Raw genomic sequence first — 459038 nt, 5'->3', positions numbered from 1 at the left:
TTCAGCACGTTCAGCACCTCACTGAACACCACCGGCAGCTGGCGGATGACTATCGTCGCCCCGCCAATCTGTTTGCCTTCCAGCGCGCGTACCGCTTCCCAGGAGGGATTAATCGTTTCACCGCCAAAAGGTTCAAAAGCGGTCATCAGGACAGTTTTCATGCAGCCTCACAGGAACATCAGGAAATAGAGCAGGAAAATGTTAACGATTAACAGTAGCACACCAGTCGGAATCTGAGCTTTGATGACAGCGTTACGATCGGGCAGCTCCAGCAGCGCCGCCGGAACAATATTGAAGTTGGCCGCCATCGGCGTCATCAGCGTGCCGCAGTAGCCGGAGAACATACCAATCGCCGCCATTACTGCCGGATTTCCGCCGTGCTGCAACACCAGAATCGGAATGCCGACGCCTGCAGTGATAATCGGAAATGCCGCAAAGGCGTTACCCATGATCATGGTTAACAGCGCCATCCCGACGGCATAGACCGTTACCGCAATAAACCGGTTATCCACCGCCAGCCAGGTTTCGGTCAGATGCGAAATGGCACTGCCCACGCCCGCGCTGGTAAACAGCAGTCCGAGAGTGGCGAGGATTTGTGGCAGGATAAAGGCCCAGCCAATCGAATCCAGCAGGCGACGGGTCTCCTGCATCGACTGCACCGGTTTTTCATGGGTCAGCTTCAACGCCACCAGCCAGCCAATGACACAGCCGACCATCATTGAAAAAAGTGTCACCAGCGTGGCGTGATTGCCGGGACCGAACACCGCTTCCTGCAGACCGGGAATATGGTTAAACGCCAGCACACCGACCACGGTCACGACCGGAATCGCCAGCGCAGGCAGAAACAGTTTGTTGCGCAGACGCAGCGCACTGGCCTGCTTCTCTTCATCACTGCGCTGATGATAACGACCCAGCCGGACACCACCCAGACCGGCAATCAGCGCCATTACCACCACAATGACACCGATGGTGATGTGCAGCATTCGGGTGCCCATCGCGTCCGAGCCCATCAGACTGCTCATCATCTGCGTCGTCCAGTCACCCACCAGAAACACCAGGCCATACAAGGCCCAGAACAGTCCGGTAGTAAAGCGGCGTGGGTTCGCACTGTCACGCCACGAGAGGATAGCCACCACCAGCAGGATAATGCCCGCCAGCCACATCAGATATTGTTGCTGGAACATTACTGACCTCCTTTGGCTTTCAGCGCCTGGTTGTTCAGCAGCTGCAGCTCACGCGCCAGCTGACGATCGAGTCGCACCAGACGTGCCGAGTGGATCAGGAAGGCGGCTATAGCAGTCGGAATGCCCCATAACGCAATGTGCAGCGGTTCGGTCTGAATCCCGGCCGACTCCTGCATGAAGTTGTGCATAAAGATAATCGCGCCAAATGCCACGAAGATATCTTCACCAAAGAAGAGGCCGACGTTGTCGGTGGCTGCTGACATGGCACGCAGCTTATGACGCAGTTCAGGTGTGATTTCGCCGTAGCGGTTTTCCGTTGCGCCCTCTGCCATCGGGGCCAGCAACGGACGCACCATCTGTGGATGCCCGCCTAGACTGGTTAACCCTAGCGCCGCAGTGATTTCACGTACAAACAGGTAGACGATCAGCAGACGTCCGGCGGTGGCGGTTTTGATCTGAGCAATCCACGCCTGCGCCCGCTCCTTCAGCCCGTGACGCTCCAGCAGCCCAATGACCGCCAGCGGCAGCAGCAGAATCAGTGGCAGGTTACGGGTATTCAGAAAACCCGCGCCGAGCTTTTCCAGAATGTCCGCCAGCGGCATCATCGCCGCCAGACCGGTCACAAAGCCGGCGACAATCACCACCAGCACCGGATTAAAACGTAATACGAAGCCGACGACGATCGCGGCAATGCCCAGTAAAGGCCAGAGATTCACTGCACTTTCCATGGATTTCCCCCAGAGTTAAAAAACCCGACATAAGCCGGGCTAAGTAGTGTTTTCAGATGCTGGTGACGCGGATCTGCTGTCCGGCAAACGCATCACACAACCGCTGTGCAAACTGCAGGGCGTGCGCGCCGTCGCCATGTAAGCAGACGGTCTGCGCATTCACTGCCACCCATTCTCCCGTGATACTTTTTACCTTGCCCTGCTGCACCATCGTCAGCGTCTGATCGATAGCCTGCTGCTCATCGTCAATCAGCGCGCCCGGCTCGCTGCGCGGCACCAGCGCACCGCTGCTGAGATAGCCACGATCGGCAAAGACCTCTTCCCGCGTGCGTAAACCGTAGTGCGATGCGGCACGTATCGATTCGCTGTTCGCCAGTCCCACCACAATCAGCTGGCTGTCGACGGCACGGATGGCGCGGGCAATGGCGTCTGCCAGCACCGGATTAGCCGCGGCCTGGTTATAGAGCATGCCGTGCGGCTTAACGTGAACCAGCCGCGCACCTTCGCTTTCCGCCAGGCTTTTCAGCGCGCCAATCTGGTAGATCATCTGGGCATAGACCGTTTCCGGTGGCAGCTGCATGGCACTGCGGCCAAAGTTCTCCCGATCGGGGAAAGCAGGATGCGCGCCGATGGCGACGCCGGATGCCTGCGCCCAGCGCACCGACTGCAGCATGGTCTGCGCATCCCCTGCATGAAAGCCACAGGCGATATTGGCGGAACTCACCAGTTTAAGCAGCGCCTGATCGCTGGCACAGCCTTCGCCCAGGTCGGCGTTTAAATCAATTTTCATGAAGTCCCCATTTCATCTGGTCCAGCGCGCGTTGCTGATGCTGACGTGCCAGCATCGCTTCCGGCAGCGTGCAATGAATAAAGTGAATCGGCTCACCGAGGCGGATTTGCGCCAGATGGTAGAGATCGGCTTCGATGACGGAGGCGATCCGCGGATAGCCGCCGGTGGTCTGGGCATCCGCCATCAGCACGATAGGCTGTCCGTTCGGCGGTACCTGAATCACACCCGGCATCACGCCGTGTGACAGCAGCTCACGCGGACTTTCACGTTTAAGCTCACGTCCCTCAAGCCGGTATCCCATCCGGTTGCTTTGCGGGCTGAGTTTCCATGCGGTACGCCAGAACGCCTGCTGCGCGTCGGGGCTGAACTCGTGATATTCCGGACCAGGCAGTGCGCGGATGCGATTGCCCCATAGCAGCTGCCGTACCCCGACTTTGCGGTCGAACTGACGCGTCGGTTTGCCCAGCGGGATCTGATCGCCATCCCGTAAGGCGCGACCGTGAAATCCGCCAAATTTTGCTTTCAGATCGGTGCTGGCTGAGCCGAGCACCGCAGGGATGTCAAAACCACCCTGCACTGCCAGATAGCTGCGCATGCCGCGCTGCGGCATCGCCAGCGACAGGACCTGGCCGCGTTTCACCGGCGTGCGCCAGCCCGTCCAGACCGGCTGACCGTCCAGCTCCGCATGGCAGCCTGCGCCAGTCAGTGCGAACCAGCCGTCGCGGGTAAACTCCGCTTTGAACTGGCCGAGCACCAGCTCCAGCACCGCGCTGTCAGGCGCATTGCCCACCAGCACATTGGCGGTGAACATCGCGGGATGATCCAGCACGCCGCCGGGGCTGAGGCCATACTGACGCCAGCCGTAGCGGCCCGCATCCTGAAGGGTGGCGGCCAGCCCGGCGCGAAGAATATTTAACATACGCCCTCCTGTTGCGGCACAAAGCGAACCCTGTCACCGGGACGGAGCAGTGTGGGCGGTTGTTGCAGGGGATCAAACAGCGCGGTGCGGGTCTGGCCGATTAACTGCCAGCCGCCGGGCGAAGCCAGCGGATAGACGCCCGTCTGGCTGCCACCGATGCCAACCGATCCGGCCGGTACCGCAACTCTCGGCTCCGCACGGCGTGGTATGTGCAGGCGCGGATCCAGTCCGCCCAGATAGGGAAAGCCCGGCTGAAAGCCGACAAAAAACACCACATAGTCGCTGCTGCTGTGCAGCTCAACCACCTGACCGGCCGTCAGCGCGGCATGTTCCGCCACCACCACCAGATCGGGGCCATGTTCGCCGCCATAGATCACCGGGATCTCCACCAGACGCGATTCTGGCAACTGCGCTTCACTCTCTTCCCACCAGCGCTGAAGCCGCTCTATCGCATCCAGCGCACTCTGCTGGGGATCGCGCAGAATCAGGGTGATATTGTTCATGCCCGGAATGACCTCCAGCACGCCCGCATCCGACTGCAGTCGCTGGTTCAGTCCCCAGATACGCTGCTGACTCTCCAGTGAGACCGGCGGCTCCAGCTCCAGCACGACAGCGCGTTCACCCAATAAATAACACCGTGCTCGTTGCAACAGCTACCTCCCGCCTGATTGAGATCGTGCCTGGCCGACCTGACCGGATGCCCGGATCAGCCGATGGCTTATCTACTTAAAGCAAATAGTTATGCGAAAGTGGCAGGGATGTGTCAACAGATTTAGGTCCTGCGCAGGCACGCAGGACAAGGGAGAGATCAGGCAGGATTAGGAATATCGATGAAGGTCACATCAAGATTGTGGTGTTGTGCCAGCCACTCGCCCAGCGCTTTTACGCCGCCACGCTCGGTGGCGTGATGACCTGCGGCAAAGAAATGCAGCCCCTGCTCGCGTGCGCTGTGAATGGTCTGTTCAGAGACTTCACCGGTAATGTAGGCATCAACGCCCGCAGCGGCGGCCTGGTCGATAAAGCCCTGTCCGCCACCGCTGCACCAGGCGATGCGACGGATCAGTGCTGGCGCGTTATCACCGCAATGCAGCGGTTCGCGTCCCAGCTTATCGCCAATTCGGCGGGCCAGCTGTTCACCGGAGATCGGCTCAGCCAGCTCACCCCAGAACACCAGCGGCATGACTTCGCCACGTACGTCGATATCCAGCAGTTTCGCCAGCTGGGCGTTGTTGCCCAGTTCTGAATGCGCATCAAGCGGCAGGTGCCAGCCATAGAGATTAATATCGTTAGCCAGCAACGTCCGCAGACGGCGGCGCTTCATGCCTTTAATCGCGGCCGGTTCACTTTTCCAGAAGTAGCCATGATGGACGATTATTGCATCGGCCTGACGTGCGACCGCCTCATCCAGCAGGGCCTGACAGGCCGTCACGCCGGTGATAATCGTTTTAACTTCGCTGCGTCCCTCAACCTGCAACCCGTTGGGGGCATAGTCGCTGAAGCTGTGGCTGTCGAGTTGCTGATTGATCAGCGTCTCTAATTCATAATGGTTCATTCAGGCTCCTTCGAGGCCTCAGGCGGCGCTTTTGGCGCGCTCAAAGGCGTCTAATGTCTTTTTACGGGCTGCCTTATGATCCACGATTGGTGCCGGATAATCGAGTTTCCTGTTGTTCTTTTCCGCCCAGACGTGGGGCTGGTGAATATGGCTGTCAGGGACGTCCGCCAGCTCCGGCAGATAGCGACGGATAAACTCGCCCTGCTCATCGAAGCGCTCGCCCTGTGTGGTCGGGTTAAAAATGCGGAAATAGGGTGCTGAATCTGTACCGGTGGAAGCCGCCCACTGCCAGCCACCATTGTTTGCGGCCAGGTCGCCATCAATCAGCTGCTGCATGAAATAGCGTTCGCCTTCGCGCCAGTCGATCAGCAGATCTTTAACCAGGAAACTGGCGGTGATCATCCGTAAACGGTTGTGCATCCAGCCCAGCGCCTTCATCTGACGCATTGCAGCATCGACGATCGGATAGCCTGTTTTTCCCGCTTTCCAGGCATCGAAATGCGCGTCTTCACGCTGCCATTCCACGTTACGCGTCCAGTCAATAAATGGCTTGTGCCGGCACAGTGCCGGATAGGCCACCAGCAGATGACGATAGAACTCACGCCAGATCAGCTCGTTCAGCCAGGTAAATGCGCGACTGTTATCCAGCGCATCGGGATGTTCATGCAGCACGCGATGCAGGCACTGACGAGGCGACAGCACGCCGGTCGACAGATAGACCGACAGGCGACTGGTAGCGTCCAGCGCAGGAAGGTCGCGCTTCGCGGGATAATCGATAATGGGTTGAGTGGCGAAATGGCGCAACCGCTTCAGGGCAGCCGCTTCGCCTGCCGGAAACAGATCCTCGTCAAAGGCTTCGGTCGGACAGTCAAACGCAGGGATCCGGGTAGTTTTCACCGGCGCACCGTCGCGCGGCTTAGGTGCAGGCACACACTCCGGAAGACTCTGCTGCAAACGGCGGACAAAGGCTTTGCTGAACGGCGTAAAGACTTTATACATCGAGCGATCGCCACTCTGCACACTGCCAGGTGGCAGCAGCAGGCTGTCATCAAAGCCCTGGCAGATCACGCCCGCGTCATCGAGACGCTTTTCCGCCTCGGCATCGCGCTGACGCTCATTAACTTCATACTGATAGTTATAGAAAAGCTGGTCGACCTGGTGCTTGTCACAGAATTCGGCCAGCGCATCGATACTGTCGCTGAAGGCGTGACACGCCTGATAGTGCAGCGCAATGCCCCGCTCAGCCAGCGCGTTCTGTACTTCCACCAGACTGGCGTGAATAAACGCCGCCTGCCTGGGTGACATGTCATGCTGCTGCCACTGTTCCGGCGTAGCAAGGAAGAGCGCAATCACTTTTGCCTTGCTGTCGCGACAGGCGGCGTGAAGTGCCAGATTATCGTTGATGCGTAAATCATTACGCAGCCAGACCAGATGAGTGGTCATACGCCTCCTGAATTACTGTCCGTAGCGTAAGCACAAGGCTTCGGGATAGGGATCGAAATAGCGCTGCTGTGCCAGCCACGGATGCGGAAACTCAGCCATGTAGTGCTTGAGAATGGTAATGGGCACCAGCAGCGGTTGTGTACCCTGACGATAGCGGTCAATCAGCGTTGCCAGCTCCTGACGCTGCGGTGAGCTTAGCTGGCGGCGGAAGTAGCCCTGCACGTGCATCAGCACATTGGTGTGATTACGACGTGAGGCGGGACGTGACATCAGTTCCATCATGCGATTGCGGTACTCAAAGGCAAAGGCATCCAGCGAATCCCACTGGCTCATCGAAGCAACAAAGGGTCCCAGCTCGCGATATTTCTCCTGCGAATGCGCCAGCATCATCAGTTTGTAGCGGCTGTGAAAGGCGATCAGCCCGTGACGGGTCAGGCCGCTTTCCCACATCTGATTAAATTCATGCAGTGCGCAGATACGGCCGATAAAGTTCTCTCGCAGAGCGGGATCGTGCAGACGACCATCCTCTTCCAGCGGCAGCCAGGGCATCTCGCGCTGCAGGAATTCAGCAAAAATGCCGGTGCCCACTTTGCGGTTATTGTTGTTGTCGGGTTCGTAGACCCGTACGCGCTCCATCCCGCAGCTGGGCGACTTGGCGCACAGGATATAACCGGAGAGATGATGCAGCGATTTTACCCGCTCCGCAGACCAGTCACGCATCTGAGCGGTGACTTCTTCGCCGCCGTCTTTGCTGAAGCAAAGATGCACCTCATCATCACCCTGCTTTACCAGACGCAATGCCGGACGCGGCGTAGGCAGCCCAATCGCCATTTCAGGACAGATCGGCTCAAAGCGGACAAATGGCGTAAGATCCTCAGTTGCAAAAGTAAGACGCTTATGGCCACCATCAAACCTCACGCTATCGCCGAGCAGGCATGCACTGATTCCAACGGGGATTTTTTTGCTCATACTTGTACAACCTCCGAAATCTTGTAGAGGTTTAAGTGTAGCGCAAAATGGTCAGGAATAAAGGGGGAAAACGCGGTTCCGGACCGCTTATTCTCAGAAAAAACGCAAAAAAAAGCCCGGTCAGATGACCAGGCCTGTTCTGCGGGAGGGGTCATTACCAGAATGCGCCACCACCGGCTTCAGACTGCGCCAGCCAGACTGGCTTTGCGCTGGTCTTGCACCAGACGCGATGCAGGTAACTGTAGAAGCGTGCCCGATCCTGTCGAAACAGCATGACAGGCAGTGCCAGAACGCCGAGAAGAACCACCAGCGTACGACGCGCGAGTATTTTATAACGTGGATAAGCCTGATACATGGTTTCTCCTCCCGGTAAGTTAAAGTGTGCGAATGTGATCTGTGTTCAACTTTACGCCAGGTTGTGTAATTTTACTACTCATCTGACCACTTATTTGTCGCTATTTTTGCTGTTTAAGAATTAACCTGTAATTTAGTTACAGATAAGTTACCGCCAGGTTACGAGAGGGTTTGAATGCCCGAAAGATGACGCGCGCGGACGGCAGCATAAAATATTGATAAAGTAGCGCTTCGGCTCTCACTCAAGGCAGGTATTGCGTGACCACGGTTTTGATCGTTGAAGATGAAAAAGAGATCCGCCGCTTTGTCCGGCTGGCGCTGGAAAATGAAGATCTGAAGGTGTTTGACGCCGATACGCTGCAGCGCGGGCTGATTGAAGCGGCAACCCGTAAACCTGATTTAGTGATCCTTGATCTTGGCCTGCCGGATGGGGATGGCACCGATTTTATCCGTGATCTGCGCCAGTGGAGCGCCATACCGGTGATAGTGCTGTCGGCGCGCAGTGATGAACAGGATAAGATCGCCGCACTGGATGCCGGGGCGGATGACTATCTGACCAAACCTTTTGGCATTGGCGAACTGCTGGCGCGTGTCCGTGTTGCACTGCGCCGTCATGGTGGCCAGCAGCCCGAAGCCAGAATTCAGTTTGCCGACGTCAGCGTCGATTTTGCCGCACGGCGGGTACAGCGCGGCGGCAGTGAGATTCACCTCACGCCGATTGAGTTTCGTCTGTTGAGCATTCTGCTGAATAATGCCGGAAAGGTGCTGACGCAGCGGCAGCTGCTGAGTCAGGTCTGGGGACCCAATGCGGTGGAGCACAGCCACTATCTGCGTATTTATATGGGGCATCTGCGCCAGAAGCTGGAAGAGAATCCGACCCAACCGGTCCATCTGCTGACCGAAACCGGGATCGGCTATCGCTTTATGCCATAAAAAAGGCGCCAGAGGCGCCTTTCATAACTGCAAACAAACTCAAATCAGAGTGAATCTGACCGCAACGAATAAACCTGAGGCGCAGGGAACTGGGTCAGAGGAGGAAAGCGTCCCATGCCATGGATGGCGTGGGCCGAGCCTGTCATGGATGACGGCTTTTGCGTCTTTCCGATCTGACCCTGTTTCCTGTGCTGGCACGTTCCCGCAGCTAACTGGAGTAGATTTTGTCAACAATCTAAATGGCGCCAGAGGCGCCTTTTCTTTACCCGACTATCAGGCGTTTTTCAGCACTTCGCTGACAATCTCTACCGCTTCTTTCTCAATCTGCGCGCGGTGTTCTGCGCCCAGGAAGCTTTCACAGTAGATTTTGTAGGCGTCTTCGGTGCCTGACGGACGAGCAGCAAACCAGCCATTCTCCGTCATCACTTTCAGACCGCCGATAGACGCACCGTTACCTGGTGCCGCAGTCAGACGCGCGGTGATGGGATCACCCGCCAGCGTATCCGCGCTTACCATTTCTGGTGACAGCTTCGACAGTGCAGCTTTCTGCGCTGAAGTGGCGGATGCCTGCAGACGGTTGTAGCTTGGTGCGCCAAAGCGCGCGGCCAGCTCGTCATAATGCTGCTGCGGGTTTTTACCGGTCACAGCGGTGATTTCAGCCGCCAGCAGACACATGATGATGCCATCTTTGTCCGTTGACCATGGCGTGCCATCAAAACGCAGGAATGATGCACCCGCGCTCTCTTCGCCGCCGAAACCGAAGCTGCCGTCATACAGACCATCAACAAACCATTTGAAACCAACCGGCACTTCCACCAGCTTGCGGCCAATGTCGTTGACCACACGGTCAATCATGGCGCTGGACACCAGGGTTTTACCCACGGCGACATCCTGGCCCCACTGTGGACGATGCTGGAACAGATAGTTGATCGCGACCGCCAGATAGTGGTTCGGATTCATCAGACCGGCCGGAGTCACAATGCCGTGGCGGTCATAATCAGGATCGTTACCGAATGCCAGATCGAACTTGTCACGGTAGGCCAGCAGGCCTGCCATTGCGCTTTCAGACGAGCAGTCCATGCGCACGACACCATCTTTATCCAGATGCATAAAGCGGAAGGTCTGATCGACCGCGTCATTCACCAGCGTCAAATCCAGCTTGTAGTGCTCAGCAATACGCTGCCAGTAAGCAATACCGGAACCGCCCAGTGGATCAACACCCAGCTTCAGACCCGCTTTCTGAATCGCCGGGAAGTCGATAATCTCGGCCAGACCTTCAACGTAAGGCTGGATCAGATCTTTCTCGACCACGTAACCGCTGGCCATCGCCTGCTCCAGTGGCAGACGTTTCACCTCTTTCAGCCCATCTTTGATCAGCTGGTTGGCGCGATCTTCCACCACTTTGGTGACGTTGGTATCAGCCGGTCCACCATTAGGTGGGTTGTACTTGATGCCGCCATCTTCCGGTGGGTTGTGCGAAGGCGTGATAACGATGCCGTCAGCCAGCGGGCCGCCCGCTTTGTTGTGCTCAAGAATAGCGTTCGAGATCGCAGGGGTCGGCGTATAGCCATTGTCCTGCTGCACAATCACATCAACGCCGTTCGCCGCCAGCACTTCCAGTACCGACAGGATCGCCGGTTCTGACAGCGCATGGGTGTCTTTACCGACGTAGCACGGCCCGGTGATGCCGTTCTTTTTACGCTCTTCGGCAATCGCCTGCGCGATAGCCAGAATGTGCATCTCGTTGAAGCTCTGACGCCCTGCACTGCCGCGATGGCCAGAGGTGCCAAACTTCACCGCATGTTCCGGGTTCGCCACATCGGGCTGCAGGACATAATATTGTGACGTTAATTGTGCAACGTTAATCAAATCGCTCTGCTGGGCGGGTTGCCCGGCACGTGGGTGATTGGCCATTGGCGCTGCTCCCTGACGCTTAAGTTTTAAATGGTGCCGCAAACTTTCTCGGTCAGTTCCGCCGGGAACTGCATCGAGAGCATGATGTGTTCGACCATGCTGCATTTACGACCAGTATTGGTGTTGGTGATCACCCAGTACGGTGTGCCGGGCACATGCTTCGGCTTAGTATGGGTGCCATTCTGTAACAGCGTATGCTCATCACCAGCAAAATAGACGCGGGTGCGGCCCTGCAGAGATGCAGTAGCTTCAGCAAAAGCTGCAGTATCAAGACGATAGAGCGTTGACAAGATAAGCATAAAGCGGTTCACCGCCCGCTTCTGCTCCGCATATTCATCGGAAAGCAGCAGCTCACGCACCGCGCGGACACGATCCTGCGGGCGCGAACCCACGGACGCAGGCTGAGACTCTTTCGCTGCCTCTTTTGAGGCTGGCTGAGCAGGCGAAGCGGGTGCAGTCTGACCGGCAGTGAACTTCAGCATACGACGCAGAATGTCGGATGCGCTTTCACCAATGTGTTGCGTGTGGCTGGCAATATAACGGTAGAGCTCTTCGTCAACTTCGATCGTTTTCATCTTATTCCGTACGGTTCTTTCTCATGACAGAACCACCTGTTTCCTGAAAAGCTCTGAGTATAGTCAGGCAATTCAAAGGATGTGCGGGTTCTAACATCAGGATTATAAAGTTAAATTCAGGCGGGTTGTTAGCAATCAAACGGTTTACGGGCAAAAGTCAGAATATGTCCTAATGCCGCCGGAACCGGCGCGCCTGAAAAGGTGAAACCATGATAACCTAAGCACAGGTCTCAAACTTAAGAACTTTGCTATGATTTTGAACGCCCGTTTGCAAACTGAACAATCCCCTGCTGATTCCTTACCTGTCCTGCTTATCCACGGCCTGTTTGGCAGTCTGGATAACCTTGGCGTGCTGGCGCGTGGGCTCAAAGATGCCGGGCCTCTGCTGCAGGTTGATGTCCGCAACCACGGACTCTCACCACGATCTGACGAGATGAACTACGCTGTAATGGCGCAGGACATGGTCGATACGCTGGATGCGCACGGCATTGAACGCGTCGCGGTGATCGGTCACTCAATGGGCGGGAAGATCGCCATGACCATGAGCGCGCTGGTGCCGGACCGCATCGAGCGGCTGGTGATGATTGACATCGCTCCGGTCGACTACCAGACCCGCCGCCATGATGAGATTTTTGCCGGTATTCGTGCTGTAACCGACGCAGGCGTCTCGTCACGCAGTGAGGCGGCGAAGATTATGCGTACGCTTATCGATGAAGAAGGGGTGATTCAGTTCCTGCTGAAGTCATTTCAGGCGGGCGAGTGGCGCTTCAACGTCCCGGTGCTGTGGGATAACTACACCACGATTTCGGGCTGGCAGCCCGTTCCGGCATGGGATCATCCGGCACTGTTTATTCGCGGAGGCGACTCCAGCTATCTGGACAACCGCTACCGCGATGCGCTGTTGCAGCAGTTCCCGGCCGCGCAGGCACATGTCATTGGAGGCGCGGGACACTGGGTTCATGCAGAGAAACCCGATGCCGTTTTGCGCAGTGTCCGTCGCTTTTTTGCGCTTTAAAAGCAAATAGATGGCGGCAAAGGTTTAGGATTGGCGTCCGGAGTAAGCGTGAAGTATGATGGCGCGCTAAAATTTTGCCGCGCGTCCGTTTTGCTGCGGCAATAGCCAATAATTTATAATCTGCGCGGTGAGTGACTGGCGCCCGCCCCCATTCAGTTTTACTAAGCCATGGCAAAAGAACAGACTGACCGCACGACGCTCGATCTCTTTGCTGATGAGCGCCGCCCTGGTCGACCCAAAACCAGTCCGCTTTCGCGTGATGAACAGCTGCGCATCAACAAGCGCAATCAGCTTAAACGTGACAAAGGACGCGGACTTCGTCGTGTCGAACTGAAAATGAACAGTGAAGCCGTCGATGCGCTCAACACGCTGGCAGAACAGCGCAATCTCAGCCGCAGCGAGCTGATTGAACAGATGCTGCTGGCACAGCTCAAACTGGATTAATGCGGGCAAATCGCACGCAGGAGCAAATGTCGGGGCTTTAACCGTTCACCGGTTTTCTCTCGTCTGCTATTATTCGCTGAAATGTGCTGCGGCACACATCTCATTATCAGGATTTAAGAGGTTATTTTACTCATGGCACTCGTAGGCATCTTCTTTGGCAGCGATACCGGCAATACCGAAAACATTGCAAAAATGATCCAGAAACAGCTGGGTACAGACGTTGCAGAAGTGCATGACATCGCGAAAAGCACAAAAGAAGATCTGGAAGCGTTTGATATCCTGCTGCTGGGCATTCCGACCTGGTACTACGGTGAAGCGCAGTGCGACTGGGATGACTTTTTCCCGACGCTGGAAGAGATCGATTTCAACGGTAAGCTGGTTGCGCTGTTTGGCTGCGGCGATCAGGAAGATTACGCGGAGTACTTCTGTGATGCGATGGGCACGATCCGTGACATCATTGAGCCACATGGTGCAGTAATTGTCGGACACTGGCCAACCGAAGGTTACCACTTCGAAGCCTCAAAAGGTCTGGCCGATGATACCCACTTCCTGGGTCTGGCCATTGATGAAGATCGCCAGCCTGAACTGACTAACCAGCGCGTAGAGCAGTGGGTTAAGCAGATTTCTGATGAACTGCAGCTGAAAGATATTCTCGAAGCCTGATCCTGCCCGACTCAATGTGAGCGCCAGCTCACATTGAGGCAATGGAAATTCCTATAGAAATAATAGCCACATTTTTTTAACTTTCTCCGTTTAATCTGTAGAATACCCGCATCGATCTTCCGCTTATTTCTCAGGCGGCAAGACTAAGCGATGTACCAACAGACATCTGCCAGAATCCTCCCCGGCCCGGTGACCTATCCCCCACAGCCCGTGATGATTCAGGCACGCCCTCTGGTTTTCATTTCATCGCTTCAGTTCTATAATGAGACGCAAATGAGAATGAGCGCAGATCGACATTCAAGGCGACAAGCCACAAAAGTGAATATAGTGACAGGACAAAATCCGCATGACTGACAACAACACCGCATTAAAGAAGGCTGGCCTGAAAGTGACGCTGCCCAGACTGAAAATTCTGGAAGTGCTTCAGGAACCTGAGTGCCATCACGTCAGTGCGGAAGATTTGTACAAACGCCTGATCGACATCGGCGAAGAGATTGGCCTGGCTACCGTTTACCGTGTTCTGAACCAGTTTGATGACGCTGGTATCGTGACCCGTCATAACTTTGAAGGCGGCAAATCTGTCTTTGAACTGACGCAGCAGCATCACCACGATCATCTGATCTGCCTGGATTGCGGCAAAGTTATTGAGTTCAGCGATGAGTCGATCGAAACACGTCAGCGCGAAATCGCCACCCGTCATGGCATCAAGCTGACCAACCACAGCCTCTATCTCTATGGACACTGTACGCTGGGCGATTGCCGGGAAGATGAAACCCTGCACGACCAGTAACGCGAACTGAAATAAAAAAACCGGTGAATTCACCGGTTTTTTTTCGTCTGTCCTGGGCTGTGATATCAGGCGACCAGCGTCTCCTGCAGATAGCGCCAGCGTGGAATGGAGCTGCTGCAGTCCAGTATCGCAAGCGAAATACGGCTCTGATTATTGCCATTCATCATCTGCATTTCGCGATACTGCACGGTGATCTCTTTCTCATGATGAGAAAGGATGACGTGCTCGCAGGTGGCAATACGCATCCCTTCGCGCTGTCCCTGCAACTGCCTGAAGAGTTCCTCGACCTCGTTCAGATTGCACTCTCTGCCCTTTGGGGTGACCATGCGGAATTCAGGATGGAAATAGGACATCAGCAGCTCAAAACTGTCATCAGATCCGGCAGGCTGGTTAAAAATACGTTCAATGAGCTGATGTAAAACGACCACACTGTTTCTGGCTTCCTGGGCGAGAACTGTCATTTTTTTTCCTTCTGTAACCCGCTTTGCAACCTCTGAGAGCGCATAGCCTACCTGAAAGCGGATAATTCACATCCGGAAATTGATTAATTTTTTTAAACTCAGATTTCTCTCACAATGCGGCATTTAATCGGTTGCGGTTAGGTCAGAATAATCGTCGGCAATGATTAAAATCGGGGCAACAAAAAAGGGCGATAAATCGCCCTTTTGTCATTTTATGAGGTTAGCCTCAAAAAAATTTATTCGCCGGTTTTCGCCCAGGTATCACGAAGACCGACGGTGCGGTTAAACACCAGCTGCGACGGTTTAGAGTAAACGCTGTCGGCACAGAAATAACCTTCACGTTCAAACTGGAATGGAGTGGTCGGTTCTGCATCGCGCAGGCCCGGTTCCACAAAGCCCTGTTTGATCGCCAGTGACTCAGGATTGATTACCGCCAGGAAGTCCTCTGCCGCGCCCGGATTTGGCACACTGAACAGACGATCATACAGACGGAACTCTGCTGGCTGCGCGTGATCCGCAGACACCCAGTGAATCACCCCTTTGACCTTACGGCCATCGGCAGGATCTTTGCTCAGCGTATCTGTGTCGCTGGTACAGTAGATGCAGGTGATGTTGCCCGCTTCATCTTTAGCGACGCGCTCAGCACGAATCACATAGGCATTACGCAGGCGGACTTCTTTGCCCAGCACCAGACGCTTATATTGCTTGTTCGCCTCTTCGCGGAAATCGGCACGGTCGATCCAGATCTCACGGCTGAACGGCACTTCACGCGTGCCCATCTCCGGTTTACCCGGATGATTTGGCATAGTGATGATTTCGTTATGGCCTGCTGGCAGATTTTCAATGACTACTTTCAGCGGGTCCAGCACGGCCATAGCACGTGGCGCGTTCTCGTTCAGGTCGTCGCGAATACAGGATTCCAGCGAGGCCATCTCCACGATGTTATCCTGCTTGGTCACGCCAATACGACGGCAGAATTCGCGGATAGAGGCGGCGGTATATCCACGACGACGCAGACCTGAAACGGTCAGCATGCGCGGATCGTCCCAGCCTTCTACGTGCTTCTCAGTCACCAGCTGAGTGAGTTTGCGTTTCGACATCACCGCATACTCCAGATTCAGGCGCGAAAACTCATACTGACGCGGATGAACCGGAATGGTGATGTTATCCAGCACCCAGTCATAGAGTCGGCGGTTGTCCTGGAACTCCAGCGTACACAGCGAGTGCGTAATGCCTTCCAGCGCATCGGAGATGCAGTGGGTAAAGTCATACATCGGGTAGATGCACCACTTGTTGCCGGTCTGGTGGTGTTCCGCGAACTTGATGCGGTAAAGCACCGGATCGCGCATCACGATGAAATTAGAGGCCATGTCGATTTTAGCGCGCAGACAGGCCGTGCCCTCGGCAAACTCACCGTTACGCATCTTCTCAAACAGCGCCAGATTCTCTTCCACGCTGCGGTCGCGATAAGGGCTGTTTTTGCCCGGCTCTTTCAGGGTGCCGCGATATTCGCGAATCTGATCCGGACTCAGCTCATCAACGTAGGCGAGACCTTTAGAAATCAGCTCGATGGCATAGTCATAAAGCTGATCAAAATAGTTTGATGAGTAACAGACCTCACCGCTCCACTCAAAACCCAGCCACTGGACGTCACGCTTGATGGATTCAACAAATTCCACATCCTCTTTAACCGGATTGGTATCGTCGAAACGCAGGTTGCATTGCCCCTGATAATCCTGGGCGATGCCAAAATTCAGACAGATCGATTTCGCATGACCAATATGCAGATAGCCATTGGGCTCTGGCGGAAAACGGGTATGCACGCTGCTGTGCTTACCGCTCGCCAAATCTTCGTCAATGATCTGACGAATAAAGTTAGTTGGGCGGGCTTCAGCCTCACTCATCTCAAAAATCCTCAATACGAATAACGGGTGATTTGTACCACGAAGTAACGGAGTATGATCCACAAAGCGTCTGAGGGAAACAACCGTTTGTTAAGCCTTTAAAACAAAAAAGGCAGGAATCGCTTCCTGCCTGTGGGGTTCTGTTGCGGGGATTAGCCTTTCACTTCATACAGCGGAGTTTCACCTGCCATCACCTGACCGCGGGCCAGTAATGTCAGACCGGCGAAATCATCGCTGTTGCTGACAACCACCGGACTCACCATCGAGCGGGCATTGGCGTTCAGGAATTCAAGGTCCATTTCCAGCACAGGCTGACCGGCGACCACCGTGGCCCCCTCTTCAACCAGACGGGTAAAGCCTTTACCTTCCAGCGCCACGGTATCCAGTCCCATGTGCACCACAATCTCTACACCATTGTCCGTTTCCAGACAGAAAGCGTGATTGGTGTTGAAGATTTTCACCAGCGTACCGGCAATCGGTGCCACGACCCATTTGTCGCTGGGTTTGATCGCCAGACCATCGCCTACCGCTTTGCTGGCAAAGGCTTCATCCGGCACATCATCCAGCGCCACGACGTCACCGGTTACCGGTGCCAGCAATGTCGCAATAACACGCTTCTCACTGTTCAGCACGGCCTGCGGTTTAACGTCAGGCTCCACTGGCGCACTGCTGGTAGCAGCGGCTGCGACCGGGCCTTTGGTCAGCACTTTTTTCATCGCCGAGGCAATGCTTTCGGCCTGGGTACCTACGATGATCTGTACGCTCTGCTTATTAAGACGGATCACCCCGGATGCACCCAGACGCTTTGCAACGCCCTCATTGACCTGAGCCGAATCATTCACGTTAAGACGCAGGCGGGTAATACAGGCATCGATGCTGGTTAAGTTAGATGAGCCACCCACGGCACCAATATAACGGCGCGCCAGCGATTCAGTAGCCGTTTCACCATTGTCAGTTTTATCGACGTTAACGTCATAACCATCGCTTTCATCACCGGCAACAGCCAGCTCACGGCCCGGCGTCATCAGGTTGAATTTTTTGATGGTGAAGCGGAACACCACGTAGTAGATAACGAAGAAGACCAGGCCCTGCGGAATCAGCATGTACCAGTGTGTTGCCAGCGGGTTACGGGTCGACAGCACCATATCCACCAGCCCGGCGCTGAAACCAAATCCGGCAATCCAGTGCATGCTGGCAGCGATGAAGACCGAGATGCCGGTCAGGACGGCGTGGATCAGATAGAGCACTGGTGCCACGAACATGAAGGAGAATTCCAGCGGTTCGGTGATACCGGTAAAGAAAGCAGCAAATGCTGCAGCCAGCATGATACTACCGACTTTGACACGATTCTCTGGACGCGCGCAGTGGTAGATAGCCAGCGCAGCACCCGGCAGACCAAACATCATAATCGGGAAGAAGCCCGCCTGATAACGGCCGGTGATGCCCACGGTTGCCGATCCATCAGCCAGTGACTGCGCACCGCCCAGGAATTTAGGAATGTCATTAATGCCAGCAACATCAAACCAGAACACGGAGTTCAGTGCATGATGCAGACCGACAGGAATCAGCAGGCGGTTGAAGAAGGCGTAGATACCGGCACCGGCAGAGCCGAGCTTCTGGATATGCTCACCAAAGCCCACCAGGCCATTAAAAATAACCGGCCAGATATACATCAGAATGAAAGCGACGAAGATCATCAGGAACGAGACGAGAATCGGCACCAGCCGGCGTCCGCTGAAGAAGGAAAGCGCTTTAGGCAGCTCGACATGGCTGAAGCGGTTATAGACCTCTGCCGACAGAATACCGACCAGAATACCGACAAACTGGTTGTTGATTTTGCCAAACGCCACAGGCACCTGGTCAACCGGCATCTTCTGTATCATCGCCACCGCGGCCGGTGAGCAGAGCGTGGTAACCACCAGGAAGCCGACAAAGCCAGTCAGGGCAGCGGCACCATCTTTATCTTTTGACATGCCATATGCGACACCAATCGCAAACAGCACTGACATGTTTTCGATGATGGCGGCACCGGATTTGATCAGCAACGCAGCGAGCGCATTACCTGCACCCCAGCTGTCCGGATCGATCCAGTAACCCACCCCCATTAATATTGCTGCTGCTGGCAGGGTTGCTACCGGCACCATCAGTGCGCGCCCCACCTTCTGTAAATAACCTAACATATCCCCTTCCCCCTATGAGCCTGACTTGTCGCTTTGCGCCGCTTAATGTTGTTATGTCAGCTGCAAAGATCGCTAATACACTTCATATCACGCTGCGAAGTGTAATGATAAATTAATTCGCCTCGCAAATTAAAACCCTGGTAAATGTGATTTTTATCACTAAAAAACATCATGTCACACGGCAACATCTGGCTATCACCACAAACTTATTTTATGATCCGAAATATTGAATTACGCTCCGCCCGTAGCGAGAATAGACAATCTGCTCAGGCTGATGACTAACGCAACGGTTTAGCGATCCCCTTTCTATTTTCAAATGAGGTGAAACATGAGACTGATTCCTTTAGCGACGCCAACCCAGGTGGGTAAATGGGCCGCCCGACATATTGTTAACCGCATCAATGCGTTTAACCCGACGGCGGACAGACCTTTTGTTCTGGGTCTGCCAACCGGCGGCACGCCACTGGAGGCGTACAAACACCTGATTGATATGCACAAAGCGGGCCAGGTCAGTTTTAAACATGTCGTGACCTTCAATATGGATGAATATGTCGGTCTGCCAAAAGAGCATCCTGAAAGCTATCACAGCTTTATGTATCGCAACTTCTTCGATCACGTTGATATACAACCGGAAAATATCAACCTGCTGAATGGTAATGCGCCCGATATTGACGCAGAATGTCGTCAGTACGAAGAGAAAATTCGCGCACTGGGTAAAATTCACCTGTTTATGGGCGGTGTCGGCAACGACGGTCATATCGCCTTTAACGAACCGGCGTCTTCACTGGCTTCCCGTACCCGTATTAAAACCCTGACCCATGATACCCGCGTAGCGAACTCGCGCTTCTTTAACGGTGACGTGGATCAGGTGCCTAAGTATGCGCTGACGGTCGGCGTCGGCACGCTGCTGGATGCAGAAGAAGTGATGATTCTGGTTACCGGCCATGTCAAAGCGCAGGCGCTGCAGGCGGCGGTTGAGGGCAACGTGAATCATATGTGGACCATCAGCTGCCTGCAGCTGCATGCGAAATCGGTTGTGGTCTGTGATGAGCCAGCCACCATGGAACTGAAAGTGAAAACCGTGAAATATTTCCGCGAAATGGAAGCGGAAAATATGAAAGGCGTGTAACAGAATAGTCTCTTGCCCTGCTGTTACGCTGAGTGACAGCAGGCCAGGACGGGAGAAGAAAGATGTACGCATTAGTAAACGGTCGAATCTACAGCGGCCATGAGATTCTGGATAATCACGCCGTCGTGGTGGCTGACGGGCATATTGCGCGCGTCTGCCTACGTGAATCGCTGTCGGCCGATATTGAGCAGCGGGATATGGCAGGTGCGATTATTGCGCCGGGCTTTATCGATCTCCAGCTCAATGGCTGCGGTGGCGTGCAGTTCAATGACAGCCTTGATGCGCTCAGCATTGAGACGCTGGAAACGATGCAGCGCGCCAATGAAAAGTCTGGCTGCACCAGCTTTTTACCGACGCTGATCACCAGCAGCGACGCGCTGATGAAGCGGGCAATTGAAACCATGCGCGCTTACCTGCAGAAGCATGAGCATCAGGCGCTGGGTCTGCATCTGGAAGGCCCGTGGCTGAGTAAGGCGAAAAAAGGCACCCACGATCCGGCACTGATTCGCCTGCCGGATGCGGCGATGGTGCAGTATCTTTGCGACAACGCCGACGTCATCACCAAAGTCACCCTGGCACCAGAAAACGCCGGCAGCGACGTGATTCGTCAGTTGACCGACGCCGGAATCATTGTCTCAGCGGGTCACTCGAATGCGACCTATGAAGAGGCAAAAGCAGGTTTTTCTGCTGGCGTGAGTTTCGCAACCCACCTCTACAATGCTATGCCGGCGTTTGCCGGACGTGAACCCGGGCTTATCGGTGCGCTGTTTGATTCGCCTGATGTATACTGCGGCATTATTGCGGATGGTTTACATGTACATTACGCTAACGTGCGCAATGCAAAGCGCATTAAAGGCGACAAACTGGTGCTGGTAACCGATGCCACCGCACCGGCTGGCGCTGACATCAGCGAGTTTATTTTTGCAGGCAAAACAATCTATTATCGTGACGGCCTCTGTGTTGACGAAAACGGCACACTTAGTGGTTCGGCCCTGACGATGATAGAAGCAGTACAAAACAGCGTCGAGCATGTCGGTATCGCACTGGACGAAGCGTTACGCATGGCATCACTCTACCCGGCACGGGCGATGGGCGTGGAAAAACAGTTGGGCTCGATCGAAGCAGGAAAAATCGCGAACCTGACTGTGTTTACGCGCGACTTTAAAATCATTAAGACGTTAGTCAACGGAGACGACGTCCTGAGCGAGTAAGCACTGAATGACCACTGGCGGCCAGTCACAAATAGGAAATGTCGATCTTGTTAAGCAACTTAATAGCGCAGCGGTTTACCGGCTGATTGATCAACAGGGGCCGATATCGCGCATTCAGATTGCCGAACTCAGCCAGCTCGCCCCCGCCAGCGTCACCAAAATTACCCGCCAGTTGATTGAGCGCGGCCTGATCAAAGAGGTAGACCAGCAGGCGTCTACCGGTGGTCGCCGCGCTATCTCGATTATCACTGAAACCCGCCACTTTCATACCATCGGGGTTCGCCTCGGCCGCAACGATGCGACTCTGACCCTGTTCGACCTTAGCGGTAAATCGCTGGCGCAGGAGGATTATGCGCTGCCGGAACGCACCCAGGAGACACTGGAACATGCGCTGTTTAACGCTATCAGCGGCTTCATTGAGCAGCACCAGCGTAAAATACGCGAGCTGATCGCGATTTCCGTCATCCTGCCAGGCCTGGTTGATCCGATTAACGGCGTGATCCGTTATATGCCGCACATCTCTGTCAGCCACTGGCCGCTGGTCGCCAGTCTGAAAAAACGGTTCAACGTCACCAGCTTTGTGGGGCACGACATTCGCAGTCTGGCGCTGGCCGAGCACTATTTCGGTGCAAGCCGCGACTGTGCTGACTCAATCCTGGTGCGCTTACACCGCGGCACCGGTGCCGGCATTATTGCTAACGGCCATATTTTCCTCGGCAGCAACGGCAACGTCGGCGAAATCGGCCATATCCAGGTTGACCCGCTTGGCGAGCGCTGTCACTGCGGTAACTTTGGCTGCCTTGAAACCATTGCCGCTAACGGCGCCATTGAGAATCGAGTGCGGCATCTGCTGAATCAGGGCTACCCCAGTGTACTGACGCTGGAGGCGTGCCAGATGTCCCACATCTGCAAAGCGGCCAATCAGGGTGATGCGCTGGCCTGCGAAGTGGTTGAACAGGTGGGCCGGTATCTGGGCAAAGCGATTGCCATCGCGATTAACCTGTTTAATCCACAAAAAGTGGTGCTGGCGGGCGAGATTACGGAAGCAGAAAAAGTGCTACTGCCCGCGATTGAAGGCTGCATCAACACCCAGGCATTAGAAGCCTTTCGTAAAAATCTGCCGGTGGTGCGTTCTACCCTGGATCACCGTTCTGCGATTGGTGCGTTTGCGCTGGCTAAACGTGCCATGCTTAACGGCATTCTGCTGCAACATCTTCTGGAAGACTAAGAGCCTATCCCAGTAGGCGTAATTGGTGCAGGCAGTCTGGACACGGACAGCGCGGAACAACCGGAGCGTACACGTAGTACGTGAGGATTGTGAGCACTGCCCAGGTTTAGAATGACAAATAAAATAGCCTAATGGGACAGGCTCTAAGCTAACCCGCTGTTGTGGCGGGCCACATCGGATCTGACTATGACCATTAAAAGCGTAATTTGTGATATCGATGGCGTGCTGATGCACGACAACACGGCCGTTCCTGGCGCGCAGGAATTTTTACAGCGCATTCTGGCCAAAGAGATGCCGCTGGTGGTGCTGACAAACTATCCCTCGCAGACAGAGCAGGATCTGGCTAACCGCTTTGCTTCGGCTGGTGTCGAGGTTCCTGAATCCGTTTTCTATACCTCTGCCATGGCTACCGCCGACTTCCTGCGGCGTCAGGAGGGTAAAAAGGCCTATGTCATTGGTGAAGGCGCGCTGATTCATGAGCTCTATAAAGCGGGTTTTACCATTACGGATGTGAATCCCGATTTTGTCATTGTCGGGGAGACGCGTTCGTTCAACTGGGACATGATGCACAAAGCGGCCTTCTTCGTCGCTAACGGCGCGCGCTTTATCGCCACTAACCCCGATACGCACGCGCGCGGCTTTATACCCGCCTGTGGCGCGCTCTGCGCCGGGATTGAGAAGATCTCAGGACGTAGCCCGTTTGTGGTGGGCAAACCCAGCCCTTACATCATGCGCGCAGCGCTGAATAAAATGCAGGCCCACTCAGAAGAGACGGTCATTGTGGGTGATAACCTGCGAACCGATATTCTCGCCGGTTTCCAGGCAGGTCTGGAGACAGTACTGGTGCTGTCAGGCGTCTCGACGCTGAGCGATATCGATGCCATGCCGTTCCGTCCGGACTGGATCTACCCTTCTGTTGCCGATATTGACCTGTTCTGATTCATTTTTCTTATGACGCATCCGTTTAATCTGTGATGCGTCCCCCCTTTTTTTCATGCTCCCGCCTACTTTCACTGCCTGTTTTTTACTCACAAATGCCTTTTCATTGCCGATCCAACAACAAAACAACATTTAAATTGTCGTTTCTTCAATTTTATAGCCATGTGAGCAATATTTTTATCAGTAAATCACGATTCCTCTTGCATTGAATGCACCAAATAGCGCATTTTCTTATCTATCACGCAGCGTCAGGCTGCCGGACAAACGCAAAAGATAACATCGCCGTAAGGTGAGATCAGGAGTCAGTTATGTGTTCAATTTTTGGTGTGCTGGATCTGAAAACCGATCCTGTTGAGCTGCGCAAAAAAGCGCTGGAATGTTCACGTTTAATGCGTCATCGCGGACCGGACTGGTCAGGTGTATATGCAGATGACAAGGCTATTCTGGCGCATGAACGCCTCTCAATTGTTGACGTTAACAACGGTGCACAGCCACTGTACAACGCCGATCACACCCACGTACTGGCCGTTAACGGCGAAATTTACAACCATCAGGCACTGCGCGCTGAACTCAGCGATCGCTACGAATTTCAGACCGGTTCTGACTGTGAAGTGATTCTGGCGCTCTATCAGGAGAAAGGTGTCGACTTCCTTGATGAGCTGGAAGGCATGTTCGCCTTTATCCTCTATGACAGCGTTAAGAAATCGTATCTGATTGGCCGCGACCATATCGGCATCATCCCGCTTTACATGGGTAACGATGAGCACGGCAACCTGTTTGTTGCGTCAGAAATGAAAGCGCTGGTACCGGCCTGCCGTTCGATCAAAGAGTTCCCGCCGGGAAGCTACCTCTCCAGCACCGATGGTGAAATCCGCCGTTACTGGCAGCGTGACTGGATGGAATACAAGAACGTTGAACACAACACCACAGATGCGGCTGGCCTGAAACATGCGCTGGAAGAGTCCGTGAAAAGCCACCTGATGTCAGATGTCCCTTATGGCGTGCTGCTGTCAGGCGGTCTGGACTCCTCTATCATTTCAGCTGTGACCAAGCGTTTTGCGGCAAAACGGGTTGAAGATCAGGATAAAAGTGATGCATGGTGGCCGCAGCTGCACTCTTTCGCGGTCGGACTGGAAGGTTCACCTGATTTAAAAGCAGCAAAATCTGTCGCGGAACATCTGGGCACCGTGCATCACGAAATTCATTTCACCGTGCAGGAAGGTCTGGATGCCATCCGCGATGTGATTTATCACATTGAAACCTATGACGTCACTACCATTCGCGCCTCTACGCCGATGTACTTAATGTCGCGTAAAATCAAAGCGATGGGTATTAAGATGGTGCTGTCTGGCGAAGGTGCAGATGAAGTGTTTGGCGGCTATCTCTACTTCCATAAAGCGCCAAACGCAAAAGAGTTCCACGAAGAAAACGTGCGTAAACTGCAGGCGCTGCATATGTTTGACTGCGCCCGCGCTAACAAAGCGATGTCTGCCTGGGGCGTTGAAGCCCGCGTACCGTTCCTGGATAAAAAATTCCTGGATGTGGCAATGCGTATCAACCCTGCCGACAAAATGTGTGGCAGCAACGGTAAAATGGAGAAACACATTCTGCGTGAATGCTTCTCCTCTTACCTGCCAGAGAGCGTAGCGTGGCGTCAGAAAGAGCAGTTCTCTGATGGTGTGGGTTACAGCTGGATCGACTCACTCAAGGAAGTGGCCGCGAAGCAAATCAGCGACCAGCAGCTGGCAACCGCTCATTTCCGCTTCCCGTTCAACACGCCGGGTTCGAAAGAAGCTTATCTCTATCGTGAGATCTTCGAAGAGCTATTCCCGTTAGCCAGTGCGGCAGAGTGTGTGCCTGGCGGTCCATCCGTCGCCTGTTCGTCTGCTAAAGCAATTGAGTGGGATGAAGCGTTTAAAAACATGGACGATCCTTCCGGACGTGCCGTGGGTGTGCATCAGTCAGCCTATAAATAAGCCGACAGAAAGCCACCAGAATGGGCCGGTTATGGCCCATTTTTTTTACGATTAGCGTTGTATTCACTGAAAAATTGCCGAATAAACCGCCAGGCTGGTTATAAGCCAGTCAAACAGCGATTATCTGGCAAAAAACGGTAAAAAACTTGTTGACGCTGTCTGGTCAACTCCGCATAATGCGCCCCGCAACGCCGATGAAGGTAACGCGAAAAAAAGATGGCTACGTAGCTCAGCTGGTTAGAGCACAGCACTCATAATGCTGGGGTCACAGGTTCGATTCCCGTCGTAGCCACCATCTTTTTTTGCGGGAGTGGCGAAATTGGTAGACGCACCAGATTTAGGTTCTGGCGCCGCAAGGTGTGCGAGTTCAAGTCTCGCCTCCCGCACCATTTCATTATTCGGCAGCGTGGATGGGATATCGCCAAGCGGTAAGGCACCGGTTTTTGATACCGGCATTCCCTGGTTCGAATCCAGGTATCCCAGCCAATTTCGATGATTCTTGTATGCTGAGAACGGACGAATGGGATATCGCCAAGCGGTAAGGCACCGGTTTTTGATACCGGCATTCCCTGGTTCGAATCCAGGTATCCCAGCCATCATTGAAAGGCAGTACAATTTGGCTACGTAGCTCAGCTGGTTAGAGCACAGCACTCATAATGCTGGGGTCACAGGTTCGATTCCCGTCGTAGCCACCATATAATTGGGGTGTCGCCAAGCGGTAAGGCACTGGTTTCTGATACCAGCATTCCGGGGTTCGAATCCCTGCACCCCAGCCATACAAAGACAATTTGAAAAACCCATTATTGGGGTGTCGCCAAGCGGTAAGGCACTGGTTTCTGATACCAGCATTCCGGGGTTCGAATCCCTGCACCCCAGCCAAATTGCACAACCAGGCCCGCTTTTGCGGGCTTTGTTGTTTTTGTCCCTTCTCCACCATCCTGATTACTGGCCCGCCCTGCGGCGAGCCTGAACGCGCAAGCGGCTATAGCCCCAGCGCGTAACGCAATACCTGCCGCTTCAGTACGCCAGAATGTTCAGCGGCAATCAGTCCGAGATTTCGCGCAAACCTCAGCGGTGCCAGCTGGTTGCTGAAGGCAAAGTAAAAGAGATCCATCCCGCCCTGCATCAGCATATTGTCTTTGCGACGCTGACGGTGATAGCGTTGTAACACCCGCTCTGACGCCCAGTCCTCCGCTGCACCGCGCGCGATAACCAGCACATCAATCAACGCATCAATATCGCGATACCCCAGATTCACGCCCTGCCCGGCCAGCGGATTAATGGTATGCGCGGCATCGCCGACCAGCGCCAGCCCCGGCAGGACATAGCGTGAAGCGTGACGTCGCACCAGCGGAAAGCCGCCCGCCGCATGGGCTTTGAACCGTCCCAGCCGCGCCGGGAAGTGGCTGGCAATCTCTTTCTCCAGCTGGGCTATTGGCATCGCCTGAAGCTGTCGCACTCTTGCGGGCGCGTCATACCAGACCAGCGAGGCCCGGTTGCCATACAGCGGCAGGAAGGCACGTGGTCCCTGTGGCGTAAAGTGCTGCCAGGTCGCGTCCCCTGCCGGATGGTCGCAGGTCACGCTGATCAGCAGGCAGGACTGCGCATAGCTCCAGCCATGAATCCCTATACCGGCCATCTGCCGCACCTGCGAGTTTGCGCCATCTGCACCAATTACCAGCCGGGTATGTAAGGCCACGCCGTCGTTAAGGTCGACGCGCCAGCCGCCATTTTCTGGCTGCAGGTTTTCCAGCGTGGCCGGGCAATAGCAGGTCACGCCCAGCGACTGCATCTCCTCCCATAACGCCCGCTGAAGCACGCTGTTCTCAACCATAAAGCCCAGTTCAGGCAGGCCCAGCGAGGCCGCATCAAAACTCACCTGCGCCGTCTGCCACTCCCAGGTTTCCAGTCTGCGATAGGGCGCGCTGCGCATCGCTTCGACCCGCGGCCAGACGTTGAGCTGCTTCAGCAACGCAACCGAGGAGGATCCGATCGCTGAAATTCGCAGATCGGGGTCGCTGTCGGCATCAAACGGCGCGGGTTCAGCACGCTCAATCACCGCTACGCGAAAATGTTGCTGTGTCAGTCCACAGGCCAGCGCAGCACCGACCATGCCACCGCCGACAATCACGACATCAAACTGATTACCCTGCATTGCTTAACTCCCTCTCTTATTCCCGCCAGCCTGCGCATCGCGGGTCTGAATAGAGCAAAGTGTACCGGAAAACCCGATGGCTGGCAGAAAAGCCCTCAGGCTGGTCACCACAGCATCAAAGCATTACAATACGCGCCCCTCACTTCACTGCACTGAATCAATGGCTAGCGCGATGACAAAAAAACTGCATATCAAAACCTGGGGATGTCAGATGAATGAGTATGATTCATCCAAGATGTCTGATCTGCTGAACAGTACGCACGGCTATACGCTGACCGAGGTCCCTGAAGAGGCGGATATTCTGCTGCTTAACACCTGCTCCATTCGTGAGAAAGCGCAGGAGAAGGTGTTTCATCTGCTGGGACGCTGGAGAAAACTCAAAGAGCGCAACCCGGATGTGATTATTGGCGTGGGTGGCTGTGTGGCGTCGCAGGAAGGCGATCATATTCGTCAGCGTGCGCCCTGCGTAGATATTGTGTTTGGTCCGCAGACACTGCACCGCCTGCCGGAGATGATCAACACCGTGCGCGGCACCAAAAGCCCGGTAGTCGACATCAGCTTCCCGGAAATTGAGAAATTTGACCGCCTGCCGGAACCGCGTGCAGAAGGCCCGACAGCCTTTGTCTCCATTATGGAAGGCTGCAACAAATATTGTACTTTCTGCGTGGTGCCTTACACCCGTGGTGAGGAAGTGAGCCGTCCCAGCGATGACATTCTGCTGGAGATCGCCCAGCTGGCGGCGCAGGGCGTGCGTGAAGTTAACCTGCTGGGTCAAAACGTTAACGCTTACCGTGGTGCCACCTTTGATGGTGAGATCTGTACCTTCGCTGAGCTGCTGCGCCTGGTCGCCGCCATCGACGGCATCGACCGCATTCGTTTCACCACCAGCCACCCGATTGAGTTCACCGATGACATCATTGATGTCTATCGCGATACCCCGGAGCTGGTGAGTTTCCTGCATCTGCCGGTTCAGAGTGGCGCAGACCGTATTCTGACACTAATGAAGCGCGCGCATACCGCGCTGGAGTATAAGGCGATTATCCGCAAGCTGCGCGCGGCGCGCCCGGACATTGAGATCAGCTCCGACTTCATCATTGGCTTCCCCGGAGAAACCCAGCAGGATTTCGAACAGACCATGAAGCTCATCGCCGACATCAATTTCGACGTCAGCTTCAGCTTTATCTACTCTGCCCGTCCCGGCACACCCGCCGCTGACCTGCCGGATGATGTCAGCGAAGAGGAGAAAAAGCAGCGTCTGTGGATCCTGCAGGACCGCATTAACCAGCAGGCGCAGGCGATCAGTCGCCGCATGCTCGGCACCGTGCAGCGTATTCTGGTGGAAGGCATCTCCCGCAAGAACGTCATGGAAGTCTCTGGCCGCACCGAAAATAACCGTGTGGTCAACTTTGAAGGCACGCCTGAGATGATTGGCCGCTTTGTAGATGTTGAAATTGTCGATGTCTACACCAACTCGCTGCGCGGCAAGCTGGTGCGTACTGAAGAAGAGATGGGCCTGCGCATGGCGCAAAGCCCGGCATCCGTGATTGCCCGTACCCGCAAAGAAAACGAAATCGGCGTGGGTCTGTTCCAGCCGTGATACCTGCTATATTGAGCGGCAGCGCGCATTGCGTTGCCGCCAATTTCACGCCGCGACACTTGGTTTCTGAAAGTGTCGCCCAAATATCTCTCCTTAAGCTTGCGCCCAGGCGTTACGGCATAAATAATTTCGTTATGGTGCATCCGGTTAAGCCCAACGGTGCGTCAGACACATCCCATAACTGGCCCTGAGTGACCCAAAGGATTCGTTTGAATATCGAAACTCGTGAAATCGCCCTTGAACCGGCTGATAACCGTCGTCTGATGAGCCTGTGCGGGCCTTTCGACGATAATGTGAAACAGCTTGAGCGTCGTCTGGGCATTGAGATCAATCGTCGCGACAACGTCTTTAAGCTGGTTGGACGTCCACTTTGCGTTAATGCCGCCGCAGATATTCTGAAGACCCTGTATGTCGATACCGCGCCAATGCGTGGTGAGATCCCGGATATCGAGCCTGACCAGATTCACCTGGCGATCAAAGAGAGCCGGGTACTGGAGCAAACCGCTGAAAGCGTGCCAGAGTACGGTAAAGCGGTCAACATTAAGACCAAGCGTGGTGTGATCAAACCGCGCACGCCAAATCAGGCCCAGTACATCGCGAATGTACTTGACCACGACATTACCTTTGGTGTTGGCCCGGCCGGTACCGGTAAAACCTATCTGGCGGTGGCTGCGGCCGTGGATGCGCTGGAACGTCAGGAGATTCGCCGCATCATGCTGACCCGCCCTGCCGTCGAAGCGGGTGAAAAGCTCGGCTTCCTGCCGGGCGACCTGAGCCAGAAAGTCGACCCTTATCTGCGTCCGCTCTACGATGCGCTGTTTGAAATGCTCGGCTTCGAGCGCGTTGAAAAGCTGATGGAGCGCAACGTTATTGAAGTTGCCCCGCTGGCCTATATGCGCGGTCGAACCCTGAACGATGCGTTCATCATTCTTGATGAAAGCCAGAACACCACCATCGAGCAGATGAAGATGTTCCTGACGCGCATCGGCTTTAACTCCAAAGCGGTCATAACCGGCGACGTCACCCAGATCGACCTGCCCCGTCACGTCAAGTCGGGCCTGCGTCATGCTATCGAGGTGCTGGCAGACGTGGAAGAGATCAGCTTTAACTTCTTCCACAGCGAAGATGTGGTGCGCCATCCGGTCGTTGCCCGCATTGTCACCGCTTATGAAGCCTGGGAAGCCGCCGATCAGACCCGCCGTGACCAGCAGGCTGAAGAGCGTAAACGTGAAGCGCTGGCAGCACAGAGCGCCACGCAGGAGAGCAAATGAGCGAGGTGATTCTCGACCTGCAGGTCGCCTGTGATAACACCGCTGATCTGCCTGATGAAGGCCAGTTTCACCGCTGGCTCTCAGCGGCTGTGACCCCTTTCCAGCCCGAAAGCGAAGTCACAGTACGTCTGGTTGATGAAGTGGAAAGTCATGAGCTTAATCTGACTTATCGTGGCAAAGACAAGCCAACCAACGTTCTCTCCTTCCCGTTTGAAGCGCCGCCGGGCATTGAGCTGCCGCTGCTGGGCGATCTGATCATCTGCCGTCAGGTGGTTGAGCAGGAAGCCGCAGAACAGGGAAAAAGCGTTGAAGCCCACTGGGCACACATGGTGGTACACGGTACGCTCCATCTGCTGGGTTACGACCATATTGAAGACGACGAAGCTGACGAGATGGAAGGACTGGAGACCGAGATAATGCTTGCTCTTGGGTATCCTGATCCGTACATTTCGGAGAAAGAAGACGCCTGAATCCTGAATTCAGGCTATCCGGCTGTCAGCACGGTTTGCTGACAGCACCTATTCCTCACCAGAGAGATCTTTAAAAACCGCCATGAGCGACGACCATTCTCAAAACAGCGATGCACCCAGTAGTAAAAAGGGATTTTTCTCCCTGTTGATCAACCAACTCTTTCACGGTGAACCAAAAAACCGTGATGAGCTCCTGGAGCTGATCCGCGACTCGAATAACAAAGAGCTGATTGACCAGGACACCCGCGACATGCTCGAAGGGGTACTGGATATTGCGGAGCAGCGCGTGCGTGACATCATGATCCCGCGTTCGCAAATGATCACCCTGAAACGTAATCAGAGCCTCGAAGAGTGTCTGGATGTCATTATCGACTCCGCGCATTCCCGCTTCCCGGTGATCAGCGAAGACAAAGATCATGTGGAAGGGATTCTGATGGCGAAAGATCTGCTGCCGTTTATGAGCAGTGAGTCAGAGCCGTTCAGCATTGAGAAAGTGCTGCGTCCTGCGGTGGTGGTGCCTGAAAGTAAGCGTGTCGACCGGATGCTGAAAGAGTTCCGCTCACAGCGTTATCACATGGCGATTGTTATTGATGAGTTTGGTGGTGTCTCTGGCCTGGTCACTATCGAAGACATTCTTGAGCTGATCGTAGGTGAGATTGAAGATGAGTATGACGATGAAGAAGATCGTGATATCCGTCAGCTCAACCGTCATACCTTCACGGTGCGCGCACTGACCGCCATTGAAGATTTCAATGAGGTATTTGGCACACAGTTCAGTGATGATGAAGTCGACACCATTGGTGGTCTGGTCATGCAGGGCTTCGGCCATCTGCCCGCACGCGGTGAAAGCATCGAGATTGAGGGTTACCAGTTCAAGGTGGCGATGGCTGACAGCCGCCGCATCATCCAGGTTCACGTGACTATTCCGGAAAATTCGCCACAACCCCAACTGGAAGACGAATAAGTCTATGGCTTTAGCCTCACTCTACCCGCGCCAGCGGGTTCGCCTGCTGCTGGCTTTAATAACGGGTGCACTGGGCACCCTCGCCTTCTCTCCTTACGATTTCTGGCCCGCCGCCCTGCTCTCGCTGTGCGGCTTACAACTGCTCACCCTGAACCGCTCCAGCCCACAGGCCACCGCGATCGGCTTTGTCTGGGGTTTAGGTCTGTTCGGCAGCGGCATCAACTGGGTTTACGTCAGTGTCGCCACCTTTGGCGGTATGCCTGGCCCGGTTAATGTCTTTATTGTGGCGCTGCTGGCGGCGTATCTGTCGATCTACCCGGCGTTGTTTGCCGGTGTACTGAATCGCATCTGGCCGCGCACGACGCTGTGGCGGCTGGCACTGGCTGCACCGGCATTGTGGCAGATGACCGAGTTCCTGCGCGGCTGGGTGCTGACCGGCTTTCCGTGGCTGCAGTTTGGTTACAGCCAGATCGATGGTCCGTTAAAAGGCCTGGCCCCGCTGGCGGGTGTAGAGACCCTGACCTTCCTGCTGATGGTCATTGCTGGCCTGCTGGCTTATGCCCTGCAGCAGCGCAACGTCAGAAGTCTGGTGGCGGCGTTGCTGCTGCTGGCCCTGCCGTGGCCGCTGCGCTACATCCAGTGGGTTCAGCCAATGCCGGAGCGTGCCGTAGAAGTGGCGCTGGTGCAGGGAAATATCCCGCAGTCGATGAAGTGGGATCCTCAACAACTGCTCACGACCCTGCGCATCTATAACGGTCTGAGTCAGCCGCTGATGGGTAAGGCGCCGATTATTATCTGGCCAGAGTCGGCAATTACCGATCTGGAAAGCAATCAGCAGCCGTTCCTGCGTTCGCTGGATGATGAACTGCGTGAACGCGGCAGTTCGCTGGTCACCGGCATCGTTGACTCCCGGCTGGAGCAGAATCGTTATCACGACTACAACACCGTGATCGTGCTGGGCGGCAAAACGCCGTACAACTACTTCAGCGGCAATCGTTACCAGAAGAATCATCTGGTGCCGTTTGGCGAATTTGTGCCGCTGGCCGATCTGCTGCGTCCGCTGGCCCCGTTCTTCGATCTGCCCATGTCAGCCTTCAGCCGTGGCAACTATCTCCAGCCGCAACTCAGCGTGGCGGGCTATAACCTGACGAGCGCCATCTGTTATGAGATTGTGCTCGGTGAACAGGTGCGGGCTAACTTCCATCCCGACACTAATTTCCTGCTGACCGTTTCGAACGATGCCTGGTTTGGTCACTCAATCGGCCCATGGCAGCACTTCCAGATGGCGAGAATGCGGGCGCTGGAGCTGGGACGTCCGCTGTTGCGCAGCACCAACAACGGCGTGACGGCGGTGGTCAATGCCAGTGGTGATGTGGAGGCGATGCTGCCGCAGTTTACCCGCGATGTGCTGACCAGCAAGGTCACGCCGACGCAGGGTGAAACCCCGTATGCGCGGGCGGGCATCTGGCCAGTCTGGTCACTGACGCTGATGGCGGCGTTGATAGCTCTGCTGCGTCGACGCCGGTAACCTATCCGATCCTTAAAGGCGAAGCGCAGGCTTGGCCTTTTTTCTTTACTGCCTCCCCGGTATATCTCACTCCCCTGACCACATACTCTGCTGGCTTTCTCGCGCTGCACCGCTTTCTGGCACGATGATTGCAGAATGTTTCACTGTTTTTCGCCGACAGGCGGATTGCAGGCGCCGTCGCCTGGCAGGTTGCACCAAAACAGTCGCTTCTGCTGCACCGCTAACGCGCAGAGTAAGATATTTGCCTTTTTTTGGTGCGGATCGCCTCGCAAAAAAGAAACTTTTTTGTTTCATTGCGTTAACAATCCGCTATGTTAGTGACTCTTCTGCGCCCATTTAATCCGCAGAATGAGCAGAAACGCAGCAAATAACAGACACAACATCATAATCAGCACAGGTAATAGCCTGGGCCTTTTTCATACGAAGGAGTTGGAACATGCAACTACGCAAAGTGGCATTATCTCTTCTGCTGATCAGCGCAGCGGCGGGAGCGGCCCAGGCGGAAGATCTCAGCGGCACCCTGAAGAAGATCAATGACAACGGCGTCATTGTGGTCGGGCATCGCGAATCATCAGTTCCCTTTTCTTACTATGACAACCAGCAAAAAGTCGTCGGCTATTCACAGGCTTACTCAAACGCCATCGTGGAAGCCATTAAAGCGAAGCTGAACAAGCCGGACCTGCAGGTCAAAATGATCCCGATCACCTCACAAAACCGTATTCCGCTGCTGCAAAACGGCACTTACGATTATGAGTGTGGCTCCACTACCAACAACCTTGAGCGCCAGAAACAGGCCGCATTCTCTGACACCATTTTTGTCATCGGCACCCGTCTGCTGGTTAAAAAAGATGGCCCGATCAAAGATTTCGCCGATCTGAAAGGCAAAACCGTGGTCGTGACTTCAGGAACCACCTCTGAAGTGCTGCTGCATAAACTCAACGACGAACAGAAACTGGATATGCGCATCATCAGCGCCAAAGATCACGGCGACTCCTTCCGTACGCTGGAAACCGGCCGTGCCGTGGCTTTCATGATGGATGATGCTCTGCTGGCCGGCGAACGCGCCAAAGCCAAAAAGCCGGATAACTGGGAAATCTTAGGTACGCCACAGTCAAAAGAGGCCTATGGCTGCATGCTGCGTAAAGATGATCCGCAGTTTAAAGCGCTGGTCGATGAAACCATTGCTAAAGCCCAGACCTCAGGTCAGGCAGAAAAATGGTTCGATACCTGGTTCAAACAGCCGATTCCACCAAAGAATCTGAACATGAATTTTGAACTCTCTGATGACATGAAAGCCCTGTTCAAAACGCCAAATGACAAAGCACTGAATTAACAAAAAAATACCCAATGGATCTCAGGTTGCATTGAGTCGGCAGGAGAATGCATCCCGGTGACCTTACTCAGGTAAGGCATTTGGATGCGTGAACATCGCCAACAAAATGCAGCCTGAAAGACGGCGGGTATAACAAGGGCGGCCTGGCTGCCCTCTCGATTGCTGAAACCGCGGCATGGACAGACTGACTGACCCGGGTCGTTCCCCTGAGTCAGGCAATAAAACGCCGTTCATCAATCTTCAGGGTAGCTTAGCTACCCTTTTTTTCCGGAGCTCGTTATGGGTATCGATTGGAACTGGGGCATATTCCTCGAACAGGCCCCGTTCGGTAACACGACCTACCTCGGCTGGCTGTGGTCCGGTTTTCAGGTGACGATCGCCGTCTCCTGCTGCGCCTGGATTATCGCCTTCTGCGTGGGTTCATTTTTCGGCATTCTGCGCACCGTGCCGAATCGCCTGCTGTCGACCATTGGCACCTGCTATGTGGAACTGTTTCGTAATATCCCGCTGATCGTCCAGTTCTTCTTCTGGTATCTGGTCGCGCCCGAACTGGTGGGCGAAAAGCTTGGCATGTGGTTTAAGTCTGAGCTGGACCCCAACATTCAGTTCTTCCTCTCTTCAATGATCTGTCTTGGCCTGTTTACCGCCGCCCGCGTCTGCGAGCAGGTGCGCGCAGCCATTCAGTCACTGCCGGCAGGACAGAAAAATGCCGGTCTGGCGATGGGATTAACGCTGCCGCAGACCTATCGCTATGTCCTGCTGCCGAATGCGTATCGCGTGATTGTGCCGCCGATGACCTCGGAAATGCTGAACCTGGTGAAGAACTCCGCTATCGCCTCCACCATTGGTCTGGTCGATATGGCGGCACAGGCGGGCAAACTGCTCGACTATTCTGCTCACGCCTATGAATCCTTTACCGCCATTACGCTGGCCTACGTCGCGATTAACCTGGTGATTATGTTGTTGATGAGTCTGGTCGAGCGCAAAGTTCGGCTGCCAGGCAATGCGGGAGGCAAGTAATGTACGATTTTGACTGGAGTTCGATTACACCCAGCCTGCCCTATCTGCTTAACGGCTTAGTGATTACCTTCAAGATCACCATTACCGCCGTGGTCTTCGGCATTCTGTGGGGCACCCTGCTGGCGGTGATGCGTCTGTCGAGCTTTAAGCCCGTCAGCTGGTTCGCCAAAATCTACGTCAACCTGTTCCGCTCGGTGCCGCTGGTGATGGTGCTGCTGTGGTTCTATCTGGTGGTCCCGAGTTTCCTGCAGCAGGTGCTGGGCCTGTCGCCGAAAACCGATATCCGGCTGATTTCCGCCATGGTCGCCTTTTCGCTGTTTGAAGCGGCCTACTACTCAGAAATCATTCGTGCCGGCATCATCAGTATTTCACGTGGACAGGGCAACGCCGCGCTGGCGCTGGGTATGACACAGTGGCAGGCAATGCGACTGATCATCCTGCCGCAGGCGTTCCGCGCCATGGTTCCGCTGTTACTAACGCAGGGTATCGTGCTGTTCCAGGATACCTCGCTGGTCTATGTCTTAAGCCTGGCGGACTTCTTCCGTACCGCGTCCACCATTGGTGAGCGCGACGGCACCCAGGTTGAAATGGTTCTGTTTGCAGGTCTGGTCTACTTCGTTATCAGCCTGAGCGCATCGCTGTTGGTCAGCTATCTGAAAAGAAAAAGGACGGTTTAAATGATTAGCCTGAAAAATGTTTCTAAGTGGTATGGTCACTTTCAGGTGCTGACCGACTGCTCAACCGAGGTCAAAACCGGTGAGGTAGTGGTGGTCTGCGGGCCGTCCGGCTCCGGTAAATCGACGCTGATCAAAACGGTGAACGGACTTGAGCCTGTTCAGCAGGGCGTGATTGCGGTCAACGGCACCGAGGTGAACAACAAAAAAACCAACCTTGCACAACTTCGCAGTCAGGTCGGTATGGTGTTTCAGCACTTCGAGCTGTTCCCGCATCTGAGCATTATCAACAATCTGGTACTGGCACAGGTAAAAGTGCTGAAGCGTGACAAAGCGGCGGCCCGCGATAAAGGGCTAAAACTGCTGAAGCGTGTGGGACTGTCAGCGCATGCCGAGAAGTTTCCTGGCCAGCTCTCCGGCGGTCAGCAGCAGCGCGTGGCGATTGCACGTGCGCTCTGCATGGATCCTATCGCGATGCTGTTTGATGAACCGACCTCCGCGCTGGATCCGGAAATGATCAACGAAGTGCTGGATGTGATGGTTGAGCTGGCGCAGGAGGGAATGACGATGATGGTGGTAACACACGAGATGGGCTTCGCCCGTAAAGTGGCCAATCGCGTGATCTTTATGGATGAAGGGAAAATTATCGAAGACACCAATAAAGATGACTTCTTTAATAACCCACAGTCTGACCGTGCGAAAGATTTCCTCGCTAAAATTCTGCACTAAATAACCTATGCGGGTCACCTGAGTGGCCCGCATCGTTGTTGTTATCAGGGTTCAAAAGGCTGACGCTGAAACTGGTCGTTGCCGCATTCCGGACAGCGCGACAGGGTTTCCGGCGTATAGATCGCCCGGGTAAACTGACACTTCTCACACACCAGATTGCCCAGCCCCACCACTTCACCGCTCTGATACACACCGTGATGATGCAGATCCTGGAAGACTTCGCGCCACTCCAGCTGACTTTTATCGGTGATATCCGCCAGCTCTTTCCAGACGCTCTCACGAATAATGCGCATAAACAGTGAATCCGCCAGCGGCTCTTCCACATCGGTATAACTGCGTGCAAACTCGCCCAAATCACGGCGCACCGAGCTCAGCGCCTGATCAATCTCTTTTTCCGTCATGTCATCGCGCACCCGTAACTGGCTGCGTCGACCGGCAATCAGCTCATCAAGGTTACGATCGCCCTGACGGAGACGTTCGGTCAGTACGGCTAACGACTCGCGATATTCCTGAGCTACTTTATTCATTTTATTCTCCTTTATGCAGACCCTCGCTGAATTAAGTTTAGTCGCAATGCGGCTTTTGCCGTGTCGTCTGTACAGTGAATTACAAAAGGGTGAAGAGGCTGACGCTTTCAGCAGAAATCGTGCCAGCAAAAGTGGGAAGTGTTGTTGATACGCGGCCTTATGGGTATGCTATGCGGATCACAGAGCCCGAAAAATGTTATTCATAAAGGACCACAGGCAGCCATGCAAGAGCAATACCGCCCGGAAGAGATTGAATCCCGTGTGCAGCAACACTGGGATGAAAACGAAACGTTTAAAGTGACTGAGCAGGAAGGTAAAGAGAAATACTATTGCCTCTCCATGTTGCCCTATCCTTCTGGCCGCCTGCATATGGGCCACGTTCGTAACTACACCATCGGCGACGTAATCGCGCGTTATCAGCGTATGCTCGGCAAAAACGTACTACAGCCGATTGGCTGGGATGCTTTCGGCCTGCCTGCGGAAGGCGCTGCGGTCAAAAACAACACCGCACCGGCTCCCTGGACATACGACAATATCGCCTACATGAAAAACCAGCTTAAACTGCTGGGCTTTGGCTATGACTGGAGTCGTGAACTGGCGACCTGCCAGCCAGAGTACTATCGCTGGGAACAGTGGTTCTTCACTAAACTGTATGAGAAAGGCCTGGTCTATAAAAAAACTTCCGCCGTGAACTGGTGCCCGAACGATCAGACGGTGCTGGCGAACGAGCAGGTGATCGATGGCTGCTGCTGGCGCTGCGACACCAAAGTTGAGCGCAAAGAGATCCCGCAGTGGTTTATCAAAATCACCGATTATGCGGAAGAGCTGCTGAACGACCTGGATACGCTGGAAGAGTGGCCTGAGCAGGTCAAAACCATGCAGCGTAACTGGATTGGCCGTTCTGAAGGCGTCGAAATCACGTTCGACGTTGCTGACAGCGAAGAGAAAGTCACCGTCTACACCACCCGCCCGGATACCTTTATCGGCGCAACCTATGTCGCCGTTGCGGCGGGTCATCCGCTGGCAACCCAGGCGTCGGTGAACAATCCGGCACTGGCTGACTTTATCGCTGAATGCCGCAACACCAAAGTGGCCGAAGCCGATATGGCGACCATGGAGAAGAAAGGCATGGCGACCGGCCTGTCTGTTATTCATCCGCTCACCGGTGAGCTTCTCCCGGTCTGGGTCGCTAACTTCGTGCTGATGGAATATGGCACCGGCGCTGTCATGGCGGTCCCGGCGCATGACCAGCGCGACTGGGAGTTTGCCACTAAATACGATCTGGCGATCAAGCCAGTGGTACTCAACCTGGATGGCTCTATTCCTGACGTCAGCGCCGCGGCAATGACCGACAAAGGCGCGCTGTTTAACTCAGGTGAGTTCAACGGTCTGGATCACGCCGCAGGGTTTACCGCCATTGCGGATTCTCTGGCGGCAAAAGGCGTGGGCGTGCGTAAAGTGAACTACCGTCTGCGCGACTGGGGTGTTTCCCGTCAGCGCTACTGGGGCGCACCAATCCCAATGGTCACGCTGGAAGATGGCACCGTAATGCCGACACCTGAAGACCAGTTGCCGGTGATCCTGCCGGAAGATGTGGTGATGGATGGCATTACCAGCCCGATCAAAGCCGATCCGGAGTGGGCGAAAACCACGGTGAACGGCCAGCCTGCTCTGCGTGAAACCGACACCTTTGACACCTTCATGGAGTCCTCCTGGTACTACGCGCGCTATACCTGCGCCAGCTACAAAGAAGGCATGCTGGATCCGGCCGCGGCAAACTACTGGCTGCCGGTCGATCAGTATGTGGGTGGTATTGAACACGCCATCATGCACCTGATGTATTTCCGCTTCTTCCACAAGCTGTTGCGTGACGCGGGCCTGGTGAACTCTGATGAACCAGCCAAACGTCTGCTGTGCCAGGGCATGGTGCTGGCTGACGCCTTCTACTACCTCGGTAACAACGGCGAGCGTAACTGGGTTTCACCGGTTGACGTTGAGGTTGAGCGTGACGAGAAAGGCCGCATAGTGAAAGCGGTGGATACGCAAGGCCGCGAAGTGATCTACGCGGGCATGAGTAAAATGTCGAAGTCGAAAAACAACGGCATCGACCCACAGCTGATGGTTGAGCGTTATGGCGCGGATACCGTACGTCTGTTCATGATGTTTGCTTCACCGGCAGATATGACGCTGGAGTGGCAGGAGTCGGGCGTTGAAGGGGCTAACCGCTTCCTGAAGCGTGTCTGGAAGCTGGTCTACGAGCACACCTCACAGGGTGCGACCGTGGCGCTGGATGTGAAGAGCCTGAATGACGAGCAGAAATCGCTGCGTCGCGACCTGCACAAAACCATCGCCAAAGTGGCGGATGATATTGGCCGTCGTCAGACCTTCAACACCGCCATTGCAGCGATTATGGAGCTGATGAACAAACTGGCGCGTGCGCCGCAGGAAGGCGAGCAGGATCGCGCTCTGATGCAGGAAGCGCTGCTGGCTATCGTCCGTCTGCTCTATCCGTTTACCCCGCACGCCTGCTATGTTCTGTGGCAGACGCTGGGTGGCGAAGGTACCATCGACGAAGCGAGCTGGCCGGTGGCTGATGAAGCCGCTATGGTTGAAGATTCACTGCTGGTCGTGGTGCAGGTGAACGGTAAAGTGCGTGGCAAAATTACCGTACCTGCCGATGCAACACAGGAACAGGTTCAGGCACGCGCTGCGCAGGAGCATCTGGTGGCGAAGTATCTGGACGGCGTGACTATCCGTAAAGTCATTTATGTACCGGGCAAACTGCTTAACCTGGTCGTAGGTTAAGTTCAGGAGGAACTGTGCGACATCCGATTATCAGGCTGTTTGTCATGCTGGCGGTGGTGATCACCGCTGGCTGTGGTTTTCATCCGCGCGGCACCACGCAGGTGCCCAGCGAACTGAAAACCCTGATTGTTTCAACCGGCGATCCGTATGGACCGCTGGCGCGTACCGTGCGTCAGCAACTGCGTATCAACGATGTCACCATCGTTGAAGACAACAAACAGAACCGCACCGATATTCCGACGCTGCGTCTGGGTCCTGAGGTATCGGGACGTAACACCGCATCGGTCTTTATCAGCGGCACCTCTGCTGAGTATCAGCTGGTCATGACCCTTACGGCGCAGGTCCTGTTGCCGGGCAAAGGAATCTACCCAATCAGCACCACGGTTTATCGTTCATTCTTCGATAACCCGAATGCTGCGCTGGCGAAAGATGCTGAGCAGGATCTGATTACGCAGGAGATGCGTCAGCGTGCTGCCGAACAGCTGGTACGTAAACTGCTGACCGTGCATGCTGCACAGATCAACAACAAAGAGACCTTACCGGCGTCAGTGATTCCGGTTCCGGGTCAGGGTTCACAGGAAGCACCGTCTTCCTCTGCTACCAGCCTGCAATGATCAGGATTTACCCTGAGCAACTCAGCGCGCAGCTCCGTGAGGGGCTGCGCGCCTGTTATTTGTTAGCCGGAAACGAACCGCTGCTGTTGCAGGAGAGTGCGGATGCCATCCGTGCCGCCGCAACCGCACAGGGATTTGAAGAACATTTTAGTTTTACGCTGGACGCCCAGACCGACTGGGAGAGCCTGTTTGTCAGCTGTCAGTCACTGAGTCTGTTTGCGCAGCGTCAGACCATGACGCTGCAATTCCCCGAGAATGCTCCCAACGCCGCAATGGCCGAGCAGCTGGTTAAGCTCTCTAAGCTGCTGCACGCCGATATTCTGCTGATCTGCCGGATGCCAAAGCTGACCAAAGCGCAGGAAAACAGCGCCTGGTTTAAAGCGTTGTCCGCCTCTGCAGTTTTAGTGCCCTGCCAGACGCCTGAACAGGCGCAACTGCCGCGCTGGGTCGTGAATCGCGCTAAGGCGCTGAAACTCTCGGTCGATGACGCAGCTGTGCAGCTGTTGTGTTACTGCTATGAAGGTAATCTGCTGGCGCTGGCCCAGGCGCTGGAGCGTCTCTCGCTGCAGTGGCCTGACGGCAAGCTGACCCTGCCCCGTGTTGAAGAGGCAGTCAGTGATGCCGCACACTTTACCCCCTTCCACTGGGTGGATGCTCTGCTGGCGGGTAAGAGCCGTCGCGCGCTGCATATCCTGCATCAGCTGGAGAAAGAAGAGAGCGAGGTCGTGATTCTGTTGCGTACGCTGCAGCGCGATTTGCTGACACTGCTGCATCTGCAGCGCCACCAGTCGCAGCAGCCGCTGCGTACGCTGATGGATCAGCAGCGGATCTGGCAGAACCGCCGCGCGCTGTTCACCGACGCACTGCAACGCCTGGACGCCACGCGTCTGCAACGCGCCATTCATCTGCTGAGCCAGATTGAGATCACCCTGAAACAGGACTATGGGCAGCCGGTGTGGCCACAGTTACAGACCCTGACGCTGCTGCTCAGCAGTCGTGCTTTTCCGACGAGTTTTGCCCATGTCTGAGTTACACGCGCTGTTTGGTGGCACCTTCGACCCGATTCATTTTGGTCATCTGCGTCCGGTCGAAGCGCTGGCTCAGCAGACCGGACTGCAGCATGTGACGCTGCTGCCAAACAATGTGCCACCGCATCGCCCGCAACCGGAAGCCAGTGCTGCCCAGCGGGTGGCAATGCTGCGTTGTGCGATCCGCGGCTTACCGCTGTTTGAGATTGATACCCGTGAGCTGGAGCGCGACACCCCCTCCTGGACCGTAACTACCCTGGAAGCCTGGCGCGCCGAACGCGGTGCAGAACAGCCGCTGGGCTTTATTATTGGTCAGGATTCCCTGCTGAGCTTAGCGAAATGGCATCGCTGGCAGGATCTGCTGTCACTCTGCCATCTGCTGGTGTGCCAGCGCCCCGGCTATCCGACCCGGTTTGACGCGCCGGAGATGCAGCAGTGGCTCGAACAAAACCTTGCTCAGGATATCCGGCAACTGCATCAGCAGCCCGCAGGCCATATCTGGCTGGCGGAAACCCCGCTCTATGACATTTCGGCGACTGAAATCCGTCGTCGTCGCCATCAGAACCAGCCCTGCGACGACCTGTTGCCTGCGGCAGTTATCGACTATATCGACCGCGAAGGCTTATATCGCGACTGATCCGGGCATGCTATACTGCGCCGCTTAAATTTTGGCTGCACTCTCCGGGCTTACAGCCAGCCCGATACCACCAGATTCCAAGGGGAACCTTTTGCAAGGTAAAGCACTCCAAGAGTTCGTTATTGATAAGATTGATGATCTCAAAGGCCAGGACATTGTCACCATCGACGTTCAGGGCAAATCCAGCATCACCGATTTCATGATCATCTGCACCGGCACCTCCACGCGTCATGTGACTTCGATCGCAGAACACGTTGAGCAGGAATCCCGTTTAGCGGGCCTGATGCCATTAGGCATTGAAGGCAAAGGCGCGGCAGACTGGGTTGTGGTTGATCTGGGTGATGTCATCGTACATGTGATGCAGGAAGAGAGTCGCCAGCTGTATGAGCTGGAAAAACTCTGGGGTTAATCGGTGAAACTGCAACTTGTTGCCGTCGGCACAAAAATGCCCGACTGGGTGCAGACCGGTTTCATGGAATATCTGCGCCGCTTCCCGAAAGATATGCCGTTTGAGCTGACCGAAGTCACCGCAGGTAAACGCGGCAAAAATGCTGATATCAAACGCATCCTTGAAAAAGAGGGGGAAGCGATGTTGGCGGCGGTCGGCAAAGGCAATCGCATTGTCACGCTGGATATTCCTGGCCAACCGTGGGAAACCCCGCAGCTGGCGCAGCAGCTTGAACGCTGGAAGCTGGATGGTCGCGATGTCAGCCTGCTGATTGGCGGGCCTGAAGGCCTGGCTCCCGCCTGTAAAGCGGCGGCAGAGCAGAGCTGGTCACTGTCAGCATTGACGTTACCTCATCCGCTGGTGCGCGTGCTGGTGGCCGAAAGTCTGTACCGGGCCTGGAGTATAACGACTAATCATCCTTATCATCGTGAATGACCGATCAGCCCACATCAGACATGACAAGTAGCGGATGAAATTACAAAGCAACGCCTTTCGCGATTACAGCGCCGAACAGAAACTCTTTGTCCGTCGGGCGTTCATCGCCTTCGTCGGTATCTTACTGCTCTCTTCAGTACTGGTAGTTAACCTTTACCATCTGCAGATTCTTCGCTTTGATGATTACAGCACCCGCTCCAACCAGAACCGCATTAAACTGGTGCCTGTCGCGCCCAGCCGCGGCATTATCTACGATCGCACCGGCACGCCGCTGGCACTGAACCGCACCATCTATCAGGCAGAACTGGTGCCGGAGAAAGTTGATAACCTGCAGCAGACGCTGGAAAACTTACGCCCTGTTCTTGAGCTGACGGACGAAGACCTCGAAAACTTCCAGAAAGAGCGCAAACGCTCGCGTCGCTTTACCTCCATTCCGGTTAAAACCGGTCTGAATGAAGTTCAGGTGGCACGCTTTGCGGTCAATCAGTACCGCTTTCCCGGCGTGGAAGTTAAAGGTTATCAGCGCCGCTACTACCCCTACGGCGCCACGCTGACGCATGTGGTCGGCTACGTCTCAAAAATCAACGATCGTGACGTTGCACGCCTCGATAAAGAAGGCATATGGCCGAACTACGCCGCCACGCACGACATCGGCAAGCTGGGCATTGAAGCGTATTACGAGAGTCTGCTGCACGGCAAAACCGGCTTTGAAGAGGTTGAGGTCAACAACCGGGGCCGGGTTATTCGCCAGCTGCACGAGGAGTCACCTCAGGCTGGCCGTGATATCTATCTGACTATCGATCTCAAACTGCAGCAGTATGTCGAGACCCTGCTGGCGGGCAGTCGCGCTGCTGTTGTCGTCAGCGATCCGCGCACCGGCGAAATTCTCGCCATGGTCTCCACACCCAGTTACGATGCCAACCTGTTTGTCGACGGCATTTCCAGTAAGGATTATCGCGGCCTGCTGGAAGATGAAAATCGCCCACTCTATAACCGTGCGATTCAGGCGGCTTACCCACCGGCTTCAACAGTGAAACCTTATGTGGCGGTCTCTGCCATGAGTGCGGGCGTGATTAACCGCAACACCAGCCTGTTCGATCCGGGCTGGTGGCAGCTTCCTGGTTCAGAAAAGCGCTTCCGCGACTGGAAAAAGTGGGGGCACGGTCGTCTTAACGTCACCAAAGCGCTGGAGGAGTCTGCCGATACCTTCTTCTATCAGGTCGCCTATGACATGGGTATCGACCGACTGTCAGAGTGGATGAATAAATTCGGATACGGCAGCCGGACCGGCATCGACTTACCGCAGGAGAGCGCCGGTAACATGCCAACCCGCGACTGGAAAATGAAACGCTTTAAAAAGCCGTGGTATCAGGGTGACACAATTCCGGTGGGGATCGGCCAGGGTTACTGGACGGCTACCCCATTGCAGATGAACAAAGCGATGATGATTCTGATCAACGACGGCGTCGTCAAGGTGCCGCATATGCTGCGCGCCACCCGCGAAGGCCGGACCCTTGTGCCCTATCGCCAGCCGCCAGAAGCCCCGATCGGTGATATTCATTCCGGCTACTGGGAAATCGCCAAAGATGGTATGTACGGCGTGGCGAATCGCCCCAACGGTACTGCACACAAAAGCTTTGCTGATGCGCCTTATAAAATTGCCGCCAAGTCCGGTACGGCGCAGGTCTTTGGCCTGAAAGAGAACGAAACCTATAACGCCCACAGAATTGCTGAACGATTACGCGACCATAAATTAATGACCGCGTTTGCCCCTTATGACAAGCCTCGGGTCGCAGTGACCATTATCCTGGAAAACGGTGGCGCCGGTCCGGCTGTCGGCACCGTCATGCGCCAGATTCTGGATCACATTATGTTGGGTGATAACAATACTGTCCTGCCGGACGCCGCCCCTGTGCCGCCCGGTTATGAAGGTGAATAAACATGTCGATGCAAGATAGTCCGCAGAAACGATCGATCTGGATGCGCATCCACATCGATCCGCTGTTTATGCTGATCATTCTCGGCCTGCTGACCTACAGCGCCGTGGTGATCTGGAGTGCCAGTGGTCAGGATCCCGGCATGATGGAGCGTAAACTCGGTCAGATCGCGATGGGACTGGTGATTATGATTGTGCTGGCGCAGGTGCCGCCGCGCGTTTATGAGGGCTGGGCACCCTATCTCTATATTGTCTGCGTCATTCTGCTGGTGGCGGTCGATGCCTTCGGGCAGATCAGTAAAGGGGCGCAGCGCTGGCTCGATCTCGGCTTTGTTCGCTTTCAGCCCTCGGAGATTGCCAAAATCGCGGTGCCCTTGATGGTGGCGCGCTTTATTAACCGCGATGTCTGTCCGCCAACCCTGAAAAACACCGGCATTGCGTTGTTGCTGATCTTCGTGCCGACCCTGCTGGTCGCCGCACAGCCCGATCTCGGCACCTCGATTCTGGTTGCCGCTTCCGGTTTGTTTGTCCTGTTCCTTTCGGGAATGAGCTGGAAACTGATTGGCGTTGCCGTTCTGCTGGTCGCGGCTTTTATCCCGATTCTGTGGTTCTTCCTGATGCACGACTATCAGCGTGACCGCGTCATGATGCTGCTCGACCCTGAAACAGATCCGCTGGGTGCCGGTTATCACATCATCCAGTCGAAAATCGCCATTGGTTCAGGCGGACTGCGCGGCAAAGGCTGGCTGCAGGGCACCCAGTCTCAGCTGGAATTTTTGCCGGAGCGTCATACCGACTTTATCTTCGCGGTTCTGGCCGAAGAGCTGGGTCTGGTTGGCGTACTGCTGCTGCTGACCCTTTATCTGCTGCTGATCATGCGGGGACTGGTTGTCGCAGCCCGCGCGCAGACCACGTTTGGCCGGGTCATGGCGGGCGGTTTAATGCTGATTTTATTCGTTTATGTTTTCGTTAACATTGGCATGGTTAGTGGTATCTTACCGGTAGTTGGCGTGCCGCTGCCGCTCGTCAGTTACGGCGGCTCCGCGCTTATCGTGCTTATGGCGGGATTCGGCATTGTGATGTCGATCCACACTCACCGAAAAATGTTATCTAAAAGTGTCTAAGAGGCTGCAGATGCGTAAGGAATGGCTTGGCGTTGCACTGGCATCACTGGTTCTGGCGGCCTGTACCACGCCCGAACCCCAAAATACGGCGCCGCCGCAACCGGCTTACAATGGACCGGTCGTAGAGATTCCAGGCGTTGAGCCTCGTTATGAGCCAGTTAATCCGGGCACCAGCCAGGATTACAGCGTTAATGGCAAAAATTATCGCATCATCAAAGATCCGTCGAACTACAGCGAGGTCGGCCTGGCCACCTGGTACGGCGAAGAGGCACAGGGCAACCGCACCGCTACCGGCGAAGCCTACGATCCCGATGCGCTGACGGCCGCCCACCCTACTCTGCCGCTGCCGAGCTATGTGCGCGTGACCAATATCGCGAACGGCCGTCAGATTGTGGTGCGCGTTAACGATCGCGGCCCCTACACGCCAGGACGCATCATCGACCTGTCGCGGGCAGCCGGTGACCGTCTGAACATCTCCAATAATTCTCGGGTGCGGGTCGACTATATCAAGGTGGCTCCCGACGGTACGCTCTCAGGCCCGGGCACCATTGGTACTGTGGTCGCCAAACAGAGCTACTCGCTGCCTGCCCGCCCGGACCTGAGTGGTGGTGCGGTGATGAATGGCGGCAACGCCGCAAACGCTGAACCGCCTGCTCAAAACGTGGAAGCCATCAGCAACAGCACGCTGCAGGGCGGTGACAACATGGGCGCGCCGGTACAAAGCAGCGGCTTTCTTGGCGCACCTCAGCCATTAGCGAACGGCGTGCTGGAAGGCAGTGAACCACCCGCCGCCGCGCCTGCCAGTTCCGCACCAGCCGCCAGCAGTGCTGCTCCTGCAGTCGCCAGCGCCGCGCCGGCAGCCAGCAGTGGTGCCGCAGCCGGATATGTCGTACAGGTCGGTGCACTAAATGACCCGGCGCGTGCTCAGCAGATGATGAAAAGCCTGAGCCAGCGTTACGGTGTGCCCGGCAAGGTCGAAGACGCGGGCAACAACGTTTATCGCGTTCAGCTCGGCGGCTACAGCTCACGCGCCGAAGCGGCTGCGCTACAACAGCGCCTGAGCAGTGAAGGCCAGACCGCCTCATTTATTACTAACACGCGTCGCTGATCGGTTTATCAGACAGCGACACGTTACGTCTGCTAACAACCCAATCATCACGCCCGGTGCCAGACTCACTGGCATTGGGTATGATGAGTGACATTTTTAACCTCAAACTCACGGATGTTGTAGTCCTACACATGAACACGCTGAAATCATCTCGTTTGCTGAAACGCCTGACAGTGGGATCACTGATCGCTTTCTCTCTCAGCCATGCTGCTATTGCTGATGACGTCAATCTCAAGACCATGATTCCGGGCGTGCCGGACATTGATGCCGAAGCGTATGTCCTTATCGACTACAACTCGGGCAAAGTGCTGGCAGAGAAAAACGCCGATGCACGCCGCGATCCTGCCAGTCTGACCAAGATGATGACCAGCTATGTCATTGGACAGGCCGTGAAAGCCGGCAAAATTCATCAGGACGATATGGTCACCGTCGGTCCGGATGCCTGGGCGACCGGTAACCCGGTCTTCAAAGGCTCCTCGCTGATGTTCCTGAAGCCAGGCGACCGCGTACCGGTTTCTCAGCTGACCCGTGGAATTGTGCTGCAGTCAGGTAATGACGCCTGTGTTGCGATGGCTGACTATGTCGCCGGCAGCCAGGATGCGTTCGTTAATCTGATGAACAACTACGTTAAAGCGATTGGCCTGCAGAATACTCACTTCGGGACCGTCCATGGTCTGGACGCTGAAGGTCAGTACAGCTCCGCGCGCGACATGGCGCTGATTGGCCAGGCGCTGATCCGCGACGTGCCGGAAGAGTATGCTGTTTATAAAGAGAAAGAGTTCACGTTCAACAATATCCGCCAGATGAACCGCAACGGTCTGCTGTGGGACACCAACCTGAACGTGGATGGGATCAAAACCGGTCATACTAACTCAGCCGGTTACAACCTGGTGGCGTCAGCGACCGAAGGCCAGATGCGCCTGATCTCTGCGGTCATGGGCGGTCATACCTTCAAAGGTCGTGAAACTGAGAGCAAGAAACTGCTCACCTGGGGCTTCCGTTTCTTTGAAACCGTTGCGCCACTGAAAGCGGGTAAAGAGTTCGCCTCTGAGCCGGTCTGGTTTGGTGATAATGACCGTGTACAACTGGGCGTGGAAAAAGATGCTTATCTGACCATTCCGCGTGGCCGTATGAAAGATCTGAAAGCCAGCTATGTGCTGACCAACACAGAACTGCATGCCCCACTGAAGAAAAACCAGGTTGTCGGCAGCATCAACTTCCAGCTGGATGGCAAGACGATCGAACAGCGTCCGCTGGTGGTGCTGAACGAGATCTCTGAGGGTGGTTTCTTTGGCCGTATCGTGGATTACATCAAACTGATGTTCCATCACTGGTTCGGTTAAGCGTAAAGGGTGATTGAAAAATCGCCCCTTCGTCCCCATTACCAGATATTATGATGCTCCCGCTCAGGCGGGAGCCTGTTTTTTATGCACCGGAGTAAATATGAAAACCAAACTGAATGAGCTGCTCGAATTTCCTACCCCGTTTACCTATAAAGTAATGGGTCTGGCGCAACCGGAGCTGGTTGATCAAGTGGTTGAAGTGGTGCAACGTCATGCGCCCGGCGACTACAGCCCTGAAGTTAAGCCGAGCAGCAAAGGCAACTATCACTCCGTAAACATCACTATCAACGCCACCCACATTGAGCAGGTCGAACGCCTGTACGAAGAGCTGGGCCAGATCGAAATTGTGCGGATGGTACTGTAATTTACGGGTCGGCAAGGCGCCGCTACCTGACGGTTTGCCGACATTATCCTCAGCGTTTTTTCCTTTAGCGGGCTATCGCTTTGTCAGTTGAAACCCTCTTTGTCCGCCAGTCCGGTCTGTCCGACTGGCAATCCGTCTCCGACGCCATGCACCACTATACTGACCAGCGCGATGACCAGAGTCGTGACGAAATCTGGCTGGTCGAACATCCTCCGGTCTTTACGCAGGGTCAGGCGGGAAAAGCAGAACATCTGCTGATGCCCGGTGATATTCCGGTGGTGCAGAGCGATCGTGGCGGTCAGGTCACCTATCACGGGCCGGGACAACAGGTCATGTATGTCCTGATCGATGTAAAACGCCGTAAGCTCGGCGTGCGCCAGCTGGTGACTTTTCTTGAAGAGACGGTGATCGCTACGCTGGCAGAGTTCGGCGTCAGCGCCCGCGCCCGCGCGGATGCACCCGGCGTCTATGTCGGAGAAGAGAAAATCTGCTCGCTGGGATTGCGCATTCGCAAAGGCTGCTCGTTTCACGGTCTGGCGCTGAATGTGGCCATGGATCTGTCGCCTTTCCTGCGCATTAATCCCTGTGGTTACGCTGGCATGAGCATGACCCAGTTAAAACATTTCCAGCCAGAGGTGACCACAGAGCAGGTACGCGCTCCGCTGGTCAGCGCCTTTGCGCGGCTGGCAGGTTATGAAAATGTTGAATGGATAGCAGGCGATCTTCCTGTTAAGCCTTAACGCAGAATGCGAATTTACAAATATGTAACTTTTCAGCGCTGACGGTGGCTGCTTCCCAGACGATGAGATGATATAATTTTTGCACTTTTTTCAAATAAAGTTGAAAGCCCCCTTCCCGGTTTGATTGGGAACGCTTTCAAATCGCAATCCGACCGGAACCTGCTGATTTATGAGTAAACCAATTCAGATGGAACGCGGCGTCAAATATCGTGACGCAGACAAAATGGCGCTGATCCCGGTGAAAACCGTGGCTGTTGAACGGCAGGAGATGTTGCGTAAGCCGGAATGGATGAAAATCAAGCTGCCAGCCGACTCCAGTCGTATTCAGGGTATCAAAGCTGCGATGCGCAAAAACGGGCTGCACTCGGTCTGTGAAGAGGCGTCCTGCCCTAACCTTGCCGAATGCTTTAACCATGGCACCGCCACCTTTATGATCCTGGGCGCAATCTGTACCCGTCGTTGTCCGTTCTGCGATGTGGCGCATGGCCGTCCTAATGCACCGGATGCTAATGAACCCGCGAAACTGGCGCAGACGATTGCCGATATGGGCCTGCGCTACGTGGTCATCACCTCGGTTGACCGTGATGATTTACGTGATGGCGGCGCGCAGCACTTTGCCGACTGCATCAGCGCGATTCGCGAAAAAAATCCCACCATCAAAATTGAAACACTGGTGCCGGACTTCCGTGGCCGTATGGATCGCGCGCTGGAGATTCTCACCGCGACGCCTCCGGATGTGTTTAACCACAACCTGGAAAACGTACCGCGCGTCTACCGTCAAGTACGTCCGGGCGCGAACTACGAGTGGTCACTGAAGCTGCTGGAGCGGTTCAAAGAAGCGCATCCGCATATCCCGACCAAATCGGGTCTGATGGTTGGCCTGGGTGAAACCAACGCCGAAATCGTGGAAGTGATGCGCGATCTGCGTCGCCACGGCGTCACCATGCTGACGCTGGGCCAGTATCTGCAGCCGAGTCGCCACCATCTGCCGGTTCAGCGCTACGTCAGCCCGGCTGAGTTCGATGAGATGAAAGAAGAAGCGATGGCGATGGGCTTTACCCATGCCGCGTGCGGTCCGTTTGTCCGCTCTTCCTATCATGCGGATATGCAGGCTAAAGGCGAAGAAGTGAAATAAGTACACCTCTGCTATCAGACGCCTGAAAAACAAAAAACCAGACTGGAAACAGCCTGGTTTTTTTTATACGTGCCTGAAATGGCCTGAAATAAAAAGTAACAGTTATTTGCAGCAAATAACTGATTAATCTTTATGAACGACGCGTTCTGCCGGCACGTCTTCAGCCGTTGTTCGGGTTGCACTGGTATCTTCGTCTTTCATGGCTTTTTTGAAGCCCTTGATCGCGGAGCCCAGATCACCGCCCAGAGAGCGCAACTTATTGGTACCAAAAAGCAGTACGATAAGCGCACCGATAATCAGCAGCTTGGCAATACTGATACCTTCCATATTTAACCTTTCAACTTTATCGAATCACGGTGACTGTTATTTACGCGCAGTTTGCCTGCGGCGACAACTGGAATCTGTAACAGAGTAAGATCTCAGATGAAGCGACTGAGAAACGCCTGGGTCCGTGGATGCTGCGGATTCGCAATCACCTCTTCCGGCGTACCCTGCTCAACCACCACTCCCCCATCCATAAAGACAACGCGATCGGCGGCTTCCCGGGCAAAGCTGATTTCATGGGTTACCACAATCATCGTCAAACCCTGATCTGCCAGGGTACGCATGGTTGCCAGTACTTCCCCCACCAGTTCCGGATCGAGTGCAGAGGTCGGTTCATCAAACAGCATCAGCTGCGGCTTAATCGCCAGCGCCCGCGCAATCGCCACACGCTGCTGCTGGCCGCCCGACAGGTGACGCGGCCAGGCGTCCGCTTTATCACTTAATCCCACCGTCGCCAGCAGCGCTCGGGCGTGTGCCATTGCCTCCTGACGCGGAAATTTATGCACGCCGATGGGCGCTTCAATGATGTTCTGCAGCACCGTCATATGCGGATAGAGATTGAACTGCTGAAACACCATGCCGATTTTCTGACGCTGACGGGCGATCTGGCGTGGCGAGAGCCGATGCAGCACATGCCCTTTCAGCACATAGCCAATCTGCTCTTCGCCGACCCGAATCGATCCGGCGTTCATCTCTTCAAGATGATTGATGCAGCGCAGAAACGTGGATTTGCCGGACCCGGAGGGTCCGAGAATCACCACCACTTCGCCGGGCCAGACATCCAGATCGATTCCTTTCAGGACCTGATTGTCGCCATAATTCTTCTGCACGTTACGGGCACAGACCAGGGGTTCACTCTGACTCATTGTTCCTCCCGCTGAGATTGCGCGCTGCCCGCTACCGTAGCGGCGCGTCTGGGGACGCTGGCCACCCGGCGGGTGCCACGCGCATAGTAGCGCTCGATGGCGGACTGGCCCAGATTGAGGATCGAGGTGATCAGCAGATACCAGATCACTGCCACCATCAGCATCGGGATGATCTCGAAGGTGCGGTTGTAGATCGCCTGCACCGAGTAGAGCAGATCGCCCATCGCGATCACGCTGACCAGCGACGTCGCCTTGATCATGCTGATTAACTGGTTGCCGGTGGGCGGAATGATAGACCGCATCGCCTGCGGAATAATGATGCGTCGCAGCGCCCGCGACCGGCTCATGCCAAAGGCTAGCGTGGTCTCCACCTGACCGTTATCCACCGACAGCAGACCGGCGCGAATAATTTCCGCCATATAGGCCGCTTCATTCAGTGCCAGCCCGGCAATGGCTGCCGTCAGCGGCGTAATCAGATCGTTGGTGTTCCAGCTGGCCAGCGTGACGCTGCTCCACGGCAGCGTCAGCGACAGCGCGGGAAACAGCGTAGAAAGGTTGTACCAGAAGATCAGTTGCACCAGTAGCGGCGTACCCCGGAAGAACCAGATATAGAGTCCGGCGACGCCGCGCAGCAGCCGGTTTTCAGAGAGCCGCCAGACGCCCAGCAGCAGACCCAGCAGCGTGCCCAGTATCATCGACACGACCGTCAGCCCCAGAGTGACCTGCAACCCTTTCAGTACGGATTCTTCGGTAAACCACTTCAGCACCACCTGCCACTCAAAATTAGGATTGGTCGCCACCAGCCACAGCAGATTCGAGCCGATTACCAGCACCAGAATCCAGCTGATCCAGCGGCCGTAAGTGGGCGCGCTGCGGGCGAACGCCACGTCGCGCAGCTGCGCCTCGCCACTCTCATCGCGGTGCAGATGGCGAGACGGGCTCATTTGCTGGCCTCTTTCGCCAGATTCAGCCCGGGCGCTTTGGTCATGTTGCCCTCAAGCTGCCACTTTTTCATGATCGCTGCATAAGTGCCGTTCTGATACAGCTCTTTGTAGGCATCCAGCACCACCAGGCCCAGCGGTGAGCCTTTTGGCACCACAGTACCCTGGAAGATATCGCCAAAACCGTTTTTGTGCCCTTTGCCCGCCAGTTCAAGTTGTCCCTTCGCCTGATTAACAAAGTAAGTCAGTGGAGCCTGTGATGAGAAGAAGGCATCGGAACGTTTAGAGCGCACCGCCAGAATAGACGAAGGCTGATCGGTAAAGGCCTGCACCGTCACCGCCGGCTTTCCATCGGCCACACACTGCGCTGACTGTTTACGGATAACCTGTTCCGCAGAGCCGGCGGCCATAACAGCAATACGCTTGCCGCAGGTGTCATCCAGCTGATTAATTTTTGCCGGATTCCCCTTCTGCACGCCGAACACCACAAACTCCTGCACAAAATCGACGAAGTCCACTTTCTGCTGGCGGTCCGGGTAATCACCAATCGGGCCAATCGCCAGCTGATAGCGACCCGCATTGATGCCGGTCAGCACGCCTGACAGGCCGCTCACCGTCGCATGCTCGATCTTCACACCCAGCAGTTGCGCCAGCGCGGTGGTTAGCTCCGCTGAGGCGCCCTCCATCGCGTGCGGGCCATTAACGATTTCATAGGGAGGAAATGAACCGTTGTTCACTGAAATCATTTTGCCCGCTTTTTTGATCTCATCCGGCAGCCGATCATGCAGCGCCTGGTCAACTTTTTGCACCGGAATAGCGTCGGCAGCCTGCGCCAGGGAGGCAGTCAGCCCCAGCGCCACGATTAAGGCGGTTGCTCTCTTCGTCATAAGGAATTCCTGGTTCAGCGGATCAGTTGAGTTCGGGACGGGCGAAGCGTCGGTTCTCCAGCACTGGCAGTACCCGGCGGGCATAGGCGACGCGCTCAGGGTCGAGATCGGCAAACAGTAGTGCGGGTGACTCCGCCGCATTCGCCACCGCGACGCCCAGCGGATCGACCACCAGACTGTTGCCGATATTGCGTGGGCCACACTCGCCCACCGCCACCATATAGCAGGTATTCTCCAGCGCACGGGCGCGGGTCAGTAACTCCCAGTGCATCTCTTTCAGCGGACCTTTAACCCAGGCTGCAGGCAGCACCAGTACGTCTGCACCATCCAGCACCAGCCGACGCGCCAGCTCCGGGAAACGTACGTCATAGCAGGTCATTAATCCGACTTTCATACCCGCGACGTCAATCAGCGGCGGAATGACGTGGCCCGGATTGACCCGCTGCGACTCTTGCATCGCAAAGGCATCGTACAGATGCAGCTTTTCATAGGCGGCGATGATCTCACCGTTACGGATAGCCACCAGCACGTTGAGCGCTTTTTGCTGGTCGGTGGGAACGTGAACGCTCATCATGGTGGTCAGCGCAGTGTGCTTACTGGCGGCCAGCAACTGGCTCAGAAAAGGGCCATCCAGCGGCTGTGCTGCCTTCAGCACTAAATCAGGGTCGGCAATATCACGCGCCAGCACACCTTCCGGCAGGACCAGCAGATCGGCCCCCCCGTCTGACGCCCGCTGCATTAAATCCTGACAGATATGAGCGTTGTCCTGCCATTCGCGGCTTACCGCAAACTGTCCCAGTGCCACTTTCATCATTTCTCTTCTCCCGCAGCGGCCGGAAACATCGCTTCCGGCGTCAGTAATTGGTGAGTCAGTCCCTGTTGATAAAGCTCGCGGCTAAAGTCCGCAATCATCTTCCTGTTAGCGCTAAAACCATTCTGATTCCAGTCCGCCGGTAATTCCTGCGCAGTGCGTCGCAAATCGTCCAGCAGCCACGGCGTGGTGTCGGCATATTTCTCTCTTTTCTGCATCCACAGCTGATAAGAGCGATCGATCACTTCACTTAACGCCGCAGGCAGCCACGGATGTTCCGCCGCCAGCGCCGGTTTAAGGGCCAGAATATGAATGCCCGGCACATAGCCGACACGGTGAAAGTAGTCCCGTTCCGCCTGATAAAAATCGGTCTGCAGCTGCCGCAGACCCGAATCAGGCAGGAAAAATCCCTCCGGCATAAAGGGAGTGAAGATGGCATCCAGCTCACCTGCCTGCAGCATCTCAATCAGCGGTCGCTCGTCAGGAGCCGGCTCAATGCGGCCGGGCCGGCCAAATCCCGCCAGACGATCGACTATCGGATGCTCTGCCGTAAGACGACCGGCATACCAGAAGACATCATCAATTTCGACACCTGCTTCACGCAGCACCGTGCGTGTCCAGGTATTGCCCGAATCCTGCCAGCCGGTGATGCCAATCCTTTTGCCTTTCAACTCTGCAGGCGTAGTGAGGGAGCTGCTGGCGGTGGTGATGATGCAGCGCTGGCGGAAGCCGCGCATCAGGAAATGCGGCAGTCCGAGTAAGGTTTCGTCGCCTCTGGCCCGGCTCTGGGCGTAACGGCTGAAGGAGACTTCGCCCGCGTCATAATCGGGGCTGGTCGCCAGGTCATTCACCAGCGTGCCGACGCGGTCGATCTGCAGATCAAAGCCTTCCGGTCTGATATCGCCCAGCGCCAGTGGGGTGAAGTAGTCCCAGTCGCGTACCGCCAGTCTGATGAGTAGCTTTGCCATGATCTCTCCGTTTACGCTTGGCCGTCGGTAAGGGGCTTAAAATAGTGCTTGAATTTGATACTAGATCCGGAATACTTACCTGAACAATTACTATTTTGTTACTGAACAAAGTATTTTCTTATGACAGAGAGCGTCGACCTCAACTGGTTTTGCAGCCAGATAACATCGCCTTCAGTGAAAGGCATCGCCCAGGCCGCCTCCGCCCTGATTCGGGACGGACAGATTGCGACAGGCATGCAGATGCCCGCAGTGCGGGATATCGCGGAGCAGCTGGGCGTCAGTCCGGCAACCGTTTCTGCTGCCTGGGCGCAATTGCGAAAGCAGAAAGTGCTGGCGGGCAAGGGCCGCAGTGGTGTCTGGGTGAGTGGTAACACGGTGATGCCGCGTCCGATTCGCTTTGAGAAGATCGGTAATTACGGCGATAACATCCGGGCCGATCTGACTCTGGCCTCGCCCGACCCTGCCCTGCTGCCTGACCTGCAGCGCGCCCTGCAGGCGGCTCTGCACTCACCGCAACTCAATAGTTACACCCGTGAAGCGATTTCAGCGCCGCTGCTTCAGGCGATTAAGCCGCGCTGGCCCTATGCGGCAGAAGCGTTTCTGGCAACGGATGGCGGTTTTGATGCGATGAACCTGCTGGTACAGACCCTCGTCTCGCCGGGTGACCGGGTGATTATTGAAGATCCAACCGCAACCCGGCTGCTCGATATGCTGGATAACGTCGGCGCAGAGATCCTGCCGCTGGCGTGTGATGAGGAGGGTCCGCTGCCGGATGTCCTGTCTGTTCTGCTGGAGCAGGCACCGGTGATGCTGATCTATCAGCCCCGTACTCACTCCGCTACCGGGAACAGCATCAGCGTGGCGCGACGTCAGGCACTGGCGCAGGTTCTGCAAATGAGCAGCACACTGATTGTTGAGGATGATGGGATTGGCGATCTCTCCGCGGAGGCGAGCTGGAGCCTTGGCGTCTGTTTTCCTGAGAGAACGCTACACATCCGTTCATTTTCCAAAGCCTACGGGCCGGATCTGCGGTTGGCCGTGCTCTCTGCCACCTCGGAGATGGTGAAGCGGATACAGTCATGGCGAAATTTTGGCGTCAGCTGGACCAGCCGCATTCTGCAGGACGCAGTCGCGTGGCTGCTGGAGGATGAGGCAACGCAACAGCAGATTGCCACCGCGCGCGCAATTTACCGGCAACGACGCGAAGCGATGCTGACGTCGCTGGCGCGGCGCGGTCTGCCTTTGCCGCTTCGCGACGGGTTAAGCCTCTATATCCCGGTAGCGTCGGAGCAGTTTGCCATGATTACGCTGGCGGCCCGCGGGATTGCGGTCGTGCCGGGCGAGCGCTGTCGGCTTGGCCCCACGCAGTTTATTCGCGTCAGCATCGCCAGCCTCAGGGATGAACAGCGGGAAATGATTGCCGGGGCACTGGTCATCGCCTCCGGACGGGAAGTTAACCCGCTTGCAGATCTTTGATGAGATAACGGGGGGACTCAGTATAACCTTCGCGGGCGTAGAACTGATTCGCCTTAAGACGTGACTGATGGCAATGAACTTCCATACGGTCGCAGCCACGACGCGCTGCCAGCGTTTCAGCGTGCTGAAGCAGCTGCTGGCCGACGCCTTTACTGCGCTCACCCTCTGCAATGCAGAAGTAGCTGATGCGGGCAAAATCACCGGCCAGGGACAGTTGAGGAATAAAATGCAGGGAAAGAAAACCCAGCACCTGGCTGCCATGTTCCGCCACCAGCAGCGCTTCACTGGGATCGCTGCATAACTGCGCCAGGCGCTGTTCAATGAAGATTTCGGTGCCGCCGTAGCCTAACTCGCTCAACAGGGCACTCAACGCAAAACTGTCTTTCAACTCTGCCTGACGTATGTTCATCCTGCCTCCTCACTCACCGGGTTCTGTCGCTCAGTTATATAGCGTCACAAACTAAAAAGCTGCATGCCAGGTTGTTATAAATATGTTACGGGAATTTATTGTGAACCGCCGCGCAGTTTGTGCGGCCACAGGGACGATACAGGAGGTTACGATGAAAGGGATGAAGCGCAGATTACAGCCATAAAAAAACCCGCCATCAGGCGGGTTTTTAGAATTCTGACTGTTAACTTACAGACTGATAACGTTAGCAGCAGATGGGCCTTTAGCGCCGTCGGTGATTTCAAACTCTACGCGCTGACCTTCAGCCAGAGTTTTGAAGCCGTTGCTCTGGATTGCAGAGAAATGTACGAATACATCTTTGCTGCCATCTTCAGGAGTAATGAAACCGAATCCTTTAGATTCATTAAACCACTTAACGTTACCTTTGATCTTAGACATCTATATTACCTTTACATGAAAAATGGACACTAAACTGTGTCGGGGTCTAGTACAGCAATTGCTGAGGGATTTGTCCAGCATGATTTGATGAAAAAGTGATAAATATCGCCTTTCCGTGCGTCCATCACACTTTCCTGCTTCCGGACTTGCGAATCGTCCGTAAACAGCTAGCAGGGCGATGACCTGCACTGAACGCTAACCCGCTGGAAAGACGCACCTTTTCTCTTTAAGAGTTACAGAGCACTTACGTTAAAAAGAAAAATCTTATTAAGACGTATTCCTCTTCTTAATGAAGGCGACAGAAGTAAAAACGCAATTTTTTTATCTTCATCGGAACAGCGCTTTTCTCTGCCTGACCCATTTTTAAGGGCTCTCGTAGTCATTGCGGCACAAATGCTCATCAAATGAGCAAAAATTCTTAAATTTCTGAGCGCGGTTCCTGCTTTTAATTGCACCAGGATAAGCGTTAAGTGCCAATAATCCCAGTCAGAGTGGGGTGTTCGCGGATATTTTAACCAACAGTAAAGAAACATTGAGCGAGATCAATGAAGTGCTTTTTAGTGGTTGAATTCGCATTTGGCAACAAACAATCAGCGTTATAAGAAATTACGTTTCTCATCGCAGTCCGGAATAATGTTGCGCAGCAATAGATAAAATCTGCTTAACCGTACAGAGGCAGGCATCCGTCAGGGCGCATTAAAAAGGAGGATGAGACGCAGAATGGTGATGAAGATACGCTGTAGCCAGTGTGGAAGCGCACGGTTCGTTTTCACTGATTATCGGGAGGGTAAGCGCAACTTTCATGGTGCCTGCTGTGCATGCTGTAAAAAACAGCTGGGCTCACAGGATCTGCTACCGAATACGCCGATGGATCCCGTTAGCCAGTATTTGTTAGCAAGCCAGAAAACAGTTCGGGCACCTGATTAGGTGCCCGCCGTCGCTGAAGCTTTAACAAAACTATGACATCAGAAAATCAGTTTGAACACCCCTGTCAGGGTCAGTAAGCCCACGATAAAAATGATCGCGATAATCCACAGAATAATTTTCATTTCCTTTTCCCCTCACCGATTAAACATTTTTCCTGTAAGCAGTATAGACAGAAAAATTTGTCACGCCGCTTCACTCAGTGTTCAACTGCTCATAAGTTCAGCAGATTTCGCTTTTATTTATGTTCTGAGATAACGATCGCAACACCACTTCTTACTGGCCCTCTTTCTTCGTTTTACAGACCATTCCTGGCTAAAATTCAGGCGGCAAGGCAGGCCTCAGTAGTGATGAGATTGAAATGAGTCGCGAGGAGATCTTATGAGCACGATTAATACCAGCATGGGCCGCTACAGCCTTAAGGCAAAAAACAGCGGTAACCACATCAAAGGTTCTTTCGCCATCAACGATGAAGGCGGCACGCAGCTCTCTATGCAGGAGTTTGACGAGCACTATCTTGATGATGTGGTAAACAACGTTATCTATCCGGTCACCGGCGGCAATCGCGAAATTGCGCGAGCGCTACGCGAACAGATGGTCAAAGCCGGTTTTGAACCGCCTCATTAAGAGGCCAGATTTACGTTATTACAGACCTGTGGGCCGCGTTTTGCGGCCCTTTTTATATTCGTGGTTACAGGCTGCGAATAAGCCGGCTCTGGAGGCTGCCCGCGATACAAAAAGAAACGGGCCGGAGAGAAGCAAAGAGAGGAGCCGCTGGCAGGGTTGCCAGCGGCCAGAGGTCAAATGGCCCAGGAGAGCAGCAGGCAACCCACCAGACCACAGACCGAAATAATGGTCTCCAGCGCCGACCAGGAGCGAATGGTTTCGCCAATCGTCAGGTTGAAATACTCTTTGAACAGCCAGAAGCCAGGGTCATTAACGTGCGAGAAGATCACACTGCCGGAACCCACGGCGATAACCATTAATTCCGGGCTGGCACCGCTGGTGACAATCAACGGTGCCACAATGCCCCCGGCGGTAATCGCCGCTACCGTGGCAGAACCCAGGGCAATACGCAGCACAGCAGCAATCGACCAGGCCATAAAGATGGGTGAAAGCTGAGTCGAGTGCATCATGCTGGCGATATATTTATCCACGCCGCTGTCCACCAGCACCTGCTTGAAGGCCCCGCCACCGCCAATGATCAACAGCATCATGGCAATGATTTTGATCGAGTCGGTCAGGGTATCCATCACCTGTTCCATCGTACGACCGCGATTCAGGCCAAAGGTGAAGATCGCAATCAGTACCGCAATCAGCGTTGCCATTACCGGGTCGCCAAAGAACTCCGCATAGGGCAGCAGTACGTGGCCTTTTGGCAGCAGCATCTCCGCCACGGCACGCAGCGCCATCAGTACCACCGGCACCAGTGCAGTCCAGACGCTGACGCCAAAGCTGGGCATTTCCGCTTCGGTAAAGGTCTTCGGGTTGTAAAGCCCCTGTGGAATCGGTTTGTCGATGTTTTTCAGGAAACGGGCATAAACCGGACCCGCCAGAATTACCGTAGGGATACCCAGCAGCGTTCCGAACAGCAGCGTTTTACCCATGTCAGCATTAAACAGCGTGGCAATGGCTGTAGGACCAGGATGCGGGGGAAGAAAACCGTGCGTCACTGATAAAGCAGCCGCCATCGGCACCCCGACATAGAGCAGCGGCACACGCGCTGACGCCGCTACGCTGAACACCAGCGGCAGCATCAGGACAAAGCCCACTTCGTAGAACAGCGCAAAACCGACGATAAAACCGGTCAGCACCAGCGCCCACTGAATATGCTTTGTGCCGAATTTTTCAATCAGGGTGGTGGCAATACGCTGCGCACCACCGCAGTCGGCCAGCAACTTACCGAGCATGGCACCAAAGCCCATGATTAGCGCCAGGCTGCCCAGCGTGCCGCCTACGCCCGCTTTGATTGAGGTAATGACTTTATTTACCGGCATGCCCTGCATCACACCGACCGCCAGCGCCACCAGGATCAGCGCGATAAATCCATTAAGCTTAAAGCGAATCATCAGCAGCAGCAGTAACGCGACGCCAATCGCCACATAGAGTAATGGCATAGGTTTTCTCCACCTTGCGCACTGAAGGGAATTCAGTGTCGGTTTATTATCATGATCCCCGGAGGGCTGCAAAACAGTGCGCTGTAAGATGCTTACACATCCCGACAAACGCTGTTACCGATAACATGTTAAGGGTAACATCCGCAGGAAAGCACCACCCCGCCGACGGTGAATTTCTGTTTTGCGAAGATGATCAACTTTTTGCCAGTGTGTTATCAGAAAGTTTGCCCATGCTGGCGTCGCGCTTTTCGTTACACTCAGATTTTAGCGAAATGTAAAAAGGATGCGCCGGTGAGTGAGAACCTGAGTGAGCTGTACAGTAATCAACGAACCCTCTTTGGTCGCGGTAGTCTGGATAAACTGGTGCCGCTGCTGGCCGCCCGGTCACAACCTACCCTGCTGTTTTGCGGACAATCTTTCCTGCAGGGGCCAGCCTATGCCCGGATAAAAGCTGACCTCAACGATCACATTCTCGGTTATAAAATTGTCAGCCATGAAGCCTCGCCCACTGAGATCGATGGCTGGGTTGCGCGCTGGCGCGGTCATGTTGATCGGGTGGTCGCGATTGGCGGAGGCAGCGTGCTGGATGCGGCGAAAGCCTTTAGCGCCATGATCCAACACCCGCTGCCCACGGCCCGCTATCTGGAGAAGGTAGGTGACACTGCGGTTCAGCCCATCACGCTGCCGCTGGTTGCGGTTCCGACAACGGCCGGGACCGGCAGCGAAGTCACGCAAAATGCGGTGGTGACAGACCAGCAGGATATTCAGATCAAAGCGTCACTGCGCCACCCGGTCTTTGTGCCGGAGGTCGCGATTCTTGATCCGGATCTGCTGAAAGGCACGCCTGACAAGGTGCTGGCGACCTGCGGCATCGATGCTTTTACCCATCTGTTTGAAGCGTATCTCTCCGGCAAAGGCAACCTCTTCACCCGCCAGCTGGCGCTGACCGGTCTGCGTCAGTTTGTTCAGGCGTGGCCTGCCCTCAATCGCGAGGATGCGGCGGGTGACGCGGCACGTGAAGCAATGATGATGGCATCGTGGCTGGGGGGCGTCAGTCTCAGCAGCGCGGGGCTGGGGGTGATCCACGGTATTGCCGGGGAACTGGGCGCGATTAAGCCGTTCCATCACGGTGAAGTGTGCGGACGCCTGCTGTTTCCGTTCCTGGATCTTCTGTCTGACAGCCAGCAGCCGCTGCAGCGTACGCTGATGGCGGAGCTGCACCCGCAGCTCTTCAGTGAATCCACAGATTCACCGGCACAGTTTCTGAAGCAGTGGCTGCAGCAGCAGGCCATCACGCCATTCTGGCAGGATGGCCCGTCGCTGAGCCGCACTGAGGTGGAGTGGATCCTGGCGCGTGCCAACAGTAAAAATTCGCTGGTGAATTACAGCCGCGAACAGATGCAGACGATGATTGCCCAGGCCTGGCACATCACGGCGTGATCAACGCGCTAACCTCCTTCACTGACCTGCCAGCCTGGCAGGTCATGCAGCAGCTCAGCGCTATCCTGGCACGTTCAGTCTCAGCGCCGCGGGGCGGCAAAAGGCCCCTCACCTGCCAGCATCTGCTCAATGATCTGCAACACGCCCTCCTCATTATTAGACGCCGCGGCATAACGTGCCGCCTGCTTCACCCGCTCTGGCGCATTGTCCATGGCAAAACTGAAGCCGGACTGTTTCAGCATCTCCAGATCGTTACCGCCATCGCCAAAGGCCAGCACCTGGTCGTGCGTGATCCCCCAGCGTTTTGCCAGCAGATCCAGACCGTGCGCTTTGTGATTTCCCGGCACGATCAGATCGACCGAGCCATGACCGCTTGACGTCGCGGCCACGCGTCCCTGGTGCAGTCGCTCAATATCCGCCATCAGTGGCTCGATGTAGTCATCCGAGAGGTTCAGCGCGAACTTAAACAGCCGGTCATCCTGCACCTCATCCAGATGATGAATCGGCTTCAGCCGGTGACAGTAATGGTGCATCTTCTTTAGCCAGCTCTCTTCCATGCCGTCGAAGTAATACGCGCTGTTACGACCACACAGCAGGTAACGCAGGCCAGGGTAATTGCCGTTTTGCAGAGTGCTGATCACCGCTTCTACATCGCGGCGTTCAAAGGCACCGCAAAACAGCTCCTCGTCACGATCGATAATCCATGCGCCGTTTTCCGCCACAAAGGCGATATCGCTGGCGATCTCCGGGAAAAAGGATTTGAGCTGGTAGTACTGATTGCCGCTGGCCACCACAAATTTGATGTCGCGGGCGGTGAGTTGCTGATAGCAGGCGAGAAAGCGGGATCGATTGTACTGCTTATTGTCGTCCAGAAACGTGCCATCCATATCGACTGCAACCATCTTAACCGTCGTCATCATGACTCCTTACACAGGAAATTTTCAGCGTGGAGTCACAGGATAGCCGCTGGCGCAGCAAAACGGAAAGAAAGAGGGATGGCCGCAGCCATCCCTGGCGATCGGTTCAGGATAGAATCAGTTCAGGGCGCTGTTCAGCACCAGCGCGGTAATCACACCGGTCGCGGCAGCAATCAGCACATAGTTGCCGTCGATGTTTGCCCAGTGATAACCGCGCGGCGGTTCACGCAGACCGCGTTCATGCCAGTCGGCTACGCGATAATGGTCGCCGCGGTATTCCTGCGGAACAGGATGGCCGCGACGGAAGTCGTGGCCCTGCCAGGCAAAATGGTCACGGTCATTGCGGGATTCTCTGCCACGATGGTTGTTATCTTCATCATGCCGATTATTGCCCATGTCGTGAGGCTTTTTATCATCATGGCGATTGTTGCCGCGGTCGCGATTCTGATCGGGGCCGCGATTGTCAGGACGTTTATCACTGTTCTGATGCGGCACCGGCTTACGCTGACCGTCATCATGATCGTCTGCCAGTGAAACCTGAGAGAAGAGCGTGCTGCATGTTAAAAGTGAAGCGATAAGCGTTAATGTTGTTTTTTTCATGATACTGCCTCCGAAAATAACGGCTGTTCAGGCACCGTTGATCGGCATCATGGCAATAATTCTGGCGGGAGGCATCTGTAAAAGTCTTAAAATCCGGTAACTTACACAGTATTACGCTTGCTTAGCGATTTCTTAACACAGGTCATAACTTTAAAACTCTTCTGACGCAATCCAGATGTTAACCGGGCAGCCTGAACATCACGTCTCAGGCTGACCCGTTAAAACCTGTTCAACGTCAGGGTGCTGAAATGCACCCCGACGCTTTACCCGGTTATGGCGTGCTGAGGATCACCGGCGCATCCGGCAACGCCGTGAACTGTTTTACGATATGGTGATAATCGGCCGTCGGATCGAGATCACGGAATACCTCTGGATAGAGATCTTTAGCCAGAATTTCCATACCGATGATGTTGTAAGGGTGATTATAAAAATGGTGATAAACGCCATAGACCCGTTTCTGTTTCACCGGTTCGATCTGCTCCAGGCCGGTTCGGCTCTGCAGGCGATTAAAAGTGGCGGTCACGTCAGTCTGACTGGCACCATAACCAAACGGCAGCACGTTGCTGTTCGGACGCTTCGAGCCGGTCATGATGTAAACGTCCGGCTTCATGGCGATAATCTTCTCCAGCGACACAAAACCTGAGCTGCCGGGCAGCAGCGCTGAGCCGATATTTTTCCCGCCGACCGCTTCCACCAGCGCACCCCAGCCGTTATGACCATGGGTAAAGCAGCAGTTGTCGCTGTTACCGGCAATCGGTTCAATAAATACCGTCGGCTTGTGCGGCACCTGCGCAATCTTTTGCTGAATCATCTGCCAGCGCTGCTGATAAAAATCGGCGTAGGCTTTTGCTTCGGTTTCGCGATTCAGAACGGTACCCAGCACTTTCACACTCTTCAGGGTGTTCTCTTTGGGGTGGAGCTCATCATCCAGGAACAGCACCGGGATATGCAGATTTTTCAGGGTAGCCAGCACGCCCGACTGCGTCAGTGCCGGTTTGGCGCGCAGCTGCGCAATCATCAGGTCGGGCTGCTTCGCCAGCACGCTCTCAAGATTGACCTGCCCCTGATCGTTAAAGCCCATATCCACAATCGATGCCGCCTGCGGCCAGCGCTGCTTCAGCAGATCCCAGGTCTGGGTATCCTGCTTTTTCGGCAGGTTATTCCAGGCAACGACCCGCTGAAACGGGTTCTGTCGATCCAGTAAGGCCAGCGCCATCACGTCGCGTCCGTCCTGCAAAATCACATGCTGCGGCTCTTTTTGCAGCGTAATTTTCTGACCATCCATATCAGTCACCGTGACCGGATAGGTGGTTGCCGCGCAGGCAGTTGACAGTAACAGTGTGGTGGCAGCAACAATCCCGATTTTCATTTTTCTCCTGTCCTTTAAAGGAATAATAATTATTCGCGTTAACTCTACCATGTGAAAAAGTAACAAATGTAAATATTGCTGACGAGATGCGTCTGACGGAGAGGGTTCACTGTGCGGCGGCTGGTTAAAACAGGGAGACCAGGGCTGGCGATACATGGAGAAATGACGCGTGGCGGGCAGAACAGCAGACGCCTCTCAATACCGCGGAGAGGCGCCTGTTGATTGATCTGTTACTTCACCAGCGAATAGAAAATCGCGGAGATGGCAATCAGACCAATCAGCACCACAAACAGGTTACTGATTTTCCCGCTGTACTTACGCATCGCCGGCACTTTGTGAATGGCATACATCGGCATCAGGAACAGGATCATGGCAATCACCGGCCCGCCCAGCGTCTCAATCATGCCGAGAATATTCGGGTCCAGCGTTGCCACCAGCCAGGTGGTAAGCAACATAAAGAGTGACGTCAGGCGATTCAGTCTGGCAGGCGCGATAGTTTTACCGCGGCTGCGCAGCGCCTTATTGACCATACCGTTAAACCCTTCGCGCGCGCCCAGATAGTGGCCGAGGAACGATTTGGTGATCGCCACAATGGCAATCAGCGGCCCGAGCCAGGCAATCATCGGCACCTGAAAATGGTTCGCCAGATAGGAGAGAATGGTAATGTTCTGCGCCTTGGCGGCATGGAGATCGTCAGGCGACAGACTCAGCACGCAGCTGAAGACAAAGAACATCACCGTCACCACCATCATCAGGTGCGAGCAGGCCAGAATGCGCGAGCATTTTTTCTCGGCGGCGTCGCCATACTCTTCGCGCTTCGCCAGTGCAAAGGAGGAGATGATGGGTGAATGGTTAAACGAAAAGACCATAACCGGTATCGCCAGCCACAGCGTCATCCACAGGCTGCTGCCCGCAGGCTGAACGTTCAGGGTTGAGAGTGCAGCCCCGTGCCAGTGCGGGATCAGATAGCAGGCCATCAGCATCAAAACCGCCACAAAGGGATAGACCAGCACGCTCATCGCTTTGACAATCATCTTCTCGCCGAAGCGCACAATGGTCATCAGGCCGACAATCAGCAGCAGCGACAGCAGCACCCGCGGCGGCGGCACCAGGCCGAGCTGATTCACCATCAGGCTCTCAACTGTGTTGGTGATCGCCACGCTGTACATCAGCAGAATCGGGTAAATAGCGAAGAAATAGAGCAGCGTAATCAGCTTGCCCGCGCCAACGCCGAAATGCTCCTCGACCACCTCAGTGATATCACCCGCCGGATTTTTACCGGAAAGGACAAAACGCGTCAGGGCGCGGTGCGCGAAGAAGGTCAGCGGAAAGGCCAGCACCGCCATGATAATAAGCGGGATCAGCCCGCCGACACCGGCATTGATGGGCAGGAACAGCACACCGGCTCCGATTGCGGTGCCGTATAAACCCAGCATCCACATCGTGTCGGTTTTACGCCATCCCGTATCGACGTCACTCTCAAGCGCGCCCAGCGTGCCAGTTTGCGTGGTTTTCATCAGATAGTCCGTGTTAAAAGCCGCCAGTAAACCTGAGCCGTCAGGCAGGTAAACGTATGCCCCGCTCTCAGCCTCAGCTGCAGACGGATCGGTGAAGCGTAAAATGATCCGCGCATACAAAGGTAATCGATTGCGTGCGCCACTTTTTACACTACCTGACGATAAAAGTTCAAGCCGCGAAGACAAACACGCATGGATTGATGATAAAACCGTCAGGTTGTGCAAAGTGACTGCGCGGCGATCATGCCATTTTTGCGCCCGCTTTACTGCCCTGAAAAGGTGATCCCTTTAACGATTAAGCGTAACGGGCTACGCTTTATCTGACGCTGTCGCGATCACGCCGACAGGGACACAGGAGAAAAGAATGAAAATTGCCTGCCTGGGATGGGGATCGTTAATCTGGAAACCTGGCGCACTGCCGGTGGCCAGTCAGTGGCATCATGATGGACCTGCCGTTCCGATTGAGTTTGTGCGCATCGCTGACGGCGGTGAACTATCAACGGCGATCTGTCTCAACGCCCGCCCGGTGACAGTGTTCTGGGCCTGGCTGAACACCGCCTCACTGGAGAGCGCCTGCCGCGCGTTGCGCATTCGGGAGGCGATACCAGACAGCCGCGTCGATGGCGTCGGCATGATGACGGTGACAGAAACCTCAGTGGGACCGCTGGCGGAATGGGCGCAGGCGAAAGGCATCGAAGGATTAATCTGGACCGGTCTGCCTGCCCGCATGGCGGGAGTTGAAGGGCAGATACCGACGCTGGATGATGCGCGACACTATCTGCAGAACCTCACCGGTGAAACACGTGAGCATGCTTTTCACTACCTCGGGCAGGTTCCGGCACAAATCGACACCCCTTACCGGCGCGCGCTGGCTGATCTCACTGGCTGGCAGCCGGATGCGCTGTCCGTCACTGCCGCCACACTGCAAAGGCATTCATCCAGCCCGCCGGTCTGAAACCGCCTCGCCTCCAGCACCGCTCGGCTTACTCCTCAAAGGGTTACTACACTTCAGGCAGGTTTCGATCTCAGATTCCCTGAGTCTTTCTCGCAGGCAGCCACACCTTCTGGTCTGGCCGCCCTTCCCCCGTCAGCAGGAGATCAAAAAATGAAAGCATTAACGTATCACGGCCCGCATAAAGTCAGCGTGGATAACGTACCCGACCCGGGTCTGGAAGCGGCCGATGACATTATCCTGCGCGTGACCGCTACCGCCATTTGCGGTTCAGACCTGCACCTTTATCGCGGCAAAATTCCCGGCACCGGGCATGGCGATATTTTTGGCCATGAGTTTATGGGCGAAGTGGTTGAGACGGGCAGCGCAGTGACTGCCGTCGCCAAAGGCGATCGGGTCGTCATTCCGTTTGTGATCGCCTGTGGCGACTGCTTTTTCTGCCTGCTGAGCCAGTATGCCGCCTGTGAAAATACCAACAGCGGACGGGGTGCTATTCTGAACCGTAAAAACATCACGCCGCCCGCGGCGCTGTTTGGTTTCAGTAAGCTCTATGGCGGTGTGCCCGGCGGCCAGGCGGAGTATGTCAGAGTGCCGAAAGCCAATACCGGTCCGTTCAAGGTGCCGTCCATACTGTCAGATGAGAAAGTGCTGTTCCTGTCGGACATTCTGCCCACCGCATGGCAGGCGGTTAAAAATGCCGAAGTTAAACCCGGCTCCAGCCTGGCGATTTTCGGTGCCGGCCCGGTTGGCCTGCTCAGTGCAGCCTGCGCCCGACAGCAGGGTGCCGAACAGATTTACATGATTGATCACAACAACTACCGCTTAAACTTTGCCCGCGATCGCTACGGCGTCATCCCGATTAACTTCGATGAGATCGATGATCCGGCCGGCTGGATTATCGAACACAGTACCGGCAATCGCGGTGTGGATGCCGTGATCGATGCCGTCGGGTTCGAGGCGAAAGGCAGCCTGACTGAAACCGTGCTCACCAATCTCAAGCTGGAAGGCAGCAGTGGTAAAGCATTGCGTCAGTGTATTGCTGCGGTGCGGCGTGGCGGTATCGTCAGCGTGCCGGGCGTCTACGCCGGATTCATTCACGGCTTCCTGTTTGGTGATGCCTTCGACAAAGGGCTGACCTTTAAGATGGGACAGACACATGTGCATGCGTATCTGCCCGATCTGCTGAAGCTGATTGAACAGGGGCATCTGACGCCGGAAGAGATTGTAACCCATCATCTGCCGCTCGAAGATGCCGCTCGCGGCTACGATATTTTCGCTAAACGCGAAGAGGAGTGCCGGAAGGTGATTCTGGTGCCAGGCATGGCCGCCACGCAGGCCACGATTTAATCGCCTGAACCTCACTACCGGATCCCCGGCAGAGCTCGCTGCCGGGGATCGCATTTTAATACGGCTTGCGCTGAAGACTGCTTCGCCACTCCCGCCTTTCCAGCAGATGTTCATCCGGCGAGTCCGCCGTATCGACCTGACTCCCCTGCTCCAGCAGTCGCGCACTGCGTGAATGGGGATGACTTTCGCTGATCACCTGTTGTGAAAATGCACCAAACGATAACAGTAAAAACAGTAATGCACTGGCCGCCCTCACTTTCATACGCACACCTCTCTGATAACGGTGTCGCTATGCTGCCCGACGGGTTTTCATTTTCTGTCAGTAACAGGCAAAGTTATGTGGAAAGCGGGAACAAGCTGCGACGGGTTTAATCGCGGTTTAGCCCGATGCTCTGATACCGCTAATGCAGCCGACGTACGCTCAGTGCCGCAGACCAGCGCTGTCGCTGACAACGCGGGCAGACGGCCTGCTGCTCCGCCTCTATCCTCTGCGTCTGGCCACAATGGGTGCAGGCGTAGAGCGCGCTGACCGGCACGGTGCTGTAATCCTGTCGGTGCTCTGGCGGCAGCACGCTTAATCCGGCGCGCATCTCGTCATCATCATAGAAATAGAGGCTGAGCTGACCATCGACTTCCACCAGCGCCAGCCGGATCTGCCCCAGATGCTCTACGCCGCTCTGGCGCAACTCCATATAGAACTCATCTTCGGAAATATTCAGCTGATCCAGACTTTCCAGCACATACAGGCCATCTTTAATCAGGGTAATGACGTCGCCCTGAATCAGCCGTGAAAAGCGCGGACTGTGTGACGTCAGCCAGGTGGTCAGGCGGTAGAGCGCCAGCAATACCACAAACACCATAATCACCGGCAGCACCGGTACATCGTCATAAAACGTGACGTCACCGGACGCAGAGCCCAGCGTCAGAATCACCACCAGTTCGAACAGCGACAGCTGACGTACGCCGCGTCGTCCTGACACTTTCAGAAAAGTAAAAACCACCAGATAGGCGATCAGAACCCGCGCCACCACTTCAAATAAAAAGGTGGCTGGTTGATCGTTAAGTAAAAAACGGTGCCAGTCGAATGAGAACATAGTCGGTTAAACATCCTGTTTTAAGAGCCGCGCCGCTTAACCCGCCGCCTGTTGATCGCCCACAGATTCAGGCCAGTAATAAGTCAATCTTGCCGCCAGCCCGTTAAAAGGCAAGCGAAGCAGTAACGTTAAAACAGGTAAGTCTGACCGCTCTGCATGTTGAGGAAAAGGTTAACAAAGCTGAAAATAACGCTGATGCGCTTCACGCTGCGCTTATCAACCCGACAGCACAGACAATAGTGAAAAATTCCTGTTTCTGAGTGGATGACTTTTGCCGCTACGCTTTTTCCTTTTCACTTCAATAATTTGCGAAGCATCCCTCCCTGTCTATACTTTCCAGTAAGGCTTCCGCAAAATCCGTTAACATTCAGAGAAGCCACTCTTTTTCCTGCCGATAGCGCCGCACGTTTAGTTCTGCTATCTCACGCATCCAAACCGCCACAGGCTCTGTTGCCTGCAATTTAGCGTCTGTGGCTTATGGCAAGGATCGCCAATCTGCTTTGCATACCTGTAACGCCCTGACCCGTTTCACAACGGCTCGTCAGCGGGAAGCGTGTTGCTTTTTTTCGGGAGATGCCATGACGCCCTTTTCCAGTTTCTGGCAGGCCGGCTATGAAGGTGCCGATCATATCAATCCGGCCGGTTTTGCGTTGTCGATGAACGATCTGAACCAGCATCAGGCGCGGGCGGCAGAAGATTATGCAGCACTGAGCCCCTTTGCCATTCGCACCGTGCGGGAAAGCGTCGGCTGGCGGCTATGTGAACGCGACGGCCGCTATGACTTCTCCACGGTCGCTGCACGGATGCAGGCCGCAGAGCAGCAGGGTATTCAGCTGAGCTGGACAATCTGTCACTACGGCTGGCCCGCGGGCGTTAGCCTGTTTGATCACGACTTTATCCCCCGTTTCGCTGCCTTCTGTGGCGCACTGGCCCGCTTCCTGGCGCCCTGGTATCAGCAGGCACCGATCTACTCTCCGATGAATGAGATCTCCTTTGTCAGCTGGGGCATCTCGGTCGGGCTGTTCCCCTGTGAGGCGATCCCGGAGCCGGATCGGGCCGATGTCGCCAAGCGTCAGCTGGTACGCGCTACCCTGGCCGCCTGTGATGCGATCTGGCAGGCCGATCCGCGTGCCCGTGTGCTGCATTGCGATCCGCTGATCCATATCGCGTCCGATCCCGCCGATCCCGACAGCGGCCGTCTGGCACGTGAGATGTGTGACACCCAGTATCAGGCATGGGACATGCTCAGTGGTCGCCGTAATCCGGAGCTGGGCGGCGCACCCCGCTATCTCGATCTGATTGGCGTGAATTACTACCACGACAACCAGTGGGAACAGGGCTCAAACCGGCGGCTTTACTGGCATCTGGGCGACAGCCGACGCCAGCCGCTGCATCAGCTGCTGCTGCAGGTCTGGCAGCGTTATCAGCGGCCACTGCTGCTGGCGGAAACCAGCCACGTCGGCAGCGGCCGCGGCGCCTGGATCCGTGAGATCGCCACACAGGTTGCACAGGCGCAGCTGGCGGGCGCTGATCTGCTCGGCATCTGCCTCTATCCGATTCTCGATCGTCCCTTGTGGGAGGAAACCACCTTCTGGACCCGCAGCGGCCTGTGGGATCTCGATCTTCTGGGCGCCGATCCTTACGCCCGCCAGTTACAGCAGCCTTATGCCGACGCCCTGCGTCAGGCGCAGCGCTTTTTGCAGCACATCCAGTCCCTACAACATCCCAGCCAGGAGCACACCATGAAACCACCTGTTCTCATCGTTTTCAGCCATTTACGCTGGGGTTTTGTTTTTCAGCGTCCGCAGCAGCTACTGACTCGCCTGGCACAGCACTATCGCGTACTGTTTGTCGAGGAGCCGGTCTGGCAGGCAGGGCCACCAGGCCTGCATCAGAGTTCGCCTGCCGCCAATATCACGGTGATCCAGCCCCATACCGACAGCGACGCGCCCGGCTTTCACGACAGCCAGATCGCCCCGCTGCTGCTGCTGCTGACGCCGCTGCTGGAGGAGGACGATCAGCCGCTGATCTGGTTCTATACGCCAATGGCACTGCCGCTGCTGACGCCTTTTGATCCGGCACTGGTAATTTACGACTGTATGGATGAGCTTTCGGCCTTCCAGAATGCGCCGCGCCAGCTGCAGCAGCGCGAATCGGCGCTCATGACCCGCGCCGATCTGGTCTTTACCGGCGGCTCCAGCCTCTATGAAGCGAAGCGTGATAAACACGCTCAGGTTTACTGCTTCCCCAGCAGCGTTGATGCCATTCATTTTGAACAGGCGCGCGATCGCACGAATCGTCATCCGTTACAGGATGCCATTCCGTCGCAGCGTCTGGGTTATTACGGCGTTCTGGATGAGCGTATTGACCTGCCGCTGATAGCCGCGCTGGCAGACAGCCATCCCGAATGGCAGATCATTATGGTCGGACCGGTGGTGAAAATTGATCCCGCCAGCCTGCCGCAGCGCGCCAATATTCACTGGCTCGGTCAGCAGCCGTATCAGGCTCTGCCGCAGTTTCTGGCGGGCTGGGATGTCTGTCTGATGCCGTTTGCCATCAATGCTTCGACCCGCTACATCTCCCCGACCAAGGTGCTGGAGTATATGGCGGCGCAGCTGCCGATTGTCAGTACTGCCATTGTCGATGTGGCGCGCCACTACGCAGAGGAAGTGGCGGTAGCAGAGACGCATGCGGAATTTATTGCCGCCTGTGAACAGGCAATGGCAATCAGTGCCGCAGAAAGGCTGGCGCTGGCGGGACGGATGCAGGCAAAAGTCGATGTCACCTCCTGGGATCGCACCGCAGAGCAGATACATGGCCTGATCCAGCAGGCGCTGACGCAGCGTCAGTCTGCTCTGAAGTCAGCCAGCCAGACCCGCGCGCAGGCTAACGTCATGCCTTTAACGCCAGCGATGCTGGAGAGCGACGCGGTGCCCTGCCTGATTATCGGCGCCGGACCGACAGGTCTGAGCGCCGGATATCACTATGGCGAAGGCGCAGTGCTGCTGGAGAAAAATAGCACCCCAGGCGGCTGGTGCCGCTCGATTGACGATCAGGGGTTCACCTTCGACTATGCCGGTCACATCATGTTCTCGCAGGATCCCTACGTGTTGCAGCTCTATGAGATGCTGCTGGGCGACAATCTGCACTGGCAGGCGCGCGAGGCCTGGGTTTACAGCGACGGTGTTTATACCCGCTATCCCTTCCAGTCCGCGCTACACGGCCTGCCGGTCGAGGTGGTAAAAGAGTGCGTGCTGGGCGCTATTGAAGCGCGCTATGGCGAAACAGCCGTCGCCGCTGTGCCGCTGGATCGGGCGCGTGCGCGGCGGGATTGCTGTGCGGATGGCGCAATCCCCGATGAGGGCAGCAGCACCGGCGTGGTGGAGGGCGAAGAGGATTTCCAACACTTTATTATGCGCACCTGGGGTAAAGGCATCGCGCGGCATTTCGCCCTGCCTTACAACCAGAAACTGTGGAAAGTGCCGCTGACCGACATGGAAACCTCATGGCTCGGCGGACGCGTGCCGCTGCCCGATCTGTCACAGATCATCGATGGTGCGCTGCAACCGCTGGCGAAACCAGTCGGCCCCAACGCCCGTTTCGGCTATCCGCTGCGCGGTGGCTTCCAGGCACTGATGTCAGGATTTTTACCGCACCTGAAATGCACGCTGGAGACCGATACAACATTGACGCGCATCTACCCGCAGGCGCATGTCGCCCTGCTGGCGGATGGTCGCCACTACCGGTATGAGCAGTTGATCAGCACCATGCCGCTGCCGGAGCTGATTAAGCTGATGGGTGATGAGGTACCGGAGAGCGTCCAGCTGGCGGCACAGCAGCTGCAGTTTGTGTCGGTGCGCTGTGTGAATCTGGGCATTGGCCGGGCTGACCTCACTGAAAAACACTGGATTTACTACCCTGGCGATACGCTGTTTCACCGCATCTTTGTGCAAGGTAATGCCAGTCCGCACTGCAATCCGCCGGGCGGTTTCGGCTTAACCTGTGAAATTACCTACAACGCGGCTAATCCGCTGCCGCTGGAGGGTGATGCGCTGATTGAGCGCTGCCGTCAGGATTGCATCCGGGTCGGCATGATCACCGCGGACGATCCGCTGCTCTGCGCATCTGAGGTTGATATGCCTTACGCCTACGTGGTCTATGACCATGCGCGCAGCGATAACGTGGCGTTGATCCGCCAGTGGCTGCTGACTCAGGATATCCATCTGTCGGGTCGTTACAGCGAGTGGGAATATTACAACTCGGATCACGCCTTCCTGGCCGGTAAACGCGCGGCCGAAAATGTCCGTTTGCAACATGTCAGCGCAGGGACGCTTGGCTGATCTGACGCAGCCCGTTATGAAAGACGCTGGCTGCACTTTGCGGCTTTCAGTGACTGCAACGCAGTGACCCGATTTTCCGCTTTCCGGGTGGCATTGTATTTTGCAATGCCATTGCCCAGTCCGAAATCCCCGACAAAGCCCAGCACGGTCAGGGCATTAAACTGGCCGGTCTGCTCGATATCACTCTGCACGCCGTGCGCTTTGACCAGCTCCTGATCCAGGGCGTTGCAGTTCAGCGTCGCTGTCTCTTGCGGCGTCACCGCAGCCGCCTGTGGATAATGCTTGGTCGCGCAGCCGGTCAATACCAGCGTCACCAGCACCACTAAGACTCTCTGTTTACTCATTTCTCACTGCCTGTTTTTTGCTCACTTAATAATGTTATCGGCAGCATACACCGGGAACATGAGTCTCTGACCTACCAATAATGGTCGAAACCGCTACGCTAATGTAGGATTCAGCGCGCTGCCGTCAGAGGCAGCCCGCTACCGACCGGAAGTCACGCAGCGAACGCACCTTACCCGTTCATCACTTCTGCAAGACCTTTCAAACAGTTAGCCAGCATGATGCTGCCAGCAGCAGCATTTAACGAGCAAAGCCTGAGCGTTAATTTGTGACGAGGCTGCCGCGCAAGCGAAGCCGGACACAGCAAATTTGCGCGTCGGGTTTATCAGAGTTTGTTCCAGATGAGGTTTCTCCATGCGTTTTAAAGGATTGAACATCGGGTTTTTCATTTTGATTCTGGCTATCGCCACCGTCGCATTTTTCGAGGTGCTTTCGCCCTACTTCTCGCCGATTTTATGGGCGGCAATTCTGGCGGTGATTTTCCATCCGCTGAAAACCTGGCTGCGCAGCCGACTGGGTGACCGCAACGGCGTGGCCGCGCTAATTACCCTGTTCTGTATCTGCCTGATTGTCTTCACGCCGCTGGCGATTATCGCCTCCTCGCTGGTGGTTGAAACCAACGCGGTCTATCACAAATTGCAGACCAACTCATCGCAGTTCCCGGCCGTGTTCGCCGATCTGCTGCAGCATCTGCCGCGCTGGGCGAAGCATTTCCTGGCTGAAAATAATCTGGATAACGCCGAACAGATTCAGCAGAAGCTCTCCTCGTTTGCGCTTAAGGGCGGTCAGTATGTCGCGGGCAGCGCCTTTATCATCGGTAAAGGGACGTTCAGCTTCACCGTCGGCTTTGGCATCATGCTCTATCTGCTGTTCTTCCTGCTGAAAGATGGCTCCTATCTGGTGCATCTGATTCTGGAAGCGCTGCCGCTTTCCACCTACGTGAAACATCACCTGATGGTGAAGTTTGCTGCCGTGGCGCGTGCGACGGTGAAAGGTACGGTGGTTGTCGGTATCGTGCAGGGTATTCTCGGCGGGCTGGCTTTCTGGTTTACCGGCATCGACGGCAGCCTGCTGTGGGGCGCGCTGATGGCGTTCCTCTCCCTGATTCCGGCGGTCGGTTCCGCCATCATCTGGGTACCTGCGGCGATCTTCTTCTTCGCCACTGGCGCACTGTGGAAAGGGCTGTTCCTGGTTGGTTTCTTCGTGGTGATTGTCGGTCTGGTGGATAATATTCTGCGTCCGCTGCTGGTCGGCAAAGACACCAAGATGCCGGACTATATGATTCTGATCGCCACGCTGGGCGGGATGGAGATTTACGGCATCAACGGTTTCGTGATCGGTCCGGTGATTGCCGCGCTGTTTATCGCCTGCTGGAACCTGCTCTCCGGTCGCGATAACCGCGAAAACATCGAAGTCATTGACGAAGAAGTGATCGAAGAAGGCAAAAAGCAGTCAGAGACAGCCGCAGAAGCTGCAGCTGAAGCGGCGTCTGCGGCAGCCGATGCGGCCGCTGAAGCGGAAATTAAAGTGTCGGCGTTAGCGGCGGCGGAAAGAGAAGCTGCGGAAAGAAAGGCGGCAGAAAACAAAGCGTAATCCGGCTCAGCCATAAAAAAACCCACCTTTCGGTGGGTTCTTTTTTACCTGAAAACCAGCGTCTTAGTTGGTCGCTTTGTTTTTCAGATCTTCAGCACCCTGCTTGGTTTTATCCCAGCCTTTTTCAGTGCCTTCTTTGGTTTTGTGCCAGCCTTTCTGAGCACCTTCGGTGATTTTGCTACCGGTGGTGTGGCTTTTGCCTTCAGCGGCGTGCTCAGACTTCAGCTTCAGCTCTTTGCCTTCATTCTGGGTCTGATGCAGTTTTTCTTTCGCGGTGTCAGCGCCTTTATGCGCTTCCGCAACGGTGTTATCGGTAGTAGTAGCAGCAAATACTGGCGAGGCCAGCAAAATAGCAGACAGTGCAATAATTGATTTCTTCATAATTCCCTCTGTATTCATCGTTGCCGTGTAGGTTTTAATCCTGGCATAGCCTTCCCAGGAAAGATTTAAGAATAAACCAGGAATGAAAAAGGGCCAGTTTTCACCAGAAAAAGACGCTGACTGTAGCTTTTTTATCCATTACCAGAGCGCCAGCTGCGGATCGTCGTCCGGTTTCGGCTTATTCCGGCTCACGCGAGCAGGGGGTGCCGGCTGCTGCATCTGCCGGGTGATCCACGCCAGTAACACCGTCACCACATATTCCTGCTGCTCAGCACTCAGCGGCTGATGCTGCCCGATGTGGTGCCACTTGCTCAGACAGCCACGACAGCAGGTCGCGGTGGCGTGCTGGGCGATAAACACCGGATGACCGCGCATCGGCGTCTGTTTGCCATCATTTTCCGGCTGAGCAGGTGCCAGTCGCTGTGCGACAAACTCAGCGGCGTGCTGTCGCAAAACCGGCTCGCCTTTGCTGCTCGCATAATCGTACTCAGCGCGTCCCAGGCGAAAACGCTGACGAAACGGCGAACGTGCCAGCCGGGTAAACAGTTCATCAGACACGTTCATACTGATTGCCGGTTACTCATATTTACGCCCCGCCAGATAGCTGACGCCCTGTGGTCCGAACGCTTCACGATGCAGTTCATTCGGCTGCAGGTGAAACGTCTCGCCAGGAGAGTAAGTGGTATCGCCCTGCTCGGTACTGATAGTGATGTCACCCGTGAGAATCAGGGCCAGCGCTTCAAAAGGATGGACGTGATTATCAAGCCGGGCTGATGCGGCACGCTCAATCAGCAGTGGCTCATCAAAACCCTGTTCGGCTAACAATTTTCTGAATTCGTGTTCTGTCATCGCAACGCCTCAATATGGAACTGATCCTAAGCAGTGTAGACGATCTTTATCGCCGCTTATGGCATGGAACGGGTACGTAAAGTCGCGCAAACAGGGTTGTTCACGGGTCAGGCCGATGCTGTACTTGCCGTCTCGTTCCCCATTTTGACAGCAGGATGATGTAAAAGTATGTCTTACCCTCAAAGAACGGCTCTGTTGCTGATTAATCAGCGCTCACGTAAAGGACGCATTGAGGCGAGTCGGGCGCAGACGCTGCTGGCTCAGGCTAGCTTCACCCTGCTGCAACCGGACGAGGATGAGACCTGTAGCTACAGCCAGCTCATCGCGGCGTATGCCGGTCGCGTCGATGCGGTGATCGTCGGCGGTGGCGATGGCACGCTTAACGCAGCCGCGCCGGGACTGATGCAGACCGGCCTGCCGCTGGGCATTTTACCGCTGGGCACCGCCAACGATTTTGCCCGTACGCTGGGCATTCCCGCCAGCCTTGAACAGGCGGTGAAAATTATCGCAGACGGGCAGTTGCGCGCCGTGGATCTGGGGGAAGTGAATCAGCACCTGTTTCTTAACGTCTCCAGCATCGGCTTTTCGGCCGAGCTGGCGCATAACCTTACGGCGGAATCGAAAAAACGCTGGGGTGTGGGCGGTTATGCCCTGGCGGCTTTACGGCTGCTGCGGCAGAGCCGTCCGTTCAGCGCCACGCTGGTGCATCATGGTCAGCGGATACCAATCAAAACGGTTCAGGTGTCGGTGGGCAACGGGCGCTTCTACGGCGGTGGCATGACAGTGGAACAGCGCGCAGCACCCGACGATGGGCTACTGGATGTCTACAGCCTGGAGTTGCAGCATAGCTGGCAGCTGATTGCGCTGCTGCCCTTTCTGCGGCGCGGCACCCATGGCCGCTGGCGCAACGTGCGGGCATTCAGCACCACGGAACTGACCATTGAGACGCGTCGTCCTCACTATATCAATGCAGACGGCGAGATTGTCGGTCAGACACCCGCACATTTTCGCCTGCTCACCCGTGCACTGCGGGTTTATGCACCCGCCGGTCAGTCAGTCAGATAACGCAGGATTAATGCTTAGCGACATTATTTTCGGCGTATTCGATCTGTTCAGAGAGGTTGCTGACCAGTTTTTTTGCCATCTCAATGGTCAGGCCAAGAAAGAGCGTCTCCTGCGGAGCCTGCTCGCGGGAGGCCTCAGGGTCGAGGTAGCTGAACTGCAGGACCAGCGCCTTATGATTGCTTAAGGGGCCAATATGCCAGCCGGTAACCGGATAGAAGATAAAACGATTAAATTCATTCACTTTGATCCTGACTATACAAGCATAACGCTGATTGGGGTCAGGCCAGCTCTGATAATAAAACATGAGTGGAGTGCTGAGTCTGAACTAAATCCACAGGATTACAAGGGAAGCGGGAGAATAAGCGCAGCGTTAAACGGTTAGCATCGTTGCGGTGCCTGGAGCCTGACCTGACAGGCAAATGCCGGTAAATCATGCCAGCGCCTCCTGTTAACCGAGGCGCTGGCGTAGGTGAATCCTTTCCGGTCAGAGGCTATAACCAGCGCCCGGCTAATCAGTCTGCGGAATAATCGAGATATGGCCATTAACCTCCAGCACCGCATATTTAATCTGATTGAACCGCTCCAGCCCCGGACCGGATCGCGCCGCTTCCAGCACATCGTCAGGACTGATGCCGGTCATCTTCAGGCGGATCAGGAACGGAAACCCATCATTACGTTAATCGTAGCGCAAAGGCGCAGTTTCAGAATTGCGCCAAACGTCTCAGTATCCAATGCTGCCTGACGACGATTACAGCCAGCCCGATCGGCGCAGTTTAGCCCACAACCCGCCGCAGGCCAGCAGCGTCAGCCCAACCGCCAGCGGATAGCCATACAGCGACTTCAGCTCCGGCATATGTTCGAAGTTCATGCCGTACATGCTGAACACCACGGTCGGGATCACCAGGATCGCGCCCCAGCCCGCCAGCTTTTTGACCACCTCATTCTGCTGCACCGTCACCAGCGCCAGATTGACCTGCATGGCGCTGGTCAGCATCTCGCGCATATCTTCCGCGTCGGTCACCACATGACGGGCGTGATCCTGCACGTCGCGGATATAGGCGCGCAGCGGACGCGGGATCAGATCTTCATGCAGGTGGATAAGCTGATTACAGATCTCTTCTACCGGCAGCGCTGCATTGCGTAGTGACAGCAGATGACGCCGCATGGTGTAGACTGACTGGACCGACTTACGGTCAAATTCGCTGGTGAAGAGATCGTTCTCCATCTGCCCCACCCGCTCATTCAGCGAGGTGGAGAGCGCGGCATAACGATCAATAATGAAATCAAGCAGGCAGTAGAGCGGCCAGGCAGGGCCAAGCTTCAGCAGCGCCGGATTTTCAGACGCCCGCTGCCGCACCGGTGTATAGCTTTCAGATGCGCCATGACGGATGCTGATCAGGAATTTTTTTCCGACAAAGAAGTGGGTTTCGCCCAGTTCGCAGCTGTCATCCTTTGCACAAACCGTCTTGACCACGATAAACAGTGAGTCACCGTAATGTTCGATTTTGGGTCGCTGATGGGCATTAAGCGCATCTTCAACCGCCAGTTCGTGCAGGCCGAACTCCTCTTTAATCTTCGCCATAAATTCAGCGTCTGGCTGCCACAGCCCGAGCCAGATAAACGCTTCCGGCTCTTTGATCACTTCACTGATATCTTCGACGTCGACCTCTTCGCCCGCACTTCCAGGACGATAAACCCTGCTGCTTACGATCATCTTCTGCATTCCCGTTGTGACAGTACATGCAGCTTAGCCAAAGCCGGGCCGGTAACCGGATAAAAACAGTAAGGATTTGCTGCGACTCAACTATCAGCGGGTTACCACTTCAGGCCTAATCCGGTTGAGAAGATGCCTTCGTTAAGGGTATCGGGAATGCCGCTGACCAGATTGCGATGATAGCCAAGGTGCAGCGTTGACCAGGAGGTCAGGCTGTAACGCATCCCGACTTCGGCATCCAGCATAAATACTCCGTCATCATCCAGTGAGTGACCGACATCGCCGTTGCTGTAAAGCGTGACCGACTTGCCCAGCAGATAGCGCTGATAGTTCCAGCGCAGCGAGCCGCCAAAGTGCCGCTCTTCGCGATCGTCGCTGTAGCCATACTCAAAGGCACCGCCAAGCAGCGAGAGTGAGAAGGAACTGAGTTCAGTGTCCCACAGCTGATAACCCGGGCCAGTGCCGAGCAGCGCCTGCCGTGAGAGGTTCTCTACCCAGTCGCGCTTGTAGGTCGCGCGGGTCTGCCAGAAGAACTGCTCACTGACCAGATAGTCGAAGGCGTAGCGCAGGCTGTAGTTATTGGTGTTGATGCTCGCGTTTTCCTGCTCGCGATTGTAGGTCGCACCGATATCGTGCCGCCATTTGCCCTGGTTCAGTTTGGTGTTGAGCGCAAAGCTGTAGTCGTCGGTCTTGGTGGAGGCTTTTTTGACCTTCACGCCCGCATCAATGTTGCCGGTCCAGGCGAGCTGATCGGTGCGGACTTTGGCTTTCATAAACTCATCGATGCGACTGACGGAGACCTGCTGCTCCTGCTCATTGCGTTCCACCCAGACATAACCGGGATCGGACGAAGAGAGCCGCACCTGATAGTGTTCGCCGGTCTTTTTGTTTTCGACATTGACCGGATTGTCGCTGGCGAGCGTACTGACCGCATTCCACGCCAGGGTGACGGTGCCCGCGTAGTGTGTCTCAATCGCCAGCTTGCCGTCGCTGAGGTAACGGATCGTGCCGGTCAGCCGATCGCCATTATTCAGCCAGACGGTATCGGCTGCGGCCTGCTCTGCCCATCCGGTACAGCAGAAGATGACCAGCAGCCGGGTCAGTAAGATGGCGCAACGCATAGCTTTCCCTGTAAAGGCGTCGTTCGGTATGGACGACGCGTCACCGCAAATTCGGACCTGACAATTAAGCTGATTCCGCGATGATATGCAATGAAGTCAGGAAAGGTCGTGCAGGGCTTTGCCGGATGGCGGACCCAGCGTGAAGTTGCTGAAACGGATCGCCAGCCCCTCGCGTTCAGGCGAACAGCCCATCACGCCGACAAAACGCCGCGCCTGACCCGGCCATGGGCAGAGTCGCAACAGCGGCCAGGTCAGGCCGTCGGTGGAGTACTGAATTCTCAGCGCCCCTTTTTCCAGCGTGGCGCGCAGCCAGAACTGACGCGCATCACCAGGGAATACACCGGTAGACCAGTCAGAAAACTCACGCGTGACCACGCTGCCGATGGCAGGCTGGTCATCGTTAAACTCAATGCCCGCTTTAACCCAGTGCGTTTCACTGTCCTGAATAAACAGACCGGCCTGATCGTAGAGCTGGCTGAAGTCCGCCCTAACCTGCACCTGAACGGTAAAATCATTTTCCACCCAGAAGCCAAAAGCGTGGCCGCTGTGCCGTTCGAAGCCGTACCAGGTGCGCTGCCAGAAATCGCTGTTTAACGCGGTTTCGAACTGTAGCGTATCGCCATCCAGACTGTGTACAGGCGGCTGATTAATCCAGACGCCACCTTCGGTGGTCAGTGAGCTGACTGCGGACATAGGCACTCCTTTAGGTGAGTTAAATCGCCTGCGTTCGGGCACACCCGGACGCGGCGATTGACCTGATTATCATAGCGTTGATTGGTGAAACAGCCGGAGAGGATCGCGGCCAATCTGAACATGCCGGAGTGGAAAATACTTAGCTGAGCAGCCCCGATACTGCAAACATCGGGATCGGTTAGCGGTTTCGTTTTTTCGTGTTGCGTAAACAAATAACCGCGTTCAGCTCCAGTCGGCTTAACTATTTCATTTTGTTAATTGCCTGGCGGAAACCGCGATTAACAACCAGGCTTGTTCTGTCTGAGGGCAACTGAACTCATCAAATATAAGGATTAAGTCAACATGGTAGATAAATCAGAGATTCTGGATCACGCACAGATTGTTGATGTGAATGGCGAACACGTCGGGATTGTTGACCATTTCGAAGGCGACGACAAAATTAAGCTGGCGAAAAGCGATCCTGAAGCAGGCGGCAAACACCACATTATTCCATTCAGCTGGGTGAAAGACGTTGATGATAATAAAGTCATCCTGTCTAAATCTAAAGCGGATGTCGAAAGCGAGTGGCAGTCTGCATAAAGCGTTAGCCGTGGCACCTGCCACGGCTTATTTCTTTTCTGCACGTTACGCTATTTTTGGTTATCACCCTGCCCGAACCCGCTTATTTTATCGCTCTGCCCTTCTGCATTCTCTGAATAAACAGCGAATAAACAGTGCTTTGTGCATTTCCCCTGAATATACCAAAACTGTTCTGTCTTCTCAGAGGCTGATATTTTCGGCCTGCGGTGAGGAGTAACAGCCAAATACGCCGTCGATCAGCGGATAAGTTTCTGAACCGGGCAATTCAAAATGCCACCATTCGCTCGCAATGCCTGTGAAGCCCCCACCCAGCATAATGGCATTAAGCATCAGACGGTTGCGCTGAGCCTGAACGGGCACCGCAGGATGATAAGGATGGGAGTGCTCACTCATCTCATCGAAGCCGGTGCCCATATCCACGATTTCGCCCTGCTCGTCGATCAGCGTCACGTCTACCGCCGTACCACGACTGTGGTTTGATCCGCGCGTCAGCGGTGCAACATAATCCTGATTAGGGCAGGCCTGCCACAGAATTGCCTGCGCGGCAGGTGGCCTGTACGCGTCGAGGATCAGCAGCGAATAGCCCGCCACGTTTGCAATATCGATACTTTTCGCCAGCGCTCTTGCCGCATCAACATGCAGCAGACAGCGTGCGTCGCGGTAGATCGGCTGACCGGTCAGGTTGTCGGCGGTGGCGTATTTCAGATCGATGGCTGACTGAGGAAAGGCCTCAGCAATATCAACAAGATTTTTACTTTCCATGACGGAGTGCTCCCTGTTTATGTGCTCTGTGGCGGGCTGGCCGGAGAGGAGGGTTATGAGGCGGCTATAATGGCATTGCGGCGGAAGGAAAAAAAGGTGTCGTAAATTTTTGGGTCCGGGCGTGGTGTGGCAGTTTGTTTACTCAGAATTGTGGCTGGCAGGTTTAAAGGCTTGAGAGATGAGTACAGGCGGAATAATCAGTTACCTGAATTCAGGATCCGTAGCGCTTTATAAATAATTACAGTCAGATGAAAGGCAATATTTCAATTCCACAAAATTCTAATTCTTTATCACTTTTACTTCATATGAAAGTGCAGCAGTTAATTACTTTATTTTGCGATCTGCGCCGCAAATAATAGCATTTTAACTGTGAGGAAACTCGCTGATTTACATCAATTTTCATCTGGACTTTATTCATATTTGTTGATTATATATACAGGTATTTAGCGCGAACCAGAGGTGTTGGAGCACCCCTGGATCGCTAATCACAACCACTATTTAGCGAGAATAGAGATCATGACTGAGTCAGAGTGTAATGCAGTTGGTTTAAATCCAGAAGACCCTTCCATTACCCGGCGTAAATTAACGGTGAGTTACGCCAGCCGGTATCCAGACTATATCCGTATTCCCTCGATCATTATGAAAGGCCAGTGGCTGGCAGCCACCGGATTCACCACCGGCACCGAAGTTGAGGTGAGTGTCACAGAGGGCCGTATCGTGCTGACCGTGAAGCCACCCGAGCCTGTCGATGAACAACTGGTTAACGCGTTAGCGCAGCTGAACAAGCTGCCTGCAAGAAAACAGAAGCAGGTGCTGGCATTGTCGGGTGTGGTTGCGGGTTATTAGCGTTGAGGTGAAAGGATGCCGCTTCTGGTTAGAGGCGGCAGATAGCTTATTTATGATTGCCGGTGGACGGTGACTACAGGATGCTGGGTGTGGCAATATAAACGAAGCCAGACTGATTTAAAAAACAGTGACCGGAAGAGACATTTGAGTAACCCGCCAGAAGCAGCATGAATGGGCTGTGAATTGATACCAGGAGCCTTACGATGCAAATATGCATGATGGATTATGGTCAACTTTCCAGTGATGGGAAACGTGTGAAGCTAAGCTGCTATGGTGTCGGTTCTTTTGATATTTTGTCTGGTATCGAACGGTATATAAACAATCCAGATTGTTCTGACATTGAGAAGGCCGCCATTCCGCCAGGAACGTACTGGATCGTAGACAGGCCAGAAGGCAGTTTGCTAAATCGTGCCCGCGCAGAGTTGATTGATTTGGCCCATATGTACCGGAATCACCACTCCGAGTGGTTTGGTCTGTACAGCGCGGAAACCATGAGTGACTACGTTTTTGTTAATGGTGTAAAGCGCGGCAGCTTCAGGCTTCACCCACTTAATACTGACGGTTCCGGCGTATCATGGGGATGCATAACCTTCTATCGCTCAACTGACTTCCAGACTTTACGCAGTTCGTTGTTGCGGAGGAAAAAAGTCGTCGTACCGGGTAGTCATGGTTTATTAGCATATGGCCGCATTGATGTTCGTGGTGTTCCTGATTTCACAAAGTGTGTCGCTCGATGAAAATACTGATATTTATTGTCATCCTATCCGCCTCCTGGATACTCATACCTGAAGGTTTCATCAGATCACTGGTTGAAGGCCATATCAGTGGTGATGGTGAAAGCGCTATGGATAGTTTCGAATTCACCGTGCTTGTACTTAAAGCAGTTTTTTCTCTGATGCTAGCCTTTGTTGGTGTCTGGCTTTATCGCAAAGCTAACCGGCGATAATAAAGCAACACTCAAGCAGCTCATCATCGACAGGCCTTCAGAATTACCTTAGGGGCTTAACACACGGTGGTTTATGGTGCCAGTAAGGTGTTGGGCCTGGCCATTGAGAAGAAGACTCGCTGGCTTGTGCTTTTTAAATGAATGATGAGGGAACGACAACGGCAAGCGTCAGGAAGATGAGCTGCGTTTTAAACACTGAATGGCGTCCAGTATTCAGACAGGCAGGTATATCATATTATGCAAGCTGACTTTGAAGTCAGAAGTCTGGATGTTATACAAATATCTGCCAACTGCTCATGATCGCAAAGTTCAGGGTATGAGTAGATTAGCACTTGCTTTAAAAGGCGCTGGATCAGTCTATAATGGGGCTGGAATAGGTTTAAAACTTTATCAAATGAAAAATAGCCCCGCACAAAACTAACCTCTGTTTTTTCTGATAAACCTGTTCGCTTTCCAGGCCAGATTCAGAGGGGTGACAAAATAGACTACAAAGAATGCAAACGTCAGAACAATAATATATGGAATGGCATTTGAAGCATCTGCATTGAAAATGCCATCTAATCCAACCAGTGTCAAAATAACAAGGGCAATCATTCCGCCCCAGAAGCGTTTACTCAGATCAATCACAAGACTTTGGAGTGTATCTTTTTTTGACTCGTCTTTTTTAATAATGCTTTTGAGCTTACCAATGTCTTTAGCAGAGAAGCCGTTATCATAAAGTTCTTGCTCAAATTCGTTCATCTGATTCATCCTGAATGACGTTGCGATACGTGCGAAATATAGCACAGTGAACCCGGCGCATGCTAACCAACTGGCTTGCTCTGGTATCAATGTTTCCTCACTTTTGCAGGCTCTGCCTGAACATCAAGCTGAAATCCTAAAGCGCAAAATATAATAGCGCTCAATATAAACAGCAGGATAAACAACAAGCACATTATAAGCCTCGAAAAATCAAAGACCTGTTCAAAACGCCATGAAAGTACTGATGACAATTAATTTCGTGGAGAAGAATAAGAGTAAAACGTTGAGGTATGCTTCTGAGAGTTAAGCAAAAGTGAGTCTCGGGATGCAATACAGAAGAGAATTTGGTACGCCCTACAGGATTCGAACCTGTGACCTACGGCTTAGAAGGCCGGTGCTCTATCCAACTGAGCTAAGGGCGCATGGAGATGGCACGGATTATACGTCGGGAAGCGGGTACGTCAACGTTTTTGCCGTTTCACCGCAGCGAAGTGCTGCGGTAATAACCAATTGGCGTCAGTGACGCCTGCGCCATTCGCTGAGCGACACGAGTTTGCTGGTGCCGGTAAATTCTCCTTCCAGCTCAATCCCTTGTGATGTGAAACGCGCATTGTATTGCTCACGAAGTGCGTGCAGCTCCTGGCTGTCCGGCTCCAGCTGGCGCAGAAAGCCCAGCGCGAGCAGCAACTGCTGGCGGCTGATAAGCGGTGGAAAACCGGCACGACTGAGAATGGCATGCCAGCGCTGGCTGTTCTCCTCGCTGCCGTCAACAATTAACACCTGCCAGATCAGCAGTACCGCCGCACCGTTATGCAGATGCGTTTCATTATCGCTGCTGAGATAGTCGGTAAACTCTTTCGCCGCCACTTTCCCCATCATAGAGAGCATTGATTCCACCTGTAGCGGTGGCAGCTGCAGCCGTTTGCTGAGCCGCTGAGCGGCGTGGCGTGAGCCAGCGGTGAGCAGCTGAAATCCAGCGACAAACACCACCGCCAGAGTAGCGAGCATTATCCAAATCATTACATCGTCCCCGGATTGTCCTGCAGATATCATACGCATGCAGGCAGGCACTCGTCGCGACGAAAAAGCCGGAAAGCGCATACGCGGCTGAAACTGTGACTGACAGCAGCCTGCGCTTCTGACAAAATAGCCCCCTTCCCCGATTCAACACAACACAGTGGATTTCCTCTCTGATGGCAGCAAAAATTATTGACGGTAAAACGATTGCGCAGCAGGTGCGCGTTGAGGTTGCGGACAAAGTGAAGCAGCGTCTGGCCGCCGGAAAACGTGCGCCAGGTCTGGCCGTGGTACTGGTGGGTGAAAACCCGGCATCGCAGATCTATGTGGCCAGCAAACGCCGCGCCTGTGAAGAGGTCGGTTTCCACTCCCGCTCTTACGATCTGCCTGCCACCACCCGCGAAGCTGAGCTGCTGGAGCTGATCGATAAGCTCAATCAGGACAACGAAATCGATGGCATCCTGGTGCAGCTGCCGCTGCCAGCTGGCATCGATAATGTGAAGGTGCTGGAGCGCATCACGCCGGATAAAGATGTCGATGGCTTCCATCCTTATAACGTTGGTCGCCTGTGTCAGCGTGCGCCAACGCTGCGTCCCTGCACGCCGCGCGGTATCGTGACGCTGCTGGAGCGTTACAACATCGACACCTACGGCCTGAACGCTGTGGTGGTCGGGGCGTCCAACATCGTCGGTCGTCCGATGAGCATGGAGCTGCTGCTTGCGGGCTGCACCACCACCGTCACCCATCGCTTTACCAAAGATCTGCGCCATCACGTTGAGCACGCCGATCTGCTGGTCGTTGCGGTGGGCAAGCCAGGCTTTATTCCGGGCGACTGGATTAAACCCGGTGCCATCGTCATCGACGTGGGCATTAACCGTCTGGACAGTGGCAAAGTAGTGGGCGACGTTGATTTTGACAGCGCATCAGAGCGCGCCTCCTACATTACCCCGGTACCGGGCGGTGTCGGACCGATGACAGTCGCAACACTGATTCAAAATACGCTGCAAGCGTGCGAAGAGTTTCACGATAAAGAGGACGTTTAAATGGCAAGTTTTTCACTGGGTAAATTCCCGCACGTCGATCTGTGTGACCTGCTGAAGCTGGAAGGCTGGGTTCAGAGCGGCGCACAGGCGAAAGTCGTGATTGCCGAGGGTGAAGTGAAGGTCAACGGCGCGGTAGAGACCCGCAAGCGCTGCAAGATCGTTGCCGGTCAGACCGTGGAATTTGCCGGTTTTCGCATCACTGTCGTCGAGTAATTCCCGGGCGTCCCTGCGGGGACGCTGTCACAGCAGTTCATCCCCCGCGACACACGTCTCCCCTTCCCGCTGTTCCAGTGCAATATGATTCACCGCCGTGTGCTGTGCAATCAGTGTCGCGAGGCGGGGTGAATGGCTGGTGATCCAGAGCTGGCTGTACTTACTGGCTTCGGCGATTAAACGCGCCAGCGCAGGCAACAGATCTTCATGCAAACTGTTTTCCGGCTCATTCAGTGCCATAAAGGCGGGTGGGCGCGGGCTGAGCAGCGCCACAACCAGACAGAGAAACCGCAGCGTGCCGTCTGAAAACTCCGCGCTCTCCAGCGGACGCAGAATGCCGTGGCGGGACATCAGCATCTGAAAGCGACCGTTCTGCACGTCGACGTCAAACTGGCTGTCGGGAAACGCCTGCGTCATCACCTCAGACAACAGTTCTGAATGACCACGCTCCACGATGGTTGCCCAGGCTGCTGCCAGATTGCTGCCATCATGGCTCAGCACCGGCGCACGCACCCCAATCTGTGGCGCACGTATCGGTGAGCCAGGCCAGACGGCGAACTCATGGTAGAAGCGCCACTGCTGCAGTCGTTCACGCAGCTGGGAAAGTTCCGGGTAGAGATGCGGTTCGCCAAGCTGACCAAACAGCGACTCTTCAGGATGCAGCACCGCCGGATAAGCGACGCGATCCCCTTCAACGTTGTGCAGAAAGGCGGTCTGATTTTCTCGCTGCATGATGCAGGCAGAAGGGCGACGACGCTGACCGCTGAGCCAGAGGCGCTCCTGCTTCACCAGCGGATCGAGGTTGAACAGGCTGGTCGACAGCGGCTCGGGAAAGCCAATCTCCAGCTGGTAATCCATATCATCCATCACCACGGCCAGCTCCAGCCGCTTTGGATCGTGTCGGCGATCGCCCCGGCGCAAGCCACCCGCCCACATCGTTTTCTGAATGCCGCCTTCGTCAGCCAGTGCCAGCGCCAGACGACCGGAGGCCGCTTCGTGCAGCAGTCGCACCGCTTTGTAGAGGTTGGATTTACCGCAGCCGTTGGGACCGCTCACCACATTCAGCTGCTGCAGTGACAGCGTCAGGTTACGTATTGAGCGGAAGCCGCGGATCTGAATCTGTTCAATCGCCATAATAAAAAAGGGCGATTGCTCGCCCTCTCCGGTTTATTTTCGACGCCAGCTGGAGCCTTGTGGCCCATCCTCGACGATGACCCCCAGCGCGTTAAGCTTGTCGCGTGCGATGTCCGCTTCCGCCCAGGCTTTGGCGGCACGCGCATCGGCACGGGCTTTCACCCAATGTTCGATCTCGGCAACCTCTTCGTCATTCACCTGCGCGCCGCTTTGCAGGAACAGCTCAGGATCCTGCTGCAGGATGCCCAGCACGTTAGCCATCTCACGCAGCTTCGACGCCAGCCCATGTGCTGAAGCGCCATCTTCGCTTTTCAGGCGGTTAACTTCACGCGCCATATCGAACAGCACCGAGTAGGCTTCCGGGGTGTTGAAATCATCGTCCATTGCGCTGCGGAAACGCGCTTCAAACGCTTCGCCGCCGTGCGCTTTAACGCTGCTGTCGGTGTGACGCAGGGCGGTATAAAGACGCTCCAGCGCCGCACGCGCCTGGTTCAGGTTATCTTCGCCGTAGTTAAGCTGGCTGCGATAGTGACCGGACATCAGGAAGTAACGCACTGTCTCCGCATCATAATGTTGCAGCACGTCACGCACGGTGAAGAAGTTGCCGAGCGATTTAGACATCTTCTCGCGGTCAACCATCACCATGCCGGAGTGCATCCAGTAGTTAACGTAAGGACCGTCATGGGCGCAGCTCGACTGGGCGATTTCGTTTTCATGGTGCGGGAACATCAGGTCCGAACCGCCGCCGTGGATGTCGAAATGGGTGCCCAGCTGTTTGCAGTTCATCGCCGAGCACTCGATATGCCAGCCAGGACGGCCGTTGCCCCACGGTGATGACCAGGCAGGCTCATCCGCTTTAGACATTTTCCACAGCACGAAGTCCATCGGATTACGCTTCACGTCCGCGACTTCAACCCGCGCGCCCGCCTGCAGCTGCTCCAGATCCTGACGCGACAGCGCGCCATAATCGGTGTCGCTCAGCACATCAAACATCACGTCGCCATTGTCCGCCACATAGGCGTGATTGCGGGCGATCAGCGTCTGCACCAGCTCAATGATTTCAGCAATGTGGCGGGTGGCGCGCGGTTCCTCATCAGGTGGCAGGATCCCCAGCGCGGCGAAGTCGTTGTGCATCTCGCCAATCATACGGTTGGTCAGCGTTTCGATGCTCTCACCGTTTTCATTGGCGCGTTTGATGATTTTGTCGTCAATGTCGGTGATGTTACGTACATAGTTAAGCTGATAACCGAGGTAACGCAGGTAGCGCGCCACCACGTCAAACGCCACGAACGTCCGCCCATGACCAATGTGACAGAGGTCATACACCGTGATGCCGCAAACATACATCCCGATTTTACCGGCATGAATGGGTTTGAATTCCTCTTTCTGTCGACTCAGGGTGTTATAAATCTTAAGCATTGAACGGTTCCGTTTTTGCGTGTGGTTGGCTTTTTTAAGTATCCAGACATTGTGCCGTATTTTTATCGCTCGCGCGACGCAAAGCAAGCCAACTGCGCCGTGCTGCTGACGCGTCATTGGAAATTATGATATAAGAACGGTCGACTAAAAGGGGTACGCCAGTTAACAGCGCGATCCCGGCAACTGATCACAACCTTTACAGGACAACAAAAATGGTAACTTTCCAGACGAACCATGGCGATATCGTAATCAAAACTTTCGATGATAAAGCGCCGGCAACCGTACAGAACTTCCTGGATTACTGCCGTGAAGGTTTTTACGACAACACCATTTTCCACCGTGTCATCAACGGCTTTATGATTCAGGGCGGCGGCTTCGAGCCGGGCATGAAGCAGAAAGCTACCAAAGATGAAATCCAGAACGAAGCGAACAACGGTCTGAAAAACACCAAAGGTACGCTGGCAATGGCACGTACCTCTGCACCGCACTCTGCGACCGCACAGTTCTTCATCAACGTGGCTGACAATGACTTCCTGAACTTCCGTGACGAAAGCGTTCAGGGCTGGGGCTACTGCGTATTCGCAGAAGTGGTTGAAGGCATGGACGTGGTCGAGAAGATCAAAGCCGTTTCTACCGGCCGCAGCGGCATGCACCAGGATGTGCCAAAGGATGACGTCGTGATCCAGAAAGTGACCGTCAGCGAGTAATGTCCCGCACGCTGTTTATCGCAGATCTCCATCTGTGTCAGGAAGAACCGGCGATTACCGCCGGTTTTCTGCATTTTTTACAGCGCGAAGCGCCCCACTGCGACGCGCTCTATATTCTCGGCGATCTGTTTGAAGCCTGGATTGGCGACGACGATCCCAATCCGCTGCATCAGCAGATTGCCCGCGCCCTGCGCGCCTTGCCAGTTCCCGTCTATTTTATTCATGGCAACCGCGACTTCCTGATTGGCCGACGCTTTGCGCGCGCCAGCGGCATGACGCTGCTGCCGGAAGAACAGGTACTGACGCTCTACGGCCATCGACTGCTGATCATGCACGGCGATACGCTCTGCACGGACGATGCGGGTTATCTGCGCTTTCGTGCCAAAGTGCACAATCCCTGGATTCAGCGACTGTTCCTGACGCTGCCGTTGTGGATACGCAAACGCATTGCCGCCCGGATGCGCGCCGACAGCAAACAGGCCAACCAGCACAAATCCCAGACCATTATGGATGTGAATCAGGATGCCGTGGCCGCCGCGATGCTGCGCCAGCAAGTGCCGCTGCTGATCCACGGCCACACCCATCGCCCGGCAATCCATACGCTGAGCTTAAAAGGTGAAACGGCGCAGCGCGCGGTGCTGGGTGCCTGGCACAGCCGTGGCTCGATGATTCAGCTCGACGCCAGCGGCATTCAGCTTATCCATTTCGACTTCTGATCGCCGGTTAAATCCACGACATCTGGCCGACGCAACCGTTTTCCTTGCGTCGTTGTCATGCTATTCTCGGTGCCCTTCAAAACCTGTCCGCCCGGCCAGGTCTGTTTGTTTATTCACAGGAGTTGACCGCATGTCATCCAACGCCCCGGCCCGCATCGCCATTGTTATGGGTTCCAGAAGTGACTGGGCCACCATGCAGTTCGCCGCTGAAATCCTGACCAGTCTGGACGTCCCTTTTCACGTTGAAGTGGTCTCTGCGCACCGCACCCCGGATAAACTGTTCAGCTTTGCCGAAACGGCAGCGGACAACGGTTTGCAGGTGATTATTGCTGGCGCAGGTGGCGCGGCGCATCTGCCGGGAATGCTGGCAGCAAAAACCCTGGTGCCGGTGCTGGGTGTACCGGTGCAGAGTGCAGCCCTGAGCGGCGTCGATAGCCTCTATTCGATTGTGCAGATGCCGCGCGGTATTCCGGTCGGTACGCTGGCGATTGGCAAAGCAGGCGCAGCCAATGCCGCCCTGCTGGCCGCGCAGATTCTGGCACTGCATGACAGCGCGCTGGCATCCCGTCTGAATACCTGGCGTCAGAGTCAGACCGATGAGGTGCTGAACCATCCCGATCCGCGGGTGGATGCATGAAGCCGGTCTGCGTACTGGGCAACGGCCAGTTAGGTCGTATGCTGCGCCAGGCGGGTGAACCGCTAGGTATCGCGGTCTATCCGGTAGGTCTGGATGCCGATCCTGCCGCCCTGCCGATCGCTGACAGCGTGATCACCGCCGAAATCGAACGCTGGCCGGAGACCGCGCTGACGCGTGAGCTGGCGAGTCATCCGGCTTTTGTTAACCGTGATATTTTCCCACGTCTGGCCGATCGCCTGACGCAGAAACAGCTGCTGGATCAGCTGGGACTGGCGACCGCGCCATGGCAGTTGCTGGCGGACAAAAGCGAATGGCCAGCGGTGTTTGATTCACTGGGCGAGCTGGCGATTGTGAAAAGCCGCACCGGCGGTTACGACGGGCGGGGTCAGTGGCGTCTGCGTGCTGATGAAACTGACCAGTTGCCGGAGGCATGCTACGGCGAATGCATCGTTGAGCAGGGCATTAACTTTTCCGGTGAAGTGTCACTGGTCGGCGCGCGCGGTCACGATGGCTCGGTGGTGTTCTATCCGCTGACGCATAACCTGCATCAGGACGGCATTCTGCGCACCAGCGTGGCACAGCCGCAGGCGGATCAGACACAGCAGCAGCAGGCCGAAGCGATGCTGAGCGCGATCATGCAGGCGCTGAATTACGTGGGCGTGATGGCGATGGAGTGTTTTGTGACGCCAGCCGGACTGCTGATCAATGAGCTCGCACCGCGTGTACACAACAGTGGTCACTGGACACAGAACGGTGCGTCGATCAGCCAGTTTGAGCTGCATCTGCGCGCCATTCTGGGCCTGGCCTTACCGCAGCCGGTGGTGTTTGCGCCGTCGGTAATGGTGAATCTGATTGGTACCGACGTGAATCTCAGCTGGCTGCAGCAGCCGCTGGTGCATCTGCACTGGTATGACAAAGAAGTGCGTCCGGGTCGTAAAGTGGGCCACCTCAATCTGACCGACAGCAATGCAGAGCGGCTGAAAGCGGCGCTGAATGCGCTGGTGCCTCAGCTTCCGGAAGAGTACGCCAGCGACATCGCCTGGGCCGTTGAAAAGCTGTAGTTTCCCTGAACCCGTTACCCGATTGCGGGTAACGGGTGCGTCTGGATAAAGGTCAAAGGCGGCCTGGCGCCGCCTTATTTCAGCCCTGCCTTATGCCGCATCAAACTTCCTGAACAGCGCCTTCCCTTTCAGTAACCGGATCCCCAGCCAGCCGCCACACAGCGACAGCAGCAGCGCGCCACACAACGGCAACGCCAGCCATAATGTCCAGTCAGGCTGCCATGGGAAGTCGAAAATCTTAGTCTGTAATCCCCACAGCGCCGCTTCTGCTCCCATTGCGGCCGCCACGCCGGAGACCACGCCGAGCAGCGCAAACTCACACCACAGCGTGGTGCGCAGCAGGCGTTTGCCCGCACCGAGCGTGCGATAGACCACCAGTTCCTGCCGACGCTGCCGCATCCCGACCTGAATCTGCGCCAGCAACAGCAACACACCGCAGGCGGTGACCAGTACCACCATGATCTCCAGCGCCCGGCTGACCTGCGTCAGTACCTGACCGATCTGCTGCATAATGCTGCCGATATCCAGCAGACTCAGCGCCGGGAAAGCACGGTTCAGCTGCGCCAGCAGAACAGGATTCGCCTCCATGCGGAAGCTGGTGAGCCAGGTCTGCGGCTGGCTGTCGAGCGCACCCGGCGGGAAGATAAAGAAGAAGTTCGGCTTCAGACTTTCCCAGTCCACTTTACGCAGGCTGGTAATACGGGCGCTGAACGTCTGCGTATCACCGTCGAACGTCAGGGTATCGCCGAGCTTCAGCCCCAGCCGATCCGCCAGCTCCACTTCCATCGACACTTCACCCGCTTTCGGCGGCCAGTTGCCTGCCACCAGCGGATTGTGATCCGGGCGATCGGCCAGCGCCGTCAGGTTAAGCTCGCGGTTAAGGGCATTATCCAGTTTCGGATCGGCCGGTTTACCGTTGAGTTCGCTAAGCCGCACCCGCGCAATCGGATAGAAGGTTTCAGGCTTAATCTGATGCGCTTGCAGGAAATCACGCACCTGCGGCACCTGATCCGCCGTCATGTTGAGCAGGAAGAAGTTCGGGCTATCCGCCGGTAATTGCTGCTGCCAGCGATCCAGCAGATCGCCGCGCATCACCAGCAGCAGCGCCAGCAGCATAAACGACAGGGAAAAGGCCGCGAGCTGGCTCAGCGTCATCCCGGGCTGGCGCAGCAGCCGGTTGATCGCCAGTCGCAGTGCCAGATTGCGTACCACCAGCCGACGCAGCAGCAGCAGGGTTCCCCAGCCGAGTAACGCCAGTAATCCCGCCAGCACCACCACACCCGCCAGCAGCGCCCAGAGCATTTTACTGCCGCCGACCAGCAGCGCTAACAGCGCCACCACCACCACGATCATTACCGGAATATAAAATTTCAGCGGCCAGAGATTTGCCACCGCATCGCGCCGCAGCACCCGCAGCGGCTGGGTTGCCAGCAGCAGACGATAGGGATGCAGACCCACCAGCAGCGAAATCACAAACAGCGAACCCACCGCCCAGATCCACGGCCAGACGCTGGCCGCCGGTAAGCTGGCAGGCAACACGGGTTTCAGCATCGTCATCAGGATCGCTTCCACCCCCTGTCCCACAACGCCTCCGGCAATCGCCGCGAGCAGCAGCACCGCCAGCCACTGGCCGATGATCAACCGCTGCAACGCGCCCTGCGTTGCGCCCAGGGTTTTCAGCACCGCCACCAGATCGTAGCGGCTGCGGCAATAGTGGCTCATGGCAACCGCCACAGCCGCAATCGCCAGCATCAGCGTCAGTAAGGCCGAGAGCAGCAGGAATTGCTGCGCGCGCTGCATCGAACGGCCCAGCGCATCTTCTGAGTTATCTACGCTGATCCAGCGCTGATCCGCCTTCAGCTGTGGTTGAATCCAGCGGTCATAGCGGGCCAGCTGCTCAGGATTGCCGGAAAATTTATAGCGCCAGGTGATGCGGCTGCCAGGCTGAATCGCACCGGTTCTGGCGGCATCCGCCAGATTGATCAGCAGGCGCGGTGCCATCTCAAACGGGTTAAAGCCGCCATCCGGCTCCTGAATCACCTCACCGCTGATGCGCAGCTGGGTATCCCCCACTTCCAGCATGTCGCCCACTTTCAGATTCAGCAGCGCCATCAGGCGCGGTGCCGCCAGCGCGGTGCCTGCCTGGGGCCGCAGCCCCGGCGGCTGCGTCTGCAGCGTGCCAAACATCGGGTAGCGGTCATCCACCGCTTTGACGGAGGCGAGCTGCGGTGACTGATCTGCAAAAGTCATGGTCATAAAGGTGAGCTGGGAACTGACCGTCAGGCCGGTTTCCCGCGCCTTTTCCAGCCAGGCTTCGGGCGCAGCATCGGTGCTGCGCAGCGTGCGGTCACCGGCCATAAAATCACGGCTCTGCTGATTCAGCCCTTTTTCCATGCGATCGCTGATCGACCCCAGCGCCAGTACGCAGGCTACCGCCAGCGTCAGGGCCAGCCAGACAATCAGCAGCGAGGGCGAACGCCACTCGCGCCAGAACCAGCGCCAGATCATTGCTCCTCCCACAATTTACCGTCGCGCAGCCGCAGACGACGATCGCAGCGCGCCGCCAGTTGCTCGTCATGCGTCACCAGAATCAGCGTGGTGGCGAAGTCGCGATTAAGGGAAAAGAGCAAATCGGCGATGCGATCACCGGTTTTACGATCGAGGTTGCCGGTCGGCTCATCGGCAAACAGCAGACCCGGACGACCACTGAAGGCGCGGGCCAGCGCGACACGCTGCTGTTCACCGCCTGACAGCTGAGCGGGCAGATGATGCAGACGTTCACCCAGCCCGAGCAGCGTCAAAAGTTCCCGTGCCTGTTCGCGGCTCTGGCGGTCGCTGTCGCCGCGCAGGAGTGATGGCAGCTGAACGTTCTCCTGCGCATTCAGGGTCGGCACCAGCATGAATGACTGAAACACAAAGCCGACCTGCCGGGCACGCAGGGCCGCACGCTGCTCTTCGTTCATCTGGTGCAGCGGCTGCCCCAGCAGATGAACTTCGCCGCTGCTGCCATCGTCCAGCCCGGCCAGAATGCCCAGCAGGGTTGACTTGCCGGAGCCGGACTCGCCAATCAGCGCAATGGTCTCGGCTGGTTTGACAACCAACTCAACTCCGGTGAGGATGGTTAACTGATGCTCTCCCTGACCGACGGACTTAGTAAGATGATGAACTTCAACAATGTTTTCCGCTGGCATTATCCCTTCCTGTTATTGATTCTTCTGATGGCGTCGCGTCTTGCTGCTGCAGATACCCTGATGGTGCTGGGCGACAGCCTGAGTGCAGGCTATCGTATGTCTGCCACGGCGGCCTGGCCCAGCCTGCTCGATAAGCAGTGGCAGCAAAAACCGAAAGTGGTCAACGCCAGCATCAGCGGCGATACTGCCGCACAGGGACTGGCGCGTCTGCCTGCGCTATTAAAACAGCATCAGCCGCAATGGGTGTTAATCGAACTGGGCGGTAACGATGGTCTGCGCGGTTTTCCGCCTGATGCTATCGCGCAGAATCTGAGTAAAGTCATCGACGATGTCAAAGCCGCCAATGCAAAGCCGCTGCTGATGCAGATCCGCCTGCCCGCCAACTATGGCCGCCGCTACACCGAAGCGTTCAGCGGCATCTACCCTGGCCTGGCGCAGCAGCATGATATTCCTCTGGTGCCCTTTTTCATGGAGCAGGTCTATCTGAAGCCCGGGTGGATGCAGCAGGATGGCATTCATCCTAATCCTGATGCCCAGCCGTTTATCGCCGGGTTAATGGCAAAAGAACTGGCTCCCTTAGTTAAGCAGCCGTAGCGCGCCTGGATGCGCAAAAAGGGTAAAGAAATGCAAAAAACCATTCTGATTACAGGTTGTTCCAGCGGTATTGGCCTGGTCGCCGCGCACGATCTGCTGGCGCGGGGTTATAAGGTGATCGCCGCCTGCCGAAAAGCCGACGATGTCGCCCGCATGAACACGCTGGGTTATACGGGCATCCAGCTCGATCTCGACGATCCGCAGAGTGTCGATCGGGCAGCGGATGCGGTACTCGCGCTCTGCGATAACCGTCTGGCCGCACTGTTTAACAATGCCGGATTTGGTCTCTATGGCCCGCTGCATACGCTCTCGCGTCAGCAGCTGGAGCAGCAGTTTTCCAGCAACTTTTTCGGCGTCCATCAGCTGACGCTGCGGCTGTTGCCCGCGCTGCAGGCCAGCGGTGATGGCCGCATTGTTAATACCAGCTCGGTGCTGGGCCTGATCTCCACGCCTGGCCGGGGTGCCTATGCCGCCAGTAAATATGCGCTGGAAGCCTGGAGCGATGCGCTGCGGCTCGAAGTGCGCAGCCGTGGCATCCGGGTCAGCCTGATTGAGCCTGGCCCGATTGAGACCCGCTTTACCAACAATGTGACGCAGGGGGAACAGCATAACCCGGTGCGTAACCCGGGTATCGCGGCACGCTTTACCCTGCCAGCAGAAGCCATTCTGCCTAAACTTCGTCACGCACTCGAGAGTAAACATCCACGTTTGCGCTATCCGGTGACGCTGGTCGCACACGTAATGAGCCTGCTGAAACGGTTACTGCCAGGCTGGATGCTGGATCGCATTTTGCGCAGCCATTAATCAGCCATGCGCAATAGCGCTTGAAGCCGGGCCAGTTGGCCCCATATTCTTAGAACACTTTTTGCAAAGAGACTTATCCATGTCACCACACGCTTCTATCATCGACATCAACGAATCTAACCTGCAGCAGACCCTTGAGCAGTCGATGCAGCTGCCGGTGCTGTTCTACTTCTGGTCTGAGCGCAGCCAGCACTGTCAGGAGCTGACACCTGTGCTGGAGCGTCTGGCGCAGGAGTACGCGGGTCAGTTTATTCTCGCAAAACTCGATTGCGACAAAGAGCAAAGGGTGGCGTCGCAGTTTGGTCTGCGTTCAATCCCGACCGTCTACCTGTTCCAGGATGGTCAGCCGGTTGACGGCTTCCAGGGACCGCAGCCGGAAGAGGCGATCCGTGCCCTGCTGGAAAAAGTGCTGCCGCGTGAAGAAGAACTGAAAGCGCAGCAGGCGATGGCACTGATGCAGGAAGGTAAACCGCTGGAGGCATTGCCGCTGTTAAAAGATGCGTGGCAGCTGAGCAACCAATCCAGTGAGATTGGTTTCCTGCTGGCAGACGTGCTGATTACCCTGAACCGCAGCGATGAAGCGGAGGCGGTGCTGAAAGTTGTCCCCCTTCAGGATCAGGATACCCGCTATCAGAGCCTGATGGCGCAGATCGATCTGCTGAAACAGGCTGCGGATACGCCGGAGATTCAGCAGTTGCAATCCGAGCTGGAAGCGGACCCGTCTAACGCCGGGCTGGCTGCTAAACTCTCGTTACAGCTGCATCAGGTGGGTCGTAATGAAGAAGCACTGGAACTGCTGTTCAGCTTCCTGAAATCCGATCTCAATGCCGCTGATGGCCAGGCGCGTAAAATGCTGCAGGAGATTCTGGCAGCGCTGGGAACCGGCGATGCACTGGCTGCGCGTTATCGTCGCCAGCTCTATTCCCTGCTGTACTAAACAGCAGCACCACGGGCCGAAGCGACTCGGCCCGTTAATCTGACAATGCGGAGGTTGTATGATAACTGTCATTCCTGCCCTGATTATTCTGGCACTGGTTGCGGTCTGGGCGACCGTCAAGATCGTCCCACAAGGTTTTCAATGGACGGTTGAGCGCTTTGGCCGTTATACCCGCACGCTACAGCCAGGATTAAGTCTGGTGGTGCCGTTCATGGATCGCGTTGGTCGCAAGATCAACATGATGGAACAGGTACTGGATATCCCCTCTCAGGAGATTATCTCCAAAGATAACGCCAACGTCACCATCGATGCGGTCTGTTTTATTCAGGTCGTTGACCCGGCGCGTGCCGCCTATGAAGTCAGCAATCTTGAGCAGGCGATTCTGAACCTCACGATGACCAATATGCGTACCGTGCTGGGCAGCATGGAGCTGGACGAAATGCTGTCACAGCGCGACAGCATTAATACCCGTCTGCTGCATATCGTGGATGAAGCCACCAATCCGTGGGGCGTTAAGATTACCCGCATCGAGATTCGCGACGTGCGTCCACCGCAGGAGCTGATCGGCGCAATGAATGCACAGATGAAAGCGGAGCGAACCAAGCGCGCCGATATTCTGACAGCCGAAGGGGTACGACAGGCGGCAATCCTGCGCGCTGAAGGGGAGAAGCAGTCGCAGATCCTCAAAGCGGAAGGTGAACGTACCTCGGCGTTCCTGCAGGCAGAAGCCCGTGAACGTCAGGCTGAAGCGGAAGCTAACGCCACTAAAATGGTCTCGGAAGCGATCGCCGCGGGAGACATTCAGGCTATCAACTACTTCGTGGCGCAAAAGTACACAGATGCGCTGCAAAAAATCGGTGAAGGCACTAACAGCAAAGTCGTGATGATGCCGCTGGAAGCGAGCAGTCTGCTGGGGTCGATTGCGGGCATCGGTGAACTGCTGAAGGAATCGCGTACCGAGTCGAAACGCTGATGCTGATGGAAATCATCGCGCATCCGCACTGGTTCTGGCTGACGCTGGGTGGATTACTGCTGGCGGCTGAGATGCTGGGCACCAGCGGTTATTTGCTGTGGAGCGGGCTGGCGGCAGTTATTGTCGGCATCTTTGAGTGGCTGGTGCCGGTGAGCTGGACGACACAGGGGTCACTCTTTGCCGTGCTGACCCTGGTCTGCGTCTTTCTGTGGTATCGCTGGATGCGCCACCGTGAAACGCGTCAGACGCCCAATGCCCTGAACCAGCGCGGCAGCCAGATGATCGGGTTGCAGCTGACGCTGGATACCGCGCTGCATAACCGTACCGGGCATATACGCATCGGTGACAGCAGCTGGCGGGTTGAGGCGGAACAGGATCTGCCTGCCGGCACGCCGGTCGTCGTGGTCGGCATTGAGGGGATTACTCTGCGAATTCAGCCACGCTGACCGCAGCACCCGGCCAGATTATTGATAATCGGGCACTCTGCGCTCTCATCGCCCGGACAGGCGTCTGCCAGCGCCAGCAGACGAGCGCGCATGGCGTGAAGCTCTTCAATGTGCGCCGCAATTTCCTCGGCTTTCTGCAGCGTACGGGCTTTTACATCGGCACTGTGTCGCGACGGATTATTAAACAGCGCCACCAGCTCGCGGCACTCATCCAGCGTAAAACCCACCTGCCGCGCCTGACGTAACAGGTTCAGTTCATCCAGATGGTGACCGTCGTAATGGCGGTAACCATTTTCACTGCGCAACGGCGGCGTCACCACGCCTTTCTCTTCGTAGAAACGAATCGCCTTGCTGGTCAGCCCGGTCTTTTTCGCCACATCGCTGATGTTCATTTTCGTCCCCTTGACCTTCCCCTTGATGGAAGGTTTATGCTTAAGCATGAATCGAAACTGACCAATCGGTCAAATGGGATCACAAGAGGAGTTGATTATGTCACACACTATTTCTCTGGCACTGGACGGCTTGTCCTGCGGCCACTGTGTCAAACGCGTCAAAGAGGCACTCGAGCAACGCGACGATGTTGATCAGGCTGAGGTGACCCAACAGGAAGCGCAGGTCTCCGGTCACGCGGATGCGACTGCACTGATCGCCACGGTTGAGCAGGCGGGCTATCACGCGACGCTGAAAGCGGCGGACGCGTCCCCAAAGTCTGAACCGTTGACAGCATCGGAGCCGCCGGAGGCGCTGACAACGGAGATCCCTTCTCATCCGGCAGAAAAAACATTACCTGCCCACGTGCTGCTGATTGAAGGTATGACCTGCGCCAGCTGCGTAAGTCGGGTGGAAAAAGCGCTACAGCAGGTCACAGGCGTCAGCCAGGCGCGGGTCAATCTCGGTGAGCGCAGTGCGCTGGTGCTGGGCAATGCTGACCCGCAGCAGCTGGTCGCTGCCGTTGATGCCGCGGGTTATGGCGCGCAGGTGGTGGATGACGAGCAGGAGCGACGTGAGAAGCAGCAGCACAGCGCCCGCAGCGCGATGCGGCGTTTCAGCTGGCAGGCGGCTATTGCGTTAGCCTTTGGCGTGCCGCTGATGGTCTGGGGCATGGTGGGCGACAACATGATGCTCACCGACCATAACCACCGCATCTGGCTGACGCTGGGCGTCGTGACCCTGCTGATCATGGTCGTGACCGGCAGTCACTTTTATCGCAGCGCCTGGCGCAGTTTACGTAATGGCAGCGCCACCATGGATACGCTGGTGGCACTCGGCACCGGCGCGGCCTGGATTTACTCCTTTAGCGTGGTGCTGTGGCCCGACTTTTTCCCGCCGCAGGCGCGCCATCTCTATTTCGAAGCCAGTGTAATGATTCTGGGCCTGATCAATCTGGGGCATGCGCTGGAGCAGCGCGCGCGTCAGCGATCGTCCAAAGCGCTGGAACGACTGCTGGATCTGACACCGGCTCAGGCGCGGCTGGTCGATCCCCGGGGCGACAGGTTGATCGCGGTCAGTGACGTCCAGCCCGGCATGACGCTGCGGCTGGTCACCGGCGATCGGGTGCCGGTCGATGGCGACATCACCACAGGGGAAGCCTGGTTTGATGAAGCGATGCTCACCGGCGAAGCGGTGCCGCAAAGCAAAAGTCCGGGTGCGGCGATCTTCGCCGGCACCCTGGTGCAGGATGGCGCGGTAGAGTTTATCGCCCGGGCGACCGGGAATCACACTACCCTGTCGCGCATTATCCGGCTGGTGCGTCAGGCGCAGAGCAGCAAACCGGATGTGGGCCGCCTGGCCGATCGCATCTCCGCTGTGTTTGTGCCGGTAGTGGTATTAATTGCGCTGCTCAGCGGCGCAGTGTGGTACCTGTTCGGGCCGCAGCCACAAATCGCCTACATGCTGGTGATCGCAACAACCGTCCTGATTATCGCCTGCCCCTGTGCGCTGGGACTGGCGACGCCAATGTCGATTATTGCCGGTGTTGGCCGTGCCGCCGAGCTGGGCGTACTAGTGCGCGACGCCGATGCCCTGCAGCGCGCCAGCCAGATCGACACGCTGGTGTTTGATAAAACCGGCACCCTGACGGCCGGAAAGCCGCAGGTCAGTGAAGTGCTGGTCTGGGGTAATGCCAGCCGTGAGTCGGTGTTAACGACTGCGGCTGCGCTGGAGTTCGCCTCAGGTCATCCGCTGGCGAAAGCGATTGTCGCCGAAGCGAAGCTGACTCAGCCAGCGTCGTTAACGCAATTTCGTACAATACGCGGCAAAGGGGTCAGCGGTAGTCTGGATGGCAGAGCGCTGCTGCTGGGTAACGCAGCGCTGTTGCAGGATAACGGCGTCGACTACCGGGCGGCAGAAGCAGCGATCACGCGCCTGACGCAACAGGGTGCCACGCCGGTATTACTGGCGGAACAGGGGCAGCTCACCGGGCTTATCGCGCTGCGCGATCGGCTGCGTCCTGAAAGCAGTGCAGCCCTTAAGCGACTGCATCAGCAGGGTTATCGCCTGATTATGCTGACCGGCGACCATGAAAGTACCGCACGCGCCATCGCTGCCGAAACCGGCATTGATGAAGTGATTGCAGGCGTATTGCCTGAAGGCAAAGCGGCTGCAATCGAACAGCTACAGCAGCAGGGCCGTCGCGTCGCGATGGTCGGTGATGGCATCAATGACGCACCTGCACTGGCGCAGGCGGATGTGGGCATTGCGATGGGTGGCGGCAGCGATGTGGCGGTAGAAACCGCGGGTATTACGCTGATGCGCGCCGATCTTAACAGCGTGGCAGATGCGTTAGCGCTCTCTTCCGCGACGCTGCGCAATATCCGGCAGAACCTGTTTGGCGCATTTATCTATAACAGTATCGGTATTCCGGTAGCCGCGGGCGTGCTCTATCCGCTGACCGGCACCCTGCTCAGCCCGATTGTGGCAGGTGCGGCGATGGCGCTCTCCTCCATTACCGTGGTCAGCAATGCTAACCGCCTGCTGCGTTACCGGCCACCGCGCCAGTAATCGCCGTTTCAGCGCTGTTTTTCACGCTCTGAAGTCGCTAGCATGGGGTTTTGAATCGCAAAGGACCGGGAATGACAGGCAACATCTGGCGCTCACTGCGCGGCCTTATCAGCCAACTTTTTCCCGCCAGTTACCGCTGGCCTGCGCTGGATGTCCGGATTGGCAATCGTCAGCTGCATCTGGTGGGCAGCATCCACATGGGAACGCGTGACATGCAGCCGTTGCCCGCTCGCCTGCTGCGGCAGTTGCAGCAGGCGGATGCGCTGATTGTGGAAGCGGATATTACCCAGGGTGGCTCACCCTTTGACCATTACGGCGATCGTCCTGCGCTCTCTGAACGACTTGAGAGCAGCGCGATGCAAACGCTCACCGCACTGTGTCAGGAGATGAGTCTTACGCTTAGCCTGCTGGATAATCTGCCTGCCTGGCAGGTGGCGCTAATGTTACAGGCTCAACAGGCACAGAGGCTGGGATTACGGCCTGACTACGGCATTGATTATCAGCTGTTGCAGGCAGCGAAAAGCCTGAACAAACCCGTGATTGAACTGGAAGGCGCCGATGCGCAGATCGCCCTGCTGACCGCGTTACCGGATGATGGCATGGCGCTGTTACAGGATACGCTGCTGCACTGGCACACTAATGCACGACTGCTGCAGATGATGGTGAGCTGGTGGCTTGATACGCCGCCACGCCAGCCGGAAATCACCCTGCCCGCGACGTTCAGTCAGGCGCTGAATGATACGTTGATCGGTCAGCGTAATGCGCAGTGGTGTGACCGGCTGCAGGGGTTGGCGGCGGGAAACTATGTGGTTGCGGTGGGTGCTTTGCATCTTTACGGCGAAGACAATCTGCCTGAGATGCTGAAGAAGCCCTGAAAAAAAGAGAGCCGATAAGTTTATCGGCCCGTCAAAGAGGAATTTGTTTATGATTTTGGTTATCGCTCAGCAATCAGATTGCTGGCGCGCGGCCAATTTTACGCAAAGAACAAAATTTCGCCACCTTTTTCAATGATTCTGCGCAATAAGATTTTTCTTAGTAAGGAACCTGTATGACGCCCGCCGTAAAATTGCTGGAAAAACAAAAGGTCAGCTTTATTCTGCATCCTTATGAGCATGACAGTAACGAAACGCATTTTGGTGACGAAGCGGTCCGCAAGCTTAATCTTGATGCGCGCCAGGTCTATAAAACGCTGCTGGTGGCACTGAATGGTGAGGCGAAACAGCTGGCGGTAGCGATTACGCCGGTATCGACCCAACTCGATCTGAAAAAGGTGGCAAAAGCGCTGGGCGCGAAGAAAGCGGATATGGCCGATCCGCAGCTGGCACAGCGGGTTACCGGCTATCTGGTGGGCGGTATCAGTCCGCTGGGGCAGAAAAAGCGTCTGCCCACGGTAATCGATGACTCTGCCAGCGCGTTTGACGCCATGTTTATCTCTGGCGGCAAACGGGGCCTGGATATTGAACTGGCGCCTCAGGATCTTTCACGCCTGCTGGACGCGCCGTTTGCGGATATCGCCCGCCACGACTAAACCCGCGGCTGGGCGCACAGCTGATCGATCATCCAGCGCCCCGCCGGACCGGGCGGCGTTCGTCGTGACCAGACGACTTCAACGGCGATGTGCTGTGGCCAGCCCGACATCGACAACTCTTTCAGCACGCCATGCCCAAACTGTTTCACCAGCCAGCGTGGCAGAATCGTCCAGCCAAATCCCTGCTCCGCCATCTCCAGCAACAGTAAATAGGTGGGTGCTGACCAGATGCGACCCATGGGCGCGGGTTCATGTGCCTCAACCCAGGTGTTAAGTCGCAGATGCCGCACGCTTTCCAGTTCGCTTTCGCTCAGGGTATCAGGCTGTGCCAGCGGATGATCGCGATGTAAGAAGACCGCCATCTGCGCTTCAACCTGCAGCCGCGCTACTGCGATATCAACCGGCAGATTGGGCTGCGCCCGCACGACGCCCAGATGTACCCGCCCGGCCTGCAGCAGATCCAGGACATCCCCGTCTTCAGCAATCATGACTTCCAGTTCGATCTCCGGATAACGGGCATCAAATTGCCTCAGCAAATGTTCATGATGATCGGTTTGCCAGAAATCGGACATGGCAAAACTGAGCCGGGGTTCAACGCCCTGCGACAGACGTATCGCCAGCGCATCCAGCCGCTCGCTGGCCGACAGAATCTGCTGAACCTGAGGAACAACCCGGCGTCCCTGCTCGGTGAGGATCGGCTGACGGCCCGTGCGGTCGAACAGCTCAAAGCCGAGGTCATCTTCTAAATTTGCCACCGCTGCGCTGATGGTGGACTGACTTTTACCCAGCGCACGCGCGGCCGCCGAAAAAGAGCCACTCGCCACGGTCTGCATAAACGCCTCAAGGGATTCCGGGGAGTATCGCATCTGTTCCATCGCTTTTTTCGATAGGTGTTCATTTTATCTTAGCATTCTGACATGTGAAAATGCGCCGCATTATTGAAGGAGAACAAACAATGCGTACCCGCTCACTTAAAGAACGTATTCTTCATGCTGTCTGCTTTGAAACGCTGGCGATTCTGACCGTTTCGCCGCTGGCAGCATGGATCATGAATAAACCGCTGTTTCAGATGGGCTCGCTGGCGATCATGCTCTCTACGGTCGCGATGCTATGGAATATGATTTACAACAGCGGGTTTGATCGGATCTATGCGCCAGGCCAGAAACGCGGTCCGGGCGTGCGCGTGTTACATGCGCTGGGATTTGAAGGGGGATTTATCCTGATTGGTCTGCCGATCGCCGCCCTGATGCTGGATATCACCCTGTGGGAAGCTTTCCTGGTCGAAGTAGCCTTCTTCCTATTCTTCCTGCCTTTCACCATGGCTTACAACTGGGGATGGGACAAACTGCGCGAGCGCTGGATCAGACGTCACCCCTGCCGGGCATAAGAAAAACGGGAGGCGCAAGCGCCTCCCGGTCAGTTCAATGCGTGGCGGCTGTTTCATTCCCCCACGGCCAGATCCACGCCAGAATCATTTTGGGATAATTACGCTTCCGTGCTTTCTCTGCTGCCTCATCCCGCGCCCGAATCTGCTCATCGGTCAGATGTACGATCTCGCCTTTCGGCTGAAAGTCACTGGCTTTAACCGGTGAATGCGCCTTAATAAAGTCGCGCAGCACCTGCGCATCGACTGCTCCGCTGTTGACGTACCCGGCATGATTATCCAGACGCGGATAGCCGTCGCCGCCCGCCGCATTAAAGCTGTTGGTCGCCATGCGATAATGCTGCGTATCTTCAATCGGTTTGCCGTTAATACGGACGTTACTGACATGCTTTCCGTCGGCGGTCAGGCTGATACCGGCAAACTGGGCATAGCCACCTGAGTCAGGCTGAATATTGGCGACCACATCCAGATATTTTTTGATCTCTGCGCCGGTCAGGCTGACCGAGACTACCTGGTTGCTGAACGGCTGGACCTGCAGCAAATCACGCCAGCTCAGCTTGCCCGATTTCAGCGAGGTGCGAATACCGCCGCCGCTCATCACCGCAAAATCGGCTTTAGTATGCGTCATCTGGGCGCGCAGAATCAGCTGGCCGAGATTGGTCTGCTCAAACCGAACCTGCTCTTTTTCACCGCTGAAGTCGCCGTCAACGCTGCCGACACTCAGGGTCAGCTTCGCCTCTGCCCGTTTCTGAAACGGCATCAGCAGCTTCATCATCGCGGTATTTTTCGGGATCTCTTCCTGCCAGGTGAGCCAGGTTTCACTGCCATCTGCATTCTTTACCTGATGTTTGAGGTTGACCGGCACCAGCTGATAAGCCTCCAGCGACACCTCTCCATTACGGAAGGTGAAGTCGCCACGGCCGACATATTTGCCCCACTTGTCGGCCTGCATAATCCAGATGCCGTTCTGCTGATCGGGTTTGCAGGGCTGGCTGGGCTGATAATTTTTAACGCTAACGTTCTCTTTTTCCATGCAGACCGCATCATGAGAATGTCCACCCACAATCAGATCGATTGTGCCGGCAGGCAGGCTGCGGGCCAGAGTGACGTCATCGATGCCGTTGCTGCCATGCTTGCCGTCGTCATAGTGGCCAAGGTGAGTCAGCGCGACAATCACGTCCGGTTTCTCGGCGGCACGCAGTTCAGCAACCGCCTTCACCGTCTCCGCGACAGGATCGCGGAACTCGGTATCTTTCAGCCCATCCGGGTTAGCGAGTTTTGCAGTGTCCGGGGTAATTAACCCGACGACAGCGATTTTCAGCCCGAGACGGTTGAATACCGCCCAGGGTTTAAACAGGCGCTGATCGGTGCTTTTCTGATAAACGTTGGCAGCCAGCAGCGGGAATCGCGCCCACTTCTCCTGCTTGCGCAGAACCGTAATCGGCTTGTCGAACTCATGGTTGCCCAGCGCCATCGCGTCATAGCCAATCAGGTTCATCGCGCGAAAATCGGGTTCAGCATCCAGCTCGTCGGACTCCGGCACGCCGGTATTTACATCACCGGCAGAGAGAATCAGTGCGCCGCCGCCTCTGGCCTGGACATCGTAGCGCAGGGTATCCATCAACGTTTTCTGCGCCGCCAGACCATATTCGCCCTGCGCATTAAACCAGAAGTGGCCATGCTCATCGTTGGTGTGCAGCAGGCTGAAACGATAGGTGCGATCGGCCTCGGCGGCCTGTGAAAACAGCGGCATCAGGGCCACCAGTAGCGCCACACCTGCCCCTGTCCATTTTGATAACAACACGGTGATTCTCCTTAATTTACTTTCTGGCCCGATTATCTGCCGCTTTGCCCCACTGTGTCGCATATTCCCCCGGCGAACTCAAGGCCAATGCACATCTGCGTGCATGCAGGTGCTCACGCTTTTCGTCTCTGCTTCCCCTTTGCAGAGCAGGAAAGTGGCCGCAGAGTGACACCCGTGTAACAGCGGGCTATCGTGCCACGCCGGGTCCGGTTTCTCACAACTGAGCAGAAACAGGCAGTAAACCATGTTGTTAACCGATTGTTTACTGCTGCAAAAGTGCCGCTGGCTGGCTTTACACCCTCTGCGCGCACATTTATCCCTTATTCATCCCAGACCGGCGTAATTTACCGAAGCTAATTTTTATTTATCCGGCCCTGTTTAAAGCGTCAAATCAGCCAATATTATGGATAATGGACTAAAACACCCTTTCGATTGTAGTTTTGACTTTTTTTCATGATTTTTTAAGGTATTCCCGCAAATTGCTCAGCGAAAGAGGTGATTTTGTTTTAAACTCATTTGTTACAAGCGGATACATTTGTATACAAGGAGACAGGCATGCATCACACCACACCGTTGATCACTACCATTGTCGGAGCGCTGGTTCTGGCATTTCTCCTTGGGATGCTGGCAAACCGCCTGCGTATTTCGCCCCTCGTTGGCTATCTGATGGCCGGCGTGCTGGCTGGCCCCTTTACGCCCGGCTTTGTCGCAGATACCAATCTGGCTCCTGAACTGGCAGAACTCGGCGTTATCCTGCTGATGTTTGGTGTCGGCCTGCACTTCTCAATGAAAGACCTCATGTCGGTAAAGTCGATCGCCATTCCCGGTGCCATCGCGCAGATCGCAGTCGCGACGCTACTGGGAATGGGATTGTCATGGACGCTGGGATGGTCGTGGATGACCGGCCTGGTGTTTGGTCTCTGCCTCTCTACCGCCAGTACCGTGGTGTTACTGCGCGCGTTAGAGGAACGACAGCTGATTGACAGCCAGCGTGGACAGATAGCCATTGGCTGGCTGATTGTCGAAGATCTGGTGATGGTGCTGACGCTGGTGCTGCTGCCAGCCATTGCGGGCATGATGGAACAGGGCAACGCCAGCGCCGGACTGCTGGCCTGGGACCTGCTGTGGACCATCGGCAAAGTCGCTGCGTTTATGGTGCTGATGATGGTGGTGGGACGCCGTGCCGTGCCCTGGATCCTCGCCCGCAGCGCCGCCACCGGCTCACGCGAACTGTTTACGCTGGCGGTGTTAGCGCTGGCATTGGGCATCGCCTTTGGGGCCGTTGAATTCTTTGATGTTTCGTTTGCGCTGGGTGCTTTCTTCGCCGGTATGGTGCTGAACGAGTCGGAACTAAGCCACCGTGCCGCACGCGATACCCTGCCGCTGCGTGATGCGTTTGCCGTGCTGTTCTTTGTTTCGGTCGGGATGCTGTTCGACCCGTCGATTCTGGTGACACAGCCGCTGGCGGTACTGGGCGCGCTGGTGATTATCGTGGTGGGCAAGTCGGTCGCCGCGTGGCTGCTGGTGTCGCTGCTCGGCCATTCGCGCCGCACAGCACTGACCATTTCGGTCAGCCTGGCGCAGATTGGTGAGTTCGCCTTTATTCTGGCCGGTCTGGGCATCTCGCTGGGCCTGCTGAGTGATGAGGGCCGTAATCTTGTGCTGGCCGCCGCTATTCTGTCGATTATGCTTAACCCGATTCTGTTTACCCTGCTGGAGCGTTTCCTGGCCAAAACAGAATCCATGGAAGAGCAGACGCTGGAAGAAGCTATCGAAGAAGAGAAGCAGATCCCAGTGGATTTCTGCAATCACGCAGTGATTGTGGGCTATGGCCGGGTTGGCAGCCTGATTGGTCAGAAGCTGCTTGAGGCTAATGTTCCGCTAGTGGTGGTTGAAAACTCCCGTACGCGGGTCGAAGCGCTGCGCGAACAGGGCATCAAGGCGGTGCTGGGGAATGCCGCTCGCGCGGACACCATGGAACTGGCACGGCTCGACTGCGCCCGCTGGCTGTTACTGACCATACCGAATGGCTACGAAGCGGGTGAAGTGGTGACGGCGGCGCGTGAAAAACATCAGAATATCGAGATTATCGCCCGCGCTCACTATGACGATGAGGTGGAGTACATAATGGAGCGTGGTGCTTCGCGCGTGGTGATGGGTGAACGTGAGATTGCCAGCAGTATGCTGCAAATCCTGCAGGATGAGATGACGCAGGGCGAAGATTTACAGCCCTGCGACGTCGTGCGCTAATGCCTTTTTAGCAAGGCCTCGCAGGCTACTGATATATCAAAATCAGGGTAAATTTTACCGCAACGAATAAACTCAATGCGCAGGGAACATGGGCAGAGGAGGAAAGCGTCCCGCGCCATGGACGGTGCGGGCCGAGCGGCCAGGGATGGTTTAAGCGCCTTTCCGATCTGACCGTGTTCCCTTAGCAGGCTAGATCTCACCGCTAAACGAGCCAGACGTTGCCAGTCATCTAAGGCCCTTCTGTTCAGAAGGGCCTTTTTTACGCCCTGAGGCGACCCGCGTTACCGATCCCAGTAAGACTCTTCCAGACTGTCTTCGCGCTCCGGCAGGCCGCGGGTTAAACGCGGTGAATGCTGATTCAGCACCTGATAGCTGACGCGGTTGGCATACTTACACACCTGTGCCAGCGACGAATAGGTCAGATACGGACGCGCATGTTTACTGGAGTTCGGCACATTCAGGCTGTGATAGTTGTTAGCCGTAATGTCATGCAGCAACGCCGCCAGCGCGCCATCTCCGGCGCCATTGGTGTTCATGATCTTTTCCGGCCCGCCCATATAAGGCGCGATGTGCGAGAAGATGCGCAGCGGCTGCTGGCAATCCTGCTGACGCATCACGCGGCTGAACTCATACTGGTTGAATTCCGCAATCGCGCCAGGCAGCAGCGGATGGTTGGTTTTACGTTTGAACTCGTCTTCGGTGTAGCCCGCCATATAAAGCCCAATCGGGCCAGCGGTGCAGAGCACCAGATCCACCCAGTCCAGCGCCATATTGGAAGCAAGCAGCGGATCGGATTCGCCGGTCAGCGCCAGCGCTTCCTCCTCGTTCATCGCCACGATGCTGACGTGCTCGCGCAGGAAATCCCGCCAGAACTGAGGATTGTCGCCAATCACATGTTTGGTGCCCAGCGTCAGCACCACCGGCACGTTGTGGCGTTTGGCATATTCAATCGCCTGTAACGTTGCCTGCGGCATGGGTTCACCTTCTGCACAGCGCACCAGATAGGAGGTCAGCACCAGCGCAGACGCTCCGGCAATCACCTCTTCCGGCACATTATCCGGATGCAGCTGGTTCATCTGGCCGGGGCTGATCGCGAAGGTGCGCTCGCCATGCTCGCCAATCAGCGTAAAGCAGCGGCCAATAGCGCCATCAACGCCCTGCAGATAGTTAAGATCGACCCGGCTTGAGGTGTTGCAGAGATAGCGATAGGCGTAGCCGCCAATCTGGATATTGTTGCACATCACGCCCAGCAGCACGGAGCGGTCATCGGCCAGCACCGAGAAGTTGTGCAGCGTGTTACCAATGGTGCCACCGGCAAACTGATGGGTGATCAGCGCATCGCGCATCAGCTCGTTGTACAACGCTTCCGCGACGGCATTATCGATAACCAGCGAGTGCCCGGCACTCAGGCCGTAACGGGCGAGAAAGTCGTCATCGACTTTGGCTTCGATATCCACCAGCGTCTGGTCGATACCCACCACCCAGCTGCCAGCATCTACATCGTGCTGAGCGGGCTGTAACAGGGGATCGCGTGCGCTGACGGGAAAGTAGTGTTTGGATTTGCGTTTGCCGGGAAATTTCATCGGGAATGCCGTCTGGAAAAACAGGCGGAGAATGATATCACACTCTCCGCCTGCGCTTTAACGGCGTGCGTCGACCAGTTGCACCATCATGTCGATATGCGCCTCATCGGCGTTCAGCGCCGGGATATACTCAAACTTCTCACCGCCGGCATGCATAAAGATTTCGCAGTTTTCACCACTGATCTCCTCCAGCGTTTCCAGGCAGTCAGACGAGAAGCCCGGACTCATGACCTGAACATGTTTGATCCCTTTGGCAGGCAGACTTTCCATGGTTTTGTCGGTGTAAGGCATCAGCCACGGCTCACGACCAAAACGCGACTGGAAGGTCATCATGTACTGATCCTCACGCAGACCCAGCGCTTTGACCAGGGCCGCCGTGGTATCGGCACAGCGCTGCGGATAGTCATCACCTTCGTTGGCGAAGCGCTGCGGAATGCCGTGGAACGACAATACCAGCAGATCGGGCTGACCGTGCCGCTCAAACGAGCGCTCTACCGTCGCTTTCAGTGCAGCGATATAGGCCGGATGTTCGGCGTAATCACGGATAAACTGCACATCGGGCAGCGAGCGATACCCTCTGAAGACGGTGGTCAGGCCATCCCATACCGCGGCCACGGTAGAGCAGGAGAATTGCGGATAGAGTGGCAGTACAATCAGGCGGGTGACGCCCTGCGCCATCAGCTTATCCACTGCGCTTTTCAGGCTCGGATTGCCATAGCTCATACCCAGCTCGACAGGCATATCGACGCGAGCCGCCAGGGCATCACGCTGACGCTGACTGTAGACCAGCAGCGGTGATCCACCTTCCATCCAGACCGATGCGTAGAGCTTCGACACGCGCGGCGAGCGAAACGGCAGAATGACAGCATTGAGAACCGGCCACCAGAGCCAGCGCGGTGCATCGACCACGCGCGGATCGCTTAAAAACTGTTTCAGATAGCGTTTAACTGCAGGTGTGGTTGGGGCGTCTGGCGTACCTAAATTAACCAATAACACGCCGGGCTTATCTTGCCTCATTTGAGTTCCTTGATGACAACGGGGATGCGTGAAAACAGGGAAATTGTAGCGGAATTAGTGGGAGGTAAAAGCAATTACTGCAAAAGGGGCCAGTGATACCGGCCCCATTGAGCTTAGCCGAGGATCTTTGCCAGCTCGGCACTCACTTCGGTCACCTTACGGGTGCCGTCGATTTTGTGATAGGCGGTGTTGCCCGCTTCGGCTTCTTTGCTGTAGTAAGCAATCAGCGGCGCGGTCATCTGATGGTATTCCACCAGGCGCTTACGCACGGTCTCTTCCTGATCGTCTTTGCGCGTGGTCAGCTCTTCGCCTGTGACATCATCTTTACCTTCCACTTTCGGTGGATTAAAGGTGACGTGATAAACGCGGCCAGATGGCGCGTGAACGCGACGGCCCACGATACGTTCAACAATCAGCTCGTCCGGTACAGCGAACTCCAGCACGTGATCAACGGTGATCCCGGCTTCTTTCATTGCATCTGCCTGAGGAATGGTGCGCGGGAAACCGTCGAGCAGGAAACCGTTTTTGCAGTCTTCCTGAGTGATACGCTCTTTAACCAGCGCAATCACCAGCTCATCGGTTACGAGTTTGCCAGCATCCATGATGGCTTTCGCCTGGTTACCCAGCTCGCTGCCTGCTTTTACTGCTGCACGCAACATGTCGCCAGTGGAGATTTGCGGAATGCCGTACTTCTCCATGATGAATTGGGCCTGAGTCCCCTTACCTGCGCCCGGAGCTCCGAGCAGAATAATACGCATTGCGTAAATCCCCTTGCGAATCGCATTGATCTATCTTAGAAGCGGAAGAACATACCATTATGACCCGCTCATCACAAGGAAGGGCGAGGATCGCTCAGGGCGGCTTTACTCTGTTTGTGGCCCTGAACCCGACCCGGCGGGTCGGACTGCTGCTTTTTCAGATTAACCGCCTGCGCTGAGCAGAAATGGCGGGATGCCGCACAGCCATAAAAAAAGCCGGTGATCATCACCGGCTTGATTTTGATGACCGCGTCAGGCCTGGACTGCTGTTTGATCGAGCCAGCGCAAAAAACACGGTCAGATCGGAAAGACGCAAAAGCCGTCATCCATGGCGCGGGACGCTTTCCTCTTCTGACCGTGTTCCCTGCGCACTGGGTTCATTCGTTGCGGCCAGAATCCCCCTGCTTTGACTTTAACAGCCGTCTGAGGCCGGTGAAAACCACCAGCCTGTTGCCGTTATGCGGTCAGCAGCTGGTTCATGCGACGGATAAACTGGTTAGGATCGTCCAGCGTGCCGCGCTCGGCCAGCAACGCCTGATCCAGCAGCAGTTCAATCCACTCACCAAAGCGTGTTTCATCCTGCGTATCGGCAACACGTTTCACCAGCGGGTGATCCGGGTTGATTTCAAACAGGTACTTCACTTCCGGCACTTCCTGTCCAGCCGCCGCGAACAGCTTCGCCATCTGCGTGGTCATCTCGTTGGCGTCGGTAGTCACAATCGCTGGCGTATCGGTCAGACGATGGGTCAGACGCACCTCTTTCACGCGTTCGCCCAGCAGATTTTTCACCCGCTCAACAAACGGCTCCAGCGCTTTTTCCGCCTCTTTCTGCTCTTCGGTCTCTTCATCCGCCAGCTTGCTCAGCGACTCATCCGCTTTGCTGACCGACTGGAAGGTTTTACCGTCGAACTCGGTAAGGTAACTCATCATCCATTCGTCGATGCGATCGGAAAGCAGCAGCACCTCAATGCCTTTTTTGCGGAACAGTTCCAGATGCGGGCTGCTCTTCGCGGCGGCATAGCTGTCAGCGGTGATGTAGTAAATCTTCTCCTGACCTTCCACCATGCGGCTGACGTAATCTTCCAGCGAAATGGTCTGTGCCGAACCTTCGCTCTGGGTGGTGGCGAAACGCAGCAGTTTTGCAATGGTTTCCTGGTTGGCGTTATCTTCCGCCGGGCCCTCTTTCAGCACCAGACCGAACTCATTCCAGAAGGTCTGGTATTTCTCGTTATCTTCTTTCGCCAGTCTTTCCAGCATCTGCAGGGTACGCTTAGTCAGCGCAGCACGCAGACTCTGGGTCACGCGGCTATCCTGCAGGATCTCACGGGAGACGTTCAGCGGCAGATCGTTCGAGTCAATCAGACCACGCACAAAGCGCAGGTAGTTCGGCATAAACTGCTCAGCGTCATCCATGATAAAGACGCGCTGCACGTAAAGTTTCAGGCCATGCTTCTGGTCGCGGTTCCACATATCGAATGGCGCACGCGCCGGAATGTAGAGCAGGCTGGTGTACTCCTGCTTACCTTCCACCCGATTGTGGCTCCAGGCGACCGGATCGCTGTAGTCATGGGCGATATGCTTGTAGAACTCATTGTACTCGTCGTCGCTGATCTCAGATTTGTTGCGGGTCCACAGCGCCTGGGCTTTGTTGATTTTCTCCCAGTGCGTTCCCTCGCCCTCTTCATCTTTGCTCTCGATCTCAACCGGCAGTGCGATGTGATCGGAATATTTGCTGATGATGCTGCGCACGCGCCATGCGTCCAGGAACTCATCTTCGCCTTCGCGCAGATGCAGGGTGATCTCAGTACCGCGATCGGCTTTCTCAATCTCCGCCAGGGTATATTCGCCCTCGCCTGCGGATTCCCAGAACACGCCTTCATCGGCTGATGCGCCAGCGGCACGGGTACGCACCGTGACTTTGTCCGCCACGATAAAGGCAGAGTAGAAACCGACACCGAACTGACCGATCAGTTGGCTGTCTTTCGCCTGATCGGAGCCCAGCGATTCCAGGAAAGATTTGGTGCCTGATTTGGCGATAGTCCCGAGGTTCTCAATGACCTCATCGCGACGCATACCGATACCGTTGTCGCTGAGCGTGATGGTACGGTTGTCCTTATCAACAGAGAGACGAACACGCAGCTCGCCATCACCTTCATACAGGCTGGAATCTGACAGCGCACGGAAGCGCAGTTTGTCTGCCGCATCCGAGGCGTTGGAAATCAGCTCACGCAGGAAAATCTCTTTGTTTGAATAGAGAGAATGGATCATCAGGTGCAGAAGTTGTTTTACTTCCGACTGAAAGCCACGGGTCTCTTGTCCTTTCATGGTCATTGCTACCTCAACAAAACAGGTTGAACAAACGTTGAGGTTGATGTGGGGATGACAGGAGGAATTTCAAGCCGGTGTCTGTCACAACACCGGCAAGTGATTAAAATTTAAACTTCTGGCGGCCTGCCAGCGAGTGGGACAGCGTGGTGCCATCCACCATCTCCAGCTCTCCGCCTACCGGCACACCGTGCGCGATACGGCTGGCGTCAACGCCATACTGGCCACAGAGCTCCGCGATGTAGTTTGCGGTTGCCTCGCCTTCTACCGTCGGGTTGGTGGCGAGGATCACTTCCTGCAGCGTTTCACTCTCCAGCCGCTGCTCCAGACGATCCAGACCGATATCAGCCGGACCGATGCCGTCGAGCGGCGAGAGATGCCCCATCAGCACAAAGTAGCGACCGCCAAACTGACCGGTTTGCTCAATGGCGTGGATATCTGCCGGGCTTTCTACCACGCAGATTTGACCATTCTGCTGACGCCGTGGATTGGCGCAGATAGTGCAAATTTCCTGCTCGGTGAATGTCCGGCAGTCAGAACAGTGTCCGATCTCCGACATCGCCCGGGTCAGCGCCTGTGCCAGCCGCATGCCACCGCTGCGATCGCGCTGCAGCAGCTGAAAAGCCATGCGCTGTGCCGACTTCGGCCCAACGCCGGGCAGACAGCGCAGCGACTCCATCAATGATTCAAGCAGTGGACTGGTTTGCATCAGAACGGCATCTTAAAGCCTGGTGGCAATTGCATGCCTGAGGAGACAGACGCCATCTTCTCTTTCTGGGTTTCATCAATGCGACGTGCCGCATCGTTGAACGCCGCGGCAATCAGATCTTCCAGCATATCTTTGTCATCTTCCAGCAGGCTGGGATCGACTTCCACGCGACGGCAGTTGTGCGCGCCGTTGATGGTGACTTTTACCAGGCCAGCACCCGATTCACCGGTCACTTCAATCGCGGCGATCTCTTCCTGAACCTTGGCCATTTTGTCCTGCATCTGCTGGGCCTGTTTCATCAGGTTGCCCAATCCGCCTTTACCACCAAACATAGTTTTCTCTCTCAGCTGAGGCTACAACGCTATCGTTACGATAGCAGCAGCGTGTCTAAACAGGTCGGATACTCTCCTCATCCAGATCGGCATCAAAAAATCGCTGCAGCGTCTGAATGTGGGTATCACAGGTGATCGACTGACGCGCCTGCGCCAGTTTCTCTTCGTAAATGGCCTGACGCCACTCCAGTGGCGTCAACACCGATGAATTATCGTCTTCAACGACAGAGAGTTCAACTTTCTGCCCGGCACTCTGGCTAAGCGCATCACTTAGCACCTGCTGCGCCGACGGTGAATTAAGGTGACGCTGGCTGCTGCGCAGATGCAGGCAGACACCATTTTCAGTTGTCTCTTTCCAGGCATTTAATGCCAGCTGCTGCACCAGCTTTGGCAGCGGCAGGGTTGTAATCTCTGCGGCCCAGGGATCGCGCTGCTGCGCCTCTTCGGCCAGACGCGCCGCCAGCTCAGGGGTTTTCTCATGCTCCAGTGCGGAACGCAAGGCCTTAGGCGTCGCCACCGGCTCCGCCACTTCAACCGGCTGATTAACCGCTTTCCAGCGGTATGCTTCCTCTTTTACCGGGGCGGCGGGCTCACGATCGCGGATACGCTGCTGACTGCGCTCGGTAACCGAGGCCAGCCGCTCCAGCGCGGAGTTGGCCGGCCGCGCACCTGGCGCCGCCGGCTCACTCTTTTTTGGCTTGTTCGCTCCCTGACGCAGCAACTGAGTGCGCGCCTGCAGGAGCTGGCTGGTGGAACTGGAAAGTGCCGTGTCAGGCGCCGCATCCGGTGGCGGCGCAGGCTGCGGAGCCGGATCGGGCGCGGCCATCTGTGGCTGAGCGGCCACCTGCTGTTGCGGAGCAGGCATCGGCTGCTGCGCTACGGGCGACCTTGTCTGAGCAGGTGACGATGTGGCTGGCTGTGCTGTCGTGGGTCGTGCTACAGGCGCAGGACCAGATGGTGCCGGTGACGTCTGCGCCGGAGCAACAGGTGCCATCTGTTCCGTTAACGCGGGACGCGCAATGGGTTCTGCCACCGCCGCTTTAGGATGAAACGCCAGGGCGCGCAGCAGCGTCATCTCAACGCCCATGCGGCGATCGGGCGCAATCGGCAGATCCTTACGGCCCATCAACAGGGTCTGATAATAGAGCTGCAGATCGGCTGGCGGCACCACGCGGGCCAGTTCACGCAGTCGGATCGCATTGCTTTCTTCGTCATCGTTGAGCGAGGCCGGCAGCAGTTGCACCATCGCAATCTGGTGCAGCAGGCGCAGCATCTCGACCAGCAGCGCCTCCCATTCCACCCCACGTGACGCGGCCTGGCTCAGCAGGTTCATTACCTGCTGACCATCACCGTCAACCAGCGCTTCAAGCAGACCCAGCGGCTGTTCATCATCCAGCGTGCCGAGCATAACGCTGACCGTGCTGCTGGTCACCGCGCCCTGCCCCATGGCAATCGCCTGGTCGGTGAGGCTCAGCGCATCACGCATACTGCCATCGGCGGCACGCGCCAGCAGCTGCAGCGCCCGGGTCTCGCTCTCAATCTGTTCCTGCTTCAGGACATGCTCAAGCTGCTGACGGATTTGATCAACATCCAGCGCTTTGAGGTGGAACTGCAGGCAGCGCGAAAGAATGGTCACCGGCAGTTTCTGCGGATCGGTGGTCGCCAGCAAAAATTTAACGTGTGAAGGTGGCTCTTCCAGCGTCTTTAACAGCGCATTGAAGCTGTGACGCGACAGCATGTGCACTTCATCGATCAGATAGACTTTGAAGCGGCCACGCGCCGGGGCGTACTGCACGTTGTCGAGCAGATCGCGGGTGTCTTCAACTTTGGTGCGTGAGGCGGCGTCAATCTCAATCAGATCGACAAAGCGGCCCTGCTCAATTTCACGGCAATTATCGCACTGACCACAGGGCGTGGCGGTGATGCCGGTTTCGCAGTTAAGGCCTTTGGCCAGCAGACGCGCAATGGTGGTTTTCCCTACGCCGCGGGTGCCGGAGAAGAGATAAGCATGATGGATGCGTCCCAGAGACAATCCATTCGCCAGCGCCGTCAGAACATGTTCCTGACCGACAACATCAGCAAAAGCCTGGGGACGCCATTTTCGCGCAAGTACCTGATAGCTCATGTGGAGTTCGACGAAGTTGGATGGAAAGATGAGCGCAGACGCTCTGCAACCCCTGTATAAGATTGCAGTAGTCTATCAGCTACGCTTTTGGCTGGCACTCGTTATCTTGACGCCGGAGGCGTGACGGCCTCGCCGGGTAGCGAGACCGAAAGCGTGGCTTAGTGGCCGGGGAATTTGACCAGGCTGTAGCTCTCAACGCCCAGGGCATTGAGACGCGATTCACCGGTCAGATCGAACAGGTTGATAATGAAGGCTGCGTCTTTCACTTCACCACCAGCACGGCGAATCAGTTTAACGGTCGCTTCGATGGTGCCGCCGGTCGCCAGCAGATCGTCAACCACCAGCACCAGATCGCCTGGCTGGATGGCATCTTTGTGCAATTCCAGCTTATCGGTGCCGTATTCCAGTTCATAGGACTCGCTGTAAACCTCACGCGGCAGTTTGCCAGGCTTACGAACCGGAACAAAACCGACACCGAGACCTAATGCCACAGGTGCACCAAACAGAAAACCGCGCGCTTCCGTACCCACCACTTTGGTGATGCCTTTATTACGGTAACGCTCAACCAGCAGCGCAATCGACGCGGCGTAGGCTTTCGGATCTTCCAGCAGGCTGGTGACATCGCGGAACAGGATGCCTGGCTTAGGATAATCGGGGATACTTTTAATGCTGTTTTTAATGAATTCAAGCTGCTGCGCAGTGTCGGTCATAATGATACGCCTGGTAAAAAATTCTGTTTCGCGCAGCTTCAAAAGCGCTAATACCTGGTAAAAGGCTCAGCGGAAGTCAATTCACAAAGGGAAGCCACGCACGAAGACGCCCAAATCTAAGCAAATGACCGGCTAAATGCAACTTTATCGCGGCGGCGGCGGTGCGTCCGCTGTTTCTGCCACCACCGGAATACGCCACATAAACAGCAGCAGCGCCGCCAGCATGATCAGCAGCATGATGCGAACCCAGAGCTGATGCACCAGGAAAAGTGAGAGACTAAAGGTGGCGACAATCAGGCAGATAGCGCGCAATTTGGCACCCGGTGGCATGGCGCGATGCTGTTGCCAGTGACGCAGATAGCGGCCAAACGGTGATTTCCACAACAGCCAGTGATGGAATCGCGGCGATGAACGGGCAAAACACCAGGCCGCCAGCAGCATGAATGGCGTGGTGGGTAATAAAGGTAATACAATGCCCAGCGTCCCCAGCACAATCGCCAGCCACCCGAGGGTTAATAACAGAATGCGTTGCATGAATCTCGCCCAGCTCTTTCCTCATCAGCGTACGTTAGCACAACTCAGGGCCAGACGATGAGTGCGATCGCTGTGCAACAGCGCCTGCACCAGCTCCTTATCGCCCTACGTCAGGAGATTGCCCGCCATCCCGATGGCGTTTGCCGTCTGCCACGTTTTGATACTCAGCTATTCCAGACCAAAGGTACGCGACTGGCAGATTATCTGCAGGAGGTGGAACAGAACTTCGCCCGACTATGCGATGTTAGCCATGACCTTGCCCGCAGTGCCTGGCTGGCTGAACGCCTGGTCGATCAGATTGCCGCCCTGCAACGCGAGGCGAGTACCCAACAGTTGCGTACCCGACGCGAACAACCAGTAAAGAACCCACGCGCGACTAAATATCAGGAGTACCGTGAATTTGAACGGCGTTTACTGGCGATGATCGATCAGCGTGAGCAGCGTCTGGCACTGGCTGAAACCCTGGCGGTACAGCATCAGCTGAAGCAGGATCTGGAAACGCTGGAGGGACGACTGGCACGCTGTCGACAGGCGATTCGCTCGGTTGAGTGGGCCTCGTCATTGCGCGGCAGTGAAGACGGCGAATAAAGCGCAGCGTGATAAAAGCGCTTCTATACTGGGTGTAATTCTGCGTGGAGAAGAACCATGGGTTTACTGACCTGGCTGCTATGCGGGCTGCTGCTGGGATTGCTGAAGCGTCTGCTGATGCCGGGACGACCCGGCGGCCTGATGGCGACCCTGACGCTGTCGATGATCGGCGCACTGATTGGCGGCTATATCGCCACCTATTTTGAACTGGGCTCGCTGGCAACGTTGCACGCTGGCGCGCTGGGCATGGCGATTCTCGGCGCAGTGCTGATGCTGCTGGTCGCGGCCCGCTTACGTATTTAGGAGAAAAGATGTCACTGGAAAACGCCCCTGACGACGTCAAACTGGCAGTGGATCTGATTCAGCTTCTGGAAGAGCATCAACTGCCGGTTGAAACGGTGCTTTCAGCGCTGGCCATGGTGCAGCGCGATTTCGAGAACAAGCGCGATGGGCAGCCTGCTTAGCGCTGAGCAGTCAGCGTCGGACTAAGACGCAGCATATCAATAAAGGCATTGACCAGCGTTGGCGCGTCAGCGGCTAAATCAAAACTTTCGGGCGCAAACAGCCAGCTTTCCATCATGCCATTAACGTAACCACGCAGGATAAGTGCGGCCTGACGCGTACTGAGACTGCCCGGAAGTTGTCCGGCTTCAATGCACTGACGCAGGACATCTTCTATTTTGTCGTAGCACTCCAGCAGCAGGCTTTGCTGAATATTTTTCAGCGCCGACATTTCGCCCACAAATTCACATTTATGGAAAATGATCTCCATTAGAGCGCGGCGCTGCGGATCCTTTGCTGTTGCATCAAAGATATAGACCAGCATTGCGCGCAACACAGAGAGTGGATCACCAGGGTATTTTGTCTGATACTCAAGTTCCACATCGTCCAGACCAGCATCACAACGAAGCCATATTTCATGTAATACATCGGCTTTATTTTTGAAGTGCCAGTAGATAGCCCCACGCGTGACACTGGCGGCTGTGGCGATCTCTGCAAGAGAAGTGGCTGAGACGCCCTGCTGCGAAAACAGAACAATGGCGGCATCAAGAATTTGATGTCGCGTTTCAAGTGCTTGCGCTTTGGTTTTTCGTGCCATAGGGGGCTTTTTTTACAAACAGGTAAGTTTACATACATTTGTGAATGTATGTACCATAGCATGACCTGCGACTTGACACAGCAATGGGTTTTTCAGTTTGTGATCCATTGACCAATTGATATCGGACACTAGAGGTTTATTTATGAATAAAATCAGAGGATTATCGCCTCTGGCGGCCGTCCTGATGCTATCAGGCAGCTTTTTGTTAACAGGATGTGACAACAATAAATCCGAACAAGCCGCCCAGCAACCGCCAGCAGTGGGTGTTGTGACACTTAAAACTGAACCCCTGAAAATTTCGACTGAATTACCTGGCCGCACCTCAGCATATCGTGTGGCTGAAGTCCGTCCGCAGGTTTCCGGTATCATTCTGAAGCGTAATTTCATTGAAGGCAGCGATGTCAAAGCAGGTCAGTCTCTTTATCAGATCGATCCGGCGACTTATCAGGCCGCTTACGACAGCGCTAAAGGCGATTTGACCCAGGCTCAGGCGAATGCACGCATCGCTCAGCTGACCGTCAAGCGCTATAAACCGCTGCTCGGCACCAAATATATCAGTCAGCAGGATTATGACACCGCCGTTGCCACTGCCGCGCAGAACGATGCTGCCGTGCAGGTGGCAAAAGCCAATGTTGAAACGGCCCGTATTAACCTGGCATATACCAAAGTGACCTCGCCTATTAGTGGCCGCATCGGTAAATCCTCTGTTACCGAAGGTGCACTGGTACAGAGCGCACAAACCACCGCGCTGGCTACCGTGCAGCAGCTTGATCCCATGTATGTCGACGTGACCCAGTCGAGCGAAGATTTCATGCGCTTACGTTCAGAACTGGAATCGGGTCAGCTGAAGCAGAATGATGGCAAAGCCAACGTGACGCTACTGATGCAGAATGGCAGCAGCTATGCACAGACCGGTACGCTGGAGTTCTCTGACGTGACCGTTGATGAAACCACCGGCTCCATCACCCTGCGCGCCATTGTCCCGAACCCTAACCACACGCTGTTACCGGGCATGTTTGTTCGTGCGCGTCTGGATGAGGGGATCAACCCGAATGCAATGCTGGTGCCGCAACAGGCTGTCACCCGCACGCCAACGGGTCAGGCAACCGTGATGGTTGTGGGTGCAGATAACAAAGTCGAATCACGTCAGGTCACCACCTCTCAGGCGATCGGTGACAAGTGGTTAGTGACCGACGGCGTTAAAGCAGGCGAACGTGTGATCAGCACCGGTCTGCAGCGTGCCAAGCCAGGCGCACAGGTTACTCCACAAGAAGTCTCAGACGATGCGAAAGCGGCACCCGATTCAAAGCCGCAGTCTGACAAGTCATCGTCATAACAGGAGCCGTTGATTCATGGCTAAGTTCTTTATCGATCGCCCCATCTTTGCGTGGGTGCTCGCCATCATCATCATGCTGGTCGGTGCGCTATCGATTCTCAAACTTCCGATCGAGCAATATCCTAATGTTGCGCCGCCGGCGATTGAGATTCAGGCGACCTACCCTGGTGCGGATGCAAAAACGCTGCAGGACTCGGTGACGCAGGTCATTGAGCAGAACATGAACGGTATCGATGGACTGATGTATATGTCCTCGAGCAGCGACTCATCCGGTACGCTGACCCTGACTATTTCCTTTGAGTCAGGAACAGATGCGGATATCGCGCAGGTTCAGGTGCAGAACAAACTGCAGCTGGCGACGCCGCTGCTGCCGCAGGAAGTGCAGCAACAGGGGATTCAGGTTAAAAAATCCTCCAGCAGCTTCCTGATGGTTGCGGGCTTCATCAGCGATGATGACAATATGACGCAGAATGATATTTCTGATTTCATTTCATCGTCCATCAAAGATCCTATCAGCCGTACCAAAGGTGTGGGTGATACCCAGGTATTTGGTGCGCAGTACGCGATGCGTATCTGGATGGATCCGCACAAGCTGAACAACTACAACCTGACCCCGGTCGATGTGATCAGCGCGCTGAACACTCAAAACACCCAGGTCGCTGCCGGTCAGTTGGGCGGTACGCCTCCGGTTCCGGGCCAGCAGCTTAACGCCTCCATCATTGCGCAAACCCGTCTGACCTCAACGGATGAGTTCGGTAAAATTCTGCTCAAAGTAAACGAGGATGGTTCTCAGGTTCGTCTGCGTGATGTGGCCAGAATTGAGCTCGGCGCAGAAAACTACGAGATCGTTGCCCGTTATAACGGCAAGCCTGCATCCGGTATCGGTATCAAGCTGGCCACCGGTGCGAATGCGCTGGATACTGCCAATGCGGTAAAAGCCGAGCTGGCCAAATTGCAGCCAACGTTCCCGGCCGGGTTAAAAGTGGTTTATCCGTATGACACCACCCCGTTCGTTAAGATCTCAATTTTCGAAGTCGTGAAAACGCTGATCGAAGCGATTGTGCTGGTGTTCCTGGTCATGTACCTGTTCCTGCAGAACTTCCGCGCCACGCTGATTCCTACCATCGCCGTACCTGTGGTATTGCTGGGTACGTTTGCCGTTATCAGCGCGTTTGGTTATTCGATAAATACCCTGACGATGTTCGGGATGGTGCTGGCCATCGGCTTGCTGGTGGATGACGCCATCGTGGTGGTCGAGAACGTCGAGCGCGTCATGGCGGAAGAAGGATTGCCGCCAAAAGAAGCGACCAAGCGTTCCATGGAGCAGATTCAGGGCGCGCTGGTCGGTATCGCGCTGGTGCTTGCCGCCGTATTTATTCCGATGGCGTTCTTTGGTGGGTCGACCGGCGTTATTTATCGTCAGTTCTCAATCACTATCGTTTCAGCGATGGCGCTGTCGGTGCTGGTCGCCTTTATTCTGACGCCGGCACTCTGTGCCACCATGCTGAAGCCGGTTAAAAAAGGCGAGCACGGTAAAACCACCGGTTTCTTCGGCTGGTTCAACCGCATGTTCGACAAAAGCACCCACCACTATGTCGACAGCGTCGGTCACATGATCCGCAGTACGGGTCGCTATATGGTGATCTACCTGCTGATCGTGGTCGGTATGGCGTTTCTGTTTATGCGACTGCCCTCTTCATTCTTACCGGAAGAGGATCAGGGTCTGCTGCTCGCTCAGGCTCAGCTGCCAGCGGGTGCAACTCAGGAACGTACACAGAAAGTGCTGGATCAGGTGACGGATTACTTCCTGACGCAAGAGAAAGATACGGTTAAATCCGTGTTCACCGTTAACGGCTTCGGCTTTGCTGGTCGTGGACAGAACACCGGTATCGCCTTTGTCAGTCTCAAGCCGTGGGATGAGCGTGCCGGTAGCGACATGAAAGTTCCGGCGATTGCTGGCCGTGCCATGCAGGCGCTGGGCGCGATCAAAGATGCGATGGTCATCCCCTTCAACCTGCCAGCGATTATCGAGCTGGGTAACGCGACCGGCTTTGACTTTGAGCTGATCGATCAGAACAACCTCGGCCACGATAAGCTGACGGAAGCACGTAATCAGCTGTTCGGTATGATTGCGCAGCATCCTGATACGCTGGTGGGTGTTCGCCCTAACGGGATGGAAGATACACCGCAGTACAAACTGACTATCGATCAGGAAAAAGCGCAGGCGCTGGGCGTATCACTGAGTGATATCAATACCACGCTGGCAGCCTCCTGGGGCGGCTCCTACGTAAATGACTTTATCGACCGCGGTCGTGTGAAGAAAGTTTATGTCATGGGTAATGCGGATTCCCGTATGCTGCCGGACGACATTGGTAAATGGTACGTGCGTAACAGCAGTGGAACCATGGTGCCCTTCTCTGCCTTCTCGTCAGCGAAGTGGCAATATGGTTCACCGCGTCTTGAGCGCTACAACGGTCTGCCAGCCATGGAAATTCTGGGCCAGGCCGCACCAGGCAAAAGCTCCGGTGCAGCAATGGACCTGATGGAAGAGCTGGCGGCGAAGCTGCCTGCTGGCATCGGCTATGACTGGACCGGTATGTCCTATCAGGAACGTCTGTCAGGCAACCAGGCACCTGCGCTCTATGCCATCTCGCTGATTGTGGTCTTCCTGTGTCTTGCCGCACTGTACGAGAGCTGGTCGATTCCATTCTCGGTCATGCTGGTTGTTCCACTCGGGGTCATCGGTGCGCTGATCTTTACCACGCTGCGTGGCCTGAGTAACGACGTCTACTTCGTGGTGGGGTTACTGACAACCATCGGCCTCTCGACCAAGAACGCCATCCTTATCGTCGAATTTGCCAAGGATTTGATGGATAAAGAGGGTAAAGGGCTGATTGAAGCAGCGCTGGAAGCCTGTCGTATGCGTCTGCGTCCTATCCTGATGACGTCACTGGCGTTTATTCTCGGGGTGCTGCCGCTGGCGATCAGTACGGGTGCTGGCTCCGGTTCACAAAACGCCGTAGGTACTGGCGTTATCGGGGGCATGGTCACCGCGACCATACTGGCGATCTTCTTCGTTCCTGTGTTCTTTGTGGTGGTACGCCGCCGCTTTGGCAAGAAAAAAGAAGAATCAGCGAACAGTCATCCGGTTGAGCACAACCCGACTCACTAAGCTGTAAATCATCTGAGGCCGCGCAAGCGGCCTTTTTTTTGCCTGCGATTCTGCCCTTCTCCCTTCCTGACACTTCACGCGAGCTGACATTCTGGCAGTTGCAATCCTGAACGGTGCAGCGCATAATAATGTTATATTATAACATTACAAAGGCGGGCATTATGAAAGCGAATATTCATCCTCACTATCGTCATGTGGTCTTCCATGACACATCAGCTGACGTTTATTTCAAAATCGGTTCAACCATCAAAACCGATCGCACCGTAGAGTTTGAAGGTGAAATGCTGCCCTACGTCACGCTGGATGTGTCGTCGGCCTCGCACGTTTTCTATACCGGCAAACAGAAAGATTTCGCCAAAGAGGGCAGCACCGCGCGCTTTAATCAGCGTTTCGGGCGCTTTCTTGGCCGTAAATAAGGAAGAGATTCATGCAGGTATTGAGTTCGCTGCGCTCAGCAAAAAATCGCCATCGGGATTGCAGGGTAGTGCGCCGCAAGGGACGGATTTACATGATCTGTAAAACGAATCCACGCTTTAAAGCCGTACAGGGAAGGAAGAAAAAACGCTAGTGTGTGTCGTGATGACTGGCCGGGCTTGCCCGGCCTTTTTTATGCTTAGCGCATGCTCTTCAGCATCGCATTCACGTTATGTTTAAAGGCCGCCTGATAAGTGGCTGCCGGGCCAGAGGCGGTGGACAACGCTTCCGGATAGAGCTCACCACCCGGTTCGGCACCGGTGGCGCTGGCAATCTGTTTAACCAGGCGCGGGTCGGTCTGGTTCTCAATGAAATAGCGGTTGATATGCTGCTGCTTGAGTTGGGTGATTAAACTACCCACGTCACTGGCACTCGCTTCCGCTTCAGTAGAGAACCCTACCGGCGCAAGAAACGTCACGCCATAGCGCTGTCCAAAATACCCAAACGCATCATGACTGGTCAGCACTTTCCGCTTGTCGACAGGCACAGCATCAAAGGCCATTTTTGCCCAGCTATCCAGCGCCTCCAGTTGCTGAATGTAATTCTGACCGCGCTGACGAATGGCTGCGGCATCTTCAGGATCGGCTTTGACCAGCGCATTCATCACATTGGTCGCGTAAATCACACCGTTCTGCATGCTGTTCCAGGCGTGCGGATCGGTAACGGTTTTGCCGTCCTCCTCCATGCTGCGGGTCGTAACGCCGGTGGAGGCGACAACCGGCTGGCCGCGATATCCGGAAGCGCTGACCAGCCGATCCATCCACCCTTCCAGTCCCAGTCCACTGACAAAAACCAGATCGGCCTTTGCCAATGCCTGACTGTCCTGTGGCGTCGGTTCAAACGTATGAGGATCGCCATTCGGCCCCACCAGGCTTTTCACGTTGACATGGTCGCCGCCGACCTGCTTAACGATGTCTGCCAGCACGGTAAAGCTGGCCACCACATCCACTGTTTTTGCCATCGCAAAAGGCGTGGCAAACAGCGCCGCGAGCGCCAGGCTAACCGGTAATTTCTTCATAGATAGATACCCCTTAAGATTAATGGCGGCGCAAAATCCCGCCGCACGGCCCTGCAAGAATGGAGAGAAAAAACAGCATGGCGGCGCTCAGCACCACAGCGGGGCCGGCCGGCAATGAAAAGTGCCAGGAGAGCATCAGTCCCGCCAGCGCTGAAATCATTGCCAGGAAAATGGCAATCACCAGCATGGCGGCAAGATGACGGCTCCAGAAACGGGCGCTGGCGGCGGGCAGCATCATCAGTCCCACCGACATCAGCGTGCCCAGAACCTGAAAGCCCGCGACCAGATTCAGCACCACCAGCATTAAAAACAGACCATGCACCAGCGGCGCGCTCCATTTCCCCTGCGCCCGCAGAAAGTCACCGTCAAATGCGTCGATGACCAGCGGACGATAGATGATCGCCAGCACAATCAGCGTAAAGGCAGCGATGCCGCCGACCAGCAGCAGCGCGGCGTTATCCACCGCCAGCAGCGAGCCAAACAGAACGTGCAGCAGATCCACGCTTGATCCGCGTAATGAGACCAGCGTGACGCCCAGCGCGAGGGAGCCAAGATAGAATCCGGCAAAACTGGCATCCTCTTTCAGGGGCGTATAACGACTGACCGCGCCAGAAAGCAGCGCCACGGCTAAACCGGCGATCAGGCCGCCGATACCCATCGCAACCAGTGACAGGCCGGAAATCAGATAGCCAATAGCGGCACCGGGCAGCACTGCATGTGATAAGGCATCACCAATCAGGCTCATCCGGCGCAGTGAAAGGAACACGCCGAGCGGCGTAGCGCTGACCGCCAGTGCAAAGCAGGCCACCAGCGCGCGCCGCATAAAACCGAACTCAATAAAAGGCTGCATCAGGGTCACGGCGCACAACTCCGCAAAGGGATAGCAGGCTGGCTGGTGCAGTTGACCTCACTATCATCCATCGACATCACGTTACTGAAGTAGCGCGCCACCAGCGGGCGATCGTGCAGCACCACCAGCAGGGTTGTGCCGGCCTGCTGTTGCTGTTCAAGGATCGACATCAGTAATGTCACGGTCTGGCTGTCAATGCCGTTGAAAGGCTCATCCAGCAGCCAGAGCTGGCTGCGCTGCAACATCAGCCGCGCAAACAATACGCGCTGAAGTTGTCCGCCTGATAAAGTCGCGGGCTGCGCATCTGCATAATCACCCATCTGAACGGCCTCCAGCGCTTGCCAGATTTCCCGGCGTAGTACCCGGTTAATACCGCCGAACCAGCCGCAGCGCGGCCAGCAGCCTATGGAGACCAGTTCAAATACTGTCAGGGGAAAACGGGTTTCAAGTTCTGTACGCTGCGGCATCCAGCCGATATCCCGACGCGAAACCTGCAATTCACAACGTCCGGCTATCGGTGGCAACAAACCCGCAATGGTTTTGAGCAGGGTTGATTTGCCACTGCCATTAGCACCGACCAAGGCTGTCATTGAGCCAGCTGCAAGCTGCCCGGTAACCGGCGGGGTTACGCTCTGTCCCTGATAGCCAGCACGAAGCGTATTGAACCGGATCATGCGCTGATCCCCCATTTTATGGCCACGGCAAGCAGCGCGATGAATAGCACCGCTACACTCAGCCGCCCACCCAATGACATAAGTAATCCACTCTGACGCATCGTCTCACCAATATGTTATAACATAACAATCAAGATACCGGATATTCCCGTCAGGGAAACGCGTGATTGTGTATCAAAAGATAAACAGCGATGGGACTTACGGCAGGAGGCTGGCAGGCACAGTCGCCTGCTGACGCGCAGATGCTGACAGTTTTGTGCTCTGCTGGCTTGCAAACCAGTTGCAGAAAACCAATGATAGGTTTATTAACGGTTATTAGTGGATCAGATATGCTGTCACGTATTGAATGTGATATTGCCCCGGGCGAATCAGACTGCGCAAAAATAGCAGAGATTGTTCAGCGGAATATTCTCAAAATAACAGATTTGCTGGTGGGCGATTTACGCTGGTACTCACAGAATGCACAGTTAGTTCCAGGCAGTTTAAAAATTGTTTCGGTTGAATACCTGGATATGAATAGTTTTAAATTACTTTACGATTTTGACTGGAATTTATTTAGTCCCTGTCTGGATCTAAATGAAACCGTGACGCAATCTGAGCAGGTAAACTTTCACATTAAGCCCGGAGCACTTGAGTTTGATGTGATCGACAATCAGCAGCCCTCCCCTGGCGATGAATTGTAATATTTAGTAATGGAGGTGAGCAGAACTAATGGTTCTACACTATCTTTAAGGTATCCCGTTTAATAACTGCCCGAATAATCGCTTCCTGGCCGCGTTATCCAATATCGCTGCCCTGCGGCAACTGTGCTAGCTATGGAGGGGAAAAAGATGGACGAATACTCACCGAAACGGCATGATATTGCCCAGCTTAAATATCTGTGTGAGAGCCTGTTTGACGACAGCATGGCAACATTAACCGACAGCCATCACGGCTGGGTGAACGACCCCACTTCTGAAAGCAATCTGCAGCTTAACGATTTGATTGAACACATTGCCTCTTTCACCATGAATTACAAAATTAAGCACGTTGAAGATGAAGCGCTGATTTCGCAAATCGATGAATATCTTGATGATACTTTTATGCTATTCAGCAACTATGGTATCAATAGTCCGGATCTTCAACGGTGGCAACGTTCAGCAAAACGCTTATTTAATCTGTTCACTGAAGAGTGCGCTTTTCTCCAGCAACCAAGCCATTCATTATAGTACAGACATGAGAACGGTTTATTTATGAACAAAACCCTGACTAAAACCGATTATTTGATGCGACTGCGGCGTTGCCGCTCTCTGGATACCCTGGAAAGGGTCATTGAAAAAAATAAGTATGAATTACCCGAGGATGAATTAGCGGTATTTTACTCTGCAGCTGACCATCGCCTGGCGGAACTGACGATGAACAAGCTTTATGATAAAGTCCCAGGTTCAGTATGGAAATTTGTCCGCTAATCTGACGGATTGCTGCTACGTTTAATCTCCTCTTTAGTACCAGATATTCCTGCCTGCCGGCAAAGGATCGGCCCAGGCGGGTTTTGCCTGTCTGCAGTTTATGGAGAGGATATATTCAGAGGGAGAAAATGGTGGGGGCCCTGCCAGCTACATCCCGGCACACGCGTCACCTGCTGCGGCTGCTTCCTTCCGGATCTGACCGAGTTCACAAGCTAGCATTGCGGGAGAACCAACAGGGCCCCCATTGACAAGCCCTCTTTACGAGAGCGGGGGCATTATCTGGGAAGGAGGTGGCAATTGCAAGCGTAGTCGGGACAACCGTTGTTTTCTTGAACAACCAACGTGCTGGCACTGTCTCTTCATCCTCGCCATGCTAAAGTTAAAACCCTATTCCTGATGAAAAAAGCAGACGAAATAAGCACATGGATCAGCCTGACTCTTTCCGGCAACGCATCTGGCAAATTGTTGCCGCCATTCCCTATGGCCACGTCGCGACCTATGGCGACGTTGCGCGACTGGCGGGTTCCCCGCGCGCGGCACGTCAGGTGGGCGGCGTGCTGAGCCGGTTACCAGAAGGCACCACGCTTCCCTGGCATCGTGTCGTCAATCGTCACGGTACTATCTCACTGCAGGGCGACAGTCTGTTGCGGCAGCGGGATGCGCTGGAAGCGGAAGGTATAGAGGTCAGTAATGAGGGACAGCTCGATCTTGAAACTTATCGCTGGGATTTCAGGCAGGAAAAAGGGGCGACAACGTCGCCCCGATAAATTAAATATGGGTTGGTGCCGGAACAGCAGCCGATGGCGTCACCTGAGTGGGTGACGTCGACGGAACAGTCGTCGCTGCGCCTGGCTGAGTTGGCATCGCTACTGACGGTACCGGTACCAGCAGCAGTTCAGCTTTAGTGCCGCCCTGGTTGATGACCGGCTTCACGCCTTCAGTGACAAAGGCCAGCTTGCCATCAATTGAGATGGCTGCGCTTAACAGAATGCGCGCGTTGGGCTGAATGTCGGCCGGGTTAAACGGTAATACAAACTGGAACGGTGCCTGTTTGCCTTCAGTACGCACCACGCGCTGCGACAGCACTTTTGATGGCGCGTCGGATACAGAGGCATCAGAAAGCGTCACGGTTAATACCGCATCCGGCGGCAGCGCAATGCGCTGGCGGATAAAGACTGAACCACTTACGTTTGGCTGCGCAATCGCGGCCGTCTGTCCTGCAACTGCAGAACCCAGCGTTGGTGTTGGCACTGGTTTACTCTTGTCGGCACATCCCGCAACAGCAACCGCAATAACTACCCCACTGAACACATGCCTGAGTTTCATTGATGTCGTCTCCATTTGATCAAAATGATTGTCGGCAGCGAATCCTGCTTACAGCGCTTCACTCGCCGTATGTGCTTAATATTGGCACAAAAATGAAATTTTGCCTGGCACAGGCAAAGCGGAAAGTCTGATTGACGTCAACTGGTCCGATCTTTCACACTGAGCGGGTCACTATATTGAGGAATGCGCCATGAGTCAGGCACTGCAAAATCTGCTGAATTTATTGAATCTGGAAAAACTGGAAGAAGGTTTATATCGCGGCCAGAGCGAAGATCTGGGACTGCGCCAGGTGTTTGGCGGTCAGGTGGTGGGTCAGGCACTGTATGCCGCGAAGCAAACCGTCGCGGAAGATCGCATTATTCACTCATTTCACAGCTATTTTTTGCGGCCCGGCGATAGCCAGAAAGCGATTATCTATGATGTTGAAACTCTGCGTGATGGCAAAAGTTTCAGCGCACGCAGGGTCAGCGCCATTCAGAATGGCCAGCCGATTTTTTATATGACGGCCTCTTTCCAGTCACCGGAAAGCGGATTTGAGCATCAGAATCCGATGCCCCAGGTGGCGGGGCCAGAAAACCTGCTAACCGAACAGGCGATGGCGCAGAAAATGGCGCATCTGCTGCCAGAAAAGTTACGTGAAAAATTTATTGCTGAACGTCCGCTGGAGATTCGCCCGGTGCAGATCCATAACCCGCTTCGTGGACATGTGGATAAACCGGAGCGTCAGGTCTGGATCCGTGCCACCGGCCCCCTGCCCGATGACCTGCGTATCCATCAGTACCTGCTCGGCTATGCCTCTGACCTCAACTTCCTGCCGGTCGCGCTGCAGCCGCATGGCAAAGGCTTTTTAGAGCCGGATATGCAGGTCGCCACAATCGACCACTCTATGTGGTTCCATCGCCCGTTCGACTTCACTGAATGGCTGCTCTACAGCGTGGTCAGTACCTCAGCTTCTGGCGCACGCGGTTTTGTCCGCGGCGAGTTCTACAATCAGCAGGGTGTGCTGGTAGCCTCAACCGTTCAGGAAGGGGTAATGCGCCAGCGCAGCGAATGAAGAGAATAAAAAAAGGGGCGATTGCTCGCCCCCGATTGTTCATTTCAGTGCCTGTCCATTACTGGTTGTAAGCATTCTCGCCGTGGCTGTTTACATCCAGGCCTTCGCGTTCATGCTCTTCCGGTACGCGCAGTCCGACAATCAGATCGGCCAGCTTGAAGCCGATGAAAGCGACAACGCCGGACCAGACAATCGTCAGACCCACGCTGAAGAGCTGCACCCAGACCTGATGGCCCATGGTGACGCCCTGCGCATAGCCGACGCCGCCCAGTGAAGAGGAAGCAAACACGCCGGTCAGGATACAGCCGACAATACCGCAGACGCCATGCACACCGAATACATCGCACGGGTCATCGACGCGCAGCCATTTTTTCAGGGTGGTGACGCCCCACAGTCCCGCGAGGCCGCCGACCAGACCGATGATTAATGCACCGCCAACGCCGACATAACCACAGGCTGGGGTAATGGCGACCAGACCCGCAATAAAGCCTGAGCAGGCACCCAGCAGAGAAGGCTTACCACGTACCGCCCACTCACCAAAGGTCCATGCCAGTACGGCACCCGCTGTTGCCACCACGGTGTTCAGGAAAGCCAGTGCCGCGATTTCATTTGCTGCTGAAGCTGAACCGGCATTAAAGCCAAACCAGCCAACATAAAGAATAGCGGTGCCGGTGAAGACCATCGGCAGGTTATGTGGCTTGAACGCCTCTTTACCAAAGCCCGCACGTTTGCCCACCAGATAAGCACCCACCAGACCTGCGACAGCCGCGTTGATGTGCACCACGGTACCGCCAGCGAAGTCCAGAGCGCCATCCTGAGCCAGGAAACCGCCCGCCCAGACCATGTGTGCGATAGGTAAATATGAAAGCGTCAGCCAGACACCGACGAAGATCAGTACGGCAGAGAAACGGATGCGTTCTGCAATGGCACCAACAATCAGGCCCACGGTAATACAGGCAAACGAGGCCTGGAATGCTACGTGGATATACTGATAGAAACTGCCCATAACGGCGGTGAGCTGAATGTTTTTCAGCATGGCCCAGCCAAAGCCGCCAAAGAAGGCATTGCCTTCACTAAAGGCCAGTGAATAGCCGTAGACCACCCACAGCACGCAGACCAGCGAGAAGGTCACAGCAACCTGCGTCAGCATCGACAGAACGTTTTTGCCACGAATCAGACCGCCGTAAAACAGTGCAATACCTGGAATTGACATAAAGAGCACCAGCGCGGTGCAAATCATCATAAATGCGTTATCAGCCTTGTCCGCAACGGCAGGCGCAGCCATTGCGAGTGAGGGTAACAGTGCCAGGCTGGTGAGACCCAGCTTCGTGAAAATTTTATTCATTTTTATTCCATCCCATCACAGTACTGAGTCTTAATTACAGAGCGGCTTCGTCGGTCTCGCCGGTACGAATACGGATGACGCGCTGCAGTTCAGCCACGAAAATTTTACCGTCGCCAATTTTGCCGGTGTAGGCCGCTTTACTGATGACATCCACCACTTCGTCTAACTGATCGTCGGCAATTGCGATATCAATTTTGACCTTCGGCAGGAAGTTAACGCTGTACTCTGCGCCACGATAGAGCTCTGCATGGCCTTTCTGACGACCAAAACCTTTCACTTCGGAGACGGTCAGTCCCTGAATGCCGATAGAGGATAAAGCTTCACGTACATCCTCCAGTTTGAATGGCTTAATTACGACGGTAACCAGCTTCATTGGATCCCCTCCAGCGAGTAAATAGGTAACGTTTATGGACACGCAGGGATATAAGCAAAGCCTGTGCCAGAGTGTAAAAGTGCCCTTAATCAGTGAGTCAGGCGAGACGGAGCAAGGGATGCTTCAAGGAAGATATGAATGAGAATGGGTGTGTGACAGGGATCGCAGCCTGAGACTGCACTCCTTTGGTGCTCCAGGCGTCAAAGGAGTGCATTTATACAGATTATTCCGATAAAGCTGCGCAAAAAAGGTGCAAGTCAGCTTTCAGATGTTACAGGTACGCCCGACGCCAGATCTTCCCCTGCCTGTTGCAGCTGATACATCTGCCAGTAACGTCCCTGTAGCGCCAGCAATTGCTGATGAGTGCCCTGCTCAACCACACGACCACGATGTAGCACCAGAATCTTATCCGCATCGATAATCGTTGAGAGGCGGTGAGCGATCACCACCAGCGTGCTGTGTTGCCGTAGCGTCGCAAGCGTATGCTGAATGGCCTGCTCGGTGCCGGAGTCGATGTTAGCGGTCGCCTCGTCGAGGATCAGGATCTGCGGCAGATCAACCAGTACCCGGGCCAGCGCCAGCAGCTGCTTCTGCCCGACCGACAGATTATTGCCCTGCTCGCCCAGCCGGGTGTGAATCCCCTCCGGCAGGGCATGCGCCAGCAGTGCCAGCTGCACCTGTTCCAGCACGGTCCAGACGGCCTCTTCGCTGATGTCGCGGCCCAGCCGCACATTGGCCAGCAGCGTATCGGCCAGCACCACCGGATCCTGCTGCACCATCGCGATACCGCGTCGCAGCACGGCATGGCTCAGGTCGCCAATCGGACGATCATCAATACGGATTTCGCCGCGCGTCACCGGGTAATAACCCATCAACAGGTTAGCCAGGGTACTTTTGCCACTGCCGGTATGGCCCACCAGCGCCACAAACTCACGCGGTGCGACGTCAAGATTGATATCACTCAGCACATCGCGGTTTTCACGGTAGGCAAAACTGAGGTTGTTCAGGGCAATACGACCTGAAGCCAGTGGCTGCTGATCGGCACCATACTGCTGCTGGGCGGCATCCATCAGCTCGAAGATACGCTCGCCAGACACCACCGCCTGCTGCAGCATCGACTGCTGGGTGGTCAGCTCAATCAGTGGCTCATTCAGACGGCCCAGGTAAGTAATGAAGGCATAGAGCACCCCCACTTCAAACACGCCAGGCACCGAAAAACTGAACAGAATCAGCAGCCCGCACAACACCATCGCTGAAAACAGGCTCAGCAATGGACGCAGCAGAAAGCCATCGAGACGCAGCGTCTCCATTCGCGCCAGATAGTGAGAGCGGCTCGCTTCGCCCATACGCTCACCAAATCGCGCCTGCTGACGAAACTGCTGAATCACACTCATGCCGCTGATCACTTCGTTGAAGCCGTTGTTGATGTCAGCCAGATAGCTGCGAACCCGTCGGGCAATCGGCGTGCTGTAACGCTGATAGATGAGCATCACTATCAGTACCAGCGGGAAGATCATCATTGCTACCAGCGCCATGCGCCAGTCAAGACTGAACATCGCCACCATCATGGCGCCGACCAGCGCAGCGCTGCGCAGTACGGTTGAAACTACCGTGACATAAAGATCGCGGATCACTTCGGTGTCATTCGTCACGCGCGAAATAATCTGCCCGACCGGCTGAGTATCAAAAGCGCTCAGCGGCTGACAGAGCGCGGCATTCATCACGTCACTGCGTAACCGCTGCACCACACCAATGGCGGCGCGATTGAACAGCAGCGCCTGCCAGTAGTGCAGCCCGGCGGCCAGTAGCTGAAGCAGGACAAAGCTGATGACCAGACCGGCCACCAGCCCCCAGGGCATCTGATGTTTCGCCACCAGGTTATCGATAAAATAGCTGACCAGCACCGGACCGGTTACTTCCGCCGCGGCAGCGATCCACAGCATGCCTACCGCCAGCGACAGGGATTTACGCCAGGGCTTACCGTAGCTCAGCAGGCGCTTCAGGGTAGGCCACAAGCGGGCAGACTTAGCCATGCGGCACTCCTTTCTCATTTTCATCATCATCCAGCGCCGCTTCCAGTTGCTGGTAACGGTACATGTCACGATACCAGCCAGCGCTGGTGGTCAGCGCGTCATGATCGCCACGCTGTGCCACGCTGCCCTGTTGTAACACCAGGATTTCACTGGCTTCCGTCAGCGCCGACAGGCGATGCGCGCTGATAATCAGTGTTTTTCCCTGCCCCCAGATGCGCAGGTTATGCAGGATTTCGTGCTCGGTACGACCATCCACCGCAGAGAGCGCATCGTCCAGAATCAGGATTTCTGCGTTCAGCAGCAGTGCCCGGGCAATTGAAAGACGCTGCTTCTGTCCACCCGACAGCATCACACCTCGCTCCCCGACTTCGGTTTCATAACCCTGCGGCAGCCGCAGAATATCGTCATGCACGCAGGCCAGCGTGGCGGCCTGTTCAATCTCCTGCCGGGTTGCGCCCGGTTTCCCCAGCGCAATATTGTTCGCTACGCTGTCCGAAAACAGGAATGGTGTCTGGCTGACCACGGCGAGACGACTGCGCCAGCTGTCCAGCCGCAACTGCGTCAGCGGGATCTGGTGATAACGGATGTCGCCCTGCTGAATATCAAAATGGCGCTGGATCAGGCTCAGTAAGGTACTTTTTCCGCTGCCAGTTGGCCCACACAGTCCCAGCATTTCGCCGGGCTTCAGCTGGAAGCTGACATCACTTAACACCGGAGCCGCGCTGGCCGGATAGTGAAAGGCGCGAATCGCGACCTGCAGCGTGCCCGGTTCAGGTGGCAGAGACTTATCGCCATCTTCCACCGCGGGCGCTTCCGCCAGCAATGCACCGATGCGACTCCAGGCGGCGCTGCCGCGTTCGACGATATTGAACATCCACGCCAGGGCGAGCATCGGCCAGATCATCAGGCCGAGATACATCACAAAGCTGGTCAGCTGCCCCAGCGTCATCTGGTCATGCCACACCAGCCAGCTGCCGCCGCCAATCGCCAGCAGGTTTGAGAAACCAATAGCGATGTAGATTGTGGGATCGAAACGGGCATCGACCCGCGCCACGCGCAGGTTCTTATCACCGGTATCGCGGGCGATATCGGAGAATTGCTGCGACTGATGCTGTTCAAGACCGAAGGATTTAATCATCCGGATGCTGGTCAGGCTCTCCTGCGTCTGATCGTTAAGGCTGGAGAAGGCCGCCTGGGCCAGTTTGAACCGATGATGAAGCTGATTACCGTAGCGATGGATGACGATTGCCATAATGGGCATCGGCACCAGCGCCAGCAGGGTCAGCTGCCAGCTGATCTGCGTACTCATCACCAGCAGCACCACACAGCCCATCACCAGCGAATCGACCAGCGTCAGCACCCCTTCCCCGGCCGCAAACACCACCCGATCCACGTCGTTAGTGGCACGCGCAATCAGGTCACCGGTACGGTGACGCAGATAAAATGCCGGTTGCTGCCGACTCAGCTGGCGATAGAAATCTTCGCGCAGCTCAACCGCCAGCTGGTAGGAGGCACCAAAGAGCAGCACGCGCCAGACATAACGCAGCAGATAGACCACCACTGCGGTTGCCAGCATGATACCAATCCACATCATGATGCGGCTGGTACTCATGTTGTCACGTGTGACACCATCAACAATGACACCGACGACATGCGGCGGCAGTAATTGCAGAACAGCAATAACAATCAGCAGGATGACCGCGCCCAGATAGCGCCGCCACTCCCGCAGAAAATACCAACTTAATTGACTGAATAATCGCACAACGCTGCTCTCAATCTCAGGCCCTCAGGGGGCGACAGGTAAAGCCGTGGTGTATTTAATCTCTTCCATGGCGAAGCTGGATGTCACATCAATCAGGCCGGGCACACCGTTCACTAATCGCTTGTAGAACGCATCATAGCTCTTCATGTCCGCCACCTGAATGCGCAGCAGGTAATCATACTCACCTGCCATCCGGTAAAAGGCCATCACCTCGGGCATGCTGCTGACCACCGAGACAAAAGCCTGATACCAGTCGCGGCTGTGCTGCTGGGTCTTCACAAACATAAACGCCGTCAGTGACAGTCCGATTTTATCCCCATCCAGCAGCGCCACCCGGGCGCGAATAATGCCATCATCTTCCAGCTTTTTCAGGCGCTTCCAGCAGGGTGTGGTAGTGAGGTTGACGGCATCCGCCAGCGCCTGCAGTGACAGCGTGCAATCCTGCTGCAGCAGTGAGAGCAGTTTAAGGTCAGTTTTATCTAACATACGGGACTCCGGGAGAATCATTTTCTCCATTACCGCGATTTTAGCGGTATTTTTGCAATCTCTTTTTCCTGCACGTGCCATAAAATAGCCGCATCACTTCTTTACCGGATGCCTGAGATGCAGACCTGCTGGATTCGCCACGCTATCAACGAAATTAACGCTGATTTTCAACGATCGGCTGAAACCCATTTGATCCGTTTCGATCTGGCGGATTTTCCCGGCATCTGGTTCTACCTGAAAGATGAGAGTACCCATCCCAGTGGCAGTCTGAAACATCGGCTGGCACGATCCCTGTTTCTCTACGGTCTCTCCAACGGCTGGATTAAAGAGAATACGCCGATTATCGAAGCCTCATCAGGCAGCACGGCCGTTTCTGAGGCGTACTTCGCAAGGCTGCTAGGCCTGCCCTTTATTGCGGTGATGCCCGCCAGTACGGCGAAACGTAAAATTGAGCAGATCACCTTTTATGGCGGACAGTGCCATTTTGTCGAGGATCCCTGCCAGCTTTACGCAGAATCTGAACGGCTGGCACGTGAGCTGAATGGCCATTTTATGGATCAGTTTACCTATGCTGAACGCGCTACCGACTGGCGCGGTAATAATAATATTGCTGAAAGCATATTCCGTCAGATGCAGCATGAGCCCTATCCGATTCCCCATACGGTGATTATGAGCGCGGGCACCGGCGGCACCTCGGCGACGCTGGGCCGCTATATCCGTTATCAGGGCCTGGATACGAAACTGCTGGTGGTGGATCCGCAGCATTCGGTGTTTTTCGATTACTGGCAACAGCGTGATGCAACGCTGACCAGCACACGTGGCAGCATGGTCGAGGGAATTGGCCGTCCGCGCGTGGAGCCGTCGTTCATGCCTGACGTGATTGATGAAATGATCAAAGTACCGGATGGTGCAACGCTGGCCGCCATGCTGAAGCTGGAAAAGATTCTGGGACGCAAGCCTGGGGCCTCTACCGGCACCAATTTCTGGGGCATGATGCAGGTGGCGAAACGCTTACGGGCAGCGAATCAGCAGGGATCCGTGGTGACACTGCTGTGCGACAGTGGCGAACGTTATCCCGATAGCTACTATCAGCCGGAATGGGTGGCAAAACATATTGGCGATATCACGCCGTGGCAGCGCGAACTCGAATAAAAAACCGGACATCCTGTCCGGTTCACGGCAATCCTCAGCATTCGGGGGAATACGCGAGGTCGGGTGTAGCCAGCCAGTGATTTAAATAGTGAGACACCGCCTGTGTCTCGCAATGCCCTAATACCGGCAGATGCGGTAGCGCGGCTTTCAGCTGCGCCATCGCATTGCCCATGATGAAACCACGTCCAACCTGCGACAGCATCTCTCTGTCATTCATTGCATCCCCGAACGCCATGCACTCCGCCAGCGTCAGTGACAGATGGTCGCACAACAGTGCCAGCGCGCTGCCTTTGTTGCAGCTGGCGGGCAACACTTCCAGACAGTCCACCGCAGAGAAGCAGATATTTGCCTGCTCACCCAGCGCCGCATCCAGCTCTGTTTTCAGCTGACACAGACGCTGATGCTGATCGATAAAGCAGATTTTTGTTACCTGATGCGCGGGCAGCCTTTTCAGATCGCACAGCTGATAGCCAAATCCGCTCATCTGATGGGCCACCAGTAGCTCAGGCTGGGGTCGATCGGTAAACCATCCCTGATCGTTGAAAACGTGGATCGACGCGGGTGTTTCCCAATGGCGATGAATGACCTCTTCAGCTACCGCAGAGGGCAGATCGCGGGCAAAGATCAGATTGCCAGACCGATCGTGTACGCGGGTGCCATTCCCGGTAATCAGCCACGCGGGCAGCGTTAATTTCTCCCGCAGAATCTGCATCTCCAGCAGATGGCGGCCCGTCGCCAGCGCCAGATTAACGCCGCGCAGATGCAGCGCCTGCAGACTGTCCAGCGTCTGCTGACCCAGTTGATGATCCGGCAGCAATAATGTGCCATCCATATCGAATGCGGCTAAACGCATTATGGTTACCCTCCTGCTGAAAAGATGAGCTTACTATTGCCTGTTAATTACGGAAGTAATAGTGAATACTTTTAAAAAACTGTTCCGGGTTTATCATGCGTCAGCTTAACCGCCTTAATCAGTTTCAGCGCCTGTGGCAGCAGAGCCAGGGCATCCCTCAGCAGACCTGCGTGGCAGAGATGGCGCGCCACTGCATCTGCAGTGAGCGTCATCTGCGCACGTTACTGTCACAGTGGCAGCACGCTGGCTGGCTTAGCTGGCACGGTGAACCGGGCCGTGGCAAACAGGGTCGGTTAGTGTTTCTGCGCACGCCTGAACAGTTACGGCAGCAGTTGCTGCAAAAACAGCTTGATGCCGGAGAGGCAGCTGACGCTTTACAGCTGCTGGATCTGCCGCCGGAAAGGCTGATTAATATGCTGCGGCCGTTAATGGGTGGACAGTGGCAGAACGACACGCCGGTTCTGCGCATCCCCTACTATCGTCCCATGGAGAGTACCGAGCCGCGCCAGATTACCGGGCGGGCTGAACAGCATCTGGTTCGTCAGATCTATTCCGGTCTGACCCGTTTTGAGCAGGATGAGCCGGTCGGCGATCTGGCGCATCACTGGCAGCACGATGAAGCGTCCTGTAGCTGGTTATTCTGGTTACGGCCTCAGCTGATGTGGCATAACGACGAGCCGGTGCAGGCCGCGCAACTGGTGGTGCAGTTCCGCCAGCTGCTGCAGGATACGCGTGTCAGGATATTGCTTGCCGATGTGGTCAGCGTGGATGCGCCTCACCCGCTGGCGGTGCGGTTTAACCTGCGACGACCTGATTTCTGGCTGCCTCACCGGCTTGCCCATCTTTTGTGCCTGCTGCCCCATCCCTCTTATCCCGCCACAGGCAGCGGGCCATGGAAACTCAGGCATTTCAGCGCTGAGCTGGTCAGGATTGAAAGCCATGCGCGCTGGCATCTGCAGCGTCCGCTGTTGCAGGCGGTAGAGTACTGGATTACTCCTCAGCTGTTTGATGCCGCACTCGGCAGCAGCTGTCGCCATCCGGTGCAGATTGCCATTGGCGATGCCGCTGAACTCAGGACATTGAAGCCGGTCAGCAGTAGCATCAGTCTCGGCTTCTGTTATCTGGTCTGCCGCCCGCGAGCCGGATTTACACCCGATCAGGCGCGCACGCTTTTTCAGCTCATCCAGCAAAGCGGCATCGTCAGCCGGTTGCCACTGGATGAGGGGTTAATTACCCCCAGCAAAGAGCTGTTACCCGGCTGGGAAGTACCGCTGATTGATAGTGTTCCGGTCCCCTTGCCCCCCACCCTGACGCTGCATTATCAGTTGCCGGTTGAGCTGCATCAGATGTCACAGGCACTGGTCGCCCTGTTAAAACAGCACGGCTGTACTCTGAACGTCGTTTTTCATCCGGTCAAAAGCTGGCATCATATCGCCCCGCCTGATGAGGCGGATATCGTGATGGGCGATCGGTTGATTGGCGATGCGCCGGTCTTCACACTGGCGAGCTGGTTACAGATTGACCCGCTATGGCGTCGGCTGTGGCCCACACCGCAGGGCGAAGAAGTCCAGGCGCAACTGCTGGCTATCCAGCAGATATCAGACGGCAATAGTCGTACCCGTGCGCTGCAGCAGCTTTATCATCAACTGATGACGGACGGCATCCTGCTGCCCCTGTTCAATTATCGCTACCAGATTTATGCCCCCCCTGCCGTTGAAGGGATAGAGCTGAACACGCTGGGCTGGTTTGATTTCAGCCGCGCATGGATTCCGCCGCCTATTGATCCGCCTTGCAGCTGTTCAGCGGCGGACTGAGGCATTACCATAAGCGCAAAATTAATTATCAGGGAAACACCATGAAACGCGCGGTTGTAGTTTTCAGCGGTGGACAAGACTCCACTACCTGCCTGATTCAGGCTGTACAGCTTTATGATGAAGTTCACTGCGTCACTTTCGACTATGGACAACGCCACCGGGAAGAGATCGAGGTCGCCCGCGATCTGGCGATGACACTGGGTGCGCGCGCGCACAAAGTGCTGGACGTGACCATGCTGAACGAACTCGCCGTCAGCAGCCTGACGCGGGATAACATTCCGGTGCCGGCTTATAATCCTGAGGCCAGTGGCTTACCCAGTACGTTCGTGCCGGGCCGCAATATTCTCTTTCTGACGCTGGCCTCGGTTTACGCGTATCAGGTCGAAGCAGAAGCGGTCATCACCGGCGTCTGCGAAACCGATTTTTCCGGCTATCCCGACTGCCGCGATGAGTTTGTCAAAGCGCTGAACCATGCGGTGTCGCTTGGCATGGCGCGCGAGGTGCGTTTTGAGACGCCGCTGATGTGGCTCAATAAAGCGGAAACCTGGGCGCTTGCAGATTACTGGCAGCAGCTTGCGCTGGTACGCGAGCAGACGCTGACCTGCTATAACGGTGTGAAAGGCGACGGATGTGGTGAGTGTGCTGCCTGTCATTTACGGGCTAATGGCCTCCAGGGTTATCTCAACGATCGTGCTGGCGTCATGGCAGCCATGAAAGCAAAGAGCGGCCTTAACTAAGGCTGTCTGGCGTGGCGGCAAAGCAGTTCGGTTTGCCGCTTTTTATCGGCTCATGCCATCAGACGCATCAGCCGTTCGCGTAACTCTCCTTCCAGCGCAACCGCCTTCTGGGTCCGCAAATCAATACAGACAAACGTGAGTGCAGCATCCGCCACCACGGTCTCCTGACCTGCCAGCAACACCCGCTGCGCAATAATGCCGCTTTTGCCATTTAACTGCGTGATCTCACTGTCGATAACCAGTACGTCGCCCAGCACGGCCGGGCGACGATAGTTGATGTTGATATTGACCACCACAAAAGCCAGTTTCTGCTCCAGCAACCAGTGGAACGCTTCAGCCTCTTCCAGCCATTGCCAGCGCGCCTCCTCAAGAAACTCAAGATAGCGCGCATTGTTGACGTGCTGATAGACATCCAGATGATAGCCACGCACTTTTATGGTGGTCTGCATGATCATGCTCTCCTGCTACTGTGAGTTAACTGGTTGGACCTGTTCACTTTAGCAGAGTCGTCTGGTTAGCGTGGGTTAAGCATCACAGATGTGTACTGCCTCACAATTTCAGCCGGGTCGCATTTCGCTCTATCAGCGCGTTACCGATACCCGGTACTTCACTGAGTTGCTGAATCGCGCTAAAGGGTCCGTACTGTTCGCGATAGTTCACAATCGCCTGCGCTTTCTTCAGCCCCACACCATTCATAGCGGCAGAGAGCTGTTCCGCTGTCGCTTCATTGATGCTGACCTGCTCCTGCTTTGGCTGCAGCTGCGCGGCTGTCTCCGGCTTCGGTGCAGGATGTGTGTTCTGCGAGACCGCCGGACTGGCAGGTTCAGGTGCCGCAGAGACGCTACCGTGACAGAGTACACCGCCCAGTGCGAGTGAGAGATAGAAGGCAACAAGTTTAGATTTAGCCATGCTGTGTTTCTCCTTGTGTGTAAACAGCAGCGACAGAGTGGCACTACGCCGCACAAGGCTCAAAAGCGGAATATCAGAAATGGAAAAGGCCGCGAATGCGGCCTTTGATTGTTACAGTCGTTGCGTAATTTTTGCGAGGCTTACTGCATTTGTGCGGCAGCGCCGTACTTGATTTTGGCCTCTTTACGCAGATTTTGCAGTAGGGCTTCAAACGTCAGCTGCGCATTATTCTGCGTAACGCCTTTGACCATTTCGTCAATCTGCGCCTGCGGCATGCTGCCGGTTTTAACTTTATCTACCGCCACCAGCACCACATTGCCCTGCATATCTTCGCTGACACCCCATGAAGGCTTATTATCAGCAGGCTGAGGCAGGTTAAAGGCGGCCTGTGCCACCGGATCCTGTGCATTGCGATCAACGGTTTTGCTGGCGCTCAGGGTCAGGCCTGCTGCAGTCAGTGCGTCCAGCTTGCCCGCTTTGAGGTCGGTCAGCAGTTTATCGGCCTGGGCTTTAGCCTGCTGTGTCGCTTTGTCATGCTTAAGCGTATCCGTAATCTGCGCCTTCACCTGCTCCAGCGGTTTTACCGCTTCCGGTTTATGCTCGCTAATACGCAGTACAAAGGCACGGTCGCCATCGACGGTGATAATATCGGAGTTGTTACCCGGCGCACCGTTCTGACCCACCAGACCACCGTTAAAGATCGCCTGTTTCACCGCATCGAAGTTAAGCGCGTCTGGCAGCGTGTCCTGACTGAACCAGCCGGTCTCTTTCGCTTTCAGACCCGAAGCCTGCTCGGCACCCGCCAGTGACTCATTGTCATTGCTGGCCGCTTCACTGACTTTCTGCTGCAGTTTGTAGAAGGCATCAACGCCCTTCTCCTGCTTCACTTTCGCTGCAACAGCGCTGCGAACCTCATCCAGTGGCTTAACCTGCTCTGGCTGAATGTCGTCGAGACGAACCACCAGGAAGCCCACTGACGATTTGATCACGCCTGACATCTGGCCTTTCTCAGTCAGACCCGCATTTTTCAGCTCATCCGGGGTGGTTGACGGTTCCAGCCAGCCCATATCACCGCCCTTACGCGCAGAGATGGGGTCGATTGATTTGGCTTTCGCCACATCAGCGAAGCTGGCGCCACCTTTCAGCTGAGCCAGTACCGCATTGGCATCCGCTTCAGTTTTAGTCTGAATAACGCTGTAGCGATTACGCTGTGGTTGCGAATAGTCTGCTTTATGTTGGTCGTACCAGGCCTGAATATCTGCTTCGCTGGCATCCTGCTGCATGCTGGCGGCATCCATCAGGATGTAGCTGACGCGGAACTGTTCCGGCGCCATAAAGCTGGTTTTATGCTGCTGATAGTACTGACTGATTTCGTCGTCGGTGACGGTTTGTTTCGCCATCAGGGCATTAACATCCAGCGTCGCCTGACGAATATCACGTTGCTGTGAAACCAGGTCCACCAGTTTGCTGGCCTCGCCTTTCAGCGTGAAATCTGTGTTCGCCACGGCATTGATCAACTGTTGATTGGAGAGTTGCTTGCGCAGCGCTTCAGCATACTGGTCGGCGCTGAAACCCATGTTGCCGATCAGCGCCAGATATTTAGCATTGTCGAATTTGCCGTTGGTCTGGAAAGCCTGCTGATTGAAGATAGCCTGCTTAACCTGATCGTCACTGATGCTGAGATGAAGCTCTTTGATGTAGCTGTCGAGCAGCGCCTGGTCGATCAACTGCGACAGCGCCTGCTGACGCATCTGCTGCATGAAGCCATCGTTACTGGCCAGCTGCGAGAACTGGTCACCCAGCATCTGCTGCTGGCGACTGCGTTCGCTGTTAAACGCCTGCTCCAGCTGTCCCCGGCTTATCTCCTGACCGTTAACTTTGGCCGCATAGTCGTTATTGCCGCCAATCAGATAGTTGCCAACGCCTGTCAGCACAAAAGAGACGATAATCAGTCCCAGAATAATCTTGAGCACGACATGGTTCGACGCCGCGCGTAAATTGTCCATCATGGTATGGCAACACTCCGCTGTAGTGTGAATGTAAAGCTCGGTCGCAATTCGCCACTGGCTGGCGACTCACGCAACTGCTGGCTTAGCTGGCAGTCTCAATCCGGTCCAGGTCCATCTTACGGCCCGATTCTCACCGGTTAAAACAAAAAAGGCACATCTCATTGATGTGCCCGTATGTTACATGAGAACGGGTTAATCGTCCTCTAATCCACTGAAGAAAATGCGTCAATGAATCTATTCGTTGTTATTAATTGACAGCGTCTTTCAATGCTTTACCAGCACGGAAACCGGGTACTTTACCAGCCGGGATGGTGATCTCTTTACCGGTTTGCGGATTGCGGCCGGTACGTGCAGCGCGGTCACGCACAGAGAATGTGCCGAAACCCACCAGAGCCACTTCATCACCCTCTTTCAGCGCATCTGAAACTGAGCCCATAAATGCATCTAAAACACGTCCTGCTGCAGCTTTAGAAATATCAGCATCGGCAGCAATTTTGTCGATCAATTGTGACTTATTCACTCTCTTCATCCCCTCTTTTATTATTTCACATCGTACCGGGCTTCCGGCCGGGTACGAACGCGCAGCAAGTTATATCAAGCCTGTGGAGCCGAAACAACGGAATTTCTCTGAGAACGTCGCCCCGACAGCCACCTAAATTAACGGCACAAAAAAAAGCTGGCAAGCGCCAATTGCCTTGCCAGCTCCGCTTTTTAACGGTTTATGCCGTTAATCACTATTTTGCTGTTGCGACCTGCATGCCGTAAGGCGCATTTTCCAGTGCCAGATTCAGCACCTCTTCAATGCGTTTCACCGGATGAATCTCCAGATCGGCAATCACGTTCTGTGGAATCTCTTCCAGATCACGCTTGTTGTCGTCCGGAATCAGCACGGTTTTAATGCCACCACGGTGTGCTGCCAGCAGTTTCTCTTTCAGACCGCCAATCGGCAGAACCTGACCACGCAGGGTAATCTCACCGGTCATAGCGACATCCGCACGTACCGGGTTACCGGTCAGACAGGAGACCAGCGCGGTACACATTGCGATACCCGCACTTGGACCATCTTTCGGTGTGGCGCCTTCTGGCACGTGAACGTGAATATCACGTTTTTCGTAGAAGTCACCATTAATGCCCAGCTTCTCGGCACGGGCACGCACCACGGTCAGCGCAGCCTGAATCGACTCCTGCATCACTTCGCCCAGAGAACCGGTGTAAGTCAGCTTGCCTTTACCCGGTACGCATGCAGTTTCAATGGTCAGCAGATCGCCGCCCACTTCCGTCCACGCCAGGCCGGTGACCTGACCCACCCGGTTTTCACTGTCAGCACGGCCATAGTCGAAGCGCTGTACGCCCAGGAAGTCCTTGAGGTTTTCACCATTGATGGTGATGTGCTTTTTCGTCTTGTCCATCAGCAGTGATTTCACCGCTTTACGGCACAATTTCGACAGCTCACGCTCAAGGCTACGCACGCCGGCTTCACGGGTGTAGTAACGGATAATGCCGACAATCGCGCTATCTTCAACCGTAATTTCACTGGCTTTCAGGGCGTTGCGTTCAATCTGCTTGGTCAGCAGATGCTGCTTAGCGATATTCAGTTTCTCATCTTCGGTATAACCCGACAGACGAATCACTTCCATACGGTCCAGCAGCGGTGCCGGGATGTTCATTGAGTTCGACGTTGCCACGAACATCACATCAGAGAGGTCGTAGTCGACTTCCAGATAGTGATCGTTGAACGCAATGTTCTGCTCAGGATCCAGCACTTCCAGCAGCGCTGAAGCCGGGTCTCCGCGCATGTCCGAAGACATTTTGTCGATCTCATCCAGCAGGAACAGCGGGTTTTTAACCCCGACTTTCGCCATTTTCTGGATGAGTTTACCCGGCATGGAGCCGATGTAGGTACGACGGTGACCACGGATTTCCGCTTCATCACGCACGCCACCCAGCGCCATACGGACATATTTACGTCCGGTCGCTTTGGCGATCGACTGACCGAGGGACGTTTTACCTACCCCTGGCGGTCCGACCAGGCACAGAATCGGCCCTTTGATTTTGCTGACGCGACTCTGAACCGCAAGATACTCAAGAATACGATCCTTCACGCGCTCCAGGCCGTAATGGTCAGTATCCAGGGTCTCCTGCGCTTTACGCAGATCTTTCTTCACTTTGCTGCGCGCGTTCCACGGAACCTGCACCATCCAGTCGATGTAGCCGCGAACCACGGTCGCTTCAGCGGACATCGGGGACATCATTTTCAGCTTCTGCAGCTCAGCTTCTGCTTTTTCACGCGCTTCTTCCGGCATTTTTGCCGCGTCGATTTTGCGTTTTAACGCTTCATACTCGTCAGGCGCATCGTCCATCTCGCCCAGCTCTTTCTGAATTGCCTTCATCTGCTCATTCAGATAGTACTCGCGCTGGCTCTTCTCCATCTGCTTCTTAACACGGTTGCGAATACGCTTCTCAACCTGTAGCAGATCGATCTCAGATTCCATCATCGCCATCAGATATTCCAGACGCTCATTGACGTCGGACATCTCCAGCACAGACTGTTTGTCTGCCAGTTTCAGTGGCATATGTGCTGCAACGGTGTCGGCAAGGCGGGCCGCATCGTCAATATTATTCAGTGAGGTTAAAACCTCGGGTGGGATCTTTTTATTAAGTTTGATGTAGCCTTCAAACTGATTGATCGCCGTACGCACCAGCACTTCCTGCTCGCGCTCTTCAATCTCTGGCGAAACCAGATATTCAGCTTGAGCCACAAAATGGTCACCGTTGTCGGCCAGCGTCGTAATATGGGCGCGCTGTAAACCTTCCACCAGGACTTTGACCGTGCCATCCGGCAGTTTCAGCATTTGCAATACTGAGGCAACGGTCCCTACTGAAAAGAGATCGTTAATGCCAGGTTCATCCGTTGAAGCCTCTTTCTGTGCGACCAGCATGATTTTTTTATCATGATCCATTGCGGCTTCAAGGCACCGAATTGATTTTTCCCGGCCAACAAACAACGGAATTACCATGTGCGGATAAACCACCACGTCGCGCAGCGGCAACACGGGGATTTCAATGCGTTCAGAACGCTCAGGATTCATAGAGCTCTCTCTTTGTTTAATGTCCGCCAGGTGATGGGAACCGCATCAGGCAGGTATGCAGTTAAACCCACAGGTATCTGAGTATATGGGGATGATTGTCCGACATTCAACGTCACAGAGGCGAGAAAAGCAAAAGGGGAAACATTTTCCCCTTTTTTAATAGAACAACATGGACGATCTGTTTAATTATTCGCCAGATGCCTGCGCTTCATGCTTGCCGTAGATCAGCATGGGCTCAGACTGACCTTCAATAACTGATTCATCAATCACTACTTTTTCCACGTCATCCATGGAAGGCAGATCATACATGGTTTCCAGCAGCGCGCCTTCAACAATAGAGCGCAGACCACGCGCACCGGTTTTACGTGACATCGCTTTCTTCGCAATGGCGGTTAACGCCTCGTCACGGAACTCCAGCTCAACGCCTTCCAGGTTAAACAGCGCCTGGTACTGTTTTGTCAGGGCGTTTTTCGGCTCACGCAGAATCTGAATCAGCGCTTCTTCGCTCAGCTCACTCAGGGTCGCGACCACAGGCAGACGACCGATAAACTCAGGGATCAGACCAAACTTGATCAAATCTTCAGGTTCACACTGTGAAAGCAGTTCGCCTTCGCTGGCTTTCTGCGACTTCCCTTTTACGGTAGCGCCGAAGCCAATACCGGATCCGGTTTCCACACGCTGGGAGATCACTTTGTCCAGGCCGGCAAATGCGCCGCCGCAGATAAACAGAATTTTCGAGGTATCAACCTGCAAAAATTCCTGCTGCGGATGCTTACGTCCACCCTGCGGCGGAACAGCAGCCACGGTGCCTTCAATCAGTTTAAGCAGAGCCTGCTGTACACCTTCGCCTGACACATCACGTGTAATCGACGGGTTATCTGACTTACGTGAGATTTTGTCGATTTCATCGATGTAGACGATGCCGCGCTGTGCTTTCTGTACGTCGTAGTCACATTTCTGCAGCAGTTTCTGGATGATGTTTTCAACGTCTTCACCCACGTAACCGGCTTCAGTCAGCGTGGTGGCGTCAGCCATAGTGAATGGCACATCCAGCAGGCGCGCCAGCGTTTCTGCCAGCAGCGTTTTACCACTACCGGTCGGGCCGATCAGCAGAATGTTACTTTTACCCAGTTCGATGCCATTGCTGGTATCGCCGTTACGCAGACGCTTGTAGTGGTTATAAACCGCAACCGCCAGCACTTTCTTCGCTCTTTCCTGACCGATAACATAATCATCAAGGTGATGGCGAATTTCATGTGGGGTTGGCAGCGCACTGCGTTCACGATGCGGGGCAACTTCTTTAATCTCTTCGCGAATGATGTCGTTGCACAGGTCAACACACTCATCGCAGATATACACTGACGGCCCGGCAATCAGCTTACGCACTTCATGCTGGCTTTTGCCGCAAAAAGAGCAGTACAGCAACTTTCCTGAACCGTCTTTGCGCTTATCTGTCATCAGTTAACCTCTTCTTGTTCTCAGGCCATGCCCGCGTACGGCTCAGGCCGTACAGGGACGGCCGAAATTCATTCAACCCATAATAGTACCGTTGTCCTGTTAACTATAGACCAGGGACAACGGTAAGTCGGGGTCTTATTGGCGATGCGTCAGAATTGAATCGACTAATCCATACTCTACCGCTTCATTTGCAGAGAGGAAACGGTCACGCTCGGTATCACGCTCAATCTCTTCCAGCGTTTTACCGGTGTGCTCAGCCATCAGCTCATTCATACGCTGTTTAACTTTGAGGATTTCACGCGCATGGATTTCAATGTCTGACGCCTGGCCCTGATAGCCGCCCAGCGGCTGGTGGATCATCACGCGCGAGTTTGGCAGACAGAAACGCTTGCCTTTGGTGCCCGCTGTCAGCAGGAACGCACCCATTGAACAGGCCTGTCCCATACAGATAGTGCTGACATCCGGTTTGATAAATTTCATGGTGTCGTAAATCGACATACCGGCCGTGATCACACCGCCTGGCGAGTTGATGTAAAGATAGATATCTTTTTCCGGGTTCTCAGCTTCCAGAAACAGCATCTGCGCCACGATCAGATTCGCCATGTGGTCTTCAACCTGGCCAGTCAGAAAGATAACGCGCTCTTTAAGCAGACGGGAGTAGATGTCGTAAGAACGCTCACCACGCGAAGTTTGTTCAACCACCATTGGCACCAGCGCATTGTGCGGTGCAGTATATTCACGATCGCCACTGTATGACATTACCGTCTCCTGGATAAATTTCATTGGCAACATTCTGTACCGATTCTACGTAAGACGCGCGGGAAACTCCACGTCGCACCTTTTCCGACACCTTCAGGACGGTTAATCAGCCAGCCTCACTCTTCATTCTGCATACTCCCACTATCTGGGGATGCTGCACGCATGTTTCAAGCATAACAATCTTTTCCCTGTTCGCTAACCCGGAAAAAGCGATGCGTGAATAATTTGCCGATTAATTAAGCAAATAGCGGCGAAGAGTCGCGTTCTGTACGCAAAACACAAAAAAGCCCGCGACTTTTCAGTCACGGGCTTAGCACAGACGGTTAACTGCGTGATCAGGCCTGAGCGGTCTGATTCATCAGTTCCTGGAAGTTGGTCTCTTTCTCGGTCACTTTAGCTTTCGCCAGGACCGCTTCAACCGCTTGCTCTTCCAGCGCGACGTTGCGCATGTTGTTCATCAGCTCGTTATTCTTGCTGTAGAACTCGATAACTTCTTTCGGATCTTCATACGCAGAAGCCATCTCTTCGATCATGGTGTTAACGCGCGCTTCGTCAGCTTTCAGCTCGTGGGTACGAATCACTTCGCCCAGCAGCAGACCGACAACAACACGGCGTTTAGCCTGCTCTTCAAACAGTTCGCGTGGCAGTTCCAGCGCCTGCTGTTCGTTGCCACCGAAACGCTGTGCAGCCTGACGACGCAGAACGTCGATTTCGCTGTCAACCAGCGCAGCTGGCACGTCGATTTCGTTCGCTTCAACCAGGCCGTCGATCGCCTGAGTTTTGATGCGGTTACGGATAGCGCCTTTCAGCTCGCGATCCATGTTCTTACGCACTTCAGTACGCAGACCGGCAACTGAACCATCTTCAACGCCGAAACGTTTGATGAACTCTTCAGTCAGCTCTGGCAGCTCACGCGTTTCAACTTTCTTCAGCACGATCTCGAACTTCGCATCTTTCCCTTTCAGGGTTTCTGCGTGATAGTCGTCCGGGAATTTCACGTCGATAGTGAACGTTTCGCCCGCTTTGTGGCCCACAACGCCTTCTTCAAAGCCTGGGATCATGCGGCCCTGGCCCATGGCCAGAACGAAATCAGTGGCTTTGCCGCCTTCGAACTCTTCGCCGTCAACAGAACCGTTGAAATCGATAGTTGCACGATCTTCCGGGCCTGCAGCTGCGTCGCTTTCGATCCAGTTGGCCTGCTGCTTACGCAGGGTATCCAGCATGGTATCAACGTCAGCATCAGTCACTTCAACGACAGGTTTTTCAACTTCGATGTTTTCCAGGCCTTTCAGCTCAACTTCCGGATAAACTTCGAATTCAACCGCGTAGGTAAAATCCTGACCTTCTTTGTATTCGCCTGGCACGTAGTTTGGTGCGCCAGCCGGATTAATTTTTTCTTTGATGATGGCGTCAACAAAGTTGCGCGTCATCAGCTCGCCCAGCACGTCCTGACGGACAGAAGCGCCGTAACGCTGCGCTACGATGTTCATCGGCACTTTGCCTTTACGGAAACCATCGATGCGAACTTTCCTGGCAACGTCAACCAGTTCTTTTTTTACTGCGCTTTCGATGCTGTCAGCTGCAACAGTAATCGTAATGCGACGGCCCAGGCCCTGAGTGGTCTCTACAGAAACTTGCATCTTGTTACCTCAAAAAATCACGTGCTCGGTCAACTTCAGACACCACACATCGTGAAATGCGCCGTATCCAACAACCGGGACGGCTTCCGTGAAGAGAACCTGATCCCTGTTACCAGAAGCGTCCCGAAGACATTCCGGAAAAATAGACGCAGCATTATAGCGGCATCGCTGGAATGAGTCGAGGACGCTAACTCACCACTTTTCAGCAGGTTTGCTGCTTTTTTGAGCCAGGGATCGCGTTTTTCGCTAAATCACAGAAAAAACGGCCAGCAGGCCGTTTCAGAGAAGGGAAATCAGGCGAGACTTCCGGCACCACGACAGTTAGGTGAAGCCAGAACGGTATCCTGCAACCCTTCCCACTCTTTCAGGGTGTAAGTATGCAGGGCTAAGGCATGGACACTGCCCGCTAATTCAGCCGCCAGTTCACTATAAATCAGACGATGACGCGCCAGGAAGCGCTGGCCTGCAAAGCAGTCGCTGACAATAACCACTTTGAAGTGACTTTCCGATCCGGCAGGCACGTTGTGCCGGTAACTTTCGTCATGCACTTCCAGATGAGCTGGTTGAAACGCCACACGCAGCTTTTCTTCTATTTGTTCGCGGATCATGGCTATTACTCCTCAATGGCGAGCGCGGTGCCCCATCTTATTCAATCTTAGTCGCTTTTAGTGCGCTTACCTGCCGGCGGACGCTAAATATTGCATTTTATGTCAGCCCGCTTCCGGCAGGTATCATAACGCAGTCGAAACCATCAGCAAACCAGCCTGTCAGAGAAGAGGCTTAAAACGGTTTCAGAGACAATTTCACCCGTAGCAGGGCTTTTTTCACTGCCGGGCAATGCTATGATGGCCGCAGTTTTTGCAAACCAACCCCCTGACACCCACGAGAAAAAGTATGTTGAAAAAACTGTTATTCCCACTGTTGGCTGCGTTCATTTTAGCCGGCTGTGCAACCAGCAATAATACCCTCACTATCCAGCCTAAAATTCAGCTGCCGCAGCAGGATCCGGGCTTGATGGGCGTGACTGTGAGCATCAATGGTGCCGACCAGCGTAAAGATCAGGCGCTGGCAAAAGTTAACCGTGATGGTCAGTTAGTGACCCTGACGCCATCGCGCGATCTCCGTTTCCTGCTGCAGGAAGTGCTGGAGAAGCAGATGACCGCACGTGGTTATATGATTGGTCCTGATGGCGCGGTCGATCTGCAGATTGTGGTTAACAATCTCTACGCTGACGTGACGCAGGGCAATGTGCGCTACAGCATCACCACTAAAGCGGACATCTCTATCATCGCGACCGCCAAAAACGGCAACAAGCAGGTTAAAAACTACCGCCAGACTTACAGCGTAGAAGGCGCGTTCAACGCTAATAACCAGAAGATCACTAACGCGGTCAACGCCACCATGAGCGATGTAATCGCGGATATGGCACAGGACACCAGCGTTAACGACTTCATCAAGCAGAACGCCCGTTAATATCGTCTCACCTCTGCCCTGCCTCGTGCAGGGCTTTTTGTTATCTGCAGGATCCGCATGAACCACTATCTTCGCCTCTTCAGCCAGAAAAACGCCGCCGTACTGCTGCTCCTTGGTTTTGCTTCCGGACTGCCACTGGCACTGACTTCGGGTACGTTGCAAGCGTGGATGACGGTGGAAAATGTCGATCTGAAAACTATCGGCTTCTTTTCACTGGTCGGCCAGGCCTATGTCTTTAAATTTCTCTGGTCGCCGATGATGGACCGCTATACACCGCCGTTTCTCGGCCGGCGTCGCGGCTGGTTACTTCTGAGTCAGCTGGCGCTGGTGGGCGGGATTGTCGCGATGGGATTTCTGCAGCCAGGACGCGATCTGACCCTGATGGCGGCGCTGGCAGTGCTGATCGCTTTCTGCTCCGCCTCACAGGACATCGTTTTTGACGCCTGGAAAACCGATATTCTGCCACCTGAAGAGCGCGGCAGCGGCGCGGCGATTACCGTGCTGGGTTATCGACTGGCGATGCTGGTTTCAGGCGGGCTGGCGCTGTGGCTGGCTGACCGCTATCTGGGCTGGCAGGCGACCTACTGGCTGATGGCGCTGATGATGGTGCCAGGCATTATTGCCACGTTGATGGCGAGCGAGCCGGACACGCGCACTTCCACCCCGCATTCACTGCGAGAGGCAGTTGTCGACCCGTTGAAAGATTTCTTTCAGCGCAACAACGCCTGGCTACTCATTACGCTGATTATTCTCTACAAGCTGGGCGATGCCTTTGCCGCCTCGCTGACCACCACTTTTCTGATCCGCGGCGTCGGGTTCAATGCCGGTGACGTCGGCCTGGTTAATAAGACGCTGGGTCTGCTGGCGACCATTATCGGGGCGCTTTATGGCGGCGTACTGATGCAGCGCCTGAGTCTGTTCCGGGCGCTGCTGATTTTCGGCGTGCTGCAGGCGGGTTCAAACTTTGGTTACTGGCTGCTGGCGGTGACCGACAAACAGTTGTGGAGCATGGCCAGCGCAGTCTTTGTCGAAAACCTCTGCGGCGGCATGGGCACCGCGGCCTTTGTCGCGTTGTTAATGACGCTGTGCAATAAATCGTTCTCAGCTACCCAGTTTGCCCTGTTATCGGCACTCTCCGCAGTGGGCCGGGTCTATGTCGGCCCCGCAGCGGGCTGGCTGGTAGAACTCTGGGGCTGGCCAACTTTTTATGCTTTCACGGTGATCGCGGGTGTGCCGGGCCTGGTGCTGCTGGCTTTTTGCCGCCAGACGCTTAATCAGGTCGAGCAGAGTGGCAATTTCCTCACACGAAGCTACTATCCTCATGGCTATCGCTGGACTAATCGTCTGTTTGCAGCCGGCTGCGGCGTGCTGGCTCTCTGGCTGGTCGCGCTGGCACTGAATGCACTCGGGCTGACTGCGCTGGCACCGCTATTGACCCGCCTGTTTGAGCTGGGCATGAGCCTCTCTCTGCTGGCGGTGCTTGCCGGGGTGTTGCTGGATTACAGGGCGCTGAAGAGAACGCCGGTGTTGCCCGCGCCAGATGCTTAAGTGAAATCGATAGGTTAACGGGCTGCGGCTTATTTTGTGACGTCCGGATAAGTCGCTGTCATTTATCATCGCGTGTTATTTTTAAAAAATAAGAATAGATCCTGAGGAGGCGTAGCGGAAATACTAAAAACCGGTTAGCAATTACTTTAGTTAAATTTCATCGCGCAAATGATGCAGACTTGTTAAATATTTGGGAGTTAAAAGTAAGGGTTATTCCTTTCCCTGATTTTTTTACGGTTACTTCCATCGGTTTTTGTTATATTGATGCCAACTGCTTGTCTGCGTTAATTATTTGTCACCTGGCGCAACATCTGTGACACCCTTAGCAAAAGGTGTCAACACGTATCTGACACATCCTTAAGCTGGTTTACACTGCATAAACCTTCCCGTAAAATGCGCGCACACTTAAACGACAATAGAGCCCTTTGTCATTGAGGTCGTTAAATGAGACTCAGTAAATACAATAAAAGTTTGGGGATTTTGTCATTAATTGCAGGCACTTTATTAATGAGTGGCTGCGATAGTGCATTGTTAAATCCCAAAGGACAGATTGCACTGGAGCAACGTTCGCTGATACTGACTGCCTTTGGCCTGATGTTGATCGTCGTGATTCCCGCAGTCCTGATGGCCGTGGTGTTTGCCTGGAAGTATCGGGCGTCCAACACGAATGCGAAGTACAGCCCTAACTGGTCACACTCTAACAAGGTTGAAGCCGTGGTCTGGACCATTCCGATCCTGATCATTCTCTTCCTCAGCGTACTGACCTGGAAATCAACCCACGCACTGGAGCCCAGCAAACCGCTGCAATCTGATGTGAAACCGGTTGAGATCGATGTGGTTGCACTGGACTGGAAATGGTTGTTCATTTACCCGGAACAGGGTATTGCGACCGTGAACCAGATTGCCTTCCCGGCAAATACTCCGGTGAACTTTAAAATCACCTCTAACTCTGTCATGAACTCTTTCTTCATTCCAACACTCGGCAGCCAGATTTATGCGATGGCGGGTATGCAGACCAAACTGCATCTGATTGCGAATGAACCAGGCACTTTCGACGGTATCTCTGCGAACTTCAGTGGTCGCGGTTTCTCTGGCATGAAGTTTAAAGCCATTGCAACCAAAGACGATGCGGAATTCCAGCAGTGGGTGGCTAAAGTCAAAGCAGCCCCTAACACGCTGACCACCATGGAAGATTTCGAGAAAGTGGCTGTGCCAAGCGAAAATCATCCGGTGGAATATTTCTCTTCAGCTGATCCGAAACTGTTCATGCAGGTTATGGACAAGTTCAGGATGAGCCACGGGAAAATGGACATGCCACAGCATGAAGGTATGGACATGAGTCACGCCGCTTCCGCGGGAGCCGAGGAATAATACGATGTTAGGAAAATTAACACTTGATGCAGTGCCGTATCATGAGCCGATTATCATGGTTACGGTTGCCGCTATCCTGATAGGTGGTGCTGCGCTGGTCGCTGCGCTCACTTATTTTGGTAAGTGGAAATATCTGTGGTCTGAATGGCTGACGTCAGTTGACCACAAACGCCTGGGTATCATGTATATCATCATGGCGTTCGTCATGCTGATTCGTGGTTTCGCAGATGCCATTATGATGCGTACCCAGCAGGTGATGGCTTCGGCCGGTGAAGCGGGCATTCTGCCACCGCACCACTACGACCAGATCTTTACCGCGCACGGCGTGATTATGATCTTCTTCGTGGCGATGCCTTTCGTGGTTGGCCTGATGAACATCGCCGTTCCGTTGCAGATTGGTGCACGTGACGTTGCGTTCCCGTTCCTGAACAACCTGAGCTTCTGGTTTACCGCGGTCGGTGTGATCCTGGTTAACCTGTCTCTGGGTGTGGGCGAGTTCGCACAGACCGGCTGGCTGGCTTATCCGCCGCTCTCCGGCGCGGAGTACAGTCCCGGCGTCGGGGTCGATTACTGGATCTGGAGCCTTCAGCTCTCAGGTATTGGTACGACCTTAACCGGTATTAACTTCTTCGTGACCATCCTGAAGATGCGCGCACCGGGCATGAGCCTGTTCAAAATGCCGGTCTTTACCTGGACCGCGCTGTGCACCAACGTCCTGATCATCGCTGCGTTCCCGGTTCTGACCGTGACCCTGGCGCTGTTGACCCTTGATCGTTATCTCGGCTTCCATTTCTTCACCAATGAAATGGGCGGGAACATGATGATGTACGTCAACCTGATCTGGGTCTGGGGCCATCCGGAAGTGTATATCCTGGTACTGCCGGTGTTTGGTGTGTTCGCAGAAATTACCGCGACCTTCTCCAAAAAACGTCTGTTTGGTTATACCTCACTGGTATGGGCGACCATCGCCATTACCGTGCTGTCGTTCATCGTCTGGTTGCACCACTTCTTCACCATGGGTGCAGGTGCCAACGTTAACGCCTTCTTCGGTATCATGACGATGATCATCGCGATTCCGACCGGGGTTAAAATCTTTAACTGGCTGTTCACCATGTATCAGGGCCGCATTCAGATGCACTCTGCCATGCTGTGGACCGTTGGCTTCCTGGTAACCTTCTCTGTAGGGGGTATGACCGGCGTACTGCTGGCCGTTCCGGGCGCTGACTTTATTCTGCACAACAGCCTGTTCCTGATTGCACACTTCCACAACGTAATCATCGGTGGTGTGGTCTTCGGTTGTATGGCGGGCGTGACCTACTGGTTCCCGAAAGCATTCGGCTTCACCCTGAACGAAACCTGGGGTAAGCGCGCATTCTGGTTCTGGATCATTGGCTTCTTCGTTGCCTTTATGCCGCTGTACGCACTGGGCTTCATGGGTATGACCCGTCGTCTGAGCCAGGATATCGATCCACAGTTCCACCCTCTTCTGGTGGTTGCTGCGGTCGGTGCAGGTCTGATTGCACTGGGTATCCTGTGTCAGCTGACCATGTTCTACGTCTCCGTACGTGATCGCGACCAGAACCGTGATGTGACAGGTGACCCGTGGGGCGGTCGTACGCTGGAGTGGGCAACCTCTTCACCACCTCCGTTCTATAACTTTGCTGTGATCCCACATGTCCATGAGCGTGATGCGTTCTGGGAAATGAAAGAGAAAGGCGAAGCGTACAAACAGCCGGCATCGTATGAAGAAATTCATATGCCGAAAAACAGTGGTGCGGCAATCGTCATCTGCGCATTCGCTACTGTGATGGGCTTCGCGCTGATCTGGCATATCTGGTGGATGGCGGGTCTTTCATTCCTCGGCATGATCGTTACCTGGATCGTGAAGAGCTTCGACGAAGACGTGGATTACTACGTTCCGGTTGCCGAAGTTCAGAAGATTGAGAACCAGCACTTTGACGAAATCAGCAAAGCAGGTCTGAAATAATGTCAACTGAAACTCTGATTAAACATCACCACGACGCCCATGCGGAGCATGGGCATCACGATGCAGGAGCCAATAAAGTCTTTGGCTTCTGGATCTACCTGATGAGTGACTGCATTATCTTCGCAACCCTGTTTGCGACCTATGCCGTCATGGTCAACAACACTGCCGGTGGTCCGGCAGGTAAAGATATCTTTGAGCTGCCGTTTGTTCTGGTAGAAACCGCCCTGCTGCTGTTGAGTTCGATCACTTACGGCATGGCTGTTATCTCCATGAACAAGGAGCAAAAAGGTGCCGTTATCGGCTGGCTGGCGCTGACCTTCCTGTTTGGTCTGGGCTTCATCGGTATGGAAATCTATGAATTCCATCACCTGATTGCTGAAGGCTTTGGTCCGGATCGCAGTGGCTTCCTGTCTGGCTTCTTTACGCTGGTCGGTACCCACGGTCTGCACGTGACCTCCGGTCTGATCTGGATGCTGGTTCTGATGTTCCAGGTGTCTAAACGTGGCCTGAACGCGACTAACCGCACCCGTATCATGTGTCTGAGCCTGTTCTGGCACTTCCTGGACGTGGTCTGGATTTGCGTCTTCACCGTTGTTTACCTGATGGGAGCCATGTAATGAGTCATTCTGTTAACGAACATGGCGCTTCACACGGTAGCGTGAAGTCCTACATGATCGGCTTCATCCTCTCTATCATCCTGACGGCAATCCCGTTCTGGATGGTGATGGATGGCAGTGCATCTCACGGTACTATCCTCGGTGTTGTTCTGGTGTGTGCGGTCATTCAGGTGCTGGTTCACCTGGTGTACTTCCTGCACTTAGACAGCAAATCTGAGGGTGGCTGGAACATGGTAGCCATTGTTTTCTCGGCCATCATCATCCTGATTGTCGTAGTAGGCTCACTGTGGATCATGTGGAACCTCAACTACAACATGATGCCTCACTAAAGAGTCACGCGTAATGTTTAAGCAATACCTGCAAGTTACAAAACCAGGAATTATTTTCGGGAATTTAATTTCTGTGATCGGCGGATTCCTGTTGGCCTCCAAAGGCAACACGGATTACGCCCTGTTTCTCATCACCCTGGTGGGCGTGTCACTGGTGGTTGCATCGGGTTGTGTTTTCAACAACGTGATTGACCGCGACATCGACGTCAAGATGGAGAGAACCAGGAATCGGGTGCTGGTAAAAGGCCTTATCTCCGCGAAAGTAAGCCTGGTTTATGCCACTGTGCTGGGTATTGCTGGCTTTGCGTTGCTCTACTTCGGTGCTAATCCGCTGGCCATGTGGCTGGCGGTGATGGGCTTCGTGGTGTACGTGGGCATCTACAGTCTGCACATGAAGCGTCATTCCGTTTACGGAACGCTGATTGGCAGTCTGTCGGGTGCTGCGCCGCCGGTTATCGGCTACTGCGCCGTCTCTAACCAGTTTGATGCTGGCGCGTTGATCCTGCTGGCTATCTTTAGCCTGTGGCAGATGCCGCATTCGTACGCGATTGCTATCTTCCGCTTTAAAGATTACCAGGCAGCGAACATCCCGGTTCTGCCGGTGGTGAAAGGCATTTCCGTGGCGAAGAATCATATTACGCTCTATATCCTGGCGTTTATGATTGCCACGCTGATGCTGACGCTGGGCGGTTACGCGGGCTACAAATATCTGGTGGTGGCCGCTGCGGTCAGCGTCTGGTGGCTGGGCATGGCGTTATCGGGTTACAAAACCGCAGATGATCGTGTCTGGGCGCGTAAGCTGTTTGTCTTCTCTATCGTAACCATCACCGCGCTGAGCGTGATGATGTCGGTAGATTCGATGGCTCCGGCTTCGAAGGACCTGCTGACCTACGTCTGGTAACCGGCACCGATACAGCATGAAAAGGGCGCGATTTTCGCGCCCTTTCTTTTTGTTACCACTGCTTAAAAACTATTGTTTTACCCGCCCTGCCCCGCCCCCTAGAATAAATGCAGCACATTAACAGAGGTTGGAATGAACGATAATAAAATGACTCCGGTGGAGCTGCGCGCCACATGGGGCCTCGGTACGGTCTTTTCCCTGCGTATGCTTGGGATGTTTATGGTCCTGCCGGTACTGACCACTTATGGCATGGCATTACAGGGCGCGAGTGAAACCTTAATTGGTCTGGCGATTGGCATCTATGGCCTTGCTCAGGCGATATTTCAGATTCCTTTTGGTCTGCTCTCTGATCGCATCGGCCGCAAGCCGTTGATCGTTGGCGGACTGCTGCTGTTTGTTCTGGGCAGCGTTATCGCAGCCTGCACCGACTCCATCTGGGGCATTATTCTGGGCCGCGCATTACAGGGCTCGGGCGCGATTGCGGCTGCGGTGATGGCGCTGTTATCAGACTTAACCCGTGAGCAGAACCGCACCAAAGCGATGGCCTTTATCGGCATCAGTTTTGGCGTGACCTTCGCGATTGCGATGGTGGTCGGCCCGGTTGTGACTCATGCATTGGGTCTGCATGCGCTGTTCTGGATGATTGCGATTCTGGCGTCACTGGGAATCGTGATCACCCTGCTGGTAGTGCCATCCGCCTCCCATCATGTCCTGAACCGTGAATCAGGCATGGTGAAAGGCAGCTTCCGCAAAGTGATGGCTAACCCGCGTCTGGTAAAGCTCAACATCGGGATTTTCTGCCTGCACGTTCTGCTGATGTCGAGCTTTGTCGCGTTGCCTGGGCAGTTTGAACAGGCTGGATTCCCGGCCCCCGAGCACTGGAAAGTCTATCTCTCTACTATGCTGATCGCCTTTGCGGGCGTGGTCCCGTTCATCATCTATGCCGAAGTGAAGCGCCGTATGAAGCGCGTCTTTGTCGGCTGCGTCGGGATGATTGTGATTGCGGAGATCGTGCTGTGGGGTGCGGAAGGCCACTTCTGGACGCTGGTAGTGGGTGTTCAGCTCTTCTTCTTCGCCTTTAATCTGATGGAAGCCATTCTGCCTTCGCTGATCAGTAAAGAGTCACCCGCAGGCTACAAAGGCACGGCGATGGGGATTTATTCCACCAGCCAGTTCCTGGGCGTGGCCGTTGGCGGCAGCATGGGTGGCTGGGTGTTTGGTCATTTCGATGCGCAGACCGTGTTCCTGGTGGGCGCGATGGTGGCAGCGGCCTGGCTGTTTGTCAGCATGACGATGCAGGAGCCGCCTTATGTCAGTAGCCTGCGCATCGTCCTGAGTGATGCCGCACTGGCTGTGCCGAATCTGGAGCAACGTCTGAAGGCGCAGAAGGGCGTTAACTCAGTGTTTATCGTGCCGGAAGAGAAAAGCGCGTATATCAAAATTGATAGTAAGGTCACCAGCCGCCCTGAGCTGGAAGCGCTGCTGGGGAGTTGCTAGTTTAAGAAAATTTTCGCGACAACTTCCGCTCGTTTCGCTTCAGGATCGAGCTGGCTCAGGGAACAGGGTCAGATCGGAAAGTCGCAAAAGCCGCCATCCATGGCATGCTCGGCCCGCGCCGTCCTGGCGCGGGACGCTTTCCTCCTCTGACCCTGTTCCATGCGCTCCTGAGCTTTTGCGCTGCTGCCAGGTTCACCCGCATTTAAGTTTCTGAATAAATATCAACCCGCGCAATCCTTCTTACAGACCACTAACCAGCTTAAAGCGATGGGAGCCTGTGCCTGTAGCAAAGCATCGCGGGCAGGGACAAAAACGCCGGGAGCGTTTTTGAACAACGCAACGCGTTGGCCCGGCTACGGGCGCACCTCAGGGATGAGGTGCGTAATCGCCCGCACTGAGCCAGCCATGGATGGCGCTGTTGCGTCTTTGCGTAAGGCACTGGCTCCCTGAGCCGGTACACGATCTCGCAGACGCCGCAACTTCCAACCTGCTCAATACGTTAGACATTTTCAAAGTAATATCCCCTATTAATAACAAAAAACCCGGCCTGAGCCGGGTTTTTTATCACTGCATTCATGCTGAAAATTCAGCCTCCCCCACTTAATCGCGGAAGTTTTTAAACTGGAAAGGCTGGCCCAGATTGCTGCCGCGCACGATCGCCATCGCACCCTGCAAATCATCGCGCGCTTTGCCGGTCACACGCAATGCTTCACCCTGAATCTGGGTCTGCACTTTCAGCTTGCTGTCTTTAATCAGCTTCACCAGCTTCTTCGCCACGTCGCTCTCAATGCCTTTCTTCAGTTTGGCATCGACCGCCCAGCTTTTGCCGCTGTGCTCGATCTCTTCCGGCACCTCTAAGGCTCCGCCTTCAATCCCGCGCTTCAGCAACTTCTCACGCAAAATATCGACCAGCTGCTTAACCTGGAAATCAGACTCGCTGGTGATCTTGATGGTTTCATTCTTTTCGTTGAGCTCGAACTCGGCGCTCACGTTGCGGAAATCGAAGCGGGTAGACACTTCACGGTTAGCATTCTCCACCGCATTGCGAATTTCCTGCAGATCGACTTCTGAAACGATATCGAAAGATGGCATCTCTTCTTCTCCTGACGCTAAAGTGACATGCATAATACGCGTCTTAAGGTGCTAAATAAAATCAGGCTGCACACAACGCTATAATGTAGGTGTGACAGTAAATAACAGATGGATAGCCCGCCAGCGGGAGGCAGCATGAAAATTACCGTGTTAGGTTGCGGTGCATTGGGTCAGGTCTGGCTGACAGCGCTTGCCCGCCAGGGACATGAAGTACAGGGATGGCTGCGCGTGCCGCAGCCTTACTGCTCAGCCAATGTAATCGATCCTCAGGGCAACATCTCGAATCGCACGTTTATCGCCAACGATCCGCTGTTCCTGGCGGAAAGCCAGCTGCTGCTGGTCACACTCAAAGCGCCACAGGTTTCACCCGCCGTGAAGAATCTGGAAAGTGTGCTGCCAGAAAACTGCCCGGTGCTGCTACTGCACAACGGTATGGGTACGCTGGAGGAACTCAAAGGGCTGACTCAGCCACTCCTGCGTGGCGTCACCACGCATGCGGCGATGCGTGATGGCACCGTTATCAAGCACATCGCCAGTGGCATCACCCACATTGGTCCCGGTAACCGCAAAAGCGCCGCTTACAGTGACCTCGCCGACATCCTGCACCCTGCCCTGCCCGACGTTGCCTGGCATGACAACATCCGGGCGGCCTGCTGGCGCAAACTGGCCGTCAACTGCGTCATCAACCCGCTCAGCGTGGAGTATGAGTGCCAGAACGGCGCACTGCGCGCGTATCCGGAGCAGATCGCGCAGCTGTGCGAAGAGATCAGCTGGGTTATGGAGCGTGAAGGCCAGAATGTGGCCAGCGACAGCCTGCAGGACATCATCTTCGACGTGATCGAAAGCACCGCGGCCAATACCTCTTCGATGCTGCAGGACGTGCGCGCCCAGCGGCTCACCGAAATCGACTATATCAGCGGCTTTCTGCTGCGCCGCGCCCGGACGCACGGCCTGGTGCTGACGGAGAACACCCGTCTGTATGACATTGTAAAACGCAAGGAGTCCCATTATGACCGCGAACGCATCGGTGCTGGTTTGCCTGGCACATGGCAGTGAAGAAACCGAAGCTGTCACCACCATCGACCTGCTGGTTCGGGCGGGCCTGAAGGTTGTCACCGCCAGCGTCGAAAGCGATGGCAGCCGTGAGATCGTCTGCTCACGCGGTGTTCGTCTGCTGGCTGACGTCACGCTGGTTGAAGTCGCCGACAACGATTTCGCCGCCATCGTCCTGCCCGGCGGCCTGAAAGGGGCTGAGACCTTCCGTGACAGTCCGCTGCTGGTCGAAACGGTGCGTCAGTTTCACCTTAATGAGAAGATTGTCGCCGCGATATGCGCAGCCGCAGGCACGGTACTGATCCCTCACGATCTCTTCCCGGTCGGTAACATGACCGGCTTTCCTGGCCTGAAAGAGACGATTCCGGAGGAAAAGTGGATGGAGCGACGTGTCGTCTGGGATCCCCGCGTTAATCTGCTGACCAGCCAGGGACCTGGCACGGCAATGGATTTTGCGCTGAAGCTGATCGATCTGCTGGTGGGAAAAGAGATGGCGCGTGAGGTCGCTGCACAGCTGGTGCTGGCTCCCGGCATTTATGACTATCAGGCGTAAAGACTCAGGCTTAAAACGAGAAAGCCAGTCAGACCTGAACAGGCACTGACTGGCTCAGAGCGATGACTACGGGCGGTAGACTTTAACGTTCTTAAAGCCCTGCTCATGCAGATAGAGCGCCTGCAGACGGCTCATCACACCACGATCGCAGTAGAGCAACCAGGTGCGGTTCTGATCGAGATCGCCAAACTGCGTACTGAGTTTGTAGAATGGCAGCGACTTCACTTCCGTGGCGTTCAGCGTCAGGGGCTTCTCTTCCTGCTCATCAATAGAGCGGATATCCAGCACCACATCGTTGTCACTCAGAAGCGCGACGGTCTCAACTTCCACCACCTCCTCTTCCGTTTGCTCAGCAATAGTACGAATATCGACATTGGTCGCTTCTTCGATGACCCGATCCAGAATCGAGAAGTCGAAATTCTGCTCTTCCGCCTCAATCTTCGCCTTCACCGCCTTCACCGTCGGGCTTTTTGAGATCACACCACAATATTCCGGCATGGTGCTGGCGAAATCTTCAGTGCCGATCTCCCGGGCAACTCTGATGATGTGCTCTTTGTCATGAGAGATCAGCGGACGCAGAATCAGCGTATCCGACGCGTTATCAATCAGGCGCAGGTTGGTCAGCGTCTGGCTCGACACCTGCCCTACCGCTTCACCCGTGACCAGCGCCTGCACGCCGTAGCGCTCAGCAACCGTCGAGGCAGCACGTACCATCATGCGCTTCAGCACCACGCCCATCTGGCCGTCATCCACTTTTTCGAGGATCTCACCGACGACCGGCTCAAAATTGATCGCCACGAAGCGCACGCGGTGTGAACGACCAAAACGATTCCACAGATAGTGCGCAACCTGACGCACGCCAATCTCATGCGCGGCACCGCCAAGGTTAAAGAAGCAGTAATGCACGCGGCTGCCGCGGCGCAGCAGCATATAGCTGGAGACACCGGAGTCGAAACCGCCGGAAATCAGCGACAGCACATCTTCCTGCGTGCCGATCGGGAAACCGCCCAGACCTTCGTAGCGCGCCGTCACCAGCGTCAGGCGATTCTCTTCAACTTCAAGGTTCACCGTCACGTCAGGATTTTTAAGCTGCACGCGGGCGCTTTCAATATGCTGATTCAGACCACCACCCACATAGCGCTCTACATCCTGCGAACTGAAGCTGTGCTTACCGCGACGTTTCACACGCACGCAGAAGCTCTTGCCCTCAAGACTGTCGCGATACTGCGCTAACGTCTGTTCAAAGATGTGATGAATATCGGTGTACTCGCGATCTTCAACCGCTAAAACGTGATGGATACCGGGAATGCGGGAAAGCTCATCGGGAATAATGTCCGCCAGCGCCGCATTTTTTGACCGCACTTCAATGTGATCCCAGTAGCGCACAACGGCGATGTCGTCGCTGACGGTTTTCAGGACGTTGCGGATATTGCTGGCAAGAATCTTGATAAAGCGCAAACGCACCGACGGACTCTTGATGGTGATTTCAGGAAATAACTTGATGATAAACTTCATGGCGACACAGCTTCGTTGGGCAAATAAGTGCTAAAACAGGCGGCACTTAGCTGGTAAAATCACAAAATTGCGGGCTGCAAGGCGCAACCGCATCCGAGGCGCGGGAGTATATCACCTTTGTCAGGTGACTGCTTCTTCATCAGCCGCCGCATTGATTATTTTGCTAATCATAGGGTCTCAGCTACCATGACCGATTGCGAGATAATGTCCCAACCGTGAGTCGACACGAAATATGCCGAAAAAAGCCGAACAGCCAGCCAGCTTTGAAACGTCATTGCAGCAGCTGGAGCAGATTGTCAGCCGTCTGGAAAGTGGTGAACTGCCGCTGGAAGAAGCCCTGAACGAATTTGAGCGCGGCGTGCAGCTGGCGCGGAATGGCCAGCAGACGCTGCAGCAGGCTGAACAGCGGGTCCGCATTCTGCTGAACGATGATAAAGATGCCGACCTCACTGCTTTCACGCCGGAAAATGACTAATGGATTTTGCCCGCTTACTCGACGTTTATCAGCAGCAGGTGAACGCCGCGCTGACGCGTTTTATAGAGCCACTTCCTTTTCAGAGTTCTCCTCTGGTGAATGCCATGCATTATGGGGCATTATTAGGCGGTAAACGTCTGCGTCCTTTTCTGGTCTACGCGACCGGCGAAATGCTCCACGCCAATCCGGCGAGTCTGGATGCTCCTGCCGCCGCAGTTGAATGCATTCATGCGTACTCTCTGATTCATGACGATCTCCCTGCGATGGACGATGATGCACTGCGTCGCGGGCAGCCAACCTGTCATATTAAATATGGCGAAGATACCGCGATTCTGGCGGGCGACGCCCTGCAGACGCTGGCCTTTTCCATTCTGGCCGATGAAGCAATGCCCGGTGTCAGCGCCGAATATCGATTGATGATGCTCTCCGAACTGGCAAAAGCCAGTGGCGTAGCCGGAATGTGTGGCGGGCAGGCACTGGATTTAGCGGCGGAAGGCAAATCCGTCGATCTCGATCAGCTGGAACAGATCCATCGCCACAAAACCGGCGCCCTGATCCGCTCAGCGGTACGGCTAGGCGCATTAACGGCAGGCGATGCGGGTCGCGAAGCGCTGCCGCTGCTCGACCGCTATGCAGAGGCGATTGGTCTCGCGTTTCAGGTGCAGGACGACATTCTGGATGTGATCGGCGACACAGCCGTGATCGGAAAACGTCAGGGTGCCGATCAGGATCTGGGGAAAAGCACCTATCCTTCACTGTTAGGCCTTGAAAGTGCCCGTGACAAAGCGCGGGATTTGTATCAGGAAGCTCTTGATGCTTTAGAATTGCTCGCTGCGCACTCTTATAACACTACAGCACTGCAGGCGCTGGCGAGCTTCATAATTGAACGCGACAAATAACTTCCATAATGAGTCTCTGATGAGTTTTGATATTGCTAAATACCCGACACTGGCGCTGGCAGACACGGTTCAGGCGCTGCGTGCCCTGCCAAAAGAGAAGTTGCCTGCGCTGTGTGATGAACTGCGTCAGTACCTATTAGACAGTGTGAGCCGCTCCAGCGGCCATTTTGCATCGGGTCTGGGCGTGGTTGAACTGACGGTCGCGCTGCATTATGTCTATAACACCCCGTTTGACCATCTGGTCTGGGATGTGGGTCATCAGGCTTATCCGCATAAAATTCTGACAGGTCGCCGCGATCGCATCGGCACTATCCGTCAGAAAAACGGTGTCCACCCGTTTCCGTGGCGCGGTGAAAGTGAATATGACGTCCTGAGCGTCGGTCACTCATCTACCTCTATCAGTGCCGGTCTCGGCATGGCAGCGGCGGCAGAACGTGAAGGTCAGGGCCGTCGCACCGCCTGTATTATTGGCGATGGTGCGATTACCGCAGGTATGGCGTTTGAAGCGATGAACCATGCCGGTGATATCAAGCCGGACATGCTGGTCATCCTCAATGATAACGAGATGTCGATTTCCGAAAACGTCGGCGCGCTGAATAATCGCCTGGCGCAGATCCTGTCGGGGAAAACCTACGCACGACTGCGCGAAGGCAGTAAGCGCGTGCTGACAAATCTGCCGCCAATCAAAGAGCTGGTCAAACGCACCGAAGAGCATCTCAAAGGCATGGTCGTGCCGGGCACGCTGTTTGAAGAGCTGGGCTTTAACTATATTGGCCCGGTTGACGGTCACGATGTGCTGACGCTGGTCAATACGCTGAGCAACATGCGCAGCCTGAAAGGCCCGCAGTTCCTGCATATCATGACGAAGAAAGGTAAAGGCTACGCCCCGGCAGAGGAAGATCCGATTGCCTGGCACGCCGTTCCTAAATTTGACCCGGCTATTGGCGAACTGCCGAAAAGCGCAGAGGGTCTGCCGAGCTACTCTAAAATCTTCGGCAACTGGCTGTGCGAAATGGCCGCCGACGATCCGAAGCTAATGGCGATTACCCCGGCGATGCGTGAAGGCTCCGGCATGGTGGCCTTCTCACGTGAATTCCCTAAGCAATATTTTGACGTAGCGATCGCCGAGCAGCATGCGGTGACCTTCGCGGCCGGTATGGCGATTGGCGGCTATAAGCCCATTGTTGCCATCTATTCCACTTTCCTGCAACGCGCCTACGATCAGCTGATCCACGACGTCGCCATCCAGAAACTGCCGGTCCTGTTTGCTATCGATCGCGGTGGTATTGTTGGCGCGGATGGTCAGACCCACCAGGGCGCGTTTGATCTCGCCTATCTGCGCTGCGTGCCGGATATGGTGATCATGACGCCGAGCGATGAAAATGAGTGTCGGCAGATGCTCTATACCGGCTATCACCATCAGGCTGGCCCGAGTGCGGTGCGCTATCCGCGCGGCACCGGTGTCGGTACCCCGCTGGCTCCACTAAAGAGTCTGTCGCTGGGTAAAGCAGTCGTGAAACGTCAGGGTGAAAAGCTGGCGATTCTGAACTTCGGTACCCTGCTGCCGGAAGCCGCCGCCACGGCGGAAGCGCTGAACGCGACACTGGTCGATATGCGCTTTGTGAAGCCGCTGGATGAAGCGCTGATCGCCGAACTCGCTAACACCCACGACTCGCTGATAACGCTGGAAGAAGGTGCCATCAAAGGCGGTGCGGGCAGTGGCGTAAATGAGTTTGTGATGGCGAAACGCCTGGGCATTCCGGTACTGAACATCGGCCTGCCCGATGAGTTCATCCCGCAGGGCACGCAGGATGAAGTGCGTCATGACTATCTGCTGGACGCGGAGGGCATTCAGCAACAGATCGCCCGCTGGCTGGCGCAGTAACCTCTCCTCTCTGCGCTCCCCCCTGGGGAGCGCAACATCCTGCTATGCTGTAACCTTTGCACTTTCGCAGGAGCCTCCACCATGAAAACGATTCAACTGGGTACCACCGATCTGCAGGTGTCGCGTCTCTGTCTCGGCTGTATGACCTATGGCGAGCCAACGCGCGGTAATCATGCCTGGACGCTGCCGGAAGCGAGCAGCCGTCCGCTGATCCAGCAGGCGCTGAACGCGGGCATCAACTTCTTTGATACCGCCAACAGCTATTCCGATGGCAGCAGTGAAGAGATTCTGGGCCGGGCGCTGAAAGAATTTGCCCGCCGCGAAGAGATCGTGGTCGCCACCAAAGTCTATTTCCCGCTGACCAATCTCTCACAGGGACTGTCGCGCAAAAATATCCTGCAATCCATTGATGACAGCCTGCAGCGTCTCGGCATGGAGTATGTCGACCTGCTGCAGATTCACCGCTGGGACTACGAGACACCGCTGGAAGAGACGCTGGAAGCGCTGCATGACGTGGTGCAGTCAGGAAAAGCCCGCTATATCGGCGCCTCATCCATGCACGCCAGTCAGTTTGCGCAGGCGTTGCAGCTGCAGTCAGAACAGGGCTGGCATCGCTTTGTCAGCATGCAGGATCAGTACAACCTGATTCAGCGTGAAGAGGAGCGGGAAATGCATCCACTCTGTCTGAAAGAGCAGATCGCCGTGCTGCCCTGGAGTCCGCTGGCGCGCGGTAAACTGACCCGCCCGTGGGGGGAAAACACCGCGCGTTCCGCCTCCGATCAGGTGATGGCGAAGCTCTATGACAACACCGAAGAGAACGATGCCGTGATTGCAGAGCGGCTGGCACAGGTGGCGGAAAGCAAAGGTGTGACGCGGGCGCAGGTGGCGCTGGCCTGGCTACTGAGCAAGCCTGCCGTTACGGCACCGATTATTGGCGCGTCGCGCGCTGAGCAGTTTGAGGATCTGGTGAAGGCGGTGGATGTCACGCTGAGTGACGACGAGATTACCCTGCTGGAAGAAACCTATCAGCCGCATCAGGCGGTGGGATTCGAATAAATCAGAATGTGACGCCCTGGCCGGGCGTCACCTCTTATTCAGGCGTTCAGCCTCGGCAATTAACCCGCCAGCCAGACCCCAAAGCCATAAAGCATGGCCGCAGAAATCACGCCAGCAATGATGTCATCCACCATAATGCCCATACCGCCATGCACATTGCGGTCAAACCAGCGAATCGGCCATGGTTTCCACATATCAAGAATACGGAACAGCACAAAGCCGCCCAGCACCCATTGCCAGCTGTTGACCGGAATCGCCATCAGCGTAATCCACATGCCGATGAACTCATCCCAGACAATACTGCCGTGATCGTGTACACCCATATCTTTGGCGGTGCGATGGCAGAGATAGACACCGACGCAGATTCCAACCAGCACAACCAGCGAATAGAGATCCTGCGGCAGAAAGGTCATCAGCCACCAGAATGGGATGGCCGCCAGCGATCCCATGGTACCAGGCACGACCGGGCTTAATCCACTGCCGAAACCGGTGGCCAGCAGATGCCAGGGATTGCTCATCCGCAGGCGGCTCTTCGCCACGTCGTTATTTAGTATCAAAGTGATCAAACCCTTTATGATGGAATGTGGCAGGTTTGCCATTATCCAGCAGCGTTAAGCCTTCTGATTCCGGTGCTATCTGCCCGATGCAGGTATAAGGCACGCCCAGATGCCCCAGCGCCACATCAAGCGCGCCGCGATTCACTTCCGGCACGGTGAAGCAGAGTTCGTAATCTTCTCCGCCACTCAGCGCCCAGCGCAATACCTGCTCAGGGTCGAAATGGTCGCGCAGCGCCGGCGACAGCGGCAACGCATCCAGGTTTAGCCGTGCACCACAGCCGCTGGCTTTCAGCACGTGGCCGAGGTCGGAAATCAGGCCATCAGAAAGGTCCACCGCTGAAGAGGCCAGCGCACGCAGTGCCTGGCCCTGCAGAATGCGCGGCATCGGACGCAGATGCCGTTTAATCAGTGCCTCATGCACCGCCGGATCGCTGATGCGGCAGTGATGCTGCAACAGCGCCAGACCCGCTGCGCTGTCACCCAGCGTGCCGGTCACGTAGATCCAGTCGCCCGGCTTCGCTCCGGAGCGTTTCAGGGCGCGGCCCTGCGGCACCAGACCGTGAATCGCCAGCGTCAGGCTCAGCGGGCCACGGGTCGTGTCACCGCCCACCAGCTGCATGTCGTAATATTCCAGCAGTTCAAACAGGCTTTCGCTAAAGGCAGAGAGCCAGCTCTCATCGACCTGCGGCAGCGTTAAGGCCAGCGTCAGCCACGCGGGATCCGCGCCCATGGCAGCGAGATCGCTAAGATTAACAGCCAGGGCTTTGTAACCCAGATCGGCGGGATGAATATCCCGTAAGAAGTGCACACCCGCGACCAGGGTATCGGTGCTGATCGCCAGCGTCTGTTTTTCCGGCACGCTAAGTAACGCACAATCGTCACCGATGCCGAGTTCGACATCACGGCGGCTGCGTGTTCTGCGGTTGAAGTAGCGTGCGATGAGTTCAAATTCACCACAAGACATAATTACGTTCCGCTTAACTCTTCATGAAAAAAGGCCGGCAAGCCGGCCTTTTTGTTTATTTGCGATTGGGTCGAATTTGTGGACCGGCTTTATCCAGCACGCCGTTAACAAATTTATGACTGTCTTCGGCACCGAAGACTTTCGCCAGCTCAATCCCTTCGTTGATGGCCACTTTATAGGGCACATCATCACGCTTGCTCAACTCATACAGCGAGATGCGCAGGATAGCTTTTTCTACCTGGCCCAGCTCTTCGAGCTGACGCGACAGATAGGGCTTCATCAGTCCATCCAGATACGCACTGTTGGTCGCCACACCGGACAGCAGTTCGCGGAAGTAAGTAATGTCGACGTCTTTGACGTCCTGTTCCGCCAGAAACTGGTATTCCACATCGGCAATGTCGTTATTCGACAACTGCCAGGAGTAAAGCGCCTGAACAGCGCACTCACGGGCGCGACGACGAGCAGCAGGTTTCACAAAATTCCCCTTACAAAAATCAGGCTTTAATGGCTTTCAATACGTTGATCATTTCGAGCGCAGTCAGCGCCGCTTCAGCACCTTTGTTACCCGCTTTGGTGCCGGCACGCTCAATGGCCTGCTCGATGCTTTCAGTGGTCAGCACGCCGAACGCGACAGGAATGTCGCTGTTCATGGCAACGCTGGCGATACCAGAGCTGGCTTCACCCGCCACATATTCGAAGTGCGCAGTGCCACCACGAATAACGGTGCCGAGTGCGATAATCGCATCATGTTTGCCGGAGTTCGCCAGCGCACGTGCTGCCAGCGGCAGTTCGTAAGCACCCGGCACCCAGACAACGGTGATATTTTCATCTTTGACCTGGCCGATACGTTTCAGGGCATCAACTGCGCCATCCAGCAGGCTGTCATTAATGAAGTTGTTAAAACGCGCGATGACGATGGCAACATTGGCCTCAGGCGTTGCAACAGCAGCTTCGATAACTTTCATACTTATCCTTTCAGGGGTTTGGTTGGCCCCGCGCAGGGGGGCGGATTCTATCATACTCTTAGGCGGCGTGCTCTCGCTTTTCCGGGCATGCTATTGCGGTGTCAGGGTCAGACGTAAATCGTCACCGACCTGCCGGACATCGCTGAAACGGAACGCAGGTGCGTCAGCCAGTTGGCTGAGCCCCGGCAGCTGACACAGGCCGCGTCCTTCATGACCTAACAGCTTAGGTGCCAGATAAACGATCAGTTCATCCACCAGCCCGGCCTGTAACAGGGCACCGGCGAGCGTCGCACCCGCTTCAACCCAGACGCTGTTAATCTGTCGCTGTCCCAGCAGCATCATCATCGCCACCAGATCCAGCTGCTGTTCGCGCAGCGGCACGGCGATTTGCGTGACGTCAGCGGGCCAGAGCTGCTGATCCGGCTGATGGCGCATCAGCCAGGTTTCGCCCGGCTGTGAGATAAGCCGATGCTGCGGCGTCACGCGATTCTGGCTGTCGATAATCACACGTACCGGCTGACGCAGTTGCTGCTCATCAACCAGAGCCTGGCTGTCGGTATTGAGTTCAGACCAGCGCACGGTCAGAGAGGGATCGTCCGCCAGCACCGTAGCGCTACTGCTGAGAATGGCGGCGCTTTGCGCCCGCAGACGCTGCACATCACGGCGGGCAGCCTCAGAGGTGATCCACTGGCTCTCGCCACTGGCCATGGCCGTGCGGCCATCCAGTGACGCGCCCAGCTTGAGCTGAATCCAGGGAAAGCCGGTGCGCATGCGCTTGAGGAAGCCGCGATTGAGTGCTTCGGCTTCCGGCATCATCAGACCATGGCTGACGTCGATGCCCGCCTGATGCAGACGGTGCAGTCCGCGCCCCGCGACCTGCGGATTCGGGTCCTGCATGGCGGCGACGACACGGATCACACCTGCGGCGATCAGCGCATCACAGCAGGGCGGCGTGCGGCCATGATGGCTGCACGGCTCCAGCGTGACATAGGCCGTTGCGCCACGCGCTTTCTCGCCAGCCATGCGCAGAGCGTGGACTTCGGCATGGGGTTCACCAGCACGCTGATGCCAGCCCTCACCCACGACTTCACCATCGCGCACAATCACACAGCCGACATTCGGGTTCGGCATGGTCGTAAAACGGCCGCGTCGCGCCAGTTCCAGCGCACGCGCCATATAGCGTTCGTCCATACTCTAATCCTGTAACCGGGCGATCTCTTCGCCAAAATCGCGAATATCTTCAAAGCTGCGGTAAACCGAGGCGAAGCGAATATAGGCGACTTTATCGAGCTTTTTCAGCTCATCCATCACCAGATTGCCAATCAGCTTACTGGGGATCTCACGTTCGCCGGTGGCGCGCAGCTGCGTTTTAATATGGTTTACGGCGCTTTCTACCGCGTCGGCACTGACCGGACGCTTCTCAAGCGCTTTCATCATCCCGCTGGCCATTTTGTCTTCATTGAAAGGCTCGCGCACATCATTGCTTTTCACCACGCGGGGCATCACCAGTTCCGCCACCTCAAAGGTGGTGAAGCGTTCATGACACATCAGACACTGGCGGCGGCGTCGCACCGAGGAGCCTTCACTAACCAGACGAGAATCAATCACTTTGGTGTCCACAGCGGAGCAGAATGGGCAATGCATGACGTTTCCTGACGCGAGAGTGATGGGCCATACAGTGTAGCGCGAACTGCGAATCAACAAAATCTCTTCCGTGTCTTTCGCGGGCTTCTCATCGCAGGATAAACGATGCTAAATTTCGTCTGCGGCAAAAGGGACTACGCTTTAAGAGCTGCAATTAAAATTTTCCACTAACACATTGGAGGTTGTATGGGTCTGTTTAACTTTGTGAAAGAAGCCGGTGAAAAACTCTGGGACGCCGTAAACGGCGGTGACGATCAGAATAAAAAGCTGCAGGATCACATCAACAAGCTCGGTTTGCCAGACAGCGACAAGGTGGACGTAAAGGTCAATGGCGATACCGTCACCGTGACCGGCGATGGCCTTTCTCAGGAGCTGAAAGAGAAGATTCTGATCGCGGCAGGTAACGTGGCAGGCATCACAAAAGTGGAAGACAAGGTCACCGTGACAGACAGCGCGGCCGAGTCAGAGCTTTACACCGTGAAGAAAGGCGACACGCTGAGCGCTATTTCTAAACAGGTTTACGGTAACGCTAACGAATATAACAAGATTTTCGAAGCGAATAAGCCAATGCTCACCCATCCTGATAAGATCTATCCTGGCCAGGTTTTACGTATTCCAAAATAACGGACAAGGATAACTTATGAGCAGGATGGTTTGGGTTCCGGTGGCGTTCTCACTGGTGGCGCTGAGCGGCTGCAGTAGCAGTGCAGGTAACCCGCAGGTCAGAGAGCTGCATCAGGAAGTGAGTCAGCTCAATCAGCAGATGCAGCATCTGACCACGCAGGCCAGCGCGCTGGAGATTCAGGGACAGCTTAACAGCCAGTTGCAGCAGGGTGCCTGGCTGGTGCCACAGGCGAATACGCCAGTGGCGCTGCAGACTCAGCTCGGCACGTTGCGACTGACGCTGTCCCCTGTCACTGCGGAAGCCAGCGGTTCGCGGGCAACCCTGACCGTACGCTCAATGGACGATCGGCCTTTGCCCGCCCTGCACGCAACGGTGATCTGGGGTGAACTCGACCCGACGACCGGTAAACCGCTGAGCAGTGACAGTCTGACGCAGACGGTCGCGCTGCCTGCCTCGCTGCTGCCGCAGCATTCGGCGAGCATTCCGCTGCGTCTCAGCGGCCTGACGCCGGAGCAACTGGGTTATGTCCGCGTGCATAACGTGACCGCTGACGCACCACCCCCGACATCCCCTGCGGCACCCGCTAATCCTTAGCCGTGGTGCAAAAAAAACGGGCAGCCAAAAGGCTGCCCGTTTTTATTTCTGACGCGCGATTAAGGCAGGATAGAAGGCTGATCGGCGCCCTCTTTCTCGACTTTCTGCACCATCATATGTTCACGCTTCATGCCCAGCTTCAGCGCCAGCGCTGAAGAGACATAAATGGATGAAATCGTACCAATCGTCACACCAATCAGCATGGTCAGTGAGAAGCCTTTCAGCAGCGCACCACCAAATATGAACAGGATGAGGATCATCGCCAGCGTCGTCAGCGAGGTAATCAGGGTACGGCTTAACGTCTGGGTCAGTGATACGTTGGTAATATCGTAAGAGCTGCCGCGACGGATCTTGCGGAAGTTTTCACGAATACGGTCAGAGACCACAATTTTATCGTTAAGCGAGTAGCCAATCACCGACATCAGCGAGGCAACAATCGTCAGGTCGATTTCAATGCGGAACAGCGCCAGCAGGCCGCAGGTGATGATCACGTCATGCGCCAGCGCCAGCACAGTGCCCAGCGCCAGACGCCACTCAAAGCGAAAGCCGATATAGATCAGAATCGCAATCAGTGCCGACAACAGCGCCATCGCACCCGCCTGCGCCAGGTCGCTGCCCACACTCGGCCCCACGAACTCAATGCGCTTAACGGTCGCGTTTTGCTGCGTGGTCTGGTTGATCACCGACACCACTTTATTGCCTAACTCGGTACCTGCCGGGCCGGTAACCGGTGCCATACGCACCATCACGTCACGGCTGCTGCCAAAGTTCTGCACCAGCGGCTCGTCAAAGCCCGCTTTCACCAGTTCGCTACGCAGCGTGTCGAGGTCGGCCGGTTTCTCCAGCGCGATCTCAATCACCGTACCACCGGTGAAATCGAGGCCCCAGTTAAAACCACGCACGCCCACGATCGCAATCGCGGCCACAATCAGCAGTCCCGAAATGATGAAGGCCAGCTTATCCCAGCGCATAAAGTCGACGACTTTACGCCCGTGGTTCAACTGCTCAATGTTATATTCCTGTGCCACAACGCACTCCTCAGATAGACAGCTTGTTGATGCGTTTGCCACCGTAAACCAGGTTAACAATGGCACGGGTACCGATAATCGCGGTGAACATTGAGGTCGCGATACCAATTGCAGTGGTAATCGCAAAGCCTTTGATCGAACCGGTGCCGACCGCGTAAAGAATGATAACTTTGATCAGGGTGGTCACGTTCGCATCGACAATACTGGAGAAGGCGCCTTTATAGCCTTCATGAATTGCCTGCTGAACCGAGCGCCCGTTTCGCAGCTCTTCTTTAATACGTTCGTTAATCAGTACGTTGGCATCGACTGCCACCGCCAGCGTTAACACGATACCGGCAATACCCGGCATGGTCAGGGTCGCGCCCGGCAGCAGGGACATGATGCCGACAATCAGCACCAGGTTCACCAGCAGTGCACTCGTCGCAATCAGACCAAACTTCTTATAGAACACCACCATAAACAGGATCGAGGCAAGCAGACCCCACAGGCAGGCTTCCAGACCCTGAGTAATGTTCTGCTGACCCATGGTCGGCCCGATAGTCCGCTCTTCCACAATCTGGATCGGCGCAATCAACGCACCGGCACGCAGCAGCAGCGACAGCTGACGCGCTTCGTTCGGGTTGTTGATACCGGTGATGCGGAAGCTGTTCCCCAGGCGAGACTGGATATTGGCGACGTTAATCACCTCTTCCTGCTTCACCAGAATGGAACGGCCATTGGCATCTTTCTTACCGCTGTCCTTGTACTCCACAAACAGGGTCGCCATCGGCTTGCCGATATTGTCCTTGGTGAAGTTGGACATGATGTTACCGCCTGCACCATCCAGTGAAATGTTCACCTGTGGCTGGTTGTACTCATCCATGCTGGAGGTTGAGTCGGTGATATGGTCACCGGTCAGGATCACCCGCTTGTAAAGCACGACCGGCTGGCCATCACGCATGTCTTTAACTTCAGAGTCACCCGGTACACGGCCACTGGCCGCCGCAGTCGGATCCACGCTGGTGTTCACCAGACGGAATTCCAGCGTCGCGGTGGCACCCAGAATCTCTTTGGCGCGCGCCGTATCCTGAATACCCGGCAGCTCAACCACGATACGATCGGAACCCTGACGCTGAACCAGCGGTTCAGCTACGCCCAGCTGGTTTACACGGTTACGCAGAATCGTAATGTTCTGCTGAACCGCATATTCACGTGCTTCGCTGAGACGGGCATCGCTCATGGTGGCACGCAGCGCATCGCTGCCGCTGCTGTTGATCACCAGATCCTGATGACGCGAGCTCAGCCAGGAGATCGCCGCGTCGCGGCTGGCAGCGTCACGGAAACGAATTTCCACGCCGTAGTTCGCGATTTTATTGACGTTGGTGTAGGGGATATTTTTGGTGCGCAGGTCGCTACGCAGCGTGTCAGCATTCTGCTCCTGCAGCTTGCTGAGCGCGGTGTCCATGTCCACTTCCATCAGGAAGTGCACACCACCACGCAGATCGAGACCGAGTTTCATCGGCTCTGCTGACAGCATCGTCAGCCAGCGCGGCGTGGCAGGCGCAAGGTTCAGCGCGACAACGTAGTTTTCACCCAGCGCTTTCATGATCGCTTCACGGGCGCGTAACTGCACATCCGTATTAGCGAAACGCGCGGTAATCGCACCATTTTCCAGCGCAACAGATTTGCTCTGGATATTGTCTTGTTTTAATGCGGACTGAATTTGATCCAACGTCTGCTCACTGGCGGCGCTTCCGCGCGCACCAGTGATTTGAACGGCCGGATCCTCACCATACAGGTTGGGAAGCGCATAGAGCAGGCCGACGAGAATCACGACGACCAGCATTACGTACTTCCACAAAGGATAACGATTTAACACGGCAGTTCCCTTAGGGAAGAAAGAATTACAGCGCCTTGATAGTGCCTTTCGGCAGCACGGCGGCGACGAAATCACGTTTAATGACGACTTCATTGGTGTCATTCAGCGCGATAGCTACGTAGCCCGTGTCAGAGACTTTCGTTACGCGGCCTACGAGGCCACCGCTGGTCAGCACTTCATCACCCTTAGAGATGGAATCCATCAGCTTCTTGTGCTCTTTCGCACGTTTCTGCTGCGGACGCAGGATCATGAAATAGAAAATCAGACCAAACACCACCAGCATGATCACCAGAGAATACGGACTTCCCTGAGACGGAGCGCCTGCTGCGGCCACGGCGTCAGAAATGAATAAGCTCATTAAATTTCCCTCATTGATGAATTATCAGACGTTAATGGCGGAACTTCTTTGCCCGTCCGTTGGTAAAACTCAGTTACAAAGCGCTCTAATTTACCCTCTTCGATGGCCTGGCGTAAACCTGCCATCAGACGCTGGTAGTAGCGCAAATTGTGGATAGTATTCAGACGCGCGCCCAGTATTTCGTTACAACGGTCGAGATGATACAAGTAGGCACGGCTATAATTGCGACAGGTGTAACAATCACACTCCGCATCCAGCGGCGCAGTGTCATCTTTGTAGCGGGCGTTGCGAATCTTCACCACACCTTCGGTGACAAACAGGTGACCATTTCGCGCATTACGGGTTGGCATCACGCAGTCAAACATATCAACGCCGCGACGGACGCCTTCAACCAGATCTTCTGGCTTGCCGACACCCATCAGATAACGCGGTTTATCCTGCGGAAGCTGCGGACAGACGTGCTCAAGAATACGGTGCATGTCCTGCTTAGGCTCACCCACCGCCAGGCCGCCCACAGCGTACCCATCAAAGCCAATCTCTACCAGACCTTTCACCGAGACATCTCGTAAATCTTCGTAAACCGAGCCCTGAATAATGCCAAATAAGGCATTTTTATTTCCGAGGCTGTCGAAACGATCACGGCTGCGTTGCGCCCAGCGCAGCGACATCTCCATGGAGCGTTTGGCGTAGTCCCAATCCGCCGGGTACGGCGTACATTCATCGAAAATCATCACGATGTCGGAACCCAGGTCGTACTGGATCTCCATCGATTTTTCCGGATCGAGGAAGATCGGGTCGCCATTGATCGGGTTACGGAAATGCACGCCCGCTTCGGTGATTTTACGGATGTCGCCCAGACTGAAGACCTGGAAACCGCCGGAGTCGGTCAGGATCGGCCCTTTCCACTGCATGAAGTCATGCAGATCGCCATGCAGTTTCATAATCTCCTGGCCGGGACGCAGCCAGAGGTGGAAAGTATTGCCCAGAATGATCTGCGCGCCAGTCTCCTGCACTTCTTCCGGCGTCATGCCTTTCACAGTGCCATAGGTGCCGACGGGCATAAACGCCGGGGTTTCTACCACACCGCGATCAAAAATCAGACGGCCACGGCGTGCGCGCCCATCTGTGGTATCAAGTTCAAATTTCACAAAGCCTCCATCGGAGAAACAGTCCGATGCAGATAACCTTCAGTCGCACGACAGGCGATTCCGGCTATCGGTTAATAAATCAGTCGCCCACTTTTTCCAGCGGCGCCTGCGGATTTTTGCTGATAAACATCGCATCTCCATAACTGAAGAAACGATATTGCTCAGCCACGGCTGCGTGATACGCCGCCATGGTGTGCTGATAACCGGCAAACGCCGAGACCAGCATAATCAGAGTCGATTCGGGCAGGTGGAAGTTGGTGATCAGCGCATCGATCACCTGATACTCATAGCCCGGATAGATGAAAATCTGCGTATCGTCGAAGAACGGCGCAATCAGGGCATCCTGACTTGCTTTGGCGGCGCTCTCCAGCGAACGGACAGAGGTGGTGCCGACGGCGACCACTTTATTGCCACGCGCTTTACAGGCCAGCACCGCGTCGACAACCTCCTGCGGCACTTCGGCATACTCCGCGTGCATGTGATGCTCTTCGATGGTTTCGACACGCACCGGCTGGAAGGTGCCTGCACCGACATGCAGCGTCACAAAGGCCATCTCGATGCCCTTCTCTTTCAGCGCCTGCAGCAGCGGTTCATCGAAGTGCAGACCAGCTGTCGGAGCCGCGACGGCACCCGGACGGGCGCTGTAAACCGTCTGATAAAGCTCGCGATCCGCCTCTTCATCAGGACGGTCGATATACGGCGGCAGTGGCATGTGACCGACGCTGTTGAGGATATCGAGCACCGCGCGCTCATCATCAAACGCGATCTCAAACAGCGCATCGTGGCGTGCCACCATGGTCGCTTTCACACTCTCATCTTCGCCCAGCAGCAGTTCTGCCCCCGGCTTCGGCGCTTTTGAGGCGCGCACATGTGCCAGCACGCGCTTGTCGTCGAGCATCCGCTCCACCAGCATCTCGATTTTGCCGCCGCTGGCTTTACGGCCAAAGACGCGCGCCGGAATCACACGGGTGTTGTTGAACACCAGCAGATCGCCTGGTTTCAGCTTATCCAGCACGTCGGTGAAAACACCGTGCGACAGCGCACCGCTGGGACCGTCGAGCGACAGCAGACGACAGCCGCTGCGCTGCGCCTGGGGATAGTGAGCAATCAGGGATTCGGGCAGTTCAAAAGCAAAATCGGCGACACGCATTGAAATGTTCTTTCTCAGGCAAAAACAGGCGGCACAGTTTAGCGGAAAACCGACCAATTCTGAACAACTGGCTGCGCAAAGGCAGTTCAGCCTATAATGCGGCATGAACTTTCTTGCGCATCTCCATCTGGCTAAGCTGGCCGACAGCTCCTTACTCGGCAATCTAATGGCCGACTTTGTGCGGGGCAACCCGCACCAGCACTGGTCCGCGCCTGTCGCAGACGGCATTCTGATGCATCGTCGTCTGGATGTGATGACGGATGCGCTGCCGGAAGTGCGCAGCGCCCGTCAGCTGTTCCGTGCGGAAACCTATCGCGTCGCCCCCATTACGCTGGACGTCATCTGGGACCATTTTCTGGCCCGTCACTGGCAGCAATTTACGCCCGACCAGACGCTGGTGCAGTTTTCTGCCACCGCCGAGCGCGAAATCCTGCCGCAGCTGGCCGACACGCCTCCTGAATTTCAGGCACTCAACGCGGTGATGTGGCGCGAGCGCTGGTTTGAGCATTATGCCCAGCCTGCGCGGCTGGAGCGGGTGCTGCACGGCATGGCCAGCCGCCGTCCACGCCTGGCGGCACTGCGCGACTCCTACCACGATTTCACGCAACATTATGATCAGCTGGAAGCGCTGTTTTTTGTTTTTTATCCGCGTTTAATGGCGCTGGCGACCAGCAGAACCCTGTAAAACCCGATCCTCTGCTACCGGGCTGACGGACATGCGCTTTTGCCTGATGAAAAAAGCCAGCAGCCCGGCTCAGCACCATCTTGCCATTGCTGCTTATCTGCGGCTTAATGAAGCCTTTCTTAACAATAGTGAAGTAAACATCATAGCCAGACCGCCTGTTCAGGCGCGCCTTCCGTTCGTTATGGCAAAAAAATCATAAGAGGAAAAGATGTCATCCGCTTCGCATTCTGAAATAGACGCGCGTTACCGTTACGCCTGCGACATCGCCCGTGCAGCGGGCAGCCGGGCCCTGTCATGGTATCAGCAGCGTCAGACACTGGTCGTGGAACACAAAAGGGATTTGCAGGACGTAGTCAGCGAGGCTGATCGTAACGTTGAGGCATTAATTAAGACCTTAATCGCTGAACGTTTTCCTGAGGATATCGTCTATGGCGAAGAGAGCGGCGGCGAGGTTGAGGGTGCGCCCTTTATCTGGGTTGTCGATCCAATCGATGGCACCGCCTGTTTCGTCAACGGCCTGCCTAACTGGTGCGTTTCGCTGGCGGTGGTCTGCGAAGGGGAACCGGTGATCGGCGTAGTCTGCGATCCCAATCATCAGGAGCTGTTCCACGCACGGGCAGGCCAGGGGGCATGGCTGAATGAAAGTCGCCTGCAGGTTCATAGCGCTACGCATCTCAACGAGGGTTTACTTGGCATCAGTAACTCCAGCCGGACGCCGGGCGAAAGCGTCTCACGCCTGATCAGCGGCTTAATTGAACAGGGTGGTATGTTTATTCGCATTGGTTCGGGTGCGCTGACCAGCGCCTGGGCAGCAGCCGGTCGGCTGATTGGTTACTACGAAGCGCATATGCATCCGTGGGATAGTCTGCCGGGCATCGTTCTTATGCGCGAAGCAGGCGGTGTTACCAATGATTATCTGCGTAATGAAGGCCTGAAAAACGGTAACCCGGTGTTGCTGGCCAATGCGGCTCTGTATCCAAAAATTAAAGCGCTGACCGGCAACGGCGCACTGGAAGAGTAAATGACGCTGCCAACCCTGTGCCGCTGTGCGCTAATCCTCGGTTCTCTCTGGCTGTTAAGCCCGGCGACACAGGCGGCGGATTACCAGCTGGAGAAAGTGGTTGAACTGAACCGTCACGGCGTACGTCCACCCACGCCAGGCAATCGTAAAGAGATGGAAGCCGCCAGCCAGCAACCCTGGACACAGTGGACCACTGCCGATGGCGAGCTGACGGGTCACGGCTACAGTGCCGTGGTGAATAAAGGACGCTGGGAAGGCGATCACTATCGCCAGCTTGGCCTGCTGAGCGCGGGCTGTCCGGATGCGGCTCAGGTCTACGTGCGCGCCAGTCCGCTGCAGCGCACCCGCGCCACGGCTGCGGCGCTGACGGACGGCGCGTTTCCCGGCTGCGGCGTGCCGGTGCATCACGTCGCGGGCGATGTGGATCCCCTTTTTCAGACTGAAAAGCTGACGGTCACCCGGACCGATCCCGCTCAGGAGCTGGCCGCGAAACAGCAGAAAGCGGGCGATCTGGCACACCTGCAACAGCAACTGCAACCGGCGATTCAGCAGTTGAAAGCCGCCGTCTGTCCCCCCGCAACGGATTGTCCCCTGTTTGAGGCGCCCTGGACGTTCCGGCAAACCCGCAACGGGAATAGTTACGTTTACGGGCTGAGCGTGATGGCGAGCATGGTGGAGACGCTGCGACTGGGCTACAGCGAAAATCTGCCGTTTGATCAGCTCGCCTGGGGACACATCACCACGGCCGCGCAGATCACCTCACTGTTGCCGCTGCTGACCGCCAACTACGATCTCAGCAACGACGTACTCTACCTGGCACAGCGCCGTGGCTCGATATTGCTCAACACGATGCTGGAAGCGATCGCTGCCGACAGCTCACCGGGCCGCTGGCTGGTTCTCGTCGCGCATGACACCAACATTGCGATGGTGCGCACCCTGATGGACTTTAACTGGCAGTTACCCGGCTATTCTCGCGGTAACATTCCGCCGGGTAGCAGTCTGGTGCTGGAGCGCTGGCGCGACACCCGCAGCGGCGAGCGTTTTTTGCGGATCTATTTTCAGGCGCAGAGTCTGGATGACATCCGTCAGCTGCAACCGATTAATGAAAAACATCCGTTATTACAGCAGGAATGGCATCAGCCCGACTGCAGAGTTACCGATGCCGGCCTGCTCTGCCCTTATCAATCCACGCTGACTCAGCTGCGTAAAAACCTGGATAACAGCGCTGTGCTGCCGGTTTCGGTTATATTGCCCTGAGTCTGTGGCTAATCAAATTAAGGCCGCAGCCGCAATGCGGCCTTAATAATGTTAACCGCTGTTAATTAACGCTACTCCGACCTTTTCTTATTTAATTCGCCTGACTATCAGCGCCACGCATTTTGATTTACGATAGTCCTGTCAATCATCCCTTTATTATCTATTTTCCTGTAATTCTTGCGTATTTCGGCGACTGGTTTCGCCGTTTTTTATTTCTGCCTCTCTGCTTTTTTAGCCCGCCAGTGCCCGTATAGCCGCACTTTTCTGAGCATGAAGCCCCATCAACGCCTTTGCCCGCCTGTAATCTTCAGCGATATTCACTGCCCGTCTGAATAATCTTTTCGGGATGCATTCACCGTAATAATCCGGCGCAGCGTCTTATTTCGATAACAGTGGTTCAACGCGTAATAAAAGAATTCAGCGTTGTGGCGAAGATCACACAAATAAACAGTGACGGGAGAAAATAAAAGAGGGAAATAGCGGCTTCTGCTCCCCCATAAATCGGGAGAGCAGAACAGGAGATTAGCGTGGTTTACGCACCAGCTTATAGCCCAGCAGCAGCACCACAATCCACACCATGCCAACATAGAGTGAAATGCGGGTATCGGGGAAATAACCAATCAGACCGATAATAAAGCAAAGGAACGCCACGCCGACGCCAGCCGTCCAGCTGCCACCTGGCAGCGCAAACTGCAGCTTACTCGCCGCCTCTTTGCCAATTTTGCGACGGAAGGCGATCTGCGACAGCAGAATCATGATCCAGACCCACACCGTTGCAAAGGTCGCCAGCGAGGCGATGACCAGGAAGACTTTTTCCGGCATCAGGTAGTTGAGATAAACCGCAATCAGCATGGCGAACATCATCACCACCACCGTCACCCACGGAATGCCGCGCGACGAAACCTTCATAAAGACTTTTGGCGCATGGCCCTGCTGCGCCATCCCGTGCAGCATACGGCCCACGCCAAACACATCGCTGTTAATCGCCGAGAGTGACGCGGTCAGCACGACGAAATTGAGGATAGAGGCGGCTGCCGCGATCCCCAGATGCTGGAAGGTCAGCACAAACGGGCTGCCCGAGGTTCCTACCTGATTCCACGGGTAGATCGACATAATCACAAACAGCGTGCCAACGTAGAACACCAGAATGCGCCACGGCACCGAGTTAATCGCGCGCGGAATCGACTTCTCCGGATCTTTCGCTTCACCCGCAGTGATACCGATGATTTCGATGCCGCCATAGGCGAACATTACCATCTGCAGCGACAGCAGCATGCCGACGACGCCGTGGGCGAAGAAGCCGCCGTTGGTCCACAGGTTATGGATACCGGTCGGCTGACCGCCGTTGCCAATCCCCCAGATAATCATGCCGAAACCAGCCAGAATCATCACGATGATGGTGGCGACTTTGAAGAAGGAGAACCAGAACTCCACTTCGCCGAACACTTTCACGCTCATCAGATTGACGGCACCGATGATCAGCACCACGCTCAGCACCCAAATCCAGTGCGGCACCTCAGGGAACCAGACGCCCATATAGATGCCGAACGCGGTAACGTCCGCTATCGCCACAATCAGGATTTCAAAACAGTAGGTCCAGCCGGTGATATAGCCCGCCATCGGCCCAAGATAGTCCTGCGCGTAGCGGGAGAAAGAGCTGGCCTGAGGATTGTTAACGGACATCTCACCCAGCGCGCGCATGATGATATACGCCACTGCACCGCCGATGATGTAGGCGAGCAGCACGCTCGGTCCGGCCATTTTTATCGCGTCAGCGGAACCGTAAAACAACCCGGTGCCAATCGCCGATCCCAGCGCCATAAAACGGATGTGGCGCGTGCTCAGTCCGCGTTTGAGCTTGTTGGTTTCTTGCATAACAACCTGTACCTGTGAAATGAAAAAACCACGGGCAAGCCCGTGGTTAAAGAAGAATCAGTGCGCTCTGTTACGAGTGAACCGTCACCTGTTCCGGTCCTTTCACCCGATCCACAACAGCGGCAATCAGCAGCATTACCAGTGACGGTGGCAACCAGGCAAGACCCTGGTCAGCCAGCGGCAGGTGCTGACTGAATGCCGGCAGCAAATCTTTAAACCCGGTGGTTTTAATCGCATCAACAATGCCAAACAGCAGGCTGACCAGCATCGCTGGCGCGATAATCCGGCTGCTCTTATTCCACCAGTTAAGGGTGAAACTCAGCACCACCAGCACGATACAGGGCGGATAGATCGCCGTCAGTACCGGGATGGAGATCTGAATCAGGTGGCTCAGGCCGAGATTCGACACCACCATCGAGAACAGACCCAGAATAAACACCAGCGTTTTATACGACAACGGCAGGTATTGCGCAAAAAATTCCGCACAGGCACAGGTCAGGCCGACGGCGGTCACCATACAGGCGACGAAGATCAGCGCGGCCAGGAAGAAGCTGCCCATGCTGCCAAAGGTATGCTGAACATACGCGTGCAGAATCGCTGCGCCGTTAGCATTTTGATCCACCAGCGCCCCGCTGCCTGCGCCCAGTTTAAACAGGCAGAGGTAGACCAGCGTCAGGCCCAGACCGGCAATCAGTCCTGCCAGCACGGTATAACGGGTCAGCAGCGCGGCATTATCAACACCACGTGAACGGGCGGCGTTAACGATCACGATGCCGAACACCAGCGCGCCCAGCGTATCCATGGTCAGATAGCCATTAACGAAACCGCTGGAGAACGCCGCACGCTGATAGTCCGCGGTCGCCGGAATGGTGCCGCCTGCGGGCCACACCAGTGCAGCCACGCCCAGCACGGTCAGCGCGATAATTTTTAGTGGCGCCAGGAAGTGCCCTACCGTGTCGAGCAGTTTGCCCGGATAGAGCGACACGCCAATCACCAGCGCGAAGTAGATCAGGCTATAGATGAACAGCGGCAGCGCGCCATCGCCGGTCAGCGGTGCAATGCCCATCTCAAACGAGACGGTTGCCGTGCGCGGCGTAGCAAACAGCGGCCCGACAGCCAGATAGCACACGGTGGCCAGCACGATGCCAGCGACCTTGCCAATCGGGGTGCTGAGCGCATCCACGCCGCCGCCGACGCGGGCCAGGGCGATCACGGTCATCACGGGCAGACCAACAGCGGTAATCAGAAAGCCGATGGCGGCTGTCCAGACGTGTTCGCCAGACTGAATACCGACCATGGGCGGGAAAATGATGTTGCCCGCGCCAACAAACAGGGCAAATGTCATAAAGCCCAGCGCGAGAATGTCCTTCGAAGTTAAACGATGTGTCATACGGCCTGTCACTGATGTTGCGGTGGAAGTTGGGTTAGTGTTGTCCCCTCGCTGCGTGCAAACCGCGATCTGGCTGACAATGTCAGCGCATTATGCTCGTCGCAGGGTAAAGCGCAGGTGATTTAAGCTGCTTTTATTCTGTTCACAGAGGGATGGATCGACAACGGCGCTAAGTAAAACGTTTATAGCGGTGAAAGGCAATACGGGATCGGAAAACCAGAAGGTTATGCCGCCATTTTTTCAAAAGGCAGTGGATAGCGTTAATTTTTGCCGCAGGCACACAAGATGATGTGCTTAAATAACAGACAGAGCGTGAGAAAACCCCGCATAAACGGGCCAGAAGATACACAAAAGGCGCGTTTTACGCGCCTGTCTGCACAACGTTACAGCATTACCATACCTGATTAGCGATATCGACCACTAAACGAATCTTCTGCCATTGCTCGGCTTCGCTCAGGCTGTTGCCCTCTTCGGTAGAGGCAAAGCCGCACTGCGGGCTGAGGCAGATCTGGTCCAGGCTGACATACTGCGTCGCCTCTTCCAGCCGGGCTTTTACCTGCGCCGGATCTTCCAGCTCACCCACTTTGGTGGTGATCAGCCCCAGAACGACCTGCTGATGGCCCGGCTTAACGTAACGCAGTGGCTCAAAGCCGCCGGAACGGGCGTTGTCATACTCCAGGAAGAATGCATCCACGTTGACGCTGCCGAACAGGATTTCGGCCACCGGGCCATAGCCGCCTTCAGAGATCCAGGTTGAGCGGAAATTCCCGCGGCAGACATGCAGACCCACGGTCAGATCGGCAGGTTTATCTTCCAGCGCTTTATTCAGCACCTGAGCATACGTCTGTGCCAGCTGGTCCGGATCATCGCCACGAGCGCGGATATCGCGCTTCTGATCTTCAGAACAGAGGTACGCCCAGACGGTGTCATCCAGCTGCAGATAGCGGCAGCCCGCGTCATAAAACGCCTTGATCGCCTGTTTGTACGTCTGCGCCAGATCGTCGAAGTAGTCCGCCAGATCGGGATAGACTTCCGAATCAATCACTTTGCGGCCACCGCGGAAGTGCAGAACGCTGGGGCTGGGAATGGTCATCTTCGGTACCGCATCACCGGCAATACTCTGCAGGAAGCGGAAATGGTCGAGCATCGGGTGATCCGCCGGGAAACCGAGTTTGCTCACCACTTTCACGCCATGCGCTTTAGTCTGCACGCCATTAAACTGGATGCCCTGTTCCGCTTCATAGCTCTCAACGCCGTCAAGACCATAGAAGAAGTCGAAGTGCCACCAGCCGCGACGGAACTCGCCGTCTGTCACCACTTTCAGGCCATTTTCACGCTGTTTCGCGACCACATCGCGGATTGCCGCATCTTCAACCTGACGCAGGGCGGCGGCATCAATCTCTCCGGCTGAAAACTGTTCGCGTGCCTGCTTAATTGCAGCGGGACGCAGGAAGCTGCCAACGGTGTCGGCACGGAACGGGGCGGTTTCTCTTTGCATGATCACTCCTGTGCTTCCTGCAAATGATTACGGCAGGAAATAATTACATTCTGATATAAATAGCCATCTGGATGGCTATATGTCTGAATGCAGAGTGACACGAGTAAACTCTGTCTGCAACTGAAGAAAATTCAGCGATGATGAAAAAAATTCATGCTGGAAGATTATTGCAGCGCTGCGCGCGCCTGCGCTATCTGGCTGTCAGAGAGCGGCAGGTAGCCCGCTTCGCTGACGCGCCGCTGTCCCTGCACGGAAAGCACCTGCTGCAGAAACGCGGCTACCAGCGGCGGCAGCGGTTTGCCGGGCGCTTTGTTGACATAGAGATAGAGCGGACGCGCCCAGGGATAGCGGCCGCTGCGGATAGCATCGGCATCCGGAGCAATCGCCTGGCCCTGGTCATTCATCACCGCCAGCATTTTTACGCCGCTGAGGTGAAAGCCAAAACTGGCGTAGCCGATGCTGCGCGAATTACCGGCCACAGCCTGCACCACCGCGGCCGAGCCGGGAAACTCCGCTACGTCACTGCGGAAATCGCCTTTACACAGCACCTGCTGTTTGAAGAACCCCCAGGTGCCGGAGGCGGAGTTGCGCCCATAACGCTGAATCGGCCGTTCGCGCCACTGGTCGCCGGTTAAACCAAGATCGCCCCAGCGCAGCGGCACACTGTGCGCGCCACACAGGCGGGTAATGGAGAAAATCGCGTCGAGCTGGCGCGGTTCAATCTGCTGCAGCGGATTACGCTGATTGACCACCACCACCAGCGCATCCATTGCCACCGGCACCGCCAGCGGTGGATAGCCGTAGCGCGCCTCAAAGGCCTGACGTTCATCGGCCTGCATCGGGCGACTCATCGGCCCGAGCTGTGCGGCACCCGCCGCCAGCGCGGTCGGCGCGGTAGACGAACCGGAGGCCTGAACCTGCACATTGACGCCCGGTGCCTGACGACTGAAATCTTCGCCCCACAGGGTCATCAGATAGCCGAGCGTGTCGGATCCGACGCTGCTGAGATTGCCGGAGAGCGCGCCGGGCTGGGCCAGCGCCAGCCCCGGCAGCAGAGAGACGATTAACAAAAGAAGGAGGCGCATCAGAGAGATCCGGCAGCGATTAATGAACGGCATTCTCCTGCATCACGCTGTTCACAATCAACCTCGCGGGCAGCGTAAAGGTAAAACAGGTCTCTTTATGCGGCACGCTGGTGATATCGAGCCGCGCGTTGTGGTGGCTCAGCGCATGTTTCACAATCGCCAGTCCCAGCCCGCTGCCGCCGGTGGCACGCGAACGCGCCTTATCAACCCGGTAGAACCGCTCGGTCAGACGCGGAATATGTTCAGAGGCGATACCCGGCCCGTTGTCGCACACCCGGAAGGTCGCGCCCTGCTTGCCACGCAGCCAGCTGATATCAATCCGCGTGCCCTCCGGCGTGTGATTCACCGCGTTGTACACCAGATTGGAAATAGCACTGCGCAGCTGTTCGTCGTTGCCGAACACTTTCAGATGGGGATCGGTATGGAAATGAATATCGTGACGACCGCCACTCAGCGTCGCCGCCTCATGCTGGAGCAGCTTCAGCATCACCGGCACATCGACCTTCTCTTTGAGATCGATCGCGGGCGCGGCTTCGATGCGCGACAGCGTCAGCAGCTGTTTCACCAGGCTGTCCATGCGGCGCGTCTGCTCCGACATGGTGTGCAGCGCTTTGCTGCGCGACGGCTCGCTCATCACCGAGTCATTCATCATCTCCAGATAACCCTGCAGCACGGTGAGCGGCGTGCGTAACTCATGGCTGACGTTGGCAAAGAAGTTGCGGCGCGCCCCTTCCAGCTGATGCATCTGCGTCACATCACGCGCCACCAGCAGCCACTGCCCTTCGCTATAGGGCATGACGCGGAACTCCATATGAAGTTTGTTGTTCAGCACCAGCGTCAGCGGCTTGTCAAAATCGCGCTGGCGCAGATAGCGGGAGAACTCCGGGTAACGCAGCAGATTAAGGATATTCTGGCCATTATCTTCCGGCCAGCGCAGGCCCAGATGCTGCTGCGCCAGGCCGTTACACCAGAAAATAGTGCCCTCTTCCGTGGTCAGGATCACCGCATCCGGCAGCGATTCGGCCCCGCTGCGGAAACGCTTAATCAGATTGCCCAGTTCACGCCGCCGCCGCCGGTTGCGCAGCTGCATCTGGTAAAGCCCATAAAACAGCGGTTCCCAGCTGGCACGCCCGGTCGGTGGCGTCATGGTGCGGTCGAGCCACAGCCAGTGCGACAGCCGCATCAGATTGTGGAAATGCCACAACAGCACCACCAGTACGCTCAGCAGCAGCCACCAGGGCAGGCCGCCAAACAGCAGGCCCAGCAGCGCCGCAGGCAGACAGGCCAGCAGCAGTTCTGTCAGTAATCTCTTCCAGGAGAGGCGTTCCAGCACGGTAAAGGCTCCGTTTAGTAGCGGGCAGAGAAACGATACCCTGTTCCACGGACGGTTTGTACCATGCGATCGTGGCCGGAGACTTCCAGCGCTTTACGTAAACGGCGAATGTGAACATCGACAGTGCGATCCTCCACATACACATTGGTGCCCCAGACGTGGTTCAGCAACTGTTCGCGGCTGTAGACACGCTCCGGGTGCGTCATAAAGAAGTGCAGCAACTTATATTCGGTGGGGCCCATCTCCAGCGGCGTGGTTTCTGACATCACGCGATGTGAGGAGGGATCCAGACTCAGCCCCTGCATCTCAATCACCTCTTCCACTGCCATCGGCGAAATGCGGCGCATTACCGCTTTGATCCGCGCCATCAGCTCTTTAGGTGAAAACGGCTTGGTAATGTAATCATCGGCGCCCACTTCCAGGCCACGTACCCGATCTTCCTCTTCGCCGCGCGCGGTCAGCATCATCACCGGGATATCGCGGGTCATCGCCTCGCGCTTAAGATGCTTGATAAACTGAATCCCGCTGCCACCGGGTAACATCCAGTCCAGCAAAATCAGATCGGGCCAGGGTTCAATCAGCTTGCCAACGGCGCTGTCATAATCTTCCGCCTCGATTGGCTGATAGTCGTTCTGCTCCAGAACAAAACACAACATTTCACGGATGGGGGCTTCATCCTCCACAACCAAAATGCGCTTAGCCATTATTACTCCTGCTGATTATGACGGCTGTCACTGAGATTCGCGGCGCCATTATGCGTCAGATTTGTGACACTTTTATGAAAAACATAACCTGCCTGTAACCTCACTGGTAATCATTTATGACAGCGCAGCGACATTTTTTTGCTTTGGCCGCAGAGCCAGTATAATCGCCCGGCGAATCACAACGGCAGGGACTCATCATGCGCATCATTCATACTGCGGACTGGCATCTGGGGCAGTTCTTCTACAACAAAAGTCGGGCGGCGGAACATCAGGCGTTTCTCGACTGGCTGTTGATCCAGATTGAACAGCATCAGGTGGATGCGCTGATTATTGCAGGCGACCTGTTTGATACCGGTACGCCGCCCAGCTACGCCCGCGAGATGTTTAACCGCTTCGTGGTGGCACTGCAGCCTGCGGGCTGTCAGCTGATTGTGCTGGCGGGTAACCACGATTCCGTGGCAACGCTGAACGAGTCACGCGAATTGCTGGCCTGCCTCAACACGCGGGTGATCGCCACCCCGCAGGCGCAGGATGATGTGCTGCTGCTCAACACCCGCCAGGGCGAGCCGGGTGCCCTGCTGTGCGCCATTCCCTATCTGCGCCCGCGCGATATCCTGCGCAGCCGGGCGGGTCAGTCGGGCCGCGACAAGCAGACCTCGCTGCTGGAGGCGATTGCCCACCACTATCAGCAGCGTTTCGCCGCCGCCCAGGCGCTGGGCTATGCGCTGCCCGTCATTGCTACCGGTCACCTCACCACCGTCGGCGTCAGCCAGAGCGATTCGGTGCGCGACATCTACATCGGCACGCTGGACGCGTTTCCCGCCAGCGCGTTTCCCGCTGCTGATTATATTGCGCTCGGCCATATTCATCGCGCCCAGCGCGTGGCGGGCAGCGAACATATCCGCTACAGCGGCTCGCCGATTCCGCTGAGTTTTGATGAGCTGGGGACTGAAAAGAGCGTCTTCCTGCTGGAGCTGACGGCCAGCGGCCTGCAGTCAGTTACGCCGCTGGTGGTGCCGCAGTCGCAACCCATGCAGGTGCTGAAAGGATCGCTGGCGCAGATTGCAGAGCAGTTAAACGCCTTCAGCACGGCAGAGCAGGAGAAGCCGACCTGGCTCGACATCGAAGTCACTACCCAGGAGTACCTCAGCGATCTGCAACGTCAGGTCGAAACCCTGACCGCTACGCTGCCGGTCGAAGTCTTGCTGCTGCGCCGCAGCCGTGAACAGCGGCAGCAGAGCCTGGCGGGGCTCGACAACGAAACGCTGAGTGAGCTGAAGGTGGAAGAGGTCTTCGCGCGCCGCCTGGCGCTGGATGAAGAGCTGCAACCGGCGCAAATCGACGAGATGACCACGCTGTTTCGCCAGACGCTGGCCGCTATGGAAGAGACCCAATGAAGATCCTCACGCTACGGTTTAAAAACCTCAATGCCCTGCGCGGTGAATGGTTCATCGACTTCCGCGCCGAGCCTTTTGCCAGCAACGGCCTGTTTGCGATAACCGGGGCCACCGGGGCGGGTAAAACCACGCTGCTGGACGCCATCTGCCTGGCGCTCTATCACCAGACACCGCGCCTGGGCGCGATTTCCCAGAGCCAGAATGCGCTGATGACCCGCGACTGCGCAGAATGTCTGGCTGAGGTCGAGTTTGAGATCAAAGGTGAAGCCTGGCGCGCCTTCTGGAGCCAGAACCGCGCGCGCGGCACCGCTGACGGCAAGCTACAGGCGCCGCGCGTTGAGCTGGCGCGCTGTGACGACAACACCATTGTTGCCGATAAGGTCGGTGACAAGCTGAAGCTGATCGAAACCCTGTCAGGTCTTGATTTCGAACGCTTCACCCGCTCAATGATGCTGTCACAGGGACAATTCGCCGCCTTTCTCAACGCGAAAGCCAGTGAACGCGCCGAACTGCTGGAGGAGCTGACCGGCACCGAAATTTACGGCCTGATTTCCGCAGCCATCTACGAGCGTCATAAAGAGGCGAAAACCCAGCTGGATCTGCTGCGCAGCCAGGCGGGAGCGATGGCGCTGCTGGATAGCGACGCCCGCGACGCGCTGCAACAGCAGCTCAGCGATCTGACCAGGGCTGAACAGCAGCTCAGCGCGGATTATCAGCAGGCGCAGCAACAGCAGCAGTGGCAGCAACAGGCACAGCAGTTACAGCAGGAGAGTGCGCAGGCTGAAGCGGCGCTACAGCAGGCGCAGGCCGCCTCACAGGCGGCTGAAACCGACCGCCAGCGGCTGGCTCGCAGCGAACCGGCTGAAAAGCTGCGGGTAAAACTGCAGCAACGTGACGCATTGCGCAGTGAACAGCAGCAGGCTGAGAGCCGCTATCAGCAGCTTACCGCAGCGCAGCAGCAGGCCCAAAACCAGCAGCAGCATCATCAGCAGAATTATGCGGCCGCTCAGACCGCCCGCCAGCAGGCGCAGCAGGAACAGCAGCAGCAGGAGAGCCTGCTGACGGAACAGGTGCTGCCGCTGGATCAGCACATCACGACGCTGCAGCAGCAGCTTGCAGAGCAGCAGCAGGAAAATGCCCGGCAGCAACAGCATGCCGACCAGACCCAGGCCAGCCTGACGCAACAGAAGCAGCAGGTCGCGGGCTGGCAGCAGGCGATTACCGAACAGCATCAGTTACGTGAGCAGCTGGCCGATCTTGCGCACTGGGGTGCTTCGCTGCCGGTATGGCAGGAGAACTTTGCCCTGCTGGCACAGCGTGAGGCAACGCTGGCGGGACTGACACAACAGCGCGAACAGCAGCAGCAACAGATCGATGCGCAACAGGCGAAACAGCAACAAGAGGCACAACAGGCACTGCCGCGCCAGTTGTCAGAGCAACAGGCCCGCCAGGCGCTGTCGCAGGCGGAGCAGGTACTCACTTCGCTTCAGGAGCAGCATCCGCCTGCCGCACTGCGGCAGGCATTAAGCCAGTTGCAGAACAGCCGTCCGGCGCGTCAGCAACTGCTGCTGCTCTCAACGCAGTGGCAGCCGCTGCACCAGCAGCTGGGCCAGCGCCAGCAAAGGCTGAGCGCGCTGGAAAAAGCGCATCAGCAGAGTGAAGCGGAACTCCAGAGCCTGCGCGAGACGTGGAAACGCGAAAAACAGCAGCTGGATGATGTCGAAAAAATCTGCGCGCTGGAGCAGCAGATTGTCGACCTCAGCGATTACCGCGCCCGGCTCACCGCCGATCAGCCCTGCCCGCTGTGCGGCTCCTGCACCCATCCCGCCGTTGAGGCCTACAGCACACTGGAAGTGAGTGCTAACCAGCAGCGCCGGGCTGCGCTGCAGCAGCAAACCGAGGCACTGCGTGAAGCGGGCACGGCAAAAAATGAACAGCTGAAGCAGTCAGCAGTGCAGCAGCAGGCCCTGCGCGATGAAATCGCCGGGATGCAGCAACAGCTTGAGCAGCTTGAGCAGCAATGGCAGGCGCTGAGCGGTGAGCTGGCACTTACCATCCCGCTTGCCGATCGCGAGGCCTTAGCCACGTGGCAGCAGCAGCAAAGCGACCGTGAAAGTCAGCTTGAGCAGCAGCGACAGGCTCAGGAGGCCGCTGAACAGGCGCGTCAGGCTGCGAAAGATCACCATCTTCAGCAGCTACAGGCCTGGCAGCAGCACCAGCAGGCCGAACAGCTGGCGCAGCAGTCGCTGACCAGCCTGCAACAGGCACTGGATGCGCTGCAACAGCGTCAGCAGCAGGAACAGCAGGCCTGGGAGCAGTTGCAGAGCCGTCTGGAGCAGCAGTTCAGCGCGCACCATCTTGCCCTGCCCGATGCTGCCGATCGCGATGCGTGGCTGGCGGAGCAACAGCGGCGCTGGCAGCGCTGGCAGGAAAGTGAGCAGTTGCTCGCTAACCTGCAGCCGAAGCTGTTAAAAGGGGAAACCCAGCTCACTGCCCTGCAACAACAGGCAGAGCAGGAACAGCAGCAGCTCGCCATCCGTCAACAGCAGCAGCAGCAGAGCCAGACGCAGCTCAGCGAAATGCGTCGTGCCCGTCTGGCGCTGTTTGGCGATCGCGATGTCGCCAACGCCCGTCAGCAGCTGCAGGCCCGCGTTCAGCACGCTGATGAACAGCTGGCACAGCAGCTCACCGCCCTGCAGCAGGCGCAGGCCGAGGTCAGTCGCCTGCAGGGTGAGCTGTCGGGGCTGGAAAATCAGCGTCAGACGCTCAGCGGCAAACTGGCAGAGGCGGAAAGCACGCTGCAGCAGGCACTGGAGAGCGCCGGATTTATCGATGAAACCAGCCTGCGCGCGGCGCTGCTGGATGAGCAGACTGCGCTGCAACTGCGTCAGCAGCTGCAGCAGCTCGATCAGCAATGCCAGCAGCAGCAGGCGCGACTAGCGGATCTGCAGCAGCGGCTCAGCGTTCATCAGCAGGCGAAACCCGATGCGATGCCGGAATCCGCCGAAGCACTGGCGCAGCAGCTGGAGCAGTTACGGCTGGCCCTGCGCGACAACGCCAGCCAGCAGGGTCAGATTCAGCAGCAGCTGCACAGCGACGCCAGCCTCCGCGCCCGACAACAGAGCCTGATGACGCAGATTGAACAGGATGGTGTGGTGCTGGCGCAGTGGAGCCTGCTCAACGATCTGATCGGCTCCGCCAGCGGCGATAAATTCCGGCGCTTCGCCCAGGGGTTAACGCTGGATCATCTGGTAGCGCTTGCCAACCGTCAGCTCGATCGGCTGCATGGCCGTTATCTGCTGCAGCGCCGGGCGCAGGATCTGCTGGAGCTGGATGTCGTCGATACCTGGCAGGCCGACGCGGCTCGCGATACCCGCACGTTGTCAGGTGGCGAGAGTTTCCTGGTCAGTCTGGCGCTGGCGCTGGCGTTATCGGATCTGGTCAGCCACAAAACGCGCATCGAATCGCTGTTTCTGGATGAGGGGTTCGGCACGCTGGATGCCCAGACGCTGGACACCGCGCTGGATGCCCTCGACGCGCTGAACGCCAGCGGCAAAACCATCGGGGTGATCAGCCACGTGGAAGCGATGAAAGAGCGTATCCCGGTGCAGATTAAAGTGCGCAAGATGAATGGATTAGGGTACAGCCAGCTGGAATTGCCGCAGGGATAACGGGCGCCAGAGCGCCCGTTTGAGTCTGATCAGCGGGCGCTGACGACTTTGTAGCGAGGGCCGGTAAGTAATCCGCCCTGCTCGTTCTGTGACAGCAGACGATTGCTGGTCAGTCCGGCCACGGTATGGGCTTTGTCAGTGACGTTGTCGGAGATCTGCTTGATCGCCGCGCTGACCAGAATACCAATCACGCCGTTGTTATTATTGTTGCCCTGATCATTGTCGGTAGCGGTGGCAGAACCCTGCCAGATCTCTTTGCCACTGCGTAAATCCACCAGCCGTGCTTTGGCGGTCACGGTGGTCACGCTGTCGATCACCCGATAGCTGCTGCCATAGTCGCTGATCGAGATATAGAGCGCGCTGTCGGCGTGGAAGATCTCATTCAGACGTTTCGCGCTGACCGCCTGGGCGTCGCTGGCGCTGGTCAGGCCGTTCTGCTGAAAGGTCTCTTCAACCACCACCACCGGGAAGACGTAGTAACCGGCTTCGGCCAGCGGACGCGTCACCAGCGAGTTCAGGCTGTGAGCGGCGTTGATATCCGGCGAGGTGTTAGCGGCAGGCAGCACCAGAATCGAGGCAGGCTTGCTGGCACGAAACGCAGTGTAGTCGTACGGTTTTTTTGGCTGCGCACAGCCAGTCAGCAACAGCACCATCAGCGCGCCGCTCAGGGCAATCCATTTTTTCACTGTACCACTCCTTGTTTTTTACTCATCAGAAAATCCATGTAAGGTGCTGATTCGGGGAACAGCTGCTTCTCGGTGGCGAACTGACCAAACGCTTTATTGGTATCACCGGTTTTAGCGTAGAGCAGGCCGAGCTGCGCATGCAGGCCTGGCGGTACGGGCTGACCCGCAGCACGGGCTTTTTCCACATCCAGACTCAGCGCATCGATCTGCTTCAGCGGATCGCCGCTTTGCTGATAGTAGCTATAAATCTGTTCCTGATAGTCGCCCCAGTAGTAGATCGTTTTCGGCGCTTTTGGCGCACAGCCGGCCAGCAGCGCCGCTGCCATCAGCAGGCTGCTCAGTGTCATCATTTTCATTTACTGCTTCCTTATTTAGCCGGACGCCATGCGCCGTTGTTGATTCCATCCACTAAATGATCGACCGCTTCGCGAATCGCCAGATCCATCACTTTGCCGTTCAGCGTCGAGTCATAGCTGCTGGTGCCGCCAAAGCCGATCACTTCACGCGCCGAAAGCTGGTACTCGCCTGCACCCTGGGTGCTGTAAACCACTTCAGAGGTAGTGACATCCACCACGTTGAGATTCACTTTGGCATAGGCGATCTGGGTTTTGCCGCGGCCCAGAATGCCCCACAGCTGCTGATCGCCCACTTCTTTGCGGCCAAACTCGGTAATATCACCGGTGATGATGTAGTTCGCGCCTTTGATATTCTGCTGGCTGCGTTTGAAGTCTGACTCCTGCTGCAACTCTTTCAGATTGCTGCGATCCAGCACGCTGAAGCGATTGGTCTGCTGCAGATGGGTAATCAGAATGGTTTTCGACTGATTACCCAGCCGATCGACACCATCAGAGAAGATGCCGTTCATGTACGAGGAGCGGTTATCGAACTGACCTACCGCAATCGGGCTGCGCACGCCCTGATAAACCGGCTGGCTGGCTGCACGAACCTGCGGAGCCTGAATAGCACGGGAAGATTCGGTAGCACAGCCGCTGATTAGCGAGGTGGTTAACAAGGAGAGTGCCGCAAAGGCATATTTTTTCTGCATTTCTAATCCATGAAGTGAAAAAAGACATCATCCGCACAGGGGCGGTAAATTCTGGTTCTGCCGACAGTCGGAGGAATGCCATAGCATTCAGCAGGCCGGTCTGTAGACTGTCGGCAGCAGACCGGAAGATCTTTAGAAAAAAGTGGCTAATTTGATGAATTTAATTAATACAATAGTGAGAGTATTGCCAGGTGTGATTATTGCAATGGCACTCAGCGCCTGTCAGCAACCTGTGTCAAAGCAACGGGATAGCGAGGCAAACCTGTGTGAGCCTGCGAAGGATCCGGACAGCAAATCCTGTCACTGGACTAATCAAATGCAGCCGGTACTGAATCGACAGTTTACTGATGCGGCGCGTTACGCCGGTCAGCAATGTCTGGTACGGATGGAGTGGCAACAACACAGCAGACATTATGCCGTGACGCAGACTCAGGGGGATGAGGCGCTCTGCCTGCGTGCCTGGCAGCTGGTGGCACAAACGCGCGATCTGCCCCCGCCGCCGGAGCCGGGACAACCGGCGTGGTTTGGCTTTGCGCCGCGTGGTTAGCTGGCCAGACCTTCCTGGCGCCACTGGCGCGGACTGATGCCAAACCAGCGGCGAAATGCGCGTGAGAACGCGCTGACTTCCGAGTAGCCCAGCAGCAGCGCCATCTCCGAGATCGGCAGCTGCTTCTGCTGCAGATAGTACGTCGCCATTTCGCAGCGCACCTGATCCACCAGCGCAGTAAAGCTGCTGCCCTCTTCGCGCAGCCGCCGCTGTAGTGACCAGCTCGACAGCCCGAGTTTATCCGCCACCTCTTCCAGCACCGGCTCGCCCTGCATCAGCGATAAATTAACCTGCGAACGCGCCTGCTCAATCATGCTCTGCTGAGACGTCCCGCGGTTCAGCCGCCGTATCGCATCCTGCATCACCATCAACAGGATCGGATCGCTCTCCGGCATCGCGCGCAGCAGATCGCGTTTCGGGATCACCAGCGAATTAAACGGCTGATCGAACCAGACCGGCGCATCAAACACTTTGCAGTGATCGTGCCACTGACCAGGACGCGGATGCTCGAAATGGACTTCGCGCGGCGCCCAGTGCCTCCCCGCGACATGGCGGATCAGATTCATAAACATCCCCAGCGTCAGCTCGGCATCCTGACGGCGCGACAGAATAGCCCCGTGGCGCACCTGATAGTCGAGCCGCCAGCACTCTCCCTTATCCACCAGCCGGGTTAAGGTATCGTGCTGATGCCAGGGAAATGCGTTAACCACATTGTGCAGCGCCTGTTCCAGCGTGGCGGAGCACAAGCCAATGTAGCCGATCAGGCCTAATGACTGCGGTTTAAACTGCCTGCCGTAGTGCAAACCGAAGTTATCAAAACCAGAGTGGCGCGCCGCCTCTTCCAGCACCCGACAGTAGTTCACCAGCCCCAGGCTTAGCGTCGGACTGGCCAGACGTTCCGGATCGATGCCGCTGATGCCAAATATGCGATCAACATCGCCACCCTGAGTATGAATAAACTCGCTCAGGCCGGTCGCCGCCGCAGCCAGTACGCCGTGATTGCCTGCCCCCGCCGCGGCAGAGCAGGCCGCAAAAGCATCGGGCTTGATCAGTGTCGGATTCATGGTCGCCTCAGTCAGAAGTCAGGTGGATCACCCGTTCCTGAGATCAGAGCAAATTCCATACCAGGTCTCTAAGCCCCGCCTGCGGGCGGTCCGGACTGCGCGCGGACACGGCATCCGGCACTGCGGCGGCGCAGCCACGCCCGCCGCTGGTGCATCAGACGCCGACCGGCAGCGCTTTACCCTCAAGATAATCGCGGCAGAGGCGGACCGAGTGACTGGCCCACGCCGGGCCGAGACTACGCGCCATTTCGGTTTCAGCATGCGATCCTACCCAGGCGGTGAGCTGAATACGACGCTGGATCAGCAGCGCGGGCAGCATGGCCATCTCCGCATCGCTGATATGCGCCACCTGCTCATAACCGCGTATCCAGTGATCGATCCACTCTGGCGCGCGCGGGTGATGCTCAACAAAACTGATCGCGGCCGCCAGATCGTGCAGATACCAGCCGAGTCCGCAGTCATCGAAGTCGATCACCCGCGTTTCGCCCTTGTGCAGCAGCAGATTGGTCAGCCGCAGATCGGCGTGGATCAGGCCATAGCGATCCGATCCCTTACCAAACTGCGCCATCGCCGCGCCGACCTGCGCGATCGTCTGTTCGACGACGCCGTGATCGGCAACAGGCAGATTCGGCGCATCCTGCCAGCGCCCCCAGTGACTCTCAGCGCTGGTCATGGTGTGGTGATCCCAGACAATCCGCTGGAAACCCGCGGGTGGCTGCCACTGTTTGCTGTGCTGATGCAGCCGCGCGGTAATCTGGCCCAGCTGCTGAAAGGCGCGGGGATCAACGTCGGTGGTCGGCATCTCCCCGTCGATCCAGTGAAACAGCACCACGTAGCGCTCACTGCCATCCGGCAGCCGCAGCGTCAGCACCGTTTCGCCCGCGTTGTCCGGCACCGCTTCCGGCACCATAATGCCGGTTTCGCGCAATGCATCGAGCCAAAGCAGTTCGCTGAGGATATCCGCTTTCTGATGGTAATCGCCGCGATGCAGCCGCAACGCATAACGCCGGCCTGCCGCTTTCACCAGGAACGTGGCGTTCTCTGAGCGGCACAGCAGGCTGAGCTGACCCTGCAGTGCGTCGGGATAACAGGCCAGCGCCTGCTGCGCCATCAGGGTGAGTTGGGAATCAGTCAGGTTGTCATATTGTTTAGCGCTCATCATCCGGCTCCTTTTCACTTGCGTTATCTCAGCATGCGTTGCCAGAAGGTGAGCTGCTTGACCTCAGAAGAGACAAAGTTGACCGCAGCGTGCAGCTGGCCAGGTTGTTGCCTGTGAGTTGACTGTGGAGGACAGAAGTTACTGCGCCCGCGTCAAGTCGTGGTGAGTAATGCAACGGCATTATCCCCTTACTTTAGTAGTTATGGCGGTGTAACGCCGCGTGAGACCAACAACGACGGGGATAAAAGTATGACAAACAGACTCAAGCCCACGCTGGGCACCCTGCATCTGTGGGGGATTGCGGTTGGCCTGGTGATCTCAGGCGAATATTTTGGCTGGAGTTACGGCTGGGCTGTGGCAGGCACGCTGGGATTTCTGGTGACCACGGCGCTGATCGCCACGCTCTACACCTGCTTTATTTTTAGCTTCACCGAGCTGACCACCGCGATCCCCCATGCGGGCGGCCCCTTTGCCTATAGCCGTCGCGCCTTTGGCGAAACCGGCGGGCTGATTGCCGGGCTGGCGACGCTGATTGAGTTTGTCTTTGCGCCACCGGCGATCGCCATGGCGATCGGGGCTTATCTCAATGTGCAGTATCCCGAGCTGAACCCGAAAACCGCAGCGGTCGGCGCGTACCTAGTGTTTATGACGCTGAATATTCTCGGCGTAAAACTGGCAGCGATGTTCGAGCTGGTTGTCACCGTGCTGGCGGTCATTGAGCTGCTGGTGTTTATGGGCGTGGTCTCGCCTGGCTTCAGCCTGGCAAACTTTGCTGCGCACGGCTGGGCGGGCAGCGACAGCTTCGGACTGCCCGCCTTCTCCGGCATTTTCGCCGCCATTCCTTTCGCCATCTGGTTTTTCCTTGCTATTGAAGGCGCCGCGATGGCGGCTGAAGAGGCGAAAGATCCCACCCGGACCATTCCACGTGCCTATATCAGCGGGATCCTGACGCTGGTGGTGCTGGCAATTGGCGTGATGCTGATGGCAGGCGGCGCAGGTGACTGGCGCAAACTTGCTGACATTAACGATCCGCTGCCGCAGGCGATGAAAATGATCGTTGGCGAACACTCTAACTGGATGCATATGCTGGTGTGGATTGGGCTGTTTGGCCTGATTGCCAGCTTCCACGGCATCATTCTCGGCTACTCACGGCAGTTTTTTGCCCTGGCCCGCGCGGGCTATCTGCCCCCTTCGCTGGCAAAACTGTCGCGTTTCCAGACTCCGCATCGCGCAATTATTCTCGGCGGCGTGCTGGGCATCGCGGCGATTTACAGCGATGGCGTGATTAATCTGCAGGGGATGACGCTGACGGCAGCGATGATCACCATGGCGGTGTTTGGCGCGATTGTGATGTACATCATGAGCATGCTGAGCCTGTTTAAACTGCGCCGCAGCGCGCCGAAGATGGTGCGCAGCTTCCGCGCGCCGGGTTATCCGATTGTGCCGGGCATCGCCCTGCTGCTGTCAGTCGTCTGCCTGCTGGCGATGTTGTGGTTTAATCCGGTGATTGGCGCGCTGTTTGTCGCCATCATGGTGGTCGGCTATCTCTACTTCCTCGCCACCAAAGCGCAGCGCGATCGGGCACCGCAGGACACGATGCTGGCTGGCGAATAACCGCGGCGCGGCAGGATGCTGCGCCAGAGGTTAACGGTTCAGCACCCGGGCTTCAGGTGCTGAACCGCGGGCAGGATCGGCATCAGCCGTTAAGCGGCCAGAGCCACGCCGCACCGCGCACGCCGCTGGAATCGCCATGCTGCGCCTTCAGCACCGGCGTTTCACACTCCCCGCCAAACACCCACTTCTTCATCAGCACCGGCACGGTCTGATAGAGACGATCCACATTGCTCATCCCGCCACCCAGCACGATCACGTCGGGATCGATCAGGTTCACCACCTGCGCCAGCGATTTTGCCAGCCGCAGCTCATAGCGGCTCATCGCCAGTTCGGCGATCGGATCCTGCTGTGCCAGCAGCGAAACGATCTCTGCGCCTTTGCGATGCACGCCGCTCAGCCGCTGATAGTCGATACCAAAACCGGTGCCGGAAACAAAGGTCTCGATGCAGCCCTGCTGCCCGCAATAGCAGGGCACTTCCTGGCGGTAGCGCAGCTCATCTTCATCCATCCACGGCAGCGGATTGTGGCCCCACTCGCCAGCATTGCCATTGCCACCGATGCGCGATTCCCCGTTGATCGCCACTCCCGCGCCCGACCCGGTGCCGATGATCACGGCAAACACCAGCGACTGTCCGGCTCCCGCCCCATCAACCGCTTCCGACACGGCCAGGCAGTTAGCATCGTTGGCGATGCGCACTTCCCGGTTCAGCGCCTGAGCCAGATCTTTATCCAGCGGCTGGCCGTTGAGCCAGGTGGAGTTGGCATTTTTCACCCGCTTACTGAAGGGCGAAAGCGAGCCAGGGATCCCAAGGCCGACCGTACCGGTCTCGCCGGTTTTCTGCTCGGCCAGTGTGACCAGATCGACAATCGCCTGCACCGTGGCCTGATAGTCGTCACGCGGGGTATTCACCCGATGGCGGAACAGCTCCTGTCCCTTATCCGACAATGCAATCACTTCTGTCTTGGTGCCACCCAGATCTATGCCTATGCGCAAGGTTACGTCCTCGTTATTCGTTCAGGTGAGAGATACAGTAGAAGGCGGCTGCCTTAAAGGCAATGAAACCACTCCGATGTTTCGCTATCATGCGCGCTGACTCTCGCAGACTTGTGCGCCCGATCGCGCCCCGGTAAGGAATCCCGATGTTGTGGTTTAAAAATATGATGGTTTATCGTCTGAATCGTGACATTCCGTTGTCCGCAGATGAGATGGAAAAACAGCTCGACGCCTTCACGTTTTCACCGTGTGGCAGTCAGGATATGAGCAAGACCGGCTGGGTCCCGCCGATGGGTAACCGCAGCGATGCGCTGACCCACGAGAACAAAGGCCAGATTGTGATTTGCGCCCGCAAAGAGGAGAAAATCCTGCCGTCGCCGGTCGTGAAACAGGCGCTGGAAGCGAAAATCGACAAGCTGGAATCTGAGCAGAGCCGCAAGCTCAAAAAGACCGAAAAAGATTCGCTGAAAGATGAAGTGCTGCACAGCCTGCTGCCGCGCGCCTTCAGCCGTTTCAGCCAGACTTATCTGTGGATCGATACGGTCAATAACCTGATTATGGTTGACTGTGCCAGCGCGAAAAAAGCGGAAGATACTCTGGCGCTGCTGCGCAAAAGTCTGGGTTCACTGCCGGTGGTGCCGCTGACGCTGGAAAACCCGATCGAGCTGACCCTGACCGAATGGGTGCGTTCGGGCGACCTGCCTGCCGGTTTTGCACTGATGGATGAAGCGGAGCTGAAAGCGCTGCTGGAAGATGGCGGCGTCATCCGCTGTAAGAAACAGGATCTGGTGTGTGACGAGATCGCCAACCATATCGAAGCCGGTAAGGTAGTGACCAAACTGGCACTCGACTGGCAGGAGCGCATTCAGTTCGTGCTGGCGGATGACGGTTCGGTAAAACGTCTGAAGTTCAGCGACACGCTGCGCGACCAGAACGACGATATCGATCGCGAAGATTTTGCCCAGCGCTTTGATGCAGACTTTATTCTGATGACTAGCGAACTGGCGGCACTGACCAGCAATCTGGTGGAAGCGTTAGGCGGCGAAGCCCAGCGTTAATCAGAATCACCCGGACAGATATTGTTTGCCAAAAAAATGGCCGCTTAGCGGCCATTTCAGAATGCTGACAAACCCAATCACGGTTGATCTCGCAACTGCACATTCGCTAAAAGCGCAGGGAAAGTGGGCAGAGGAGGAAAGCGTCCCGCGCCATGGACGGCGCGGGCCGAGCGGCCATGGATGGTTTAAGCGACTTTCCGATCTGACCGTTTTCCCTTCGCAGGCTCGATCTCACAGCTGGCCAGGGCAAACTTTATCAGCAACTTCAAGGGCCGCTTGGCGGCCCTTTTTTTAATCTTTATCTTTCAGGTAACGGCAGAGATAGGAACTTGGCTCGCCAACCTGCAGATGAAATTCGCTGTGGCCCGGCACGTTAAACACCGAACCCGCTTCAAACCATTTCCACTCGGTCTCACCTGGCAGCAGCACCTTAAGCGAGCCGCTGACCACGGTCATCTCTTCCGGCTGGCCGGTACCAAATGTGTATTCACCTTCAGCCATCACGCCCACGCTGGCACGGCCGGTGCTCGCACTGTCAAAACCGATAGATTTAACTTTTCCGTCAAAATACTCACTTACGTTGAGCATAATAGTTCTCCAGAGCACATGTTGTGTGTCAGGCAGTGTAGAAGGGAACCCGCTGATCTGTCACGCGAAATGATGGCGGTTTGTGATCGCCTGCGTCAGGGCAGCAGCTCCGCCGCCAGTCGGGCTACCAGCTGATTAGAGAGCAGAACCGGCACGTCCAGCCGCTGCTGTAACCATGCCCGATGCTGCTGGTGATAGCCCATGCAGTCAAGCACCACCAGCTCTGCGCCCTGCGCTTTCAGGCGGTTTGCGGCATCGGCGAAGGTTGCCTCATCGCCCTGATAGGGGCTGGCGACCGCAAAACAGGGCTGCGCGGGCAGTGGCTGCCACTTGCCAGCCTGTTCAACAATCTGCTCCTCAACCGGCACCACAATCCCGACCCGCTGCTGCTGCACCATGGCGCGTATAAGCGGAGGAATGATGCGATCCGGCTCCAGCAGCAGCGCACGCTGGGTCACGAGCTGGCTGAATTCACCGGTGCATAGCAACAGAATGGTGTCATACCCCATCAGCTCCAGCGCGCTGATTTTACGCTGTAACCCCTGCTCCACTTCCGACGCCGACAGCCGCACCTGTTCGCCACTCTGTAACCGTGACACCAGAACTCTGTCGCCTGCGGCTGGCGCGAAGTGGTCGGCAATCTCAGTAGCGTCCAGTCCATCCAGCAGACCGGCATGATCGGTCACCGCATCCGGCAGATGCTGACGCAGCAACGGCAGAATATCGCTGCGTGGTGACTGCCCGATTGTCAGGGTCGCCAGTGATTTCGCCATCTTAGTGGTTCCGGTGGCGCAGGTGCGCCAGGCTGCCATAGAGCGTAATCAGCCGCGCATACTCTTCAGCGTCATAGAAGTGACAGGTTCCACGACCAAACGCCTTCGCCACCTCAATTGCAAACTTCGCCGCTGCCGCAATGTCCACCTCATGACTGGCCCCGGTTCCGCAGCCCGGCACCACCGACTCGGCAGTGATCGCCACACCGACCACCGGCACATCGGTGGCGGTCGAGGGTTGCAGGATGCTGTTGAGGTGATAAACACCGTTGCCGTAAGGGGTAATATCCTGCGTAGTGATGGGAAAGGTCACCGCCGGACGGCCGCTGGTCATCTCCATAATGCGCAGCAGATCTTCCGAAACCCGCAGGATATAGCCCTCTTTCACCGTCGGCGACAGGGCAAAGCCTTTGTGATTGATAATGCGGTTACCTTTGGTGGTATCGATCGACAGAATCGCATCCACGTCCGCCACCACTTCATTATCATTCATGGTGACATCATCAATCGGCGAATCCATAAAATCGACCGGCTGATGCGGCCGTGTCGGTGCATCGGGACAGATATGAGTAGTGATGATTACGTCGCCGGCGAGCCTGTCACCTTTGCTCTGCATCTGCGCCAGTTTAAGCGCACTGGCGATCGCCGCTATTGCGCCATCCGCATCGGATACCATGCCGATACGCCCAGGACGGGCACCAATGCCACCCAGGCGACCAATGATGCCCAGCGTCGGTGCCGTGCCGCCGCCTGATTTACCTTGGGTGCCCGGGATATCAATGCGCACAAAATCAGTACGACCTTTGGGGCCGGTGACGCGGGTAAAGCGGGCCATAACGTCAGGATAAGAGGTAAACAGATCCACGACCTGCTGCCCGTCAATGTGGGCACTATCCAGTAACTCAAAAACCGCCAGGGTCTGCTGCAAGCTCATGCTTTATCCTTTATTTTTTGCTGCTGCTGGCAAACAGCGAATGAAAGAAGCTATAGAGAGCATCACCGGCAATGAAGCCTGCCGCCATGACCTCCATGGGCGAGCGGCCGCGTTCGCCCCAGATGCGAATGATCACAATGCGTAAGGCGATCCCCACCACCACCGCCCAGCCCGCCATCGCGTTATTAATTAATAAACCGGTGGCGAGCAGCACGCCCAGCTGGCGTTTCGGCCCGCCGATCAGCTGGATAAGGGCACCCGGAATAGCCCACATCAGCAGGTTTCCGGCGATACCGGGTTCAGCACCCGCCTGAATTGTTTTGGCATACACACGCGCCACCGGCGGCAGCAGATTGTCTGTAAAGAAAAGAGTATGCGCGTACCAGACAAGGGGAATCGACACCACAAAGGCGATCATGGCCGCGATCAGCTGAATACGACGTCCCCACAACTCCTGCTGCAGATCCGCCCCGTTACCGCGCAGGATAAAGCCCGCCTTCAGGTCGTAACCCATGTCAGCAAACGCCGGGCCGGTAGCGGCCGTAAAGCCGCACAGCAGGCAGAGCGCCAGCGGTGGAAAGCCGATCAGAATGCCGATAATCAGCGTAATCAGCGCCACGGCAAAGGCCGGGAACCAGCCAGAGTGCATGGCGGCAATGCCGACTATCAGTTCATGGGCGAAAGCGGCAAACGCAGCATAGAGAACAAACAGCAGCAGCATCGCGATGCCCATCTCACTCCACAGGCCACCCGCTAGGGCCAGCAGCGCCGAAATCACGATATACCCCACGCTACCGAAACCCAGCGCCCGCTGCACTTCATTACCGTTGCGACTCACCGTCAGCGCATCATTTTTACGGCTGCGGATGACCATCACCACCTGAATCAGCGCCACCAGACCGGCACCGACCATGACCCCATGCGGAATATAGAGCGCATTGATATCAATACCGGCCACCGGCTGCGCGTAGGCGCGCAGCAGAAAACCGATTCCGAGCATCGATAGCGCCCAGATATTGCCAATAAACGCGGTGCCAAAAGCGGACATCGGAATCTTCAGCATGGCGCCGACAACGCCACCGGCAATGCCCGCCACCAGCAGCCACGCCTGGCGTCCGCCTTTATCCCCCGCTTTAATCGCTTCTGCTGCTGCAACGCCTGGTGGCCATGCATTACTGGCCGGAAAGACGCGGGTATCAAACAGCCGATAGAGCAGCCAGGCATCGAGCAGCATCGCGGCGCTGACGCCACAGAACAGCGGCAGCACCAGCTGAGGCTCACCCAGCGCCCAGGGCACAGCAATCGGCATCAGCAGACTGTTAGCCGCCCCGAAGGTCGCTGAAGAGATGGCGGTCTGCGCCAGGTTCTGGATTTCAATCGAACGATAACGGCGAAATGCCTGCAGCGGAATACGCGCCAGCAGCATGGCAAACAGCGCCCCGATAATGGAGGTATTAGGCGTTACGCCAATCGTCGTAATCAGCTGAATGCCGATAATGGCACCCGCGATGGAAAGAAAAATTAAAACCAGTGCCACGCCAATGTGTCTGATTGGATTTACCCGTTCCATATGTCCCCGCCAGTCCTTGTTGAGAAGAAATGAAATAACGTCCGCCTGCCTGATGTCAGGTTTACGCCGGTTTTCTGGTTCACTGCCCTGATGCGCGCCGCATAGCAACAGCCATTGCAGATGGTCGTCACCCCGGATGCTGAACCGATACAGGAGACAGGGGGAGACGAACACAGGCAACCGGGTTGCTGCGGACAACGTAGCGATCAGATTGAAAGAAAAAGGCCCGAAGGCCCTGGTTTTCCCTGGTGTGGCGAAAGTATTACGCCGATAAAATCGTGGTGAAGTTACGCGCCATATTTGTCGGTCATCTCTGTGGCCGTTGCACGTAGTGCTTCAAGGAGCGCTGGCGGGAAACCCGGTTCACTCTCCTGTGACAGAAACGACAGGCAGAGTGCCACCGTTTCGCCATGATGTTTGTTATGAACAATGACCGACAGCGAGCTGATGCCTGGCAGTGATTCATTGCGGGCCAGTGACCAGCCGTGCTGGCGGATTTCAGCCAGTCTGGCACAGAGCGCCTCGGGACTTTGCGGCGAGTTCGCCGGGCCAGCCTGCCAGTGATCATGAAAGCGCGCTATGACCTCTTCGTCACTGAGTTGCGCTAACAGCGCCCGACCGGTTGACGTCGCAGCGGCAGGCATTCGACTGCCGGGCGGTGTGACCATCTGCGTAAAGTGACGCCCATGAAACATGCGCATTACTAATACTTCCCGTCCATCGAGCTTCGACACGTATCCCATGCAGCCGGTCTTCGCAGCCAGCCGGACCATCGCCGCTGAAACGCTATCGACCAGCGGTGCCGAGAGATAATGACCAGCGGCGGCCAGCAACACGCGACCAATATGATAACCGCGCGTGTCCGCATCCCGCTCCAGCAGCCCCTGACTTTCCATCGTGGCCAGCAGACGTGAAACGGTGCTCTTCGGCAGCGTCAGCGCCTCAACCACCTCACTGAATGAGAGACCGACATGCCCCTGCGTCACACCTTTGTGCTGAAACAATCGGAGTACGGCAGCCGCATTTTCAAGTGTGGTCATGTAACGTGTTCCACTATATGGAACTAAGTTCCTCTGTTGGTTTGACGAAAGTAAAACGTGACGCTGAATCGGTCAAGCGACAATTCAACACTTACCGTTATCGGCAGCAGAGAAAATAATGTGACAGAAATGATTAGCGGGGCTTTATATGGCGACGTGAAGAGAGTGCAGAACAGACGCATGAGCAGAAAGCATACGACAGTAAATCTGCGTAAATTTCGCTTCTTTAATAATCAGGTCGCTATGAGGGCAAAAAGGCGTTGTACTGGAACAGCGTTGCGCTGAAAAAGACAGGGTTATCAGACATGACAGGCTGGCGTCCCTGCCAGCAGCAAAGCTTTACTCTTTCTCGACATCTTCGTAACGCTCTTTGGCGTCACGCGCTTCTTCTTCCGTTTCGTGCTCACTGATTAATGAATTCGGTTTGGGATGATCAGCACGCAATTCGTAGGAGGTTACTTTGTTTCCCTCAGGACCCTTTTCAACAGGCACAACTTTCGCTTCACGTGGGTATGGTGGTCTGGTCGGCATAGTGTGTCCCTCTTGTCTGAATAACATTCCACAGGACAGGCTGCTGCCTGTCATAGGATCAGTATAGACAATGCCATCCGAAGCGGGATCAAAGCGGGAAAAATCTGAGGGTTAGCTGGCGCGCGCCAGAGAGAGGGAAAGCAAAATCTCTTCCACTACGCACTCAGGCGATTGCATGGCATTCACCTGATGATGGGCTGCGGACTGATAGAGATGCGCGCGCTCACGCAGCACATCACTCATTTCATCGGCAATCGGACGTCCGGTCAGCGTCGGACGCTGAGCCGCTTCAGGTTCGCTTTCCAGTCGTTCTGCCAGCACTTCCGGCGACGCGCTGAGCCAGATCACCCGGCCCTGCTCCTGCATGAAACGGCAATTCTCTTCAGCCAGAATCATCCCGCCACCGGTGGCAATCACAGTCCCGGGTGCCGTCACCGCTTTAAGCGATTCCGTTTCACGGGCGCGAAAACCGTCCCAGCCTTCTGCTGCAACAATCTCGGCCACGCTGCGCTGCGTGCTAAGTTGCAGATGATGATCGGTATCCGTAAAGGCGTAGCCCAGCGCCTGCGACAACGCTTCGCCGACCGTGGTTTTGCCGCAACCGCGAGCGCCAATCAAAAAGATGGGTAGTGACATCAGGGCCGTTCCTCCGCCTGACCGCGCGATGCGGCTGCATGGTTAGCTTAATAATGCGACGCATGATAACTGGAAATTATTATTGCCTCCACCTGTCAGGCATGATTTACGCATTTTCGTTACCTGAACAGCGATAATCTTTGTGTTTTCAACGGGAAAAGCATGCACGTTTTGTGCATCACGGCGCTAACAGGACGATAAAAAACGCGCAAAACAGCGTCCGGAATGCGCTGGCAATATTTGCTTACCGCCGCGATTTTACTTTTCTTACCGGCGCCCCCATATACTGGTAACAATCGCCACAGGAGAGTCATCATGCAACGCGAAGAACAACAACTGATTGAAGGGCTGTTCAGCCGTCTGAAACAGGCTGAAAGCCAGACCGCGGCACGCGATGCCGCAGCCGAACAACTGATTAACCAGCATCTTCAGGCGCAGCCGGGCGCGCCTTACTACATGGCGCAGGCGATCCTGATTCAGGAAGCGGCGCTGAAAAAACTCAATGAGAAAGTGTCAGCGCTGGAAAGCCAGGTTGCACAGTTGCAGCAGCAACAGCAGCAACAACCCGCACAGAGCAGCGGCGGCTTTCTGTCGGGACTGTTTGGCAGCGGTTCGCGCCAGCAGCAGCCCGTCCAGCAGCAGCAACAGCAACCATCGCCGTGGAACAGTGCGCCGCAACAACCGGCACAGCAGCAATATGCCCCTGCTCAGGCAGCAGCGCCACGCGGCACCGGTTTTCTTGGCGGCGCACTACAAACAGCAGTGGGCGTGGCAGGGGGTGTGGTGATGGCCGATATGCTGACCAGCATGTTCCACCATTCACAGCCGGAAGAGATTGTGAACATCATCAATGAGCCGCCGCTGCCGGAGGTGAATGATAATCTCAACACCTTTAACGGTGGCGATGACAACGCCGATGCCTTTAACGGCGGTAACGATAACGCCTTCCTCGATCAGAACTCAGGCTGGGACAGTAATTATGCCGACAACAGCGATCTGAACGATTTTGGCGGCGGTGATTTCGACGATGACGACAGCTTCGTTTAAGTCGAGCGTTTCTGCTGAGTGAGCCAGCTATCCAGCTCATTCGCAAACTGCTGGCGGTCACGCGGACTCATCGTCGCGGGGCCGCCGGTCTGCACGCCGCTTGACCGCAGAGTATCCATAAAATCTCGCATCGTCAGGCGTTCACGTATCGTTGCCGGTGAGTAACGTTCACCGCGCGGATTCAGCGCTGCCGCCCCCTTCTCAATCACCTCAGCCGCCAGCGGAATATCGGCGGTGATCACCAGATCGCCAGGCTGACAACGCCTGACAATCTCATTGTCCGCCACATCAAATCCGGCTGGCACCTGCAGGGTGCGCAGATAAGGCGATGGCGGCACACGCAGAAACTGGTTTGCCACAAAAGTGACCGTGGTGGAGGTGCGATCCGCCGCACGGTAGAGCACCTCTTTGATCACATTCGGACAGGCATCGGCATCGACCCAGATAAACATCATGATTCCTTACAGTCAGAGAAGCCTGAGATCTTGCCGGGTTCTCCCTGAATGGCAAATTTTATTTGCGGCACGCTTTCCAGCCCGCATCCGGCTGACTTGTTATTCGGGCTGGCTGAAGTAAGCTAGCCCACTGAGAAAACCGAATAATGTCCTAAGGAGATGGCGATGCTGGCAAAAAAAATCGGGTTTATCGGCGGGGGAAACATGGCGAAAGCTATTATCGGCGGACTGGTCAACAGCGGCAAAATCGCCCCGTCTGATATCTTCGTTTACGATCGCAAAGCAGAGACCAACCAGGCGATGGCAGAGCAGTATGGCATCAACGCAGCTGAGAGCGCGGATGCGCTGGCGCGTGAGGTGGACATCCTGTTCGGCGCGGTAAAACCCAATGTGATTCTGAAAGTATTAAAAGAGCTGGCCGGCAGCCTGAAAAAAGAGGCGCTGGTAGTGTCGATTGCGGCGGGCGTGACGCTGGATTCGCTTTCATCGGTGCTGGGCTACGATCGTAAAATTGTCCGGGCGATGCCGAATACGCCCTCGCTGGTCAGCGAAGGCATGACCTCGGTCACGCCCAACGTGCTGGTTGAGCAGGCGGAGATCGACGAGGTCGTCGCGATTTTTGAGAGCTTCGGCAAAGCGGCCGTGGTGGATGAATATCTGATTCACTCCGTGGTCGGCGTCAGCGGTTCTGCACCGGCCTACGTCTTTATGTTTATCGAGGCGATGGCGGATGCGGCCGTACTGGGCGGCATGCCGCGCGCCCAGGCCTATCAGTTTGCTGCACAGGCGGTAAAAGGGGCGGCGGAGATGGTGCTGACCAGCGGCAAACATCCGGCTGAACTTAAAGATATGGTCTGCTCGCCTGGCGGCACCACCATTGAAGCCGTGAAGGTGCTGGAAGAGAAAGGGATGCGCTCGGCGGTGATTGAAGCAATGCAGCAGTGCATGGCGAAGTCCGAAAAACTAAGCCGCAGCTAAGCGTTCAGGCACTGCGCAGGGCGGACCGGCTCGCGGCCCGCCTTGTGCGCAACTTAACTGATGTGCGCCTGAGCGAGCGCCACCGCGTCGGCAAGCGACATCGGTTGCTGCATCCGCTCCACCAGCTCAGCAGTCAGCGTATACATACCGCATGAGCAGATCGCCGCCAGTTGCCCCTGCTGACCATAAAACGCCATAAACTTTTTGTCCTCCAGCGAGCCGATCAGCTCGACATTATCCCATTCTGCCGCATGGCCAACATACTCATAACGGGTGCCATACTGCGTGGTCCAGAAGAACGGCACACGATCAAAGGCAACGTTCTGATCCAGCATATTCCATGCGGCGGTCTGTCCCTGCTGATGCGCGACGCGATAGTGCTCAATGCGCAGCGGACCCTGTGCCGACGGATACGTGGCGATATCACCCGCCACCCAGATATTGTCAGCGACCCGTAAATGCTCGTCTGACTGCAGACTGCCATCCTCTGCCAGCGGCAGATCGTGGATAAAGTCGGTAGCCGGTTTTACGCCGGTAGCAAACAGCACAACGTTCGCATCCAGCTGCCGTCCACCCTTAAGCTGTACGCCACTCACCTGCTGGTCGCCCTGTATAGCTTCAATCTCGCCCTGCACCCACTTCACGCCGTTTTGCTCATGCAGCTGGTAGAAATAGCGGCCTATCTGATCGCCAAACCGTTTTGCAAAGGGCAGCGCCTGACGGGCAATCACCGTAACGTCGATGTCACGATTACGCAGTGCCGACGCCAGCTCGGTGCCGATAAAACTGTTGCCGATAATCACGATTTTATGGCTGGCATCCACCGCTTTAAGCAGCTCATCGGTCTGCGCTTTGCTGCGCAGCAAATAAACTCCTTCAAGATCGCTGCCTGGCAAATCGGGACGGACAGGCTTTGCGCCGCTGGCGATCAGCAGTTTGTCGAAGGCAAGCGTTTCGCCATCGTCGAAGATCAGCCGTTGCTGCTGCGTATCAAGGCGACTCACGGTAGCCTGCACGCGTTCAACGTGATCCATCACATCCGCTTTCAGCAGCTGTGGCACCTCGCTGATGTCCATTTTGCCCGACGGCACAAATTTGGTCAGCGCAGTGCGGTCGTAAGGCGCGTCCGCTTCCCGCTCAACCAGAATCAGGCGGCCTTTGAAGCCGTCATGACGCAGACGCCACAGCGCTGCGCTGCCCGCAGCGCCACCACCCAGCACTACATAAACCGGTGCGTCTGCTCCGCTGCCAATGGGTGCAGCGGGAGACATCGCTTTTGGGTTTACCAGCACCCGGCCCTCTTCAATGCGCAGCGGATATTGCTTAAGATCGGCCAGCGCCAGCGGTTCACACATTTTGCCATCGGCGATATGAAACGCGGCTTTGTGCCACGGGCAGACCAGCCGGTCGCCACAAATCGCGCCCTGCTCCAGCGGCGCGCCCGCATGCGGACATTTCGCCTGATACGCGCGTACGTTGTCCCCGTCGCGAATCAGTAACACCTCTACCTCACCCAGCGTTTTCTTAACCGGCTGTCGCTGCGGCAGATCGTTCAGGTCGGCGGTAAATTGATAGTTCACGGCATGGCTCCTTTCGCTGTTTCGGGTCTGGTGCTGCGCGGTAAAACAAAGCCTGCGCAAATCCCCACAAACAGTAAGTGTGGCAAAGGAACCGGGAAGCCTGATGAGGAATGTTTGTCAGAGGGGTTAAGGTTTTGTTGTGGAAGGTAATTTAATCAGCGTTAAGGAACTGAATCATTGTTGCGCAGAAAGAAGAAGCGGCCACCTGCGTGGCCGTGGGGGATGATCAGCTTTTTTTCAGGCACTGGCTCATAAAGGTTTTACGCGCATCGCCTGCCAGCTTTTTATCGCCAGCTTCGCCGTTACAGCTTTTCATTTTCATCTGCTGCGACGACATGTGCGACAGTTTGCTGTCTTTTTTCAGGCATTCACTCATAAAGTTTTTACGTGCATCCCCTTTGAGATCCTGTGATTTAGCATGCTGGTTACACATTGTCATCTTTTCCTGCTGCGGGGTCTTCTCCGCCGCACCCGCCAGCCCGCTGACCAGCAGGCCCGCCATCATCATCGCCATTAAACCGACTTTCATCTTGTTATCTCCACAATGGATTGTCCCCTGTTATTCTGGCAGCGAATAAGCAAAGCGGAAAATGTTTCATGTCAAAGTGATGTGAAGATCCCATTCCAGATTGGTACCGGGCTCGTTACTGGCGGGGATGCCGGAGCAGCTTTTCGATGTAATTACGCAGCAACAGCGCATCGTTGTCATCGGCACAGGCCACGTTGTCCATGGCGGTTTCAATCGTAGTCGTCATGTCCAGATGTTGTTGCGGATCCAGCTTGCGAACCAGTGCGGTCACGACAATTTCCAGCGCCTCAATCTGCGCCACCTGCTCTTTCGCTGTCGCTTCTTTTTCAGCCAGCTTGACCAGTAACTCAGCAATCAGGTTTTTCATGCTGTTGTCTCAGCGGTGAAGAAAAGCTGAAACTATCACCACGCTGGCTAAAAAAACAGAGGGCAACTCACCTTTTTTCAGCGAGTTAGCCTGCACCGCTGCGCTTTTCACGGCGATTTCCGGCTAACTTTGCAGGCGAAACGTTTTGCGGACAAACATCACCGCTGTTAAACGTTTCGCCTGCCAGCATTCAATAAGCAGACTTAACGCGGATCGACAAATCCGCGGCCCGGTCCGCCGCCAGGTCCGCCCCAGCCACCACCTCCTCCACCGCCGCCGCCAGGAGGCGGGAAAAGACATCCGCTTAATGCAGTCACTAATGCCACAACGGCAGCCAGCTTAACGATTCGTACCATATTTACCTCAGGGTGATGAAATCGGGCTGAGTGTATGAAGCCACCCGTATGGCGACAAGTGAGATTCCTCCGCATCCGGCCGCTATTCATCTTTGCTGACCAGACTTAACGTTTTACAGTCAGTAAGCCGCCACATTCTCAACACTGCGGCCCGCTTTCGGGGAAAACTATTTGTGCAAATCGGGATGGCGAACGCTTTACAGCCTGAACAATTTTGCGCATTGTGAGCGCATCACATTTACAGGATATAACCATGACTCTCTCACAGGCTGCTTTCAGTGACATCCTCTCCCGGCGCGACTGGGAAAATCCGGTCGTGACCTCGCTGCATCGGCTGGATGCGCACCCGCCTTTTGCCAGCTGGCGGGACGAAGCAGCGGCGCGTGATGACACGCCCTCGGTGTCACTGCAAAGCCTGAATGGGGAGTGGGGTTTCAGTTACTTTGCGCAGCCTGAGGCGGTCCCGGCCAGCTGGTTACTGCAGGATCTGCCGGATGCCAGCACGATTCCGGTGCCGGCAAACTGGCAGATGCACGGCTTTGATGCGCCTATTTACACCAACGTGCAGTATCCCATTCCGGTTAATCCCCCGTTTGTACCCAAAGAGAACCCGACAGGATGTTACTCGCTCACATTCAGCACGGACGCCGCCTGGCTCACTTCCGGGCAGACACGCATCATCTTTGACGGCGTCAATTCAGCCTTTCATCTGTGGTGCAATGGACAGTGGATTGGCTACTCTCAGGACAGCCGCCTGCCCGCCGAATTCGACCTGAGCCCTTATCTGCGACCGGGCAAAAACCGGCTGGCGGTGATGGTGCTGCGCTGGAGCGACGGCAGCTATCTTGAAGATCAGGATATGTGGCGGATGAGCGGCATTTTCCGCGATGTCACGTTACTGCATAAGCCGCAGGTGCATCTGGCTGACGTGCAACTGGAAACCCGGCTCAGCCCGGAGTTTACCCGTGCCGAGCTGCGCGCCCAGGTCCGCGTTGCCTTGCCGCCTGACCTCACCTCGCGCTATCAGCTGCGCCTGACGCTATGGCAGGGTGAACAGCCGGTTGCGCAGTGTCAGCAGCTGCTGGGCAGTGCCATTATTGACGAGCGGGGTCACTATCCTGAACGCGCCCTGCTCAGCCTGCCGGTGGAACGGCCCGCGCTGTGGAGCGCTGAAACGCCACACCTCTATCGCGCCACGCTGGCGCTGCTGGATGGGGATCAGCAGCTGATCGAGGTGGAAGCGTATGATGTCGGCTTCCGTCAGGTCACTATCGATAACGGCCTGCTCTGTCTCAACGGCAAACCGCTGCTGATCCGTGGCACTAATCGCCACGAACATCATCCGGAGCTCGGTCAGGTGGTGGATGAGGCAACGATGTGCCGCGACATTGAGCTGATGAAGCAGCACAATTTCAACGCGGTGCGCTGTTCGCACTATCCCAATCATCCGCTCTGGTATCGGCTGTGCGACCAGTACGGGCTTTATGTGGTGGATGAAGCGAATATCGAAACCCACGGCATGCAGCCGATGAACCGGCTCTCCGACGATCCCCGCTGGTTCGCTGCCTTTAGCGAACGTGTGACGCGTATGGTGCAGCGCGATCGTAATCACTGCAGCATTATTATCTGGTCGCTGGGCAATGAGTCGGGACATGGTGCCACGCATGACGCGCTCTACCGCTGGGTGAAAAGCAGCGATCCTACCCGTCCGGTTCAGTATGAAGGCGGTGGTGCGGACACCGCCGCGACCGATATCATCTGCCCGATGTATGCCAGGGTCGATGAAGATCAGCCATTCCCGGCGGTGCCGAAGTGGTCGCTGAAAAAGTGGATCGGCCTGCCGGGCGAAACGCGTCCGCTGATCCTGTGTGAGTATGCGCATGCCATGGGCAATAGCTTTGGCGGTTTCGCGAAATACTGGGAGGCCTTCCGCCAGTTCCCGCGCCTGCAGGGCGGCTTCGTCTGGGACTGGGTGGATCAGAGCCTGACCCGCTATGACGATCAGGGCAACCCGTGGCAGGCTTACGGCGGTGATTTTGGCGATAAACCCAACGATCGTCAATTCTGTATGAACGGGCTGGTGTTTGCCGATCGCACGCCGCATCCGGCGCTGTATGAGGCGCAGCGCGCACAGCAGTTCTGGCAGTTCACCGTCGATCCCGGCGACCCGCTGAGCGTTACGGTCAGCAGCGACTACTTATTCCGTCACAGTGACAATGAAGTGCTGCGCTGGCGCATTGAGCAGGAAGGCCTGGTAGTGACGGAAGGTGAAGTTTTACTGGATATCGGCCCACAGGGTCAGCAGCGGATCACTCTGCCGTCACCGCCCGCCTTACAGGGCGAATGCTGGCTTAATGTTGCTGTTCATCAGATTCACCCGACCCGCTGGAGTGCTGCCGACTGGCGTGTCGCCTGGCATCAGTGGGCGCTGCCTTCGCTGCTGGCGCTGCCTCCGCTGCCGGAAAAAGCTGAAGCACCTGTCCTCCATGATGACGCCAGTGAGATTATCGTCACCCATCAGCAGCAGCGCTGGCATTTCTCACGCCACAGCGGCGAACTGACGCAATGGTTTGTTGATGAACAGCCGACGCTACTCTCGCCGCTTCAGGACTGCTTTATTCGCGCGCCGCTGGACAATGACATCGGCACCAGCGAAGCGGAACGGGTAGATCCCAATGCGTGGGTCGAACGCTGGAAGGCGGCAGGATATGACCAGATGAGCAGCCAACTGGTGTCGATAGCCGCGCATGCGTTGCCGCAGGCGGTGCAGATCGAAACGCTGCATAGCTGGCTCGCCAGTGGCAAGCTTGCCTTTATCAGCCGTAAGCGTTATCTGATCAATGCGCAGGGGGAGTTGCAGTTACAGCTTTCCGTTGAGCAGTCACGCGGATTGCCACCGCCCGCACGCATCGGCTTACGCTGTGAGCTGGCGCAGATACCGCAGCAGGTAAGCTGGCTCGGCCTGGGACCGCATGAAAACTATCCCGATCGCCAGCTGGCCGCGCAGTTCTCACACTGGCAACTGCCGCTGGATCAGCTTTCAACCCCCTACGTTTTCCCCGGTGAGAATGGTCTGCGTGGCGGCACCCGCCAGCTCGACAGCGGCAGCTGGCAGGTCAGCGGCGATTTCGCTTTCTCACTGAGCCGCTTCAGTCTGGAACAGCTGCGTGAGGCATCCCACCGCCACCTTCTGCGTCCGGAGGCGGGCTGCTGGCTGCATCTGGATGCCTTCCACATGGGCATCGGCGGTGATGACTCCTGGAGCCCCAGCGTCAGTCCTGAGTTTTTGCTGACTCAGCAGCGCTGGCAGGCTGAACTGACGATTTGTCAGCCGACGCGGGCAACACAGTCTTCGGACGCCGGTAAAAGCGTTTCAGAAACAGCACGTTAATCAGCACCACAACGGCGGTGGCACAAAAGACCCAGCGGAAACCTGCCACCGCCGAGACCGCTGCGCCCAGTAATGGGCCAGCAACATTGCCAAGATACATAAACGACTGGTTATAACCGAAGATCCGGCCGGTGATATTGTCGCGCGAATGACGCACCAGCAGGGTCTGCACCGCAGGCATCATCGCGCCATCGGCGAAGCCCAGCAGAAAACGTAAGACGCCCAGCTGCGTGGCACTGGTCACAAAAGACATCGCGATAAACAGCAGCAGCGAGATGACCATCGTCGCCAGCAGGATACGCTGCGTACCAATGCGGTCACCGAGTCGTCCCAAACGTGGCGCGGCCAGCAGTGCAGAGACGCCGGGCAGTGCCGCAATTACGCCACTGAGAAACGCGATATTCTCTGCGGTGGGCGCCAGCTCGCGCACAAACAGCGTCAGGATCGGGTTCACCGATCCGTTGCACATCTGGATCACCATGGTGGTGAAAAACAGGCAGAGCATCAGCCTGGGGTTGTCCAGCGAGCGGAAAACCTCGCGTCCGCTGAGCTTCTCTTTTTTACTCACCGGGGTGTAACCGGTCTCTTTAATCAGGAACAGCGTCACCAGAAAGCTGACCATCAGCAGCGCCGCGGTGACGATAAATACCGTGCGCAAACCGACCCAGTCAGCCAGCAGCCCACCCAGCATCGGCCCCAGAATCACACCGCCAATCTGTCCGGTGGAGACACAGCTCAGCGCCCAGCCGCTGCGTTCACGCGGCACCTGAGCCGCCACCAGCGCCATCGCGTTGGGGATATAGCCGGAGGTCAGCCCCATCAGGGCGCGCAGCAGCAGCAACTGCCAGGCTTCGGTGACAAAAGCCTGCAGCAGGATCACCACGCCCATACCAAACGCCGCACGCAGCAGCATCAATTTACGGCCTTTGCGATCGGCCAGACTGCCCCACAGCGGGGCGACCGCCGCCGAAACCACGAAGGTGATACTGAAGGTGAGCCCCGACCAGAGACTCAGGGACTCGCCTCCGGTGACGCCAAGCTGCTCAAGGTAGAGCGGCAGAAACGGGATAATCTGGCTGATGGCCAGGCCAGTAAAAAAACAGCCAAACCAGACCGAGATCAGGTTTATCTTCCAGGGTTCAATAATGCGTGGCATGAGCAGATAATTCAAAAAGAGGGAGTACTTAGTTTAACGCGACGATTCTTAACGTGACCGACATAACATGGCACAAACGGCAAAAGACCGGATTCCTCTTGATTCAGCGCAATTACCCGCGAAAATTTTCTCTGACCAGCGGTTTACAGCGTGAATCCCGTGGCCGACGGCCTGCCCTGGTACCCTCTTCCTCAACCATGCCTCATCAATATGGAAAAATATGTCATTCTGTTACTGACAACGATTCACGCCGCTTCTATGTTTAAAAAATCGCCAGTCGTGGCGATGTGGCGATCATTCTGCCTGGCGCGACGTCCTCCGCTAAAAAACGGTCCAGACCATCCGGCTACGCTGAGGCAGTTCAGCTTATGACATGCATAGATGCCCTTACACCTGTGTAAGGGTCGGGGTAGTGTTTCAGCGGAGGTAGGGAAATGAGAGTGCAAACGAACAGTGCCAGCCGCGCTATCAGTGACTATTTCAACAGCCCGAACTGGCGAACACCGCCAGAGTCCGATCTGCTGGCGGTTATTCTGCGTGAAATTATGGAGGCGGGAGAACCCGCAACCAGTAAGGCACTGATTGCGCGAGTGATCGACAAACTGGAAGTGGAAGGCGATGAGGCGCAGTTGCAGCGGTATCGCACCCTGCTGGCACAGCTCATCGACACGCAGCCGGCGGTATAAAACGGCGGTTTACTTCACCCAGCGCAGTTTATCCGCTTCGCTGACGCTGGCCCGTCCGCTGCTGCGCTGAAACAGGCAGAGCTCCCGTCCACGCCTGTTTTTCATATGCTGCTGGGGATAGCGTCCTTCCAGCAACAGTGCGCTGTAACCTGTGTTGTCGTCATACTCAATCGGCTCGCCCAGCACTTTTACTTTGCTCAGGTGGCTGGCGTTAATACACGCCTGCGTCATGATCTGACGGCTCTTCTGCCAGGCCTCTTCACTGGAGGCCTGTGCCAGCGTGCTGCTGAGTAACAACGTGGGCAGCAGTGCCACGATGATGCGTTTCATCTTCTCCGCTCCTGTTCCGGCCCGAAGGCGCTAAAAAAATTCCCGCCGGGGCGGGAATAAACAAGACGAGCACTATTTATTGTGTGACGAGGAAGTTTCTTAAACGCGCTGCTATCCTCGCCTGCCGTTATGACAAGCCTATGACAGACCGGCCGTCAGCCACAATAAACTGAGCTGATATTGCCATTTTTGTCGGCCAGGAAGTTAAGCCGGTTGAGGTTGAAGTCCATGGTGACCGCAGAATTATAGGGGATTGGACGCACCTGCTGTTCAAAGTGTTGACCCTGAAGCACGGTTAACGGTTTGCCGACATAGTTCTGAAACTGAGAGGCACCGCAGCGGTCGGCTTCAGGATCCTGCGGCACACTGGCGGTGTCAGGTTTACTGGCAGACTGACAGGCGGTTAATGCAAACAGACCCACTACCAGCAGCCCTTTTCCATAAAATTTCACGTTTGTTCTCCTGTTGGACGTGTAAAACCTGCCCCAAGAGTAGCAAAGCGTGCCTGCTGACCAGAAGCCGGAAAAGGTAAAGTTGTTACAGTGAGCGCGGATCCGGGTGTCACACAGGGGCATTTTTTAAGATTAATCGCACTCACTGCCTAAAAAAATACAGTGAGCCGCTACACTATCTTAAGACTATTCTTAGCGCCGTGGAGATCATGATGGAACTGATTATTTTTGTTGTCTGCGCAATGCTGATGACCGCCGTGGCGGTCAAAGTCCGTTAAACCGGCTCAGCCTGATTTTGCGTTGTTCTTTCCAGAAGCGTACTGAATGCAGCCAGCGGCATCGGCCGACCGAGGAAGTAGCCTTGCCCCTCTTCGCACGAGAGCTGTTTTAGCTGGTTCAGCTGCGCTTCTGTCTCAATTCCCTCCGCCGTAATCGTCAGCGCAAAAGCGCGTGCCAGCGCAATAATGCCCGCCACGACCGATTGCGCCTGCTGCGACTCCGGGAAATCTTTCATCCAGGAGCGGTCTATCTTCAGACCGTTGAACGGGAAGGTCTTCAGGTAGCCCAGCGCGGCATAGCCGGTGCCAAAATCGTCAACGGTTAACCTCACCCCCAGTGACCGTAAGCCCTGCATTACCTCCAGCGCATGCTGTGGATGTTCAAAGGTGACATTTTCCGTGATCTCCAGCTCCAGCCTTGTCGCTGGCAGACCACTTTTCGCCAGAACATCTGCCACACGTTGCACCAGATCGCTGGTACGAAACTCCATCGGCGAAATATTGACTGACACATAGCGATCGCCGCCCCAGCCCAGCGCATCCTGGCAGGCGCGCATCAGAACCCAGTCGCTGATAGTGGCGATCAGACCGCTCTCTTCCGCCAGCGGAATAAAGTGGTCAGGCGTAATCCACTGATCCGGGGCAATCTGCCAGCGAATCAGCGCTTCAGCGCCGGCCAGCTGACCGGTCAGCAGCTGATAACGGGGCTGATAGTGCAGACGGAATTCGTTGTTAGTCAGCGCTTTCTCAATGCGCCGCGCCATTTCACGCTTATCTTCGCGCTGGCTCGCCATTTCATTGGCGTACCAGACCCACTGATTACGTCCCGCATCGCGTGCTTCATTCAGTGCGATATCCGCCATCTGCAGCAGCGCTTCCGGATGGCTGGCATCCTGCGGCGCACAGGCAATGCCCATGCTGATGGTGAGATAGTGGACATGCTGGCCGGTGCTGACTGGCTGCTGAACCTCGTGCACCAGCTGAGCACAACGCTGATCGATCCGCTCACGGTTCGTTTCCCGCAACACCAGGACAAATTCATCTCCGCTCAGCCGCGCCACCAGCTCCTGCGGGCCGATACAGTGCTTCAGACGCTGCGCTATCTGGCTCAGTACCTCATCGCCCGCCGCATGGCCCCAGGTTTCATTGATTGGCCGGAACTGATCGAGATCGAGAGTAATCAGCGTCAGCGGCGCAGCGCCATCAGGCAGCGCAAGGTGCAGCGTCAGAAACTCCAGCAGCTGCACGCGGTTCGAGAGACCGGTTAAAACGTCGTGACGCGACAGAAACTGAATGCGAGCCTCCGCTTCCATGCCCTGGGTAATGTCCGATACCGTGCCGCGAAACCCGATACGTCGCGCATCATGCCAGATGGTTTTCGCTACCAGCTGACCGATGCGGCGGTGACCCTGAGCCGACATAAACTGACAGCGCAGCGGCATCTGTTGCTCTTCCGCCTCCTGCCGCAGCAGCCAGGCGACCAGCGAATGGCTGGGATGAGTCAGCAGATGATCGATGTGACGTCCCAGCCAGTGTGTGATGTCATGGCCGGTAAGGGTATGAAAACGCGCTGACAGATAGATCAGACGGCCCTCTTCATCCGTTTCCCAGATCCAGTCTGACGCCGCCTCAGCGAGATCGCGAAACCGCGCTTCACTGTTGGCAAGCTCCTGCTGACTGATTGCCAGCATGGCAAAGCGGCGGTCAGAGAGAATCGCATTAGAGAGCGCATGGCGGCTGACGCGATGGGTGATGATGCCGATGATGATCGCCGTCAGCAGCAGCAGTGGCAACAGCAACCCGATCAGGCCCATGCCCGGCATTTTTGACGTCCAGCGCAGCACAATGGACTCGCCGCCTGGCAACGGGAGTACCATTCGCGGTTCACGCAGGGCATCCTCTTCACTGGCGGGCAGACGCAGTTCGCGCACATCCAGCGTCGCGCCGAGTGCCTGTAATTTGGCGGGTGTGAACAGATTCACGAACACCATGATAGACGCAGGTCCGGCCATAGGCGGCGCGTTCGGCAGTTTACCGCTGCTGATAGGTGCAGCCACCACAATCGCGGGCAGATGATTGATCAGCGCATTGCGGGTCATCGCTTTATTATTGAGCTGACGCGCTGCCGCAATAAGCAACGGTGTTTCATTACCCAGCCAGGCTTCCAGCGACGTATCCGCCAGTTGCCCATTAATCACGCTGTAGGTAGTGCGGCCTTTGCCGTCAACCACGAACACGCCTTCATAGTGATACTCTTCGTAAAGACCCGGTCCGAAGTTCTCTTCGTCAAACGCCCAGACCTTGTTCACCCTGACATGGAGATTGCGCCAGGCTTCTCCCCAGAAGGCATAATCCCGGATATCGGTGACCATCGCCTCCTGACGATTTTGCCACGTCTGCTGCATCAGCATGCGGTCATGCTCAACCGATGCGCTGTTCTGACGCTGCGCAATCGTCAGCACCATCAGCATCGAGAGCACCAGCACACCAGACAGCAGCAGCGAAAGCGTACGCAGGCTGCGCCGCGTAAAGCGGACAGTGCGATCTTCAGCGGCATGTCTGAATGGCGGCGACGGCGGCGCCGGAGGGTTAAAAGTCATTAAGAGTGCTCACTACACAGCCAGGGGTTGAGATCACAGACCTGCAATACAACATGCGTTGCTGGCCAGATTAGTTTCATCAGTTATCGGCCTGGGTGCTCTGGTGTTTAGTCTGCGGCTAACATTTTGCGCTTAAATAATGTGTAACAGGCTCACTCGACAGCGATCGGGTGCATTGCTACTATGCGCTTACCTTCGCTGGCTGAGTCGCCTATGAACACCAATTCCGACAGAGTGACCCTGACGCTGTTCTACGTCGGCAGCTTTGTGGTCTATTACCTGGTTACCATGCTGATCACGCTGTTCCCTAATTACAGCGTGCTGCGTAATGACGGCCTGCTGGTGCCCGTACTCTGCCTGTTTGAATTTGCTGTTATCTATCCGCTTTATCGCTTCTACTGCCAGCGCCGCACCGATTTGCCGCTGGGTGAACTTTATACGCTGCAAACCCTGCTGTTTACCGGCGCGCTGTTTGTGCTGATGGCGGCACAGATGCAGTTCATGCAGCCGGAAGGCTGGCTGGTGATGCAGGCCCAGCAGGGACGCAATTCGCTGTTGATCCTGCTGCTGACCGCCGTACTGCTGGCGCCGGTGTTTGAAGAGGTGCTGTTCCGCGGTTTCCTGTTACAGGGTTTTCTGCTGTGGGCGCCGCGCAGCCGTTTCGCCTGCATGCTGCTGACCTCACTGCTGTTTGCGGTGATGCATACACAGTATGTGCACTGGCAGACCCTTATCGCTCTGACGCTGTTTTCACTGCTGCTCTGCTATGCGCGGCTGCGGAGTAACAGTCTGGCGCTGCCCATTTTCCTGCACACCCTGAATAACCTGATTGCGCTGCTGCCCGCCTGGTATTTCGCTGGCTGACTCCCCGCCTGCGTCCTTGTCTTACACAGCCCTCATCCTGCCGCAGACCGCTTCCTGGCAGGTCATAGCTCACACTGACAATGCCGCCCCGTCACGTTTGTCTATACTGGATGTTAAAAAGGGATAAAAAGCACCACAGTCCGGACCACCAGACCGTGTAAAGGAGAGGATCTATGTTGATAGGATTTGTGTTGTTAGTGAGCGCGTGTGGCTACGACGCCTGCGAAGCGCTGCCGGTCTCGGAGCGCATTTATCCGACGAAGGTGGACTGTGAAACGATGGCAAACCGTATTCATAAAGTCAGACCGAATGTGGTCCTGCTTTGTGGTGAGGTCCATCGCTGATTCAGGACCAGATTCAATAAAGCAGGGCTGCAACATTGCAAGCTGGCGCTTTAGCGTACAAAATATAAGCTGTTGTTATCCATTACCGTTGTGAATCCCATGAAAACATCACGCCCCCGTCGTCCTGGTGGACGCTGGGTTTACTATCTTTTGTATGATGGCATTCTGTGGCCCTGCCCCGTCCGATGGGAGTGGGAGAGCAGCTATGGCGGCTGGTTGCCATTTTATTACACGCCAACTTTTGAGTTTGTGGTGGGCGATCCGCGTAAGGCTTATCGCATTGCGCGCAGCGATGTGCGGACTAAACGGCGCGAGGATGCCTTTGTCTGAATGCGTTTATCGCCACGGCAGCCACGAGGCGGTGAGCAGAAAATAAACCGCTTCCAGTACGATAATTACCATCACTAATATGCCCAGCGAGTGGCGACTAATCCACTTCATCTGCTCAGGCCCAGATCATGGCAGCCCAGCGTATCAGCAGCAGCGCGCCGCAAATGCACAACAGAACCAGCACCATCTTCCAGTACTTTTTGGCCGCCCGGTATCTTGTCACCTCGGTCTCCCCTAATCAGAAAGCGAAGATGCGCCAGAAGGCGCATCTGTTCCGGTCAGCAACAGGACCGGGAGGCATAGCATAACGTCCGGGCCACCAAAAGGCGACCCGTTGCCGGCATCAGTTGTTCAGGGTGTAATCCAGCGTAATTTCCGCGTTCAGTACCTGAGAAACCGGGCAGCCCGCTTTGGCTTTGTTGATGATTTCGTCGAAGGTCGACTCATCAATGCCTGGCAGGGAGATGGTGCTGGTCAGCGCCACTTTGGTGATGGCAAAGCCCTCGCCATTTTTATCCAGTGACACATCAGCCGTGGTATCAATGCTTTCCGGTTTATGGCCCGCATTGCCCAGCATCAGCGACAGTGCCATAGAGAAACAGGCCGCATGCGCTGCACCAATCAGCTCTTCCGGGTTGGTGCCTTTGACGCCTTCGAAACGGGTATTAAAGCCATAAGGCTGCTGGCTCAGCACGCCGCTTTCGGTGCTGACGGTGCCTTTGCCTTTAATATCGCCTTCCCAGTGCGCCGAACCTTTCTTATGAATGGTCATGTCATTCCTCCTGTTGGTAAAGAAGCTAAGTATAGACAATACATTCATTTTCGCAGGCTAACTCACCGCGCGGGGACGTGATACCGTGCCTGTTGGTGTCAGCAGCGCCTCCGCCTGCACCAGCGAATCGCGGGTAATTTCACTTATCGATTTTGCGCCGGTCAGCGTCATGGCCACGCGCATCTCTTTCTCAATCAGGTTCAGCAGGTTTTCCACGCCGCGCTGTCCATGGGTCGCCAGCGCATAGATAAATGCCCGTCCCAGCAGCACGCTATCTGCCCCCAGCGCAATCATCCGCACCACATCCAGCCCGTTGCGAATACCGCTGTCTGCCAGAATAGTAATGTCACCTTTGACCGCATCGGCAATCGCTGGCAGCGCACGGGCTGAGGAGAGCACGCCATCCAGCTGGCGTCCGCCGTGATTCGAGACCACGATGCCATCAGCGCCAAAACGTACCGCGTCGCGTGCATCTTCCGGATCGAGAATGCCCTTGATCACCATCGGCCCGTCCCAGAACTCGCGGATCCACTCCAGATCTTTCCAACTAATCGAGGGATCAAAGTTGTTCGCCAGCCAGCCAATATAATCTTCCAGCCCGGTCGGCTTGCCGAGATAGGCGGAAATGTTCCCCAGATCGTGCGGACGGCCCTGCAGTCCCACATCCAGCGCCCACTGTGGATGGGTGACCGCCTGCCAGTAACGACGCAGCACCGCGTGATTACCGCTCATCCCGGAGTGCGCATCGCGATAGCGCGCGCCCGGCGTCGGCATATCCACGGTAAACACCAGCGTTGAACAACCAGCGGCTTTTGCACGCTCCAGCGCATTGCGCATAAAGCCGCGGTCACGCAGCACGTAAAGCTGGAACCACATCGGACGATTGATCTGCGGGGCCACCTCTTCAATCGGGCAGACCGAGACTGTCGACAGGGTAAACGGAATGCCTTTCAGGGCTGCCGCACGCGCCGCCTGCACTTCGCCGCGACGGGCATACATGCCGCACAGGCCGACCGGTGCCAGCGCAACCGGCATCGACAGGGTTTCATTAAATAATTTCGTTTCGAGGCTAAGTTCCGACATGTTCTTCAGAATGCGCTGGCGCAGCGCCACGTCAGAAAGGTCCTCCACGTTACGTCGCAGGGTGTGCTCGGCGTAAGCCCCGCCATCAAGATAGTGAAACAGGAACGGCGGCAGGATACGTTGCGCGGCGGCGCGATAGTCACTGGCAGCTGAGATAATCATCAGTCAGATTCCTTTGGGTTGCGTGTGTCGTTATCCGGTAAGCGTGTGATGCGCGCCTGGCGCGCTTCATCTTCATGGAGACTTTTCAGCATGGTATGGACAAAGCCCAGATGCTGCATCGCCGCCTGACGGGCCGCGTCGGCGTCGCCCGCGAGGATCGCATCCAGCAGCCCCCGATGCTGTTCCGTCAGGCGGGCAAAAATGGCTGGCTGGGTGTACATGCGCTGACGGCTCTGCATCACCGACGACTGCAGCAGCTCGAAAAAGCCGCGCATGGTCTGCAGCAGCACCACATTGTGTGACGCCTCGGCAATCGCCAGATGGAAGCGCACATCCGCCTGGGCAGCGAGGTCAGGATCGTCACTCTCTTTCAGCTTCAGGGTGGCGTCAAAGGCGTACTGCAGCTTCTCTTTGTCGGCGTCGGTGGCGCGCAGTGCCGCATGCCAGGCAGTACTGGCCTCGATGGCATGGCGCGCTTCCAGAATGTCGTAGCGGTAGTCGGGATCGTCGCGCAGCAGCTGGCGAATCGGTTCGACGATGCGCTGTTCCGACCAGGGTGCCAGCTGCTGACGAATCCAAGTGCCGCCGCCGCGCCGGCTGATAAGCATGCCACTGCTGATCAGCTGCTGTATCGCTTCACGCAGCGAGGAACGTGAGACGCCGAGCTCCGCAGAGAGCTGGCGCTCGGCGGGAAGGCGCATGCCCGGTTCGAGCTGATGTTCGGTGATATAGGCCCGCAGGCGTGTCACCAGCGGATCGGCAGTGTTGCTCATGGGATCATCCAGGGGAAGACGTAGGCCTGAAGTGTGGTAATCACCCCCACCATACAGGTGAAAATAAGGCTGTGTTTAACCGTAAACCGGAACAGGTCGGACTCTTTTCCCACCAGCCCGACCGCCGCACAGGCGATGGCGATCGACTGCGGCGAGATCATCTTACCCGTCACACCGCCGGTAGTATTAGCCGCCACCAGCAGAACATCGGAAACGCCGATCTGCTGGGCGGTAGTCGCCTGTAACGCGGCAAACAGCGCATTCGATGAGGTATCGGATCCGGTCAGGAAGACGCCCAGCCAGCCCAGGAACGGCGAGAAGAAGGTAAACGCGTGGCCGGTGTGCGCCAGCGCCAGAGCAAGCGTGGCAGAGAGACCGGAGTAGTTGGAGATAAACGCAAAGGCCAGCACCATCCCGATGGAGTAGATCGGCAGTGCCAGCTCTCTCAGCGTTTCACCAAAGGTCTGCAACGCTGCCTTTGGCTTCATGCGCAGGAACAGCATCGCCACAATCGCCGCAATTAAAATGGCGGTGCCGGTGGCGGAAATCAGATCCAGCTTAAAGATCGCCGGGTAAGGCGTGGCGCTGCCGACCACGGGCGGCATCCGCGCCACCAGCTCATTCAGCATCGGCACCGGCACCGCCAGCACCCACTCATAGAGTGCACCACCTTTGGCGAACAGCGCTTTAAAAGGCGGGATGCTCCATAGCGTGACGGTGGCGGTGAGAAACAGGAACGGCATCCACGCGCGGATCACCTGCCCCAGCCGATACTTCTGTGGCGGTTGCAGCACATCGCCGTGCTTCGCCTCTGCATCGGCAAAACGAAAGATGCGCACCGGTTTCCAGACCCGCAGGAACAGCGTCAGCGAAATCAGCGAGGCGAGCGACGAGATAATATCGGGCAGCTCCGGCCCCAGGAAGTTGGAGCTGAGGAACTGGGCAAGGGCAAAGGATCCACCCGCCACAACGACCGCTGGCCAGGTCTCTTTCACGCCGCGCCAGCCATCCATAATCGCCATAATCCAGAACAGCACAATCAGCGTCAGCAGCGGCAACTGGCGTCCGGCCATCTGGCCGATGGCGAAGCTATCCAGTCCGGTGACCTGACCCGCCACGATAATCGGAATGCCCATTGCGCCAAAAGCGACCGGCGCGGTATTCACAATCAGGCAGAGCCCGGCAGCGTAGAGCGGATTAAATCCCAGCCCCACCAGCAGCGCCGCGGTAATCGCCACCGGCGCTCCAAAGCCCGCCGCGCCTTCCAGGAAGGCCCCGAACGAGAAGCCGACAATCAGCATCTGCAGACGCTGATCGGGGGTAATGGAGAGGATAGAGGCACGGATAATATCGAACTGGCCGGTTTTGACCGAGATTTTGTAGACGAACACGGCGGCGACAATAATCCAGGCAATCGGCCACAGCCCATAGAGAAAACCGTACACCACGGCGGCCAGCGCCTGGGCAACGGGCATCTGATAGAGAAACAGCGCCACCAGCAGCGCCAGCACCACGGTGGTGGTGGCGGCCAGATAGCCTTTCATCTTCAGCTTAATCAGTGCAAAGAAGAAAAACAGAATCGGGATCAGCGCGACCAGGCTTGAGAGCCAGATATTACCCAGCGGATCGTAGTTTTGTTGCCAGATCTGCATGCCAGTATCTCCAGAGGAAAAGGTGATGTGGCATGCAGATGCAGTACTGTATGCCATCTGCCCCCGGATTGGTCAGACCAAACCGCTGTATTGGGGCTTATGGCAACAGATAGTTAATGCATTGTTAATATATGGCAACAGAAGTTGGGCGAATTTTCCCGGAGTGTGAACCAGAGAAAAATATTACCGGAATTGGTCGGACCAAAATCAGCAATTTATCTCCGGGAAAGCGTGCTGATAGCTGTGCGGATGAAAACGCAGATTAAGCACAATCAGCAGCAGCGTGACCGTCGCCTGCAGAATCCAGACGCTGGTGAAATTTCCGGTGAGCGCATGCAGCTGACCGGCGATAAACGGCATGCTGCCCGCAATAATAAAGCCGACACCCTGCATAAAGGCCACCAGCCGCGCGCCAGCCTGGGGCTGCTCCAGATGATCCAGCGCCAGCACCAGTGCCAGCGGAAACGCCCCGCCCAGCCCGAAGCCCGCTATCCCCGCCCAGAACCATGGTGCCAGCTGTGGTGCAAACAGGAAGCCGAGCATGCCGCAGAACTGCATAGCCAGGGTGAGCAGCAGCAATGGACGACGATCGCGGCCTCGCGCCAGCAACGGCAGCAGCAGCGCACCGGTAACCTGACAGCCGATCATCATACCGAGCAGTGAACCGCCCGCCTGCGCACTCCAGCCACGCTGATGGTAAAAATCGGGCAGCCAGGCAACACAAATGGCGTAACCGCCGTTCACCAGCCCGAAGCTCAGCGCCAGCGTCCAGGCGCGGGTTTTTCGCCACAACGAAGGCACTGCGTCGGCCTCCGTGCGGGCTGCGGGTGGCGTGGTGGTGATCAACAGCCAGAGCAGGATAGCCAGCACCACCGGCAGCGCCCAGCTGCTCAGTGCCCCCTGCCAGCCAGCATGTGCACTCAGCCACGGCGAGATCGCCGCGCCAATCCCGCCGCCGCCCATCAGCGCCGCTGCCCATAGTCCGGTCACGCCCGCACTGCGGCTGCCAAAGCGCTGACGAATCAATCCCGGCATCGCCATCTGGACGATACCAATGCCCGCCCCACCCGGCACTGCAGTCAGCACCAGCCCGCGTCCGTCAGTCACAAACCATCGACTCACCAGCGCCAGCAACAGCAGCAACAGCCCGCCCAGCAGTAATTTACGTACCGCAAAGCGCTGCATCAGCGGCGCACTGACCAGGGCAATGGCACCCATCATCATCATCGGCACCGCAGGCAGCAGCGAGGCCGCCAGCGGTGACAGACCGATGCTCTGCCGCAGCTCACCGAGTAACGGACTGACAGAAGTCATCAGTGGCCGCATATTCAGCCCGGCCAGCACCAGCGCCGCCAGCAGCAGGTTGTTCTCTCTCTTCATATGAAATCTACGCCATTAAAAGTTGCCAGCCTGACAGCAGTCGCTACTATCTGGAAATGAAATATTACTCTGCCAGGTAGTGGAAAAATGAATCGTCAGCCGATGTTCACTCCGCAACAGCTGCTCAGCTTTGTGGCGGTGTGCGAAACCGCCAGCTTTACCCGCGCCGCCAACAGAGTGCACCTGTCGCAGTCTACCGTCAGCCAGCAGGTGCGGCGGCTGGAGGAGATGGTCGGTAAAGAACTGCTGGTCCGCTCCTCGCATCAGGTACAGATCACCGAAGAAGGCGAAAAACTTTTAGGTTACGCCCGGCGGATTATTGCCCTAAACGGGGAAGCGCACGATGTACTGAGTGACCAGTGGCGCGATGGCGTGCTGCGCCTTGGCGTGCCGGAAGATTTTGCCGCCCCCACGGCCGGTCTGCTGGCGCACTTCAGTCGTGATCATCCGCAACTGCGGCTGGATGTGATGAGCGGTATGCAGGTGGAGCTTCGTCGTGCCTGGCAGCGTGAAGAGCTGGACATCATGCTGATTAAACAGCCCGCTGGCGACCGTCCGCTGGCGTCGCGTCCTGAACCGCTGCTGTGGCTCGACAGTGCAGAGTGGCCCTGCTTTGAGCAGACGCCGGTGCCGCTAGTGCTGTTTCCCCAGCAGGGGCTCTATCGCGATGAGGTCTGTCAGACGCTTGATGCGCTGGGCCGAAGCTGGCGCATCAGCTACAGCAGCGCCAGCCTGGTCGCGCTGGCCGCCGCCAGTGCACAGGGGCTGGGGCTGACGTTACTGCCTGCCAGCTGCCGTCTGCCGGAGCACCGGGTTCTGGGTCCTGAACAGGGTCTGCCGGTGATTAATACCTTTGAACTGGCGCTGTTCTGCCGTCATCCGCAGGATCCGCTGCAGCGCGAACTGGCGGCGTCACTGGCGGCATTCGGCAAGCTGCGCTGGCAGTGAAATATCGAATAGCCGTCAGTGGAAAATAACGCAGCAGGGTGACGCGTCGTTTGTCAGATTAAGACCTTGTTCACTTTGCAGGAGCCTCTGATGCCTATTTCCTCTTCGCCGAGCCGCCGTGATTTCCTGGGGCAAAGCGTTCGCTGGACCGCCGCAGGCGGCTTGCTGGCCGCCGGTCTCGGTCAGGCCAGTGCCGCCACCCGCTCATCGTTGTCCGCCATCAATCCCGACCAGCCCGCCGCCCTGCCCCGACAGGACCACTATCTGCTGCGCAATGTGCGACTGGAAGAGAGTTTTATCCGCGAGGGTGACGACGTCGTCGCGACCCGGACCGGTCTTTACGACATCAGCGTGCGCGACGGCAAAATTGACCAGCTGACCTCGGCGGGCCAGGGTGACAGCACGCTACCGTCATGGGATGCGCAGGAGGCGCTGCTGCTGCCCGCGACGCAGGATATGCATATCCATCTTGATAAAACCTTCTACGGCGGTCCGTGGCAGGCTCCACGTCCACGTCAGGGCAAAACCATCATGGATATGATTGCGCGCGAGCAGGTGCTGATTCCGCAGCTACTGCCGCACTCCCAGGCCCGTGCCGAAGGATTGATCGCCCTGCTGCACGCCAAAGGTACTACCCGCGCCCGCAGCCATTGCAATATCGATCCGGTCAGCGGCCTGAAAAGTCTGGAACATCTGCAGGCGGCATTAGCCCGTCATCCTGCTTTTTCCTGTGAAATTGTTGCCTTCCCGCAGCACGGCCTGCTGCATTCGCAGGTTGATGGCCTGATGCGTGAGGCGATGCAGAACGGCGTTGAATATGTCGGCGGGCTGGATCCCACCAACGTGGATGGTGCGATGGAGAAGTCGCTGGATGCCATGTTTCAGATTGCGCTCGACTATCAGCGCGGTGTGGATATTCATCTGCATGAAACCTCACCGGCTGGCGTGACGGCGATTCAGTACATGATTGACACCGTGGCGCAGAATCCGGTGCTGAAAGGTAAAGTGACGCTGAGCCACGGTTTTGCGCTGGCGACGCTCACCGGCAGTGCGCTGGATAACATGATCGAAGGGCTGGCGGAGCAGCAGTTCAGCGTCGCTTCCACGTTGCCGATTGGCAGGCTCACTATGCCGATTCCTCAATTGCAGGCGGCGGGCATAAAGGTGATGACCGGCACCGACAGCGTGATCGATCACTGGTCCCCGTTTGGCACCGGCAGCATGCTGGAAAAAGCGAATCTCTATGCACAGCTCTATCGTGGTTCGGACGAGTTCTCGCTGTCGCGAGCGCTGGCCATCGCCACAGACGATCGGCTGCCGCTCTCTGCTCAGGGCGATCGTCAGTGGCCTGCGCCGGGCGATGATGCGAGCATGATGCTGGTAGCAGCGAGCTGTTCCGCTGAAGCCGTGGCGCGCATTTCACCGGTAGTGGCGACCTTCTCACGCGGTAAGCCGGTCTTTGCGCTGGCCTCGGCCTGAGCCTTCTCAGCTAGCGGTGAGATCGAGCCTGCTCAGGGAAACCGGTCAGATCGAAAAGGCGCTTAAGCCATCCATGGCCGCTCGGCCCGCACGATTACGCACCTCATCCCTGAGGTGCGCCCGTAGTCGGGCCAACGCTCAGCGTTGTTCAAAAACGCTCCCGGCGTTTTTGTCCCTGGCGCGGGACGCTTTCCTCTCCTGACCGGCTTCCCTGCGCTTTAAGCTTGTTTATTGCTGATAGATTCTCAGTACCCGTGATTTACCAGCAGCGACGGTCCTGAAACGGGAAGCGTCTGCCGGACGTGAAGCGAAGGGAGCCTATGCCTGTAGCAAAGCATAGCGGGCCACAGATAGCAGTTTTGCGTCTTTGTCGAGGGCATATACTCCCTGAAGCCTGCTCTGCGGCTAACACATACCTGCTCAGGATTTGCCAGCAGCGACCTTACTGCCTGAACATGTCCCCCTCATACGCCCCCTAAAAACAACAGAGCCTCCACACGGGAGGCTCTGCATTTACCTGAGCGGAGTGCGGGTTACGCGCTTTTGGCCCATTGATCATTCGACATTAATTCCATTGCCAGCGCGTATAAGCGACGATCTTCCTGATCACAGGGCTCATCTTCCGCATAACAGCCGATCATGGATGCGATTTTATCCGCAGATAAACTCTCGCCATGAACATGCAGTGTCAGTACGGCGCGGCCTACTATTTTAAGCACATTTTCATGTGGTCCCTGGATGCTATTACTCAATGCAAATACCCTCTACCGGTCGTTGTACCAGGAATATGGCGCGATAAATATAAAGCAATTAGATCAGGATTTTTATCGGCACCAGTGGTGATATTTTTTAATGATTAATTCTATTACTGGAGTCTTAGTTGAGGATTTATCTGATTAACAATGAAATATTTTTTTAAAAACGGTCACTTATAAAATAATTACTGGTATTAACCGATCGTCACTCTGGAACAACCACGTTAAGCCGGCTTTAATCTATAAAAATAAACCACCTTTTTTCAGTAAACTTCAGCTTATTCCTAAGCGCACCGGCAGATTTAGTTTCATACCGCTAACCATCGAGGTTCCCGTTGCTGTCAGGCGTGCTTTCTGCCAGACTTGCCCCGCAATAATGCCCGACACTTTCAGCCTCAGAGGCCGCGCCCGTGACCGCTTTTTCTACCCTCAATTCGCTTCCCGACAGCCAGCTCGATAACCTGCGCGAGATGGGCTACACCAGCATGACGCCCGTGCAGGCCGCTACGCTGCCCGCCATTCTGCAGGGACGCGACGTGCGTGCGCAGGCGAAAACTGGCAGCGGTAAAACGGCTGCCTTTGGTATTGGTTTACTGCACCATATCGACAGCACCCGCTTTCAGACGCAGGCACTGATCCTCTGTCCGACCCGTGAACTGGCGGATCAGGTGGGTAACGTGCTGCGCCAGCTGGCACGCTTCACCCGCAACATCAAAGTCTTGACCCTGTGTGGCGGACAGCCAATGAGCGCGCAGCGTGATTCGCTGGTGCATCCACCGCATATTGTGGTCGGCACGCCGGGTCGTATCCTCGACCACATCAACCGCGAAAACCTCAAGCTGGACCAGCTCAGCACGCTGGTGCTGGATGAGGCGGATCGGATGCTGGAGATGGGCTTCCTCAATGATATGGAAACGATCATTGAAGCGACGCCCGCCTCGCGTCAGACGCTGCTTTTTTCCGCTACCTGGCCCGACGGTATCACCGCTATCAGCACCCGCTTTCAGCGTGATGCACTGAGCGTTGTCACTGAAGATGTCAGCGAACTGCCCTCAATCGACCAGCAGTTCTTTGAAGCCAGCCACAATGAAAAACTGGGCCTGCTGATAGCCCTGCTCAGCGATCGTCAGCCTTCATCCTGCGTGGTCTTCTGCAACACTAAACGTGAGTGTGATGATGTTGCTGCAGCACTTAACGCGCGTGATATCAGCGCCCTGCCACTGCATGGCGACCTTGAGCAGCGCGATCGTGAACGCGTGCTGATTCGCTTCGCGAACGGCAGCGGTCGTGTGCTGGTCGCCACCGATGTCGCCGCGCGCGGACTCGACATCAAATCGCTGGCGATGGTGGTCAACTATCAGCTCGCCTGGGACCCTGAAGTTCACCTGCACCGCATTGGTCGTACGGCGCGTGCAGGCGAGCATGGTGTTGCCGTCAGCCTGGTCGCGGCCGATGAGATGGCGCGTGCGCATGCGCTGGAAGATTTCCTGCAGCAGAAACTGCCGTGGGTCTCGGCCAGCACGCTGAAAAAGGGCAGCAGTAAGCCACTGCCTGCCGCCATGATGACGTTGTGCATTGATGGTGGCCGTAAAGCCAAGATACGTCCGGGAGATATTCTGGGTGCGCTGACGGGTGAAGCGGGTTATCGCGCTGAGCAGATTGGGAAAATTGTCCTGACCCCGACCCATGCCTACGTAGCGATTGAGGCAAAGCAGGCTAAAGCGGCGCTGGTGAAACTTAAGCAGGGCAAAATCAAAGGCAAAACCTGCCGGGCGATTCTGCTGAAAGACTAAATAAAAAAGGGCGAGGTCATGACCTCGCCCGGTCTGTTATGGCTCTTCGATGCGTGACACGTGCAGCGTGGTTTTATCGCCTTTACCCTGTACCTTGCCACTGACGCGTACTTTGTCCTCAGCGGTGTAGGTTTTACCATCAAAGGTCTTCTTCGGGGCAATAATCGGTAAGGTCCCGGTGTTGTCGCGGAACTGATACCGCTCGCCTTGCTCTTTCTTCACGATGTAGCCTTCCAGCGTCACATACCCGCCCTGACGGAAATCGCGGATCTGATCGATGTGGGTCTGGCCGGTATCTTCTGACCCTTTATAGCCGGCATCCTGCTTGTGTTGCGGCGGCGGCGTATCGCCTGCTTTGTATCCGCCCTCTTCAGCTGAAACGCCCGCGCTCATCATCACCAGCAACGACGCTAAAATCACTTTTTTCATTTCACACTCCTTTATTGGAAAGGTGTCCATGTTGAACCTTCAGGGTTAAGCCTGGCACAATAATTGGCATCCGTTTTATTTCACCCTTCTCTTCTCACCTTTTTCCGTTTGCTGCCGATAACCTGTTCACACCCTATTTCACCAGCTGCGTTAATGCAGAGGCAACCATGGATAATTTTCAAAAAGAGATTGATGAAAGAGCGAACCTCGCGTTATCGAACAAGTTTGAGCTGCTGCTGTTTCGCTTAGGTTCCGATCAGCTGAAAGGCAAGTCTGAACTGTTTGGCATTAACGTCTTCAAGCTGCGTGAAATTGTACCGATGCCGACCATCACTAAAGCCGCGGGCATGCGTTCGCCGCTTCTGGGGATGGCGAGTATTCGTGGTCAGTTCATTCCGGTGATCGACCTGCCTGCAGTAGCGGGCTGTGTGCCGGAAACCGGTCTTAACCTGCTGCTGGTGACCGAGTATGCCCGTAACACCCAGGCGTTTGCCGTGGAGTCAGTAGAAAACATCGTGCGTCTCGACTGGAGCCAGGTGCATACCGCTGAAGCCGGTATCGGCGGCCGTAATATTACCAGCATCGCCTGCCTGGACAGCGACAAACAGAGCAACGAGCTGGCGATGGTGCTGGACGTTGAGCAGATTCTGTATGACATCATTCCTTCAGTGCGCGGCGTTGAACCGGAAGCGGCCAGACCACGTGCGTTCAACTATCGCCCTGGTGCAGTCGCCATTGTGGCAGAAGATTCTAAAGTGGCGCGTCAGCTGCTGGAGCAGGGCCTGAAGAGCATGGGCATTCCGGCGCTGATGTTTAACACCGGTCTTGAAGCCTGGGAAAAAATTAAGCTGATGAGCCAGGAAGCACAGGCTGCGGGCGAGTCGATTCACGACAAAATTGCGCTGGTCCTGACCGATCTGGAGATGCCTGAGATGGATGGCTTTACGCTGACCCGCAACATTAAGCGGGACCCGATTCTCAAGGTTCTGCCGGTCGTCATTCACTCCTCACTCTCTGGCAGCGCCAACGAAGATCATGTGCGCAAAGTGGGTGCCGACGGTTATGTGGCGAAGTTTGAACTGAATGAGCTGTCAGACGTGATTTTCAACGTTCTCGACACTGCCCGCTAAACAAATCCGGGCCGCGAAGAATGCCCGGTATGTTTTTACTTTTTAGCCAGCAGAATGGCTGGCCTGATCAGGAACCGACTATGCATATTGAAACTTTACCTGTTACACCGGCACCTGCTACCCCTTCTCCTCAGAAAGTGCTGCGTGGCCGTTTACGCCAGCTGGCCTGGATTACCGCCGTCACGTTAAGTTTCGCATTCTGGGTAGGCCTCTACTTCTTAGTTTTCTGAATCCGGTCATGCTTGTCTGGATCGGGCCGTCAGCATTCCTGCTGACGGCCCTTTTTTTTGCCTGAGTTTCCCCTTTGTTTATTTGTTAACCCTTTCTGAAGCTTTTCAGTGACTATTTATTCACGCACCGTTATTACTTAAAAATTATTAAAGGTACATGTTTGTGCTCCGATAACTGTATGCGCGAGATCACCTTTTTGCCTGCGGCTGTGACCACAGACATCAGCAAGGCACTGCGCACAACAGCAGAGAACCTGAGTGTTGCTAACAAACTGATTAATAATAAAACGGGGAAGAGAACATGTTCAGTATCAAGAATATGAAGGTGGGAATGCGGCTCGCAGCAGCCTTCGGTATTATTGTGACGTTACTGATAGTGATTGGCGTAACATCCATTACCAGAATTAACAGTATTAATACCGCGATCTCATCGATCGTTGACGATCGCTATGTGAAAGTACGACTGGCATTTGATGTGCGCGATGGCGTCAACGATCAGATCAAATACCTGCGCGGCATGGTGATCGACACAAACCGTCCGGAAATGAATGTGAAGCGTTATGGTCAGCTGGATGAAGCCACGCAACGCACTAACATCGCGATGAAAAAGATTGAGGACATCCAGGTTACACCCGTCGGTAAGAAAAAGATCGCCGGTCTGCTGGCCTCGTCTCAGGCATTTGAGCAGGTCAAAACTGAATTGATCGGCCTGATCAAAGCGGGCAATTTTGATGCAGCCAGCGCCTATGTCCTGAAATCGATGACCGCCACCCAGAACAAATTCCTGCAGGATGCGGTGAATTTTGCCAACTCTCAGGACTCGCAGCTGCGCAGTGAAGGTCAGGGCATTGTGGAAAATGGTCAGTCTGCTATCACCATCACGCTGATTTTCTCCGCTCTGGCGATTCTGGCCGCGATTATGCTGGGCTACTTCCTGACCCGCTCTATTGTCCGTCCGCTGGTTGCTGCGGTTGACGTCGCTGAACGCGTTGCCGCGGGCGATCTGAGTACCCAGATGCAGGTCACCTCGCGCGATGAAACCGGCGTCCTGATGCAGGCGCTGCAGCGCATGAACGATAACCTGCTGTCGATTGTGACTGAAGTACGCACCGGCTCCGACACTATCGCAGTCGCCTCTAATCAAATCTCCAGTGGTAACCTGGACCTCTCGACCCGCACCGAACAGCAGGCCAGTTCGCTGGAAGAGACCGCCTCTGCCATGGAGCAGATGACGTCGACCGTGAAACACAATGCCGACAACGCACGTGAAGCTAATCACCTGGTATCGACGACTTCCAGCGTAGCGCGTGAGGGTGGCGTGGTCATGGAAAAAGTGATCGAGAAGATGGAAGCGATCGCCCTCTCCTCACGCAAAATTGTCGATATCATCAGCGTTATCGACTCAATCGCCTTCCAGACCAATATTCTGTCTCTGAACGCCGCCGTTGAAGCGGCGCGGGCGGGTGAACAGGGTCGCGGCTTTGCGGTGGTTGCAAGTGAAGTGCGTAATCTGGCACAGCGATCAGCCTCCGCGGCCAAAGAGATTAAGGTACTGATTGAAGATTCGGTCGCTAAAGTCGATGAAGGCAGCAAACTGGTCACTCATGCGGGTTCGACCATCGGTGAAGTGGTAAACAGCGTGCAGAGCGTGGCGAACATCATGAGCGAAATCACCATTGCCAGCAGCGAGCAGAGCAGCGGCATCAATGAGATCAATCAGGCGATTACCCAGATGGAAGCGGTAACGCAGCAGAACGCCGCGCTGGTTCAGGAAGCATCAGCTGCTTCACAGGCACTGCAGGATCAGGCTGAGCGTATGGCGCAGGCGATGAGCGTGTTTAACACCGGCAAGCTCGCACTGCAACCCGTGCTTCGCTGATTCCCTTTAATGGCCTGCTCCGGCGGGCCTGTTTCAGATCGGTGACAGTAAGCGAACAGGTTACAGGTGGTTGAGTAAAGCATTACGTAGGGAAGCTAAGGTATTCCGGCGGGTACAGAAGAAAGGATGAGGAATTGCGGAGGGGAAACAGCAGAAAACAAAAAAGGCTGCCAGAGGCAGCCTTTTATTACTGTAAATGCAACAACGCTATAAAGCTCACTAGCCTTTATCAGAGAGCGCGAAGCTGGCTCTGAATTGCAATCCTCGCCGCGTTCACCTGAACAACGACAGATTTGCAGAAAATGCATTTCGCTCCATGCGGATTGGCTCTTGTAACATCAAAATGTGATGTACGAAACTGTGAGCCATTACAGTGAGGACATTTAAAAGTAATTTTCAGTCCTTAGAGACCAACAACGTTCGCAGCAGCTGGGCCTTTGGCGCCATTTTCTACTGTGAATTCAACTTGCTGACCTTCGTCTAATGAACGGAAATCGGTGCCCTGGATTGCAGAGAAATGTACGAATACATCTTTGCTGCCGTCTGCAGGAGAGATGAAACCGAAGCCTTTCTCTGCGTTAAACCATTTAACGGTACCGCGAATTTTGTTAGACATGCTTAAATCCTTAATATATCGAGCCTTCCGGCATAATGGCCTGAGAACAGATTTTAATCAGAACGTAAGAGAAGACTCAAAAAGAAGGGATGTCTCGCGACAAACTTAGAGATGAGAACTGCTTTGGTTACTTACTTTGATAGTGTCTGTTAATCAAACCGACGATTCATTAGGCCACACTTCACCAGGCGACGCAAGCCGTTATTCAAATTAAACGCAAATAGCGTGGCCTGAACTTAGCGGCGATGAGTGAACGGTTCAGCGTTCCGGACTGACAACCTGGCCAGAGCGCGCATTGTTTATGGCAGACAAACCCTGCCGCACCAGCAGATAGCGGCTGGCGACGGTAAATTCTCAGTGTGGGTTCTTTAATCAGAATGAAGGCTTAAGAATGGCCTGCAGAAATTTATTCCGGCGTGAGGCTGAAAAAGAGCGGAGTGGTGCCGGAAACAGGAGTCGAACCTGCGACCTTCGCATTACGAATGCGCTGCTCTGCCAACTGAGCTACACCGGCAAGGGTGAGAAGTACGGGTGCTACGGTAAAAAAGAGCCGTTATTACGTCAAGTGCACTTGTTTGAAAAGCATTCATATTTCCCCATATGACAATGATATTTTCACCTGACTTTTGTTACCGGTTAAAAAAGGGCGAGGCCGGAGCCTCGCCCAAAACATGCCGATCATCAATCGTAGTAAGGAACCTTGCGGTCAACGCCGTTGATATTGATCAGCACAAAACCGGTTGGCGCGGTTTTATTGGTCGGTGTACCCGCAGCGGTCGCGAGCGTCACCACGCCCTTCTCGTTAGCACCAATACCTGCCAGTCCATTGTGCATGCCGAAGCGTGCCGCAGGTTTCAGGTTGCTGATATTGGTGATGTCCGTCACCACCGACATATCCGACTGGAACAGCGAGCAGGAACCGGTGTCGAAACGGGTCGGACCGGTGGTCTTCAGGTTGAACATGGTCTCGCCGCTGTTGGCTTTCAGCTTGACCCAGATGACGGCATAGGTGGTCCCTACCCGGCCATAACGAATGTCCAGCACGGAAGGCTGTCCCATGTGGTAAGCATCGGCCCAGACCGTCTCCAGTCGCTGCAGGTTGATCAGGGTTTTACCAGTGGCAGGCATATTGACCGGTGAACCGGCGGTGCCGGACGGCGTGGTGGCATCCGCTTTACTGATCAGCTCCATCACCCATTGCTGGTTAGGCGCCGGGAAATAGAGCTGCCCCAGCCGATACCAGTTGTCGGTCGCGGTGTTATTCACCACTTTATAGCCGCTATAATAGCCAGCACGCAGCGAACCGGTCATGAATGTGCCGTAGTTCTCATCCCGACGATAGCCATATTCAAAGGTCGATAACCACTTACTCCCGGCCAGATCATTAGTAATTTTCGCCCCCGCCTGGAGGTTAATATGGCGCATTACCACGCGGGCATTATTGAGATTGAGCGGCGTGGCGCAATCTTCAATATTGAGCGTCTCAATGTTCCAGCCGCCGTCCGACAGATCACCCGGGTTAGTCGTGTGCTCAATCCAGACGTTGCGTATGACGCCCTGCGTAACGCGCGGCATGTAGAGCGTGGCGTCGCCGTAGCCCGACTGGAAGTTGGCATTACAGAGCTCAATGGCGGTTGAGTGGTCCCAGTTCCCCTTCGGTGTGTTTGACCAGCCGACATCAAACACGCGTGAATAGGTCGTGGAGGTGTAGATCTGATCGAACTTACTGTCGAGCGTATCCTGCAGCTTAAAGACGGTTCCCCCGGTACTTTGCGCCTTGAAGCAGAAGATATTGACGATCTGGCCGCCGACAATCGTGTTTTCGAAGAACGGCTGAACGTTGCTGCACTGTTCAGGCGTGACGGTGACTTTGAGTGTGGTGTCGACAGTCCCGGCATTAGCCTGTCCGTGCCAGCAGATGCCTTTGATGGCGATTTTACGCGCATTAACCTTAAACACCGGAGTAGCACTTTTGTCAGAAATAATAGTGGTGCGCGGTGACGAGCCGAGTTCGATATCGTCACCTGCCAGACCAAAGAACGGCAACTCTGTATCGCTGATATCGATAGGTGAAATCAGGAAGCGACCACCCGGAAAACGTACCGGAATCGCTTTCGCATAGGTGTTGTAGCTCTGCGTCCATGCCAGCATGCGCTTAAAGGCATCAGTGTCATCTGTGACGCCATCCCCTTTCGCGCCAAAGTGCAGGATATTCACTTCGGCGGGATCGTTGATGGTGCGCTTCCAGTAGAAACCGTTACCCACCGCCACTGTACCGCCATCATCTTTCAGCGGCGTGGTGGTGAGGAAACCGACAAAGTCTGCACCGCCACGGAAGCTGGAGTCTTTGTCGTAATAGCGTTTCAGGCTCGCGACTTCACCTGATTTTGGTGGAACAGTGGTGCGCAGTTCAGCAAAAGAGTTAACTTCGATCATAGAATCCTCCTCAGGATCATTGAGATATCGCGCTGACCATCAGCGCACTACTTAGCCGCAGCCGGATGGCCGCAAAGGGTGTCCCACATGTCGTTGTGGGTGTTGATGGCGCGCACTGTCCTGACGTCCATTTTTTGCGCGTCATCGCCGTAGGTATAAAGAGGGGAAAAAAGTACGCAGGCAGAGTCGGTGATCGCCACCGGCTCAGGGTTTGTGGTATTTCGACTGCTGCAGCTTGTCGCGAGCAGCAGCGTCATCAAGGCTATGGTTGTCAGTCGCCACACGGTTAGCCTCCTCGCGGTTATGTTGTTGTTGTTGCGCCACTGCGCTGACGCGGGACGCCTCCTGTTGCGCGTTTGCGACGTCAGATCGCGCTTTTTGCTGCACTTTGCCGATTTTCCTGCCGCCGAAATAACTGGCGCCCAGTGCCGCAATGATGCCGGCCAGTGCAGCAAGCCAGTGCCAGCTGCCGCCCAGTAAAGTGGTAATCAGCGTCATGGTTTCGCTCCTTCCGTTTGCTCTTTCGCGTTAAGCAGATTTTTCTGACGAACAAATTGTGCAATCACGCCCATCGCCACCATGAACGCCCCCACAAACCCCAGGTAGTTGTGTGGCAGAATCGATTTCACGTCCTCCGGCAGCACGTTCCAGGCATCAACGGCGGCAGAAGGGAATGACTGTGCCCAGGCGCTGAGCATGGATCCCAGCGACGCGAGCCAGACGGACCAGGTTTTGAAGAGCAGGCGGGCATGAGAGACAAATTGCAGGGTGGTGAAGCGCTGCAACAGCAGCAGGATGATGATCGCCGTCAGTACGGCGACGAGAAACATGAGCCATCTCATAGCAGCCCCCTGTAAACCGCATAGGTTCCGCTGCGCATCATCTCCGCATGACGCCGGGCGCGGCCCGGTGTCTGGCGGGCCCAGAGGCTGTTCATCATCGCGTCAGCTGCCTCATTGAATTGTTCAGCAGCGATGGCGGTGAGCATGTTTTTGAACTGCATAACGCCTTCGACGCCCAGCTGATAGGTCATGCTCAGCAACACATCCGTGCGGGCGTCATTGCACTTCGCCAGCGCGTTACGCAGCAGATCCGTGCCCTGCATCTCCTGAACTTTGTTTTCAAGAATGCACTGCTTCCAGACATCCCCGACGCGCCGTGGCACGCGGAAAGTGTAATTACTCAGCGATGCCCCCTTAGGCCCGATGCGGATACCGCCCGCGACCGTGGGAAAGCCCAGCGTGTCGAGGTAAGGCGTGTCGACATATCCCTCTTCAAAATTCAGTACTGCAATTATCTGGCTCATAACGACTCCTTAATGACGGGTTAAAGCAATTCACCATTGTGAAAAGAAATACATAACGCCTGCTGATCATTACCCGTTCAGGCGCGGCAAGAGGCCTGACTGACCCTGCAGCAAAACTGAACATTAATTCAGCAAATTGCGTCCAGTGAGAGCTGGAGATAACGAAGAGTTAGCCGGAACGGAAATGCACGCTTTCTTCGCGCTTCAGCTCACGGCGTAGAGGTGAACATGCGGAAGACAGCAATTGTCGAAACTGGGTGTTTCCTGACTGGTGACGCGGGGTGCAGTGATTGCGCGATCAACGCGCGGGGCGACCTGACGCTGGCAGATTTGCTCTGCACGTCTCAGGACGGGGGGTTCAGTTGGGAAGTTCAGGGCCTGGTCGATGCTCTGAGTCAGGCTGCTGAGAGGTTGGCGCCGCCGATGGCGACGAGTACGTGCGTTGCCCACAAAAACGCTTTTGCCATAGTGAATTATCGCCATAACTCCTCCTGTGAATGAGTCTTTGGCGATGGGGTGGCAGGCGCGAGCTTTCGGTGATCCGAACGGGCCCGAATGACGTGTATCGCGCTCGCACGCTCGCCGCCCGGCTGCGTTAGCAGCCAGGTGGAAAGTAAGCGAGGGGAAATAAACGGCATCTGACGACGCTGCATTTTGCGCATCCACCCCATCCCAAAGTTCACTGACTTTTGGGTGGTATGATTCGCGCTTGTGCAGCGCCTCAATTGTTTAAGAGCGGCTCATCCGTGAAAGAACTGCTTCGTTCATCCATATCCAAATTATTAACAGGTTCTTATGCTTTATCAAACACTGTTGGTTAATTTTTTATTTACTGCTGGTTAAATTTATGAATTTATGCCGATTATTTTTTTGCAGCCTGTCTGAGAAAGGCGGCAAAAGCGGCCTTAGCCGAGGATCTGATAGTGACGCGCCTGACTCATGATCACTTTTGCCAGGACCTTCAGGCTGGTAACGTCGTCGTGATTGAGATACCAGGTTTCATAGCGTTTATTATCTGAAATTACAGCAATTTTCTTATGCTGCAGCTGCAGACGCTTGAGATAGAGTTGCTCATCGAGGGTAAAAATATAGATGCCATCACCGTCGAACATCCGCACGCTGATATCCACAAACAGCTGATCGCGCGGTGCAAAGGTGTCAGCCATAGAGTCGCTATTGATGGCAATTAACCGGATGTTCTCCGCCGGCCGCCCGTTGAATAGCACCCGCGCCTCATCCAGACCATATTCGATCGCCTGGATGGTCTCTACAAACTCATCACGCGCGGGCAGACCCGCAGCGCTTCGCTGCCCGATATCAAGGCTATCCACCCGAAACACATTCTTATGGCCGGTAAACGTACTCAGCGTTACCGGGTCTGCGGGTTGTTCCATACCGTATTGCAGCCACTCTACCCTGACTCCCAGCAGCTGGCTGAGCGCCAGTAAATTGCCGCCATCAGGCACTGACTGCGCGTTAAACCACTTCCACACTCCTGGTGTTGAAATCTTACAGCCCTGCTGCTGCAGGGCTCTGGCAACCTGTTTGTTTCGTCCATGTCCGACAATGCCGGCACTCTCACAGGCCGCTATCAGCCTGGTGGTGAAAGCTTGTCTTGTACTTTCTTTTTTAACCATTAGTTAATAATCAGCCATAGAAGAGATACTGGATGTTATTTTCATTATTGCTACCAGTTCATTTTATATTACCGCTCGTTTACTACCTAACCGCTTTATCAAGCATTTCTAATTATCATTATCCGCTTCGGCCTGCAGCTGAACAAAAAATATTGCCTCAGGCCGCATACAGCCCCGGCTTTCAGGAATGTTCCGTAAGAAATTGCGTGAAATTCAGCCAGCATAACGGGCAACGGTGACGAAATCGGAATGAAAATTGATCAGGCGGGCAGAAAACTCTATCTTTCACTGGACCGGAAAGCCGGGCTAAAAAAAACGGGAGTCTCTGAAAGACTCCCGTTTTGTTAAAAATTATCGTAGCTATGACCGGAGCGTGTCGTCGCCCCAGGCAATCCATTTATAGGTGGTCAGCGCCTCTAATCCCATTGGCCCGCGTGCATGCAGCTTCTGGGTACTGACCGCCACTTCCGCACCCAGGCCAAACTGCCCGCCATCGGTGAAGCGGGTGCTGGCGTTAACATAGACCGCTGAGGAGTCGACCTGACGAACAAAACGCGCGGCGTTGCGGGTGTCACGGGTCAGGATGGCATCCGAGTGCTGCGTGCCGTGCGTACGGATGTGATCGATCGCCTCATCCATATCCGCCACTAATTTGACGTTAAGGTCCAGCGACAGCCACTCATCATTGTACTGCTGAGGATTAACCTGGATGACCGAAGCCGGGCCCTGCTGCAGCTGCGCCAGCACGTTGCTGTCAGCATGCAGCGCGATGCCTTCCTGCGCCATACGCGCGCTGAAAGCGGGCAGGAAACGTTCGGCCATCGCCTGATCCACCAGCAGCGTTTCCAGCGAGTTACAGGCGCTGGGACGCTGTTTTTTGGCGTTGACGATCAGATCAAGCGCCGGTTCAATCTCCATCGTCTCATCAATGTAGATGTGACAGACGCCGATGCCGCCGGTAATCACCGGGATAGTGGAGTTTTCCCGGCACAGCTTGTGCAGCCCGGCTCCGCCACGCGGGATGAGCATATCGACGTAGCGATCCAGCTTCAGCAGCTGATTCACCAGCTCGCGATCCGGATTTTCAATCGCCTGCACGATAGCCGTCGGCAGACCGTGCTGTTTCAGCGCGTTCTGGATCACCCGGACGGTGGCCGCATTGGTGCGCCAGGTCTCTTTGCCGCCACGCAGAATGGCGGCGTTGCCGGTTTTCAGACACAGGCTGGCGACATCAACCGTGACGTTAGGACGCGCCTCATAAATGACTGCAACAACGCCCAGCGGCACGCGACGGCGTTCAATACGCAGTCCGCTGTCGAGCTGACCGCCGTCGATTAACTGTCCCACCGGATCGGCCAGCTGACAGACCTGACGCACATCGCTGGCGATGCTGGCGAGGCGTTGCGGGTTGAGTGTCAGCCGGTCTAACAGCGCGGCACTCATGCCGTTCTGACGCGCATCGGCTAAATCCAGCTCGTTAGCAGCCAGAATGTCTGCGCTCTCCGCCTCAAGGCGGTCAGCAATGGTCATCAGAACCTGATTCTTCTCAGCCGTCGACAGATCGGCCACGGTATACGCTGCGGCACGCGCCGCTTTTCCCATCTCTTCAAGCATTGTCCGCTCCTTAACTGACGATCATGTCGTCGCGGTGAACGGCCACCGGGCCATATTCATATCCCAGAATTTCGCTGATCTGCTGGCTGTGATGGCCGGCAATCATGCGCATCGCGTCACTGTTGTAGCGAGAAACACCGTGAGCAATATCCCGGCCCTGCAGGCTGCGGATGCGGATCACTTCACCGCGCGAGAAATTCCCCTGGATTGCGCGAATGCCCTTGGGCAGCAGCGAACTGCCGCGTTCAATGATGGCCGCCAGTGCCCCGTCATCGACGGTGAGTTCGCCCGCCGGTGGCGCACCGAAAATCCAGCGTTTACGGTTCTCCAGCGGCGATTGCTGTGCATGGAATCGCGTACCAACCGGCTTACCGTCAATCACATCGCTGATCACACCGCTGCGACTGCCCGAGGCGATAATCACGTCTATTCCGGCGCGGCAGGCAACATCCGCCGCCTGAAGCTTGGTCGACATACCGCCGGTGCCGAGACCGGATACGCTGTCACCCGCGAGCGCGCGTAACGCATCATCGATCACGTGGACGTCGCTGATCAGCTCAGCGTCAGGATTGTTGCGCGGATCGGCGGTAAACAGACCCTGCTGATCGGTCAGCAGCAGCAGCTTGTCGGCACCGCCGAGCATCGCCGCCAGCGCCGAAAGATTGTCGTTGTCGCCCACTTTGATTTCAGCGGTAGCAACCGCATCGTTCTCGTTGATCACCGGCACAATGTGGTTATCCAGCAACGCGCGCAGCGTATCGCGGGCATTCAGGAAACGTTCGCGATCTTCCATGTCGGCACGGGTCAGCAGCATCTGACCAATATGGATGCCATAGATGGAGAATAACTGTTCCCACAGCTGAATCAGACGGCTCTGCCCCACCGCAGCCAGCAGCTGCTTTGAGGCGATGGTGGGTGGCAGTTCGGGGTAGCCCAGATGTTCGCGTCCGGCGGCCATCGCGCCAGAAGTGACGATCACAATGCGGTGGCCTGCGGCATGCTGCTGCGCACACTGACGAACCAGTTCCACCATGTGCGCCCGATTTAACCGGCGAGAGCCGCCGGTAAGAACGCTGGTACCCAACTTGACCACTAAGGTCTGACTGCCACTCATATTTCCTGCCGTAGTGAAAAATTTTTACGAAAGGACGTTTTAACAGGAGTCGATACGGAAGCCAACAGCCAGCGGGGGAAAAGCACGAATTTACGCGGACAAGGCGGTAGACCAAAAGTTCATCATTAACAAGAAATCCGGAAAAGTGTCATAAAAAGTTCATCACGGACGGGTAAAAAGTCGGTGTTTTACAAAAACTTTCGTTTTTTTACGGCGTTCACATTGGGATTGATAGCAAATGAAGAAAAGCACACTGGCCATGATCGTCTCCACGCTGACGCTGGCTTCTGCCGCGCACGCTGCCGAAATCTATAACAAAGACGGCAACAAACTGGATTTATACGGCAAAGTTAAAGCTGAGCACTACATCAGCGATAATGCCAGCGCAGACGGTGACAAGTCTTATACCCGTATCGGCTTTAAAGGCCAGACGCAGATTAATGACCTGATGACCGGTTACGGTCAGTGGGAATATCAGTACAACGTTAATAACTCTGAAGGCAGCGACGCCAATAACGGCAACAAGACCCGCCTGGGTTTTGCTGGCCTGAAATTCTCGCAGTATGGTTCGGTGGATTATGGCCGTAACTATGGCGTGCTGTATGACGTTGAAGCCTGGACCGACGTGTTCCCGGAATTCGGTGGGGACGGCACGGCCCGTTCCGATAACTTTATGACCCAGCGCGCCACCGGCGTCGCCACTTACCGCAACAACAACTTCTTTGGTCTGGTCGATGGCCTGAAATTTGCGCTGCAGTATCAGGGCAAGAACGACGCCACCAGCGCCAACAGCCGTACTGACATTAACCGCCAGAACGGCGACGGCTACGGTGCTTCACTGGGCTATGCGCTGGGTGATAGCGGCGTGAGCCTGATGAGTGCCATCACCTCATCTGACCGCACCAACCAGCAGCAGGCGCGCGCCTATGGCGGCGGTGACCGCGCAGATTCCTGGGGCGCAGGGGTGAAGTATGATGCCAACAGCGTTTACCTGGCGGCGATTTACACCGATACCCGCAACATGACGCCAATCAGCGGCACCAACCGTAATACCGGCGCTGCCGTCGCGGGCGCAGCCAACAAAGCGCAGAACATCGAACTGGTGGCGCAGTATCAGTTTGATTTCGGCCTGCGTCCTTCTATTGGCTATGTGCAGACCAAAGGCAAAGATATTGAAAACGGTATCGGTGATGCAGATCTGGTGAAATATATCGATGTGGGTGCAACCTACTACTTCAACAAAAACATGTCCGCCTTCGTGGATTACAAAATCAACCAGCTGGATGATGACAACGCGCTGTCGATCAACAACGACGACATTGTGGCAATGGGTGTGACTTACCAGTTCTGATTTGAGGCTCGAAAACCGGGCGGATTTGGATCTGGCAGCAACGCATAAATTCAACACGCAGGGAACACGGTCAGAAGAGGAAAGCGTCCCACGCCACGGACAAAAACGCCGGGAGCGTTTTTGAACAACGCAAAGCGTTGGCCCGTTTACGGACGCACCTCAGGGATGAGGTGCGTAATCGCGTGAGCAGAGCGTGCCATGGATGGCGGCTTTTGCGTCTTTCCGATCTGACCGTGTTCTCTGCGAAAACGCGATCTAACAGCGGGCCAGACTTCAACAAAAATGGCGAGTTTTTAAACTCGCCATTTTTTTCGTCTTTATTTTACTGAACTACCTAATCAAGCACTCAGCTTCACCGGTTTCTCATCGAAGTCGCTGGCCGGGATAAGATCCAGCTCTAACTCCTTCAGCATCGCTTTCAGGCGGGTATGGAAATTCCGTAAGGTCTCTTCCACACGTGCCGTGTTCTCTTTACCTTTGATGTTTGCCACCGACCAGTCGCCCTCTTTATCGAACAGACCAATATGGTAGACATAGGTAAAGTGGTCAGCCTGCGCTTCCAGCTCCATCCACCAGCCCCAGAACTCACGCAGTTCCGGTGCCGGTTTCACATTGACGCAGGCAGCCAGACAGTCGAAGAAGAAGCGGGTTTCGCCACATTTCCCATCGCGAATATAAGGCCCAAGCTCGGTAAAACGCTTAAGCAGGCGACTGCGGGGATGACCACTTGGTAACGTCATGCTGATTCTCCATAGGTTTTGACCGCTATACAGCCTTGATTTCCGGGCGGCCCGATTACGTCATAAGCCTTTATAAGGCCGCCCGGAAGAATTCCGCTACTAGTTGTAGCAAATACTGTAAATTTTGCCAGTTACCTTTTTAAACGCTTCTCCAGCCAGTCGCAAATCTCATTCAGCGCCTTGTCGAAACTGGCCATCATCGGCTTCACCGGAATCAGCAGCGCTTTGCCGTCTGACGACGAGTTAGCGATCAGCTTGCTCTCTTCTTCCGGACTGAAAAGATCGTTCTGCCAGTAACCCGACAGCATCGGTGTCGGCGTCCGGCGGCCCAGCAATCCCTGGGTTTTAAGCGAATAACGATTGAGTTCGGTGCGCAGCGCGCTGTCGGAAGTGGTCGCCATGCCTAACCGGCTTGCCAGCATATCCATATACATATCCGGGATCTCATCCTGCAATGCCGTCTGCGTCAGCAGCGCATGCACAATCGGGCCAAGACAGGCGACGCCGCGCAGCTGCTGCGATTCCAGATAGGCCAGCCGCACCGCCACGTTCGCGCCAAAGCGATAACCAAACGCCGCCACGCGGGTGTGGTCAACCCAGGGCACGTTTTTCAGATCGCGCAACACCTGCTGATGCAGAAAACTGGTGTCCTGATTCAGCGTCCATTTCACCGAGTTACCCACCGACGGCACATCAATGGTCAGCATCGCAATGCCGCGCGGGGCAAGATAGTCATGGAACAGGCGGTAATGATCGCTCTGTAACGAGTCGAGCGCGCCGCAGAACAGCACGGTGGGATAAGGCGCTTCGACATCCGGTGGTATGTGCAGAAAGCCGCTAACCGGACTGCCGCCCGTTATGGCAAACGTCAGGGATTTCAGTTCGCCCGGCAACCGCTGAGTGGCCTCTTCATAGGCACGATTGGCCAGCGTCTGTGCCTGGTCAGCCAGCTCATCGCCTTTTATATAGGGATAAGCGGCAACGCTATAGAGGTGCGCCGCGTGCAGCCAGTAGTCACCCGCCTCGCTGTCGTCGGTCGCCTCCAGCGCTTTCTGCTGCCAGATGCCTGCCTGTCTGCACCATTCAAAATGCCAGTTACCGCTGCGGAAACCGATTACCGTATCGAGCAGCGTCTCATCGGTATGTTCAACGTTGCTGATGGCAATACGCGCCAGCACTTCACTGATCTCCTGCGGCGTCAGGCCGCGCCATGTCCACATCAGCTTGTTCAGCATGCGATACCAGCCACGCTGGCTGTCACCATCCAGGGCTGAGTGGATATCCGGGGTAGCGTGATGCTGGCGGCGAACCAGGGAAGAGGTTTCAGGATGCTTAAAGCGCGGCTTGAATAGCTCCTCGCTGAGATTTTTGCTCGTCATACTCACTTCTCCTGCAACAGAACGGCGATGGCTAAGTGTACTGTACGGCAATTCGGGGTGCGAGGCTCAGAAAGCACAACGCCCGGAAAACCGGGCGTTGTCTGATGTGTATCAATCAGTTTTTTACAATCGGCGGAATGTAGACCACGCCCATATCCCACGGCTGCTCAATCCAGGTATCCTGCGGAATATCGACAATATAATCATCAACCAGTGAGCGACCAGCGGGTTTCGCGAAAATGGTGCAGAAACGCGCTTTCGGGTACATCTCGCGAATCGCCTGAGCGGTGCCGCCGGTATCCACCAGGTCATCGATCACGATAAAGCCTTCACCGTCGCCTTCCGCACGCTTCAGCACTTTCATTTCGCGCTGATGATCGTGGTCATAGCTGGAGATGCAGACGGTATCAACGTAGCGGATACCCAGTTCACGTGCCAGCAGCGAAGCCGGTACCAGACCGCCGCGGCTCACCGCGATAATGCCTGTCCACTGTTCAACAGGAAGCAGGCGCTGGGCCAGTTTACGGGCATGAATCTGAAGCATGTCCCAGGTAACGACGTATTTTTCGCTCATAAAATAGAAATCCCAGCCAACCGAGGTGGCGTAAAAATGTGCAACGGGGAAAAGGTTGCGCGAGATTATAAGGAGTTGACGCACTAAAAACCAGCACCCGCGCGCTGGTTGCGGCTTTTTAGCGCGTCTGAGAGCGCACCCGGTAAAAAACAGTGATATTCTCAGGCCTGGCTCGTCAGATTCTCTGACGGCGATTTTTCACTGGAAACTCGCGATGTCCGGCCTCGCCGGTACACTGACACAGGAGACCTGTCGTGTCTGAATTGTCTCAACTCTCTCCACAGCCACTGTGGGATATTTTCGCTAAGATCTGCTCTATTCCCCATCCCTCTTTTCACGAAGAAGCGCTGGCGAACTACATCACCGGCTGGGCTAAAGAGCAGGGCTTCTGGTGTGAGCGCGATCAGGTCGGCAACATCCTGATTCGTAAGCCCGCCACCGCAGGCATGGAAAACCGTACCCCGGTTGCGCTGCAGGCGCATCTGGACATGGTGCCGCAGAAAAATAACGACACCGTGCATGACTTCACCAAAGACCCGATTCAGCCCTGGATTGACGGCGAGTGGGTAAAAGCACGCGGCACCACGCTGGGCGCGGACAACGGCATCGGTATGGCTTCTGCGCTGGCGGTGCTGGCTGACAACAGCCTGACGCATGGCCCGCTGGAAGTGCTGCTGACCATGACCGAAGAGACTGGCATGGATGGCGCGTTCGGTCTGCAACCCAACTGGCTGCAGGCTGAAATCCTGATCAACACCGACTCCGAAGAAGAAGGTGAGATCTACATGGGTTGTGCAGGCGGTATCGACTTCGTCTCTACCCTGCCACTGACCCGCGAAGCCGTGCCTGCTGAGTTCCAGACCCTGAAGCTGACGCTGAAGGGACTGCGTGGCGGTCACTCCGGTGCCGACATTCATATGGGCCTCGGCAACGCCAACAAACTGCTGGCACGCTTCCTGGCGGCACACGCGGCTGAACTGGATCTGCGTCTGCTGGCGTTCAGCGGCGGTACGCTGCGCAACGCGATTCCGCGTGAAGCCTTTGCTACTGTGGCGGTCGAGAGTCACAAAGCGGATGCGCTGAAATCCGCAGCGGCGCACTTCCTGAGCGCCATCAAAAACGAGCATGGCGTTAAAGAGCCAAACATCGCACTGGTCACCGAGCCGCTGGCGCATCAGGGTAATGCCCTGAGCACTGACAGCCGCGATCGCTTCCTGAATCTGCTGAACAGCACGCCAAACGGCGTGATCCGCAATTCAGACGTGGCGAAAGGTGTGGTCGAAACCTCACTGAATATCGGTGTGGTGACGATGGAAGATGACCACGCAGAGATCAACTGCCTGATCCGTTCGCTGATCGACACCGGCCGCGATTATGTGGTACAGATGCTGACCTCGCTGGGCCAGCTGGCGGGCGCGCAGACCAAAGCGAAAGGCGGCTACCCAGGCTGGCAGCCGGATGCGGACTCCGCCATCATGGCACTGACCCGTCAGACCTATATCGCGCTGTTTGATAAGACCCCGAACATTCAGGTGATTCACGCCGGTCTGGAGTGTGGTCTGTTCAAAAAGCCTTATCCGGATATGGATATGGTCTCGATTGGGCCGACCATCACCGGGCCGCACTCGCCGGATGAGCAGGTTCACATCGAAAGCGTGGGTCTTTACTGGAAATTACTGACCACCCTGCTGAATGTGGTGCCAGAAAAGTAATTCTGTCACAAAAAAGTAAACCAGGCTCCGGCCTGGTTTTTTTATGCCTGTCACTTATCCCCAGCATAATTCGCTGCCTTTTCCGCGCTTTACCCCGCTATTCCGCCACGTTCCCGCGCTTCGCTGGTCACAGCCGCCGTTATGTCCGGATGTCTGGATGGCTAATAAGATTTCGTGCTAGCTTATGCGCTTTCGGCTGTTGCCGCGCCTGAAGGTTCAGGAAAAAATGCGGCCAGTGATTCTTCAGGAGAGTAATGACATGCCAGGGTTAAACCGCCTTGAGATGCGTAACATCTCCATCGCTTTTGGCGGGTTTGCCGCGCTATCGTCGGTGGATTTCCGCAGTGACGGCCATTCGGTTCATGCCCTGACCGGCGCGAACGGCGCGGGTAAATCTACCCTGATGGCGATCCTTTCCGGCGCGCACAGCCACTACAGCGGCGAAATCCTGCTGGATGGTGAACCGGTCTCCATCCGCACGCCACGTGATGCAAAACAGCTGGGTATCCATCTGGTTCAGCAGGAAGTGGACGTGGCGCTGGTGCCGCAGCTCAGCGTGGCGGAAAACATTTTGCTGGATCGGCTGGCAGAACCCGGCCACCGCTATCGCTGGGGTGAGATCCGCCGTCAGGCGCGGGCGCTGCTGACGCAGCTCGACGTGGCACTGGACGTCAACCGGCTGGTGGAGCGCTGCACCCTGGCGGAAAAGCAGCAAATTCTGCTGGCGCGGGCGCTGTCGCACCACTGCCGCTTCCTGATTCTGGATGAACCCACTGCCCCGCTGGATCAGCACGAAAGCGAGCGACTGTTTGCCGTGGTACGTCGTCTGCAGGCCAGTGGGATCGGCATAGTGTTTATCTCTCACCGCATCCATGAACTGAAAGCCATCTGCGACCAGCTGACGGTGCTGCGTGATGGCCGGTTGATCGAAACCGGCCCGATGGCGGCGCTGAGCGGCGAGCAGATCGTGGAGAAGATGCTGGGCCATCAGCTCACCGATATCTTCCCGGCCCGCCGTGAACAGCAGACACAGCCGCTGCTGCTGGCGGTGGAAGGACTGCACGATGAGCAGCTGCTGCAGGATATCTCGCTGCGGCTGCACAAAGGCGAAATTCTGGGCATCGCCGGACTGGCCGGTGCCGGCAAAACCGAACTCTGCAAGGCGCTGTTTGGTGCCAGCAAAAGCCGCGTCAGTCGCGGTGAACTGCACGGTCAGCCGTGGCAGCCGCGCTCGCCGCACGACTCGGTCAGTCGCCGCATGGCGCTGGTGCCGGAAGAGCGGCGCAAAGAGGGGATCTTTATCGATGAGTCGGTGGCGATGAACCTCAGCGTCAGCGCGGACGACAGCTTTTCGCGCTGGAGCCTGTTCGGGCATCGCCAGGCGTGGCGCTGGGCGGAGCAGGTTATCCGGCAGTTGCAGGTGCGCACCACCGGCCCGGCACAGACACTGCGGCGTCTCTCAGGCGGCAACCAGCAGAAGGTGGCGATTGGCAAATGGCTGCGCAACAACGCTGACGTGCTGATTTTCGATGAGCCGACCAAAGGCGTCGATATCAAAGCCAAAACCGAGCTGTTCACCCTGATCGACAGCCTGGCGCGCGAGGGTAAAGGCATCATCTACGCGTCGGGTGAATTTTCTGAACTGGTCGGCTTATGCGACCGGATTTGCGTGCTCTGGGATGGACGTATTGTGGCCGCGCTGGCCGCACGCGACGTCACCGAAGAGACGCTTTTGCTCTATTCCACCGGAGGAACCCCTGCGTGAGCAGCAAAGAAACCAGCCTGAACCTGACGGCCGCGCCATGGCGTCACCAGTTGTTCGACTTTCTCTATAAATGGGGCATGTTACTCACGGTGGTGATCCTGATCGCCGCCTTTGGCCTGGCTTCCGACAGCTTCCTTGAGCCCAACAACATCATCAACATTCTGCGATCGATTGCGATTGTGACGGTGATTGCGATCGGCGTGTCCATCTCGCTGACCGTGGGCGGCTTTGATCTGTCGGTCGGCTCAACCGCCTCGCTCGCCAATGCGTTAGTGATTTCGCTGTTTGTCTGGTACGGCTTCGGCACCACGACCGCAATCCTGATTACCCTGGCGCTCTGCACCCTGGTCGGGCTGTTCAACGCCTTTCTGATTGTGATCCTGCGTATCCCCGACATGCTGGCGACGCTGGCGACACTCTTCGTGATTCAGGGTGTGGCGATGACCTACAGCTTTGGCGGGTCGATCACCGAGAACATGGTGCTGCCGAGCGGTGATATGGCGGAAGGCACTATTCCGGCCGCGTTTGGCCTGCTGGGTCAGGTGCCGACCATCGTCATCATTATGCTGGTGGTGACCGTTGCCGCACAGTTGGCGCTATCTCTGACTAAGCATGGCCGCCGCATGTATGCGCTGGGCGGTAATCCGGAAGCGGCGCGCCTCTCGGGCATCCGTACCACCCGCTACCGGGTGCTGGCTTATGTGATCGCCTCACTGCTCGCCGGTCTGGGCGGCATCCTGCTTGCTTCACGTATCGGTTCATCGCAGGTCAATGCCGGTAGCGGCTATCTGATGGATGCGGTCGCGGCGGCGTGGATCGGCTTTTCCCTCGCGGGCTCAGGCAAGCCCAATGCGCTGGGCACGCTGGTGGGCGCGGTCATTCTCGGCGTGCTGCAGAACGGCCTGGTGATGCTCTCTGTGCCCTACTACGCCATGGACATTATTAAAGGACTGGTGCTGGCGTTAGCACTGGCGATTACCTATATCCAGCGCCGCTGAGGCGCGTTTACCGGAGTTGATAACAATGCAAAAAATAACACTCTCGCTGCTGGCCCTGAGCCTGCTGAACGCCAGCGCCGCCTTCGCGGACACCGTCACCCCGGTGCCTGCGGCAATCGCCAGCCATGATGGCCCGATTCGTATTGCGGTGATCCGCAACCTTGGCTCCGATGACAACACCACCCAGTTTGTTGCCGGTGCCATACAGCAGGGTCGCCAGCTGGGCTTTAAGGTCAGCACCTTTCTCAGCAACGGCGATGATGCGCGCTTTCAGGATTTCGTGAATCAGGCGATCAGCCAGAAATATGACGGCATCGTGCTGTCGCACGGCAAAGCACCCTACGCCAGCGGACTGGTAAAGCGTATTGCCGATGCCGGTATTAAGCTGTCCGTGTTTGATACCCCGGTGGATAACCCGATTCCTGGCGTCACCGTCACTGCGCAGGATGATGCTTCGCTGGCGCAGCTGTCGCTAGGTCAGCTTATCCACGACTTCAACGGTAAGGCGAACATCGTCAAGCTGTGGGTCGCCGGTTTCCCGCCGATGGAACGCCGTCAGGTCGTGTATGAAAAACTGCTGAAAGAGAATCCGGGCATTCACCAGCTGGAGTCGATTGGCGCCGTCTCTACGGACGTTCAGGGCGACACCGCCAACAAGATTGGCGCGATTCTGGCGAAATACCCGAAAGGCAAAATCGATGCCATCTGGGGCGCCTGGGATGCGTTCAGTCAGGGTGCTTACAAGGCGCTGCAGGAGAATGGTCGTACCGAGATTAAGCTCTACAGCATCGACGTCTCGAACCAGGATTTGCAGCTGATGCGCGAGAAAAACAGCCCATGGGTGCAGACGGTGGCGGTCGATCCTAAAACCATCGGCGCGGTGAATATGCGTCTGGTGGCGAAGAAGATTGCCGGTGAAGAGACGCCAGCGACGTATCAGTTTAAAGCCGCGTCGATCTCTCAGCAGCAGCTCAACAGTCAGCCTGGCGCGGTGAACGTTGCCTCGCTGAACAAGATCATTCCGGGCTGGGGCGGCAATGAAGATTTCATCGCACCGTGGTTTGCGACCCTTGAGGCGAAATACAAGAAGTAATCCGGCGTCAGCCTTGCCGACTGGTGAGGCTGACCGTTACAGACCCAGCAGCAGCTGACGCTGCAGCTGGGGATCCACCATGGTGACATGCAGTCCCACCAGCCGCACGCCACGCCCGGCGCGACGCTCATCCCAGGTTTTCCGGGCGATGGCAATCATGTCCTCTTTATTCAGCACCGGCCAGATATGCTCCTGGGTCGTCTGCTGAAAATCGCTGAACTTCAGTTTCACGCCCTGCCGCGCCACCTGCTTGTCCGGTCGAATCTGCGTCAGCCGGCGATCCAGTTCAGCATAGAGAAAGTCGATAATCTCCAGGCAGGCGTCCCAGTCGCTGATATCTTCCGCCAGCGTGCGTTCCACCCCCAGTGATTTACGCTCGCGCTCGACGATCACCTCACGATCATCAATGCCGTTGCTGCGTTCCCACAGCACCCGGCCAAACTTACCAAAGCGCTTCAGCAGCAGCGCTAAATCAGCCTTCTGTACGTCGCCACAGGTGACCAGCCCCATCTCCTCCAGCTTTTTGGCCGAGACCTTGCCGACACCGGGAATTTTCGCCAGCGGCAGGGACAGCAGAAAACCGGCCATCTCCTGCGGGGTAATTACATACTGTCCGTCCGGCTTATTCAGGTCCGAGGCGATCTTCGCCAGAAACTTAATTGGCGCGATACCCGCTGACGCGGTAAGCCCGGTTTCACGGAAGATGGTCGCACGGATTTCCTGCGCCATCAGCGTGGCGGAGCCGTGACAGTGCGGACTGTCGGTGACATCCAGATAGGCTTCATCGAGTGAGAGCGGTTCAATCAGCGGTGTGTAGCGGGTAAAAATGTCGCGAATCTGTGCGGAGGCTTCTTTGTAGGCGTCGAAACGACCTGGCAGCAGGCGCAGATGCGGGCATAACTTGAGGGCCATGCCGGTTGGCATCGCACTGCGCACGCCAAATTTGCGGGCCGGATAGTTAGCAGTGCTGATCACGCCACGGCGTTCGCGGCTGCCGCCAATGGCGATCGGGATATCGCGCAGCTGGGGATTATCACGCATCTCCACCGCGGCATAGAAGCAGTCCATATCGACATGAATGATTTTACGCATACCCCCTCCGGCACTGGATAAGTATACAGTTGGCAGGGGTAACTGCAATATTTGTCGGGCCCACAATTAAAGTTTACAAATTTGTGGCCGAATATCTTTCATTAAATCGCGAATCTGGCTGTCGGCGTCTTGCTAAAAAAACAGACAATGTTTAATGTTGCGCTGCGGTAGCGGACAGTTCCGATAATGCAAACAAAGACGCACATTTTGCGTCATGTTCTCTTCACCTCAAGGTATACACAGCATGGGCAAAATCGCACTCCTGTTTGCGATGATTTTACTGCCAGCCCTCAGCATGGCAATGACACCCGAACCCGTCTCAGCGGCACCGGTCAGCAAAGAATTAAAAAAGCAGTTACTCGGCACCCCGGTCTACATCCAGATCTTCAAGGAAGAACGCACGCTCGAACTCTACGGCAAAATCGGTAACGAATTCCGCCTGCTGGATACCTATCGCATCTGTAACTTTTCTGGCGGCCTCGGCCCGAAACGTCGTGAAGGCGATTTCAAAAGCCCGGAAGGTTTTTACAACGTGAAGCTGAATCAGCTGAAGCCGGATAGCCGCTTTTATCGCGCGATCAACATCGGCTTCCCGAATCAGTACGATCGTAATCAGGGGTATAGCGGCAACTACCTGATGATTCATGGCGACTGTAAGTCAATTGGCTGCTATGCCATGACCAACGCCTATATGGATGAGATTTTTACCTATGTGAACGCGGCGCTGCGTAACGGTCAGCAGGATGTTGGCATCAGCATCTATCCGTTCCGCATGACCGACAGCAACATGCAGCGTCACCGCTACTCCAGCGACGCCAGTTTCTGGCAGCAGTTGCAGCCGGGCTATGCGTACTTTGCGAAATATCACCAGCCGCCGATGGTCAATGTTACCAGCGGGAAATATGTGATGAACAGCAGCCCGGCACCGGTGTTAGCCAGTCCCGAAGCCGCTTCACGTTCATTCCTGGCGCTCTCCAAGGCAGAATAACGCCCATTCACCTGGCGCAATCCGCTGCCAGGTTTCATTGGCCGTCAGTGGCTGCGTAGCAATCACCGTCACCACGTCATGCGGCGTGGTGTGCTGCTGAAAATCAACCTCCACATCCTGATCCAGTAATTGCGCCCGGCCAAACGGTGCCCGGCGGGTGATCCAGAACAGGTTGGTGGAGCAGAAGGCCATCAGATAGCGGCCATCTGACAACAGCATGTTAAACACGCCCTTCTGCCGCAACGAACCGGCCAGCTCTCCGATAAAACGAAACACCGCAGGCCAGTTGCCCGGCGTGCGTGGATAGCGCGTCGCCAGCTGATGCAGGATCCAGCAGAACGCCTTCTCACTGTCCGTTTCACCCACCGGCCGGAATGTACCGGTCTCCAGCTGACGATAGCCCTTAAGCTGACCGTTGTGCGCATAGGTCCAGTTTCGCCCCCACAGCTCGCGGGTAAACGGATGGGTGTTTTCCAGCGACACCTGTCCGCGATTCGCCTGGCGGATGTGCGCCACCACCGAATGCGATTTGATCGGATACTCCTGCACCAGACGCGCAATCGGCGAGTTAAAGCTCGGCAGCGGATCTTTAAACGTACGACAACCTTTATCTTCGTAAAAGGTAATGCCCCAGCCATCTTTGTGAGGCCCGGTTCCACCGCCACGCTGAACCAGTCCGGTAAAGCTGAAACAGATATCCGTGGGAACATTGGCGCTCATCCCGAGCAATTCGCACATAGCCACCACCTCTGATTTTGAGGCCTCCCGTCAGGCGGGAGGCCCACGCTGTTACTTCACCATCTCTTTTTCGATCAGCAGCATCAGGATATGGATCACTTTAATGTGGATCTCCTGAATGCGATCGGCATAACCAAAGTGTGGCACGCGGATTTCAATATCGGCACTGCCTGCCATCTTACCGCCATCTTTACCGGTCAGGGTGATCACTTTCATCCCCTGCGCACGTGCAGCTTCAATCGCTTTAATAATATTGGCAGAGTTCCCGGAGGTTGAGAGGCCCAGCAACACATCGCCTGGTCGTCCTACCGCTTCCACATAGCGCGAAAAGACATAGTCATAACCAAAGTCATTACTGACGCAGGAGAGATGGCTGACATCTGAGATGGCAATCGCCGGATAGCCAGGACGATTTTCACGGTAGCGACCGGTCAGCTCTTCGGCGAAGTGCATGGCATCACAATGTGAACCGCCGTTACCGCAGGAAAGCACCTTGCCGCCCGCCTTGAAGCTGTCAGCCAGCAGCACCGCAGCACGTTGGATCGCATGAATATTGGCGTCATCGCTGAGGAATTTTGTCAGCGTATCAGCAGCTTCATTAAGCTCAGAGCGGATGATGTCCTGGTACATAGGGATGTCCTTTTTTAGGAGAGGTTAATCGCAGCAAGTTTAACGGAATGGCCGGTCAGCGCAAAGCGTCATGCCATGTCCGGCCAGGCAGTGGCGGCGATTAACATTGCCACAGTTGATGCAAAAATGGGCTAAAAACGGTTTTTGTGAGGCAGGTTGTAATTGCGATGTAAACAAATTGATAAATCCCGCCAACTACTCTAAACCTCTCTACACAACAGGTCAGACCTCTTACTTCCTGGAGCGGTTCATCATGATAATTGTTTCAATATTTGCCACGCTGGCGCTGATTGGCGCTCTGTTCTATCACCGCCTGTCGTTACGGCTCAGCAGCGCAATCCTGTTGCTGTGGACTGCCGCGATGGCTGTTGCTCACCTCTGGACGCCGTGGCTGCTGCTGCCGCTGGCGATCGTCCTGCTGCCATTTAACCTGCCGTCACTGCGCCGCAGCCTGTTTTCAAAACCGATCTTTCAGCGCTTCCAGAAGGTGATGCCGCCGATGTCGCGCACCGAGAAAGAAGCGATTGATGCGGGCACCACCTGGTGGGAAGGCGATCTGTTCCAGGGCAAACCGGACTGGCAGAAGCTGCACAACTATCCACAGCCGCGCCTCACCGCCGAAGAGCAGGCTTTTCTTGATGGCCCGGTCGAAGAAGCGTGCCGCATGGCTAACGATTTCCAGATCACCCACGAGCTGGCCGATATGCCGCCGGAACTCTGGGCCTATCTGAAAGAGCATCGTTTCTTCGCGATGATCATTAAGAAAGAGTATGGCGGACTCGATTTCTCCGCCTATGCGCAGGCCTGTGTGTTGCAAAAACTGTCTGGCGTCTCCGGGATTCTGGCGATTACCGTGGGCGTGCCTAACTCACTGGGTCCGGGCGAATTGCTGCAGCATTACGGCACCGAAGAGCAGAAAAATCACTATTTACCGCGGCTGGCACGCGGCGATGAGATCCCCTGCTTTGCGCTGACCAGCCCGGAAGCGGGTTCAGATGCCGGCGCAATCCCCGATACCGGCGTCGTCTGCATGGGTGAATGGAAGGGTCAGCAGGTGCTGGGCATGCGCCTGACCTGGAACAAGCGCTACATCACGCTGGCACCGATCGCCACCGTGCTGGGCCTGGCGTTTAAACTCTCTGACCCGGAGCATCTGCTCAGCGACAACGAGAATCCTGGCATTACCTGTGCGCTGATCCCAACGAATACCCCCGGCGTGGAAATTGGCCATCGCCACTTCCCGCTTAACGTACCATTCCAGAACGGCCCAACGCGCGGCAATAATATCTTTGTACCGATTGACTATATTATCGGCGGGCCGGAAATGGCCGGACAGGGCTGGCGGATGCTGGTGGAGTGTCTGTCAGTGGGCCGCGGCATTACGCTGCCTTCGAACTCAACCGGCAGCCTGAAAAGTGTGGCGCTGGCGACAGGTGCGTATGCCCATATCCGCCGTCAGTTCCGGGTTTCAATCGGTAAGATGGAAGGGATTGAAGAGCCGCTGGCGCGCATCGCCGGTAACGCTTACGTGATGGATGCGGCGGCCACGCTGATTACCGCCGGGATTATGCAGGGTGAAAAACCGGCGGTGCTGTCGGCGATTGTGAAATATCACTGCACCCATCGCGGCCAGCGCGCCATTATCGACGCCATGGATATTGCGGGCGGTAAAGGCATCATGCTCGGCAACAGCAACTTCCTGGCCCGTGCCTATCAGGGCGCACCGATCGCTATCACGGTGGAAGGCGCTAACATTCTGACCCGCAGCATGATTATCTTCGGACAGGGCGCGATTCGCTGCCATCCTTATGTGCTGCAGGAGATGGCAGCCGCCGCCAGCAACGATGTGAACGCGTTTGATCACGCGCTGTTCAGCCATATCGGTTATGTGGGCAGCAGCACCCTGCGCAGTCTGTGGCTGGGCTTAACCGCCGGACGTACCAGCGCCAGCCCGACCCGCGATGGCACCCGCCGTTATTACCAGCACCTGAACCGCATCAGTGCCAATCTGGCGTTGCTCTCTGATGTGTCGATGGCGGTACTGGGCGGCAGCCTGAAACGTCGCGAGCGTATCTCGGCGCGTCTGGGCGATGTGCTGAGCCAGCTCTATCTCGCTTCCGCGACGCTGAAACGCTATGACGATGAAGGCCGTAACGAAGCCGATCTGCCGCTGGTTCACTGGGGCGTGCAGGATGCGCTGCATCAGGCGGAAGTGGCTATCGACGATCTGCTGCGTAACTTCCCCAACCGTCTGGTGGCGGGCGCATTGCGGATGACCATTTTTGCTGGCGGTCATCACTGCCCTGCGCCATCTGATCGCCTGGATCATCAACTGGCAAAAATGCTGCAACAGCCGTCAGCTACCCGTAGCCGTCTGGGCCGTGGCATGTACCTGACGCCGAGCGAGCACAACCCTGCCGGTCAGCTGGAACAGGCGTTGCAGGATGTGATGGCGGCAGAAGTGATTCATGACAGGCTGTGCAAACAGACGAAGCAGCACCTCTCCTTTACCCGGCTGGACGCGCTGGCGAAGCGTGCGCTGGAGCAGGCCTGGATTGATGCTAAAGAGGCGGATGTGTTGCAGCGTGCTGAAGCCAGTCGTCTGCGGTCAATTAACGTTGATGAGTTTGAGCCGGAGGCACTGGCAGTACCGGTGCCGGAGAAAGCCCCTCAGCCTGCATCACGGGCGAGTGAGGCGGCATAGGATTAGCGTCTGCTCAGGGAGCATACGCCCTCCGTAAAGACGCAAAAACGCCATCCATGGCATGCTCAGCGCGGGCCATCCATGGCTCGCGATGCTTTACTCCAGGCGTATGCTCCCATCGCTTGAAGTTCAGCGCTCTTCATCAGGAGGGCGACACTATGCCAAATCAGGGGAAATCTGACCGCAATGATTAAGCCCAAAGCGCAGGGAACAGGGTCAGAAAAGGAAAGCATCCCGTGCTACGGGCCGGGCGAGCAAGGGAGGGCGTATGCTCCCTGAGCCAGTACTGCTTTACAGGCCGACATCACGTCGGCCTTTTTTATCCCGCCTGACGGATACGGGCAATCAGCGCATCCACGTCTTCTACGTGATCGGCGGCAAGAATCAGCGTGCGTCCCAGGTTAATCGCATTACGGATGCAGTCGGTACGCATTGCCGGATCGGCAATCAGCTTCATATCCGCCACATGTGACATCCCCACCGTGCGGCGAATCAGTTCCGTGCCGCAGTAACCGATGGTATCGGCCCACACTTTACGCAGAAACGCCGCCGCATAGCCTGGATAAGCCATCGCCTCATCGCGGGTTTTCTCAGCCGCCAGCGCCAGGAAGCCTGACGCAAAGGTCGTCCAGAGGGTGTGAACATCGCTGAGACGCTGCTCGCGTGCATCGGCAGCCTCACGCGGAGGTAGCAGCCCCGGCAGACCACAGTAGTTAATCAGCAGATTGCCGATAGCTGTGCCAATATCAAACCCGATGGGGCCAAAATAGCCAAATTCTGCATCAATCGCTTTCAGACTGCCGTCCGCAACGAAAATTGAGCCGCTGTGAATATCCCCATGCAGAAGCGCTTCAGCGTGGGCAAAGAAGCGATGTTTAAGGCCGCCCACCGCAATGCGTAACACATCATCATCACGCAGGCTGGCGACCAGCGGCTCAAGCGCCGCGGGATAGCTGTTGCGCTCATGGTTGGTGTAGGGATCGTTGAAGAAAAGATCTTCGGTGATTTCACACATTTCCGGATTAATAAAACGCGCCACTTCCGCTTTTTTCTGATGCGGATGCAGGATGAAATCGGAGGTATGGAACAGGGTTTGTGCCAGATAGTGACCTAACTGCTGAGCGGCTTCCGGGTAATAAGCGCCCTTCACCAGCTCGCTGCGCCAGATGCGATGGCTGGAGAGATCCTCCATCACCATTACCGCCAGATCCGCATCGTAATGCGTGATCTTCACCGTATGCTGCGGACAATATTTGTAGTGCTCGACCAGGGTCTGCGCTTCCAGCCGCGCCCGATCCAGCGTCAGCGGCCAGGACTCCCCCACGCAGCGCACATAGGGCAGTGCCTGCTTGACGATAACGCGACTATTGCCCTGATCGTCATAAATCTTAAACACCAGGTTAAGGTTGCCATCACCAATCTCTTCTGCGCTGCTCAGCGCGGCAGGATTGTCCACGCCGCCAAATTGTCGGGCATACTCCACAGCATCAGCAGCAGTAAAGGTACGGTATTGCGACATTGCCTGTTCCTCATCGTTCGAAGGGGGTCACTCAGGTGTAATAAGCCGTTCAGACGTCTATACATCCGTTCAGCATGTTGGCACAATACGCATCATTAACGCAACATGGATTTCACCCACAATGCAGACACTTCAAACCACCAGTTTACAGGTTCGTGACAATCAGCTCTGGATTCTGGATCAGCAGGCGCTGCCGCAGCAGAAAAACTGGCTGCCTGCGCACAGCGTGCCTCAGCTGGTTGAACATATTCATGCGCTGCGGGTGCGCGGTGCGCCGCTGATTGGTCTCTCCGCTTCGCTGTTGCTGGCGCTGCTGGCAGAACAGGGACTGACGCGCGCTGAACTGGCACAGGCGCTGGAGACGCTGCGCGCCGCCCGCCCTACTGCCGTCAACCTGATGAACAACCTGGATCGGATGAAAGTGGCGCTGGCTCAGCCGGACTTTGTCCCCGCGCTGGTTGAAGAAGCCTGGCGGCTGGTGCAGGAGGATAAGCAACTGTGCGACGCCATCGCAGACGCAGGTTGCACACTCGTAAAACCCAACAGCCAGTTGCTGACCCACTGCAATACCGGCGGGCTGGCCACTGCTGGCGTGGGCACCGCGCTGGGCGTTATTGCCCGCGCCCATCAGCAGGGGCTGGTTAAGAATGTCTGGGTGGATGAAACCCGCCCGCTGCTACAGGGTGGCCGGTTGACCGCCTGGGAGCTGGGCGAACTGGCGGTTCCTTACACGCTGATCACCGATTCCATGGCTGCCAGCCTGATGGCCCGTGGCGAGGTGGATGCGGTGTGGGTTGGCGCTGACCGCATTGCCGCCAACGGCGATGTCGCCAATAAGATTGGCACCTACAGCCTGGCCGTGCTGGCGCATTATCATCAGATTCCATTTTACGTGGCGGCTCCCCATACCACGCTGGATCGCAGCTGTCCTGACGGCGCAGCGATTCCCATCGAGCAGCGCGCCGCCAGCGAAGTGACAGGCGTGGCCGGCAGTTTTGGCAGCGTACAGTGGGCACCGGAAGCGGCGAAGGTTTACAACCCGGCGTTCGATGTCACGCCTGCCGCCCTGATCAGCGGCTGGGTACTGGATACCGGCGTGGTCACGCCTGACCAGGTACAGAACGGCATCTTCCAGCCGCAGTAACGTGCTGCGAGGCGTTTGCCGCTGATGGCAGACGCCTCGCACATCGGCTGAAAGATTACGCCAGACGCGGATAGGCATCCGCGATCTTGTCGCCGGTAAAGTTCGCTACCCAGCCTTCCTGATTATCGAAAATCCGAATCGCCGTGAAGTGCGGTGACGATCCCATATCGAACCAGTGCGGGGTGCCCGCGGGCACCGAGATCAGATCATTTTTCTCGCACAGGATCTGCAGGATCTCGCCATCCAGATGCAGGCAGAACAGCCCGGCCCCCTCGACAAAGAAACGCACCTCATCTTCGCCGTGCGTATGCTCATTGAGAAACTTCTCGCGCAGCACGGTTTTCTGCGGATTGTCGGCACGCATGCTGATCACGTCCCAGCTCTGATAGCCCTTCTCCGCCACCAGCCGATCGATCGCATGCTGATAGGCGTTGATCACCGTTTCGGCATCCGGGTTTTCACCCAAATCGCGATCGGCTTCCCAGCGTTCAAAACGGACGCCTTTAGCATTCAGACGGTCACGAATCGCTTCTGCGTCGGTGCTGTACCACACCGGCTGGCTGGCTTCGCGGTCGGTAAAAATAGTCAGTGCGCTCATCCTAAATCGACTCCGGGTTAATCTGGGAAAAATCCGTCACCTGACGATGGCGGCTCTCGTCATCCGCCTCGCCACGCAGTAATTGCAACGTCTGCCAGCCCGCCTCCGCGGCGGCATCCAGCTCCTGATGAATATCGGAGAGAAACAGCAGCTGCGCCGCTGGCTGACCAATTTCAGCGGCGATAGCGCGATAAGCCGTGACTTCACGCTTGGCGCCGACGTGGGTGTCAAAATAGCCGCTGAACAGGCCAGTAATATCACCTTCGTCGCTGTAGCCAAATAACAATTTCTGCGCCGCAACCGATCCGGAGGAATATACGTAAATTTCAATACCCTGTGCCTTCCAGCGGGTGAGTGCTGGGAGGACGTCGGGATAGAGATGACCGGTAAAACTGCCGTTCACGTAGCCGTCGCGCCAGATCATCCCCTGCAGCGCTTTCAGGCCGGTGGATTTGCGATCCTGGTCCATAAAGCCCAGCAGAATGTCCGTCACCCCGTCCAGATCGGCCTGCAGCTGACCGGCCTCTTCACGCACCGACTGCAGCGCCGCCGCCACCTCAGGCTGCTGCGCATTGTCACGCACGAAGTCCGGCAGGTGCTGGCGGGCATAGGGAAACAGGATGTTATGTACAAAGCGAATATCGCTGGTGGTGCCTTCGATATCAGTAACAATGGCGCGAATCATGCTTTCTCCAGCAGGCGACGTTGACGTTCACATTCGAATAAAAATTCCAGACCTTCCAGATGACGGCGGGCTTCGCTGACATCCCGGCCCCAGCAGGTTAAGCCGTGGCCGCGCAGCAGGAAGCCATAATGCAGCGGAAAGCGGGCGGCGTAATCTTCAATTTCTGACGCCAACGCCGCAATGTCCTGACTGTTGTCGAATACGGGAATCGCCAGCGTATCCAGATGGGTGTGCTGGCCACTTAACGATTTCTGCATCTCATAGCCGTGCAGCAGCAGCGCCGCGCCCTGCTCCACCCGCGACAGCACGGTCGAATTCACCGTGTGGGTATGCAGCACCGCACCCGCCTCGGGAAAAAGGCGATAGATCATCGTGTGCAGCCCGGTTTCAGCCGACGGCTTACGGCCAGAGAGCGACTGGCTGGTGGCAATGTCGACCTCGATAAAGTCATCCCGCGTCAGCGTGCCTTTATCTTTACCCGATTCACTCAGCAGGCAGACATGTTCATCGCGGCGCACGGACATATTGCCGCCGGTGGCGGGTGCCCAGCCTTTCGCCCCAATCCAGTGACAGGCAGCAACCAGCTGATCTAACGTAAGACTCTGCGACATAATGGTTCCTTGCGGTGAAATGAGATTCCGGGTAAGTACGCGTAGCCAACGCCGCCGACGCGTGGCTCATGACGCATGTAAATGCTAAATGATCCGCATCTCAGCAAGGCGGCAAGTGCGCGCATCCCCGGGAGCTTACATAAGTAAGTGACCGGGGTAAGCAAACGCGGCCAACGCCGCTGACGTGCGGAGCATGACGCATTTAGCCGTCTAAGCGTCTTGATTGCCAAATACTACCATCCTGTTTATAGTGGCACAAACCCCGGGTGACACCGCATCAATCTTCGCGCTTAAGGCCTGACACCATGACGCAGCACAACCTGATCCCCGAGAGCAAACTCCCTTTGCTCGGCACCACGATTTTCAGCCAGATGAGTGCGCTGGCGCAGCAGCATAACGCCATCAATCTCTCCCAGGGCTTTCCCGATTTCAGCGGCCCGGACTATCTGCAGCAGCGGCTGGCGTATCACGTCAGCCAGGGCGCGAACCAGTATGCGCCGATGACCGGTGCGCTGCCGTTGCGTGAGGCGATTGCAGAGAAAACCGCGCGGCTTTATGACTATCGTCCGGATGTGGAAACGGAAATTACGGTGACGGCGGGCGCGACCGAAGCGCTCTATGCGGCGATTACCGCGCTGGTGCGGCCGGGCGATGAGGTGATCTGCTTTGATCCCAGCTACGACAGTTATGCCCCTGCGGTGGAGCTGTCGGGCGGCGTGATGAAACGCATTACGCTGCAGCCGCCTGCCTTCCGGGTGGACTGGCAGGCATTTGCTGCGCTGCTGAGTGACAAAACCCGGCTGGTGATCCTGAATACGCCGCACAATCCTTCGGCCACCGTCTGGCAGCAGCAGGATTTCGCCGCGCTGTGGCAGGCGATTGCTCAGCACCCAATCTATGTGCTGAGCGACGAAGTGTATGAGCACATCTGTTTCGATGAGGCGGGCCACGCCAGCGTGCTGGCCCATCCTGAACTGCGCCAGCGCGCCATTGCGGTGTCATCGTTTGGCAAGACGTTCCACATGACCGGCTGGAAAGTGGGTTACTGCATTGCTCCTGCGGCGATTAGCGCTGAACTGCGCAAGGTGCATCAGTACCTGACCTTCTCGGTGAATACCCCGGCGCAGCTGGCAATTGCCGATATGCTGCGTGAGCATCCGGAACACTATTTTGAGCTGCCGGCGTTTTATCGTGACCGGCGCGATCGGCTGGCGACGGCGCTGAGCAACAGCCGCTTTAAGGTACTGCCCTGCGAAGGCACCTACTTTTTGCTGGTCGATTACAGCGCCATCTCCGATCTGGATGATGTCAGTTTCTGCCAGTGGCTGACCCGCGAAGTGGGCGTCGCCGCGATTCCGCTGTCGGTGTTCTGCGCCGATGCTTTCCCTCATAAACTGATCCGCCTCTGTTTTGCCAAACAGCCGGCGACATTAGATGCCGCCGCGGAGCGCTTATGTCAGCTTTGAAAATTACCGTTTTGCAGGAGACGCTGAGCTGGATGGATGGCGAGGCCAACCTGCGCCATTTTGATGCGCAGCTGGCCGGACTCACCGGACGCGATCTGATTCTGCTGCCGGAGATGTTTACTACCGGCTTTGCGATGGAGGCGGCGAAAAGCTCGCTGCCAGAGGCGCAGGTGGTTGAATGGCTGCATCGGCATGCCCGCCGCACCGATGCCCTGGTCGGCGGCAGCGCGGCGATTCAGACCGACAATGGCGCGGTTAACCGCTTCCTGCTGGTCGAGCCGGACGGCACGCTGCATCAGTATGACAAGCGTCACCTGTTCCGCATGGCGGATGAACATCACCACTATCTGCCCGGCGAACAGCGTCAGGTGTTTGAGTGGCGCGGCTGGCGCATTCTGCCGCAAATCTGTTACGACCTGCGCTTTCCGGTTTTCTCGCGCAACCGCAACGATTACGATCTGGCGCTCTATGTTGCCAACTGGCCAGCGCCACGTACGCTGCACTGGCAGGCGCTACTGTTAGCGCGGGCGATTGAAAATCAGGCTTATGTGGCAGGCTGTAATCGTGTTGGCAGTGACGGCAATCAGCATCACTACAGCGGCGACAGTCAGATTATTTCGCCGCAGGGCGAGATCCTCAGCGCGGCCGAGCCGCATCAGCGCGCCCGGCTGGATGCTGAGCTGTCGCTGGACGCGCTGAAGGCCTACCGCGAGCGTTTCCCGGCGTGGCAGGATGCGGATCGTTTTTCGCTGTAAACCACCGACGATTAGCTGCCGCGATAGGTTGACCACGACCAGGGTGAAATCAGAAACGGCAGATGGAAGTGGCTGCCCGCCTCGGCAATGACAAAATCGATCTGGGCGCTGACGTAGAGCGCATCCCGACCGGCAGCGGCAAAATAGTCGCCAATTTCCGCCGTTAAACGGTAATGGCCCGGCGTCAGCGGCTCGGGCGTCAGATCTTTCAGACGTCCGTCGCTGTCCGTTTCACCCTGTGAAATCGGAAACCACCCTTCCGGACTGTTCTGCTCCAGTGAAATCGCCACGGCGCTGGCCGGTTTGCCCAGCGCCGTGTCAAGAATATGGGTCGTCACGGTACTCATTGCATCATCTCCTTAAGGCGTAACAGGGTAATTTCACGCAGCTGATCCAGCGCCTCCTGCTGCTCGGCAATATCATCATTCTGCAACCGACGCTGCAACTCTGCCAGCATCTGCTCGCCGCTGCGCCCTTTAGCGCGTATCAGAAACACCCGGCCAAAACGTGCTTCATACGCCTGATTAGCCTGCTGCATCGCCCGTTGCAGGGCGTGATCGGCCTGCTGCATTGCAGACTGCTCGCCACGTGACAACGCGGCTTCCTTATCTGCGCCGTTCACGCGCTCACCGATGCGCGGATGTGCCGACAGGGCGGCCTCCAGTTCAGGCTGCTGCCACTGACGCGCCAGCGTATCGGCAGTAGCCAGTAATGCATCGGTGCTGGCAAAAGGCCGGGCCGCCACCAGCGCCTGCTGCCAGTGCGGGATCGCCACACAGTGCCGGATGGCCGCCTGCGCTTCGTCAGCGGAAAGCTGATTAAATGTGGCTAATTCCATGTTCAGCTCCGTCCGGCAATCAGCAAGACCGCCTGTAAATAGGCCTGCAGCGCAGGTGCCACATCGTCCACCGCCACCGACTCAGCCGGATGGTGACTGATGCCGCGATGGTTACGCACAAATAACATGCCGACCGGCCAGCGTTCAGCGATGGCGATAGCGTCGTGTCCGGCACCGCTCGGCAGCGACAGACTGCGACCCTGCACCGTTTCCACCGCATGGCTCAGCGCCTGTTGCAGCGCAGAGTCACAGGCGGTGGCACCGATGCGATAATATTCGTTCGATTCAAACTGAAGTCCACGGCGCAGAGCAATCGCCTCTGCCTGGGTTAACAGGCTGGAGAGCAGCGTCTCCAGCGGCGTGTCCAGCGGACCGCGTACGTCGAGTGACAGCGACACCTCGCCGGGGATGACATTCACCGCACCCGGCGCACAGTTAATCGTACCGACGGTAGCGACCAGCTGCGGGTCCTGCTCACGGGTGGTCTGCTCGATAAACACCATCCACTCGGCAGCGGCGGCCAGCGCATCTTTGCGGTGCGTCATCGGCACCGTGCCCGCATGGCCCGCTTCGCCGGTAAAACGGCAGTTGAGGCGGCGCGCACCGTTGATCGCCGTGACCACGCCCAGCGCCAGCTCCTCCTGCTCCAGACAGGGGCCCTGCTCAATGTGCAGCTCAAGATATCCGACGATGTCCTCAACCCGCCGCGCCGCAGATACGATCCTGTCGCTGTCGAGCCCGACATCGGTCATCGCCTGCGCCACGGTGATGCCGTTGCCGTCAGGATGCGTCACCCAGCTCTGCGGCCAGCTGCCGGTAATACCGCGACTGCCGAGCAGCGTAATGCCAAAACGGGTGCCCTCTTCGTCGCCGAAGCCAATCACCTCAATCGCCAGCGGCAGACGGCACTGATGTTCGTTAAGCCACTGCACGGTTTCAATGGCGCTGAGCACGCCCAGCATCCCATCATAGCGCCCGGCGTTGCGTACCGTGTCGAGATGCGAGCCGAGCAGCAGCGCAGGCGCACCCGCTTCTGCCGCCTCGTAGCGCCCACAGATATTGCCAACTTCATCCTGCCACACCTGCATTCCCGCCGCCTGCATCCACTCACCGACGCAGGCGTTAGCGCGCAGATGTTCTGGCGAGAGGTAGACGCGGGTCAGTCCCTCAGCCGTTTCGCTGATCGCGGCCAGCGTATCGCAGCGCGCCATCACGCGCTGTGCCGCGACCTGGGCTTCGCTGGCGCTCATCATCATGCGTGGCTCCCGTAGTGATCCCACGCGGCCTGTGCGGCGGCACCCTGCGGCGTGCGGTAGCCGACGTAGGTCAGCACCGTTTCCAGCGCCGACAGGGTCTGCATCACGCAATCTTTACGCGCGTTGTAGCCCATGGTGCCGATGCGCCAGACCTTGCCATGCAGCGGACCAAATGAGGTGCCAATCTCAATGCCAAAATCTTCCAGCATCAGCTTGCGCACCTGATCGCCATTCACGCCGGACGGGATCATCACGCCCAGCACGTTGTTCATTTTGTTTTTCAGATCGCCGAAGGTCTCCAGCCCCATCCCCTGAATGCCTTTCAGCATCGCTTCGCCATGCAGTTTGTGGCGGGCGATGCCGTTATCCAGCCCCTCCTGCAGGATCAGACGGGCGCATTCGCGCGCGCCAAACAGCGCACTGGTCGCTTCGGTGTGATGGTTGAGCCGCTCCGGGCCCCAGTAATCCATGATCATGCCGAGATCAAAATAGTTGGAGTAGATCATCTCCTCTTCGCCATCCTGATGCGCTTCGGTGCGGATCCCCTGCTCTACGCATTTGCGTTTGCGGATCACCGCTTCCATCTCTGCGCTCAGGGTGACCGGCGAGGTGCCCGATGGCCCGCCCAGGCATTTCTGCATCCCCGCCGACACCGCATCCAGTCCCCAGGCGTCCGTTTCCAGCGCGTTACCCGCCAGCGACGCGGTCGCATCGGTGTAGAACAGCACGCCATACTGTTTGCAGATTGCGCCCAGCTGCTCCAGTGGTTGCAGCATGGTGGTCGACGTGTCGCCCTGCACGGTCAGCAACAGACGCGGTCGCACTTTTTTGATCGCATCTTCAATCTGGTCCGGGGTAAAGACTTCGCCCCACGGCACTTCAATGGTGTGCACGTCCGCACGACAGCGGCGGGCAATTTCGCACAGCAGATGACCGAAACGGCCAAACACCGGTACCAGCACTTTGTCACCAGGGCGAATAGACGACAGCAGAATCGCTTCGATACCGGCACGTGACGTGCCATCGATCAGCAGCGTCCAGCGGTTTTCGGTGCGGAACACGCCGCGATAGAGCGCCATCACTTCGTTCATGTAGTGGGTCATCGCAGGATCGTACTGACCCAACAGCTGACTCGACATGGCGCGCAGCACACGGGGATCGGCGTTGATCGGCCCCGGTCCCATCAGCAAACGCTGTGGCGGATTGAGTTGCGGGAATTGTGTTATATCCATCATCATTTCCTTTTCTAAGACTCAGAGACGAACCGAAGAAATAAACTGCTTCAGCTCCGCCGTCTGCGGCTGGGCGAACAGCGTTTTACTGTCGCCCTGCTCCCAGACGCGCCCCTGATGCATAAAGACCACCCGATCGCCCACGTCGCGGGCGAAGTTCATTTCATGGGTGACGAGGATCAGCGTCATGCCCTCTGCCGCCAGCTGCTCCAGAACCTTGAGCACTTCGCCCACCAGTTCAGGATCGAGCGCGGAGGTAATCTCATCACAGAGTAAAACTTTCGGCGTCATCGCCAGCGCACGGGCGATCGCCACGCGCTGCTGCTGCCCGCCGGAGAGGCTGGCAGGATAGTAGTTAAGGCGTTCGCCCAGTCCGACCTTCTCCAGCATCTGTGCCGCCAGCGCCCGGCACTCGGCCTCGCTTTTCTTCAGCACGCGGCGCGGTGCCAGCATGACGTTCTCCAGCGCTGTCATGTGCGGGAACAGGTTGAAGCTCTGAAACACCATCCCGACCGAGCGGCTGATTTCACGCGCCTGCGAATCGCGGTCGGTGATCGTCATCCCGCCGAGCTTGATGCTGCCCTCCTGATAGCCTTCCAGCCCGTTCATACAGCGCAGCAGCGTGCTTTTACCCGATCCGCTGCGACCGATGATCGAGATCACCTCGCCCATGTCGATATCCAGATCCACGCCTTTCAACACATGGTTGTCGCCGTAATATTTTTGCACCTGATTAATGGTGATGAGCGGCATTGAATTTTTTCTCCAGATACTGGCTGTAGCGAGACAGCGGATAACACATCAGGAAGTAGCCCAGCGCCACCAGCCCAAAGACTTTAAACGGCTGATATGTGACGTTGTTGAGAATGGTGCCCGCCTTGGTCAGCTCGATGAAGCCGATAATCGACGCCAGCGCGGTGCCCTTGATCACCTGCACGGCGAATCCCACCGTCGGGGCGATACCGATGCGGATCGCCTGCGGTGCCACCACCCGCCACAGCGTCTGACCAAAGGTCAGGCCGAGGCAGCGCGACGCTTCCCACTGCCCTTTCGGCAGGGCGCGGATGCTGCCGTACCAGATGTCCACCAGAAAGGCGCTGGTGTAGAAGGTCAGCGCCAGTGAGGCGGCGGTCCAGGGGGCGACATCGATCCCAAACAGGCCGACGCCGAAAAATGCCAGGAACAGCTGCATCAGCAGCGGCGTGCCCTGAAACAGCGCGGTGTAACCGCGTATCAGGCGCGTCAGCCATTTACGCTGCAGCAGCCGCATAAACAGCAGCGGCAGCGTCACCAGCGTGCCGCCAACAAAGGCCACCAGCGACAGCAACAGGGTCCAGCGCGCCGCCAGCAGCAGGTTGCGCAGAATGTCCCAGTCGGTAAAGGTCGTCGTCATGATGGCTGCACTCCAAACCATTTACGGCCAATCGCCAGCAGCAGATGGCGCATCGCAATCGACAACGCCAGATAGATCAGCGTGGTCACCAGATAGACCTCAAAACTTAAGAAGGTGCGCGACTGGATCAGGTTGGCGGCGAAGGTCAGCTCCTCATAGGAGACCTGCGACACCACCGACGAGCCCAGCATCACGATGATGCACTGACTCACCAGCGCCGGATAAATGCGCTGCAGCGCAGGCGGCAGCACGACCCGCAGAAAAGTCTGGCTGCGGGTTAATCCCAGCACCCGTCCCGCTTCCCACTGCCCTTTGGGCGTCACCTGAATCCCGGCGCGGATAATCTCGGTGCTGTAGGCGCCAAGGTTAATCAGCATCGCCAGCAGTGCCGCCTCACCCGCAGTGAGTTTCAGCCCCAGCGCAGGCAGACCGAAAACGATAAAGAACAGTTGCACCACAAACGGCGTATTGCGGATCAGCTCGACATAGATGCCCCACAGACGGCTCATCCAGCTCGGTTTGCCGCTGCGCAGCGCCGCGCCCGCAATGCCGAGCGCCACGCCACCGGTGGTCGCCAGCACCGTCAGCTGGATGGTGACCCACAGACCGGAGAGCAGCTCCGGCCAGTAGGGCCACAGGGCGGGAAAGTTAAGTTGCCCGATCATGAATCCGTCCTCAGGCGCCGAGGTTCGCAGGCAGCGGTGCTTTCAGCCACTCTTCAGAGAGTTTATTCAGCGTGCCGTCTTTAATGCCCTGCTCAATCAGCTCATTCACTTTCGCTTTCAATGCAGGCTCATCTTTTTTCAGGCCGATATAGCAGGGTGAATCTTTCAGCATAAACTGCGCCACAGGCGCTTTGGCCGGATTCTGGCGCGCAATCGCGGCGACGACCAGGTTACCGGTTGCGACATACTGCACCTGACCAGAAAGATACGCAGACAAGGTGGTGTTGTTATCTTCGTAGCGTTTCACCTGCGCATCTTTCGGGGCCACTTCGCTGAGCACCATATCTTCTACCGCACCGCGCGTGACGCCAATCGACTTGCCGCTCAGAGCCGACGCCGCTTTGATTTCATCGCCCTTCGGACCGAAGACGCCCAGGAAGAACGGCGCATAGGCACGGGTGAAGTCGATCACTTTCTCACGCTCGGCGTTTTTACCCATGCTGGAGATAACCAGATCGACCTTGTCGGTTTGCAGATAAGGCACGCGGTTGGCACTGCTGACCGGCACCAGCTGCAACTTAAGTTTCATCTGTTTCGCCAGGTATTTTGCCGTGTCGATGTCATATCCCTGCGGCTGCAGGTCAGTGCCGACCGAGCCAAACGGTGGAAAATCCTGCGGCACGGCAACACGGATGACGCCGCGCTTCTGGATATCCTGCAGTTGATCGGCCAGCGCGCTGCCCGTTTGTGCCATCAGTAATGCCGCTGTCGCTACCGCCATCAAAGCTTTTTTCATTATGCACCCCGGTGAGATTAACGTGAAACAAAAGATTCTTTAACAAGCAATCTGCAACTAATGTGCCAATCCGGATAGCAACAGAAAAAGGGTTAAGCGGCAGAGAGTTCAACGGAAATCCGGCGTAATCGGGGCAATCACGCCGGGGAAGTGGTGTTCTGAAATGGGGCAAAGCACCAAAACGGTGCCTGTTAACGGTGCTCCAGCTCGTCAAACTGCTGGTAAAGGTCGGCGATCTGATGAATACGCTGACGTCCCTGTGCCAGCATTTCATGCAGCAGCGCATTGGCGATCAGATTAACCAGACTCATGGCGGCACTGTAGCTGTCGAAGGCGGAAACACTGTCGAGTGGCGTACAGAGCTGCCAGCGCGCCAGCGCAATCACCGTCTGCGCCTGCGGCTCACACAGTGCCAGCATCGGGACACCGGCAGCCTGCAGCTGCTGCATCAGCGGACGAATGATGCGCGCACGACGACGAAACGCCATCACGATCACCATGTCGTCCGGCGTGATATCCACCAGCTCCTCAGCCAGCGTCTGGCCCGGCTGCGGCAGGATATGCACCTGTGAACGCGCCTGCACCAGCTGCTGGCGCAGATGGAGCGCCACCGGATAGGCGTTGCGCATGCCGATGATAAACACGCGCTTAGCCTGCGCCAGCTGCTGAATCACCTCATTAAAGTGTCGGGCATCCAGGCTGTTTACCCACTGCGTCAGATTAGCCATCTCCTGCTTGTAGTGGCGCGCCAGCAGCGTATTGCCCTGCACCGCATCACGGTTATCGGTCAGCGGCATGCCGCTCTGCCGCAGGATGCGAAGCTCATCACGCATATCCTTGTACTTCTCATAGCCCAGACGCTTAAACAGTCGACTGACCGTGGCTTTCGACACGCCACTGAGCCGCGCCAGCTCGGCGCTGTTGTAGCTGATCAGGTCATCGAAGTGGTCAAACACGAAGTCGGCAATACGCTGCTCCTGCGGAGAGAGCTGGGGATAGTGACTTCTGAGTCGTTCATCAAGCTGTTTCATAAGGCGTCCTGTAACTTTTGTTTCAGCAGAAGCTAGCACAATTTACGCCAGGTTAACCGGCGCATTGTCAGCTGAGCATGAAAACTGGAACAGCTCTTGCTTTGTTATGGGTTCTGTCACCCGGATAACGAGAAAAAGATGATTCAAAGCAATATGGCCCCGCAGGGGATGGCGGTGACGCCACACCATCTGGCGAGTGAAAGTGCGCTCGCGGTGCTGCGCGATGGCGGTAATGCCATTGAAGCGATGGTGGCTGCTGCCGCAACAATCGCCGTGGTCTATCCGCACATGAACGGACTGGGCGGCGATGGCTTCTGGCTGATTCTGCCGCCTGGCGGCGATCCGGTCGCTATCGACGCCAGCGGCGCAGCCGGTTCACTGGCTCACCGCGATTTTTACGCCGATCACCCGAAGATCCCACATCGCGGGCCGAAAGCGGCGCTGACGGTGGCCGGTACGGTCAGCGGCTGGCAGGAGGCACTGACGCTCTCTGCAGAGATAGGCACCCCGCCACTGCCGCTGGCCCGTCTGCTGCGGGATGCGATTCGCTACGCCGCCGACGGGATTCCGGTGACCGCCTCACAGACCGCCGCGACCACGAACTTCCTGAGTGAGTTGCAGCATCAGCCCGGCTTTCGTGCCCATTTTATGCCCGACGGCGATGTGCCGCAGCCGGGCAGCCGTTTTACCCAGCCCGCGCTGGCGAACACCCTGAGCCAGCTCACCGAAGAGGGACTCGACAGCTTTTATCGCGGCCCGCTGGCTCACCATATGGCCGGTGAGATGGCGACGCTGGGCATGCCGGTGACGCTGGCCGATCTGCAGCAGCATTACGCTCGTCGCACAACGCCGCTGCATCTCGCCCACAGCGAAGGCGACATCTGGAATATCGCTCCGCCAACCCAGGGCGTCGTGTCGCTGGCGATCCTCGGCATCACCGATCGGCTGGAGATGACGGAGGCTGACGACGCGCAGACGGTGCACCGCATCGTGGAAGCCACCAAAAAAGCCTTTGCGCTGCGCGACAAACACATCACCGATCCGCGTCACGTCACCGAAGATGTGCAGGCGCTGCTGGATAGTGATCATCTCGATACGCTCGCCAGCCAGATCGCCGATGGCGAGGCCGCCGCCTGGGGCAGCGGACGCGGACCGGGCGATACGGTCTGGATGGGCGTAATGGACAGCAGCGGCCTGGCTGTTTCCTTTATTCAGAGCATTTACCACGAGTTTGGCAGCGGTGTGGTGCTGCCTGGCACGGGCATCACCTGGCAGAACCGGGGCGCTGCGTTCAGCCTCGACCCTGACCATCTGCTGGCGCTCGCGCCCGGTAAGCAGCCGTTTCATACCCTCAATCCCGCCGCCGCGCGGCTGAAAGATGGCCGGACAATGGTGTATGGCGCGATGGGCGGAGATGGGCAGCCGCAGACTCAGGCGGCGATTTTTACCCGCCATGTGATTCAGGGGCTGCCGTTACAGCAGGCGGTCAGTGCACCGCGCTGGCTGCTGGGCCGGACCTGGGGGCAATCGTCCGACTCATTAAAACTGGAAGGCCGCTTTGACGACGAAACGGTATTGATGCTGCGTCTGTGGGGACATGAGGTGGAACGGCTGCCGGACTTCAGCGAATCCGTAGGTCATGCGGGCGCGATTGTGCGTCACAGCAACGGCATGTTTGAGGGCGCAAGCGACCCGCGTAGTAACGGCAGCGCTGCCGGTTTTTAACAGGAGCGAATCATGAATCAACACGACTGGGCCAGCTACATCGGCCATATGGAGCAGATCCTGCAACTGGAACTGGATGAGGCACGTCGCGCTGAGCTGCTAATCCAGCTTTCACGCATTGCGGAGATGGCTGCGCCGCTGATGGCGTTTCCGCTGGATGACCGGCTGGAAGTCGCAGGAGTATATCAGGCATGAGATTAGGTGATGTTTCAATTCAGACGCTGCAACGGGCGATCCAGCAGGGTGAGATCAGCGCACTGGAGGTGGCGAAACACACGCTGCAGGCGGTTGAGCAGCACAACCCGGCGCTGAATGCCTGGACGGAAGTGACCGGGCCACGCATGTTAAAAGAGGCCAGCGCGATTGATGCGCAGCGGCAGCGCGGCGAAACCCTGCCACCACTGGCGGGCATCCCATATGCGGTGAAAAACCTGTTTGATGTGGCGGGTCACAGCACGCTGGCCGGTGCCAGCCTGTTCCGCGATCGCCCTGCGGCCCAGGCCGATGCGTTTGCCGTCGGGAAACTGCGTAACGCTGGCGCACTGCTGTCGGGCATGCTGAACATGGATGCCTACGCCTATGGTTTTACTACCGAAAACACCCACTATGGTGCGACGCACAATCCGCGCGATCTCAGCCGCGTGGCGGGCGGCTCGTCAGGCGGTTCGGCCGCCGCGGTAGCCGCCGGGCTGGTTCACTTTTCGCTCGGCAGCGATACCAACGGTTCGATTCGGGTGCCCGCGTCGCTGTGCGGTATTTTTGGCCTTAAGCCCACTTTTGGCCGTCTGTCGCGTAGCGGCAGCCATCCGTTTGTCGCCAGCCTTGACCATATCGGGCCGCTGGCCCGGCGGGCTGAAGACCTGGCGCTGGTGTATGACCTGTTACAGGGCGCAGACCACGCCGATGCGTTTCAGGCCGATCGTCCGCTTGCCGCGACGCTGCCGGGGCTGTCACAGGGCAGCGAAGGCTTACGCTGCGGCGTGCTGGGCGGCTTTTTTTCCCGCTGGTGCGATGATGACGCGCGCGATGCCGTCGCGGTGGTCGCGGCCGCGCTGGATGCACAGGAAGAGGTGCTGATGCCCGACGCGGAGCTGGCACGCTCGGCGGCGTTTATCATGACCGCCGCAGAAGGCGGCAATCACTATCTGCCTGCCCTGCGTCAGATGCCGGAGCAGTTTGAACCGAACTCACGCGAGCGTCTGCTGGCGGGTGCCATGATGCCAGGCGCCTGGTATGTGCAGGCGCAGCGCTTCCGTCGTCATTTCCAGCAGCAGGTGTTACCGCTGTTTGATCATTTCGATGTGCTGATCGCCCCGGCAACGCCCTGCAGCGCGATCACGATCGGCCAGCAGACGCTGTCGATTCAGGGTGAATCCCTGCCCGCTAAAGCGAGCATGGGGATGCTGACGCAGCCGATCTCCTTCCTGGGATTGCCGGTCTGTACCGTGCCGCTGGCGACCCGGAGCGGCCTGCCGATTGGTTTACAGCTTATCGCCCGTCCGTTTAACGAAGAGGCAGTGCTACGCGCCGCCTGGGCACTGGAACAACAGGGCATTACGATACCGCAAATCAATATGGCAGGAGCCTGATGAACAGAGAGATTAATTTACCGCAGGTGCTCAGCGAGGTGACGGCGCAGTTTTACCGCTACGAGCAGGCGCTGGTCAGCAATGATGTGGACGAACTGGATGCGTTGTTCTGGCACGACCCGCGAACCGTGCGCCTCGGCGCGGGTGAGAATCTGTATGGCATTGATGAGATTCGGGCCTTCCGTGCCGCGCGTCCGTCAGCCGGGCTGGACCGGACGCTGCGCAACACCGTGATTACCACCTTTGGCGAGGATTATGCGGTCTGCAGCACCGAATTTACCCGCACCGGCAGCGATAAAATTGGCCGCCAGCAGCAGACCTGGGTGCGCATGCCCCACGGCTGGTGCATCGTGGCGGCGCAGGTCAGTCTGATAAGCTGACGGCCTCCGGCGCTTCGCCCAATCAGTACGGGGCAAGCGCCGGACCGGGCTTACGGAGCCGGGTGCGTGGTGATCCAGTGGTCAGCGATCTGCTGACGGGTACAAATCCAGACGTCATCGTGCTGCTGAATGTGATCGAGGAAGTTCTGCAGCGCGCGGAATTTGCCAGGACGCCCCAGCAGGCGGCAATGCATGCCGATCGACATCATCTTCGGCGCGGTTTCCCCCTCTTCATACAGCACATCGAAGGTGTCCCGCAGATAGGTGAAGAACTGTTCGGCGGTGTTAAAACCCTGCGGCGAGGCAAAGCGCATGTCATTGCATTCCAGGGTGTAAGGAATAATCAGGTGCGGTTTCACCGTGCCATCCTGACAGGTGACCTGGGTCCAGAACGGCAGATCGTCGCCGTAGTAGTCACTGTCGTAGCTGAAACCACCCTGCTCCACCACCAGCCGGCGGGTATTCGGGCTGTCGCGGCCGGTGTACCAGCCGGTCGGTGCTTTACCAAACAGATCCACCAGCACATCAACCGCCTGCTGCATATGCTGACGTTCGGTTTTTGCATCCATGCCCTGATAGTGGATCCAGCGCCAGCCGTGGCTGACCACATCGTAATCCGCCTGTTTAATCGCCTCGACGACTTCCGGGTGACGCGCCAGCGCCATCGCCACGCCAAACACGGTTAGCGGCAGACCGCGCTTCTGAAACTCATTGTGAATGCGCCAGAAACCGGCGCGGGAGCCATATTCATACAGCGACTCCATCGACATGTGACGATCGGCATAGCTGGCTGCACCGATGATGTCGGAGAGGAACTGTTCTGAGCCCGCATCGCCGTGCAGCACGCTGTTTTCTGCGCCCTCTTCATAGTTCAGAACAAACTGCACCGCCACACGGGCGTTGTTGGGCCAGGCGGCGTGCGGCGGATTAGCGCCATAACCGATTAAATCGCGCGGATAGTTTTTGTTAAAGCTGTATTCTTTCTTCTCTGCAGCGTCAGTCATCACTCGCTTCCTGTCTTAAATCGGGAAAGTTCCGTTAGTTTAGATGCTGAAACGCACCTGAGAGAGGTTTCTGCAAAGGCCAGGCCAGATCGCCATGTTTGCTGGTGCCAAAGCCAAGCGCCACCAGCGACTCCACCATTTTCACCGCCGCGCTGACGCCGTCGATCACCGGCAGGCCCAGCTCCTGGGTCAGCGAAGCAGCCAGCGTGGCCATTCCGCCACAGCCCAGCACAATCGCCCCGCTGCCATCTTCCCGTTTCGCCTGAATACAGCGTTCCCGCACTTTCTCCTGCGCCAGGCCGCTGCCATCTTCCAGCGCCAGTACCGGCAGATCGATGGCGTGCAGCGCGGCACAGTGATGGGTAAAGCCATACTGCTGCAGCAGATGACGCGCAATCACCAGGGTGCGTGGCAGCGTGGTAACAATGGAGAAACGCGTCGCCAGCAGCGTGGCGGTATGCATCGCCGCTTCCGCAATACCGATCACCGGTCCGCTGGCCAGCTCGCGTGCCGCCAGCAGACCCGGATCGCCAAAGCAGGCGATGACATGGCCGCTGACGCCCTGCTCCCTGCCGAGTTTGATCTGCTCCAGCACGCCGATGGCGGCGATCGCCTCATCGAAGTGGCCTTCAATGGAGGGCACGCCCTGCGACGGCGAAACGGCCAGAATTTCGGTACCCGGCGCGGCGACCGCACGGGCGGCCTGGCCGATGGTTTCAGTCATCGCCAGGCTGGTGTTGGGGTTAATAACCTGAATCAGGCTCATAAGGCAGCTCCAGAGCCTGAGGCAAACAGTCGGGAGAAATCGGGCAGGGTTTCCCCGCTGCGCTCAAAATGCAGGCTGGAAACGATGTGCTCAAAGTGATGCTGTAGCGCCTGCGTCAGCGGTTCCAGCGCACGCGCGCGCAGTAACTTCAGCAGATTCGCGTGATCGTCACAGCGGCAGCCGCGCTGCCACGGCGCGCCATAAGCGGCAATCACCAGCGACGAGCGCTGCGTCAGGCTGGTTACCATGCCGGTGAGCACCTGATTGCCGGAGATCGCCTGCAGCTGGATATGAAATGCCGCAGAGAGCCGGATCGCTACCGGACCATCCTGATCGGCAAGGGCCTGGTTCTCCTGCGCGATGAGCTGCTCCAGCGCCACCAGATGAGGCGGCTGCAGATGCGCCAGTACCGCAGGCAGATTGGCGCACTCCATTAAACTGCGGGTAGAGAAGATGTCCCGCGCCTCTTCAACACCGGGTGTCGCCACCTGCGCACCACGTTTGGGCGTCAGCGTCACCATCTGCACCGCCGCGAGGCGTTGCAACACTTTGCGGATGCCGGTGCGGCTCACGCCAAAGACTCCGGAAAGGGCCTCTTCCGGCAATTTACTGCCCGGCGGCAGCTGATGCTCAACAATGGCGTTCATTAGCGCCTGGTAGATCCCTTCATCCTTATCCTGCAGCCTGGTGGCGTCTCGCTGGCCTGTTTTACTCGTCATTACCTGCTCCGGTCGCTCGCTGTATGCCACATATCGTATACGTGAAAAGTAAAAATTGTATACAAGAAAAGAGATCTGGCCTGAATCCTGCAATACCGTTTTACCAGATTATTCATTTCACTCTCAGGTATAGGAGCAGGTTTCATGCCAAATCAATCAACGGTGGCCAGCACGGCCTCTGAAGCCAGTGCCCGTTACAGCCCACGGCTCTGTAACGACGACCTGGCACCGACACGCGATCAGAACTGGTCGTGGTACAACATTTTTTCCTTCTGGATGTCCGATGTGCACAGCATGGGTGGCTATGTGGTGGCCGCCAGCTTCTTCACGCTGGGATTAGCCAGCTGGCAGGTGCTGCTCTGTCTGCTGGCCGGGATCTGCATCGTGCAGATCTGTGCGAATCTGGTGGCGAAACCGAGCCAGATGGCGGGCGTACCTTATGCGGTGATTTGCCGTCAGGCGTTTGGCGTGTTCGGCGCCAATATTCCGGCAGTGATCCGCGGGCTGATCGCGTTCGCGTGGTATGGCATCCAGACCTACCTGGCGGCGAACGCCCTGATGCTGGTGCTGCTGAAGTTCGCGCCGTCGCTGACGTCGATGACCGTACCGCACTGGCTGGGCCTGTCGCTGCTGGGCTGGTGCTGCTTTGGCATTATGTGGTTACTGCAGGCGATGGTGTTTTGGCACGGCATGAACGCGATTAAACGCTTTATTGATGTCGCTGGACCGGCTGTCTATGTGGTAATGGTGGCACTGGCGGGCTGGATTGTATACAAGACCGGCTTCGATGGGATCTCCTTTACCCTTGCCAGCAAATCACTGACTGCAGGTGAGCAGACGTGGCAGATGATTACGGCCACGGCGCTGGTGGTCTCCTACTTCTCCGGTCCATTGCTGAACTTCGGTGACTTTTCACGCTATGGCAAAAACATGTCCGAGATTCGCCGTGGCAACCGCTGGGGCCTGCCGTTCAACTTCCTGCTGTTCTCTGTGGTGACGGTGGTGATTGTGTCAGGTACCCAGTCGCTGTTTGGCAAGATGATTACCGATCCCATCGAAACCGTGAGCATGGTCGGCAACGATCTGGCGGTGGCGATTGGCCTGCTGACGATGATTACTGCTACCATCGGCATCAATATCGTGGCGAACTTCGTTTCACCTGCTTTTGACTTCTCCAACTGTTCACCGCAGAAAATCAGCTTCCGCACAGGTGGCATGATCGCCGCCGTGGGTTCCGTGCTGTTAACGCCGTGGAACCTGTTCCAGTCCCCTGAGCTGATTCATTACACGCTGGATGTACTGGGATCGTTCATCGGACCACTGTTCGGCATTCTGCTGACCGATTTCTACCTGATTAAACGTGCACGTATCTCGGTCGATGACCTGTTTAACGATACGCCAGTAGGCCGTTACTGGTATCGCGGTGGCTTTAACCCCAAAGCGATTGGCGCGCTGCTGCCGTCGGTAGCGATTTGCCTGGTGATTAGCTTTATCCCTTCCCTGCATCAGGTGGCGAACTTCAGCTGGTTTATTGGTGCCGGTCTGGCGGCAGGCTGCTATCGCTTTATCGCCCGTGAAGATCGCGAGAAGGAGGATGTGACCCGCTGGCATAGCGAGGGAATGGCGCAGAAGAAGCAAGCCGCCGCTGAATAGCAGACAGCAAAAAGCCGATTCATTTCTGAATCGGCTTTTTTAAAGAGATTGGCGGAACGGACGGGGCTCGAACCCGCGACCCCCTGCGTGACAGGCAGGTATTCTAACCAACTGAACTACCGCTCCGCGCTTTGTTCCCCGTCGGGAACGAGGCGCATAGTAATGGCAGGCCGTTACGGCGTCAACGCTTTTTCCAGGTGAATGAATCGTTTGCTGTTTTTTTCAGCTTGGCGCTGATTTTATCCACAAAAACAGGCTCTTCAGCCGCGCCACAGACAGCTGCCGCCTTTTTTCATCACCAGATCCAGACGGGACTCATGAGCAACGACCTCTTCTTCGCTGGCCGTCACCACACGCAGTGCAGAAGCGGGACGCACGATGCGCTGAATGCTCTCTCCCTGTGCCTGCCGGGCGCTTTCACTTTCTGATAAGAAGGAGAGTGACGTCTGCCCGCCGGTCATGGTCAGGAACACTTCAGCCAGAATCTCGGCATCGAGCAGTGCGCCGTGCAGCGTACGTTTGGTGTTGTCTATTTCGTAACGTGAGCAGAGCGCATCAAGGCTGTTACGCTTGCCGGGAAACATTCGACGCGCCAGAGCCAGGCTGTCGGTAATTTTGCAGAAGGTTTCGGTTTTCTCAATGCCGCGGTTCAGCTTTGAAAATTCGTAATCCATAAAGCCGATATCAAACGGCGCGTTATGAATGACTAACTCGGCACCGCGAATGTAGTCGAGAAACTCATCGGCGATTTCGCTGAACGCGGGCTTGTCGGCCAGAAACTCATCCGCAATCCCATGTACACCAAAAGCTTCAGGATCGACCAGCCGATCGGGCTTGAGATACATATGGAAATTGTTGCCGGTCAGGCGACGGTTAATCACCTCTACCGCACCAATCTCAATGATGCGGTGCCCCTCATAATGTACCCCGATCATGTTCATGCCGGTGGTTTCAGTATCGAGAACGATCTGGCGGTTATTTGCAGTGCTCATAAGACCCGTTTTATGTCAGACTTGGCGCTTTTGAGAGGAAGTCTACCAGAGATGCGCAAACAGGTAGAAATATTCACCGATGGATCCTGTCTTGGAAATCCCGGTCCCGGCGGTTACGGTGCGATTTTACGCTACGGTCACCATGAGAAAACCTTCAGCGCGGGCTATTACCTTACCACTAACAACCGGATGGAGCTGATGGCGGCGATTATCTCGCTTGAAGCGCTGACCCAGCCGTGCGATGTGGTGCTCAGCACCGACAGTCAGTATGTGCGTCAGGGGATCACCAGCTGGATCCATAACTGGAAGAAGCGTGGCTGGAAAACTGCCGATAAAAAGCCGGTGAAGAATGTCGATCTCTGGCAGCGTCTCGACTTAGCCCTCAGCACCCATAAGATTCAGTGGGAGTGGGTTAAAGGGCATGCCGGACACCCGGAAAACGAGCGCTGCGACGTGCTGGCCCGCAGCGCGGCCGAAAATCCTGCCTTTGAGGATATCGGTTATAAAGCGGAGTCCTGATCCTCTGCCTTGCGAAACTGACGCGTGGCATTGACCGTCTGGCGGATCTTGCTGGTGCTCAGGCTCTTCTTTGCCCGGGTTGGCAGCAGCGGGAAGGTTCGCTTACGCGCCACCACAATATTCAGACACCCCAGCGCCGGTAAGTGGGCGCTGATCAGTTTTCCGCCCTGCCGGTGCCACGGCAGCACCTGAAATCGGGTGCGGTAGACCACCTCATAATTCAGCAATCCCAGCCAGTCGAGCAATCGCATCTGGCTGAACATCCGCCCGCTCCAGGGTGCTTTGCGGTTTAATCCCGGTACCATTTTACTCACACCAAGCAGGCTGAAGGGATTGAAGCCGCTGATGATCATCCAGCCATCATCGATTAACACCCTGTCCACTTCGCGTAGCACCCGGTGAGGATCCTGACTCCAGGCGAGCGTATGGGCCAGCAAACAGGCATCAATCGACTTCGACTCAAACGGCAACTGCATCGGGTCAGCCCGCACCTGTAACAGCTCGCCTTCACTGCCCACATTGACCTGATGTGAAATAGCACAGTTTTCGGTGTTGATTTCTGCGCTGAGGTTGCCAAGCTTAAGCATATGAAAGCCATAAAGCTTTCCAAGGTAAGGCTGAAGCTGCTGCGTTAGCGCGTCGCGGAAATAATCTCCCCACGGCATATTGCGCCAGGACAGCGGTGCGTTCAGAACCTGGCGTGATTTAGCGGGCTTCATGCTTTACGCTCTTCCTTTTCCTACGACCTGCGAGAGGTGATGATGAATCTTACCAGTATTCCTGCGTTGCAGGACAACTACATCTGGACGCTGAATGATGATGAGGGTAAATGCCTGATCGTTGATCCCGGCGAAGCTCAGCCAGTGTTAGAAAAAATGGCGTCAAACGGCTGGCAGCCAGTCGCGATTCTGTTGACTCACCACCATAACGACCATACGGGCGGCGTGAAAACATTATGTGAGCACTTCCCTCACCTTGAGGTTTACGGTCCTCAGGAAACCGAAGCGAAAGGGGCCAGAACGATAGTCAGCGAAGGGGATAAAGTCACCGTACTGGGCCTGACCTTTGAAGTGATCCATACCCCTGGTCACACTTTAGGACATATCTCATATTACAGCTCACCTTATCTTTTCTGTGGCGACACTCTCTTTTCAGGCGGCTGCGGACGCCTTTTTGAGGGTACACCAGAGCAGATGTATGATTCGTTTCAAAAGCTTAATCAGCATCCAGGAGAAACCTTAGTCTGCTGCGCGCATGAATATACTTTATCCAATCTGAAGTTTGCTGCGGCTATTCTGCCCCATGACCCGCAAATAACGGCCGAATACCAGAAAATTAAGGACTTACGTGCCGAAAATGGCATTAGTTTGCCAACAAAACTGGCGCACGAACGGTCAATAAATTTATTTCTGCGTACGCAAGATATTGATTTGCAAAGGGCATTAAACGTTAACGTTACTGATGAACCGATATGGCGGACATTTGCTGTTCTACGCGAGAAGAAAGACGCTTTTTGATTTTTCGGGTTGTGTTGTGAAAAGTCGTCACGTATAGTTGCTCGTCTTTTAAGCGAACTATTGACACACACATGAAGGCTAAAGCGATCTTACTCGCCTCAGTCTTGCTGGTAGGATGTCAGGCGTCCAGGAACGATGCCAATATCCCCGAACAGCATGCACAGAGTCTGTCTTCAGCTGGTCAAGGTGAAAATGGAAAGTACGGAGACGAGTTTTTGTCGCCGCGATGGCAGGAAGATGGAACTGGCCTCGCAGCAGACGCAGATCTCTGGAGTTTCATTAGTGACGAGTTGAAGATGGGGATTCCGGAAAACCCGGCAATCCGCGAACAAAAAAGTAAATTTTTAAAAAATAAGAGCTATCTCCACGATGTAACATTACGGGCAGAGCCGTACATGTACTGGATAGTCGAGCAGATACAGAAACGTAAAATGCCGATGGAACTGGTACTGCTACCCATAGTGGAGAGCGCTTTTGACCCTCGCGCAACCTCATCCGCCAATGCCGCTGGTATCTGGCAGATTGTTGCAGCTACGGGTCGAAACTATGGTTTGAAACAAAACCAGTATTACGATGGGCGACGTGATGTAGTCGCATCCACGAAAGTTGCGCTGGATATGATGCAGCGTCTTAACACCATGTTTGACGGTGACTGGTTACTGACCATCGCTGCTTACAACAGTGGTGAAGGACGGGTGCTCAAAGCGATTAAGCAGAATAAGGCGCGCGGTAAGCCGACTGACTTCTGGCATTTATCGCTGCCACGCGAAACGACCGTGTATGTGCCTAAAATGTTAGCTCTGAGTGAACTGCTCAAAAATAACAAGCGTTACGGTATCAAACTGCCGACACCCAATGAAAGTCGTGCTCTGGCACGAGTGGAAGTGGGTCAGCAGATACAGCTGACGCAGGCTGCTGAAATGGCAGGTATGTCGCTCACGAAACTTAAGAGCTTCAATACCGGCTACAAAGGCGGTGCAACAGCGCCAAACGGCCCGCACTATATTATGGTGCCGAAGTCGAACGTCGCGAAATTGCGAAACTCACTGGCTTCCGGTGACATCGCAGCGATACAGCCTGTGCAGCTTGCGAAAGCCAGCGCGAGTGGCGGGTACAAAGTGCGACGGGGTGATACGCTTTCTGGTATCGCCGCTAAACTTGGCGTTAGCGTCTCGACACTGAAGCAGGAAAACAACCTGCGCGGTGCTGATATCCGACCGGGTCAGACGCTGACCATCGGTTCGAACGGCACCCGACTGGCTGATAACGGCAACAGCATCACCTATCGTGTTCGTAAGGGTGATTCTCTTGACAGTATTGCCCGTCATCACGGCGTCAATATCAAAGACGTGATGCGCTGGAACAGTGTGCTGGACAGTGCGAAAGATATTCAACCCGGCGATAACTTAACGCTGTTTGTGAATAATAACGCAACACCGGATACCTGATACGTTGAAAAGGCTGACATTTGTCAGCCTTTTTCATTTATTCATCTGCCGCTATTCAGGCCTCACACCCATATCCCTCTCAGGCCCGGCGCCGTATTAGCCGCCTGAACTGAACTCCACCAGTAACGGATTATGATCGGAAGCGCGCGTCACCAGTACGGATGCCTCACTTACTCTGAGATCGCGATAGAAGACGAAATCCAGCGGGCGACCAAACGCTTTGCGGCGGTGATCGGCCGTAAACATCACCTCTTCCAGCTTCATCCTCTGTGCAAACCGGTAGAGCGCATTGATACGCTGACGGCTCCAGGCATTGAAATCCCCTGCCATGATTACCGGTCCCTGATGATGCATGATCTGTTCGCCGATGGGCCCCAGCTGTTTACTGTAGACGTCGACACCCAGGCTGAAGTTAACCGCATGGATGTTAACCACCATCAGCATTTCTCCTGCTGGCAGCGGATACGCCGTAACCAGTGCCGATTTTGACAGCCTCAGCAGAGGCTCACGCTCGCGTAATGGGCAACAATAGACCGGATGGGCAGAAGCAAGCGTCATCACGCCAGAGGGATGCTGAGGCAGCACAAAGGCAGGCACCTGATCGGCAGCCAGATAATTACTGGTGGCAAACTGCACCAGTTCGGGTGTGGTCTGCGCTTCCTGCAGTAACACCAGATGCGCATCCTTACCAAATCCTTCCAGCACTGACATCCAGTCTGCACGCTGCTGCTTGAAAATATTCCATACCAGAACTTTAAGGTTTGGATGCGCGGGCAACGGTGCGCCGGGTGGCAGTGCCTGGCCGAGATGGAGCATCGCCCCAGGTGGAAAGATCTGTTCCACTGGTTGTCCTGCTACATATCGCATTGCATAAGTTTTTTTGCGCACTTTCCCGCCTGGCTGATAATTCAAAAATACAGTTAACACCTGTCTGTTATAGGGATTCTAGACCGGGGTTTCAATGGATGCAGGTGAATGTCAGAATTCATCACGCTTTTCCAGAATAAAGGCGTTAGTTTAAGCTCGCTAAGCTAAACGAGGCAGAGCCAGGCCACATCAACGGTGCCATCATTGAGGACACCTGTACTGGTTATGCCAGTATAATCGTTCATAAAATAGCTAAATAAATACGATACTATAGGGCGGCAAAATGAAGGCATCTTCTGACGAACTTAAAGTGTTTGTCAGTGTAGTAGAGAGTGGAAGTTTCAGCCGCGCTGCTGAGCAGTTGCAGATGGCAAACTCTGCCGTCAGCAGAACCATAAAAAAACTGGAAAACAAGCTGGGCATTGCTCTGCTGACCCGTACCACGCGACAGCTGGCACTTACGCAGGAAGGCGAATGCTATTTCCGCCATGTTCAGCGCTTTTTGCAGGAGATGACTACCGCAGAAAGCGATTTGATAGAAAGCTTACATGAGCCCAAAGGGCTATTGCGCGTTGATGCCGCGACACCGGTTATTCTGCATTTGCTGATGCCGATGGTTAAGCCCTTTCGCCAGCGCTATCCCGGGGTGACGCTTTCATTGATCTCCTCAGAGAGTTTTATCAATCTGATTGAACGGAAAGTGGATATTGCGATTCGTGCCGGCAATCTTACGGACTCAACGCTACGCGCCAGATTGCTGTTTAACAGTTTTCGCAGGGTTGTCGCGTCACCTGCCTATCTCCGTGAGCACGGTGTACCACAAAAGGTGACCGATCTGGATAACCACGCTTGTCTTGGCTTTGAAGAATCCCCGAGGCTCAATCGCTGGCCCATCGCACGTGAAAGCGGCGAACTCTATGATATTGACTGGGCTATCTCTTCTAATAGTGGAGAGACGATTAAGCAGCTCTGCCTTACCGGCAATGGTATTGCCTGTCTGTCAGACTATATGATCGATCGTGAGGTTGCAGAAGGAACACTGGTGGAGGTGCTGGCCGATCAACGTCTGCCGGTCGAGATGCCCTTCAATGCGGTCTACTACAGCGATATCGGCGTGAGTCAGCGTGTGCGGGCTTTTATCGATTTTCTCAGCGAGTGGACAGCTGAGCAGCCGTGGCGCATGTGAGGTCTTTTGAACTGGCTTATTTGCTGCAATGGAAAAAGCCCTGACCGTTAAGTCAGGGCTTTCCAATTAAGTGGCGGAACGGACGGGGCTCGAACCCGCGACCCCCTGCGTGACAGGCAGGTATTCTAACCAACTGAACTACCGCTCCACCGATTCTTTCACGCTTATCAGCAACCGGCTGATAACCGTCTGTTCCCGTTATTTTCCCTGTCAGAGGAAAAGGAACAAATTTGATGCCTGGCAGTTCCCTACTCTCGCATGGGGAGGCCCCACACTACCATCGGCGCTACGGCGTTTCACTTCTGAGTTCGGCATGGGGTCAGGTGGGACCACCGCGCTAAAGCCGCCAGGCAAATTCTGTCTCCGCGCCGCCACAGGGGCCGCGCAGAATATCCGGTACAGGCTGAAAATCGTGTCTCTCAAAAACGCCTCTGGCGTTGTAAGGTTAAGCCTCACGGGTCATTAGTACCGGTTAGCTCAACGCATCGCTGCGCTTACACACCCGGCCTATCAACGTCGTAGTCTTCAACGTCCCTTCAGGACCCTCAAGGGGTCAGGGAGAACTCATCTCGGGGCAAGTTTCGTGCTTAGATGCTTTCAGCACTTATCTTTTCCGCACTTAGCTACCGGGCAATGCCATTGGCATGACAACCCGAACACCAGTGGTGCGTTCACTCCGGTCCTCTCGTACTAGGAGCAACCCCCCTCAATTCTCCAGCGCCCACGGCAGATAGGGACCGAACTGTCTCACGACGTTCTAAACCCAGCTCGCGTACCACTTTAAACGGCGAACAGCCGTACCCTTGGGACCTACTTCAGCCCCAGGATGTGATGAGCCGACATCGAGGTGCCAAACACCGCCGTCGATATGAACTCTTGGGCGGTATCAGCCTGTTATCCCCGGAGTACCTTTTATCCGTTGAGCGATGGCCCTTCCATTCAGAACCACCGGATCACTATGACCTGCTTTCGCACCTGCTCGAGCCGTCACTCTCGCAGTCAAGCCAGCTTATGCCATTGCACTAACCTCACGATGTCCGACCGTGATTAGCTGACCTTCGTGCTCCTCCGTTACTCTTTAGGAGGAGACCGCCCCAGTCAAACTACCCACCAGACACTGTCCGCAGCCCGGATCACGGGCCTACGTTAGAACATCAAACATTAAAGGGTGGTATTTCAAGGTTGGCTCCACGCAGACTGGCGTCCGCGCTTCAAAGCCTCCCACCTATCCTACACATCAAGGCTCAATGTTCAGTGTCAAGCTGTAGTAAAGGTTCACGGGGTCTTTCCGTCTTGCCGCGGGTACACTGCATCTTCACAGCGAGTTCAATTTCACTGAGTCTCGGGTGGAGACAGCCTGGCCATCATTACGCCATTCGTGCAGGTCGGAACTTACCCGACAAGGAATTTCGCTACCTTAGGACCGTTATAGTTACGGCCGCCGTTTACCGGGGCTTCGATCAAGAGCTTCTCCTTGCGGATAACCCCATCAATTAACCTTCCGGCACCGGGCAGGCGTCACACCGTATACGTCCACTTTCGTGTTTGCACAGTGCTGTGTTTTTAATAAACAGTTGCAGCCAGCTGGTATCTTCGACTGGCTTCGGCTCGGGGAGTAAATCCCTCCACCTACGCGCCAGCGTGCCTTCTCCCGAAGTTACGGCACCATTTTGCCTAGTTCCTTCACCCGAGTTCTCTCAAGCGCCTTGGTATTCTCTACCTGACCACCTGTGTCGGTTTGGGGTACGATTCTGTGTTACCTGATGCTTAGAGGCTTTTCCTGGAAGCAGGGCATTTATCACTTCAGCACCGTAGTGCCTCGTCGTCACGCCTCAGCGTTAATAAGGGACCGGATTTACCTGGACCCTCCGCCTACACGCTTAAACCGGGACAACCGTCGCCCGGCTGATATAGCCTTCTCCGTCCCCCCTTCGCAGTAACACCGAGTACAGGAATATTAACCTGTTTCCCATCGACTACGCCTTTCGGCCTCGCCTTAGGGGTCGACTCACCCTGCTCCGATTAACGTTGAACAGGAACCCTTGGTCTTCCGGCGAGCGGGCTTTTCACCCGCTTTATCGTTACTTATGTCAGCATTCGCACTTCTGATACCTCCAGCATGCCTCACAGCACACCTTCAACGGCTTACAGAACGCTCCCCTACCCAACAACGCCTAAGCGTCGCTGCCGCAGCTTCGGTGCATGGTTTAGCCCCGTTACATCTTCCGCGCAGGCCGACTCGACCAGTGAGCTATTACGCTTTCTTTAAATGATGGCTGCTTCTAAGCCAACATCCTGGCTGTCTGTGCCTTCCCACATCGTTTCCCACTTAACCATGACTTTGGGACCTTAGCTGGCGGTCTGGGTTGTTTCCCTCTTCACGACGGACGTTAGCACCCGCCGTGTGTCTCCCGTGATAACATTCCTCGGTATTCGCAGTTTGCATCGGGTTGGTAAGCCGGGATGGCCCCCTAGCCGAAACAGTGCTCTACCCCCGAGGATGAGTTCACGAGGCGCTACCTAAATAGCTTTCGGGGAGAACCAGCTATCTCCCGGTTTGATTGGCCTTTCACCCCCAGCCACAGGTCATCCGCTAATTTTTCAACATTAGTCGGTTCGGTCCTCCAGTTAGTGTTACCCAACCTTCAACCTGCCCATGGCTAGATCACCGGGTTTCGGGTCTATACCCTGCAACTTAACGCCCAGTTAAGACTCGGTTTCCCTGCGGCTCCCCTATACGGTTAACCTTGCTACAGAATATAAGTCGCTGACCCATTATACAAAAGGTACGCAGTCACCCCCATAAAGAAGGCTCCCACTGCTTGTACGTACACGGTTTCAGGTTCTGTTTCACTCCCCTCGCCGGGGTTCTTTTCGCCTTTCCCTCACGGTACTGGTTCACTATCGGTCAGTCAGGAGTATTTAGCCTTGGAGGATGGTCCCCCCATATTCAGACAGGATACCACGTGTCCCGCCTTACTCATCGAGCTCACAGCACATGTGCTTTTGTGTACGGGAGTATCACCCTGTACCCTGCGACTTTCCAGACGCTTCCACTAACACACATGCTGATTCAGGCTCTGGGCTGCTCCCCGTTCGCTCGCCGCTACTGGGGGAATCTCGGTTGATTTCTTTTCCTCGGGGTACTTAGATGTTTCAGTTCCCCCGGTTCGCCTTGCAGCACTATGTATTCATGCTGCAATGATGCACAGAGTGCACCGGGTTTCCCCATTCGGACATCGACGGCTGTAGCGGTTCATATCACCTTACCGTCGCTTTACGCAGATTAGCACGTCCTTCATCGCCTCTGACTGCCTGGGCATCCACCGTGTACGCTTAGTCGCTTAACCTCACAACCCACAGGCGTTTTTCAACGCTGCGAGCTGCAAGCATTTGAGAGACTCGAACGCATCGTATTTTTCATTCTTATTACGGAGAATGAAAACGACACGTCGTTTCAATTTTCAGCTTGTTCCGGATTGTTAAAGAGCAAATATCTCAAACGCGACCCGGCTGCTTACGCAACCAAATCGGTTTTGAGATACTGTATGGAGACACCTTTCACCTGTCACCAAGCAGGTGGCGTCCCCTAGGGGATTCGAACCCCTGTTGCCGCCGTGAAAGGGCGGAGTCCTAACCGCTAGACGAAGGGGACACGATAGTGTCACGACTTCGCAGCCGTCCTGCTCATTACTTTTTATCAGACAATCTGTGTGAGCACTGCGCGGGAAGGTATCTTCAGGTAAGGAGGTGATCCAACCGCAGGTTCCCCTACGGTTACCTTGTTACGACTTCACCCCAGTCATGAATCACAAAGTGGTAAGCGCCCTCCCGAAGGTTAAGCTACCTACTTCTTTTGCAACCCACTCCCATGGTGTGACGGGCGGTGTGTACAAGGCCCGGGAACGTATTCACCGTGGCATTCTGATCCACGATTACTAGCGATTCCGACTTCACGGAGTCGAGTTGCAGACTCCGATCCGGACTACGACGCACTTTGTGAGGTCCGCTTGCTCTCGCGAGGTCGCTTCTCTTTGTATGCGCCATTGTAGCACGTGTGTAGCCCTACTCGTAAGGGCCATGATGACTTGACGTCATCCCCACCTTCCTCCGGTTTATCACCGGCAGTCTCCTTTGAGTTCCCGACCGAATCGCTGGCAACAAAGGATAAGGGTTGCGCTCGTTGCGGGACTTAACCCAACATTTCACAACACGAGCTGACGACAGCCATGCAGCACCTGTCTCAGAGTTCCCGAAGGCACCAAAGCATCTCTGCTAAGTTCTCTGGATGTCAAGAGTAGGTAAGGTTCTTCGCGTTGCATCGAATTAAACCACATGCTCCACCGCTTGTGCGGGCCCCCGTCAATTCATTTGAGTTTTAACCTTGCGGCCGTACTCCCCAGGCGGTCGACTTAACGCGTTAGCTCCGGAAGCCACTCCTCAAGGGAACAACCTCCAAGTCGACATCGTTTACGGCGTGGACTACCAGGGTATCTAATCCTGTTTGCTCCCCACGCTTTCGCACCTGAGCGTCAGTCTTTGTCCAGGGGGCCGCCTTCGCCACCGGTATTCCTCCAGATCTCTACGCATTTCACCGCTACACCTGGAATTCTACCCCCCTCTACAAGACTCAAGCCTGCCAGTTTCAAATGCAGTTCCCAGGTTAAGCCCGGGGATTTCACATCTGACTTAACAGACCGCCTGCGTGCGCTTTACGCCCAGTAATTCCGATTAACGCTTGCACCCTCCGTATTACCGCGGCTGCTGGCACGGAGTTAGCCGGTGCTTCTTCTGCGGGTAACGTCAATCGACGCGGTTATTAACCACATCGCCTTCCTCCCCGCTGAAAGTACTTTACAACCCGAAGGCCTTCTTCATACACGCGGCATGGCTGCATCAGGCTTGCGCCCATTGTGCAATATTCCCCACTGCTGCCTCCCGTAGGAGTCTGGACCGTGTCTCAGTTCCAGTGTGGCTGGTCATCCTCTCAGACCAGCTAGGGATCGTCGCCTAGGTGGGCCATTACCCCGCCTACTAGCTAATCCCATCTGGGTTCATCCGATAGTGAGAGGCCCGAAGGTCCCCCTCTTTGGTCTTGCGACGTTATGCGGTATTAGCCACCGTTTCCAGTGGTTATCCCCCTCTATCGGGCAGATCCCCAGACATTACTCACCCGTCCGCCACTCGTCACCCAAGAGCAAGCTCTCTGTGCTACCGTCCGACTTGCATGTGTTAGGCCTGCCGCCAGCGTTCAATCTGAGCCATGATCAAACTCTTCAATTTAAGTTTGATTTGCTTAAACAAGTTAAGCGGTGCTCATCTGTAAAACGTCATAATGAATTTCATTATGTGTTCACTCGTGAGGCTTTGATATTTTGTTGCGTCCGGAGACGCTGATATCAATCCTGCGAGTGCCCACACAGATTGTCTGATAAATTGTTAAAGAGCAGTGCGAACAGTGCGTTAGCGTCCTGTCGCGAGGTGGCGTATATTACGCTTTCCTCCTGCAGAGTCAACCTCTTTCTCAGAAGTTTTTCTCCGGCGGCGCAGTCTCCTGTGCCTCCCGACCCGTTTCCCGTTGCCGGTTTGCCGTGTCAGTGGAGGCGCATTATAGGGAACGGCTCAGATAGCGCAAGTGCAAATTGAGACTTTTTTGCTGTTCGTCTGAAATTTGCACAAAAGCGCCGTTTTAGCCCTGTTTAATGCGTGCTGGCAGCTCTGCGAGGCTATTAATCACCCAGTCTGCTGCAGCTTCACCTTCAGCCGTGACCGGTTTACCGCTACGCACCAGCACTTTGGTGCCAACACCGGCAGCCTTTCCTGCCAGCATATCTTCCAGCTTGTCGCCCACCATATAAGAAGCAGCCATATCAATATGCAGCTCTTCCTGTGCGGTCAGCAGCATGCCTGGCTGTGGCTTACGGCAGTCACATTCCTGACGGAACTCTTCTACTGTTGCTTCGGGATGGTGAGGACAGAAATAGATGCCATCAAGGTCGACGTCGCGATCGGCCAGCGACCAGTCCATCCACTCTGTCAGACGCATAAAGGTATCTTCGGTAAACATACCGCGCGCTATGCCAGACTGATTGGTCACGACCACCAGCGCATATCCCATTGCCTTCAGTTGCTGCAGCGCTTCAATTGTGCCGTCAATAAACTGGAAGTCATCGATCTCATGAACATAGCCACTATCGACATTAAGGGTGCCATCACGATCAAGAAAAATAGCGGGGACTTTATTCGCCACGTAGAAACTCCTGCTGTAAAAATTGCCGATCAGTATCGCATGATTGCTATAAAAGGGAGAATGTCAGATTGAATCACTTCCATTGATTCAGACGTCTGGATGCCTTAACATCCATCCAGCTTTTATAGCGATTAAAAGTGACGAGGCTTCCCACACCACGGACAACGCAACACGATAATTAATAACATAATGATTAAACTAGAAAATATTACTAAGGTGTTTCAGCAGGGCTCGCGGACTATTCCGGCATTAACGGATGTCAGCCTGCACGTGCCTGCCGGACAGATTTATGGCGTTATCGGCGCTTCCGGTGCCGGTAAAAGTACATTGATTCGTTGTGTGAATCTGCTGGAGCGCCCCACTTCAGGCCGCGTACTGGTCGACGGAGCCGATCTGACTGCACTTAATGAGCGTCAGTTAACCCAGGCGCGCCGCCAGATTGGCATGATCTTCCAGCACTTTAACCTGATGAACTCACGCACTGTCGCGGGCAACGTTTCTCTGCCACTGGAACTCGGTAATCTCTCCCGCGCCCAGATCAACGCTCGCGTTACTGAGCTGCTGGAACTGGTGGGATTATCCGATAAACATGATGCCTGGCCTGCCAATCTCTCGGGCGGTCAGAAGCAGCGTGTCGCGATTGCCCGTGCGCTGGCCAGCAATCCTAAGGTTCTGCTGTGTGATGAAGCCACCAGCGCACTGGATCCCGCAACAACCCGCTCTATTCTGGAATTGCTGAAAGATATCAACCGCCGGCTTGGACTGACGATTCTCCTGATCACGCATGAGATGGATGTGGTGAAACGCATCTGCGATCAGGTTGCGGTCATCAGTCACGGTGAGCTGATCGAGAAAGACAGCGTCAGTGAAGTGTTCTCACACCCTAAGACGCCGTTAGCACAGCAGTTTATTCAGTCGACTCTGCATCTGGATATTCCGGATGATTACCAGCAGCGTCTTTCAGCCACGGCCGCTGAAGGCACCGTGCCCCTGCTGCGACTGGAGTTCACCGGTAAATCAGTTGATGCGCCGCTGCTTTCCGAAGCGGCCCGCCGTTACAACGTGAATAACAACATTATCAGTGCCCAGATGGATTACGCCGGTGGTGTGAAGTTCGGCATTATGCTGGCCGAAATGCACGGCGCAGAAAGCGATACGCGCGAGGCGATAGCCTGGCTGAAAGAGAATCATGTGAAAGTAGAGGTGCTAGGTTATGTCTGAAGCGATGATGTGGTTGCTGGGACGGGGCGTATGGGAAACGCTGATGATGACCTTCGTCTCAGGCTTTTTCGGTTTTGTACTGGGCCTGCCGGTCGGCGTTTTACTTTATGTCACCCGTCCAGGGCAGATTCTACAGAATCAGGGGCTGTACCGCGTGCTCTCCGCGCTGGTGAATATCTTCCGCTCCATTCCTTTCATTATTTTACTGGTCTGGATGATTCCTTTTACCCGCGTTATCGTTGGCACCTCCATCGGACTGCAGGCAGCCATCGTGCCGCTGACCGTTGGCGCTGCACCGTTTATTGCGCGTATGGTTGAAAATGCCTTGCTGGAACTGCCTACCGGTCTGATTGAAGCATCACGTGCCATGGGCGCTACGCCAATGCAGATCGTCCGTAAGGTCCTGCTGCCGGAAGCGATGCCGGGCCTGGTGAATGCAGCCACCATTACCCTGATTACGCTGGTCGGTTACTCTGCCATGGGTGGCGCAGTGGGTGCCGGTGGTCTGGGTCAGATCGGCTATCAGTATGGTTATATCGGATACAACGCCACGGTGATGAATACGGTATTGGTGTTGTTAGTGGTTTTGGTGTATCTCATTCAATTCTGTGGCGACCGCATCGTGCGTGCAGTGTCCCATAAGTAAGCCAGCAATCTCACATTATTAAGAAGGAAAGGATATGTCTTTCAGATTCAAAAAAATTGCCGCTGTGGGTGCACTGATTGGCGCGATTGCGCTGGCAGGATGCGATCAAAAAGAGAAAGACGCAAACCACATTAAAGTGGGCGTCATTGTCGGTGCTGAGCAGCAGGTTGCTGAAGCCGCACAGAAAGTGGCTAAAGAGAAGTATGGTCTGGACGTTGAGCTGGTCACGTTTAACGACTACGTGCTGCCGAATGAAGCGCTGAGTAAAGGCGATATCGACGTCAACGCCTTCCAGCACAAACCGTATCTGGATCAGCAGATCAAAGATCGTGGTTACAAGCTGGTTTCAGTGGGTAACTCTTTCGTCTACCCAATCGCGGGCTATTCGAAGAAGATCAAGTCACTGGATGAGCTGCAGGATGGCGCACAGGTTGCCATTCCGAATGACCCGACCAACCTGGGTCGTACGCTGCTGCTGCTGCAGAAAGTGGGGCTGATCAAACTGAAAGATGGCGTGGGCTTGCTGCCAACCTCACTGGATATCACTGAGAATCCTAAGCATCTGAAAATCGTTGAGCTGGAAGCACCACAGCTGCCGCGCTCATTAGACGATCAGCAGATCGCACTGGCCGTAATCAATACCACTTACGCCAGCCAGATTGGCCTGACCCCGGCTAAAGATGGCATTTTCGTCGAAGATAAAGATTCACCTTACGTGAACCTGATTGTTGCCCGCGAAGATAATAAAGATGCGGAAAACGTGAAGAAGTTCGTTCAGGCTTACCAGTCTGACGAAGTGAACGAAGCCGCTAACAAAGTCTTTAACGGCGGCGCGGTCAAAGGCTGGTAATTCAGCTATTCATCTCCTTAAGGGCGACGCTATGTCGCCCTTTCTGTTATTGGGTACCCTGCCCGACTTGTTATTTATTCCCGTCCTTGTTTCAATAACGCCACTTTTTGAAACCTGAGGATGTTGCCATGCGTTTTTTACCGCTCTGCTTGTTAGCATTGATGCTGACAGGGTGTGTTCATGAGTATCACCCGATAAGCAGCGCACCGTCCCGGCCGCAGCAATCCAGCCAACCGACCCGCAAACCCGTGGTACGACCGGCCCCGGTTAAGCTCTATACCGATGCCGCCGATCTGGTCAGCAAACCGTTCCGCGATCTGGGTGAAGTCTCCGCTGAAGATTGCCAGATCAGTAATCAGAACTCCCCGGCCAACATCGCCACAGCACGTAAACGTCTGCAGATCAAAGCCTCACAGATGAAAGCCAATGCGGTACTGCTGCATCAGTGTGAAATCGTCACCGGCACGCCGGGCTGCTATCGTCAGGCCGTCTGCCAGGGTTCAGCGCTGAAAGTCAGCAATCAATGAGTGAATTCGCCTTTGCGCAAATTGGGGTAATCCGTTCACCGTGGAAAGAGAAGTTTGCCGTGCCGCGCCAGCCAGGTCTGGTGCAGGATGGCGGCGGCGAACTTCACCTGCTGCCCCCCTACAATCAGCCGGAAGCCGTTCGCGGGCTGGAAGACTTCAGTCACCTTTGGCTGCTGTTTGTCTTCCATCAGACGATGGCGGGCGGCTGGCGTCCTACGGTTCGCCCTCCCCGGTTGGGCGGCAATGCGCGCATGGGTGTTTTTGCGACACGTTCAACGTTCCGTCCTAACCCGATTGGTATGTCGCTGGTTGAACTGAAAGGGATCAGGATTGAAAAACAGCAGGTAATCCTGCAGCTTGGCAGTCTGGATCTGGTCGATGGCACGCCGGTGGTAGATATCAAACCTTATCTGCCCTTTGCTGAAGCGCTGCCTCATGCGCAGGCCGGGTTTGCTCAGACGGCACCGGCGGCGGATATGCCGGTTCGCTTCTCCGCGCTGGCCCAGCAACAGCTTCAGCAGCAGTCGTGCTACCCCAATCTCGCACGCTTTATCAGTGAGGTGCTGGCACAGGACCCTCGTCCCGCTTACCGTCAGGGTGAAACGCAGGAGCGGGAATATGCGGCCTTGCTGATGGATTTTAATGTACGCTGGCGCATTGACGATGCCGGTACTGAAGTGATCGCTATCGACCCGCGTTAAAACCCGCTTTTGAGCCGGTGATCTCGCTGGTACACTAGCCGCCAGCAAAATTCTGTCTGTGACTTTCCGATCAACTGGAACCGTAATCAATGCGTACTACTCAATATCTGCTCTCTACTCAGAAAGAGACGCCTTCCGACGCTGAAGTGATCAGCCACCAGCTGATGCTGCGCGCCGGTATGATCCGCAAACTGGCTTCTGGCTTGTACACCTGGTTACCGACCGGTGTTCGCGTGCTGAAGAAAGTCGAAAATATCGTGCGCGAAGAGATGAACAACGCGGGCGCGGTTGAGATTTTAATGCCGGTTGTGCAGCCCGCCGACCTGTGGCAGGAGAGCGGTCGCTGGGAGGAGTATGGCCCGGAACTGTTACGTATTGCCGATCGCCACGAGCGTCCTTTCGTGCTGGGTCCGACGCATGAAGAAGTAGTCACTGACCTCATCCGCAATGAGCTGAGCTCATATAAGCAACTGCCGCTCAACCTGTATCAGATTCAGACCAAATTCCGTGATGAAGTGCGTCCACGCTTTGGCGTGATGCGTTCACGCGAGTTCATCATGAAAGATGCTTACTCATTCCACGTTTCACAGGAATCGCTGCAGGAAACGTATGATGCGATGTATCGCGCCTATAGCCAGATCTTCAGCCGTATGGGCCTGGATTTCCGTGCCGTGCAGGCCGACACCGGCTCTATCGGCGGCAGCGCATCACATGAGTTCCAGGTGCTGGCGCAGAGCGGTGAAGATGATGTGATCTTCTCTACCGATTCTGATTACGCCGCCAACATTGAGCTGGCCGAAGCTGTCGCCCCCGCCGGTGAACGTGCCGCGCCGTCGCAGGAGATGCAGCTGGTCGAGACGCCAGACGCAAAAACCATCGCGGAGCTGGTTGAGCAATTCAGTGTGCCTGTTGAAAAGACAGTGAAAACGCTGATTGTTAAAGGTGCTGAAGAGAGCGGTCATGCACTGGTTGCCCTGCTGGTTCGCGGCGATCATCAGCTGAATGAGATCAAAGCAGAGAAATCAGCTATCGTTGCATCACCGCTGGTGTTCGCGACGGAAGAAGAGATTCGTGCTGCTGTAGGAGCTGGTCCGGGTTCCATTGGACCGGTAGGTCTGCAGATGCCAATCATTGCTGACCGTACCGTGGCGAAGATGAGCGACTTCAGCGCCGGTGCCAACGTCGATGGTAAGCATTATTTCGGCATTAACTGGGAGCGCGATCTGCCGCTGGCGAGCGTGGCGGATATCCGTAACGTGGTCGAAGGCGATTTAAGCCCGGATGGCAAAGGTACACTGCAGATTAAACGCGGCATCGAAGTGGGTCACATCTTCCAGCTCGGCACCAAGTATTCTGACGCGCTGAAAGCCTCCGTTCAGGGTGAAGATGGCCGTAATCAGGTGATGAGCATGGGCTGCTACGGCATCGGCATCACCCGCGTGGTTGCCGCAGCCATTGAGCAGAACCATGACGATCGCGGCATCATCTGGCCAGATGCACTGGCACCGTTCGAGGTGGCGATTCTGCCGATGAATATGCAGAAATCGTTCCGCGTTAAAGAGCTGGCGGAAGAGCTGTATGCCACCCTGCGTGCTAAAGGCGTTGAAGTTATCCTGGATGACCGTAAAGAGCGTCCGGGCGTGATGTTCGCAGATATGGAACTGATCGGTGTGCCACACACCATCGTCATCGGCGACCGCAATCTCGACAATCAGGAGATTGAATATAAATCACGTCGCGCCGGTGAGAAGCAGATGATTAAGCAGGATGAAATCGTTGATTTCCTGCTGAAGGCTCTGAATAAGTAAGCTTTGAAGGAACGGTCAGATGCCTCTCCTGAGGGGCGTCTGATAGCTGAAGAGTTTGCCCGGTTGCTTTGAGACCGGGCCTGCCCAGGAAACAAACGCCCCGCCTGCGGGGCGTTTTTTATTGCACCCTGCCGCGCATCGCTTTCGTCGAACTGCGTCGCGCTTTTCCTTCCAGACGCCGCTCTTTCGAGGCGCGGGTTGGGCGCGTGGCGCGCCGGGCTTTTTCGACAGTGCTCAACTCCTGGATCAGATTGACCAGACGCTGCAATGCCGCTTCACGATTCATTTCCTGACTACGATACTCCTGCGCCTTGATCACCACCACGCCCTCACCGGTAATCAGATGATGGCTGGCGGTGAGCAACCGCTCTTTATAAAACGCAGGCAGTGAAGAGGCCGCAATATCGAAGCGCAGATGAATGGCGGTACTGGCTTTGTTGACATGTTGTCCGCCCGCCCCCTGGGCACGAATCGCCGTCAGCTCGATCTCACTCTCCGGAATCTCAACCGAACGGGATAGCATAATCATTAGCGCGCTCCCCACACCTTAATCACGTTGACCTCCGATAACCTGTTCATCAAATTAACCTTTTGTGCTCTGATTCATTCCGTCTCAGACAGCGGAATCTGTCACTTTAGCAGTGATTCGCGCACTGATCCTGCTTTACGCAGGCTGATTTCCTCTAAATGGCTATGATATAGTCGCCAGTTAACCAGAGTATTTACGCTCTGCTGAGGAGGGCCACGTGCAAAATTATTGTGAGTTAGTTCGCCGGAAATATGCCGAAATCGGCAGCGGGGATTTAGGTTACATACCGGATGCGATTGGCTGCGCATTAAAGGCGCTTAATGATATTGCCGCAAATACTGAGCTAAACTCTTCTGTCAGGGAACAGGCGGCTTACGCCGCTGCTAACTTATTGGTGAGCGACTATGTTGATAAATGAAGCGTACCAACCTATCAATTGCGATGATTACGATAATCTGGAGCTCGCCTGCCAGAACCAATGGATGCTGTCGCTGGAAATGAAAGATGGCGAGCAGCTCAAGGCAAAGGCTAAAGAGATCTTCTCACGCAAGAATGTGGAATATCTGGCTATCGATCTTTCCGGTGAGCATCGCGAATTACGTCTCGACCATATCGCCAGCTTTACCCATCCCGAACTGGGTACGGTCGTGGTCAGCGCAGAGTAATCCACGTATTCCGGGCGGGACCTTCCCGCCCTGTTAAACGTCAGGGCTGTAACGAACCGTAGTATGCCGCCAGATCCGCCATATCACTATCGCTTAATCCCGCCACAAACGCCTTCATGACCTCAGCCTGACCGCCACTGCGTTCGCCCTTTTTGTACGCCTGCAGCGCATGCTCCAGATAAGGGGCGTGTTGTCCTGCCAGGTTTGGGTAGAGCGGCACCGCCGCTTTGCCCGCTGCGCCATGACACGCCATGCAACTGGCCGCTTTTTCTGCGCCGCGCTGCGCATCACCCGCCGCCCATGCCGGTAATACGGCGGCCACTAAACAGACGATAAGCCATTGCTTCATTGTTATTGCTCTCCTGAGCGGGATGCCCTGTCCCAGATTATCTGCCAGCCCTGCTGATCACTGGTCGCGCCCGCGTGTGTGACAAAGAGATTCGGCACATAGACCAGCGTCTGGTTATAAAAAATTAACGGCAGCCGTTCTCGCTGCCACGGCGGTATCTGTAACTCCTGCCACAGCTTTTTCATTTCTCTTCCGCCATTGCGGCCCACCAGATGGACCTGACCCTGCGCATGGAACCGCACGCTGATCTGCTCATCCGGCAGAGGATAGCGCAACAGGCTCTGCGACATGCTGGCACGCAGCGTACCGAGGTTCTGCGGTAATGACAGCGGCTGGCGGATATCGGGCCATGCCAGCTCGGTGTCGCGCAGCGATGTGAATAACGGCAGCCAGTAGAGTTGCTGACGGAAACGACGCAATTCAGCCTGGCCGAAGCGTAGCCGGGGCTGTGCATCTTCCCGGCTCGCCATCACTTCATCGCGAATACGCTTCAGCGCATCCCGCGATGGCATCGCTCCACCCTGTCCGGCGATCCAGCGGCGCAATAACGCGTTAGCGCGCAGCGTGCTCATGTTCATTAAAGGTGGAAAATAGAGGCTGCCGTCAGGCTGGATCAGCTCGGCCAGTTGCCCGGCAAGCAGCTCATCCAGTAACTGCTCCTGCTCACTGCACAATGCCGCACTTCGGGCCGTTGCCTCAGCAAAATGGGGCCAGCGCTGATTAAGCTCAGGCAGCAGCCGCTGGCGGAGGAAGTTACGATCGTAGCGAAGATCCTGATTACTTTCATCATCTATCCACACCAGCTGATGGACGTCGGCATAAGCTTCCAGCGACTGTCGCGACTGATTCAGCAGCGGACGCACCAGCTGATGCGTACCCAGCATGCGCGATAAAGGCATTGCTGCCAGCCCGGCCGGACCACTGCCGCGCTTCAGCGCCAGCAGAAAGGTTTCACACTGATCGTCGAGGTGCTGCGCGGTAAGCAATATCTCGCCCGGCTTGAGCGCGGCGCTCAGCGCCTGATAACGGGCGGTGCGGGCAGCTGCTTCAATCCCATTTTCCCTGCCATCCACCGTCACGCGCAGCACGTCACATCTCAGCTGCCACTGTTCGCATATCGTCTGGCAATGGGCGGCCCATGCATCGGCATTTGGGCTGAGACCGTGATGCACATGCAACGCTCGCAGGCATGATTCGGGATGCTGCAGATGCCAGTCACGAAGCTGATGCAACAACACGGTTGAATCAAGTCCGCCGCTGAACGCAACCACCAGCGCGGCATCGGGTTGCAACAGGGCGTCAAAAGCGGGCAAAGGCATGGCAGAATCCGGATAATCGGGCGACCGAATGTCGCCCGCTGAGCGCGCTATTTTACGCCTGATAAAGCTCCAGCGGCAAACCATCCGGATCGGCAAAGAACGTGCATTGTTTACCGGTCAGTTCATCAATGCGAATCGGCTCGCAGACAACGCCTTTATCGGCCAGCGTCGCAACGGCAGCGGCCACATCGGGCACGGTAAAGGCCAGATGACGCAGGCCACACGCCTCGGGATGACTGACGCGTGCTGGCGGCGCGGGAAAAGAGAACAGCTCAATGGTATAGCGATCCTGTAAGGCCAGATCCCCTTTCCAGGAGTCACGCGCCTCGCGGTAAACTTCGCCCATCAGACGAAAGCCCAGCACGTCGCAATAGAACGCTTTGCTGCGCTGATAGTCGGAGGCGATGATGGCGATGTGGTGAATAGCGGTTAACTGCAACATAGTGAATTTCCTGATTGGGGCAGGCTGTCCGCAGACCGCCCGCCACTGATAGTCATTTAAAGGGTTACGCGAGGTCGTTTTTCAGTACGCGGACGCGATACTCGCCCTCTTCCGTCAGGCTGGCACCGTGAATATCGGTTTCGAATCCCGGGTAGTGCCGGCCGATGCTACACAGCATCAGCAGAAAATCGAGCACCGCACGGCTCTTTTCGGTAATCATCTCGCCCGGCATTACCAGAGGAACGCCCGGCGGATAAGGCAGGATCATGTTGGCCGACACCCGCCCGACCAGTTCGCTGAGGTCCACCGTTTCGATGTTGCCCTTCACCTGCTGCTGAAACGCCTGATGCGGCGTCATCTTCATTTCGGGCAGGACATCAAATGCCTGCAGCATCAGACGCGGCAGATCGTGATGGCGGATCAGCTGATGGATCCCCTGCGCCAGCGTCTGAATGCGCATATTGCGATAGAAGTCGGGATCTTCAGCGTAGAGATCCGGCAGCATGTTTTTCACGCGCAGATTGAGATCATAGGCGCGTTTAAACTCAGTCAGACCGCGCAGCACGCTCATCGCTTTGGTTTTGTCGATGCCGATGCTGAACAGGAACAGCAGGTTATAGGGGCCGGTCTTCTCCACTACAATGCCGCGCTCATCGAGAAACTTCGCTACCAGCGCGGCCGGGATCCCCTCTTCCGCCATTTCACCCAGCTCACTCATGCCTGGCGTCAGGATAGTGACTTTGATCGGATCGAGGTACATGTGATCGCGATCGGCCTGCGTAAATCCATGCCACTCTTCTTCGCCGGGCTGGATCGCCCAGCATTGTGCTTCGTCAATCTGTTCCGGCTGCCAGATATCGAAGAACCAGCTGTCAGACTCTTCGCGCAGGCGCTGGATTTCCCGACGGAAGTGCAAGGCACGTTCCACCGAGCGATTGATCAACCGCTTACCGGGGTTACCGCGCAGCATGGCGGCGGCAGTTTCAATGGAGGAGACAATAGCGTAATTGGGTGAGGTGGTGGTGTGCATCATGTAGGCTTCGTTAAACGTCTGTTCGTCGTAGTCGCCTTTAATGTGAATCATGGAGGCCTGCGAGAACGCCGCCAGCAGTTTGTGGGTCGATTGCGTCTCATATACCACCTTGCCCGGAATACGATCGCCACTCATGCCGCTTTTACCGGCATAAATCGGATGGAAATTGGTATATGGCACCCAGGCCGAATCGAAATGAATCGACGGCACATCCAGCGTCTCTTTAATGTACTGGGTGTTGTAGAGCAGCCCATCGTAAGTGGAGTTGGTGATCACCGCATGCGCTGGCCAGGTAGCGCGATCGGTGGTCGCGACCTTCTGCGTAATGCTCTCGCGGGTGAACTCGTGCTTCGGGATACCGCCGAGAATCCCCAGCGCATTGCGGGTCGGCTTCAGCCAGATGGGGACCAGATCGCTCATCATCAGCAGATGAGTGAGAGACTTGTGGCAGTTGCGATCGATCAATACGGTGCTGCCCGCCGGTGCCGCATACATGCCGACAATTTTATTCGAGGTCGAGGTGCCATTGGTCACCATGTAACTCTGCTCGGCGCCAAACGTGCGAGCGATGTACTCTTCCGCTTCAAGGTGCGGGCCGGTGTGATCCAGCAGCGAACCCAGCTCTGTCACTGAAATAGAGATGTCCGACTTCAGCGTATTGGCCCCGAAGAAATCGTAGAACAGGCAGCCTACCGGGCTTTTTTGAAACGCGGTGCCCGCCATATGGCCCGGCGTGCAGAAGGTGTACTTGCCCTCTTTCACATAGGTGAACAGCGCTTTAGTCAGCGGCGGCGTGATGTGGTCAAGATAGTCATCGGTATACTGCCGGATATGCAGCGCGATATCGTCGGCGGCATTCAGCGCATACTCAAAAAAGTGCAGTGGCATGCGCATCTCATTGATGCTGATGTCCATCTGCGAGTGGGTATTGATAAAGGCATACAGCGGCAGGTATTCATTGAGCTGATTAATCTCGCCGCAAAGTTCCGGACTGTTGTGCGCGTCCCAGTCGAAGATCACGCCGCTGATACGCGGATTGTGTTCGATCAGCTTCAGCAGATCGTCACTGTTTTTCGGGTAAAGCAGCTGGAAGCCTTGCAGATTTAACGCCGCGTCGAGTTCGCGTAACGGTTCATCTTTATAAAACACGCCGTGCGCGCCCATGATCGCCAGAATATTCAATGCCCCTCTCCCTGATTGTTGTGGAACCGGACAAGCATAACCGCTAACTCAGGGAAGGTGTAGCAAGGGGACGATCAGATGAGGCTGAAAGGCGTCAGACCGCGTGCGGGGGCTGAACTGGCGGCATAAAAAAAGCGGACCGGAGTCCGCTTTTATGGATGAGCTAAAATCAGGCGTAGCCGTAGCTCATCAGACGCTGATAACGACGATCCAGCAGCTCTTCGGTGGTTAATCCATCGAGGTCGGCCAGGTCAGCCAGCAGCTGCTGCTTGAGTGACTGCGCCATATCCACCGGACGGCGATGTGCGCCACCCAGCGGCTCAGGGATCACGGAGTCAATCAGCTTCAGCTCTTTCAGACGATGCGCGGTAATGCCCATCGCTTCGGCGGCCAGCGGCGCTTTGTCAGCGCTTTTCCACAGAATGGAGGCGCAACCTTCTGGTGAGATCACTGAATAGGTGCTGTACTGCAGCATATTCACTTTATCACCCACGCCAATCGCCAGCGCGCCACCTGAACCGCCTTCACCGATGACCGTACAGATCACCGGCACTTTCAGGCCAGACATTTCACGCAGGTTGCGGGCAATCGCTTCAGACTGCCCACGCTCTTCCGCGCCCACGCCCGGATAAGCACCCGGTGTGTCGATGAAGGTGATGATTGGCATTTTGAAACGTTCAGCCATCTCCATCAGGCGCAGCGCTTTACGATAGCCTTCCGGTGCAGGCATGCCGAAGTTACGGCGAATCTTCTCTTTAGTTTCACGGCCTTTCTGGTGCCCGATGATCATCACCGGACGTCCATCAAGACGCGCAATCCCGCCGACAATCGCTTTGTCATCCGCATAAGCACGGTCGCCCGCCAGCTCATCGAAATCGTCGAAAGCGTTGCGAACGTAGTCAAAGGTGTAAGGACGTAAAGGATGGCGTGCCAGTTGGGCAATCTGCCATGCGCCCAAATCGGCGAAGATTTTACGGGTCAGCTCAACGCTTTTCTCACGCAGACGCTGAACTTCTTCATCCAGATTAACGTGTTTATCATCCTGACGACCAATTGAGGTCAGCGAATCAATCTTCGCTTCCAGTTCTGCAATTGGCTGTTCAAAATCCAGGTAATTAAGACTCATAATGTTCCTGTTCTAGTCAAACTCCAGTTCCACCTGCTCCGATCCAATCAACGAGCGCAGATCGTTAAGTAAACGATCGCTGGGCGAAATACGCCACGCTGCACCAAAGCGCAGCTTCGCTCGCGCGTCGGCTCTCTGATAATAGAGATGCACCGGAATAGTCCCTGATCGATGGGGTTCCAGGGACTGACGGAGTCGGTTTAATAGCTGGTCATCAATTTGCCTGTCCGTCAGCGAGATAGCAAGTCCGCGCGCGTATTTTTCGCGAGCTTCGTCGATGTCCATGACTTCACGCGCGGTCATTTTAAGCCCACCACTGAAGTCATCAAAGCTGACCTGTCCGCTGACGATCAGGATTCGGTCTTTCTCCAGCAACTGCTGGTATTTATCTAACGCATCGGTAAATAACATCACCTCAAGACGACCGGAGCGATCGTCCAGAGTACAGATACCAATTCGGTTGCCGCGTTTGGTCACCATTACCCGCGCGGCGATCACCAGACCGGCCGCCACGGTAATTTTACCCCGATCGGTAGGATGCATATCTTTCAGCCGCACCCCGCCAACGTAACGCTCAATTTCTTTCAGATACTGATTAATCGGGTGGCCGGTCAGGTATAACCCCAGCGTTTCCCGTTCACCATCCAGCTGCACCTGCTCAGGCCACGGCGTGACGCTGGCGTATGATTTCTCCACCTGCTCTGGCTCTTCTGCCAGCACGCCAAACATATCCGCCTGACCAATCGCTTCCGCTTTCGCGTGCTGATCGGCCGCTTTCAGCGCGTCGCTGAGTGCACTCATCAGCGCGGCGCGGTGCGGTCCGAGGCGATCAAAGGCCCCGGACATGATCAGTTTCTCCATCACCCGACGGTTGATCTTTTTGGTGTCGGTACGGGCGCAGAGATCAAACAGTTCGCGGAAATAGCCGCCTTCGTTACGGGCGTCGATGATCGCTTCGATCGGACCTTCGCCCACGCCTTTGATCGCGCCTATGCCGTACACGATCTCGCCCGCTTCGTTAACGTGAAACGGATAGAGACCGGAGTTAATATCGGGCGGCAGGACCTTCAGCCCCATCCGCCAGCACTCATCGACCAGGCCGACCACTTTCTCGGTGTTATCCATATCGGCGGTCATCACCGCCGCCATAAACTCAGCCGGATAGTGCGCTTTCAGCCACAGCGTCTGATAGGAGACCAGTGCGTAGGCCGCAGAGTGTGACTTGTTAAAGCCATAACCTGCAAATTTTTCCACCAGATCGAAGATCTTCATCGACAGTTCGCCGTCGATGCCCATACTTTCGGCACCGTCGCGGAAAACTGAACGCTGCTTAGCCATCTCCTCGGGTTTCTTTTTACCCATGGCGCGACGCAGCATATCTGCACCGCCCAGGGTGTAACCGGACAGGACCTGGGCGATCTGCATCACCTGTTCCTGATAGAGGATGATGCCGTACGTTGGCTCCAGCACTGGCTTCAGGCTTTCATGCTGCCACTGGATATCAGGATAGGAGATCGCTTCGCGACCATGCTTACGGTCGATGAAGTTATCTACCATGCCGGACTGCAGAGGACCAGGGCGGAACAGCGCCACCAGTGCGATCATATCTTCGAAGCAGTCGGGCTTAAGACGCTTAATCAGATCTTTCATGCCGCGCGATTCAAGCTGGAATACCGCGGTGGTTTCCGAGCGCTGCAGCATATCGAAGCTTTTCTTGTCATCCAGCGGGATCGCGGCGATATCGATCGGCTCCAGTCCCTCTTTTTCCCGGCGCGGATTGATCATCTTCAGTGCCCAGTCGATGATGGTCAACGTTCGCAGTCCCAGGAAGTCGAACTTCACCAGGCCGGCATATTCCACATCATTTTTATCGAACTGGGTGACCGGGAACTGGCCGTGCTCATCGCAATAGAGCGGCGCAAAATCGGTGATCTTCGTTGGCGCAATGACCACGCCACCCGCATGCTTACCGGCGTTACGCGTAACCCCTTCCAGCTTGCGCGCCATGTCGATCAGCGCTTTAACCTCTTCATCTGCGTCATACATCGCAGGAAGTTGTGGTTCAGCAATAAACGCTTTTTCCAGCGTCATGCCGGGATCGGGCGGGATCAGTTTTGAAATACGGTCAACAAAGCCGTAAGGATGCCCCAGCACGCGACCCACATCGCGGATAACCGCTTTCGCCGCCATGGTACCGAAGGTAATAATCTGGGAAACTGCTTCACGACCGTACATATCGGCGACGTGTTCAATCACCTGATCGCGTTTCTCCATGCAGAAGTCGACGTCAAAGTCGGGCATCGAAACACGTTCCGGGTTCAGGAAGCGTTCAAACAGCAGGTCAAATTCCAGCGGATCGATATCGGTGATTTTCAGCGCATAGGCCACCAGCGAACCCGCACCCGAACCACGGCCCGGTCCGACCGGCACGCCGTTATCTTTGGACCACTGGATGAACTCCATTACGATCAGGAAGTAGCCGGGGAATCCCATCTGGTTGATAACGTTGAGTTCAATTTCCAGACGCTCATCATATTCCGGGCGTTTTTCCGCGCGCTCAGCCTCGTCCGGGAACAGGAAGACCAGACGTTCTTCCAGTCCCTCACGGGATTTCACCACCAGATAATCTTCAGTGGTCATATCGCCGGTCGGGAACTGCGGCAGGAAGTACTCACCGAGCCGGACAGTCACGTTACAACGCTTAGCAATCTCTACGCTGTTTTCCAGCGCTTCCGGGATATCCGAGAACAGCTCGCACATCTCCTCTTCGCTGCGCATATATTGCTGAGGACTGTAGTTGCGCGGGCGCTTGGGATCGTCCAGCGTATAGCCGTCGTGAATGGCAACGCGAATTTCGTGCGCATCGAAATCTTCTGCGTTGATAAAGCAGACTTCATTGGTGGCGACGACCGGGATGCCCTCGGCAATCGCCAGTTCAACGGCGGCATGCAGATAGCTCTCTTCGTCCTGACGACCGGTGCGGATCAGTTCCAGATAGTAGCGATCGGGGAAATGCTGCTGGTAAAACGACAGACACTGCGAAACCAGGGCATTGTTGCCACGCAACAGGCTGCGGCCCACGTCGCCACGTCGCCCGCCCGACAGCAGAATTAACCCTTCCTGCAGTTCAATCAGCCAGTCGCGATCGATGATCGGTCCGTCCACACCATAACCACGCTGATAAGCGCGGGAGATCAACAGCGTCAGGTTCTGGTATCCGGTATCACTGGACGCCAGCACGGTCAGCTGGGTCAGCTCATCTCCCATCAGCTCACTGGCAACGTTAAAATCGGCACCAATGACCGGCTTTATCCCTGCGCTGTGTGCGCCACCGTAAAATTTCACCAGACCACACAGGTTAGTGAAGTCGGTAATCGCGATAGCAGGCATGCCAAGGGCAGCCGCCTTCTTGATCAACGGCCCGGTTTTCGCCAGGCCATCAACCATCGAATAGTCACTATGGACACGCAGATGTATAAAACGGGGTTCAGCCATATCAGTTTCCGGTTAAAACAGCGTCAGGCTATTAAAGCGTAAGGATCTGGCGGGCAGCCAGTACTTCAGCGTCGAGCAGCGCGTTGCGTACAGGCGCAAAACTGCGACGGTGGTGCGGCGTGGCGCCATACTGCGTCAGTTTTTCCATATGCAGCGCCGTCGGATAACCTTTGTGCTGCGCAAAACCATACTGCGGGAACAGCAGATCCAGCTCGGCCATTTCACGATCGCGCGACACTTTGGCGATGATGGAGGCTGCACTGATTTCGGCCACCAGGCCATCCCCTTTCACCACGGCCTGTGAAGGCATTGGCAACGCCGGACAACGATTACCATCAATCAGCACATAGTCGGGCTGAATACTCAGGCCAGCAACGGCGCGCTGCATCGCCAGCATAGTGGCGTGCAGAATGTTGAGCTGATCAATCTCTTCCGGCTCTGCACGTCCCAGACTCCAGGCCCGCGCCTTCTCTTTGATTTCGTCATACAATGACAGGCGGCGCTTTTCCGACAATTTCTTGGAGTCAGCCAAACCGGTAATCGGATTAGCCGGGTCGAGGATGACGGCAGCAGTGACCACCGCGCCGACCAGCGGACCACGCCCCACTTCGTCCACACCGGCAATCAGTCTGGCGACAGGATAGATAAAATCAGGCATTCACCAGCTCCAGTACCGCATCCGCTGCCTGCTCATCGGCGTTCCAGCGGATCTGTTGATGTAATTCATGAAACGTCTGCAGCAGGGTTTCGCGCTCAGGCCCGGCATGCAGCAGCGGATCTAACGCCGCGGCCAGGGCTTCTGGCTGACACTCATCCTGCAGTAGCTCTTTGACCAGCTCACGCCCGGCCAGCAGATTCGGCAGAGAGACATAAGGCGTCTTTACCAGCCGTTTCGCCAGCCAGAACGTGGCCGGCTTCATGCGATAACCGACGACCATAGGGCATTTTGCCAGCATGCACTCCAGTGCGGCAGTACCTGACGCCAGGAGTGCGGCATCGCTCGCAATCATCGCTTCACGTCCCTGACCATCCAGCAGATGCATCGGCAGCTCAGGAGCGACGTCAGCTTTAATTTTTTCAAACTGTTCGCGGCGACGGGCATTAACCAGCGGCACCACGATTTCCAGTGCCGGATAGTGACGACGCAACAATTGCGCTGTTTTCAGGAAATCAGCGCTGAGCATTTCCACTTCTGCGCCTCTGCTGCCGGGCAGCAAAGCCAGACAGAGTGCATCATCGGCAATGCCGAGATGACGGCGCGCAGCCTGCTTATCAGGTTGCAGCGGCATGGCATCTGCCATGGTGTGGCCGATAAAGCGACAGGGAACGTTATAGCGATCGTAGAAAGCTTTTTCAAACGGCAGGAAGGCCAGCACCAGATTGGTGTTACGACCAATTTTAAACACGCGCTTTTGCCGCCATGCCCACACCGAGGGACTGACATAGTGGATCGTGCGAATGCCCGTGCGTTTAAGGTTGCCTTCCAGCGTGATATTGAAATCGGGCGCATCAATCCCGACAAAGACATCGGGTCTGAGTTCGGTAAAACGCCGGGTGAGATCGCGGCGAATTGTCAGCAAACGTCGCAGGCGGCCCAGCACCTCAACAATGCCCATCACCGCCAGCTCTTCCATCTCATACCAGGCTTCGCACCCTTCCGCCTGCATCAGTGGTCCCGCCACGCCGACAAAGCGTGCATCAGGATGACGGGCTTTCAGGGCACGAATGAGACCTGCACCAAGAATATCGCCGGAGGTTTCTCCGGCGACCAGGGCAATCGTTAAAGGACGCGCTGACATGGATTAACGAATTAATCCACGGGTTGAACGGGTGAAGAAGTCGTAGAAAGGCTGCACTTCGCTGTGCTGCTGCGCGATGGCTTCGATTTCTGGCTTCACTTCTTCCAGCGTTCTGCCGCTGCGATAGAGCAGCTTGTAGGCATTGCGAATCGCGTGCAACGACTCTTTGCTGAAGCCACGGCGCTTAAGACCTTCGATATTGATCCCGAACGGCGTCGCGTGGTTGCCCTGCGCAATAACGTAAGGCGGCACATCCTGCGCCACGCCGGAACAGCCACCTACCATCACGTGAGCACCGATGATGCACCACTGATGTACCGCTGTCATGCCGCCAATAATGGCGAAATCATCGACCGTCACGTGACCACCCAGGGTGGCGTTGTTGGCGAAGATACAGCGGTTACCAATCACGCAGTCATGCGCAATATGGACATTGACCATCAGCAGATTATCGCTGCCCACCGTGGTGACATGGCCACCCTGCGTGGTGCCGCGATGAATCGTCACGCTTTCACGGATGCGGTTGCGATCGCCGATCTCAACCCGTGTTGGCTCACCGGCATATTTCAGATCCTGATTCACTTCACCAATCGAGGCAAACTGATAGATCTGATTATCTTTACCGATACGCGTGTGGCCGTTCACCACAACGTGTGACTTCAGTACCGTTCCTTCACCGATTTCAACATTCGCGCCAATAAAGCAAAACGGGCCAATGTGAACGCGGGCGCCAATAACAGCGCCCTCTTCAATGACAGAACTGGGATGGATAGTGGCGGTTGGATCAATCACGAATTATGCCTCCCGGCTGCGGGCACACATCATGGTCGCTTCACAAACGATTTTACCATCGACAGTCGCCACGCCTTTAAAGCGGGTCAGACCACGGCGGGTTTTCTCGAAAGTGACTTCCATGATCATCTGGTCGCCTGGTACCACAGGGCGCTTGAAGCGGGCACTGTCGATACCGGCAAAGTAATAGAGTTCACCTGGTTCCAGTTTACCTACGCTTTTAAACGCCAGAATACCGGTGGCCTGCGCCATCGCTTCCAGGATCAGAACGCCAGGAAAAATCGGTTTACCAGGGAAATGCCCCTGGAAAAACGGTTCATTAACAGAAACGTTCTTCACTGCACGCAGGTATTTGTGCTCTTCAAATTCCAGCACGCGGTCTACCAGCAGAAACGGATAGCGGTGCGGCAGCAGCTCTAAAATCTCTTCAATTTTCAGAGTATGAGTTTCAGTAGTCAAAATACTCTTCCTGTCCTAAAAATCTGATGACATCAATAACACGGCCTGCACAGATCAAAATGATCTTCCGCAGGCCGCAAATAGGTTCTGTGGCGCCGGGCTTCCCTGCTTAACATTTTTATTATGAAAGCCGGTCAGTTTTGGGATGGCGGTTAGTCGTCTTTGCCGACCTTGCGCTCGATGGCTTTTAAGCGTTTGCTCATGTCATCGATGTTCATCACCAGCGCTGCAGTTTTGCGCCAGGTTTTGTTGGGTTGCAGCGGAATGCCTGACGAATAGACACCAGGCTCTGTGATAGGACGCATGACCATACCCATACCGGTCACCGTTACTTTGTCACAGATTTCCATATGGCCGTTAATGACGCTGGCACCGCCAATCATACAGTAACGCCCAATTTTCAAACTACCCGCCATGATCACACCGCCTGCAACCGCAGTATTGTCGCCAATAACTACGTTGTGAGCGATCTGGCACTGGTTGTCTATGATAACACCATTGCCGATCAGAGTGTTATCAAGCGCACCGCGATCGATGGTGGTGCAGGCACCTATTTCGACGCGATCGCCGATAATTACCGCGCCTAACTGCGGGATTTTCACCCAGTTACCGCGATCGTTGGCATAGCCGAAACCATCAGAACCGATGACGGTACCTGACTGAATCAGACAATCCTGGCCGATTTCGATCTCGTGATACACAGAGACGTTGGCCCAGAGGCGGGTTCCGCTGCCGATACGGGTTTTTTTGCCCACAAAGCATCCCGCACCAATGACTACGTTATCACCCAGCTCAACGTCCGCTTCGATCACCGCATTGGCACCAATGGCAACGTTATTGCCAAGTCGCGCTGAGGGATCGATGACTGCGCTGGGGGCGATATTCTGCGCCGGCTGTGGCGTGGTATCGAGTATTTGTGCCATACGCGCATAGGTCAGGTAGGGATTTTTGACTACCAGCGCTGCGGTTTTGCACCACTCCAGATCCGCTTCCGTCAGCACCACGGCTGAGGCCTTTATCAGGGCGAGTTGCTCGCGGTAACGGCTGTTTGCAAGAAAAGTGATTTGGCCAGTTGTGGCGGATTGCATAGAAGCAATGCCGGAGATGACGATATCGCCATCTCCGTGCAATTCTGCATCCAACTGCTGGGCTAAATCAGCCAGTCGAATAGATGACATGAATTATTTAACCTGTTTCAGCACGTCAGCAGTGATGTCTTTTGCGTTTGATGCATAAGCCACCGCGTTAGCGTCGATCACGACGTCGTAACCATCGCTGTCAGCGACTTTCTTCACGGCATCCTGAATACGGCTCAGCAGCTTATTACGCTCTTCCATCTGACGACGGCGATTGTCCTGCTCAAAAGCCTGCGCTTTTGAAGAGAAAGCTTCACGCTGTGACATGACATCTTTTTCCATACGGCTGCGTTCGCTGGCCTTCATGGTAGAACCGTCACGCTGCAGACGCTGCATTTTGGTTTGCAGATCGCGCTCCTGGCTCTGCAACTCAGTTGCACGGCCTTTGAACTCGTTTTCCAGCTGTTTAGCAACAGTCGCACGTTGCGGTAACTGTTGGAAAATGCTGGACACGTTTACCACTGCAATTTTGTCAGCAGCCTGAACACCAGCGGAGACCGCTAAAGCAAGACCCAGACCTGCGGCACACAACAACTTTTTCACTATAAACTCCTTACCATCAACGTTTGTGTCAGCGACACAGTGTTTGCCCCGGAACAGCAACAAGTGCTGCCCGGCAGCAAGACTTCAGCTATGCATCCATGCTCAGAACATTACCAGGTTTTACCAATGTTAAACTGGAACTGCTCTGACTTGTCTCCATCGACTTTCTTAATCGGCTGGGCATACGAGAACACCAGCGGGCCGAGCGGTGACATCCACTGCAGCGCCACACCGCTTGATACGCGGATATTGTTTGGATCGCTGTAGTCAGGAATACCCGCAGCACGTGTTTTAGCGGTGTTTTCCCAGTGGGTATCCCACGCAGTACCGGTATCAACAAACACCGAGGTACGCACCGAGTTAGCATACTTCTCGCTCAGGAACGGCGTTGGCGTAATCAGCTCAAGGCTGGCAATCGCCATGGCGTTACCGCCCACCGCATCGTCAGACTTACAAACGCCATCCGGATCGGCAATGCGGCAGTTCGACGAGTTGTTATTGTAGTAAGCCGCTTTCGGTCCAATGGTGTTGGACTGGAAGCCACGCACGGTGCTCGAGCCACCGGCGTAGAAGTTCTCATAGAACGGCATCTCTTTGCCGCCGAGACCATCGCCATAGCCAACACGACCACGGCCCAGCAGCACCCAGGTACGATCCTGGTTAATCGGCACATACTGCTGAGTGTCCAGCGTGGCCTTATAGAAGCTGTTATCTGAGCCTGGAATCGTTACCTTACCGTTCAGGTTGGTACGGTTACCAGATGTCGGGAAGAAGCCGCGGTCCAGCGTGTTGTACGTCCAGCCGTAGTTAAAGGTGAAGTCATCGGCTGAGAATTCGCCTTTGTCATTCAACTGCTGCGGCTTGCCGACTGAATCCAGATAACGCCACATCGCAACCTGCGGCTGCATGTTTGACAGGTCATTGTGGACATAGCCCAGACCGACACGCAGGGTGTTGTTTTCGTTAACCGGGAAGCCAAGCGTGCCATCCAGACCATAACTTCGGTTGGTATAGTCAGACAGATCCGCATTGTCCGCTTTGAAGTCGTTATAGAACAGACGACCACCCAGACTCACACCATCAACGGTGAAGTAAGGGTCAGTAAGCGAGAATTCAGCATAGGTCTGGTAGTCATTTTTGGTGCCGCTGATGCCCACGGTATTACCGGTGCCCAGCCAGTTATCCTGCGTTACCCCGACCTGGAAGCTCACACCACTTTCGGTGCCGTAGCCGACGCCGAAGTTAAAGGTACCGGTGTTACGCTCTTTAACCTTATAGACCACATCAACCTGGTCCGGCGAACCAGGCACACGCTGCGTATCCACATCCACGGTTTCAAAGTAACCGGTACGGTTCAGACGCTCTTTACCCTGCTCAACCAGATCGCTGCCCAGCCATGCGCCTTCCATCTGACGCATTTCGCGACGTAACACCGAGTCTTTAGAGGTGTCATTGCCTTCGAAACGGACGTTACGCACGTAGTAGCGGTTACCCGCATCGACGTTGATATGCAGTTTTACGGTTTTATCGGCGTCGTTGATTTCAGGCTGTGTGGCGACACGCGGATAGGCATAGCCGTAGCGGCCCAGCAGTTTCTTGATGTCATCTTCCATTTTCGTGACTTTGGCGCCGTTATAAAGCTCGCCTGCCGGAATTTTGGTCAGATGCTCAATTTCTGCTGAATGGCCTGCCATGCTGCCATTGACGATCACACCAGCGATTTTGTACTGGTCACCTTCGGTGATATTCACCGTGATGTAGATGCCTTTTTTATCTGGCGTCAGGCTGACCTGAGTCGAATCGATGTTGAAGCGGGCATAACCGCGATCCAGATAGAAGCTGCGTAGGGTCTCAAGGTCGCCCGCCAGTTTCTGCTTCTGGTATTTACGATCGCCGACCACGTTCCACCATGGCACTTCATCGCGCAGCTGGAAACGGGAGATCAGTTCATCGGAGCTAAAGGCTTTATTACCGACGATGTTGATCTGCTGAATTTTGGCAGAGACACCTTCCGTAAAGACCAGCTTCAGATCAACGCGGTTACGCGGCAGTGGCGTGACCACGGCTTTCACATTGGCGGTATATTTACCGACGCTGTAATAGAAGTCTTCAAGTCCCTTCTCGATAGAAGAGATGGTAGTACGGTCCAGCGCTTCGCCGACACGGACACCTGAAGCCTCCAGATTTTGTTTGAGCTGATCCTCTTTCACCGCTTTGTTACCGGTGAAGGTAATGCTGGCAATGGTAGGACGTTCTTTGACCTGGACAATCAGCGTTGTACCGTCTCGCAGGACCTGAACATCCTCAAAGTTGCCAGTAGCGAACAGCGAGCGAATGGTATTTCTGACATCATCGTCATTCACCGTATCGCCAACCCGTACTGGCATGCTCAGCAAAGCCGCGCCGACGGCGACTCGCTGCAGCCCTTCGAAATGAATATCCTTCACCACGAAATCGTCTGCACCGTAAACGGTGGCGCTGCTAAACAGCAGCGACGCTATGAGCAACTTTTTCATCGCCATCGTTGTTATGCGTTTTCCTAACACATCCCTCGAATGTTCGCGTTCCAGCGGTTACAAACGTGAGAAATCATTGAAAAGTGCAAGCCCCATTAACAGCACCAGCAGAATTGAGCCGATGCGATAACTAAAGTCCTGAACTCGCTCGGACACCGGTCCACCTTTGATCTTTTCGATCGCCAGGAACAGCAGGTGCCCACCATCTAAAACCGGCAAAGGGAACAGGTTGATAATGCCCAGGTTGACGCTAATCAACGCCAGGAACATCAGGTAGTAAATCAACCCATACTCCGCTGACAACCCTGCACCCTGCGCAATCGAGATTGGCCCGCTCAGGTTGTTCAGCTTCACATCACCGGTTATTAACTTGCCCAGCATGGAAACGGTGAGCTTCATCAGTTGCCAGGTTTTTACACTGGCCTCACCGATAGCCGCAAACGCGCCATACTGCCTTACCGTCTTGTACTCTTCGGGCAGCGGAACAATGCGCGGAATCACACCCGCAAAGCCCGCTGTCGTGCCAGCTTTCGCTTCTGGCGTCATCGTCAGCGCAATTGATTCACCGCCGCGATCCACCTCAAGCGCCATGCTTTTGCCGGGATTGTCCCGGACCTGGGTAACAAACGTCTGCCACTGCGATAATGGCTGACCATCGACTTTAACGATCCTGTCGCCTGCTTGCAAACCGGCTTCACTGGCTGGCGAATTCGCCTGAACTTCTGCCAGTGTGGTCTCAATTTGCGGACCGCGAGGCTGAATGCCTAACGCGACGACCGGATCCTGCTTATCAGGCTCAAACTGCCAGTTACGCAAATCCAGCTGCTTCTGCTGAGTCGCATCCTCGCCAAATCGTGCCACCGTTAACGTGGTGCTGCTGTCGCCGATTTTACCCACCAGCGCCATACGCACAGCATCCCAGTCAGGCGTTTCGATACCGTCAACGGCCTTAAGTTCCATGCCGGGCGCAATTTGCGCTTCCGCAGCGACCGAACCGTTTAAAATTTCACCGATTACCGGGCGCACACCAGGCACGCCGTGAATAAACACAACCCAGTAGGCAAAGATGGCAAAGAGGAAGTTAGCGACAGGACCTGCCGCAATGATGGAGGCACGTTGCCAGACGGCTTTATTATTAAAAGCCTGATGACGCAGCTCGGCTGGCACGCTTTCGACACGTTCGTCGAGCATTTTCACGTAGCCACCAAGGGGAATCAGCGCGATGACAAATTCCGTGCCGTGGCGGTCACGGCGCTGCCAGAGCGACTTACCAAACCCAATGGAAAAACGCTCAACCTTGACGCCACAGCGACGAGCGACCCAGAAATGGCCAAACTCATGAACGGTAATTAACACGCCCAGCGCAACGATAAAGGCGAAGAAACTCCAGATTATGCTCAACATCTTTGCCTGTCCTTAAAGGGTGCGGAACACCAGCAGCAATAAACAGGCAAACACCGGCACTGCCGCAGTCAGACTATCAATGCGATCAAGAATGCCGCCGTGACCCGGTATCAGATTGCCACTGTCTTTGATACCCGCTTCACGTTTAAACATACTTTCAGTGAGGTCGCCCAGCACGGAGGCCAGCGTTGCGATAACCGCGCAAATCACCAGCGTACCGGTGGAGACCGTCAGCGGCGCCAGCGAGGCAAACAGCAGCGCAATCAGCGCAGAAGAGACCAGGCCGCCCAGGAAGCCTTCCCAGGTTTTACCTGGCGAGACCTTCGGTGCCAGCTTGTGCTTGCCGAACATCTTGCCAAACATATAGGCACCTGAATCCGCACCCCACACCAGCAGCAACACAAACAGCAGCCACCAGGCACCGGCGAAGTGATCGGTTTCGTAATGATACTGGCGCAGCGCCACCATGCCCCAGAAAAAAGGCACCAGCGTTAGCACGCCAAACAGTAAGCGGAGCGGGCGCGAATGACGCCAGAAGGCCGCAGATGCGGGATAAGAGAGGACCAGCAGCAGTGCAACGACCCACCACACCAGCGACGCCCAAAGCGATGTCGCGACCTGGGGCAGATGCACCGTGTGTTGATAAGGCGGCAACGTAAACTGCATCAGCGCCAGCAGCAGACCACAAAGTACAGCCATCCAGACGCGCTGTTGCCGTGATGCCATCCCTGCAAACTGCCCCCATTCCCAGGCGGCCAGCATGCAGATAACGATGGTTGTAAGGGCAAAGCCCACAGGTGGTAACCAGAACAGTGCAGCTATTACCAGCGGAATTAATATCAACGCGGTAATCAGACGAGACTTCAGCAAAGGTTACCCCCAGATTGCTCAGGCGCCGCCTGGTGCAGCGCCGCCAAAACGACGCTCCCGCAGAGAGAATGCATTCAGTGCACCTTCAAAAACGTGTTCATCGAAATCCGGCCAGAGCACATCGGTAAAATAGAATTCAGCATAGGCAATCTGCCACAGCAGGAAGTTGCTAATCCGATGCTCTCCCCCGGTCCTTATCACTAAATCCACTGGCGCCAGCTCCTGCATACAGAGCTGCGACGTCAGGCTCTCTTCGGTAATCTGGTCAGGACGCAGTAATCCTTCCTGCACCTGCTCAGCCAGTTTTTTCACGCCTTCGATAATATCCCAACGGCCGCCATAGTTGGCAGCAATGTTGAGCGTCAGGCCACTATTATTTGCGGTCAGCGTCTCAGAACGGCGAATACGTTCCTGAATACGCGGGCTGAAACGGCTGGTATCGCCAATGACGCGTAAGCGAACATTGTGTTTGTGCAGGCTTTTCACTTCGCTGTCGAGCGCCCAGACAAACAGTTCCATTAACGCGGTGACTTCCTGCGCCGGACGGCTCCAGTTTTCACTGCTGAAGGCGTAAAGCGTCAGGGCTTCAAGATTGTTGCTGACCGCAAAGCTGACGGCGCGGCGCACCGATTTAACGCCCGCTTTGTGGCCTGAAATACGCAATTTTCCCTGATTTTTGGCCCAGCGACCGTTGCCATCCATGATGATAGCGACGTGGCGCGGACCGTTTCCCTGCTGGTCATCAGTGTTGTTGTGATTGTTAGACGACATAACGCTTAACCAATTCCTTTCATCAGAAATGCTGTGGTTTCTGAATACATTGCGCCCGATTCAAATCCCGACACGCTTTTGGTGCCGGGCCACACCGAATTCGGTGACAGACCGTGAAACGCGAGCCAGCGACTATACCATTTTCACCTGAAGCGAACAAATGGCCTCATAACGATCGGCTTCACGACGTGAAGCGCGGCAACATTTCTGCCGCCAGCGCGCGCGCGGAGCGATCAATTTCAAGGACAGCGTCCACCGAATCAGGCTCCGGACACACCTGTGCCGCCATCACCGCGCTATTAAGCGCTGCGATGTCGGTGAAGCGGATCTGGTGGTTCAGGAAAGCCGCGACGGCAACCTCGTTGGCTGCATTCAGCGTGGTGGTCGCCGCCTGCCCTGCATCACAGGCATCAATGGCCAGTTTCAGGCAGGGGTAGCGACTAAAATCAGGTTCTGCAAAGCTCAGCGCCGACATGCGGGTAAAATCCAGCGGCGTCACGCCTGCTTTGATGCGCGAAGGCCAGGCCATGCTATGGGCAATGGGCGTACGCATATCGGGAGAACCTAACTGAGCCAACACGCTGCCATCGCAGTATCGCACCATAGAGTGAATCACCGACTGTGGGTGAAGGATCACTTCCATCTGCGCTGCGCTGGCATTAAACAACCAACGGGCTTCAATGTACTCAAGACCTTTATTCATCATGGTGGCCGAATCGACAGAGATTTTTCTCCCCATCGACCAGTTCGGATGTGCACAGGCCTGATCAGGCGACATGGCGCTGAGATCCGCTAAATCTGTGTCACGAAAAGGACCACCCGATCCCGTAAGGATAATTGACTCAATGCCATTATCCCGCAGGTCAGCGTAACCTAACTGATGCTGGATGGTAGCCGGTAAACTCTGAAAAATGGCGTTATGTTCGCTGTCGACCGGTAGTAACTGCGCGTTATGATGACGCACCGCCTCCATAAACAAACGGCCGCAGGTGACAAGCGATTCTTTGTTGGCCAGCAATACCGTTTTACCGGCGCGAATGGCGGCCAGCGTTGGCAGCAAACCTGACGCACCGACAATGGCCGCCATCACCTGATCCACCTCATCCAGCGCGGCCAGCTCACAGGCTGCCTGAACGCCGGAGAGCACTTCAGTATTGACCCTGATTGCTCTCAGTCGCTCACGCAGCGCAGCGGCAGAAGTTTCGTCTGCCATGCAGGCGTAGCGTGGCGTAAAGGCCGCACACTGTTCGGCCATCAGCGCCACGTTATGGCCGGCAACCAGCGCCGTAATCTGATAAAGCTCTGGGTTGGCGCGAACCACCGCTAGCGTACTGGTGCCGATCGAGCCGGTGGATCCCAGCAGAGTTAATCGCTTCATGAGGCTATCCGTGTGAAGTCAGCGTGCCCGCAGGCACAATGTAAAACGCCGCCAGATGTCGCATTCATACGAATACCTCTCTGTACGGCGTTTTGTCCGGCAGTGATGGAATCAGAAATCCATCAGCTCCGTTTCTTTTTCTGACAGTGCAGCATCAACTTTCTTGATGTACGCATCGGTCATTTTTTGCACTTCGTCCTGCGCACGACGTTCGTCGTCTTCGCTGATTTCTTTATCTTTCAGCAGCGCTTTGATTTTATCGTTGGCATCGCGACGGACGTTACGTACCGACACACGGCCCTGCTCGGCTTCGCCGCGCACGATTTTAATCAGATCTTTACGACGCTCTTCTGTCAGCGCTGGCAGCGGAACACGAATGTCAGTACCGGCTGAACTTGGGTTCAGACCGAGATCGGACTTCATGATCGCTTTTTCGACTGCCTGGCTTAGTGAACGATCAAACACGTTGATTTTCAGCGTGCGTGAATCTTCCACAGTGACAGAAGCCAGCTGACGCAGTGGCGTCGGCGTGCCGTAATATTCGACGACGATGCCGTCGAGCAGCGAAGGTGACGCACGACCGGTACGCACTTTGCTGATGGTAGTTTTGAATGCTTCAACGCATTTTTCCATGCGCGTGTCAGCATCTTTTTTGATGTCGTTAATCACGTTGAAACCCTTGGATTCGGTTTGACCTGGCCAGTTCCGGCATAACCGGAAGCGGGATCGATAATCATCGATAATCCTGACTGGTGCGCGATGCGTTCTCATCGCGCTGACAGAATATACCTTATTTTATCTCGCCTCGGGTATTAATGCGTAATCAGGGTGCCTTCTTTTTCACCCATCACTACGCGACGCAGTGCGCCAGGTTTATTCATGTTGAAAACACGGATAGGTAATTTGTGGTCACGTGCCAGGGTAAAGGCCGCCAGATCCATCACTTTCAGCTCTTTATCCAGGACTTCGGCATAGGTCAGTTGATCATACAGCGTCGCGTCCGGGCTTTTCACCGGATCGGCAGAGTAAACGCCGTCAACTTTGGTCGCCTTCAGTACCACGTCCGCTTCAATCTCAATGCCGCGCAGACACGCCGCAGAGTCGGTGGTAAAGAACGGATTGCCGGTACCGGCGGAGAAGATGACGACGCGGTTGTTACGCAGCAGGCTGATCGCTTCTGCCCAGCTGTAGTTGTCACAGACGCCATTCAGTGGAATCGCTGACATCAGGCGTGCATTCACATAGGCGCGGTGCAGTGCATCACGCATCGCCAGGCCGTTCATCACGGTCGCCAGCATACCCATGTGGTCACCTACGACGCGGTTCATACCTGCCTGCTGCAGGCTCGCGCCGCGGAACAGGTTCCCTCCGCCAATTACCACGCCAACCTGGATGCCCAGCTCAACCAGCTCTTTTACCTCTTGTGCCATGCGGTCAAGCACACTCGCGTCGATACCAAAACCTTCAGCGCCTTGCAGAGCTTCGCCGCTGAGTTTAAGCAGGATACGTTGATAAACAGGTTTTGCGTTGGTCGCCATGGTCAGTTCTTCCTGGAAGATTGGGTGTAAAGGAGAAGTAAATTCTGATCGATCATCCGCTTACCGCAAAGAAAATGCTATTGGGATGAAACTGAAAACGTGTCTGTTGCGATTCACAGACAAAAAAGAACCGCCATCTGGCGGTTCTTTCAGAGCATTAAGACTGTTTGGACATTGCTGCAACTTCTGCAGCGAAGTCTGATTCAACTTTCTCGATGCCTTCACCCACTTCGAAGCGGATGAAGTTGATCACGTCAGCGCCCTGCTCTTTCAGAGCCTGGCCAACGGTTTTGCTTGGGTCGATAACGAAAGCCTGACCCGTCAGAGAGACTTCGCCGGTGAATTTCTTCATACGGCCTTCAACCATCTTCTCTGCGATCTCTTTTGGCTTGCCAGACTGCATCGCGATGTCCAGCTGAACCTGGTACTCTTTATCTACCACGTCAGCAGAAACGTCTTCTGGCTTAACGAATTCAGGCTTGCTCGCTGCAACGTGCATCGCGATCTGTTTGATCAGATCTTCGTTAGCGCCTTTCGCTGAAACCAGAACGCCGATACGCGCGCCATGCAGGTAGCTGCCCAGCTCTGCGCCTTCCAGGATTGCAACGCGACGGATGTTGATGTTCTCACCGATTTTAGCAACCAGTGCAACGCGCTCTTCTTCGAACTGCGCTTTCAGGACTTCAACGTCAGTAACACGATCAGCGGCAGCCGCATCCAGAACTTTGTCTGCGAACGCCTGGAAACCGCCATCTTTTGCTACGAAGTCAGTCTGGCAGTTAACTTCCAGAATCACACCGTAGTCGCCAACGATTTTGGTTTTGATTACGCCATCAGCAGCAACGTTGCCTGCTTTTTTCGCTGCTTTGATTGCGCCAGACTTACGCATGTTCTCAATCGCCAGCTCAATGTCGCCGTTCGCTTCAGTCAGCGCTTTTTTGCAATCCATCATGCCAGCGCCAGTACGCTCGCGCAGTTCTTTTACCAATGCAGCGGTAATGTCAGCCATTCCAGAATCCTCGGTTCGTGCCTGTGTACATACGTACATGCAGACACTTATTTGCGGAAAATTTACTCTGTCCCGCCGTCCGGTTAGGGGCGTAACAGACTTAGATAAATAAAGGGGCCACTATAGGCCCCTTACAGATCACATCTGAATGCTAAGGGCTCTTATGCAGAGCAAACCTTAATTAAGCGTTTTCTAAAGACGCTTCTTCAGCTTGCTCAGCCAGGTCCTGAGAGCGGCCTTCGCGAACGGTGGTCGCAACGGCAGTCAGGTACAGGTTTACAGCACGGATCGCATCGTCGTTACCTGGGATAACGAAATCAACGCCATCTGGATCTGAGTTGGTATCAACGATAGCAAATACCGGGATACCCAGGTTGTTTGCTTCTTTGATTGCGATGTGTTCGTGGTCAGCATCAACAACAAACAGCGCGTCTGGCAGACCGCCCATGTCTTTGATACCGCCCAGGCTGTTTTCCAGCTTGGCCAGCTCACGCGCACGCATCAGCGCTTCTTTTTTGGTCAGTTTGTCGAAAGTACCATCCTGAGACTGAATCTCCAGATCTTTCAGACGCTTGATTGACTGACGCACGGTTTTCCAGTTAGTCAGCATGCCACCCAACCAGCGGTGGTTTACGAAGAACTGGTCGCAGCTCAGTGCAGACTCTTTTACCGCTTCAGCAGCAGCGCGCTTAGTACCTACGATCAGGATCTTACCTTTACGGGAAGAGATCTTGTTCAGTTCAGCCAGAGCTTCGTTGAACATAGGTACAGTTTTTTCCAGGTTGATGATGTGAACCTTGTTACGTGCACCAAAGATGAATGGCTTCATTTTTGGGTTCCAGTAACGGGTCTGGTGACCGAAGTGAACACCAGCCTGGAGCATGTCGCGCATGGAAACAGTTGCCATGATAAAACCTCTAAAGTTTGATTGGGGTTGGGCCTCCATGTATCCCATACGACCGACCTCTTTCAAGGCACCCCGGCGTATGTGTCGATACATGTGTGTTTTAGTACACATAATGAGAGTTATGCGTTTCCTGCTGACCGAAACGGCCATACAGAGAATCGTCGGCGCGCTTTATATCACAACCAGCCCAGTGACGCCAATAAATCATCGCTGACAGAGGCCAGCGCGTTCTCTATTTGGCAGCCCATTTGCTGGCTGCTAACATGACAGCACAGAACTTATTATTGTCGAAAATTTCGACAACTGCGGATTAATTTAATGGCAATTTCAATTAAAACCCCTGAAGAAATCGAAAAAATGCGCGTCGCAGGCCGACTGGCCGCCGAGGTGCTGGAGATGATCGAACCTTACGTGAAACCGGGTGTGACCACCGGTGAGCTGGACCGCATCTGCCACGAGCACATTACTCAAAAGCAACAGGCGGTCTCTGCCTGCCTCGGCTATCACGGCTTTCCGAAGTCGGTCTGCATCTCCGTCAACGAAGTGGTGTGCCACGGCATTCCCAGCGATGACCGCCCGTTAAAAGATGGCGATATCGTCAATATTGATGTCACCGTGATTAAAGATGAGTACCACGGCGATACCTCAAAGATGTTTATCGTTGGTAAACCGACCATTCAGGGTGAGCGCCTGTGCCGCGTCACGCAGGAGAGCCTCTATCTTTCCCTGCGTCTGATTAAGCCCGGTATTCGTCTGCGCGAACTGGGCCGGGCTATCCAGAAGTATGTGGAAGCGAACGACTTCTCTGTTGTGCGCGAATATTGCGGTCACGGCATCGGCAAGGGCTTCCACGAAGAGCCGCAGGTGCTGCATTACGATGCCGATGATAGCGGCGTTGTACTGCAGGCGGGCATGACCTTTACGGTAGAACCGATGGTCAATGCCGGTGATTACCGCATCCGCACCATGAAAGATGGCTGGACGGTAAAAACCAAAGATCGCAGCTTGTCCGCACAGTATGAGCATACTATTGTGGTGACGGAAAACGGCTGTGAGATTTTAACCCTGCGTAAAGATGACACGATCCCTGCCGTGCTCGTTGCTGAAGGGTAATTTTCTTCACGCAGATCAAGCCGGCGATGAGCCGGCTTTTTTTTGGCTAAAAAAGAGAAGAGCTGCATGAGCGTGAGTCTGTCGGAAGAGGTAAAAAACGGTCTGGTCGATTCGCCAGCCGAATGGGGTGACGACCAGTTGACCCGCGACATTCTGAAGCCGCGGCTGGAGCAGTTTCAGCAGCATCTGGCTGCCGCATTTGATGCCGGTGAAGCCGTTGAGCCGCTGATAGATGCCCGCACGCTGTTTATCGATCGGCTGCTGCGTCGCCTGTGGCGCTTCTATGGCTTTGATGCGATGCCCTCTATCGCGCTGGTCGCCGTGGGCGGCTATGGCCGTGCCGAACTGCATCCGCTCTCTGATATTGATGTCCTGATCCTCAGCCGCCAGCCGCTGAATGAACAGGCTGCACAGCGTACCAGCGATCTGCTGACGCTGATGTGGGACCTCAAGCTGGAAGTGGGCCATAGCGTGCGCACTTTGGAAGAGTGTCTGCTGGAGGGGCTGTCTGACCTGACCGTTGCCACTAACCTGATTGAATCACGGATGCTGACCGGCGACGTGGCGCTGTTTCTGGAACTGCAGAAAAACATCTTCAGCGATGGTTTCTGGCCCTCATCCACCTTCTTTGCGGCCAAAATCGAAGAACAGCAGGAACGCCACAAGCGTTACCACGGCACCAGCTATAACCTTGAGCCGGACATCAAGAGCAGTCCGGGTGGCCTGCGCGACATCCACACGCTGCAATGGGTTGCCCGACGCCATTTTGGCGCCACCACGCTGGATGAGATGGTTGGCTTTGGTTTCCTCACCGACGCGGAACGCAGCGAACTCAACGAATGCCAGGAATTTCTCTGGCGCATCCGTTTTGCCCTGCACCTCTCCCTGCCCCGCTACGATAATCGCCTGCTGTTCGATCGCCAGCTCAGCGTGGCGCAGCGCCTGAATTACCAGGGCGAAGGCAATGAGCCGGTCGAGCGGATGATGAAAGATTTCTATCGCGTCACGCGGCGCATCGGCGAACTGAATCAGATGCTGCTGCAGCTGTTTGATGAGGCGATTCTGGCGCTCTCTACCAGCGAAAAACCGAGACCTGTCGATGACGATTTCCAGCTGCGTGGCAATTTGATCGACCTGCGCGACGAAACGCTGTTTACCCGCGAACCGCAGGCAATTCTGCGTATGTTCTATGTCATGGTGCGTAACGACAGCATCAAGGGGATCTACTCCACTACCCTCCGTCATCTGCGCCATGCGCGTCGTCATCTTAAACAGCCGCTGTGCCAGATTCCGGAAGCGCGACGTACCTTTATGTCGATTCTGCGTCATCCCGGCGCGGTCAGCCGGGCACTGGTGCCGATGCACCGTCACAGCGTGTTATGGGCTTACACGCCGCTGTGGGGCCATATTGTCGGGCAGATGCAGTTCGACCTGTTCCACGCCTACACCGTGGATGAGCACACTATCCGCGTGTTGCAGAAGCTGGAAAGCTTTGCCAATGAAACCACCCGGCCGCAGCATCCGCTGTGCGTAGAGTTATGGCCGCGCCTGCCGCAGCAGGAGCTGCTGCTGATGGCCGCACTGCTGCATGACATTGCCAAAGGGCGCGGCGGCGATCACTCTATTCTCGGCGCACAGGATGCACTCGATTTCGCTGAAATGCATGGCCTTAACTCGCGTGAAACGCAGCTGGTGGCCTGGCTGGTTCGCCATCATCTGCTGATGTCAGTGACGGCGCAACGGCGCGATATTCAGGACCCGACGGTGATCCAGCAGTTCGCTGAGGTGATGCAGAATGAGAACCGGCTGCGCTATCTGGTTTGCCTGACCGTCGCCGATATCTGCGCCACCAACGAAAGCCTGTGGAATAGCTGGAAGCAGAGCCTGCTGCGTGAGCTCTTTTTCGCCACCGAGAAGCAGTTGCGACGCGGCATGGAAAACAGTCCGGACCTGCGTGAGCGGGTGCGTCACCATCGCCTGCAGGCGCTGGCGCTGCTGCGGATGGACAACATCGATGAAGAGCGTCTGCACCAGATCTGGAATCGCTGCCGCGCAGATTATTTCCTGCGCCATACGCCTAATCAGATTGCCTGGCATGCCCGCCACTTACTGGTTCACGACCTGAAGAAACCATTAGTGCTGGTCAGCCCGCAGGCCACACGCGGCGGAACCGAAATTTTCATCTGGAGTCCCGATCGCCCACACCTGTTTGCCGCCGTCGCCGGAGAACTCGACCGCCGCAACCTCAGCGTCCACGACGCGCAAATCTTTACCAGCCGCGACGGCATGGCCATGGATACCTTTATTGTGCTGGAACCGGATGGCAGCCCGCTGTCGCCGGACCGCCATCCGATGATCATTCAGGCGCTGGAGCAGGCGATCACCCAGTCTGACTGGGTGGCGCCACGAACCCGTCGTCCGTCGGCCAAACTGCGGCATTTCAGCGTGGATACCGAGGTCAATTTCCTGCCGACGCACACCGACCGTCGCAGCTACCTTGAACTGGTGGCGCTGGATCAGCCTGGCCTGCTGGCGCGCGTGGGTGAAGTCTTTGCCGATCTCGGTGTCTCACTGCACGGCGCACGCATCAGCACCATTGGCGAGCGGGTCGAAGATTTGTTTATTCTGGCTAACAGTGAACGTCAGGCGCTGGACGAAGAAATGCGCAAAGCGTTGCAACAACGGTTGACAGAGGCCCTTAATCCAAACGATAAAGTGTGACCAGACTCGATTTGTAAACATTAATCTCTTTACTTGTGTCGGGTTATTGCCCGGCATCGCACATGACAGATCAGGAAAAAAATATGCAACAGTTACAGAGCGTTATTGAATCCGCCTTCGAACGTCGCGCTGACATCACACCTGCCAGCGTTGACAGCGAAACCCGTGATGCCATTAACCAGGTGATCTCTCTGCTGGACAGCGGTGAGCTGCGCGTTTCTGAGAAGATCGACGGCGAGTGGGTAACGCATCAGTGGCTGAAGAAAGCAGTGCTGCTCTCTTTCCGCATCAATGACAACCAGGTGATGGAAGGTTCGGAAACCCGCTTTTACGACAAAGTGCCGATGAAATTTGCCGGCTGGGATGAAGCGCGTTTCAAAGCAGCAGGCTTCCGCGTCGTGCCGCCTGCGGCTGTGCGTCAGGGTGCCTATATCGCCCGCAACACGGTGCTGATGCCTTCTTACGTCAACATCGGTGCGTTTGTGGATGAAGGCACCATGGTAGACACCTGGGCGACCGTCGGCTCCTGTGCACAGATTGGTAAAAACGTTCACCTTTCTGGCGGCGTGGGTATCGGTGGCGTGCTGGAACCGCTGCAGGCCAACCCGACCATTATCGAAGACAACTGCTTCATTGGCGCACGCTCTGAAATCGTTGAAGGCGTGATTGTTGAAGAAGGCTCAGTGATCTCAATGGGTGTTTACATCGGTCAGAGCACCAAAATTTATGACCGTGAAACAGGCGAAGTGCATTATGGTCGTGTGCCTGCCGGCTCCGTCGTGGTTTCAGGTAACCTGCCGTCCAAAGATGGCAGCTACAGCCTCTATTGTGCCGTGATCGTGAAGAAAGTGGATGCGAAAACGCTGGGCAAAACCGGTATCAACGAACTGCTGCGCACCATCGACTGATTTCACTGACGGGCTGGAAACCAGCCCGTCATCTTTTCTTTACAGTCGTTACCAAATAACATGCTTCGCGCCGCGAATTAACTGGTGCGTTTAGTTTTTATCCAGGTCATAATCCGCGCCAGTTAAATCCTGTCGCGCAATGTTCATCCCGCTTATTTATGTCTACAGTTGACGGACGTCATGAACAAGTCTGCGCGCTTCTCACTTTTGATGGAAACAACGCTATGTATGACAATCTGAAAAGCTTAGGTATCAGTAACCCGGACGACATTGACCGCTACAGCCTGCGTCAGGAAGCCAATAACGACATTCTGAAGATCTACTTCCGCAAAGATAAAGGCGAGTTTTTCGCGAAGAGCGTTAAATTCAAATATCCGCGCCAGCGCAAAACTGTCGTTGCCGATCACGCGACGCAGGGCTACAAAGAAGTTCAGGAAATCAGCCCGAATCTGCGTTATGTCATCGATGAACTGGACCAGATTTGCCAGCGCGATCAGGTTGAAGTGGATCTGAAACGCAAAATTCTGGATGACCTGCGTCACCTGGAAAGCGTGGTCGCCCACAAGATCTCGGAAATTGAATCGGACCTGGAAAAATTAACCCGTAACAGCCGTTAATTTCCTGTCCGACAAGAGACAAGAGAGGCCAGCTTTGCTGGCCTTTTTTATGCCGCAAACCTGCCCCTACCCCTGCTCATCCAGTTGCAAAGCCACATAGAGCAACAGCCTGTCGTCAAAATGACCCAGATTCAGTCCCGTCAGTTCAGAAATCCGGTTCAGGCGGTACTCCAGCGTATTGCGATGAATGAATAGTGCACGTGCGGTAGCGCTCGGCTGGACGTTATGGGTGAACCAGGCGATTAGCGTACGGCGCAGCAAGCCGTTGTTATCCATGCTCTTGAGCTTCGCCAGCGGCCGGGCGAGCTCATTGGCCTGCCAGCCGCCTCGCAGGCTGTCGAGCAGCACCGGCAGCACCAGATCCTGATAAAAATAGCTGCGCACTTCGGGCATACGCTGTTTGCCTACCATCATGGTGGTGCGCGCCGTCCGGTAAGAGCGTGCAATGCTGCCCGGCCCGGTAAAGAAGTTACCCAGCGCGATACGCATCCGGAGATGGCCACTCTCTTTCATCCGCTGCAGCAACTGCTCGACGCGGCGGCGATGATCATCCTGATCGTAACGTCCATGCCCGTTCAGGGCTGGTTTCAGCACCACCATTTCGGTCAGTGAGACAATGGCGATCAGATTATCGCGCTCCGGTGTGGTCAGAAGCGTTTGCAGCTGTTGTAACTCTGACATCGCGCTGTCGACGCCAAGCTGACCGCTATCCACCTCCAGAACGGCCACCACACGCGGTTGATTGAGATCGATGCCGAGCCGCTGAGCCCATTCAGTCAGCTGTGGCGACAGGGTATCGCTGCGGATGAGATTCAGCACCAGCTCTTCACGCAGACGGCTGTCCTGTGCCAGCATATGCAGAAGCCGCGCCTGCTCCAGCATCATCTCTGCGGTCATGCAGACCAGCTCGCCGTAGTGCCGCAATGCCAGCGGCTCGCCGGTCAGGCCAATCACCCCGACGATGTCACCATCAATGCGCAGCGGCAGGTTAATGCCGGGCCGTACGCCATGAAGATGTTTAGCCACCGCTTCATCAATGTCGACTACGCGACCCTGTGAAAGCACCAGCAGCGCACCTTCGTGCAACTCCCCAATGCGTTCCCGGTCACCGCTGCCGATAATGCGGCCCCGCGCATCCATCACATTGACATTGCTGTCAATAATTTTCATGGTGCGCGCCACGATATCCTGTGCCAGCCGGGCATCAAGGTGATAGGTAGCCATCCATTACTCCTGAAAAAGAGGGGGAGAAACAGAATACGCATGGAAAGCAGGCAGAACATTGTGCATTTGCACAGAGCCAGGCGGTCATTTGCCGAATTTGCGGTGAGCATCACACTCTGCCAGGGCAAATGCCGGACATAAAAAAGGCGGACCGCAGTCCGCCTCTTCATCAGTGGTCGTTCCGTTACTGCATCAGGAGGTAGATGCTGCTATCGCCGCGCTTCACATTCAGCGCCAGAACGGCTGGCTTGGTATCAAGGACTTTGCGCAACTCGCCGAGGTTGGTTACCGGCTGCTGGTTAACGCCCTGAATCACGTCCCCTTTCTTCAGGCCGATACGCGCTGCGGCACTGCCCGCTTTCACATTATCAACGCGAACGCCTTTATCACCGGTTTCAACATTGCTAAGGTCAGCCCCTTCAATGCCGTTGTAGATGGTGGCGGACTGCACTTTCGCCTGGCTGCTCTGCTGCAACTGAACAGAAACATCGACCGGTTTGCCGTCACGCAGCAGGCCCAGTTTCAGGGTGGTGCCAACCGGCAGTGAACCCACTTCTGCACGCAGTGAAGCAAAGCTGCTCAGCGGTTTGCCGTTCATGGAGACAATCACGTCACCCGCTTTGATGCCCGCTTTTGCGGCAGCAGAGTCTGGCAGTACCTGGCTGACAAATGCACCACGCTGTGCGTCGACTTTCATCGCTTTTGCCAGTTCGGAGTTCAGTTCCGTGCCCTGCACGCCCAGCTCGCCGCGTTTAACCTGTCCAAACTCAACCATCTGCGCCGTCAGGTTTTTCACCATGTTGCTCGGAATAGCAAAGCCGATACCGATATTGCCGCCATCCGGCGCCAGAATAGCGGTGTTAATCCCAATCAGTTCACCGTTGAGGTTAACCAGCGCACCACCGGAGTTGCCCCGGTTAATCGCCGCATCCGTCTGGATAAAGTTTTCGTAATTTTCTACATTCAGGCCGCTGCGTCCCAGTGCCGAGACGATACCGGAGGTCACGGTTTCACCCAGTCCATACGGGTTACCGATTGCCACGGTGTAATCACCGACGCGCAGATTGTCAGAGTCAGCAATTTTCACGGCGGTCAGATTTTTAGCTTCCTGCAACTGAATCAGTGCAATGTCAGAGCTGGGATCTTTACCGATGACTTTTGCGTCATAGCGACGACCGTCGCTGAGCTGCACCTGAATTTTGGTGGCATTATTCACCACGTGGTTGTTGGTCACCACGTAGCCTTTTTCGGCGTTGATAATCACGCCCGATCCCAGTGCACGGAATTTTTCCTGCTGGGTATCAGGGGCGGGTGCGCCACCATTACCACCTTCACCGCCACCGTTCTGGCACATGGGTGAGCCCTGGAACGGGGAACCGTCCTGACAGAATGGCGAATTGTCGCCAAAGAATTGCTGAAACTGCTGCGGCATGCGTGGGGTTTTTACTGTGGTGGTGCCCTCAACGCTGATACTGACCACAGACGGCATCACCTTCTCCAGCATGGGAGCCAGGCTTGGCAGTTGCTGGCTTTCGGAAGAGGCCGTTTGCGCAGCAGAAACAGTAACAGGGGCGAGCGCCATGCTCAGGCTCAACGCCAGCGCACTTAACACTAAAGTCTTTTTTTTCATTTTTCGTTTCTCAATAAGATTACTGTTCAGACCATTGCTGTGGTCGAAAGGTGAGATAAATGTTTTAGCGCGAAGTTCCTTTAAAAGTTTAAGCCAAAGGTAAAAATTTATTCGCGCTCTTTACAATCGGCGGCTTATTCTACTGCCATCAGCCGCCGGTACTCATCCCAGGCATAGAGATCGGTCATGCCGCTAATATAATCCTGAATAAGCCGGAAGCGATAATAACGTTCCCACAACAGCCGCTGATATTTATGCTCCACAACCAGATTACGCATCTTGTGCAAATAGGCTTTGCGGTGTTTCCCGGAGAGCTTATGAAAAAGCCGCGTTTCAATCGGGTGCTGGCGTAAAAAATCCTCATTCATCAGCGTGGTAAAGGATTCATAATTAAGGCGCATCAGCGGCTGATAGATCTCCAGTAGCCCTTTAATCACGCGGTAACCCTGCAGCTCCAGCTGTTCAACTTCGGAGTGATTAAACACCTGCTGGCGCGCAACGGTCTTAAACAGTTGCAGTAAACGGCCCTCTTCACCCTCATCTTCCAGCAGCGCATGGTTAAAACTTCCCTCGAATATTGCAGGAAGATTATCAACAAAACGTTTCACCGCGTAACTGACCAGCACGCTCTGAACATTTACGCGTAATGACATAAAAAATTGATCGCTGCGGCTGCGGCGTTTTTTACTGCAGGCTTCACGCCATGCTTCGCCAATAGTCCGGCTAAAGGCGTCATTATTTTTTACCGGCCCCCAGGCTTTATTGAGAAATTCAAACAAACTCTCAACATTAAAGATATCTTTTTCTACAGCGTCGTCCAAATCGGCAATACAATAGGAGATATCATCCGCCGCTTCCATTATATAGGTGAGCGGAAAGCGGTGGTGTTCTTCCATATTGGTGGCAGCACGCAGGTCGGCAATATAATCCTGCTCGGAGAGATAAAAACCGGGTTTCTTCATTAACACGCTAAATTCGGCGGGCTTTTCACCCTGCCACCAGGCAGGAGCAGTATATTTGAGGATACAGGCGACCTGAGAGTAGCTGAGATTGAGCTGCAGCAGGGTGTGAACCATACGGATAGCCTGCGCGTTGCCCTCAAAATGGCAGAGATCCTGGCGTATCATGGCATTCAGCTCATCAAAGGCTTTACGCTGCGCATCCCCTTCAACGCCTGCCACCAGCGGATCGACCAGTTCGGCAGCCAGGTTCTCTTCAAACCAGTCGTTAATGGCTGCCTCACCAAAATGACCAAACGGCGGATTACCCACGTCATGCAGCAGACACGCCATTTCGATCAGGCTTTCAAATGCGCCTTCAAGCTCATCCAGACCATACTGCGCCAGCCCGCCCTGCATCTTCAGGGTTTGCAGGATCTCTTTGGTGATGTAGCGTCCGGTCTGCTGCACCTCCAGCGAGTGTGTCAGTCGGGAACGGACGGCGGCATTGCGCTCCAGCGGAAAGACCTGCGTTTTCTGCTGCAGTCGCCGGATGGCAGCGGAGTTGATAATCCGTCCACGGTCACTCTCAAAATGGCGGGTAATGTAATATTCGCCTTCCGGATCTTTTCGACTGGTATAAGGGCGCGAGAAGCTGATCTTCTTCCTGAAATTGATCGCCGACATGAATTACCCCTGACTTTTTCGTGAATTAATCCCCTGGATGCCATGGTAGACTATGCCCTAAATTTTGATTCTTTACATTAGCGGAACTCACTATGAAAGCAGGCATTATTGGCGCGATGGAGCAGGAAGTCACACTGCTGCGCGACAAAATTGAAAACCGTCAAACGCTGTCGCTGGCGGGTTGTGAAATCTATACCGGCACCCTGCAGGGCGTTGAGGTGGCACTGCTGAAATCGGGCATTGGTAAAACCTCTGCGGCGCTGGGCACCACGCTGCTGCTGCAGCTATGCAAACCCGATGTGGTGATCAACACCGGTTCGGCGGGCGGTTTAGCGCCGTCGCTCAGCGTCGGCGATATCGTGGTGTCAGACGAAGTGCGTTATCACGATGCTGATGTCACCGCTTTTGGTTATGAGCCGGGTCAGATGGCGGGTTGTCCGGCCGCGTTTGTGGCCGACAGCAAGCTTATCGCAGCGGCAGAAGCCTGCATTAAGCAGCTGGATCTGAATGCCGTACGCGGTCTGGTGGTAAGCGGCGATGCCTTTATCAATGGTGCCGAACCGCTGGCGCGCATTCGCAACCTGTTCCCGCAGGCGATTGCCGTTGAGATGGAAGCGACTGCCATCGGTCACGTCTGTCATCAGTTCCAGGTACCGTTTGTGGTGGTCCGTGCGATTTCCGACGTGGCCGATAAGGAATCTCACCTCAGCTTTGATGAATTCTTAAGCGTAGCGGCGAAGCAATCTTCGCTGTTGGTGGAGAACCTGCTGGCGCATCTGGCGCGTGGCTAAAACGCTGCTTTTCTGCTGGCTGCTGCTGTTAAGCGGCAGCCTGCTTGCCTCACCGCCCCGTGTTATCACCCTCGCTCCCCACCTTACCGAACTCGCCTTTGCTGCCGGGATTACGCCGATTGCGGTCAGTGCATGGTCTGACTATCCGCCGCAGGCAAAACAGCTTGAGCAGGTTGCCAACTGGCAGGGCATCAAAGCCGAACGCATTCTGCAGCTCAAACCGGATCTGGTCTTAGCCTGGCGTGGCGGTAATCCGCAGCGGCAGATCGATCAGTTGCAACAGCTCGGCGTACCGGTTAAATGGATTGATCCGCAGACGCTGGATGAGATGTTCACGGCGCTGGCCGATCTGGGCCGCTGGAGTCCCAGCCCGGAACAGGCAAGCAGAGCTGCCCAGACGTTACGGCAGCAGGAAGCCGCACTGCGTCAGCGCTATGCTCACCTGACTGCGGTTCCGCTTTTTTTGCAGTTTGGACAGCAGCCGCTGTTTACCGCCGCCAGAGCCACGCTGCAGAATGAGATTATTACCTTATGTGGTGGCAGGAATATCTTTGCCGACAGCCGCGTCAGATGGCCACAGGTCAGCCGCGAGCAGGTACTGATGCGCCATCCTCAGGCCGTTGTAACAGCGGGCAGTGCCCAGCAGGCGGAGAACATCCGTGACTTCTGGCGGCCACAGCTCACTGTGCCGGTGATTGCCATCAACGAGGACTGGCTGAGCCGGCCAGGCCCACGACTGCTGCTGGCGGCGCAGCAACTCTGTGTGGCCCTGCATCCCGCTGAATAAATCGGCGAAATGATTAAAGTTGCTGCACTTTTTGCCGTTAATCAATACCAGAGACGAGCCGGCCACGTATGCTTGCCGTCCTTTTAGCGTCACAGCGCTTTTTTAAAACACCAGGAACCATCTATGACCAGAGCACTGCTGCTGGCCATAGGGCTATCGCTCGCCGGATCTGCATTTGCGGGATCGATTAATGGCTCTATAGGCGCCAGGCTTGTCATCTATTCACGCTGTGAAATCAACATGGCTAACGGTCAGCCCGCGCCGCAGGTGAACTGCGGCAGACAGGCAAGCGCGCAGCCACGCGTAACCCATAGTCAGATTCAGTCGCAGGGAAGTGTGAAACAGAGTAACCGGCTGGTCACAATAGAGTGGTAAACGAGGCCGTCGCGATGACGGCCTTCGTTATCAGATACTGAAGGAAGAGCCACAGCCACAGGTGGTTTTGGCATTCGGATTGGTCACGATAAAGCGTGAGCCTTCCAGACCTTCGGTGTAATCCACCGAACCGCCCACCAGATATTGCAGGCTCATCGGGTCAACCACCAGCGAGACGCCCTGCTTTTCGATCGTCATGTCGCCATCATTCAGCTGATCATCAAAGGTGAAGCCGTACTGGAAACCACTGCAACCGCCACCGGTGATGTAGACGCGAAGTTTCAGCGCCGGGTTCTCTTCGTCGGCAATCAGGTTCTTCACCTTGGTGGCTGCGGCGTCGGTAAACTGCAACGGCAGTGCTACTACTTCATCACTCATGTTTTACTCCGGTAAACGCCCAGGTCAGAAAACGACCTTAATAACGCTATTATCAGCCAGCACCTCAGCGCAATCAAGCTCTGCCCTTCGCACTCTGTGCCGCTTTCACCTCCGTTAAGGGCGCGGCGAGTGAATCCGCCTTTCGTCTGCTGCCCCTCTTCCGTAGAATGGTGCAATATTTTTTATGAACCGCTGGAGCCGAAAATGAGTAAGTCCGAACAACTGTTTGCCGAGGCACAACGCCTGATCCCGGGCGGGGTAAACTCGCCAGTACGCGCATTTACCGGTGTGGGCGGCGTTCCGCTGTTTATTGAACATGCCGATGGCGCGTATCTCTATGACGCCGATGGCAAAGCCTATATCGACTATGTCGGCTCATGGGGCCCGATGGTGCTGGGTCATAACAATGCGGCGATCCGCAATGCCGTGATCGAAGCGGCCCAGCGCGGCCTGAGCTTTGGCGCACCGACCGAAATGGAAGTGACCATGGCGCAGCTGGTGTGTGAGCTGGTGCCTTCCATGGAGATGGTGCGGATGGTCAACTCCGGCACCGAAGCGACCATGAGCGCGATTCGCCTGGCACGTGGCTTTACCGGCCGCGATAAAATTATCAAGTTTGAAGGCTGCTATCACGGTCACGCCGATCATCTGCTGGTGAAAGCCGGTTCTGGTGCCCTGACGCTGGGTCAGCCAAACTCGCCGGGCGTACCGGCTGATTTCGCTAAACACACCCTGACCTGCACCTTTAACGACCTCGACTCAGTGCGCAGCGCCTTCGAGCAATATCCTGATGCCATCGCAGCCATCATCGTTGAGCCGGTTGCCGGCAACATGAACTGCATTCTGCCGCAGCCAGAATTCCTGCCAGGCCTGCGCGCGCTCTGTGATAAGTTCGGCGCACTGCTGATTATTGATGAAGTGATGACCGGTTTCCGCGTGGCGCTGGGCGGCGCACAGGCTCACTACAATGTGCGTCCTGACCTGACCTGCCTTGGAAAAATTATCGGTGGCGGGATGCCGGTTGGCGCATTCGGTGGACGTCGCGACGTGATGGCCGCGCTGGCCCCGACCGGCCCGGTCTATCAGGCGGGGACGCTCTCCGGTAACCCGATCGCGATGGCCGCCGGTTTTGCCTGCCTGACGCAGATCGCGCAGCCTGGTACGCACGAAAAGCTGAATGCCCTGACCCGCCAGCTGGCTGAGGGTCTGCGCGAGGCAGCACAACAGCAAAATATCCCGCTGGTGATCAACCATGTTGGCGGGATGTTTGGCCTGTTCTTCACCGAGGCTGACAGCGTGACCTGTTATGCCGATGTGACCCGCTGCGATGTAGAGCGCTTTAAAACTTTCTTCCATCTGATGCTGGAGGAAGGCGTTTACTTTGCGCCATCAGCTTATGAAGCGGGCTTTATGTCGCTGGCGCACAGCGAAGAGGATATTCAGCGCACGGTTGACGCCGCGCGTCGTTGTTTCGCGAAGCTGTAATTTCGGCAGCGTTAAAGACAAAGACCGGCAGCAGCCGGTCTTTTGTTATTGATGAGGTTTGCCCCGCTCTGTTGTGGGAGGGTGCATGCACAGGAAACAGGGTCAGATCGGAAAGGCGCGAAAGCCGTCATCCATGACTCGCTCGGCCCGCGCCGTCCATGGCGCGGGACGCTTTCCTCCTCTGCCCCCATTCCCTGCGCATTGAGCTTCTTCGTTGTTGTCAGATTCACCCTACTTTGGATCTGGCCGCGGTCTGAAACCAGCCTGCTTTTTCCTCTTAACCTGAACGCCGTAGCAGCCAGATAAAGTACGGCGCACCTAAAAACGTCGCCATCAGTCCGGCAGGGATTTGATCCGGAAACGCCAGCATCCGCCCGCACCAGTCAGCCAGCATCATCAATCCGCCTCCCAGCAATCCCGATAGCAACAGCTGTGGCAAAGCCCGCCGGAATCCCAGCATGCGCGCCATATGCGGTGCCATGAGTCCGACAAAACTCAGCGGACCGATAGTCAGCGTCGCGCTGGCGGTCAGTGCTGCCGCCAGCAGCAGCAGACTCAGCCGTGCAGGCGTCAATGCCATACCCGCCGAGCGCGCGGTCGCACTTCCCAGCGGCAGCAGCGTCAGCCAGCGGCTCGCCAGCGGAGCCAGCGACACCAGCACCAGCGCGCAGATTGCGCTCTGAACTGCCTGACTGCCGCTGATGTTATAGGTCGAGCCGGAGATCCAGCTCAGCAACCCGCCCATGCGCGGATCGCCGCTGGCCAGCAGCAGCATCAGCAGGGTGACAAAGGCGCTGTTAAGCGCCATACCCGCCAGCAGCATCCGCTCCGGCGAGAAGCCGCCACGGCTGGCTACCGCCATAATCACCAGCAGCGTCAGCGCGGCACCCACCGCACCGGCGGGCAGCAGCCAGGCCATCGCATCGCCTGGCACAAAGAACATCATGACCACTACGCCGCAGGCGGCCCCGGAACTGATGCCCAGTACTTCCGGGCTGGCCATGGGATTGCCGGTCAGCCGCTGAATCAGACTCCCCGCCACGCCCAGCATCAGACCGGTTACCAGCGCCGCCAGCACGCGCGGTGCGCGCCACGGCAGCAGTGATTGCAGCATCTCGCCTGTGGACCCGCTCCAGCCCTGCGCATCACGCCCAAACGCGAGCGCCCCCCACCCCAGTAGCGCCAGAACAGCGAGACCGATCAGCGCCCAGCGCAGCAGGTTCTGTCGCTCGGCGGGCACATTGTCACCCTGATTCAGCGCGGGCGGCACTGAACCGGTGCGCAGTCGCGGCAGCAGCCACAGCAGAATCGGTACGCCAAGCAGGGCCGTGGCCGTGCCGGTCGGGATATCGCGCCAGTGCGTGCTGAGCCATAATACGCAGCTGTCTGCCAGCCACAGCAGCAGCGCGCCAGTCAGCGGTGCCAGCAACATCCGGGTGAGGAGCCGTCGTCCACCCAGCAGCTTCGCCAGCAGCGGTGCAAACAGCCCGATAAAGCCGATGATACCGGCGATATTGACCAACTGCGCACTGAGCAGAATCGCCAGTCCAAGGCCGCCCATCCGCGCCACAGAGAGCGCCAGACCCAGGTTTTTCGCGACACCATCATCCAGTCCCATCAGCGTCAGCGGACGCAGCAGCGCCAGCGCCAGCAAAAACGCCAGCAGCAGGCGCGGCCAGAGCTGCTGCACGTTTTCCCAGCTCATCTGATTCAGCGCGCCGGTGCTCCACAGAAACATGTTCTGCAGCTGATCGTGATTGAAGATAGCGAAGATTTGATTTACCGCGCCGCTGTACAGGCTCAGTACCAGCCCGGCCAGAATCAGCGTCACTGGCGACAGACGTTTGCCCCAGGCCACACCAAACACCAGCGCGCCCACCAGCAGCGCACCGCTAAGCGCAGCAAACTGCTGTGTCAGCGCCCCGCCCGGCAGATGCCACAGCGTCGCGACGGTAATGCCCAGCTGCGCGCCGGAAGAGACGCCCAGCGTGGTCGGCTCCGCCAGCGGGTTGCGTAAGATCTGCTGAAACAGCAGACCGGCTAACCCCAGTCCGGCCCCCACCAGTAGCGCCAGCGCCGTGCGCGGCAGCAGGCTGTAGTGAAACACCATCTGCGGCAGGCTATTGACGGCCGGTGACCAGAATGCCTGCCACCATTCAGCCTGTGGCAAGGCGTGGTGCAGATTAATCAGTGTCAGGCTGAGTGAGAGCAGAAACAGCAGGCTGAGAAGGCCTGCGGGAAACAGAGCATGGCGCATCAGTGCGTCTCCAGCGCGCGTTCCAGCACGCGAACAAAGTGCAGCGCCGAGAGCGTTGCACCGTAATACCAGACCGCCGGGACGCGCTGAAAGCGTCCGGTGCGGACAAACGGCATGGCCTGCCACAGCGGACTGCGCATCAGCTGCTGCATCTCCACGTCGTTGTCGTGATCGAAACAGATGACATCCACCTCCCCGGCCTGCGCCAGCTGTTCGATGCCGATCACTGCGCTGCCCCAGAAATTGGTTTCACCCTGCCAGCCATTTTTCAGGCCCAGCAGGGTCATCACTTCCAGGAACAGGCTGTTTTTACCGAAGGTAATGGCGTGACGACTGTCGAGCAGCGACATCAGCAGAAGCGTGCGTCCGGCATAGGGTGCCAGCCGCTCACGCGCCGCTGCCAGCTGATCATCGACCTCACGCAGATGCTGCTCCGCCCGCTCGCTTAATCCCAGGCGCGCCGCCAGCTGACGCAGTGATGCGCGCGCGGCGGTGAAGGGTTTTCCGTCGCCGCTGTGAAGGTCGAAGCCCATGATGGGTGCGATGCGCGTCAGTTTCTCTTTGGGCGGGCCATAGCCATTGGAGCAGAGGATCAGCGACGGCTGCATTTGCGCCATCAGCTCAAGATTGGGTTCAGTGCGCAGGCCGACATCGATCACGACCGCAGGCAGCTTCGGCTCACCTACCCAGATGTTGTAGTTGTGCAGATCGGCCACGCCAAAGGGAGTAACGCCCAGCGCGATCAGCAGTTCGGTGGGTAACCACTCCAGTGCAATAATCCGACCCGGATTCGGCGTGGCAGCACGCAGAGGAAGCGCACAAAACAGCGGCGAGGCCGCCAGTGCCAGCAACAGTCGGCGGCGATAAAGATCGGGCATCATCCTTTCCTTAACAGACAAAACTAACCGGCGCGCCGCCCTGCGGGTGCGGTAAAATGCCCATTGGAATGCCATAAATTGCACCCAGTACCTCAGGCTGCATAATCGCTCCGGCGTCACCTTCGGCAATCATCGCGCCCTGACGCAGCGCCACCAGATGATCGCAGTAGCGTGCCGCCATATTGATATCGTGCAGCACCGCAATCACTGTCAGGCCGCGCTGCTGGCTCAGATCTTTGATCAGCGCCAGTACCTCAACCTGATGGGCAATATCCAGCGCCGAGGTCGGTTCATCCAGCAGCAGACAGCGGCTGTTCTGCGCCACCATCATCGCCAGCCAGGCGCGCTGACGCTCACCGCCTGACAGACTGTCCACCAGCCGACCGGCAAAGGGCTTTAGCCCGACCTGCGTAATGGCATCCTCCACCCTATCGCGATCCTCCTGACCAAAGCGCCCCAGCGCCCCGTGCCAGGGATAGCGGCCAATCGCCACCAGCTCACGCACCGTCATCCCTTCGGCTGCCGGTAATTGCTGCGGCAGATAGGCCACCTCGCGGGCAAAGGCTTTACTGTTCCATCGCCCGACCGGCTGCTGATTCAGCAAAACCTCTCCGCTGCTGGCCGCATGATGACGACCCAGCATTTTCAGCAGCGTCGATTTGCCCGAGCCGTTGTGACCAATCAGCGCGGTCATTTTACCCGGTGGAAAAGTCAGCGACAGGGGCTGGAGGAGAGTGCGGCCAAGCACCTCGAAACTGGCATTCTCCAGCCTGAAGGTTGCCTCTTCTGCGTGCGGATGCGGCATGATTATCCCTGTGAACGGGCGCCGGAGCGCCCGGTTAAATCAGAATCTGAAGGTCGCGGTGCCGACAATCTGGCGTTCCGCACCCCAGTAGCAGGCGTATTCACGATAGCAACTGGCGACATACTCGCGGTTGAACAGATTGTTAACGTTGACGCCTACCGTCGAACCTGGCAGACCGAAACGACCCAGATCATACTTCAGCGCCGCATCCACCGTGGTGTAACCGGCTACCTTAAAGTTCTGGTTCTGCTCCGTGCCGGTGCTGTAAAGCCCCTGGCTTTCGCCGACATAACGCACACCTGCGCCCACTGTCACACCCGATAAGGCGGTTTCGTGGAAGGTGTAGTCGCTCCAGAGTGAAGCCATATGCTTCGGCACCTGCACCGGTGTTTTGCCTTTAAGCTGGGTGTCTTCGGTGTATTCCGCATCGGTGTAGGTGTAGGATGCCGTCAGGTTAACGTTGGCATTCAGCGCCGCTTTGGCTTCCAGCTCTACGCCGCGCGACCGGATTTCACCGCTCTGGACGCTGGCAAACGGATGATTAGCCGTATCCGGATCGGCAGTCAGGTTTTTGGTTTTGGTCAGCTGATAAAGCGCTGCGGTAAGCACCACCGGACGATCTTTCGGTACATATTTCACGCCCGCTTCATACTGCTTAGCGCGTGACGGATCAAATGCCTGCCCCTCATAGGTTGAACCCGCATTAGGAATAAAGGCTTCGCTGTAGCTGAAATAAGGCGCGATGCCGTTATCAAACACATAGTTCAGACCACCACGCCAGGTAAAGGCCTGATCGTTCTGGCGATCAACACTGTCTGCCACCCGATCGTAAACGGAGTTCATGGCGTAGTCGTAGCGGCCACCCAGCGTCAGCACCCAGCGGTTCCATTCCATCTGATCCTGCGCATAGAGGCCGGTCTGACGCTGCTTGTTGAGATGCTGATAAGGGCCATATGGCGTCACGCTATCATCGCCATATTGCGGGTTAACCGCATTCAGGCTGGAGGCCGAGCCAAACTGTGCGTCGATATCATTACGCGTACGCTGGAAGTCCACGCCTAACAGCAGCGTATGATCGACCTGGCCGGTAGCAAACTTCGCCTGTGCCTGAGTATCCACGGCAAACTGATTCAGCTTCTCGCTGGAGACCGCTGAACCACGGGTAATCTCCTGGGTTGCTGTATTGAAACCATTGCCATAGATACTGCGGTAATCGGTGCGCAGGTCGGCGTAACGCAGGTTCTGGCGCAGCGTCCAGGTGTCGTTGAGGCTGTGCTCGGCGTTATAGCCCACCATTTTGGTGGTGCGCGAAATCTTATTGCTCTGCTCACCTTCGTCGAAGTCGGTCGGCAGTTTGTACTGGCTGCCATCGGCACGAGTGATCGGCACCACGGTGCCCTGACGCGGCAGCCAGCCGTAATAGCCGGTTTCTGGCTCGTTCTGGAAATAGGTCAGCAGATCAATGCGGGTGCGATCGTCGGGACGCCAGCTGAATGACGGGGCAATGGTGTAGCGCTTCTCTTTGTTCATCGACTGCTGCGCATCCTGACTGCGCGCCTGACCGGTCAGGCGATAGCTGTAGACGCCGTTATCATCCAGCGCACCCCCAAAGTCAAAGCCGGTCGAGAAGAGATTGTCATTGCCCATCTGGAACTGCACTTCGCGCAGGGTTTCCTGGGTGGGACGCTTGCTCACCAGTGAGACGACACCGCCCGGATTGCTTTTACCATAGAGCACAGAGACCGGACCGCGCAGCAGTTCAGCGCGCTCCAGGAAGTAGGGATCGATGGCAAACTCAGAGTAGTTATCTCCCTGCAGTTTCAGGCCATCCAGATACTGGTTGGTATTGGTTTCGCTGAAGCCGCGAATCGAAAGCGCATCAATCACATCTGAGCTGCCACGGTTACCGGTCAGCACGCCAGGCGTATAGTTAAACGCCCCTTTCACGCTGGTCACGTTGCGCATTTCCATCTCTTCGCGGGTAACCACGGAGACAGACTGCGGGTTTTTTTCAATCGGGGTATCGGTTTTGGTGCCGGTGGCGCTGTGTTTTGCTGCCACCGTCGGTGCCGGCCCCCAGGCGCTTTCCGCCTCGACGCCGCTGCCGCCATCCGCCGAGACCACCATGGTCTCTGGCTGCGCGGCGTAAAGCGAGGAGCTCAGGCTCAGTGAGATCATGACGCCCAGAAGCGGCCGGGAAAATGTTTTTTTGGTGTTGTCTGCAAAAGTCGTTCGCGCATTCATAAAAAGGTGTCTCTTAAAATAGGCTCAGGCGAGCGAATCGAAACGATAATGATTATTATAACGGATTAGATAATATGCGAACTGCCGCGGACACTGCAAGCAGAAATCCCAGTAGTGACGCCGTTTGCAGGGCCATTTACCCGTATTGATCACAAACAAAAAAAGGGCGCCGAAGCGCCCTTTTTAACCTGTCTGACTGATTTATTTGCCAAACATATCTTTTATCCACCCTGCTACGCCGTCGCTGTCTTTCTGCTCCTGCGGTTGCTGGGCCGGTTGCTGTTGCGGCTGTTGTTGCTGCTGTTGCTGGTCAAACAGCTGTTGCTGCTGCTGAACCTGCTGCTGCTGTTGCTGACACAGCGCATTCGGATCCAGCGCCCACACCGGCAGAGAACGCCAGGTGCTGCTGCCCGTGCCACAGACAAAGTTACCGGCCGAATCGACATTCATCATCGACACATCTTCCGGCGGCGTCAGTTGCAATGGCATCGGTGCCTGATTGTCGAGGTAGCGACGGTAGAGCTGCATCGCACCACTGGCACCATAGAGTTTGGTCGGCTGGTTGTTATCACGGCCCACCCAGGTGATCGCCACTTCTTTACCATCAATACCGGCAAACCAGCTGTCGATCAGATCGTTAGTGGTACCGGTTTTTCCGGCCAGATGGGCATTCGGGAAACGCGCGCCCAGCGCACGGGCAGTACCGTGGTCAGCGACCTGCTGCATGGTGTAAAGCGTCAGATAAGCCGCCTGCGCCGGTTCCACACGCTGCGCCTGCGGATAGCTCTGATAGAGCACGCTGCCATCTTCTGCAATCACTGAACGCACCGCAGACAGTGACGCGCGGTTACCGCCGCTGGCGATCGACTGGAACGCCTGCGCCACTTCAACCGGCGTCAGGTTCAGGGCACCCAGCAGCATCGCCGGCACCGGATGCAGCTGCTCTTTCGGCACGCCCAGCTTGTTCCAGGTATCGACTACCGCATCCAGCCCCAGCGTCATACCGAGGTTAACCGTCGGCACGTTCATGGAGTTGGTCAGCGCATCCACCAGCATCACTTTGCCGCTGAAGCGACGATCGTCGTTCATCGGTTTCCAGATGGTGCCATTTGGCTGCTTCAGCGCAATCGGCTCATCGGCGATCCAGCTGTTCAGGCGGTAGCTGTTTGGCTGGCTCAGCGCGGTGAGGTAGGTCGCCGGTTTTGCCAGTGAACCGATAGAGCGACGCGCCTGCAGCGCACGGTTGTAACCGGCGTACTGTGGATCGGCCCCGCCGACCATGGCACGGACTTCGCCGCTGAAGCGGTCAACCACCACCATCGCGGTTTCCAGATCTTTCAGGCCGCGCTGTTTTTTCAGCGTCGGAATGCCATCAACCACCGCTTTTTCAGCTGCATCCTGCGACACCGGGTCCAGCGTGGTGAAGATTTTCACGCCGGAGAGATCTTTAATCTTGTCGCCCAGTTTCGCCTGAAGCTCGTTACGCACCATCTGCATAAAGGCAGGCTGCGGCGTGATCACGCCCCCTTTTGGCTGCACGCCCAGCGGACGCGCCGACAGCATGTCATACAGCTCCTGGTCGATCACTTTCTGCTGCTGCAACAGGCGCAGCACCAGGTTGCGGCGTTCCAGCGCCAGTTTCGGGTTGCGCCACGGGTTATAGAGCGATGCCCCTTTCACCATGCCAACCAGCATCGCCTGCTGATCCAGACTCAGTTCATCTACCGGACGGCCAAAGTAGTAGAGGCTCGCCAGCGGGAAACCGCGGATCTGATCGCTGCCCGCCTGACCGAGATAGACCTCGTTCAGGTAGAGCTCCAGGATGCGATCTTTGCTGTAGCGCGCATCCATGATCACCGCCATATAGGCTTCACGCGCTTTACGCCACAGCGAACGCTCATTGGTCAGGAACAGGTTCTTCACCAGCTGCTGCGTCAGCGTACTGCCGCCCTGCACCGCTTTTCCTGCCGTGATGTTCGCCAGGAAAGCGCGACCAATGGAGTACGGGCTGATACCATCATGCTCATAGAAATGGCGATCTTCAGTGGCGATCAGCGTATCGACCAGCAGATCCGGGAAACCGGTGCGCGGCACGAAGAGTCGCTGTTCACCATTCGGCGACTGCAGCATGGTGATCAGGCGCGGATCGAGGCGGAAAAAGCCAAAATCACGGCCGGTCTCGAGGTTTTTAATCTCGCTCAGCTCATCTTTCGTGAAGCTCATACGCGCGTGGATCTGCCCCTCTTTACTGTCGGGGAAATCAAACGGGCGACGCAGCAGATCAATGGTGTTGCCCTTCACCGAAAACTCGCCGGGGCGGGTGATACGGGAGACTTCGCGATACTGAGTCCCTTCCAGCAGCGCCACCATTTCACTTTTGTTGTAGGCCATGCCCGGTTCCAGGCTGACCATGCGGCCATAGACGGTGGCGGGCAGTTGCCACACCTTACCGTCAATACGACTGCGAATTTCCGAGTCGAGGTAGATGCCCCACGCGGCCATAACCACCACAAACACCAGGAACAGTTTAATTATCCATCCCAGCCAACGGCGTTTGCCGCGCGGCGGTTTTCCACCTTTACCTTTACGTGGCACCGGCGCTTCCTCCTCGTCATCATTAAAATCGTCCTGATCGATATCCTGTTCGATATCCCTGCGTCGTCCCCGGCCCGCACTGCTGCGCGGCGGCAACGGTTTACCTTTGCGCCCTATTGGTTCGCGATCGTTCCCAGACATTACTTTTCTTCTCCAGGCAGTGCTTACGGCAGCGCCGCTACTCTAACTGCTTTCTCGCGTGCCGCATGGCAGAACCCTCTGAATTCGATCCAGCGGACTCAACCCTGCGGGGACATTTTTTTGGTTCGCCTTGTTGGCAAAGCGGTGGCCGGATCCTCTGGCCAGAGGTGTTTCGGATAGCGTCCCTTCATCTCTTTCCTGACCTCCGGCCAGGCACCGCGCCAGAACGCCGCCAGATCGCGGGTGATCTGCAACGGTCGCTGGGCGGGCGATAGCAGCTCCAGCACCAGCGGAATACGTCCTTCCGCCACGGTGGGATTCTGCGCTTCGCCAAACATCTCCTGAATCCTGACCGCCAGCGCGGGCGGCTTATCCGCATCGTAGCGAATCGGCAGCCGGCTTCCGGTCGGCACAGTGTAATGAGTTGGCAGCACACTATCCAGCCGCTGACGTTGTGACCATGTGAGTAAATGTAAGAGCGCCGTGGTCAGGTTTACCGCCTGCAGGCTGCGCAGATCGCGTACCGCTGACATCTGCGGCAACAGCCACTGCGGCAGGCTCTCAAGCAACGTCTGATCGTCCATAGCGGGCCAGCTCTCTTCCGGCAGCCACTGTGCCGCACACTGGATGCGCAGGCGCAACTGTTCGACATCCGGCGTCCAGCCCAATACCGACAGACCTTTTTCGGCGATCCAGCGCAGTATGGCGGCGTGCAGAACGTCCGGCTCCGGGCGCGCCATCGGCTGGGTCTTCAGGATCAGCGCGCCAATCTGCTCACGTCTGAACGCACGCAGCGTGCCCTTCTCTTCGTCCCATTCCACTTCAGTCCGGCGCTCAATCAGTGCGGGCTGCTGCTGGTACAGCGTTTCAATGTCGACCGGCAGTGCCAGCAGCATCCGGGCATCCGGCGTCGCACTGCTTTGCAACAGGGCGGGTGCAATCAGCCATTCGTTGCGCGTCAGGCCATCCTGCTCATCGAGTCTGGCCCCCAGCCCGTTGGCCAATTGATAGCGACCGCTCTGATCGCGACGCCGCGCCAGCCGATCGCCAAACCCCACCGCCAGCAGGCCCGCGAAGCGATCTTCATCGATCCGTCCGCCAAGAATTTTGAGTCGCTGCTGCCACTGCTGCGCCCGCCGCTGCCATTGAGCCTGAGGCCGATGCAGCGCATCCCTCAGATCGGCACTGCCGCTGCGCGGAGGATCTTCCAGAATCGCCACCAGCAGCGCGGCGCTGGCGACCGCATCCGGCTCATCGCCCGCGGCACAGAGCATAGCAGCAAGCCGCGGATCGCACCCCAGCTGTGCCATACGCCGTCCCAGTGTGTTAAGCATGCCGTTGCTGTCCAGCGCACCCAGACGGGTCAGCTGCTGTTGTGCCGCTTCAAGATTTCTGGCGGGCGGCTGATCCAGCCACTGCAGCTGTTGCGGCCCGGTACAGCCCCACTGCAGCAGATCCAGCCACAGCGACGAGAGATCGCTGTTCACGATTTCCGGTTCGCTCTGCGCTGCTGCACGTGACGCCTGCTCCTGCGGCAGCAGATGCAGACAGATTCCCGGCATCAGTCGCCCGGCGCGACCTGCGCGCTGAATCATTGAGGCCTGGCTGATGCGCTGCGTCTGCAGACGCGTTACGCCGCTGCGAGCGTCAAACAGGGCGCTGCGCTCCAGCGCACTGTCGACTACCAGGCGAATCCCCTCAATGGTCAGGCTGGTCTCGGCGATATTAGTGGCGAGCACCACTTTGCGACGTCCGGCGGCGGCGGGCAGGATCGCCCGTCGCTGCGCCGCCAGCGGCAGTGCGCCATAGAGTGGTGTCAGATCCACATCGTCACTGATGCGTGGTTCCAGCTCACGTTTCACCCGTTCAATTTCCGCCACGCCCGGCAGAAACAGCAGCAGCGAGCCCGCTTCGTCGCGCAGCAGCTGAGCGACTTCACGCGCGACCGCCTCTTCAAAACGCACGTGCTGATTCAGCGACGCGTACCGCCGCTCAACCGGATAGCTGCGCCCTTCTGAGACGATCAGTGGCGCATCCGGCAGCAGCGCCGCCAGCCGGGCATTGTCGAGCGTGGCGGACATCAGCATGATTTTAAGGTCGTCGCGTAATCCCTGCTGCACATCGAGCAGCAGCGCCAGCGCCAGATCGGCCTGCAGGCTGCGCTCGTGAAACTCATCGAGGATCACCAGCGACACGCCCTCCAGCATCGAATCGTGCTGAAGCATGCGCGTGAGCATCCCTTCGGTAACGACTTCCAGCCGGGTTTCTGGCCCGACGCAGCTTTCGCCACGCATCCGGAATCCCACCGTGGCACCCGGCTGTTCGCCGAGCTGCTCCGCCAGCCGCTGCGCCACATTACGTGCCGCCAGCCGGCGTGGCTCCAGCATAATGATGCGTCCTGGCAGCGCCGCCTGCTGCAACAACTGCAGCGGCAGCCAGGTCGATTTGCCCGCGCCGGTAGGGGCGGCCAGCAGGATTTGAGAGGCGTCACGCAGCGCCGCCAGGATGTCTGGCAGCACCGCGCTGACTGGTAAATCGCTCACAGCAAACTCCGCTTCTGCCTGTGCTAAGATGGCGCGCATTGTAGCACGTGATATTTGCCGGAGAGCGCCATGGCGACACAACGCTTATTTTTTGCCATCAGCCTGCCTGACGAAATGCAGCAACAGCTGGTGCGCTGGCGGGCCGACACCTTTCCTGCAGAGGCAGGCACGCCTGTGGTCGCAGCGAATCTGCACCTGACGCTGGCGTTTCTGGGTGAGGTTGCACCGGAAACCTCACTGCGCCTGCAGACGCTGGCCTCCCGCATCGTCCAGCCCGGTTTCGATCTCGACCTGGATGATGCCGGGCACTGGCCGCGTCCCGGCGTGGTCTGGCTCGGCTGCCAGCGCGCGCCTCGCGGCCTGCTGCAGCTCGCCAGCCTGCTGCGGGCGCAGGCTGCCCGGCATGGCTGTTATCAAAGCCCACAGCCGTTTCATCCGCACATCACGCTGTTACGCCAGGCCACCCAGCCGGTTGCATTGCCACCACGCGGCTTTCACTGGCGTTTTCGCGTCTCCACCTTTTCACTGTTCGCCTCTGACTATGCCCGGGGCCGCACCCGCTACCGCGCGCTGGCCAGCTGGCCATTAACGTCTCAGGATCCGCATGCACTTCTCTCCGCCCCTTAAATCCGCCCGCCTGATCGCCCGTTACAAACGTTTCCTGGCCGATGTCGAGACGCCAGAAGGCGAAGTGCTGACGATTCATTGCGCCAACACCGGTGCCATGACCGGCTGCGCCACGCCGGGCGATACAGTCTGGTATTCCACGTCCGACAGCCTGACGCGCAAATACCCTCACAGCTGGGAGCTGACCGAAACGCAACAGGGCCACTGGATTTGCGTGAATACCCTGCGCGCGAACCAGCTGGTGGCTGAAGCGCTGGACCAGCATCAGCTGCCATCGCTGGCCGGTTATTCGCATCGACAGGCGGAAGTGAAATATGGCAGTGAAAAAAGCAGAATTGATTTCCTGCTCAAAGCAGAGGCACGGCGCAACTGCTATATTGAGGTGAAATCCGTAACCCTTTTACATGATGGTAAAGGCTATTTTCCGGATGCGGTGACGATTCGAGGACAGAAACACCTGCGCGAGCTGGCGACAGTGGCGGCAGAGGGTCATCGGGCCGTTTTGTTGTTTGCCGTTTTGCACTCGGGGATTGAGGACGTTTCCCCGGCACGCCACATTGATGCGGCGTATGCAGAACAACTGGCTCAGGCGCAACGGGAAGGTGTAGAGGTTTTAGCGTATCAGGCAGACTTATCGGCAGAGGGAATGTTTCTTAAATCGCCGATCAACGTAACCTTGTAATATCTTTTGCAATTTTATGTGGTAAGAATGTTCTGAGCTAAGGGCTAATTACGCTGTTCCTCACAGGCTTGTCAAGGTGTGTTCATGAAGAATTGCCAACCCTGACTGCTTCTGTTATTTATAGCGGCCTGTTTTTTTCCCCAATGGGGGATCGATGTACCCCGCAGACGTCAGATGCAGGCCGGCAGTAACGCCCCTGCGGGACGTAAGTCAGAGGGTATAGTGCGTGTTATCCAGGAGAAGCAACATGCAAGAAGGTCAAAACCGTAAAACATCGTCCCTGAGTATTCTCGCTATCGCTGGCGTTGAGCCTTATCAGGTTAAGCCTGGCGAAGAGTATATGAACGACGCGCAGCTGACCCATTTTCGCAAGATTCTGGAAGCCTGGCGTAATCAATTGCGGGACGAAGTCGATCGTACCGTATCGCACATGCAGGATGAAGCCGCTAACTTCCCGGACCCGGTTGACCGTGCCGCGCAGGAAGAGGAGTTCAGCCTGGAGCTGCGTAACCGCGATCGCGAACGTAAACTGATTAAAAAGATCGAGAAGACGCTGAAGAAAGTCGAAGACGACGACTTCGGTTATTGCGATTCCTGTGGCGTTGAGATTGGTATCCGCCGTCTCGAAGCACGTCCTACTGCCGATCTCTGCATCGACTGTAAGACGTTAGCAGAAATTCGTGAGAAACAAATGGCCGGCTAATGTCGCGTCCAGCCTGTTACCACGCAGTGGAAAAACCGTTGTGTTGTCCGCTGCGTGGTCACTTCTGAACCCTATGTCACCTTCCTGCATTGGTCGCTTCGCCCCTTCTCCCTCTGGTGAACTTCATTTTGGCTCGCTGATAGCTGCCCTGAGCAGTTACCTGAGCGCGCGCGCGCAAAACGGCATCTGGCGGGTGAGAATTGAAGATATCGATCCGCCACGGGAAGTGCCGGGTGCTGCCAGCCGCATTCTGCATCAGCTGGAACACTACGGTTTGACGTGGGATGGCGAGGTGCTGTGGCAGTCGCAACGTCATGAGGCCTACCGTGACGCACTGGCCTGGCTGCAGCAGCATCGTCAGAGCTATTTCTGCACCTGTCCCCGACGTCGCATTCAGGAGATTGGCGGTTTCTATGATGGTTACTGCCGTGAACGGCAACGCGGACCAGAGAATGCCGCGCTGCGTTTACGCCAGCATGCGCCGGTCTTTGCCTTTGACGATCGATTACGCGGGCGCGTAGAGGCGGACAGACGTCTGGCGCAGGAAGATTTTATTATTCACCGTCGCGATGGCCTGTTTGCCTACAACCTGGCGGTGGTCGTCGATGACCATTTTCAGGGCATTACCGAAGTGGTGCGCGGCGCAGATTTGATTGAGCCGACGGTACGGCAGATTGCGCTTTATCAGCAGTTTGGCTGGCCGGTGCCGGCCTGGCTGCACCTGCCGCTGGCGCTTAATCACGATGGCAATAAGTTATCAAAGCAGAATCATGCGCCTTCGCTGCCCGATGGCGATGCCAGACCCCTGCTGGTAGCGGCATTACGCTTCCTCGGACAGCCTGTTTCAGGCGGCTGGCAGGACTTAACGCAGGACAAACTGCTGTCTGACGCGGTGTCACAGTGGAATATCGCTTTGATGCCGCAACAGAACGCCCTGAAACCGGATGCATAGACAACAGCATTCTCAAACGGTTCTCAACAGGCTATGATTAGCCGCTGATTTTACCTACACCCTAATTGCCACTGTCGAGGTGTCCCATTTTTACCCGAGTAGCTAATTTTTGCCGGAAAGTCCTGAAGCGTGATGAAGAGGAAGCCCCAGCAGAGGTTGAACCAGAGCGTCTGATGACCATCATCCCTCGTGAAAGCCATACCATCTCACGTAAAGACATCAGCGAAAATGCCCTCAAAGTGCTCTATCGCCTGAACAAAGCCGGTTATGAAGCCTATCTGGTAGGCGGTGGCGTGCGCGATTTGCTACTGGGGCAAAAACCCAAAGATTTCGACGTGACCACTAACGCCACGCCTGAGCAGATGCGCAAGCTGTTCCGCAACTGTCGCCTGGTCGGTCGCCGTTTCCGGCTGGCACACGTGATGTTTGGCCCGGAAGTGATCGAAGTCGCCACCTTCCGTGGTCATCATCAGGTTGAAGAGATTGCGGAAGATCGCAACAGTTCGCAGCGCGCCCAGAGCGGCATGCTGCTGCGCGACAATATCTTCGGCTCTATCGAAGATGATGCCCAGCGTCGCGATCTCACCATCAACAGCCTCTACTACAGCGTGGCTGATTTCAGCGTGCGCGACTACGTTGGCGGCATCAGCGATCTCGAACAGGGCATCATTCGCCTGATTGGCGATCCGGAAACCCGCTACCGCGAAGATCCGGTGCGCATGCTGCGCGTCGCGCGCTTTGCCGCCAAGCTCAATATGAGCATTGCGCCGGAAACCGCCGAGCCGATTCCCCGTCTGGCCTCGCTGCTGCGTGATATCCCGCCTGCGCGCCTGTTTGAAGAGTCCCTGAAGCTGTTGCAGGCGGGTTATGGCTACAGCACGTATCTGAAGCTGTGTGAATATCAGCTGTTCCAGCCGCTGTTCCCGACGCTGGCGCGCAACTTCACGGAAAACAGTGACAGCCACATGGAGCGGATGCTGGCACAGGTGCTGAAAAACACCGACAACCGCATTCATAACGACATGCGCGTGAATCCGGCGTTCCTGTTTGCAGCGATGTTCTGGTATCCGCAGCTTGAGGCGGCCGAACGCATTGCGCAGGAGAGTGGCCTGACCTACTTCGAGGCCTTTGCGATGGCGATGAACGATACGCTGGACGAAGCCTGCCGTGCGCTGGCGATTCCAAAACGTATTACCTCGCTGATCCGCGATATCTGGTTGCTGCAGTTACGCATGTCGCGCCGTCACGGTAAACGCGCCTGGAAACTGATGGAGCATCCGAAATTCCGCGCCGCATACGATCTGCTGGCGCTGCGCGCGGAAGTGGAAAACAATCCGGAACTGCTGCGTCTGAGCCAGTGGTGGGGTGAATTCCAGGTCGCTGCGCCGCCGCATCAGAAAAACATGCTGAATAATCTGGGTGACGATCCGGTGCCGCGCAATAAATCGCGCCGTCCGCGCCGCCGCTCTTCCGCGCCACGTCGTGACAATCAAAACGTGTCATGACACGGGTTTACATCGCGTTAGGCAGTAATCTGGCCGATCCGCTGCATCAGGTTGATGCAGCGCTGACAGCACTGGATGCGTTGCCGCAGACGCAACGCATCGCGACCTCGCCGTTCTATCGCACGCCGCCTTATGGCCCGCCCGATCAGCCCGATTTTCTCAATGCCGCCGTGGCGCTGGAAACCGATCTCAGCGCTGAAGCCCTGCTTGACCATACCCAGCAGATTGAGCGGGATCATGGCCGGATACGCAAGGAAGAACGCTGGGGACCGCGCACGCTGGATATCGATCTCATGCTGTTTGGCGACGCAGTTATTAACACTGAGCGGCTGATTGTGCCGCACTACGACCTGCTGAATCGCGCCTTTATGCTGGTGCCCCTGCTGGCGATTGCGCCCGATGCCCGCCTGCCCGATGGCCGCGCACTCAGCACCGTTCTGGCCACCCTCGGCAGCAGCAACATCGTGCTGTGGCACGACTGATCAGACAAACGCACATCTCTGATTCCGCTCTTTCACGCTATCCAGTAAACTGCGCCCATCAGAATTCCTGAGTTGAGAGCGCCATGAAACCCACCACGATTTCACATCTGCGTCAGGCGAAAGCCAGCGGTAAAAAATTCGCGACGCTGACCGCCTACGATTTCAGTTTTGCCCGCCTGTTTGCCGATGAAGGCATTCAGGTGCTGCTGGTTGGTGATTCCTTAGGGATGACGGTGCAGGGGCACGACTCCACCCTGCCGGTTACGGTCAGCGACATCGCCTATCACACCGCCGCCGTGCGCCGTGGTGCGCCCCAGGCCCTGCTGCTCGCCGACCTGCCCTTTATGAGTTATGCCACACCAGAGCAGACCTTTGAGAGTGCCGCACAGCTGATGCGTGCCGGTGCCAATATGGTGAAACTGGAAGGCGGCAGCTGGCTGGCAGAGACCGTACAGATGCTGACCGAACGCGCCGTGCCGGTGTGCGGTCATCTTGGGCTGACCCCGCAGTCGGTGAATATTTTTGGCGGCTATAAAGTGCAGGGCCGTGATGAGGCCGGTGCCGATCAGCTGCTGGCCGATGCCCTGGCGCTGGAAGCGGCAGGCGCACAGCTGATGGTGCTGGAGTGCGTGCCGGTGTCGCTGGCGCAGCGGATCACCGGGGCGCTTACCATCCCGGTGATCGGCATCGGTGCCGGTAACGTGACCGATGGTCAGATTCTGGTGATGCATGACGCGCTGGGCGTAACCGGCGGTCATATTCCCAAATTTGCCAAAAATTTCCTGGCGGAGACCGGCGACGTTCGCGCGGCGATTCGCCACTATATCGCCGAAGTCGAGGCCGGAACCTATCCGGCGGCAGAGCACAGTTTCCAGTAATTCAGGAGAGTCACCGTGTTGATCATTGAAACGCTGCTGATGCTGCGCCAGGAAGTCCGTCGCTGGCGCCAGCAGGGTAAACGCATTGCGCTGGTGCCGACCATGGGCAACCTGCATGAAGGCCATCTGACGCTGGTGGATGAAGCCCGGGCGCGCGGCGACATCGTCATTGTCTCGATCTTTGTCAATCCGATGCAGTTCGATCGCGCCGATGATTTAGCGCGCTACCCGCGCACGCTGCAGGAAGATTGTGAAAAGCTGAACCGCCATCAGGTTGACGTGGTCTTTGCGCCCTCCCCGGCTGAAGTCTATCCGCAGGGCGTGCAGAATCAGACCTTTGTTGAGGTGCCGGTGCTCTCTTCCCTGCTGGAAGGGGCAACGCGTCCAGGCCATTTTCGCGGCGTGGCAACCATCGTCAGCAAACTGTTTAATCTGGTGCAGCCCGATATTGCCTGTTTCGGTGAAAAGGATTTTCAGCAGCTGGCTATCATTCGTAAGATGGTGGCTGATATGGGCTTCGACATTGAGATTGTTGGCGTGCCAACCGTGCGGGCGAAAGATGGCCTGGCACTGAGTTCACGCAACGGCTACCTGACATCCGATGAGCGCAAACTGGCCCCGGTGCTGAGCCAGGTGATGCATCAGATGGCTCAGCGACTTGAGAACGGCGAGCGTCACATTGAAGAGATTATCGAGACAGCCAGCGAGGCGCTGCTGGCACAGGGATTGCGTCCTGATGGCCTGGCAATCTGTGATGCGGAAACGCTGCAGCCGCTGACGGTGGACAGCCAGCGTGCGGTGGTGCTGATGGCCGCCTGGCTGGGTAAAGCCCGACTGATTGATAATCAAACTGTTGACCTGACGCTGTAAGTACGCCCGCTGCAGGTTATTTTATTTCTCTGATAAGGTTTCTGGCTATGATTCGCACAGTTCTGCAAGGCAAATTGCACCGCGTAAAAGTGACGCAGGCGGACCTCAATTATGAAGGCTCCTGCGCTATCGATCAGGATTTCCTGGATGCTTCCGGCATTCTGCAATATGAAGCGATCGATATTTATAACGTCACTAACGGTCAGCGCTTTTCCACCTACGCTATCGCGGCTGAGCGTGGTTCGAAAATTATTTCGGTCAACGGTGCGGCTGCCCGCTGCGCCTGCGAAGGCGATATTTTAATTATCTGCTCCTATGTGCAGGTAGAGGATGCCGTCGCGCGTCAGTGGCAGCCTAAAGTCGCCTATTTTGAAGGTGACAACCAGATGAAGCGTCTGGCGAAAGCATTGCCGGTACAAATTGCCTGATTAATCGATCAGCTGATAAAAAAGGGCCGCCATTAACATGGGCGGCCCTTTTTGTTTCTGCTTCTGCAATTAAACCGCTTTGGTTGTCATCGGCTTCGATGACTTTTTCATCGTAAAGAGGAAATTAAACCAGCCGCGTTTTCTCATCAGACATATTGTCAATGGCAGCGCCAGCGCCACCAGAAACGCCGAAATGAATTTCAGGTCATTCACCCAGGCTGACGGACTTTCAAACTTCACAATCTTACTGAAGAACTGAATCGCCAGATAATGCGACAGGTAGAAGACGATAGAATTGACGCCAATGTAGTAGACCAGCTCAGATTTCAGCTTCAGCGCAATCCAGACAAAGAATGGCACCGATAAGAGTGCAAGCGGTGATAATAACGCCTGGGAATGACGCTCCAGAATAAAGATATTCAGGCAGGAGAGCAGCACAAAACTGATCGCTGAGATTAACAGCGTCGGGCCATGCTGTACTTTCTCTGCGATATCCACCTGCTTACGTACCACGTAATCGCCCAGGTAGAAAAAGACAAACAGATAAAGCGATTTGTTGATGTGCGTATTGTCGAAGCTGGCAAATACGCCATCCGGATCGATGGCCGGCAGCGCCCAGCTCAGCGCCATACAGATAGCAAACACCAGCAGGAATGGCAGGTGGCGGGCAAAGATAATCACTATAAAGAAGATAAATAGCGAGTGCAGGAACCAGGTCATATCCCCGCCGCCGGTCAGGTGGGAGAGAATAATATTCATCGGTGACTGCGGCGTATTTGCCATTGAGCTGAACAGGATCTTTAACCCGCCATAGACCGCCACCCAGACCACAAACGGATAGAGAATACTGCGTACTTTGTTATTAAAAAAAGGACCCAGGCCTTTTCTTAATCCGGCATCGACAAACAGACCCGAAACAAAGAACATCAGCCCCAGTCTTACCGGTGCCAGCATCTCATTTAACAGGCTGCTGAAGGCGGTAAAATGTCCGGCATTATTATGTACGGCAATAGTGCTATGCAAAAAAATAATTGCGAGAATACTCAATCCCCGCAGATTATCGATCCACGTTATACGATTCATCTTTTCCTGCCTTTGATTAAAAACTGGCCCTGTTTAAGATGCCATTTTGCTTATTAAGAAGACTCTTAACCCACTCGTTCATCCCTGAGCAGAGGAATAACTTTATTCCGGCGGTATTTTGATAATTCATAATCAAATAAACAACAGCCAGCCTTTAAGCCTATTCTTAAAAAATATTTAACAGTTAAGAATCATTAAGATAGCGAAAGGTGACAGATTATTATCAGATAATACTTAGGGTTACTTTTTGTGAAAAAGGATGAAAGCTAGGCCGTGAGCGGCTTCAGAGACAGAAAAGAAATGACCAGGCAGATTTTAACATCGTTTTTAAGGCCAGGGAGAACCGTAGTTCGGGTTGTTTTTCACTCACCAAAAAAAAAGCCACGCCCTTATTGCAGCGTGGCCCTTACCATTCAACGTATTGTCAGGTGCGCAGTCCGCGTCCGCGCTGAATCAGCGCATAGACCAGCCAGTAGAACACCAGAATAAAGGCCATCAGTACCGAGAGCGTAAAGACCAGCGGCACATCATTAATGCCCAGGAAGCCATAACGGAATCCGCTAATCATATAAACGATTGGATTCAGTTTAGAGACAGCCTGCCAGATCGGCGGCAGCAGACTCAGCGAATAGAATACGCCGCCCAGATAGGTCAGTGGCGTCAGCACAAAGGTCGGGATCAGGCTGATATCGTCAAAGGTGCGCGCAAAGACGGCGTTGAGCAGACCGGCCAGTGAAAACAGAATCGCGGTCAGCAGCAGCGTGATCGCCACCATCGACCAGGAGTGCACATGAAACGGCACAAAGAACAGCGAGATGGCCGTCACCAGAATGCCGACGCAGACGCCACGCGCCACACCGCCGCCTACATAGCCAGCAATGATAATGTGGGTCGGCACGGGTGCAACGAGCAGCTCTTCAATGTTGCGCTGGAACTTGGCACTGAAGAACGATGATGCCACGTTGGCGTAGGCGTTGGTGATCACCGCCATCATGATCAATCCCGGCACAATAAACTGCATATAGCTGAAGCCGTGCATCTCACCAATGCGCGACCCGATCAGGTTGCCAAAAATGATGAAATAGAGCGTCATGGTGATGACCGGCGGCACCAGCGTCTGGATCCAGATACGGGCGAAACGGTTAACCTCTTTGGCCCAGATGCTTTTCAGCGCCACCCAGTACAAATGTGTCATGCTTTTGCTCCTGTTTTTCCCTGAGTCGTCAGGCCAACGAACAGCTCTTCCAGACGGTTGGCTTTATTGCGCATACTCAGCACCTGCACACCCTGCGCACTCAGCTGGCTGAAGACGCTGTTAAGGCCCTGCTCACGCAGCACTTCCACTTCCAGCGTTGAGGTATCGGTCAGCCGGTATTGGAAGCCCTCCAGTTTCGGCAGCGGACTGCGCGGTGCCAGATCCAGGATAAAGGTTTCTGATTTGAGCTTGGACAGCAGTTCTTTCATCGAGGTGTTTTCCACCAGCTCACCGCTCTGGATGATGCCGATGTTACGGCACAGCATCTCAGCTTCTTCCAGATAGTGGGTGGTGAGAATGATGGTAGTGCCTTTAGCATTGAGATCTTTCAGGAACACCCACATTGAGCGACGCAGTTCGATATCCACGCCAGCTGTCGGCTCATCCAGAATCAGCAGTTTTGGCTCGTGCATCAGTGCTCGGGCGATCATCAGGCGGCGCTTCATCCCGCCGGAGAGCATGCGCGCACGTTCGCTGCGTTTTCCCCACAGGTCGAGCTGCTTCAGATATTTTTCCGCACGCTCATTGGCTTCACGACGCTCAACGCCGTAGTAACCCGCCTGATTCACGACGATCTGCATCACCGTCTCAAACGGGTTGAAGTTAAACTCCTGCGGCACCAGGCCGAGCTGGCGCTTGGCATTCACCACATCTTTTTCTAAATCGTAGCCAAACACCCGCACGCTACCTTCGGATTTATTGACCAGCGAACTGATAATCCCGATGGTGGTCGATTTACCGGCACCGTTTGGCCCCAGCAGTGCATAAAAATCACCCGCTTCAACGTTAAGATCGATGCCCTTTAGCGCCTGCACGCCGCCGGGATAGGTCTTGGTCAGCCGGGAAAGTTCCAGTGCATAAGTCATTCTGCATCCATACCCTGTTTTGATGGCATTGCAATGCCGTTTAAATTTATCAGGCCCTGGCATATAGTACGCGCGCGCACTTTGCGCAGTAACCGGTCGCTCAACGCCATGACAGACATCAATACCCTGATCAGAAACAACCGCGAATGGTCAAAACTGCTGGTTGAAGAAGATCCCAGCTTTTTTGAGCGGCTCGCCCAGGCACAAAAACCGCGCTTCCTGTGGATTGGCTGCTCTGACAGCCGAGTCCCTGCCGAGCGCCTGACCGGACTGGAACCGGGCGAGCTCTTCGTTCACCGCAACGTTGCCAATCTGGTTATCCACACCGATCTGAACTGTCTGTCCGTGGTGCAGTACGCTATCGAAGTGCTGGAAGTGGAACACGTTATCGTATGCGGCCACTACGGCTGCGGCGGCGTGCAGGCGGCGATGGATAACCCGGAGCTGGGGTTAATCGACAACTGGCTGCTGCACATCCGCGACCTCTGGTACAAGCATAGCGTGTTGCTGGGGGAACTCCCGCCGGATAAGCGCCTGGACAAGCTGTGCGAAATCAACGTTATTGAACAGGTCTATAACCTGGGGCACTCGACCGTCCTGCAGTCAGCCTGGAAACGTGGCAAGGATGTCTCCCTGCACGGCTGGGTTTACGGGATTCAGGATGGCTGTCTGCGTAACCTGGATGTCACGGCAAACAGCCGGGAGATCCTTGAACAGCGCTATCGTCACGGCATTGCTAATCTGCAGATGAACGGCGAGGCCTGAGCCGATCGCGGCGTAAAGCGCGACATAGCCTACACCAGGCATCGGGTGCAGGCCTTGGAAGAATGTGCGGTCAGAGCAGTATCAGGATTCCAGCGGCACCACTTTGCCGATGTAAGGCAGATGGCGATAGTGCTGAGCGTAGTCGATACCAAAGCCCACCACGAACTCATCCGGAATGGCAAAGCCGACATACTCGACATTGACTTCAACTTCACGGCGCTCTGGCTTATCCAGCAGGGTACAGATCGCCAGTGATTTTGGCTGACGCAGCTGCAGAATCTCACGCACTTTGCTCAGGGTGTTGCCGGAGTCGATGATATCTTCGACGATCAGCACATCCTTGCCACGAATGTCTTCATCCAGATCTTTCAGGATTTTCACATCACGCGTGCTGGACATGCCGCTACCGTAACTGGACGCCGTCATAAAGTCGACTTCATGCGGCACATCAATGGCGCGACAGAGATCAGCCATGAACATGAATGAGCCGCGCAGCAGCCCCACCAGCACCATATCGCTGCCGCTGTCGCGGTAGTGCTCGTTAATCTCTTTGCCCAGTTCAGCGATGCGCGTGGCGATTGCCTCTTCAGGGATCATCACTTCAACAGTGTGTTTCATTGCGTTCAGCCCGGTTACGTCAGAAAAGCCCCGAAGTCTACCACAGACGCAGCTATGAGGACTCTGCCGGCTCCTGAGCAAACGATTACGTCGTGAAAATTATTCCCTGCTGCCGGCGGCTGGCTGAAATGCGCATTACCTTAGAACATTCTGGCATTTACCAGCATGATTCGCTGCGTGGTAGCCTTTATCCAACAGATCGTTACCCTACTCGCGCCGCTGGCCGGAGATTACAATGACTTCATCATCAAGCAAAAAGACGCATATCGGCGACAGGCCGCTGCACCCTGAAACCCAGATGCTGAACTATGGCTATGATCCCCGCCTCTCTGAAGGTGCGGTGAAGCCGCCGGTGTTTCTGACTTCAACCTTTGTTTTTAACAGCGCCGAAGAGGGACGGGACTTCTTTGATTATGTCTCAGGTCGTCGTGAGCCGCCGGAAGGTAAATCGGGTGGGCTGGTCTACTCCCGCTTTAACCATCCTAACAGCGAAATTGTTGAAGACCGGCTGGCGGTTTATGAGCAGGCGGAGAGCTGTTCGCTCTTCTCTTCCGGTATGGCCGCCATCTCCACGGCCCTGCTGACGTTTGCCCGTCCGGGCGAGGTGATCCTGCACTCGCAGCCCCTGTATGGCGGCACCGAAACGCTGCTCAGCAAAACGCTGCACAATCTGGATATTAAAGCGGTTGGTTTCAGCGACGGGAATGATGAAGTCAAAGTGCGTGAAGCCGCTCAGCAGGCGATGGCCCAGGGCCGGGTGGCGGTGATCCTGATTGAAACACCCGCAAATCCCACCAACAGCCTGGTCAATATCCGCCTGATGGCGCGCATCGCCGATGAGATTGACCAGCAGCAGGGTTCACGACCAATTATCGCCTGTGATAACACCCTGCTCGGCCCGCTGTTCCAGCAGCCGCTGACGCTGGGCGCGGATCTCTCGCTCTACTCGCTGACCAAATATGTGGGCGGTCACTCTGACCTGATTGCGGGCGCGGCGATGGGCAGTAAGGCGCTGATGGCGAAAGTACGCGCCCTGCGCAGCGCCATCGGTACGCAGCTGGATCCGCACTCAAGCTGGATGCTCAGCCGCTCACTGGAAACATTATCGTTGCGGATGGAGAAAGCCTTTCACAATGCAGAAGCGGTCGCGGCGTTTCTGCGCGATCACCCGAAAGTGGCGAAGCTGCACTGGCTGCCCTATCTGGATGCGGAGAGCGCCGAAGGGAAAACGTATCGCGAACAGTGCAGCGGCGCAGGTTCGACCTTCTCGTTTGATATCGTCGGCGATCAGCCTGCTGCGTTCCGTTTTCTCAATGCGCTGTCGCTGTTTAAACAGGCGGTGAGCCTGGGCGGCACCGAGTCGCTGGCCAGCCATCCTGGCAGCACCACCCACTCCGGCGTGCCGCAGGCGGTGCGTCAGCGTATTGGTATCACGGACGCCACGGTGCGGCTGTCGATTGGCATCGAGAACGCCGGTGACCTGATTGAAGACATCAGGCTGGCGCTCGATCAGGCGTAATCAGCTCACTGTAAAGCCCAGCATCATGCCGGTGTCTTCATGCTCCAGCAGATGACAGTGGGCCATGTAAGCGTGTTCGGCGGCGGCGACATAGTTGAAGCGCACCAGCACTTCACTGCGCCAGCCGTCGACATTCACCATATCTTTCCAGCCCTGCCGATGCGGGGCGGGCGGTTTGCCGTTCTCGGAGAGAATGCGGAACTGAGTGCCGTGAATATGGAACGGATGCAGCATGGCGTCACCTTCCCCTGAAATCGTCCACTTCTCATAATCACCCAGCTTCACCGCAAATGACGGCTTCGTCATATCAAAGGCCTGGCCGTTGATCTTATTGCCGTTGCGGAAATCGTAAACGGCGGGCTTCGCCATGCCGTGCATGCTGTGATCCATCCCTTCCATGTTTTCCATTGGCGGCATCGGCTCGTCAGCCGTTTTCTCCGGCATCGAATGATGACCGCCCTTGCCCATCGCTTTCTTGCCGTAGCGCTGCATTAATGCCTGCATTCCCTGCTGGTCCAGCTGCGGGTCCATCATCAGCTGCAGCCAGCGTGTCGTCAGTCCGTCGGTGGCGGGTAGCGCAGGCAGCGTTGCCAGCTTATCCGGCAGTGTGGCGCTGGCCATCACCCGCAGCGGCAGGATCTGTACCAGCGGCAGCGGCTGGTCAAACGGCGGCAGCGTCATGCCCATCTGATCCGTCGGCAGGGTCACCAGATCAAACGCTTTACCGTCAGAAGTATCGATCATCACCTCAAAACGCTCGCCCGGCAGGATCGGCAGTGTGTCGAGCTTCACCGGCTCAGCCAGCAGGCCACCGTCGCTGGCGATCACATAAAGAGGACGTTTATCACTGGCGGCAACGTGCAGCGAACGGGCATTACAGCCGTTCAGCAGACGCAGACGCAGCCAGCCGCGCGGCACCGCATGCTGCGGATACTGCACGCCGTTGGTGAGCATCATGTCGCCAAACCAGCCCACGGCCGCGCGCATCACGTCGAGCTGATAATCGATAAGGCGCCCATCTTTGGTCAGCTGTTTATCCTGGAAAATCAGTGGCACATCATCCACGCCCCACTGCGTGGGCAGGCGCAGCGTGCCGCTCTCCTTGTCTTCCAGCAGAATCAGTCCTGCGAGTCCCTGTGCGACCTGATGCCCGGTTTTGCCATGCAGATGCGGGTGATACCAGCAGGTTGCAGCGGGCTGGTCAGGGGTAAAAGAGACCTGACGCGAAGCACCAGGCGCAATCACGGCCTGCGGACCACCATCTACCGCGCCGGGGATTTCCAGCCCGTGCCAGTGCAGGGTAGTCGCTTCGCTGAGCCGGTTATGGATATTCACCGTCACCGGTTTGCCACTCTGCAACTTCAGCACCGGTCCCAGCAGGCTGCCGTTATAGCCCCAGGTCGGCACGGCTTTGCCGTTCCACTGCGTGGTGCCCTGCATCGCGGTAAGGCTGTAGCTGCCCCTGGCATCCGCTTCCAGCAGTGACGGAATCGGCAGCAGCGGACGGGTGGCTGCCATCAGCGAACGGCTCCAGAGCGGTAAGGCTCCGGCTGCACTCAGTGCGGCGGTGAGTTTCAGGAAGTGGCGACGTTGCATGGTGATCATCCTTGTGGCATCAGAGCGCACAGCCTAAACCCTGACCTTATGGGAAGGTCAAGTGTTAGCCGTGAGAATCTGATGAAAAAAGGTGGTGCAGCGGCTCACAGCGCCAAATTAATCGAAAACCTGAGAATAACTGTGCTAACGTCATGAGTAATATCCATTGAAGAGAACGACTATGAAGCAAAGTATCAGGATCCTGCTGCTGACGGGACTCCTTGGCTTCTCCTCCACCAGTTTTGCCCTGAGCGAATCCGAAGCGGAAGATCTGGCCGATCTCACGGCGGTTTTCGTCTATCTGAAAAATGATTGTGGCTATCAGGATTTACCGGACGCACAGATTCGCAAAGCGCTGGTCTTTTTTGCTCAGCAGAACCGCTGGGATTTAAGCAACTACAGCAACTACAACATGAAAGCGCTGGGTGAAGACAGCTATCGCGATCTCAGCGGCATCGCCATCACCAACGACAAAAAGTGCAAGTCACTGGCCCGCGATTCACTGAGCCTGCTGGCCTACGTCAGGTAATTACTCTGCCCTCTGCTGCCGGACATTGACCGTGCAACCACGGTCAGTGTTAGCTATCATGTGCCGCCCATCTTCATGGCGATGTCATCAGAGGAGAGCACCATGGCCCATAATGAAACGTGGTATGAAACCCTTCATGCCGGTTTTGGCCAGTATTTCACGGTCGATAAAGAACTGTACCGTGAAAAGACTGCGCATCAGGATTTAATCATTTTCGAAAATGCCGCGATGGGCCGCGTAATGGCGCTGGACGGCGTGGTGCAGACCACCGAACGCGACGAATTTATCTATCATGAAATGATGACCCACGTTCCGCTGCTGGCGCACGGCGCGGCGAAGAGCGTCCTGATCATCGGCGGTGGCGACGGCGCCATGCTGCGTGAAGTGTCACGTCATCCGGAAATCGAAAAGATTACCATGGTGGAAATCGATGCAGGCGTGGTGACCTTTTGTCGCCAGTATCTGCCGAACCACAGCGCAGGCGCCTATGACGATCCGCGCTTTACGCTGGTGATCGATGACGGGGTTAACTTCGTTAATCAGACGCAGGAAAAATTCGATGTCATCATCTCCGACTGCACCGATCCGATTGGTCCGGGCGAGAGTCTGTTTACCTCCGAATTTTATGCCGGCTGCAAAGCGGCCCTTAATGAAAATGGCATCTTCGTGGCGCAGAATGGCGTCTGCTTCCTGCAGCAGGATGAGGCCATCAACAGCCATCGCAAACTGGGCCATTACTTTGCGGATGTCAGTTTCTATCAGGCGGCGATTCCGACCTATTACGGCGGCATCATGACCTTTGCCTGGGCGAGTGATAATCCGGCGCTGCGCCAGCTCGATACCGCCACCCTGCAGGCGCGTTTCGAGGTAGCTGGCCTGACCTGCCGTTACTACACACCAGCGATCCATACCGGCAGCTTTGCCCTGCCACAATATCTGTTAAATGCGCTATCGGCCGCGTGCTGACAGTGCATTTTTAAGGGGGTGAACAAAATTGCAAAAGCTAAAACTACATGGCTTCAACAACCTGACGAAAAGCCTGAGTTTTTGTATTTACGATATCTGCTATGCGAATACTGAAGCTGAACGCGATGGTTATATCGCCTACATTGATGAACAATATAACGCCAACCGTCTGACGGAAATCCTGACCGAAACCTGCTCTATTATCGGGGCTAACGTGCTTAATATTGCGCGCCAGGATTATGAACCGCAGGGGGCCAGCGTCACGATTCTGGTCAGCGAAGAGCCGATCGATCCCAAAGATATCGATAACTCCGAACATCCTGGCCCGCTGCCCAACTCGGTGGTGGCGCATCTGGATAAAAGCCATATCTGTGTGCATACCTATCCGGAAAGCCATCCTGAAGGCGGGCTCTGCACCTTCCGTGCGGACATTGAAGTCTCAACCTGTGGCGTGATCTCACCGCTCAAGGCGCTGAACTACCTGATCCACCAGCTGGAGTCAGACATCGTTACCGTCGATTACCGGGTGCGCGGTTTTACCCGTGATGTGAAAGGGATGAAGCACTTTATCGATCACGAGATCAATTCGATTCAGAACTTCATGTCTGACGATATGAAAGCGATGTATGACATGGTGGATGTGAATGTCTATCAGGAGAACATCTTCCACACCAAGATGTTGCTGAAAGAGTTCGACCTGAAACACTACCTGTTTAACACCCGCCCGGAAGATCTCAGCCCGCAGGAGCATAAGCGTATTACTGACCTGCTGTGGAAAGAGATGCGTGAGATCTACTACGGCAGAAATATCCCCTCAGTGGGCCTGAAGACCCTCTGATGATCCGGCGCGCAGCGTGACACCCCAAAACCTGCGCGTCTCTTCCCGCTTATCCCTCCGACTTTTCATCACGGCAACCGCCGTAATTCCCTGATCGCCAGCAATAATTTGCCTGTCAGAGCGTGCTACTTTCAGCGCTGAACGCTCATTTCTCAACCACTACAGGCAAAAAAATGGCAAGAATTAACATTATTGATTTCGCTGCCGTCCCGGACGCCACCTCACTTTCCACTCAGGCAATACAGCGCGCGATTGATAGCGCATCAGCAGGCGACACGGTACTGATCCCAGCGGGCCGCTTTCTGACCGGCGCGCTGTTTCTGAAAAGTGAGATGACGCTGGAGCTGGCGAAAGATGCCGTACTGCTCGGCAGCCAGCGGCTGGAGGACTACCCGGACATCCCTACGCGCGTGGCGGGCATTGATATGGTCTGGCCCGCGGCGATGCTTAACATCAATCACTGCCGCAACGTCACCGTCTGCGGCAGCGGCACGCTCGACGGACAGGGTGCCGTCTGGTGGCATAAATTCTGGGGCGACGACGAAAACAGCGGGATGCTGGCGGACTATACCCGTCGCGGCCTGCGCTGGGTGGTGGATTACGACTGCAGGCGTCCACGTAACGTAGTGGTTTACGAGAGCGAATGCGTGACGCTGGAGGACTTCACCTCACAGGATTCCGGCTTCTGGAACCTGCACGTCTGCTATTCGAAACAGGTGAATCTGCAGAGGCTACGTGTCATGAACGCCACCGGCCCCAGCACCGACGGTATTGATATTGATTCCAGCCAGTTAGTGCGTGTGGAGGGCTGCACGGTCTCCTGCAATGACGACAATATCTGCGTGAAATCGGGTCGCGGCGTGGAAGCACAGCAGCTCGGCAGAACCGCACGCGATATCATTATTCGCGACTGCACCCTGCTGAAAGGTTCGGGCATCACACTGGGCAGCGAAACCTCTGGCGGTATCGAAAATGTCATCATCGAACATAACCGCTTCTCTGGAACCGGCGTCGGCTTTCGCATCAAGTCCGCCCGGAATCGCGGCGGCTGGATCAAAAACATCGTGGTTCGCCATCTGAAGATGGAGGATGTCTGTTATCCGTTTATGCTGCAGCTGAACTGGTTCCCGCAGTACAGCTACAGCGAACAGCCCGCCGACACCAAACAGCCGCCACACTGGCGTAAGCTGGCATCAGGCGTCACGGGTGATGCTGGCCTGACGCGGGTTGAGAACATCAGCATCAGCCATATCAGCAGCAGCCTGACTCAGCCTGCGGCGTTTTCCCGCGCCTTTTTTGTTGAAGGCACGCCGGAAAACCCAATCGAACAGCTGAGTTTCAGCGATATTACGCTGCAGGCGCAGGAGTTTGGCAAAATAGCGGGCGTAACGAATCTGAGGTTTGAGCGGGTTACGGTAGACGCGCCGGCAATGACGCGCGAAGAGCATGACGCCTACGCGCGTTAACGGCGACTGCAGAAGATAAACGCGCAGTGCTGCTCTCGCCCTGCTTTACGATGAGGTCAGAGAAGCACGGCGCGTTCAGTTCAGGCAGAGGTCAGCGCCAGCGTAATACCGCGCTCGCGCAGCGTGCGGCAGACATCCTCGTCTAACCGGCTGTCGGTCACTACATCGGTCAGATCATCCACCGGTGACGCGCAGAACAGCGACCAGGAGCCATATTTACTGCTGTCCGCCAGCAGAACCCGACGCGCCGCATTGGCCAGCAGGTCATGTTTCAGCCCCGCTTTCTCTTCAGTCGGCGTGGTAATACCGCGCTCAAGGCTCCAGGAGTTACAGCTGACAAACGCAATATCGGGATTGATGCTGCGCAGCAACCGCCGTCCATGTTCACCCACACAGGACTGACTGGAGTCGTCGATCCGGCCGCCAATAATCGTCACTTCGATCTGCTTAAACTCAGACAGAAACAGTGCAATGTGCAGGTCGGCCGTAATGACCCGCAGCGGCAGATGGGTGAGCTGTCGCGCCAGCTCCAGCATGGTGGTTCCTGCATCCAGCACCACCGCATCGCCCGCCCGGACAAAACTGGCGGCGCATGCGGCGATCGCCTGCTTCTCGGCCAGGTTTCGCTGCATCTTCTCCAGCGTGGTCGGCTGGGCAGGAATAAAACGATTCAGGGTGACGCCGCCATGACTGCGGCTGATCACGCCCTCTTTATCCAGCTTAATTAAATCACGTCGAATCGTGGCGGGTGAGGCGGAAATCGCACTGACCAGTTGCTCAACAGTCACCAGATTATGGCTTTTCAGGTAATCCATAATCTGGTCAAGACGGCTCTGTCCCTTCATATTTCCCTATGCGAGCTGCATCGCGAGTTTAATCGAGATCGCCATGCTGTCAGACTTCGCTTTACCTGTCCAGGCGATATCAAATGCCGTGCCGTGGTCAGCAGAGGTGCGGATAAACGGCAGGCCTGCGGTAATGTTCACGCCATCATAGAAGCCCAGCAGTTTAAGCGGGATGTGCCCCTGATCATGGTACATCGCCACCACCATGTCATAGCGTCCATCCTGGCACTGCAGAAACACCGTGTCCGGCGGGCAAGGCCCGGAGACATCAATCCCCTGCGCTTTCATCGCCTCAATCGCGGGGGCAACGGTGGTGATCTCCTCGTCGCCAAACAGCCCGTTCTCACCAGCGTGCGGATTAACACCCGCGACGGCGATACGCGGGGCGCTGTAGCCGACACGACGCAGGAAGGTATCCGCCAAACCAATCACGGTTTTAATGCGTGTCTGGTTGAGCGTGTCGAGGAACTTACGCAGCGCAATATGGGTTGTGACATGAATGACTTTCAGCTTATCGGTATAGAGCACCATAGCGTAATCTTTGGTGTCAGTCAGGTGCGCCAGCAGTTCGGTGTGCCCCGGATAGAGATGGCCCGCCGCATGCATCGCCTCTTTATTCAGCGGCGCGGTAGCAATGGCATGCACCTCACCGGCCAGCGCCAGTTCGGTGGCCCGCTTCACGCAGCGCCACGCCAGATCCCCGGCCTCTTTCTGTACCACGCCAGGTTTCAGCGCGTCCGGATCGGCCAGCGGCTCATCGATCACATTGATAATGCCGGGCGCAAACCGTGCATCCTGTACCCGATCCAGCACCCGCAGCTCGGCCTGCGGGGTGATGTTCATCGCCATAATGCGGCGCAGCGTACTGGCACAGCCAATCACCACGGCAGGAATGCCGTTCAGCTCACCTTCAGAGAGCGCTTTGATGATGATTTCCGGGCTGATGCCCGCCGGATCGCCCATGGTGATCGCAATAATTTTACTCACTCGACTTCTCCTCAATAAAACCAATGGCTGCTACCAGGGTATTTTCATCACCAAAGCCACCCGCTTTGGTCATCACCGGCAGAGTAAATTCACTGTTAAGCAGGACCCCGTGCGGCACACAGCCCGCCACCAGACCCTGAATTTTAAAGCCGCTGGCCCCCAGCGCCTGAGCAACGGCTATCGCCACGTCGCCACCCGACAGATAGAGCGCATGCGGCAGCTGTGCCCGGCACAGACTCAGGGTCATTTCGCCCAGCAGCTGACAGATCGCCTCACCCAGCTGCTGGCGCGTCACGCTGTGCTGCTGGCAGAGATCCTCGATCGCGTGTCGCTGGGATTCATGCTGGCAGGTACGGATCACCGTGTGGCGACCGGCACGCAGTGCGGCAGCCGCCTGTTCAATCCAGCTATCCCGGCCACACCAGGCGGGCTGCTGAAACAGCTGACGAATATCAACATCCACGATTTCCACTGCCTGCTGGTTAAGCAGCGTGGCGATCTGCTGCTCTGCCTGACGACTCATCGATCCCACCACCGCCAGCACAGGCCGCGAAGGACAAGAAGGACGAACTGAGAGCGCAGCACCCAGCGCATCGCTTAATCCGGCGGCCCCGACCAGCAGAGGCTTCTCTGCCAGCCGCGCCGCAGCGGTAATGAGTCGCGCCAGGTCGGCCTCCGTTTCGGCATCTACCACCACCACGCCCTGCGCAGCCGCCAGCACGGCATCCAGCCGATCGCTGCGCAGCGTGGCGAGATCGATCTCCATACCGTCGATCTGCATCTGATCGAGAATGCGGGCGCTGAGGATCGGGGTTTTGGGATCGCTGGCAAATTCGGTATCCGTCAGTAACCGCTGATTCACCCACACGCTGCCCTCACGTGTGGTGCGGCCCAGGCGCGGCACGGCCGGTGCCACCAGCGCCAGCCTTTTGCCGCTGGCGCGCAGTGCCGCCACCGTTTCAGCACCGACGTTGCCACGCAGCGTGGAGTCGATCTTTTTGAACAGCCAGCCCTGCTGAAACTGTGCCGCGTAATGCTGTACCACCTGCGTGACGCGCTCTGCCGCCTGACTGATGCTGACCGCCCGGCTGTCAGTACTGATTACCAGCACATCCGCCGCCTCGTCGGGCTGCGGCGCGGCGGTGCCGAACAGCACATGTACACGGGCATCGGCCTGTGCCAGTCCACTACCTGCATCGTTGGCACCGGTAAAGTCATCGGCGATGACCAGCACCGGGGTTTTCCATACTGATGAGCCCATCCTCACTCCTGTCAGGCTATTGCCGCTGCATTTGATTATAATCAATCATGATTGATTATATGTGAGCAAGTTCAAATTAATCGAAATCGATATGCCTTATAAAATTAGCCACAGAGAGTGACTGACATCGCATTGCGCTGAGCAAAATTAATCATCTGCTCAGTCATGACAGAAAAAAGGGTACGAAATGAACATTAACAGCACGGTGATTAGCGGTTATCAGGCGTTAAACGACATGCGCTATCTGCTGAGTGGCGTAACGACAGCGGTAGTGGTGACTGACCGGAACATTGAAGCGATTCCGGCGGTTCAGGCGCTGATGGGGCAACTCCGGGATCAGATTCCGCGTATCAGCGTGGTCAACAGCGTGCCGCCCGAGCCGAGCCAGCATGATGTGGCCGCTATTATAGAAACGCTCTCGCAGCGCCAGGCCGACATGGTGATTGGCATCGGCGGTGGCAGCGTACTGGATGTGGCGAAGCTGCTCTCGGTGCTGTGCATCGACGGAGCACCGTCGCTGGACGCCCTGCTGGCAGGCGAAAAACCGCAGCGTCGCACCCGTTCAATGCTCATCCCGACCACTGCTGGCACCGGTTCTGAAGCGACGCCGAATGCGATTCTGGCGATCCCGGAGAAAGAGACCAAAGTCGGCATTATTTCACCGGTGATGCTGCCCGATGTGGTAGCGCTGGTGCCGGAACTCACCACCAGCATGCCGCCGCACATCGCCTCGTCTACCGGCATTGATGCCCTGTGTCACCTGATTGAGTGCTTCACCGCCAACGTGGCTAACCCGGTCAGCGACAACTATGCGCTGATTGGGATGAAGAAGCTGTTCGCGAATCTCGAAACCACGCTGCACGAGCCGGAGAATCTGCAGGCACGGCTGGAGATGCTCTGGGCCTCTTATTATGGCGGCGCATCGATTGCCCATGCCGGGACGCATCTGGTGCATGCGATGTCCTATCCGCTTGGCGGCAAATATCACCTGCCACACGGCGTTGCCAACGCCATTCTGCTGGCCCCCTGCATGCGCTTTGTCCGTCCGGCCGCGGTGAGCAAATTCGCTCAGGCCTATGACCTGCTGCCCGACGCCGACGTCCGTTTAAGCGATGAAGAGAAATCACACGCGCTGGTCGACTACTTCACCGCGCTGGTTGCGCGGCTGCAGTTGCCTGCCAGCCTGGAAGCACTGGGCATCGGCCCGGATCACCTGCCTTATTTAGTGGAAGCGGCACTCGACGTGCAGCGCCTGATGAAAAACGTGCCCATGGCGGTCACCGCCGACGATGTGCGCGCCGTCTATCTGACGCTGTTCCCTTCCTGCCAGGCGTAATGAGGATTGTCATGAATAAGAAAATCAACGGCGTACTGACCGCCATCGTCACCACCTTCGATCGTGAAGGTGCCTTTGATCCGGTGAGACAGCGTGAGCAGGTCAGACGCCAGATCAACGCCGGAAACGGCATCTTCTGTGGCGGCACCAACGGCGAATTCTTTGTGCTGAACGAGCAGGAGAAGATCGCCGTCACCACCACCTGCGTCGATGAAGTCAACGGTCGGGCACCTGTGGTGGCGCACATCGGCGAGATTTCGACCCGTGAAACGATCCGGCTCGGCAAACAGATTGCCCGCCTGGGCGTGGATGCCGTCTCGGCGATCACGCCATGGTTTGTGCCGCTGAAACAGCAGGAGCTGATCGACCACTATCAGCGCGTAGCGGACGCGCTGACGGTGCCGCTGTTCCTCTACAACATTCCGGCGCGAACCGGCAATACCCTGCAGCCAGAGACTGTTCATACGTTGGCCGCGCACCCGAACATCATCGGTATTAAAGACTCCGCAGGCAGCTATGAAAGTCTGAGCGGATTTCTGCAGGCCACCGCCGACTGTGAGGGCTTTGATGTGCTGAACGGCCCTGACTCGCTGATTCATCAGGGATTTGTCGATGGCTGCTCCGCCTCCATTTCCGGGCTGGCAAACGTGGCACCGGAAGCGATTAATGCCATCTGGACGCGCTTCAGTGCCGGTGACATTGCCGGTTCGCATCAGGCACAGGAGAACGTCACCGGCCTGCGCACTGCGCTGTACAGCATCGGTTTCTCACCGGCCGCCGTGAAAAAAGCGGTCAGCCTGCAGGGCTTTGAGGTGGGTGAAAGCCGCTATGCGGTGCAGTTCAGCGCCGACGAGCAGCAGCAGATCCGTCAAATCGTGAACCACTACCTGCAATAACGTCCATCGCCTTTGTACCCTATCGGTCAGATGAGAACGAACCTGATGGTCGCCATCTGCCAGAACAATCGAGGTCATGATGAAAGCATTTTCAACTGAGAGCACCTTACTGATCGTCGGCATGGTGGTCGCCTATATCCTGTTCACAACCTGGTTGACCTGGCGGCTGCGCAGTAAAACCAGCGGCGACTTCATGGAAGGCTCCCGCGCCATGCCCGCCTTTATCGTCGGCATTATGCTGATGTCAGAGTATATCGGGGCAAAATCGACCATCGGCACGGCGCAGGCAGCCTTTGAGGATGGCTTCGCCGCCTCCTGGTCGGTGATTGGCGCGGCGATTGGATTCCCGCTGTTTGGCCTGATTCTGGTCAAACGCATCTACAACACCGGAAAAATCACGATCTCCGGTGCCATCGCCGAGAAATATGGCAGCTCGACCAAGAACATTATCTCGCTGATCATGATCTATGCGCTGCTGCTGGTGAACGTCGGGAACTACATCAGCGGTGCGGCGGCGATCTCCACGGTGCTGAAGATCGACCTGACGCAGGCGGCCTTTATCACTGCGGTGGTCAGTACCTTCTACTTTGCGTTTGGCGGCATGAAAGGCGTCGCCTGGGTTACGCTGCTGCACAGCGCCATCAAGTACATCGGGATTCTGATTATTCTCTATGTGGCACTGAAGATGACCAGCGGCGTGGCCCCGATGATCGAGAAAATGCCGGCGTTCTACTGGACGTGGGACGGTCACGTCGGGGCCAGTACCATTGTGGCCTGGCTGATCGGGACCGTGGGATCGATCTTCTGTACGCAGTTTGTGATCCAGGCGATCTCCTCCACCAAAGATGTGAAGTCCGCGAAGCGCGCTACCTGGGTCGCCTTCATCTTCTGCCTGCCAATCGGTCTGGCGATGGCGCTGATTGGCGTGGCGGCGAAGTTCGCGCATCCCGATATCAAGAGCCTCTATGCGCTGCCAGTGTTTCTGCAGGATATGTCACCGTGGCTGGCAGGCATTGTCACCACCTCGCTGGTGGCCTCGATTTTCGTCAGCGTCGGCACCGTTGCGCTGGCCATCGCCTCGCTGGTCGTCAAAGATTTTTACGTGCCTTATCGTAACCCGACGCCGGAGCGCGAATTTAAAGTGACGCGCTGGATCTCGATTGGCATCGGCTTCTTCCCGCTGCTGTTTGTCCTGTTCTTCCCGGAAGTGCTGAAGCTCTCGTTCTTTACCCGCGCGATTCGCCTGTCGATCACCGTGGTGGCGATTATGGCGTTCTATCTGCCGTGGTTTAAGAGCACGCGTGGAGCCAACGCCGGTCTGATTGGTGCCTGCGTGGTTACGTCCGTCTGGTTCCTGATGGGTAACCCGTTCGGTATCGACAATATGTATGTGGCGCTGATTACGCCGGCCATCATTATGGTGATTGACCGCTGTATCCCGTCACGCCAGTCTCAGCCTCAACCGCAACACAATGCACAAAATAGTGGAGCCTAATATGACTCAGGAAACTGTCACCGCAGAACGCACCGGCCTGGTTGCGCCGCACCCGCAGGATAGCGCCCAGCAGATTGCGATGCTGCCCTCCTCCTGCCCGCAAAATCATGCGGCTAACCTGCTGCCGCTGCCCGATGGCGATCTGCTTTGCGTCTGGTTTGGTGGCACGCAGGAAGGGATTGCCGATATCTCAGTCTGGTGTTCCCGGCTGACAAAAGGCAGCGATCGCTGGAGTGACGCGCAGAAGCTTTCTGACGATCCGGGTCGCTCAGAACAGAATCCGGTGCTGTTTCTCGATCCGGACCAGGTGCTGTGGCTGCTGTGGACAGCGCAGAAATCGGGCAATCAGGACACCGCGATCGTGCGCTATCGCCAGTCTCACGATATGGGCAAAAGCTGGGGCGAGATCAAAACCCTGCTGGATAAGCCCGGCACCTTTATTCGTCAGCCGATTGTCGTGCTGCCTAACGGCAACTGGTTACTGCCGGTGTTCTACTGCCTGACGCAGCCCGGCGAAAAGTGGGTCGGCAGCTATGACGTCAGCGCGGTAAAAATTTCAGAAGATAAAGGCCAGAGCTGGCGCGACGTCAGCGTGCCTGACAGCACCGGCTGCGTTCACATGAACGTCACCCTGCTGGATGATGGCTCGCTGCTGGCACTCTACCGCAGTCGCTGGGCCGACCATATCTACCAGAGCCGCTCGTTTGATCAGGGTGAAAGCTGGAGTGCGCCCGAGCCGCTGTCGCTGCCCAACAATAACTCCTCCATTCAGGTCACGACGCTGCGCAACGGTCATCTGGCGCTGGTGTTCAATGCGATGAGCGCCGAAGGGGCCAGCGAGCGCCGGTTGTCGCTGTATGACGAAATTGAAGATGATGAAGAAGACGGTGACGTTGCGGTTGCCGCCGAGCCGGTGTTGCACAGCGGGCGCACCGCCTTCTGGGGCGCGCCACGTGCGCCAATGACGCTGGCGATCTCAACGGATGGCGGAAAAAGCTGGCCGCTGCAGCGCAATCTTGACGAGGGTGACGGCTACTGCATGACCAATAACTCTCAGCAGAAGTTAAACCGTGAGTTCTCTTATCCCAGCATCAAACAGGGCGTGAATGGCGAACTGCATATCGCCTACACCTGGTATCGCCAGGCGATCAAGTATGTGCGGGTCGGGGAGTCCTGGGTGCAGGGAGGTGACGCGTGATTGAAAAGATGGCGCTGGTGACCGGCGCCAGCTCCGGCATCGGTCAGGCGATTGTGAATCGCCTGCTGGATGAGGGCTGGCAGGTGATTGGCCTGAGCCGATCGGCGATAAACCGGGCAGACACGGGCTGGCAGAGCCATCAGATCGATATCAGCGACAGTGCGACATTGCAGGCTTTACTGGACAAACTGCCGGTGCCGCAGGCGGTGATCCATGCTGCGGGAATGATGCAGGCCGCGCCGCTCGGGGAGCTGGATCTGAACGCCAGCACACGCCTGTGGCAACTGCATGTTGCCGCCGCAGAACAGCTGGCCAATCATTTTGCGCCCCGGATGAGCGCGGGCGGCAGAATCGTGCTGCTGGGTAGTCGCACGTCAGGCGGTGCGGCGTGCCGTAGTCAGTATGTGGCCACCAAATCAGCGATGATCGGCATGGTGCGCAGCTGGGCGGCAGAGCTGGCACCGCGCGGCATTACAGCCAATATCGTGGCGCCAGGTGCCACCGAAACGCCGATGCTACAACAGCCGGGCCGGGCCAGTTCCCCGCCGCGCTTGCCACCGATAGGCCGCTATATTCAGCCGCAGGAAGTCGCCGGACTGGTCGGGTTCCTGCTTTCGCCTGCGGCCGCGACAATCACCGGTCAGCAGTTGGTGATGTGCGGCGGTGCGTCGCTGAGTTAATGAACAGGCCGGGCGATTCGGGTAGCCCGGCCTGTATCAGCGTAAAAATTACCGTACGGGTTTACCGTACTGGTTCACAAACTGGCGATAGGCGGCGATCACCAGCTGAAAATCTTCAATGCCGCAGAAGGAGAGGCTCTCTTCGTCGTAGTAGTTCATCCCCTCTTCCATTCCGTCATCTTCCAGTGCCAGCAGATTGGCGCGAATCATTACCTCTTCCTCATCCAGCAGGATAGTGTACTCGCTGCCGATGCGCTGCCACTGACGCACGCTGCCTTTGACGTCTTCGATTGCGGCTTCAACTTCATCCAGCAATCCTGGATCGTTTTTCACCTCTTCGTTGAACCAGTGGCCGACCGCTTCATGATCCATCGACATACGAACCTTAATCTGTCCGGTCACATCGCGTAAAAATTCATATTCCATCGCCCGTTCCTCTTAACGTCATCGCGTCACTAAATGAGTGTCAGCGCTGCCTGCGCGGCATAGTGTGACACGTCGCGCATTATTACAGGCTGTCTGGCGAAATCCAGCTTTTGATCGAACCGCCCTCAATGCACAGACGTAAAAAAGGGGCGAATCATCGCCCCTTAGTCATGACTGGCAGGTGAAGAATCAGACCGCGGTCTGGAAAATCACGCCGTCAGCTTTATCGGTGTACTGCGCCAGTTGGTCGAAGTTGAGATAGCGATAGGTGTCGCTGGCCGTTTTATCGACCTGCGCCATAAATTGCTGATACTCATCCGGCGTTGGCAGACGGCCTAACAGTGAAGCCACTGCCGCCAGCTCTGCAGATGCCAGGTAGACGTTAGCGCCGGTACCCAGACGGTTCGGGAAGTTACGGGTCGAGGTAGAAACCACCGTCGAACCATCAGCCACACGTGCCTGGTTACCCATGCAGAGTGAACAGCCCGGGATCTCAATACGCGCACCGCTTTTACCGAATACGCTGTAGTAGCCCTCTTCGGTCAGCTGTGCCGCATCCATCTTGGTTGGCGGAGCCACCCACAGACGGGTTGGCAGTTGGCCTTTGTGGCTATCCAGCAGTTTACCGGCGGCACGGAAGTGACCAATGTTGGTCATGCACGAGCCGATAAACACTTCGTCGATCTTCTCGCCCTGAACGTCAGAGAGCAGACGGGCATCGTCCGGATCGTTTGGCGCACACAGGATCGGCTCTTTAATGTCAGCCAGATCGATTTCGATCACGGCGGCATATTCAGCATCCGCATCCGGCTCAAGCAGCTGAGGATCGGCCAGCCATTTCTCCATGCTTTCAACGCGACGCTCCAGCGTACGACGATCGCCGTAGCCTTCTGCGATCATCCACTTCAGCAGCACGATGTTGGAGTTCAGGTATTCGATAATCGGCGCTTTATCCAGCTTGATGGTACAGCCCGCAGCGGAACGCTCGGCTGACGCATCGGACAGTTCAAACGCCTGCTCGACTTTCAGATCCGGCAGACCTTCAATCTCAAGGATGCGGCCAGAGAAGATGTTTTTCTTACCTTTCTTCTCAACGGTCAGCAGACCCTGTTTGATGGCATACAGCGGAATGGCGTGAACCAGATCGCGCAGGGTAATGCCTGGCTCCATCTTACCTTTGAAGCGCACCAGTACTGATTCCGGCATGTCGAGCGGCATGACGCCCGTCGCTGCCGCAAACGCCACCAGGCCTGAACCCGCCGGGAAAGAGATGCCGATAGGGAAACGGGTATGCGAGTCACCACCGGTGCCCACGGTATCCGGCAGCAGCATACGGTTCAGCCAGCTGTGGATAATGCCGTCGCCCGGACGCAGTGAGACACCGCCACGGTTCATGATGAAGTCAGGCAGCGTATGGTGCGTGTTCACATCCACCGGCTTAGGGTACGCAGCGGTGTGACAGAAGGACTGCATCACCAGATCGGTCGAGAAGCCCAGACAAGCCAGATCTTTCAGCTCATCACGGGTCATCGGACCGGTCGTATCCTGCGAGCCAACCGAGGTCATCTTCGGTTCACAATAGGCACCCGGACGAATACCGGCGACGCCACAGGCACGGCCAACCATTTTCTGCGCCAGTGAGAAACCACGGGTGCTCTCCGCGACATCTTTCGCCTGACGGAATACGGTGCTGTGCGGCAGACCCAGCGATTCGCGCGCTTTAGTGGTCAGGCCGCGACCGATGATCAGCGGAATACGGCCACCGGCGCGGACTTCGTCAATCAGCACTTCGGTTTTAAGTTCGAAGCTGGCCAGCAGGTCGTTGGTTTCGTGGTTGCGGACTTCGCCTTTGAACGGATAGATGTCGATGACATCGCCCATGTTCAGGTCATTGACGTCCACTTCAATCGGCAGTGCGCCCGCATCTTCCATGGTGTTGAAGAAGATGGGTGCAATTTTGCTGCCCAGCACCACGCCGCCGCCTTTTTTATTCGGCACGTTCGGGATGTCATCGCCCATAAACCACAGCACCGAGTTGGTGGCGGATTTACGTGAAGAACCGGTTCCGACAACGTCACCGACATACGCCAGCGGGAAGCCTTTGGTCTTCAGTGCTTCGATCTGTTTGATCGGGCCGATATTGCCCGCTTCATCCGGCTCAATACCTTCACGGGCATTTTTCAGCATCGCCAGGGCGTGCAGCGGGATGTCAGGACGTGACCAGGCATCCGGGGCCGGAGAGAGGTCGTCGGTGTTGGTTTCGCCAGTGACTTTGAACACCGTAACGGTGATTTTCTCAGCCAGCTCAGGACGTGCCAGATACCATTCCGCATCTGCCCAGGACTGCATCACCTGTTTCGCGTATTCATTACCCGCTTTCGCTTTCTCTTCGACATCATAGAAGTTGTCGAACATCAGCAGCGTGTGTGAAAGGGCTTTCGCCGCGATGGGCGCCAGTTTGCTATCGTCCAGCGCGTCAATCAGCGGATGAATATTGTAACCGCCCTGCATGGTGCCGAGCAGTTCAACCGCTTTTTCAGGAGATATCAGAGGAGAGGTTGCTTCGCCTTTGGCGACAGCCGCCAGGAAACCGGCTTTAACATACGCCGCTTCATCGACGCCAGGTGGGACTCGGTTGACCAATAAATCGGTCAGAAATTCTTCTTCACCCGCAGGTGGATTTTTCAGCAGTTCAACCAGCGCGGCCATCTGGGAAGCCTCTAAAGGCTTAGGTACAATTCCCTGGGCAGCACGCTCGGCAACGTGCTTACGGTATTCTTCTAGCACGACGTTATCCTCGCTCTCATTATGTAGGGCTTTCCGACCACCTTGCTCACTTATGGAGAACACACTTCCCTTTCTCGTCCAGGTTGAGGTGCCCGGTTTCGCGGAGGGCAGAATAGCAGGATTTCGTCTGTTTGTTAATCTGTTTACAAAAATACAACATAATCCACTGCGCCCGTTCTGCCCGCTTATACTCCCGCATCAGCCAGCTAAGCTGGCTAATCGGGTCACTCCGCAGCGTACCGCATCTCAGAGTAAAAACGGCAGGGTTATGTCAGCGTTGGCGCAGTTTTAGTGAGGTGATTCAGGGGAATAGATAACTGGCAGGAATAGAAGTAAACGGTCCTCCGGGTTACCGCAGAGGCGAATGCAGGCGGATAGCAACACCAGGCCAGAGATAAGCCTGGTGTCATTGGCACCTGAGACGATTACAGCGTGGTTTTCATTTCCCGCAGTGATACCGGCCAGTCACCCGGCCAGACGTAGTGATCTTTCAGAATCCGCGCACTGTAGTCGAGACAGATTTTCACCGGCAGGTTGGGATAGATTCGCTCCATCTCCTGTACCAGCTCTTCGCTGTTTTTGACCTTGTGCAGCGTCTTAATGAAATCGTTGATATAGGTGCGGGTAAAGCCTATTGCTGAGGGGCTGAGCGATGGCGTCGTTCGCGAATGGCCAGGAATCAGGACTTTCGGCGCCAGCGCTTCGAGTTTATCCAGACTTTCCATCCATTTCGCCATGCGTTCCGGCGTGCGCATATCGGCAATCCATACATGTGCATCCGCGAAGACCACATCGGAGGCGATCAATGTTTTCGTCGAGGGGATCCAGAGCGGTGTCACCCGGATGCAATCGCCACTGAGATCGCTCAGGATTTTAATCTCCTGCCCTTCCAGCCAGATCGTATCCTCTTCCAGTTCGGTGATCGCAAACTTAGTGCGGGCACCGTTCTCTTTTAAAACCTGCTTACCCCAGTAATCAATTTTGAAGTCAAAGGCGTCATTAACATCTTCGGCGACCTGCTTATAAGAGAGAATGTCAGCAGCCGGAAAGACCGATTTAATCACTTCAAGTCCCAGAAAATGATCGGGATGCAGATGGGTAATAAAGATGCGTTTCAGGTCGAGACCGGTTTCGATAATCTCAGCGACTAACCGATGCGCATTCGCCAGCGTGAACTGGGCATCGACTAACATCGCCTCTTTCTCACCCATTATAATGGTGGAACTGACACCGAAGCCGTCGTGCTGGTCACTGCTGATAAAAACCTTCGTCGATAAATCCATTTTTCGTCCTCATACGTTACACATCAGAAGCTACACGTCAGAAACAACTAAGCAGAAGAGGTCATGATGACCTCTTCTGTTCACTCTTAATTTTTCAGGTTTTCCGGAAAATTGGCGGGCAGCTGATCAGGCGGGCAGTCAATCACGCTTTCGTTGTTTTCACCCACATCACGAATCACGGTCAGCGTCGCGAACTCATCAATCACTTCAGTTGGATAAGCCGGACCCGCTTCGCGGAATTTCGCCATCTCTTCCAGGTGATCATTCTGGAAGCAGACGGTTTTTTCCGGATTGTTCATAACCCAGCGTGGGAAGAAGATGGTGCCGTGGAAAATTTTATCCGCCAGATTAACGGCCAGGCTGACATCAGTGCCGGTTGGTTCAGTCCAGGAGACTTTATAGACATCCTGCGCCAGGCGAACCACATAAACATGCTGATTTTTAACCCAGCGATTGCCGACCATACCACTGTGAATGCGATAGTCGATGGTGCTGGCATTTTTTATGTAGAGCTCGTAGTTCCAGCCGTTGTCATAGGTATAAACCAGATGTTTGCCAACGATGCCAGACAGGTCATGTTTATCAAAAGTGCTCATGATTAATTCCTCATTTGTTTTCCCTGATGTGATTATTGCGCGTTACAAAAGCGATGAATAACGCTATTTTTAGCACTAAATCATTCATTTTTTAGATGGGTTATCATGTACAAAACAACGCTGGAACAGTGGTGTCTGCTCGACGCCATCGTAAAGGAAGGGAGTTTTGCGCTGGCAGCGGAGAAGAATAATCGTAGCCAGTCCTCATTGAGCTATCAGTTGAGTCTGCTTCAACAACGGCTCGACATGGAACTGCTGGAGCAGGTGGGACGCCGTGCCGTCCTGAGTGCTGAAGGACATCAGTTACTTGCGCAGGTGCGTCCACTGCTGGAAGGATTTAGCGCGCTTGAAGCTAAGGCCAGTGCCCTGCGACGAGGTGAACGTTCGCGTATTGATTTAATGGTAGATGCTACCTTTCCAAAACCTCTGCTGTTTGATGTGCTCAATATATTTCAGCAACGCTATCCACATGTGCGCATCTGGTTCAGCGAAATTGTCCGCAGCGAAACACCAGACAGGCTGGCTGAACAACAGGCCGATCTCTGGCTGGTGGCGCAATACGGTGATACCCCTTTAGCGGGCGAAAGCCTGATGAGTGTCGATTTCGTCGCCGTTGCCCATCGCGATCACCCGCTGCACAGTGAACCTGCCCCGCTTAATGCTGCCACACTGGCGCGCTGGCCCTGCATTACCATTCTGGATCGCCAGCAACAGCAGCAGTCAGAGGTGAGTGGCAATCAGGCAGAAAACTGGTCATTCACTACCCTGTCGGCAGCGATTGAAGCGGTCCAGCACCAGCTAGGCTATGGCTGGCTGCCGGAACAAAATATCGCCAGCCTCTTAAAGAGCGGTGAACTCCGTCCCCTGCCGCTGCTTCAGGGCCGCCGACGCAGTAGTACGCTGGTGATGTACATCAATGAAGAGAGACTGCCCGGCAATAGCGCCATTGCTGAACTGGCGCAGATGTTTATGGAACGGGTGGCAGCGTGGGAGGTGCGCCGCTGAACGTAAATGTAAAGGCACGCACACAGCAGCTCTTTCTGGCCGCTCGCTCCTTATAACCCCGCTATTTCGCTAGCTCTCATCATTTCCTTTCGCTAAACTGCGGGGCTGGATTCCTCCCAGCATAAATTGCGCAGAGTAACCCATGACCCGCAAATTCAAGCCTTTCACCTCCCTTTCCCGCCGCCACCGTCGCACGCGTGTTCAGCACATCAAAAATCTTATCCATCGCGAGCGTGAGCGCTGCGGTGGTTTACATTACGATGATTGTGATTCTGAAAACGCAGAGGCTATTGCGGCGGGCTGGGTCTGGACCTGGAGTGATGTTCTTTTCCTGGATGATCAAGATCCCACCATCTACTGGAACGCCGAGATCGTTACTGCTGATGTCGCTCGCATGGATATCATCGAAAACCGGGTACTCAATGAAGCCACTGCAATGCTTGACCAGACCCAACTGGAGGATGAATTCCGTTTAGAGACAGTGTCCAACTATGACGCGAAAGGAAAGATTGTCAGCTATAAGCAGGTAAAACGCACCCGCGTTGCTTATCCCCAGTTCGGCGGGATGACATATCATGATTACATTAACAAGCGCGTGGCAGATATTCTCCGCGACACCCCACCCGTAATCACCCCTGGTTATCGCATCCAGCATGGCTATCGTAGTGGTATTGGTCTGCAAATCATCGTCGCAGAGTCAGAGCTGACGCGTGAAGTCATCGATAATGCCATCCGCACATTTCTGGCAGGTAACATGCCTTCTCTTAAATCTATATAGCCGTTCTGATGCCCCACCTCCCCTGCCGGGCTTTTTGACACACCGCCTCGCACGTCAGGGGTTAACGGCTTACTGGCATTGCTAGTCTGGCAGCACAAAGGCTGAATATCAGTAATATTGAAGTGCGATTCCGGGCGATTTGCTCTCGGTCTAACGTGTCTGTCAGAGGAATGAATGGCAGAATCTACTGACGCTTATGATCAAAATGACAGACCAAAAAAAAGCCCCCATAGCGGGAGCTTTCTCTTTGCAGCGGCAGAAACTTACTTCTTCTTCGCTTTCGCGTTAGGCAGATCGGTGATGCTACCTTCGAAGATTTCTGCAGCCAGACCCACTGACTCATGCAGGGTCGGGTGAGCGTGGATGGTCAGCGCGATATCTTCCGCATCACAACCCATCTCAATAGCCAGACCGATTTCGCCTAACAGCTCGCCGCCGTTAGTACCGACAATCGCGCCACCGATAATACGGTGCGTCTCTTTGTCGAAAATCAGCTTGGTCATGCCGTCTGCACAATCAGAAGCGATAGCACGGCCAGAGGCAGCCCACGGGAAGGTGGAGGTCTCGTAGCTGATGCCCTTCTCTTTCGCTTCTTTCTCGGTCAGACCGACCCAGGCAACTTCTGGCTCAGTATAGGCAATTGAAGGGATCACTTTCGGATCGAAGTAGTGCTTCAGACCAGAGATCACTTCAGCCGCTACGTGGCCTTCATGCACGCCTTTGTGCGCCAGCATTGGCTGACCGACGATGTCGCCGATAGCATAGATGTGTGGCACGTTGGTACGCATCTGTTTGTCGACGCGGATGAAGCCGCGATCGTCCACTTCCACGCCCGCTTTACCGGCATCCAGACCTTTACCGTTCGGCACACGACCGATAGCAACCAGCACCGCGTCATAACGCTGCGCTTCGCCTGGTGCTTTTTTACCTTCCATTGAAACGTAAATGCCATCGTCTTTTGCTTCAACGGCGGTCACTTTGGTTTCCAGCATCAGGTTAAATTTCTTGCTAATTTTTTTGGTAAAGACTTTCACCACGTCTTTATCCGCAGCCGGGATAACCTGGTCGAACATCTCAACCACATCGATCTCTGAACCCAGCGCGTGATATACCGTCGCCATTTCCAGACCGATGATGCCGCCGCCCATGACCAGCAGACGCTTCGGAACTTCTTTCAGTTCCAGCGCATCGGTAGAGTCCCAGACGCGTGGATCTTCATGTGGAATGAATGGCAGTTCGATTGGGCGTGAACCCGCAGCGATGATGGCATTATCGAAGTTGATGGTGGTCGCGCCGCCTTCTCCTTCAACCACCAGGGTGTTAGCACCGGTGAATTTGCCCAGGCCATTCACCACGGTGACTTTACGACCTTTTGCCATACCTGACAGGCCGCCAGTCAACTGGTTGATAACCTTTTCTTTCCAGCTGCGAATCTTGTTGATATCAGTAGATGGCTGGCCAAACACAATGCCGTGCTCTTCAAGGGCTTTCGCCTCTTCAATCACTTTAGCAACGTGCAGCAGCGCTTTAGATGGGATACAACCGACGTTCAGACAAACACCACCGAGGGTGCTGTAACGCTCTACCAGTACGGTTTCCAGACCTAAATCCGCACAACGGAAGGCTGCAGAGTAACCTGCAGGACCTGCCCCAAGTACCACGACCTGGGTTTTAATCTCTGTACTCATCATGACCTCTTAATTGATATCCGGCGGGTCAGACGTTCTTATAATGCCCTTGTTCCACCGGGACTTTCACCGCAAGAGTTTACAGAATTGTTAACAAACTGCCAACAGCGGCGCGACGAATCGTTAAAGGAAGGCCGGCATCCGCCGGCCTTCTTCACATTTACATAACTAAACGACGAATGTCAGACAACATATTGCCGATAATGGTGATGAATCGCGCACCATCAGCACCGTCGATCACGCGGTGGTCGAAGGAGAGAGAAATCGGCATCATCAGACGCGGCGTAAACTCTTTACCATTCCACACCGGCTCCATCGCCGATTTAGAGACACCCAGGATAGCCACTTCCGGCGCGTTAACGATCGGCGCGAAGTGTGTGGTGCCCAAGCCGCCCAGGCTGGAGATGGTGAAACATCCGCCCTGCATGTCGCCCGCTGTCAGCTTACCGTCACGCGCTTTCTTCGAAATCGCCATCAGTTCACGCGACAGCTCGGTGATGCCCTTCTTGTTCACGTCTTTGAAGACCGGAACGACCAGGCCATTTGGCGTATCAACCGCCACACCGATGTTGATATATTTCTTCAGCGTCAGTTTCTGCGCATCTTCAGACAGCGAGCTGTTGAAGCGTGGCATCTGCTCAAGCGCCGCCGCGACCGCTTTCATGATGAACACGACAGGCGTGTACTTCACATCCAGCTTACGCTTCTCTGCTTCAGCATTCTGCTGCTTACGGAACGCTTCCAGATCGGTGATATCGGTTTTGTCGAAATGCGTAACGTGCGGGATCATCACCCAGTTACGGCTCAGGTTCGCGCCAGAAATTTTCTGGATACGACCCAGTTCGACTTCTTCGATTTCGCCAAACTTACTGAAATCAACTTTCGGCCATGGCAGCATGCCCGGCAGACCACCGCCGCTTGCCGCAGCAGGTGCTGCTTCAGCGCGTTTCACGGCGTCTTTCACGTAAGTCTGCACGTCTTCTTTCAGAATGCGACCTTTACGGCCGGTGCCTTTGACTTTCGCCAGGTTAACACCGAACTCGCGCGCCAGGCGACGGATCACCGGAGTTGCGTGAACGTAAGCGTCGTTCTCTGCGAACTCACCTTTGCTGTCGGCTTTGGCTGCTGGCGCCGCGGCGGCTGGCTTAGCATCAGATTTCGCAGCAGGCGCCGGAGCAGCTTCCTGTTTCGCAGCCGCAGGGGCGGCCGGAGCTGCACCTTCGACTTCGAACACCATGATCAGTGAGCCGGTGCTGACTTTATCGCCCGTTGCGACTTTCAGCTCTTTGACCGTACCTGCAAACGGCGCAGGGACTTCCATTGAGGCTTTGTCGCCTTCAACCACGATCAGTGACTGCTCAGCTTCAACTTTGTCGCCAACTTTGACCAGGATCTCGGTGACTTCGACTTCATCACCGCCGATATCCGGAACGTTGACCTCTTTTGCACCTGCAACAGCAGCGGGTGCCGATGCTGCTTCTTCTTTCACTGCTGGCTTCGCATCAGAGGCCGGTGCTGCGCCTTCTGCTTCAAAGACCATGATGGCTGATCCGGTGCTGACTTTGTCGCCAGTCGCAATGGTGATCTCTTTGACCACACCCGCGAACGGAGCCGGAACTTCCATTGAGGCTTTATCACCTTCCACCACAATCAGTGACTGCTCGGCTTCGACTTTGTCGCCAACCTTAACCAGAATCTCAGTGACTTCGACTTCGTCACCGCCGATATCCGGAACCGCCACTTCTTTGCTGGCAGTGGCCGCAGCAGCGGCTGGCGCTGGCGCCGCGTCCGCTTTTTTCTCTGCGGCCGGTGCTGGTGCTGCTTCAGCAGCACCTTCAGCATCAAACACCATGATCAGTGAGCCGGTCTCAACTTTGTCACCGGTAGAGATCTTAATCTCTTTCACTACGCCAGCTTGTGGCGACGGCACTTCCATTGAGGCTTTGTCGCCTTCCACGGTGATCAGCGACTGCTCGGCTTCCACCTTGTCGCCAACTTTCACCAGAATCTCGGTGACTTCAACTTCGTCAGACCCGATATCCGGTACCTTAATTTCGATAGCCATTACTCTATTACCTCTTAAGCCAGACGCGGGTTAACTTTATCGGCATCGATATTGAATTTGGTGATCGCATCGGCCACCACTTTCTTCTCGATCTCGCCGCGTTTAGCCAGCTCACCCAGCGCGGCAACCACCACATAAGATGCATCAACTTCGAAGTGATGACGCAGATTCTCACGGCTGTCAGAGCGACCAAAGCCATCAGTACCCAGTACGCGATAATCGCTGGCCGGGACATAGCTACGAACCTGTTCAGCAAACAGTTTCATATAGTCGGTTGAAGCAACAGCAGGTGCGTCGTTCATCACCTGAGCGATGTAAGGTACACGCGCTTCTTCAGTCGGATGCAGCATGTTCCAGCGCTCACAATCCTGGCCATCACGCGCCAGCTCGGTGAACGAGGTCACGCTGTAGACATCAGAGCCGATACCGTAATCTTTCGCCAGGATCTGCGCGGCTTCACGCACGTGACGCAGGATAGAACCTGAGCCCAGCAGCTGCACTTTACCTTTGCTGCCTTCTACCGTTTCCAGCTTGTAGATACCCTTACGGATACCTTCTTCCACGCCCTGCGGCATGGCTGGCATATGGTAGTTTTCGTTCAGCGTGGTGATGTAGTAGTAAACGTTCTCCTGCGCTTCGCCATACATACGCACCAGACCGTCATGCATGATGACAGCCACTTCATAAGCGTATGAAGGATCGTAAGAGATACAGTTCGGGATAGTCAGCGACTGAATGTGGCTGTGACCATCTTCATGCTGCAGACCTTCGCCGTTCAGCGTCGTACGACCCGAGGTGCCGCCGACCAGGAAGCCGCGTGCCTGCTGGTCGCCCGCCAGCCACATCAGATCGCCGATACGCTGGAAGCCGAACATGGAGTAATAGATGTAGAACGGAATCATCGGCAGGTTGTTGGTGCTGTAAGAGGTCGCCGCAGCCAGCCAGGATGAACCTGCGCCCAGCTCGTTGATCCCTTCCTGCAGAATCTGGCCTTTCTCGTCTTCTTTATAGTAAGCAACCTGCTCGCGGTCCTGCGGGGTGTACTGCTGACCGTTCGGGCTGTAGATACCAATCTGACGGAACAGACCTTCCATACCAAAGGTACGCGCTTCATCGGCGAGGATCGGAACCAGACGATCTTTGATCGACTTGTTCTTCAGCATCACGTTCAGGGCACGCACAAAGGCGATGGTGGTCGAGATCTCTTTGTTCTGCTCATCCAGCAGCGCACTGAACTCTTCGAGTGCTGGCATTTCCAGCTTCTCAGTGAACTTCGGCTGACGCGTTGGCAGGTAGCCGCCTAATTTCTCGCGCTGACCGTGCAGATAAGCATGCTCTTCTGAGCCTTTCTCGAAGGTGACGTACGGCAGTTCTTCGATTTTATCGTCAGCAACCGGCACGTTGAAGCGATCACGGATATAGCGTACGCCATCCATGTTCATCTTCTTCACCTGGTGGGCAATGTTTTTGCCTTCCGCGGTGTCGCCCATACCATAACCTTTGATGGTATGCGCCAGGATCAGTACTGGCTTGCCTTTAGTGTCCTGCGCTTTTTTCAGTGCCGCATAGATTTTCTTCGGATCGTGGCCGCCACGGTTCAATGCCCAGATTTCATCATCGGACATATCTTTAACCAGCGCCGCGGTTTCCGGATACTTGCCGAAGAAGTGCTCACGCACATAGGCACCATCACGGGATTTGAAGGTCTGGTAGTCACCGTCAACGGTTTCGTTCATCAGCTGAATCAGCTTGCCGCTGGTATCTTTGCGCAGCAGCTCATCCCAGCGTCCGCCCCAGATGACCTTAATCACTTCCCAGCCAGCACCGGCAAAGATGCCTTCCAGCTCGTTGATGATCTTGCCATTACCGGTTACCGGACCATCCAGACGCTGCAGGTTGCAGTTGATGATGAAGACCAGGTTATCCAGTTTTTCACGGGTGGCGATGGTGATCGCACCTTTAGATTCCGGCTCATCCATCTCGCCGTCACCCAGGAAGGCATAAACGGTCTGAGCAGAGGTGTCTTTCAGGCCACGGTGTTCCAGATACTTCAGGAACTTCGCCTGATAGATCGCTGACAATGGACCCAGACCCATTGATACGGTCGGGAACTGCCAGAATTCCGGCATTAATTTCGGGTGCGGATAAGAAGAGAGGCCTTTACCGTCAACTTCCTGACGGAAGTTGTTCATCTGATCTTCAGTCAGGCGACCTTCAAGGAACGCACGGGCATAGATGCCTGGAGAGATGTGGCCCTGGAAATAGACCAGATCGCCGCCATCCTTGTCACTGCGGGCGCGGAAGAAGTGGTTGAAGCACACTTCATAAATCGTCGCAGAAGACTGGAAGGAGGACATGTGACCACCGAGTTCCAGATCTTTCTTCGACGCGCGCAGCACCGACATGATGGCGTTCCAGCGGATTGCGGAACGGATACGACGTTCAAGAGAGGTGTTGCCCGGATAATCGGGTTCATCTTCAACGGCAATAGAGTTGATGTAGTTGCTGATTGCAGACGAACCTGCAGCCACTTTTACGCCGCCTTTGCGGGCTGCACCCAGTACCTGATCAATCAGATACTGTGCACGTTCAACACCTTCTTCACGGATGACCGATTCGATCGCCTGTAGCCAGTCACGAGTTTCAATCGGATCCACGTCATTGTGTAAACGTTCTGACATGGGTGTGTTCCTTATCTGTGTCTAATACGTTGAATAATCGGGAGCCTGTTAAAGCAGATGCAGGCAGCCTCGTCTGATGTCCGTACGATCTTTGTCGCACGTTATTCCTTACGTTGCTGTAAACGACGCAGGGAGCGTTCTCGACGGCTCTGCTCCCGACTTCTGTCCAGCAAGATTTCCTCTATGAACGCCAGGTGACGGTGTGAAGCCTCGCGCGCTTTTTCTGGCTCACGAGCCACAATCGCCTCAAAGATTCTGGCGCGGTGACCGCTCACTTTTGCCAGCATTTCCCGGCGCGAGTAGAGCAATTCGAAATTCTGACGAACGTTTTGTTCCAGCATAGGGCCCATTGAGCGTAGCAAATGTAAAAGCACAACATTATGGGCCGCTTCTGTGACAGCGATCTGATACTGCATCACTGCGTCCGCTTCGGCGTCTAAGTCGCCGCTGTCCTGCGCCTGCTGGATATGCACATGGCAGTCGCGAATGCGCAGCAGGTCTTCTTCCGTGCCGCGCAGAGCTGCGTAATAGGCCGCGATGCCTTCTAAGGCATGACGCGTTTCCAGCAGATCAAACTGTGATTCCGGATGGTCGGCGAGAAGCTCAACGAGTGGATCGCTCATGCTTTGCCAGAGATGCTCCTGTACGAATGTTCCGCCACCCTGTCGGCGCAGCAATAATCCTTTGGCTTCTAAGCGCTGGATCGCTTCGCGGAGAGATGGACGTGAGACATCGAATTGTTTAGCGAGTTCGCGCTCAGGGAGCAGCTTCTCTCCCGGACGCAGTGTCCCTTCCATAATCAGGGATTCGAGCTGTTGCTCGATAGCGTCGGAGAGCTTGGGTTGGCGAATCTTACTGTAAGCCATCATCCCTTCTTATTAAGCCAATCGTCCGGAGTAAATTGGTAATACCAATTGCAAAGAGGTGCCGGTAAAGTAACAAAGTATTCACCTTGTGTCTATATGGTGTCTGCGACATTCACCTCCCCCGCAAGCCTGTGCTGACGCTAACTCGCGGTTAAAAAAATGAAAAATCCCCGTTCCTGTAAATGTTAAATAAATGCACTTTTACCAAACCTTACACCCGCTCAGGGCCTGAGCGCAGCGGTAACCATAAGTGAAAGCTATTCGTCATTAACGGCATTTCATGGCAGAAGTTTGCGGGGGACAGACGTGACCGGGACGGCGTTTTTTCAGTCAACTCTCAGCACGAAAGGCGAAAGCAGGTGCAAAGCGATTCGCTTATCACTATTCTTGTCGCCAGGGTAGCAGATGGCAGCATTCAGCAGGCCAGATACCGTAAAATAATCAATACGTTATTGTAACTACTTCATTACAGCGGACTGCGCTGCGAACGAAGAATAAAAACATCACGAGGTTTGTATGGAACAACAGCAAGGCGAAGCGCTGAAACGTGGTCTTAAGAACCGCCATATTCAGCTCATCGCGCTGGGTGGTGCAGTGGGAACCGGGCTGTTTCTGGGCAGTGCATCGGTCATTGAATCCGCCGGACCGGCCGTTATTCTGGGCTATGCGATTGCCGGTTTTATTGCCTTTTTAATCATGCGTCAGCTGGGTGAAATGGTGGTGGAAGAGCCGGTCGCCGGCAGCTTCAGCCACTTCGCGTATAAATACTGGGGCAACTTTGCCGGCTTCGCCTCGGGCTGGAACTACTGGGTCCTTTACGTACTGGTTGCCATGGCGGAACTTACCGCCGTCGGTAAATATATCCAGTTCTGGTGGCCAGACTTTCCGACCTGGGCCTCAGCCGCCATCTTCTTCGTGATGATCAACGCCATCAACCTGACCAACGTGAAAGTGTTTGGTGAGATGGAGTTCTGGTTCGCCATTATTAAAGTGGTCGCGGTCATCGGCATGATCCTGTTTGGTGGCTGGCTGCTGTTCAGCGGTCACGCGGGTCCGCAGGCGACCGTGCGCAACCTGTGGGAACAGGGCGGCTTTTTCCCGCACGGCATCGGCGGTCTGGTCGCGGTCATGGCAATTATCATGTTCTCGTTCGGCGGACTGGAGCTGGTGGGTATCACCGCTGCAGAGGCTGACAACCCGGAAGTGAGCATTCCAAAAGCAACTAACCAGGTGCTGTGGCGTATCCTGATTTTCTACATTGGTTCACTGGCGGTGCTGCTGTCTCTGATGCCGTGGAGCCGTGTCACGTCAGAAGTCAGCCCGTTCGTCTTTATTTTCCACGAGCTGGGCGATGCCATGGTAGCGAATGCGCTGAACGTGGTGATCCTGACGGCGGCCCTGTCGGTCTATAACAGCTGCGTTTACTGCAACAGCCGCATGCTGTTTGGTCTGGCACAGCAGGGCAATGCGCCGAAAGCGCTGCTGAAAGTCGATCGTCGCGGTGTGCCGGTCTTAACGATTCTGGTCTCGGCTGTCGCCACTGCGCTGTGCGTGCTGATCAACTACCTGATGCCGGGTGAAGCATTTGGCCTGCTGATGTCGTTGGTCGTTTCCACGCTGGTGATTAACTGGGCGATGATCAGCCTGGCGCACCTCAAGTTCCGTCGTAAGAAAGATCAGCAGGGCGTCACCACCCGCTTCAAAGCGCTGCTCTATCCGGCGGGTAACTGGATTTGCCTGGTCTTCCTGGCGGCGATTCTGGTGCTGATGGCGACCACGCCGGGCATGGCGATCTCTGTCTGGCTGATCCCCGTCTGGCTGGTCATTCTGGGTATTGGTTACTTTATCAAGAACCAGACGCAAAAGGCCTGATGCCTTACCGCGTACTGCAACCTCCTGTGGGAGGTTGCAGTACGTCACACGCGTTCCCCTGCCCCTCTTCAGCCCCGATCCAGTTCACACTTCTCTTCCCGCACCTGTTTTGTCCATCTTCATGACGAATTACTCCCGTTCATCTCGCTGATTTGATGACAATAATTCCTGTTCACACTGGATGCGCAGGAGAAAACCATGAAAGGTGCAGCCCTCTCGTTTCGGGAAAAACTGGGTTATGGCATGGGCGATGCCGGATGCAACATGATTGGCGGTGCCATCATGCTGTTCCTGAACTACTTCTATACCGATGTTTTCGGGCTGGCTCCGGCGCTGGTCGGGACCCTGCTGCTTTCGGTCCGGGTGCTGGATGCGGTCACCGACCCGATTATGGGTGCCATCGCCGATCGCACCCAGAGTCGCTGGGGCCGTTTTCGTCCCTGGCTGCTGTGGGTTTCCGTGCCCTATGTGGTCTTCAGCGTTCTCATGTTCACCACGCCAGACTGGACTTATCACAATAAGGTGATCTGGGCCTTCGTCACCTACTTCCTGATGTCGCTGACCTACACCGCGATTAACATTCCTTACTGTTCGCTGGGCGGCGTGATTACCAACGATCCCGGTGAGCGTGTCTCCTGTCAGTCATACCGTTTTGTCATGGTCGGCATCGCCACGCTGATACTGTCGCTGTCGCTGCTGCCGATGGCGGAGTGGTTTGGCGGTGAAGACAAAGCACGTGGCTATCAGATGGCGATGGCGGTACTGGCCACCATTGGTCTGGCGATGTTTCTGTTCTGCTTTGCCACGGTACGGGAACGTATTCGCCCGGCCGTGCCGAGCAATGATGACCTGAAGAAAGATCTGCGTGACGTCTGGAAGAATGACCAGTGGGTGCGCATTCTGCTGCTGACCTTCTGCAACGTCTGTCCTGGCTTTATCCGCATGGCGGCCACCATGTATTACGTGACCTGGGTCATGGGCCAGTCAACGCACTTTGCCACGCTGTTTATCAGCCTGGGGGTGATTGGCATGATGTTCGGCAGCACGCTGGCAAAACTGCTCACCGATCGCTGGTGCAAACTCAAAGTCTTCTTCTGGACCAATATCGTACTGGCTCTCTTCTCCAGCGCCTTCTACTGGATCGATCCCCACGCTACCGTGATGGTTGTGGTCGCCTATTTTGTGCTGAATATTCTGCATCAGATCCCCTCTCCGCTGCACTGGTCACTGATGGCCGATGTGGATGACTATGGCGAATGGAAAACCGGCAAACGCATTACCGGTATCAGCTTTTCCGGCAACCTGTTCTTCCTTAAGGTGGGGCTGGCGGTCGCCGGTGCGATGGTCGGCTTTCTGCTGTCGATCTACGGCTACAATGCTGGCGCTAAACAGCAGTCACCGGAAGCGATTAACGGCATCATGCTGCTGTTCACCGTTATTCCGGGTGTTGGCTATCTGATTACTGCAGGTGTGGTGCGGCTGATGAAAGTTGACCGCAAAATGATGATTACCATCCAGCAGGATCTTGCGCTGCGCCGCGAAAACTTTCATGAGTTACACACTGTTCGCCTGCGTAACGGTGTTGTCACGCCAACCGGAGATGTTAAATGACCGCAATCCTGCCGAATCCTTTTATTGAGCAGCGCGCCGATCCCTTTATCCTGCGCCATGAACAGCACTACTATTTTGTGGCCTCGGTACCGGAGTATGACCGGCTGGAGATCCGGCGCGCTACCACGCTGGCTGGCCTGCGCAACGCCGAACCGGTTGTGGTCTGGCGCAAGCCCGCGAGTGGTTCCTGCAGCGAATTAATCTGGGCACCTGAGCTGCACTACATTGACGGTCAATGGGTCATCTATTTCGCAGCAGCCCCGACGCGGGAGATCAAAGAAGGACTGTTTCAGCACCGGATGTATGCGCTGATGTGTGAGGCGGCAGATCCGTTGCAGGGCGAATGGCAGCCCTGCCGCCGCGTCTTCAGTCAGTTTGACAGCTTCTCACTGGATGCTACCCACTTCGTGCATCAGGGCAAAAACTGGTATCTCTGGGCGCAGAAAGATCCCCTGATTCCCGGCAACTCTAACCTCTACCTGGCTGAGCTGCTGAATCCCTGGACGCTGAAAGGCACGCCGGTGATGCTAAGCCGGCCGGAATATGAGTGGGAGTGTGCAGGGTTCAGCGTTAATGAAGGTCCGGCGGTCATCCGTCACGGCGATCGGCTGTTTGTGACCTACTCCGCCAGCGCCACCGATGAGAATTACTGTCTGGGGCTCCTGTCGATTGCCGCAGATGCCAACCCGCTTGATGCCGCAGCCTGGCAGAAATCAGCGCGACCAGTGTTTGTGTCCAGCTGGGACAACCACCAGTACGGGCCGGGTCACAATAGCTTTACTCAGGATGAGGCAGGACGCGACGTGCTGGTTTACCACGCGCGTAATTACACTGAAATTGAGGGCGATCCGCTCTGGGATCCGAACCGCCATACCCGACTGAAATATTTCAGCTGGCGGGAAGATGGCACGCCCGATTTCGGCGTGCCACCTGCTGATTACACCAGCGTGCCGTAAATCGTCAGCAACGCGACGGCAACAACCAGCACCAGCGAAGTCCGTTTTGCTAACGCCACGGCCACCCGTGGCGTTTCAACTTTATCGGTGTGCGCATCGCGCGACAGTGAGAACTGCGCCAGCGTCGTCAGCACGTGATACTGAGAACGGTGACGATCGGTCAGCGAGGCAAACCAGGCGGGCAGCGCTTTTTCGCCGTGGCCCAGCAGCGCGTAAGCGACACCCGCCAGCCGCACCGGGATCCAGTCGAGCAGATGCAGAATCGCATCCACGCCCGATTGTGCACGCGCCATCGGTGTACCGTGCTTTGCCAGCCAGCCCTGCCAGGCACGCAGAAACGCGTAACCCACCAGCAGCACAGGTCCCCACGGCCCACCCACCACCAGCCAGAACATCGGGGCGAGATAGAAACGGAAGTTTATCCAGATCAGCGCATTCTGCAGCTCGCGCAGGAACTCACGTTCGCTGCACTCCACCGGCACACCATGGATTAGCGTCAGCTCAGCCGCCATCGCCTGATGTGCCGCGTCGTCGTCATGGCTGGCCGCTTTCAGGTAGCTATGGTAGTGCTGACGTACTGAGCCGGCACCGATGCAGAGCAGTCCGGCAACGATCCAGAACAGCAACTGCAGCACGCCAAACAGCAATCCTTTCAGACTCCAGACCACCAGCGCGGTCAGCGCCATCGCCAGTACGGTCATCAGCAGGGTTCGCATCATGGAGTAATGGCGGCGATGGCGAAAAATCGGCTCCAGCCGGTGTTCGAGCTGCCAGTGCTCGCCCAGTTTGAACAGGCGCTCCCAGCCTAAAACCAACAACAAGGTAAACAACGTCATACTGACTCCGCAAAAATCACGATTTTTGCTGCGTTAACAGCTGTTTGTAGTAGTCCCAGTCAAAAGCAGGTCCGGGATCGGTTTTGCGTACCGGCGCGATGTCGCTGTGCCCCGTGATACGTGAAGGCGTTACCGGATAGTGTTGCAGCAGTAACTGCGTGACCTGCTGCAAGGCCCGATATTGCGCCTCGCTATACGGCTCGCTGTCAGTTCCTTCCAGCTCAATACCGATGGAGAAGTCGTTGCAGTTTTCACGTCCTTCAAACTGCGAAATGCCTGCATGCCAGGCGCGTTTGTCAAAGGGGACATACTGCACAATCTCCCCGTCACGACGAATCAGGCAGTGTGCTGCCACTTTCAGGGCGGCAATATCCGCAAAATAGGGATGAGCATCCGGCGGTAATGTGCCGGTAAACAGTCTGTCGATCCAGGGTCCGCCAAATTCACCGGGTGGCAGGCTGATATTGTGGATCACCAGCAGTGAAGGCGCCTCATTGTCAGGGCGTTCATTACAATGCGTTGACGGCACGTGACGCACACCGGTCAGCCAGCCCTGTTTGATTTTCATACCGCTTTTCCTTATATCGCCAGGCTGAGAATAGCATGAATAATAAAGGATTCTTGCCTCTTAGTGTGTCGGTCCGGTGACATTAAATTGCCCTTTGTTAAGGATACTAAACAAAATGTTATCCGTTGCTGGAACCTGATGCCGGTTCAGGCTATTGTGACCGCCTCTGTCCTTCCTGTTTCTGGAGTAAAATGCCTATGTCATCCCGTGGTTATGATCCCGACAGCCGCCGTCAGGCCCTGATTAAACGCATTGAAAGTGACATCCCGGATGCCGTTGCGCTGGCGTTAAAAGAGGATCTCGGTGGTGAAATCGACGCTGATCGCGACATTACCGCGCAGCTGTTACCTGCTGAAACGCAGGCCCATGCGCAGGTCATCACCCGTGAAGCCGGTGTTTTCTGTGGTAAACGCTGGGTTGAAGAGGTGTTCATTCAGCTTGGCTCGCATGTGACTCTGAACTGGCATGTTGAAGATGGTGATCGAATCGAAGCAGATCAGTTGCTGTTTGAAATTGAGGGGCCTGCCCGCCTGCTGCTGACCGCCGAGCGCACGGCGCTTAATTTTGTACAGACGCTCTCGGGCGTTGCCACTGAAGTCAGCCGCTATGTTGCGCTGCTGGCGGGAAGCCAGACGCAACTGCTGGATACGCGCAAAACTCTGCCAGGACTGCGGACTGCGCTGAAATATGCCGTGCTGTGCGGCGGAGGCAGCAATCATCGCCTCGGCCTCTCTGACGCCTATCTGATCAAAGAAAACCATATTATTGCCAGCGGATCGATTGCTCAGGCAGTCGAACGCGCGAAGTGGCTGCAGCCCGATGTGCCGGTTGAGGTAGAGGTGGAATCCTTAGAAGAGTTACGTCAGGCGCTGGAAGCGGAAGCCGACATTGTGATGCTGGACAACTTCAGTCTGGAAGAGATGCGTGAAGCCGTCGAACTCAACCAGGGGCGGACGCTGCTGGAGGTCTCCGGCAACGTGACCGAAACCACCCTGCCACAGATCGTCCTGACCGGTGTGGACTATGTCTCGGTTGGCGCGCTGACCAAGCATGTGCGGGCGCTGGATCTCTCAATGCGTTTTAAACAAAAATAGCCTGTCCCGCCGTAACCTGACACGGCGATTTTGCGACCCCGCTTCCGGCGCAGTTTCGACTGCGCTGCAATTCTGAAATCTCTTCACATTACGCTTTCCAGTTCGCCGATCTCTGACTGTCTTTCACTGCCCCCAATTTTTACCCTGTCGCCTTCTTAACTCAGGAGACGATGTGATGAATTATCAACGTGGATTTACGCTGGTTGAACTGATGATTGTGGTGGGTATTGTGGCGATCTTAAGTGCCATTGGCCTGCCCGCTTATCAAAACTATCTGCAGCGTGCGGCCCTCACCGACATGCTGCAAACGATGGTGCCCTATAAAACCGCGGTAGAGCTTTGCGCCATGGAGCGCGGTGGCCCCACACAATGTCAGGCCGGAGAAGCAGGCATTCCGGCAGCCAGAGGATCGCGCTATGTCTCAACACTGAGCGTGACCAACGGGGTAATTACGCTGACTGGCCAGGAGAGTCTGAATGGTCTGAGCGTTGAAATGCTGCCGATCTGGGACAGCACAGAGGGCGGCATCAGCTGGCAACGCAGCTGCACCAGCAGTAACACCAGCCTGCAGGACAGCTGCCGGGAACAATTCCGCTTTGCGGATAAAGGAGCCAGCGATGAGCAAGCCTGATGAGACGATTGCGGCATTATGCCAGCGCTATCGTGCTCTGGTTTTGCATCATGATGCCAGTCTGCTGCGCGTTGCCGTCGCGGAGAGCGTGCCGCCCGGACTGGCTGAAGCGCTCAACTTTGCCAGCCAGTGTCAGATTGAGATCGAATGCTGGCCACAGGCCCGGCTTGACCAGCTCCAGCACGCTGATAAACCGCTGGTAGCGCGCGAAGAGACACCTACCGAGTCAGCAATTGAAGCGACACAGCTTATCCTGCGTCAGGCACTGGAGCGACGAGCCTCCGATGTGCATATCGAACCCTGCCGCGAGGGTCTGCGTGTGCGACTGCGCATTGATGGCGTACTGCATCCGCTCTCTTCACTGCCTTCCACTCAGCCTGCGGCGTTGCTGGCACGACTGAAGATCCTTGGCGGGCTGGATATCGCCGAACGCCGCTTACCGCAGGATGGTCAGTTCAGCATGGAGATTGCCGGTAAACCCGCCTCTTTCCGCCTGGCGACCTTGCCCATCTATGGCGGCGAGAAAGCAGTGGTCCGGCTGTTGCAGAGTGAAAGCGCGGCGCTGTCTCTGGATAAGCTCGGCTTACCCGCTGCCCAGTTGCGTCTGTTCTGTGCCGCACTGGCCCAGCCACAGGGACTGATCCTGGTCACCGGCCCCACCGGCAGTGGCAAGACGTTTACGCTTTATAGCGGACTCAGTGCCCTGAATAAACCGGAAAAAAATCTGTGCAGCGTTGAAGATCCTATTGAGATCCCACTGCCCGGCATTAACCAGACGCAGATTCACACCAAAAACGGTCTCGATTTTAACCGTGTGCTGCGGGCGCTGCTGAGGCAGGATCCGGATGTGATCATGGTGGGCGAGATCCGCGATGCCGAAACAGCGGAGATTGCGGTGAAAGCGGCGCAGACCGGGCATCTGGTGCTATCGACGCTGCACACCAACTCCACCGCCGAAACGCTAACCCGGCTGCGGCAGATGGGGATTCCCGGTTATCTGCTGGGGTCAGCGCTGAAACTGATCGTTGCACAGCGTCTGGTCCGACGCCTCTGCCCCCATTGCCGTCAGCCCGCTGAGGCGGTGGCGCACTATCCTGCGGAACTCTGGCCCGGCACTCTGCAGACCTGGCGGGCCCCCGGCTGTGACCACTGCTTCTCCGGCTATTTTGGCCGGCTGGCGCTGTTTGAGCTGCTGCCGATCAATGCCAGGCTGCAGAATGCGATTGCAGCCGAGATGCCGCTGGAGAATCTGCTCAGTCTAGCCAAACAGCAGGGATTGCGCACTTTACTGGTTTCCGGCCTGGAAGCGGTAAGCCGGGGCGATACCTCGCTGGAAGAGATGCAACGGGTGATTGGGCTGGACGATGGCTAACGCAGCTTTATTCAGCTGGCAGGCAGTCGATAGCCAGGGGCAGTTACTCAGTGGTCAGCTACTGGCTGTCGACACTGACAACCTGCTGCAGATGCTGGCACAGCGCGATCTTCTGCCGGTGAGCTGGAAGCGGGAAAAAATCTGGCGTCAGAGGGAGTGGACGTGGCAGCACAAAACCGATCTGATTCTTCAGCTGGCTACCCTGCTCAAAGCGGGCCTGCCACTGGCTGAGAGTCTGGCTTTGCTGGCTGAGGGGCATCCGCATGCAGGCTGGCGGGCTCTGATGCTCGCCCTGCATCATCGGGTACTCAGCGGTGCCCCTTTTTCACAGGCTTTGCGTGAATGGCCGCAGATTTTTCCGCCGCTCTACCCGGCTCTGATGGAAGTGGGCGAACTGACGGGGCAGCTGGATGTCTGCTGCAGTGAGCTGGCTCAGCAGCAGATCCGCCAGCATCAGTTATGGCATCAGGTGGCAAAGGCGTTACGCTATCCGCTGTTCATTCTGCTGGTGGCGATAGCGGTCACCTGCGGCATGCTGCTGTTCGTGCTGCCAGAATTCGTTGCGGTGTATGACTCCTTTGACGCGCCCCTGCCCGCGTTTACAGCCGCGGTTATGCAGTTATCTGCCGCGCTTCAGGAATGGGGCGGTGTGCTGGCCTTTGGTATTTCGCTGATGCTGGCTGGATGGCATCAGCTGCGACGACGCTCTCCAGGCTGGCAACGTCGTGAACAGACGCTTTTCCTGCGCATCCCGCTGCTTTCCGGGTTGTGGCGTGGCACGCAGCTGACGCAGATCTATACCATCCTGAATCTCACGCAGCGCGCCGGGTTAACCCTGTTACAGGGGCTGGCCGCCGTGGAAGTCACGCTCTCTTCATTACTCTGGCGGGAAGCGATGGCCGGACTGCAGCAGCATATTGCGCAGGGGAGTCCTCTGCATCAGGCGCTGATGCAGCATCCGCTATTCACGCCCTTATGTGGTCAGTTGATTCGGGTGGGTGAAGAGGCGGGCGCACTGGATTTGATGCTGGCCCGCCTGGCGGAATGGCACGAGGCAGAAACGCGAGAGCGCGCTGACACACTGGCGGCGTCACTGGAACCAATTATGATGGTGGTAATTGGCGGGATTGTCGGCACGCTGGTGATTGCGATGTATCTGCCGGTGTTCGGGCTGGGTGATGCGATGCATTAAGGGGGCGCAAAGTGCGCCCCGAAAGACTATCGATTGAAAACGCGGTTTTCCTGCTCGTTAACCCGGATAAAGGTCGTACGCTTGGTCAGCTCTTTAAGGCGCTCAGCCCCGACGTACGTACAGGCGGAACGCAGTCCACCCAGGATATCACGCGCGGTGTCAGCCACCGGACCGCGCAATGGCAGCTTCACGGTTTTACCTTCTGCGGCACGGTATTGCGCGACACCGCCGACATGACGCTTCATTGCCGATTCGGAACTCATGCCGTAAAAGAGCATGAAGCTTTCACCATTCTCTTCGACGACCTGCCCTTCACACTCATCATGTGCCGCCAGCATACCGCCCAGCATCACAAAATCAGCGCCGCCGCCAAAGGCTTTTGCAATATCGCCCGGCACGGAACAGCCGCCATCACTGACAATCTGTCCGCTTAAGCCATGCGCCGCATCGGCACACTCAATGACTGCAGAAAGCTGCGGATAGCCCACGCCGGTTTTCACCCGTGTAGTACAGACCGAACCCGGGCCAATACCGACTTTGACGATATCCGCGCCGGAGAGGATGAGCTCCTCCACCATTTCGCCCGTGACCACGTTACCGGCACAGATGGTTTTAGCCGGAAACATTTCACGCGCGCGCTGCAGGAAATCGACAAAATGCTGCGAGTAGCCGTTAGCCACGTCAATGCAGATAAACTGCAGATCGTCAGACAGCGCCATAATCGCGACCAGTTTAGTCAGGTCGGCTTCTGAGGTGCCGGTTGAAACCATCACATGGTTCAGGACTGTCGCAGGCACGCGCTGAATAAACGCCCGCCAGTCGTCTGCGCTGTAATGCTTGTGGACGGCAGTGAGGATATTGAAGCTGGCCAGCGCCTCGGCCATCGAAAATGTGCCGACGGTATCCATGTTGGCGGCGATGATCGGTACGCCGCTCCAGCTCAGGCCTGAATGTCTGAAGGTAAAGCTGCGCTCAAGCTCAACCTGTGAGCGACTTTGCAGCGTTGAACGTTTGGGGCGGATCAAGACATCTTTAAAGCCCAGTTTCAAATCTTCTTCAATACGCATAAACAGTGTCCTGGTAAGTGGCAATGAATCGTCGTTCACGAAGTAAGCACAGCTCCAGTGACGTTATGATACGCGCCTCTGGCTGCGCGACAAGACTGCGAATTTCACTTTATTTACGCTACAATCCGTTAAATTTAGTTGTGCTTTATCGGTGTGATCTGTCGCGCATTTTTGCCTTTCTTAGCCAGATCATTACCCTGTACCTATGTCGGATTATGAAGTCAGGTGAGAAACATGCCCTATATCGTCGCGCTTACAGGGGGAATCGGCAGTGGAAAGAGTACGATTGCCCAGGCATTCGCCGCGTCTGGCGTGGACATTATTGATGCTGACCTGATCGCCCGTGAAGTTGTTGAACCTGGCACGCCCGCTTTGCAGGCCATACAGGCACGCTATGGCGCGTCAATCGTGACGGAACAGGGAATGCTTGATCGTAAACAGCTTCGCGACATTATTTTTCAGCAGCCTGAAGAGAAAAGCTGGTTAAACGCCCTGCTGCATCCGCAGATTAACGCCCGGACACGAGAACTGATCGCCCAGGCCACCTCACCTTATGTGCTCTGGGTGGTGCCATTACTGGTGGAAAATCAGTTACAGCACCAGGCTGATCGGGTACTGGTGGTAGACATTGATGAGGCAACGCAGTTAAAGCGCACCCAGCAGCGTGACCATCTTTCCGTCGAACAGGCGAAACGTATTATTGCCGCACAGGCCACGCGCCAGCAGCGCCTCGCCTGTGCCGATGACATTATTGATAACAGTGGTGAGCCCGACGACGCCTTGCCACAGGTTGCCGAACTCCATCAGCGCTATCTCAGGCTGGCGGCAACGAAACAGGATTAATACCATGAGCACACCCGTTCTGTTTGAACACCCACTGAATGAAAAAATGCGAACCTGGTTACGGGTTGAGTTTTTGATTAATCAGTTAGATGAAACGACCCCACTGGATAAAACCGTTAATGCGCTGACCTTTTTTCGCCTGACTGGCGAGTTGCTCGATATTTTTGAGCGCGGCGATATGCGGACAGAACTGTTGAAAGAGCTTGAGCGTCAACAGCAAAAATTACGGGCGTGGGCTGACGTGCCTGGCGTCGATATGACGCTGGTGGATGCTCTGCGCGATAAACTCAAAATTCAGTCAACGCAGTTGATGAATGCACCGCGTATGGGCCAGCAACTGCGCGAGGATCGTCTGATTGCCCTGGTGCGTCAGCGACTGAGCATCCCAGGCGGATGCTGCAGCTTTGATTTGCCGGGCCTGCACATCTGGCTCCATCTGCCGCAGGAAACGCGCGATGCGCAGGTCGAGGCCTGGATGCAGACGCTGGAGCCGCTGCATCATGCGCTGGCGATGGTATTGGATCTAATCCGCCAGTCCGGCGCGTTCCATATGCAGACCAGTCTTAATGGTTTTTATCAGGATAATGCCGAGGGTGCCGATCTGCTGCGACTACAGTTGTCGCTGGACGATGCGCTCTATCCCCAGGTGTCCGGACATAAAAGCCGCTACGCCATTCGTTTTATGCCACTTGATAGTGAGCGCGGTGAAGTTCCGGCCCGCCTTAACTTCCAGCTGGCCTGTTGTTAGAGGTAAATATGCAGCAAGAAGTGATGACCGTTTCCTGTCCGCAGTGCGGCAAAGATGTGATCTGGGATGAGCTCAGCCCGTGGCGCCCTTTTTGCAGTAAGCGCTGCCAGCTCATCGATTTAGGAGAATGGGCCGCAGAAGAAAAACGCATTCCCAGCAGCAACGACATGAACGACAGTGACAACTGGAGCGAAGAAGAAGATCGCTGATGAGATGGGGCGCACTGCCCCATCCAGTCAGAGTTCGCCCGCGACCAGACGCGCAATCAGCTGGTGATTCGCGGGTGGAAACTCCTCCGCCACCAGCGCATGCTGATCAACCCAACGCTGTGGCTGACCCTCTTTGCCCCACGGCTCGCCTTTCCACCCTTCAACCAGAAAGAAATGCAGCGTTACGCGCAGATCGTCATAGCTGTGGTCTGCATGACCAATCGGGCGCGCCTCAGTGACGTCAATCCCGGTCTCTTCGTGTAGCTCCCTGACCAGCCCCTGTTCGGCGCTTTCGTTCGCTTCAATCTTACCGCCAGGAAACTCCCACTTGTTCGCCATGTAAGAGCTTGCCGCGCGCTGGGCAAGGAAAATCTGTTTATTGGCATTGCGAATGATGCCAACTGCAACCTGCAGGTGCTTCATGGAAACTATCCGGTCGTCATAAGTGAATGAAGGCTGATTCTAGAGCATGCCGGAGCGGAAGTTAACCGCTTTAGCTCAGCGCTGGCGCAGAGATTACGTTAGCAGAGTGCATAAAAAAAGGAGCCATCGGCTCCTTTTTTATCAGCATTCAGTCTCAGGCAATACGGCCATGACACTGCTTGTACTTTTTACCGGAACCGCATGGGCAAGGATCGTTGCGGCCGACTTTGCGTTCGCCGCTCTGCTCCGCCACAGACTCGGCTGCCAGCAGATCTTCTTCTACATGGCTTAGCTGCTGTTGCTGCGCCAGACGTTCAGCTTCTTCACGACGCTGTTGCTCCATCGCTTCAACTTCTTCTGGCATGCGCACCTGCACTTTGCTCAGCGTACTGATCACTTCATACTTCAGTGATTCAAGCATTGCGGCAAACATAGCGAAGGACTCACGCTTGTACTCCTGCTTCGGATCTTTCTGCGCATAGCCGCGCAGATGGATACCCTGACGCAGATAGTCCATCGCAGCCAGATGCTCTTTCCACAATGAATCCAGCGTCTGCAACATCACGCCTTTTTCGAAGTTGCGCATCATCTCTGCACCAACGATCTGCTCTTTCTCTGCGTAGCTTTCCGTGGCGTGGGTCATGATGCGCTCACGCAGCACTTCTTCGTGCAGATCAGGCTCTTTATCCAGCCATTCTGCAATCGGCAGATTCAGATCGAAGTCAGCACGCAGACGCTCTTCCAGACCCGGCACGTCCCACATCTCTTCCAGCGACTGCGGCGGAATATAGGTGTCGATGGTGGCTTTATAGACATCGTGGCGAATGCTGTTGATGGTTTCGCTAACGTCCGAGACATCCAGCAGCTCATTACGCTGACTGTAAATCGCGCGACGCTGGTCATTTGCCACATCATCATATTCCAGCAGCTGCTTACGAATATCGAAGTTGCGGCTTTCAACTTTACGCTGTGCGTTGGCAATCGCTTTGGTAACCCACGGATGCTCAATCGCTTCGCCTGGCTTCATGCCCAGTTTACGCATCATGTTGGAGACGCGGTCTGAGGCGAAAATACGCATCAGCGCATCTTCCATCGACAGGTAGAAGCGTGAAGAACCGGCGTCACCCTGACGGCCGGCACGACCACGCAGCTGGTTATCGATACGACGCGATTCGTGACGTTCGGTACCGACAATGTGCAGACCACCTGACGCCAGAACCGCATCATGACGAATCTGCCATGCCGCTTTAATCTCCTGGATTTGCGCTTCAGTTGGCTCTTCCAGTTCTTCCACTTCAGCGTGCCAGCTACCGCCCAGCATAATATCCGTACCACGTCCGGCCATGTTGGTGGCGATAGTGACCGCACCCGGCTGACCAGCCTGCGCCACGATGTCCGCTTCGCGGGCGTGGAATTTGGCGTTCAGGACGTTATGTTTGATACCGGCACGGGTCAGTTCATTAGAAACCACTTCTGATTTTTCAATCGAGATGGTTCCCACCAGCACCGGCTGACCGTTGGCTGTGCGCTCACGGATATCTTCGATAATGGCATCGATCTTCTCTTTCTCGGTCATGTAGACCAGGTCGGCCAGATCTTTACGCACCATCGGACGGTTGGTCGGTACCACAATGGTGTCGAGCTTGTAAATAGAGCTGAATTCGAACGCTTCGGTATCAGCAGTACCGGTCATACCGGCCAGCTTCTCGTAAATACGGAAGTAGTTCTGGAAGGTGATCGAGGCCAGCGTCTGGTTCTCGTTCTGAATCTCAACGCCTTCTTTCGCTTCAATCGCCTGATGCAGACCATCGGACCAGCGACGGCCCTGCATGGTACGGCCGGTGTGTTCATCAACAATCACCACTTCGCCATCTTTCACGATGTAATCAACATCGCGGGTAAAGAGTGCGTGCGCACGCAGCGCCGCAGTGACGTGATGCATCAGCATGATATTGGTCGGTGAGTAGAGAGACTCGCCCGCTTCCATGATGCCCTGGCTGACCAGCAGCTCTTCCACTTTCACCAGACCACGCTCAGACATGTGAGCCTGACGCGCTTTCTCATCGACCCAGAAGTCACCTTCACCCTGATGGGTTTCGGTATCTTCTTTATCCTGGCGAACCAGATGAGGGATGATCTTGTTCACTTTGGTGTAAAGCTCAGAACTGTCTTCTGCCGGACCAGAGATAATCAGCGGCGTACGCGCTTCATCGATCAGGATGGAGTCGACCTCATCCACCAGCGCATAGTGCAGTTTACGCTGTACGCGCTCTTCCGGGCTGAAAGCCATGTTGTCGCGCAGATAGTCAAAGCCATATTCATTGTTGGTGCCGTAGGTAATATCAGCAGCATAGGCTTCACGCTTCGCCACCGCCGGCAGGCCTGACATGTTGATACCGATGCTTAAACCCAGGAACTCGAACAGTGGACGGTTATTTTCCGCATCACGCTGTGCCAGATAGTCGTTGACGGTCACCACGTGAACGCCTTTGCCGGACAGCGCATTCAGATAGGCTGGCAGCGTTGCGGTCAGGGTTTTACCTTCACCGGTACGCATTTCAGCGATGCAGCGGTCGTTCAGCACCATGCCGCCGATCAGCTGCACGTCGAAGTGACGCATGCCGAACACACGTTTACTCGCTTCACGCACGGTCGCGAACGCTTCCGGGATAAGGCTTTCCAGAGATTCACCTTTTTTCAGGCGCTCGCGGAACTCGTCGGTTTTCGCTTTCAGTTCATCGTCAGAGAGCTTCTCAAAATCGGGCTCCATCTTATTGATGACGTCCACCACTTTGCGCATACGGCGCAGCGTACGATCATTACTGCTACCAAAAACCTTGGTCAATATTTTGCTTAACATAGTAAATATATTCTCAATTCAGCCGGCGCATTCCGGACTGCAAAATCTAAACAGCGTGAATAAAACCAAAAATATTAGCAGAACAATCGGGCGGGTCCGGCGCGAATGCCATGCACGCTGGCATGCCATTCTACCCATGAGCGGGTAGTGGCCGTGAAAAGAGGCGGTACAGATATCTGCTGCGGTGCAGTGTGCAGCGCAGAATGCGATGTCAGTAAATTATGCAGTGAGTCGATCAGCGCCAGCTTTTGTGCCGCCAGCGGTAACTGCTGTTGCTCCGCCTGCACCTGAGGTGCCAGCGTGAAAGAGAGGTGACGAATAACGGTGCGGATGGCGTGCTGATGCCAGTAATCCACGCTGAAGCTTGGACGTCGGGATGCTTCCTGAAGCCGGATTAAATGATCGAAGCGTGTGGCATTGCCAAGAAAGAGACTACTTGCCGGCGATTCAGACGAGGCGTTGAGTTCGGAGCTTTGCGCACAGGCTGGCAGGCCAAAGCTGGCCGCTACCATCCCTAACAGGAGATGGGGCCAGAAGTAGCGTCTACCTAATTGTCGCCAGCGCAGAAGAATCCCGATCACAACCTTTCCATCGCGCATGCTCTGTTGCGCTCTTGATTTCGTGTACCCGCCGCGAGCCGCAACGGATTTCGGCCTGTAAAAGCGCCACAGATAGTAACATTAATGTGGGGCATCCACACCTGGGATTAAAGAGGCGGCGTGAGAAAACGCGTGTGATTGTTCAGCAATTCAGCAGAACAGACAACGCTTTGCGAGCAAGGTCGCAGTCATCAGGTGTGTTACGGAAGGCAATAAAAAAACGGCTGGTGCCGCTGACCGGAGAGGGTGTCAGCATAACCAGCCGTTTCACGTTCTGGGGTAGTTAAGCCAGAACCAGATTCGGTGCTTTGAATGCCACTGGCAGTTCAGCTTCGTCTTCGAAGGTAGCCCATTCCCAGGCTTCCTGCTTCGCAAGAACCGCCTGCAACAGCTTGTTGTTCAGCGCGTGGCCCGATTTGAACGCAGTGAATGCGCCAATAATGTTATGACCACACATAAACAAGTCGCCAATCGCGTCCAGCATTTTGTGACGGACAAACTCGTCTTCAAAACGCAGACCTTCTTCATTCAGTACGCGGAAATCATCCAGACCTATCGCACAATCTAAGCTACCGCCCAGGCACAGGCCTTTAGACTGCAGATATTCGATTTCACGCATAAAGCCAAATGTACGCGCCCGGCTGATTTGACGAACAAAGGCGTCAGCAGAGAAGTTCATCGCATAGCGCTGTGAGCTGGAATCGATAGCCGGGTGTTTGAAGTCAATGGTGAAATCGAGCGAGAAACCGTTGTACGGTTTGATCTCTGCCCATTTGTCACCCTCTTCCACACGCACGGTCTGCTTAACGCGCACAAATTTCTTCGCGCTGTTGAGCTGCTCGATACCCGCATCCATCAGCAGATAGATAAACGGTGCTGCGCTGCCATCCATGATCGGGATTTCTGGCGCATCGACTTCAACAATAATGTTATCGATACCCAGACCCGCCAGGGCGGCATTAAGGTGTTCAACCGTTGAAATACGCACGCCTTCATCATTCACCAGGCAGGTACTCAGCATGGTGTCGCGCACGTATTTTGCATCAGCCGGAAAATCTACCGGTGGATTCAAGTCGGTGCGACGATAGATGACCCCGGTGTTAGCCGACGCAGGGCGTAATGTCAGTGTGACTTTTTTGCCGGTATGTAAACCGACGCCAGTCGCCTGAACAATACGTTTTAATGTCCTTTGTTTGATCATCGCATTATCTCGCAGTATCACCTTTCCGACCGCCAGTATACTTTACCAGCGGACAGACACTTTAGCACAAAGAGCGGAGAATCCCAATTATAGGGTTAATCCTAGTCGGCCTGCTTACGTAAAAAGGCCGGAATATCAAGATAGTCTGGCTCTTTATTCGACTGCGCAGCCTGGTCGTTAACGACTTTGGCAGCAGGCTTCTGCTCCTGCGGCAGTGGTGACATACCGTGCTGCTGATAGCGATGATCCATCACTGGCTGGCTGGCTGGCTTGTTGGTGACCAGCGTGATTTCTGGACGCTTGTCCATGCCAATACCGGTTGCCACGACAGTGACGCGCAGTTCGTCGTTCATTTCCGGATCCAGCGACGTACCGATTACCACGGTCGCGTTGTCAGAGGCGAAGGCACGGATAGTGTTACCCACGGTTTCGAACTCATCCAGACGCAGGTCGAAGCCCGCAGTAATGTTGACCAGCACGCCACGGGCGCCAGACAGGTCGATATCTTCCAGCAGTGGGCTGGAGATCGCCATTTCAGCCGCTTCTTCCGCACGATCTTCACCGCACGCCACGCCTGAACCCATCATTGCATAGCCCATTTCGGACATCACGGTACGCACGTCAGCAAAGTCGACGTTCATCAGGCCCGGACGAGTGATCAGTTCGGCGATACCCTGGACTGCGCCTTTCAGCACGTCATTGGCCGCACCAAACGCATCCAGCAGGGAAATGCCACGACCCAGCACTTTCAGCAGCTTGTCGTTTGGAATGGTAATCAGTGAATCGACATGCTTGGAGAGTTCAGCGATCCCCTGCTCGGCAAACGCCATGCGTTTTTTGCCTTCGAAGTTGAATGGCTTGGTGACAACCGCCACCGTCAGGATACCGAGATCCTTGGCCACTTCAGCAACCACAGGTGCTGCACCGGTACCGGTACCGCCGCCCATGCCTGCTGCGATGAAGACCATGTCTGCCCCTTCCAGCGCAGCCCGCAGTGCTTCGCGATCTTCTTCTGCAGAGTTACGGCCCACTTCCGGGTTCGCACCCGCACCCAGACCTTTGGTAATGTTATTACCGATCTGGATGGTCTGGCCGACCGCTGTTTTACGCAGCGCTTGCGCGTCGGTATTCACAGCAAAGAATTCCACACCTTCGATACGTTCGCGTACCATGTGCTCTACGGCGTTACCGCCGCCGCCACCGACGCCGATGACTTTAATCACCGCGTCGTTGGTTAATTCCATAGGTTCAAACATGATTTCTCTCCGTTATGTGCCTGTCGCCTGGAGATCATTAAAGAAAACAGCATGATCCCCTTTCACAAAAATTAAAACTCTTTTTTTAACCAACTGTTAATACGCTTGAACCAGTTACCTACTGAAACCCGTTTTTCGGTCTCTGCATCACCGTTCATGTGCGACTCTTTGCCGTAATGCAACAGTCCCACGGCGGTGGAGTAGTACGATTCCTGCGCATAGTCAGTCAGGCCGGTAATATTCAGCGGCTGTCCGATACGCACCTGCGTATGGAATACGCGTTGCGCACAGGCCGCCAGTCCTTCGATTTGCGCTGCACCACCGGTCAGGACAATGCCTGCGGCCAGATGATGCTTCACGCCCTGCTGACGCAGTTGTTCCTGTAACTGCAGAATCTCGTCATTGACCAGATTCAAAAGTTCGGTATAACGCGGCTCAATCACTTCCGCCAGCGTCTGACGTTGCAGGCTGCGCGGTGGACGTCCTCCTACGCTCGGCACTTCAACGTTCTCATCTTTGCCGACAATCGAGCCCAGCGCACAGCCATGGCGCACTTTAATCGCTTCAGCATCCGTTGGTGGTGTACCAAACGCATAGGCGATATCGCTGGTGACGACGTTGCCTGCATACGGAATCACCTTAGTGTGCCGTAAAGCGCCGCCGGTATATACGGCTATGTCCATTGTACCGCCACCAATATCGACAACACAGACGCCCAGCTCACGTTCGTCTTCAGTCAGAACCGCAAAACTGGAGGCGAGGCCGGCAAAAATCAGCTGATCCACTTTCAGTCCGCAACGCTCAACGGCTTTAACGATGTTCTTCGCCATATCGTTGTGGCAGGTGATCAGGTGTACTTTTGCCTGCATGCGCACGCCGGACAGCCCGACCGGATTCTTAATCCCTTCCTGATAATCGATTGCGTATTCCTGAGGAATTACATGCAGGATGCGGTGCTCGTCACGTACTCTCACCGATTTGGCGGTATGTACAACGTTCTCTACATCATCCTGAGTCACTTCCTCTTCCGAAATCGGAACCATCCCGATTTCGTTCTGACAACTGATATGTTTGCCCGATAAAGCAAGGTAGACGGAGGAGATCTGGCAATCTGCCATCAGCTCAGCCTGATCGATGGCGCGCTGAACGCATTTCACCACCGACTCAAGGTCGTTTACGCCACCTTTATCCATACCGCGGGAAGGGCAGCTGCCCACCCCAATAATGTTGACCATACCATCGGGCAGAACTTCCCCAACCAGGGCGGCAACCTTTGCAGTGCCGATTTCGAGTCCAACTACCAGTTTTCTGTCCGTTGCCTTGATCATTGTTGTTTAGCCTGTGCCTGGTTCTGTTGCTGATTACTGTCCTGTGGCTCCATCACGACCGGTGTCCAGCCAACAGAAGCGCCAGAGTCGTATCGCAAATCCACGTAGCTGATACGTTTGCTCTCGTTCTGACCTTGCTGTTGCAGCACCGGGTAGAGCTCAATAAAGCGATTCAGTCGTTTCATGGTGTCGCTGCGGCCCAGTTCGATACGTACATCATCGCTGGTGACCAGCTGCCATGAACGACGGGCCGTCATCGACGCCACCTTCAGGGTAAACTTCCGGGCTTTCAGCACATCATCCATGCTGTGATAGCCCGCCAGGACCTCTTTCTCACTCCCTTCTGGCCCATACAACATCGGCATTGTTTCTTTGCCGGCATGACTGGCGGGTACGCTGAAGGAGACACCTTCAGCATCCACCATATGCAAATCGTTCCAGCGCGCCACCGGCGTATACTCCACCAGATGGATTTTCAGTTCGTCCGGCCACTGCTTACGCACGCTGACCTGCTTTATCCACGGCAGCCGCTCAATCTGCTGCTGCAGGATATCCACATCCTGAGACATAAACGTGCCAGGCGGACCCAGCGATAGAATCGCCTGGCGGATATCGTCGTGGGTGGTGTAGTGCGTCTGTCCTGTCACCACCAGTTTTGACAGCGGCAGCCGGGACGCATCGTTCATCCACTTCAGCACTACCAGCCCGCCGGCAACCATAATCCCGATAACCATCAGCAGAAAAACAATGCCGAACAGTCGGGCTCCGTTACTGCGCCCGGTGCGAATACGCTCCTGCGGTTCACGGTTTCGAACTCTCATCGCCGCCTGTGACATATCAGTCGGCCAGCTCCAGAATATGGGCAACCAGCTGCGGGAAACTCATGCCCGCCTGTTTCGCAGCCATAGGAACCAGACTGTGGCTGGTCATGCCCGGAGAGGTATTGGCTTCCAGCAACTGAAAGCGCCCTTCCCCATCCGTCATCACATCAACCCGTCCCCAGCCACGACAGCCCAGTGCACGCCAGGCCGCCAGCACCAGCTGCTGTAATTCAGCTTCACGTTCAGCGCTCAAATCGGCCGGACAGACGTACTGAGTATCGTCAGAAATGTATTTAGCTTCATAGTCATAGAACTCACTGGCGCTCTTTATTTCAATTGAGGGCAGAATACGATCGCCCACAATCGCGACGGTATACTCCGCGCCGCTGAGAAACGCCTCGACCAGTACGTCATCGTCGTGCTTAAACGCCATGTCCAGTGCGGCAGGCAGCGCGCTCAGATCGTTAACCCGGCTGATACCCACACTCGAGCCTTCACAGGCTGGCTTTACAAACAGTGGCAGACCCAGCGCCGCAATTGCTGCGTTGCTCTCTGCATCCAGCCCGGCATCAAACTGCTGACGCGTCAGCCAGACAAATTTGCCTGAGGGTAATCCGCGACCCTGCCACAGCAGTTTGGTGCGCAGCTTATCCATGGTCACAGCCGATGCCATTACGCCGCTGCCGGTGTAAGGCAGTTGCAGGAACTCCAGCACCGCCTGCATCGTGCCATCTTCTCCGCCCCGGCCATGCAGCGCGATAAAGGCTTTGGCAAAGCCCTGCTCTTTCAGCGTCAGCACCGATACATCACGGGTGTCGACGCCATGCGCATCGATGCCCATTTCCCGCAGTCCGGCGACGACGGCCTGACCCGAGTTCAGCGAAACCTCACGCTCTGCTGAGGTGCCGCCCATTAATACGGCAACTTTATCCGCCATGACGATCCTCCGCTTTGCGTTCCGGCTGGAGCTTAGTCTCCGCCAGCTTGCGGGCAACCTTGCCGACGTTACCGGCGCCCTGCACCAGGATCAGGTCATTGCCTGACAGCAGTGGTGCCAGCATTTCCGGCAGCGCGTCATGTTCCGGCACCAGAATCGGATCAACCTTGCCCCGGTTACGAATGGCACGGCACAGCGAACGGCTGTCAGCACCCGGAATCGCGGTTTCACCGGCGGAGTACACATCCAGCATCAGCAACACATCGACATGCGACAGCACGTTGGCGAAATCATCAAACAAATCGCGGGTACGGCTGTATCGGTGCGGCTGAAACACCATCACCAGTTTTTTATCCGGCCAGCCTGCGCGCGCGGCTTTAATCGTCGCGTCCACTTCGGTTGGGTGATGACCGTAATCATCCACCAGCATGGCGGTGCCCGGCTGACCGTTCACCGGCTCTGTCGGGAATTCACCCAGCAGATCAAAGCGACGGCCCGTGCCCTGGAAACTCTCCAGCGCAGCCAGGATGGCATTGTCTTCAATGCCCTCTTCACTGGCGACGGCAACCGCGGCTGCCGCGTTCAGGGCGTTGTGGCGACCCGGCGCATTCAGCGTAATCTGCAGCGGCGCTTTGTCCTGACGGATCAGGGTAAAATGCCCCTGCGCGCCACTCTGCTCGTAGTTTTCAATGCGCAGATCCGCATCGTCACTGAAACCGTAGGTGGTGATATGACGGCCCACCCGTGGGATCAGGTCACGGATAACCACATCATCCACACACATTACCGCACGACCGTAAAACGGCAGGTTGTGCAGGAAGTTAATAAACGTCTGCTTCAGGTTCTCAAAATCGCCCTGATAGGTGTCCATATGGTCAGCTTCGATGTTGGTCACAATGGCCACCATCGGCTGCAGATGCAGGAACGACGCATCGCTCTCATCCGCTTCAGCAATCAGATAGCGGCTGTGACCCAGACGTGCATGGGTACCTGCTGCTTTAACCAGTCCGCCGTTAACGAACGTCGGATCAAGACCGGCTTCCGCATAAATACTCGACACCATCGCCGTGGTGGTCGTTTTGCCATGCGTACCCGCAACGGCGATGCCGTGACGGAAACGCATCAGTTCAGCCAGCATTTCCGCACGACGGATGACCGGGATACGCTGTTCACGAGCTGCTACCAGTTCCGGGTTATCCTGCGATACGGCGCTGGAGACCACAACGACGCTGGCATCGGTCACGTTTTCGGGGCGATGGTTAAAATAAATGGTGGCGCCCAGGGCGATCAGGTTCTGCGTCACCGGGTTAGGGGCCAGATCTGAACCGCTGATATGGTAGCCTTCATTTGCTAACACTTCGGCAATACCGCCCATGCCAGCACCACCGATGCCGACAAAGTGGATGTGCCGGACGCGACGCATCTCGGGCACGATAGAACGCAGTTTTGCCAATTGTTGTGTATTCATCGCTCTCAGTTACCTGCTATTTCAGTTTGTACCCACTTCGGGTACAGGTCAGACACGCTGACCGGAATGATTACTTTGCGGCGCGAGCCACTTCCTGAGCGACCCGTCCAGTCGCATCGGGGATCGCCACCTGACGGGCCTGCTCAGCCATCGTCAGCAGTGTTGCGCGGTCCCAGTGGCGTAGCAAATCCGCTACAGCCTCCGCAGTAAATTGCGGCTGCTCAAAAATTCTGGCGGCGCCCGCTTTCTCCAGCGGCAGCGCGTTCCAGTACTGCTGGCGATCTTTGTGCTGAAACGGCACGAAAATCGCCGGTAAACCAGCGGCAGCGACTTCGCTCACGGTTAATGCGCCGGAGCGACATACCACCACATCAGCCCAGGCGTAGGCGGCAGCCATGTCATCAATAAACTCAGTGACCTTATGCTGCGTCTGTCCCACCTGCTGATAGGCTTTCTCTGTTTCGGGCTGTGCCCCTTTACCGGTCTGATGCCACAGGGTGATCTCATCACCCACCAGCGCCGCAACCTGCGGCAGCGTCTGGTTCAGAATCCGCGCCCCCTGACTGCCCCCAATCACCAGCACCCGAATCGGGCCATGACGATCCGCCAGACGTTGCGCGGGTAAAGGCAGAGCCAGAACATCGGTACGAACCGGATTCCCCACCACATCGGCGGCGGGAAACGCGCCCGGAAACGCCTGCAGTACTTTGGTAGCGATTTTCGCCAGCCATTTGTTAGTCAGCCCGGCGATCCCGTTCTGCTCATGCAGCACCACCGGAATCCCGCAGCTCCAGGCCGCTAAGCCGCCTGGTCCTGAAACGTAGCCGCCCATGCCCAGCACAACATCCGGCTGCCAGGCTTTCATAAGGCGACGCGCCTGGCGCCAGGCATTGAAGATACGCAGCGGTGCCAGCAGCAGTGCTTTCATGCCTTTCCCGCGTAATCCGCTGATACGGATGAAGTCGATGTCGATGCCGTGCTTTGGCACCAGATCGGCTTCCATACGGTCGGCTGTGCCTAACCAGCGAACCTGCCAGCCCTGTTCCATCAGATGATGGGCGACAGCCAGACCGGGAAAGACATGTCCGCCGGTTCCGCCTGCCATCACCATCAATCGCTTACCGCTCATCGACCACCTCGGGTAAACGCCTGCGCTTTAGCCAGGCGCGTTTCATAATCTATGCGTAATAAAAAGACGATGGCGGTCGACATAATGATCAGACTCGACCCACCGTAACTGATCAGCGGTAAGGTCAGGCCTTTGGTCGGTAACATACCGGCTGCAGCCCCGACGTTAACCAGCGCCTGGAAGCTGAACCAGACACCGATTGAACAGGCTAAAAAGCCGGAAAAACGCTGATCCAGTTCCAGAGCACGACGGCCAATCGACATCGCACGAAAAGCGACGAAGAATACCATTAAAAGTGCCAGTACCACACCGACATAGCCGAGTTCTTCCCCGATGATGGCGAAAATAAAGTCGGTATGCGCTTCCGGCAGATATTCCAGCTTTTGCACCGAGTTACCGAGTCCCTGCCCCCAGAATTCTCCGCGACCAAATGCCATCAGAGACTGTGTCAGCTGGTAGCCACTACCAAACGGATCTTCCCACGGATTCCAGAACGAGGTCACACGGCGCATACGATAAGGTTCTGCAATGATCAGCAGGATCACCGCAAAAATGCCGGAGCCGATGATGGCCATGAACTGCCACAGCTTGGCACCGGCCAGGAACAGCATCGCCAGCGTGGTAACAAACAGCACTACCACCGTACCCAGGTCCGGCTGCGCCAGCAGTAACACCGCCAGCACGACCATCACGCCCATCGGCTTACAGAAGCCCCAGAAGTTGTTTCGCACCTCTTCCACTTTGCGCACCAGGTAGCTGGCGAGATAGCAAAACAGGGAAAGCTTCGACAGCTCTGCAGGCTGGATACGCAGCGGACCCAGCGAGATCCAGCGCGAGGCACCGTTGACCGAGCTGCCGACGACCAGAACAATCAGCAGCATCGCCACCGTGACCATCAGCATCACGTTGCTGTAGCGCTGCCAGAAATCCATCGGTACCCGCAGTGTGACCAGCGCCATACCCAAAGCCAGCACAATGTAGAACGCATCACGTTTGGCGAAGTAGAAGAGATCGTCATTCAGACGCTGACCTACCGGCATAGACGCCGACGTCACCATCACAAAACCAATTACCGCCAGGCCCAGCGTCAGCCATAACAGTGTGCGGTCATAGAGCACCAGCGATGAATCATCACTTTCGCGTGCGCCCATCACCCAGTCTTTCAGGCGTCCTGAGAAGTAACCCGCCAGTCCGGCACCAGGAATACGCATCAGCTCAGCTCCTTCGCCAGTTGCGCGAACTGCTCACCGCGCTGCTCAAAGTTACGGAACTGGTCAAGGCTGGCGCAGGCCGGCGACAGCAGAACCATATCGCCTGCTTTAACCTGCGGCGCGATCTGCTCCATTGCCTGTCGCATCGTTTCCGTGCGCACAGCGATGTCAGGACGCAGCGCGGCCAGCGCATCGCCGTCACGGCCAAAGCAGTAAAGGCGCACGTTGTCGCCCTGAAGCCACGGGATCAGCGGTGTAAAATCGGCTGACTTACCATCACCGCCCATCAGCAGCCACAGCGTTCCCTGAACCTGCAGGCCGTTCAGCGCCGCTTCGGTGCTGCCGACGTTGGTCGCTTTGGAGTCATTAATCCAGCGCACGCCCTGGTGTTCATGGACCAGCTGGAAGCGATGCGCCAGACCGTTAAATTGCGTTAAGGCCGCGAGGCTGGAGGCGCGTGGCAGACCGACCGCATCGGCCAGCGCCAGCGCAGCCAGCGCGTTGGTGTAGTTATGCTGTCCCACCATCTTCATTTCAGCGGTGTTCAGGACTTTCTCACCTTTCACCCGCAGCCAGATACTGCCCTGCTGCTTGTTAAGGTGGTAGTCACCGAAATCGACACCAAAGCTGACACAGCGCTTATCCGCACCACGTACCGGCATCGTCAGCGCATCATCAGCGTTAACGATGCAGATCTGCGCATTCTCATAGACCCGCAGCTTGGCAGCACGATACTGCTGCATACCCAGCGGATAGCGGTCCATATGATCTTCGGTGACGTTAAGCACGGTTGCCGCAGCCGCTTTCAGACTGTGGGTGGTCTCAAGCTGGAAACTGGAGAGTTCCAGTACATAAAGTTGGGCCGGTGATTGCAGCAGACTCAGCGCGGGCAGACCAATATTGCCACCGACGCCCACCTGCCAGCCTGCGGCTTTCGCCATCTCACCTACCAGCGTGGTCACGGTGCTTTTGCCGTTAGAACCGGTAATTGCCACGATGGGAGCCTGCGCCTCGCGGCAGAACAGCTCAATGTCACCGACGATTTCAATTCCGGCTTCTACCGCTTCGCTGAGAATCGGATGCGCCAGCGCGACGCCAGGGCTGGCAACAATCAGATCTGCCGCCAGTAGCCAGTCACCGTTAATGCCGCCCAGATGGCGTTCAACCTGCCCGGGCAATTTATCCAGCCCCGGCGGCGAGACACGGGTGTCCATCACGCGAGGCGTGACGCCCTGCGCTAAAAAGAAATCAACACAGGAGAGCCCGGTAAGGCCCAGTCCGATGATGACGACTTTTCTACCCCGATAGTCAGCCATGATTAACGCACCTTCAGCGTGGCCAGGCCAATCAGCACCAGCATTAGCGAAATAATCCAAAAGCGCACGATGACGCGCGGTTCCGGCCAGCCCTTAAGTTCATAGTGGTGATGGATCGGCGCCATGCGGAAAATACGCTGGCCGCGCAACTTGAACGATCCCACCTGAAGGATTACCGACAGCGTTTCAACCACAAATACGCCGCCCATGATCACCAGTAAAAATTCCTGACGCAGTAACACCGCGATGGTGCCCAGCGCGCCGCCTAATGCCAGCGAGCCGACGTCGCCCATAAAGACCTGAGCCGGATAGGTGTTGAACCACAGGAAGCCCAGCCCTGCCCCGACGATAGCGGTACAGACAATCACCAGCTCACCGGCGTGACGCAGATAGGGAATATGAAGGTATTCAGCAAACTTCACGTTACCGGTTGCCCAGGCAACCAGCGCGAAGCCCGCAGCGACAAAGACGGTTGGCATAATCGCCAGGCCATCCAGACCATCGGTCAGATTGACCGCATTACCCGTTCCGACAATGACAAAGTAGGCCAGCAGCACATAAAACAGGCCAAGCTGCGGCATGATGTCTTTGAAAAACGGCACGACCAGTTGAGTCGCAGGGGTATCTTTGCCCGCCGCATAAAGTCCGAACGCCACACCCAGCGAAATCACCGACATCCAGAAATATTTCCAGCGGGCGATCAGGCCTTTGGTGTCTTTACGCACCACTTTGCGGTAGTCATCGACAAAGCCGATGATGCCAAAGCCGACCAGCACGAACAGCACGCACCAGACATAGGGGTTCGACGGATAGGCCCACATCAGTACCGAAATGGTGATGGAAGTCAGAATCATGATGCCGCCCATGGTAGGCGTCCCGCGCTTACTGAAGTGCGATTCCGGACCGTCGTTACGGACGACCTGGCCAATCTGTAATTTCTGCAGCCAGGCGATGAGGCGCGGCCCCATCCAGAGCGAGATAAATAACGCGGTCAGCAGGCTGACAATGGCGCGAAACGTCAGATAGGAAAAGACGTTGAAGCCCGAATAAAAAGCGACCAGATGCTCGGCCAGCCAAACTAACATGTTCCTTTCTCCTTTAAGCTCTGTACTACCTGCTCCATGGCGGCACTACGTGAACCTTTTATCAGGACGGTAATTTCTGAGTGTTGGGACAACAATTCTCGCAAACGTTCAGTCAGCGCCGTCTTATCGCTGAAATGTTCACCAACGCCACTGCTTTCACTAATGAAATGGCTGAATTTTCCACAGGTCAGTACGCGGTCAAGGCCTGCTTCGCGTGCCGCTTCACCGATTTCGCGGTGACATTTTTCAGTCTCTTCGCCCAGTTCCGCCATATCACCCGCGACCAGCACCTGGTAACCTGGCATCTCTGACAGGACCTGGACGGCGGCGGTCATCGAGCCGACGTTAGCGTTGTAGCTGTCATCCAGCAGCAGCTGATGCGCAGAAAGACGCACCGGGAACAGACGACCCGGCACCGACTGCAGGTTTTTCAGTCCCTGCTGAACGGCGCTAAGCGGCGCATCCACCGACAGGGCCAGTGCCGCCGCCGCCAAAGCGTTAGCGATGTTATGACGGCCCGGCAACGGCAGTACGATCTCAGCCGTGCCACGCGGTGTGTTCATCACAAAATGGGTGCCATCCTGCGCAATGCGGATATCACGGGCGGAGAAATCACACTCGGCCGCCTGCGGTGAAAAGCGCCACACGGTTTTATCCTGCAGTGTGCTCTGCCAGTTCGGCCAGTCGTTGCTCTCCGCATTGAGAATGGCAATGCCGTGAGCCGGCAGGCCCTGAAAGATCTCACCTTTCGCTTTAGCAACACCCGCCAGTGAGCCAAAGCCCTCCAGATGGGCCGCGGCCAGATTATTCACCAGCGCACTTTCTGGTTTAACCAGGTCAGTGGTGTAGGCGATTTCGCCCTGATGATTAGCACCCAGCTCGATGACCGCATACTGATGTTCTGCGGTCAGGCGGAGCAGGGTCATCGGCACGCCATAATCGTTGTTGAGATTGCCTGCGGTGTAGAGCGTTTCGCCACACTGACGCAGAATTGCTGCGGTCATCTCCTTAACCGAGGTTTTGCCGGAGGAGCCGGTCAGCGCCACGACGCGGGCGGTCGACTGCTGACGAACCCAGGCACCCAGTCGGCCAAAGGCGATACGGGTATCTTCAACCACCACCTGAGGCACAGCGACAGGTAAATACTTACTCACCAGCAGCGCCTGTGCGCCACTGGCAATCGCCTCTTCAGCGAAGTCGTGTGCATCGAAGCGTTCGCCCACCAGCGCGACAAACAGGCTGCCCGCCGTCACTTTGCGGGTATCGGTGGTCACATCATTCAGGGTTAAATCGCTGCCGTGCAGCGTGCTGCCGGTAATTTCCGCCAGGGTCTTTAATGAAACCGGAATCATGCTGCGCCTCCCAGCAGTGCCGCTACCGTGGCACGATCGGAGTAGTCGAGACGACGGTTGCCGATGATCTGATAATCTTCATGGCCTTTGCCCGCCACCAGCACGATATCGTCAGGCTGTGCCTGCATAATGGCGTTAGTGACCGCTTGCGCACGACCCGATACCACGCGGGCGCGGCCCGGATCCAGCAAACCGGCCAGAATGTCTTTTACAATCGCCTGCGGATCTTCGCTGCGCGGGTTGTCGTCGGTAATCACCACCACATCCGCAAATTGTTCAGCAATCGCCCCCATTAACGGGCGCTTGCCTTTGTCGCGGTCGCCACCGCAGCCAAACAGGCACCAGAGTTTTCCTTTGCAATGCAGACGTGCCGCTTCCAGCGCTTTTTCCAGCGCATCCGGCGTGTGGGCATAATCCACCACGACCGTCGGTTTTCCTGCAGCGCTGAACACTTCCATACGCCCGTTAACGGGCTGTAATCGTGGTGCAACGCTTATCAGCGTCGCCAGCGGATAATCCAGTGACAGCAGGGTCGCCAGCGCCAGCAGCAGATTGCTGACGTTGAACGCGCCCATCAGCGGGCTGTCGATTTCACCGTTGCCCCAGCTGGAGCTGAAACGGATATGAGCCCCGTTGTCGTGGTACTCCACCGCATCGGCTTTCAGCCAGCGGCCATGGCAGCCCGATTGAAGGTTATCTTCCATGGTGACGGCAACCGCATCAGGTAAGCGCGCCAGCCAGCGACGGCCGACTTCATCATCAGCGTTAAGAATCGCCTGTCCGACCTGATGCTCAGAAAACAGTAGCCATTTGGCCGACTCATAGCTCGGCATGTCACCGTGGTAATCGAGGTGATCGCGACTGAGGTTAGTGAAGACCGCTGCAGCAAACGGCAGCGCCGCAACGCGATGCTGCACCAGACCGTGTGAGGAGACTTCCATCGCGGTCAGGGTCGCCCCTTTTTCAGCGAGCTCGTGCAGCATATGCTGAACGTCCACGGCTGAACCGGTAGTATTTTCTGCAGCGACTAAGTGACCCACCAGCCCGTTGCCGACGGTGCCCATCACCGCGCTGGTCTCACCCAGCAGCGTTGCCCACTGCGCCAGCAGCTGGGTAGTCGTGGTTTTACCATTGGTGCCGGTGACGCCAATCAGCGTCTGCTTCTCGCCCGGCTGCTGATAAAAACGTCCTGCTAAAGCCGACAGCCGCTGATGCAGCTGTGCCAGATAGATGACCGGTACGCCGTGCATTTCACGGATTTCGCCGTCAGTCGCTTCACCTTCAGCTTCAGCCACCACGGCGGCAACGCCCTGCGCAATCGCCTGCGGAATGAAACGGCGGCCATCAACCTGATGGCCTGCAACAGCGACAAACAGATCGCCAGACGCCGCCATGCGGCTATCCAGGGTCATGTCGCGCAATGGGCGCGCCGGCGCGCCTGGCACCCAGGGGCCGAGTAAGTCGCGCAGGTTACGATCTGTCACTTGATTCCTCACTTCTGTTAGTCACCAACTCATTCCTGTCATTGGTCGTCGGTAATGCGTCCGGCTCGATGTTCATGGTGCGCAGTACGCCGCCCATGATGGCACCAAACACCGGTGCAGAAACCGCACCGCCATAATACTTGCCAGCCTGGGGATCGTTGATCACCACCACCAGCGCGAATCGGGGATGACTGGCAGGCGCAACGCCTGCGGTATAGGCAATGTATTTATTGACGTAGCGTCCGTCCGGCCCGACTTTTTTCGCCGTACCGGTTTTTATCGCGATGCGATAACCCTTGATTGCCGCTTTAACGCCACCGCCACCGGGCAGCGCCACGCTTTCCATCATGTGCATCACAGTTTTCACCAGTGACTCATCGAAAACGCGTTGTCCCGCGACGGGCGGATCCACTTTGGTAATCGACAGCGGACGGTTAATGCCATAGCTGCCAATCGTTGCGTAGACTCGCGCTAACTGTAACGGCGTTACCATTAGCCCGTAGCCGAAAGAGAAGGTGGCCCTCTCTATGTCAGACCACCGTTGTTTTTTAGGGTATAAGCCACTGCTTTCCCCGACCAGCCCCAAATTGGTCGGTTTGCCCAGTCCAAAGCGCGCGTAAGTTTCTACCAACGCTGAGGAAGGCATCGCTAACGCCAGACGTGAAACACCGACGTTACTCGACTTCTGTAAAACCCCTGTCAGGGTCAATTCGTTGTAGCGCGCCACATCTTTGATCTCATGACCATTGACGCGGTACGGCACGGTATTCAGGACGCTGTTCTCTCTGACCACGCCGCGCTGCAGCGCGGTCATCACCACCATCGGCTTCACGGTAGAACCCGGCTCGAAGATGTCGGTAATCGCGCGGTTACGCATCAGATCTTTTGGCGTATTGGTGAGATTATTCGGGTTGTAAGCCGGACTGTTGGCCATCGCCAGCACTTCACCGGTGTTCACATCCACCAGCACCGCCGTACCCGATTCCGCTTTGTTAAAAGCAACGGCGTTATTCAGTTCACGGTAAACCAGCGCCTGTAAGCGTTCATCAATGCTCAGGGTCAGGTTATGGGCGGCGCGGCTGTCCACAGAGGAGATATCTTCGATGACGCGACCATAACGGTCTTTGCGCACCGTCCGCTCGCCCGGCGCACCGGTCAGCCATTTATCAAAGCTCTTTTCAATGCCTTCGATGCCCTGGCCGTCGATATTGGTAAAGCCAATCAGATGAGAGGTGACCTGCCCGGCAGGATAGTAACGACGCGATTCTTCGCGCAGATGAATACCGGGAAGTTTGAGTTTTTTGACGTATTCACCGATGGCCGGATTAACCTGGCGCGCCAGATAGACAAAGCGGCCTTTAGGGTTGGCATTGACGCGGGCCGCCAGCTGATCAAGCGGAATAGAGAGCGCATCGGACAGCGCTTTCCAGCGGCTGTCGAGCGTTACGCCACCACCAGCATGCAGCTCTTTTGGATCAGCCCAGATGGCATTAACCGGTACACTGACAGCCAGTGGGCGGCCAGCGCGATCGCTGATCATCCCGCGCGAAGTCGGCACTGCCTGAACACGCAGCGAGCGCAAATCGCCCTCTTTCACCAGCTTGCCGGGATTGATGACCTGCAGCCAGGCCACACGCGACAGCAAGCCACCCAGCGCCAGTAAAATACAGCCGCACAGCAACGCAAAACGCCAGCTTACAAAGCTGGCTTTATCTTCCGGTTTCTTTAACTTCAGCGTTCTGCCTGTGCCGCTCATTCGCTATCTGAAATCCTTATTTCTGCACCACGATATTTTCTTGTGAAGGATCAACGTGCTGCAGCTGCAGCTTCTCGGTGGCGATGCGTTCAACCCGGCTATGGTCGCCCAGCGCATTCTCTTCCAGAATCAGGTTGCGCCACTCGATATCCAGCGCATCACGCTCCAGCACCAGCTGTTCGCGCTGCGCGGTCAGCAGTCGTGTTTTATGGGTGGTGGTGACCACCAGCACGGCAGACACCACCACAGCGATCAGCAACAGCACCGGAATCTTGCCTTTTCGCAGCAAATCCCCGCCGATGACGGCGGGCAGACTGTGGCGCTCATTACCGATCATGCGTCGGTTTTCTCCGCGATACGTAATACCGAACTGCGCGCACGTGGATTTTCAGAGACTTCAGCATCACCCGGTGACATCTTGCCAAGCAGCTTCAGCTCACGCCCGCCCAGCGCTCGCAGCTGATGTTCAGTCATCGGTATCCCGGCTGGCACCTGTGGCCCGCGACTCTGATCGCGCATAAAGCGCTTCACCAGCCGATCTTCCAGTGAATGGAAGCTGATAACAGAGAGGCGCCCCTGTGGTGCCAGCACCTCAACCGCCCCTTTCAGAGCAATATCGATCTCTTCCAGTTCGCTGTTAATCCAGATACGAATGGCCTGGAAGCTGCGTGTAGCCGGATGCTTAAACTTATCTTTCACCGGCATGGCGACAGAGATCACTTCAGCCAGCTCCCGGGTGCGGGTCATCGGCTGTTCACGATTGCGCTCGACAATGGCCCGGGCAATACGTTTAGAGAATCGCTCTTCACCGTAGGTCTTCAGGACGAAGGCGATATCCGCTTCTTCCGCGTGCAGTAACCATTCTGCGGCGGAGTGACCGCGCGAAGGGTCCATGCGCATATCCAGTGGTCCGTCACGCATAAAGGAGAAGCCGCGTTCGGCGTCATCCAGTTGCGGTGATGAAACCCCCAGATCGAGTAAAATGCCGTCAATTTTCCCGACTAAATCCCGTTCAGCGACATACTCTGCCAGCGCGGAAAAAGGGCCATGAATAATTGAAAAACGCGGATCGGTGATCTCAGCGGCAGCGGCGATAGCTTGCGGATCGCGATCGATGGCGATCAGCCTTCCCTTCTCTCCCAGTTGCGAAAGAATCAGGCGTGAATGGCCACCACGGCCAAAAGTGCCGTCGATGTAAATACCGTCTTCCCTGATATTGAGGCCGTTAACCGCCTCATCCAACAGTACGGTGGTATGTTTGAAATTTTCCTGCATAACTATAGCGACAAGTCCTGCAACCGCTCAGATAAAGGCTCCTGAGCCGACTGTTCTGCGTCAATATCGTCCCTGACTTGTTGATACCAGGTCTGTTCATCCCACAGCTCAAACTTGTTGAACTGTCCAACCAGCATCACTTCTTTGGTTAATTTTGCGTGCTGCCGAAGCGTATTTGCCAGCAGCAGGCGGCCTGCATTGTCCATCTGACATTCACTGGCATGTCCCAGCAGCAAACGCTGTACGCGGCGCTCAAGTGGATTCATGCTGGAAAGGCGTGCCAGCTTTTTTTCAATGATTTCCCATTCGGGCAGGGTATAAAGCAACAGGCATGGCTGGTGGAGGTCGATGGTACAGACCATCTGCCCCTGAGATTCCCCAATCAGCAAATCGCGATATCGCGTGGGTACGGCGAGCCGCCCTTTGCTGTCGAGATTGACTAACGTTGCTCCGCGGAACATGCCAGTCTCTCCTCCTGGTCACCCATTTACGCCACTTTATCCCACTTTTTACCACGAAACGAGTTTAAGGATCCCATGAAATCCTTGTCAAGCCGGAGCGGTAGTTGAATATCACTCTTTACAGAGCGCAAAATTAATCTCTGGCGACGATATAAACGAATAAAAAGGGAAAGTAAAAATTAAGCCAATGAATACCTGAATAAAAATAAGGACCCACAAAAAAACGATTAAAAATGAAACAACATGCAGCGCTGAATATTTATCGTAGTTTCTGAGACAGCGGCGGCATTTTAGGGGATTTCCGAAAGGAAGCACAGCAGCTTCAGGCGAGACGGGGCAGGAAGTTTGTTGAAGTTGTAAGCAGATAATAAAAATAAGCCTGTCGACTTTGTTAGATTTGATGAGCAGAATTTACGCTTTTTTACGTCGACCTGTTTATTTAATCAGTACATCACGGAAATAAAATGGGCGGGCAGCATAATACTGCCCGTTACTCATTTAACTTTTCTGCTTAATTGTCCGCGACGGTATAAATTACGACGAATGCGGGTTAAACCCGGTTTCGGTTTTCTGGGTTCATCCAGCGAGGCTAAAACTAATTCCAGTACACGCTCTGCCACGTCACGATGACGCTGACCCACCGCCAGTACCGGACACTCAAGAAAGTCTAGTAATTCGTGGTCGCCAAAGGTGGCAATGGCCAGCTCGGTCGGCAGCCTTCCGTCACGTTTCAGCGTCACATCCATGACACCCTGCAGCAGACCAAATGAGGTGGTAAACAGCGCCTCCGGCATCGGATGATCTTCAAGGTATTTTTCAAACAGCGCGGCAGCGGCGGTGCGTTCGAAGCTGTTGCAGTAGATGTAGTCAATCGGACGGGGATCGTCTTTCCAGGCATCGCGGAACCCCATCTCCCGCAGGAAACTTACTGAGAGCTCAGGTAACGCGCCAAGGAACAGCACATTTTTAACCTCAAGCTGACGCAGTTCAGCGGCCAGCGTCTGTGCATCATCCTGATCGGCACCCACTACGCTGGTAAAATGTTCACGATCCAGCGCGCGGTCTAACGCGATAATCGGCAGGGGATCGTTGATCCAGCGCTGATAAAAGGGATGCTCTGGCGGTAATGAGGTAGAGACGATAATCGCATCGACCTGCCGCTGTAACAGATGTTCAATGCAGCGCATCTCGTTATCAGGCTGGTCTTCAGAACAGGCGATCAGCAGCTGATAGCCGCGCTGACGCGCCTGGCGCTCCAGATAGTTCGCAATACGGGTATAGCTGGTATTTTCCAGATCGGGAATCACTAACCCAATGGAGCGCGTTCGCCCGGCACGTAGCCCGGCAGCCACCGCATTAGGGTGATAATTATGCTCACGTACCACCGCCATGACTTTTTCAACGGTTTTGTCGCTGACACGATACTGCCGCGCTTTACCATTGATCACATAACTGGCCGTGGTGCGCGATACGCCTGCCAGACGCGCAATTTCATCCAGTTTCACGATAACCCCACCATCAAATCCGCTTTAACGGCAAAAATAGCCGCAGTTAAGCTATGGATAACTTATGACTATCATCTAACAGCAGAAAAGTGCGCGGAGCAACCGCTTTTCTGAATGTAACCCGCCTGGCGCATAAAAAATAAAAAAACCCGGCATTTCGCCGGGTTAGGTGAGGATTGATGATGACGGAGCGTAATTAACGCATGATGCGATCGCCGCGTGAAACGCCCACGATCCCGGAGCGTGCCACTTCAATAATTTCGGCAACATCGCGGACGGTATTCAGGAAAGCGTCCAGTTTGTCACTGGTGCCTGCAAGCTGAACCGTGTACAGCGTTGGCGTCACGTCAATGATCTGACCGCGGAAGATCTCGGCGTTTCGTTTCACCTCTTCACGGCCATAACCGCTGGCCTGAATCTTCACCAGCATGATTTCACGTTCAACATAGGCGCCCTGCCCCAGTTCGGTAACGCGCAGCACATCCACCAGCTTGTGCAGCTGCTTTTCAATCTGCTCCAGCACCTTCTGATCGCCCACCGTCTGAATGGTCATCCGCGACAGCGTGGGATCGTCGGTCGGTGCCACAGTCAGGCTTTCAATGTTATAGCCGCGCTGCGAAAACAGACCGACGACACGGGATAATGCGCCGGATTCGTTCTCCAGCAGAACTGATAAAATGCGACGCATAATTATGTCCTCTCCGTTTTGCTTAACCACATCTCATCCATGCTGCCACCGCGAATCTGCATCGGGTAAACGTGCTCGCTACCGTCAACGGTGACATCCACAAACACCAGACGTCCTTTCGCCAGCGTTTCCAGCGCCAGCGTCAGTTTCTCTTCCAGCTCAGCCGGATGTTCAATCGCGATGCCGACATGACCGTAGGCTTCCGCCAGACGCACGAAGTCAGGCAGCGACTCCATATAAGACTGGGAGTGACGACCGGAATAGATCATATCCTGCCACTGCTTCACCATGCCCAGCACCCGGTTATTCAGGTTCAGCACCAGCACCGGCAGATCGTACTGCAGTGCTGTAGAGAGCTCCTGAATGTTCATCTGGATACTGCCATCGCCCGTTACGCAGATGACGGTCTCTTCCGGCAACGCCATCTTAACGCCCAGCGCAGCAGGCAGACCAAAGCCCATGGTGCCCAGACCGCCGGAGTTGATCCAGCGGCGCGGTTTGTCGAAAGGATAATAGAGCGCAGCAAACATCTGATGCTGGCCCACATCCGACGTGACGTACGCATCGCCTTTGGTCAGACGGCTGATGGTTTCAATTACGGCCTGTGGTTTAATTTTATCGCTGGTGCGATCAAATTCCAGGCAGTGACGACTGCGCCAGCCTTCGATCGCCTGCCACCAGTCGTGCAGGCTCTCAGCACGCGATGGCGTGTCGCTTTGCGCCAGCAACTCCAGCATCTGCTGCAGTACCTGTTTCGCATCACCTACGATCGGGATATCCGCCGCGACCGTCTTGGAAATAGAGGTAGGGTCGATATCGATGTGCATCACCGTGGCGTTGGGACAATATTTCGCCAGGTTATTAGTGGTGCGATCATCGAAGCGAACACCAATACCAAAAATCAGGTCGGTATTGTGCATCGTCATGTTGGCTTCGTACGTGCCGTGCATACCGAGCATGCCGACGCACTGACGGTGGGTACCCGGAAACGCGCCCAGGCCCATCAGCGAAGTTGTCACCGGAATATTCAGGCTTTCGGCCAGCTGTAACAGTTCCGCTTCGCAGCCAGCGGTGATGGCCCCGCCACCCGCGTAAATCACCGGCTTCTTCGCGGCCAGCAAGGTGGTCAGCGCGCGCTTAATCTGCCCTTTGTGACCCTGAATGGTCGGGTTGTAGGAGCGCATGCTTACTGAGTCCGGCCAGTGATAAGGCAGTTTGTTGGCCGGGTTCAGAATATCTTTTGGCAGGTCGATCACCACCGGTCCCGGACGTCCGCTGGAGGCCAGCCAGAATGCCTTTTTCAGTACGGTTGGGATCTCTTCGGTGCTTTTTACCAGGAAGCTGTGCTTCACCACCGGACGAGAGATGCCGACCATGTCGCACTCCTGAAAGGCATCATAGCCAATCAGCGACGAGGGAACCTGACCCGACAGGATCACCAGCGGAATCGAGTCCATATAGGCGGTAGCGATACCTGTAATTGCATTGGTTGCACCGGGTCCTGAGGTAACCAGCACCACGCCAACTTCACCAGTAGCACGCGCCAGACCGTCAGCCATATGCACCGCGCCCTGCTCATGGCGCACCAGAATGTGATCGATACCCCCGACGGTTTGCAGCGCATCATAGATATCTAAGACTGCGCCACCCGGATAACCGAATACCTGCTTAACGCCCTGATCGATTAACGAACGGACGACCATTTCGGCTCCTGACAACATCTCCATCTTCTGCCTCCAGGCTTGAGGACCCGGCCCGGTTACTACGCCCGTTGGTGTGTAACACGTTGCCCTGGTGCCTGCTTTGCCAATCAAAATCTTATGTTTATGCACGACAGCGAAAACATGTGCCGCTGTCCGGTTACAGAGAAATCTGTTGAGTTCATTGTTCTGAGAGTAGGTCAATTACCATAACCGCAGTTAACCGGGCAGGCAAACCGCAAACCCGCGTAAATTAAAAGGCCGGGACGTAAAGGCTCTGCCTGATAAGAATTGGCTGCGCGGATTAAACTAATTACGTCGCAGAACCGCAGACGAAAATGCTAAGTAAGAAATTATTTTCAGCGTGATATAAGAAATAACGAAAACTTATTACCGCCTGCAATAGCCCACAATCGCCTGACGCTTTTCTTTTCTGGCGTAATTAACCAGTAAATCACGCAAGCGCATTCGATTATGCTAACCGACAGGTGATAAATCCTGTGGTGCTGCTAGGCTGCAAACCAATAAAATTATTATTTTTCAATAGAATAAATCTTTAAACAGCCCATAAAAGGCAGCCTTCCGGGGCTGATTGCTTACGCAGTGACTGACGCGCTGTTCATTACGCTGCCTGACCGTTAAATAACAGAATATCTTCCTTCATCGTCCCGGATAATACCCCTGCATTGAAGGTTGACATCCCTGAGCGATTCCAGTACCAATATGTACAGCACAACATTTTATAAGGTTTGAATCCATGTTTCGTTCTGTTCGCCTTCTCGGTCTACTACTAAACGCACTCAGCTTGCGCGGTAGACTTGTGGGCGGAATCAAACACTGATTCAAACCTGCTGAAAGTTAAAAACCCGCGCCTGTCGCGGGTTTTTTTATGCTCGTTGCCAGGCCCGAAAAAAGCAAAAGGATGAATACGATGAGCCAGCAAGTCATTATTTTCGATACCACTCTGCGCGATGGTGAGCAGGCATTACAGGCCAGCCTGAGTGTGAAAGAAAAATTGCAGATTGCCTTAGCGCTGGAGCGTATGGGCGTGGATGTGATGGAAGTGGGTTTCCCGGTCTCCTCACCAGGCGACTTTGAATCAGTACAGACCATTGCGCGCACCATCAAAAACAGTCGGGTCTGCGGACTGGCGCGCTGTGTGGAGAAAGACATCGACGCGGCATATGAATCACTGCGCGTTGCCGAAGCCTTCCGTATTCATACCTTCATCGCGACCTCCCCGATGCACATCGCCACCAAACTGCGCAGTACGCTGCCGGAAGTGATTGAGCGTGCGGTGCATATGGTAAAGCGTGCGCGTAACTACACCAGTGACGTCGAGTTCTCCTGTGAAGATGGCGGCCGTACCCCCATTGATGACCTGTGCCGGATGGTGGAAGCCACGATTAACGCCGGTGCGACCACTATCAACATCCCGGACACCGTTGGCTACACCCTGCCAGGCGAATATGCTCACATCATCAGCGAACTGATGAACCGCGTTCCTAACATCGATAAAGCGATTATCTCTGTACATACCCACGATGACCTGGGCATGGCAACCGGTAACGCCCTGGCTGCTGTTCAGGCCGGCGCGCGTCAGGTTGAAGGCACGATGAATGGGCTGGGTGAACGTGCCGGTAACTGTGCGCTGGAAGAGGTGATCATGGCGATTAAAACCCGTCAGCAGATCATGAACGTGCACACCACTATCAATCATCAGGAAATCTACCGCACCAGCCAGATGGTCAGCCAGATCTGCAACATGCCGATCCCGGCGAATAAAGCAGTGGTCGGCTCCAACGCTTTCGCCCACTCCTCCGGTATTCATCAGGATGGCGTGCTGAAGAATCGCGAGAACTACGAAATCCTGACGCCAGAGTCGATTGGCTTGCACAAAATCCAGCTGAACCTGACCTCGCGTTCAGGCCGTGCGGCGGTAAAACATCGCATGGAAGAGATGGGCTATGCCGAGCAGGATTACAATCTGGATACGCTGTATGACGCCTTCCTGAAGCTGGCCGACAAAAAAGGTCAGGTCTTCGATTACGACCTGGAAGCGCTGGCCTTCATCAACAAACAGAATGAAGAGCCGGAGCATTTCCAGCTGCACGAATTTAACGTCCAGACCGGTTCCGGCATCACCGCAACCGCCTCTGTCAATCTGGGCTGCGGTGATGTCGCTAAATCGGATGCCGCCACCGGTAACGGTCCGGTTGATGCGGTCTATCAGGCGATTAACCGCATCACGCAGTTTGACGCTGAGCTGGTCAACTACAAGCTGACCGCGAAAGGCCACGGCGAGAACGCGCTGGGTCAGGTCGATATCGTTGTGAGCTACAACGGCCGCAAATTCCACGGCATTGGTCTGGCGACCGATATCGTCGAGTCCTCTGCGAAAGCGATGGTCAACGCCCTGAACAATATCTGGCGTGCCCGTCAGGTTGAACAAGAATTGCAGCGTAAATTTAAAGATCAGAAGGAAACCGTATAACCATGTCCACCTCCTCTCATATCGCAGTTTTACCCGGTGACGGTATCGGCCCGGAAGTGATGGCACAGGCGATGAAAGTGCTGGATGCCATTCGTCAGCGCTTTGATATGCAGATTACCACCCAGGAATATGCGGTCGGCGGCATTGCTATCGATCAGCACGGCGAACCTCTGCCACCGGCTACGGTTGCAGGCTGCGAGCAGGCCGACGCGATCCTGTTTGGCTCCGTTGGCGGTCCGAAGTGGGAGCATTTACCGCCGGCATCACAGCCGGAACGCGGTGCGCTGCTGCCGCTGCGCAAGCATTTTAAGCTGTTCAGTAACCTGCGTCCGGCGGCGCTCTACAGCGGACTGGAAGCCTTCTGCCCGCTGCGCGCCGATATCGCCGCAAAGGGCTTCGACATTCTCTGTGTTCGTGAACTGACCGGCGGCATCTATTTTGGTCAGCCGAAAGGACGCGAAGGCAGCGGCCCGGAAGAGCGTGCCTTTGATACCGAGGTCTATCACCGTTTCGAAATTGAGCGCATCGCCCGTATCGCGTTTGAATCGGCGCGCAAACGTCGCAACAAAGTCACCTCGGTGGATAAAGCCAACGTGCTGCAGACCTCGGTGATGTGGCGTGAAATTGTTAATGAAGTGGCAAAAGAGTACCCGGACGTGCAGCTGAGCCACATCTATATCGACAACGCGACCATGCAGCTGATCAAAGACCCGTCGCAGTTTGACGTGCTGCTCTGCTCCAACCTGTTCGGTGACATTCTCTCTGATGAGTGCGCCATGATCACCGGCTCGATGGGCATGCTGCCGTCAGCCAGCCTGAATGAAGCGGGCTTTGGCCTGTTCGAACCGGCGGGCGGTTCAGCGCCGGATATCGCCGGTCAGAACATTGCTAACCCGGTCGCTCAGATTCTGTCGCTGTCGCTGCTGCTGCGTTATAGCCTGAATGCCGATGCGGCAGCCGACAGTATCGAACGCGCCATCAGCCGTGCGCTGGAACAGGGCTACCGCACCAAAGATTTAGCCGGTGATGGCCCTGCGGTCAGCACAGATGAGATGGGCAGCATCATTGCCCGCTTTATCGCCGAGGAAAAATAAAAAAATGAAAACCTTATACCAGAAGTTATTTGATGCACATGTCGTCCACGAAGCGCCGAACGAAACGCCGTTACTCTACATCGATCGTCACCTGATCCATGAAGTGACCTCGCCACAGGCCTTTGATGGCCTGCGCGCACACGGACGTAAAGTCCGTCAGCCGGGCAAAACCTTTGCCACGATGGATCACAACGTCTCTACCCAGACCAAAGATATCAATGCGTCGGGCGAGATGGCGCGTATTCAGATGCAGGAGCTGATGAAGAACTGCGAAGAATTTGGCGTACAGCTGTATGACCTGAATCACCCATTCCAGGGCATCGTCCACGTTATCGGTCCTGAGCAGGGTATGACGCTGCCGGGCATGACCATTGTGTGCGGCGATTCGCACACCGCCACCCACGGCGCGTTCGGCTCGCTGGCCTTTGGTATCGGCACCTCTGAAGTGGAACATGTATTTGCCACTCAGACCCTGAAACAGGGTCGGGCGAAAACCATGAAGATTGAAGTACTGGGCCAGGCGTCCACCGGCATTACCGCCAAAGATATCGTGCTGGCGATCATCGGTAAAACCGGCAGCGCAGGCGGTACTGGTTATGTGGTTGAATTCTGCGGCCCGGCCATTCAGGCGCTGAGCATGGAAGGTCGTATGACCCTGTGCAACATGGCGATTGAGATGGGCGCGAAAGCGGGCCTGGTAGCACCGGATGACACTACTTTCAACTACCTGAAAGGTCGTCAGTTCTCCCCACAGGGCGAGAAATGGGAGCAGGCCGTTGAATACTGGCGCACCCTGAAATCTGATGAAGGCGCGAAGTATGATGCGGTAGTGACGCTGCATGCTGAAGAGATTGCACCGCAGGTCACCTGGGGCACCAACCCGGGCCAGGTGATTGCCGTTGATCAGTTGATCCCGAACCCGGCCTCATTCGCCGATCCGGTTGAGCGCGCCTCAGCGGAAAAAGCGCTGGCCTACATGAACCTGCAGCCGGGCATTAAACTGACCGATGTTGCGATTGATAAAGTGTTTATCGGCTCCTGCACCAACTCACGTATTGAAGATCTGCGTGCCGCCGCCGCTATCGCCAAAGGCCGCAAAGTCGCGCCTGGCGTGGTCGCGATGGTGGTGCCGGGTTCCGGCCCGGTCAAAGCGCAGGCTGAAGCGGAAGGTCTGGATAAAATCTTCCTGGAAGCGGGCTTTGAATGGCGTCTGCCTGGCTGCTCAATGTGCCTGGCGATGAACAATGACCGCCTGAATCCGGGCGAGCGTTGCGCATCTACCAGCAACCGTAACTTTGAAGGTCGCCAGGGACGTGGTGGACGTACCCATCTGGTCAGCCCGGCGATGGCCGCGGCGGCTGCCGTGACCGGCCACTTTGCCGACATCCGTGAACTGACGACAGGAGCTTAAGTCATGGCGAATAAATTTACTCAGCACACTGGCATTGTTGCACCGCTGGATGCCGCGAACGTCGATACGGACGCGATCATTCCCAAGCAGTTTTTGCAGAAGGTCACCCGTACCGGTTTCGGTCAGCATCTGTTCCATGACTGGCGCTTTGAAGATGACGCTGGTACGGTGCCGACGCCCGGCTTTGTGCTGAACAAGCCTGAGTTCAAAGGCACCAGCATCCTGCTGGCGCGCGAGAACTTTGGCTGTGGCTCTTCACGTGAGCATGCGCCCTGGGCGCTGACCGATTTCGGTTTCCACGTGGTGATTGCGCCGAGCTTCGCGGATATTTTTTACGGCAACAGTTTCAACAACCAACTGCTGCCGGTGAAGTTAAGCGAAGAGGAAGTGGATGAGCTGTTCAGACTGGTTGCGGCCCAGCCGGGTATCAGCTTCACGGTCGATCTGGAAGCGCAGACGGTCACCGCAGGCGATAAAGTCTATCCGTTTGAACTCGACAGCTTCCGCCGCCACTGCATGATTAATGGTCTCGACAGCATCGGCCTGACCCTGCAGCACGAAGCCTCGATTTCGCAGTACGAGCAGAATCAGCCCGCTTTTCTGCGCTGATTGAGTTAATGAAGGGTGACATTCGGTCGCCCTCAGACTGCTGACAAACCCAAATCAGGGTGAATCTGACAGCAATAAAAAAACCTGATGCGCTGGGAACACGGTCAGAAGAGGAAAGCGTCCCGCGCCAGGGACGGCGCGGGCCGAGCGGCCAGGGATGGCTTAAGCGACTTTCCGATCTGACCGTGTTCTCTTCGCCAGCTCGGTCTTACCGCCACCGAGCCGGACGTTATCAGCACTGTGAGGGCGACATCCTGTCGCCCTTCTCTTTTATACGTCGCGCACCCGCGCCGACATCACCAGCGCCACGATCGCCAGCCCGAATGCCAGCCAGTAAACCGCCTCATGTCCCAGCCGCTCACTCAGCGTTCCCTGAATCACCCCGGCCAGAATCATGCCGGTCGAGATCGAGTTAGTGAACATCGTGGTCGCCGCGCCGGGTCGTCCTGGCATCAGATCCTGAAACCACAACATCCCGATACCCGCAATAATCCCGACAAATACCGCGTTAAACAGCTGCAATACCATCAGCGAAGTGCGGGAGTTGAACAACATCAGCCCCAGGTAAAACAGGACGCCCGCTGCCACCGCGATCAGCATTAACCGCCGCTTGCCGATGCGGCGCGCGTAATGTCCCGCCAGCAGCATCACCGGAATCTCCAGCCCGGCCGCCGTTCCCATCAGCAAACCAGCCAGCTTCTCCGGCAGCCCCAGCGTGGTGCTGATATAGAGCGGCATATCGATGATATACATGGTGTTGCAGGTCCACATCACGACGGAGGCGATGAACAGCAACCGCACATCCCGATCCCGCCAGCCGCTTATCGGCAGCCCGCCGCTTTGCATCAGCGGCTGCGTGCGTGGCACAGATGGCAGCGTAAACCAGACCAGCAGGATACAGATCAGAAACAGCGCAGCGGCCACCAAAAACAGCGTCACAAAGCCGTAGTTCAGCGCCAGCGCGAACGATAACGGTGGCCCGATCACCCACGCCAGCGACAGCTGCGCACGCATCACCGAACTGAACATCACCGCTTCCCGTGCCGACTGATCGGCATACTCCCGCGCCAGCGCAAACAGCTGCGGCATTGAGACGCTGGCCAGCGCCGACAGCAGTACACCCAGCGTCAGCAGGGTCAGATAGTGGCGGGTAAAGGCAAACAGCAGCGCATTCATCAGCGCCATCAGGCAGCAGAAGAGAATGATATGCCGACGATCGCCAACGCTGTCTGAGCGCTTAGCCACCAGCATGCTCACCACGATACCGGCCACCGCATTGATGGTGAAAAACAGCCCGACCCAGAAGGGCCGCGCCTGCACCTCGCGCGTCAGAAACAGGCTGAGCGTGGGTGCCTGTAATGCGCCCGCGATGCCCAGCATGAACGAGGCAACCATAAAAGCGAGGTAAACCGGATTGATGCGGCGCTGCCGCGTTAACAGCGATTTCATAGCGAAATCCCTTTCAGAACAAACAGACGGGAAAAAGAAGGGTAGACGATACCGCGCAACATGAAAAAAGCCAGCAGAGATCATCTGCTGGCGGTGTAAATGCACCCTACTCAGAAAAGCACTCCACTGAACAGCGAAGTGAGGGTCGAACGCCATTCACTGCTGAATGCCTCCCGCTCTTCCCATAGCGCAAAGTTTGCTCTTAAAATGGGGCAGAAAAAACAGAGCGCTTTTCACCGGGAGTTCCTCTTTTATGTCCTCATCACGTCTGAAGCAGCAGTTCATTCGCCTGTGGCAGAGCTGCCAGGGGCAAACGCAGGAGATTACCCTCAGCGAACTGGCTGACCTGCTGCATTGCTCTCGCCGTCATATGCGTAATCTGCTCAACCGGATGCAGGCTGCAGGATGGCTGATCTGGCAGGCGGAAGCCGGCCGCGGCAGGCGATCGCAACTCACCTTCTGCTACACCGGTCTGGCGTTGCAGCAGCAGCGTGCTGAGGATCTGCTGGAACAGGATCGCATCGATCAACTGGTCCAGCTGGTGGGCGATAAAAACCAGGTGCGGCAGATGATTGGGGCACACCTGGGGCGCAGTTTCCGCCAGGGCAAGCATATCCTGCGGGTGCTCTACTATCGTCCGCTGCTTAACCTGCTGCCCGGTTCGCCGCTGCGGCGCTCGGAAACGCATATTGCGCGACAGATTTTTAACGGCCTGACGCGGATAAATGAGGAAAACGGGGAAATCGAACCCGATATTGCGCACCACTGGCAGCAGACTTCCCCACTTCACTGGCGCTTCTTTGTGCGTCCGGCGATTCGCTTCCATCACGGCAGAGAACTGGAGATGGAGGATGTGCTCGCCACGCTGGAGCGTCAGCGCGCCCATCCACTCTTTTCCCATATCGCGCAGATTGACTCGCCTGCCCCCTGGACGCTGGATATCCGTTTAAGCCAGCCCGACGAGGGATTACCCTGGCTGCTCGGCAGCGTCAGTGCGATGATCCTGCCGCGCGAATGGCCGACACTGCGTGATTTTGCCCGTCAGCCTGTTGGCACCGGTCCCTACCGGGTGATCCGCAATCAGGAGAGCCAGCTGAAAATCGAAGCGTTTGATGACTACTTCGGTTTTCGCGCCCTGATTGATGATGTCTCTATCTGGGTCCTGCCCGACATCAGCAATGAGCTGGTCTATGCCGGTGTCCGACTGCAGGGCGACAGCGTCGATGAAGTTCAGGAGGAGAGCCGCCTTGAAGAGGGCTGCTACTATCTGCTGTTCGATCAGCGTTCAGAGCAGGGTCGCAACGAGGCGGTGCGGCGCTGGGTCAGCTACCTGTTTAACCCCATTGCCCTGCTCAATCATGCCGGCGTCGGCTATCAGCGCTACTGGTTTCCGGCGTATGGTCTGCTGCCGCGCTGGCATCATCGCCGTGATCTGACGCCCGTGGAAAAACCGCCCGGCTTAACCCATCTGACGCTGACCTGGTACAGTCAGCATGTGGAGCATGAGGGCATCGCCAACGCGCTGCGTCCGCTGCTGGCAGCGCATGGCGTCACGCTGGAGACACGCGAGATCAGCTACGAAAGCTGGTATCAGGGCGAGGCGGAAAGTGATATCTGGCTGGGCAGCGTGAACTTTACCCTGCCGCTGAATTACTCCCTGTTCGCGCAGCTTTATGAGATCCCGCTGCTGCATCACTGCCTGCCGATCGACTGGCATGGCGATGCGGCCCGCTGGCGTGAGAAAACACTGCCGCTGGCCGAATGGAGCAAGCAGTTAGTCGAAGAAGCCGGTTTGCATCCGCTGTTTCACCACTGGCTGCTACTGGAAGGACAGCGCAGCATGCGCGGCGTGCGGATGAATACGCTGGGCTGGTTTGATTTTAAATCGGCCTGGTTCGCGCCACCGGCGCTGTGACGCTTTCGCCCCGGCGCTGAAATGACTAGAATGTGACGTTCTCAACGGGGTGCGGCCTGCCACAAGCAAGCCGCTGAGAGAGACCCGTCGAACCTGATTCGGTTAATACCGACGTAGGGATTTGAGAGGCCTCTGTGCTCAGATCCTTTGCGACTCATCCCCTATTCTCCTGAAGGAGCGCAAAGTGTTAAACAAAGTTCTGCCGGTGCTGCTGTTACTCTCCGCCCCCGTTCTGGCGGCAAAACCAGTTCTCACGGTCTACACCTACGACTCCTTCTCCGCCGACTGGGGCCCTGGCCCGGCAGTGAAAAAAGCCTTTGAAGCCCAGTGCGACTGCGAGCTGAAATTCGTCACGCTGGAAGATGGCGTCTCGCTGCTGAACCGCGTCCGCATGGAAGGCAAAAACAGCAAAGCCGATGTGGTGCTGGGGCTGGATAACAATCTGGTGCAGGCGGCGCAGAAAACCGGCCTGTTTGCCGAAAGTCAGGTCGACACCTCGACATTAAAACTGCCCGATGGCTGGCACAACACCACCTTCGTGCCGTTCGATTATGGCTACTTCGCCTTTGTCTATGACAAAACCCGGCTGAAAAATCCGCCAAAAAGCCTGAAAGAGCTGGTCGACAGCCCGGAGAAGTGGCGGGTGATCTACGAAGATCCCCGCACCAGCACGCCCGGCTTAGGTCTGCTGCTATGGATGCAGAAGGTCTATGGCGATCAGGCTCCGCAGGCGTGGCAAAAGCTGGCGCAGAAAACTGTGACGGTCACTAAAGGCTGGAGTGAAGCCTATGGCCTGTTCCTGAAGGGTGAAGGCGATCTGGTGCTGAGCTACACCACCTCACCGGCTTATCACATTATCGAAGAGAAGAAAGAGAACTACGCTGCCGCGTCCTTTGCCGAAGGACACTATCTGCAGGTTGAAGTGGCCGCGCAGTTAGCCAGCAGCAAGCAGCCGGCGCTGGCACAGCAGTTCATGAAATTTATGGTCTCGCCTGACTTCCAGCGCACTATCCCCACCGGCAACTGGATGTACCCGGTGATCGACACGCCACTGCCAGCGGGTTTCGCGGCGCTCAGCGTGCCTTCCATCGCACTGCAGTTCTCGCCGGAAGAGGTTGCCAGCCAGCGTTCGGGCTGGATTAGCCAGTGGCAACGCGCCGTCAGCCGCTGATGCCGCGCTGGCTGATCCCCGGTTCCCTCGCCACGGTGTTACTGACACTCGTGGCGTTTCTGGCCTTCGGTGCACTCTGGAGCGCCGCACCGGACACGGACTTACGCGGCGTGCTGCAGGATGACTACCTGCATCACGTTATCGCGTTCTCTTTCGCTCAGGCGCTGCTCTCCGCCCTGCTGTCGCTGCTGCCTGCAGTACCGCTGGCGCGGGCGCTCTATCGACGCAGCTTCCCAGGCCGCCAACTGCTGCTGCGCCTGTGCGCCATGACGCTGGTGCTGCCGGTGCTGGTCGCGGTGTTCGGCCTGCTGACCGTTTACGGTAGCAATGGCTGGCTGGCGCAGCTGTGCCAGATGGCAGGGCTAGGTTATCACTTCTCGCCCTATGGTCTGCCGGGCATCTTGCTGGCGCACGTCTTCTTTAACCTGCCGCTGGCGACCCGCCTGATGCTGCAGGCGCTGGAGAGCATCCCGGCTGAACAGCGTCAGCTGGCGGCGCAGCTCGACCTGCGCGGCTGGCACCATTTTCGTCTGCTGGAGTGGCCGTGGCTGCGGCGTCAGCTACTGCCAACCGGCGCGCTGATCTTTATGCTCTGTTTCGCCAGCTTTGCCACCGTGCTGTCGCTGGGCGGCGGTCCTCAGGCGACCACCATCGAACTGGCGATATTCCAGGCGCTGAGTTATGACTACGATCCCGGACGTGCGGCGCTGCTGGCGCTGATTCAGCTCGGCTGCTGCCTTACGCTGGTGCTGCTCAGCCAGCGCTTCAGCAAGGCGATTCCCGCCGGAACCAGCCAGCTGAACGGCTGGCGCGATCCGCAGGATTCCCGTGCAGCACAGCTGATGGATGCGCTGCTGATCGGGCTGGCGCTGATTCTGCTACTGCCTCCGCTGGCGGCTGTGATCGTCGATGGTCTGCACGGCGGACTGCGTGGCGCGCTGGCACAGCCTGCACTGTGGCAGGCCACCTTTACCTCACTGCGCATCGCCATTGGTGCCGGTTTACTCTCAGTGGTCCTGACCATGATGCTGCTGTGGAGCAGTCGGGAACTGCGTCTGCGTCAGCGTCCGGCGGCGGCACAGTTGATCGACACCAGCGGCATGCTGATTCTGGCAATGCCAGGCATTGTGCTCGCCACCGGCTTTTTCCTGCTGTTAAATGCCACCATCGGCCTGCCCGAGTCGGCCGACGGGCTGGTGATCTTTACCAATTCGCTAATCGCCATTCCCTATGCGCTGAAAGTGCTGGAAAACCCGATGCGGGATGTCGCAGAGCGCTACGGCAGACTTTGCGATTCACTGGATATTCACGGCTGGAACCGGCTGCGGCTGATCGAGCTGCGGGCGCTGAAGCGTCCGCTGGCCCAGGCGCTGGCCTTTGCCTGCGTGCTGTCGATTGGTGATTTTGGCGTGGTGGCGCTGTTTGGCAATGCCGACTTCCGCACGCTGCCGTTCTACCTTTATCAGCAGATTGGCGCCTATCGCGGCGCTGATGGCGCGGTTACCGCTCTGCTGTTGCTGCTGCTCTGCTTATTGCTGTTCACGCTAATGGAAAAATTACCAGGCCGCCATGCTGACACTTGATAACCTCACTTACCTTTATCAGCATCTGCCGATGCGCTTCAGCCTCACTGCCGCGCGCGGCGAGCGGATCGCGATTCTCGGACCCAGCGGAGCCGGTAAAAGCACGCTGCTGAGCCTGATCGCCGGTTTCCTGCCGGTGAAACAGGGCACCCTGATGATTGACGGTCAGGAGCACACCCACAGCGTTCCGGCCAGACGACCGGTGTCCATGCTGTTTCAGGAGAACAACCTGTTTCCGCACCTCAGCGTGCAGCAGAACATGGCGCTGGGCCTGCATCCGGGATTAAAACTCAGCGCTGAGCAGCGTCAGCAACTGGCCACGCTGGCCGATCAGGTGGGATTAGGCGATCTGCTGACCCGTCTGCCAGGCGAACTGTCGGGCGGACAGCGACAGCGCGTGGCGCTGGCTCGCTGTCTGCTGCGTGACCGGCCGGTGCTGCTGCTGGATGAGCCTTTTTCTGCACTGGATCCGGCGCTGCGTGGCGAGATGCTGCAACTGGTGCGTTCGGTGTGCGAAGCGCGCAGCATCACGCTGCTGATGGTGTCGCACAGTCTGGAAGATGCACAGCAGATTGCGCCGCGCAGTGTGGTGATTGTGGATGGACGGGTGTACTGGGATGGCGAGACCCGACTGCTGCTGTCGGGCGAGACGCGGGAGGCTGAGGTGCTCGGCATCCCGCGTCGTTAAGCGTCAGGCGAAGAACACCTGCCACAGCAGATGACGGAAAACCGGCATCATCGGATGGAACTGAATACCCACAAACGCCGCAACGGCGATCACCAGCCCCAGCGGTCCTGCCCAGCGTAAACGTTCAGGCGGCAGCCAGGCGGTCGCCCAGTCGCGGCTCTTGCCGCTGCGCCACCAGCGCCAGCATAACCAGCCACCCAGCCAGATCAGCAGGGCTGCGCCGAGTAACAGCCATTTAAAGCTGCCGCCCTGCGCGGCTTTCGGCACATCGATCGCCACCCCCGCCAGAATCCCGGGCAGCAGATAGAGCGGCGGCCAGAGGATGCAGCCAATAATGTTCGGCGGCAGGAATTTACGCACCGGCAGCTCCAGCATACCGGCCGCCAGCGGAATCAGCGGACGTGTCGGCCCCACAAAGCGCCCGACCAGAATCGTAAACATGCTGTGCTGATGCAGGGCGTGCTCGGTTTTATCCAGCAGGCCTTTATATTTTTGCAGATACTTCCAGCGATGCAGCGGCCCCTGGAATTTCCAGCCGATGCCGTAGGAGACCCAGTCACCAATCAGGCAGCCGGCAAAGCCCGCCGCCCAGGCAGGATAGAGACCAAGCTCGCCACTGCCCACCAGCGCACCCAGACTGGCCATCATTACCGTACCTGGCAGCAACAGCCCGACCAGCGCCAGCGACTCCAGAAACGTCACCAGCGCAACGGCAAACAGCGCCCACTCCAGGGACTGCGTAATCAGTTGTTGAATCCAGGCTTCCATAATCATCCTAAGTAAAAGCAGAAGGCTGGATTGTCCAGAGCCAGCCACACAGCGTCAAGGCAAGAATTGTAGGACAATGTTGACAAAAGCGGCGGCGGGAACTGTATAAATATCCATGATATACTTAAGCAGTTTTCTCATCCCTGAATTGCTGAGTCCGGAGAACATCTGAATATGGCCCGCGCAGGTTTTCTGCTCACCCGCCACTGGCGCGACAGCCCGCAAGGCACCGAAATTATCCTCTGGCTCGCCACGGATGCTGGCGCACAGCGCGTGGTACTGCCGGTACAGGAGTCCGTTGCGTTTATTCCTGAGGAATTTCAGGCGCAGGTCAGCGAATTACTCAAAGATGAACGTCAGTTTCGGATTCAGTCGCTGGCGCTGAAAGATTTCCGCCGCCGCCCGGTTTTTGGCCTCTACTGTCCGCAGAACCGTCAGCTACAGCGCATCGAAAAGCGGCTGCGCGAACAGGGCATCCCGGTCTATGAGGCGGATATCCGCCCGCCGGAGCGCTACCTGATGGAGCGTTTTATTACCGCCCCGGTCTGGTTTGACGGCGAGCAGCGCGGCGACAGCGTGGTCAATGCGCGGCTCAAACCCCACCCCGACTATCGCCCGCCACTGAAATGGGTCTCACTGGATATTGAAACCACGCAGCATGGCGAGCTTTACTGCATCGGGCTGGAGGGTTGCGGTCAGCGCCAGGTCTTTATGCTCGGCCCGCCAAACGGTGATGCCAGCGCGCTGGACTTCGAGCTGATCTATCTCGACAGCCGCCCGCAGCTGCTTGAAGCGCTGAACCAGTGGTTTGCAGAGCATGACCCGGACGTGCTGATTGGCTGGAACGTGGTGCAGTTTGACCTGCGGGTGCTGCAGAAGCATGCCGATCGCTACGGCATACCGCTGCGTCTTGGCCGCCAGCAGGCCGCGCTGGAGTGGCGTGAACACGGCTTCAAGCCCGGCGTTTTTTTCGCGCAGGCCAGCGGCCGGTTAATTATCGATGGCATCGACGCCCTGAAATCGGCGTTCTGGGATTTTCCGTCGTTCAGCCTGGAGTCGGTGTCGCAACAGCTGCTGGGTGAAGGAAAAGCGATTGATAATCCCTGGGATCGCATGGAGGAGATCAACTGGCGCTTTGCCAACGATAAACCGGCGCTGGCACGCTACAACCTGAAAGACTGCGAGCTGGTGACGCGCATTTTTCACAAAACCGCAATTATGCCGTTTCTGCTGGAGCGTGCGGCGGTGAATGGCCTGGCCGTCGATCGCCACGGCGGTTCGGTGGCGGCTTTTGGTCATCTTTATATTCCGCGGATGCATCGCGCCGGGTTTGTCGCCCCGAACATGGGCGATGTCGCCCCGGAAGCCAGCCCGGGCGGCTATGTGATGGATTCGCGCCCCGGCCTGTATGACTCGGTGCTGGTGCTGGATTACAAAAGCCTCTATCCGTCGATTATCCGCACCTTCCTGATCGACCCGGTGGGTCTGGTAGAGGGACTGGCCCATCCGGATGATGCCGATTCAGTAGAAGGTTTCCGCGAAGCGCGTTTCTCACGGCATACCCATTGCCTGCCCGCGATTGTTGAGCAGATCTGGCTGGGTCGTGAGGCAGCGAAAAAGCAGAAAAATCAGCCGCTGTCTCAGGCGCTGAAGATTATCATGAACGCCTTTTATGGCGTGCTGGGTACCAGCGCCTGCCGCTTCTTCGATCCTCGTCTCGCCTCCTCGATTACCCTGCGCGGTCACGCCATCATGCAGCAGACCCGCACGCTGATTGAAGCGGAAGGCTATGACGTTATCTATGGCGACACCGACTCCACCTTTGTCTGGCTGAAGTCGGCGCACAGTGAAGAAGATGCTGCCACGATTGGTCAGCAGCTGGTGCAGAAAGTAAATGACTGGTGGCGTGACCACCTCCAGCAGACGCAGGGGCTGACCAGCGCTCTGGAGCTGGAGTATGAAAGCCACTTCTGCCGCTTCCTGATGCCGACCATTCGAGGCGCGGAACAGGGCAGCAAGAAACGCTACGCCGGACTGATTCGTGACGCTGCCGGTGAGCGCATGGTCTTCAAGGGGCTGGAGTCGGTGCGAACCGACTGGACGCCGCTGGCCAAACAGTTTCAGCAGCAGCTCTACCATCGCATTTTTCACCGTGAGCCGTGGCAGGACTACATCCGCACGACCGTAGCGCAGCTGCTGGCGGGTGAACTCGACGATCAGCTGATCTATAAAAAGCGTCTGCGGCGGCCGCTGAATGAATATGAACGAAACGTGCCCCCGCATGTGCGTGCCGCCAGGCTGGCCGATGAGCAGAATCGTAAATTAAACCGGCCATTGCAGTATCAGAAGGGAGGCCGTATTCGTTACGTTATGGCGACGGCAGGCCCGGAACCACTGGAAGCGCGCAGCACGCCGCTGGACTATGACCACTATGTAACGAAGCAACTTCAGCCGGTCGCTGAGGGGATTCTGCCCTTTGTTGAAGGGGACTTTGCTACACTGATTACAGGGCAACTGGGGCTTTTTTGACAGGTGACGAACGCCCTGCCATCCAGTACCATAGCGCCCTTCCTGAAACTCACCGCTCTTACTCCCGCTCCAGACCTCGTTTGTCTGGCGGTAACGCTATTGCCTGAGCTTTGGGAACACCTCTAAAAACGTTAAAATTCGAGCAAAAAATATATGGTTTTTACATTAGGTCAGCGCTGGATTAGTGATACGGAAAGTGAACTGGGACTGGGCACCGTGGTGGCGATCGATACCCGCATGATCACCCTGCTGTTTCCGGCCACGGGGGAAAACCGCCTCTACGCCCGCAACGATTCGCCGGTTACCCGCGTCATCTTTAATCCGGGTGATACCATCACCAGCCACGAAGGCTGGCAGATGCGCGTCGATGAAGTACGCAACGAAAATGACCTGATGACCTATATCGGTACCCGGCTGGATACCGAAGAAAGCGACGTGATGCTGCGCGAAGTGATGCTCGACAGCAAGCTGGTATTCAGTAAGCCGCAGGATCGCCTGTTTGCCGGCCAGCTCGACCGGATGGATCGTTTCGCCCTCCGCTTCCGCGCCCGTAAATACCAGAGCGAGCAGTACCGCCTGCCGATCAGCGGCTTACGCGGTATGCGCACCAACCTGATCCCTCACCAACTGCATATCGCCCACGATGTCGGCCGTCGCCATGCGCCGCGCGTGCTGCTGGCCGATGAAGTTGGCCTGGGTAAAACTATTGAAGCCGGGATGATCATCCAGCAACAGCTGCTGGCGGGTCGTGCTGAGCGTGTTCTGATCGTGGTGCCTGAAACCTTACAGCACCAGTGGCTGGTCGAAATGCTGCGCCGCTTCAACCTGCGCTTTGCGCTGTTTGATGACGATCGCTATACCGAAGCGCAGCACGACAGCGATAACCCGTTTGAAACGGAGCAGCTGATTATCTGCTCGCTGGACTTTGTGCGCCGTAACAAACAGCGCCTTGAGATGCTGGCCGATGCCGAATGGGATCTGCTGGTGGTGGATGAAGCGCACCATCTGGCCTGGTCAGAAGGCGAGCCAAGCCGCGAATATCAGGTTATCGAAAAGCTGGCCGAAAAAACTGCCGGCGTTCTGCTGCTGACCGCAACACCAGAGCAGCTGGGTATGGAGAGCCACTTCGCCCGTCTGCGCCTGCTCGACCCGGACCGTTTCCATGACTTTGCCGCCTTTGTAGAAGAGCAGCAGCATTTCCGTCCGATTGCTGATGCCGTCACGGCGCTGCTGGCGGACAACGCGATCTCCCAGGAGGAGATGAATCGGATCAACGATCTGGTCGGCGAGCAGGACATTGAGCCGCTGTTGCAGGTCGCCAACAGCGACCGTGATGGCAAGCTGGAGGCGCGTCAGGAGCTGATCTCCATGCTGATGGATCGCCACGGCACCAGCCGCGTACTGTTCCGTAATACCCGTAATGGCGTTAAAGGCTTCCCGAAACGCGAGCTGCACCAGATCCGCCTGCCGCTGCCTGCGCAGTATCAGACGGCGATTAAAGTCTCCGGCATTATGGGTACGCGCAAAAGCGCCGAGGAGCGGGCGCGTGACCTGCTCTACCCGGAGCAGATTTATCAGGAATTTGAGGGCGACAGCGGGACCTGGTGGAACTTCGACCCGCGCGTCGAATGGCTGATGGGCTATCTCACCAGCAACCGTAAAGAGAAAGTGCTGGTGATCTGCGCCAAAGCCGCCACCGCGCTGCAGCTGGAGCAGGTGCTGCGTGAACGTGAAGGCATCCGCGCCGCGGTGTTCCACGAAGGTCTGTCGATCATTGAACGTGACCGTGCTGCCGCCTGGTTCGCCTCAGAAGAGAACGGCGCGCAGGTGCTGCTGTGCTCCGAGATCGGTTCAGAAGGCCGTAACTTCCAGTTTGCCAGCCGTCTGGTGATGTTCGACCTGCCGTTTAACCCGGACCTGCTGGAGCAGCGTATCGGTCGTCTGGACCGTATCGGTCAGGCGCACGATATTCAGATTCTGGTGCCGTGGCTGGAGCAGACCGCACAGGCGGTGCTGCTGCGCTGGTATCACGAAGGGCTGGACGCGTTTGAGCACACCTGCCCGACCGGCCGTACCATCTATGACAGCGTCCATTCACAGCTGATCGGCTATCTGGCCGCGCCGGAGAACAATGAAGGCTTCGATGCGTTTATCACTGACTGCCGTAAACAGCACGACGCGCTGAAATCGCAGCTGGAACAGGGTCGCGATCGCCTGCTGGAACTGAACTCCAACGGCGGTGAATCGGCGCAGCTGCTGGCCAATGCTATCAGCGAGCAGGATAACGACACCGGTCTGGTAAACTTCGCGCTCAACCTGTTTGATATCGTCGGCATCAATCAGGAAGATCGCAGCGATAACCTGATCGTGCTGACCCCTTCCGACCACATGCTGGTGCCCGATTTTCCTGGCCTGCCGGAAGATGGCTGCACCATTACCTTTAACCGCGATCAGGCACTGTCACGCGAGGATACTCAGTTCATTACCTGGGAACACCCGCTGATCCGTAACGGTCTGGATCTGATCCTGTCAGGCGATACCGGCAGCAGCGCACTGTCACTGCTGAAGAACAAGGCGCTGCCGGTGGGGACGCTGCTGGTCGAGCTGATCTATGTGGTTGAAGCGCAGGCACCGAAGCATCTGCAACTGACCCGCTTCCTGCCACCGACGCCAATCCGTCTGCTGATGGATACCAAAGGTACTAACCTGGCAGGCAAAGTGGAGTTCGAAAGCTTTAACCGTCAGCTGAATGCGGTTAACCGTCACACCGCCAGTAAACTGGTGAATGCGGTGCAGCAGGATGTGCATGCGATTCTGACGCAGGCCGAAGAGAGCGTCGTCAGTGAAGCGCGTGCGGTGATTGATGCGGCACGTGCTGAAGCGAACGAGAAGCTGGGTGCCGAGCTTTCGCGTCTTAACGCGCTGAAAGCCGTCAACCCGAACATCCGCGACGACGAAGTTGAGGCGCTGGAAAGCAACCGCGAACAGGTGCTGGAAAGTCTCGACCAGGCCAACTGGCGTCTCGACGCGCTGCGCCTGATTGTGGTGACACACCAGTAAGCTCAGGGGCCACATGGCCCCTTATTTTTGGAAAGCCCCATGGAACCTTACAATCCACCGCGTGAACCCTGGCTGCACATCCTTTATCAGGATGCGCATATCATGGTGGTAAATAAACCC

The 459038-nt window shown here is 56.0% G+C and carries 432 protein-coding genes, 12 tRNA genes, 3 rRNA genes, 1 other RNA gene, 1 riboswitch and 1 other annotated feature (2 of these 450 only partly in view); of the genes, 199 read left to right on the top strand and 249 right to left on the bottom strand.

Features of this window, described 5'->3' with window-relative positions; all coding sequences use genetic code 11:
* From pcp to AC6I8E_RS05250, 10 genes are all read right to left on the bottom strand, one after another.
* On the bottom strand, window positions 1–161 hold the 5' end (the start) of the coding sequence (pcp, locus tag AC6I8E_RS05295; protein ID WP_033782339.1) for a pyroglutamyl-peptidase I. The gene continues 487 nt to the left of window position 1, outside the view; only the first 161 of its 648 coding nucleotides appear in the window; it begins with the start codon at window positions 159–161; its stop codon lies off the left edge, out of view.
* A gap of 6 nt (window positions 162–167) precedes the next feature.
* Window positions 168–1184 carry a DUF979 domain-containing protein gene (locus AC6I8E_RS05290; RefSeq protein ID WP_147788522.1) on the bottom strand — a complete coding sequence of 339 codons (1017 nt, stop codon included), beginning with the start codon at window positions 1182–1184 and terminating at the stop codon, window positions 168–170.
* Window positions 1184–1912: a DUF969 domain-containing protein gene (locus AC6I8E_RS05285; protein ID WP_033731868.1), complete on the bottom strand. Its 729-nt coding sequence runs from the start codon at window positions 1910–1912 to the stop codon at window positions 1184–1186. The genes AC6I8E_RS05290 and AC6I8E_RS05285 overlap by 1 nt, the downstream gene beginning before the upstream one ends.
* A gap of 52 nt (window positions 1913–1964) precedes the next feature.
* A complete protein-coding gene (gene pxpA / locus AC6I8E_RS05280; RefSeq protein ID WP_147788523.1) occupies window positions 1965–2702 on the bottom strand; it encodes a 5-oxoprolinase subunit PxpA in 738 nt (245 codons plus the stop codon).
* Complete coding sequence (gene pxpC, locus AC6I8E_RS05275) at window positions 2692–3621, bottom strand: 5-oxoprolinase subunit PxpC (RefSeq protein ID WP_147788524.1); 930 nt, start codon at window positions 3619–3621, stop codon at window positions 2692–2694. The genes pxpA and pxpC overlap by 11 nt, the downstream gene beginning before the upstream one ends.
* On the bottom strand, window positions 3615–4271 hold the full coding sequence (gene pxpB / locus AC6I8E_RS05270; RefSeq protein WP_013357134.1) for a 5-oxoprolinase subunit PxpB: 657 nt from the start codon (window positions 4269–4271) through the stop codon (window positions 3615–3617). The genes pxpC and pxpB overlap by 7 nt, the downstream gene beginning before the upstream one ends.
* A 158-nt stretch (window positions 4272–4429) precedes the next feature.
* Window positions 4430–5173, bottom strand: a complete 744-nt coding sequence (locus AC6I8E_RS05265; RefSeq protein WP_013357133.1) for a type 2 GTP cyclohydrolase I — start codon at window positions 5171–5173, stop codon at window positions 4430–4432.
* Window positions 5174–5191: 18 nt separating this feature from the next.
* On the bottom strand, window positions 5192–6616 hold the full coding sequence (gene phrB / locus AC6I8E_RS05260) for a deoxyribodipyrimidine photo-lyase (protein ID WP_147788525.1): 1425 nt from the start codon (window positions 6614–6616) through the stop codon (window positions 5192–5194).
* A 12-nt stretch (window positions 6617–6628) separates the two neighbouring features.
* Entirely contained in the window at window positions 6629–7585 is a 957-nt protein-coding gene (locus AC6I8E_RS05255; protein WP_013357131.1) for a YbgA family protein, read from the bottom strand.
* A 154-nt stretch (window positions 7586–7739) separates the two neighbouring features.
* Complete coding sequence (locus AC6I8E_RS05250) at window positions 7740–7940, bottom strand: DUF2517 family protein (RefSeq protein WP_013357130.1); 201 nt, start codon at window positions 7938–7940, stop codon at window positions 7740–7742.
* Between the two features lie 257 nt (window positions 7941–8197).
* On the opposite strand from AC6I8E_RS05250, the gene kdpE reads away from it, so the two are divergent.
* Entirely contained in the window at window positions 8198–8872 is a 675-nt protein-coding gene (gene kdpE / locus AC6I8E_RS05245) for a two-component system response regulator KdpE (RefSeq protein ID WP_147788527.1), read from the top strand.
* 273 nt (window positions 8873–9145) lie between these two features.
* Here the strand turns inward: kdpE and pgm are convergent, their stop codons facing one another.
* Together pgm and seqA are read right to left on the bottom strand one after the other, a co-directional pair.
* Window positions 9146–10786, bottom strand: coding sequence for a phosphoglucomutase (alpha-D-glucose-1,6-bisphosphate-dependent) (gene pgm, locus AC6I8E_RS05240; RefSeq protein WP_497824503.1), 1641 nt, complete (start codon window positions 10784–10786; stop codon window positions 9146–9148).
* A gap of 26 nt (window positions 10787–10812) precedes the next feature.
* Complete coding sequence (gene seqA, locus AC6I8E_RS05235; RefSeq protein ID WP_013357126.1) at window positions 10813–11361, bottom strand: replication initiation negative regulator SeqA; 549 nt, start codon at window positions 11359–11361, stop codon at window positions 10813–10815.
* 250 nt (window positions 11362–11611) lie between these two features.
* On the opposite strand from seqA, the gene ybfF reads away from it, so the two are divergent.
* From ybfF to fur, 4 genes are all read left to right on the top strand, one after another.
* Window positions 11612–12376, top strand: a complete 765-nt coding sequence (gene ybfF, locus AC6I8E_RS05230; RefSeq protein WP_033782330.1) for an esterase — start codon at window positions 11612–11614, stop codon at window positions 12374–12376.
* A gap of 168 nt (window positions 12377–12544) precedes the next feature.
* The gene (gene ybfE / locus AC6I8E_RS05225) at window positions 12545–12820 is read left to right on the top strand and encodes a LexA regulated protein (RefSeq protein ID WP_003852811.1); all 276 of its coding nucleotides are present in this window, start codon (window positions 12545–12547) and stop codon (window positions 12818–12820) included.
* A 132-nt stretch (window positions 12821–12952) separates the two neighbouring features.
* Window positions 12953–13483, top strand: a complete 531-nt coding sequence (fldA, locus tag AC6I8E_RS05220; protein ID WP_013357124.1) for a flavodoxin FldA — start codon at window positions 12953–12955, stop codon at window positions 13481–13483.
* 346 nt (window positions 13484–13829) lie between these two features.
* Complete coding sequence (fur, locus tag AC6I8E_RS05215; RefSeq protein WP_009091454.1) at window positions 13830–14273, top strand: ferric iron uptake transcriptional regulator; 444 nt, start codon at window positions 13830–13832, stop codon at window positions 14271–14273.
* 65 nt (window positions 14274–14338) lie between these two features.
* Here fur and AC6I8E_RS05210 read toward each other — a convergent pair whose 3' ends face one another.
* The 3 genes from AC6I8E_RS05210 to nagE form a co-directional block, all read right to left on the bottom strand.
* Entirely contained in the window at window positions 14339–14734 is a 396-nt protein-coding gene (locus tag AC6I8E_RS05210; protein WP_013357123.1) for a hypothetical protein, read from the bottom strand.
* Between the two features lie 236 nt (window positions 14735–14970).
* Entirely contained in the window at window positions 14971–16638 is a 1668-nt protein-coding gene (gene glnS / locus AC6I8E_RS05205) for a glutamine--tRNA ligase (RefSeq protein ID WP_013357122.1), read from the bottom strand.
* Between the two features lie 152 nt (window positions 16639–16790).
* Window positions 16791–18818, bottom strand: a complete 2028-nt coding sequence (gene nagE / locus AC6I8E_RS05200; RefSeq protein ID WP_370421891.1) for an N-acetylglucosamine-specific PTS transporter subunit IIBC — start codon at window positions 18816–18818, stop codon at window positions 16791–16793.
* Between the two features lie 328 nt (window positions 18819–19146).
* On the opposite strand from nagE, the gene nagB reads away from it, so the two are divergent.
* The 12 genes from nagB (at window position 19147) to AC6I8E_RS05140 (ending at window position 26180) form a co-directional block, all read left to right on the top strand.
* Window positions 19147–19947 (top strand): glucosamine-6-phosphate deaminase, encoded by an 801-nt coding sequence (gene nagB / locus AC6I8E_RS05195; protein WP_013357120.1) that lies wholly within the window; start codon window positions 19147–19149, stop codon window positions 19945–19947.
* Between the two features lie 62 nt (window positions 19948–20009).
* Window positions 20010–21158, top strand: a complete 1149-nt coding sequence (gene nagA / locus AC6I8E_RS05190) for an N-acetylglucosamine-6-phosphate deacetylase (RefSeq protein WP_497824502.1) — start codon at window positions 20010–20012, stop codon at window positions 21156–21158.
* A gap of 7 nt (window positions 21159–21165) precedes the next feature.
* Window positions 21166–22386: a DNA-binding transcriptional regulator NagC gene (gene nagC, locus AC6I8E_RS05185; RefSeq protein WP_033731851.1), complete on the top strand. Its 1221-nt coding sequence runs from the start codon at window positions 21166–21168 to the stop codon at window positions 22384–22386.
* 186 nt (window positions 22387–22572) lie between these two features.
* Window positions 22573–23325 carry an HAD-IIA family hydrolase gene (locus tag AC6I8E_RS05180; RefSeq protein WP_013357117.1) on the top strand — a complete coding sequence of 251 codons (753 nt, stop codon included), beginning with the start codon at window positions 22573–22575 and terminating at the stop codon, window positions 23323–23325.
* Between the two features lie 308 nt (window positions 23326–23633).
* Window positions 23634–25301: an asparagine synthase B gene (asnB, locus tag AC6I8E_RS05175; protein ID WP_013357116.1), complete on the top strand. Its 1668-nt coding sequence runs from the start codon at window positions 23634–23636 to the stop codon at window positions 25299–25301.
* Window positions 25302–25519: 218 nt separating this feature from the next.
* A tRNA-Met gene (locus AC6I8E_RS05170) sits at window positions 25520–25596 on the top strand.
* A 9-nt stretch (window positions 25597–25605) separates the two neighbouring features.
* A tRNA-Leu gene (locus AC6I8E_RS05165) sits at window positions 25606–25690 on the top strand.
* A 22-nt stretch (window positions 25691–25712) separates the two neighbouring features.
* Window positions 25713–25787: transfer RNA gene (locus AC6I8E_RS05160), tRNA-Gln, on the top strand.
* Window positions 25788–25822: 35 nt separating this feature from the next.
* Window positions 25823–25897, top strand: a tRNA-Gln gene (locus AC6I8E_RS05155).
* A 22-nt stretch (window positions 25898–25919) separates the two neighbouring features.
* Window positions 25920–25996, top strand: a tRNA-Met gene (locus AC6I8E_RS05150).
* Window positions 25997–26002: 6 nt separating this feature from the next.
* Window positions 26003–26077: transfer RNA gene (locus AC6I8E_RS05145), tRNA-Gln, on the top strand.
* A 28-nt stretch (window positions 26078–26105) separates the two neighbouring features.
* Window positions 26106–26180, top strand: a tRNA-Gln gene (locus AC6I8E_RS05140).
* A 103-nt stretch (window positions 26181–26283) separates the two neighbouring features.
* Here the strand turns inward: AC6I8E_RS05140 and ubiF are convergent.
* Window positions 26284–27456 carry a 3-demethoxyubiquinol 3-hydroxylase gene (gene ubiF, locus AC6I8E_RS05135; protein WP_147788530.1) on the bottom strand — a complete coding sequence of 391 codons (1173 nt, stop codon included), beginning with the start codon at window positions 27454–27456 and terminating at the stop codon, window positions 26284–26286.
* Window positions 27457–27628: 172 nt separating this feature from the next.
* Between ubiF and miaB the strand changes: the two genes are divergently transcribed.
* The 9 genes from miaB to AC6I8E_RS05090 all read left to right on the top strand — a co-directional run bounded on the left by miaB (window position 27629) and on the right by AC6I8E_RS05090 (window position 37042).
* Window positions 27629–29053, top strand: coding sequence for a tRNA (N6-isopentenyl adenosine(37)-C2)-methylthiotransferase MiaB (gene miaB, locus AC6I8E_RS05130; RefSeq protein WP_033731849.1), 1425 nt, complete (start codon window positions 27629–27631; stop codon window positions 29051–29053).
* A gap of 209 nt (window positions 29054–29262) precedes the next feature.
* A complete protein-coding gene (locus tag AC6I8E_RS05125) occupies window positions 29263–30324 on the top strand; it encodes a PhoH family protein (RefSeq protein WP_013357113.1) in 1062 nt (353 codons plus the stop codon).
* On the top strand, window positions 30321–30794 hold the full coding sequence (gene ybeY / locus AC6I8E_RS05120; protein ID WP_201252141.1) for an rRNA maturation RNase YbeY: 474 nt from the start codon (window positions 30321–30323) through the stop codon (window positions 30792–30794). The genes AC6I8E_RS05125 and ybeY overlap by 4 nt, the downstream gene beginning before the upstream one ends.
* A gap of 82 nt (window positions 30795–30876) precedes the next feature.
* The gene (gene corC, locus AC6I8E_RS05115) at window positions 30877–31758 is read left to right on the top strand and encodes a CNNM family magnesium/cobalt transport protein CorC (RefSeq protein WP_013357111.1); all 882 of its coding nucleotides are present in this window, start codon (window positions 30877–30879) and stop codon (window positions 31756–31758) included.
* Window positions 31759–31762: 4 nt separating this feature from the next.
* Window positions 31763–33286 (top strand): apolipoprotein N-acyltransferase, encoded by a 1524-nt coding sequence (gene lnt, locus AC6I8E_RS05110; protein WP_497824501.1) that lies wholly within the window; start codon window positions 31763–31765, stop codon window positions 33284–33286.
* Between the two features lie 436 nt (window positions 33287–33722).
* Window positions 33723–34619, top strand: coding sequence for an amino acid ABC transporter substrate-binding protein (locus AC6I8E_RS05105; protein ID WP_013357108.1), 897 nt, complete (start codon window positions 33723–33725; stop codon window positions 34617–34619).
* 279 nt (window positions 34620–34898) lie between these two features.
* Complete coding sequence (locus tag AC6I8E_RS05100) at window positions 34899–35639, top strand: amino acid ABC transporter permease (RefSeq protein ID WP_013357107.1); 741 nt, start codon at window positions 34899–34901, stop codon at window positions 35637–35639.
* Window positions 35639–36316, top strand: a complete 678-nt coding sequence (gene gltK / locus AC6I8E_RS05095; RefSeq protein ID WP_013357106.1) for a glutamate/aspartate ABC transporter permease GltK — start codon at window positions 35639–35641, stop codon at window positions 36314–36316. The genes AC6I8E_RS05100 and gltK overlap by 1 nt, the downstream gene beginning before the upstream one ends.
* Complete coding sequence (locus AC6I8E_RS05090; RefSeq protein WP_013357105.1) at window positions 36317–37042, top strand: amino acid ABC transporter ATP-binding protein; 726 nt, start codon at window positions 36317–36319, stop codon at window positions 37040–37042.
* A gap of 44 nt (window positions 37043–37086) precedes the next feature.
* Here AC6I8E_RS05090 and AC6I8E_RS05085 read toward each other — a convergent pair whose 3' ends face one another.
* On the bottom strand, window positions 37087–37569 hold the full coding sequence (locus AC6I8E_RS05085) for a zinc ribbon-containing protein (RefSeq protein ID WP_013357104.1): 483 nt from the start codon (window positions 37567–37569) through the stop codon (window positions 37087–37089).
* Between the two features lie 222 nt (window positions 37570–37791).
* Here AC6I8E_RS05085 and leuS point away from each other — a divergent pair, with 222 nt between their 5' ends.
* The 13 genes from leuS (at window position 37792) to lipA (ending at window position 51286) form a co-directional block, all read left to right on the top strand.
* The gene (gene leuS / locus AC6I8E_RS05080; protein ID WP_095707562.1) at window positions 37792–40374 is read left to right on the top strand and encodes a leucine--tRNA ligase; all 2583 of its coding nucleotides are present in this window, start codon (window positions 37792–37794) and stop codon (window positions 40372–40374) included.
* Between the two features lie 14 nt (window positions 40375–40388).
* A complete protein-coding gene (lptE, locus tag AC6I8E_RS05075) occupies window positions 40389–40988 on the top strand; it encodes an LPS assembly lipoprotein LptE (RefSeq protein ID WP_013357102.1) in 600 nt (199 codons plus the stop codon).
* Window positions 40985–42016, top strand: a complete 1032-nt coding sequence (gene holA, locus AC6I8E_RS05070; protein WP_497824500.1) for a DNA polymerase III subunit delta — start codon at window positions 40985–40987, stop codon at window positions 42014–42016. Before lptE ends, holA begins: the two co-directional genes overlap by 4 nt.
* Window positions 42009–42653 (top strand): nicotinate-nucleotide adenylyltransferase, encoded by a 645-nt coding sequence (gene nadD, locus AC6I8E_RS05065; protein WP_061061898.1) that lies wholly within the window; start codon window positions 42009–42011, stop codon window positions 42651–42653. The genes holA and nadD overlap by 8 nt, the downstream gene beginning before the upstream one ends.
* 91 nt (window positions 42654–42744) lie before the next feature.
* Window positions 42745–43062, top strand: coding sequence for a ribosome silencing factor (gene rsfS, locus AC6I8E_RS05060; protein ID WP_013357099.1), 318 nt, complete (start codon window positions 42745–42747; stop codon window positions 43060–43062).
* 3 nt (window positions 43063–43065) lie between these two features.
* On the top strand, window positions 43066–43536 hold the full coding sequence (gene rlmH / locus AC6I8E_RS05055; protein ID WP_013357098.1) for a 23S rRNA (pseudouridine(1915)-N(3))-methyltransferase RlmH: 471 nt from the start codon (window positions 43066–43068) through the stop codon (window positions 43534–43536).
* A 34-nt stretch (window positions 43537–43570) separates the two neighbouring features.
* On the top strand, window positions 43571–45475 hold the full coding sequence (gene mrdA / locus AC6I8E_RS05050; protein ID WP_013357097.1) for a peptidoglycan DD-transpeptidase MrdA: 1905 nt from the start codon (window positions 43571–43573) through the stop codon (window positions 45473–45475).
* An 8-nt stretch (window positions 45476–45483) separates the two neighbouring features.
* The gene (gene mrdB / locus AC6I8E_RS05045; protein WP_033784531.1) at window positions 45484–46596 is read left to right on the top strand and encodes a peptidoglycan glycosyltransferase MrdB; all 1113 of its coding nucleotides are present in this window, start codon (window positions 45484–45486) and stop codon (window positions 46594–46596) included.
* A 10-nt stretch (window positions 46597–46606) separates the two neighbouring features.
* Window positions 46607–47704, top strand: a complete 1098-nt coding sequence (gene rlpA / locus AC6I8E_RS05040) for an endolytic peptidoglycan transglycosylase RlpA (protein ID WP_013357095.1) — start codon at window positions 46607–46609, stop codon at window positions 47702–47704.
* A 131-nt stretch (window positions 47705–47835) separates the two neighbouring features.
* Window positions 47836–49047 carry a D-alanyl-D-alanine carboxypeptidase DacA gene (dacA, locus tag AC6I8E_RS05035; RefSeq protein WP_033732040.1) on the top strand — a complete coding sequence of 404 codons (1212 nt, stop codon included), beginning with the start codon at window positions 47836–47838 and terminating at the stop codon, window positions 49045–49047.
* Window positions 49048–49147: 100 nt separating this feature from the next.
* On the top strand, window positions 49148–49411 hold the full coding sequence (gene ybeD / locus AC6I8E_RS05030) for a DUF493 family protein YbeD (RefSeq protein WP_013357093.1): 264 nt from the start codon (window positions 49148–49150) through the stop codon (window positions 49409–49411).
* An 80-nt stretch (window positions 49412–49491) separates the two neighbouring features.
* Complete coding sequence (lipB, locus tag AC6I8E_RS05025) at window positions 49492–50151, top strand: lipoyl(octanoyl) transferase LipB (protein WP_497824499.1); 660 nt, start codon at window positions 49492–49494, stop codon at window positions 50149–50151.
* Window positions 50152–50320: 169 nt separating this feature from the next.
* Entirely contained in the window at window positions 50321–51286 is a 966-nt protein-coding gene (gene lipA, locus AC6I8E_RS05020) for a lipoyl synthase (RefSeq protein ID WP_010258979.1), read from the top strand.
* A gap of 123 nt (window positions 51287–51409) precedes the next feature.
* Here lipA and tatE read toward each other — a convergent pair whose 3' ends face one another.
* The 6 genes from tatE to AC6I8E_RS04990 form a co-directional block, all read right to left on the bottom strand.
* Window positions 51410–51613, bottom strand: coding sequence for a twin-arginine translocase subunit TatE (gene tatE / locus AC6I8E_RS05015; RefSeq protein ID WP_003854033.1), 204 nt, complete (start codon window positions 51611–51613; stop codon window positions 51410–51412).
* 92 nt (window positions 51614–51705) lie between these two features.
* A complete protein-coding gene (locus AC6I8E_RS05010) occupies window positions 51706–52476 on the bottom strand; it encodes an amino acid ABC transporter ATP-binding protein (RefSeq protein ID WP_061061894.1) in 771 nt (256 codons plus the stop codon).
* Window positions 52473–53420 carry an amino acid ABC transporter permease gene (locus AC6I8E_RS05005; RefSeq protein ID WP_497824498.1) on the bottom strand — a complete coding sequence of 316 codons (948 nt, stop codon included), beginning with the start codon at window positions 53418–53420 and terminating at the stop codon, window positions 52473–52475. The genes AC6I8E_RS05010 and AC6I8E_RS05005 overlap by 4 nt, the downstream gene beginning before the upstream one ends.
* Window positions 53417–54304: an ABC transporter substrate-binding protein gene (locus AC6I8E_RS05000; RefSeq protein ID WP_033782297.1), complete on the bottom strand. Its 888-nt coding sequence runs from the start codon at window positions 54302–54304 to the stop codon at window positions 53417–53419. Before AC6I8E_RS05000 ends, AC6I8E_RS05005 begins: the two co-directional genes overlap by 4 nt.
* Before the next feature lie 22 nt (window positions 54305–54326).
* Window positions 54327–55115, bottom strand: a complete 789-nt coding sequence (locus AC6I8E_RS04995) for a deaminated glutathione amidase (RefSeq protein ID WP_497824689.1) — start codon at window positions 55113–55115, stop codon at window positions 54327–54329.
* On the bottom strand, window positions 55115–56083 hold the full coding sequence (locus AC6I8E_RS04990) for an ABC transporter substrate-binding protein (RefSeq protein WP_497824497.1): 969 nt from the start codon (window positions 56081–56083) through the stop codon (window positions 55115–55117). Before AC6I8E_RS04990 ends, AC6I8E_RS04995 begins: the two co-directional genes overlap by 1 nt.
* A gap of 120 nt (window positions 56084–56203) precedes the next feature.
* On the opposite strand from AC6I8E_RS04990, the gene AC6I8E_RS04985 reads away from it, so the two are divergent.
* Window positions 56204–57559, top strand: coding sequence for an aminotransferase-like domain-containing protein (locus AC6I8E_RS04985; protein ID WP_497824496.1), 1356 nt, complete (start codon window positions 56204–56206; stop codon window positions 57557–57559).
* On the opposite strand, the gene AC6I8E_RS04980 is transcribed toward AC6I8E_RS04985, so the two are convergent.
* From AC6I8E_RS04980 to AC6I8E_RS04970, 3 genes are all read right to left on the bottom strand, one after another.
* Window positions 57537–57968 (bottom strand): GNAT family N-acetyltransferase, encoded by a 432-nt coding sequence (locus AC6I8E_RS04980; protein WP_497824495.1) that lies wholly within the window; start codon window positions 57966–57968, stop codon window positions 57537–57539. The genes AC6I8E_RS04985 and AC6I8E_RS04980 overlap by 23 nt on opposite strands.
* A 228-nt stretch (window positions 57969–58196) precedes the next feature.
* On the bottom strand, window positions 58197–58406 hold the full coding sequence (gene cspE / locus AC6I8E_RS04975; RefSeq protein WP_006118399.1) for a transcription antiterminator/RNA stability regulator CspE: 210 nt from the start codon (window positions 58404–58406) through the stop codon (window positions 58197–58199).
* Window positions 58407–59371: 965 nt separating this feature from the next.
* The gene (locus tag AC6I8E_RS04970; protein WP_019105993.1) at window positions 59372–59455 is read right to left on the bottom strand and encodes a small membrane protein YohP; all 84 of its coding nucleotides are present in this window, start codon (window positions 59453–59455) and stop codon (window positions 59372–59374) included.
* Between the two features lie 256 nt (window positions 59456–59711).
* On the opposite strand from AC6I8E_RS04970, the gene AC6I8E_RS04965 reads away from it, so the two are divergent.
* Window positions 59712–59957 carry a hypothetical protein gene (locus AC6I8E_RS04965; protein ID WP_013357084.1) on the top strand — a complete coding sequence of 82 codons (246 nt, stop codon included), beginning with the start codon at window positions 59712–59714 and terminating at the stop codon, window positions 59955–59957.
* Window positions 59958–60130: 173 nt separating this feature from the next.
* On the opposite strand, the gene gntT is transcribed toward AC6I8E_RS04965, so the two are convergent.
* Entirely contained in the window at window positions 60131–61447 is a 1317-nt protein-coding gene (gene gntT / locus AC6I8E_RS04960; protein WP_013357083.1) for a gluconate transporter, read from the bottom strand.
* Window positions 61448–61738: 291 nt separating this feature from the next.
* Here gntT and AC6I8E_RS04955 point away from each other — a divergent pair, with 291 nt between their 5' ends.
* A complete protein-coding gene (locus AC6I8E_RS04955) occupies window positions 61739–62887 on the top strand; it encodes an iron-containing alcohol dehydrogenase (RefSeq protein WP_497824494.1) in 1149 nt (382 codons plus the stop codon).
* Between the two features lie 80 nt (window positions 62888–62967).
* Here AC6I8E_RS04955 and AC6I8E_RS04950 read toward each other — a convergent pair whose 3' ends face one another.
* The 4 genes from AC6I8E_RS04950 to AC6I8E_RS04935 form a co-directional block, all read right to left on the bottom strand.
* Window positions 62968–63804, bottom strand: a complete 837-nt coding sequence (locus AC6I8E_RS04950; protein ID WP_147788629.1) for a Cof-type HAD-IIB family hydrolase — start codon at window positions 63802–63804, stop codon at window positions 62968–62970.
* Window positions 63805–63921: 117 nt separating this feature from the next.
* The gene (locus AC6I8E_RS04945) at window positions 63922–64404 is read right to left on the bottom strand and encodes an RcnB family protein (RefSeq protein ID WP_013357080.1); all 483 of its coding nucleotides are present in this window, start codon (window positions 64402–64404) and stop codon (window positions 63922–63924) included.
* A 271-nt stretch (window positions 64405–64675) separates the two neighbouring features.
* Window positions 64676–65773, bottom strand: a complete 1098-nt coding sequence (locus AC6I8E_RS04940; RefSeq protein WP_013357078.1) for an ABC transporter substrate-binding protein — start codon at window positions 65771–65773, stop codon at window positions 64676–64678.
* A 230-nt stretch (window positions 65774–66003) separates the two neighbouring features.
* Window positions 66004–67290, bottom strand: coding sequence for an HAAAP family serine/threonine permease (locus AC6I8E_RS04935; RefSeq protein ID WP_033732037.1), 1287 nt, complete (start codon window positions 67288–67290; stop codon window positions 66004–66006).
* 364 nt (window positions 67291–67654) lie between these two features.
* On the opposite strand from AC6I8E_RS04935, the gene AC6I8E_RS04930 reads away from it, so the two are divergent.
* The gene (locus AC6I8E_RS04930) at window positions 67655–68245 is read left to right on the top strand and encodes a hypothetical protein (protein WP_195857253.1); all 591 of its coding nucleotides are present in this window, start codon (window positions 67655–67657) and stop codon (window positions 68243–68245) included.
* 150 nt (window positions 68246–68395) lie between these two features.
* On the top strand, window positions 68396–69589 hold the full coding sequence (locus AC6I8E_RS04925; protein ID WP_195857254.1) for a zinc-dependent alcohol dehydrogenase: 1194 nt from the start codon (window positions 68396–68398) through the stop codon (window positions 69587–69589).
* Window positions 69590–69644: 55 nt separating this feature from the next.
* Here AC6I8E_RS04925 and AC6I8E_RS04920 read toward each other — a convergent pair whose 3' ends face one another.
* Together AC6I8E_RS04920 and AC6I8E_RS04915 are read right to left on the bottom strand one after the other, a co-directional pair.
* Window positions 69645–69851 carry a hypothetical protein gene (locus tag AC6I8E_RS04920; protein WP_013357074.1) on the bottom strand — a complete coding sequence of 69 codons (207 nt, stop codon included), beginning with the start codon at window positions 69849–69851 and terminating at the stop codon, window positions 69645–69647.
* 139 nt (window positions 69852–69990) lie between these two features.
* Window positions 69991–70683, bottom strand: coding sequence for a YetF domain-containing protein (locus AC6I8E_RS04915; RefSeq protein ID WP_013357072.1), 693 nt, complete (start codon window positions 70681–70683; stop codon window positions 69991–69993).
* A 578-nt stretch (window positions 70684–71261) separates the two neighbouring features.
* On the opposite strand from AC6I8E_RS04915, the gene AC6I8E_RS04910 reads away from it, so the two are divergent.
* On the top strand, window positions 71262–75023 hold the full coding sequence (locus AC6I8E_RS04910) for an NAD(P)-binding protein (RefSeq protein WP_497824493.1): 3762 nt from the start codon (window positions 71262–71264) through the stop codon (window positions 75021–75023).
* Between the two features lie 14 nt (window positions 75024–75037).
* Here the strand turns inward: AC6I8E_RS04910 and AC6I8E_RS04905 are convergent, their stop codons facing one another.
* Window positions 75038–75367: a hypothetical protein gene (locus tag AC6I8E_RS04905; RefSeq protein WP_013357070.1), complete on the bottom strand. Its 330-nt coding sequence runs from the start codon at window positions 75365–75367 to the stop codon at window positions 75038–75040.
* A gap of 352 nt (window positions 75368–75719) precedes the next feature.
* On the opposite strand from AC6I8E_RS04905, the gene AC6I8E_RS04900 reads away from it, so the two are divergent.
* Window positions 75720–76958 (top strand): AI-2E family transporter, encoded by a 1239-nt coding sequence (locus AC6I8E_RS04900; RefSeq protein ID WP_013357068.1) that lies wholly within the window; start codon window positions 75720–75722, stop codon window positions 76956–76958.
* Between the two features lie 63 nt (window positions 76959–77021).
* On the opposite strand, the gene AC6I8E_RS04895 is transcribed toward AC6I8E_RS04900, so the two are convergent.
* From AC6I8E_RS04895 to AC6I8E_RS04885, 3 genes are all read right to left on the bottom strand, one after another.
* A complete protein-coding gene (locus tag AC6I8E_RS04895; protein ID WP_033731819.1) occupies window positions 77022–77339 on the bottom strand; it encodes a KPN_00521 family repetitive protein in 318 nt (105 codons plus the stop codon).
* Between the two features lie 138 nt (window positions 77340–77477).
* Window positions 77478–77903 (bottom strand): DUF4186 domain-containing protein, encoded by a 426-nt coding sequence (locus AC6I8E_RS04890; RefSeq protein ID WP_147788543.1) that lies wholly within the window; start codon window positions 77901–77903, stop codon window positions 77478–77480.
* A 12-nt stretch (window positions 77904–77915) separates the two neighbouring features.
* A complete protein-coding gene (locus AC6I8E_RS04885) occupies window positions 77916–78188 on the bottom strand; it encodes a cupin domain-containing protein (RefSeq protein ID WP_013357065.1) in 273 nt (90 codons plus the stop codon).
* Window positions 78189–78356: 168 nt separating this feature from the next.
* Here AC6I8E_RS04885 and AC6I8E_RS04880 point away from each other — a divergent pair, with 168 nt between their 5' ends.
* Window positions 78357–79253: a lipid kinase gene (locus AC6I8E_RS04880; protein ID WP_497824492.1), complete on the top strand. Its 897-nt coding sequence runs from the start codon at window positions 78357–78359 to the stop codon at window positions 79251–79253.
* A gap of 7 nt (window positions 79254–79260) precedes the next feature.
* Here AC6I8E_RS04880 and AC6I8E_RS04875 read toward each other — a convergent pair whose 3' ends face one another.
* From AC6I8E_RS04875 to AC6I8E_RS04855, 5 genes are all read right to left on the bottom strand, one after another.
* A complete protein-coding gene (locus AC6I8E_RS04875) occupies window positions 79261–79494 on the bottom strand; it encodes a BssS family protein (RefSeq protein ID WP_041457185.1) in 234 nt (77 codons plus the stop codon).
* A gap of 267 nt (window positions 79495–79761) precedes the next feature.
* On the bottom strand, window positions 79762–79893 hold the full coding sequence (locus AC6I8E_RS04870; protein ID WP_013357062.1) for a DUF421 domain-containing protein: 132 nt from the start codon (window positions 79891–79893) through the stop codon (window positions 79762–79764).
* A 108-nt stretch (window positions 79894–80001) separates the two neighbouring features.
* Window positions 80002–80967 (bottom strand): magnesium and cobalt transport protein CorA, encoded by a 966-nt coding sequence (locus AC6I8E_RS04865; protein ID WP_497824491.1) that lies wholly within the window; start codon window positions 80965–80967, stop codon window positions 80002–80004.
* Between the two features lie 101 nt (window positions 80968–81068).
* Window positions 81069–82088, bottom strand: coding sequence for a DUF481 domain-containing protein (locus AC6I8E_RS04860; protein ID WP_095707577.1), 1020 nt, complete (start codon window positions 82086–82088; stop codon window positions 81069–81071).
* A gap of 96 nt (window positions 82089–82184) precedes the next feature.
* On the bottom strand, window positions 82185–82781 hold the full coding sequence (locus AC6I8E_RS04855) for a DUF1349 domain-containing protein (protein WP_497824490.1): 597 nt from the start codon (window positions 82779–82781) through the stop codon (window positions 82185–82187).
* 342 nt (window positions 82782–83123) lie between these two features.
* On the opposite strand from AC6I8E_RS04855, the gene AC6I8E_RS04850 reads away from it, so the two are divergent.
* Window positions 83124–83360, top strand: a complete 237-nt coding sequence (locus tag AC6I8E_RS04850; RefSeq protein ID WP_497824489.1) for a DUF2171 domain-containing protein — start codon at window positions 83124–83126, stop codon at window positions 83358–83360.
* 180 nt (window positions 83361–83540) lie between these two features.
* Here AC6I8E_RS04850 and ddpX read toward each other — a convergent pair whose 3' ends face one another.
* Entirely contained in the window at window positions 83541–84122 is a 582-nt protein-coding gene (ddpX, locus tag AC6I8E_RS04845) for a D-alanyl-D-alanine dipeptidase (protein ID WP_110331486.1), read from the bottom strand.
* Window positions 84123–84638: 516 nt separating this feature from the next.
* Here ddpX and AC6I8E_RS04840 point away from each other — a divergent pair.
* From AC6I8E_RS04840 to AC6I8E_RS04830, 3 genes are all read left to right on the top strand, one after another.
* Window positions 84639–84968: a SymE family type I addiction module toxin gene (locus AC6I8E_RS04840; protein ID WP_313677194.1), complete on the top strand. Its 330-nt coding sequence runs from the start codon at window positions 84639–84641 to the stop codon at window positions 84966–84968.
* 203 nt (window positions 84969–85171) lie between these two features.
* Window positions 85172–85705 (top strand): DUF2778 domain-containing protein, encoded by a 534-nt coding sequence (locus AC6I8E_RS04835; protein WP_041456696.1) that lies wholly within the window; start codon window positions 85172–85174, stop codon window positions 85703–85705.
* Window positions 85706–86182: 477 nt separating this feature from the next.
* The gene (locus AC6I8E_RS04830; RefSeq protein WP_195857265.1) at window positions 86183–86335 is read left to right on the top strand and encodes a hypothetical protein; all 153 of its coding nucleotides are present in this window, start codon (window positions 86183–86185) and stop codon (window positions 86333–86335) included.
* Here AC6I8E_RS04830 and AC6I8E_RS04825 read toward each other — a convergent pair.
* From AC6I8E_RS04825 to AC6I8E_RS04815, 3 genes are all read right to left on the bottom strand, one after another.
* Window positions 86332–86655 (bottom strand): hypothetical protein, encoded by a 324-nt coding sequence (locus AC6I8E_RS04825; protein WP_195857266.1) that lies wholly within the window; start codon window positions 86653–86655, stop codon window positions 86332–86334. The two genes, AC6I8E_RS04830 and AC6I8E_RS04825, sit on opposite strands and share 4 nt — an antisense overlap.
* Window positions 86656–87000: 345 nt before the next feature.
* Window positions 87001–87077, bottom strand: a tRNA-Arg gene (locus AC6I8E_RS04820).
* Window positions 87078–87171: 94 nt separating this feature from the next.
* Window positions 87172–87675, bottom strand: a complete 504-nt coding sequence (locus AC6I8E_RS04815) for a DUF1198 family protein (protein WP_013357052.1) — start codon at window positions 87673–87675, stop codon at window positions 87172–87174.
* A 173-nt stretch (window positions 87676–87848) separates the two neighbouring features.
* Here AC6I8E_RS04815 and folD point away from each other — a divergent pair, with 173 nt between their 5' ends.
* Both folD and ybcJ read left to right on the top strand, forming a co-directional pair.
* On the top strand, window positions 87849–88715 hold the full coding sequence (folD, locus tag AC6I8E_RS04810) for a bifunctional methylenetetrahydrofolate dehydrogenase/methenyltetrahydrofolate cyclohydrolase FolD (RefSeq protein ID WP_033782248.1): 867 nt from the start codon (window positions 87849–87851) through the stop codon (window positions 88713–88715).
* On the top strand, window positions 88716–88928 hold the full coding sequence (ybcJ, locus tag AC6I8E_RS04805; protein WP_013357050.1) for a ribosome-associated protein YbcJ: 213 nt from the start codon (window positions 88716–88718) through the stop codon (window positions 88926–88928). It begins immediately after the preceding gene.
* A 27-nt stretch (window positions 88929–88955) separates the two neighbouring features.
* Here the strand turns inward: ybcJ and AC6I8E_RS04800 are convergent, their stop codons facing one another.
* Together AC6I8E_RS04800 and cysS are read right to left on the bottom strand one after the other, a co-directional pair.
* Window positions 88956–90062 (bottom strand): AAA family ATPase, encoded by a 1107-nt coding sequence (locus AC6I8E_RS04800; RefSeq protein ID WP_497824488.1) that lies wholly within the window; start codon window positions 90060–90062, stop codon window positions 88956–88958.
* A gap of 33 nt (window positions 90063–90095) precedes the next feature.
* The gene (gene cysS, locus AC6I8E_RS04795) at window positions 90096–91481 is read right to left on the bottom strand and encodes a cysteine--tRNA ligase (RefSeq protein WP_041456690.1); all 1386 of its coding nucleotides are present in this window, start codon (window positions 91479–91481) and stop codon (window positions 90096–90098) included.
* A gap of 212 nt (window positions 91482–91693) precedes the next feature.
* Between cysS and ppiB the strand changes: the two genes are divergently transcribed.
* The 4 genes from ppiB to purK all read left to right on the top strand — a co-directional run bounded on the left by ppiB (window position 91694) and on the right by purK (window position 94602).
* A complete protein-coding gene (gene ppiB / locus AC6I8E_RS04790) occupies window positions 91694–92188 on the top strand; it encodes a peptidylprolyl isomerase B (protein WP_013357047.1) in 495 nt (164 codons plus the stop codon).
* The gene (lpxH, locus tag AC6I8E_RS04785; protein WP_497824487.1) at window positions 92188–92904 is read left to right on the top strand and encodes a UDP-2,3-diacylglucosamine diphosphatase; all 717 of its coding nucleotides are present in this window, start codon (window positions 92188–92190) and stop codon (window positions 92902–92904) included. Before ppiB ends, lpxH begins: the two co-directional genes overlap by 1 nt.
* A gap of 130 nt (window positions 92905–93034) precedes the next feature.
* On the top strand, window positions 93035–93541 hold the full coding sequence (gene purE / locus AC6I8E_RS04780) for a 5-(carboxyamino)imidazole ribonucleotide mutase (RefSeq protein WP_013357045.1): 507 nt from the start codon (window positions 93035–93037) through the stop codon (window positions 93539–93541).
* Complete coding sequence (gene purK / locus AC6I8E_RS04775) at window positions 93538–94602, top strand: 5-(carboxyamino)imidazole ribonucleotide synthase (RefSeq protein WP_497824486.1); 1065 nt, start codon at window positions 93538–93540, stop codon at window positions 94600–94602. Before purE ends, purK begins: the two co-directional genes overlap by 4 nt.
* Before the next feature lie 90 nt (window positions 94603–94692).
* Here the strand turns inward: purK and ybbP are convergent, their stop codons facing one another.
* Complete coding sequence (ybbP, locus tag AC6I8E_RS04770; RefSeq protein WP_497824485.1) at window positions 94693–97110, bottom strand: putative ABC transporter permease subunit YbbP; 2418 nt, start codon at window positions 97108–97110, stop codon at window positions 94693–94695.
* Entirely contained in the window at window positions 97107–97793 is a 687-nt protein-coding gene (gene ybbA, locus AC6I8E_RS04765; protein ID WP_010259059.1) for a putative ABC transporter ATP-binding protein YbbA, read from the bottom strand. Before ybbA ends, ybbP begins: the two co-directional genes overlap by 4 nt.
* Between ybbA and tesA the strand changes: the two genes are divergently transcribed.
* From tesA to AC6I8E_RS04740, 5 genes are all read left to right on the top strand, one after another.
* Window positions 97761–98387 carry a multifunctional acyl-CoA thioesterase I/protease I/lysophospholipase L1 gene (gene tesA, locus AC6I8E_RS04760; RefSeq protein ID WP_187266175.1) on the top strand — a complete coding sequence of 209 codons (627 nt, stop codon included), beginning with the start codon at window positions 97761–97763 and terminating at the stop codon, window positions 98385–98387. The genes ybbA and tesA overlap by 33 nt on opposite strands.
* A 30-nt stretch (window positions 98388–98417) precedes the next feature.
* Entirely contained in the window at window positions 98418–99191 is a 774-nt protein-coding gene (locus tag AC6I8E_RS04755; RefSeq protein ID WP_497824484.1) for an SDR family oxidoreductase, read from the top strand.
* A 79-nt stretch (window positions 99192–99270) separates the two neighbouring features.
* Window positions 99271–100128, top strand: coding sequence for a thioredoxin family protein (locus AC6I8E_RS04750; protein WP_013357040.1), 858 nt, complete (start codon window positions 99271–99273; stop codon window positions 100126–100128).
* A gap of 58 nt (window positions 100129–100186) precedes the next feature.
* The gene (locus tag AC6I8E_RS04745) at window positions 100187–101101 is read left to right on the top strand and encodes an SPFH domain-containing protein (RefSeq protein WP_013357039.1); all 915 of its coding nucleotides are present in this window, start codon (window positions 100187–100189) and stop codon (window positions 101099–101101) included.
* On the top strand, window positions 101101–101547 hold the full coding sequence (locus AC6I8E_RS04740; protein WP_013357038.1) for an NfeD family protein: 447 nt from the start codon (window positions 101101–101103) through the stop codon (window positions 101545–101547). Before AC6I8E_RS04745 ends, AC6I8E_RS04740 begins: the two co-directional genes overlap by 1 nt.
* Here the strand turns inward: AC6I8E_RS04740 and cueR are convergent.
* Window positions 101535–101939, bottom strand: a complete 405-nt coding sequence (gene cueR / locus AC6I8E_RS04735) for a Cu(I)-responsive transcriptional regulator (RefSeq protein ID WP_013357037.1) — start codon at window positions 101937–101939, stop codon at window positions 101535–101537. The genes AC6I8E_RS04740 and cueR overlap by 13 nt on opposite strands.
* A 97-nt stretch (window positions 101940–102036) precedes the next feature.
* Here cueR and copA point away from each other — a divergent pair, with 97 nt between their 5' ends.
* The 3 genes from copA to ybaK all read left to right on the top strand — a co-directional run bounded on the left by copA (window position 102037) and on the right by ybaK (window position 106075).
* Window positions 102037–104547 carry a copper-exporting P-type ATPase CopA gene (gene copA, locus AC6I8E_RS04730; RefSeq protein ID WP_497824483.1) on the top strand — a complete coding sequence of 837 codons (2511 nt, stop codon included), beginning with the start codon at window positions 102037–102039 and terminating at the stop codon, window positions 104545–104547.
* A 71-nt stretch (window positions 104548–104618) separates the two neighbouring features.
* Window positions 104619–105422 (top strand): TraB/GumN family protein, encoded by an 804-nt coding sequence (locus AC6I8E_RS04725; protein ID WP_033782219.1) that lies wholly within the window; start codon window positions 104619–104621, stop codon window positions 105420–105422.
* 173 nt (window positions 105423–105595) lie between these two features.
* On the top strand, window positions 105596–106075 hold the full coding sequence (gene ybaK / locus AC6I8E_RS04720; protein WP_033782216.1) for a Cys-tRNA(Pro)/Cys-tRNA(Cys) deacylase YbaK: 480 nt from the start codon (window positions 105596–105598) through the stop codon (window positions 106073–106075).
* Here ybaK and AC6I8E_RS04715 read toward each other — a convergent pair.
* The gene (locus tag AC6I8E_RS04715) at window positions 106072–106941 is read right to left on the bottom strand and encodes a LysR family transcriptional regulator (RefSeq protein WP_041457183.1); all 870 of its coding nucleotides are present in this window, start codon (window positions 106939–106941) and stop codon (window positions 106072–106074) included. The two genes, ybaK and AC6I8E_RS04715, sit on opposite strands and share 4 nt — an antisense overlap.
* Before the next feature lie 89 nt (window positions 106942–107030).
* On the opposite strand from AC6I8E_RS04715, the gene AC6I8E_RS04710 reads away from it, so the two are divergent.
* Complete coding sequence (locus AC6I8E_RS04710) at window positions 107031–107462, top strand: multidrug/biocide efflux PACE transporter (protein ID WP_013357032.1); 432 nt, start codon at window positions 107031–107033, stop codon at window positions 107460–107462.
* Between the two features lie 34 nt (window positions 107463–107496).
* Here the strand turns inward: AC6I8E_RS04710 and ushA are convergent, their stop codons facing one another.
* The gene (gene ushA / locus AC6I8E_RS04705; protein ID WP_497824482.1) at window positions 107497–109263 is read right to left on the bottom strand and encodes a bifunctional UDP-sugar hydrolase/5'-nucleotidase UshA; all 1767 of its coding nucleotides are present in this window, start codon (window positions 109261–109263) and stop codon (window positions 107497–107499) included.
* 555 nt (window positions 109264–109818) lie between these two features.
* Between ushA and ybaL the strand changes: the two genes are divergently transcribed.
* Entirely contained in the window at window positions 109819–111513 is a 1695-nt protein-coding gene (ybaL, locus tag AC6I8E_RS04700; RefSeq protein ID WP_013357030.1) for a YbaL family putative K(+) efflux transporter, read from the top strand.
* 281 nt (window positions 111514–111794) lie between these two features.
* Here the strand turns inward: ybaL and AC6I8E_RS04695 are convergent, their stop codons facing one another.
* The 9 genes from AC6I8E_RS04695 to AC6I8E_RS04655 form a co-directional block, all read right to left on the bottom strand.
* Complete coding sequence (locus AC6I8E_RS04695) at window positions 111795–113096, bottom strand: inosine/guanosine kinase (protein WP_013357029.1); 1302 nt, start codon at window positions 113094–113096, stop codon at window positions 111795–111797.
* Between the two features lie 57 nt (window positions 113097–113153).
* A complete protein-coding gene (hemH, locus tag AC6I8E_RS04690; protein ID WP_013357028.1) occupies window positions 113154–114113 on the bottom strand; it encodes a ferrochelatase in 960 nt (319 codons plus the stop codon).
* Between the two features lie 113 nt (window positions 114114–114226).
* Window positions 114227–114871 (bottom strand): adenylate kinase, encoded by a 645-nt coding sequence (gene adk / locus AC6I8E_RS04685; RefSeq protein ID WP_013357027.1) that lies wholly within the window; start codon window positions 114869–114871, stop codon window positions 114227–114229.
* A gap of 456 nt (window positions 114872–115327) precedes the next feature.
* Complete coding sequence (gene htpG, locus AC6I8E_RS04680) at window positions 115328–117202, bottom strand: molecular chaperone HtpG (protein ID WP_013357025.1); 1875 nt, start codon at window positions 117200–117202, stop codon at window positions 115328–115330.
* Window positions 117203–117299: 97 nt separating this feature from the next.
* Complete coding sequence (recR, locus tag AC6I8E_RS04675; protein ID WP_013357024.1) at window positions 117300–117905, bottom strand: recombination mediator RecR; 606 nt, start codon at window positions 117903–117905, stop codon at window positions 117300–117302.
* Entirely contained in the window at window positions 117905–118237 is a 333-nt protein-coding gene (locus AC6I8E_RS04670; protein WP_003850423.1) for a YbaB/EbfC family nucleoid-associated protein, read from the bottom strand. Before AC6I8E_RS04670 ends, recR begins: the two co-directional genes overlap by 1 nt.
* A gap of 55 nt (window positions 118238–118292) precedes the next feature.
* Window positions 118293–120362 (bottom strand): DNA polymerase III subunit gamma/tau, encoded by a 2070-nt coding sequence (gene dnaX, locus AC6I8E_RS04665; protein WP_107319391.1) that lies wholly within the window; start codon window positions 120360–120362, stop codon window positions 118293–118295.
* Window positions 118890–118951, bottom strand: a sequence feature (DnaX frameshifting element). It overlaps the preceding gene by 62 nt.
* Before the next feature lie 158 nt (window positions 120363–120520).
* On the bottom strand, window positions 120521–121072 hold the full coding sequence (gene apt, locus AC6I8E_RS04660) for an adenine phosphoribosyltransferase (protein WP_013357022.1): 552 nt from the start codon (window positions 121070–121072) through the stop codon (window positions 120521–120523).
* 144 nt (window positions 121073–121216) lie between these two features.
* Window positions 121217–121606 carry a DUF454 family protein gene (locus AC6I8E_RS04655; RefSeq protein WP_013357021.1) on the bottom strand — a complete coding sequence of 130 codons (390 nt, stop codon included), beginning with the start codon at window positions 121604–121606 and terminating at the stop codon, window positions 121217–121219.
* Window positions 121607–121663: 57 nt separating this feature from the next.
* Here AC6I8E_RS04655 and priC point away from each other — a divergent pair, with 57 nt between their 5' ends.
* From priC to rsmS, 3 genes are read left to right on the top strand one after another with little or no spacing between them, the layout of a single operon-like run.
* Window positions 121664–122194 (top strand): primosomal replication protein PriC, encoded by a 531-nt coding sequence (gene priC / locus AC6I8E_RS04650; protein WP_147788559.1) that lies wholly within the window; start codon window positions 121664–121666, stop codon window positions 122192–122194.
* 57 nt (window positions 122195–122251) lie between these two features.
* Entirely contained in the window at window positions 122252–122497 is a 246-nt protein-coding gene (locus AC6I8E_RS04645) for a GlsB/YeaQ/YmgE family stress response membrane protein (protein ID WP_013357019.1), read from the top strand.
* An 8-nt stretch (window positions 122498–122505) separates the two neighbouring features.
* The gene (gene rsmS / locus AC6I8E_RS04640; RefSeq protein WP_013357018.1) at window positions 122506–122658 is read left to right on the top strand and encodes a pleiotropic regulatory protein RsmS; all 153 of its coding nucleotides are present in this window, start codon (window positions 122506–122508) and stop codon (window positions 122656–122658) included.
* On the opposite strand, the gene acrR is transcribed toward rsmS, so the two are convergent.
* Window positions 122655–123293, bottom strand: a complete 639-nt coding sequence (gene acrR / locus AC6I8E_RS04635) for a multidrug efflux transporter transcriptional repressor AcrR (protein ID WP_033731781.1) — start codon at window positions 123291–123293, stop codon at window positions 122655–122657. The two genes, rsmS and acrR, sit on opposite strands and share 4 nt — an antisense overlap.
* 142 nt (window positions 123294–123435) lie before the next feature.
* Here acrR and AC6I8E_RS04630 point away from each other — a divergent pair, with 142 nt between their 5' ends.
* The 4 genes from AC6I8E_RS04630 to ykgO all read left to right on the top strand — a co-directional run bounded on the left by AC6I8E_RS04630 (window position 123436) and on the right by ykgO (window position 128369).
* Window positions 123436–124629: an efflux RND transporter periplasmic adaptor subunit gene (locus AC6I8E_RS04630; protein WP_013357016.1), complete on the top strand. Its 1194-nt coding sequence runs from the start codon at window positions 123436–123438 to the stop codon at window positions 124627–124629.
* A gap of 16 nt (window positions 124630–124645) precedes the next feature.
* A complete protein-coding gene (locus AC6I8E_RS04625) occupies window positions 124646–127801 on the top strand; it encodes a multidrug efflux RND transporter permease subunit AcrB (protein ID WP_013357015.1) in 3156 nt (1051 codons plus the stop codon).
* Between the two features lie 161 nt (window positions 127802–127962).
* Window positions 127963–128217, top strand: a complete 255-nt coding sequence (locus tag AC6I8E_RS04620) for a type B 50S ribosomal protein L31 (RefSeq protein ID WP_497824481.1) — start codon at window positions 127963–127965, stop codon at window positions 128215–128217.
* A gap of 11 nt (window positions 128218–128228) precedes the next feature.
* On the top strand, window positions 128229–128369 hold the full coding sequence (gene ykgO / locus AC6I8E_RS04615; RefSeq protein WP_497824480.1) for a type B 50S ribosomal protein L36: 141 nt from the start codon (window positions 128229–128231) through the stop codon (window positions 128367–128369).
* 45 nt (window positions 128370–128414) lie between these two features.
* On the opposite strand, the gene AC6I8E_RS04610 is transcribed toward ykgO, so the two are convergent.
* The 3 genes from AC6I8E_RS04610 to AC6I8E_RS04600 are packed head-to-tail and all read right to left on the bottom strand — an operon-like array spanning window position 128415 to window position 130817.
* A complete protein-coding gene (locus tag AC6I8E_RS04610) occupies window positions 128415–129293 on the bottom strand; it encodes a metal ABC transporter substrate-binding protein (protein WP_013357013.1) in 879 nt (292 codons plus the stop codon).
* 19 nt (window positions 129294–129312) lie between these two features.
* Window positions 129313–130152: a metal ABC transporter permease gene (locus tag AC6I8E_RS04605; protein WP_041456684.1), complete on the bottom strand. Its 840-nt coding sequence runs from the start codon at window positions 130150–130152 to the stop codon at window positions 129313–129315.
* Window positions 130149–130817 carry a metal ABC transporter ATP-binding protein gene (locus AC6I8E_RS04600; RefSeq protein ID WP_033782191.1) on the bottom strand — a complete coding sequence of 223 codons (669 nt, stop codon included), beginning with the start codon at window positions 130815–130817 and terminating at the stop codon, window positions 130149–130151. Before AC6I8E_RS04600 ends, AC6I8E_RS04605 begins: the two co-directional genes overlap by 4 nt.
* A gap of 329 nt (window positions 130818–131146) precedes the next feature.
* On the opposite strand from AC6I8E_RS04600, the gene AC6I8E_RS04595 reads away from it, so the two are divergent.
* The 3 genes from AC6I8E_RS04595 to hha all read left to right on the top strand — a co-directional run bounded on the left by AC6I8E_RS04595 (window position 131147) and on the right by hha (window position 132265).
* Window positions 131147–131500 carry a hypothetical protein gene (locus AC6I8E_RS04595; RefSeq protein ID WP_041456682.1) on the top strand — a complete coding sequence of 118 codons (354 nt, stop codon included), beginning with the start codon at window positions 131147–131149 and terminating at the stop codon, window positions 131498–131500.
* A gap of 147 nt (window positions 131501–131647) precedes the next feature.
* A complete protein-coding gene (gene tomB / locus AC6I8E_RS04590; RefSeq protein ID WP_013357010.1) occupies window positions 131648–132025 on the top strand; it encodes an Hha toxicity modulator TomB in 378 nt (125 codons plus the stop codon).
* 24 nt (window positions 132026–132049) lie between these two features.
* The gene (hha, locus tag AC6I8E_RS04585) at window positions 132050–132265 is read left to right on the top strand and encodes a hemolysin expression-modulating protein Hha (protein ID WP_003850458.1); all 216 of its coding nucleotides are present in this window, start codon (window positions 132050–132052) and stop codon (window positions 132263–132265) included.
* Window positions 132266–132403: 138 nt separating this feature from the next.
* Here the strand turns inward: hha and ffs are convergent.
* Window positions 132404–132500: signal recognition particle sRNA small type (gene ffs, locus AC6I8E_RS04580), an RNA gene on the bottom strand.
* 187 nt (window positions 132501–132687) lie between these two features.
* On the opposite strand from ffs, the gene AC6I8E_RS04575 reads away from it, so the two are divergent.
* Complete coding sequence (locus AC6I8E_RS04575; protein WP_013357009.1) at window positions 132688–133032, top strand: MGMT family protein; 345 nt, start codon at window positions 132688–132690, stop codon at window positions 133030–133032.
* 1 nt (window position 133033) lies between these two features.
* Here AC6I8E_RS04575 and AC6I8E_RS04570 read toward each other — a convergent pair whose 3' ends face one another.
* Complete coding sequence (locus tag AC6I8E_RS04570) at window positions 133034–133591, bottom strand: YbaY family lipoprotein (RefSeq protein WP_013357008.1); 558 nt, start codon at window positions 133589–133591, stop codon at window positions 133034–133036.
* Window positions 133592–133781: 190 nt separating this feature from the next.
* Here AC6I8E_RS04570 and tesB point away from each other — a divergent pair, with 190 nt between their 5' ends.
* The gene (tesB, locus tag AC6I8E_RS04565; protein ID WP_013357007.1) at window positions 133782–134645 is read left to right on the top strand and encodes an acyl-CoA thioesterase II; all 864 of its coding nucleotides are present in this window, start codon (window positions 133782–133784) and stop codon (window positions 134643–134645) included.
* 58 nt (window positions 134646–134703) lie between these two features.
* Here the strand turns inward: tesB and amtB are convergent, their stop codons facing one another.
* The 5 genes from amtB to AC6I8E_RS04540 form a co-directional block, all read right to left on the bottom strand.
* Window positions 134704–135990 (bottom strand): ammonium transporter AmtB, encoded by a 1287-nt coding sequence (gene amtB, locus AC6I8E_RS04560; RefSeq protein ID WP_013357006.1) that lies wholly within the window; start codon window positions 135988–135990, stop codon window positions 134704–134706.
* Window positions 135991–136024: 34 nt separating this feature from the next.
* Window positions 136025–136363 (bottom strand): P-II family nitrogen regulator, encoded by a 339-nt coding sequence (gene glnK, locus AC6I8E_RS04555; RefSeq protein WP_003850469.1) that lies wholly within the window; start codon window positions 136361–136363, stop codon window positions 136025–136027.
* Between the two features lie 257 nt (window positions 136364–136620).
* Window positions 136621–138396 (bottom strand): SmdB family multidrug efflux ABC transporter permease/ATP-binding protein, encoded by a 1776-nt coding sequence (locus tag AC6I8E_RS04550; protein ID WP_013357005.1) that lies wholly within the window; start codon window positions 138394–138396, stop codon window positions 136621–136623.
* Window positions 138389–140158: a SmdA family multidrug ABC transporter permease/ATP-binding protein gene (locus AC6I8E_RS04545; protein ID WP_013357004.1), complete on the bottom strand. Its 1770-nt coding sequence runs from the start codon at window positions 140156–140158 to the stop codon at window positions 138389–138391. Before AC6I8E_RS04545 ends, AC6I8E_RS04550 begins: the two co-directional genes overlap by 8 nt.
* Before the next feature lie 24 nt (window positions 140159–140182).
* Window positions 140183–140644, bottom strand: a complete 462-nt coding sequence (locus AC6I8E_RS04540) for an Lrp/AsnC family transcriptional regulator (protein ID WP_033782182.1) — start codon at window positions 140642–140644, stop codon at window positions 140183–140185.
* A 117-nt stretch (window positions 140645–140761) separates the two neighbouring features.
* Here AC6I8E_RS04540 and AC6I8E_RS04535 point away from each other — a divergent pair, with 117 nt between their 5' ends.
* Entirely contained in the window at window positions 140762–141796 is a 1035-nt protein-coding gene (locus AC6I8E_RS04535; protein ID WP_041456680.1) for a PLP-dependent cysteine synthase family protein, read from the top strand.
* Between the two features lie 34 nt (window positions 141797–141830).
* Here the strand turns inward: AC6I8E_RS04535 and cof are convergent, their stop codons facing one another.
* On the bottom strand, window positions 141831–142652 hold the full coding sequence (gene cof, locus AC6I8E_RS04530) for an HMP-PP phosphatase (protein ID WP_095707601.1): 822 nt from the start codon (window positions 142650–142652) through the stop codon (window positions 141831–141833).
* A gap of 92 nt (window positions 142653–142744) precedes the next feature.
* Here cof and AC6I8E_RS04525 point away from each other — a divergent pair, with 92 nt between their 5' ends.
* Both AC6I8E_RS04525 and queC read left to right on the top strand, forming a co-directional pair.
* A complete protein-coding gene (locus AC6I8E_RS04525) occupies window positions 142745–144463 on the top strand; it encodes an SgrR family transcriptional regulator (RefSeq protein ID WP_497824479.1) in 1719 nt (572 codons plus the stop codon).
* 41 nt (window positions 144464–144504) lie between these two features.
* Entirely contained in the window at window positions 144505–145200 is a 696-nt protein-coding gene (gene queC, locus AC6I8E_RS04520; protein ID WP_095707747.1) for a 7-cyano-7-deazaguanine synthase QueC, read from the top strand.
* Window positions 145201–145250: 50 nt separating this feature from the next.
* Here queC and AC6I8E_RS04515 read toward each other — a convergent pair whose 3' ends face one another.
* The 9 genes from AC6I8E_RS04515 to bolA all read right to left on the bottom strand — a co-directional run bounded on the left by AC6I8E_RS04515 (window position 145251) and on the right by bolA (window position 155672).
* Window positions 145251–145649 carry a YbgC/FadM family acyl-CoA thioesterase gene (locus AC6I8E_RS04515; protein WP_013356998.1) on the bottom strand — a complete coding sequence of 133 codons (399 nt, stop codon included), beginning with the start codon at window positions 145647–145649 and terminating at the stop codon, window positions 145251–145253.
* A 100-nt stretch (window positions 145650–145749) separates the two neighbouring features.
* Window positions 145750–146109 (bottom strand): ComEA family DNA-binding protein, encoded by a 360-nt coding sequence (locus tag AC6I8E_RS04510; protein WP_095707603.1) that lies wholly within the window; start codon window positions 146107–146109, stop codon window positions 145750–145752.
* A 140-nt stretch (window positions 146110–146249) separates the two neighbouring features.
* Entirely contained in the window at window positions 146250–148118 is a 1869-nt protein-coding gene (ppiD, locus tag AC6I8E_RS04505) for a peptidylprolyl isomerase (RefSeq protein WP_033731764.1), read from the bottom strand.
* Window positions 148119–148365: 247 nt separating this feature from the next.
* Window positions 148366–148638, bottom strand: a complete 273-nt coding sequence (gene hupB / locus AC6I8E_RS04500; RefSeq protein WP_033731763.1) for a nucleoid-associated protein HU-beta — start codon at window positions 148636–148638, stop codon at window positions 148366–148368.
* 214 nt (window positions 148639–148852) lie between these two features.
* Window positions 148853–151207 (bottom strand): endopeptidase La, encoded by a 2355-nt coding sequence (gene lon / locus AC6I8E_RS04495; protein ID WP_003850493.1) that lies wholly within the window; start codon window positions 151205–151207, stop codon window positions 148853–148855.
* 186 nt (window positions 151208–151393) lie between these two features.
* Window positions 151394–152665, bottom strand: a complete 1272-nt coding sequence (clpX, locus tag AC6I8E_RS04490; RefSeq protein ID WP_003850494.1) for an ATP-dependent protease ATP-binding subunit ClpX — start codon at window positions 152663–152665, stop codon at window positions 151394–151396.
* A 135-nt stretch (window positions 152666–152800) separates the two neighbouring features.
* A complete protein-coding gene (gene clpP, locus AC6I8E_RS04485) occupies window positions 152801–153424 on the bottom strand; it encodes an ATP-dependent Clp endopeptidase proteolytic subunit ClpP (RefSeq protein ID WP_010255410.1) in 624 nt (207 codons plus the stop codon).
* 335 nt (window positions 153425–153759) lie between these two features.
* Window positions 153760–155064 carry a trigger factor gene (gene tig, locus AC6I8E_RS04480; RefSeq protein ID WP_110331458.1) on the bottom strand — a complete coding sequence of 435 codons (1305 nt, stop codon included), beginning with the start codon at window positions 155062–155064 and terminating at the stop codon, window positions 153760–153762.
* Window positions 155065–155357: 293 nt separating this feature from the next.
* Window positions 155358–155672: a transcriptional regulator BolA gene (gene bolA / locus AC6I8E_RS04475; protein WP_033731761.1), complete on the bottom strand. Its 315-nt coding sequence runs from the start codon at window positions 155670–155672 to the stop codon at window positions 155358–155360.
* A gap of 286 nt (window positions 155673–155958) precedes the next feature.
* Here bolA and AC6I8E_RS04470 point away from each other — a divergent pair, with 286 nt between their 5' ends.
* The 8 genes from AC6I8E_RS04470 to AC6I8E_RS04435 all read left to right on the top strand — a co-directional run bounded on the left by AC6I8E_RS04470 (window position 155959) and on the right by AC6I8E_RS04435 (window position 164787).
* Entirely contained in the window at window positions 155959–156537 is a 579-nt protein-coding gene (locus tag AC6I8E_RS04470; protein WP_013356991.1) for a lipoprotein, read from the top strand.
* Between the two features lie 57 nt (window positions 156538–156594).
* Window positions 156595–158085: a muropeptide MFS transporter AmpG gene (gene ampG, locus AC6I8E_RS04465; RefSeq protein WP_497824478.1), complete on the top strand. Its 1491-nt coding sequence runs from the start codon at window positions 156595–156597 to the stop codon at window positions 158083–158085.
* Window positions 158086–158529: 444 nt separating this feature from the next.
* The gene (gene cyoA / locus AC6I8E_RS04460) at window positions 158530–159456 is read left to right on the top strand and encodes a cytochrome o ubiquinol oxidase subunit II (RefSeq protein WP_033731758.1); all 927 of its coding nucleotides are present in this window, start codon (window positions 158530–158532) and stop codon (window positions 159454–159456) included.
* A gap of 4 nt (window positions 159457–159460) precedes the next feature.
* Entirely contained in the window at window positions 159461–161443 is a 1983-nt protein-coding gene (cyoB, locus tag AC6I8E_RS04455; RefSeq protein WP_013356988.1) for a cytochrome o ubiquinol oxidase subunit I, read from the top strand.
* Window positions 161443–162060 (top strand): cytochrome o ubiquinol oxidase subunit III, encoded by a 618-nt coding sequence (locus AC6I8E_RS04450; protein ID WP_013356987.1) that lies wholly within the window; start codon window positions 161443–161445, stop codon window positions 162058–162060. Before cyoB ends, AC6I8E_RS04450 begins: the two co-directional genes overlap by 1 nt.
* Window positions 162060–162389: a cytochrome o ubiquinol oxidase subunit IV gene (locus tag AC6I8E_RS04445; protein ID WP_008924889.1), complete on the top strand. Its 330-nt coding sequence runs from the start codon at window positions 162060–162062 to the stop codon at window positions 162387–162389. Before AC6I8E_RS04450 ends, AC6I8E_RS04445 begins: the two co-directional genes overlap by 1 nt.
* Window positions 162390–162402: 13 nt before the next feature.
* The gene (gene cyoE / locus AC6I8E_RS04440) at window positions 162403–163290 is read left to right on the top strand and encodes a heme o synthase (RefSeq protein ID WP_370421995.1); all 888 of its coding nucleotides are present in this window, start codon (window positions 162403–162405) and stop codon (window positions 163288–163290) included.
* A 132-nt stretch (window positions 163291–163422) separates the two neighbouring features.
* On the top strand, window positions 163423–164787 hold the full coding sequence (locus AC6I8E_RS04435; protein ID WP_033782162.1) for an MFS transporter: 1365 nt from the start codon (window positions 163423–163425) through the stop codon (window positions 164785–164787).
* A 600-nt stretch (window positions 164788–165387) separates the two neighbouring features.
* Here AC6I8E_RS04435 and AC6I8E_RS04430 read toward each other — a convergent pair.
* On the bottom strand, window positions 165388–165879 hold the full coding sequence (locus AC6I8E_RS04430; protein WP_003852530.1) for a YajQ family cyclic di-GMP-binding protein: 492 nt from the start codon (window positions 165877–165879) through the stop codon (window positions 165388–165390).
* A gap of 135 nt (window positions 165880–166014) precedes the next feature.
* Here AC6I8E_RS04430 and panE point away from each other — a divergent pair, with 135 nt between their 5' ends.
* Both panE and yajL read left to right on the top strand, forming a co-directional pair.
* Entirely contained in the window at window positions 166015–166935 is a 921-nt protein-coding gene (gene panE / locus AC6I8E_RS04425; protein WP_033731754.1) for a 2-dehydropantoate 2-reductase, read from the top strand.
* On the top strand, window positions 166889–167485 hold the full coding sequence (gene yajL, locus AC6I8E_RS04420; RefSeq protein ID WP_013356984.1) for a protein deglycase YajL: 597 nt from the start codon (window positions 166889–166891) through the stop codon (window positions 167483–167485). The genes panE and yajL overlap by 47 nt, the downstream gene beginning before the upstream one ends.
* 66 nt (window positions 167486–167551) lie before the next feature.
* Here the strand turns inward: yajL and thiI are convergent, their stop codons facing one another.
* Window positions 167552–169000, bottom strand: a complete 1449-nt coding sequence (thiI, locus tag AC6I8E_RS04415) for a tRNA uracil 4-sulfurtransferase ThiI (RefSeq protein WP_013356983.1) — start codon at window positions 168998–169000, stop codon at window positions 167552–167554.
* Window positions 169001–169232: 232 nt separating this feature from the next.
* Between thiI and xseB the strand changes: the two genes are divergently transcribed.
* The 4 genes from xseB to AC6I8E_RS04395 all read left to right on the top strand — a co-directional run bounded on the left by xseB (window position 169233) and on the right by AC6I8E_RS04395 (window position 173315).
* On the top strand, window positions 169233–169475 hold the full coding sequence (gene xseB / locus AC6I8E_RS04410; RefSeq protein WP_013356982.1) for an exodeoxyribonuclease VII small subunit: 243 nt from the start codon (window positions 169233–169235) through the stop codon (window positions 169473–169475).
* Window positions 169475–170374, top strand: coding sequence for a (2E,6E)-farnesyl diphosphate synthase (gene ispA / locus AC6I8E_RS04405; RefSeq protein WP_497824477.1), 900 nt, complete (start codon window positions 169475–169477; stop codon window positions 170372–170374). The genes xseB and ispA overlap by 1 nt, the downstream gene beginning before the upstream one ends.
* Window positions 170375–170393: 19 nt before the next feature.
* Window positions 170394–172259, top strand: coding sequence for a 1-deoxy-D-xylulose-5-phosphate synthase (dxs, locus tag AC6I8E_RS04400; protein ID WP_497824476.1), 1866 nt, complete (start codon window positions 170394–170396; stop codon window positions 172257–172259).
* Between the two features lie 81 nt (window positions 172260–172340).
* Complete coding sequence (locus tag AC6I8E_RS04395; RefSeq protein WP_195857284.1) at window positions 172341–173315, top strand: aldo/keto reductase; 975 nt, start codon at window positions 172341–172343, stop codon at window positions 173313–173315.
* 59 nt (window positions 173316–173374) lie between these two features.
* Here the strand turns inward: AC6I8E_RS04395 and pgpA are convergent, their stop codons facing one another.
* The 6 genes from pgpA to nrdR all read right to left on the bottom strand — a co-directional run bounded on the left by pgpA (window position 173375) and on the right by nrdR (window position 177445).
* The gene (pgpA, locus tag AC6I8E_RS04390) at window positions 173375–173914 is read right to left on the bottom strand and encodes a phosphatidylglycerophosphatase A (RefSeq protein ID WP_013356978.1); all 540 of its coding nucleotides are present in this window, start codon (window positions 173912–173914) and stop codon (window positions 173375–173377) included.
* Complete coding sequence (thiL, locus tag AC6I8E_RS04385; RefSeq protein ID WP_095707612.1) at window positions 173859–174836, bottom strand: thiamine-phosphate kinase; 978 nt, start codon at window positions 174834–174836, stop codon at window positions 173859–173861. Before thiL ends, pgpA begins: the two co-directional genes overlap by 56 nt.
* A gap of 55 nt (window positions 174837–174891) precedes the next feature.
* Window positions 174892–175311 (bottom strand): transcription antitermination factor NusB, encoded by a 420-nt coding sequence (gene nusB / locus AC6I8E_RS04380; RefSeq protein ID WP_013356976.1) that lies wholly within the window; start codon window positions 175309–175311, stop codon window positions 174892–174894.
* A 19-nt stretch (window positions 175312–175330) separates the two neighbouring features.
* Window positions 175331–175801: a 6,7-dimethyl-8-ribityllumazine synthase gene (gene ribH / locus AC6I8E_RS04375; protein ID WP_013356975.1), complete on the bottom strand. Its 471-nt coding sequence runs from the start codon at window positions 175799–175801 to the stop codon at window positions 175331–175333.
* A 90-nt stretch (window positions 175802–175891) separates the two neighbouring features.
* Window positions 175892–176992: a bifunctional diaminohydroxyphosphoribosylaminopyrimidine deaminase/5-amino-6-(5-phosphoribosylamino)uracil reductase RibD gene (gene ribD, locus AC6I8E_RS04370; RefSeq protein ID WP_013356974.1), complete on the bottom strand. Its 1101-nt coding sequence runs from the start codon at window positions 176990–176992 to the stop codon at window positions 175892–175894.
* A gap of 3 nt (window positions 176993–176995) precedes the next feature.
* Complete coding sequence (nrdR, locus tag AC6I8E_RS04365; RefSeq protein WP_009091750.1) at window positions 176996–177445, bottom strand: transcriptional regulator NrdR; 450 nt, start codon at window positions 177443–177445, stop codon at window positions 176996–176998.
* Window positions 177446–177631: 186 nt separating this feature from the next.
* Between nrdR and lysM the strand changes: the two genes are divergently transcribed.
* Both lysM and AC6I8E_RS04355 read left to right on the top strand, forming a co-directional pair.
* Window positions 177632–178069: a peptidoglycan-binding protein LysM gene (gene lysM / locus AC6I8E_RS04360; RefSeq protein ID WP_033782154.1), complete on the top strand. Its 438-nt coding sequence runs from the start codon at window positions 177632–177634 to the stop codon at window positions 178067–178069.
* A 16-nt stretch (window positions 178070–178085) separates the two neighbouring features.
* On the top strand, window positions 178086–178664 hold the full coding sequence (locus AC6I8E_RS04355) for a SadB/YajI family lipoprotein (RefSeq protein ID WP_013356972.1): 579 nt from the start codon (window positions 178086–178088) through the stop codon (window positions 178662–178664).
* A gap of 59 nt (window positions 178665–178723) precedes the next feature.
* Here AC6I8E_RS04355 and secF read toward each other — a convergent pair whose 3' ends face one another.
* From secF to queA, 5 genes are all read right to left on the bottom strand, one after another.
* Entirely contained in the window at window positions 178724–179692 is a 969-nt protein-coding gene (gene secF, locus AC6I8E_RS04350; protein ID WP_013356971.1) for a protein translocase subunit SecF, read from the bottom strand.
* 10 nt (window positions 179693–179702) lie between these two features.
* Window positions 179703–181550, bottom strand: coding sequence for a protein translocase subunit SecD (gene secD / locus AC6I8E_RS04345; RefSeq protein ID WP_013356970.1), 1848 nt, complete (start codon window positions 181548–181550; stop codon window positions 179703–179705).
* 25 nt (window positions 181551–181575) lie between these two features.
* Window positions 181576–181908: a preprotein translocase subunit YajC gene (gene yajC / locus AC6I8E_RS04340; RefSeq protein WP_009091760.1), complete on the bottom strand. Its 333-nt coding sequence runs from the start codon at window positions 181906–181908 to the stop codon at window positions 181576–181578.
* Complete coding sequence (gene tgt / locus AC6I8E_RS04335) at window positions 181908–183056, bottom strand: tRNA guanosine(34) transglycosylase Tgt (protein WP_013356969.1); 1149 nt, start codon at window positions 183054–183056, stop codon at window positions 181908–181910. Before tgt ends, yajC begins: the two co-directional genes overlap by 1 nt.
* A 79-nt stretch (window positions 183057–183135) precedes the next feature.
* On the bottom strand, window positions 183136–184206 hold the full coding sequence (gene queA / locus AC6I8E_RS04330) for a tRNA preQ1(34) S-adenosylmethionine ribosyltransferase-isomerase QueA (RefSeq protein WP_095707615.1): 1071 nt from the start codon (window positions 184204–184206) through the stop codon (window positions 183136–183138).
* Between the two features lie 103 nt (window positions 184207–184309).
* Here queA and AC6I8E_RS04325 point away from each other — a divergent pair, with 103 nt between their 5' ends.
* The 4 genes from AC6I8E_RS04325 to AC6I8E_RS04310 are packed head-to-tail and all read left to right on the top strand — an operon-like array spanning window position 184310 to window position 187169.
* Window positions 184310–184891 carry an ACP phosphodiesterase gene (locus AC6I8E_RS04325; RefSeq protein WP_033731737.1) on the top strand — a complete coding sequence of 194 codons (582 nt, stop codon included), beginning with the start codon at window positions 184310–184312 and terminating at the stop codon, window positions 184889–184891.
* A gap of 46 nt (window positions 184892–184937) precedes the next feature.
* Window positions 184938–185090: a hypothetical protein gene (locus AC6I8E_RS04320; protein WP_158307093.1), complete on the top strand. Its 153-nt coding sequence runs from the start codon at window positions 184938–184940 to the stop codon at window positions 185088–185090.
* A gap of 9 nt (window positions 185091–185099) precedes the next feature.
* A complete protein-coding gene (locus tag AC6I8E_RS04315) occupies window positions 185100–185912 on the top strand; it encodes an inositol monophosphatase family protein (protein WP_013356966.1) in 813 nt (270 codons plus the stop codon).
* Entirely contained in the window at window positions 185913–187169 is a 1257-nt protein-coding gene (locus AC6I8E_RS04310) for a histidine-type phosphatase (RefSeq protein WP_497824475.1), read from the top strand. It abuts the gene before it with no gap.
* A gap of 522 nt (window positions 187170–187691) precedes the next feature.
* Here AC6I8E_RS04310 and proY read toward each other — a convergent pair.
* From proY to phoB, 6 genes are all read right to left on the bottom strand, one after another.
* Window positions 187692–189044 (bottom strand): proline-specific permease ProY, encoded by a 1353-nt coding sequence (gene proY, locus AC6I8E_RS04305; RefSeq protein ID WP_033731734.1) that lies wholly within the window; start codon window positions 189042–189044, stop codon window positions 187692–187694.
* A gap of 70 nt (window positions 189045–189114) precedes the next feature.
* The gene (gene brnQ / locus AC6I8E_RS04300) at window positions 189115–190434 is read right to left on the bottom strand and encodes a branched-chain amino acid transporter carrier protein BrnQ (RefSeq protein WP_013356963.1); all 1320 of its coding nucleotides are present in this window, start codon (window positions 190432–190434) and stop codon (window positions 189115–189117) included.
* Between the two features lie 391 nt (window positions 190435–190825).
* Window positions 190826–191932 carry a cobalamin-independent methionine synthase II family protein gene (locus AC6I8E_RS04295; RefSeq protein WP_013356962.1) on the bottom strand — a complete coding sequence of 369 codons (1107 nt, stop codon included), beginning with the start codon at window positions 191930–191932 and terminating at the stop codon, window positions 190826–190828.
* A gap of 164 nt (window positions 191933–192096) precedes the next feature.
* A complete protein-coding gene (locus AC6I8E_RS04290) occupies window positions 192097–193017 on the bottom strand; it encodes a PstS family phosphate ABC transporter substrate-binding protein (RefSeq protein WP_497824474.1) in 921 nt (306 codons plus the stop codon).
* A gap of 19 nt (window positions 193018–193036) precedes the next feature.
* Complete coding sequence (gene phoR / locus AC6I8E_RS04285; RefSeq protein WP_013356960.1) at window positions 193037–194350, bottom strand: phosphate regulon sensor histidine kinase PhoR; 1314 nt, start codon at window positions 194348–194350, stop codon at window positions 193037–193039.
* Between the two features lie 14 nt (window positions 194351–194364).
* Window positions 194365–195054, bottom strand: a complete 690-nt coding sequence (gene phoB, locus AC6I8E_RS04280) for a phosphate response regulator transcription factor PhoB (protein ID WP_003852491.1) — start codon at window positions 195052–195054, stop codon at window positions 194365–194367.
* 197 nt (window positions 195055–195251) lie between these two features.
* Here phoB and sbcD point away from each other — a divergent pair, with 197 nt between their 5' ends.
* Complete coding sequence (gene sbcD, locus AC6I8E_RS04275; protein ID WP_497824473.1) at window positions 195252–196451, top strand: exonuclease subunit SbcD; 1200 nt, start codon at window positions 195252–195254, stop codon at window positions 196449–196451.
* On the top strand, window positions 196448–200122 hold the full coding sequence (locus AC6I8E_RS04270; RefSeq protein ID WP_497824472.1) for an AAA family ATPase: 3675 nt from the start codon (window positions 196448–196450) through the stop codon (window positions 200120–200122). The genes sbcD and AC6I8E_RS04270 overlap by 4 nt, the downstream gene beginning before the upstream one ends.
* A 29-nt stretch (window positions 200123–200151) precedes the next feature.
* On the opposite strand, the gene AC6I8E_RS04265 is transcribed toward AC6I8E_RS04270, so the two are convergent.
* Genes AC6I8E_RS04265 through AC6I8E_RS04255 form a run of 3 tightly spaced genes read right to left on the bottom strand, consistent with a single transcriptional unit; the run spans window position 200152 to window position 201853 of the window.
* Window positions 200152–200808, bottom strand: coding sequence for a DUF799 domain-containing protein (locus AC6I8E_RS04265; protein ID WP_147788578.1), 657 nt, complete (start codon window positions 200806–200808; stop codon window positions 200152–200154).
* Window positions 200805–201164, bottom strand: coding sequence for a DUF4810 domain-containing protein (locus tag AC6I8E_RS04260; protein WP_013356956.1), 360 nt, complete (start codon window positions 201162–201164; stop codon window positions 200805–200807). Before AC6I8E_RS04260 ends, AC6I8E_RS04265 begins: the two co-directional genes overlap by 4 nt.
* An 11-nt stretch (window positions 201165–201175) precedes the next feature.
* Complete coding sequence (locus AC6I8E_RS04255) at window positions 201176–201853, bottom strand: CsgG/HfaB family protein (protein WP_013356955.1); 678 nt, start codon at window positions 201851–201853, stop codon at window positions 201176–201178.
* Window positions 201854–202169: 316 nt separating this feature from the next.
* Here AC6I8E_RS04255 and AC6I8E_RS04250 point away from each other — a divergent pair, with 316 nt between their 5' ends.
* A complete protein-coding gene (locus tag AC6I8E_RS04250; RefSeq protein WP_266307992.1) occupies window positions 202170–202400 on the top strand; it encodes a cell envelope integrity TolA C-terminal domain-containing protein in 231 nt (76 codons plus the stop codon).
* Here AC6I8E_RS04250 and qhpR read toward each other — a convergent pair.
* Entirely contained in the window at window positions 202397–203464 is a 1068-nt protein-coding gene (gene qhpR, locus AC6I8E_RS04245) for an AraC-like transcriptional regulator QhpR (protein ID WP_013356953.1), read from the bottom strand. The genes AC6I8E_RS04250 and qhpR overlap by 4 nt on opposite strands.
* Window positions 203465–203618: 154 nt before the next feature.
* Complete coding sequence (locus tag AC6I8E_RS04240) at window positions 203619–204623, bottom strand: phosphotransferase enzyme family protein (protein ID WP_370426795.1); 1005 nt, start codon at window positions 204621–204623, stop codon at window positions 203619–203621.
* 249 nt (window positions 204624–204872) lie between these two features.
* Here AC6I8E_RS04240 and eat point away from each other — a divergent pair, with 249 nt between their 5' ends.
* Entirely contained in the window at window positions 204873–206237 is a 1365-nt protein-coding gene (gene eat, locus AC6I8E_RS04235; RefSeq protein ID WP_497824471.1) for an ethanolamine permease, read from the top strand.
* An 82-nt stretch (window positions 206238–206319) separates the two neighbouring features.
* On the opposite strand, the gene mak is transcribed toward eat, so the two are convergent.
* On the bottom strand, window positions 206320–207231 hold the full coding sequence (gene mak, locus AC6I8E_RS04230) for a fructokinase (RefSeq protein WP_013356950.1): 912 nt from the start codon (window positions 207229–207231) through the stop codon (window positions 206320–206322).
* Window positions 207232–207377: 146 nt separating this feature from the next.
* Between mak and rdgC the strand changes: the two genes are divergently transcribed.
* Entirely contained in the window at window positions 207378–208289 is a 912-nt protein-coding gene (gene rdgC, locus AC6I8E_RS04225) for a recombination-associated protein RdgC (protein WP_013356949.1), read from the top strand.
* Between the two features lie 291 nt (window positions 208290–208580).
* Here rdgC and ppnP read toward each other — a convergent pair whose 3' ends face one another.
* From ppnP to aroL, 7 genes are all read right to left on the bottom strand, one after another.
* Entirely contained in the window at window positions 208581–208877 is a 297-nt protein-coding gene (gene ppnP / locus AC6I8E_RS04220; protein WP_013356948.1) for a pyrimidine/purine nucleoside phosphorylase, read from the bottom strand.
* Between the two features lie 95 nt (window positions 208878–208972).
* A complete protein-coding gene (locus AC6I8E_RS04215) occupies window positions 208973–209650 on the bottom strand; it encodes an AroM family protein (protein ID WP_497824470.1) in 678 nt (225 codons plus the stop codon).
* A gap of 1 nt (window position 209651) precedes the next feature.
* A complete protein-coding gene (locus AC6I8E_RS04210) occupies window positions 209652–210584 on the bottom strand; it encodes a DUF1177 domain-containing protein (RefSeq protein ID WP_497824469.1) in 933 nt (310 codons plus the stop codon).
* Between the two features lie 10 nt (window positions 210585–210594).
* Window positions 210595–212154, bottom strand: a complete 1560-nt coding sequence (locus AC6I8E_RS04205; RefSeq protein ID WP_201252065.1) for an OPT/YSL family transporter — start codon at window positions 212152–212154, stop codon at window positions 210595–210597.
* A gap of 287 nt (window positions 212155–212441) precedes the next feature.
* Window positions 212442–213194 (bottom strand): IclR family transcriptional regulator, encoded by a 753-nt coding sequence (locus tag AC6I8E_RS04200; RefSeq protein ID WP_095707629.1) that lies wholly within the window; start codon window positions 213192–213194, stop codon window positions 212442–212444.
* 339 nt (window positions 213195–213533) lie between these two features.
* Window positions 213534–213725 carry a YaiA family protein gene (locus AC6I8E_RS04195; protein WP_033731718.1) on the bottom strand — a complete coding sequence of 64 codons (192 nt, stop codon included), beginning with the start codon at window positions 213723–213725 and terminating at the stop codon, window positions 213534–213536.
* 111 nt (window positions 213726–213836) lie between these two features.
* Window positions 213837–214361: a shikimate kinase AroL gene (gene aroL, locus AC6I8E_RS04190; RefSeq protein WP_033782008.1), complete on the bottom strand. Its 525-nt coding sequence runs from the start codon at window positions 214359–214361 to the stop codon at window positions 213837–213839.
* A 315-nt stretch (window positions 214362–214676) separates the two neighbouring features.
* Between aroL and AC6I8E_RS04185 the strand changes: the two genes are divergently transcribed.
* Window positions 214677–215408 carry a DUF2076 domain-containing protein gene (locus AC6I8E_RS04185; protein WP_013356942.1) on the top strand — a complete coding sequence of 244 codons (732 nt, stop codon included), beginning with the start codon at window positions 214677–214679 and terminating at the stop codon, window positions 215406–215408.
* Here the strand turns inward: AC6I8E_RS04185 and AC6I8E_RS04180 are convergent.
* The gene (locus tag AC6I8E_RS04180; protein WP_013356941.1) at window positions 215405–215860 is read right to left on the bottom strand and encodes a YaiI/YqxD family protein; all 456 of its coding nucleotides are present in this window, start codon (window positions 215858–215860) and stop codon (window positions 215405–215407) included. The genes AC6I8E_RS04185 and AC6I8E_RS04180 overlap by 4 nt on opposite strands.
* Window positions 215861–216028: 168 nt before the next feature.
* Here AC6I8E_RS04180 and proC point away from each other — a divergent pair, with 168 nt between their 5' ends.
* Window positions 216029–216841, top strand: a complete 813-nt coding sequence (gene proC / locus AC6I8E_RS04175) for a pyrroline-5-carboxylate reductase (RefSeq protein WP_013356940.1) — start codon at window positions 216029–216031, stop codon at window positions 216839–216841.
* Between the two features lie 53 nt (window positions 216842–216894).
* On the opposite strand, the gene AC6I8E_RS04170 is transcribed toward proC, so the two are convergent.
* The 4 genes from AC6I8E_RS04170 to AC6I8E_RS04155 all read right to left on the bottom strand — a co-directional run bounded on the left by AC6I8E_RS04170 (window position 216895) and on the right by AC6I8E_RS04155 (window position 219673).
* Window positions 216895–218421, bottom strand: coding sequence for an FAD-dependent oxidoreductase (locus AC6I8E_RS04170; RefSeq protein ID WP_147788585.1), 1527 nt, complete (start codon window positions 218419–218421; stop codon window positions 216895–216897).
* Window positions 218422–218647: 226 nt separating this feature from the next.
* Window positions 218648–218950: a PsiF family protein gene (locus AC6I8E_RS04165; protein WP_201252063.1), complete on the bottom strand. Its 303-nt coding sequence runs from the start codon at window positions 218948–218950 to the stop codon at window positions 218648–218650.
* 115 nt (window positions 218951–219065) lie between these two features.
* Entirely contained in the window at window positions 219066–219317 is a 252-nt protein-coding gene (gene iraP, locus AC6I8E_RS04160) for an anti-adapter protein IraP (RefSeq protein ID WP_033782005.1), read from the bottom strand.
* Window positions 219318–219520: 203 nt separating this feature from the next.
* Window positions 219521–219673 carry a hypothetical protein gene (locus AC6I8E_RS04155; protein ID WP_167493437.1) on the bottom strand — a complete coding sequence of 51 codons (153 nt, stop codon included), beginning with the start codon at window positions 219671–219673 and terminating at the stop codon, window positions 219521–219523.
* Between the two features lie 253 nt (window positions 219674–219926).
* Between AC6I8E_RS04155 and AC6I8E_RS04150 the strand changes: the two genes are divergently transcribed.
* Window positions 219927–223064 (top strand): beta-galactosidase, encoded by a 3138-nt coding sequence (locus AC6I8E_RS04150; protein WP_497824468.1) that lies wholly within the window; start codon window positions 219927–219929, stop codon window positions 223062–223064.
* On the opposite strand, the gene AC6I8E_RS04145 is transcribed toward AC6I8E_RS04150, so the two are convergent.
* The gene (locus tag AC6I8E_RS04145; protein ID WP_013356933.1) at window positions 222946–224220 is read right to left on the bottom strand and encodes a multidrug efflux MFS transporter; all 1275 of its coding nucleotides are present in this window, start codon (window positions 224218–224220) and stop codon (window positions 222946–222948) included. The genes AC6I8E_RS04150 and AC6I8E_RS04145 overlap by 119 nt on opposite strands.
* Window positions 224221–224654: 434 nt before the next feature.
* Between AC6I8E_RS04145 and AC6I8E_RS04140 the strand changes: the two genes are divergently transcribed.
* Window positions 224655–224906: a biofilm development regulator YmgB/AriR family protein gene (locus tag AC6I8E_RS04140; protein WP_033782003.1), complete on the top strand. Its 252-nt coding sequence runs from the start codon at window positions 224655–224657 to the stop codon at window positions 224904–224906.
* Between the two features lie 9 nt (window positions 224907–224915).
* Here the strand turns inward: AC6I8E_RS04140 and AC6I8E_RS04135 are convergent, their stop codons facing one another.
* The 3 genes from AC6I8E_RS04135 to AC6I8E_RS04125 form a co-directional block, all read right to left on the bottom strand.
* Window positions 224916–225236, bottom strand: coding sequence for a hypothetical protein (locus AC6I8E_RS04135; RefSeq protein ID WP_095707633.1), 321 nt, complete (start codon window positions 225234–225236; stop codon window positions 224916–224918).
* Window positions 225237–225391: 155 nt separating this feature from the next.
* Window positions 225392–225688, bottom strand: coding sequence for an I78 family peptidase inhibitor (locus AC6I8E_RS04130; protein WP_013356930.1), 297 nt, complete (start codon window positions 225686–225688; stop codon window positions 225392–225394).
* 274 nt (window positions 225689–225962) lie between these two features.
* The gene (locus tag AC6I8E_RS04125; protein WP_497824467.1) at window positions 225963–228566 is read right to left on the bottom strand and encodes a bifunctional diguanylate cyclase/phosphodiesterase; all 2604 of its coding nucleotides are present in this window, start codon (window positions 228564–228566) and stop codon (window positions 225963–225965) included.
* Window positions 228567–228779: 213 nt separating this feature from the next.
* On the opposite strand from AC6I8E_RS04125, the gene AC6I8E_RS04120 reads away from it, so the two are divergent.
* From AC6I8E_RS04120 to AC6I8E_RS04110, 3 genes are all read left to right on the top strand, one after another.
* Entirely contained in the window at window positions 228780–229430 is a 651-nt protein-coding gene (locus AC6I8E_RS04120; RefSeq protein ID WP_033732018.1) for a CPBP family intramembrane glutamic endopeptidase, read from the top strand.
* A gap of 173 nt (window positions 229431–229603) precedes the next feature.
* Window positions 229604–229774 (top strand): hypothetical protein, encoded by a 171-nt coding sequence (locus AC6I8E_RS04115; RefSeq protein ID WP_003850083.1) that lies wholly within the window; start codon window positions 229604–229606, stop codon window positions 229772–229774.
* Window positions 229775–229873: 99 nt separating this feature from the next.
* A complete protein-coding gene (locus AC6I8E_RS04110) occupies window positions 229874–230104 on the top strand; it encodes a hypothetical protein (protein ID WP_033731707.1) in 231 nt (76 codons plus the stop codon).
* Between the two features lie 115 nt (window positions 230105–230219).
* On the opposite strand, the gene yniD is transcribed toward AC6I8E_RS04110, so the two are convergent.
* The 6 genes from yniD to AC6I8E_RS04080 form a co-directional block, all read right to left on the bottom strand.
* On the bottom strand, window positions 230220–230327 hold the full coding sequence (gene yniD, locus AC6I8E_RS04105; protein ID WP_022625163.1) for a small membrane protein YniD: 108 nt from the start codon (window positions 230325–230327) through the stop codon (window positions 230220–230222).
* 120 nt (window positions 230328–230447) lie between these two features.
* On the bottom strand, window positions 230448–230876 hold the full coding sequence (locus AC6I8E_RS04100; protein WP_497824466.1) for an OsmC family protein: 429 nt from the start codon (window positions 230874–230876) through the stop codon (window positions 230448–230450).
* A gap of 57 nt (window positions 230877–230933) precedes the next feature.
* Entirely contained in the window at window positions 230934–232121 is a 1188-nt protein-coding gene (gene lldD, locus AC6I8E_RS04095) for an FMN-dependent L-lactate dehydrogenase LldD (RefSeq protein WP_497824465.1), read from the bottom strand.
* The gene (lldR, locus tag AC6I8E_RS04090) at window positions 232121–232894 is read right to left on the bottom strand and encodes a transcriptional regulator LldR (RefSeq protein WP_497824464.1); all 774 of its coding nucleotides are present in this window, start codon (window positions 232892–232894) and stop codon (window positions 232121–232123) included. The genes lldD and lldR overlap by 1 nt, the downstream gene beginning before the upstream one ends.
* A complete protein-coding gene (gene lldP, locus AC6I8E_RS04085; RefSeq protein WP_497824463.1) occupies window positions 232891–234546 on the bottom strand; it encodes an L-lactate permease in 1656 nt (551 codons plus the stop codon). The genes lldR and lldP overlap by 4 nt, the downstream gene beginning before the upstream one ends.
* A 207-nt stretch (window positions 234547–234753) precedes the next feature.
* Window positions 234754–235926, bottom strand: a complete 1173-nt coding sequence (locus AC6I8E_RS04080; protein ID WP_497824462.1) for a cyanate transporter — start codon at window positions 235924–235926, stop codon at window positions 234754–234756.
* Between the two features lie 87 nt (window positions 235927–236013).
* Between AC6I8E_RS04080 and AC6I8E_RS04075 the strand changes: the two genes are divergently transcribed.
* The 3 genes from AC6I8E_RS04075 (at window position 236014) to dbpA (ending at window position 240901) form a co-directional block, all read left to right on the top strand.
* On the top strand, window positions 236014–236874 hold the full coding sequence (locus AC6I8E_RS04075) for a LysR family transcriptional regulator (RefSeq protein WP_497824461.1): 861 nt from the start codon (window positions 236014–236016) through the stop codon (window positions 236872–236874).
* A gap of 90 nt (window positions 236875–236964) precedes the next feature.
* On the top strand, window positions 236965–238353 hold the full coding sequence (locus AC6I8E_RS04070) for an amidohydrolase family protein (RefSeq protein ID WP_497824460.1): 1389 nt from the start codon (window positions 236965–236967) through the stop codon (window positions 238351–238353).
* Between the two features lie 1165 nt (window positions 238354–239518).
* Window positions 239519–240901, top strand: coding sequence for an ATP-dependent RNA helicase DbpA (gene dbpA, locus AC6I8E_RS04065; RefSeq protein ID WP_147788591.1), 1383 nt, complete (start codon window positions 239519–239521; stop codon window positions 240899–240901).
* 36 nt (window positions 240902–240937) lie between these two features.
* Here the strand turns inward: dbpA and AC6I8E_RS04060 are convergent, their stop codons facing one another.
* The gene (locus AC6I8E_RS04060; RefSeq protein WP_033731697.1) at window positions 240938–241330 is read right to left on the bottom strand and encodes a YgiW/YdeI family stress tolerance OB fold protein; all 393 of its coding nucleotides are present in this window, start codon (window positions 241328–241330) and stop codon (window positions 240938–240940) included.
* A gap of 167 nt (window positions 241331–241497) precedes the next feature.
* On the opposite strand from AC6I8E_RS04060, the gene AC6I8E_RS04055 reads away from it, so the two are divergent.
* From AC6I8E_RS04055 to AC6I8E_RS04045, 3 genes are all read left to right on the top strand, one after another.
* Complete coding sequence (locus tag AC6I8E_RS04055; protein ID WP_013356916.1) at window positions 241498–242460, top strand: chemotaxis protein; 963 nt, start codon at window positions 241498–241500, stop codon at window positions 242458–242460.
* Window positions 242461–242540: 80 nt separating this feature from the next.
* Window positions 242541–242690, top strand: a complete 150-nt coding sequence (locus tag AC6I8E_RS04050; RefSeq protein WP_497824459.1) for a hypothetical protein — start codon at window positions 242541–242543, stop codon at window positions 242688–242690.
* 301 nt (window positions 242691–242991) lie between these two features.
* Entirely contained in the window at window positions 242992–244569 is a 1578-nt protein-coding gene (locus tag AC6I8E_RS04045) for a methyl-accepting chemotaxis protein (protein ID WP_013356915.1), read from the top strand.
* A 229-nt stretch (window positions 244570–244798) separates the two neighbouring features.
* Here the strand turns inward: AC6I8E_RS04045 and ymcF are convergent, their stop codons facing one another.
* From ymcF to proB, 11 genes are all read right to left on the bottom strand, one after another.
* Window positions 244799–244969, bottom strand: a complete 171-nt coding sequence (ymcF, locus tag AC6I8E_RS04040; protein WP_098053076.1) for a cold shock small protein YmcF — start codon at window positions 244967–244969, stop codon at window positions 244799–244801.
* Window positions 244970–244972: 3 nt separating this feature from the next.
* Entirely contained in the window at window positions 244973–245185 is a 213-nt protein-coding gene (gene cspE, locus AC6I8E_RS04035) for a transcription antiterminator/RNA stability regulator CspE (protein WP_003854408.1), read from the bottom strand.
* 438 nt (window positions 245186–245623) lie between these two features.
* Window positions 245624–245699 (bottom strand) — tRNA-Thr (locus AC6I8E_RS04030).
* 167 nt (window positions 245700–245866) lie between these two features.
* The gene (locus AC6I8E_RS04025) at window positions 245867–247621 is read right to left on the bottom strand and encodes a putative phage tail protein (RefSeq protein WP_013356914.1); all 1755 of its coding nucleotides are present in this window, start codon (window positions 247619–247621) and stop codon (window positions 245867–245869) included.
* A 204-nt stretch (window positions 247622–247825) separates the two neighbouring features.
* Window positions 247826–248119, bottom strand: coding sequence for a hypothetical protein (locus AC6I8E_RS04020; protein WP_013356913.1), 294 nt, complete (start codon window positions 248117–248119; stop codon window positions 247826–247828).
* Window positions 248116–248463 (bottom strand): DUF7940 domain-containing protein, encoded by a 348-nt coding sequence (locus tag AC6I8E_RS04015; RefSeq protein WP_013356912.1) that lies wholly within the window; start codon window positions 248461–248463, stop codon window positions 248116–248118. The genes AC6I8E_RS04020 and AC6I8E_RS04015 overlap by 4 nt, the downstream gene beginning before the upstream one ends.
* Window positions 248460–248927 (bottom strand): glycoside hydrolase family protein, encoded by a 468-nt coding sequence (locus tag AC6I8E_RS04010; RefSeq protein WP_497824458.1) that lies wholly within the window; start codon window positions 248925–248927, stop codon window positions 248460–248462. Before AC6I8E_RS04010 ends, AC6I8E_RS04015 begins: the two co-directional genes overlap by 4 nt.
* Window positions 248928–249131: 204 nt before the next feature.
* Window positions 249132–249410, bottom strand: coding sequence for a transcriptional antitermination N peptide (locus AC6I8E_RS04005; protein WP_033731690.1), 279 nt, complete (start codon window positions 249408–249410; stop codon window positions 249132–249134).
* 422 nt (window positions 249411–249832) lie between these two features.
* On the bottom strand, window positions 249833–250564 hold the full coding sequence (locus AC6I8E_RS04000) for a S24 family peptidase (protein WP_013356910.1): 732 nt from the start codon (window positions 250562–250564) through the stop codon (window positions 249833–249835).
* Between the two features lie 360 nt (window positions 250565–250924).
* Window positions 250925–252178: a glutamate-5-semialdehyde dehydrogenase gene (proA, locus tag AC6I8E_RS03995; protein ID WP_033731689.1), complete on the bottom strand. Its 1254-nt coding sequence runs from the start codon at window positions 252176–252178 to the stop codon at window positions 250925–250927.
* Window positions 252179–252188: 10 nt separating this feature from the next.
* On the bottom strand, window positions 252189–253292 hold the full coding sequence (gene proB / locus AC6I8E_RS03990; RefSeq protein ID WP_013356908.1) for a glutamate 5-kinase: 1104 nt from the start codon (window positions 253290–253292) through the stop codon (window positions 252189–252191).
* A gap of 238 nt (window positions 253293–253530) precedes the next feature.
* Between proB and ompC the strand changes: the two genes are divergently transcribed.
* Complete coding sequence (gene ompC / locus AC6I8E_RS03985) at window positions 253531–254643, top strand: porin OmpC (RefSeq protein WP_013356907.1); 1113 nt, start codon at window positions 253531–253533, stop codon at window positions 254641–254643.
* 338 nt (window positions 254644–254981) lie between these two features.
* On the opposite strand, the gene crl is transcribed toward ompC, so the two are convergent.
* The 3 genes from crl to gpt all read right to left on the bottom strand — a co-directional run bounded on the left by crl (window position 254982) and on the right by gpt (window position 257336).
* Entirely contained in the window at window positions 254982–255383 is a 402-nt protein-coding gene (gene crl / locus AC6I8E_RS03980; protein WP_013356906.1) for a sigma factor-binding protein Crl, read from the bottom strand.
* Window positions 255384–255514: 131 nt separating this feature from the next.
* Window positions 255515–256762, bottom strand: a complete 1248-nt coding sequence (gene frsA / locus AC6I8E_RS03975) for an esterase FrsA (protein ID WP_497824457.1) — start codon at window positions 256760–256762, stop codon at window positions 255515–255517.
* 115 nt (window positions 256763–256877) lie between these two features.
* Window positions 256878–257336 (bottom strand): xanthine phosphoribosyltransferase, encoded by a 459-nt coding sequence (gpt, locus tag AC6I8E_RS03970; RefSeq protein ID WP_003851171.1) that lies wholly within the window; start codon window positions 257334–257336, stop codon window positions 256878–256880.
* A 254-nt stretch (window positions 257337–257590) separates the two neighbouring features.
* Here gpt and pepD point away from each other — a divergent pair, with 254 nt between their 5' ends.
* The 4 genes from pepD to AC6I8E_RS03950 all read left to right on the top strand — a co-directional run bounded on the left by pepD (window position 257591) and on the right by AC6I8E_RS03950 (window position 262904).
* Complete coding sequence (gene pepD / locus AC6I8E_RS03965) at window positions 257591–259048, top strand: beta-Ala-His dipeptidase (RefSeq protein ID WP_013356903.1); 1458 nt, start codon at window positions 257591–257593, stop codon at window positions 259046–259048.
* Window positions 259049–259307: 259 nt separating this feature from the next.
* Window positions 259308–260813: a sugar ABC transporter ATP-binding protein gene (locus AC6I8E_RS03960; protein ID WP_497824456.1), complete on the top strand. Its 1506-nt coding sequence runs from the start codon at window positions 259308–259310 to the stop codon at window positions 260811–260813.
* Window positions 260810–261811 (top strand): ABC transporter permease, encoded by a 1002-nt coding sequence (locus AC6I8E_RS03955; protein ID WP_033731686.1) that lies wholly within the window; start codon window positions 260810–260812, stop codon window positions 261809–261811. Before AC6I8E_RS03960 ends, AC6I8E_RS03955 begins: the two co-directional genes overlap by 4 nt.
* Before the next feature lie 25 nt (window positions 261812–261836).
* Window positions 261837–262904 (top strand): sugar ABC transporter substrate-binding protein, encoded by a 1068-nt coding sequence (locus AC6I8E_RS03950; protein WP_098051390.1) that lies wholly within the window; start codon window positions 261837–261839, stop codon window positions 262902–262904.
* A gap of 36 nt (window positions 262905–262940) precedes the next feature.
* Here AC6I8E_RS03950 and dinB read toward each other — a convergent pair whose 3' ends face one another.
* Window positions 262941–263996 carry a DNA polymerase IV gene (dinB, locus tag AC6I8E_RS03945; protein ID WP_497824455.1) on the bottom strand — a complete coding sequence of 352 codons (1056 nt, stop codon included), beginning with the start codon at window positions 263994–263996 and terminating at the stop codon, window positions 262941–262943.
* A 244-nt stretch (window positions 263997–264240) separates the two neighbouring features.
* On the opposite strand from dinB, the gene dpaA reads away from it, so the two are divergent.
* Complete coding sequence (dpaA, locus tag AC6I8E_RS03940) at window positions 264241–264984, top strand: peptidoglycan meso-diaminopimelic acid protein amidase (RefSeq protein ID WP_033781979.1); 744 nt, start codon at window positions 264241–264243, stop codon at window positions 264982–264984.
* On the opposite strand, the gene AC6I8E_RS03935 is transcribed toward dpaA, so the two are convergent.
* Together AC6I8E_RS03935 and lpcA are read right to left on the bottom strand one after the other, a co-directional pair.
* The gene (locus tag AC6I8E_RS03935) at window positions 264955–265722 is read right to left on the bottom strand and encodes a class II glutamine amidotransferase (RefSeq protein ID WP_013356897.1); all 768 of its coding nucleotides are present in this window, start codon (window positions 265720–265722) and stop codon (window positions 264955–264957) included. The two genes, dpaA and AC6I8E_RS03935, sit on opposite strands and share 30 nt — an antisense overlap.
* A gap of 51 nt (window positions 265723–265773) precedes the next feature.
* Window positions 265774–266352: a D-sedoheptulose 7-phosphate isomerase gene (lpcA, locus tag AC6I8E_RS03930; RefSeq protein WP_013356896.1), complete on the bottom strand. Its 579-nt coding sequence runs from the start codon at window positions 266350–266352 to the stop codon at window positions 265774–265776.
* Between the two features lie 253 nt (window positions 266353–266605).
* Between lpcA and fadE the strand changes: the two genes are divergently transcribed.
* Entirely contained in the window at window positions 266606–269056 is a 2451-nt protein-coding gene (gene fadE / locus AC6I8E_RS03925) for an acyl-CoA dehydrogenase FadE (protein WP_497824454.1), read from the top strand.
* A 319-nt stretch (window positions 269057–269375) separates the two neighbouring features.
* Here the strand turns inward: fadE and mtnK are convergent, their stop codons facing one another.
* Window positions 269376–270575, bottom strand: a complete 1200-nt coding sequence (gene mtnK / locus AC6I8E_RS03920; protein WP_497824453.1) for an S-methyl-5-thioribose kinase — start codon at window positions 270573–270575, stop codon at window positions 269376–269378.
* 121 nt (window positions 270576–270696) lie between these two features.
* Here mtnK and mtnA point away from each other — a divergent pair, with 121 nt between their 5' ends.
* On the top strand, window positions 270697–271719 hold the full coding sequence (mtnA, locus tag AC6I8E_RS03915; RefSeq protein ID WP_013356893.1) for an S-methyl-5-thioribose-1-phosphate isomerase: 1023 nt from the start codon (window positions 270697–270699) through the stop codon (window positions 271717–271719).
* Between the two features lie 55 nt (window positions 271720–271774).
* On the opposite strand, the gene AC6I8E_RS03910 is transcribed toward mtnA, so the two are convergent.
* From AC6I8E_RS03910 to AC6I8E_RS03900, 3 genes are read right to left on the bottom strand one after another with little or no spacing between them, the layout of a single operon-like run.
* Window positions 271775–272317: a 1,2-dihydroxy-3-keto-5-methylthiopentene dioxygenase gene (locus AC6I8E_RS03910; protein WP_013356892.1), complete on the bottom strand. Its 543-nt coding sequence runs from the start codon at window positions 272315–272317 to the stop codon at window positions 271775–271777.
* Window position 272318: 1 nt separating this feature from the next.
* The gene (gene mtnC, locus AC6I8E_RS03905) at window positions 272319–273002 is read right to left on the bottom strand and encodes an acireductone synthase (protein WP_497824452.1); all 684 of its coding nucleotides are present in this window, start codon (window positions 273000–273002) and stop codon (window positions 272319–272321) included.
* Window positions 272999–273613 carry a methylthioribulose 1-phosphate dehydratase gene (locus tag AC6I8E_RS03900; RefSeq protein WP_497824451.1) on the bottom strand — a complete coding sequence of 205 codons (615 nt, stop codon included), beginning with the start codon at window positions 273611–273613 and terminating at the stop codon, window positions 272999–273001. Before AC6I8E_RS03900 ends, mtnC begins: the two co-directional genes overlap by 4 nt.
* A gap of 305 nt (window positions 273614–273918) precedes the next feature.
* On the opposite strand from AC6I8E_RS03900, the gene AC6I8E_RS03895 reads away from it, so the two are divergent.
* Together AC6I8E_RS03895 and AC6I8E_RS03890 are read left to right on the top strand one after the other, a co-directional pair.
* The gene (locus tag AC6I8E_RS03895) at window positions 273919–275079 is read left to right on the top strand and encodes a pyridoxal phosphate-dependent aminotransferase (RefSeq protein ID WP_107319359.1); all 1161 of its coding nucleotides are present in this window, start codon (window positions 273919–273921) and stop codon (window positions 275077–275079) included.
* Window positions 275067–275834 (top strand): amidohydrolase, encoded by a 768-nt coding sequence (locus AC6I8E_RS03890; protein ID WP_061061691.1) that lies wholly within the window; start codon window positions 275067–275069, stop codon window positions 275832–275834. Before AC6I8E_RS03895 ends, AC6I8E_RS03890 begins: the two co-directional genes overlap by 13 nt.
* 11 nt (window positions 275835–275845) lie before the next feature.
* Here AC6I8E_RS03890 and uraH read toward each other — a convergent pair whose 3' ends face one another.
* The 9 genes from uraH to hpxU all read right to left on the bottom strand — a co-directional run bounded on the left by uraH (window position 275846) and on the right by hpxU (window position 283045).
* Window positions 275846–276181, bottom strand: coding sequence for a hydroxyisourate hydrolase (gene uraH / locus AC6I8E_RS03885; RefSeq protein WP_013356887.1), 336 nt, complete (start codon window positions 276179–276181; stop codon window positions 275846–275848).
* A complete protein-coding gene (gene uraD, locus AC6I8E_RS03880) occupies window positions 276178–276672 on the bottom strand; it encodes a 2-oxo-4-hydroxy-4-carboxy-5-ureidoimidazoline decarboxylase (protein WP_095707649.1) in 495 nt (164 codons plus the stop codon). Before uraD ends, uraH begins: the two co-directional genes overlap by 4 nt.
* Before the next feature lie 2 nt (window positions 276673–276674).
* Window positions 276675–277928: an allantoate amidohydrolase gene (hpxK, locus tag AC6I8E_RS03875; protein ID WP_497824450.1), complete on the bottom strand. Its 1254-nt coding sequence runs from the start codon at window positions 277926–277928 to the stop codon at window positions 276675–276677.
* Entirely contained in the window at window positions 277925–279160 is a 1236-nt protein-coding gene (locus AC6I8E_RS03870; protein ID WP_061061687.1) for a pyridoxal-phosphate-dependent aminotransferase family protein, read from the bottom strand. Before AC6I8E_RS03870 ends, hpxK begins: the two co-directional genes overlap by 4 nt.
* Before the next feature lie 21 nt (window positions 279161–279181).
* A complete protein-coding gene (locus tag AC6I8E_RS03865; RefSeq protein WP_013356883.1) occupies window positions 279182–279913 on the bottom strand; it encodes an amino acid ABC transporter ATP-binding protein in 732 nt (243 codons plus the stop codon).
* Complete coding sequence (locus AC6I8E_RS03860) at window positions 279894–280553, bottom strand: amino acid ABC transporter permease (RefSeq protein ID WP_497824449.1); 660 nt, start codon at window positions 280551–280553, stop codon at window positions 279894–279896. The genes AC6I8E_RS03865 and AC6I8E_RS03860 overlap by 20 nt, the downstream gene beginning before the upstream one ends.
* On the bottom strand, window positions 280550–281218 hold the full coding sequence (locus AC6I8E_RS03855; RefSeq protein WP_013356881.1) for an amino acid ABC transporter permease: 669 nt from the start codon (window positions 281216–281218) through the stop codon (window positions 280550–280552). Before AC6I8E_RS03855 ends, AC6I8E_RS03860 begins: the two co-directional genes overlap by 4 nt.
* 10 nt (window positions 281219–281228) lie before the next feature.
* Entirely contained in the window at window positions 281229–282014 is a 786-nt protein-coding gene (locus tag AC6I8E_RS03850; RefSeq protein ID WP_147788604.1) for a transporter substrate-binding domain-containing protein, read from the bottom strand.
* Between the two features lie 191 nt (window positions 282015–282205).
* Window positions 282206–283045, bottom strand: coding sequence for a MurR/RpiR family transcriptional regulator HpxU (hpxU, locus tag AC6I8E_RS03845; protein ID WP_013356879.1), 840 nt, complete (start codon window positions 283043–283045; stop codon window positions 282206–282208).
* Window positions 283046–283183: 138 nt separating this feature from the next.
* Here hpxU and AC6I8E_RS03840 point away from each other — a divergent pair, with 138 nt between their 5' ends.
* Genes AC6I8E_RS03840 through hpxZ form a run of 4 tightly spaced genes read left to right on the top strand, consistent with a single transcriptional unit; the run spans window position 283184 to window position 286739 of the window.
* Window positions 283184–284770, top strand: coding sequence for a gamma-glutamyltransferase family protein (locus AC6I8E_RS03840; RefSeq protein ID WP_497824448.1), 1587 nt, complete (start codon window positions 283184–283186; stop codon window positions 284768–284770).
* Window positions 284771–284782: 12 nt separating this feature from the next.
* Complete coding sequence (hpxX, locus tag AC6I8E_RS03835) at window positions 284783–284965, top strand: oxalurate catabolism protein HpxX (RefSeq protein ID WP_033731661.1); 183 nt, start codon at window positions 284783–284785, stop codon at window positions 284963–284965.
* Window positions 284962–286359, top strand: a complete 1398-nt coding sequence (locus AC6I8E_RS03830; protein WP_497824447.1) for an AtzE family amidohydrolase — start codon at window positions 284962–284964, stop codon at window positions 286357–286359. The genes hpxX and AC6I8E_RS03830 overlap by 4 nt, the downstream gene beginning before the upstream one ends.
* On the top strand, window positions 286359–286739 hold the full coding sequence (hpxZ, locus tag AC6I8E_RS03825) for an oxalurate catabolism protein HpxZ (RefSeq protein WP_313679218.1): 381 nt from the start codon (window positions 286359–286361) through the stop codon (window positions 286737–286739). Before AC6I8E_RS03830 ends, hpxZ begins: the two co-directional genes overlap by 1 nt.
* 50 nt (window positions 286740–286789) lie before the next feature.
* On the opposite strand, the gene puuE is transcribed toward hpxZ, so the two are convergent.
* The 3 genes from puuE to AC6I8E_RS03810 are packed head-to-tail and all read right to left on the bottom strand — an operon-like array spanning window position 286790 to window position 289228.
* A complete protein-coding gene (gene puuE, locus AC6I8E_RS03820; protein ID WP_013356874.1) occupies window positions 286790–287743 on the bottom strand; it encodes an allantoinase PuuE in 954 nt (317 codons plus the stop codon).
* Between the two features lie 34 nt (window positions 287744–287777).
* Entirely contained in the window at window positions 287778–288509 is a 732-nt protein-coding gene (gene hpxA / locus AC6I8E_RS03815) for an allantoin racemase (RefSeq protein ID WP_013356873.1), read from the bottom strand.
* A complete protein-coding gene (locus AC6I8E_RS03810; protein ID WP_497824446.1) occupies window positions 288506–289228 on the bottom strand; it encodes a GntR family transcriptional regulator in 723 nt (240 codons plus the stop codon). The genes hpxA and AC6I8E_RS03810 overlap by 4 nt, the downstream gene beginning before the upstream one ends.
* 144 nt (window positions 289229–289372) lie before the next feature.
* On the opposite strand from AC6I8E_RS03810, the gene AC6I8E_RS03805 reads away from it, so the two are divergent.
* Window positions 289373–290881 (top strand): NCS1 family nucleobase:cation symporter-1, encoded by a 1509-nt coding sequence (locus tag AC6I8E_RS03805; protein WP_497824445.1) that lies wholly within the window; start codon window positions 289373–289375, stop codon window positions 290879–290881.
* Between the two features lie 49 nt (window positions 290882–290930).
* On the opposite strand, the gene AC6I8E_RS03800 is transcribed toward AC6I8E_RS03805, so the two are convergent.
* Window positions 290931–291007 (bottom strand) — tRNA-Asp (locus AC6I8E_RS03800).
* Window positions 291008–291141: 134 nt separating this feature from the next.
* Window positions 291142–291873 carry a DNA polymerase III subunit epsilon gene (gene dnaQ, locus AC6I8E_RS03795; protein WP_013356870.1) on the bottom strand — a complete coding sequence of 244 codons (732 nt, stop codon included), beginning with the start codon at window positions 291871–291873 and terminating at the stop codon, window positions 291142–291144.
* 51 nt (window positions 291874–291924) lie between these two features.
* Between dnaQ and rnhA the strand changes: the two genes are divergently transcribed.
* Complete coding sequence (gene rnhA / locus AC6I8E_RS03790; RefSeq protein WP_497824444.1) at window positions 291925–292392, top strand: ribonuclease HI; 468 nt, start codon at window positions 291925–291927, stop codon at window positions 292390–292392.
* Here the strand turns inward: rnhA and AC6I8E_RS03785 are convergent.
* Window positions 292374–293111 (bottom strand): class I SAM-dependent methyltransferase, encoded by a 738-nt coding sequence (locus AC6I8E_RS03785; RefSeq protein WP_497824443.1) that lies wholly within the window; start codon window positions 293109–293111, stop codon window positions 292374–292376. The genes rnhA and AC6I8E_RS03785 overlap by 19 nt on opposite strands.
* Window positions 293112–293153: 42 nt before the next feature.
* Here AC6I8E_RS03785 and gloB point away from each other — a divergent pair, with 42 nt between their 5' ends.
* Both gloB and mltD read left to right on the top strand, forming a co-directional pair.
* Entirely contained in the window at window positions 293154–293909 is a 756-nt protein-coding gene (gene gloB / locus AC6I8E_RS03780; protein WP_497824688.1) for a hydroxyacylglutathione hydrolase, read from the top strand.
* Between the two features lie 71 nt (window positions 293910–293980).
* The gene (mltD, locus tag AC6I8E_RS03775; protein ID WP_497824442.1) at window positions 293981–295357 is read left to right on the top strand and encodes a murein transglycosylase D; all 1377 of its coding nucleotides are present in this window, start codon (window positions 293981–293983) and stop codon (window positions 295355–295357) included.
* Between the two features lie 96 nt (window positions 295358–295453).
* On the opposite strand, the gene AC6I8E_RS03770 is transcribed toward mltD, so the two are convergent.
* Entirely contained in the window at window positions 295454–296245 is a 792-nt protein-coding gene (locus AC6I8E_RS03770) for an endonuclease/exonuclease/phosphatase family protein (protein WP_033732016.1), read from the bottom strand.
* Window positions 296246–296507: 262 nt separating this feature from the next.
* Between AC6I8E_RS03770 and yafC the strand changes: the two genes are divergently transcribed.
* Window positions 296508–297410: a DNA-binding transcriptional regulator YafC gene (gene yafC / locus AC6I8E_RS03765; protein ID WP_418162426.1), complete on the top strand. Its 903-nt coding sequence runs from the start codon at window positions 296508–296510 to the stop codon at window positions 297408–297410.
* A gap of 71 nt (window positions 297411–297481) precedes the next feature.
* On the opposite strand, the gene AC6I8E_RS03760 is transcribed toward yafC, so the two are convergent.
* From AC6I8E_RS03760 to gmhB, 6 genes are all read right to left on the bottom strand, one after another.
* Window positions 297482–297558 (bottom strand) — tRNA-Asp (locus AC6I8E_RS03760).
* Between the two features lie 87 nt (window positions 297559–297645).
* A 5S ribosomal RNA gene (rrf, locus tag AC6I8E_RS03755) occupies window positions 297646–297761 on the bottom strand.
* A gap of 90 nt (window positions 297762–297851) precedes the next feature.
* Window positions 297852–300760, bottom strand: a 23S ribosomal RNA gene (locus AC6I8E_RS03750).
* Between the two features lie 230 nt (window positions 300761–300990).
* Window positions 300991–301065 (bottom strand) — tRNA-Glu (locus AC6I8E_RS03745).
* An 88-nt stretch (window positions 301066–301153) separates the two neighbouring features.
* Window positions 301154–302693: ribosomal RNA gene (locus AC6I8E_RS03740) — 16S ribosomal RNA — on the bottom strand.
* The 16S, 23S and 5S rRNA genes sit together here with 2 tRNA genes alongside, the layout of an rRNA operon.
* A 406-nt stretch (window positions 302694–303099) precedes the next feature.
* The gene (gene gmhB / locus AC6I8E_RS03735) at window positions 303100–303660 is read right to left on the bottom strand and encodes a D-glycero-beta-D-manno-heptose 1,7-bisphosphate 7-phosphatase (RefSeq protein WP_061061670.1); all 561 of its coding nucleotides are present in this window, start codon (window positions 303658–303660) and stop codon (window positions 303100–303102) included.
* 189 nt (window positions 303661–303849) lie between these two features.
* Here gmhB and metN point away from each other — a divergent pair, with 189 nt between their 5' ends.
* The 6 genes from metN (at window position 303850) to proS (ending at window position 309413) form a co-directional block, all read left to right on the top strand.
* Window positions 303850–304881, top strand: a complete 1032-nt coding sequence (gene metN / locus AC6I8E_RS03730) for a methionine ABC transporter ATP-binding protein MetN (RefSeq protein ID WP_033731647.1) — start codon at window positions 303850–303852, stop codon at window positions 304879–304881.
* A complete protein-coding gene (locus AC6I8E_RS03725) occupies window positions 304874–305527 on the top strand; it encodes a methionine ABC transporter permease MetI (RefSeq protein WP_009091958.1) in 654 nt (217 codons plus the stop codon). Before metN ends, AC6I8E_RS03725 begins: the two co-directional genes overlap by 8 nt.
* Before the next feature lie 34 nt (window positions 305528–305561).
* A complete protein-coding gene (locus AC6I8E_RS03720; RefSeq protein WP_013356861.1) occupies window positions 305562–306377 on the top strand; it encodes a MetQ/NlpA family lipoprotein in 816 nt (271 codons plus the stop codon).
* A gap of 128 nt (window positions 306378–306505) precedes the next feature.
* Entirely contained in the window at window positions 306506–306904 is a 399-nt protein-coding gene (rcsF, locus tag AC6I8E_RS03715) for an envelope stress sensor lipoprotein RcsF (RefSeq protein WP_013356860.1), read from the top strand.
* Window positions 306901–307605, top strand: a complete 705-nt coding sequence (gene tsaA, locus AC6I8E_RS03710; protein WP_497824441.1) for a tRNA (N6-threonylcarbamoyladenosine(37)-N6)-methyltransferase TrmO — start codon at window positions 306901–306903, stop codon at window positions 307603–307605. Before rcsF ends, tsaA begins: the two co-directional genes overlap by 4 nt.
* A gap of 89 nt (window positions 307606–307694) precedes the next feature.
* The gene (proS, locus tag AC6I8E_RS03705; RefSeq protein WP_013356858.1) at window positions 307695–309413 is read left to right on the top strand and encodes a proline--tRNA ligase; all 1719 of its coding nucleotides are present in this window, start codon (window positions 307695–307697) and stop codon (window positions 309411–309413) included.
* A 118-nt stretch (window positions 309414–309531) separates the two neighbouring features.
* Here proS and arfB read toward each other — a convergent pair whose 3' ends face one another.
* Complete coding sequence (gene arfB / locus AC6I8E_RS03700; RefSeq protein WP_095707659.1) at window positions 309532–309942, bottom strand: alternative ribosome rescue aminoacyl-tRNA hydrolase ArfB; 411 nt, start codon at window positions 309940–309942, stop codon at window positions 309532–309534.
* A gap of 217 nt (window positions 309943–310159) precedes the next feature.
* On the opposite strand from arfB, the gene AC6I8E_RS03695 reads away from it, so the two are divergent.
* Together AC6I8E_RS03695 and rof are read left to right on the top strand one after the other, a co-directional pair.
* Window positions 310160–310360, top strand: coding sequence for a YaeP family protein (locus AC6I8E_RS03695; RefSeq protein WP_003852623.1), 201 nt, complete (start codon window positions 310160–310162; stop codon window positions 310358–310360).
* Complete coding sequence (rof, locus tag AC6I8E_RS03690) at window positions 310347–310607, top strand: Rho-binding antiterminator (RefSeq protein ID WP_013356856.1); 261 nt, start codon at window positions 310347–310349, stop codon at window positions 310605–310607. Before AC6I8E_RS03695 ends, rof begins: the two co-directional genes overlap by 14 nt.
* Window positions 310608–310647: 40 nt before the next feature.
* Here rof and AC6I8E_RS03685 read toward each other — a convergent pair whose 3' ends face one another.
* The 21 genes from AC6I8E_RS03685 to rpsB all read right to left on the bottom strand — a co-directional run bounded on the left by AC6I8E_RS03685 (window position 310648) and on the right by rpsB (window position 334675).
* Window positions 310648–310956: a c-type cytochrome gene (locus AC6I8E_RS03685; protein ID WP_013356855.1), complete on the bottom strand. Its 309-nt coding sequence runs from the start codon at window positions 310954–310956 to the stop codon at window positions 310648–310650.
* Between the two features lie 2 nt (window positions 310957–310958).
* The gene (gene tilS / locus AC6I8E_RS03680) at window positions 310959–312275 is read right to left on the bottom strand and encodes a tRNA lysidine(34) synthetase TilS (protein WP_497824440.1); all 1317 of its coding nucleotides are present in this window, start codon (window positions 312273–312275) and stop codon (window positions 310959–310961) included.
* A gap of 52 nt (window positions 312276–312327) precedes the next feature.
* The gene (locus AC6I8E_RS03675) at window positions 312328–312717 is read right to left on the bottom strand and encodes a VOC family protein (RefSeq protein WP_013356853.1); all 390 of its coding nucleotides are present in this window, start codon (window positions 312715–312717) and stop codon (window positions 312328–312330) included.
* 64 nt (window positions 312718–312781) lie between these two features.
* The gene (locus AC6I8E_RS03670; RefSeq protein WP_013356852.1) at window positions 312782–314932 is read right to left on the bottom strand and encodes a lysine decarboxylase LdcC; all 2151 of its coding nucleotides are present in this window, start codon (window positions 314930–314932) and stop codon (window positions 312782–312784) included.
* A gap of 169 nt (window positions 314933–315101) precedes the next feature.
* Complete coding sequence (gene accA / locus AC6I8E_RS03665) at window positions 315102–316058, bottom strand: acetyl-CoA carboxylase carboxyl transferase subunit alpha (protein WP_013356851.1); 957 nt, start codon at window positions 316056–316058, stop codon at window positions 315102–315104.
* Window positions 316059–316070: 12 nt separating this feature from the next.
* Window positions 316071–319553 (bottom strand): DNA polymerase III subunit alpha, encoded by a 3483-nt coding sequence (gene dnaE, locus AC6I8E_RS03660; protein WP_013356850.1) that lies wholly within the window; start codon window positions 319551–319553, stop codon window positions 316071–316073.
* A 31-nt stretch (window positions 319554–319584) separates the two neighbouring features.
* Window positions 319585–320211, bottom strand: a complete 627-nt coding sequence (gene rnhB, locus AC6I8E_RS03655) for a ribonuclease HII (protein ID WP_497824439.1) — start codon at window positions 320209–320211, stop codon at window positions 319585–319587.
* Window positions 320204–321352, bottom strand: coding sequence for a lipid-A-disaccharide synthase (gene lpxB, locus AC6I8E_RS03650; protein WP_013356848.1), 1149 nt, complete (start codon window positions 321350–321352; stop codon window positions 320204–320206). The genes rnhB and lpxB overlap by 8 nt, the downstream gene beginning before the upstream one ends.
* A 3-nt stretch (window positions 321353–321355) precedes the next feature.
* The gene (gene lpxA / locus AC6I8E_RS03645; protein ID WP_013356847.1) at window positions 321356–322144 is read right to left on the bottom strand and encodes an acyl-ACP--UDP-N-acetylglucosamine O-acyltransferase; all 789 of its coding nucleotides are present in this window, start codon (window positions 322142–322144) and stop codon (window positions 321356–321358) included.
* Window positions 322145–322147: 3 nt separating this feature from the next.
* Window positions 322148–322603 (bottom strand): 3-hydroxyacyl-ACP dehydratase FabZ, encoded by a 456-nt coding sequence (fabZ, locus tag AC6I8E_RS03640; protein WP_003852639.1) that lies wholly within the window; start codon window positions 322601–322603, stop codon window positions 322148–322150.
* Between the two features lie 152 nt (window positions 322604–322755).
* Window positions 322756–323781, bottom strand: coding sequence for a UDP-3-O-(3-hydroxymyristoyl)glucosamine N-acyltransferase (gene lpxD / locus AC6I8E_RS03635; protein WP_013356846.1), 1026 nt, complete (start codon window positions 323779–323781; stop codon window positions 322756–322758).
* 3 nt (window positions 323782–323784) lie between these two features.
* Complete coding sequence (skp, locus tag AC6I8E_RS03630) at window positions 323785–324282, bottom strand: molecular chaperone Skp (protein ID WP_003852644.1); 498 nt, start codon at window positions 324280–324282, stop codon at window positions 323785–323787.
* Between the two features lie 110 nt (window positions 324283–324392).
* Window positions 324393–326804: an outer membrane protein assembly factor BamA gene (gene bamA, locus AC6I8E_RS03625; RefSeq protein WP_195857328.1), complete on the bottom strand. Its 2412-nt coding sequence runs from the start codon at window positions 326802–326804 to the stop codon at window positions 324393–324395.
* A 51-nt stretch (window positions 326805–326855) separates the two neighbouring features.
* The gene (rseP, locus tag AC6I8E_RS03620; RefSeq protein WP_061061656.1) at window positions 326856–328202 is read right to left on the bottom strand and encodes a sigma E protease regulator RseP; all 1347 of its coding nucleotides are present in this window, start codon (window positions 328200–328202) and stop codon (window positions 326856–326858) included.
* Window positions 328203–328214: 12 nt separating this feature from the next.
* The gene (cdsA, locus tag AC6I8E_RS03615) at window positions 328215–329072 is read right to left on the bottom strand and encodes a phosphatidate cytidylyltransferase (RefSeq protein WP_497824438.1); all 858 of its coding nucleotides are present in this window, start codon (window positions 329070–329072) and stop codon (window positions 328215–328217) included.
* An 18-nt stretch (window positions 329073–329090) separates the two neighbouring features.
* Window positions 329091–329843, bottom strand: a complete 753-nt coding sequence (ispU, locus tag AC6I8E_RS03610) for a (2E,6E)-farnesyl-diphosphate-specific ditrans,polycis-undecaprenyl-diphosphate synthase (protein ID WP_009091989.1) — start codon at window positions 329841–329843, stop codon at window positions 329091–329093.
* 181 nt (window positions 329844–330024) lie between these two features.
* On the bottom strand, window positions 330025–331221 hold the full coding sequence (ispC, locus tag AC6I8E_RS03605; RefSeq protein ID WP_033731633.1) for a 1-deoxy-D-xylulose-5-phosphate reductoisomerase: 1197 nt from the start codon (window positions 331219–331221) through the stop codon (window positions 330025–330027).
* A 111-nt stretch (window positions 331222–331332) separates the two neighbouring features.
* A complete protein-coding gene (gene frr, locus AC6I8E_RS03600) occupies window positions 331333–331890 on the bottom strand; it encodes a ribosome recycling factor (protein ID WP_033731632.1) in 558 nt (185 codons plus the stop codon).
* A gap of 143 nt (window positions 331891–332033) precedes the next feature.
* Window positions 332034–332759 (bottom strand): UMP kinase, encoded by a 726-nt coding sequence (gene pyrH, locus AC6I8E_RS03595; RefSeq protein WP_013356840.1) that lies wholly within the window; start codon window positions 332757–332759, stop codon window positions 332034–332036.
* A 157-nt stretch (window positions 332760–332916) separates the two neighbouring features.
* A complete protein-coding gene (gene tsf, locus AC6I8E_RS03590; protein ID WP_013356839.1) occupies window positions 332917–333768 on the bottom strand; it encodes a translation elongation factor Ts in 852 nt (283 codons plus the stop codon).
* Between the two features lie 181 nt (window positions 333769–333949).
* The gene (rpsB, locus tag AC6I8E_RS03585) at window positions 333950–334675 is read right to left on the bottom strand and encodes a 30S ribosomal protein S2 (RefSeq protein WP_033731630.1); all 726 of its coding nucleotides are present in this window, start codon (window positions 334673–334675) and stop codon (window positions 333950–333952) included.
* 318 nt (window positions 334676–334993) lie between these two features.
* Between rpsB and map the strand changes: the two genes are divergently transcribed.
* From map to AC6I8E_RS03565, 4 genes are all read left to right on the top strand, one after another.
* On the top strand, window positions 334994–335788 hold the full coding sequence (map, locus tag AC6I8E_RS03580) for a type I methionyl aminopeptidase (protein ID WP_041456646.1): 795 nt from the start codon (window positions 334994–334996) through the stop codon (window positions 335786–335788).
* A 66-nt stretch (window positions 335789–335854) separates the two neighbouring features.
* Window positions 335855–338509: a bifunctional uridylyltransferase/uridylyl-removing protein GlnD gene (glnD, locus tag AC6I8E_RS03575; protein ID WP_110331394.1), complete on the top strand. Its 2655-nt coding sequence runs from the start codon at window positions 335855–335857 to the stop codon at window positions 338507–338509.
* Window positions 338510–338592: 83 nt separating this feature from the next.
* Complete coding sequence (gene dapD / locus AC6I8E_RS03570; protein WP_013356835.1) at window positions 338593–339417, top strand: 2,3,4,5-tetrahydropyridine-2,6-dicarboxylate N-succinyltransferase; 825 nt, start codon at window positions 338593–338595, stop codon at window positions 339415–339417.
* Window positions 339418–339641: 224 nt separating this feature from the next.
* A complete protein-coding gene (locus tag AC6I8E_RS03565; RefSeq protein ID WP_033731626.1) occupies window positions 339642–340034 on the top strand; it encodes a DUF3461 family protein in 393 nt (130 codons plus the stop codon).
* A 66-nt stretch (window positions 340035–340100) separates the two neighbouring features.
* Here the strand turns inward: AC6I8E_RS03565 and AC6I8E_RS03560 are convergent, their stop codons facing one another.
* The 3 genes from AC6I8E_RS03560 to dgt form a co-directional block, all read right to left on the bottom strand.
* A complete protein-coding gene (locus AC6I8E_RS03560; protein ID WP_013356833.1) occupies window positions 340101–341258 on the bottom strand; it encodes a CdaR family transcriptional regulator in 1158 nt (385 codons plus the stop codon).
* Between the two features lie 184 nt (window positions 341259–341442).
* Entirely contained in the window at window positions 341443–342888 is a 1446-nt protein-coding gene (gene degP / locus AC6I8E_RS03555) for a serine endoprotease DegP (protein ID WP_095706168.1), read from the bottom strand.
* 134 nt (window positions 342889–343022) lie between these two features.
* Window positions 343023–344513 carry a dGTPase gene (gene dgt, locus AC6I8E_RS03550; RefSeq protein WP_497824437.1) on the bottom strand — a complete coding sequence of 497 codons (1491 nt, stop codon included), beginning with the start codon at window positions 344511–344513 and terminating at the stop codon, window positions 343023–343025.
* Between the two features lie 92 nt (window positions 344514–344605).
* Here dgt and mtnN point away from each other — a divergent pair, with 92 nt between their 5' ends.
* The 3 genes from mtnN to AC6I8E_RS03535 all read left to right on the top strand — a co-directional run bounded on the left by mtnN (window position 344606) and on the right by AC6I8E_RS03535 (window position 346466).
* Window positions 344606–345304: a 5'-methylthioadenosine/S-adenosylhomocysteine nucleosidase gene (gene mtnN / locus AC6I8E_RS03545; RefSeq protein WP_013356830.1), complete on the top strand. Its 699-nt coding sequence runs from the start codon at window positions 344606–344608 to the stop codon at window positions 345302–345304.
* Window positions 345297–346091, top strand: coding sequence for a vitamin B12 ABC transporter substrate-binding protein BtuF (gene btuF, locus AC6I8E_RS03540; RefSeq protein ID WP_497824436.1), 795 nt, complete (start codon window positions 345297–345299; stop codon window positions 346089–346091). Before mtnN ends, btuF begins: the two co-directional genes overlap by 8 nt.
* A 123-nt stretch (window positions 346092–346214) precedes the next feature.
* Entirely contained in the window at window positions 346215–346466 is a 252-nt protein-coding gene (locus tag AC6I8E_RS03535) for a hypothetical protein (protein ID WP_147789413.1), read from the top strand.
* 30 nt (window positions 346467–346496) lie between these two features.
* On the opposite strand, the gene erpA is transcribed toward AC6I8E_RS03535, so the two are convergent.
* A complete protein-coding gene (gene erpA, locus AC6I8E_RS03530) occupies window positions 346497–346844 on the bottom strand; it encodes an iron-sulfur cluster insertion protein ErpA (RefSeq protein ID WP_008925625.1) in 348 nt (115 codons plus the stop codon).
* 204 nt (window positions 346845–347048) lie between these two features.
* On the opposite strand from erpA, the gene hemL reads away from it, so the two are divergent.
* Window positions 347049–348329, top strand: coding sequence for a glutamate-1-semialdehyde 2,1-aminomutase (gene hemL / locus AC6I8E_RS03525; protein WP_312217108.1), 1281 nt, complete (start codon window positions 347049–347051; stop codon window positions 348327–348329).
* Between the two features lie 277 nt (window positions 348330–348606).
* Here hemL and fhuB read toward each other — a convergent pair whose 3' ends face one another.
* From fhuB to hrpB, 6 genes are all read right to left on the bottom strand, one after another.
* Window positions 348607–350586: a Fe(3+)-hydroxamate ABC transporter permease FhuB gene (gene fhuB, locus AC6I8E_RS03520; protein ID WP_497824435.1), complete on the bottom strand. Its 1980-nt coding sequence runs from the start codon at window positions 350584–350586 to the stop codon at window positions 348607–348609.
* Window positions 350586–351464 (bottom strand): Fe(3+)-hydroxamate ABC transporter substrate-binding protein FhuD, encoded by an 879-nt coding sequence (gene fhuD, locus AC6I8E_RS03515; protein ID WP_346436219.1) that lies wholly within the window; start codon window positions 351462–351464, stop codon window positions 350586–350588. The genes fhuB and fhuD overlap by 1 nt, the downstream gene beginning before the upstream one ends.
* A gap of 10 nt (window positions 351465–351474) precedes the next feature.
* The gene (fhuC, locus tag AC6I8E_RS03510) at window positions 351475–352269 is read right to left on the bottom strand and encodes a Fe3+-hydroxamate ABC transporter ATP-binding protein FhuC (RefSeq protein ID WP_312217111.1); all 795 of its coding nucleotides are present in this window, start codon (window positions 352267–352269) and stop codon (window positions 351475–351477) included.
* Between the two features lie 39 nt (window positions 352270–352308).
* Window positions 352309–354513 (bottom strand): ferrichrome porin FhuA, encoded by a 2205-nt coding sequence (fhuA, locus tag AC6I8E_RS03505; protein WP_497824434.1) that lies wholly within the window; start codon window positions 354511–354513, stop codon window positions 352309–352311.
* 201 nt (window positions 354514–354714) lie between these two features.
* Window positions 354715–357249 (bottom strand): bifunctional glycosyl transferase/transpeptidase, encoded by a 2535-nt coding sequence (mrcB, locus tag AC6I8E_RS03500; protein WP_095706176.1) that lies wholly within the window; start codon window positions 357247–357249, stop codon window positions 354715–354717.
* 98 nt (window positions 357250–357347) lie between these two features.
* Window positions 357348–359831 carry an ATP-dependent helicase HrpB gene (gene hrpB / locus AC6I8E_RS03495; RefSeq protein WP_497824433.1) on the bottom strand — a complete coding sequence of 828 codons (2484 nt, stop codon included), beginning with the start codon at window positions 359829–359831 and terminating at the stop codon, window positions 357348–357350.
* Between the two features lie 30 nt (window positions 359832–359861).
* Here hrpB and thpR point away from each other — a divergent pair, with 30 nt between their 5' ends.
* From thpR to panD, 9 genes are all read left to right on the top strand, one after another.
* Complete coding sequence (gene thpR, locus AC6I8E_RS03490) at window positions 359862–360419, top strand: RNA 2',3'-cyclic phosphodiesterase (RefSeq protein WP_107319342.1); 558 nt, start codon at window positions 359862–359864, stop codon at window positions 360417–360419.
* Entirely contained in the window at window positions 360397–361101 is a 705-nt protein-coding gene (gene sfsA / locus AC6I8E_RS03485) for a DNA/RNA nuclease SfsA (protein WP_033781911.1), read from the top strand. The genes thpR and sfsA overlap by 23 nt, the downstream gene beginning before the upstream one ends.
* Window positions 361102–361348: 247 nt before the next feature.
* A complete protein-coding gene (gene dksA, locus AC6I8E_RS03480; protein ID WP_008925615.1) occupies window positions 361349–361804 on the top strand; it encodes an RNA polymerase-binding protein DksA in 456 nt (151 codons plus the stop codon).
* A gap of 73 nt (window positions 361805–361877) precedes the next feature.
* Window positions 361878–362756, top strand: a complete 879-nt coding sequence (gene gluQRS / locus AC6I8E_RS03475) for a tRNA glutamyl-Q(34) synthetase GluQRS (protein ID WP_370426042.1) — start codon at window positions 361878–361880, stop codon at window positions 362754–362756.
* Window positions 362757–362842: 86 nt separating this feature from the next.
* Window positions 362843–364261, top strand: a complete 1419-nt coding sequence (gene pcnB, locus AC6I8E_RS03470) for a polynucleotide adenylyltransferase PcnB (RefSeq protein ID WP_218832235.1) — start codon at window positions 362843–362845, stop codon at window positions 364259–364261.
* Window positions 364258–364743, top strand: coding sequence for a 2-amino-4-hydroxy-6-hydroxymethyldihydropteridine diphosphokinase (gene folK, locus AC6I8E_RS03465; protein WP_497824432.1), 486 nt, complete (start codon window positions 364258–364260; stop codon window positions 364741–364743). The genes pcnB and folK overlap by 4 nt, the downstream gene beginning before the upstream one ends.
* Window positions 364744–364826: 83 nt before the next feature.
* Window positions 364827–365621, top strand: coding sequence for a 3-methyl-2-oxobutanoate hydroxymethyltransferase (panB, locus tag AC6I8E_RS03460; protein WP_013356817.1), 795 nt, complete (start codon window positions 364827–364829; stop codon window positions 365619–365621).
* Between the two features lie 15 nt (window positions 365622–365636).
* Window positions 365637–366491, top strand: a complete 855-nt coding sequence (panC, locus tag AC6I8E_RS03455) for a pantoate--beta-alanine ligase (protein WP_497824431.1) — start codon at window positions 365637–365639, stop codon at window positions 366489–366491.
* Between the two features lie 47 nt (window positions 366492–366538).
* Entirely contained in the window at window positions 366539–366919 is a 381-nt protein-coding gene (gene panD, locus AC6I8E_RS03450) for an aspartate 1-decarboxylase (protein ID WP_013356815.1), read from the top strand.
* A gap of 69 nt (window positions 366920–366988) precedes the next feature.
* Here the strand turns inward: panD and AC6I8E_RS03445 are convergent, their stop codons facing one another.
* The 3 genes from AC6I8E_RS03445 to AC6I8E_RS03435 form a co-directional block, all read right to left on the bottom strand.
* Window positions 366989–368002 carry an acyltransferase family protein gene (locus tag AC6I8E_RS03445; protein ID WP_013356814.1) on the bottom strand — a complete coding sequence of 338 codons (1014 nt, stop codon included), beginning with the start codon at window positions 368000–368002 and terminating at the stop codon, window positions 366989–366991.
* A gap of 424 nt (window positions 368003–368426) precedes the next feature.
* On the bottom strand, window positions 368427–369197 hold the full coding sequence (locus AC6I8E_RS03440) for an ABC transporter permease (RefSeq protein ID WP_497824430.1): 771 nt from the start codon (window positions 369195–369197) through the stop codon (window positions 368427–368429).
* Complete coding sequence (locus tag AC6I8E_RS03435) at window positions 369194–370123, bottom strand: ABC transporter ATP-binding protein (protein WP_033731601.1); 930 nt, start codon at window positions 370121–370123, stop codon at window positions 369194–369196. The genes AC6I8E_RS03440 and AC6I8E_RS03435 overlap by 4 nt, the downstream gene beginning before the upstream one ends.
* Window positions 370124–370231: 108 nt before the next feature.
* On the opposite strand from AC6I8E_RS03435, the gene can reads away from it, so the two are divergent.
* Window positions 370232–370888, top strand: a complete 657-nt coding sequence (gene can, locus AC6I8E_RS03430) for a carbonate dehydratase (protein WP_033784496.1) — start codon at window positions 370232–370234, stop codon at window positions 370886–370888.
* Between the two features lie 81 nt (window positions 370889–370969).
* On the opposite strand, the gene hpt is transcribed toward can, so the two are convergent.
* Window positions 370970–371506, bottom strand: a complete 537-nt coding sequence (gene hpt / locus AC6I8E_RS03425) for a hypoxanthine phosphoribosyltransferase (RefSeq protein ID WP_013356810.1) — start codon at window positions 371504–371506, stop codon at window positions 370970–370972.
* 235 nt (window positions 371507–371741) lie between these two features.
* Here hpt and AC6I8E_RS03420 point away from each other — a divergent pair, with 235 nt between their 5' ends.
* Window positions 371742–373025: a cystathionine gamma-synthase family protein gene (locus AC6I8E_RS03420; RefSeq protein WP_013356809.1), complete on the top strand. Its 1284-nt coding sequence runs from the start codon at window positions 371742–371744 to the stop codon at window positions 373023–373025.
* Here AC6I8E_RS03420 and cueO read toward each other — a convergent pair whose 3' ends face one another.
* Window positions 373026–374621: a multicopper oxidase CueO gene (gene cueO / locus AC6I8E_RS03415; protein ID WP_195857337.1), complete on the bottom strand. Its 1596-nt coding sequence runs from the start codon at window positions 374619–374621 to the stop codon at window positions 373026–373028.
* A gap of 181 nt (window positions 374622–374802) precedes the next feature.
* Between cueO and AC6I8E_RS03410 the strand changes: the two genes are divergently transcribed.
* From AC6I8E_RS03410 to AC6I8E_RS03395, 4 genes are all read left to right on the top strand, one after another.
* Window positions 374803–375150: a YacC family pilotin-like protein gene (locus AC6I8E_RS03410; protein WP_003854673.1), complete on the top strand. Its 348-nt coding sequence runs from the start codon at window positions 374803–374805 to the stop codon at window positions 375148–375150.
* Between the two features lie 102 nt (window positions 375151–375252).
* The gene (gene speE, locus AC6I8E_RS03405; protein WP_497824429.1) at window positions 375253–376116 is read left to right on the top strand and encodes a polyamine aminopropyltransferase; all 864 of its coding nucleotides are present in this window, start codon (window positions 375253–375255) and stop codon (window positions 376114–376116) included.
* 28 nt (window positions 376117–376144) lie between these two features.
* On the top strand, window positions 376145–376954 hold the full coding sequence (speD, locus tag AC6I8E_RS03400; protein ID WP_003854677.1) for an adenosylmethionine decarboxylase: 810 nt from the start codon (window positions 376145–376147) through the stop codon (window positions 376952–376954).
* 173 nt (window positions 376955–377127) lie between these two features.
* On the top strand, window positions 377128–378420 hold the full coding sequence (locus AC6I8E_RS03395) for a glycoside hydrolase family 28 protein (RefSeq protein ID WP_497824428.1): 1293 nt from the start codon (window positions 377128–377130) through the stop codon (window positions 378418–378420).
* An 80-nt stretch (window positions 378421–378500) separates the two neighbouring features.
* Here the strand turns inward: AC6I8E_RS03395 and AC6I8E_RS03390 are convergent, their stop codons facing one another.
* Genes AC6I8E_RS03390 through dtnK form a run of 3 tightly spaced genes read right to left on the bottom strand, consistent with a single transcriptional unit; the run spans window position 378501 to window position 381513 of the window.
* On the bottom strand, window positions 378501–379265 hold the full coding sequence (locus AC6I8E_RS03390; RefSeq protein ID WP_003854682.1) for a DeoR/GlpR family DNA-binding transcription regulator: 765 nt from the start codon (window positions 379263–379265) through the stop codon (window positions 378501–378503).
* A gap of 6 nt (window positions 379266–379271) precedes the next feature.
* Complete coding sequence (locus tag AC6I8E_RS03385) at window positions 379272–380252, bottom strand: D-threonate 4-phosphate dehydrogenase (RefSeq protein WP_497824427.1); 981 nt, start codon at window positions 380250–380252, stop codon at window positions 379272–379274.
* On the bottom strand, window positions 380245–381513 hold the full coding sequence (dtnK, locus tag AC6I8E_RS03380) for a D-threonate kinase (protein WP_095706185.1): 1269 nt from the start codon (window positions 381511–381513) through the stop codon (window positions 380245–380247). The genes AC6I8E_RS03385 and dtnK overlap by 8 nt, the downstream gene beginning before the upstream one ends.
* A 187-nt stretch (window positions 381514–381700) precedes the next feature.
* On the opposite strand from dtnK, the gene AC6I8E_RS03375 reads away from it, so the two are divergent.
* From AC6I8E_RS03375 to AC6I8E_RS03355, 5 genes are all read left to right on the top strand, one after another.
* Window positions 381701–382849 carry an iron-containing alcohol dehydrogenase gene (locus AC6I8E_RS03375; protein ID WP_095706186.1) on the top strand — a complete coding sequence of 383 codons (1149 nt, stop codon included), beginning with the start codon at window positions 381701–381703 and terminating at the stop codon, window positions 382847–382849.
* An 11-nt stretch (window positions 382850–382860) separates the two neighbouring features.
* On the top strand, window positions 382861–383745 hold the full coding sequence (locus AC6I8E_RS03370; RefSeq protein WP_497824426.1) for a dihydrodipicolinate synthase family protein: 885 nt from the start codon (window positions 382861–382863) through the stop codon (window positions 383743–383745).
* A gap of 79 nt (window positions 383746–383824) precedes the next feature.
* Window positions 383825–385240 carry a sodium:solute symporter family protein gene (locus AC6I8E_RS03365; RefSeq protein WP_497824687.1) on the top strand — a complete coding sequence of 472 codons (1416 nt, stop codon included), beginning with the start codon at window positions 383825–383827 and terminating at the stop codon, window positions 385238–385240.
* A 1-nt stretch (window position 385241) separates the two neighbouring features.
* The gene (locus AC6I8E_RS03360; protein ID WP_497824425.1) at window positions 385242–386438 is read left to right on the top strand and encodes a sialidase family protein; all 1197 of its coding nucleotides are present in this window, start codon (window positions 385242–385244) and stop codon (window positions 386436–386438) included.
* Window positions 386439–386446: 8 nt separating this feature from the next.
* Window positions 386447–387118 (top strand): SDR family NAD(P)-dependent oxidoreductase, encoded by a 672-nt coding sequence (locus AC6I8E_RS03355; protein ID WP_497824686.1) that lies wholly within the window; start codon window positions 386447–386449, stop codon window positions 387116–387118.
* Window positions 387119–387166: 48 nt separating this feature from the next.
* On the opposite strand, the gene yacL is transcribed toward AC6I8E_RS03355, so the two are convergent.
* The 4 genes from yacL to AC6I8E_RS03335 all read right to left on the bottom strand — a co-directional run bounded on the left by yacL (window position 387167) and on the right by AC6I8E_RS03335 (window position 392210).
* The gene (gene yacL / locus AC6I8E_RS03350; protein ID WP_013356797.1) at window positions 387167–387544 is read right to left on the bottom strand and encodes a protein YacL; all 378 of its coding nucleotides are present in this window, start codon (window positions 387542–387544) and stop codon (window positions 387167–387169) included.
* 189 nt (window positions 387545–387733) lie between these two features.
* Complete coding sequence (gene acnB / locus AC6I8E_RS03345) at window positions 387734–390331, bottom strand: bifunctional aconitate hydratase 2/2-methylisocitrate dehydratase (RefSeq protein ID WP_095706188.1); 2598 nt, start codon at window positions 390329–390331, stop codon at window positions 387734–387736.
* A 425-nt stretch (window positions 390332–390756) separates the two neighbouring features.
* Complete coding sequence (locus AC6I8E_RS03340) at window positions 390757–391614, bottom strand: MBL fold metallo-hydrolase (protein WP_095706189.1); 858 nt, start codon at window positions 391612–391614, stop codon at window positions 390757–390759.
* A gap of 86 nt (window positions 391615–391700) precedes the next feature.
* A complete protein-coding gene (locus AC6I8E_RS03335; RefSeq protein ID WP_010253965.1) occupies window positions 391701–392210 on the bottom strand; it encodes a phenolic acid decarboxylase in 510 nt (169 codons plus the stop codon).
* A gap of 105 nt (window positions 392211–392315) precedes the next feature.
* Between AC6I8E_RS03335 and AC6I8E_RS03330 the strand changes: the two genes are divergently transcribed.
* The gene (locus tag AC6I8E_RS03330) at window positions 392316–393215 is read left to right on the top strand and encodes a LysR family transcriptional regulator (RefSeq protein ID WP_095706190.1); all 900 of its coding nucleotides are present in this window, start codon (window positions 392316–392318) and stop codon (window positions 393213–393215) included.
* A gap of 142 nt (window positions 393216–393357) precedes the next feature.
* Window positions 393358–393993: a hypothetical protein gene (locus AC6I8E_RS03325; protein ID WP_095706191.1), complete on the top strand. Its 636-nt coding sequence runs from the start codon at window positions 393358–393360 to the stop codon at window positions 393991–393993.
* A gap of 263 nt (window positions 393994–394256) precedes the next feature.
* On the opposite strand, the gene lpdA is transcribed toward AC6I8E_RS03325, so the two are convergent.
* The 4 genes from lpdA to pdhR form a co-directional block, all read right to left on the bottom strand.
* The gene (gene lpdA / locus AC6I8E_RS03320) at window positions 394257–395681 is read right to left on the bottom strand and encodes a dihydrolipoyl dehydrogenase (protein ID WP_010253950.1); all 1425 of its coding nucleotides are present in this window, start codon (window positions 395679–395681) and stop codon (window positions 394257–394259) included.
* A gap of 160 nt (window positions 395682–395841) precedes the next feature.
* Complete coding sequence (aceF, locus tag AC6I8E_RS03315; protein ID WP_201252288.1) at window positions 395842–397746, bottom strand: pyruvate dehydrogenase complex dihydrolipoyllysine-residue acetyltransferase; 1905 nt, start codon at window positions 397744–397746, stop codon at window positions 395842–395844.
* 14 nt (window positions 397747–397760) lie between these two features.
* The gene (gene aceE, locus AC6I8E_RS03310) at window positions 397761–400427 is read right to left on the bottom strand and encodes a pyruvate dehydrogenase (acetyl-transferring), homodimeric type (RefSeq protein ID WP_013356789.1); all 2667 of its coding nucleotides are present in this window, start codon (window positions 400425–400427) and stop codon (window positions 397761–397763) included.
* Between the two features lie 101 nt (window positions 400428–400528).
* Window positions 400529–401293 carry a pyruvate dehydrogenase complex transcriptional repressor PdhR gene (gene pdhR / locus AC6I8E_RS03305; protein ID WP_033781878.1) on the bottom strand — a complete coding sequence of 255 codons (765 nt, stop codon included), beginning with the start codon at window positions 401291–401293 and terminating at the stop codon, window positions 400529–400531.
* Window positions 401294–401809: 516 nt separating this feature from the next.
* On the opposite strand from pdhR, the gene aroP reads away from it, so the two are divergent.
* The 3 genes from aroP to AC6I8E_RS03290 all read left to right on the top strand — a co-directional run bounded on the left by aroP (window position 401810) and on the right by AC6I8E_RS03290 (window position 405732).
* Window positions 401810–403165 carry an aromatic amino acid transporter AroP gene (gene aroP / locus AC6I8E_RS03300; protein ID WP_497824424.1) on the top strand — a complete coding sequence of 452 codons (1356 nt, stop codon included), beginning with the start codon at window positions 401810–401812 and terminating at the stop codon, window positions 403163–403165.
* 198 nt (window positions 403166–403363) lie between these two features.
* A complete protein-coding gene (locus tag AC6I8E_RS03295; RefSeq protein ID WP_033781877.1) occupies window positions 403364–404776 on the top strand; it encodes a glycoside-pentoside-hexuronide (GPH):cation symporter in 1413 nt (470 codons plus the stop codon).
* Entirely contained in the window at window positions 404773–405732 is a 960-nt protein-coding gene (locus AC6I8E_RS03290) for a glycoside hydrolase family 43 protein (RefSeq protein WP_013356785.1), read from the top strand. The genes AC6I8E_RS03295 and AC6I8E_RS03290 overlap by 4 nt, the downstream gene beginning before the upstream one ends.
* On the opposite strand, the gene ampE is transcribed toward AC6I8E_RS03290, so the two are convergent.
* Both ampE and ampD read right to left on the bottom strand, forming a co-directional pair.
* Window positions 405714–406568 (bottom strand): beta-lactamase regulator AmpE, encoded by an 855-nt coding sequence (gene ampE / locus AC6I8E_RS03285; protein WP_497824423.1) that lies wholly within the window; start codon window positions 406566–406568, stop codon window positions 405714–405716. The two genes, AC6I8E_RS03290 and ampE, sit on opposite strands and share 19 nt — an antisense overlap.
* Window positions 406569–406584: 16 nt before the next feature.
* A complete protein-coding gene (ampD, locus tag AC6I8E_RS03280) occupies window positions 406585–407136 on the bottom strand; it encodes a 1,6-anhydro-N-acetylmuramyl-L-alanine amidase AmpD (RefSeq protein ID WP_013356783.1) in 552 nt (183 codons plus the stop codon).
* Between the two features lie 197 nt (window positions 407137–407333).
* Between ampD and nadC the strand changes: the two genes are divergently transcribed.
* The 4 genes from nadC to hofC all read left to right on the top strand — a co-directional run bounded on the left by nadC (window position 407334) and on the right by hofC (window position 411425).
* Window positions 407334–408230 carry a carboxylating nicotinate-nucleotide diphosphorylase gene (gene nadC, locus AC6I8E_RS03275; RefSeq protein ID WP_497824685.1) on the top strand — a complete coding sequence of 299 codons (897 nt, stop codon included), beginning with the start codon at window positions 407334–407336 and terminating at the stop codon, window positions 408228–408230.
* Between the two features lie 175 nt (window positions 408231–408405).
* Entirely contained in the window at window positions 408406–408861 is a 456-nt protein-coding gene (gene ppdD / locus AC6I8E_RS03270) for a prepilin peptidase-dependent pilin (RefSeq protein WP_497824422.1), read from the top strand.
* Window positions 408848–410233, top strand: a complete 1386-nt coding sequence (gene gspE / locus AC6I8E_RS03265) for a type II secretion system protein GspE (RefSeq protein WP_013356780.1) — start codon at window positions 408848–408850, stop codon at window positions 410231–410233. Before ppdD ends, gspE begins: the two co-directional genes overlap by 14 nt.
* Window positions 410226–411425 (top strand): protein transport protein HofC, encoded by a 1200-nt coding sequence (hofC, locus tag AC6I8E_RS03260; RefSeq protein ID WP_013356779.1) that lies wholly within the window; start codon window positions 410226–410228, stop codon window positions 411423–411425. The genes gspE and hofC overlap by 8 nt, the downstream gene beginning before the upstream one ends.
* 26 nt (window positions 411426–411451) lie before the next feature.
* On the opposite strand, the gene AC6I8E_RS03255 is transcribed toward hofC, so the two are convergent.
* Complete coding sequence (locus AC6I8E_RS03255; protein ID WP_033781869.1) at window positions 411452–412492, bottom strand: GMP reductase; 1041 nt, start codon at window positions 412490–412492, stop codon at window positions 411452–411454.
* Between the two features lie 234 nt (window positions 412493–412726).
* On the opposite strand from AC6I8E_RS03255, the gene coaE reads away from it, so the two are divergent.
* Genes coaE through yacG form a run of 3 tightly spaced genes read left to right on the top strand, consistent with a single transcriptional unit; the run spans window position 412727 to window position 414292 of the window.
* Entirely contained in the window at window positions 412727–413335 is a 609-nt protein-coding gene (gene coaE, locus AC6I8E_RS03250; RefSeq protein WP_013356777.1) for a dephospho-CoA kinase, read from the top strand.
* 4 nt (window positions 413336–413339) lie between these two features.
* Window positions 413340–414083 carry a cell division protein ZapD gene (zapD, locus tag AC6I8E_RS03245; protein ID WP_013356776.1) on the top strand — a complete coding sequence of 248 codons (744 nt, stop codon included), beginning with the start codon at window positions 413340–413342 and terminating at the stop codon, window positions 414081–414083.
* A gap of 8 nt (window positions 414084–414091) precedes the next feature.
* Entirely contained in the window at window positions 414092–414292 is a 201-nt protein-coding gene (yacG, locus tag AC6I8E_RS03240; RefSeq protein WP_013356775.1) for a DNA gyrase inhibitor YacG, read from the top strand.
* Between the two features lie 27 nt (window positions 414293–414319).
* On the opposite strand, the gene mutT is transcribed toward yacG, so the two are convergent.
* The 22 genes from mutT to ilvI all read right to left on the bottom strand — a co-directional run bounded on the left by mutT (window position 414320) and on the right by ilvI (window position 440174).
* Window positions 414320–414715 (bottom strand): 8-oxo-dGTP diphosphatase MutT, encoded by a 396-nt coding sequence (gene mutT, locus AC6I8E_RS03235; protein WP_095706198.1) that lies wholly within the window; start codon window positions 414713–414715, stop codon window positions 414320–414322.
* 154 nt (window positions 414716–414869) lie between these two features.
* On the bottom strand, window positions 414870–417575 hold the full coding sequence (secA, locus tag AC6I8E_RS03230) for a preprotein translocase subunit SecA (RefSeq protein WP_497824421.1): 2706 nt from the start codon (window positions 417573–417575) through the stop codon (window positions 414870–414872).
* A 74-nt stretch (window positions 417576–417649) separates the two neighbouring features.
* Window positions 417650–418156, bottom strand: a complete 507-nt coding sequence (secM, locus tag AC6I8E_RS03225; RefSeq protein WP_323859492.1) for a secA translation cis-regulator SecM — start codon at window positions 418154–418156, stop codon at window positions 417650–417652.
* Between the two features lie 301 nt (window positions 418157–418457).
* On the bottom strand, window positions 418458–419375 hold the full coding sequence (gene lpxC, locus AC6I8E_RS03220; protein WP_013356769.1) for a UDP-3-O-acyl-N-acetylglucosamine deacetylase: 918 nt from the start codon (window positions 419373–419375) through the stop codon (window positions 418458–418460).
* Window positions 419376–419476: 101 nt separating this feature from the next.
* Complete coding sequence (gene ftsZ / locus AC6I8E_RS03215; protein ID WP_003854738.1) at window positions 419477–420631, bottom strand: cell division protein FtsZ; 1155 nt, start codon at window positions 420629–420631, stop codon at window positions 419477–419479.
* A 71-nt stretch (window positions 420632–420702) separates the two neighbouring features.
* A complete protein-coding gene (gene ftsA, locus AC6I8E_RS03210; protein ID WP_010253890.1) occupies window positions 420703–421959 on the bottom strand; it encodes a cell division protein FtsA in 1257 nt (418 codons plus the stop codon).
* The gene (gene ftsQ, locus AC6I8E_RS03205; RefSeq protein ID WP_013356768.1) at window positions 421956–422795 is read right to left on the bottom strand and encodes a cell division protein FtsQ; all 840 of its coding nucleotides are present in this window, start codon (window positions 422793–422795) and stop codon (window positions 421956–421958) included. The genes ftsA and ftsQ overlap by 4 nt, the downstream gene beginning before the upstream one ends.
* Before the next feature lies 1 nt (window position 422796).
* Window positions 422797–423717: a D-alanine--D-alanine ligase gene (locus AC6I8E_RS03200; RefSeq protein ID WP_095706201.1), complete on the bottom strand. Its 921-nt coding sequence runs from the start codon at window positions 423715–423717 to the stop codon at window positions 422797–422799.
* Window positions 423707–425185 (bottom strand): UDP-N-acetylmuramate--L-alanine ligase, encoded by a 1479-nt coding sequence (murC, locus tag AC6I8E_RS03195; protein ID WP_013356766.1) that lies wholly within the window; start codon window positions 425183–425185, stop codon window positions 423707–423709. The genes AC6I8E_RS03200 and murC overlap by 11 nt, the downstream gene beginning before the upstream one ends.
* A gap of 70 nt (window positions 425186–425255) precedes the next feature.
* Window positions 425256–426314: an undecaprenyldiphospho-muramoylpentapeptide beta-N-acetylglucosaminyltransferase gene (gene murG, locus AC6I8E_RS03190; RefSeq protein WP_095706202.1), complete on the bottom strand. Its 1059-nt coding sequence runs from the start codon at window positions 426312–426314 to the stop codon at window positions 425256–425258.
* Complete coding sequence (gene ftsW / locus AC6I8E_RS03185; RefSeq protein ID WP_497824420.1) at window positions 426311–427525, bottom strand: cell division protein FtsW; 1215 nt, start codon at window positions 427523–427525, stop codon at window positions 426311–426313. The genes murG and ftsW overlap by 4 nt, the downstream gene beginning before the upstream one ends.
* On the bottom strand, window positions 427525–428841 hold the full coding sequence (murD, locus tag AC6I8E_RS03180) for a UDP-N-acetylmuramoyl-L-alanine--D-glutamate ligase (protein WP_033731556.1): 1317 nt from the start codon (window positions 428839–428841) through the stop codon (window positions 427525–427527). The genes ftsW and murD overlap by 1 nt, the downstream gene beginning before the upstream one ends.
* 2 nt (window positions 428842–428843) lie before the next feature.
* Window positions 428844–429926, bottom strand: coding sequence for a phospho-N-acetylmuramoyl-pentapeptide-transferase (mraY, locus tag AC6I8E_RS03175; protein ID WP_013356763.1), 1083 nt, complete (start codon window positions 429924–429926; stop codon window positions 428844–428846).
* Window positions 429920–431278 carry a UDP-N-acetylmuramoyl-tripeptide--D-alanyl-D-alanine ligase gene (gene murF / locus AC6I8E_RS03170; protein WP_497824419.1) on the bottom strand — a complete coding sequence of 453 codons (1359 nt, stop codon included), beginning with the start codon at window positions 431276–431278 and terminating at the stop codon, window positions 429920–429922. Before murF ends, mraY begins: the two co-directional genes overlap by 7 nt.
* Window positions 431275–432762, bottom strand: coding sequence for a UDP-N-acetylmuramoyl-L-alanyl-D-glutamate--2,6-diaminopimelate ligase (gene murE, locus AC6I8E_RS03165; protein ID WP_201252300.1), 1488 nt, complete (start codon window positions 432760–432762; stop codon window positions 431275–431277). Before murE ends, murF begins: the two co-directional genes overlap by 4 nt.
* Window positions 432749–434518: a peptidoglycan glycosyltransferase FtsI gene (locus AC6I8E_RS03160; protein WP_013356760.1), complete on the bottom strand. Its 1770-nt coding sequence runs from the start codon at window positions 434516–434518 to the stop codon at window positions 432749–432751. Before AC6I8E_RS03160 ends, murE begins: the two co-directional genes overlap by 14 nt.
* A gap of 16 nt (window positions 434519–434534) precedes the next feature.
* Entirely contained in the window at window positions 434535–434855 is a 321-nt protein-coding gene (gene ftsL, locus AC6I8E_RS03155) for a cell division protein FtsL (RefSeq protein ID WP_003854764.1), read from the bottom strand.
* Complete coding sequence (gene rsmH / locus AC6I8E_RS03150) at window positions 434852–435793, bottom strand: 16S rRNA (cytosine(1402)-N(4))-methyltransferase RsmH (protein WP_013356759.1); 942 nt, start codon at window positions 435791–435793, stop codon at window positions 434852–434854. Before rsmH ends, ftsL begins: the two co-directional genes overlap by 4 nt.
* Window positions 435794–435795: 2 nt before the next feature.
* Window positions 435796–436254 (bottom strand): division/cell wall cluster transcriptional repressor MraZ, encoded by a 459-nt coding sequence (mraZ, locus tag AC6I8E_RS03145; protein ID WP_009092149.1) that lies wholly within the window; start codon window positions 436252–436254, stop codon window positions 435796–435798.
* Window positions 436255–436748: 494 nt separating this feature from the next.
* The gene (gene cra / locus AC6I8E_RS03140; RefSeq protein ID WP_013356758.1) at window positions 436749–437759 is read right to left on the bottom strand and encodes a catabolite repressor/activator; all 1011 of its coding nucleotides are present in this window, start codon (window positions 437757–437759) and stop codon (window positions 436749–436751) included.
* A gap of 196 nt (window positions 437760–437955) precedes the next feature.
* A complete protein-coding gene (ilvN, locus tag AC6I8E_RS03135; protein ID WP_013356757.1) occupies window positions 437956–438447 on the bottom strand; it encodes an acetolactate synthase small subunit in 492 nt (163 codons plus the stop codon).
* Window positions 438448–438449: 2 nt separating this feature from the next.
* On the bottom strand, window positions 438450–440174 hold the full coding sequence (ilvI, locus tag AC6I8E_RS03130) for an acetolactate synthase 3 large subunit (protein ID WP_033731545.1): 1725 nt from the start codon (window positions 440172–440174) through the stop codon (window positions 438450–438452).
* Window positions 440175–440904: 730 nt separating this feature from the next.
* Between ilvI and leuL the strand changes: the two genes are divergently transcribed.
* The 5 genes from leuL (at window position 440905) to leuD (ending at window position 445755) form a co-directional block, all read left to right on the top strand.
* Complete coding sequence (leuL, locus tag AC6I8E_RS03125) at window positions 440905–440988, top strand: leu operon leader peptide (RefSeq protein WP_099257765.1); 84 nt, start codon at window positions 440905–440907, stop codon at window positions 440986–440988.
* A 90-nt stretch (window positions 440989–441078) separates the two neighbouring features.
* Complete coding sequence (gene leuA / locus AC6I8E_RS03120; RefSeq protein WP_033781852.1) at window positions 441079–442641, top strand: 2-isopropylmalate synthase; 1563 nt, start codon at window positions 441079–441081, stop codon at window positions 442639–442641.
* A gap of 2 nt (window positions 442642–442643) precedes the next feature.
* Window positions 442644–443735 (top strand): 3-isopropylmalate dehydrogenase, encoded by a 1092-nt coding sequence (gene leuB / locus AC6I8E_RS03115; RefSeq protein ID WP_098051507.1) that lies wholly within the window; start codon window positions 442644–442646, stop codon window positions 443733–443735.
* A gap of 4 nt (window positions 443736–443739) precedes the next feature.
* Window positions 443740–445146 (top strand): 3-isopropylmalate dehydratase large subunit, encoded by a 1407-nt coding sequence (gene leuC / locus AC6I8E_RS03110; protein ID WP_013356753.1) that lies wholly within the window; start codon window positions 443740–443742, stop codon window positions 445144–445146.
* A 3-nt stretch (window positions 445147–445149) separates the two neighbouring features.
* Window positions 445150–445755 carry a 3-isopropylmalate dehydratase small subunit gene (gene leuD, locus AC6I8E_RS03105; RefSeq protein WP_003854779.1) on the top strand — a complete coding sequence of 202 codons (606 nt, stop codon included), beginning with the start codon at window positions 445150–445152 and terminating at the stop codon, window positions 445753–445755.
* Window positions 445756–446025: 270 nt separating this feature from the next.
* On the opposite strand, the gene AC6I8E_RS03100 is transcribed toward leuD, so the two are convergent.
* Complete coding sequence (locus AC6I8E_RS03100) at window positions 446026–447204, bottom strand: MFS transporter (protein WP_497824418.1); 1179 nt, start codon at window positions 447202–447204, stop codon at window positions 446026–446028.
* A 253-nt stretch (window positions 447205–447457) separates the two neighbouring features.
* Here AC6I8E_RS03100 and sgrR point away from each other — a divergent pair, with 253 nt between their 5' ends.
* The 4 genes from sgrR to thiQ all read left to right on the top strand — a co-directional run bounded on the left by sgrR (window position 447458) and on the right by thiQ (window position 452561).
* Window positions 447458–449119 carry an HTH-type transcriptional regulator SgrR gene (gene sgrR, locus AC6I8E_RS03095; protein WP_497824417.1) on the top strand — a complete coding sequence of 554 codons (1662 nt, stop codon included), beginning with the start codon at window positions 447458–447460 and terminating at the stop codon, window positions 449117–449119.
* Between the two features lie 35 nt (window positions 449120–449154).
* Window positions 449155–449257, top strand: a riboswitch (TPP riboswitch).
* 46 nt (window positions 449258–449303) lie between these two features.
* Window positions 449304–450290, top strand: a complete 987-nt coding sequence (gene thiB / locus AC6I8E_RS03090) for a thiamine ABC transporter substrate binding subunit (RefSeq protein ID WP_497824416.1) — start codon at window positions 449304–449306, stop codon at window positions 450288–450290.
* On the top strand, window positions 450266–451873 hold the full coding sequence (gene thiP, locus AC6I8E_RS03085) for a thiamine/thiamine pyrophosphate ABC transporter permease ThiP (protein ID WP_497824415.1): 1608 nt from the start codon (window positions 450266–450268) through the stop codon (window positions 451871–451873). The genes thiB and thiP overlap by 25 nt, the downstream gene beginning before the upstream one ends.
* On the top strand, window positions 451860–452561 hold the full coding sequence (gene thiQ / locus AC6I8E_RS03080; RefSeq protein ID WP_013356748.1) for a thiamine ABC transporter ATP-binding protein ThiQ: 702 nt from the start codon (window positions 451860–451862) through the stop codon (window positions 452559–452561). Before thiP ends, thiQ begins: the two co-directional genes overlap by 14 nt.
* Before the next feature lie 3 nt (window positions 452562–452564).
* On the opposite strand, the gene AC6I8E_RS03075 is transcribed toward thiQ, so the two are convergent.
* Window positions 452565–453329 carry a DedA family protein gene (locus tag AC6I8E_RS03075; protein ID WP_013356747.1) on the bottom strand — a complete coding sequence of 255 codons (765 nt, stop codon included), beginning with the start codon at window positions 453327–453329 and terminating at the stop codon, window positions 452565–452567.
* 168 nt (window positions 453330–453497) lie between these two features.
* Between AC6I8E_RS03075 and polB the strand changes: the two genes are divergently transcribed.
* From polB to rluA, 3 genes are all read left to right on the top strand, one after another.
* Window positions 453498–455858 carry a DNA polymerase II gene (polB, locus tag AC6I8E_RS03070; RefSeq protein ID WP_095706209.1) on the top strand — a complete coding sequence of 787 codons (2361 nt, stop codon included), beginning with the start codon at window positions 453498–453500 and terminating at the stop codon, window positions 455856–455858.
* Between the two features lie 153 nt (window positions 455859–456011).
* Window positions 456012–458918: an RNA polymerase-associated protein RapA gene (gene rapA / locus AC6I8E_RS03065; RefSeq protein ID WP_013356745.1), complete on the top strand. Its 2907-nt coding sequence runs from the start codon at window positions 456012–456014 to the stop codon at window positions 458916–458918.
* A 39-nt stretch (window positions 458919–458957) separates the two neighbouring features.
* Window positions 458958–459038, top strand: partial view of a bifunctional tRNA pseudouridine(32) synthase/23S rRNA pseudouridine(746) synthase RluA gene (gene rluA / locus AC6I8E_RS03060; protein WP_013356744.1) — the 5' portion only. It continues 573 nt past the right edge of the window; the window shows 81 of its 654 coding nt (coding positions 1–81); the start codon lies at window positions 458958–458960; the stop codon falls past the right edge of the window.

The sequence above is a fragment of the Pantoea sp. X-Soil-YNGN-785 genome (assembly GCF_059730585.1).
The sequence above is the reverse complement of the archived record's forward strand: the minus strand, read 5'-3'. Positions and strand labels throughout refer to the sequence as shown.

Coding starts and splice junctions, on each gene's coding strand:
- AC6I8E_RS03360 (WP_497824425.1), top strand. CDS start 385,242: ATGACTCAGGAAACTGTCACCGCAGAACGCACCGGCCTGGTTGCGCCG.
- erpA (WP_008925625.1), bottom strand. CDS start 346,844: ATGAGTGATGAAGTAGTAGCACTGCCGTTGCAGTTTACCGACGCCGCA.
- lpxB (WP_013356848.1), bottom strand. CDS start 321,352: ATGTCAGCGCGTCCTTTAACGATTGCCCTGGTCGCCGGAGAAACCTCC.
- pdhR (WP_033781878.1), bottom strand. CDS start 401,293: ATGGCTTACAGTAAGATTCGCCAACCCAAGCTCTCCGACGCTATCGAG.
- AC6I8E_RS04010 (WP_497824458.1), bottom strand. CDS start 248,927: ATGAGCCAGATAATTGCAGTACTGAATTTTGAAGAGGGATATGTCGAC.
- arfB (WP_095707659.1), bottom strand. CDS start 309,942: ATGATTATGCTATCCCGTTCGGTTGAGATTCCGGAGAGTGAGATCGAG.
- ppiD (WP_033731764.1), bottom strand. CDS start 148,118: ATGATGGACAATTTACGCGCGGCGTCGAACCATGTCGTGCTCAAGATT.
- AC6I8E_RS04880 (WP_497824492.1), top strand. CDS start 78,357: ATGTCTTACCCTCAAAGAACGGCTCTGTTGCTGATTAATCAGCGCTCA.
- hpxX (WP_033731661.1), top strand. CDS start 284,783: ATGAATCAACACGACTGGGCCAGCTACATCGGCCATATGGAGCAGATC.
- AC6I8E_RS03375 (WP_095706186.1), top strand. CDS start 381,701: ATGAACATTAACAGCACGGTGATTAGCGGTTATCAGGCGTTAAACGAC.
- ispA (WP_497824477.1), top strand. CDS start 169,475: ATGGATTTTGCCCGCTTACTCGACGTTTATCAGCAGCAGGTGAACGCC.
- AC6I8E_RS04835 (WP_041456696.1), top strand. CDS start 85,172: ATGCAAATATGCATGATGGATTATGGTCAACTTTCCAGTGATGGGAAA.
- AC6I8E_RS04115 (WP_003850083.1), top strand. CDS start 229,604: ATGTTGATAGGATTTGTGTTGTTAGTGAGCGCGTGTGGCTACGACGCC.
- rnhA (WP_497824444.1), top strand. CDS start 291,925: ATGCGCAAACAGGTAGAAATATTCACCGATGGATCCTGTCTTGGAAAT.
- rnhB (WP_497824439.1), bottom strand. CDS start 320,211: ATGCCTGATTTTATCTATCCTGTCGCCAGACTGATTGCCGGTGTGGAC.
- AC6I8E_RS04885 (WP_013357065.1), bottom strand. CDS start 78,188: ATGACAGAACACGAATTCAGAAAATTGTTAGCCGAACAGGGTTTTGAT.
- rapA (WP_013356745.1), top strand. CDS start 456,012: ATGGTTTTTACATTAGGTCAGCGCTGGATTAGTGATACGGAAAGTGAA.
- degP (WP_095706168.1), bottom strand. CDS start 342,888: ATGAAAAAAAAGACTTTAGTGTTAAGTGCGCTGGCGTTGAGCCTGAGC.
- ybaL (WP_013357030.1), top strand. CDS start 109,819: ATGCATCACACCACACCGTTGATCACTACCATTGTCGGAGCGCTGGTT.
- queA (WP_095707615.1), bottom strand. CDS start 184,206: ATGCGTGTCGCCGATTTTGCTTTTGAACTGCCCGAATCCCTGATTGCT.
- AC6I8E_RS04995 (WP_497824689.1), bottom strand. CDS start 55,115: ATGAAAGTGGCACTGGGACAGTTTGCGGTAAGCCGCGAATGGCAGGAC.
- AC6I8E_RS04325 (WP_033731737.1), top strand. CDS start 184,310: ATGAACTTTCTTGCGCATCTCCATCTGGCTAAGCTGGCCGACAGCTCC.
- panE (WP_033731754.1), top strand. CDS start 166,015: ATGAAAATTACCGTGTTAGGTTGCGGTGCATTGGGTCAGGTCTGGCTG.
- AC6I8E_RS03810 (WP_497824446.1), bottom strand. CDS start 289,228: ATGACGAGTAAAACAGGCCAGCGAGACGCCACCAGGCTGCAGGATAAG.
- AC6I8E_RS04270 (WP_497824472.1), top strand. CDS start 196,448: ATGAAGATCCTCACGCTACGGTTTAAAAACCTCAATGCCCTGCGCGGT.
- tatE (WP_003854033.1), bottom strand. CDS start 51,613: ATGGAAGGTATCAGTATTGCCAAGCTGCTGATTATCGGTGCGCTTATC.
- AC6I8E_RS04070 (WP_497824460.1), top strand. CDS start 236,965: ATGCCTATTTCCTCTTCGCCGAGCCGCCGTGATTTCCTGGGGCAAAGC.
- tesB (WP_013357007.1), top strand. CDS start 133,782: ATGAGTCAGGCACTGCAAAATCTGCTGAATTTATTGAATCTGGAAAAA.
- queC (WP_095707747.1), top strand. CDS start 144,505: ATGAAACGCGCGGTTGTAGTTTTCAGCGGTGGACAAGACTCCACTACC.
- AC6I8E_RS04515 (WP_013356998.1), bottom strand. CDS start 145,649: ATGCAGACCACCATAAAAGTGCGTGGCTATCATCTGGATGTCTATCAG.
- ubiF (WP_147788530.1), bottom strand. CDS start 27,456: ATGCAGGGTAATCAGTTTGATGTCGTGATTGTCGGCGGTGGCATGGTC.
- rlpA (WP_013357095.1), top strand. CDS start 46,607: ATGCGTAAGGAATGGCTTGGCGTTGCACTGGCATCACTGGTTCTGGCG.
- AC6I8E_RS03860 (WP_497824449.1), bottom strand. CDS start 280,553: ATGACGACGACCTTTACCGACTGGGACATTCTGCGCAACCTGCTGCTG.
- AC6I8E_RS03950 (WP_098051390.1), top strand. CDS start 261,837: ATGCAAAAAATAACACTCTCGCTGCTGGCCCTGAGCCTGCTGAACGCC.
- aceF (WP_201252288.1), bottom strand. CDS start 397,746: ATGGCTATCGAAATTAAGGTACCGGATATCGGGTCTGACGAAGTTGAA.
- leuB (WP_098051507.1), top strand. CDS start 442,644: ATGTCCACCTCCTCTCATATCGCAGTTTTACCCGGTGACGGTATCGGC.
- AC6I8E_RS04840 (WP_313677194.1), top strand. CDS start 84,639: ATGACTGAGTCAGAGTGTAATGCAGTTGGTTTAAATCCAGAAGACCCT.
- AC6I8E_RS04540 (WP_033782182.1), bottom strand. CDS start 140,644: ATGTTAGATAAAACTGACCTTAAACTGCTCTCACTGCTGCAGCAGGAT.
- AC6I8E_RS05290 (WP_147788522.1), bottom strand. CDS start 1,184: ATGTTCCAGCAACAATATCTGATGTGGCTGGCGGGCATTATCCTGCTG.
- AC6I8E_RS03440 (WP_497824430.1), bottom strand. CDS start 369,197: ATGACACATTTGTACTGGGTGGCGCTGAAAAGCATCTGGGCCAAAGAG.
- mltD (WP_497824442.1), top strand. CDS start 293,981: ATGAAGGCTAAAGCGATCTTACTCGCCTCAGTCTTGCTGGTAGGATGT.
- holA (WP_497824500.1), top strand. CDS start 40,985: ATGATCAGGATTTACCCTGAGCAACTCAGCGCGCAGCTCCGTGAGGGG.
- leuS (WP_095707562.1), top strand. CDS start 37,792: ATGCAAGAGCAATACCGCCCGGAAGAGATTGAATCCCGTGTGCAGCAA.
- ybbA (WP_010259059.1), bottom strand. CDS start 97,793: ATGCCAGCGGAAAACATTGTTGAAGTTCATCATCTTACTAAGTCCGTC.
- AC6I8E_RS03805 (WP_497824445.1), top strand. CDS start 289,373: ATGCCAAATCAATCAACGGTGGCCAGCACGGCCTCTGAAGCCAGTGCC.
- iraP (WP_033782005.1), bottom strand. CDS start 219,317: ATGAAAAACCTGATTGCTGAGTTACTGGTCAAGCTGGCTGAAAAAGAA.
- AC6I8E_RS04140 (WP_033782003.1), top strand. CDS start 224,655: ATGAGAGTGCAAACGAACAGTGCCAGCCGCGCTATCAGTGACTATTTC.
- AC6I8E_RS04870 (WP_013357062.1), bottom strand. CDS start 79,893: ATGACCGGCATCAGTCCTGACGATGTGCTGGAAGCGGCGCGATCCGGT.
- AC6I8E_RS04890 (WP_147788543.1), bottom strand. CDS start 77,903: ATGAACGTGTCTGATGAACTGTTTACCCGGCTGGCACGTTCGCCGTTT.
- hpt (WP_013356810.1), bottom strand. CDS start 371,506: ATGAAACACACTGTTGAAGTGATGATCCCTGAAGAGGCAATCGCCACG.
- AC6I8E_RS04695 (WP_013357029.1), bottom strand. CDS start 113,096: ATGAAATTTCCCGGCAAACGCAAATCCAAACACTACTTTCCCGTCAGC.
- ybbP (WP_497824485.1), bottom strand. CDS start 97,110: ATGATCTGGCGCTGGTTCTGGCGCGAGTGGCGTTCGCCCTCGCTGCTG.
- ybfF (WP_033782330.1), top strand. CDS start 11,612: ATGATTTTGAACGCCCGTTTGCAAACTGAACAATCCCCTGCTGATTCC.
- AC6I8E_RS04395 (WP_195857284.1), top strand. CDS start 172,341: ATGAAAACGATTCAACTGGGTACCACCGATCTGCAGGTGTCGCGTCTC.
- AC6I8E_RS03290 (WP_013356785.1), top strand. CDS start 404,773: ATGACCGCAATCCTGCCGAATCCTTTTATTGAGCAGCGCGCCGATCCC.
- AC6I8E_RS04050 (WP_497824459.1), top strand. CDS start 242,541: ATGCATATTGAAACTTTACCTGTTACACCGGCACCTGCTACCCCTTCT.
- AC6I8E_RS03840 (WP_497824448.1), top strand. CDS start 283,184: ATGATTCAAAGCAATATGGCCCCGCAGGGGATGGCGGTGACGCCACAC.
- AC6I8E_RS04755 (WP_497824484.1), top strand. CDS start 98,418: ATGCAAAAAACCATTCTGATTACAGGTTGTTCCAGCGGTATTGGCCTG.
- AC6I8E_RS04595 (WP_041456682.1), top strand. CDS start 131,147: ATGCTGTCACGTATTGAATGTGATATTGCCCCGGGCGAATCAGACTGC.
- dpaA (WP_033781979.1), top strand. CDS start 264,241: ATGGGCAAAATCGCACTCCTGTTTGCGATGATTTTACTGCCAGCCCTC.
- AC6I8E_RS04255 (WP_013356955.1), bottom strand. CDS start 201,853: ATGCAGAAAAAATATGCCTTTGCGGCACTCTCCTTGTTAACCACCTCG.
- AC6I8E_RS04080 (WP_497824462.1), bottom strand. CDS start 235,926: ATGAAGAGAGAGAACAACCTGCTGCTGGCGGCGCTGGTGCTGGCCGGG.
- AC6I8E_RS04125 (WP_497824467.1), bottom strand. CDS start 228,566: ATGACTTTTAACCCTCCGGCGCCGCCGTCGCCGCCATTCAGACATGCC.
- clpP (WP_010255410.1), bottom strand. CDS start 153,424: ATGTCATACAGTGGCGATCGTGAATATACTGCACCGCACAATGCGCTG.
- can (WP_033784496.1), top strand. CDS start 370,232: ATGACAGACATCAATACCCTGATCAGAAACAACCGCGAATGGTCAAAA.
- AC6I8E_RS04900 (WP_013357068.1), top strand. CDS start 75,720: ATGCGTTTTAAAGGATTGAACATCGGGTTTTTCATTTTGATTCTGGCT.
- glnS (WP_013357122.1), bottom strand. CDS start 16,638: ATGAGTGAGGCTGAAGCCCGCCCAACTAACTTTATTCGTCAGATCATT.
- eat (WP_497824471.1), top strand. CDS start 204,873: ATGACAAACAGACTCAAGCCCACGCTGGGCACCCTGCATCTGTGGGGG.
- AC6I8E_RS03255 (WP_033781869.1), bottom strand. CDS start 412,492: ATGCGTATTGAAGAAGATTTGAAACTGGGCTTTAAAGATGTCTTGATC.
- fhuA (WP_497824434.1), bottom strand. CDS start 354,513: ATGAATGCGCGAACGACTTTTGCAGACAACACCAAAAAAACATTTTCC.
- mtnK (WP_497824453.1), bottom strand. CDS start 270,575: ATGTCGCAATACCGTACCTTTACTGCTGCTGATGCTGTGGAGTATGCC.
- AC6I8E_RS04860 (WP_095707577.1), bottom strand. CDS start 82,088: ATGCGTTGCGCCATCTTACTGACCCGGCTGCTGGTCATCTTCTGCTGT.
- frsA (WP_497824457.1), bottom strand. CDS start 256,762: ATGACGAGCAAAAATCTCAGCGAGGAGCTATTCAAGCCGCGCTTTAAG.
- tsf (WP_013356839.1), bottom strand. CDS start 333,768: ATGGCTGACATTACCGCTGCATTGGTAAAAGAACTGCGCGAGCGTACT.
- nadC (WP_497824685.1), top strand. CDS start 407,334: ATGTCATCCCGTGGTTATGATCCCGACAGCCGCCGTCAGGCCCTGATT.
- dksA (WP_008925615.1), top strand. CDS start 361,349: ATGCAAGAAGGTCAAAACCGTAAAACATCGTCCCTGAGTATTCTCGCT.
- AC6I8E_RS05010 (WP_061061894.1), bottom strand. CDS start 52,476: ATGAGTCAGAGTGAACCCCTGGTCTGTGCCCGTAACGTGCAGAAGAAT.
- AC6I8E_RS04155 (WP_167493437.1), bottom strand. CDS start 219,673: ATGGTACGAATCGTTAAGCTGGCTGCCGTTGTGGCATTAGTGACTGCA.
- AC6I8E_RS04150 (WP_497824468.1), top strand. CDS start 219,927: ATGACTCTCTCACAGGCTGCTTTCAGTGACATCCTCTCCCGGCGCGAC.
- tilS (WP_497824440.1), bottom strand. CDS start 312,275: ATGCCTTTGCCCGCTTTTGACGCCCTGTTGCAACCCGATGCCGCGCTG.
- pgpA (WP_013356978.1), bottom strand. CDS start 173,914: ATGGCAAACCTGCCACATTCCATCATAAAGGGTTTGATCACTTTGATA.
- rcsF (WP_013356860.1), top strand. CDS start 306,506: ATGCGTTTTTTACCGCTCTGCTTGTTAGCATTGATGCTGACAGGGTGT.
- lpcA (WP_013356896.1), bottom strand. CDS start 266,352: ATGTACCAGGACATCATCCGCTCTGAGCTTAATGAAGCTGCTGATACG.
- AC6I8E_RS04320 (WP_158307093.1), top strand. CDS start 184,938: ATGAAAAAAGCCAGCAGCCCGGCTCAGCACCATCTTGCCATTGCTGCT.
- AC6I8E_RS04815 (WP_013357052.1), bottom strand. CDS start 87,675: ATGATTTGGATAATGCTCGCTACTCTGGCGGTGGTGTTTGTCGCTGGA.
- AC6I8E_RS05255 (WP_013357131.1), bottom strand. CDS start 7,585: ATGAGCAAAAAAATCCCCGTTGGAATCAGTGCATGCCTGCTCGGCGAT.
- zapD (WP_013356776.1), top strand. CDS start 413,340: ATGAGCACACCCGTTCTGTTTGAACACCCACTGAATGAAAAAATGCGA.
- nadD (WP_061061898.1), top strand. CDS start 42,009: ATGTCTGAGTTACACGCGCTGTTTGGTGGCACCTTCGACCCGATTCAT.
- AC6I8E_RS04915 (WP_013357072.1), bottom strand. CDS start 70,683: ATGTTCTCATTCGACTGGCACCGTTTTTTACTTAACGATCAACCAGCC.
- AC6I8E_RS04855 (WP_497824490.1), bottom strand. CDS start 82,781: ATGTCCGCAGTCAGCTCACTGACCACCGAAGGTGGCGTCTGGATTAAT.
- AC6I8E_RS04570 (WP_013357008.1), bottom strand. CDS start 133,591: ATGAAACTCAGGCATGTGTTCAGTGGGGTAGTTATTGCGGTTGCTGTT.
- ampE (WP_497824423.1), bottom strand. CDS start 406,568: ATGACGTTGTTTACCTTGTTGTTGGTTTTAGGCTGGGAGCGCCTGTTC.
- puuE (WP_013356874.1), bottom strand. CDS start 287,743: ATGACTGACGCTGCAGAGAAGAAAGAATACAGCTTTAACAAAAACTAT.
- ribH (WP_013356975.1), bottom strand. CDS start 175,801: ATGAAAGTTATCGAAGCTGCTGTTGCAACGCCTGAGGCCAATGTTGCC.
- crl (WP_013356906.1), bottom strand. CDS start 255,383: ATGACGTTACCAAGTGGTCATCCCCGCAGTCGCCTGCTTAAGCGTTTT.
- AC6I8E_RS04930 (WP_195857253.1), top strand. CDS start 67,655: ATGAAAATTGCCTGCCTGGGATGGGGATCGTTAATCTGGAAACCTGGC.
- sfsA (WP_033781911.1), top strand. CDS start 360,397: ATGCACTTCTCTCCGCCCCTTAAATCCGCCCGCCTGATCGCCCGTTAC.
- AC6I8E_RS04470 (WP_013356991.1), top strand. CDS start 155,959: ATGTTGAAAAAACTGTTATTCCCACTGTTGGCTGCGTTCATTTTAGCC.
- nagB (WP_013357120.1), top strand. CDS start 19,147: ATGAGACTGATTCCTTTAGCGACGCCAACCCAGGTGGGTAAATGGGCC.
- rof (WP_013356856.1), top strand. CDS start 310,347: ATGTTGATAAATGAAGCGTACCAACCTATCAATTGCGATGATTACGAT.
- metN (WP_033731647.1), top strand. CDS start 303,850: ATGATTAAACTAGAAAATATTACTAAGGTGTTTCAGCAGGGCTCGCGG.
- phrB (WP_147788525.1), bottom strand. CDS start 6,616: ATGACCACTCATCTGGTCTGGCTGCGTAATGATTTACGCATCAACGAT.
- AC6I8E_RS03435 (WP_033731601.1), bottom strand. CDS start 370,123: ATGACTTATGCACTGGAACTTTCCCGGCTGACCAAGACCTATCCCGGC.
- hha (WP_003850458.1), top strand. CDS start 132,050: ATGAACAAAACCCTGACTAAAACCGATTATTTGATGCGACTGCGGCGT.
- panD (WP_013356815.1), top strand. CDS start 366,539: ATGATTCGCACAGTTCTGCAAGGCAAATTGCACCGCGTAAAAGTGACG.
- AC6I8E_RS03340 (WP_095706189.1), bottom strand. CDS start 391,614: ATGGATTTATCGACGAAGGTTTTTATCAGCAGTGACCAGCACGACGGC.
- ppiB (WP_013357047.1), top strand. CDS start 91,694: ATGGTAACTTTCCAGACGAACCATGGCGATATCGTAATCAAAACTTTC.
- AC6I8E_RS03445 (WP_013356814.1), bottom strand. CDS start 368,002: ATGAATCGTATAACGTGGATCGATAATCTGCGGGGATTGAGTATTCTC.
- nagA (WP_497824502.1), top strand. CDS start 20,010: ATGTACGCATTAGTAAACGGTCGAATCTACAGCGGCCATGAGATTCTG.
- AC6I8E_RS04005 (WP_033731690.1), bottom strand. CDS start 249,410: ATGGCGATAATTCACTATGGCAAAAGCGTTTTTGTGGGCAACGCACGT.
- AC6I8E_RS04135 (WP_095707633.1), bottom strand. CDS start 225,236: ATGAAACGCATCATCGTGGCACTGCTGCCCACGTTGTTACTCAGCAGC.
- AC6I8E_RS04020 (WP_013356913.1), bottom strand. CDS start 248,119: ATGACGCTGATTACCACTTTACTGGGCGGCAGCTGGCACTGGCTTGCT.
- rdgC (WP_013356949.1), top strand. CDS start 207,378: ATGTTGTGGTTTAAAAATATGATGGTTTATCGTCTGAATCGTGACATT.
- coaE (WP_013356777.1), top strand. CDS start 412,727: ATGCCCTATATCGTCGCGCTTACAGGGGGAATCGGCAGTGGAAAGAGT.
- AC6I8E_RS03335 (WP_010253965.1), bottom strand. CDS start 392,210: ATGAGCACTTTTGATAAACATGACCTGTCTGGCATCGTTGGCAAACAT.
- hofC (WP_013356779.1), top strand. CDS start 410,226: ATGGCTAACGCAGCTTTATTCAGCTGGCAGGCAGTCGATAGCCAGGGG.
- ispC (WP_033731633.1), bottom strand. CDS start 331,221: ATGAAGCGATTAACTCTGCTGGGATCCACCGGCTCGATCGGCACCAGT.
- mtnA (WP_013356893.1), top strand. CDS start 270,697: ATGCAGACACTTCAAACCACCAGTTTACAGGTTCGTGACAATCAGCTC.
- AC6I8E_RS03325 (WP_095706191.1), top strand. CDS start 393,358: ATGACCCGCAAATTCAAGCCTTTCACCTCCCTTTCCCGCCGCCACCGT.
- gpt (WP_003851171.1), bottom strand. CDS start 257,336: ATGAGCGAAAAATACGTCGTTACCTGGGACATGCTTCAGATTCATGCC.
- ppnP (WP_013356948.1), bottom strand. CDS start 208,877: ATGCTCAACGTAAGTGAGTATTTTGACGGAAAAGTTAAATCTATCGGT.
- AC6I8E_RS03200 (WP_095706201.1), bottom strand. CDS start 423,717: ATGGCGGATAAAGTTGCCGTATTAATGGGCGGCACCTCAGCAGAGCGT.
- AC6I8E_RS03410 (WP_003854673.1), top strand. CDS start 374,803: ATGAAGCAAAGTATCAGGATCCTGCTGCTGACGGGACTCCTTGGCTTC.
- rsmS (WP_013357018.1), top strand. CDS start 122,506: ATGTCACTGGAAAACGCCCCTGACGACGTCAAACTGGCAGTGGATCTG.
- ftsL (WP_003854764.1), bottom strand. CDS start 434,855: ATGATCGGTAATGAGCGCCACAGTCTGCCCGCCGTCATCGGCGGGGAT.
- AC6I8E_RS04445 (WP_008924889.1), top strand. CDS start 162,060: ATGAGTCATTCTGTTAACGAACATGGCGCTTCACACGGTAGCGTGAAG.
- proA (WP_033731689.1), bottom strand. CDS start 252,178: ATGCTTGAAGAGATGGGAAAAGCGGCGCGTGCCGCAGCGTATACCGTG.
- ppdD (WP_497824422.1), top strand. CDS start 408,406: ATGAATTATCAACGTGGATTTACGCTGGTTGAACTGATGATTGTGGTG.
- AC6I8E_RS04575 (WP_013357009.1), top strand. CDS start 132,688: ATGGATCAGCCTGACTCTTTCCGGCAACGCATCTGGCAAATTGTTGCC.
- AC6I8E_RS04025 (WP_013356914.1), bottom strand. CDS start 247,621: ATGATCGAAGTTAACTCTTTTGCTGAACTGCGCACCACTGTTCCACCA.
- lldR (WP_497824464.1), bottom strand. CDS start 232,894: ATGAGCAACACTGCCGATCCGCTGGTGACACGCCTGCGGGCCTATATC.
- AC6I8E_RS04185 (WP_013356942.1), top strand. CDS start 214,677: ATGCAACGCGAAGAACAACAACTGATTGAAGGGCTGTTCAGCCGTCTG.
- ybeD (WP_013357093.1), top strand. CDS start 49,148: ATGAAAACCAAACTGAATGAGCTGCTCGAATTTCCTACCCCGTTTACC.
- ddpX (WP_110331486.1), bottom strand. CDS start 84,122: ATGGAAAGTAAAAATCTTGTTGATATTGCTGAGGCCTTTCCTCAGTCA.
- dxs (WP_497824476.1), top strand. CDS start 170,394: ATGAGTTTTGATATTGCTAAATACCCGACACTGGCGCTGGCAGACACG.
- AC6I8E_RS04015 (WP_013356912.1), bottom strand. CDS start 248,463: ATGAGATGGCTCATGTTTCTCGTCGCCGTACTGACGGCGATCATCATC.
- copA (WP_497824483.1), top strand. CDS start 102,037: ATGTCACACACTATTTCTCTGGCACTGGACGGCTTGTCCTGCGGCCAC.
- mrdB (WP_033784531.1), top strand. CDS start 45,484: ATGCAAGATAGTCCGCAGAAACGATCGATCTGGATGCGCATCCACATC.
- sgrR (WP_497824417.1), top strand. CDS start 447,458: ATGTCCTCATCACGTCTGAAGCAGCAGTTCATTCGCCTGTGGCAGAGC.
- hpxZ (WP_313679218.1), top strand. CDS start 286,359: ATGAACAGAGAGATTAATTTACCGCAGGTGCTCAGCGAGGTGACGGCG.
- AC6I8E_RS04800 (WP_497824488.1), bottom strand. CDS start 90,062: ATGGCGATTGAACAGATTCAGATCCGCGGCTTCCGCTCAATACGTAAC.
- hrpB (WP_497824433.1), bottom strand. CDS start 359,831: ATGCGCGCCATCTTAGCACAGGCAGAAGCGGAGTTTGCTGTGAGCGAT.
- map (WP_041456646.1), top strand. CDS start 334,994: ATGGCAATTTCAATTAAAACCCCTGAAGAAATCGAAAAAATGCGCGTC.
- AC6I8E_RS05250 (WP_013357130.1), bottom strand. CDS start 7,940: ATGTATCAGGCTTATCCACGTTATAAAATACTCGCGCGTCGTACGCTG.
- purK (WP_497824486.1), top strand. CDS start 93,538: ATGAAGCCGGTCTGCGTACTGGGCAACGGCCAGTTAGGTCGTATGCTG.
- hpxA (WP_013356873.1), bottom strand. CDS start 288,509: ATGAGCCTGATTCAGGTTATTAACCCCAACACCAGCCTGGCGATGACT.
- fldA (WP_013357124.1), top strand. CDS start 12,953: ATGGCACTCGTAGGCATCTTCTTTGGCAGCGATACCGGCAATACCGAA.
- AC6I8E_RS04850 (WP_497824489.1), top strand. CDS start 83,124: ATGGTAGATAAATCAGAGATTCTGGATCACGCACAGATTGTTGATGTG.
- yajC (WP_009091760.1), bottom strand. CDS start 181,908: ATGAGCTTATTCATTTCTGACGCCGTGGCCGCAGCAGGCGCTCCGTCT.
- ilvI (WP_033731545.1), bottom strand. CDS start 440,174: ATGGAGATGTTGTCAGGAGCCGAAATGGTCGTCCGTTCGTTAATCGAT.
- hpxU (WP_013356879.1), bottom strand. CDS start 283,045: ATGAAACAGCTTGATGAACGACTCAGAAGTCACTATCCCCAGCTCTCT.
- xseB (WP_013356982.1), top strand. CDS start 169,233: ATGCCGAAAAAAGCCGAACAGCCAGCCAGCTTTGAAACGTCATTGCAG.
- lldD (WP_497824465.1), bottom strand. CDS start 232,121: ATGATTATCTCAGCTGCCAGTGACTATCGCGCCGCCGCGCAACGTATC.
- lysM (WP_033782154.1), top strand. CDS start 177,632: ATGGGTCTGTTTAACTTTGTGAAAGAAGCCGGTGAAAAACTCTGGGAC.
- AC6I8E_RS03390 (WP_003854682.1), bottom strand. CDS start 379,265: ATGAAGGGACAGAGCCGTCTTGACCAGATTATGGATTACCTGAAAAGC.
- AC6I8E_RS04985 (WP_497824496.1), top strand. CDS start 56,204: ATGACAGAGAGCGTCGACCTCAACTGGTTTTGCAGCCAGATAACATCG.
- acrR (WP_033731781.1), bottom strand. CDS start 123,293: ATGGCACGAAAAACCAAAGCGCAAGCACTTGAAACGCGACATCAAATT.
- AC6I8E_RS04935 (WP_033732037.1), bottom strand. CDS start 67,290: ATGAAAACCACGCAAACTGGCACGCTGGGCGCGCTTGAGAGTGACGTC.
- lpxD (WP_013356846.1), bottom strand. CDS start 323,781: ATGTCATCTATTCGACTGGCTGATTTAGCCCAGCAGTTGGATGCAGAA.
- rsmH (WP_013356759.1), bottom strand. CDS start 435,793: ATGCAGGAAAATTTCAAACATACCACCGTACTGTTGGATGAGGCGGTT.
- AC6I8E_RS03865 (WP_013356883.1), bottom strand. CDS start 279,913: ATGCCGCTCATCACCATTAATCAGGTGCAAAAATATTACGGCGACAAC.
- ampD (WP_013356783.1), bottom strand. CDS start 407,136: ATGAAAATCAAACAGGGCTGGCTGACCGGTGTGCGTCACGTGCCGTCA.
- aroP (WP_497824424.1), top strand. CDS start 401,810: ATGGAACAACAGCAAGGCGAAGCGCTGAAACGTGGTCTTAAGAACCGC.
- AC6I8E_RS04645 (WP_013357019.1), top strand. CDS start 122,252: ATGGGTTTACTGACCTGGCTGCTATGCGGGCTGCTGCTGGGATTGCTG.
- AC6I8E_RS04920 (WP_013357074.1), bottom strand. CDS start 69,851: ATGAAAGTGAGGGCGGCCAGTGCATTACTGTTTTTACTGTTATCGTTT.
- AC6I8E_RS05285 (WP_033731868.1), bottom strand. CDS start 1,912: ATGGAAAGTGCAGTGAATCTCTGGCCTTTACTGGGCATTGCCGCGATC.
- AC6I8E_RS04620 (WP_497824481.1), top strand. CDS start 127,963: ATGAAAGCGAATATTCATCCTCACTATCGTCATGTGGTCTTCCATGAC.
- AC6I8E_RS04510 (WP_095707603.1), bottom strand. CDS start 146,109: ATGGCTAAATCTAAACTTGTTGCCTTCTATCTCTCACTCGCACTGGGC.
- AC6I8E_RS03535 (WP_147789413.1), top strand. CDS start 346,215: ATGACCAGAGCACTGCTGCTGGCCATAGGGCTATCGCTCGCCGGATCT.
- leuD (WP_003854779.1), top strand. CDS start 445,150: ATGGCGAATAAATTTACTCAGCACACTGGCATTGTTGCACCGCTGGAT.
- AC6I8E_RS04715 (WP_041457183.1), bottom strand. CDS start 106,941: ATGCGATACTCCCCGGAATCCCTTGAGGCGTTTATGCAGACCGTGGCG.
- phoB (WP_003852491.1), bottom strand. CDS start 195,054: ATGGCTAAGCGCATTTTGGTTGTGGAGGATGAAGCCCCCATCCGTGAA.
- thpR (WP_107319342.1), top strand. CDS start 359,862: ATGGCGACACAACGCTTATTTTTTGCCATCAGCCTGCCTGACGAAATG.
- mrdA (WP_013357097.1), top strand. CDS start 43,571: ATGAAATTACAAAGCAACGCCTTTCGCGATTACAGCGCCGAACAGAAA.
- AC6I8E_RS04310 (WP_497824475.1), top strand. CDS start 185,913: ATGACGCTGCCAACCCTGTGCCGCTGTGCGCTAATCCTCGGTTCTCTC.
- cueO (WP_195857337.1), bottom strand. CDS start 374,621: ATGCAACGTCGCCACTTCCTGAAACTCACCGCCGCACTGAGTGCAGCC.
- yafC (WP_418162426.1), top strand. CDS start 296,508: ATGAAGGCATCTTCTGACGAACTTAAAGTGTTTGTCAGTGTAGTAGAG.
- AC6I8E_RS04710 (WP_013357032.1), top strand. CDS start 107,031: ATGCGTACCCGCTCACTTAAAGAACGTATTCTTCATGCTGTCTGCTTT.
- AC6I8E_RS04045 (WP_013356915.1), top strand. CDS start 242,992: ATGTTCAGTATCAAGAATATGAAGGTGGGAATGCGGCTCGCAGCAGCC.
- AC6I8E_RS04060 (WP_033731697.1), bottom strand. CDS start 241,330: ATGAAAAAAGTGATTTTAGCGTCGTTGCTGGTGATGATGAGCGCGGGC.
- AC6I8E_RS03685 (WP_013356855.1), bottom strand. CDS start 310,956: ATGAAGCAATGGCTTATCGTCTGTTTAGTGGCCGCCGTATTACCGGCA.
- ftsZ (WP_003854738.1), bottom strand. CDS start 420,631: ATGTTTGAACCTATGGAATTAACCAACGACGCGGTGATTAAAGTCATC.
- cueR (WP_013357037.1), bottom strand. CDS start 101,939: ATGAACATCAGCGATGTGGCGAAAAAGACCGGGCTGACCAGCAAGGCG.
- AC6I8E_RS04000 (WP_013356910.1), bottom strand. CDS start 250,564: ATGGTTAAAAAAGAAAGTACAAGACAAGCTTTCACCACCAGGCTGATA.
- AC6I8E_RS03100 (WP_497824418.1), bottom strand. CDS start 447,204: ATGAAATCGCTGTTAACGCGGCAGCGCCGCATCAATCCGGTTTACCTC.
- AC6I8E_RS03330 (WP_095706190.1), top strand. CDS start 392,316: ATGTACAAAACAACGCTGGAACAGTGGTGTCTGCTCGACGCCATCGTA.
- AC6I8E_RS04240 (WP_370426795.1), bottom strand. CDS start 204,623: ATGAGCGCTAAACAATATGACAACCTGACTGATTCCCAACTCACCCTG.
- rseP (WP_061061656.1), bottom strand. CDS start 328,202: ATGTTGAGCATAATCTGGAGTTTCTTCGCCTTTATCGTTGCGCTGGGC.
- AC6I8E_RS03720 (WP_013356861.1), top strand. CDS start 305,562: ATGTCTTTCAGATTCAAAAAAATTGCCGCTGTGGGTGCACTGATTGGC.
- AC6I8E_RS04055 (WP_013356916.1), top strand. CDS start 241,498: ATGGATAATTTTCAAAAAGAGATTGATGAAAGAGCGAACCTCGCGTTA.
- proB (WP_013356908.1), bottom strand. CDS start 253,292: ATGAGTGGCAGTCAGACCTTAGTGGTCAAGTTGGGTACCAGCGTTCTT.
- lldP (WP_497824463.1), bottom strand. CDS start 234,546: ATGCAGATCTGGCAACAAAACTACGATCCGCTGGGTAATATCTGGCTC.
- AC6I8E_RS04745 (WP_013357039.1), top strand. CDS start 100,187: ATGATAACTGTCATTCCTGCCCTGATTATTCTGGCACTGGTTGCGGTC.
- AC6I8E_RS03355 (WP_497824686.1), top strand. CDS start 386,447: ATGGCGCTGGTGACCGGCGCCAGCTCCGGCATCGGTCAGGCGATTGTG.
- folK (WP_497824432.1), top strand. CDS start 364,258: ATGACACGGGTTTACATCGCGTTAGGCAGTAATCTGGCCGATCCGCTG.
- lpxC (WP_013356769.1), bottom strand. CDS start 419,375: ATGATCAAACAAAGGACATTAAAACGTATTGTTCAGGCGACTGGCGTC.
- AC6I8E_RS05100 (WP_013357107.1), top strand. CDS start 34,899: ATGGGTATCGATTGGAACTGGGGCATATTCCTCGAACAGGCCCCGTTC.
- adk (WP_013357027.1), bottom strand. CDS start 114,871: ATGCGTATTATTCTGCTCGGAGCTCCGGGCGCAGGTAAGGGGACTCAG.
- tomB (WP_013357010.1), top strand. CDS start 131,648: ATGGACGAATACTCACCGAAACGGCATGATATTGCCCAGCTTAAATAT.
- mtnN (WP_013356830.1), top strand. CDS start 344,606: ATGAAAGCAGGCATTATTGGCGCGATGGAGCAGGAAGTCACACTGCTG.
- proY (WP_033731734.1), bottom strand. CDS start 189,044: ATGCAAGAAACCAACAAGCTCAAACGCGGACTGAGCACGCGCCACATC.
- AC6I8E_RS04970 (WP_019105993.1), bottom strand. CDS start 59,455: ATGAAAATTATTCTGTGGATTATCGCGATCATTTTTATCGTGGGCTTA.
- yacL (WP_013356797.1), bottom strand. CDS start 387,544: ATGGAATATGAATTTTTACGCGATGTGACCGGACAGATTAAGGTTCGT.
- tig (WP_110331458.1), bottom strand. CDS start 155,064: ATGCAAGTTTCTGTAGAGACCACTCAGGGCCTGGGCCGTCGCATTACG.
- panB (WP_013356817.1), top strand. CDS start 364,827: ATGAAACCCACCACGATTTCACATCTGCGTCAGGCGAAAGCCAGCGGT.
- murF (WP_497824419.1), bottom strand. CDS start 431,278: ATGATTCCGGTTTCATTAAAGACCCTGGCGGAAATTACCGGCAGCACG.
- AC6I8E_RS04670 (WP_003850423.1), bottom strand. CDS start 118,237: ATGTTTGGTGGTAAAGGCGGATTGGGCAACCTGATGAAACAGGCCCAG.
- AC6I8E_RS03420 (WP_013356809.1), top strand. CDS start 371,742: ATGACTTCATCATCAAGCAAAAAGACGCATATCGGCGACAGGCCGCTG.
- mrcB (WP_095706176.1), bottom strand. CDS start 357,249: ATGTCTGGGAACGATCGCGAACCAATAGGGCGCAAAGGTAAACCGTTG.
- aceE (WP_013356789.1), bottom strand. CDS start 400,427: ATGTCAGAACGTTTACACAATGACGTGGATCCGATTGAAACTCGTGAC.
- gloB (WP_497824688.1), top strand. CDS start 293,154: ATGAATCTTACCAGTATTCCTGCGTTGCAGGACAACTACATCTGGACG.
- ompC (WP_013356907.1), top strand. CDS start 253,531: ATGAAGAAAAGCACACTGGCCATGATCGTCTCCACGCTGACGCTGGCT.
- AC6I8E_RS04825 (WP_195857266.1), bottom strand. CDS start 86,655: ATGAACGAATTTGAGCAAGAACTTTATGATAACGGCTTCTCTGCTAAA.
- AC6I8E_RS03075 (WP_013356747.1), bottom strand. CDS start 453,329: ATGGAAGCCTGGATTCAACAACTGATTACGCAGTCCCTGGAGTGGGCG.
- thiL (WP_095707612.1), bottom strand. CDS start 174,836: ATGTCTTGTGGTGAATTTGAACTCATCGCACGCTACTTCAACCGCAGA.
- dtnK (WP_095706185.1), bottom strand. CDS start 381,513: ATGGGCTCATCAGTATGGAAAACCCCGGTGCTGGTCATCGCCGATGAC.
- cspE (WP_003854408.1), bottom strand. CDS start 245,185: ATGTCTAACAAAATTCGCGGTACCGTTAAATGGTTTAACGCAGAGAAA.
- AC6I8E_RS04120 (WP_033732018.1), top strand. CDS start 228,780: ATGAACACCAATTCCGACAGAGTGACCCTGACGCTGTTCTACGTCGGC.
- leuA (WP_033781852.1), top strand. CDS start 441,079: ATGAGCCAGCAAGTCATTATTTTCGATACCACTCTGCGCGATGGTGAG.
- AC6I8E_RS03785 (WP_497824443.1), bottom strand. CDS start 293,111: ATGAAGCCCGCTAAATCACGCCAGGTTCTGAACGCACCGCTGTCCTGG.
- AC6I8E_RS04295 (WP_013356962.1), bottom strand. CDS start 191,932: ATGCAAAGAGAAACCGCCCCGTTCCGTGCCGACACCGTTGGCAGCTTC.
- AC6I8E_RS04600 (WP_033782191.1), bottom strand. CDS start 130,817: ATGATCCGGTTCAATACGCTTCGTGCTGGCTATCAGGGACAGAGCGTA.
- pgm (WP_497824503.1), bottom strand. CDS start 10,786: ATGGCCAATCACCCACGTGCCGGGCAACCCGCCCAGCAGAGCGATTTG.
- AC6I8E_RS04145 (WP_013356933.1), bottom strand. CDS start 224,220: ATGCCACGCATTATTGAACCCTGGAAGATAAACCTGATCTCGGTCTGG.
- seqA (WP_013357126.1), bottom strand. CDS start 11,361: ATGAAAACGATCGAAGTTGACGAAGAGCTCTACCGTTATATTGCCAGC.
- murG (WP_095706202.1), bottom strand. CDS start 426,314: ATGAGCGGTAAGCGATTGATGGTGATGGCAGGCGGAACCGGCGGACAT.
- mraY (WP_013356763.1), bottom strand. CDS start 429,926: ATGTTAGTTTGGCTGGCCGAGCATCTGGTCGCTTTTTATTCGGGCTTC.
- hpxK (WP_497824450.1), bottom strand. CDS start 277,928: ATGATGATGAGCGCCAGCGAAGCCCAGGTCGCGGCACAGCGCGTGATG.
- AC6I8E_RS05105 (WP_013357108.1), top strand. CDS start 33,723: ATGCAACTACGCAAAGTGGCATTATCTCTTCTGCTGATCAGCGCAGCG.
- sbcD (WP_497824473.1), top strand. CDS start 195,252: ATGCGCATCATTCATACTGCGGACTGGCATCTGGGGCAGTTCTTCTAC.
- priC (WP_147788559.1), top strand. CDS start 121,664: ATGAGTGCGATCGCTGTGCAACAGCGCCTGCACCAGCTCCTTATCGCC.
- gntT (WP_013357083.1), bottom strand. CDS start 61,447: ATGCCATTACTCTATGTGGCGATTGGCGTCGCGTTACTGCTGCTGCTG.
- AC6I8E_RS04215 (WP_497824470.1), bottom strand. CDS start 209,650: ATGGCGAAATCACTGGCGACCCTGACAATCGGGCAGTCACCACGCAGC.
- murD (WP_033731556.1), bottom strand. CDS start 428,841: ATGGCTGACTATCGGGGTAGAAAAGTCGTCATCATCGGACTGGGCCTT.
- AC6I8E_RS04945 (WP_013357080.1), bottom strand. CDS start 64,404: ATGAAAAAAACAACATTAACGCTTATCGCTTCACTTTTAACATGCAGC.
- AC6I8E_RS04290 (WP_497824474.1), bottom strand. CDS start 193,017: ATGCGCCTCCTTCTTTTGTTAATCGTCTCTCTGCTGCCGGGGCTGGCG.
- AC6I8E_RS04830 (WP_195857265.1), top strand. CDS start 86,183: ATGTTATACAAATATCTGCCAACTGCTCATGATCGCAAAGTTCAGGGT.
- cyoB (WP_013356988.1), top strand. CDS start 159,461: ATGTTAGGAAAATTAACACTTGATGCAGTGCCGTATCATGAGCCGATT.
- leuL (WP_099257765.1), top strand. CDS start 440,905: ATGTTTCGTTCTGTTCGCCTTCTCGGTCTACTACTAAACGCACTCAGC.
- tsaA (WP_497824441.1), top strand. CDS start 306,901: ATGAGTGAATTCGCCTTTGCGCAAATTGGGGTAATCCGTTCACCGTGG.
- AC6I8E_RS03560 (WP_013356833.1), bottom strand. CDS start 341,258: ATGGCTACCTATCACCTTGATGCCCGGCTGGCACAGGATATCGTGGCG.
- pyrH (WP_013356840.1), bottom strand. CDS start 332,759: ATGGCGACCAACGCAAAACCTGTTTATCAACGTATCCTGCTTAAACTC.
- AC6I8E_RS03830 (WP_497824447.1), top strand. CDS start 284,962: ATGAGATTAGGTGATGTTTCAATTCAGACGCTGCAACGGGCGATCCAG.
- dnaQ (WP_013356870.1), bottom strand. CDS start 291,873: ATGAGCACTGCAAATAACCGCCAGATCGTTCTCGATACTGAAACCACC.
- miaB (WP_033731849.1), top strand. CDS start 27,629: ATGACAAAAAAACTGCATATCAAAACCTGGGGATGTCAGATGAATGAG.
- ribD (WP_013356974.1), bottom strand. CDS start 176,992: ATGGACGAACGCTATATGGCGCGTGCGCTGGAACTGGCGCGACGCGGC.
- AC6I8E_RS04180 (WP_013356941.1), bottom strand. CDS start 215,860: ATGTTTATCTGGGTCGATGCCGATGCCTGTCCGAATGTGATCAAAGAG.
- cyoE (WP_370421995.1), top strand. CDS start 162,403: ATGTTTAAGCAATACCTGCAAGTTACAAAACCAGGAATTATTTTCGGG.
- thiQ (WP_013356748.1), top strand. CDS start 451,860: ATGCTGACACTTGATAACCTCACTTACCTTTATCAGCATCTGCCGATG.
- ilvN (WP_013356757.1), bottom strand. CDS start 438,447: ATGCGTCGCATTTTATCAGTTCTGCTGGAGAACGAATCCGGCGCATTA.
- AC6I8E_RS03855 (WP_013356881.1), bottom strand. CDS start 281,218: ATGATCGGGCAACTTAACTTTCCCGCCCTGTGGCCCTACTGGCCGGAG.
- AC6I8E_RS04250 (WP_266307992.1), top strand. CDS start 202,170: ATGCAGCCGGTACTGAATCGACAGTTTACTGATGCGGCGCGTTACGCC.
- hemH (WP_013357028.1), bottom strand. CDS start 114,113: ATGAGGCAAGATAAGCCCGGCGTGTTATTGGTTAATTTAGGTACGCCA.
- uraH (WP_013356887.1), bottom strand. CDS start 276,181: ATGAGTACCGTGACGACCCATATTCTTGACACGGCGCTGGGCAAACCG.
- proS (WP_013356858.1), top strand. CDS start 307,695: ATGCGTACTACTCAATATCTGCTCTCTACTCAGAAAGAGACGCCTTCC.
- amtB (WP_013357006.1), bottom strand. CDS start 135,990: ATGAATAAAATTTTCACGAAGCTGGGTCTCACCAGCCTGGCACTGTTA.
- dinB (WP_497824455.1), bottom strand. CDS start 263,996: ATGCGTAAAATCATTCATGTCGATATGGACTGCTTCTATGCCGCGGTG.
- AC6I8E_RS04725 (WP_033782219.1), top strand. CDS start 104,619: ATGACAGGCAACATCTGGCGCTCACTGCGCGGCCTTATCAGCCAACTT.
- AC6I8E_RS05180 (WP_013357117.1), top strand. CDS start 22,573: ATGACCATTAAAAGCGTAATTTGTGATATCGATGGCGTGCTGATGCAC.
- AC6I8E_RS03895 (WP_107319359.1), top strand. CDS start 273,919: ATGACGCAGCACAACCTGATCCCCGAGAGCAAACTCCCTTTGCTCGGC.
- AC6I8E_RS04535 (WP_041456680.1), top strand. CDS start 140,762: ATGCAGACCTGCTGGATTCGCCACGCTATCAACGAAATTAACGCTGAT.
- dacA (WP_033732040.1), top strand. CDS start 47,836: ATGAACACGCTGAAATCATCTCGTTTGCTGAAACGCCTGACAGTGGGA.
- nagE (WP_370421891.1), bottom strand. CDS start 18,818: ATGTTAGGTTATTTACAGAAGGTGGGGCGCGCACTGATGGTGCCGGTA.
- AC6I8E_RS03295 (WP_033781877.1), top strand. CDS start 403,364: ATGAAAGGTGCAGCCCTCTCGTTTCGGGAAAAACTGGGTTATGGCATG.
- fur (WP_009091454.1), top strand. CDS start 13,830: ATGACTGACAACAACACCGCATTAAAGAAGGCTGGCCTGAAAGTGACG.
- yajL (WP_013356984.1), top strand. CDS start 166,889: ATGACCGCGAACGCATCGGTGCTGGTTTGCCTGGCACATGGCAGTGAA.
- AC6I8E_RS04740 (WP_013357038.1), top strand. CDS start 101,101: ATGCTGATGGAAATCATCGCGCATCCGCACTGGTTCTGGCTGACGCTG.
- ykgO (WP_497824480.1), top strand. CDS start 128,229: ATGCAGGTATTGAGTTCGCTGCGCTCAGCAAAAAATCGCCATCGGGAT.
- AC6I8E_RS04865 (WP_497824491.1), bottom strand. CDS start 80,967: ATGATCGTAAGCAGCAGGGTTTATCGTCCTGGAAGTGCGGGCGAAGAG.
- AC6I8E_RS04100 (WP_497824466.1), bottom strand. CDS start 230,876: ATGACCATTCATAAGAAAGGTTCGGCGCACTGGGAAGGCGATATTAAA.
- AC6I8E_RS04925 (WP_195857254.1), top strand. CDS start 68,396: ATGAAAGCATTAACGTATCACGGCCCGCATAAAGTCAGCGTGGATAAC.
- AC6I8E_RS04200 (WP_095707629.1), bottom strand. CDS start 213,194: ATGACCACACTTGAAAATGCGGCTGCCGTACTCCGATTGTTTCAGCAC.
- asnB (WP_013357116.1), top strand. CDS start 23,634: ATGTGTTCAATTTTTGGTGTGCTGGATCTGAAAACCGATCCTGTTGAG.
- cspE (WP_006118399.1), bottom strand. CDS start 58,406: ATGTCTAAGATCAAAGGTAACGTTAAGTGGTTTAATGAATCTAAAGGA.
- lpxH (WP_497824487.1), top strand. CDS start 92,188: ATGTCCCGCACGCTGTTTATCGCAGATCTCCATCTGTGTCAGGAAGAA.
- fadE (WP_497824454.1), top strand. CDS start 266,606: ATGATAATTGTTTCAATATTTGCCACGCTGGCGCTGATTGGCGCTCTG.
- dnaE (WP_013356850.1), bottom strand. CDS start 319,553: ATGGCTGAACCCCGTTTTATACATCTGCGTGTCCATAGTGACTATTCG.
- lpdA (WP_010253950.1), bottom strand. CDS start 395,681: ATGAGTACAGAGATTAAAACCCAGGTCGTGGTACTTGGGGCAGGTCCT.
- AC6I8E_RS04550 (WP_013357005.1), bottom strand. CDS start 138,396: ATGGCTAAGTCTGCCCGCTTGTGGCCTACCCTGAAGCGCCTGCTGAGC.
- AC6I8E_RS04195 (WP_033731718.1), bottom strand. CDS start 213,725: ATGCCGACCAGACCACCATACCCACGTGAAGCGAAAGTTGTGCCTGTT.
- AC6I8E_RS03870 (WP_061061687.1), bottom strand. CDS start 279,160: ATGGATATAACACAATTCCCGCAACTCAATCCGCCACAGCGTTTGCTG.
- AC6I8E_RS05265 (WP_013357133.1), bottom strand. CDS start 5,173: ATGAACCATTATGAATTAGAGACGCTGATCAATCAGCAACTCGACAGC.
- accA (WP_013356851.1), bottom strand. CDS start 316,058: ATGAGTCTTAATTACCTGGATTTTGAACAGCCAATTGCAGAACTGGAA.
- mraZ (WP_009092149.1), bottom strand. CDS start 436,254: ATGTTCCGCGGAGCAACGTTAGTCAATCTCGACAGCAAAGGGCGGCTC.
- bolA (WP_033731761.1), bottom strand. CDS start 155,672: ATGATCCGCGAACAAATAGAAGAAAAGCTGCGTGTGGCGTTTCAACCA.
- nagC (WP_033731851.1), top strand. CDS start 21,166: ATGACCACTGGCGGCCAGTCACAAATAGGAAATGTCGATCTTGTTAAG.
- ftsW (WP_497824420.1), bottom strand. CDS start 427,525: ATGCGTATTCCTGGTGCCGGACTGGCGGGTTACTTCTCAGGACGCCTG.
- mutT (WP_095706198.1), bottom strand. CDS start 414,715: ATGAAGCACCTGCAGGTTGCAGTTGGCATCATTCGCAATGCCAATAAA.
- AC6I8E_RS03960 (WP_497824456.1), top strand. CDS start 259,308: ATGCCAGGGTTAAACCGCCTTGAGATGCGTAACATCTCCATCGCTTTT.
- pxpA (WP_147788523.1), bottom strand. CDS start 2,702: ATGAAAATTGATTTAAACGCCGACCTGGGCGAAGGCTGTGCCAGCGAT.
- lipA (WP_010258979.1), top strand. CDS start 50,321: ATGAGTAAACCAATTCAGATGGAACGCGGCGTCAAATATCGTGACGCA.
- ybcJ (WP_013357050.1), top strand. CDS start 88,716: ATGGCAAGTTTTTCACTGGGTAAATTCCCGCACGTCGATCTGTGTGAC.
- mtnC (WP_497824452.1), bottom strand. CDS start 273,002: ATGATTCGCGCCATTGTTACTGATATCGAAGGCACCACCAGCGATATT.
- AC6I8E_RS04630 (WP_013357016.1), top strand. CDS start 123,436: ATGAATAAAATCAGAGGATTATCGCCTCTGGCGGCCGTCCTGATGCTA.
- rpsB (WP_033731630.1), bottom strand. CDS start 334,675: ATGGCAACTGTTTCCATGCGCGACATGCTCCAGGCTGGTGTTCACTTC.
- cysS (WP_041456690.1), bottom strand. CDS start 91,481: ATGCTTAAGATTTATAACACCCTGAGTCGACAGAAAGAGGAATTCAAA.
- yacG (WP_013356775.1), top strand. CDS start 414,092: ATGCAGCAAGAAGTGATGACCGTTTCCTGTCCGCAGTGCGGCAAAGAT.
- AC6I8E_RS03890 (WP_061061691.1), top strand. CDS start 275,067: ATGTCAGCTTTGAAAATTACCGTTTTGCAGGAGACGCTGAGCTGGATG.
- pxpC (WP_147788524.1), bottom strand. CDS start 3,621: ATGTTAAATATTCTTCGCGCCGGGCTGGCCGCCACCCTTCAGGATGCG.
- AC6I8E_RS05085 (WP_013357104.1), bottom strand. CDS start 37,569: ATGAATAAAGTAGCTCAGGAATATCGCGAGTCGTTAGCCGTACTGACC.
- dgt (WP_497824437.1), bottom strand. CDS start 344,513: ATGTCGGCGATCAATTTCAGGAAGAAGATCAGCTTCTCGCGCCCTTAT.
- ispU (WP_009091989.1), bottom strand. CDS start 329,843: ATGTCGTCTAACAATCACAACAACACTGATGACCAGCAGGGAAACGGT.
- recR (WP_013357024.1), bottom strand. CDS start 117,905: ATGCAAACCAGTCCACTGCTTGAATCATTGATGGAGTCGCTGCGCTGT.
- fhuD (WP_346436219.1), bottom strand. CDS start 351,464: ATGCCCGATCTTTATCGCCGCCGACTGTTGCTGGCACTGGCGGCCTCG.
- AC6I8E_RS04075 (WP_497824461.1), top strand. CDS start 236,014: ATGAATCGTCAGCCGATGTTCACTCCGCAACAGCTGCTCAGCTTTGTG.
- AC6I8E_RS03675 (WP_013356853.1), bottom strand. CDS start 312,717: ATGTTGCAGTTAACCGCTATTCACCACATCGCCATCATCGCCTCCGAC.
- tesA (WP_187266175.1), top strand. CDS start 97,761: ATGATGAACTTCAACAATGTTTTCCGCTGGCATTATCCCTTCCTGTTA.
- ftsQ (WP_013356768.1), bottom strand. CDS start 422,795: ATGTCACAGGCGGCGATGAGAGTTCGAAACCGTGAACCGCAGGAGCGT.
- AC6I8E_RS04895 (WP_033731819.1), bottom strand. CDS start 77,339: ATGAAGAAATCAATTATTGCACTGTCTGCTATTTTGCTGGCCTCGCCA.
- AC6I8E_RS03395 (WP_497824428.1), top strand. CDS start 377,128: ATGGCAAGAATTAACATTATTGATTTCGCTGCCGTCCCGGACGCCACC.
- AC6I8E_RS05005 (WP_497824498.1), bottom strand. CDS start 53,420: ATGAGCCCGTCTCGCCATCTGCACCGCGATGAGAGTGGCGAGGCGCAG.
- hemL (WP_312217108.1), top strand. CDS start 347,049: ATGAGTAAGTCCGAACAACTGTTTGCCGAGGCACAACGCCTGATCCCG.
- AC6I8E_RS04655 (WP_013357021.1), bottom strand. CDS start 121,606: ATGCAACGCATTCTGTTATTAACCCTCGGGTGGCTGGCGATTGTGCTG.
- brnQ (WP_013356963.1), bottom strand. CDS start 190,434: ATGACACATCGTTTAACTTCGAAGGACATTCTCGCGCTGGGCTTTATG.
- AC6I8E_RS04910 (WP_497824493.1), top strand. CDS start 71,262: ATGACGCCCTTTTCCAGTTTCTGGCAGGCCGGCTATGAAGGTGCCGAT.
- ftsA (WP_010253890.1), bottom strand. CDS start 421,959: ATGATCAAGGCAACGGACAGAAAACTGGTAGTTGGACTCGAAATCGGC.
- AC6I8E_RS03900 (WP_497824451.1), bottom strand. CDS start 273,613: ATGTCGCAGAGTCTTACGTTAGATCAGCTGGTTGCTGCCTGTCACTGG.
- AC6I8E_RS04940 (WP_013357078.1), bottom strand. CDS start 65,773: ATGAAAATCGGGATTGTTGCTGCCACCACACTGTTACTGTCAACTGCC.
- folD (WP_033782248.1), top strand. CDS start 87,849: ATGGCAGCAAAAATTATTGACGGTAAAACGATTGCGCAGCAGGTGCGC.
- clpX (WP_003850494.1), bottom strand. CDS start 152,665: ATGACAGATAAGCGCAAAGACGGTTCAGGAAAGTTGCTGTACTGCTCT.
- qhpR (WP_013356953.1), bottom strand. CDS start 203,464: ATGAATCCGACACTGATCAAGCCCGATGCTTTTGCGGCCTGCTCTGCC.
- AC6I8E_RS04205 (WP_201252065.1), bottom strand. CDS start 212,154: ATGGAACGGGTAAATCCAATCAGACACATTGGCGTGGCACTGGTTTTA.
- AC6I8E_RS04990 (WP_497824497.1), bottom strand. CDS start 56,083: ATGGCAAAGCTACTCATCAGACTGGCGGTACGCGACTGGGACTACTTC.
- AC6I8E_RS04210 (WP_497824469.1), bottom strand. CDS start 210,584: ATGAGCTTGCAGCAGACCCTGGCGGTTTTTGAGTTACTGGATAGTGCC.
- AC6I8E_RS04625 (WP_013357015.1), top strand. CDS start 124,646: ATGGCTAAGTTCTTTATCGATCGCCCCATCTTTGCGTGGGTGCTCGCC.
- AC6I8E_RS03935 (WP_013356897.1), bottom strand. CDS start 265,722: ATGTGCGAATTGCTCGGGATGAGCGCCAATGTTCCCACGGATATCTGT.
- ybfE (WP_003852811.1), top strand. CDS start 12,545: ATGGCAAAAGAACAGACTGACCGCACGACGCTCGATCTCTTTGCTGAT.
- dapD (WP_013356835.1), top strand. CDS start 338,593: ATGCAACAGTTACAGAGCGTTATTGAATCCGCCTTCGAACGTCGCGCT.
- uraD (WP_095707649.1), bottom strand. CDS start 276,672: ATGGAATTAGCCACATTTAATCAGCTTTCCGCTGACGAAGCGCAGGCG.
- leuC (WP_013356753.1), top strand. CDS start 443,740: ATGAAAACCTTATACCAGAAGTTATTTGATGCACATGTCGTCCACGAA.
- speE (WP_497824429.1), top strand. CDS start 375,253: ATGGCCCATAATGAAACGTGGTATGAAACCCTTCATGCCGGTTTTGGC.
- glnD (WP_110331394.1), top strand. CDS start 335,855: ATGAGCGTGAGTCTGTCGGAAGAGGTAAAAAACGGTCTGGTCGATTCG.
- AC6I8E_RS03160 (WP_013356760.1), bottom strand. CDS start 434,518: ATGAGCGGCACAGGCAGAACGCTGAAGTTAAAGAAACCGGAAGATAAA.
- AC6I8E_RS03565 (WP_033731626.1), top strand. CDS start 339,642: ATGTATGACAATCTGAAAAGCTTAGGTATCAGTAACCCGGACGACATT.
- AC6I8E_RS04750 (WP_013357040.1), top strand. CDS start 99,271: ATGTCACCACACGCTTCTATCATCGACATCAACGAATCTAACCTGCAG.
- purE (WP_013357045.1), top strand. CDS start 93,035: ATGTCATCCAACGCCCCGGCCCGCATCGCCATTGTTATGGGTTCCAGA.
- AC6I8E_RS04965 (WP_013357084.1), top strand. CDS start 59,712: ATGAGCACGATTAATACCAGCATGGGCCGCTACAGCCTTAAGGCAAAA.
- AC6I8E_RS04905 (WP_013357070.1), bottom strand. CDS start 75,367: ATGAGTAAACAGAGAGTCTTAGTGGTGCTGGTGACGCTGGTATTGACC.
- glnK (WP_003850469.1), bottom strand. CDS start 136,363: ATGAAGCTGGTTACCGTCGTAATTAAGCCATTCAAACTGGAGGATGTA.
- ybaK (WP_033782216.1), top strand. CDS start 105,596: ATGACGCCCGCCGTAAAATTGCTGGAAAAACAAAAGGTCAGCTTTATT.
- htpG (WP_013357025.1), bottom strand. CDS start 117,202: ATGACCATGAAAGGACAAGAGACCCGTGGCTTTCAGTCGGAAGTAAAA.
- gltK (WP_013357106.1), top strand. CDS start 35,639: ATGTACGATTTTGACTGGAGTTCGATTACACCCAGCCTGCCCTATCTG.
- ampG (WP_497824478.1), top strand. CDS start 156,595: ATGAACCACTATCTTCGCCTCTTCAGCCAGAAAAACGCCGCCGTACTG.
- nrdR (WP_009091750.1), bottom strand. CDS start 177,445: ATGCATTGCCCATTCTGCTCCGCTGTGGACACCAAAGTGATTGATTCT.
- AC6I8E_RS04165 (WP_201252063.1), bottom strand. CDS start 218,950: ATGAAAGTCGGTTTAATGGCGATGATGATGGCGGGCCTGCTGGTCAGC.
- lon (WP_003850493.1), bottom strand. CDS start 151,207: ATGAATCCTGAGCGTTCTGAACGCATTGAAATCCCCGTGTTGCCGCTG.
- fhuC (WP_312217111.1), bottom strand. CDS start 352,269: ATGCCGCATCCGCACGCAGAAGAGGCAACCTTCAGGCTGGAGAATGCC.
- AC6I8E_RS04315 (WP_013356966.1), top strand. CDS start 185,100: ATGTCATCCGCTTCGCATTCTGAAATAGACGCGCGTTACCGTTACGCC.
- AC6I8E_RS03365 (WP_497824687.1), top strand. CDS start 383,825: ATGAAAGCATTTTCAACTGAGAGCACCTTACTGATCGTCGGCATGGTG.
- gluQRS (WP_370426042.1), top strand. CDS start 361,878: ATGTCACCTTCCTGCATTGGTCGCTTCGCCCCTTCTCCCTCTGGTGAA.
- aroL (WP_033782008.1), bottom strand. CDS start 214,361: ATGTCACTACCCATCTTTTTGATTGGCGCTCGCGGTTGCGGCAAAACC.
- AC6I8E_RS05090 (WP_013357105.1), top strand. CDS start 36,317: ATGATTAGCCTGAAAAATGTTTCTAAGTGGTATGGTCACTTTCAGGTG.
- AC6I8E_RS04450 (WP_013356987.1), top strand. CDS start 161,443: ATGTCAACTGAAACTCTGATTAAACATCACCACGACGCCCATGCGGAG.
- ybeY (WP_201252141.1), top strand. CDS start 30,321: ATGAGCGAGGTGATTCTCGACCTGCAGGTCGCCTGTGATAACACCGCT.
- murC (WP_013356766.1), bottom strand. CDS start 425,185: ATGAATACACAACAATTGGCAAAACTGCGTTCTATCGTGCCCGAGATG.
- thiI (WP_013356983.1), bottom strand. CDS start 169,000: ATGAAGTTTATCATCAAGTTATTTCCTGAAATCACCATCAAGAGTCCG.
- AC6I8E_RS04610 (WP_013357013.1), bottom strand. CDS start 129,293: ATGAAGAAATTACCGGTTAGCCTGGCGCTCGCGGCGCTGTTTGCCACG.
- AC6I8E_RS03725 (WP_009091958.1), top strand. CDS start 304,874: ATGTCTGAAGCGATGATGTGGTTGCTGGGACGGGGCGTATGGGAAACG.
- AC6I8E_RS04525 (WP_497824479.1), top strand. CDS start 142,745: ATGCGTCAGCTTAACCGCCTTAATCAGTTTCAGCGCCTGTGGCAGCAG.
- cyoA (WP_033731758.1), top strand. CDS start 158,530: ATGAGACTCAGTAAATACAATAAAAGTTTGGGGATTTTGTCATTAATT.
- lnt (WP_497824501.1), top strand. CDS start 31,763: ATGGCTTTAGCCTCACTCTACCCGCGCCAGCGGGTTCGCCTGCTGCTG.
- gspE (WP_013356780.1), top strand. CDS start 408,848: ATGAGCAAGCCTGATGAGACGATTGCGGCATTATGCCAGCGCTATCGT.
- bamA (WP_195857328.1), bottom strand. CDS start 326,804: ATGGCGATGAAAAAGTTGCTCATAGCGTCGCTGCTGTTTAGCAGCGCC.
- fhuB (WP_497824435.1), bottom strand. CDS start 350,586: ATGCGCCATGCTCTGTTTCCCGCAGGCCTTCTCAGCCTGCTGTTTCTG.
- AC6I8E_RS04430 (WP_003852530.1), bottom strand. CDS start 165,879: ATGCCATCTTTCGATATCGTTTCAGAAGTCGATCTGCAGGAAATTCGC.
- dnaX (WP_107319391.1), bottom strand. CDS start 120,362: ATGAGCTATCAGGTACTTGCGCGAAAATGGCGTCCCCAGGCTTTTGCT.
- AC6I8E_RS04260 (WP_013356956.1), bottom strand. CDS start 201,164: ATGAAAATGATGACACTGAGCAGCCTGCTGATGGCAGCGGCGCTGCTG.
- corC (WP_013357111.1), top strand. CDS start 30,877: ATGAGCGACGACCATTCTCAAAACAGCGATGCACCCAGTAGTAAAAAG.
- AC6I8E_RS04950 (WP_147788629.1), bottom strand. CDS start 63,804: ATGACGACGGTTAAGATGGTTGCAGTCGATATGGATGGCACGTTTCTG.
- AC6I8E_RS04980 (WP_497824495.1), bottom strand. CDS start 57,968: ATGAACATACGTCAGGCAGAGTTGAAAGACAGTTTTGCGTTGAGTGCC.
- apt (WP_013357022.1), bottom strand. CDS start 121,072: ATGACCGACACTGCGCAGCAGCTTGAATTCATTAAAAACAGCATTAAA.
- AC6I8E_RS05000 (WP_033782297.1), bottom strand. CDS start 54,304: ATGACGAAGAGAGCAACCGCCTTAATCGTGGCGCTGGGGCTGACTGCC.
- proC (WP_013356940.1), top strand. CDS start 216,029: ATGCTGGCAAAAAAAATCGGGTTTATCGGCGGGGGAAACATGGCGAAA.
- secA (WP_497824421.1), bottom strand. CDS start 417,575: ATGTTAAGCAAAATATTGACCAAGGTTTTTGGTAGCAGTAATGATCGT.
- AC6I8E_RS03370 (WP_497824426.1), top strand. CDS start 382,861: ATGAATAAGAAAATCAACGGCGTACTGACCGCCATCGTCACCACCTTC.
- AC6I8E_RS04110 (WP_033731707.1), top strand. CDS start 229,874: ATGAAAACATCACGCCCCCGTCGTCCTGGTGGACGCTGGGTTTACTAT.
- AC6I8E_RS04355 (WP_013356972.1), top strand. CDS start 178,086: ATGAGCAGGATGGTTTGGGTTCCGGTGGCGTTCTCACTGGTGGCGCTG.
- AC6I8E_RS04435 (WP_033782162.1), top strand. CDS start 163,423: ATGAACGATAATAAAATGACTCCGGTGGAGCTGCGCGCCACATGGGGC.
- AC6I8E_RS05210 (WP_013357123.1), bottom strand. CDS start 14,734: ATGACAGTTCTCGCCCAGGAAGCCAGAAACAGTGTGGTCGTTTTACAT.
- AC6I8E_RS03850 (WP_147788604.1), bottom strand. CDS start 282,014: ATGAAAAAAGCTTTGATGGCGGTAGCGACAGCGGCATTACTGATGGCA.
- AC6I8E_RS03910 (WP_013356892.1), bottom strand. CDS start 272,317: ATGAGCGCACTGACTATTTTTACCGACCGCGAAGCCAGCCAGCCGGTG.